The sequence below is a fragment of the Burkholderia gladioli genome (genome assembly GCF_000959725.1).
In the GTDB taxonomy this organism is placed as follows: domain Bacteria; phylum Pseudomonadota; class Gammaproteobacteria; order Burkholderiales; family Burkholderiaceae; genus Burkholderia; species Burkholderia gladioli.
Genome location: NZ_CP009322.1, coordinates 517,312 through 978,684 on the forward strand (window position 1 = coordinate 517,312; position 461,373 = coordinate 978,684).

The following is a 461,373-nucleotide window of genomic DNA, read 5'->3' on the forward strand; positions in this document are numbered from 1 at the left end:
CTTCATGCTGTTCTTTTCCGGGCTCAACGCGTTTTCGCGCGATGCCGGCAAGAGCGGTTATGCGGCCGGCTGCGTGTTCAAGGACGCGCTGGCGGAGCGCCTGAACCAGGCTCGCCCGTATCCGGTGAAGGTGGTGAACTGGGGCTGGTGGGGCGAGGTCGGTGCCGCGGGCGCGGTGCCGCAGGCATACCGCAATCGCGTCGAACTGGCCGGCGTGCGGGCCATCGACGCCGACGACGCGATGCTCGCGCTGGAGCGCCTGCTCGGCGGGCCGTTCGAGCGGCTCGGTCTGCTCAGGCTCACGCACGACGAGGCGCGGCGCTGGACCGGCGCGGCACCCGCCACGCTGCGCGGCCTGGTGCCGGGTGTTACCGCCTCGGTGCGCGCGGCGCTGCCCGGCGACGAGGCGGCCGCGCCGCCGGTCGAGAATGCCTCGACGAGCGAATTCCGGCGCGTCGATGACGGGCTCGGCACGCTGCTGGCCGCCGTGCTCGACGACGCGGGCCTGCTGTCCGTCGCGGCCGATTCCGTCGCCGGGGCCGCGGCCGACACGCGCCTCGGCGTCGATGCGCGCTGGTTGCGGGCGAGCCTCGATACCCTGGCGCTGCGCGGCCTCGCCGCGCCGGCCGCCGATCGCGCCGCGCGGGCGCGACGGCTCGCCGAGGCCTGGGCGAGCTGGGAGGCGGGCTTGCCCGGCTGGCTCGCCAACCCCGACCTGCGTGCCCAGGTACGGCTGGTCGATACCATGCTGCGCGCGCTGCCGGCCATCCTCGGCGGCACCACGCGCGCGACCGACGTGATGTTCCCGAACGCGTCGATGGCGCTGGTCGAGGACATCTACAAGAACAACGCGGCAGCCGATCACTTCAACGCGCTGCTGACCGGACATCTGGTGCGCCACGTCGAGGCCCTGCTGGCGCGCGATCCGTCGGGCCCGATCCGCATCCTGGAGATCGGCGCGGGAACGGGCGGGACCAGCCGGGGCGTATTCGAGGCGCTGGCGCCGTATCGCGAGCGGATCGCGGCCTACACCTACACCGACATGTCGCAGGCGTTCCTGATGCATGCGCGCGAGCACTATGCCGCGCGGGCGCCGTATCTCGACTGCCGGATCTTCGATGTCGAACAAGCGCCGCGCGCGCAGGGCATCGAGATCGGTACCTACCAGGTGGTGATCGCGGCGAACGTGCTGCATGCGACCCGGGACATCCGCGACACGCTTGCGCATGCGAAGGCCGCGCTGGCACCCGGCGGCCTGTTGCTGCTCAACGAGATCACGGCGTTCAGCCTGTTCGCGCATCTGAGCTTCGGCCTGCTCGAGGGCTGGTGGCGCTACGAGGATGCCGAGCTGCGCCTGCCCGGCACGCCGGCGCTCGGCGTGGAGGGCTGGTGTCGCGCGCTCGCCGAGACGGGGTTCGTCGAGGTGGTCACCCTGCCCGCGCAAACGGTCGAGATCGGGCAGCGGATCATCGTCGCGCATGGCGACGCCATCGTGCGCGAGGCGGCCGTGGCACCGACGCGGCAGGCGGCCGGCGCGATCGAGCCGGCACGCGGCGCCGAGCCGGCGTCGATGGCCGTGCCGGCCACCCGTGGCAAGCCGGTCGCCTCCGGCGAGCCGGCGGCGAGCAGGGTGCCGGTCGCGCCGGCGGCCGCTGCCGATGGCGCCGCCGGGCCGTCCACGGATGCGCGCCTGCGCGAGGCCGGCATCGAACGGCTGCGCGAGCTGGTCGGCCGCACGCTGAAACTGCCTCCGCAACGGATCGACGTGGCCGAGCCGTTCGAGCGTTACGGGATCGATTCGATCCTGGTAGTGCAGTTGACCGACGCGATCAAGGACAGCTTCCCCGGCATCACCAGCACGGTGTTCTTCGAATACCGGACCATCATCGGCCTGGTCGACCACCTGCTGGCCACGCGGCGTGATGCGCTGTGCCGCTTGACGGGGTTCCGCGCCGAAACTTCGGCGGCTGCGTTGGCTGTGCCGGCGGCGCTGAGCGCGGCCGCCGTGCCGCCTGCCGTGCAGGCGCGTCCGGTGGCCGTCGCGCGCGGACGGCGGCGTTCGCGCCGCGCCGCGATGCCGGCGACCGCGACCACCGAGACGCAGGCGCCCGGCCGCGAGGCTCCTCGGCGCGAAGGCATCGCGATCATTGGCCTGGCGGGCCGCTACCCGCAAGCGCCGGACCTGAACGCGTACTGGGAGAACCTGCGCGAGGGACGCGACTGCGTCACCGAGATCCCGGCCGAACGCTGGTCGCTCGACGGCTTCTATTGCGAGGACGTCGAGCGGGCGGTGTCCGAGGGGCTCAGCTACAGCAAGTGGGGTGGCTTCATCGAAGGCTTCGCGGATTTCGATCCGCTGTTCTTCAACCTGTCGCCGCGCGAGGCGGAGGGGATCGACCCGCAGGAACGGCTGTTCATGCAGACCTGCTGGCACGTGATCGAGGATGCGGGATACACGCGCGATTCGCTGGCGCGTCGTCATGGCGGGCGGGTGGGCGTGTTCGCGGGGATCACCAAGACCGGTTTCGAGCTGCACGGCCCCGAGCTGTGGCGGCGCGGCGTGCCGGCGTTTCCTCGCACCTCGTTCAGCTCGGTGGCGAACCGCGTGTCGTACTTCCTGAACCTGCACGGCCCGAGCCTGCCGATCGACACGATGTGCTCGTCGTCGCTGACGGCGATCCACGAAGCCTGCGAGCACCTGCTGCGCGACGAGTGCGAGCTGGCGATCGCGGGCGGGGTCAACTTGTACCTGCACCCGAGCAGCTACGTGATGCTGTGCCTGAGCCGCATGCTGTCGCCGCGAGGGCGGTGCCGCAGCTTCGGCGAGGGCGGCGACGGGATGGTGCCGGGCGAGGGCGTGGGCGCGGTGCTGCTCAAGCGCTTGAGTGCGGCCGAGGCGGATGGCGATCGGATCCACGGCGTGATCCGGGCGAGCGCGATCAATCACGGCGGCAAGACCAACGGCTACACGGTGCCGAATCCGGGGGCGCAGCGGGAGCTGATCGTATCGGCGCTGGCGAAGTCGGGGATCGAGGCACGCGACATCGGTTACGTGGAGGCGCACGGCACGGGCACGGAGCTGGGCGATCCGATCGAGATCGCGGGGCTGTCGCAGGCGTATGGCGATACGGGAGGGTCGAGCTGCGCGATCGGCTCGGCGAAGTCGAACATCGGGCACGCGGAGAGCGCGGCGGGGATCGCCGGGTTGACCAAGGTGCTGCTGCAGATGCGTCACGGGGAGCTGGTGCCGAGCCTGCACGCGCAGCGGCCGAATCCGCACATCGATTTCGGTCGCACGCCGTTCCGGTTGCAGACGGCGCTGTCGGCGTGGCCGCGGCCGGTGCGCGAGGAAGCGGGCGAGCGGCGCGAGCGCCCGCGCATCGCGGCGATCTCGTCGTTCGGAGCGGGCGGGTCGAACGCGCACCTGATCGTGGAGGAATATCGGGACCGGCGGGAGCGGCCGGCAAGCGGCGGTGAGGCGGAGCCGTCGGCGCTGGTGCTGTCGGCCAAGAGCGAGGGGCAATTGCGGGAGGCGGCCGAACGCCTGCTCGCCGCGCTGCGCGAGGGTAGTTGGTCGGATGCGGACCTGGCCGATATCGCCTACACGCTGCAGGTGGGCCGTGAAGCCTTCGAGCATCGGCTCGCCCTGGTGGCGAAGACCCTGGACGACGCCATCGAGCGCCTCGATGCCTGGCTGGCCGGCCATCGCGCCGAAGCGGCCGTGTTCGAGGGCGACACGAGCACCGGCAACAGCGCGCTCGCATTGCTCTCGCGCGACGATACCTTCGAGGCCGCGGTTCGCCAGTGGCTCGCGCAACGCAAGCTGTCGCATCTGCTCGAACTATGGGTTGCCGGGCTCGAGATCGACTGGACGCCGCTTCACGCGGCGTGCGCGCGGCGCCCGGTCGGCCTGCCGCTCTACCCGTTCGCAGGCGAGCGGTATTGGCTGCCGGTCGGCCAACACGAGGGCCCGCTCGATCCGGATCCGCGAGGCGGCGGTGGTGGGCGTGCCGCGCGGCGCGATGCAGCCGGATCGCCCGGACACGAAGCGCATGCCGGCTCACCCGCTGATGCGGATGCCCTGGCCAGCGCGAGCGCTGACCAGGCCATGCCGCTGCTCGACTACGAGGAGACCTGGGTGGCGGCGCCGGTCGCCGCTACCGCGGCAGGCGGCACGCCGCCCGACGGGGTGCGCCGGCTACTCCATTTCACCGCGCGGCTCGACGGCGACGACGCGCTGACCTCGGCGTTCGCGGCGCGCGGCGAGCCTGTCGAGGTGATCCGCGTGAGCCTGGGCGAGCGCGAGGCACGGCTGGCCGCGGACCACCACATGCTGGCCGGTACCGACGAAGCCGCGCTGCGTCGCCTGTTCGCCGCCCTGGCGCAGGAGCACGAGGCGGCGCCGCTCGGCATCGTCTATGGCTGGCAGGTCGGGCAGCCCAGGCTGGCGGCCCTGCATGCGCTGCTGCGGGCCGCGGCCGCCGAAGGCGCGCCCTTGCGGCGGCTCGTGGTGCTGGGCAAATGGGGCACCGATCTGTCGAGCTGCGACGATCAGGCGGTGATCGGCCTGATCCGCTCGCTGCGCTTGTCGATGCCGCAGGTCGGCACCCTTGCGCTGTTCGGCGACGGCATGTCGCCCGGCGCCACCGAGATCGCCGCGGAGTGGCGCGCGAGCGGCGAGGTGCTGCGATACGGGGCGGCGGGGCGCGAGCGGCTGAGCTGGCGCGCGGTGCCCGTCGATGCGGCCACCCCGGCGAGCGGCGCTCGTGCCGCGGGCCTGCGCGAGCGCGGTGCCTATCTAATCACGGGCGGCGCGGGCGGCCTGGGGCGCTTGCTCGCGACCCATCTCGCGCGCCGCTATCACGCGCGGCTGGCCGTGCTTGGGCGGCGCCAGCCCGATGCCTCGACCGACGCGCTGCTCGCCCAATTGCGCGAGCTCGGGGCCAGCGACGCGGTCTACCACGCCGTTGACGTCGCCGATTCGCACGCGCTGTCGGAGATCGTCGCCGGGCTTCGCGCGCGCTGGCAGGGGCTGCACGGCGTGATCCACGCGGCCGGCGTGGAGTCGCGCGGCAGCCTGCTCGAGCGCACGGCCTCGCAGCTCGAGGCCGTGGTGTCGCCTAAGGTGGCGGGCACGCGGGCGCTCGACCAGGCGACGGCGAGCGAGGCGCTCGATTTCTTCTGCTGCTTCTCCTCGTCGTCGGCCGTGCTGGGCGATGGTGGCGCGGGGGATTACGCGGGGGCGAACCGCTATCAACTGGCTTTTGCCGCGCATCGGAATGCGCGCGTGGCGGCGGGCGAGCGTGCGGGGCGCACGGTGTCGCCGGCCTGGCCGCTGTGGCGCGACGGCGGCATGGGGGCAGTCGAGTCCGAGGGCGTCGACCTGTACCTGCGCAGCAGCGGGCAGCGTTTCCTGGAACGCGACGAAGGGCTGGCCGCCTGGGAGCGGCTGCTCGTCGCGGGGCCGGCGCAAGACCTCGTTCTCGCCGGCGATCGGGCTCGCCTCGAACGCGCGCTCGATCATGTCTGTCGCGGCTACGCCGTGCTCGATGCCGATTGGGGGGCACCGGCATCCCGGCCAGCGCCGCCTCGCGTCGCCGCCGAGATCGATCCGGCCGCACTGATGCCGCGTGCCGTCGAGATCGTGAAGGCCGGCATCGAGGCGATCCTGAAGCTGCCGCCCGAGCGTGTGCGCGACGGCGCGCAGTTCGCCGATATCGGCTTCGATTCGGTCGGCCTGGCCCAGCTGGCGCGCTGGCTTGGGCGGGAACTCGCCATCGACCTGACGCCGGCCGTGTTCTTCGACTACAGCACGGTTGCCAGACTGGCCGCGCATCTGCGCGACTCGCATCCGCTTGCGCTGGCCTGCTCGGATGACGAGGCCGTCGGCAGCGGGCCGGACGCGCCGTCGCGGGCGCTGCCGGCGGTGACCACGGCCATGGCCGCGCCCGCGACGGCGGCTGCGATGCGGCCCGTGCCGGCGCCGCCGGATCAGGGCGGGGTGGCGATCATCGGCGTTTCGGTGCGCACGGCGGGGGCGAACGACGCGGGCGAGCTCTGGGAGCTGCTGCGCTCGGGACGCCGGGCGATCGGCGAAGTACCGGCCTCGCGCTGGGACTGGCGGCCGTACTTCAGCGGTCCGGGCGAGGCGTCCAATCGCATCGCCACCCATCGAGGCGCCTTCATCGAGGGGCTGGACGGCTTCGACCCGCTGTTCTTCGAGATCTCGCCGCGCGAGGCGCAGTGGATGGACCCGCGCCAGCGGCTGATCCTGGAGGAAGCCTGGCGGGCCTTCGAGGATGCCGGCTACGCGGGCGAGCGGCTGCGCGGCAGCCGCTGCGGGGTGTTCATCGGGGTGGAGGAAGGCGTGCCGGGCGAGGCGGCCGACGGCCTGGCGACCAGCCACCACAACGGCATCCTGGCGGCGCGGATCTCGTACGTGCTGGACCTGAAGGGGCCGAACCTGGCGATCAACACGGCCTGCTCGTCGGGGCTGGTGGCGGTGCACACGGCCTGCCAGAGCGTGCAGCGCGGCGAATGCGAGCTGGCGCTGGCCGGCGGCGTGAACGTGCTGAATTCGCCGCTCACCTACGTGGCGCTGACGCAGGGCGGGATGCTGTCGTCAAGCGGCGAGTGCCATGCGTTCGACGCGCGCGCGGACGGCATGGTGCCGGGCGAGGCGGTGGCGGCGGTGGTGCTGAAGGACCTGGCGCGCGCGCAGGCGGACGGCGACCCGATCCACGGGGTGATTCGCGCGAGCGGAGTGAACTACGACGGTCGCACCAACGGCATCACGGCGCCGAGCGCGCGTTCGCAACGCGCGCTGATCAGCGAGGTGCTGGAGCGGGGCGGGATCGAGGCGGAGCGGATCGAGGCGGTGCTGGCGCACAGCGTGGGTTCGCCGCTGGGGGATCCGATCGAGGCGCGGGCGTTGTGCGAGGCGCTGGGTGAGGGGCTGGGTGAAGGGCTGAATGAGGGGCTGAATGAGGGGCTGAATGAGGGGACGCAGACGCGGGTGCTGGGCTCGGTGAAGCCGCAGATCGGGCATACCTTCGCGGCGTCGGGGGTGGTGAACGTGATCGCGATGTGCGCGTCGCTGCGGCACGGGCTTCGGCTGGGCATCGCGAACCACGAGGTGGCGAACCCGGATCTGCGGATCGGCGATGGGGCGCTGAGCCTGGGTGCCGGGGCGCAGCCGTGGCCGAAGCGGGCGGGGGTGGCGCGCTGCGGTCTGGTGAGCGCGACGGGGATGAGCGGGACGAATGCGTGCGTGGTGATCGAGGAGGCGCCGGAGGCGGCGTCGGGCGCGGTTGGGAAGGAGACGAGGCGGGAGTGGCTGGTGAAGCTGTCGGCGCGGGAATCGGGTGCGCTGCGGGAATCGGCGCGTCGCCTGCGCGCCTGGCTGGGCGGCGAGGCCGGGGCGGAGGTGGAGCTGGACGCCTTGTCGCTGACGCTGGACGTGGGGCGGGAGGCGATGCGTTATCGGCTGGCGATGGTGGTGGGGGCGGGAGGATCGGAGGAGGGACGCTCGGGGCTGATGGCGGCGCTGGACGCGTATCTGGAAGGCGCGGAGGGCGCCGCGTTGGCAGGCAAGGGCGTCTATGCCGGCGAGGTGGCGGACGAGGGGATGGAGGAAGCGGGAAGCGCGGCGCTCTCGAAGGCATCGGCGCTGTCTGGCCAGGCGCGGGACTGGTGCGAGGGGCTGCGCACGGACGATGCGGTGCTGCATCGAGGCGGCCGGCCGAGGCGTCTCGCGGGGCTGCCGACCTATCCGTTCGCGCACGGCCGCGATGAGGCACGGGCCATCGGCGCGGACGAAGCGGCGGCCGATCCGGTACTGGCGCTCGTCGCCGGCTTCTCGAAGCACGGGGGCGCGGGCCTGGATGCCACCCGGCCGCTGGCCGCGCTCGGCATCGATTCGCTGCTGATGATGCAACTGGTCGAGGCGATCGAGCGCCGTTTCGGCGTGGCCCTGACGCTCGACGATCTCGCGCGATGCGTCACGCTCGGCGAACTGCGCGACCGCGTGTTGGCCGGCGAGCGCGTTTCGGACACGCCGACCCAGCGCGATCCGGTGTTCGAGATCCTGCAGTCGCGCGGCAGGCGATCGCCCGCGGTGTGGTTCCACGGTTCGATGGGCACCGTGCAGGCTTATCTCGGCCTGGCGCGGGCGATCGGGGACGAGGTGCCGTTCCATGCCTTCCAGTCGCGCGGCCTGCGCGGCGAGGATGCGCCGCTGGCCGACCTGGGCGAGATGGCCGCGCTCTACACGCGGCGGCTGCTCGCGCGGCAGCCCGACGAGAGCCGGGCGTTTCGGCTCGGCGGTTATTCCCAGGGCGGCCTGCTGGCCTACGAGGTCACGCGGCAACTGCAGCTGGCGGGCCGACGCGTCGAAAGCCTGGTGATGGTCGACACGCCCTATGCCTATGGCGACATGGCCCTGAAGGACGATGACGATACCGACAGCCTGCGGCTGGCGATCGTCTACGTGAACCTGCTGCTGATGAACGGGCTCGGCGATTTTTCCGACCTGGCCGAGGTGCACCGGCCCGGCATCGACCCGGCCGAGTTGCTGCCGGCCCTGGTCCGCGCCGGCATCGACCGGGGCTTGCCCTATACGCCGCAGGCGCTGGGCCAGCTGATCGAGCGCCATCACCGGGTGGCACGCGCCAACGAGACGGCGGCGCGGACCTACCTGCCCGCCGACCTGCCGCATCCGGGCCAGCCGGTCGTGCATTACTTCGCACGACGCCATCCGCAGGTCTATTTCGATCCCGCGCGTTTCAGCGGCCCGATGGTGGAGTGGACGAATCGCTACTTCGCCGACAAGGATTGCGCGAGTCGCTGGCAGCGGCACCTGCCGGCGTGGCACCATCACGCCACGCCGGCCGTCGATCATTTCGCGATGCTGACGGACTCTGCCTCGTTCGCGGCGATCGTGCGGACCTGTCGCGAGCTGTATCTCGGCTCGGGAAGCACGACGGACCAGGCCGGCGCCTTGCTGGTTTCCGGGCCGGCCTGAGACCGAGGACCGGCCGTGGCAGGGGCGGTGGGGCGGCGTTCTTCCCCCGCCGCCTTCTCGTCGCCTTCCCGCGGACCTGCTGCCGGTTCCACCTTACCAATTCCACCTGTTTTGCCACGGTGAATCCGCGTGCATCGCGAGTTTTTCGCGATGTCGCTCGCGCCCCACCCACGTAGTCGAACGCGCCCGTCATCGGGCAGCACGCCGACACCTCCTCTCGGCCGAGGATGGCGTGCCCGAATCCGGCCAGCCTCGGCGTGGGCGTCCCGCTGAAGCGCGTGCGGGATGTTGACGTCGATCCGGTCGAACTTCATTGCGCTGTCTTGTACCCGGAATGTAAGGAAGGCGAGGCAATGAAGGGCGGGATGAATCGGGGATCCTTCGCCGTGCCGTGCCGGGTGCGAGCCGATGGGCACCGATGCGTCATCGGCAAGGTCACGCGTGGCCGTCGCGATTCATGCAAGGTCCCGGCGCCGGGTTTTATGTCGTCGAGGCATCGCGGGCCCCGGCGCGCGGGGAGGCGCCGACAGCCCGGCGCCTGCTGCACCGCGGCAGAGCCTGCCGCGCGATCCTGGAATCCTGCGTAACAAACCCGACCTGAAAGATGGAATAGCGCCGATCGACAAACTGTTCTGGTAGGGCAGGCACACATTGCCATCCCGCCGACGCGCGACGTCTTCCACGCGTACCCGGCCTCGGCGATGTGTCCTGCCAGGCGTACCGATGGCGTCTTCAAGGTGTCGGCGCGATGCTCCGCGTCCCGCCACCCGCCCGTCGAACAGGACGAAATCATGCGTACTCTCATTGGACTCGGCATCGTGCTCGCCAGCTGCGCGGCCTGCACCACGCCGGTTGCCTCGCCATCCTCCCTGGCGGATCCCTCGCTCGGCACGGCGGGAGCGGCGGCGCCTCCCGTTTGCCGGAGCGTCAACACCAGCGCGGTGATCGACGGCGCCACGCAGAACCTGACCGGCCTGGCATGTCGCCAGCCCGACGGCAGTTGGCGGATCCAGCAGCCGGATGCGGCGATCGATGGGGATGCCGCGGTCCTGCCCGCCTACGCGGATTACGCGGTCTTCCCGTATTACGACCCCTGGTTCTACGGGCCCTGGACCTTCGGCTTCGGCGGCTCGTTCGTGTTCGTCCACCACTTCCACCATGTCGAGCACGGTCACTTCGGCGGATACGGCGGTTTTCACAACGGGTTCCATCACGGCGGCGGTTTCCATGGCGGCGGCTTCCACGCAGGCAGCAGCTTCCATGGCGGCGGTCGGCATTGATCCGTGATGTCGCGTCCGCGCGGCGGGAGCCCGCGATGAGCTTGCCCGCCTTCCTGAGGATCGCCGCGTGGCTGGCGATCGCGGCATGCATGTCGCCGCCGCTCGCGCACGGCGAAGCGGCGAGCGAGGTGTCGAGCGCGGCGGCGAGCGAGACCGCCGCGCCCGCCGGGCAGCCCGATGTTTCGCCGGCGCAGGTCGGTGCGCTGCCGCTCGATCGGCAGGTGCGCTGGCTGCGTCGCGCGGCCGAAACGGGCGCGCTGGAAAAGCTCGACGACGCGGCCCTGCTCGCGCTGTTCCAGTCGCTCGACGCGTCCACGGTGCCGCGCTACATCGAGCAAGGGCCCAACGCCTATGCCTCGTACGAATTCACGATGCGGCGCCAGGAGCGCATCCACGGCACCTGGCCGAGCCGGCCCGATCACATGCTGGTGCGTTTGAGCAGCAAGCCGCTGCGGATCTACGCGAAATGGCTGCCCGACGGCGCGCATGCCGGGCAGGAAATCATCTACGACGAGTCGCGCCGCCGCGACCAGTTGTATGGCCATCTCGGCGGCTTGCTGAACGTGCTGCCCGTGTGGGCCTCGTTGAACGGCGCGCTGGCGCGCACGCAGTCGCGCCATCAGGTGCGCGATATCGGCACGGCCTTCATCGCGGGCCAGTTCCTGGCCGAGGGCGCGAAGCTCGGGGAGGCGGGAGGCCAGCATCCGGCGCGCATCGAGGTGAAGACCATCGACGGCGTGCGCGTCGTCGCGTTCACCTACGAAACGCCGACCGGCCAGCCCGAGTACTACGCGAAGAAGGAAACGCTGGGGCTCGATCTGCGGCATCCGTGGTTCCGGACCGCCGAATCCTATGACAACGACGGCCGCCTCTTCGAGCAGGTGGTGTTCGAGACGATCACGCCGCGGGACTTCGACGATTCGGCGTTCGATCCCGCCAATCCCACATACCGGTTCCACTGAACCGGGCAAGCCGCGTCGACAAGGTCGAGGTGCTTGCCGGGAACGGCATTGTTCAAGAATCCGAACGATGAATTCGGGCGGCTGCCGTATATGGGCAAGCCGCGCGTCGATAGAATTTTCCTCGACGAATCTTCTTCCGCCGGGATCGCGAGTCCGCGGCACGCGGCCGACGAAGATCGTTTCGAAGACAGTCTGCCGGCCGGCGATGTCGACTCCTCGTCCCGACAAAAGGAAACATCATGAAGCTGTACTTTGCGCCCGGCTCCTGCGGGCTCGCTCCGCAGATCGCATTGCGAGAGGCCGACCAGGCCTTCGAACTGGTGAAGGTGGACTTCGCCACCAAGCAGACCGCCGAGGGCGACTATTTCAAGGTGACGCGAAAGGGCTTCGTGCCCGCCTTGCAGATCGGCGAAGGCGAGGTGCTCACGGAAGGCGCCGTGATCCTGCAATGGATCGCGGATGCCCGCCCCGAACGCGCGCTGCTGCCGTCCACCGGCACGCGGGAGCGCTACACGGCGCTGGCGTGGCTGAATTTCGTCGCGACCGACCTGCACAAGGGCATGGCGGTGATGTTTTCACCGTTCGTGGACGAGGCCTCGAAGGCCCGCTTCGCCGAAGGCAACCTGGCTCGGAACTTCGCCTACGTCGACCGGCACCTGGCGCGGCACGACTACCTGCTGGGCGAGCGATTCTCGGTGGCCGACGCCTATCTCTACAACGTGCTGTGCTGGCCGCCGCGCGTGGGCATCGACATCTCCGGCCACGCGCATATCCAGGCCTTCATGGCGCGCATGGCACGGCGGCCGAGCGTGCGCGCGTCGCGGGAAGCCGAGGGCTTGCCGGTCGAGTGAGCGCAGCGGCCGGGCCGCGCGGCCGTCGCCCGCGCGGCGGCGGCTGTATCGCCGGATCCGCGGGCGATTCACGGCTGCGCGAGCAGGCCGCTTCGAGAAGGATGGGCCATCTTGCCGTGGCACACGGCGGGATGGCGGGAGAACAATTCGGCGATCCAGTCGACGAACACGCGCAGCTTGGCCGGGAGATGGCGATTGCGCGGATACACCACGTGCACGGGCAGCGGTTCGTTATGCCAACCGTCCAGTACCGGGACGAAGCGGCCGTCCTCGATCATCGGCGCCATCAGGAAGCTCGCCATCTGCACGATGCCCAGGCCCGACAGGCCCGCCGCCGTGTAGGCGTGGCTGTCGTTCAGGGCGATCCGGCTGGACAGCGCGACCTGGACCCGCTCCTCGCCGCGCACGAAGTGCCAGTCGAACACCTTCCCGGTGCGCGCCGAGAAGTAGCTGATGCAGCGATGATCGACCAGCTCGTCGGGATGCGCCGGCAGGCCGTGGCGTTTCACATAGGCGGGCGAGGCGCAGGTGAGGTAGTGCATGGTGCCGACCTGGCGCGCGATGAGGCTGGAATCGGGCAGGCGGCGCTCGCCGCGAATCGCGCAATCCACGCCTTCCTCGATCAGGTCCACCGGGCGATCGCCGCAGCCCAGCTCCAGCTGGATGCCGGGATACCGATCGAGGAAATCCGGCAGGGTGGGGATGATTACCTCGCTGGCCAGGCCGGTGGGCGCGTCGACGCGCAGGCGTCCCGACGGCTCGCGGCGGTTGCGGGACAGGGCGTCCTCGGCGTCGCGCACGTCCGACAGGATGCGCATGCATCGTTCGTAATAGACCGCGCCTTCGACGGTGACGCTGACGTGGCGCGTGGTCCGGTTCAGCAGCTTGACCGCCAGCGAGCGCTCCAGCGACTGGATCAGGGTGGACACGGTCGCCTTGGGCAGCTTCATGTTGTCCGCCGCGCGGGTGAAGCCGCCCGCGTCCACCACCTGGACAAACACTTCCATGGCTTGCAGCTTGTTCATGTCCGGTCCTCGATGGATTCGGCCGGCGCGGCGCGAGGGTGGCGAGAGCCGAATCTTATCCGGGCCGGGCCGCGCCTTGGGCCCTGCACCGTTCGCGAATCGAGAAGACTGAATTCTGCCGATCCGCGCTTGCGTTCGCGCTCCGGAAGACAGGTTTGTCTCACCCCGGGACACAGTGCCGGCGGCAACTGTGCTCTGCGCAACTGTGTTCGGTGTGGCGGATTATTTCGTTATATATTTAGAAGCATAACGACTTGATCCGCTGACACCTTCCTCTCCCCATGCATCTCCGCCGCCCCCGTTTCAGGGCGCTCTCGCTGGCCTGCGCCGGCGCGAGCGCTTCGTTCGCCGTTCATGCGCAGGACCCCGAGCTGCTGCTCGCCCCGGTCGTGATCAGCGGCCCCGCGCCGAGCGCGCTGCCGTCCTACCAGGTCGAGCGGATCCGCGTCGGCCCGCTCGGCGAGAAGGCCCTGCTCGACACGCCGTATTCGATCAGCGTGGTGCCCACGGCGCTGGCCACCAACCAGCAGCTCGAAAGCGTGCGCGAGGCGTTCCGCTTCATTGCCTCGGTGCAGGGCGAGAACATCCGCCCGCAGACGCGCGGCCTGCAGGCCGGCGTGGTGCAGAACACGCGCGTGGACGGCCTGAACGTGGCGGCCACCACCGACTATCCGATCGAGGAATTCGAGCGCATCGAGGTGCTGGGCGGGCTGTCGGGCGCGCTTTATGGCCCGGCCAATCCGGCCGGCACCTTCAACTTCGTGTTCAAGCGGCCGACCGATGCGCCGCTGCGCCAGTTCACGATCGGCTACGCCTCGCGCCAGTCGCTGCTGGAGCATCTCGATCTGGGCGGGCATTTCGGCAAGGACGACACCTTCGGCTACCGGCTCAACCTGCTGAACCAGAACGGCGAGAGCTACGCGCCCGGCAGCCGGCTGCGCCGCGAGCTGGCCAGCCTCGCCTTCGACGTGCGCTTCAACCGCGACACGCGGCTGGAAACCAACTTCAGCACCTATCACTACCTCGACACGGGTTTCCCCGGCACCTTCGCGCTGGCGCGCGGCGTGCCGTTCCCGGGCGCGCTCGATCCGACGCGCCAGGGTTACGGCCAGACCTGGGCCGGCGACGACAACGTCACCAACATCTACAGCGCCACGCTCAAGCACGACTTCGGCGAGGACTGGCATCTCACGGCGGGCCTGCTGCGCGAAACCAGCGATCGCGCCTCGACGGTGCCGACCTTGACGCTGGCCAACGCGGCCGGCGCCTACACGGCGACCACCGCCACCACCACCTTCAGCCTCGATTCGATCGTCAGCAACAACCTGGCGCTGAACGGCCGGACCTGGCTGGCGGGCATGTCGCACGATCTGGTGATCGCGAACACGGGTTTCTTCTGGAACCGCTACACGCCGTTCCAGACCGGCGCGATCACGCTGGGCCGCGGCAACCTCGCCGATCCGGCCAGCTTCGCCGAGCCGCCGCTGCCCGATTTCTCGAACCGCTTCCGCGCGGTGCGCACCATCCAGCAATCGCTGACGCTGGGCGACACGATCGGCTTCAATTCGCAATGGTCGGCGCTGCTGGCCGCGAGCCAGAGCTGGATCAGCGTGCGCAACTTCAACCGCGGCGGCTCGACCACCAGCCGCTACGACGCGAGCGGCATCAGCCCGACCGCGAGCCTGATCTACAAGCCGCGGCCGAACATGACGGCCTACCTGACCTACGCCGACAGCCTGCAGCAGGGCGACAGCGCGCCGAGCGGCAGCGCCAACGCGGGCGAGAGCCTCGCGCCCTATCGCAGCCGCGAGTGGGAGCTCGGCTACAAGCTCGAGATCGACACCATGAACCTCGGGCTGGCCCTGTATCGCATCCAGCGCCCCTATGCCTACGTGGGCGCGAACAACGTGTTCGCCAATGGCGGCGAGCAGGTCAACCGTGGGCTGGAGCTGAGCGCGAACGGCGCGGTGAGCCGCGATCTTCACGTCTACGCGGGGCTCTCGCTGCTCGATCCGCGCCTGTTCGACACCGGCTCGGCCGCCACCAGCGACAAGCAGATCCTCGGGCTCTCGAAGCTGGTGTTCAACGCGCTCATCGACTACAGCGTGCCGCGCGTGCCGGGCCTGGCCTTCAACCTGAACGTCAATCACGCGAGCCGGCGGCCGGGCAACTACAGCGACACGGATTTCGTCGACGGCTACACCGTGCTCGATCTCGGCGCCCGCTACCAGACCCGCATCGCGGGCCGCAAGGTGGTGCTGCGCCTGGCCGTCGACAACCTGACCAACCGCCAGTACTGGGCCAACATCGCCCCGACCGGCCAGAACGGTTTCAACAGCACGGACAACGGCACCGGCACGCTCGGCGCGCCGCGTACCGTGCGCGCTTCCATCCAGGTGGACCTATGACTTCCCGATTCACGCATCGACTCCCATTCCGACCCGCATCCCGACTCACATTCCGACCCGCATCCCGCTCGCTCGCCGCCGCGCTCGCGGCCTCGGCCCTGCTGGCCTTCACGATCCCCGCCGCGCGCGGCGCCGAGGCGCTGACGGTGTTCGCGGCCGGCAGCACCGGCGGCGCGCTGGCCACCATCGCGCACGACTACACCGCGGCCACCGGCCAGCCGGTCAAGCTGGTGACGGGCCCGGCGGGCCTGCTGCTGGAGCGCATCGAGGGCGGCGCCAGGGCCGACCTGTTCATCTCGGCCAACCTCGCGCATCCGCGGCGGCTCACGGCCGAAGGCAAGGCCGGACCGACCGTGGTGTTCGCGCGCAATCGCGTGTGCGTGAGCGCGCGCCCCGACGTGGGCCTGACCAGCGCCAAGCTGCTCGACAAGCTGCTCGATCCCGGCGTGAAGATCGGCACCTCCACGCCCAAGGCCGACCCCGGCGGCGATTACGCCTGGCTGCTGTTCGAGAAGGCCGGCACGCTGCGCGCCGGCGCCACGGCCGTGCTGGAGGCCAAGGCGCGGCAACTGGTGGGCGGGCGCAGCGCGCCCGAGGTGCCGGCCGGCGCCAACCCCGTCAAATACTTCATGCAGACGCATGTGGTGGACGTGTTCGTCGGGTATTGCAGCTCGCACGACACGCAGCCGGACCCGGCCTTCGTGCAGGTGGAACTGCCGCCCGAACTCGCGATCCAGGCCGACTACGGCATGACCGTGCTCGAGGGCCGTCACGACGAGGCCGCCTGGCGTTTCGCGATGTACCTGATGAGCCCGGCCGCGCAGGCCGTGCTGCCGCGCTACGGCTTCGGCGCGGTGGGACTGGCCGATCCGGGATCCTGAACGCTCGCGCGCTGGAATCCTTAGCTGAAATCCTTGGTTGTCCGCATCAAGCCCGGCTCCTAGCATGTCCCGACGACATCGCCGTGCCGCGCGCCCTGGCGCCCGGCACGGCTTCCTGTCGCCTGTTCATTCGAGGGACGAGCCGATGAGTCACGAGCCGGAAACACTGAAATTCGCCTACTGGGTGCCCAACGTCAGCGGCGGCCTGGTGGTCAGCAAGATCGAGCAGCGCACCAGCTGGGATATCGACTACAACCGCAAGCTCGCGCAACTGGCCGAGCGCAACGGCTTCGACTACGCGCTGTCGCAGATCCGCTTCACGGCCGGCTACGGCGCCGAGTACCAGCACGAATCGGTGGCGATCAGCCATGCGCTGCTGGCCGCCACCGAGCGCCTCAAGGTGATCGCCGCGATCCTGCCGGGGCCCTGGCATCCGGCGGTGGTGGCCAAGCAGCTCGCCACCATCGACCAGCTCACCGGCGGGCGCGTCGCGATCAACGTGGTCAGCGGCTGGTTCAAGGGCGAATTCACCGCGATCGGCGAGCCCTGGCTCGAACACGACGAGCGCTATCGCCGCTCCGAGGAATTCATCCGCGCCGTGCGCGGCGTCTGGACCGAGGACAACTTCACGTTCCGCGGCGACTTCTACCGCTTCCACGACTACACGCTCAAGCCCAAGCCGATCCAGCAGCCGCATCCGGAGATCTTCCAGGGCGGCAACTCGGCGGCGGCGCGCAGGATGGCCGCGGCCGTCTCCGACTGGTACTTCATGAACGGCAACACGCTCGAGGGCCATCGCGCGCAGATCGAGGAGATCGGCGCGGCGGCGGCCGAGCAGGGGCGCCGCGTGCGCTTCGGGGTGAACGCCTTCGTGATCGCGCGCGATACCGAGGAGGAGGCGCGCGCGGTGCTCGACGAGATCGTCCGGCATGCCGACGTGGAGGCCGTCAACGCCTTCGGCCACGCCGTCAAGCAGGCCGGCAAGGCCGCGCCCGAGGGGCAGGGCATGTGGGCCAACTCGAAGTTCGAGGACCTGGTGCAGTACAACGACGGCTTCCGCACCAACCTGATCGGCACGCCCGAGCAGATCGCCGAGCGCATCGTGGCGCTGAAGTCGATCGGCGTCGACCTGGTGCTGGCCGGCTTCCTGCACTACCACGAGGAGGTCGAATATTTCGGCCAGCGCGTGCTGCCGCTGGTGCGCGAGCTGGAGCGCCGGCGCGAGGCGCAGCCGGCCTGAACCCGCCGCCGGAAGCGCGGCGGTGGCGCCGATCGCCGGTACCGCCGCCGCGCTTCCCGGTTTGAAACGGAACGATCGTTTCAAACGTCATAATCGTGAAACCAAATCTCACTGTTAATCAACTGATTAACATAACGAAATGAAGGCCGGCAGAATGCCGGTCGATCGACATAGTCCTCCTCGCGCCCTTCCCTGGCGTCCCGTCGCGTTCTCCCCAACTCCCTTTCTTCGACCAGAAACCCCGGCTGGCGTGCCATCTGGCATAACGCGCCGAATTCGGGAAATGGATGTCGCATTCCGCTCACGCGCAATTCGCATAAAACAAGGGTTAGATTTCCTAACACAGCGTAACTCGTTTCAAAAGTATTTTTTTGTAGAGGGCGCTGTGTCATGGAAAATCCAGTACAGTCGCGGTGCTGGCAATTCATAACAATGAATCACGACGCAAACGGCACCATCGCCGGCCTGGCCAGGTCGGTCGATGCCGGCTCGGGCGGCGCGGCGCATTGTGACCCGCGTGTGGCCGGTGGCATCGGCCGGCACGGTTCGCGAGGCTGGTTTCGCGAACGGGGTCGGGGTTCGTGTGTCCGGCTTGTTGCGGCATGCGGATGCTGGCTACCTTTTTTCATCCGGCGGTTTTGAGAGGAATCGCCGGAGGGAACCCGGATCGGGCGCCGTTCAGATGCGGCCGGCGGGTCCCGAAGCGCCTCGTGAGAGTGGGGCGTGGTGGTGGGCGCATCGATGTCCGGCGCAATGGACCGGCCACGACGGCGTCGAGACCTGTCGCGAGGTCGGCCGTAGCCGTGCGGCACGATCGGTGGAAGCGGGCAGGGGAAGATCGGCAGGACCCGGCGCCGGCAGGTGCCGCCGCGATGCCTTGGTCGATTCATCGATCCGGCGAGAGCGCGCCTGGGCTGCACAACAACATATTCCGAGGAACACGAATTGGTCGAGATATTTGGCAAGCTAGGGAAAATCATATCCAGCACCGGTACCGAGCGCTTCACCTCGGATCTGCACGCCTTGCTCGTCGGATCCGTGAAGGTCGCCTCGACCAAGATCACCGCGTGGTCGGTCAACGAGAGCAAGGGCGAAATCGTCGGGGTGCACCTGCTCGGCGCCTTCGCCTCGCATGACCAGGACATCCGCACCACCATCCTCAAGGACGAGCTGGAGCGCGGCATCGCGCGCGATCCGCTGTCGATGAAGATCCTCGCGGCGTCCGACACGCAGCTGATCCACATGAACGCGCCGCGCCACTGCGAGTCGAGCAGCGGTTTCGAGGCCATGCCCTCGTGTCGCTACGACCGCGGTTTCCAGTGCCACCTGGTCTCGCGCAAGGCGAACCGGCGCTACGTGATCTCGCTGTATCGCCCCGACCAGTCCTACGACTTCACCCTGCAGGAAATGTCCTTCCTCAAGAGCTGCGCGGAGATGCTGCTGCCGCTGGTGGAGATGCACGCCTCGCACCGCCGCTACGCGGCCAGCGCGCGCCCGGTGGCCGACGAGCGCGAGTCCAGCGAGAAAACGCGCAACGAATCGCTGCGCAGCGAGTTCGAGCATCGCCTGTCGAGCGCGGCCGTGGTGCTCTCCGACCGCGAGATCGAGGTCTGCGTCGGCCTGCTGACCGGCAGCACCTTCCGCGAGATGGCCGAGACGCTGGGCGTCAAGCACAGCACGGTGGAAACCTATATCAAGCGCGCCGCGACCAAGCTCGGTTTCAAGGGGCGCCACGGGCTGGTCAAGTGGGTGCTCGAGGAAGCCTGAGGCGGGCCGGCGGCACGATGCAACAGCAAGGCGGGATGGCGGCAAGGTAGGACAAGCGGCAGGACGGGCGGCGCGAGGGCGGCAGGTGCCGATCGACGCCGCGGGCTCAGCGCTCGCACGCGTCGACGACAACGTTTGCGCGCCTGCGGACGCGGCGATTCACATCATCGAGAGAGAAAGGCCATGCAGCAGGAATTCGAGGAAACCAGCACGCGCGATGCGCGCGATATCGTCTCGATGCTCTGGTATCGCGCGGACGGCTCGCGCCTGGACGGCGGCCGTCCGGTGCCGACGGTGATCGTCAGCGCCGGGCTGGAAGCCTCGCACGAGGCGGCGCTCGCCGAACCGGACGTGGTCGAGGCGGGCTGAGGCCGGGGCAAGGGGAGGGAAGGGCGAGGCAAGGAATCGGCGCAGCGCCGGCCGGGCGCCGTGACAGGCGGCCGATCGAATCGAGCGTTGCTTGCCGGGCAACGTTTCGTTCATCTTGTTGCTGTTGTGCATCGGGCGGCTTGCTGGGACGATGTGATCCATCGCGACATCACGAATCGTCCCCACCCGCGCATCGTCCGGCCCGCAGTCGCGCGAGCCCAGCGCACCTGCCAACGGAATTCATCATGCTCCTGCACCTGTCGACCTGGGCCGAAATCGAGGCTTACCTGAAGCGCAGCCGCACCATCGTGGTGCCGATCGGCTCGAACGAGCAGCACGGCCCCACCGGCCTGCTGGGCACCGACTGGCTGTGTCCCGAGATCATCGCCGTCGAGGCGCAGAAGTCGGCCGACATCCTGGTCGCGCCGACCTTCAACATCGGCATGGCGCAGCACCACCTGGGCTTTCCCGGCACCATCTCGCTGCGCCCGAGCACCTTCATCGCGGCGATCTGCGACTGGGTCAATTCGCTAGCCGTGCACGGCTTCGAGAAGATCCTGTTCCTCAACGGCCATGGCGGCAACATCGCCTCGATCGAGGCCGCGTTCTCGGAGATCTACGCGCAGGCCAGCTTCGCGCGCCGCCGCTGCGGTTTCGCGCTGAAGCTGAAGAACTGGTGGGACCTGGAAGGCGTGACCGAGATCGCCAACCGCCAGTTCCCGACCGGCCATGGCGTGCATGCCACGCCCTCCGAGATCGCCGTCACGCAATGGGCGCTGCCGCATACCATCAAGGATGCCGACTACGCGCCCGAGATCGCGCCGATGGGGCCGATCCGCGAGGCGCTCGAATTCCGCGCGCGCTTCCCCGACGGCCGAATGGGTTCACATCCGAAGCAGGCCTCGCAGGAAAAGGGCGGCGAACTGGTGCGCCAGGCCGCGATCGGCCTGGCCGCCGAGGTCGAGGCGTTCAGCGCCGAGGTGGTGCCCGGCTGAGCGGTGATTCGTCGAGCGTGATTCGATGCGGCGCGCGCCATCGGCGAGATGGCGCGCGCCGTTTTGCATGGCGGGCGCGGCGCGGGTGCCGGGCCTTGCGGATCAGCCGCGCGATGCGATCGCGATGGGTTCGTGACGGGGCGGCAAGCTGCCTGCTCGCAATCGATCTTGCAAACGCGCCGCGAGTCGAATCAGCGCGTGGCCGCGAGGGCGTCGGCCCGCGCGAAGGCCGGCCCGCCCGGGCGCACGCGCATGCCGGCACGCAGCCGGCGCCAGGGCAGGTCGCCCGGATCGGCCGCCATCGGCCCCGGCGCCTTGGCCACCAGGATCGTGTGCGCGATCGACTCGAAGTCGGCGCGGAAATGCACCGAGCTCTTCACCACCAGGATCGCGCGTCGCTCGGGATCGATGCCCGCGCAACGAAACTGGTTGCGCTCGAACATCTGCATCTTGGTCGCGCTCACCGCGATCTCCACGTCCTCGATGCGCAGGCAGGCGACCGGGCCCAGTTCGCCGTCCATGCCGTTCATCATCGGCCCGTCGAAGCGAAAGCGGCCGTCGGACAGATGGGCGACCTCGAAGCGGGCTGTCAAAGGAGCATGAGCGGCGGGAGCGTCGCGCCCCTGGCTGCCGCCCAGCGCCAGCTCGATGCTTGCACCCACACCGGCCTGATGCGCGAGCCGCACGGCTCGCGGGTCCCAGATCATGCCCACCGCCGCCTCGCGCGCGCCATTGCGCAGCAGCGCGCGCACCAGTTCCATGGTGTTCGCGTCGCCGCCCGCGCCGGGGTTGTCCTGCGTGTCGGCGATGATCACCGGCCGGGTGGCGCCGACGCTCGCGTGCAGGGCCGCGCGCACCGCCTGGTCGGGGCTCAGGAAATCGACGCGCCAGCTCGCCTCGTCGGCGACCAGCGCGCGCGCGAGGGCCTCGATGCGCCGCTCGATCGGGTCGGCGTCGATGCCGTAGCCCCACAGCATCGGCCCACATTCGGGAAAGTCGGCGGCCGGGAAGCCGGGCGCGAAGGACAGCGACAGCAGCCGTTCGTCGTCGTGCTCGAGCCGCGCGAGTTCCTGGTAGAGCGCGCGGGCCGGATCGAAGCGCGTGCACATCGCGTTGACGGGAATCAGGAAGGGCAGGCCGCGCGCCACGCACACCGGTTTCGCGGGCGAGGCGGCCAGGCGCTCCAGCAGGTGCAGCGCGCGTTCGCCGGTCTCGGCCATGTCGACGTGTGGGTAGCTGCGGTAGGCGACCAGCAGGTCGGCGTCGCGCAGCATGCGCGCCGTCACGTTGGCGTGCAGATCGAGCGAGGCGATGACCGGCACGCCCGCGCCCAGCTCGCGCCGGATCCGCTCCAGCAGTTCGCCCTCGCCGTCGTCGACATGCTCGGCCACCATCGCGCCGTGCAGGTCCAGGTAGATCGCCTCGAAACCGCCGGCGCGCACCGCGTCGAGGATCTCGCCGGCGATGCGCTCGTAGGCCTCGCGCGTCACGTGTGCGGAAGGGCTCGCGCCGGCCCAGATCACCGGCAGCAGCGCGTGGCCGCGCGCCTCGGCGGCGCGGATGAAGCCGCCGGCGGGAATGTTCACCTCGCGCAGCGCCAGCACCTCGGCGCCGCGGCGCAGCGCGGGAAAGCCCTCGCCGCGCACGAAGCTGTCGTAGTCGGCGCGGGTGGGCGCGAAGGTATTGGTCTCGTGCTGGAAACCGGCAATCAGGATCTTCATCGTGGAGTCCGAAGGAAAAGACGGCGCGGCGCCGCGAGGCGCCGCCGGGGAAGCGGGTGCGAGCCGGGCCGCGAAGCCGGCGCCCGATACTCAGCGCGGCGCGGCGCTGAGCCGGTTGGTGGCGAGCAGCACGGCGGCCAGCAGCGGGAAGCCGGCTAGCGCGAGCAGGCCCGCGTCGAGGCTGCCGGTGGCGGTCTTGACCCAGCCGATCATGGCCGGGCCCCAGAAGCCGCCGGACAGGCCGATGGTGTTGATCAGCGCGATCACCCCGGCTGCCTCGGCGCCCTTGATGAAGTTCGAGGGAATCGCCCAGAACACCGTGTAGGCCATCCACAGCGCGGCGGTGGCCAGCGTCAGCAGGCCCAGCGCGATCGGCAGTTGCGCGTCGAAGCGCGTCGCCGCGGCCAGTGCCAGGGCCGCCGCGCAGGCCGGCACCACCGCGTGGTAGCGGCGCTCGCCGGTGCGATCCGAGCGGCGCCCGATCCAGGTCATGCCGATCGCGGCGGCCAGGTAGGGGATCGCGCTGTACCAGCCGAGCGTGATCAGATTGGTGGCGCCGCGCGCCTTGAGCAGGGTGGGCAGCCAGAAGCTGATCGCGTAGATCGCGGCGATCAGGCTGAAGTAGGCGATCGCCAGCCGGTAGATCGCCAGGTCGCGCAGGGCGCGCCCGAAGCCGCGTTCGTGCAGGTGGGGCGCGGCGATCTCGGCCTCGATGCGCTGCTTCTCCTCGGCATCGAGCCAGCGCGCGTCGGCGGCGCGATCGGGCAGCACGCGCAGCGTCAGGAGGCCCAGCAGCACGCAGGGCAGGCCCTCCACCAGGAACATCCACTGCCAGCCCGCCAGGCCCAGGCGGCCGTCGAGCGTGGTGATCAGCGCGGCCGACAAGGGGCCGCCCACGATGCCGCCGATCGGCCCGGCCAGGAACACGATGGCGATCGCGCGCCCCATCCGCGAGGGGCCGTACCAGCGCGACAGGTACCAGATCATGCCGGGCGCGAAGCCGGCCTCGAACACGCCGAGCAGGAAGCGCATCGCGTAGAACATCGGCACGTTGCGCACGAACAGCATGCAGGCCGAGGTGATGCCCCACAGGCACAGGATCCGGCTGAAGGTGCGGCGCGCACCGATCCTCGGCAGCAGCAGGTTGCTGGGCACCTCGAACAGCACGTAGCCGATGAAGAAGATGCCGGCGCCCACCCCGTAGGCGGCATCCGACAGCGCCAGGTCCTGTTGCATCTGCAGCTTCGCGAAGCCGACGTTGACGCGGTCCAGGTAGGCGAACAGGTAGCAGAGCAGCAGGAACGGCAGCAGCCGCAGGTTGACCTTCGCATAGAGCGAGGACGCGCGGGCGTCGAGACCGACGCGGGAAACAGTCGACATGGGGATCTCCGGTGGCGTGGCTCGGCTCGGCCTTCACGTTCTGGTGTGCGAATGATGTCCAGCCCAAAAAGCACGAGCAACAGCAACTCGGTTCATGTATCGTTGCCGCCAGGGCAACACTCCCGCCGCTGTCTTCCTTTTCGCCCCGAGTCGATTCATGCGAGAAATCAACCAGCAGCGCCTGCGCTATTTCCATGAGGTCCTCACCCATGGTTCGATCCGCGGCGCGGCCGACCACCTGAACACCTCGCCCTCGGTGATCACGCGCCAGATCCGCCTGCTCGAGGAGGAGCTCGGCACCACCTTGTTCGAGCGGCTCGCGCGGGGCGTGAAGCCCACCGAGGCGGCGGCCCATCTGCTGGAATTCTGGCGCGGCTATCGCGCTCACCAGGAGAAGCTCGAGGAGCAGTTGCACGCGCTCAAGGGGCTGCACCAGGGGCATGTGCAACTGGTGGTCAGCGAGGGCTTCGTCGACGGCCTGGTCGACGAGGTGCTGGCCGAATTCCTCGCCACCTATCCCGGCGTGAGCGTCGAGCTGAACATGCTGCCGGTCGACGACATCCTCGAGGCGATCGCCGAGAGCCGCGCGCATATCGGCCTGGCCTACAACCCGCCGCCGCATCCGCTGGTGGTGCATCGCATGACGGTCGCGCAGCCGATCGTGCTGCTGACCCGCCGCGATCATCCGCTCGCGCGGCGCGGCGGGCCGGCCAGCGTCGCCGAGGTGCTGGCGCATCCGCTCGCGCTGATGCCCTCGACCTTCGGCATCGGCCACGCGGCGCGCATGCTGGAGTTCGCCGAGAGCGTGCGGATCCATCCCTCGCTGACGGCCAACTCGCTGACCGCGCTCAAGCGCATCGTCGAGGCCGGCTCGATGGTCGCGCTGATCGGCGAGTTCGCGGTGCAGCGCGAGCTGGCCGCGGGCAAGCTCGCGGTGGTGCCGATCTCGCATCCGCTGTTCCTCGACATCAAGGCGGGCCTGCTGGTGAAGCCGGGCAGGCCGCTGGTGGCGGCCGCCAACGAGCTGCTGGACTGGATCATGCGACGCATGTCGGTATTCGCGGGAGCCGATGGCGTGCGCGATTGAATGCGCGATTGAATGCGCGCCGCCCGTTGTGGCGCAGGCATTAAGCGGGCTAATCCACGCCCAAGAAATCATCGCTTGAGCGCCGCGCGCGCGCTCGACACAATCGCCGGCCTTCCTCACTGAGCCGGCTTCGCCGCCGGCACGGATCGCCCGGCGCATGTCACGCGAGCACTTCTCCTTCCATCGTTCGCCCGGCGTGCCGGCCGGCTTGCCCGCCTGGCGCTCTCGCCTGGTGGTGCTGCTGCTCACGCTCGGTTTCCTGGCGCTGATCGCGCGCGCGGCCTGGGTGCAGGTGGCGCATCGCGAGTTCTTCGTGGAGCAGGGGCGGCGGCGCTACGAGCGCACCTTCAGCGCGGTGGCGCTGCGCTCGAAGATCCTCGACCGGCGCGGCAACGTGCTGGCCATCAGCGAACCCGTCGACGATCTGTGGCTCGATCCGCAGGATTTCGCGCGCGCCACGCCCGGGCAGGTCGGCGAGCTGGCCGCCGCGCTGCATCTGTCGCCGGCTTCGGTCGATGCGTTCCGGCGGCGCGGCGGACGTTTCGCGCCGCTGCGGCGCGCGGTGCCGCTGGACGTCGCGCGCCCCTTGCTGGCGAGCGCAATCCCGGGCCTGCACGCGATCGCCGCGCAGAAACGCTACTTCCCGGAAGGCGATGCGCTGGCCCAGGTGATCGGCATCACCGGCCGCGACGGCGCGGGGCTGGAAGGCATCGAGCTGGCCGGCAACGCGGCGCTGCGCGGCCAGGCCGCGAGCCGCACCCTGATCGTCGACCGGCTCGGCCGCGCCGTGACCGAGCCGCGCGATTCGGACCTGCCCGAGCCGCAGCCGGACCTGGTGCTGTCGATCGACCGGCAGATCCAGCGGCTCACGCAGGAGGCGCTGGCGCGCGGCGTCGAGCGCACGGCCGCGGCGGCCGGCTGCGCGATCGCGGTGGACGTGGCCAGCGGCGAGATCCTCGCGCTCGCCAACGTGCCGAGCTTCGATCCGAACGATCCTGGCGCGCTGGCGGGCGGGCCGCCACGCAATCGCGCGCTGACCGACACCTTCGAGCCCGGCTCGACCATCAAGCCGCTGACCGTCTCGCTGGCGCTGGCCGATGGGTTGATCACGCCCGGCACGCGCTTCGATACCTCGCCCGGCGTGCTGGAATTCCATGGCGCGCGGATTCGCGATACCTCGGACCATGGCGTGATCGACACCGGCCAGGTGATCGCCAAGTCGAGCAATATCGGCATGGTGAAGATCTCGCAACTGCTGAGCGCGCAGGCGATGTGGGACAACTTCCGGCGCTTCGGCCTGGGCGGCGCGCCGCTCGAGGGATTTCCCGGCGTGGTGTCGGGCACGCTGCGCAATCCGCATCGCTGGGGACCGGTGGAGCAGGCGACCATGTCCTATGGCTACGGCTTGTCGGTGTCGCTCGCGCAACTGGCGCGCGCCTACGTGATCCTGGCCAATGACGGGCGCGCCACGCGCCTGAGCCTGCTGCACGAGATGCCGGAGCTCCGCGATGCGCGGCCGGGCGCGGCGGTGATCCCGTCCGCCGTCGCGGCCCGGGTGCGCGCCATGCTGGAGGAGACGGTCGCGCCGGGCGGCACCGCCACCATGGCGCGCCTGACCGACTATCGCGTCGGCGCGAAGACGGGCACCGCGCGCAAGAGCAATGGACGGCATGGTTACGCGGCGGGGCAGTATCGCGCGGTGTTCGTCGGCATGGCGCCGATGTCGAGGCCGCGCGTGGTGGTGGCGGTGATGATCGATACACCGCGCAAGGGCTCGTATTACGGCGGGCCGGTGGCCGGGCCGGTGTTCGCGGCGATCACCGAGGGCGCGCTGCATGTGCTCGGCGTGCCGCCCGATCGCGTGCCCTCGCGACCGGACGCGCCGGTTTCGTCGCGTTCGTCGCTTTGAAGCGGCGGTTTCGCTTCGCGCGTCGCAGGTACGCTCAGCGGGCGGCGCGCGAGGGCTCGGGCGATTGCCCCAGGCTCACGCCGAGCTGCCCGATGTCGTGCGCGCGGCGCAGCGCATGGTGCGCGCACTGCTGACGGATCCAGGCGCGGAACGAGCCGACCGACATCGCGCTGTCGGCGCGGCGGATCATCCAGTAGCGCGCCGGCGAGCGGATCGCCACCGGCACCACCGGCACCAGCCGGCCGTCGCGCAGGTCGTCGAGCAGCATCGACACGCGCCCGATCGCGACGCCCTGGTGGTTGAGCGCGGCGTTGAAGGCCATGCTGCCGAGATTGAAGCGCGGCCCGTCGATGCGCGGCAGCCAGGCCGGCTTGACCGCTTCCAGCCAGGCCTGCCACTCGGCCGAATCGGAGGAGCCGGTCCAGGCCGCCGCGTCGTGCAGGAAGGCGACCTTGCGGTCGAGCTTGCCGGCGCGCAGCGAGGGATGCCGCTCCAGGTAGGCGGGCGTTGCCACCGGCAGCAGCCATTCGTCGAGCAGGGCATCGGCATGCTCGATGTCGCTGAAATCGTCGACCGAATAGCGGATGGCGATATCGACCCCGGTGGTGTCGTGATCGGGCAGGCCGGCCGCCGTGAACTCGGCCTTCAACTGCACCGGGTTGCGCGAGAACTGCAGGTGGAAGTCGGACAGGCGCGGCACCAGCCACAGCATCGCGAACGAGGGGCAGCAGCCCACGCGCACCGGATCGTCGGCGCTGGCGATTCGCACCAGGGTGGTCTCGATCTCGTCGAAGCCGCGGCGCACGCCCTCGAGCAGCATGGTGCCCTCGCGCGTGAGCGACAGGCGGCGGTGTTCGCGCACGAACAGCGCGTAGCCGAGGCGGTTTTCGAGCTGGCGGATCTGCTGGCTCACGGCGCTCTGCGTGAGGCTCAGCACGTCGGCCGCGCGCGTGAAGCTGAGCAGTTGTCCGGCGCAGGCGAAGCAGCGCAGCGCGCCCAGCATCGATGAGTCGAGAATCTTTTGCATTAGCGTGGCTAATCGATCGATAAGCCTGGTTTGTGCCAGGCGAGATCGGTCGATCGTTGAAAATCCCTTGATGGGCGCGATTCTAGCAAACTCGTAATCGAATCGTCAGGCGGCGCGGGCCTGCATGAATTAGCCGGATTAAGGAACCCGGATTGACGATCCGCGGGCTCAGGCCGCGTTGCGCGGCGCGAAGCGGCCCGGGCTGCCGGCCTCGTGCACGGCGCGCACCAGCGCCAGCGTGGCCGGCGTGCGCTTGCCGATGAAGGCGTAGAAGCGCACCTGGGGCAGCGCCGGCATGCCTTCGCGGCGGCCCAGCGCACGCAGCCCGGGGCGCAGCTGGCTGCGCGCCACCGGCGCCACCGCGAAGCCCGACAACGCGGCGGACAGGCAGCCGGCCATGCTGCTGCTCTCGAAGGCGAGCCGCCATTCGCGCTCGCTCTCGCCGAGCGCGGTGACGGCCGCGTCGCGATAGATGCAGGGCGCCGCGAAGGCGGCCAGCGGCACGATCGTGTCGGACGAGAAGGGCGCCTGCTCGGCATAGGCCCACACCAGCGGTTCCTCCCAAAGCAGTTCGCCATCCCGATCGATCGGCCCGCATTGCTTGCCGAACACGATGTCGAGCCGGCCGCGCGCGAGCTGGCGCACCAGGTCCGGCGTGATGCCGACCTTCAGCTCGATCGCGGCATCGGGATAACCGCGCTGGAAGGCCTGCAGCACGCCGGGCAGCCAGGTGCCGGCGAAATCCTCCGAGGCGCCCACCCGCAGCCGGCCCTGGATCGACGAGCCCTTGAGGCGCGCGAGCGCCTCGCGTTCCAGGTCGAGGATGTTGCGCGCGTAGCGATGCAGGGTCTCGCCGGCCGGCGTGGTGGCCACGCGGCGCGTGGTGCGCTCCAGCAGGCGCGCGCCGGCGCTGTCCTCGAGCCGCTTGATATGGCCGCTGACGGCCGAGGGCGTCAGCGCCAGCCGCTCGGCGGCCGGCGCGAAGCCGCCCAGTTCGATCACGGCCACGAAGGTGCGCAGCAGGACGATGTCGAGGCTGGCCGATTGAGGGCCGAAAGCGGTGTCCACGGCGAACTCCATTCATCACGAAATGTGCATTATAGGCGTCGATTGATCGTCAATCGTCCAGGCGAGCTCGCTAGCATCGGAGCTTTCGATACGCACATGGAGGCGACATGAAGCCCTGGTCCTCGGTATCCACCGCGACGCTCGAAATTGCCTATCTGGAATGGAACCCGCAAGGCAAGCGCGTCGCGATCCTGGTGCACGGCTGGCCCGACAACGCACGCTCCTGGGAGGGCGTGGCGGCGGTGCTGGCCGAGCGCGGCTATCGCGTGCTGGCGCCCGCGCTGCGGGGTTTCGCGCCGACCCGCTTTCGCGATCCGGCCACGCCGCGCAGCGGGCAACTGGCCGCGCTCGGCCGCGACCTGCTCGATTTCATCGACGCGCTGTCGCTCGCGCGGCCGCTGCTGGTCGGCCACGACTGGGGCGCGCGGGCGGTGGCCAATGCCTGCGGGCTGCGGCCGGGCGTGGCCGAGCAACTGGTGATGCTGTCGGTCGGCTATGGCACCAACGATCCGCGCCAGCCGCTGCCGTTCGAGCAGGCGCGCAACTACTGGTATCACTGGTTCATGGCCACGCCGCGCGGCGAGCAGGCGGTGCGCGAGCAGCGCCGTGCCTTCGCGCGGCAGATGTGGAATACCTGGTCGCCCTCGGATTGGTATGAGGAGGAGGCCTTCGAGGATGCCTGCAGCGCCTTCGAGGGGCCCGACTGGGCCGAGGTGGTGCTGCATTCCTATCGGCATCGCTGGGGCTTCGTGGCGGGCGATGCGGCCTACGACGCCGACGAGGCCTTGCTCGATCCCGCGCCGGTGCTGGCAGTGCCGACCCTGGTGCTGCACGGCGCGATCGACACCTGCAACCATCCCGCCAGTTCGGCCGGCAAGGAACGCTTCTTCACCTCGGCCTATCGACGCGAGCTGCTCGACGGCGTTGGCCATTTTCCGCAACGCGAGGCACCGGACGAGGTGGCGCGGCACATCCTCGCGTTCGTCGACGCTCACTGAGCGAAGCGTTCGTCGCTATCGCACGATCGGGCGCGCCATCGCGCATGGCGCGCCCTTCGCGTTTTCCTCCCACGAATCCGCTCGGCCTTCCGCGCCGGCTTCGGCGTAATGCCTTTTCACCGATTCGTTCAAATATTTGCTGCACTTGCGCAGCGCCAATTTCCTGATTCGATTCGATTGTCAATCGACATTTTGTTATGTCCTTGTATTGTTGTCTGGACCGAATCATTCCTCTCGATTGAGCTGCGCGGCCCCGCCTGTAAGCTTTCCGCCCGATCCGGCGGAATCTTTTTTACGTATCAGATTGCAAAAAGATTGATTTTTGTTTTTTGCTACATTACAAATTATTTCCGCGCGTTACATGCGTGAAATGTTAAACGATTAGTACAACAGATAAGAACATGGGCCGGAGCAGCGAGAGTGAATAAAGACAATCATCGAGAGGGGGCGGGCAAGGTCCGCCATGGCGCGCGCTTGCCGATGCTGTTGATGGCGGCCGCGATCGGCTTGACGGCATGCGGCGGCGACGATGGCGCCTCGCCTTCGGCCGCGCGGCAGGTCACGCCCTTGAGCACGGCCACCACGGCGCCCGAGCCGGCGCCGTTCGCGCCGCCGCAGCCGCTGCCCGAGGTGGGCGAGCAGTTCGCCAGCTCGCCCACCGGGCTGCCGTATCCGAAGCTCGCCACGCTGTATCCCGGCCACAACGGGCCGAGCGTCAACGACGGCATGATCCTGCCCTGGCTGTCGATGCGTGCGCCTCTCAAGCAGAGCGTGATGGTGCAGACGCCGTTCGACACCGACCAGGACGGCAAGCCCGACCGCATCGCGATCCGCATCGTGCAGCCGGCCGAGGTGGCCGAGGGGCTCAAGACGCCGGTGATCGTGCGGCCCTCGGTGTACTACGCCGATCCGACCTACGCCACCCAGACGCGCGCGCCCTTCCTCGGCGAGGCCGAGTACCTGCGCATGGGCTTCACGGTGATCTATGCCGACTCGATCGGCACCAACCTGTCGGACGGCTGCTGGTCGGTGATGGACCGCACCGAGCGCGAGGCGATGGCCAGCGTGGTGCGCTGGCTGACCGGCGACGCCACCGCGCCCGGCACCGACGCGCAGGGCAAGCCGGTGACGGCGAGCTGGTCGACCGGCCACGTGGCGATGGAGGGCATCTCCTACGGCGGCACGCTGCCGAGCATGGTGGCGGCCACCGGCGTGCCGGGGCTGGAGGCCATCGTGCCGGTGGAGGGCATCAGCAGCGGCTACGACTATTTCCGCTATAACGGCGTGATCGCCGATATCGACAACACCGTCACGCTCGGCAGCTACATGCAGCAGGAGCAGTCGAGCGCGCGCGCTTCGATCTGCGAGCCGGCGCGCCAGGCCGCGGTGAGCGCCTCGGACGACGGCAACTATGCCTACAACGACTTCTGGAAGGCGCGCAACACGGTGTCCCTGGTCGACCGCTTCCAGGCGGCCACGCTGATCGCGCAGGGGCAGGCCGACAACAACGTCAAGACCAAGAACTCGGTGCAACTCTACGATGCGCTGCGCCGCGTCGGCAAGCCGGTGCAGCTCTGGCTGCACAGCCGCGACCACGACGATCCGGCCTGGCAGAAGGAGTGGCAGAAGCAGATCCTGATGTGGTATTCGCGCTACCTGTTCGGCGTGAACAACGGCGTGGAGAAGCAGCCCACCTACGTGCGCGAGACGCCGGCCGGCGACATCCCGGTGGGCGCCACCATCAGCCGCGGCGAGGACGACACCAGCGACACGCTGATCGGCCATTGCCACTCGGGCCACAACCCGCGCGACTGCATTCCGACCGGCGAGCTGTTCATCAAGGAAGACGCCTGGCCGAAGACGGTCGACGCCGCCTATTACCTGCATGGCGACGGCCGCGCGGGCGGCCTGCTCACGCCCGACACGGCGGACGGCACGGCGGCGCCCTCGGTGGGCTTCAGCAAGAGCACGGCCGTCAGCTACGAGACCCGCCCGCTGGCGAACGCCACGCGCTACTCTGGAACCATCCGCGTGGCGATGCGCGGGCGTTTCGCGCCGACGGTCACCAACGTGAAGGCGACGCTGTCGGTGGACGGCCACGACGTCAGCTACGGCTGGGCCAATCCGCGCTTCTACAAGGGCCTGGAGACGCCGCAGAACATCGCGGCCGGCACCGACTACGACTTCGTGCTCGAGATGATGCCGCGCGACTTCACCGTGCTGCCCGGCAGCAAGGTGAAGCTCAAGCTGCAGGGCTACCAGGGTACGGCGCAGGTCACGCTGGACCTGGCGCACACCACGCTGCAGATGCCGATCGTGCCGCAGGCGCGCGTGGCCGCCGTGATGCGTGCGCAATGAAGCCGACGAGATGACGACACGACGCCGCCGCGCCGGGCGCGGCCGGCGTCGTGCCAGGAATTGACCCGGCGTCGTTCCGAGACGCGCCGTGAACGTCGGGTCGATATGCAGTGCGAATCAACCAGCCCAATAACATCGATTTGCAGAGTATCAACAGGAGAGTCTTCATGACTGGAAGAACCCCCGCCTGGACGCTATGCGCCTTGCTGGCCGCCATGGCCATGGCCGCCTGCGGCGACGACACGTCCTCGCCCGCCAGCAGCTTCGCCGCGAACCAGGCCGCGCCCGTCGCGAGCCCGGCCGCCGGGCCCGCCGCGGGCGAAACCGAGCAGCAGGCCTTCGACCGGCTCGCGCCGGCCGACAAGGTGCTCAACGACCCGAACACCTACACCACCACGCGCAGCGGCACGATCAAGCTGGCCTCGATCAACGAGGACACCTCGGTCAAGCGCCACACCATCGCGATCAACGGCAAGACCGTGCCCTACACGGCGCGCGCCGGCCACCTGGTGGCCTACAAGACCAATGCCCAGGGCAAGACGGCCGAGGCGGCGATCTTCTATACCTCGTACACGCGCGACGGGCTGGGCAAGGAGAACCGCCCGGTCACCTTCCTCTGGAACGGCGGCCCGGGTTCCGCCTCGATCTGGCTGCACATGGGCTCGTGGGGTCCGAAGCGCCTGAAGTCTGATGCGCCCAACATGGCCAACGACACGGTGCAGCCGTCCAGCTTCCCGTTCGAGGACAATGCGATCTCGCTGCTCGACGAATCCGACATCGTGTTCGTCGATCCGCCGGGCACGGGCCTGTCCACGGCCATCTCGCCGCTGCAGAACCGCGATCTGTGGGGCACCGACGCCGACGCGCAGGTGGTGGCCGACTTCATCGTCAGCTATACCAACAAGTTCAACCGCCAGAGCTCGCCGAAGTACCTGTATGGCGAATCCTACGGCGGCATTCGCACGCCGATCGTCGCCAACCTGCTGGAGCAGGCCGGCACCAGCGGCTACGTGCCCGACCCGACCGGCAAGCCGGCCAAGGTGCTGGCGGGCTTCATCCTCAATTCGCCCCTGGTCGACTACAACTCGAATTGCGACATGGAGGACGGCTCGGTCACCTGCGAGGGCTACATCCCGTCCTACGCGATGGCGGCCGACTACTTCAAGAAGTCGACGCAGCGCGGCACGCGCAGCCAGGCGGAATACCTGGCCGAGCTGCGCACGGTGGCGCGCACCACCTTCCAGAACACCTACCGGACCTATTTCACCAACGGCCGGCCGAAATCGACCTGGAACGCCTTCGCGGCCAGCTCGCAAGGGCAGGCGGTGCTGAACCAGTTGTCCAGCTACACCGGCATTTCCGCCTCGACCTGGAAGAGCAACTTCAACTACACGCCGGGGCCGTTCCGCTCGGCGCTGGTGCCGGGGTATCAACTGGGCCGCTACGACGCGCGCATGAAGGTGCCGAACGGCAACAGCTTCGCGGCGGACGACTACATCAACGTGGCCTTCCTGAACCAGCTCAAGACCTATTTCCCGGACTTCGTGAACTATCAGAGCAAGTCGGCGTACCAGCCGCTCAACAACGACACGATCGGGATCTGGAAATGGGCGCGGGCGGGCCTGCCGGCCAATACCCTGCCGCAGAGCATCACCGACATCCAGGCCGTGCTGACCGCCAACCCGGACGCCAAGCTGCTGATCCTGCACGGCTACGAGGACATCGCCACGCCGGGCTTCCAGACCGAGCTGGACCTGGAAGGCGTGAACCTTGCGGACCGGGTGCCCGTCAAATGGTTCGAGGGCGGCCACATGATCTACAACACCGAGCAGTCGCGCGCGCCGCTGAAGCAGGCGATCGATGCGTACTACCAATCGTCGGCGCAGGCGGCCGATGGTTCCCTGATGTAAGGCATGAGCGAGGACAAGCATGAAAATCATGAAACTGATGGTTGCGGCCCTTGCCGGCGGCTTCGCCCTGGCCAACGTCGCCATGGCTAACGGCTACGACGACCTGCCCAAGCCCCCGCCGCCGCCGGGCGGCTGGGCGCAGCCGGAGAAGCAATCGGAGCGTTCGGTCACGGCCGACGTGGATCGCCAGGTCACCGAACGCTTCACGGCGGCCAACGGCGGCGACGCGAACGGCACGCTGTCGAAGCAGCAGGCCAAGGCGGCGGGCTGGGGCCTGGTCAGCGACCATTTCTCCGAGATCGACCGCGCCGGAAGCGGTTATGTCCGCCTGAACGACGTGCTCGACTTCATGTCGCAACGCAGCCCGCAGCGCGTCATGCGGATGCGCAACGCGGCGAAGGCCGGGGGCAATTCCTGAGCCGAGCCGTCCAGCCCTGAGGCAGGCATGCAGCGGGGCTGATATCCCTGATCGGCCGGCATGGAGATGCCGGCCCTTTCAAGACCACGGCCATGCCGGCCGCGTGTAGCGACCCGGCATGGCCGATCTTCGCCGGCATGGATGGACGATGCCGGATCTATCTCCCGTTTTTGATCAAAGCGCCTGAATGAAACCAGCGAGGCCGAATGCAGGGCGGGGCCGTGCTCGCCTGTCGCCGGCGGGCAGGGATCGATGTCGGGCGCGTTCGACGCGATCGAACGATGTGGGGCAGGGCACCAGAAAACCAATGAATGGAGAAAAGGCAATGGATCTCGCTGGAAATCGAGGAACGATCCGCGTGGAGGGCAGCCGTGGCCACGCATGAGAATCGCGCCGGCGCCCCCGGCCGCGCATCGCTGCTGCTGTTTCAACTGCTGATCGCCGCCGCGGTGATTCCCAGGCCGGCCGAGGCGCAGACGGTGCCCTACCAGGAGCCCGGCAGGCTCGGAGACCCCGCCAGTTGGCGTACGCCGGAATTCGCCAGGGAATGGGGGCTCGGCGCGATGCACGCCGAATACGCCTACGCGGCCGGTTTCACCGGCAGGAACATCGCGATCGGCGTGCTCGATTCCGGTTATTACGCGCAGCATCCCGAACTATCCGCCAAGCGCTACATCCCGGTCACCTCGGACGGCGTCCCGGGCGTGCTGAATTCGAACAACAACAATCACGGCACGCTGGTCAGCGGCGTGATCGCGGGCGCGCGCGACGGCACCGGCATGCACGGCGTGGCGCCCGACGCAACCGTCTACGAAGGCAATACCAATGCCACCGACGGCTTCCTGTTCGGCGTATCCGATCCGAAATTCCCCGGCTCGGACGCGAAGTATTTCTCCGATGTCTACGATGCGATCGCAGCCAAGGGCGTGCGCATCATCAGCAACAGCTGGGGCTCGCAGCCGAGCGACGAGAACTACAGCACGCTCGCCAGGCTGACCGATGCCTACAAGCTGCACGAGGCGGTGCGCACGCGCACCGGGCAGGGCACCTGGCTCGATGCGGCCGCGAAGGTGTCGCGCGAGGGCGTGATCAACAACTTCAGCTCGGGCAACACCGGCTACGACAACGCCAGCCTGCGCGGCTCCTATGCCTATTTCCATCCGGAGCTGGAAGGGCACTGGATGACCACCACCGGCTACGACGAGCAGGTCGGCCAGGTCTACAACAAGTGCGGGATCGCGAAATGGTGGTGCGTGATGGCGCCGACCGGCGTGCCGTCCACCTCGTATTCCGGCACCTCGGCGGCGCCCACCGGCGCGACCTACGCGAACTTCAACGGCACCTCGGCGGCCGCGCCGCACGCGTCGGCGGCGCTCGCGCTGATCATGGAGCGGTTTCCCTACATGAGCAGCGAGCAGGCGCTGTCGGTGATGTTCACCACCGCGCAGAATATGGAGCCGGACCCGAGCCGGCCCGACTACAGCAGCAACAACGGCCTGTTCCAGGCGGTCCATCCCGCGAAGCCGGGCAACAGCGGCGTGCCGAACGGGTTCGGCGGCTGGGGCCTGGTCGACCTGAAGAAGGCCATGAACGGGCCGGGGCAGTTGCTCGGCACCTTCCGCGCGGCGCTGCCTTCGGGCACCGCCGACGTCTGGTCGAACGACATCTCCGATGTCGCGCTGGCGGCGCGCAAGATCGAGGACGACGCCGAGCATCGCGCCTGGCTCGACACGCTGCAGTCCAGGGGCTGGCAGCAGGGCCTGCCGGCGGGGGCGAGCGACGGCGACAAGGTCGACTACGCGACCGGCGTGGCGCGCGAGGCCGCCCGCCAGGCGCGCGAATACCAGGGCAGCCTGGTGAAGTCGGGCGGCGGCACGCTCACGCTGGCGGGCGCGAATACCTATCGCGGGCTGACCACGGTCGATGGCGGCGAGTTGCGGATCGACGGCTCGATCGCCTCGGGCGCGGTGGTCAACACGGCCGGGCGGCTCACCGTGAACGGCCGCGCGGCCGACATCGCGGTGAACGGCGGGCTGGCGACCATCGCCGGCACCAGCGCGGCGCTCGCGATCGACCAGGGCGGCACCGCGGCCGTGACCGGCACCGGCAGCACCGGCGAGGTGCGGCTCGCCAATGGCTTCGCCTCGCTGGGCGGCAACAGCGGCAAGGTGAGCGTGCAGGCGCTCGGCGTGGCGGCGATCACGGGCCGCACCGGCGACGTGGCGGTGGACGGCGGGCGCGCCTCGCTCGACGGCAGCAGCGGCGACGTCACGGTCGGCAACGGCGGCCTGGTGAACGGCAATGGCGCGATGCGCTCGCTGAACGCGACGGCCGGCGGCACGGTGGCGCCGGGACACTCGGTCGGTCGCTTGTCGGTGGCGGGCGACCTGAGCCTGGCGAGCGGCTCGACCTACGCGGTGGAGTTGTCGCCGAGCGGCGCGAGCGACCGGATCGACGTGGGCGGCAAGGCCAGCCTGGCGGGCGGGACGCTGAGCCTCGCGCTCGAGAACACGCCGCCGCCGCTGAGCGGAGAGCAGTCGCGCTCGGTGCTGGGGCGCAGCTTCGTGATCCTGAATGCGGCGGGCGGCGTCGATGGGCAGTTCGCTTCGCCCGGTGCCTATCTGTTCGTGTCGCCGTCGCTGGCCTATGGGCCGACCAGCATCAGCCTGACCGTGAATCGCAACGCCGCGCGCTTCGCCGGCGTCGCAAACACCGACAACGAGCGCAGCGTGGCGAACGCGCTGGAAACCGTCGATCCGGGCAGCGCAGTCTACAACAGCGTGCTGTTCGCGACCGCCGCGCAGGCGCCGCAAGCCACGCTCTCGCAGTTGACCGGCGAGATCTACCCGGCCGCCTACGCCACGCTGATCAACGAAAGCCGGCAGGTACGCGATGCCGTGCTCGATCGGCTGGCCGGTACCGGCAGCGGCGACGCGGCGGCCGCGCGGCCCGGCGTCTGGGCCCGGCTGCTGGGCTCCTGGGGCAGCGCGCGCGGCGACGGCGTGAACGGCTACACCAGCTCGACCGGCGGCTTCCTGGCGGGCGCGGACGCGGCCGTGCGCGATGCGCTGCGGGTGGGCGGCATCGCCGGCTACACGCATAGCGGCATCAGCCTGCGCGACCAGCCGTCCTCGGCCTCGTTCGACAGCTTCCATCTCGGCGCCTACGCGGCATGGCAACCGGGCGCGCTCGGGCTGCGCGCGGGAGCGGTGCACGCCTGGCATCGCGGCGGCGTCGATCGGGCGGTTCGCTATGGCGCCGCCGCCGAGTCGGAAACCGGCACGCTGAATGCGCAGACGAGCCAGGTGTTCGGCGAGGCGGCCTACCGGCTCGGCCTGGGCTCGGCGCTCGAGCTCGAGCCCTTCGGCCGGCTCGCCTACGTCCACCTGAGCAACCACGGCGCGACCGAGTCGGGCGGCGCGGCGGCCTTGCGGGTGCAGGAGGGCAACAACGACGTGTCGTTCTCGACGCTGGGCCTGCGCGGCACCACGCAGTTCGCGCTGGGTTCGTCGATGCAACTGACGCTGCAGGGCAGCGTGGGCTGGCAGCACGCCTTGACGAGCGGCCGACCGGTGGCGACACTCGCCTTCGCCTCGGGCAGCGACGGCTTCACGGTCGCCAGCGTGCCGGTGGCGAAGGATGCGGCGGTGCTGAGCGTGGATGCCGGTTTCGCGTTCGGCAAGGCCGGCCGCGCCAGCCTCGGCTACTCGGGCTCGCTGGCCAGCCGCCAGGCCGATCACGCGGTGCGGGGCAGCCTGGGCTGGAAGTTCTGATCGCGGATTCGCCTCGGGTGAACCCATGAAGCCGCGGACGCCTTCGGGCGTGCGCTTTCCCATCATCGACGGAGTGGCGATGACTCTCGACACGCGGCCGGGCGCGAGCGGCGCCTGGCAGGACATCACGATCATCGACGACCTGCTGCCCGGCGACGAGCAGGCCGCGATCCATCGCCTGCTCGCGCAAGGGCCCTGGCAGCACGGCTGGCGTTCGCACAACGGCGCCGGCGCGCAGGCGTTCTGGAATCGCCATTTCGCCGGCTCGCAGGATCCGGCGCGGCTGGACGGGCGCCACGACGCGAGCGAGGAGTTGGCCGCGCGCGAGCCGCTGCTGGATGCCTGCTGGCAGCGGATCGCGCGCGACTACCTACGGGATCACGCGCTGCAGAGCTGCTACGCGAACGGCCTGCCCTACGGCACCGACGGTTCGGTGCACACCGATTCGCTGGCGATCGGCGCCTGCACCGCCGTGTATTACCCGCACCAGCACTGGGACCCTGACTGGGGCGGCGAGACGATCCTGTTCAACAAGGATCGCAGCGACATCCTCGCGGCGGTCTACCCGAAGCCGAACCGGCTGCTGGTGTTTCCGGGCTTTCTCTACCACGTCGCGCGCGGCGTGTCGCGCGCCTGCCCGACGATGCGCATCACGCTGATGTTCAAGACGCAGATGCGCATGTGAGGCCGCGCAGCGAGCCGCTGCGCTTTCCATCTACACCTGCCACGAAGCGGCGCGTCCCGCCTGCTTGCCGTAACGCGCACGCGCCGCGCGCACCGTCTCGCGCTCGACTTCGCCCTGTTCGGCCAGCGCATGCAGCGCCGCCAGCACGATCGAGGCGCGATCCACCTCGAAGAACTCGCGCAGCGCCTGGCGCGTGTCGCTGCGCCCGAAGCCGTCGGTGCCGAGCGTCACATACGGCGCCGGCACCCAGGCGCGGATCAGCTCGGGCAGGGCGCGGGCGTAGTCGGTCGCGGCGATCACCGGCCCTTGCGCGCCTTGCAGCGCGCGGCGCACCACCGGTTCCGCCAGGGCATCTCCATCCGCATCCGTATCCGCCCCAAGGCGCCGCGCGCGCTCGATTGCGATCGCGTCGCGATGCAGCTCGGTGAAGCTGGTCACGCTCCACACCTGCGCCTCGATCCCCCAGTCATCCTGCAGCATCGCGGCCGCGGCCAGCACCTCGGTCATGATCGCGCCGGCACCCAGCAACTGCACCCGTGCCGAGCCATGCCGTTGCGGATGCAGCGAATAGATGCCGCGCAGGATTGCCTCGCGTACCGCCTCGCCGGCCGGCATCGAGGGCTGGGCGTAGTTCTCGTTGGTCACGGTCAGGTAATGGAACACGTCGCGCTGCTGCTCGCCCATCTCGCGCATGCCGTGCTCGACGATCACCGCCACCTCGTAGGCGAAGGCCGGGTCCCAGGCACGGCAGTTCGGGATCGCCGAGGCGGCCAGGTGGCTGGTGCCGTCCTGGTGCTGCAGGCCCTCGCCGCCGAGCGTGGTCTTGCCCGAGGTGGCGCCGATCAGGAAGCCGCGGGCTCGCTGGTCGGCGGCGGCCCAGATCAGGTCGCCGACGCGCTGGAAGCCGAACATCGAGTAGTAGATGTAGAACGGCAGCATCGGCAGGTCGTGGACGCTGTACGAGGTGGCGGCGGCGATCCACGAGGAGATCGCGCCGGCCTCGGAGATGCCTTCCTCGAGGATCTGCCCGCTGGTCGATTCGCGGTAGTAGAGCATCGAGCCGAGGTCCTCGGGCTCGTAGCGTTGCCCCAGCGGCGAATAGATGCCGACCTGGCGGAACAGGTTGGCCATGCCGAAGGTGCGTGCCTCGTCGGCCACCACCGGCACGATCCGCTCGCCGATCTCCGGCGCCTTGAGCAGGCCGCCCAGCATGCGCACGATCGCCATGGTGGTGGACATCTCCTTGCCCTCGGCCTCCAGCGCGAACTGCCCCCAGCCGGCCATCGGCGGCACCGCCAGCGGCCGGCTCGCGGCGCGGCGGCGACGCGGCAGGTAGCCGCCGAGCGCCTGGCGGCGCGCGTGCAGGTAGCGCATCTCGGGGCTGTCGGCGGCCGGGCGGTAGAACTTCACCTCGGCCACCTCGGCATCGCTGAGCGGCAGCGCGAAGCGGTCGCGGAAGGCCTTCAGGTCGTCCAGGTCGAGCTTCTTCTGCTGGTGCGTGGTCATGCGGCCCTGGCCGATCGCACCCATGCCGAAACCCTTCATGGTCTTGGCCAGGATCACGGTGGGTTGGCCGCGATGCGCGAGCGCCCTGGCATAGGCCGCGTGCAGCTTGCGCACGTCGTGGCCGCCGCGGCGCAGGCGGTCGATGTCGTCGTTGCTGAGGTGGGCCGCCAGCGCGGCCAGTTGCGGGTTCTGCTGGAAGAAGTGCTCGCGGTTGTAGGCACCGTCGTTGGCCGAGAAGGTCTGGAACTGGCCGTCCACGGTGTTGGCGAAGGCGCGCAGCAGGGCGCCTTCGCGATCGCGCGCGAACAGCGCGTCCCAGTCCGAGCCCCACAGCACCTTGATCACGTTCCAGCCGGCGCCGGCGAACAGCGTCTCCAGCTCGTCCACCACGCGGCCGTTGCCGCGCACCGGGCCGTCCAGGCGCTGCAGGTTGCAGTTGATCACGAACACCAGGTTGTCGAGCTGCTCGCGCGCGGCCAGCGACAGCGCGCCGATCGATTCGGGCTCGTCCATCTCGCCGTCGCCGAAGAAGCCCCACACGGTGCGTCCCGCCGTGCCGAGCAGCTTGCGATGCTCGAGGTAGCGCATGAAGCGCGCCTGGTAGATCGAGTTGATCGGCCCGATCCCCATCGAGCCGGTGGGGAACTGCCAGAAGTCCGGCATCAACCACGGATGCGGATAGGAACAGAGCCCGGGCCCGGCGATCTCGCGGCGGTAGTGGTCGAGATGCGCCTCCTCCAGAAAGCCCTCCAGGTAGGCGCGTGCATACACGCCCGGCGCCGAATGCGGCTGGAAGTAGACCAGGTCGGCGTCGCGCTCGCCGTCGGCGGCGCGGAAGAAGTGGTTGAAGCCGACCTCGAACAGGTCGGCGGCCGAGGCGTAGCTGGCGATATGGCCGCCCAGCTCGCCATAGGCGCGGTTGGCGCGCACCACCATGGCCAGCGCGTTCCAGCGCAGCGCGGCGGCCAGCCTGGCCTCGATCTCCAGGTCGCCCGGGTAGGGCGGCTGGGCGTCGAGCGCGATGCTGTTGGCATAGGGCGTGGCGCGCACGCGCCCGGTGGCGAGCCCTTGCGACGAGGCATGCAGGGCGAGCTGGTCGAGCAGGTAGCGCGCGCGCTCCGGGCCGGCGTGCTCGACCACGCCGTCGAGCGCGGCCAGCCATTCCCCGGTTTCGCCGGGGTCCTCGTCGATCGGGTCGAGGGGCAGGGCGAGGATCGACGGCACGCCGTTCGACAGGTCGGTCATGATGCGGCTCCGGGCACGAGAAAGCAGGTGGGGCCGCGGGTTCGAAAGCAGCGGCGATTCGACTAGCGTACTGAGCCCGTTGCGGAATGTGTGTCTGAATTGCATTGCGTCTCGGCCGGGAATCAGTATAAATATTCCGCCGATCCCGCCTTTTTCGGAATTGTTACATTCATGCCCAGTGACTCGACCCGGCTCGACCGCACCGATATCGCGATCCTCAACCAACTGCAGCAGAACGCGCGCATCACCAACGCCGAACTGGCGCGCGCGGTGAACCTGTCGCCCACGCCCTGCTTCAACCGTGTCAAGGCGCTGGAGAAGCTCGGGCTGATCAAGCAGCAGGTGACCCTGCTCGATCCCGATCCGCTGGGCCTGAAGATCAACGTGTTCATCCAGGTCAGCCTGGAGAAGCAGCAGGAGGACGCGCTGCGCCGCTTCGAGGCGGCCATCGACAAGCGGCCCGAGGTGATGGAGTGCTACCTGATGTCGGGCGACGCCGATTACCTGTTGCGCGTGCTGGTGCCGAGCATGCACGGGCTGGAGCGCTTCATCATGGACCAACTGACCACCATTCCGGGTGTGTCGAACATCCGCTCGAGCTTCGCGCTCAAGCAGGTGCGCTACCGCACCGCTTTGCCGCTGCCGGCGGCGGGGCTGACGCTGAGCCGCGAGGAAGAGGATACGCACGACGAGGGTTAATGCCTGAGCGGGGCGCGGCGGCCTTCCGCCGGCGCCTGCCCGGGCTTGCACGAGCCATCTCGGCGGATATCGCCGTGCCTCGTTCGCATTAGTGTGTCTAATGTTTTGGGTAGAAATGCTCGTTTGTCGGGCCGCCCCCGCGCGCGCAGAATGCCCGGCCAAGGAGGAATGGTCATGGACACCATCGAAATCAATGGCACCCGCTTCCCGCGCTTCGCGCTGCTCGACGCCGTCACGCCGATCCAGCGGCTCGCGCGGCTGGAAGCCGAACTCGGCGAGCGCCTGAACGGCGTGCAGCTCCATGTGAAGCGCGACGATCACGTCGCGCTCGGCGGCGGCGGCAACAAGCTGCGCAAGCTCGAACTGCACCTGGGGCAGGCGCTGGCCGAGGGCGTCGACACGCTGATCACGGTCGGCGGGATCCAGTCGAATCACGCGCGGCAGACCGCGGCGGCCGCGGCGCTGGCCGGGCTGCGTTGCGAACTGGTGCTGGCGCGGATGGTGCCGCGCGAGGGCGTCGACTACGAGCGCAACGGCAACGTGCTGCTCGACGAACTGTTCGGCGCGACCGTCCACGTCGCGCCGGCGGGCACGTCGGCGCTCGATCTGGCCCAGGCGCGCGCCGAGGAGTTGCGTCGCGCCGGCCGCAAGGTGCTGGTGATTCCCTCGGGCGGCTCCACCGGCCTGGGCGCCCTCGGTTATGCCGCCTGCGCCGCCGAGATCGACGCGCAGGCGCGCGAGCTCGGCATCGAGTTCGCCTGCGTGGCCTGCCCGAACGGCAGCGCCGGCACGCATGCGGGGCTGGTGGCGGGCTTCCACGCGCTGGGCCGCGACCCTGGCCTGGTGCGCGCCTACGGCGTGCTGGCGCCGGCCGACGAGGCCGCCGCGATGACCGTGAAGCTGGTCGACGAAGCCTGCGCGCTGCTCGGCATCGCCCCGCCGCCGGCCGGCACGATCGGCGTGGAGGGCGCGCATCGCGGCGAGGGTTACGGCATTCCCACCGAGGGCATGCTGGCGGCCGTGCGCCTGATGGCGCGCAGCCAGGGGCTGCTGCTCGACCCCGTGTACAGCGGCAAGGCCTTCGCCGGGCTGCTGGCCGATATCGAGGCCGGACGCTTCCGGCGCGGCGACAAGCTGCTGTTCCTGATGACGGGCGGCGCGCCGGCGCTGTATGCCTACCGCGGCGTCTTCGAGGAAACGCGCGGCCAGGCCTGAGCCCCGGCCGGCCTGCTCCAGGGTCGGCTTCATTAATCGGGCTAATGCGGCGAGAAGAAATCGTCGCTTGAGCCCCGCGCGACGCGCCGCCAGAATCCGCCCTGGCGCGTCGACGCGATTTCACGCGGCGCGCCGGCGCCCGGCGCGCGCGGCACGGCACGGGTCGTCATGCACCCGCCGCCCTTCGCATCGACCTCGCGTCGATCCCGCTTCCGGCCGTTGCCGATCCCCGATCGCTACGGATTCCTCATCACGACCCGGCGCGCGGCCCAGCCCGTCGCGCCCGATCGCCAGCCGCGCCCATCCCATGTTCCTTCGCAAGCCCGATCCCTCGACAGCCCCTTCCTCCGAACCGCCCGGGCAACCCGGCGGCGATCGCGCGCCGCGCCGACGCGGCGGCTGGCGCCGCCTGCGCACGGCGCTGGTCGGCCTGGTCTGCGCCGGCGTGGTGGCCGGCGCCTCGACGCTGGCCTACCTCGCATGGGTGGTCTACCCGTCGCTGCCGCCGGTTTCCGCGCTCGGCGACTACCAGCCCGCCGAGCCGCTGCGGATCTTCTCCTCGGATGGCGAACTGCTGGCCGAATACGGCATCGAGCGCCGCATTCCGCTGGAGGCGGGGGCGATCCCGCTGCGCGCCAGGCAGGCCCTGCTGGCGGCCGAGGATGCGAGTTTCTACGCGCATCCCGGCGTCGACGCGGGCGGACTGCTGCGCGCGGTGTTCGTCGACGCGCTGCGCGGCGGCAAGGCGCAAGGCGGCAGCACCATCACCATGCAGCTGGCACGCAACTTCTTCCTGTCGCGCCACAAGACCTTCGCGCGCAAGCTCTACGAGGTGCTGCTCGCCATCAAGCTCGAACGCAGCCTGCCCAAGGACCGCATCCTGCAGCTCTACATGAACCAGATCTACCTGGGCGAGCGTTCCTACGGCTTCGGGGCGGCGGCGCGTACCTATTACGGGCGCGACCTGGGCGAACTGACGATCGCGCAGACGGCCATGCTCGCGGGCCTGCCGAAGGCGCCTTCGGCCTACAACCCGATCAGCGATCCCGAGCGGGCGCAGGCACGCCAGCGTTACGTGCTGGCGCGCATGCGCGAGGTGGGCTACCTGAGCCCGGCCGAGTATCGCGCCGCGCTCGACGAGCCGCCGTACCAACGGCCCGAGCCGCGCCGCGATTCGGTGCCGGCCGGCTCGGTCAGCGAGCTGGTGCGGCAGATGATGGTCGAGCGCTACGGCGAGGCGGCCTACGAATCGGGCTTCCGGGTCACCACCACGGTGGCGCTGGGCGAGCAGCGCGCCGCCTTCGAGGCGGTTCGGCACGGCGCCGAGGCGTATCAGCAGCGTCATGGCTACGCCAGGCCGGAGGCCAGCGTGGCCGCGCCGGTGCTGGTCGATGGACAGTTGTCCGAAGCAGCGGCGCAGGCGCTGAAGCAGCGACCCGAAGTCGGCGGCATGTCCAGCGCGGTGGTGATCGGCGCCGGCGCCGGCCGTCTCGACCTGATGCGCGCCGACGGCGAGCGCGTGGCGTTGTCGGGGGGCGCGCTGGCGGTGCTGTCGTCCGGCGCCGGGCGGCGCGTGGTTTTGCCTTCGTCGCTGAAGCCCGGCGCGATCGTGCGCATCGCGCGCGATGGCGATGGCCGCTGGGTGCTGCGCCAGTTGCCGGCGGTGCAGGCGGCGCTGGTCGCGATCTCGCCCGACGACGGCGCGATCCGCGCGCTGGTCGGCGGCAACGGCTACACGCCGAGCCAGCTCAACCACGTCACCCAGGCCTGGCGGCAGCCCGGCTCGAGCTTCAAGCCCTTCATCTATTCGGCGGCGCTGGCCAAGGGCTTCGCGCCGGCCAGCGTGATCGACGACCTGCCGCTGGAGATCCCCGCCAGCTACCCGGGCGGCCCGGTCTGGCGGCCGCGCGAGAGCGGCGCGCTGCTCGGGCCGATCGCGTTGCGCGAGGGCTTGGCGCGCTCGAAGAACCTGGTCGCGGTGCGCGTGCTGCGCGCGATCGAGCCGGCCTATGCCAAGGACTACATCGTGCGCGCCTTCGGGCTGCGCTCCGACCTGATCGTGCCGAACCTGCCGATGGCGCTGGGTGCGGGCGCGGTCACGCCGCTGCAGATGGCGACCGGCTACGCGAGCTTCGCCAACGGCGGCTTCCGCGTGCAGCCCTACCTGATCGCGAAAATCCAGGACGGCGCGGGGCAGGTGCTGTTCGAGGCGGCGCCGGCGCGTGCCGGTGCCGACGCGCCGCGCGTGATCAGCGCCGCCAACAGCTACCTGATGACCGACATGCTGCGGCGCGCGGCGATGCACGGCACGGGCGCGGCCACCAATGCGCTCAAACGCGGCGACCTGGCTGGCAAGACCGGCACCACCAACAACTATCGCGACGGCTGGTTCGCCGGCTACCAGCGGCAACTGGCGACCGTGGTGTGGATGGGCTTCGATACGCCGGCCTCGATGGGGCCGCGCGAGTACGGCGCGCGCAATGCGCTGCCGGTCTGGATCGAGTTCATGGGGCATGCGCTGGCGGGCGTGCCGGAATCGATCGAGGCGCCGCCCGAGGACATCGCGCTGATCGACGGCGAGCCTTACGACAAGGCTTTCCTGCCGGGCCAGGGTTTCGTCGCCGGGCTCGATGCGCAGGGTGCGATTCCGCTGATGGCGCAGCGCGCCGGCGGCGAGGCTGGCGCGATCGCGGCGGTGGCCACGTCGGGGCCAGTCGCGACGCACGCCGATGCTCGAGCGGCGTCGACGCCCGGCGTGGTGTCCTCCGACGAGAAGGCGCGCATCCTGCGCTACTTCGCGGCGCCTTCGGAGGCGGGGGACGGGGAGGGGATGTAGCGGCCGCGGGCACGCCGGTCGAACGCAGCGGCCGTCGTGCCGCCATGGCCGCTGCGTTCGATACGGCGGTTTCAGGCAGCGCTCAAGGCACCAGCCACAGAGCCAGCGCGTAGATCACCAGCGACACCGCGAAGGTCATCGCCGTGTATCCCATCACGCGCTGGATGCGGATCCCGGCGATCGCCACGATCGGCACGGCCCAGAACGGCTGCAGCATGTTCGAGACGTTCTCGGCCATCGCCACGCCCATGGCGGTGCGCGGCACCGAGGCGTGCAGGCTCAGCGCGGCGGGCAGCACGAAGGGGCCCTGCACGGCCCAGTGGCCGCCGGCGCTCGGCACCAGCAGGGTGATGATCAGCGAGCTGAGGTAGCTCCACAGCGGCAGCGAGAGCGGCGTGGCGATCGTCACGAAGGCCTTGGCGATCATCGAGGCCAGCCCGGTGCCCTTCATCATGCCCATGATCCCGCCGTACACGGGGTATTGCAGCAGCATCGAGCCGGTCTGGCGCGCCGCGCCGCGGATCGCGTTGGCGTAGGCGATCGGGGTGCGCTGCAGGGCCAGGCCGATCAGCAGGAAGATCAGGATGGTGGTGTTGATGTCGAGGTCGAAATGCCCCGAGCGCCATTCCATCACCAGGAAGCCGATCCCGAAGGCAAGCAGCAGCAGGGTGCCGAGCACCGATTGTTCGAGGCGCGTGGCGAACGAGGGCGTGCCGCCCACGCGCGCATGCGGATCGTCGCCGGGCGCCTGGCGCTGCTGGTCGGCCGCGTCGTCGAAGGCCACCACGTCCGCCTCGCGCGGGTGCATGCGAATGAAGATCGCCGTCATCACCACCACCACCAGCACGGTGGGGATGAACACGAAGGGGGCGAATACCGTGGCGCCGAGCGGCACCACCTGGCCGGTGGCCTTCTCCACCAGGTTCAGCGCATTGCCGTGCGAGGCCTGCGAGAGCGCGATCGAGCTCGACAGCCCGCTGTTGCAGATCGACCAGGCCGAATAGCTGCCGGCCACCAGCCAGGCGAAATCGACGCGCACGCGCCGCGCGATCTCGCGCGAGAGCAGGGCGCCGACGATCAGGCCGAGGCCCCAGTTCAGCCAGGCCGCCACCGCCACCACCGGGAACACCAGCAGGGCCGCGCGCGCCGGCGTCTGGGCGCGCGACGCCATCGCGCGCAGGCCGCGCTGCACGATCGGCGCCTCGGCGATCGCGTAGCCGGTGGCGAGGATCAGGATCATCTGCAGCGCGAAGCCGAGGATGCCGAAGGTGCCCGTGTACCAGGAATCGAGCACGGTCGGCAGCTTGCCCTGCGGCGCGATCGCGAAGGCGAGCAGCGCGACGAAGGCGGTCAGGCAGATCGAGAGCACGAACGGGTCGGGCATGACCCGTTCGAACACGTAGACGAGGGCGGCGACCACGCCGCGCGATTCGGTGGCGCGCGCGGTTGCGGGCGCGAGGTTGTCTCTTTGCATGCTGTCAGTCTGTTGCGCAGCGGGGGCTGCTGCGGCGCCGGGCGGCGGATCGGCATGCGGGTGGGCCCGGGGCGGCGCGCGCTCGAAAGCTCGCGGGCCGCGCGACGGGTCGGGATGCGGTGCTCCTCCAGGTGCTCGTGGTGTTGCCACGGCGCAGCGGGTTCTCTATCGCGCCTTCCGCGTCGCACGCTCGACCTGCGCGGACAAGGAAGACGGCCAGCCTGTTCTTGTTATGAAAAGTTCGTTAATCGAACGTCGTTTCGTTTAACGAACGGCGCATTATTCGGCGCGGGCGGTGGCGGTGTCAAGCCGGCAACGTGGGGGATGGGGCCTTTTCACCGGGAATCGCGGCGTGAAGGCGGGTATTTGAAAGATATTGAAGGGTTTTTGAAATGAATGGCCGCGTCTGGCGGGAGCCTCGCGGCCTGCGGCCGGACGCAAAAGGAAGTGCGTCCGGCCCGATGCTCGGGAGCGTTCGGCGCCGCCGCTCAATACTGCTTGTAAGGCAGGAACTTGCCCGACAGCACCACATGCACGCGGTCGCCCTTCGGGTCGGGCTCGCGTTGGATGTCCATCGAGAAATCGATCGCGCTCATGATGCCGTCGCCGAATTCCTCGTGGATCAGCTCCTTGATGGTGCTGCCGTAGACGTTGACGATCTCGTACCAGCGATAGATCAGCGGGTCGGTGGGCACGGCGCTCGGCAGCGAGCCCTTGTAGGGGACGATCTGCAGCCAGGCCACCGCCTCGTCGGGCAGCTCGAACAGCTTGCCGATCGCCTCGGCCTGCGGCTTGTCGAAGGTCATCTGGCCGAGGCAGCCGGCGGTGGTGAACTCCTTGGACAACCCGGTGGCCTCGGCGGCCTGGGTCCACTTGATGCCCTTGCGCACCTTGCTGGACAGAATCATCCTGGTTACTTCTTCACGGCTCGAAATCATGACTGGCTCCGTATGACGGTAGGGAAGGCGCCGCGCATCGGGCACGGCGCCGCAACGGGAATGCTGAGGACGGGATCGACGACGGGGTCGACAAGTCGGCGCTGCGCTGCGTCGGCGCCTCGCTCGCGAGGATCGTGGGGAACGGCGCCCGGCCGTCGAGGCGATGGCGGGGCAACGCGTGAATGGACGTGGCGCATCGATCCGGCGGCTCGATCATAAAACCTCATTAACGAGCCGCCAGAAATCGATGTCAACGCGAGGCCGTCTGTGCTGCTTTTCCGGGACAGAGGATGTGCGTGGCGCGCGAGGCCGGCACGGCGCTCACGAACTGCTGTCGACCAGCACCGCGACGGGCAGGTCGGCCAGCAGATCGGCCAGCCGCAGCCGGGTGCCGCCGCCATCCCGCGTGGCCTGGAAATCGCGATCGCCCAGCTCGTCGCGCCAGGCCGCGGCCCCGGCCGGCATGTCGAGAGGCAGCACCACGCTGGCGTCGCCCCAATGACGCGCCTCGATGCGCGGCCCGGCATCGTCCGGGGCCAGCAGGCCGAGCGCGAGCCGGCTGCCGACCACCACGATGCGGGTTTGCGCGTCGTGCCGCATCAGCGCGATCGCATGCGCGCTGGCCGGTCCCTCGATCGCCAGCGGCAGGTAGGCGCCGCTCGCGAATGTCTCGGGATGACGTGCCCGCAAGCCCAGCATGCGGGTGACCAGCGCGCGCTTGACGCGCCCGTCGGCCCAGGTCGGCAGGTAGCCGGCCACCGGGCCGTCGACGGGGATCGCGCGCCGCTCGGCGAAATCCACCTCGCGGCGGTTGTCGGGATCGACCAGGCTGAAATCCCAGGCGTCGGTGCCCTGGTAGAGATCGGGCACGCCGGGCGAGGCGATCCGCAGCGCGGTCTGCAGCAGCGAATTGACCGCGCCGGCCGGCGCGATGCGGGCCACGAAGGCATGCAGCGCGTGCGCGAAATCGTCGATGCCGCGCGGCCGCAGGATCTCGCGCACGAAATCCTCGCAGGCCTGCTCGTAGCGCGCGTCGGGCGCGAGCCACCCGGTCTCGCGCTTGGCCTCGCGCAGCGCCTTGGTCTGCCAGCGCACGATGCGCTCGGTGAGTTCGGCCAGGCCCTCGGCGTCGTCGGGCCCGAGCGTGGGGGGCCAACAGCCGGCCAGCGTCTGGTAGAGCATGGCTTCGGTGGCGCGGCTCGGGCCGTCTGCCGGCGGCGCGTTGCGCGCATGCCAGGCTTCCAGCGCGCCGCGCCAGGGCACCGGCATCTCGCTGAGCACGGCCAGCCGCGCGCGCACGTCCTCGCCACGCTTGTGGTCGTGGGTGGCGGTCGCCAGCATGGTGGCCGGCATGCATCGCGCGCGCTCGAGATTGCGCGCGTGGAAATCCTCCGGCGATAGCGCGAGCCGTTGCGCATCGGCGCCCACCTCGTTGCGCGACAGCAGGCGGCCATAGCGATAGCAGGCGGTATCCTCCACACCCTTGGCCGCGAGCGGCGCGCTCAGCCGCGCGAAGGACAGTTGCGCGCGCAACGACAGCGCGGGATCGACGTCCGGTACGACGGTATCGCCGGCCAGCTCGGGCCAGCCCAGCCAGGCCAGCGCGTGGTCGAGCGCGGCGCGATCGGTGCGCGGCAGGGCCCGGGCGGCGGCGCGCGCGGCGGCCTCGATGAAGGGCCGCTCCTGCTCGCGCTCGCCTTCCAGCGGATAGAGCCGGTAGACCGGCAGTTGCGCGGCCAGCTCGATGGCCGCGCGCCGCAGCGGCGCACGGGCCAGGTCGCGCGTGCGCGGATCGGCGCGCGCGATCGCGTGCAGCGCATCGGCCAGGCGCTCGGCCTCGGCCGCCAGCTGGCGCGGCACCGCCTCGCGCTTGCCGGCCAGCGCCTCGTCGGCGAAATCGGCCGTGCTGCCCGACAGTTCGGCCCAGTGATGTTCCAGCGGCTCGGCGCCGGCCGGATCGTGCAGCAGCGCGCTCACCTCGTCCATGAAGTCGTAGCCGGTGGTGCCGTCGGCCAGCCAGTCGGCCGGCAGCGTCTCGCCGCGCGCGAGGATCTTCTCCACCACCAGGTAGGGCGCCGGCTCGCGCAGCGCGGCCAGGCGCGCGCGCAGCTTGCGGCAGTAGCCGCGCGGATCGGCCAGGCCGTCGACATGGTCGATGCGCACGCCATCGATCAACCCCGCGTCGACCAGGCGGAACAGCAGCGCGTGCACGTCCTCGAACACCGCATCGTCCTCGACGCGCACGCCGGCCAGCGTGTCGATGTCGAAGAAGCGGCGCCAGTTGATCTCGTCGCTGGCGGTGCGCCACCAGGCGAGCCGCCAGGCCTGCCGTTCGAGCAGGGCGTGCAGGCGCGCGCGGCCTGCTTCGTGGTCGGCCGCGTAATGGCGCAGCGCGGCGTCGAGCGCGTCGCGGCCATGGGCGCGCAGATGCTCGCGCAGCGCCTCGAAGGCCAGCGCGATGCGCGGCGCGCCCGGCGGCGCGTCGGCCAGCGGCGCGAAGCGCGCGGCCAGCGTGTCGAGGCCGGGATCGTGCGCGGCGCGCAGCACCTCGGCATAGGCGCCCAGGCCGATCGGCAGCGTGCGCCCGGGGCAGGCCACCGACAGCCGGCCGCTGGCCGGGTCGGCCTGCAGCGCGATCTCGCCGGCCGCCAGCGCCTCGCCATAGGGGCGGCCCAGGCAGGGCAGCAGCACACGGCCGTGCAGCGTCGGGTCGGCGGGCTGCCAGTCGATGTCGAAGTGGCGCGCGTAACGGCTGCGCGGCCCCCATTCGAGCACGTCGTTCCACCAGCCGTTCGAGGTGCCGCCCACGCCCATGTGGTTCGGCGCGAAATCGACCACGGTGCCGAGCCCGTGACGGCGCAGCGCGCCGACCAGCCGCACGAAACCGTGCTCGCCGCCCAGCTCCTCGCTGATGCGCCCGTAGTCGACGCAGTCGTAGCCGTGCGTCGAGCCCGGTTCGGCCTGGGTGATCGGCGACAGGTAGACATGGCTCACGCCGAGCTTCGCGTATTGGTCCACGTAGGCGGCGGCATCGTCGAAACCGAAGCCGGCGTGCAGTTGCAGGCGCAGGGTTGCGCGCGGCGGGCTCATCGCGGCTCTCCCGCGGTGCGGCGCGCGAGCGCGATGGCCGCCAGCGCGGCCGCGGCGGGATCGTCGATCAGCCGCGCCGTGTCGCGCGGCATGCGCCGTCGCCAGTTCGGATGGCCGACCGGCGGCCCCGGCAGGTTTGGCTGGGCGGGCAGGGCCAGCAGGTCCTCGAGCGGCAGCAGGGCGAGCGTCGAGGCGCTGCGCGCGACGAAGGCCAGTGCCGCCGCCACGGGCGGCGCGTCGGCCGGCGGCGGTGCCTGGGAGGCCGCGTTGGGCGGCACCACGCCGGCCGCCAGCAGCGCCTGCCAGAGCTGGGCGCGATCGGCCTCGCGTGCGGCGAGATCGGGCGGCAGCGGCGCGGCGGCGGCGGCCGGTGCGGTGCAAGCCCCGGAAGCGCCGGCCGCCTCCACTGCATCGCGCGGCACTTCGGCATCGCGCGCCACCGGCCGCGTCGGCGAGGGCGCGTGTTCCTGCAAAGCGGGGGCGAGAGACGAAGCCCTATCGATCATGCGGTTCTCCATGGGTGGCCAGGTTGCCTCGGGATCATCGGGCTGCATCGCGTCGGCGAACGCGGCGCTTGCCGCTGCGGCCTCACCGGCCTCGCGCGCCGGCCCGCCCTCGTCGGCGCGCCGGTCCTGCCCGGCCAGCACATGCCGGCGCCAGGCCAGGTCGACGCCGCGCCACCAGCCGGCCAGCGTCGGCAGGTCATGCGTGGAGGACATCGCCGCCGCGTCGCGGTCCCAGGCCTCGGGCGGCCGGAACGCGCCGTCGCGTTCGCGCTCGAAGGCGAGCACGCGCATCCCGGCGATGCCGCGCGCGGCCAGCCGTTCGCGCAAGCCCTCGGGCACGGTGCCGAGATCCTCGCCGATCGCGATGGCGCGATGCCGCGAGGATTCGAGCGCGACCAGCCGCAGCAGGTCGTCGAGCGGGTAGCGCAGGTAGGCGCCCTCGCGCGGCGAGCCGCCGTCGCGCACGATCCACAACCGCTGGAAGCCGAGGATGTGATCGATGCGCACGCCGCCGGCATGCGCGAAGGCGCCGCGCAGCAGCGCGATGAAGGGCGCGTAGCCGTTCGCGCGCAGGCCGGCCGGGGTCCAGGTGGCGACGCCCCAGGCCTGGCCCTCGGGATTGAACAGGTCGGGCGGCGCGCCGATCGACAGCCCCGAGAGCAGCGTGTGCGGCGCGGCCCAGGCATCGGCGCCGTCGGGCGCCACGCCGACCGCGAGATCGGCGATCGTGCCGATCGACATGCCGGCCTCGCGCGCGGCCTGGCGCGCGCCGTCCAGCCCGCGCGAGGCCAGCCATTGCGTGAAGGCGAAGAAGGCGACGTGCTCGGCGTGCGCGGCCGCGAAGGCGCGTACCTCGGTGGTGCCGGGGCTCTGCCACTCTGCGGGCCAGCGGCGCCAGTCGGGGCCGAGCCGCTCGGCGATGGCCTGCGCCTGCAGGGCGTCGAACACGGCTTGCGCGTGCAGCGCGTCGCCGCCTTCGGTCGAAAAGCGCGCGAAGGCCTCGTGTTCGGCCGAGGGATGCGCGCGCCAGCGCTCGAACAGGGCGCGCAGCACGCGCAGCTTGAGATGAAGCGCGCGCGGCCAGTCGACCAGCGGCGCGCGCGACAGCGCCTCGGCGGTCTCGGCGAGCCCGGTTTCGGCCAGCACGGCGCGCGTCGCCTCGGCGCCCAGCACCATGTCGGGATCGACATAGGCGAGGTTGTGCCAGCGCCGCGAGGAGGGCGAATAGGGGCTGTCGCGCTCGGGCTGGGCCGGGAAGCTGGCGTGGGTCGGGCTCAGCGCCAGCGCGTCGGCGCCCAGCCTCGCGGCCGAGCGCGCCAGGGTGGCCAGCGCGCTGGTGTCGCCCAGGCCCAGGTCGCCGTCGCGGCGCAGGCCGTAGAGCTGGGCCGCCAGGCCGAACGGGCGCGCGCGGCCGGCCGCGTGCGCGGCGTCGTCGAGGGTCCAGCCGCGCGCCGGCGCGACGGCGACGGTGAGGCTCGTCGAGGCGGTCTCGACCTGGTGGTAGCCGGGCGTCGCGATCGGCGGCAGCAGAAGGCCGGGGCCGGAGCCTGCGCCGCCAGCATCGGCAAGCAGCTTGCCCTGGCTGGATTCGCCGCTCTCCAGCCTCAGCGTGTAGCTGTCGCCGACGCGGTCGTGCCCGCCGGGCCAGGGCACCGGCGCGCCCACGTCGGCCGTCACGAGCGGCGGCGCGGCGGCCGGAGCATGCAGCGCGGCGCTGCTCCATTCGCGATCGGCACGCGTCGCGCAGGGCAGCCCGAGCGCATCGAGCAGCACCGCCAGCGCCGCGTCGTCGACGCGCCGCGCGGTGCCGCCGGCATCGGTCCAGTCCGGCTCGAGGCCGGCCGCGCGCGCCAGCGCCGCGATCGAGGAGGCTTGCGCGGCGCTCATCGGCCGTGCCCCTCGCGCCGCGCGTCGGCCGGCGCATCGAGCCAGGCCAGGCAGGCATGCGCGTCGAGCCGGCCCTCGCCGAGCGAATCGCGCACGCGCGGCGGCGTCTCGAACACGATCTTGCCGGGCGGCAGCTCGGGCAGGGCGATCGCGCGGTCCTCCAGATTCAGCGCGATCGTCAGGCCCGCGCCGTTGCCGAGCCGCCAGCGCGCGACCAGCGCGCGCGGCGCGGCGGCCGGCGCGCCGCCGCCGTCGCGGGCGGCCTTGCGCGCGGTCGCGGCGGCGAGTTCGGCCGCGGCCTCGCGCTCGCCCTGCCGCTCGGGATCGACCTGCGGCAGCCGCGATTCGTCGGGGGCGAGCGCGGGGATCGTCGTCGCGCGGCCGGGGCGCGTCGCCCGCGGCGCGATCCGGATCGCGAGCGTCGCGCCCGGGGTTCGCGGGCGGCGCGTCGCCGCCGGCCGCGCCCCCCAGCAGCGTCACGCCCTCGGCGCGCGCGCCGGGCAGGTGCGGCACGATGAAGCCCGAGCGCACCGCCAGCGCGCCACGATAGAAGGCACGCCAGGCGCGCGCGTCGTCGCTCTCGTGGTCGGCGTCGACGGCGGCCAGCGAGGCGCGCGCGAAGGTGGCGGGATCGTTCGGATCGGGGATCGCCTCGCGGTGCTCGGCGCTGGCGAAGGCGGGAAATGCCGCGAACTCTCGGCGGCGCCCCTCGCGCACCGCGTCGGCCAGCTCGCCCTGGTAGTCGGTGAAGAACTGGAAGGGCTGGGTCGAGCCGGTTTCCTCGCCCATGAACAGCAAGGGCACCTGCGGCGCGAGCAGCAGCAGCGCGGTGGCCGCGCGCAGCGCGTCGTCGTTGATCAGCATGCGCAGCCGCTCGCCGAAGGCGCGGTTGCCGACCTGGTCGTGGTTCTGCAGGAAGGCCACGAAGGCGGTGGGCGGCAGATGCGCGCTCGGTTCGCCGCGCGGCCGCCCTTCATGCAGCGGCGAGGGCTCGCCCTGGTAGGCGAAGCCCTCGGCCAGGGTGCGCGCGAGGCGCTGCAGCGGCGCGTCGGCATAGGCGCGGTAATAGCCCTCGCGCTCGCCGGTCAGCAGCACGTGCAGGCTGTTGTGGAAGTCGTCGTTCCATTGCGCGTCGAAGCCGGCGTCGCCGAGCAGGCGCGCGCTGTTGCGCTCGTTCTCCAGCACCAGGTGGATATGCCGCGTGTGGTTCGCGTAGTCGCGCACGCGCGCGGCCAGCGCGACCAGCCAGCCGTCGTTGTCGATCGCGTGCGCGGCATCGATGCGCAGCCCGTCGACGCGGAATTCCTCCAGCCAGTAGAGCGCGTTGTCGGTGAAGAAGCGTCCCACCTCGTCGCGATCGAAATCGATCGCGGGGCCCCAGGCGGTGTGCGTTCCCTCGCGGAAGAAGCTCGGCGCATAACTGGCCAGCCAGTTGCCGTCGGGGCCGAAGTGGTTGTAGACCACGTCGACGAAGACCTGCAGGCCCAGGCCGTGGGCGGCGTCGATCAAGGCCTTGAGGTCCTCGGGACGCCCATAGGGGGCCGGCGGCGCGAACGGCAGCACGCCGTCGTAGCCCCAGTTGCGCTCGCCGGGGAAGCTGGCCAGCGGCATCAGCTCGATCGCCGTCACGCCGAGCGCGGCCAGCTCGCCGAGCCGCCGCTCGACCCCGCGATAGCCGCCCAGCGCGCCCACGTGCAGCTCGTAGATCACCGTCTCGTGCCAGGGCCGGCCGCGCCAGTCGTCGTGCCGCCAGCGATAGGCGGCCGGGTCGATCACCTCGCTCGGGCCGTGCACGCCCTCGGGCTGGAAGCGCGAGGCGGGATCGGGCACCGCCTCGCCGCCGTCGAGCCGGTAGCGGTAGCGCGTGCCGGGGCCGAACGGCGCGGTGGTGTCGAACCAGCCGCCCTCGCGGGCGGTCATGGCGACGCTGGCCTGGCGCTGGCCGTCGTCGAGCTCGACCGAGACGGCCTGGCAGGCGGGCGCCCACAGCCGGAAGTGGGTGCGCCGCGCATCGAGGCAGCAGGCGCCGAACGAGGCCGGATACGCGTGGCGGCCGGCGGGATAGGACAGGGAATCGGACATCGTCACATCCTCGGGAAAGAGCGCGTCAGCGTCAGCCTCGCGGCGGGGCCGGCGCGCGCGCGGAATCGGGAGCGGCCGCGCGCGGGCTGGCGCGGCCGGTGTGGCGCGGCGCTTCGCGTCGCGCGGCGGAATCGGCAGCCGTGCCGGCGGCGTGTCGTGGGGCGCATGCCCCAATCGATGCCGGCACCGGGATCGACTGCCGGCTGGCGGATGCCGCGGCGGCCGCGCGCTGCGCGACCGGCTCGGGTTGCGCGCCGGGCTCGTCGGCCGGCGCGGCGGCGGCCGGCAGTTCGTCGGGCGCGTCCTCGGCATCCTCGGGCAAGGCGTCGCCCGTCGCGTCGGTGTTCGTCTCGTCGAGCCGGACGCGTTCGCGCGCGCCCAGCTTCGCGGCCGCGATCAGGGCCGTGTGCGGCGGCAACTCGATGCCTTCGGCGGGCAGCGCCTCGGCCTCCACCTCGGGCCGGCTGCTGTCGGCCAGCACACGCCACGCGAGCATCGGCGCGGGCGGCACGAAGCGCAGCGGCTGGGCCGAGCCGTTGAGCATCAGCAACAGCGCCTCGCATTCACCCCGGCGATCGGGGCCCACCCGGCGCATCGTCAGCGCGCGGCGCTCGCGGTCCTGCCAGGCCGGCACCGAGACGCTCTCGCCGCGTTCGTCGAACCAGTCGATCTCGCGCAGGCCCGGCGCCGCCTCGCGGTCGCCCGAGGGATAACGCGGCCCGGACAGCAGCGGATGCTCGCGACGCAGCGCGGCCAGGCGTGCCACGAAGGCGCTCAACTGCCGGCCGTCCTCGCTGTCGGCCAGCTCCCAGTCGAACCAGGACAGCTCGTTGTCCTGGCAGTAGGCGTTGTTGTTGCCGCGCTGGCTGCGGCCGAACTCGTCGCCGCCGAGCAGCATGGGCGTGCCGAGCGCGGCGTACAGCGTCACCAGCATCGAGCGCGCCACGCGCGCGCGCACCGCGCGGATGCCGGCGTCGTCTGTCGTGCCCTCCACGCCCCAGTTTGCGCTGCAGTTGTCGTCGCGGCCGTCGTGGTTGTCCTCGCCATTGGCCTCGTTGTGCTTGGACGAATAGGCGACCAGGTCGGCCAGCGTGAAGCCGTCGTGCGCGGTCACGAAGTTGATCGAGGCCCAGGGCCGGCGCCGCTGGTGGTGGAAGATGTCGGCCGAGCCGGCCAGGCGCGCGGCCAGCTCCGGGCGCATGCCTGCGTCGCCGCGCCAGAAGCGGCGCACCGTGTCGCGGAAGCGGTCGTTCCATTCGCCGAAGCCGGGCGGGTGGTTGCCGAGCTGGTAGCCGCCGGGGCCCACGTCCCAGGGCTCGGCGATCAGCTTTCGGGTGGCCAGGATCGGGTCCTGGCCGAGCGCGTCGAAGAAGCCCGAGCCCTTGTCGTAACCGTTCGGCTCGCGGCCCAGCGTGACGCTCAGGTCGAAGCGGAAGCCGTCGATGTTGAAGGCGGTGCACCAGTAGCGCAGCGAGTCCATCACCATCTGCAGCACGCGGGGATGCGAGAGGTTCAGCGTGTTGCCGCAGCCGGTCTCGTCGATGTTGAGGCGCGGGTCGTTGGGCTGCAGCCGGTAGTAGCTAGCATTGTCGAGTCCGCGCCAGCTCAGCGTGGGGCCCAGCTGGTTGCCCTCGCAGGTGTGGTTGTAGACCACGTCGAGCAGCACCTCGATGCCGGCCGCGTGCAGCTGGCGGATCGCGATGCGCATCTCGTCGAGCCGGCGCGTCGACAGGTAGGACGGCTCGGGCGCGAAGAAGCCGAGCGTGTCGTAGCCCCAGTAGTTGCGCAGGCCGCGGTTGACCAGCGCGCGGCTGTGCACGAAGGCATGCACCGGCAGCAGTTCGACGGTGGTCACGCCGAGCCGCAGCAGGTGCTCGATGAACCCGGGCGAGCCGAGCGCCGCGAAGGTGCCGCGCTCGGGCTGGCGCAGCCCGCCGCGGCGCATCGAGACGCCGCGCACGTGGGTCTCGTAGATCACCGTCTGCGGCCAGGGCACCTCGGGGCGGCGGTCGTCGCGCCAGTCGAAGGTCTCGTCGACCACCACGCACTTGGGCATGGCCGGCGCCGAATCGCGCCGGTCGATCGAGAGATCGGCGCGGTTCGAATGGAGCCGGTAGGCGAACAGCGCGTCGGACCAGCGGAACTGCCCGATCAGCTTGCGCGCGTAAGGGTCGAGCAGCAGCTTCGAGGAATTGAAGCGATGGCCGTGCTGCGGCTGGTAGGGCCCGTCGGCGCGAAACGCGTAGACGGTGCCCGGATGCGCGTCGGGCAGGTAGCCGTGCCAGATCTCGTCGGTGCATTCGGGCAGGTCCAGCCGCGCGATCTCCTTGCGCCCGGTCGCATCGAACAGGCACAGCTGGATGCGCGTGGCATGCGCCGAGAACACCGCGAAGTTGATGCCCAGGCCGTTCCAGTTCGCGCCGAGCGGGTAGGGCCTGCCCGGTTCGAGTCGGTCGGCGGTGGCTGCGCGCATGATGCTGCTCTCCTGGTTTGTCGTCGTTGCTCGTGTCGTTTCGATGCGGCGGGCTGCGCGAGGGCGGCTCGCGCGGGCCTCAATCCGGGCGCAGCCAGAGCGTGGCCAGCGGCGGCAGGCGCAGCTCCGCCGACCAGGACTGGCCATGCGCCGGCACGTCCTGCGCCTGGAGCGCGCCGCCGTTGCCGCTATTGGTGCCGCCGTAGGCCGCGCTGTCGGTGTTGAGCAGCTCGGTCCAGCGCCCGCCCGCCGGCAGCCCGACGCGGTAGCCCTCGCGCGGCACCGGCGTGAAGTTGCAGATGGCGACCAGCACGCGGCCGCTGTCGTCGCGGCGCTGGAAGGCATAGACGCTGTTGCTGGCGTCGTCGCCGACCAGCCAGCCGAATCCCTCGGGCCGGCTGTCGAGCCGGTACAAGGCAGGTTCGTCGGCGCTCAGGCGGTTCAGGTCGCGCACCAGGCGCTGCACGCCGCGATGCGCGGGCGCGTCGAGCAGGTCCCAGGGCGGCTGGCCGTCGTGCGAGAACTCGCCGGGCTGGGCGAACTCGCCGCCCATGAACAGCAGCTTCTTGCCCGGATGCGCCCACATGAAGCCGTAGTAGGCGCGCAGCGTGGCGAAGCGCTGCCAGGCGTCGCCCGGCACCTTGGCCAGCAGCGAGCCCTTACCGTGCACCACCTCGTCGTGCGAGAGCGGCAGCACGAAGCGCTCGGAGAAGGCGTAGACCAGGCCGAAGCCGATGCGGTCGTGGTGATGGCGGCGATGTATCGGGTCCTCGCCGAGGTAGGACAGCGTGTCGTGCATCCAGCCCATGTTCCACTTGAAGTCGAAGCCCAGGCCGCCATGCGCGGTGGGCGCCGTCACGCCGGGCCAGGCGGTCGATTCCTCGGCGATGCTCAGCACGCCGGGCGGCGCGAGCGGGCCGTGCAGGGTGTCGTTGAGTCCGCGCAGGAAGGCGATCGATTCCAGGTTCTCGCGCCCGCCGTGCACGTTCGGCACCCACTCGCCCGAGGCGCGCGAATAGTCGCGGTAGAGCATCGAGGCCACCGCGTCGACGCGCAAGCCGTCGACATGATGGTCGCGCACCCAGGCCAGCGCCGCGGCGATCAGGAAGCCGCGCACCTCGTGGCGGCCGAGGTTGAACACCAGCGTGTTCCAGTCGGGATGGAAACCCTCGCGCGGATCGGCGTGCTCGTAGAGCGCGGTGCCGTCGAACTGGCCGAGCCCGTGCGGGTCGGTCGGAAAATGCGCGGCCACCCAGTCGACGATCACGCCGAGACCGGCCGCGTGCGCGCGGTCGACGAAGCGCGAGAAGCCCTCCACCGGCCCGAAGCGCGCCGAGGGCGCGAACGGCGAGAGCGGCTGGTAGCCCCAGGAGCCGCCGAACGGGTACTCGGCCACCGGCATCAGCTCGATGTGGGTGAAGCCCATGCCTGCCGCGTAGGGGATCAGCCGGTCGGCCAGCTCGTCCCAGCTCGGTGCGCGCGGCGGATCGCCGATCCTTTGCCAGGATTCCGGATGGACCTCGTAGACCGACATCGGCGCGCGCTCGGCATCGGTTTCGGCGCGGCGGCGCATCCAGTCCTGATCGTGCCATTCGAAGCTCGACAGCGCCTCGGCGTCGGCCACCACCGAGGCCGTCAGCGGCGGCGCCTCGGTGGCGCGCGCGCAAGGATCGGCCTTGAGCGGCAGCACCACGCCCTCGCGCGTGCGTAACTCGAACTTGTAGCGCACGCCTGCGCCGATGCGCGGTACGAACAGCTCCCACACGCCCCAGGGGCGGCGCAGCCGCATCGGGTTGCGGCGCCCGTCCCAGGCGTTGAAGTCGCCCACCACCGAGATCCGCGCGGCGCTCGGCGCCCACAGCGCGAAGCGCACGCCGGGCACGCCGTCCACGCTCATCGGCCGCGCGCCGAGGCAGTCGAGCACGGCCAGCGGGTCGCCCTCGGCCAGGCGCGCGAGCCGGTCCTCGGCCAGCAGCGGGCCGAAGGCATAGATGTCCTCGACCTCCTGGGTCACGGTCATCCAGTCGATCGAGAGCCGGTAATCGGCGTCGTCCTCGAGCGTGCCAGCGAAGCAGCCGGCCGGCGCCACGCGCTCCAGCTCGCCGAGCACGCGGCCGCCCTCGCGCGCCACCGCGTGCACGCGATGCGCGCCGGGCAGCAGGGCGCGCACCACGGTGCGCTCGCCGAGGCGATGCTTGCCGAGGCAGGCGAACGGGTCCGGGTGGCGCGCGTCCAGCAGCGCATCGATATCGGACAGGTCGAACAGCGTGTCGCTCATTGCGGGTTCTCCGGCGGGAGCTCGTCGGGTGAATGGGATTGGGAGGACGGGTCGTCCTCGTCCGGGCCGCGGTCGCGGCCCAGCAGTTGCGCGCTGAGCGCGGCCAGCCCGAGCACCGGCACGCTCAGCCAGTCGGGCCGGTTGGCGGCCTCGTAGGCCAGCTCGTAGGCGGCCTTCTCGACCAGGAACAGCATCAGCAGGCGCTCGGCATCGGCGGGCCCGGCGAACGGCGTGGGCGCGAGCTCGACGGCGCGCCGGTAGTTGGCGAGGAAGCGGTCGGCGGCGGCCTGCCCGAAGCGGTCGAACAGCGTGCGCTTGAGGTCGGCGGTGGGCGCGGGGGCCTTCTCGATCGAGAACTGCGCGGCCGCGCTGGCATAGGAGAGCGAGCGCAGCAGGCCCGCCACGTCGCGCAAGGGATGCGATTTCGCGCGGCGTGCGTCCAGCGCGCGGGCCGGCTCGCCCTCGAAGTCGATCAGCATCGCGTCGCCATGCACGTCGAGCACCTGACCGAGATGGAAATCGCCGTGGATACGCGTGCAGAGCGCGTCGAGGTGTTCCGGCAGCAGCGAATCGAGCGCCGCGACCAGGTCCTCGCGCGAGGCCAGCAGCGCAAGCGCGGCATCGCGCACGCCGTCGTCGAGGTCGTCCAGACGCGGCGCGAGCAGGCCCATCGCGCGATCGACCATCGCGATCGCGTCCTGCGTCCAGCGCGCCACATGGGCGGGCGTGGCGCGCTCGGGCGCGAAGGCCGGGTCGTCGGTGGGCGCGGCCAGCGTCACGTGCAGCTCGCCCAGGCGCGTGCCGATCGCGCCGGCGAACTCGGCATAGGCGTCGATCTCGTCGGCCTCGCCGTCGGCCTCCCGGGCATCGGGCGTGGCCGAGGCCGACAGCGCCAGGTCACCCACCGCGCGCTTGAGGAAGTCGAGCGAGCGGACCCAGGCGTCGCCCTGGTTATCGACGAAGGCCTGCACGATCGCCACCGTGTGCGGCGTGCCGTCGGCGCCCACGCGCAGCACCTCGCCGGCCAGTGCCGGCGCGTTGGCGTAGCCGGCGCGCGTCAGGTGGCGGCTCATCTCGGCCTCGGGATGGATGCCGGCCGCCACCCGCCGCACCAGCTTGAGCACCAGGGTCTCGCCGATAACCAGCGAGCTGTTGCTCTGCTCGGCGGCGAGCCAGCGGATCCCGGGCGTCGGGCCCAGCGCCTGCATCACCTCGGTGAGCGTGGGCTCGGGCGAGAACACCAGGGTCCCTCCACTGGTCAGGGGCACGCTGGCGTGCTCGGCCAGCTTGGCCAGCACGCCGTGCGCGAAGCCGGGCAAGGCGAAGGCGTCGGTCAAATAGCCGACCGTCGGGCCGCGTCGCACGCGCGCCAGCGCCAGCCGCATGAACAGCGGATGCGGGGTCTCGTCGCCCCAGGCGGCGGCCAGCGGCACCACGTAGCGTTCCTCGTGGCCGTCGGAGCTCGCGACCACCTCCGCGTACTGGAACGGCTCGCCGGGTATCGACGTGACGCAGTCGAAGCGTGCCGCGTCCAGCGAGCGGTCCTTCGAGGCGAACCAGCGGCGCCGCGTGAGCCACTGCGGCAGCACCTCGGCCTCCAGCGTGGCGACCAGCGGCGCGGCCGGCTGTGCATCGCCGCGCCGCATCACCAGGGTGGTGTACTCGGGCAGCGGCTCGGCATGCGGACGGTGCCAGGCCGGCTCGGCGCCGGTCGGCGAGAGCGAGAACCACAGGAAGCCGTAGGGCGGAAAGGTCAGCAGGTAGGGCAGCTCGCCGATCGCCGGGAACGGCGAATCGGAGGTCATCTCCACCGGCACGCTGCCGGCGAATTCGGAGAGGTCGAGCTCGACCGCCTGCGAGGCGCGCGACAGGTTGGCCACGCACAGCACGGGCGTCGCGTCGGGCAGCTCGCGCAGGTAGGCCAGCACCTTGCGGTTCTCGGGGCGCAGGAAGCGCAGCGTGCCGCGTCCGAACACCTGGGTGGCGCGACGCGTGGCCAGGATCCGGCGCATCCAGTTCAGCAGCGAATGCGGGTCGCGCGATTGCGCCTCGACGTTGACCGCGTCGAAGCCGTACAGCGCGCCCATCACGGGCGGCAGCACCAGTTGCTCGGGATCGGCGCGCGAGAAGCCGCCGTTGCGGTCGGCCGACCACTGCATCGGCGTGCGCACGCCGTCGCGGTCGCCGAGGTGGATGTTGTCGCCCATGCCCAGCTCGTCGCCGTAGTAGATCACCGGCGTGCCCGGCATCGACAGCAGCAGCGAGTTGATCAGCTCGATGCGGCGCCGGTCGCGCTCCATCAGCGGCGCCAGGCGCCGCCGGATGCCGAGGTTCAGGCGCGCGCGGCGGTCGCTCGCGTAGGCCTGCCAGAGCATGTCGCGCTCGGCGTCGGTGACCATCTCCAGGGTCAGCTCGTCGTGGTTGCGCAGGAAGATCGCCCACTGGTTGCTGGGCGCGAGCTCCGGCGTCTGCCGCATGATGTCGATGATCGGGAAGCGGTCCTCGCTGGCGATCGACATGTAGATGCGCGGCATCAGCGGGAAGTGGAAGGCCATGTGGCATTCGTCCTCGCGGCCGAAGTACTCCTGCACGTCCTCGGGCCACTGGTTGGCCTCGGCCAGCAGCATGCGATTGGGGTATTCGGCGTCGATCGCGGCGCGGATCCGCTTGAGCACCGCGTGCGTCTCGGGCAGGTTCTCGTTGCTGGTGCCCTCGCGCTCGACCAGGTAGGGCACCGCGTCCAGGCGCAGGCCGTCGATGCCCAGGTCCAGCCAGAAGCGCATGATCTGCAGCACCTCGCGCACCACCGCCGGATTGTCGAAGTTGAGGTCCGGCTGGTGCGAGTAGAAGCGGTGCCAGTAGTACTGGCCGGCGACCGGGTCGTGGGTCCAGTTCGACGGCTCGCTGTCGACGAAGATCACGCGCGTGCCGGCGAACTTGGTGTCGGTATCGGACCACACGTAGTAGTCGCGATGCACCGAGCCGCGCTTGGCGCGGCGCGCGCGCTGGAACCAGGGATGCTGGTCCGAGGTGTGGTTGATCACCAGCTCGGTGATCACGCGGATGCCGCGCGCGTGCGCCTCGCGGATGAAGCGGCGCACGTCGGCCAGGGTGCCGTAGTCGGGATGGACGTTGCGGTAGTCGGCGATGTCGTAGCCATCGTCGCGGCGCGGCGAGGGATAGAAGGGCAGCAGCCACAGCGCGTCCACGCCGAGCGAGGCGATGTAGTCGAGCTTGGAGATCAGGCCGGGGAAGTCGCCGATGCCGTCGCCGTTGGAGTCGAAGAAGGACTTCACGTGCAGCTGGTAGATGATCGCGTCCTTGTACCAGAGCGGATCGCCGGCCAGGGTGCCGCGCTCGGAAAAGCGCGCCCCGTTGCGGCGCGTGCCGCGCCGGGCGCCGTCGGCGCCGCGCTGGAACGGCGCGTGTTGCGGCGAATCGAGGGTGTCTTCGCGGATCATCGATGGCTTCCTTCGCCGGGCAGCGGCGTCGAGGCGGCGCGCCGCGGCTGGTCGGGCGCGATGCGCCAGAGCGCGAACGGCAGCGCATGCGGGTCGAGGTTCACGTATTGGCGGGTGCCGTGCCAATGGTGCTGATGGCCGTTGGCGAGTTCCACGCTGCGCAGCGCGGCGCCCTCGGGCACGCCCCAGCCTTCGTAGAGCGCCGCGTCGAGCATGAAGTCCGTCGACTGCGGCGCCCAGGGGTCGAGGCTGATCGCGGCCACGATCACGTTGTCGAAGCCGGGCGTGGCCTTGCGGAACACCAGCACCGAATCGTTGGGCGCGTCGAGGAAGCGGATCCCGAGATGGGTCTGCAGGGCGGGGTTGCCGCGCCGCAGGCGGTTGAGCAGGGCGATCTCGGCGGCCAGGTTGCCGGGCCGGTGCCAGTCGCGCGCGCGCAGCTCGTATTTCTCCGAGTCGCGGTACTCCTCGCCGTCGTCGGTCAAGGGCGCCGATTCGCCCAGCTCGAAACCGCTGTACATGCCCCACAGCCCCGAGAGCAGCGCGGCCAGCGCGGCGCGGATCACGAACTGCGCGCGTGGTGCGTGGTGCAGGTAGCGCGGGTTGATGTCGGGCGTGTTGACGAAGAAGTTCGGGCGGAAGAATTCGCGCGCCGGGCCGTCGGCCAGCTCCAGCAGGTACTCTCGCAGCTCGTGCTTGTTCTCGCGCCAGGTGAAGTAGGTATACGACTGCGAGAAGCCGAGCTTGGCGAGCCGGTACATCATCGCCGGCCGCGTGAAGGCTTCCGAGAGGAACACCACGTCGGGATGGCGCGCGCGCACGTCCTCGATCAGCCAGGCCCAGAACGGCAGCGGCTTGGTATGCGGATTGTCGACGCGGAAGATCTTCACGCCGGCGTCCACCCAGTGCAGGATCACGTCGCGCAGCGCGACCCACAGCTCGGGCATCGCGTCGCTCGCGTAGAAGTCGGGGTTGACGATGTCCTGGTAGCGCTTGGGCGGGTTCTCGGCGAAGCGCAGCGAGCCGTCGGGGCGCCAGGCGAACCAGCCCGGGTGGCGCGCCAGCCAGGGATGGTCGGGCGAGCACTGGATCGCGAAGTCGAGCGCGATCTCGATGCCGTGCGCGTGCGCCTGCGCGACCAGCGAGCGGAACGCGCCCAGCGTGCCCAGGCTCGGATGCAGCTCGGTATGGCCGCCGATCGGCGAGCCGATCGCATAGGGGCTGCCGACGTCCTCGGGGCCCGCGCGCAGGCTGTTGTTGCGCCCCTTGCGCGCGGTCAGGCCGATCGGGTGGATCGGCGGGAAATACAGCACATCGAAGCCCATCTCGCGGATTCGCGGCAGGTGGCGCGCCACGTCCTCGAACGTGCCGTGGCGCTGCACGTCGTCGGCGGCCGAGCGCGGGAACATCTCGTACCAGCTGCCGAAGCGCGCGGCGCGGCGCTCGACCTCGACGAGATGGACGCGGCTGTCGCGCGTGAGCGCGCTGCGCCGGTACAGCGCGGCATAGGCGGCGGCCGAGTCGGGCGCGAGCAGCAGGGCGAGCTGGCCGCCCGCGTCGCTGCCGTCGAAGGCCTTGGCCAGGGCTTGGGCGGCGCGCGTGTCGCGGCGTGGGTCCTCGGCTTCGCGCGGGTTCGTCTTCAGCGCGGCGGCCAGCAGCGCGCGCGCTTCCTGCAGCTCCAGCGCGATCTCCTGGCCGGCCGCGTGCTTCTTGCCGATGTCGTCGACCAGCGAGCCCCAGTCGTCGCGCCAGGCCAGCACCCGGAACTGGTGGCGGCCGATCCGGTCGAGCGGGATGCTGGCCTGCCAGCGGTCGTTGCCGAGCGGGGCCAGCGGCACTTCGCGCCAGTCGGCCTCGTCGGCCGCGCGGAAGGCCACCGCGGCGCCGAGCCGGGCATGGCCGTCGACGATCAGCGTGGCGCTCACGAGCATCGCCTCGCCCACCACGCGCTTGGCCGCGAAGCGGCCGTCGTCGACGCTCGGCTCGACACGCTCGATCGCGATCCGGTCGGCCTCGAGCGCGGCGGCCAGCGCTTCCTGGGCGGCCGAGCGGGCGCGGCGGCGCGGGGCGGTGTCGGCTTGCGCCTGCACGGAGCGGCCGGCCTCGTCCCGGGCGGGTTTCGTATCCTTGGCGCCCTTGGCGGGCTTGCCGTTCTTGCTCGCCTCGGCGCTCTTGCCGCCGTCCTTGGGTTCCTTGCCGGGCTTGACCGGCTTGGCGCGCGCCGCGCGCAGCAGGCTCACGCCGCCGGGCATCAGCGCCAGCGGGCCGAGCGGGGCGGTCTTCGCGCGGCGGCCCGCCGATAGCGGCGCGAAACGCGTGAAGGCGCCGGGCACGCCGGCCAGGCAATCGGGATCGATGGCGCCGGGCGCGTCGAGTTCGGGGTTCAGGGCGATCAGCAGGGCCTCGTCGGCCTGTTCCAGCCAGTCGCTGTCGCCGCGCAGCAGCACGGTGACGGCCGCGTCGGCGCCGCTCAGGGCCGCCAGCTCGCCGCGCGAGGCGAACACCGCCGAGTCGCGCCGCCGCTGGTTCGCCTCGGCGAGCGCCTCGGACAGGTCGAACGGGGCGCGCTCGAAGGCCTCGCGGAACGCGGCCGGCTGCGGATGCGCGGTCATCAGCGGGGTGGCGACGCCGCGCTCGAAACCCATCGGCACCAGCCAGCCGGTGCCGAGCGCCGCGGCGGTCTCCAGCGCGCGCCGGTAGCCGCGCTCGATCGCCTCGGGCGGCAGGCCGCGCAGGTCGTGCGCGAGGCGCGGGCCGTCGAAGGCGTCGGGGAAGGCGATCGGCGAGGCGACCCGGCGCAGCAGCGCGTGCTCGTCGAGCAACCAGGGCGCGCGCAGGTCCCACCAGCGCAGCGAACTGAACACGCCGTCGAAGCCGGCGCCCTCGAAGGCGCCCAGCGCCTCGCGCGCATGGCCGGGGATGCCGGCGATCCAGCGCACGTCGTCGAGCTCGCCGTGGCGCGAGCCCAGCCAGGCACGCCACCATTCGGCCGGCAGGCGCTGCGGCGCGTCGACCAGGAAGCCGGCCAGGCCGGTTGCCGAGAGCGTCGCGAAGCGGCCGTGCCACCAGCCGGCCAGCGCCTCGCCCACCTCGGGCCGCGTGATGTCGGCATAGGCGAGGGTCTGTTCGAAGGCGGCCGTGCGCGGGTCGATGCGCGCGTCGTCGTGCGCGCGCTCGATGTACCAGTCCGGCGCGCCGCGGCGCAGCGGGTGCTCGACGGCGATCCGGTCGACCGTCACGTCGAGCATCAGCCGCAGGCCGAATTCGCGGGCCTGCTCGACCAGCCGCGCGAGCGCGTCGCCGGTGTCGAGCGAGGTGGCCAGGGCTTCGTGCGGGCGATCGTGGTCGGCCACCACGCGCGGGTGGCCGGCGCGGCCGGTGGTGTTGAACGCGCCGACCAGCACGTGATCGAAGCCGAGCCCGGCGATCCGCTCGAACCAGGCGGGCCAGGCATCGAGCGGGCCGACCAGGCGCGCGTCGACGAAGTAGAGATGCGGGGAGAAAGCGGTTGCGGTTGAAGGTGCCATCGGGCCGTCCGTTGCGCTGGGCAGGCGGCGGTTGCCGACTGCCAGCGGGGGGAACGCAACGGCCGTGCCCGAGGCGGGCGGCATGCCATGCGCCGGCCCGTGCGCGCCGCAACGGCCCCGGCGCCATGCGCGCTGTAGTTTCGGCCGGCGCCTGTAGTTTTTACAGCGAGTGGGGTGCGACGGGATTTTTTGGCATCGTCTCGTCGTTCCTGACATTTTTGTTACACCTCTTACGGGCGGCGATCCCGCGCGTTACAGCTTCCTTTCGATCGCTTCGCTACACTCAGCGCCATTGGTTCACGCAACCCCGTACTTCAACGAACAAGAGCGTTCATCATGGCGAACACACTGATCAAACTCGTCGCGGTCGCGGCCCTGGGCGCCGCCGTTTCGATGCCGGCCCTCGCGCGCGGCGACCTGAACAATGCGCTGGGCGGCGCGCTCGGCGGCGTGGCCGGTGCCGCGCTCGGCGGCGCGGTGGGCGGCAGCACCGGCGCGGTGATCGGCGGCGCGGTGGGCGGCGGCGCCGGCGGCGCGGTCACCTCCAGCCGGCGCGAGCGCACCGGTGCCATCATCGGCGGCGCGCTCGGCGGCGGCGCCGGCACGGCGGCCGGCAACGCGATGGGTGGACGCTCGGGCGGCCTGGTCGGCGCGGCCCTGGGCGGCGGTGCCGGTGCGGCGCTGGGCGGCAACGTCTCGCGCTCGAACTCCTACGACGACGATTACCGTCGCGGCCGCTACGGCCATGGCCGCCATCATCGCGGTTACCGTCACTGGGATTGAGGATGGGCGGGCAGGGCGGCGTTGGTCGCCGCGCTGCCCGGCAAGCGCGGCAGCGCGCTGAGATAAGGGGAACCCGGCCCGGCGCCTTGCCGCCGCCGGGTTTTTTCATGGCCGCGCGGGCTGTTCGGCCCGGGCGGCGCGCACCGCCGAAACTGTTGTCGGCGCGCGACGCGGGCCCGCTCGGCCGTTGCGAAGCCGGCTGCGCCGCACTATGGATCAATGATCGCGATTGATGCGCGAAGCTCATCGCGCGGCCTCGATTGATCCTGGAATCCTCAACGATTCTCTCCACTGCTCCCGATTGGTTCGTTTGCGCGGCGCCGGCGTCGCGTTTTCGAGTGCAGGCCGCGATCCATAAGGAATGCGATCGATGTCCAGGCCTTTTCACCCCCGGGCATTTCTCGCGCGATTTCGATCCGGATCAGCCCACGGCGCTTTTGAGTCCCGTATGATGTCGCCCACTTTTCAACCCGCCCCGCCAGGCGGACAGGACATACCGGACTCCTATCGATGGGCAATGCCAGCCGACGCGCACCGAAACCCCCACCGACCCGTCTCGAGGGGCCGCCGCGCATGGCCGACGTGGCCAGGCTGGCCGGCGTCTCGAAGATGACCGTGTCGCGCGTGCTGGCCAACCATCGCGTGGTGGCGGCCGCCACCCGCGAGCGCGTGCTGCGCGCGGTCGACACGCTCGGCTACGTGGCCGACGCGGCGGCGGGGGCGCTTTCCTCGGGGCGTTCCGATTTCGTCGCGGTGATCGTGCCGTCGCTGTCCAGCTCGAACTTCTCCGATACCGTGCGCGGGCTGTCGAACGCGCTGGAGCCCCGGGGCCTGCAACTGCTGATCGGCGATACCGGCTACGACATCGCGCGCGAGGAGCGGCTGATCCGTTCCTTCCTGCGCTACCAGCCGCGTGCCATCGCGCTGACCGGCGCGTTCCATACCGAGGCCGCCACCGCCCTGCTCAAGCGCGCGGGCGTGCCGATCGTCGAGATGTGGGACCTGCCTGGCGCGCCGATCGACGCGGCGGTGGGTTTCTCGAACCAGCGGGCGGCGCGCGAGATGGTGGTCTACCTGCATGGGCGCGGTTATCGCCGGATCGGCTTCCTGTGCGGCGCCAACGACAACGACCGGCGCGGCATGGAGCGGCTCAAGGGATATCGCGCGGCGGTGCGCGCGCTGGGCCTGGGCGAGCCGCGCGTGGTGCGCATCGGCGACACGCCGGCCGACATGACCCACGGCGGCCCCGCGCTCGACGCGCTGCTGGCGCGCTGGCCCGATACCGACGCGGTGATGTCGATCAGCGACATGTCGGCCTTCGGCGCGATCATGCAGTGCCATCGGCGCGGCCTGCGCGTGCCCGAGGACATCGCGGTGGCCGGCTTCGGCGATTTCGAGGTGGCCGAATGCTCGCATCCGACCATCACCACCGTCAGCGTCGATGCCCATGGCATCGGCCAGCGCACCGGCGAGGTGCTGTTCGACGCGATGGCGCACGGCACCGCGCTGGCGGCCGGGTACAGGCACGTGAAGCTGCGGTTCTCGGTGGTGCAGCGCGAAAGCGCTTGAGGGCGCAGCGCGGTTTTGGGATCAGTTGTTTGTTGTCGAGATAAGAAAAAAACCTTGCTAAACAAGGAGTCGCCGGATGGTTCGTTTGTAACTAGTAATTCAAACGACATGGGGCAACCGGGATGGCGCCTGCATCCGCTGAAGGGCGACGAGGCGGGCACGTGGGCGGTCGAGGTGAACGGTAACTGGGGATTGACCTTCATGTTCGACGGAGACGACGCCGTCCTGGTCGACTATCGCGACTATCACTGAGCGTGTAGCCGTTTCGCGTTTACGTTCATTCAAGGTACGAAAACATGTCCAAGATGTTCAACCCCCCGCACCCTGCCGAAATTCTTCGTGAAGACATCCTGCCGGCGTTGAACCTGACCGTTACCGAGGCTGCCGAGCAGCTTGGCGTCTCGCGTGTGCAGTTGTCCCGGATATTGAACGAGCGAGCCGGGATCTCGCCCGAAATGGCCCTGCGCATAGAGCAGTGGCTTGGCGTCGATCGTGGCGGGCGCGCCGATCTCTGGCTGGGCATGCAAATGGACTATGACCTCTGGCAGGCACGCAAGCACGCGCCGAAGAAAGTGAAGCGCGCCCCGGGTGAATTGAGCTTCGCTTGATGCGGCAAGGCGGTCTGCCCGCCGCGGCACGCCCCCTCTCGTTTTCCCCCTCCCGAAGCACTCGCTCCACGCCGCAAGGCGTGCTACCATCCGTTTCGGGTTACCGGTAACCAATCGACTGCGCAAGGGATGGCGCGGGAAGCGGGCAGGGCGTCACGCCTCGCCTGCCGTGCCGGGACATCAAATCAGAGGAGACGGCCGCGGGTAGCGCGGGCACACGCCTCGAGGGCGGGCCGCGGCGTCGGAACGATCAGGACATGGAGAACGAGATGACACAACAGACCAAGCGACGCCTGCGCAGCCAGGAATGGTTCGACGATCCGTCGCATGCGGACATGACCGCGCTGTACGTCGAGCGCTTCATGAACTACGGGCTCACGCGCGAGGAAATCCAGTCGGGCCGGCCGATCATCGGCATCGCGCAGACCGGCAGCGATCTCGCGCCCTGCAACCGCCACCACATCGCGCTGGCCGAGCGCGTCAAGGCCGGCATCCGCGACGCGGGCGGCATCCCGATGGAATTCCCGGTGCACCCGCTGGCCGAGCAGAGCCGCCGGCCCACCGCCGCGCTCGACCGCAACCTGGCCTACCTCGGCCTGGTGGAGGTGCTGCACGGCTTCCCGCTCGACGGCGTGGTGCTGACCACCGGCTGCGACAAGACCACCCCGGCCTGCCTGATGGCGGCCGCCACCGTCGACCTGCCGGCCATCGTGCTGTCGGGCGGCCCGATGCTGGACGGCTGGCACAACGGCCAGCGCGTCGGCTCCGGCACGGTGATCTGGCATGCGCGCAACCTGCTGGCGACCGGCGAGATCGACTACGAGGGCTTCATGGAGCTGACCACCGCGTCCTCGCCCTCGATCGGCCACTGCAACACGATGGGCACCGCGCTGTCGATGAACAGCCTGGCCGAGGCGCTCGGCATGTCCCTGCCGGGTTGCGCGAGCATCCCCGCCGCCTATCGCGAGCGCGGCCAGATGGCCTATGTCACCGGCAAGCGCATCTGCGACCTGGTGCGCGAGGACGTGCGTCCCTCGCAGATCATGACCAAGCAGGCCTTCGAGAACGCGATCGTGATCGCCTCGGCGCTGGGCGCCTCGAGCAACTGCCCGCCGCACCTGATCGCGATCGCGCGGCACGTCGGCGTGGAGCTGTCGCTCGACGACTGGCAGCGCGTCGGCGAATCGGTGCCGCTGATCGTCAACTGCATGCCGGCCGGCGAGTACCTGGGCGAGAGCTTCCACCGCGCCGGCGGCGTGCCGGCCGTGTACCACGAGCTGTCGAAGGCGGGCCTGGTGCATCGCGACTGCCTGACCGTGTCGGGCGGCACCATCGGCGAGATCGCCGATCGCTCGGCCACCAACGACCGCGACGTGATCCGCACCACCGAGACGCCGCTCAAGCACGGCGCCGGCTTCATCGTGCTGTCGGGCAACTTCTTCGACAGCGCGATCATGAAGATGTCGGTGGTGGGCGAGGCCTTCCGCCAGACCTACCTGAGCGAGCCGGGCTCGGAGAATGCCTTCGAGGCGCGCGCGATCGTGTTCGACGGCCCCGAGGACTACCACGCGCGCATCAACGATCCGTCGCTGGAGATCGACCAGCACTGCATCCTGGTGATCCGCGGCGCGGGCACGGTCGGTTACCCGGGCAGCGCCGAGGTGGTCAACATGGCGCCGCCGGTCTCGCTGGTGCGCGAGGGCATCACCTCGCTGCCGACGCTGGGCGACGGCCGCCAGAGCGGCACCTCGGCCAGCCCCTCGATCCTCAACATGTCGCCCGAAGCGGCCGTCGGCGGCGGACTCGCGCTGCTGCGCACGGGCGACCGGATCCGCGTCGACCTGAACGCGCGCAAGGTGGATGTGCTGGTCGACGATGGCGAGCTGGCGCGCCGCCGCGAGACCGTCGAGTTCAAGATCCCGCCGGCGCAGACGCCGTGGCAGGAGCTTTATCGGCAGACGGTGGGGCAGTTGTCGACGGGCGGCTGCCTGGAGCCGGCCACGCTGTACCTGAAGGTGGTCGAGACGCGCGGCAACCCGCGGCATTCGCACTGAGCAATCGCGCAAGGCAAGCAAAAACGCCGACGGTGTCGCACCGTCGGCGTTGTTGTTCGTGTCGTTCGGTTCGCGTCGAGAAGACGCCGCCGCGGCGGCTTACTTGAACTGCCCCGCCAGGCGCTGCTCGGCATGCTGCATGTGCAGGCCCATCGCGAGGCTGATGCGGCGCACGTCGCGTTCGTTGAGCGCGGCGTAGATCTCCTCGTGCTCGTCCATCGACTCGGCCCACCACTGCGTGCTGAAGAAGTGCTGCTCGAGCGTCATGTAGAGCGGCGTGGTGCGATGGATCCACAGCTGGTCGAGCAGCACCACGTAGGCGCTGTTGCCCGAGGCCTCGGCCAGACTCAGGTGGAACTGCCGATCGTATTCGTTGAGCTGCGGGTCGCCCACCTTGCCGGCGCGCAGCTTCTCCAGGCGCGCCAGCACGGTCTCGATCTGCGCGTCGGAGGCGTGGCGCACGGCCTGGATCGCGATCTCGGGCTCCAGGTAGGCACGCGCGCGGATCACGTCGAACGGCGAGACCGCGTGCATGCGCGGCGCGGCCGCCGGGTTCGCCGCGTCGGCGGCGTTCGTGGCATTGGCCGTCGCCGCGGCGGCCGCCGGCTTGCCGCGCTGCTTGACGAAGATCCCCGAGCCGCTGCGCACCTCGATGCTGCCTTCGATTTCCAGCGCGATCAGCGCCTCGCGCAGCGAGGAACGGCTCACGCCGAGCCGCGCGCTGAGATCGCGTTCGGCCGGCAGCCGCTCGCCGACGATGAACTCGCCGGCGTCGATCAGTTCGGTGATCTGCGCGGCGATCTGGCTATAGAGCCGTTTCGTTTCGATCGGCTGGAAGGGCATGGCGAGCTCGACGGGTTGGCCGGCGGATTGAGAGGAGCGGCCCGCGCCGGTGGGCGCGGGGCGCACATTATAGGACAACGCCCGGCGCCGGCCGCTGGCGGGCCGACGCCGGGCGTCGCGCATCGATGCAGGGCGCGAGGCCGCCGCTTACAGCTTGAACGGCACCACCGTCTGCTGCTGCTCGCCGAGGCCCTCGATGCCGAGCTTGACCACGTCGCCGGCGCGCAGGAACTGCGGCGGCTTCATGCCCATGCCGACGCCGGGCGGCGTGCCGGTGGTGATCACGTCGCCGGGCATCAGCGTCATGAACTGGCTCAGGTGGCTGACGATCTCGGCCACGTCGAAGATCATGGTGCTGGTGCTGCCGTTCTGCACGCGCTTGCCGTTGACCTCGAGCCACATCGACAGGGCCTGCACGTTCGGTACCTCGTCGCGCGTGACCAGCCACGGGCCGATCGGGCCGAAGGTATCGCAGCCCTTGCCCTTGTCCCATTGCGGCGTGCGTTCGAGCTGGAAGTGGCGCTCGCTGACGTCGTTGATGGTGACGTAGCCGGCCACGTGCTGGAGCGCCTGCTCGCGCTCGACATAGCGCGTGACGCTGCCGATCACGATGCCCAGCTCGACTTCCCAATCGGTCTTCTCGGAGCCGCGCGGCAGCATGATCGGGTCGTTCGGCCCCTGGATGCACGAGATCGCCTTGGTGAACACCACCGGCTCCTTGGGCACCGGCTGGCCGGTTTCGGCGGCGTGGTCGGAGTAGTTCAGGCCGATCGCGAGGAACTTGCCGACGCCGTTGACGGGGCAGCCATAACGCGGCGCGCCTTCGACCAGCGGCAGCGACGCGACGTCGAGCGCGCGCAGCTTGGCGAGCGAGGCTTCGTCGAGCGTGGCGGGCGTGATGTCGGCGATGACGCCGCTCAGGTCGCGCAGCTTGCCGTCCTGATCGACGAGGGCCGGCTTTTCGCTGCCGGGCTGGCCATAACGGGCGAGTTTCATGAGGTGAGGCTCCTGGTGAATCCGGTGAAGACGGAAGGGAAATGCGGTTTCGTATCGGCGCGAGCGAGGCTCAGATCGTCATGCCGCCGTCGACCGAGTAGGTCTGGCCCGTGACGAAGGCTGCATCGTCGCTGGCGAGGAAGGTGACGATCGGCGCGATCTCGTCGGCGCGCGCGATGCGGCCCATCGGCTGGCGCGCCACGAAGGCGGCGCGCGCGGCGACCGGGTCGTCGTAGGCGTTGATGCGCTGCTGCAGCGAGGGCGTGTCGACCGTGCCCGGCGAGATCGCGTTGCAGCGGATGCCCTTGAGCACGTAGTCGGCGGCCACCGCCTTGGTCAGACCGATCACGGCCGCCTTCGAGGCGCCGTAGACGAAGCGGTTCGGCAGGCCGCGGATGCTGCTCGCCACGCTGGCCATGTTGACGATGCTGCCGCCGCCGTTCTTCAGCATGGCGGGCAGGGCGGCGCGGATGGTCCAGAACATCGAGCGCACGTTGAGATCGAAGGCGAAGTCCCAATCCTCGTCGCTGGCCTCGAGGATGGTGCCGTTGTGGACGAAGCCGGCGCAGTTGAACAGCACGTCCACGCGCGGCAGGCCGGCGAAGAAGCCGTCGATCGCGGCGCGGTTCATCACGTCGAGCGGCGCGGTCTGCACGTTGGCGACGCCCTCGAACGACTTCAGCAGCTCGGGCTTGACGTCGGTCGCCCAGACCTGCGCACCCTCGCGCGCCAGCGCCAGCACCGCCGCCTGTCCGATCCCCGCGCCCGCGGCCGTGACGACGGCCACCTTGCCTTCCAGTCTCATCGTGTCTCCTGTGCGTATCCGGTTGTGGTCCGGATGAAATTGGCCGGACCAGTGGGCCAGATGCGATCTTAACGGGGAATCGGGCGGATGACGAGGGGGAGCGGCTGCGGGTTTTCCCTTGTGGCTGTATTTTGTTGAAATTAATGGTTATTTTCTTCCATGTTGTACGCTTCTTCAGGTGAAGAAGTGTGGGTGCCGCGTTTTGTCGATTGAATGGATCGGACGTAAAGATATATTTTTCTGGTCTGTCATTCGGGCTGCGTAATAACAGCGCGGAGGCACGGCCAACCTGACGTTGATTAACGTCCCGCCGCGACCAGCTTCATAAAATTGCGCCCGAGCGTCGGATGGAGCACTCCATCGACATGACAAGAGCGAATAAAACAGAAGGGTTTAGCGATGGACGCGCATCAATGGGCGCAAGGCATCAGCCGCGGCTGGCTTCAGCAGGATCGCCTGCTGAAGCTGGATTCTCCGTTGGAGGCCACGGTCTTGCTGCCGCTGCGCGCGAGCGGATCGGCGCGGCTGGGGCGACATTTCGAATTCACGGTCGACGTCGCGTCTCGCGACGACACGCTCGAACTCAAGGCCTTGATTGCCCGGCCGGTCACGCTCTGGATCCAGCAATCGGACAAATCGTATCGACCGCATCATGGCTACGTTCATACGGCGCGACGGCTTGGTGCCGACGGCGGGCTGAGCAGCTACCAGCTCGGTTTCGCCTCCTGGATGCACTTCCTGAAGTTTCGTCGCGACCAGCGGATCTGGCAGGATCGCCCGGCCGACGATATCGTCGCCGATGTGTTCAACCGGCATCCCCAGGCGCGAGGCGCGTTTCGCTTCGATCTTGTCGAGGCGCTGCCGCCGCGTTCGTTCTGCCGCCAGGACGAGAGCGACTGGAATTTCGTGCATCGCCTGCTAGAGGACGAAGGGCTTTACGGCTTCTGGGAGCAGGCGGCGGATGGGCGCTCGCATACGCTGGTCGTCACCGATCGACTGACGGCGCTTGCCCCCGCCGACGTCGTGCGTTTTTCCCGAGCCGATACGCGGAGCGAGGCGGACGCGCTGACTCAATGGTCGGGCAGCCGCACGCTGCAGAGCACCTTGTACACGACCCGAACCTTCGACTACAAACGTCCGGCGCCCGCCGTCAATCCCAAAGGCACGAACCTGCCGACGCAGGCGAATCAGGGCGCGCTGCCGGCGCAGGCCGAGGTGTATGAATACACGGGCGCGTATCGCTACCTGGAGCAGGCGCGCGGCGACGCGCTCACGCGGATCCGGATGGAGGAATGGGAATCGCGCGCCAAGCGTTTCGTGGGCGAGGGCGGTTTGCGGGCGATCGACGCCGGCCGACGATTCACGCTGCTGGATCATCCCGAGCACGACCGGGATCCGGCGAATCAGCGCGAATTCGCCGTGATCGAGGTGAAGTGGCTGATCGCGAACAACCTCCCTGGGGCGGCCGGCGGCGCGCGCTTTCCGCAGGATCTGCAGGCCTCGATCGATGAGGCACGCGCGGGTGAATCGAACGATACGTTCGCCGTGCCGCATTTCGACGGGTCGAGCGGTTACTACCGAATCTGGATCGAGGCCCAGCGCAGCAGCGTGCCGTTCCGCAGCCCGTTCGAACATCGCAAGCCCGTCACGCATCTGGAGACGGCGATCGTCGTCGGGCCGCGCGGCGAGGAAGTCCATACCGACCAACTCAATCGCATCAAGGTGCATTTCGTGTGGGATCGCCGCAATCCGGGCGATGCCGGTGCGTCGTGCTGGGTGCGTGTCGTGCAGTCGGATACGGGCGGGGGTTATGGCGCGGTTCATCCTCCTCGTGTCGGCGAGGAGGTTCTGATCGACTACGTGGGCGGCGATTGCGATCGGCCCGTTGCGGTCGCTCGGGTCTACAACGGCGCGACGCAGCCGCAATGGCATTCGAACGGCCTCCTGTCCGGCTATCGCTCGAAGGAATATGGCGGCAGTGGATACAACCAGCTCGTGCTCGATGATGCGACCGGCCAGAACCGCGTGCAGTTGTACAGCAGCCAGGGCAACTCGCAACTGCATCTCGGGTATCTGATCCAGCAGACTGGCAACGCGCGCGGCGAATACCTGGGCTCCGGATTCGACCTGCGCACGGATAGTCATGGCGCGGTGCGGGCCACGCGTGGACTGTATCTGGGCACGCATGCCAAGAGCGCCGGCAGTCAGCCTCTCGATGTGCGCGAGGCGCAGCAACAGTTGGTGAACGCGGAGAGCGTGATCGAGGCGCTGTCGCAGGCGAGCGAGGCCCATCAAGCCGACAGCCTGGCCGCGGGCCATGATGCGTTGAAACAGTACACCGATGCCACCCAGGACACGGTAGCCGGCAACGCTTCGGGCGGCCGAACGGCTGGAGGCGGCACGGGTAACGCGAATGCCTTCAAGCAGCCCGTGATGTTGATGGCGAGCCCGGCGGGCATCGCGATGTCGACGCAGCAGTCGGCTCATCTGGCTGCCGAGCGGCATATCAACGTGGTGAGCGGGCAGGGCGTGCATGTGGCGGCCGGCAAGTCGTTGGTCGCCGGCGTCGCGGACCGCATCAGCCTGTTCGTGCAGAACGCCGGCATGAAGTTGTTCGCGGGGAAGGGCAAGGTCGAGATTCAGGCCCATGCGGACAATGTCGAGTTGACGGCCCGGAAGACGGTGAAGGTCCTGGCGGCGACCGAGACGATCGAGGTGGCCGCGGAGCGGGAGATCCTGCTGACGTCGGGTGGTGCCTACATCCGGCTGGCGGGCGGCAATATCGAAATCCATGCGCCGGGCAAGATCGACGTGAAGGGCGGGACGCATGCCTTCAGCGGGCCTGCCCGCATGCCGTATTCGATGCCGGTGCCGTCTGACGCGGTCTGTGTGCCGTGCCTGATGAAGCAGGCTGCTGCCCGCAGTGCCTTCGTCACTCAGGGGGCGTGATGGAGCTGCGAACCGTGTTTGAGGAAGCGCGCGATCTGGCGGCAAGGCTGTATGTGCTTGCCGCGCCTTTGCATAACGACAGTCTGCCCGGGGCGTTGTCGGATAGGCCGGATCATGTCGTCTGCCTGATGGACGGCGGAGCCGATGTGCAGGCCGTGTCGCCGCATCTTGTCCATATTCCGTTCGATCATTTCGAAGCCGCTCGTGAATGGCTCGAACAGCATGGGCCGGCGTCGCCCTGTGCGATGGTGATTGCCTCGCCCTTGTCGTTGGCGGAGTTCGAGGCACATCTGAAACCGCTGCTGCGGGTCCGCTTGCCGGATGACACGCCTATCGTGCTCGCCTGCTGGGATCCGTCGATTCTTGCGACGCTGGCGGGGTCGTCGGAAGACGATGATCTGTTCGTGAAGGGGCCGGTGCTATCCGAGGCGCAGCGTCAGACGTTTTTCGCGCCGGTGCTGCGTTGGTGGTATTGGGATCGTCATGGGAGGCTGCGTCAGATCGATTGGAGGCAGGATGAGGTGCTTGCAGAGTCGGTGGCGCTTCGGCCGCCGTTCAGGTTGGAGCAGGCGCAGGTCGATGATCTGATCGAGGCGAGCGTTCCGGATAATTTGCTGTTGCATCTCAACGAACGCGATTCATCGACGTTTGCCGCGATCCCGGAGCGGGAGCGTTACGGATTCGTGTGTCGCCAGATCGAGCGTGCGCGACGATTTGGTATCGAAGGGCTCGGGGTGCAGGTGGAATACTGTGCGCTGGCTGCGCGGCATGGAGAGGTGTTCGATGAGTCCCCTGAGGGCGCGGTTTTGTTGAGGCGGTTGATGGCGGCGACGAGCGATGGGCGGCAAACGTGAATGCGGTATTGGTCGGTGGGAATACGCAAGATGATCTTGGATAGGTTTCCGCGGTTGGGATTTGTGGTTGGCGCTGCTGCTTTTACGCTGACCGCTTGTGCGGGATCCAATGGCACGGCTGACGATTCCTTTGTCGGTGGTGGGCAAGCGCTCGCAATGGTGCCGGCTAATCATGTCAATCGCTGGGCTGTGAACATCTATGTCGACAAATACTGGGCAGGGGATGTGAGTCCACAAGGGGGTGGTGCAAAAGCGGCATGCTGCTTCCCGGGGATGATGGATTGGAGCAAACCTGTCACGGTGACTTGGATCTGGGATGCTGTAGAGGACCCTAAAACCAAGGCAGTAGTAACACCGGAAGAAGCGCACAGCGTTCAAGTAAATTTTCCTGCAGGTGGCCCACATCAGGAATCTGACTGGCATAAAGCAGATGCGTATCTGTGCATCATATTGCGAGACCGCAATAGGGCTGCCTTGGAATTTGCGTCCAGTGGATCGGATTGCATGAGCAAGTGAGCCGCTAGAGGGCCAATCATGGCTTTTCGGCAAGCAGGGGAACCAGAAAACTTTGGGCAGAAAACTTAATCACAGCATTGACCGGTGGGAATATACAAGATGATCTTGAAAAGATTTCGGCGTTTGAGGCTTACGATCGGCACCGCGGTTTTTACGCTGACCGCTTGTGCGGGATCCAACGCCATGCCTGATGATCCCCTTGCTGGGGGCGGGCAAGCGCTCGCAATGGTCGCGGCTAATCATGTCGATCGCTGGGCTGTAAATATTTATGTCGAAAAGTACTGGGCGGCGGATGTCGGTCCGAAGGGAGGGGGATCAGCAGCAACATGTTGTTTTCCGGGTATGAAGGACTGGAATCATCCAGTCACAGTGACGTGGTATTGGGATGTCCTCAGAGATCCGAAAACCAAGGCTATAGTCGCACCGAAAGAAAAGCGCAGCGTTCAAGTGAGTTTCCCGGCAAGCGGTCCACATCAAGACCCTGACTGGCACAAGGCGGATGCCTATCTGTGCGTCATTTTGCGAGATGATGACACTGCCGCGCTGGCATTTTCGCCGAGTCGATCGGGATGCATGAACAAATAAGTCTTCCGAGGAAAAAGATGTCTATTAGACAAGCTGGGGCGCCGGCCACCGACGACGAAATCAAACGGGCTGCAATTGACGGCTCCACAAAGCGCATCTTGCGTCAACAGCCTATTGATCGGGAAGATTCCATTGCTTGTCGACTTTACCCAGCCTTGTCTTTCTTTTTTGATGGTACGAATAACAATATGGAGCGTGATAGGCTGCTCAATAAACATTCAAATGTTGCAAAATTGTTTCGCGCGGCACTGATCCCGAATCGATTTGAATTAAAGCCCACTTATCTTCCCGGCGTAGGAACATCATTCAAATTCATCAAAGTGGCTGGCTATACGGATCATTTGAAAGATGACGAGGGCGGGGTGCTTGGGCTTGGGCTTGGAGCCGGTGGAGATCTACGAATCAGGTTTGCCCTTGGCGAGTTCTCGCGATTGCTGGAGGTCGAATTTGGGCCGGGATCATGGGCGCACATGCGTGAAGTCACTGTGGCGATTTTCGGGTTCTCGCGTGGTGCGACTGAGGCCCGCGCCTTTGCGCGGAGACTCATTGAGCAGAAATGTATCAATAGAAATGGTCTGTTCTATTGGCGGGCGCCAAATGGTGTTCATATACCGCTGCGAATCAATTTCATGGGGATTTTTGACACGGTTGCGTCCGTTGGAGGGCCAGCCTTACATTTGGATTGGGCATCAGAACTAGCAATTCCACCAGCGGTGGAGCGTTGCATGCACTTTGTTGCGGCACATGAGGTACGACGAGCATTTCCACTCGATTCAGTGCGAATCGATGCGGCTTATCCAAGTAACTGCGTCGAGGTAGTGTATCCGGGCGTACATTCTGACGTCGGCGGTGGCTACGGTCCAGACGAGCAAGGACGCGACAAGGATCTGTCTTATGTCCCATTACGTCACATGCTTGCCGAGGCGCTGCGAGCCGGGGTGCCAATGATGGCTCTCGATGAGATGCCAGATGACAGTATTTTAGACTTCCAATTGGATGACGACGCGCCCGTCGTGAATCTCTACAACGACTACATGGCAGCGCTTCCCGCAGCACCCGGCAGCGACCTCGAATCCTTGATCCAACCTCACCGTTATCTGAATTTCCGGTGGCGCAGCATCCTGGCTCGCCACCAGGCGGACGAGCGTGTGCTGGGGCATCTATACGAAAAGGTCGGTGCCGCATTCTGCTCCACCGTCCCGGCCGGATCCGACGAAGACCACCCAGCCTGCCAGCCGAACGAATGGGTATATGACGTCCCGAAGAACCCGGAAGAACAGGCCAAGCAGCTTTTACGCGAGCAGCGACGACTGGAGCGGCATATCGAATTCCTTCGCAATCCGATCGAGCCGCGAGCCGGCAATCGCTCATATCCTCCGCAGCCGCGCGAGTTGCGCCCCTACGAAAAAATGATCCTGGCGGCCTGGGACGAGGCCGGCACGATACCCTTGGCGGTAGATCAGCTATTGGCGGAACACATTCACGAATCGGTTGCCGCCTTCACGTCCTGGCCGTGTGCCCTTTGGGATCAACGTGGGATTTACTGCGACAGGACACGCTACATGGCGCAAAACGATCCCATCACACCCGACGACGCGGCTGTCGCTTGAAAACGCTCCGCGCCAGGCTGGCGGCAAAGCCGCGAGCGTGTCTTCTCGATGCGTGAATTCGAGCCGTCGGCGCAAAGCCGCCGATGACACGACCAACCTCGCACCTAGATATTCAAGAACGCCGCCACCGAAACCGCGACCCCCGCCAATCCCGCCAGCCCGACGAACATGAACAGCCGCCGGCTGCCCGTCAGCGAGGTGATCGCCGCCAGCGAGATGGCCGCGCTGATCAAGGCCAGCGCCTGCCCGAACATATGCTGCGGATGTTCCTTGCTGGCCGACTTGCGATTGGCCTCGTCGACCTGCCGTTCGAGATCCTTGGCCTTGTCCGAAATGTCCTTCTTGCGCGCGTTGTACTTGTCGATCTGCTCGCGGAAGCGCGCCTGCTTTTCCGGGCCGGCCAGCTCGGCCGCGACTTCCATCATGTGCCCCTTGTTCGACTGCGCCTGGTAGAGGTTCCATTGATCGCTGGCCTGGCTCTGCAGCAGAACGGCGTCGTTCTTGTACATCAGTGCCTGGGTCTGCAGCACGCCTTCCTCGTAGTGCAGCAGGCTGGCCAGCGCGGCGAGGATGGCGGTGAAGACCGCCACCCAGCGGGAGAGCGGATCGCCCGAGCGGGCGGCGTGTTCGACGGCGTGATCGTGGGGAGCGTGTTCGTGCGACATGGTGAGTCTCGGTGCGTCGGTGTAAGTGTTGAAAGCCTCACGCCGCCTGGGCGAGCGCGTGTTTTGGGGCCGGCCATTATGGCAGGCTCGCGGGGCGGGTCACATATCGATTCGCCGGTCCACGAATGTATCGATTCGTCGATCGAATTCAAGCGCAAGATCCGGGCACGCCTCGTCGCGCGTTTGCCGCTACACTGGCGCGGTTGGTATCAGGCAGGACAGGAGAAAGCCCATGTCTCAGGTATGTAAACGGATCCCGTCGCCGGTCGGCGAGCTGACCCTGGTCGCGCGCGACGACAAGCTGGTCGCGATCCTCTGGGAGAACGACCGACCCACGCGCGTGAAGCTCGGCCCGATGCGCGACGACGACGAGCACCCGGTGCTGGTCGAGACGGCACGCCAGTTGCGCGAATACTTCGCCGGCCAGCGCACCGATTTCGCACTCGACATCGAATTCCACGGCACCGAATTCCAGAAACGCGTCTGGAACGCCTTGCTGACGATTCCCTTCGGCGAGACGCGCAGCTATCGCGACATCGCCGTGCAGGTCGGCAACCACAAGGCGACGCGCGCGGTTGGCGCCGCCAACGGCCGCAATCCGCTGTCGATCGTGGCGCCCTGCCATCGCGTGATCGGCACCTCGGGCGAGCTGACCGGCTTCGCCGGCGGCAAGGACAAGAAGGCCGCGCTGCTCGCGCTGGAATCCAACGCGCGCCAGCCGATGCTGTTCTGACGCGATCGGCAGGCAGAACCGACGCAGCCGACACGAAGGTCGCGTTTCCCGCCGATCCTCCCACGCAAAAAAACGGCCTGACGGGGCGCTTCCCCGTCAGGCCGTTTTGCTTCGACGCCGTGCGCCGCCTCAGTTCTTCGCGTAGAGCACCGGCGTATTCACATACCACTTCGGGTACTGCGTCTTCAGCGCCGCCACCTTCGGCAGGTCGTTGATCACGATGTACGGATAGTCGGGATGATTGACCAGGAAGTCCTGGTGATACCCCTCGGCCGGATAGAAGCTCTTGCCCATCTCGATCTTGGTGACGATCGGCGAGGAGAAGGTATGCGCGTTGCCGAGCTGGGCGATGTAGGCCGTCGCGATCGACTGCTGCTGCGCGTCGACCGGGAAGATCGCCGAGCGGTACTGGGTGCCGCTGTCGGGCCCCTGGCGGTTCAACTCGGTCGGATCGTGCGCCACCGAGAAGAAGATCTGCAGCAGCCGGCCATAGCTGATCTGGGTCGGGTCGTAGACGATCCGCACCGATTCGGCATGCCCCGTATCGCCTTCGCTGACGGTTTCGTATTGCGCCGTCGAGGCCGCGCCGCCCGCGTAGCCGGCAGCCACCTGCTTGACGCCGGCCACGTGCTCGAACACGCCTTGCACGCCCCAGAAGCAGCCGCCCGAGAACACCGCGGTTTCGGTATGGCTCGCGCCGGGTTTCTCGTCGAGCGTGGGCATCGGCAGCGGCTTGACGTTTTCGGCCAGCGCGGCCGGCTGCCAGCCGAAGGCGACCGCCGTCACCGCGCCGATCGCGGCGATGCTGCCGACGATGCGCGTGATCAGGCGCAGCCGCGCGCGCGGCGCGCCGGCGGGGGAGGATGAGCGTTGCTTGCTGTTCATGGTCTGGACTCCTTGCGGAAATCGGTTCGGGTTGGGCATCGGGTTCAACCGAAGGTGAAGGCGAAGGCCTGCACGCCCGGGTCGAGGAATTCGATCGAGAAAGTGTGGTCGACGATCGGGCCGGACTGGCGGATCAACTGGTAGAGACGCTGGCCGGTCACGGTGCCGACGCCGTCGGCGTTCACGTCGGCGCCGTGCGAGGCGCCCGGCGCGGTGCCGTCGATCGTCACGCGAAAGCGCACCGGCGCGCCGTTCTTGCCCGGGCCGAGCACCAGGTGCAGGTCGCGGGCATGGAAGCGGTAGACGATCCGGCCGCCCGGCTTGGCCAGCGTGGCCTGCTGCTCGGCCACGCTCCAGGCGCCGGCCAGGCCCCAGTCGTCCAGGCCCGGCTGCGCGGGGGCCGCGTAGTCATGCTCGCGGTCGTGCAACTGGCCGCCCGGCGAGCTGAAGTTCTCGGCGCGCGCATAACCTACATAGGTTTCCGGCGAACGCATGTCGGCGTTGTCCGCGGCGGCTTGCGCGCCGCTGGCCGCCGGGCCGTCGATGCCGAGCGGGACCTGGGCCGCGTCCGGGTGGCCGGCCTCGACGAGCAGTTGCTGGATCGCGCGTTCGGATTGCACATAGTCGCCCTCGCCGAAGTGGTGGTAGCGGACCCGGCCCTGCGCGTCGATGAAGTAGTGCGCCGGCCAGTACTCGTTGTTGAAGGCGCGCCAGATCGAGTAGCCGTTGTCGATCGCGACCGGATAGGTCACGCCGAGGTCGTGCGTGGCCTTCTTCACGTTGCCGATGTCGCGCTCGAAGGCGAACTCGGGCGCGTGCACGCCGATCACCACCAGCCCGTCGTTGCGATACTTGCGGGCCCAGGCCTTCACGTAGGGCAGGGTGCGCAGGCAGTTGATGCAGGAGTAGGTCCAGAAGTCGACCAGCACCACCTTGCCGCGCAGCGAGGCGTTGGTGAGCGGCGGCGAGTTCAGCCACTCGGTGGCGCCCGCCAGCGACGGCGCATCGCCCTCGACCGGCAGGGCCGGCGCCGAGACGCGCAGCATCGCCGCATTCTGGCGGGCCGATTGCGTGGCGGCCGACATCATGGCGTTGCCGTTGTCGGCGCTGGGGCTGGCGCCGTTGACGGCGGCGCGCATCGCGTCGCCGGCGGCCATCATGGCGTTGCCGTTGCCCGCACCGCCGTGGTTGGCGGCGGCGCGCATCGCGTCGCCGGCGGCCATCATGGCGTTGCCGTTGCCTGCATCGCCGTGGTTGGCGGCGGCGCGCATCGCGTCACCGGCGGCCATCATCGACGGGCCGCTACCGCCCGCCACGTCGCCACCATTCGCATTGCCGTTGGCCGCCATCATGGCCGGCCCGTTCGCGTCGGCGGGAGCGTTGCCATGCATGGCATTGCCGCGCGGCGCGAAGCGGTCGACCAGCGACTGCTCGAGTCCGCCCGTGGCGATCGTCGAGACCTGGGTCAGCACGCCGGTATCGAGCCCGAGCGCGATCGCGCCGACCCCGGCCAGCATCGCCACGCCCAGCCCGCGCCGAACCCATTCACCGGCGCCCAGCGAGCGCTTCATCGCCGCGAACAGCTTGCCGCCGATCAGCAGGGCCGCCGCCAGCGAGGTGGCCGCGCCGGCCGCGTAGGCCACCAGCAGCAGGGTGGTGCCCACGCTGGCGCCGCGCAGCGCCGCGCCGGTCAGCACCAGGCCCAGAATCGGGCCGGCGCAGGGCGCCCACAGCAGGCCGGTGGCCACGCCCAGCAGCAGCGAGGGGCCGATGCTGCCGCGCCCGTCCTGCTCGGCGTTCGAGGCCACGCCGCTCAGGCGGTTGCCGAGCTCGACCAGCGGCCGCGTCAGGTGCTCGGCCAGGCGCGGGAACAGCAGGGTCAGGCCGAACACGCCGACCAGCGCGATGGCGATCCAGCGCCCCGCCTGGTTGGCCTGGGCGATCCAGCCGCCGCCCACGGCGGCCAGCGTGGCCACCGCCGCGAAGGTCACGGCCATGCCGACCAGCAGCGGTAGCCCGTTACGCAGGAACGGGCGGTCCGCGCGGGCGAACACGAAGGGCAGCACCGGCAGGATGCAGGGGCTCACGATGGTGAGCACGCCGCCGAGATAGGCGAGGACGAGGAGCAGCATGGCGGGGTCCTGGAGGGAAGGGCGGCGCTCAGGCCGAGGACGGACGGAAGCTCATGGCCGTGCCGTTCATGCAGTAGCGCAGGCCGGTCGGCTTGGGGCCGTCGTCGAACACGTGGCCGAGGTGGCCGGCGCAGCGGCGGCAGCGCACCTCGGTGCGGATCACGCCGAACGAGGTGTCGGTATCGGTCGTCACCGCGTGGTCGAGCGGCGCCCAGAAGCTCGGCCAGCCGGTGCCGCTGTCGAACTTGGTCTTCGAGGAGAACAGCGCGATCCCGCAGCCGGCGCAGGAGAAGGTGCCCGGGCGATGCTCGTCGTTGAGCGGGTTGCTATACGGGCGTTCGGTTCCCGCCTCGCGCAGGACCGTGTATTGTGCGGGCGTGAGGCGCTTGCGCCATTCGGCATCGGACAGCACCAGCTCGGCCGGCGCGGCCGGCTTCGGGGGCTGTTGCGCGAATACGCCGTTGCGCGTGAGCGCGGCCACGGCGCCGGCGAAGGCGGCGCCGGTCAGCAGGAAACGTCGGCGGCTGGTCATGGTGGACTCCTGTCGAACCAAGGGTTGATGCCGCATAGAGTAAGGACGCGGCGGTCGCGAAGTCCTCACGGAAAGTTAAAGTTTTCGTGATAATTCGACGGGCAGGCCCTGTTGTGGCCCGAATGTAAGACCCGCGGCAAGGGCTCGGCCCGGCGCCGCGAATGTTCACGAAACCGTGACGACTCGCCGGCGCGGATCGCGGAGAATCGTCGTGACGGCGGCCCGCGCCCCTTCGGGCAGCCGCATCGGCCATGCCCGGCGCTGCCCCTGGCGGCGCCCCGTGGCCGGCCTGGCCCCTTTCCTGACGCGTATGGACCCACAGAAACGCATCCTGATCGTCGAAGACGATGCCGATATCGCCGAGGTGCTCGCGCTGCACCTGCGCGACGAACGCTACGAGGTGGTGCACTGCGCCAACGGCGACGACGGCCTGCGCCGCCTAGAGCAAGGCAACTGGGACGCGCTGATCCTGGACCTGATGCTCCCCGGCGTCGACGGCCTGGAAATCTGCCGCCGGGCGCGCGCGATGGAGCGCTACACGCCGATCATCATCATCAGCGCGCGCTCGAGCGAGGTGCACCGGATCCTCGGCCTCGAGCTGGGCGCCGACGACTACCTCGCCAAGCCGTTCTCGATGCTGGAGCTGGTGGCGCGCGTGAAGGCGCTGCTGCGGCGCGTCGAGGCGCTGTCGCGCGACACGCGCTCGGAGGCGGGGCGCGTCGACGTGGGCGGCCTCACGCTCGATCCGCTCACGCGCGAGGCGGCGGTGGACGGCGCGGCGATCGACCTGACGCCGCGCGAATTCGACCTGCTGTACCACTTCGCCCGCCATCCCGGCAAGGCCTTCTCGCGCACCGACCTGCTCAATGCCGTCTGGGGCTACCAGCACGAGGGCTACGAACACACCGTGAATACCCACATCAACCGGCTGCGCGCCAAGATCGAGGCCGATCCGGCCCAGCCGGCGCGGATCCTGACCGTCTGGGGGCGCGGCTACAAGCTGGTCGCGCCGGGCCCGGCCGAAGCCGGCAAGGACGCCTGAGCATGCGCCGCCTGAGCCTGACCCAGCGCCTGGCGCTGGTGTTCTCGGTGCTGCTGCTGGCCTGCTGTGGCGCCTCGGCCTGGATCCAGATCCGCGCCAGCGACATGCACGAGAAGGAGGTGGTGCAGCGCCTGTCGCGCGACCTGGCCAGCCATATCGCGCTGAGCGCCTCGCTGCTCGACGACAACGGCCTGCGGCCCGACGCGGTGCGCAAGCTGTTCGGCCAGCTGATGGGCGTCAATCCGAGCGTCGAGGTCTACCTGCTCGACAACGCCGGGCGCATCCGCGGCGACGACGCGCCGCCCGGCCGCGTCAAGCGCGATCGTGTCGATCTCGCCCCGGTCAAGCGCTTCCTGGCGGGCCAGCCGCTGCCGATCCTCGGTGATGACCCGCGCAGCCTCGACGCGCGCAAGGTGTTCAGCGCCGCGCCGCTGCAACTGCCGGGGCACGCGCCCTCGGGCTACATCTACGTGGTGCTGCTGGGCGAGGCGCACGACGAGCTGGCCGCGCGGGTAGCCGCCAGCTCGGTGCTGCGCACCACGCTCTGGTCGATCGCGCTGGTGGCGCTGCTCGGGCTGCTGGCGGGTCTCACCGCGTTCGGGCTGATCACGCGGCCGCTGCGCCGCTTCGCCGACGCGATGCGCCGCTTCGATGCCAACGGCGAGCCCGACGCGCAACCCTCGCTGCCGCATTCCTCGGCGGCCGGCGCGCGCGACGAGATCGCCGTGTTGGAGACCACCTTCGAGCAGATGGCCGCGCGCATCGGCGAGCAATGGCGCGAGTTGAAGCAGCAGGACCTGCAGCGGCGCGAGCTGGTGGCGAACCTCTCGCACGACCTGCGCACGCCGCTGACCTCGCTGCACGGCTACCTGGAGACGCTGGCGCTGAAGGACGGCACGCTGGAGACGGCCGAGCGCGAGCGCTACCTGTCGGTGGCGCTGGTGCAGAGCGAGAAGGTGGGGCGCCTGGCGCGCGCGCTGTTCGAGCTGGCGCGGCTCGAATCGGGCCTGGTGCAGCCGGCGCTGGAGGACGGCTCGCTGGCCGACCTGGTGCAGGACGTGTTCGCCAAGTTCGAGCTGAGCGCCAAGGCGCGGGAGGTGACGCTCGACGCGCGCATCGAGCCGCGCCTGCCGAACATCCATGCCGATCTCGGCATGATCGAGCGGGTGCTGACCAACCTGCTCGACAACGCCCTGCGGCACACGCCCAAGGGCGGCCACGTGGCCGTCGAGCTGGCCTCGCGCGAAGGCGAGGTCAACGTCACCGTGCGCGATACCGGGCCCGGCGTGCCGGCGGCCCTGCGCGAACACCTGTTCCGGCGCCCGGTGGGATCGTGGGAGGCGCCCGGCGACGCGCATCGCGGCGGGCTGGGATTGCTGCTGGTGCAGCGCATGCTGCAACTGCACGGCAGCGAGGCGCGGCTGCTCGACGAGCCGCGCGGCGGGGCGGCGTTCAGCTTCTCGCTGCCGGCCGCGGGGCGCTAGGGCGGGCCGGCCGCCCGCCGCCGCGCTACCGCGCTTCGCGCAGTTCCACGAGCGAGCGGCGCTGGCGCCCCTCGGCGTCGAAATTCTCCGGCGCCAGCCAGGCCTCGAAGGCTTCCCGCAGCGTCGGCCATTCGCTGTCGATGATCGAGAACCAGGCCGTATCGCGGCTGCGATCCTTGTAGACGATCGCCTGCCGGAAGATCCCCTCGAAACGGAAACCGAGCCGCTCGGCCGCGCGCCGCGACGGCGCGTTGAGGCTGTCGCATTTCCACTCGTAGCGGCGGTAGCCGAGCTGCTCGAACACATGGGCCATCAGCAGGTACTGCGCCTCGGTCGACAGCGGCGTCTGCTTGAGCTTCGGCGAGAAGGTCACGTGGCCCACCTCGATCACGCCATGCGCCGGATCCTGCCGCATCAGCGCCAGCGTGCCGACCGCGTGGCCGCTGACGCGGTCGATCACGGCGTAGTGGCGCGGATCGGTGCTGCGCTCGGCCTTCTCGACATGGGCGCGATAGTCCTCGACGCTCGTGAACGGGCCGACCGTCAGGTAGGTCCAGTCGCTGCCGTCCCGCGCCGACAGGTAGGCCTCGGCCAGCGCGTCGGCGTGGCGCGCCGCGTCGAGCGGCTCCAGGCGGCAATGGCGGCCCTCCAGCGTGACGGCGGCGGGCAGCGGGCGAGGGGTCCAGCCGTCGACGGGAGCGCCGATCGGTTGGCCGTATTCGTTGGTGCGGGGGGACATTGGGACTCCGGACGAGAGCGGGCGGGAAAGCGCCTACTCTAGAGCCGCCGTGGCCCGTTGGAAAGGTCCAGCGAAGCGGCGGACGATGGAGCCACGACGGCGGCCCGGCATCGCCTCGCCGAGGTTTCCCGGCGCGGCTTCAGGCCGCCGGTTCGGCCAGGATCTGGCGGATCGCGCCTTCGAAGGCCTCGACCGGCTGGCCGCCCGTCACCAGGTAGCGCTGGTTGAAGATGATCGAGGGCACCGAGTGGATGCCTTGCTGCTGCGCCTCGGCCTCGGCGGCGCGCACCTCGTCGGCATAGGCGCCGCTGGCCAGCACCTCGCGCGCGCGATCCGCGTCCAGGCCGACCGATTGCGCGATCGCCGCCAGCACTGCGTGATCGTTGGTCGGCTTGCCTTCGCCGTGATAGGCGCGCAGCAGCGCGAGCTTGAGCGGCAGTTGCTTGCCTTCCAGGCCGGCCCAGTGCAGCAGGCGATGCGCGTCGAAGGTGTTGTAGACATGCTCGCGCGTGCCGAAATCGAAACCGACGCTGGCGCCGCGCTCGCGCAGCATGGCCTGCGTCTCGGCGATCTGCTCGGGCGTGCGGCCGTATTTCCTGCCGAGGTAGGCGACGATCGATTCGCCTTCCGGCTTCATGTCCGGGTTCAGTTCGAACGGGTGCATGCGGATCTGCACCTCGGCGGCGTCGCCGATCCGCTCGAGCGCGAGCAGCAGCGAGGACAGGCCGACCGCGCACCAGGGGCAGGCGATGTCGGAGACGAAATCGATGGTCAGGGCTTGGGACATGATGGTGGGGCCTGCGAGGCATGCAATGGGCCGGACAGGGTAGCGCGAATCGGTTGGCGCTGCTGGCGGCGCTTGAATTCGTGCCGCATGACACGGCTTCGTCATCTATCCATGTTTCGGAAAAGGATTCCAAAAAATAATTTGTAATATGAAAGACGCTTAATTAGAATTCGCCAGGAAATTCGTTATCGCGGATTTCCCGGCGTTGTATCCCGATCGGCTGCCACCCGGTCGATCGAGTCGAACGCCAAGTTCCAGTTCATCACAAAAAGGCGCTGTATCCGGCCAGCCTGGCCGGGCGGGACGGCCTTGCGCCGCCTGCCTTCCGCATCATTCCGCCATGCCGAATCGTTTGTGCGCCGATTTTGAATCGCCGCGCAAGGGGGACCGTTTTGCCTGGATTTCAGGTAAATCGACTTCGGTGCGAACGATTGAGCGGTGCATAAAACAATGAAGCAACTCGCGTGGTTCGTTTGTCTGTCGAAAATAATTAACCGGAGAATTTCATCATGAAAATCGTCTCGACGAAATGCTGGATTCATGCCGCGCTCTGCGCGGCCGTGATGGCGACCCTGCCGCTGGCCGCTGCCGCCGCCTCGGCGCGCACCGTGCACGAGGCGCGCGCCCCGCAAGCGGCCGCTGCCGCCGCCTCGCCCGAAATCTGCAGCTCGCCCTGGACGGCAGCGCGCATCTACGAAGCCGGCAACGTGGTCAGCTTCGACGGCCACGACTATACGGCCGCCTACCGCAGCCAGGGCAACGCGCCCGCGACGGCCAGCGGCGAGGCCGGCAGCGGCCAGCCCTGGGTGGCCGGCGAGGCCTGCAAGCCGGCCAAGCTGAGCAAGGCGGCGCTCGACCACGACGCCAACTTCTCGCCCGCCACGCTGCAATTCCTGAAGGACAACACCGGTCTGGACGGCGAGCAGTGGGACAACATCATGAAGCTGGTCAACAAGCCGGAGCAGGATTCGCTCGACTGGACCAAGTTCTACGGCTACTGCGAGGACATCGGCGACGATCGCGGCTACACCATGGGCATCTTCGGCGCCACCACGGGCGGGCCGAACGACGGCGGCCCGGACGGCCCGGCCCTGTTCAAGGCCTACGACGCGGCCAGCGGCGCCAGCAATCCCTCGGTGCAGGGCGGCCTGGCGCGGATCGGCGCGCACGGCTCGATGCAGGGTTCGATCCTGAAGATCACCGACAGCGAGAAGGTGTTCTGCGGCAAGGTCAAGGGCCTGCAGAACGACGCGGCCTGGCGCGAGGCGATGTGGCGCACGTTCTACTCGGTCTATATCCAGTACAGCGTGCAGCAGGCGCAGTCGCGCGGCTTCGGCAGCGCACTGACGATCGGCTCCTTCGTCGATACGGCCTTGAACCAGGGCGCCGACGGCGGCAGCAACACGCTGCAAGGCCTGCTCTCGCGCTCGGGCAACAGCACCGACGAGAAGACCTTCATGACGAGCTTCTACGCGCAGCGCACCAAGGTGGTCGACACGCACGACTTCAACCAGCCGCCCAACGGGAAGAACCGGGTGAAGCAGTGGAGCACCCTGATGAGCCAGGGCATCACCAGCCTCAAGAACTGTGACGCCGATATCGTCAAGGTGACCAGCTGGACGATGAAGTAAGTCCGGGGCGGGGCCGGCCGCCGCGAGCGGCGCCGGCCCCGCCCACTATCTGGGCGCCTCGCACGCGCTTTTGCATTTCCGGGCCGGACCGTGTATCAGAGCGAAACGGCGTCGGCGCCGGCGCCGCCCGGCCGCATCGGCGGCCGGTGGCGGCACATGGCGCCGGCCGATCCTCAACCGCCAGCCGACCGAAATCCGATGACCGACACGACTGCCCAGCCCGCCCCGAACGCCACCGCCACCCTGCTGGTCGACGGCCGCCACGCGCTCGGCGAATGCGCCACCTGGTGCGAACTCGCGCAAGCCTTCTACTGGACCGATATCGAGGGCGCCCGGCTGTGGCGCCACCGCAGCGGCGCGACGCCGGAAACCGAAAGCTGGGCGATGCCCGAGCGGCTCGGCTGCTTCGGCCTGACGGACGACGCCAACGTGCTGCTGGTCGGGCTGGCCACCCACCTGGCGCTGTTCGACCTGCGCGACGGCCGCTTCGAGCGCATCGTCGAGGTCGAGCCGGGCGAGCGCTCGCGACTGAACGACGGCCGCTGCGACCGCGCCGGCAATTTCGTGTTCGGTATGAAGGACGAGCACGATCCGCTGGAGGCCTCGACCGGCTTCTACCGCCTCAATGCCGATCGCTCGCTCGAGCGGCTCGCGCTACCGCCCGCCGCGATCGCCAACAGCATCGCCTTCTCGCCCGACGGCACGCGCATGTATTTCTGCGATTCGCTCGCGCGCCAGATCATGGTCTGCGACTATCGCGCCGACGGCCCGGTCGCCCGGGTGCGTCCCTTCGTGGCCCTGAGCGACGCGAGCGGCGATCCCGACGGCTCGACGGTCGACGCCGAGGGCGGGCTCTGGAACGCGCAATGGGGCGGCTCGCGCGTGGTGCGCTACGACGCGAACGGCGTGGAGACCGACCGCGTCGCGGTGCCGACCGCGCAGCCGAGCTGCGCCGCGCTCGGGCCCGCGCCCGGGCGGGCCGGCGATGCATCCGGCGACGGCGAGGGCTGGCGCACGCTCTACATCACCAGCGCGCGCACCGGGCTCGACGAAGCCGCCTTGGGCGCGGACCTGCATGCGGGGGGCGTGTTCACGGCAAGCGTTGCGTATCGCGGGCTGCCGGAAGCGCGTTTTCCGCTGCGCAGGGGATAAGGCGCGGCAAGCGGGTTGCGGGCGTCAAGCTGTCGAGGCTCGCGCTGGTTCGCCGATGGTTTCGGCGTTCGCGCCCGGGCCCGCCTGCCTCGCTCCGTCAGCCGGATCAGCCGGATCAGCCGGCCCCTCGCGCGGCAAGCCGCTCGCGCAGCAGCGGCAGGGCCGTATCCCGCCAGAAGCACGGCGAGATCATCCCGCTCGACATCCCGCCATGCCCGAAGGCCGGCACATGGAGGCGGTCCGGTAAGTCGAGCGCCTGCCCGGTGAGGCCGAGATAGCGCTCGGCGATGCTTGCCTCGAGCGCCTCGGCGGAGGCCGGCAGCGCCTGGCCACGCAGGGCCGCTCGCATCGCTTCCCACAGATACGGATCGCCGCGCAGGCCCCATTGCGCCGGCGGCGGCTCGAACAGCGAGGAGAAATCCTGCTCCGGGATCGAGGGCATGACGCGCCGCGCGGGCTCAGGCCGGGCCGCCGGCGAGATCGTCGCGTGTATCGACATCGCGCAGCACGCCCGGATCGTCGACCTCGACCTCGGCAACCTCGTGCGCGAGCAGCAGGGCGCGCGCGCCGGTGTCGCCGTCGAGCGCGGCCAGCGCGTCGCGATGCACGGCCGCGAACGCCACCGGGTGCCCGCGCCGGCCCTGGTGATGGGGCGCGGCGATGGTATTGCGCCCGCTCGCCAGCTCGCGCGCGACCGCGCGGATCGAGGCCGGCGCGACCCAGGGCATGTCGCCCAGCGCGACCAGCCAGCCGCCCGCGTCGCGCGAGGCACGCACCGCGGCGGCCAGGCTCGCGCCCATGCCCTGCGCGGCCTCGGGAGCCACCAGCACGCGGCAGCCGACGATCGCCAGCCGCTCGGCCAGCACCTCGGCGCCGGGCCGCACCACGGCGATTACCTCGGGCATCACGGCGCGCAGCCGCCGGGCGGCGGCCACCGCCACCGGCGTGCCGTCGGGCAGGGCGGCCAGCAGCTTGCTGTCCTGCCCGCTGGGGTCGAAGCGGGTGCCGAGGCCGGCGGCGAGCAGCACGCCGACCACGGGGGAGGAGTGGACGTCAGACATGAGCGAAACCGGAAACTGGGAAGCCGTGATGGCGATTGTGCCGATTCCGCCGCGGCTTCGCACGGATCAAAAAACGGTGATGGAAAACGATGGCCGCCGCGGGCCCTCAGTCGCGCGCCTCGGCATCCTTCGCGTAGCGCGCCAGGAACATGTCCGCCGCCGATTCCGCCAGCGCGCGCCGCGCCTCGCCGGCGATGGCCGGCTGTCCCATCGCCACCTGCGGCCAGAACGCGAAGGACTTCACCAGCCCCTGCAACTGCTGTCCGGCGAAGCCGGGATCCGCCACCGACAGCCGCCCGTCGGCGCTTGCCGCGCGGATCCAGATGCCCAGGTCCTCCTCGCGTTCGCCCAGGCGCGCCACCATGTCCCGTGCCCGCTCGGGCGAATGCATCGCGGCGGCCATCGCGACGCGCACCAGCGACAGGAAGGTATCGTCGGCGAGCAGCCGCAGCTTGCGCATCAGCAGCTCGACCAATTGCCCGCGCAGCGGTTCGCCGGCGCGATAGGCGAGCGCCTCGCCGCCGCGCGTGGCGTCCCACAGCCGCTCCAGGATCGCCAGGAACAGCGCGTCCTTGCTCGGGAAATGGTTGTAGACGGTGCGCTTCGAGACCTGCGCGCTGGCGGCGATGCGGTCCATGCTGGTCGCGTCGTAGCCGGCCGAGAGGAACTCGTCGATCGCCGCGCTGACGATCGCGGCCCGTTTCCGGTCGGTCAGGCGGGTGGGGGTGGGGTTGGCGTCCATGGGCGAATTTTACACTTGTCGGTTTACTTTTCTTGAAAACAAACTACACTAGCGAGTCTACTTTTCGTTCTCCGGACGGATTCACCATGATTTCGCTTCCCGACTGGTTCAGCCGCACGCTGGGCATCGCCGCCGCGCAACGCGGGCGCGCGCTGTCCACCGCTTCGCCGCAGCACGACGGCGAGCGCTTCCGCAATGTGCGGCCGCGTCCGTCCGAGGGTTTCGGCAAGACCTTGTCGATCGCCTGGAACGTGCTGTTCAACAAGCCGCGCGGCACCCAGCCGGGCGCCGCGCTGCCGGTCGATGCGCTCACGCGCGCCGAGCTGGACGCCGCGCCCGATCGCAGCCTCTACCGGCTCGGCCATTCGACCCTGCTGCTCAAGCTGCGCGGCGGTTTCTGGCTGACCGACCCGGTGTTCGGCGAGCGCGCCTCGCCGTTCAAGCGGGTCGGGCCGAAGCGCTTCCACGCGCCGCCGATCGCACTGGCGGACCTGCCGCCGCTGGCCGGCGTGATCCTCTCGCACGACCACTACGACCACCTCGACCGCGAGACGGTGCTGGCGCTGGCCGATCGCACCGCGATCTTCCTGACGCCGCTAGGCGTGGGCGATCGCCTGATCGAATGGGGCATCGACGCGGCCAAGGTGCGCCAGTTCGACTGGTGGCAGGGCACCGAGATCGACGGCATCAGCTTCACGGCCACGCCCGCGCAGCATTTCTCGGGGCGCAGCCTGTTCGACGGCAACAGCACGCTGTGGGCCTCGTGGACCATCATCGACGCGCAGCTGCGGATCTTCTTCAGCGGCGATACCGGTTATTTCGACGGCTTCCGCGAGATCGGCGAGCGCTTCGGGCCGTTCGACGTCACGATGCTCGAGACCGGCGCCTACGACGCGCAATGGCCCTATGTCCACATGCAGCCGGAGCATACCGTGCAGGCGCACCAGGACCTGCGCGGACGCTGGCTGGTGCCGGTCCACAACGGCACCTTCGACCTGGCCATGCATCGCTGGCAGGATCCGTTCGAGCGCGTGTTCGGCCTGGCGGCCGCGCAGGGCATCGCGCTGGCCACGCCGCGCATGGGCGAGCGGCTCGACCTGGCCGCGCCGCATCGCGGCGAGCGCTGGTGGCGCGGCGTCGCCGACACGGCGGCCGAGCCGGCGACGCGCGCGCGCCGCTGGCGCTGCCGCGGCGAGCAGGCACCGGAAACCTGAAGCGGCTCAGTTGATCAGAATCCCGAAGTATCGAAGCCGCCGTCGTTCCTGTCGCGACGGCGGCTTCGTTTTTATGCGCCGTCGCGGCCGCGCTCAGCGCTCCTCGTCGCGATAACGCTTGCGATACTCGGCCGGCGTCACGCCCACGTGCTTGACGAAGGCGCGGCGCAGCACGTCGGCATTCGCGAAGCCGCACTTGGCGGCCACCTGCTTGGGCGCGTCGCCGGCCGTCTCGATCAGGGCGCGCGCCGCGTTCACGCGCGCCAGCTCGACCCAGGCGGCCGGCGTCACGCCCACCTCGGCATGGAACAGCCGCGCGAAATGGCGCGGGCTCAGGCCGGCGCGCCCGGCCAGGCTCGTCACGCTGTGGTCGAGCTCCGGCTGCGTGGCCACCCAGCGCTGCACGTCCTGCAGCACCGAGCGCCCGGCCGGCGCGGTGGTGCCGTTGCGGCTGAACTGCAACTGCCCGCCGGGGCGCTTGAAGAACATCACCAATTGGCTCGCCACGCGCATCGCGATCTCGCGGCCCAGATCCTCCTCCACCAGGGCCAGCGCCAGGTCGAGCCCGGCCGTCACGCCGGCCGCGGTGCGCAGCCGGCCGTCGCGCACGTAGAGTGCATCGGCTTCCACCGTCGCGCTCGGACAGCGCTCGGCCAGCGCCTCGACCGAGGCCCAGTGCGTGGTGGCGCGCCGGCCGTCGAGCAGGCCCGCCTCGGCCAGCACCAGCGCGCCGGTGCAGACCGAGCCGAAGCGCTTGCAGCGGCGCGGTACCGCGCGCAGCCAATCGAGCGTCGCGACCGGCACGCCGCCGGCGCCAATGCCCGGCGCGCCCGCCACCAGCAGCGTGTGGATCTCGGGCAGCGCCTCGCCGACCACGCCGTCGGGCACCAGGCGCGCGCCCGATGAACTGACCAGGTGGCCCGGCTCGCAGGCCAGCACCAGCATCCGGTAGGCGGCCTTGCCGGCCTCCACGTTGGCCTGCGCGAACACGTCCAGCGGCCCGCTGACGTCCAGCAACTGCACGCCCGGCACGGCCAGGATCGCGATGGTCTTGCTCATTCGGGTTCCCCTTGGCGGCGCCGTCCGCATTCCGCGCGATTTGGCAGAAAATGACGTGACACGCCGATTGATGACAATCCTATCACGCGGGAGAATCAATCCCGAAGTCCTCACACGGAGAAGATCATGAGCGTCGATATCGGTGGCATTCGCGTTCCCGACAGCCAGCTTGCGCGGGAGATCACGGAATTCGTTCGGGATACCGAAAGTCCCCTGTTGTTCCATCATTCCAGCCGCGTGTTCTATTTCGGCGCGCTGGCCGGCCGGGATCGCGGCCTGAAGTTCGATCCGGAATTGCTCTATGCCGGCGCGATGTTCCATGACGTCGGCCTGATGCCCTCGCACAGCAGCGCGCACGAGCGCTTCGAGGTGGACGGCGCCAACGCGGCGCGCGAGTTCCTGCGCCAGCGCGGCATCGAACAGCACGACATCGACCTGGTGTGGACCGCGATCGCGCTGCACACCACGCCCGGCATTCCGCAGCACATGCATCCGGTGATCGCGCTGGTGACGGCCGGCGTCGAGATGGACGTGCTGGGCCTGACCTACCACGAGTACCACGAGCACGAGCGCGAGGCGGTCACGCACCTGCACCCGCGCCCGGAGCACTTCAAGGAAGACATCATCCAGGCCTTCTACGACGGGATCCGCCACAAGCCCGAGACGACCTTCGGCAACGTCAAGGCCGACGTGATCGCCGACAAGGAGCCGCATTTCCATGCCGGCAACTTCTGCTCGGTGATCCGCTGCTCGGCCTGGCGCGGTTGAGCGCGCCACGCGCGTGGCGGCATGGCTCGAGCGGTGACGCGAAGCGCGTCACCGCAGCAGGGCGTGGACCGCGCGAGGCGTGACGGGGGGCGTCGCGTCTCGCGCTAAGCGGGCGCGGGGCCTGGCGCGGCGTGGGGGAGACCAGGCCGCGCCAGGCGTTCCGCGCCCGCGCCGCGCACCTTGCGCGCGGGAGATTCCCGTCATCCCGGCCGAAAGCTTTCGATTGGTTTTCGATGCGCAACGGCGTGTCATTTGATTTCAAAAAGAAAAACGAAAAAATTAAAGTTGGGGAAGCCGGCGCCGTAATCGCGGCAGGGCATGCCGTCCCGAGGGACGGCACGTGCCCGCCGAAATTTCGCCCGCCGCGCCCGGGGGGGGCGGCCAAAAAAACAGGAGACCCCACCGTGAGCAGCGTGCAGCACAGCGTCCGTTTCAAAATCGTGATGGCCATGACGGCCTGCGTGCTGATCATCGCGCTGGTCGGGGTGTTCGGCACCCTCACCATCTCGCGGCTGGAGACGATGGTCAGCGACGAGTACACCACCACCGTCAAGCCGATCCGCACGCTCGGCGAGATCCGCGCCGGCCTGATCGACGTGCGTCTGCAGATGCGCCGCATGCAGGTGATGCGCGAGGGGGAGGGCAACCGCAAGTCGCTCGATTCGATCCAGCGCACCGTGAGCCGGATCGCCAAGATCTGGCCGAACTACTATCCCGGCGCGATCAACTCCGACAAGGAGCGTGAGCTGGCCGACGGGCTCAACGCCGCGATGCCCCAGTTCCGCCAGGCCACCGCGCAGGTGGTGGAGGCGTTCACCGCGGGCAACTACGACGGCGCGACCCAGTTGATCGACGCGCAGAACGACGCGACCAACGAGATGCTCGATCGCATCAAGGCCGATATCGACGTGAACGACCAGCAGGCCGCGCAGTTCGCGGCGGAAGGCGCGGCCAGCGCGCGCAACGCGCTGGTGATGGCGATCGTGCTGGTGGCGGCGGGGCTGCTGGTGGCGGTCGGCGCCTCGGTCTACCTGCTGCGCACCATCATGCGGCCGCTCGGCAGCGCGATCGCGGTGGCCAACACGATCGCCGACGGCCGGCTGGAAGTGCGCATCGACGACAGCTTCCGCGGCGAGTTCGGCGAACTGATGCACGCGCTGCGCGTGATGGACACGCAACTGGCGCAGACCGTGCGACGCATCCAGTCGAGCACCGGCTCGGTGTCGCTGGCGGCCCGGGAGATCGCCACCGGCAATCTCGAGCTGTCCTCGCGCACCGAGGAACAGGCCGCCTCGCTGGAGGAAACCGCCTCCAGCATGACCGAGCTGACCGAGACGGTGAAGCAGAACGCCGACAACGCGCGCCAGGCCAACGGCCTGGCCACCAACGCCTCGAGCCTGGCCGACGACAACAACCAGGCGATGCGCGAGATGGTCGACACGATCCTGCGGATCAGCGGCAGCTCGGGCAAGATTTCCGAGATCACCGGCACCATCGAGGGCATCGCGTTCCAGACCAATATCCTCGCGCTCAACGCGGCGGTCGAGGCGGCGCGCGCCGGCGAGCAGGGACGCGGTTTCGCGGTGGTGGCCAGCGAGGTGCGCACGCTCGCGCAGCGCTCGGCGGCGGCCGCCAAGGAGATCAAGGAACTGATCGCCTCCTCGGTGACGCTGATCGAGGGCGGCGCGGGGCAGGCCAATGCCGTCAGCGAGAAGATGGGGCGCGTGCGCGAGGCGATCCGGCGCGTCTCGGACATCGTCGCGGAAATCTCGGCCGCGTCGGACGAACAGGCGCGCGGCATCGAGCAGATCAACCAGGCCGTCACGCAGATGGATGCCGTCACGCAGCAGAACGCGGCGCTGGTCGAGCAGGCCGCGGCGGCCGCGCAGTCGCTCGACGAACAGTCGGCGGTGCTCAACGATGCCGTGTCGGTGTTCCGCCTGACGGGCAACGGCGCGGCCGCGCATGCGCCGCGCGCGCCGGAGCGGGCGAAGCGTGGTGGTGTAGAGCTGGCCACGGCCTGAGGCCGGGATGGCGTGAAGGAAGGCGATTCGCCCCGGGCGTGCCAGGCACGGCGCGCGGCGCGGATCGCGAGGGATGACGCCGGGCGGCGTGTTGCGCGTCATGGCACGACACGCCGCCTTGTCCTTGGCTAGTGCCGTCGCGCCAGCTTGAGGCGCGCCGTTTCGTGCAGCTCGGCCGGCAGGCTGTCCTCGTAGACGAACTCGCCGCCCACCAGGGCCGCCACCGCCGCGCCGTCGCGCAGCAGCACGCGGTTGCCGGCCAGCGCCGGCACCTTGCGGCCCGGCAGCAGGGTGCCGGCGAGATTGAGCGGATCGGCGCCGCTCACCACGATCCATTGCCCGTCGGCGGGCTGGCGGCGGATCTCGCGCAGCACCGGAATCGCCTCGGGCAGCGCGAACTGCTCGCCCGCCAGCCCCGCCACGAAGCGCCCGCCGCGGATCTCGCCGCGCGCCTCCAGGCGCTGGTAGACGCGCAGCAGCTCGCGCCAAGGCGGCAGCCACGCCGCCTCGCGTTCGAGCAGGCGCCAGAACACCACGCCGTAGCGGCGCAGCAGGGTCCAGGCCAGATGCTCGAGCGTCTCGCGCGAACGCGCGGCCGGCGCGGCTTGCGTGGCGAGGTCGTTGCGATGGGCCGCGCTCGCGGCGCCATCGCCGGCGTTGTCGCCGTGCGCGTGATCGCCGTCGTTGTCGTTGCCATCGGCGGGGGCCGGCTGCACGCGCACTGGCCGCCGCACCAGCGACCAGCGCCCCGCGTCGTCCATGCCGCCGATCAGCGCGCCGCCGCGCCGCGTGCGCGGCGCGTAATGGGCGCTGCGCTTGACGGCCGGCCGCAGCAGCGCGCGCAGCCCGGCGTAGCTGTCGGCATTGACGCGGCCCGCCGCCACCAGTTCGCCGAGCGCCTGCTCGAGCTCGATCGGCAGCAGGCGCGTATCGTCGAGCAGTTCGTCGAAGAACATCGCGCCGTGCGCGGCCAGCGCGTCGTGCACACGGGCCGCGCGCGCCGACAGCGGCGGCTGCGCCCCGGCCTCGTGCAGGGCCTGCCAGGTGCCGACATGGCGGCGCGGCAGCAGCACGATCGGGGTGGTCCTGACCGGGCCGCCGGCGGCCTTGGCGGCGGCCGAGCCCGCCGGCTTGGGCGGCGGCGCGATGCGGGTCCACACCACGCGCCCCGAGCGGCACAGCTCGTCGATGCCGCCGGTCGCGTAGTCTGCCACGCGCGCCGGCAGCAGTTCCTCCTCCCACGCGGCGGCCGCCGCCTCGAAGCCCTCCAGTTGCTCGACCACGGCGGCCAGCGCATCGCGGCCCAGGCCGCGCGTCTGGCTGCCGACATGCTGCCAGTGGCACAGGAAACGCATGAAATCGGCGCGCTCGACCGGCTCGATCTCGCGGCGCAGGCGCTTGACGGTATAGCGATGAATCCGCGCCAGCAGATGCCGCTCGCACCATTCCTCCCGCGCGGTGCCCGGCGTGAAGCGGCCGCGCATCACGTAGCCTTCGGCCTCCAGCGCGACCAGCGCGGCCTCGACGGCCGGCTCGGGCAGGCCGAGCGGCGCGGCGATGGCGGCCACCGTCAGCGGGCCGAAGCCGGTCAGGCGCGCGCGCAGCACGTCGACCAGCGCCGCCTCGGGCGTCCAGGGCCCGTCATGGCCCTTCGGCGCGGCGATCGCGGGCTCGGGCCGCGCCTCGGGATGCAGCGCGCGCAGGCAGGCGATGCGCTCGGCCGGCACCCACAGCAGGTCCTCGCCGGGCAGGCGCATCGCGGCCACGCGCCGGCCCGCCGCGAGCCTGGCCAGCGCCGCCTGCCAGCCGTCGTGCGCGCGCGCTTCCCTGTCGGCCACGCAGGCCAGGCTGACCAGCGCGTCGTGCACCTCGTCGGCATCGCGCACCAGCGGCCAGGCTTCCTCGCGCACCGCGGCGATCGCCTCGGCGTCGAGCGCGCCCAGGTCGTCGGCCGATTCCGGGTCGCTCCAGCGGCGCGCCAGCACCGCCTGGGTGCGGCGTTCCTCGAGCGGCGCATCGTCGAGGAAGGCATAGGGCTTGGCGTTGAGGATCTCGGCGGCCAGCGGCGAGGGCGCCGGCAGGTCGCGCGTCACCAGCTCCACCTCGCCGGCCTCGATGCGGCGCAGCAGGGCCAGCCAGGCCTCGGTGTCGAGCGCCTCGTGCAGGCAGTCGTCGAGCGTCTGGTCGACCAGCGGGTGATGGGGAACCTCGCGCTCGCCGACGATGTTCTCGATGCAGGCCACCTGGTCCGGGAACACCGTGGCGAGCAGGTCCTCGCTCTTCATGCGCTGCAGTTGCGGCGCGGTGCGGCGCCCGCCGGTATAGCGCGGTAGCGCCAGCGAGGTGGTGGCGTTCCAGCGCCAGCGCACGCCGAACAGCGGCGCGTCGAGCAGGGCCTGCACCAGCACGTGCTCGGCGCTGGCCGCGCGCAGGTAGCGCCAGACCTCGGCCAGCTCTAAGCTGTGCGCGAGCGAGAGCGACAGGATGATGGCGTCGTCGGTGGCCGCCGCCTGCAGCTCGAAATTGAAGGCGCGGCAGAAGCGCTTGCGCAGCGCCAGGCCCCAGGCGCGGTTGACGCGGTTGCCGAAGGGCGAATGGATCACCAGCTGGGTGCCGCCCGATTCGTCGAAGAAGCGCTCCATCACCAGCGTGTGCTGGGTCGGCAGCGCGCCGAGCGCGGCGCGCGAGCGGGCCAGGTACTCGACGATCTGCCGGGCGGCTTCCGGCGCGAGGCCGAGCGTGCCGGTCAGCCAGTCGAGCGCGGGGGCCAGGCGGCTGGGCTCGGGCGTGTCGTGGGCCGTCGAGGGGGCGGGCGGGGCAGTGCCTGCCGGCGGGGGCGCGGCGCCGGGCCTGGCCTTGGCGGTGGGGTTCGGATCGAGCGCCGCGCGCGAGGCGGATTTCGCCGTGCCGGCCTTGGTCGCCTTGGTCGCGGCCTTGGCGCGTGTGCTCGCGTCGGTGGCGGCGTCCTGCGCGAGCGCGGCCGTCGAGCGCGCCGCGTGGATCGCCCGCGAGGCGGCCGGCGCGGCGGCCGCCAGCTCGCCCTGTTCGAGCAGCGCGTCGAGGGTGCCGCGCAGCCGCGCCACGCCGGCCGACAGCTCGTCGCTGCGCCCCGGCGCCTCACCGAGCCAGAACGGGATGTTGGGCGCCTGCCCGCGCGCGTCCTCGACGCGCACGCGGCCGGTCTCGACGCGCAGGATCCGGTAGGACTGGTTGCCGAGCTGGAACACGTCGCCGGCCAGGCTCTCGATCGCGAAATCCTCGTTGACGGTGCCGATCTGGGTGCCTTGCGGCTCGAGCAGCACCGAGTAGTCGGCCGTATCGGGGATCGTGCCGCCCGAGGTCACGGCGGTCAGCCGCGCGCCGCGCCGGGCGCGCACCGTGCCCGTGCTCAGGTCGCGATGCAGGTAGGCGCGCCGCGGGCCGCGTCGGCTCGAGAAACCCTCGGCGAGCATCGCCATCACTTCGTCGAAACGCTCGCGCGACAGCGCCGCGTAGGGCGCCGCCTGCGTGAAGCGGCGCCACAACTCGGTCTCGTCCCATTCGGCGCAGACCACCTCGGCGACGATCTGCTGGGCCAACACGTCGAGCGGCGCGCGCGGCACGTGCAGCCGGTCGAGTTCGCCGCGCGCCACGCAGTCGAGCAGGGCCGCGCATTCCACCAGCTCGTCGCGCGACAGCGGGAACAGGCGCCCCTTGGGCGTGCCGCCGACCTGGTGGCCCGAGCGCCCGACGCGTTGCAGGAAGGGCGCGATGCCGCGCGGCGAGCCGATCTGGCAGACCAGCTCGACCTCGCCGATGTCGATGCCGAGTTCGAGCGAGGCGGTGGCCACCAGCAGCTTCAGCTCGCCGCGCTTGAGGCGCTGCTCGGCGTCGAAGCGCGCTTCCTTGGCAAGGCTGCCGTGATGCGCGGCGATCGCCTGCTGGCCGAGCCGCTCGCCCAGATGGCGCGCGAGCCGCTCGGCCATGCGCCGCGTGTTGACGAACACCAGGGTGGTGCGATGCGCGGCCGCCAGTTCGGCGATGCGGTCGTAGATGCGCTCCCAGACGTCGTTGGCCATCACCGGTTCGAGCGGGATCGGCGGCAGTTCGAGCGCGAGGTCGCGCTCGCGGACGTGGCCCACATCGACGATCGCGCAGGCGCGCGTGTCGAGGGCTTGCGGGAGCGATGGCGGGGGCGATGCGGGCGATGTCGTCGCCGTATCGGCGGGTGCCGAGGCGGCTGCCTTGGTCCTGCGCCGCTTCGTGGCCTGCGTCTTGGGGGCTTCGGGTGCAGCGGAGGCTTCGGGTGGTTCCGACGCTGCCGAGGCTTTCGGCGCTTGGGGAATGGCGGGCGTGTTCCGCGCTTCGGGCGCTTCCTGCGCTCGCGCCGCGTCGGCCGGCCCGCCGCCGGCCGAGCCGTTCGCGGCGCCGGCCTCGACGCCCACCAGGAACCGCGCCACCAGCTCGATCGGCTTCTGCGTGGCCGACAGCCCGATGCGCGGCAGCGGCCGGCCCGCCAGCGCGTCGAGCCGCTCCAGCGACAGGGCGAGATGGCTGCCGCGCTTGTTGCCGGCCAGCGCGTGGATCTCGTCGACGATGGTGGTACGCACCGTCGACAGCATGCGCCGCCCCGATTCCGAGGACAGCAGCACGTACAGCGATTCGGGCGTGGTCACCAGGATGTGCGCGGCGCGTTTGCGCAGCGCGCTGCGCTCGGCCTGGGTGGTGTCGCCGGTGCGCACGGCGGTGCGGATCTCGGGCACCGGCAGGCCGAGCCGGGCGAGTTCGTGCGCGATGCCGGCCAGCGGTGCCTCGAGATTGACGCGGATGTCGTTGGACAGCGCCTTGAGCGGCGAGACATAGACCACCAGGGTCTGGTCGGGCAGGCTGCCGTCGTTGGCGAGCGCCTCGCGCACCAGTTCGTCGATCGCGCAGAGGAAGGCGGTGAGGGTCTTGCCCGAGCCGGTCGGCGCGGCCACCAGGGTCGAGCGGCCGGCCTTGATGAGCGGCCAGGCGCGTGCCTGCGCCTCGGTCGGCGCGGCGAAGCTGCGCGCGAACCAGCCGGCCACGGCCGGGTGGAAGGCATCGAGCGGGGCGGCCGGCGAGGCCGCGGGCGAGCGGGTGGCGCTATCCATCAGGCGGATCCCGGGCCGGATCGCGGCGGGCGCGGCGCCGGCGCCCTGCCGGCTCGGCGCGCCGCGGGGCGGCGAAGCGAAAACGTCAAGTTTGCCAGAGCCGCGGCCCGGTTGCCGGGGGCCGGATCGGAGCAGGAGAGAGCGAGGCGATGGCAGGCGCCGGCGAGGGCGGGCAGGATGGTCATGGGGGTGAAGATGGGGGCCCAGCGCGGGTTCGCAAGCCTGCCGAGAATTCTCTGCGCAGCGCGGAGAGAATTCGACCGCCCGTGCCTGCGTGTCTCGTCAAGGGGTTTGCTGGCCGGCGCGTCGCTTCGTCCCCGAGCCGGTGGAGCCGCCCCTTACCGCCCCGGCTCGTAGAACAACGCGAACAATTCAGACTGCGAACTGACGCCGAGCTTCGCGTAGATATGCTTCTTGTGGGCGCGCACGGTCTCGAACGAGATGGCCAGGCGCTCGGCGATCGCGCGGGTGGAGAAGCCGCTCAGGCTCAGCCGCACCACCTCGACCTCGCGCGCCGTAAGCGGAGCATGGCCGCGCTGCTGGACCACGCGCTCGAAGTGCTCGGCATAACCCGCTTCGTCGGGCGCGGCCGGGGCAAGTCCGGCCGCCTCCGCCGGCCCCGCGTGCTGGCCGGCTCCGGTAAAGCTTTCGTAAGGCAGGCGCTGGCGCATCAGCGCGATCACCCAGGGCGCCACCACCGCGAACAGCGCCAGGTCGCGCTCGCCGTAATGGCGCGTGGCGCCCAGCGAGAAGATCAGCGTGTGGCGCTCGTCGATCGCGTGGTTGAACTGCACCTCGTCGCCGATGATGTTGCGCTTGAAGTAGCGCTGGTAATAATCGGTCATCCGGAAGTTGTCCGGCGCCACCGACTCGAGCGTGACCAGGCCCGAGGCGGGCCGCTCGCAGGCCGCGATATAGAAGGGATCGAGCTGGTAGAGCGCGCCCAGGTAGTCCTGGAACATCTGGTCGACGGTGCCGTCGGGCATCGGCGATTCGGCGCACACCAGCGGCGCGCGCTCGCGCGCGAACAGCATGCCGACCCAGTTGTCGAAGGGCACGAAGCGCTGCAGCACGCGGGCCAGGCGGGTCCAGAAGTCGGGGCTGTCGAGCGCGTCGATCAGCGTGGCGACGTGGTGATGGAACGCGAGATCCCGCCAGTCGAGTTCCATGTGTCCTCCGATCGTGGTACCCCAGGTGGGGAATTCCTGGACAAAAATAACGTCCCGATAATAGCGCCACGCCGCCGCGTCGAGCGGTGGCGCAATGCGAGCGCGAGTCTATCGGCCCGCAATACTGGAGGCAAGCAGATGCAAATTGAACTCGCCCAGATCCCGGTCGTCGACGGTCACGTCGCCCCGAATCTGGCCCGTGTCACCGAGGTGATCGGCGCCCGGCGCGACGGCACCGACCTGATCGTATTCCCCGAAACCACCCTGACCGGTTTCCCCACGCGCGAGAACGTGCGCGAGCTGGCCGAGCCGCTCGCGGGTCCCTCGATCGCCGCGGTGCGCGAGGCCGCGCGCGCGGCCGGCGTGGGCGTGGCGGTCGGTTTCGCCGAGCGCGACGGCGAGCGCTTCTTCAACACCACGGTGCTGGTCGACGCGCAGGGCGAGATCGCGCTGCGCTACCGCAAGACCCATCTGTGGGCCTCGGACGTCGGCGTGTTCGAGCCGGGCGACCGTTATGCCGTCTGCGAATTCAAGGGGCTGACGGTGGGCCTGCTGATCTGCTACGACATCGAGTTCCCGGAGACGGCGCGCGCGGTGGCCTCGCTCGGCGCCGACCTGCTGATCGTCACCAACGGCAACATGGAGCCGTTCGGCCCGGTGCACCGCCGCGCGATCGTGGCACGCGCGATGGAGAACCAGATGTTCGCCGCGCTGGTGAACCGCGTCGGCAGCGGCGACGACGACCTCAGCTTCCCCGGAGAATCGGCGCTGATCTCCCCGTCGGGCGACGTGCTCAGCGAGCTGCACGGCGAGGACGCGGTGCTGTGCGCCACGCTCGATCCGGCGCTCCTGGCCGCCAGCCGCGAGCATTACAGCTACCTGCACGACGCGCGCGTGCGGCTCGAGTTGCGCGAGGATCCGGCCGGCGATGCCGAGCCCCACGCGGGACGCGGCCGCGTGATCCGCGCGCGCTGAGTTGCGCTGAACCGCGCCGGTTCGCGCCGGTGTTCCGATTCGCGCCGGCCCGCTGCCGCATGAACCGGGCCGCCCCGCATCACCCTGGCGCAGCACGCCTCGTCCCGCCATCCGCGGGCCGGGGCACCCGGCCCGCGTCCGCGCGGCCGGCCGGCGCGAACCCATCGCGCCGGGGCCGCGGCACCTGTCGTTTTCGCTTTCGCCTTCGTTTTCGCTGAACCCGCAGCATCCTGCCGCCGCCGTGCCATCGTGCGGTGCGGCGCCGTGCAACCTGGTGTATCGCATCCGGACGCGACGAGCGCGTCCATCGGAGACCCGACCATGACCTCATCCTCCCCGACCTCCGCCGCCGGGCACGCGCCGCGCCTGAAACGCACGCTCGGCCTGCCGTCGGTGCTGCTGTTCGGCCTGGCCTACATGGCGCCGCTGATCGTCTACGGCACCTACGGCGTGCTGGCCGGCGCGAGCCAGGACACCGCCGCGCTGGCCTACCTGCTGGCGCTGATCGCGATCGTGTTCACCGCGCTCAGCTACGGCAAGCTGGCGCGCCTGTTCCCGGTGGCGGGCTCGGCCTATACCTACACGCGCAAGACCTTCAACGCGCATCTCGGCTTCATGATCGGCTGGGCCACGCTGCTCGACTACTTCTTCCTGCCGATGGTGATCTGGCTGATCGGCGCGGCCTACCTGGTGGCGGCCTTCCCGTCGGTGCCCGCCTGGGTCTGGATCGTCGCCTTCATCGTGCTGACCAGCGCGCTGAACATCCTCGGCATCGAGCTGGCGAACCGCTTCAACATCGTGCTGATGATCGTGCAGCTGGTGATCGTCGCGCTGTTCGTGACGCTGTGCTGCCACTACGCGATCGCGGCGGCCGGCCCCGGCGGGCTGATGGCCGCGCAACCGTTCTTCAACGCCCATGTGCCGCTGTCGGCCACCATGGCGGGCGCGGCGATCGCGGCCTATTCCTACCTCGGCTTCGACGCGGTCTCGACGCTGACCGAGGAGACCGTCGATCCCGAGAAGACCATCCCGCGCGCCATCTTGCTGATCGCGCTGATCGGCGGCGCGATCTTCGTGATCGCGGCCTACACGCTGCAGCTCGCGCATCCGGGCGCGGTCTTCAAGGACCCGGATTCGGCCGCCTTCGAGATCGCCAGGAAGGTCGGCGGCGACATCTTCGTGTCGGTGTTCCTGGCGGGCCTGATCCTCGCGCAGTTCGCCTCCGGCATCTCGGCGCAGGCCAGCGTCGGCCGCCTGCTCTACGCGATGGGCCGCGACGAGGTGCTGCCGCGCCGCATCTTCGGCTACATCCATCCGCGCTTCCAGACCCCGGCGCTCAATATCGCCTTCGCCGGCATCATCGGCCTGATCGCGCTGAAGCTGGACGTGGCCACCTCCACCTCCTTCATCAACTTCGGCGCCTTCCTGGCCTTCACCTCGGTGAACCTGTGCGTGATGCGCCAGTTCTTCCTGATGTCGCCTCAGCAGCGCCGCTTTGGCTGGGTCGGCGGGCTGCTGTTCCCGGCGCTCGGCGCGATCGCCGATATCTGGCTGCTGGTCAGCCTGGAAAAAACGGCCCTGGTGCTGGGCGGGATCTGGTTCGTGCTGGGCCTGGTCTACCTCGGCTGGCTCACCCGGGGCTTCCGCCAGGCGCCGCCGGAAATGGCGGTGTGAACCGGCGGCCCGGCGGTTCGTGCCGAGGCGCCGGGCCGCGCCGCTTGCCGCCGTGCCGCGCGATGGCCTGCGCGGCCTTACAATCGAGGCCGCGCGTCCGCCGCGCCACCGTCCCGCCGGGGGCGGCCGAACTCCGCCCCGGAGGCGCAAGTGCTTGACCTGTCGACGCTCGGTACCTTCATCGTGATCATGTTCGGCCTGTTCCTGGTGCCGGGGCCGGCCGTGCTGCTGGTGCTCTCGCGCACCGCTCAGGGCGGCCGGCGCGCCGGCGTGATGACCAGCATCGGCGTGGCGATCGGCGATTTCGTCCACACCCTCGCGGCGGCGGCGGGCCTTTCGGCGCTGCTGATGACTTCCGCGCTGGCCTTCAACGCGGTCAAGTACGTGGGCGCGGCCTACCTGTTCTACCTGGGCTGGCGCGCATGGCGCGCGCCCGCGGCCGACACGCGGCTGCCCGAGCTGGCCGGCGTCACGCCAGGGCGGGCCTGCCTGCAGGCGATCCTCACCGAGCTGCTCAACCCCAAGACGGCGCTGTTCTTCATCGCCTTCCTGCCGCAGTTCGTCCATCCCGAGCGCGGCCATGCCTTCGCGCAGTTCATCGAGCTGGGCCTGCTGTTCGCGGTGTTCGGCGCGCTCTATACCTCGTTGCTGGTGCTCACGCTGCGGCCGCTGCGCCATGTGCTCGGCAGGCTGCCGCTGCTGCGCCGCCTGCAGGGCAAGCTGATCGGCGGCATGCTGATCGGGCTCGGGCTCAAGGTCGCCGCGCAGAGCCGCTGAGCGCGGCCGGCGCCTCGCGGGAGCCATCAGGGCCGGGCAGGGCAGGGTCGGATGCATGGGGGCGGTCCTATGCAATATCAGTCCCGTCCGATATCGCTCGTGGAGCGATATGTCTACCATTCGTCGGTTTTGGCGGTGCCGGCCCGCAATGCGGCCGGCGCCTCGATGCCTGTCGAAGGAGCCCAGCCCGTGATCGAGAAATTCGAGCAGTTCAAGCAGCGGATCGCCACCATCCAGCAGCAACTCGACGACGAGAAAAGAACCGCGGCCGCCGGCGTGCTGGCCGATATCCGCGAGTGCGTGCGCCTGTTCGGCCTGACGCCGCGCGATATCTTCGGCGATGCGATTGCGGCGCCGCGCCGGCAGCGCGCCCCGAAGTACTGGGATCCCGTCTCGGGCCGCACCTGGAGCGGCATTGGTCGGGAGCCGGCCTGGATCAAGGGACGGGATCGCGCGGCCTTCGCGCTCGATCGAAGCGGCAGCGAACCCGACGACGAAGCCGAGGCGGTGGTGGCGCCGGCTCGGACCGAGCCTGACGCGGCAAAGCCTGCCGCCAAGCGCCGCGGCGCCGCGCCGGCCTCGGCCAAGCGCGCAACGCGCCAGCGCTGAAGCGGGGGGCGCGGGCCGGCCTGGCTTTCGCTCCGGCCGCATTCATGCCAGCGCCCGCGCCGCAGCCAACCGAAGCCCGGGCGTTCACTCCCTAGCCGTTCGCCACGGCCTTCCGCTTCGCAAGCCTTCCTCTCGTCCCATCAGCGGCTCGCTCGGCCGTCCCCACCTTCGCGCCCGTCCTTTCCGCCCATTCCCGCATCGCCTCCACCATCGGATGATGCCGGCTCGCATCCCAGGCGAGCGCGGCCGTCACCACCATCACGCGCTCCTTGAGCGGACGCACCACCACGTTGTCCGGCGCCAGCCGGCGCATCGAGGCCGGCACCAGCGCGACGCCCTGGCCGCAACTGACATAGGCCACCTGCGAAGCCACCGAGCGCACCTCGTGCAGGACGCGCGGCGCGAAGCCGTGTGAACGGCACTCGGCCACCAGCCGGTCGAAATACACCGGGCTGACCTGCCGCGCCGACATCACCAGCGCTTCGTCGGCCAGCGAGCGCAGCCGCACGCGCGACAGCGCGGCGAGCGGATGCGTCTTCGGCAGCGCCACGGCGAGCCGGTCCTCGGCCAGCGGCAAGGTGGCGATGCGCGAGGCGCCGAGCTCGCCCTCGAGCCGCACGAAGGCGAGGTCGAGCTCGCCGGATTCGAGCGCCGGCACCGCCTCGGCGCTGTCGATCTCGCGCACGAACACGCTCACCTGCGGATGCGAGCGCTTGAGCGCGGCCAGCGCGGCGGGCACCGTGTCGAGCATAGCCGAGGTGATCGCCCCCACCTGCAGAACGCCCGATTGCCCGGCCGCCACCTCGCGCACCACGCGCTCGAGCCGTTCCACCTGGTCGGCGAACTGCCTCACGGCCGGCAGGATCGCCGCGCCGGCGGGGCTCAGCTGCGTGCCGCGCCGCGAGCGTTCGAACAACTGCAGCTTCAGCGACTGCTCCAGCACCTTGATCTGCTCGGTCAGCGGCGGCTGGGACATGTTCAGGCGCGCCGCGGCCCGGCCGAAATGTTTCTCCTCGGCCACGGCGAGAAACATCCAGAGCTGGCGGATCAGGCGGAAATCGAGGCTCGGGTTCATCGGGCGGTTCCTGGCGGTGACGAGAAGGGAAGAAAGGGCGCGAAGGCTTCGCCGATTATCGCGCCGGGGCAGGGCAGGCGAGCCGCCCGCGCTGATCCGGAAATCGTATCAGGCAGATACGAAACCGCGATTGGCCATATCAGCGGCGATCCGCGAGGATGTGGACCTTTCCAGGGAACCGCCGCCATGTCCGCCGCCAGCCTGCTCGACCGTCTTGCCTCGCTCGACACCAATACCGTTTCCGACGCGCTCGATTTCCTCGGCCTGCCGGGCGCCACCTACGGCCTGCGCCCGCTGTGGGACTGCCCGAAGATCGTCGGCCGCGCCAGCACGGTGCAACTCGGCCCGAAGACCGACGCGGCGCCGGGCCTGCACCTGATCACGCCGGTGGTCGAGGCGATCGACAGCGACGAGCGCATCCTGGTGATCGCGGGCGGCCTGGAGGGCATTTCCTGCTGGGGCGACATCCTCGCCAATGCCGCCAGCATGAAGCGCGTGCGCGGTTCGATCATCGACGGCGCGAGCCGCGACATCGAGGGCAGCGAGGCGATCGGCTATCCCGTCTACGGCCGCGGCGTGACCATGATCAGCGCGCGCAACCGCGTGGTGCAGCTCGACGCGGGCAAGCCGGTGAAGATGGCCGGCGTCACCGTCGAGCAGGACGACTACGTGATCGCCGACCGCTGCGGCAGCGTGTTCGTGCCGGCCGCGCACATCGAGGCGGTGCTGTCGCTGGGCGAGCACATCGTGCGGCGCCAGGACGGCATGGTCGCCGCGGTGCGCGCCGGCCGCTCGGTGGCCGAGGTGATGCACGACCAGCAATTCGAGGCGATCCGCGCGTCCTGAGCCGCCTTTTCATTCGAGGAGAGATCGATGACGAATCCGCAACGCGCCAGGGGCGCTTGTCCCGAGGATCGCGAACTGGTGGCCTGCTTCGCCGGGCTCGACACGCCCGCCGTGTCCGACGCGCTGGACCCGCTCGGCCTGTCGCAATGGAGGGCCGCGCGATGAAGCCGGAACCGATGCGCCACGACCGCCTCAATCGTCATCTCGCCCAGGCCCGGCCGTCGGCGACCTATCGCGTGATGGACCGCGTCGCGGCACGGCGCGCCAGCGGCGCGTCGATCGTCTCGCTCTGCGCCGGCGAGCCCGATTTCGATACGCCGGCCCATGTGCGCGAGGCGGCGATCGAGGCGATCCGCGCCGGCCACACGCGCTACACGCAGGTGGCGGGCCTGCGCGCGCTGCGCGAGGCGATCGCCGCGAAATTCGCGCGCGAGAACGGGCTCGACACGCACTGGCGCCAGACCCTGGTCGGCAACGGTGGCAAGCAGGTGATCCACAACGCGCTGGCCGCCACGCTGAACGAAGGCGACGAGGTGATCGTGCCCGCGCCCTACTGGGTCAGTTATCCGGAGATGGTGCAGTTGTGCGGCGGCCGGCCGGTGATCGTGCCTTGCGGGGCCGAACAGGGCTACAAGCTGACGCCGGCCGCGCTGCATGCCGCCATCACGCCGCGCACGCGCTGGCTGATCCTGAATTCGCCGTCGAACCCGACCGGCGCCGTCTATCGGCGCGAGGAACTGGAGGCGCTGGCCGACGTGCTGCTCGCGCATCCGCAGGTGCTGGTGCTGTCCGACGACATCTACGAGCACCTGGTCTTCGACGGTGTCGAATTCGCGACGCTGGCCGCGCTCGCGCCGCGCCTGCGCGAGCGCGTGCTGACCATGAACGGCGTGTCCAAGGCCTATGCGATGACCGGCTGGCGGATCGGCTTCTGCACTGGGCCGGCCTGGCTGATCGAGGCGATGGAGACCCTGCAGGGGCAGCAGACCTCGGGCGCCTGCTCGATCTCGCAGCACGCGGCGCTGGCGGCGCTCAGTGGCCCGCAGGACTTCATCGTGCAAACGCGCGGCGTGTTCCAGCGGCGGCGCGATCTGGTCGTGGCGCGGCTGGACGCGGCGCCGGGGCTCGCCTGCGCTCGGCCGCAAGGCGCGTTCTACGCCTTCGCGTCCTGCGCCGGGCTGATCGGCAGGACCACGCCGCGCGGCACGCGGCTCGACAGCGACGAGGCGGTGGTCGACGCGCTGCTCGACGAAGCGGGCATCGCGACCGTGCACGGCAGCGCCTTCGGCCTGGGGCCGGCGATCCGGATCGCCTACGCGCTCGACGACGCCTCGCTCGCGCGGGCCTGCGAGGCGATCGCCGGATTCTGCGCTTCGCTGTCGGACTGAGCCGCCACATCCAGGCAGGCATGCAAGGAGGAGATTCGATGCAACAGACATTCCAATCGTCGCGATGGGCCTTCGAGATCGACGGCACCGCGCTCGAGATCGCCGCGCTCCATCGCGACGGGCAACGGGAGCCGATCCTGTTCCTGCACGGCTTCGGTTCGACCAAGGAGGACTACGCGGATCTCGTGCTGGATCGCGCCTTCGATGGGCAGCCGTTCCTCGCCTACGACGCGCCGGGTTGCGGCGAGACCTTCTGCGCCGACCTGGGCAAGCCCTCGATCCCGTTCCTGGTCGAGACGGCGCTGGCGATGCTCGATCGTGCCGGGTTCGCGCGCTTTCACCTGGTCGGGCATTCGATGGGCGGCCTGACCGCGTTGATGCTGGCCGATCGCTGCCCCGGGCGCGTGATCAGCTTCGTCGACATCGAGGGCAATATCGCGCCGGAGGATTGTTTCCTGAGCCGGCAGATCGTCGAGCATCCGCGCGCCGACGCGCGTCGGTTCTTCGACGATTTCATCGAGCGTGCGCGCCATGCGCCGGCCTATGCCGGCGCGCTCTATGCGAGCAGCCTGCGCCACAAGGTGCGGGCCGAGGCGGTGCCGGGCATCTTCCGCTCGATGGTCGAGCTGTCGGATCACGGCGGGCTGATGACGCGCTTCGTGGGCCTGCCATGCCCGACCATGTTCATGTACGGCGAGCAGAACGCCTCGCTGTCCTACCTGGACGCAATCGAGGCGCGCGGCGTGACGCTGGCCGAGATTCCGCGCTGCGGCCATTTCCCGATGTATTCGAATCCGGCCGGGATGTGGCAGCGGATCGCCGCGTTCCAGCGGCAGGCGGTGGCAGGGGGGCGGTGAGGTAGGGTGGCGCGTGCAGGCCGACATGATCGATGCGAATCGGCCATGTCGGGCTTGTCGTTGCGGCGCTGATCCTCGCGCGATGCGAGGCCGGCATGGGCCATGTCCGGCACGGCGCTCGCCGACGGCAGCCTCGCCATCGCCGAGCCCCTCGGCCTCAGGCCATCCTCAACCAATGCAGCCAGTGCTCGAGCAGCGCATCGCGCTGCCAGGCCGCCTGCGCGACCCACAGCGCGCCGATCCAGGCCGCCGCGACGACGATCAGGTCGCAGCGCCCGCTCTTCCACCAGTTCAGCGAATGCCGCTGCAGGATCCACGGCACGCCGAGCGGATTCGGCCAATCCGCCAGCAGATGCATGAGCCCGCCGCAGGCGAAGCCGAACAGCGGCGGCGCCCAGGGATGCAGCGCGCTAAGCGAGCGATCGGCGAACCACAGCAGGGCGATCCATCCCAGGCCCCAGTGCGTGGCGGTGCGATGCTTGATCCACAGCCGGCGCTTGCGCGACCACCATGCCACCTCCAGCCAGTCGGGCGCCGTGCCGCCGGCCACGCCGGCCGCGAACGCGGCGAAGCTGCCGACGTGCCAGGGCCCGGCGGCGCCCGCCTGCCAGACGAGCGCGGCGGCGATCAGGCCGGCGGCCCAGCCGGTGGCGTGATGGGCATTGTGTGAGGCCATGCGGGAGGCGATCGCGAGGTTGCGCTGCAAAAATTCTGGGGCGCCATCATCTCAGATCGACACGCGATATGGCGCATCTGCGACGGAATATTTCTCTGCGCGCAGCAATTGCATCTAACGGCTCGGAACCCGCGCGGGGCCGGGCTCGCGCATCGAAAGTTGCATTGCACCATCGGCACTCGGCGCATTTTTTTCGAGTGTCGGACCATGCTATAAGCGGCGGGACGGCCTTACTTTTCAGCCCGCCAGGGCAACCTCGTGAGGGATGCGCAATGATCGTTTCGTTCCATCGTGTCAGGATTTCCGTGCTCGCGGCCTGTGTCGGCGTCGCGGTTGCCGGCTTCGTTCCCAATGCGCCGGCGCTCGCCAAGTCTTCGTTGCACGCGCAACTAACTGGCTCGGCGGTGGCGGTCGCCGACAAGTACAGCGCCGATGCGGCCGAGAAGATCTTCAAGCAGGGCGGCAATGCGGTGGACGCGGCGGTGGCGATCGCGTTCACGCTGGCCGTGACCTATCCGGAGGCCGGCAACATCGGCGGCGGCGGATTCATGACGCTCTATGTCGACGGCAAGCCCTACTTCCTGGACTATCGCGAGCGCGCGCCGCTGGCCGCCACCAAGGACATGTACCTCGACCGCGATGGCAACGTGATCAAGGGCATGAGCCTGTACGGGCCGCGCGCGGTGGGCGTGCCCGGCACGGTGGCCGGCATGTGGGAGGCGCAGAAGCGCTTCGGCAAGCTGAAGTGGCAGCAGGTGCTGGCGCCGGCCATCCACTACGCGAAGGACGGCTTCGTGGTGGACGAGCAACTGGCCCAGCGCGGCGTCGACGCGTCCAAGGAGTTCGACGGCAAGACCAACTTCGACAAGTTCTTCGCCGGCATGAAGGCCGGCACCAACTTCAAGCAGCCGGACCTGGCCGCGGTGCTGCAGCGGATCGCCTCGCAGGGCGCCAAGGGTTTCTATGAAGGACCGACCGCCGAGAAGATCGCCGCCGCGATGCAGCCCGGCAACGGCCTGATCACCACCGAGGACCTGGCGCAGTACAAGGCCGTCTGGCGGCAGCCGGTGGAGGCCAACTGGAACGGCTACCGCGTGATCACGGCGCCGCCGCCGAGCTCGGGCGGGGTGGGCCTGGTGCAGTTGCTGAAGATGAAGGAGGATCGCGCGGCCGACTTCAAGGGCGTGCCGCTGAACTCGGCGCAGTACGTGCATCTGGTGGCCGAGATCGAGAAGCGCGTGTTCGCCGATCGCGCCCAGTACCTCGGCGATCCGGACTTCTACAAGGTGCCGGTCGCGCAACTGACCGACGACGCCTATCTCGCCAAGCGCGCGGCCGAGGTCAACCCCGACACGCCGTCCGACACCAAGAGCGTGCAGCCGGGGCTCGGCACCTCGATGCCGGAGAAGGCGGAAACCACGCACTTCTCGGTGATCGACAAGTGGGGCAACGCGGTGTCGAACACCTACACCATCAACGGCTATTTCGGCTCGGGCGTGGTGGCCGAGGGCACCGGCATCGTGCTCAACGACGAGATGGACGACTTCTCGGCCAAGCCCGGCGTGGCCAACATGTTCGGCGTGGTGGGCAGCGACGCGAACGCGATCGAGCCGAAGAAGCGGCCGCTGTCGTCGATGTCGCCGACCATCCTCACCAAGGACGGCAAGGTCTCGCTGGTGATCGGCACGCCGGGCGGCTCGCGCATCTTCACCTCGATCTTCCAGGTGATCACCAACGTCTACGACTTCGGCATGCCGCTCAAGGAGGCGGTCGGCGCGTTCCGCTTCCATCACCAGCTGCTGCCGCCGAACACGATCTTCTGGGAGCCGTATCACCCGATCACCGGCGAGCTGGCCCAGCAGATCGAGGCCAAGGGCTACACGCTGAAGGGGCAGGATTTCAGCGGCGACATCCAGGTGATCCGGGTCGACGGCAAGTCGCCCGAGGCGGCCGCCGATCCGCGCGGGCGCGGCGTCACGCGCGTGATCCGCTAAGGGCGCGCGGGCCCGCGAAGGCCCGCGCAAGCGCGAAGCCGCCCGGCGCGTCGGGCGGGGTGGCGGCGGGCCGATCCCGCCGCCCCGTTCGCGTTGGCGGTGCTCAGTGCAGCGGGCTGGCGGCCGGCGCCGTCAGCCATTCGGCGCGCAGCCGCTCCAGCGTGCCGTGCACGCGCCGCAGCTCGGCCACCAGTTGCGGCGAGGCCGGCGTGATCGGCATGCGCACCTCGGCCGTCATGTCGTGCGAGAAAGCCAGCATGGCCTTGATCGCGGCCGGGTTCGGCGCCGAGAACAGCAGGCGGATCGCCGGCTGCATCGCGTCGAACAGCGTCTGCGCCTCGGTCACGCGGCCGACCTCGTACAGGCGCTGCACTTCCACGAACAGGTCCGCGCCGACATGCGCGCTGGCCAGCACGCCGCCCGAGCCGCCCGCGGCCAGGCAGTCGAGAAACGCGCCGTCGGTGCCGCACAGCACGTCCAGCGGCAGGCTGTCGAGCGCATCGAAATGCGCGGGCACGCATTCCTTGATCCCGACGATGTTGAGGTGACGCGTGAGCTGGCGCACCGTCGACGGCTCGATCGTCACGCCGGTGCGATGGGGCACGTCGTAGAGCATCACCGGCCGTCGCGTATGCAGCGCGACCTGGCCGAAGTGCCAGAGCACGCCGGCCTGGTTCGGGCACAGATAGGCCGGCGGCGAGACCAGGTAGCCGGCCACCTCCCATCGTTCGAGACGATCGATCTCCTCGAGGAAGGCGCGCGTGTCGAAGCCGCCCACGCCGACGAACACCGGCAGTCGGCCGGCCGCCACGTCGAGGATCGCCTGCAGCGCCGCGGCGCGCTCGACCTCGCTCAGCAGCGCCGCCTCGGCCGTGGTGCCGAGCGCGACGAAGCCGGCGATGCCGCTGTCGAGATAGGCGGCGGCCAGCGCGCGCAGCGCGTCGAGATCGACGCGGCCGGCGCGCAGCGGCGTGACCAGCGGGACCCAGATGCCTTTGAGCATGTCAGTGCTCCCGGCGGATCGACGAAGCGGCGGGCGCGGCCAGCAGCGAGCGCGTGATGGTGCCGATGGTCGCTTCGTCGAGCGTCGCCATCAGCAGGTCGAGCAGCGCGTGCATGTCGTCGGGCGCGGTGACCAGGCTCAGGTGGATCGCGCGGCGCGTGGGCCGGGCCTCGACCAGGTGGCTGGCCAGCGGCGAGCGCAGCAGGGTGGCGAGCTGCGCGTCGCGGTCGTGCCGCGTGAGGGCGATCCGCACCACGGCCTGGGCCGGCCGGGGCACGCGGATCGAGGGGGAAGGGGAGCGTTGCAGCGAGGGCGAGACAGCCTGGATATGGCGCATGCGATGGTCGTTGACCCGGAACGGGTAGGGAGGACGACATCAGCGTAGCGGGCCGCGCGTAAATCCCGCGTAAAAAGTGCGGGCGGATCCGTAAACCACGCGCCGCGCGCCGCGCGTGGTTCAGGCCTGCCAGCCGTTCGCCACGCACTGCTCGACCACCTCGACGAACACGCGCTTGAGGACGCTGCCGTCGTCGAGCCAGATCAGGCCGAGCGGGGCGCGATAGCTGGGCAGCGCGAGCGGCAGCGCCACCACGTTGTGCGGCACGGCGGCGGCCGCCTCGGCCGGGATCAGGCCGATGCCGAGGCCGGCGGCCACCAGCGCCAGCATGGTGGTGTATTCGCCGAGCTCGCGCGCGATGTCGAGCGTGACCTGCTGCGCGCCGAGCGCGACCAGCAGCGCGTCGAAGAAGCCGGGCGCGTAGCGGCGCGCCAGCACGAAGGCGGGCTGGCCGCGCAGCGCGGCCGGCTCGATGCGGCGCCGGCGCGCGAACGGATGCGAGGCCGGCACCGCCACCACGAAGGATTCCTCCATCACCACCCGCGAGTTCAGCCCGCTGGCCGCGATCGGCAGGCGCGCCAGGCCGAAGTCGAGCGTGCCGCCGTGCAGCGCCGCGATCTGGTCGGGAGTGGGCATGTCCTTCAGCTCCAGCGCGATGCGCGGGTAGCGCGCGTGCATGGTGCGGATCAGCGTCGGCAGCAGTTGCGGCAGCACCGAGGAGACGAAACCGAGCCGCAGCGTGCCGATCTCGCCCTGCGCCGAGAGCCGCGCCACCTGCGCCGCGCGCGCGGCCTGCTCGAGCGTGGCGCGCGCCTCGGGCAGGAACAGGCGGCCCGCCTCGGTCAGCGCGACCTTGTGGCGGTCGCGGTCGAACAGGCGCACGCCGAGGCCGGTCTCGAGCGTCTTGATCTGCATGCTCAGGGCCGGCTGCACGATGCACAGCCGCTCGGCGGCGCGGCCGAAATGCAGTTCGTCGGCGAGCGCGACGAAGGCACCGAGGTGTTTCAGTTCCATGGCGGACGGCTCCCGTGCGGCGCATCGGCCGCTGTCATCAGCGTGGATGATAACAATGGACGGGCAGCGGCGAAGCCTGGATCAGGCGGGAATCGCGGAGGACGCGGTCATGCCTCGATGAACGGCTCCGGCAGCGGCGGGCTGGTCATCGGCCGGCATGATCACGACGGGGCGCCGTCACGCCGCCGGCTTCAGCGCCTCGCGCGTTCGTCGCTCGCGAAGATCTCCACCAGGAAGTCGATCAGCACGCGCACGCGCATCGGCACGCGCCGGCCGGCGGCATGCACGAGGTGGATCGGCAGGGGTTCCGGTTGCAGCCTGGGCAGCAGCACCTGCACGCGGCCGGCGCGGATCTCGTCCTCCAGCAGCCACAGCGGCGCCTGCGAGATGCCGAGCCCGTTCACCACGGCCGCGCGCACGTGTTCCGCGTCGCCGGTCAGCAGCGAGCCGCGCGGCCGGTAGGACAGCGCCTCGCGCCCGACCCGCAAGGCCCAGGGATAAGGCTCGCGATCGCGCGAGAACACGATGCAACGATGCGCGTCGAGATCGTCGAGGCGCACGGGCGTGCCGTGCGCGGCGAGGTAGTCGCGGCTGGCGGCGAGCACCAGCGCGGTCTCGCCGAGCCGGCGGGCGATCAGCGAGGAATCGACCAGCTTGCCGTGGCGGATGGCCAGGTCGATGCCCTGGCCGACCAGGTCCACGTTGCGCTCCGATACCGACAGCTCGACCGAAACCTCCGGATGGCGCGCGAAGAACTCGGGCAGGCGCGGCGTGATCCAGAGCCGGCCGTGACCCGGCGCGGTATTGAGCCGGACCAGCCCGCGCGGCGACTGCTGGCGCTCGCCGACCGAGGATTCCACCGCATCGAAATCCTCCACCAGTTGCCGCGCCGATTCGTAGAAAGCCTGGCCGGCATCGGTGACGGCAATGCGGCGCGAGGTACGCAGCAGTAATTGCGCGCCCAGGTGGCGTTCGAGCGCCGCGATCTGCTTGCTGACGGCCGGCTGGCCGATGCCTTCCTCGCGCCCGACGGCGGAGAAGCTGCCGCGTTCGACGAGGCGGACGAACAGGCGTATCGCATCGAGACGGTCCATGGGGGGCGGTGATCTATTCCAGAGTGGAATCGATGATATGTCGCCGGGCGACGTTTTCGCAATCGATGAAAAGGCCCAGGCTACGGGTTCGTCGTGCCGGCCAAGGCACGCGCCACCCACCAGGAACAGGAGCGGCATCGATGAAGGCGATTTGCGTGACCCCCGAGCGGACCCTGGAAGTCCGCGACATCCCCAGCCCGGCCGAGGCGGCGCCGGGCCATTTGCTGGTCGACATGGAGGCCTCGGCGATCAATCACGGCGACAAGACCTTCCTGCGCCTGCCGAACGCCGCGGGCGCCGGGCTGCCTGCCGTCGGCCAGGGCGTGTGGGGGGCGTCGGGCGCGGGCACGGTGCGCGCGATCGGCGCCGGCGTGCCGGCCGACTACCTCGGCAGGCAGGTGGCGATCTACCGGTCGCTCACGCGCAGCGCCGAGACCATCGGGCTCTGGAGCGAGCAGGCGCAGGTGCCCTGGACGAGCTGCCTGATCCTGCCGCAGACGGTGCGCGCGCGCGATTACTGCGGCTCGCTGGTGAACGTGATGACGGCCCATGCGTTCCTGGAGGAAATCGTCGCGGCCGGCCATCGCGGCGTGATCGTCACGGCCGGCAATTCGGCCACCGGGCGCGCGCTCGGCGCGCTGGCGCGGGCCCGCAAGCTGCCGGCGATCCTGCTGGTGCGTCATGCCGAGGCGGCCGAGGCGCTGCGCCGCGAAGGCGAGCCGCATGTGGTCGCGGCCGGGGAGGGCTTGGTCGACACGCTCGCGCCGCTGGCCGAGACGCTCGGCGCCACGGCCGTGTTCGACGGCGTCGGCGGCGCGCTGGCGAGCGCGCTCGTGCCGGCCCTGCCGATGCATTCGACGCTCTACGCCTACGGCTTCCTCGATCGCGCGGCGCCGTTCTCGATCCCGACCTCGCTGCTGATGATGAAGGACCTCACCCTCCGCCGCTTCAGCAATTTCGAGAGCGCCACGGTGCGTGAGCCGCAACGGCTGGCGGCCGCCTTGCGCGCGCTGGAGGCGGTGATCGGCGATCCGGTGTTCCGCACGCGGCTCGGCGAGGCTTTCGCCTACGAGCACGTCGAGCAGGCGATGGCGCTGGAGGCGCCCGAGGGCCGCAAGGCGATCCTGCTGGCCCGCGCCTGAGCTGACGAGGCGGTTGCCGATGGACAGGGCGGCTCGCGCATGGTGTCATGTGGGCCTCCCGCCCACTGGAGCCCCACGATGTCACGCCCTGAATTCATCAAGCACTGGACCGAACTCGAAGGTGCCGACGACCAGCACTACCCCGGCGACAGCGAATTGATGGGGATTGGCGCGCCGCTCGCGCGCAAGCTCGGCCTCGAGCGCATCGGCATTCATCACGTGCGCCTGCTGCCGGGGCGGCGGACGTCCTACCCGCACGCGGAAAGCACCGAGGAGGAGTTCGTCTATGTGCTGGAAGGCACGCCCGATGCCTGGATCGACGGCCATCTGCATCGGCTCGAACCCGGCGATGCGGTCGCCTTCCCGGCGGGCACCGGCATCTGCCACAGCTTCCTCAACAACACGGCCGAGGAGGTGCGCCTGATGGTGATCGGCGAGCCCGCCAAGGACGACAACCGGATCCGCTACCCGCTCAACGAGGCGCACCAGGCCAGGCGCCCCGACGGCTGGACCGACTGGCCGACGCGCGAACTCGGCCCGCACGACGGCAAGGCGCGCGTCGAATCGAAGTGAGGCGGGGGCCGGCCGACGCCGCCTTCCCGCAAGGGCCGATCGGGCGCCCGGCCACGCTATCATTGGCGCCCCGTTTCCAGAGTCAAGCCGTATCGTGCCAGCCATCCCGTCCTTCCTGCCCCGTCTGCTGGCCGTCTGCGCCTGCGCTTGCGTCTGCCTGCCGGCCCTGGCGCATGCCGCCGCGCAGGATTCGGCCGCGTCGTCCGAGCCGGCCGCTTCCCCGGCGTCCTCTGCCGCCCGTCCTGCCGGCGCGCAGCCCTTCGTCGGCGATGACGCGCTGGCGGTGCGCGACGCGCTCGCCAAGGCGAAGCTCGATACCGGCAAACCCTCGCTGAAGGAACACGCCCGCGAATGGCTGCACGCCGTGGCCAGGCAGCCTACCGACGAACCGGCGCTCAAGCCGCTCGGGCTCGATCGCACGCTGCGCTTCGTGATCCCGGTGAGCTACGGCATTCTCTATCGCGCGAAGCGGCACCAACTGAGCGTCGATCTCGACCTCTCCAGCGAGGCGACGCCCGACACGATCCTGCTCAGGAAGGCCATCAGCGGGCCGCGCGGACGGCGGCTGGTGGTGGCCGCCGAGGCCAAGGCCAAGGGCTATATCCAGCACATCGACATCATCGAGATGGATCCGGGCAAGGCCAGGCAGACGGCGGTGCGCGCCCAGGTGAGCGTCGCGCCGTCCGACTTCGCCGCCGCCGGCGACGACGGCGGCTTCGCGATCGTGCTGCTGGCCGAGCTGGCGCCGCCCTACCTGAGCGAGCGCAGCGAACACAGCGACCCGAGCAACGAGGAGCCGACCGACATCACCACCCGCACCTCGACGCTACATGCGCAGGTGCAGGCGGTGTGGCTGGTCAATACGAAGACGGGCGCGGTGCTGACCCGCAAGCTGCGGCTGTCCAGTTCGAAGTAAGGCGGCCGGGCGCCGCCGCGGCGCCTTCCGGTGCCTGCGCGCGCGTATCGAAACGCTCGCGCGCCGCTGCGCGTTTCAGCCCAGCCGCGGCTGCCGGCTCAGATCACCTCGTCGCGCAGCCAGTTCACGATCTCCTCGAACACCGGCGCCCAGTGGCCGGTCTCGCGCTGGCGCAGCACGGTTACGCCCGGCAGCCAGGGCGTATCGCGCCCGCGGCTGCCCCAGCGCCAGTCGCCGGCCTGGTTGAGCGGCACGCAGGTGCGCGCGCCCAGCAGCGCGGCCAGGTTGGCGACCGCCGAATCGACGGCGATCACCGCGTCGAGTTCCTGGATGCAGGCGGCGGTATCGGCGAAATCCTCGATATCGGGCGCGTAGTGGCGCATGCCGCGCGGCAGCCCGCCGGCCAGCGCCTCGCCGCTCGGGTGGTGCAGGCTGACGAATTGAATGCGCTCGGCCAGCGCGGGATGCGCCACCAGCCGCTCGATCTCGACGCGCGGCAGGCTGCGCAGGCCGGCCCAGCAGCGGATCGTGCTGCCCAGCTCGGGCCGGTGGCGATGCGCGCAGTCGTAGCAGAGGCCGACCAGCTTGCGGCCCGGCGCGGCGGCGCGCATCCGCCGGGCCCACAGCGCGGCGTCGCGCGCGCGCTCGGGCGGCACGCGCAGATAGGGCTCGAAGCGGCCGCGCGGCTGCGCTCGGGCCGCGTCGAGCAGGGGCAGGTGCAGCAGGGTGGCATGCAGGTCGGGAGCGAAGACCTCGAATTCGCGGCGCAGCGCCTCGTCATCGGGCCAGGGTTCGGCCTGCGTCAGCGGGCGCGGCGCATCGATCACGCGGCACTCGGGCAGGGAGGCGCGCAGCAGCGGCAGCAGCGGCTTGTCGCAACTGATCATCAGGCGCGCGCCGGCCTGCAGCCAGTCGCGCGCGGCCGCCAGCATCAGTAGCTGATCGCCGAAACCGAGCTGGTGGGTGACGAGCACGCGCCGGCCCGAGGGATCGCCGCCGTTCCAGGTCGGCAGGCTCGCGGGGCGGTAGCTGCCGCTCGAATTCGGATCCTCGTTGCGATGGAGCCAGTTGGCGAAACCCTGCGGCTTGCCCTGCCTGAGCTGCGCGTCGCCCAGGCGATGGGCGGCCAGGCTGGCGATGGCGGTGTCGCCGGCGGCGACGGCCTGCCGCCGGGCCTCGTCGAGCCGCGCCGCGCCGGCCTCGGGATCGCCCGCCATGCACAGTTCGTAGCCGAGCCAGCTCTCGAAATCGCGGCGGCGCGAGCGCAGGCCATCCTGGTGGCGGCGCAGCATCTCGGCGGCTTCGCGGTGCAGGCCACCCAGCGAGAGCGCCAGCGCGCGCATCTCCACGAAGTCGAGCGCGAGCGGGTCGATCAGCAGGGCGCGGTCGGCCCAGGGCAGCAGTTCGTCCTCGCGCCGCTGGGCGATCAGGCGCTCGCAGATCTCGCGAAGGAAGGGCGGGATGGCCGGCGCCGCCGGCTTGGCGAGCGGCACGGGTTCGGCGGATGACTTGCTCGGCACGGTGCGCATCGTGGGCAGGTGCGGCTCTCTCGGGTTCCGGGGCGGTTTGCTGTTCTGCTCGGGGCTGGCGCGGCCCGATGTGGAATCGGGCCGGATACATTCCTCAGTGTAGAGAATCCCGGGCCGATCCGCGAGAGGCGAGCCCGCCGGCCGCCAAAATCCCGTCGCCGTGCGCCCAGGCCACCGCCCTGGCCGCCACTGCCGGCCGCCATCCCTGCGTCTCCACGCCATCCCGTCCTTCGGCCCGAATTAATGCATCTGACACGCAGCGCTGCGATAATCGGCGCACGAACGACTCTGACGTAGATACGGAGGCAGCACGATGAGCGAGAACCGACCCGAAGACCGAGACGCCGCCGAACTCGAGGCCGTCGAACGCCAGCGCCGTCTGGAAGAGGATCTGGTCGACGCGTACGACGAAGAGCTGGAAATGGAGCTCGACGACCGCCGCTTCGACGAGCCTGACACGATCTTCACCGCCGAACGCCGCGAGCAGCGCAAGCAGTACTTCCGCGAGCTGTTCCGTCTGCAGGGCGAACTCGTCAAGCTGCAGGACTGGGTGGTCAGCACCGGCCATCGCATGGTGGTGATCTTCGAGGGCCGCGACGCGGCCGGCAAGGGCGGCGCGATCAAGCGCATCACGCAGCGCCTGAATCCGCGCGTGTGCCGCGTCGCCGCGCTGCCGGCGCCGAGCAACCGCGAACGCACCCAGTGGTACTTCCAGCGCTACGTCGCGCACCTGCCCGCCGGCGGCGAGATGGTGCTGTTCGACCGCAGCTGGTACAACCGTGCCGGCGTCGAGCGCGTGATGAATTTCTGCACCGATGCGGAGTACGAAGAGTTCTTCCGCTCGGTGCCCGAGTTCGAGAAGATGCTGGTGCGCAGCGGCATCCAGATCGTCAAGTACTGGTTCTCGATCACCGACGAGGAGCAGGAAACGCGCTTCGAGGCGCGCATCCAGGATCCGCTCAAGCAATGGAAGCTGAGCCCGATGGACCTGGAAAGCCGCCGCCGCTGGGAGGCCTACACGGTCGCCAAGGAAGAGATGCTGGCGCGCACGCATATCCCCGAGGCGCCGTGGTGGGTGGTGCAGGCCGTCGACAAGAAGCGCGCGCGCCTGAACTGCATCGACCACCTGCTGAGCCTGGTGCCCTACCACGAGGTCGAGCGCGAGCCGGTCACGCTGCCCGAACGTGTCCACCACGAGGATTACCTGCGCCGTCCGACGCCGCGGGAAATGCTCGTCCCCGAGCGCTACTGAGTTTCGCCGCGCGCCGGGCGTGCCTGATCCAGGCTCGCCCGGCGCGGGGATTGACAAACGCGCCGGCATCCCGGATGCTTCCGCCCATGACACGTCACGCCTTCCCGATCGCGCACATTATTCACACCATTCATCGAATGGTGGGTTAGCGCGCGCAGGAAGCCGTCACGAAACCCGCCCCCGAGGCGGGTTTTTCGTATCCGTCTCCGGGCAAGCCCATCCCCAGCCAGGAGCGTTCGATGCTGTCGCCGTCCCGTCGCGGTCAGGAAACCGCCACCACCCCGTCCGCCGAAATCGCGTCGAGTGTCGATGCCTACCTGAAGAAGATCCTCACCTCGCGCGTCTACGACGTGGCGGTGCAGACCGCGCTGGAGCCCGCGCGCAACCTGTCCGCGCGCGTGAGAAATCGCGTCTATCTCAAGCGCGAGGATCATCAGCCTGTTTTCTCGTTCAAGCTGCGCGGCGCCTACAACCGCATGGCGCATCTGTCGGCCGAGGCGTTGGCGCGCGGCGTGATCACCGCCTCGGCCGGCAACCACGCCCAGGGCGTGGCCTTCTCGGCGGCCCGGCTCGGCGTGAAGGCGGTGATCGTGGTGCCGGTCACCACCCCGCAGGTGAAGGTGGACGCGGTGCGCGCGCACGGCGGGCCGACCGTGGAGGTGATCCAGGCCGGCGAGTCCTATAGCGACGCCTATGCCCACGCATTGACGGTGCAGGCGGAACGCGAATTGACCTTCGTCCATCCCTTCGACGACCCCGACGTAATCGCCGGCCAGGGCACCGTGGCGATGGAGGTGCTGCGCCAGCACCAGGGCCCGATCCACGCGATCTTCGTGCCGATCGGCGGCGGCGGCCTGGCGGCCGGCGTGGCCGCCTACGTGAAGGCGGTGCGGCCCGAGATCCGCGTGATCGGCGTGCAGGCGGCCGATTCCTGCGCGATGGCTCGGTCGATCGAGGCAGGGGAGCGCGTCACGCTCGGCGAGGTCGGCCTGTTCGCGGATGGCACCGCCGTCAAGCTGGTCGGCGAGGAAACCTTCCGCTTGTGTCGCGAACTGCTGGACGAGGTGATCACGGTCGACACCGACGCGTTGTGCGCGGCGATCAAGGACGTATTCCAGGACACGCGCAGCGTGCTGGAACCTTCGGGGGCCTTGTCGGTGGCGGGCGTGAAGCGTTATGCCGAACGCGAGGGCATCGAGGGCCAAACGCTGATCGCGATCACCTCGGGCGCCAACATGAATTTCGACCGGATGCGCTTCGTGGCCGAGCGCGCCGAGGTGGGCGAGGCGCGCGAGGCGGTGTTCGCCGTGACGATCCCCGAGGAACGCGGCAGCTTCCGGCGCTTCTGCGAGCTGCTCGGCGAGCGCAACGTGACCGAGTTCAACTACCGGATCGCCGACGCGCGCTCGGCGCATATCTTCGTCGGCGTGCAGATCCGCCGCCGCGCGGAACCGGCCGAGATCGCCGCGAATTTCGAGGCGCATGGCTTTCGCACCGCCGACCTGACCGACGACGAACTCTCGAAGGACCATATCCGCTACATGGTGGGTGGGCGCTCGCCGCTGTCGCGCGAGGAGCGGATGTTCCGCTTCGAATTCCCGGAGCGTCCCGGCGCGTTGATGAAGTTTCTGTCCTCGATGGCGCCGAACTGGAACATCAGCCTGTTCCACTACCGCAACCAGGGTGCCGACACCAGTTCGATCCTGGTGGGCCTGCAGGTGCCGGCGGCCGATCACGCGGCCTTCGATACCTTCCTGGCGACGCTCGGCTACCGGTTCCAGGAAGAGACCTCGAATCCGGCCTATCGCCTGTTCCTGGGCTGAGGGATCGGTTGCGCGTGCATCGAGATGCATGCTCGCGCAAGCACCTCGATGCCGAGCCGGTCATTCGAAGGCGGGAAACCCGGCGCGCCCCTGCGTGGCGTCGATCAGCGTGCTGCGCGCCGCTTCCACCTCGGTCACCGGCAGCTTGATGACGAGCTTCACGGTCATGCCGTAGGCGCTGTCGACGAGCTCGTGCCCGGCCTGCTCGATCCAGCGCCGCACGCGGGCCTCGTCGGGATAGCTCATCTCGATCGCGAGCCGCGTCATGGCGATGCGCTCGACACGTTGTGCATCGAGCAGCGCGCCGGCGATCGCATCGGTATAGGCGCGCACCAGGCCGCCCGCGCCGAGCTTCACGCCGCCGTAGTAGCGGATCACGGCGCCCAGCACGCCGTCGAGATCGTGGTGGCGCAGCACCTCCAGGATCGGCCGGCCTGCCGTGCCGGACGGCTCGCCGTCGTCGGACATGCCGGACTGGCCGCCCGCCAGCAGCGCCCAGCAGACGTGGGTGGCCGTGGCGTGCTCGGCGCGCAGCCGTTGCAGCTCGGCCATCGCGGCGTCGCGGTCGGCCACCGGAATCGCATGCGCGATGAAGCGGCTCTTGCGGATCTCGAGCTCGCAGGAGTAGGTGGTGGCGAGCGAGTAGGTCATGCGCGGGGGGATTGGAGGTCCATCGAAATCAACTGGTTGTTCCTTTTTTACCGCCTTTGGCATGAAGCGGGAGCGGGCCGGGAGGAATTTTACCGTGGCGGGTATCGAAGCGTGTCGATGGCTGCGCGGCAGAACCGCACGATCGGCCGGGATGTCCAGGCGCCCTGCTTGGGACTGAGAGTGGCGCCAAGGAGCGCGTTTGCGTATATGTTCGCGTGACGATCGATCGTCTGAATCGATTTCATGGCGCGCGGCTGACATAAATGATGACTTGGTAAGTTTTCCTTAAATGCGCCGATTCGAATGGAAATAATTTCCGCGAATTAAGCTAATTGAAAGTTTCTGAATCGGCATTTTAGATGACCACGTCGGTTCAATATCGTTTTTCACGGATCAGTTTGCTCTCGTGATGCAACTTTTTGTAGAATCGCGGCGCTTGTATTGAATGCGGGTGCAGTTAAAAGAACGGAAAAGGAAGGCGGGGCATGGGCGCACAGGATCTGATAAGTAGCTGGATGACAGGCGGCATCTCGCAGAACGATCGCCTGATAAGACTCGACACGCCGCTCGGTGCGGATCGACTGCTGCCGCAGCGCGTGGTGGGCCGCTCGCGGCTCGGACGCCACTTCGAATTCACCGTCGATGCGGTTTCCACCTCGGGCGGCGTCGAGTTGAAGACGCTGATCGGCGAACCGGTGACCCTCTGGATCCAGCAGGCCGACAAGTCGTATCAGCCGCATCACGGCTACGTGCATACCGCGCGCCGGCTCGGTTCGAACGCGGGGCTCACCAGTTACCAACTGGGCTTCACCTCGTGGATGCACTTCCTGCGATTCCGGCGCGACCAGCGCATCTGGCAGGATCGCAGCGCCGACGACATCATCACCGACGTATTCAACACGCATCCGCAGGCACAGGGCCTGTTCCAGTTCGCGCTCTCGAAGCCGCTGCCGCCGCGCTCGTATTGCCGGCAGGACGAGACCGACTGGAACTTCGTGCACCGCCTGCTCGAGTGCGAGGGGCTGTACGGCTTCTGGCAGCAGGCGCCGGACGGCAAGTCCCACACCCTGGTGATCACCGATCGGCTCGCGGCGCTCGATGCGATGCAGCCCGGTTCGGTGTCGTTCTATCGTGCCGGCACCGGCAGCGAGACCGATGCGCTGGTGCAATGGGCCGGCACGCGCACGCTGCAGAGCGCCACGCTGACTACCCGCACCTTCGACTACAAGAACCCGGCCTCCCCGCAGAACCCGAAGGGCACCAACGTGCCCACCATGCCGAACCAGGGTTCCCTGCCCGAGCAGGCCGAAGTCTACGAATATACCGGCGCCTATACCTACGGCGGTCAGGATCGCGGCGACCAGCTCTCCAAGATCCGCATGGAGGAATGGGAATCGCGCGCCAAGCGCTTCGTCGGCACGGGCAGCCTGCGCGGCATCGACGCCGGGCGGCGCTTCGTGCTGGACGGCCATCCCGAACACGATCGCGATCGTGCTAGTCAGCGCGAATTCGCCGTGATCGAGACGGCCTGGACGATCGCCAACAACCTGCCGATCGGCAAGCAGGACCACGCGTTTCCGCACAGCCTGCAGGCCGTGGTGGACGCCGCGCGCGCGAACCACGCCGGCGGCGGCGCGTTCGCGGTGCCGCACGCCGACGGCTCGGAAGGCTTCTACCTGACCGAGATCGAGGCGCAGCGCACCAGCGTGCCGTATCGCAGCCCCTTCGAGCACGACAAGCCCCAAACGCATCTCGAATCTGCGATCGTAGTTGGGCCGCCGGGCGAGGAAGTCCATACCGACGCGCTGAACCGCATCAAGGTGCGCTTCATCTGGGATCGCCAGAACGACGGCGACGAGCGTGCCTCGTGCTGGGTGCGCGTGGCGCAGTCCGACACCGGCAGCGGCTACGGCGGCGTGCACATGCCGCGGGTGGGCGAGGAGGTACTGATCGACCACATCGGCGGCGACTGCGACCGCCCGGTGGTGACCTCGCGGCTCTACAACGGCGCGGCCAAGCCGCAATGGCATTCGAACGGCCTGTTGTCGGGCTACCGTTCGAAGGAATACGGCGGCACCGGCTACAACCAGCTCGTGATGGACGACGCCACCGCGCAGAATCGCGTCCATCTGTATTCGAGCAGCTTCGATTCGCACCTGCACCTGGGCTACCTGATCGACCAGACCGGCAATACGCGCGGCGCGTTCCTCGGCAACGGTTTCGACCTCAAGTCGCAAGCCTACGGCGCGATCCGTGCCGGCCAGGGTTTGCTGGTGTCCACCCATGCCACCACCAGCCAGCCGCTCGACGCCGGCGAGGCCACCGAGCAGTTGGTCAATGCACACGGCATGATCGATGTCCTGTCGCAGGCGAGCGAGACGAGCCAGGCCGAGAGCCTGCAGGCCGGCCGCGATTCGCTGGCCGCGTTCCGCGACGCCACGCGCCGCAACGTGGCGCCCGAGGCGCGCGGCGGCAAGACGGGCGGCGGCGGCAGCGGCAGCGCGAACGGCTTCGGCAAGCCGATCCTGCTGATGGCGAGCCCGTCCGATCTCGGCCTGTCGACACAGCAGTCCGCGCAGCTCACGGCCGACCAGCAGATCAACCTGGTGAGCGGGCAGAACATCCATGTGGCGAGCGGCAAATCGCTGATCGCGAGCGTGACCGAGAGGATCAGCCTGTTCGTGCGCCAGGCCGGCATCAAGCTGTTCGCGGCCAAGGGCAAGGTAGAGATCCAGGCGCAGGCCGACGAAATGGCGCTCGCCGCGCTCAAGGACATCACGATAACCAGCAAGGACGGCAAGGTGGTGCTGACGGCTGCCAAGGAGCTGTGGATCGGCGCCGGCAATTCGTATATCAGGATCACGCCGAACGCGATCGAGAACGGCACGCCAGGGCAGATCACCGAGAAGTGCGCGTCGTGGGAGAAGCAGGGCGCGGCCGGCGGCAACCCGGCGCGGCAATCGTTCTTCGACAGCCAGAGCGAGCTGCAGTACAGCCAGCAGCTGATGCTCGACGAGGCGCTGCACAAGCCCGACGGCACGGCGATTCCCGTGAAGTACCAGTTCCGCGACGAGCTCGGCACCATCCTCGGCGCCGGCATGCTCGACGGCAGCGGCCAGACGCTGCGCGCGTTCACCGAGACGCCCACGCCGGTGCACGCGATCCTCGACATGAAGCAGGGCAAGTGGGAGACGCTGACGTACCAGGAGCCGTTCACGATGTTGAGCGACATGACCGACCGGGACAACGCGGGCGTGTTCGACTACGCCGATCACGACAACGTGGCCGAGGTGCCGGACGACGACGGACCGGACGAAGACGATGCGTCGCGGGCGGCCCCGGATGCGGAGCCGGCGGCGATCTGAGCGCATTCGCACGCGATCGCGGCGCCGGCAGGGCCGTGAACCAGACCAGAGACAGGGCAAGAGGCAGATGAAATTCGATCGCAAGATGGTGCAGTGGATGGCGGCCGCGTTGGCCGGTGCATGTCTGCAGGTGACAGGCGCGAACGCGCAGGCGCTGAACCTGCCGCTCGGCACGCCCGACGGGTTCTCGGCTTCGTCGATCAGGGACGTCGGGCAGGGCCGCTATTGCATCAGCGGCCGTGTGTACGACGACGCGGGGCCGAGCAACACGGCGATGGCCGTGCTGGTGGACGCCCGGCACCGCACCGTGCTGTGGAAGACCTCGATCCCGCATCCGCGCGACTACGTCGGCAATTCGGCCGTGGCCTGCGCGGCGAGCGGAGACGCCTACTATGTCGTCACGCAGCAGGACACCCAGGCCTCGGAGGCGCAGAAGCAAACGCGCGTCGTCGTCAGCCGCATCTCGAGTGCCGGCAGGATCGAGCAGCAGCAGACCATCGAGGCCGGCTTCGACGAATGGTTCTACGGCCTCGACGTGAGCGCGGCCGGCGTGGCCGTGGCCGGCGGCACCAGCGCGACCGCTCAGCGCAACGGGCCGTTCGGTACCTTCGTGGCGCGCTTCGATCCGAACCTCGGCGCGCCGAAGCTCGGCAAGCTCGACAGCGGTGCGTTCTGGGTCGGCAGCAGCGCGCGGATCGACGCGCAGCACCTGCTCGTGGCCGGGCAGTTCATGCCGAACGCCGGCGCCGGCCGCGACGCGATCGCCGCCTCGCGAATCGACCTGGGCAGCGGCAAGTACCAATGGTCCGCCTACCCGCTGCCCGACAATACCCGCTCGGCGCGCGCGTGGCTGTCGCCCGAGGGCGGCGTGGCCGTGGTCGGCCTCACGCCCACGGAGATCGCGGTGGCCACGCTCGATCGCAACGGCAAGCCCGGCGTGTCCTTTGCCGGCAAGAAGACGCTCTGCACCATCGAGGCCGTGTCGATGGCGGGCAGCACGCTCCAGGCGATCGGCCGCGCCTGCGACGGCGCCGGGAACACCTCGCTGGTGTCGATCGACCTGAATGCGCGCACCCTGGGCGCGCCGCGTTCGCTCGGCGGCAAGCTCGAGGCGGCCGGCTTCGACGGCGGCGACTGGGTCGGCGTGAGCCAGGGCCACGGCGCAGTGCTGCAACGCGGTGGGGAATGAGCCATGACAGCCGAGAAGAAGACCTATACCTACGACGACGAGATCCAGTTCATCAAGAACCTGTACTGCCCCGCGCGGCAGGTCGCCGACGAAACCGGCTGCTCGTGGCAACTGATCCTGGCCCAGGCCGCGCAGGAAACCGGCTGGGGCGAACACGTGCTGGCGGGCACCCACAACATCTTCAATATCAAGGCCGATCCGTCCTGGCACGGTGAGTCCAAGACCTTCACCGTGTGGGAGAAGGTCAACGGCAGGAAGGTGTGGGTGACCGCGCCGTTCCGCGTCTACGACTCCGTGCTCGACAGCCTGCGCGATCGCCAGAAGTTCCTCGCCTCGAACCCTCGCTACACGCGGGCCGGGTTGTTCGATCCCGGCACCAAGGGCGATCTCGGCAGGGAGGCGCAGGCGCTGCAGAGCGCCGGCTACGCGACCGACGAGAGCTACGCGGCCAGCCTGCAGAAGGTGTTCGACGGCAAGACCATGAAGCGCGCGATCGCCGCCGCGCAAAAGGAGGGCTGCAAGGGCTGCCTGCCGTCGGTGAACGTGTATGTGCTCGACGCGGCCAAGGTGCCGATGGCCGACACGAAAATCAAGGCGAGCCAGGCGGGCAAGACGGCCGATCTCGTTACCGACAAGACCGGGCACGTGCAGGTGCAGGCCGCGATCTCGGGCGGACCGGTGTCGCTGCAGGCCTGGTCGGAGCACGACCATACCTGGGTGAGCATCGAGCAGAAGGTGATGCCGGCCACGCCGCCCGTGGCGCTGACGGTGATCGCGCCGACGCTGGTGGTGAAATCGGCCACCGAACTGCACAAGCCGGTGGCGGCGCCTACCGCGAGCGCGGCAGCGGGCGCCGCCGCTGGTTCCGCCGCCGCGGCCTCGGCGCCGCCGGCGAGTGCCGGCCACCCACTGGCAGCCGCCAAGCCGGCCGCCGCGACGAGCAGCGGCCATGCCACCGCGGCCGGCCCGGCGCCGGCGCCGAGCCACGCGCCTGCCTCCGGCAATGGCGCTCAAGCGGCTCACGTCGCCGCCGAGTCCTATACCGTGCAGCGCGGCGATTCGCTCAGCAAGATCGCCAAGGCGCACGGCACCAGCTATCAGACGATCGCTCACCTGAACGGCATCGCGTCTCCGTATTTCCTGTTCCCGGGGCAGGTGCTGAAGATGCCGAAGAAAAGCACGGGGGGCGCGGCGTCGGCACCGGCCGGTGCCGCGCCCGCACCCGCGGCCGTGCCGGCTTCGCACGCGCCTGTCCCCGCCGCCGCGCCTGCGGCCAAGCCGGCCGCGCCCGCATCCGCAACCGCGCCGAAAGCCACCGAGCCCGCGGCGGCGCCTGCCGCCTCGCATGCCGGCCCGGCGGCCTCGGCCGCCAAGCCGAAGCCCGGCGCGGACGTGCACGCGGTGCGTTATCGCGACACCGGCGACAAGCCGCAGACCGAAGTGCTGAGCGCGCGTCACGCGCCATGGATGGCGGTGGCCGAGGTGGAATTCCAGGCGCATGTGAGGCGGCGCGGCGGCGCGAACCCCGACCAGCACATCGAGGAGTATTTCAGCGCCACCTCCCTGGGCAAGCAGAAGTCGGATAAGCTGGCCTACTGCGCGGCTTTCGTGAACTGGTGCCTGCAGCGTGCCGGTTACAAGGGCAACAACAACGCGGGCGCGGCTAACCTGGCCAACTGGGGCCGCCCCACCAAGGGCAACAAGCCTGCCTACGGCGCGGTGGCCATCGTGCACTTCCCGGAAGGCGGTCATCACGTCACCTTCGTGGCCGGCCGGGCCACGTCGCCGCCCCATCCCCTGTCGATCGCCACCCTCGGCGGCAACCAGGGCCACGCCCACGAGGTCAGCCACAGCCGGCTGCCCGCGAGCTGGGTCACGCACTACCGGTTCCCGTCCGATTACGTGGAGCGCGACGAGGATTACGATCTGCAACTGGTGGCCACCGACAACGCGCGCATGAGCGCGGCCTCGACGCATTGAATACCGAGGGCCGCGTCGAGCGCGGCTCCCACGACAAGGCAACAGAGACTGATGATGAAAGTGAAAGCAGCACGCATGCTGGCGGCATCGACCGCCGTCGCGGCCGTATCGATGTCCGCCCAGGCCCAGCTCAGTACCACGCTGAGTTCGCCCGCCTCGAAGGACCAGCCCTACCAGGCCACGATTACCGTGGCCGACACGGGCAAGCCCGTCGATGGCAGGAAGGTCGTGGCCTATCACCTGGTGCTGAGCTCGAAGACCTGCCATTCCGATCTCTCCGGCACCGCGAGCTTCTTCTCGAAGACCGACAGCGGCGGCGACGATTCGGCCTTCCTGCCGAACGGCTATGCCACCAAGATCAACATGTTCAAGGGCAGCGACGGCAACGGCCAGGTTGAACTGGTGATGGACATCGAGTCGAAGCACCCGCGGCTGGTCGATTTCACGCTGACCGGTGCGCCCGCGACGCCGGGCGGCTGCGTGCCGAAGGACGGCATCGGCATCGAGTTCTACGGCGCGTCGAAGTAAGGCCGCCGCCATGATCGACTTCATCCGTCTCGGCGACACGCTCGAACACGGCGGCCAGGTGCTCGCCGCTTCGCAGACGATGAACTTCGACGGGAAGGCCGTGGCGCGCAAGGGCGACAAGGTCGACTGCCGGAAGCATCCCGGCACCAGCACGAACGTGATCGAGGAAGGCGACGCGACGATGACGGACGGCGGCATTCCGATCGCCCGGCACGGGCATCGCGCAAGCTGCGGCTGCAAACTGATCTCGAGCCTGGTGTAGCCGCTTCGAGATTGGACGCGACGGGGGCTTTCGAGGCGATGGCGCAGGCGCAATGGCTTGCCGCGCGTAAAAGAACTAAAAAAAGTCGACTCGAGCTGTCGATCACGCGAGAGCGCGAACCTTCCTGAATCGTCGTCGATGCGCGAGCGGGGCGCTGCCGCTCAGCTCGCGAGCTCCGCCCCGAAGAAGCGCGCCGCCCAGATCGGCGGCGCCCCGCGATAGAGCAAATGCAGCCCCTCGTCGAACGACACCGCCTTCAGCCCGTGCAACGCGGCCAGCGTGCCGAGCGCGGTGCCCGAATACAGCGAGATATGCCCGTTGCGCGGCATGCAGTACCACCACATGCCGATCCCGCCGTCGATCGGCCCTTCCGGAACCAGCAAGGTGCTCAGCAGGATCGCGCCGTCGCCGTCGAGATAGGACAGCAGCGTCTCGATCAGCGCATGCGGCTCGGGATGATGCTCGAACACCTCGAAGGCGAGCACGTTCCGGAAGCTGGCCGGCGCCGGCGCGGCCTGCGTTCCGTCCGCATAGGGATCGTAGGACGCCACCTGCCCGAAGCCGCGCGCGGCCAGTTCGCGCTCGAGCTGGCCGAGCCCCGAGCCGAAATCGAGGCTCACCTGGCCGGCCATCTCCGGAAAGCGGCTGGCGATCAGCTCGGCGTTGGCGCGGGCCCGGTCGCCGCGATAGTCGGGATCCTGGCGCGGGTAGTCGTCGTTGTAGACGTGCTCGGCGAAATCCGCCGGGCTCCAGTCGTCGAAGGCGCGCGTGAAGGTGAAGCGGCAGCGCTCGCAGCCGTGGTAGTAGATCGGCACACCCGCGTAAGGATCGAGCTTGCGCCCGGCGATCCGGTCGGCGCCGCCCACCGAGAAATCGACCACGCCGCACAGGCGGCTCGGGCCGCCGCAGCATTTGCAGGTGGTTTCGGGCTCGGCGACACGCAGGCGCTGGAGCGGCATGGCAGGTTCGTGGTGGGGGGCAGCCGCCATCATGCCAAGTTTCGGCGGCGCGTGCACTTCCGTCGATCGGCACGCATGCGAGCCGGGCCGGCCGGCCCACGAGCGGCGCCGGCACGGGCGGGCATTCCCGGATGGACGCCGCCGCCGGCAGGCGGCGATGCGGCCCGGCGGCATACATCGACCGACCCCGATGTAAACATCGACACGTTGATATGGGTGCCGCTTTTTTGACTCACTACGATCGGCCCCAATCCATCGATACACATGCAAGGGGACGACCCGATGAATCCGACCGAGCAGCAGGTGCTGGCCGCCGCCGATGTCCTGATCGACGCCTTCGCGCGCCACGATCGCGAGGCCTATTTCGCCGCCTTCGCCCCCGAGGCGAGCTTCGTGTTCCATCACGTTGACACGCCGCTGCGCTCGCGCGAGGCCTATGAGCGCCGCTGGCGCGAGTGGGAGCGCGACGACGGCTTCACGGTGCTGGGCTGCGAGTCGCGCGAGCGCGCGGTGCAGCTGGTGGGCGAGGGCACGGCGATCTTCACGCACGCGGTGCGCACCCGGCTGCGGACCCGTGCCGGCGAGGACCAGCTCGACGAGCGCGAGACCATCGTGTTCGCGCGCGCCGGCCGGCACTGGCTGGCGATCCACGAGCATCTTTCGCCGGCCCCGGCCCCGGCCCCGGCCCCGGCCGCCTGAGCGGCGCGGCGGCAGCGACACGCATCACCGCGCCGCGCATCGGCGCGCCGCCGTCGAACCGGGCGGCCAGCGCGATGCCGGCGGCGGGCAGCATCAGGACAACTGACCAAGGACCCCACATGGAACATCCAGGCACGACGGCAGCGGACCTCGGCGGCGCGGCAGCGCAGGCCCAGTCGCGCTTCTCCGCGATCGAGACGCGCTCGATCGACTATGTGCCCGACAGCGAGCGGCACGGCAAGGTGATCGACCAGGGGCCGTTCTGGTTCCTCGGGAATTTCCAGTTCTTCACCATCGCGATCGGTTTCGTCGGCCCGGGCATGGGCCTGTCGCTGGGCTACACGATCCTGTCGGGCACGCTCGGCATCCTGTTCGGCACGCTGTTCATGGCCTTCCATGCCTCGCAGGGCGCGCACCTGGGCCTGCCGCAGATGATCCAGTCGCGCGCGCAATTCGGCTATCGCGGCGTGGTGGTGGTGCTGCTGGCCACCGCCTTCACCTTCATCGCCTTCAACGTGGTGGACGTGGTGCTGATGGCCAGCGGCCTGCATGCGATCTTCGGCTGGTCGCCCACCGCGATCACGCTGGTTACCGCGCTGTTCGCGCTGTTCCTGGCCGTCTACGGCCACGACTGGCTGCACCGCGCCTTCAAGTGGATGCTCTACGCGAGCCTGCCGCTGTACCTGGTGCTGAGCGCCGCGATCCTGCTCGGCGGCGTGCCGCCCAAGGCCGCCGCGCACGCGGGCGGCTTCAGCCTGGTGGCCTTCGCCTCGCAGTTCGCGGCCAGCGCCAGCTACAACATCACCTACGCGCCCTACGTATCCGACTACTCGCGCTACCTGCCGCGCCATACGCGGCCCCGCGCGATCATCGCGGCGGTGTTCGCGGGCGCCGCATCGTCGGCGATCTGGCTGATCGCGCTGGGTGCCTGGCTGGCGTCGCGGCTCGGCGCCTCCGATGGCCTGATCGCGCTGAACGAGGCCGGCAACGCGATCTTCCACGGCTTCGGCGCGCTGATCTCGATCATGTCGATCGGGGCGATGGTCGCCACCATGGGCCTCAACAACTACAGCGCGATGCTCACGCTGATCACCGGCGCCGATTCGTTCCGCGCCGTGAAGCCCACGCGCACCATCCGCATCGTCACCCTGCTGCTGCTGTCGGCGGTGTGGGTGGCGATCTCGATGATGCTGAGCGGCAACTCGATCGACATCCTGTTCGCCGCGCTGACCATGATGCTCTACCTGCTCGCGCCGTGGACGGCGGTCAACCTGGTCGACTACTTCTTCGTGCGCCGCGGCCACTACGCCATCACGCACCTGTTCACGGCCGAGGGCATCTATGGCGCCTGGGGCCTGCGCGGGCTGCTGTCCTACGCGATCGGCTTGCTCGCCTCGGTGCCGTTCTTCGTGCTGCCGGGCGTCTATACCGGCCCGCTCGCGGCGCGCCTGGGCGGCGTCGACATCGCCTGGGCGATCGGGCTGGCGGTGGCGACGCTGGCCTACCTGCTGCCGTGGCGCCGCATCGACACGCGCGCCGAGGCCGAGGCGATCCGCGACAGCGACGCCGCGCTGGGCCTGCACTGAAGCCTCGACGGCGAGCCTGCCGCGCGGTTTCGCGTATGCGTCGCCGATCGGAGGAAATCCGCCATCGTCGTTGACCGGCCATGCGCCGGTCATGACAATCGATTCGCGCCATCCCGGGCGGATCGTTCCCGGCCGCGCCGTCGTGCCCGAGGCACGGCGGCGTGCGCCGCAAATCCATCTCGTCGAACGCAGCGTTTCGCATGCGAGCCTTTCCAGGCATCACGGCGGAACCCTGCGCGCCGCAACGGGTCGGTCGATAGCGGGGCAGTGTGTTGCCCGCGACGAAAACGATGACCCACGATTCATCGAAACAGGGAGAAACACGAAATGCAGAAGAGGGCTCTGGCGGCATTCGCCTGCCTGGTCGCGTCCTGTGGCGCGCACGCGCAAAGCAGCGTCACCTTGTTCGGCGTGCTCGACGAAGGCATCAACTACACCAGCAACGCGGGCGGTCATTCGGCCTGGCAGCAGACCAGCGTCGACCTGGTCACCAGCCGCTGGGGCATCAAGGGCAACGAGGACCTGGGCGGCGGATTGCACGCGATCTTCGATCTCGAGAGCGGCTTCCAGGTGGACAGCGGCCGCATCTACTACGGCGATCGCGTGTTCGGCTACCAGTCCTACGTCGGCCTGCAATCGGAGCGTTTCGGCACGATCACCTTCGGGCGCCAGTTCGATACGGTGGCCGACACCATCGCGCCGCTGACGGCCAACGGCAACTGGGCCGGCTACCTGTTCTCGCATCCGTTCGACAACGACAATACCGATGCCTCGTTCCATGCCAACAACTCGGTCAAGTTCACCAGCGCCAGCTATCACGGGCTGACGGCCACCGCGCTCTACGGCTTCGGCAACCAGGCCGGCAACTTCGCGAAGAATCGCGCGATCGGCGCGGGCCTGACCTATGCCTGGAACACGCTGACGGTGGGCGCCGTCTACGAGGATCTCGGCGCGCCCGGCACCACCACGGGCGGCAGCGTCGCGCCCGACGACATGGACTTCATCGCGAACAACCAGAAGATCTACGGGATCGGTGCCAACTACGGGATCGGGCCGGCCACGCTGGGGCTGGTCTACACGCATGTGGTGGTGCAGCAGCCCACCGCCTCGCTGTACGCGGGCGCGTTCGCCTCGCCGGTGTCGCGGCTGCGCTTCGACAATATCGAGGCGAATGCCAAGGTCTATGTGCGGCCCGACCTGTTCGTCGGCGCGATGTATACCTATTCGCGCGCGCAGCTCGGCACGGGCAGCGGCGAGAACTCGCTGCACTGGAACCAGGTAGGGCTGATGGCGCAGTACTCGCTGTCCAAGCGCACCGGCATCTATTCGCAGGTGGCGTACCAGAAGAGCAGCGGCGGGAATACCGGCACGCCGCTGGAGGATGCGTTCGTGCTCGGCTCGGCGGGGCAGTCGTCGAACTCGCATCAGGTCGTGGCGCGCGTGGGGATCACGCATTCGTTCTGAGGGCATGCTTGCCGATGAGGCGCCGCGCAAGCGACGCTTCGCGACCCCGGGGCGCCATGAGTTTGCGTCGCGGTGCCGTCTGTCGGCATTCCGCCTCGGTTCCCGTCAGCTAACTGCATTCGCGACGATCCCGTTCGGGCTTCGCGAAGCGACAGCCGACGATCCGTGAGAAGACGTTTTCGATGCGCGTTCAATCGTGATGCAGCGTCTCGATGACAAGTTGGCGAAGCCAACGGATCCCCTCGTCATTGTCGAAGTTACGGTGCCAATGAACGGTTGATTCAATGTCAGGTATTTCAGCCGGCATCGGATAGATAGAAAACCGGCCCGTTTCATTGAACATGAGTGCCGCGCCTTTATGGAGTGTCACCATCCAGTCCGTACGCTCGAGGATCCGCGGAACCACCGTGGCCGCTGGTTGTCATGTTCACATGCAGGCATTCCAGGAATTTTTGCCGTGGCGACTTCCGGACCGGTAGGTGCGGGCACATCACCCGTGATCCAGGTCGCGGCCGACGCAGGAGGACTCGGCGACATTGCGCTGCAAGCAATTCGCCGGTGACCCCGGCGTAGCGTGGTTGCGCGACACGATCCACATGATGTTCAGCCGGACCGACGGCTGATGCGCCTTGGTTCGCTGGACCGGGCAGCTTATCGTCGACATCCCGGCCATGATTCAGGGCGATCCGGGAGGTCGGTATCGAGTACGACGCTCCTGATCTCGAGCCGGAAAGCTCAAGAATCGCCAAGCTGGTCGACACCGTTAGTCACCGGCTTGCCGCGCCGCCACCTGCGCCGCCAGCGCACCAAACAATACGTCGAGACTGAGCTCGAAGTTGGCCTCCAGGCGTTCCACGGCCAGATGCGGCGCGATGGCCCGTACATGCGGATAGGCGATGCGCTCGGGCGCATGCTCGAGCAACAGCGTCGTCGCATCGTCGACCTGCTCGCGACTGGCCACCTCGGCCATCCCGGCGCCGCAGACATAACCGCCGATCAGCCGGAACCAGAAGGCGGATTCCTTTGCGCTCAGACCCAGTTCGGCGAATGCCGCGAGCACTTGCTCGTAAAGCGCGAACGCGAAATCGGTATTGAAACGCCGGCTGGCCAGCAGGATGAAGGCGCGCGGATGCGCAATGGCGACCGCACGCTGGTTGCGCATGAATTCGCGCAAGCGCTTTAGCGGCGGCAAAGAGGCATTCAGTTGCTGGCCAACCAGCAGTTGCTCCATGACGGCGTCGAGTAATTCGCCCTTGCCCTTGAAGTGATGGTAGATCGCCATGGCCTCCACGCCCAGCCGAGCTCCGAGCCGCCGCATCGAGCAACCGTCCAGCCCTTCGTCGTCGATCAGCGCCAGCGCGGCCTGCGCGATGCGCTCGCGGGTCAGGGGTTCGCGCGGCGTCTCCTTCTGCGCCACGCCTTTTGTGCTTCGTGCCATGCCTCTCCTTTACACCGTAAATTTCGCATGATAATTTCTGCGCCATCGTAACTTACAGTGTAAGGAAAGGCCATCGTGAATGCTTTCCCGACTCCCCGAGAAATGGCCGCTCTCGCCGATCAGGCCGAAGCCCTGGCCTGGTCCGATTTCATCGCCGCCGCACCGGAAACCCTGAAAACCGAGCTGGGCCTCAGCGTCGAGCAGGTGGGCGACGCCACCCTGCTGATCGGCCCCGGCACGCCACTGACCTATTTCAACCGGGTGATCGGCCTTGGCATGCGGGGCGAGGCCACCGCGAACCAGGTTGACCGGATTGTCGAGCGCTATCGTCGCGCCGGCAGCCCCGCGTGGCTCCTGCTCTGGAGCGATCTGGCCCGGCCCGCGACGATGCCCCCGATGCTGGCTGACCGGGGCTTCACGTATCCGGCAGCAAGCAGCTGGGTCAAGTTATACAGGGACGCGCAAGCGCCCGCGCCGGTCGCGAGTGAACTCGCAATCGTCGAAGCCTCGGCCGACCAGGCCGTCGAGCTCGCGCGTGTCGTGGTCGGCGTGTTCGGCATGCCTGCCTTTGTCGGCGAATGGTTGGTGCGAGTGCGGGGCAGGACCGGTTGGAAACTGTATGCGGTGCTCGACGGCGAGCGCGTAGTCGGTGGGGGCTGCCTGTTCGTATCGGGCGAACAGGCCTGGTTGGGCTGGGGAGCGATAGCGGAATCGCACCGCCGCCGTGGTGGCCAAAGCGCCCTGATCGCACGCCGCATCGAGGATGCCATCGCCTCGGGTGCCCGTCATCTGTTCGCCGAAACGGGCGAACCCGCAGAAGGCAGCCGCAACGCCTCGCTCGACAACATGCTGCGAAATGGATTTTCCCGAGTCATATCGCGTCAGAATGTCGTGGGACCGACATTCTGACCTGGCGTAGCGTGTGCCGATTCCTGGCGCGGTCCAGGGCGAGGGTTGCTCGATGTCTTGCATGGTCGAGACGAGGCGCGCACGCCTTCGGCGTGCGCTAACCCGCACGCCGCCCGACACCGTGACGGCGGCTTCCGTGCCGTCCGTGTGGCCGAACGCCCATGAATCGCCGCCGCTGCGCATCGCATGCACGACCGCCTGATGCCGGCCGAGCTCGGCCGGCGTCGGACGCACGCCGTGCTCGACGAAGTACGTCTTCGATCCGGCCACCAGCCGTCGTCCGCTCACCACACGACGTGCCCTCAGACTCGCAACCGCCCCGACAGCCCACCGCTGATTCGCGTACCGAACGTTCCGCGCGCTCCGCGCCTTCGATAGCGATGCGTGATCCGCAGCTTCCGCGAGCGGCGCGTGAATGCGCTTATGCTCGCGCGGAATAGGTCTTATCTCCGCCATGGTGCTTCCGAGGCACAGGCCGATCGACGAAAGTGAGGGCATTCCAGTCACGTATCCAGGAGTCACTTCATGTACCAGGTCTACGCGTTTGCCACGCCGAATTCCGTCAAGGTTCCGATCGCGCTCGAAGAGCTCGGTTTGCAATATGAACTGCATTCGGTCAACGTCAGGAAAGGCGAACAGAAGCACCCGGATTTCATCGCACTGAACCCGAACGGCAAGGTGCCGGTGCTCCGTGATGGTGAGCGGGGCTTCACGCTGAGTGAGTCGGCGGCGATCCTGGTTTATCTCGCCGAGCGTCATGGTGTGCTGCTGGCCGAGGATCCGCTGACGCGCGCCCGGACTTTCGAGCAACTGTTCGCGCATGCTTCCGGTCTCGGCCCGGCATTCGGGCAGGCCGGGTATTTTCTGCGCTTCGCGCCCGCGGAATCCCCCGGGCATGCGCTGGACCGCTTCGCGCAGGAAGCCCGACGTCAGCTTGGCCTTCTGGATGCGTTACTGGCCGGCCGCACGTTCGTGGCGGGGGAAGACTTTTCGATCGCCGACATCGCCCATTTCGGATGGATCTGGCGACGGACCTTTCCGGACCTGACGCTGGACACGGCACCGAACGTGCAGCGCTGGTACGACGCCGTGGCAAGCCGCCCGGCGGTGGAGCGAGCCATCGGCAGGATCGAGGCGCTCGCCGAAGGCAGGCAACCGGCATGACACGGACGCTGTCGAGATACCGTCCTCTCATCGCGCTCGCCGTGCTGTCGAGCGCGGCAAGGATGGTCAGTAGCCGCTCGTCGTCGACGCCGGCAGCGGCGCCCTTGTCGAGCGCGGCCGTGAGTGCGGAGCTTGCCCGGATGGTGGGCTTTGGCATGGTCTAGATGACGCCCAGTATTCGATCCACCACCTATCACCCACTAGTGAACGATATGAACAGACTTTTCAGCCGCATCAACGTCGGTCCTCTCGAACTCGACCACCGCGTCGTTCTCGCGCCCCTGACGCGGATGCGCACCGAAGAAGGCAACATACCCGGTGATCTGATGGTCGACTACTACACGCAGCGTGCGTCCCGCGGCGGGTTGCTGATTAGCGATGCGACCGCTGTTTCGCCGCTTGGCATCGCTTACGTCGACGCACCGGGGATCTATACGGAAGCCCAGATGCGCGGATGGCAGCGTGTGGTCGACGCCGTGCACGCCAGGGGGGCGCGCATCTTCCTCCAGATGTGGCACGCGGGTCGTCAGGCGCATCCGGCCAACACGGGTGGCCTGACGCCGGTTGCGCCGTCGGCACTGCGCTCGCTCGAACATGCGGCTATCCGTGACGCGAACGGAAGTATCGTCGAAGCGGAATTGGTCGTGCCGCGCGTGCTCGAGATCGATGAGATCGAGGCGATTGTCGAGCAGTTCCGTCGCGGCGCCGAACTTGCCTTGCAGGCGGGATTCGACGGCGTGGAACTGCACGGTGCGAACGGCTACCTGTTCGAGCAGTTCCTGCTGGACGGTACCAACCAGCGCACGGATCGATACGGCGGCCCGATCCCGAACCGCGCACGTTTTCTGTTCGACACGCTGGATGCCGTGGCATCCGTGTGGGGACCGGGTCGAGTGGCGCTTCGCCTGTCGCCTAGCGGAACTTATGGAACGATGTCCGACAGTGATCCGTATGCAACGTTCGGCTACGTGGCTCGCCGTCTCAACGATTACGATCTTGCGTACCTGCATTTGATCGAACCGCGTATTCGCGGCATCGTCGAACAGGCGACGCGCGAGACCGACGTGACGTCGAAGGACATCCGCCAAATCTATCGGGGGACCATTATCGCGGCGGGCGGCTTCACGGGCGCCAGCGCGGAACAGATCATTGCTGACGGGCATGCGGATCTCGTGGCCTTCGGCCGGATGTTCATTTCCAATCCCGATCTGCCGTACCGCCTGCGCCAGGGCAGGCCGCTCGCACCCTATGACCGATCGACGTTCTATGGTGGAGACGGACGAGGGTATACCGACTATGCGCGGGATTCGCAGACGATTGCGTGACGGAGCGTGTCAATCGCTGGTGTTCCCTATCTCAGGAAACGGTCGCAAGGGCGCCCGGCGCTCATTCGCCTGCCTGGAGGTGTAGAGGTGGTCAGGCGTCTCGCCATGAAGTCTCGGACGGCAGCCCAGCCGGCTGCGGAGTCCGGCAAACTGCTGATTCGCTTCGCGCGCCGATTTGATCGTCATGCCGCTTGGTTCGTGCCGGCCGCCGCCGTGATCGGCATCGCGATGCGTGGATGGCTGGCGTGGGCAGGCGCCGACCTCGCACTAGCTGTCGCGGCAAGGCCCCGTCGACTCGCGCACCCTCAAGACCGCCGGCACCGCATGCCCGTGCCGCCGCGGTTTGCCATCCAGCGCATCCAGCAGATGCCGCGCCGCAACCACGCCGATCTCGCGCGTATCCACGTGCATGGTGGTCAGCGGCGGCCGCGCCTCGCTCGCGATCGCCAAATCGTCGAAGCCGGTCACGGACAACTGCCCGGGCACGGCGATCCCCAGCGCTTCCGCTTCCCGCAGCACGCCCAGCGCGATATGGTCGTTGCCGCAGATGATCGCGCTCGGCCGCGATCCCGCTTGCTGCCAGATCGAGCGCAGGGCGCGCCGGCCGAAATCGAGCGTGGCTTCTCCCTCGAGCAGATGCTCGGGGCGCACCGCCAGGCCGCGACGCGCAAGCGCCGCGCTGATGCCCGCGAGCCGGGCCTGAACGCGGTCGTTGCCGTGGGTCGACTGGAGGCAGACCGCGAAAGCGCGATGGCCGAGCCCGATCAGGTGCTCGGTGATCTCGCGATAGGCGGCATGGTTGTCGAAGCCGATGCAGTCGTGCGGGCTGCCCTCGCGCCAGGCGTACAGCACCACATAGGGTACCCGCCAGACGCGCAGCGCATCGAACAGCGCCGGTGGATGCGCCTCGCCCACCACCGCGATCGCTTCCACGCCGCGCGCGAGCATGGCATGGACCTGCGACAGCGCCTCGTTCGGGTCGTAGTTCGAGCAGCCGAGAAACAAGGTGATGCCGCGCGCGGCGAAGCTGGCCTGCATGCCGCTGACCTGCGAGGCGAACACCTGATCGTCGAGCGTGGGGATGACGATGCCGGCGATATGGCTGCGGGTGGAGGCCAGCGCCCGCCCGGCCGCATTGGGGAACCAGTTCAGTTCCAGCGCGGCCTGCTCGACGCGCGCGCGCACCTGCTCCGATACCTTGCCGGGTTCGTTGTAGACGCGCGAGACCGTGGCGGTGGACACCCCGGCGCGCTTCGCCACGTCGGACAGCACCGCGCGCCCGCTGCCGCGGCGCGCGCGCGCGCCGCTCGAGCGCTGTACCGGCGACGGTTCTCCGTCTTCAGGGGCCGGGGTGGAGGCGTAATCGGAGGAACGGGGCATCGACAGTCGGTTTCGTGCAGGCGGTTCGCCATCTTACCCGCTGCGGGCCGGGCAGCGCCTGGTCAGGCCGCGGCGGCGATGCGCGCGCGGAAATGCTCGGTGCCCTCGACGATCTTGTCGAGCACGGCATCGAGCGCCCAGAAGCGTTCGCGTACGTCGTAGTCGATCACGCGGCAGCGGATCGACTGGAAGGTGCCGATGCGCTGGTGATAGATCTTCGCGAGAGCCGGGTAGCCGAGCGCTTCGGACACCGCTGACAGCACCAGGAAGGTCGAAAGCTCCTGCGCCAGCGCGGGGTTCTCGTCGGCACGATTGCGCAGCCAGTGGTACAGGTCGGGATGGAAGTTCGTGAACACGCCGTTGAATCCGCCCGAGCCGGCCTTCATCGCATCCCAGGCGATCGCGGCGTTCGCGTTGAGGACCGTCATCGGCGAGCCCTGGGCCAGCGCGACGCGGCGCTTGACCGTGTCGAGATCGCAGCTGACGTCCTTGAGCATCACGAAGCGGCCCGTATCGATGCACAGCTTGAGCTCGTCGTCGGACAGCAGGCGCCGGTAGGGCGCCGGGCATTCGTACAGGCCCAAGGCAATGTCCGACGGCAGGCGCTTGATCAGCCGGCGCAGGTTCGCCGCGAACGCCTCGGTGCCTTCACGGCGCGGATCGAGCCGATTCGTCACCAGCACGATGCCGTCCGCGCCGGTTGCGGCCGCAGCGTTCAACTCCTCGGCCTGTGCATCGGGGTCGTCGCTGATGTGGCCTGACACCACCACCGGCACGCGGCCCGCCACGCGCTCGACCACGAAGCGGCCCAGCGCGGCACGCTCGGCCAGGCTCAGGAATTGCATTTCGCTGGACTGGGCGACCGCGAACAGCGCGTCGCTGCCGTGCGCGAGATACCACTCGATCAGCCGTTCGAGCCCGGCGTAGTCGATCGCGCCGTCCTGGTCGAACGGCGTCAGCATGACCGGAACGATGCCTTCGATGGATTGCGACGCGCGTGTCGCGCAGAGGGGGGATGTCATGTCGATGTCCTGCCGTGTGAGGAGTGAATAGAGGCAGCTCAAGCCGGCGCACGGGCCGTGCTGCCGGGTTGCGCTTCGCCCTCGATCGGCTTGCGCACCAGGAACAGGTAGCTCATCGCGCCGACGAAGGCGATCGCGGCGGCGGTCAGCAGGGCCGGCACGAAGGACCAGGCCTGCGCGATGTAGCCGGTGAGGATGGGTGCCAGGGCGCCGCCGAGAAAACCGCCGAAATTCTGGATCGCGCCGAGCGAGCCGACGCGATTGGGTGGCGCCGCGGCCGTCGCGAGCGCCCAGGAGCAGGCCGAGGCCGCATTGGCCAGGAAGATCACCACCGAGATGCAGACGATGGCGACCGTATTGCTTTCCACCAGCGCAGCCGGCACCGTGAATGCCACCATGCCGAGCATCGCGATCACCACCGCGTTGCGCCGGCTCGCCACCGGCGAGGTGCTGCGCTTCGTGATGAGGTCGGAGAACCAGCCGGCGCACAGTGCGCCGAGAAAGCCGCAGAAGAAGGGCAGCGAGGCGGCCATGCCGGTATGGATCAGCGTCATGTGGCGCTGCATGGTCAGATAACCGGGCAGCCAGGTCAGGTAGACCCAGTTCAGGTAGACCGAGCCGAAGAAGCCGATCAGCATGCCCCAGGTGGTCAGGTTCGAGAACAGGGCACGCCAGTCGGCGAAGCTCAGGTGTTCGGCGGCCTGCGTCTTTGCCGTGTCGCCCTGCAGATAACGGGCTTCCTCGGCCGTCAGCACCGACGGGTTCGGGTCGCGATAGACGGCAAGCCAGATCACCGCGACGACCAGGCCGAGCGCGCCGGTGGCGATGAAGGCCCAGCGCCAGTGGAACTCGGCGACCAGGATCGACAGGCAGAGCGGGGCGAGCGCGGTGCCCAGCGGCGAGGCGGAATTGAAGATCCCGGTGGGCTTGCCGCGCGAGCGCAGCGGAAACCAGTTGCTCACCACGCGCGCGGCGGACGGAAACTGCGGCGACTCGCCGATGCCCAGCACGATGCGCGCGACGATGAACCAGCCGAAGGTCGAGACCAGGCCGCCCGCCGCCTGCGCGAGCGACCAGACGATCAGGCCGATGCCGAGCAGCCGGCGCGGCCCGATGCGATCGACGAGGCCGCCGACCGGCAGCTGGAACAGGGCGTAGCTCCACGAGAACGCCGACAGCAGCAGCCCCATTTCACCGAGCGAGAGGCCGAGGTCCTTGCGGATCAGCGGATTGGCCACCGCCAGCGTGCCCCGGTCCAGGTAGTTGACGATGCCGCTCACCATCAGCAGCGTGAGGGCCACGATCTGGGCGCGGCGCACGCGGGGTGGGGCCTGCTCGGGCGTGAGGCTTGGCTTCATGCTGTCGTCTCCATGCGTTTTCTTGTTGGGCTGCGGCGCTGGTCGCGTGCAGTCGGGGCTACCGGGCGGCGAGGGCGGGCGCGGTTCGCGCCCGGACCTCGGCCTGCGTCGGAATGGATGCCTGCGCGCCCTGGCGCGTGACGCTGAGCGCGGCGGCCTGCTGGCCGAATTCGATCGCGTCGCGCAGGCTCGCGCCGCGCACGTGCTCGGCGGCGAAACCGCCCACGAAGGTGTCGCCGGCGGCGGTGGTGTCGATCGCCTCGACACGTGGCGCGGGCAGATGGCCGGCCTCGTCGCCGCGCGCATACCAGGCGCCCTGCGCGCCGAGCGTGACGATCACCGTCTTCACCCCTTTGGCGAGCAGGCATGCCGCGGCTTCGCGGGCGGCGGCAGGGCCATCGACGGGCAGGCCGGTCAGCAGTTGGGCTTCGGTCTCGTTGAGGATCAGGAAGTCGACCTGCCGGTAGAGCGCATCCGGAAGCGGTTGCGCCGGCGCGGGGTTCAGCAGCACCGGCGTGCCGGCTCGCGCGGCGAGCGCCACGGCGCGCAGGACCGTATCGAGCGGCACCTCGAGCTGGCAGATCAGCAGGCAGGCGGCGTCGATGACGTCCCGTGCCGCCTCGACGTGATCGGGGGCGAGGCGGGCGTTGGCGCCCGGGGACACCACGATCGTGTTCGCGCCGTCCTCGGCCACCGTGATGACGGCGGTGCCGCTTGCGACGTCGGCAACCGTGTGCAAATGGGCGGTGTCGATGCCTTCCGCTTGCAGACCGTCCCGAAGCTGCACGCCGAAATCGTCGGCGCCGAGGCAGCCGAGCATCGCCACCGACGCACCCAGGCGCGCCGCGGCCACGGCCTGGTTGGCGCCCTTGCCACCGCCGAAAGTCGCCAGATCCCCGCCCAGCAAGGTCTCCCCGCGTGCGGGAAGACGCTTCGCCTGCACCGCGAGATCCATGTTCGCGCTGCCGACGACAAGGATCGAGGCCGGTATTTGCCGATTCGTCAGCGCAATGTTAGCGCTTACATTTTGGGGCGTTTGAGGATTCGACATATCAAATCGGTGCGGAAATGAATGAAGGTGTGGACGTGTTAGCGCTTACATTGATGTTGCCGGAGCATAGCAGGGGAGCGGCAACGGCGGGGAGTAGGGGAACTCCTTAAGCCAACAGGCTCCGGGTTCCCCTGGATAAGACCGTCAAGCGGTGCCGGTCGAGCGCTGCCCGGCAGGTCAGTTGCGAACGATCTGATCCCAACCCGCCATCGCCATCTCGGCGATGGCTTGGAGTTCTGCTCTTTCGGCGCCATCCCGCGCTCGGATCGCCATGCCGCTCTGGACTGTCTGGAGGAACCTCGCGAGCTTCACGACATCCGGTGATCCCGGAAATTCGCCTTCGGCGGCGGCCTTCTCGAAGCGCGACAAGAGCACGTCGAACGCGCCGCCCCGTGTGGTCCGCATCAGCTCAGCGAGTTCGGTATGGCCATCGCTTCCGACCGTGTGCCGGCGCGCGGGTGGGGACCCGGGGCGCTTCGCATTCGGCTGCGTGACGTTCGGGCTGGTGGACGGGGCTGCGACGAGGGGCGCCCTGTTCGCGAGGCCGCGCCCTTCTCAGGCGTCGATCAGCCGCCGCGCTTCAGATTCGCGTTGTTGGCCAGCTTTTCAAGTTCCTCGGTGAACAACTGGTATCTGGGGTTGTCGTTGACCATGGCCTGGCGTTGCTGGACCTCGCTCCAGGCTGCCGGGGTCTGATTCTTCGCGGCTTTCTTCTGCTCCAGCATTCCCCACTTCTTCCGGTAGTAAATGGTCCAACTCTTGATCTCGGGCTTCTGGGTGACCAGCAGTTCGAGTTTGGCGTAGCACGACTTCGGCTTGCCCGGCAGGTTGTCGCTGGCCTTGGGGCCATCGTGGATGGTGCAGGGGCTGTCGGACAGATAAAGCCGGACTTCGTCGGGCTCCTCGCGGTTGAAGTGCGTGCCGTACTGCTTGATCATCTCGTCCCAGCCCATGATGACGCGTTCCTCGGCATGGCCCACGCCACCGTCATCGTCCCCGCCCATCCCTTGCCGCCCGACATAGTCGGCAATCTTTTCGTTAATGGTGCGCCTCACGGCGTTGAAATTGCTGGCCTCGAGCTTGGTCATGGGGCCGATCGGCTTGCTGCGGGCGTTGACCTCGTCGAGACTGCTCTTCAGCTCGTTGCCGATGACCTGCAGGGTGTTTTGTGTCGAGATGGTCACCCAGAAGCGCTTGTTGCCGGAGCTGCGGTTGCCCAGCTCGGCAATGGCCCAAACCCGGTTCTTGCCGATGCTGTTTCTCGCGATATTCGCGAAGGCCTGGCCCAGTTCGTCGAACGAGGCGAGAAGATTGGGTAGCACGTTGTTTCTCCTGGGTGACATTGCGATCGATACCGTTTCGTGTCCAGAACAGCGCAACAGGCGGATTTATTCCATGCCGGCATCGTTTCCGACTTGCCGCTGCGTGACGGGAGCGAAGCCTAGGGGTTGCGCGCGAGCAGCTCCGCGTTCCCGTGGCGATCGACTGCAAGGACCCACGCCCGGCGTCAGTTGCGCGCGCCGGTAGTCAGCGAATCTTGTTTTCGCCACGCCTTCCGGCGCTGTGTCATCACGGACAGCGCACCTCGCGCAACCTTCCACCACGCGAATGGACGAGGATCTGCGAGCATGCTCAACGCCCGCGCATAATCCAGCGTAAGCCCCGGCGTCCATGCCATCGTGACCGCGCGTTTCCGGATTTGCGCGGCAACCCACAGCTCCGGCGTGGCCAGGATTCGCAGGAAACTTGCCCACCCGTTTTTTCCGCCGCGCAAGCGCGAGGCGGCGCCGTCGATCGCTGCCTCCAGCGCGTTGGATACCGTGCTCGAGCAATTGCGGTAGGTCAGGTTGTAGGTCGTATCTGCCCGATAGCGTTCCCAGAACGCTTGTAATTTCTCGGGATCATAGTTGCGAATACGCACGCGCACCGTTGACGGGCACCACGCATTCGATTCGGTCGCGTAGTCGGGCTGAAACATTCCCGGCACGTTGTTTTCTTGTGTCGCGCGCAGGATTCGTCCGAACTCGTCGGGTGATCGGTCGATTTCGACGCCAGGGTAGAGGCTGATGTAGATGCCTTCGGGCGACTCCAGCGCCGCATGTCCCGTCGAGATAACCCCATTCGCATCGACGGCCGCAATGTATCGATCGACAACCGGATGACGTTGCGCGGGCGCCCTCGACGAACCGGTAGGCGTCCAAACGTGTACGGTCAATGCAGGCTCGTCGTCTCCCGGGGGACCTTCCCAACCCGATTCGGTAAAGATCCGGCTGGCACTGGACTCATCTTGGTCAGGGCGCGGCGCGGACTGCCGCGACGTATCGAGTGCTGGATTGACGGCCAAACGGCGCACGCGCGCGGCGAGCGTGATCAGGTTGAGGCCGCCGAAGAATAGAAACAGGCCGAGGCAGTACGGTAGCGTGCCGACATAGTGTGTCGGATACGGTTGATAGAAAAAGATCGCGAGCAGGATTTCGACGACGCCCCAGGAGAAGGCGATTTTCCAGCGTCGATACCGGACGATCCACGCGGAAATACACTGCAAGAGCCCATCGACGAGAAACAACGTACCGAAGATCATCGACAGTACGAAATTGCCGTGGTGGTGGCCGGCGAAGATCAGCATCGCGGCTCCAACGACGGCCAATCCCTTCACATAACGTAACGCCCGTTGTCCGCCGACGCCGGTCTGTGCGACGGCGAGCGTTGCCAATCCCTCCAGAAGAAACAACCAGGCGAAGAAATTGATGGGGAAATAAGTCGCGTTGTCGAGTGCGTCGACAAACACGACGATGCCGGCAATCAGCCAAATGATGCCAATTGCGAGGAGGGCGCGAGCGCGTTTGCGAAGATAGTCGATTCCGAGCAGCAGCAATACCAGTCGAACCATCATGATCCTCTCGTGCGATCGGTAAATTCCATCCCGGCGATCGTATTGCAATCCAGATTGGGTTTCAACGTGCTTTCACGGGAGGCAAGCTGCGGTCGGCGTTTGAATTCGATGCGCTTCAATATCGAGGCTTTCGATCGGCCAGGTCGAGGCGGCGCCGCCCTGACCCGCCGGGCGATTTTCTACCGGTTGAAACGCGAGAGCATGGCCTCGAACAATCGAAGATGCCGAAGCCCGCGCGATGCGCGCCAACGCCGGGGCGAATCCATCTCGGCGTTATGGCGACTTACTTCGTGGTATATCCACCGTTGATGAGTATGGTCTGACCGGTGATCCACCAGCCGTCGGTCACGAGATGACGGATAAACGGCACGACGTCCTCGATATCGGTCAATCCCGTTTTTGAAAACCCCGAGAGGGCAGCCGCCGTCTTGTGATACGAAACGGCGTCCGCGCCTTCGGCGGGATAGAAAAACGGCGTATCCATCGGGCCGGGTCCCACGGCGGTCACCGAAATGCCTCGCGCGCCGAACTCCTTCGCAGCCGCGCGCGTGAAGTGCTCGACAGGCGCCTTCGTGCCGGCATAGGCCGCATAGAAGGGGGTGAATGCGCCGAGCAGGGAGGTGACGAGAGTGACGATCTTCCCATTGTCGTTCACATGGCGGCCGGCTTCGCGCAAGAAGAAAAACGCCGATTTCGAATTCACTGCGGCCATCTCGTCGTATTCGGCCTCGTCGATTTCCGTGAATGGCTTTTTCAGCACTTTGCCGACCGTGTTGATTGCGATGTCCGGTCGTCCGACCGCCGCGACGGCATCCGCGAACAGCTTCTCCATTGCCGCGGCACTCGTGAGGTCGGCCTGCAGCGCAATGGCTTGCGCGCCGGATTGCTTGACCGCTGCGACGGTGTCATCGGCGGCCTGCTTCGTGCCGGCGCTGTTGTAATGGATCACGACCGCCTTCGCACCCTCTCGAGCCAGGTCGCGCGCGATAAGCCCACCGAGGTTCTTTGCGCCTCCCGCAACGAGTACCGTTTTGCCACGAATGTCATGGTTTGCCATCTCTTGCTCCAGTCTGCATGACAGCCCAATGCCGTCACCCGTACTGGATGGTATAGTTCGATTTATTCTCTATAAAGGCTATATTTATGGATGGATATGTCAGGGATTTCGACCAATCAGGGCGTCGATTTTAGCTATCGAACGAGCATGGGCTAGTCGAAAAGCATGGACCGTATCGATCTGTTTCGGGTATTCACCCGCGTCGTGGAGTGCTCGAACTTCACCCGCGCCGCGGATACGCTCGGGATGCCGCGCTCCTCGGTGTCGGCCGCGGTTCAAGAGCTGGAGAACCGTGTCGGCACCCGCTTGCTGAATCGCACGACGCGTCGGGTCACGACGACCCAGGACGGCGCCGCCTTCTACGAACGCTGTCTGCGGCTGATGGCCGACATGGACGAAACGGAGAACTTGTTCCGTTCATCGGCCTTTGCTGCCGCAGGCACGTTGCGCATCGAGATGCCCGGTCGGATTGGGCGCTTGATCGTCGCCCCCGCGCTCCCCGCCTTCCTCGAGGCACATCCTCAAATCGATATCGAAATGGGTGCAACGGATCGACCGGTCGATTTGATCGAGGAACGGATCGATTGCGCGCTGCGCGTTGGCACCCTCAAGGAATCCGAGCTCATTGCGCGGCCCATCGGAGAGCTCGCGCTCATCAACGTCGCCAGTCCTACCTATCTTGCTCGCCACGGTATTCCGCGTAATCCCGGCGACCTCGCCAACCACACGTCGGTCGGGTATGCCTCTCCGTCCAATGGACGGCCTGTGCCGTGGGAATGGATCGAGGGCGATGCGACGCACACGCTGGGGGTCAAGGCGCGCGTAACCGCCAACAATGCCGAGACGTATATCGCTTGTTGCCTGACTGGCCTCGGGCTTATCCAGATACCCGCCTACGATGTCGAGGCCCATATCCGCGCCGGAGAGCTCGTGGAGGTGCTCAGCGAGTATCGTCCCGCACCGATGCCGGTTACCTTGCTTTATCCGCATCGGCAGCACCTGTCTCGGCGCTTGCAGGTATTCGCCGACTGGCTCGTGGAACTCGTGAGAAGTCGCTGCTGTGAGCAGTGAGGAAACGATTGACGGGAAGCAGGCGAGGCCGTCCGGATATCGGAATGGGGATGCAAGCAGTTCGCGGGTCACGTCTTTGGCGAGCGCGATCCGTTCGCGCTCGACCCGAAGCCATTCCCGTCAGTGGGCGCGTCGGCGATCGATCGGAAAGTCATACGAAATCGGTATCCGCGGGAGCGTCTGGACATTGCGCGCTGGGCCGCTGCCCCGCCGCTGACGGTGACATCGCGCGGCGTCCGACGTCGCGCGCCGCTCGACGGGCTGTACGTGCAGGCCAATCGCGAAGAAGGCCTGCACCGCGGCGGCTGGCCCTGGCCACCGTCCTTGCCGTGCGTTCCCCGCCTGCACGCCGCCCCATCGGCTCGGGGCATTACATCAGGTCATGACGGCCACAACAATTTCGGCGTTGTCCGCCGTAAATTGGCTCTCTATATTCGAATCGACCCGATGATCGAATGCCCGATGCGGCGCGCCACTGAAGCCCCGCGCCGGACGACGTTTCCACTTCCAACGTGTCGAGGAAGATTCGCGATGAGAATCAACCGTTTGTGTCAGGCTGCCATAACACTCGCGATCGCCAGCGCGAACGCCGCGCCGGCATTCGCCGCCGGCCAGATCACCTTCGTTTCGCAGGGCGGCGCCTATCAGGAGGCGCAAACCAAGGCCATTCTCGATCCGGCCGCCAAGCAGCTCGGCATCACGATCAACCAGGACAGCATCCCCGACGCCTGGCCACAGATCAAGGCGCAGGGCGCCACCGGCAAGCCGATCTGGGACGTGGTGGACACGCCCACCTCGAACTGCCTGCGCGGCGGCCACGATGGCCTGATCGAGAAGCTCGACTATTCGAAGATGCCCAATGCGGCCTCGATCCCCGAGAAATACCGCACGCCGTATTCGGTGCCGTACGAGTTCTATTCGAGCGTGATCGGCTACAACAGGAAGACCGTCAAGAAAGTGCCGCACAGTTGGGCCGACTTCTGGAACGTGAAGGGTTTCCCCGGCACGCGCGCGCTGCGCAACGATCCGCAGACGACGCTCGAGGCCGCGCTACTGGCCGACGGCGTGCCGCGCGACAAGCTATACCCGCTCGACGTGGACCGTGCGTTTCGCAAGCTCGCGCAGATCAAGCCCGACATTGCCGTGTGGTGGACCTCGGGCGGCCAGTCGGCGCAGTTGCTGCACGACGGCGAGGTGGACATGGAGATGATCTGGAACGGTCGCGCGAGCGCGGTGGCCAAGGACAATCCCGACATCGTGTTCACCTACGAGGACGGCATCCTGCAGAACACCCAACTGTGCATCCTGAAGAACGCGCCGAATCTCGCCAACGCGGTGCGCTTCGTGGACGCGGCCGTGTCGCCGGACCTGCAGGCCAACCTGCCAAAGTACATCGATTACGGCCCGGGCAACCCGGCCGCCTACGCCGGCAACAAGATCTCGGCACAGCGCGCGGCGGAATTGCCGAGCTCGCCGGCGAACGCGGCCAAGCAGGCGCTGATGTCGGAGACGTGGTGGGCCTCGCCGGCCGGCATCGACGCGAAGGCACGCTGGCTCAAGTTCATGCAGCAGTGAAGAGGGCCGGCGCGGCGCGCGCTCGATATGCGCCGTACCGTGTCTTTCAGGGTTCCCCGATCTTCCGGTGGTGCCGCGTGGCGTTTCTCACCCGTCCTTCATCGTGTATGACTATCTGATCCTGGGTGGTGGTTCGGCCGGCTGCGTGCTGGCCGCTCGGTTGTCCGAGGACGCCACCGCCTCGGTCTGCCTCGTCGAGGCCGGCCGCAATGTCGAGGCTGCAACCTTGCCGCCCGAGATGCGCAGCCGCTACCCGGGCCGCGCCTACCTCGACACGCGCAACCTCTGGGTACGCCTGCAGGCGCGCATGAGCGAGCTGGCCGCGCCTCGTCGCTACGAGCAGGCGCGCGTGCTCGGCGGCGGCTCCGCGATCAATGCGCTGATGGCGAATCGCGGCGCCCCGGCCGATTACGACGAATGGGAGGCGCTCGGCGCGGCCGGCTGGAACTGGGCCGCCTGCCTGCCATATTTCCTGAAGCTCGAGCACGACGTCGATTTCGCGGGCCCGCTGCATGGCGCGAGCGGCCCGCTGCGCGTGCGTCGCGCGCCGCCCGAGCGACTCTCGCCATTCGTGCGCGTCGTGCTCGACGCGCTCGGCCGCCAGGGCCATCCACTGCGCCTGGATCAGAACGGGGCGTGGGAAGACGGCGCGTTCATCGGCGCGATCGCGGTCAGCGACCGGGGGGAGCGCATTCCTACCTCGGTCTGCTATCTCGACGACGCCGTGCGCGCGCGCTCGAACCTCGCGATACTGACCGACACGCAGGTGAAGCGTGTGCGCTTCGAGGGCCGCCGCGCGGTGGGCGCGGAGATGCTGCGTGCCGACGGCAGCCGTGCCGTGTTGTCGGCACGGCAGGTGATCGTCAGCGCCGGCGCGATCCACAGCCCGACGCTGCTGATGCGAAGCGGGGTGGGGCCGGCCGACGTGCTGCACGAGCACGGCATCTCCGTGGTGGCCGCACGCGATGGCGTGGGTCGCAATCTCATGGAGCATCCGTCTATCGCGGTGTCGGCGTTCCTGCCGCGCGAGATGCGCACGCCGTTTCCAGACGAGCATCACGAGCAGGCTATCGTTCGTTATTCTTCGGGGCTGCCCGGCACGCCGCCCGGCGACATGCACGGCGCGATCCTGTCGCGCTCGGGTTGGCACTCGATCGGGTACCGGCTCGGCACGATGTTCTTCTGGGTCAACAAATCGTATTCGCGCGGACGGGTCACACTGGCCTCGACCGATTCGGGCCACGAACCGAACGTGGCGTTCTCGATGCTGTCGGACGCACGCGATCTCGAACGGCTCAAGGGCGCGTTGCGCTTCGGCGCGTGCACGCTGGCCGAGCCGGGGCTGGCCGCGCGGCTGGGGCCCCGCTTCCCGTCGAGCTATTCGCCGCGAGTGGCGGCCGTGGCACTGCCAGGCAGATGGAACGCGTGGCGGCGAGGCGCGCTAAGCGGGCTGCTCGACGCGGCGGGGCCGTTGCGCGGCGCGCTGATCGAGCGGGTGGTCACACAGGGCGTGTCGCTGGCTACGCTGCTGGCCGACGATGCCGCGCTTACCGAGTTCGTCACACGTTCGGTGGGGGGCACCTGGCATCCGTCGGGCACCTGCCGGATGGGCGCGGCCGACGACGCGATGGCCGTGACCGGCGCCGACGGCGCGGTGCATGGCGTGGACGCGCTCACCGTGTGTGATGCCTCGCTCATGCCGTCGATCCCTTGCGCGAACACCAACGTGCCGACCATCATGGTCGCCGAGCGCATCGCCGACATGTTGCTGGCGAAGTCCAGGCAAGGCTGACCGAACGCCGGCGGGATGCGCGGGCAGCGGGCGCGACGCGTTCGCCGCCGCCGCGTGCTCAACCGCCGTAGCCGACCACGCCCTTCACCTCGAGAAATGCCTCGAGGCCCCATTCCGCATATTCGCGGCCGTTGCCCGACTGCTTGTAGCCGCCGAACGGCGCGCCCGCGTCCCAGGCCGGATAGTTCAGGTACACGCTGCCCGCGCGCAGCCGCAAGGCCAGGCGGCGCGCGCGCTCGAGGTCGCCGGACTGCACGTAGGCGGCCAGGCCGTAGGGGCTGTCGTTGGCGATCGCGATCGCCTCCTCTTCGTCGCGATAGGGCAAGATCGCCAGCACCGGCCCGAAGATCTCCTCGCGCGCGATTGTCATGTCAGGGCGTACGTTCGCGAATACGGTGGGCCGCACGAAATAGCCGCGCCTCAGATCGCCGGGCCGGCCCGGGCCACCGGCCACCAGCTGCGCGCCGTCGGCGATGCCGGTTTCGATCAGGCACTGGATTCGTTCGTACTGCGTGGCGTTGATGACCGGTCCCATGGTGCTGCCGTCCATCCCGGGCGGGCCCACGCGATGCGCGTGGGCGGCGCGCCGCGCGATCTCTACCGCCTCGTCGTGGCGCGCGGCTGGCACCAGCATGCGGGTGGGCGCGTTGCACGACTGGCCGCTGTTGCTGAAGCAACTGTCCACGCCTGACGTCACGGCGGTTTCGAAGTCGGCGTCGTCTAGCAGCAGGTTCGCGGATTTGCCGCCGAGCTCCTGGTGCACGCGCTTGACGCCGGGCGCGGCCAGCGTGGCGACCTGGATGCCGGCGCGCGTCGAGCCGGTGAACGACACCATGTCCACCTCGGGATGCGCGCACAGCGCGGCGCCCACGCCGGGGCCGTCGCCGTGCACGAGGTTGAACACGCCCGGCGGCACGCCCGCTTCGTGCAGCACCTCGGCGAACAGCGCGGCGTCGAGCGGCGACACCTCGCTCGGCTTGAGCACCATCGTGCAGCCGGCCGCGATCGCGGGCCCCACCTTGCAGACGATCTGGTTGATCGGCCAGTTCCACGGCGTGATCAGCGCCACCACGCCGAGCGGCTCGTGGCGGATCAACGTGGTGCCCTTCATGCGCTCCCACCGGAACCGCTCGCAGGTGCGCAACAGTTCCTCGAGATGGCGCTGGCCGAGCCCGGCCTGCCAGTCGGCGGCCAGCGCCGGCGGCGCGCCGAGTTCGTGCGACAACAGGAGCGAGAATTCGTCGTAGCGGCGCAGATAGATCTCGAGCACGCGGCGCAGCAGCGCGACGCGTTCGTGCGGCGCTGTCTGCGAGAAGCTCGCGAACGCGCGCCGCGCGGCGGCCACGGCACGCTCGACGTCGTGTGCGTCGCCGAGCGCGACCTCGGCATACGGCGTTTCGGTGCAGGGATCGACGACGGGCAGGCGCGCGTCGCCGTGCGGCGCGACCCACACGCCGTCGATGTAGAAGTGCAGGGCATCCGTCATGCGGCGGGTTCCGTCGGGTTGGGGAGTTCGCGAAGGGCGCGGCGCGTGCGGCTCACGCCGTGGCCGCGCCGGCTTGCTCGTCGCGCGCGCTGCCGCGGCCGGCCTGGCGGCCTGCGGCGCCGTTGCCGCGACGCGTGATCACCACCATCAGTACCATCGCGAGCGTCAGCGCGGTGAGCATGGTACTGATCGCGGCGATGGTCGGATCGATCTCGTCGCGCAGCGTCACGAACATGCGGCGGGTCAGCGTCTGGTTCGCGCCGCCCGACACGAACAGTGCCACCACGGTTTCGTCGAGCGCCTGGATGAACACGAACACGGCGCCCGCGATGACGCTCGAGCGGATCTGCGGCAGCGTCACCACCATGAAGCTGCGAAAGCGGTTCATGCCGAGACTGCGCGCGGCCATTTCCTGCGCGTGATCGAACGAGCGCAGATCGGCGCCCACCGAGATCAGCACGTAGGGCAGGCCCAGCATCGCGTCGGCCAGGATCAGGCCGCCCAGCGAATTGACGTAGCCGAGCCGCGAATAGACGAAGAACACGCCCACCGCCACGATGATGATCGGCACCATCAGCGGCAGCAGCAGCACCGCTCGCATACGGAGGATCAGCGGATGCGAGCCGTGCTCGATCGCATAGGCGGCGGCCACGCCCAGCGGCGTGGCGATCAGCACCGCGCCGAACGAGGCGACCAGCGTGGTGCGCGCCGCGGCGAGCCATTCGGGATTGCCGAAGAACGCCGCGTACCAGCGCAGCGACAGCGCGGGCGGCGGGAAGGTCATGAAGCGGGTGTCCGAGAACGACATGGGCACCACGATCAGCACGGGGATCATCAGGAACGCGAGGATCAGCACCACCGCCGCGACGAGCAGCGCACGAGCCGGCAGATTGGGTTTCATTTCGCCCCCAGTGTCTTGTCGAGCGGGATCACCCGGCTGGCTATCCAGAAGATCGTGAACACGCAGGCCAGCAGCACGACGCTGACGGAGCTCGCCGCGCCCCAGCTGTTGTATATCTCGACATTGCGGCTGACGATCATCGACACCATGATCGATCGACCACCGCCCATCAGCTCGGGCGTGATGTAGAAGCCCAGGCACAGGACGAACACCAGCGTGACGCCGGCCACCACGCCGGCCATGGACAGCGGCAGGAACACGCGCACGAAGTTGTGAAGCGGCGAGGCACCGAGGCTGGCCGCCGCCTGCGAGAGATCGCGCGGGATCTTCTGCATGGCCGAGTACAGCGGCAGCACCATGAACGGCAGCAGGATGTGGATCATCGATATGATCACGCCGAGTTCGTTGTAGGCGAGCTGCATCGGCCGATCGATCAGGCCGCTCGCGAGCAGCAGCTTGTTGACCACGCCGGTGCGCTGCAGCAGCACGAGCCACGCGTAGGTGCGCACCAGCACGCTGGTCCAGAACGGCAGCACCACCATGCCGAGGATCAGCGCCGCGTAGCGCGGCTTGACCGAAGCGGCCAGATAGGCCACCGGGTAGGCGAGCAGCAGCGTGATGGCGGTGACGATCGCGCTCATGCGAAAGGTGAGGGCGAAGGTGTCGAGGTAGGGACCGCTGAGGATGCGGCGATAGAAGGCGAGGGTGAAGCCGCCGTCCTGGCGGATCGACTGCCAGGACAGCCACGCGAGCGGCACCACCAGCAGCAGCACGACGACCGCGAGCGCGGGCAGGAGCAACAGCAGCATCGTGCAATCCTCGCGCCGTTGATGGTGGCGCGCGGCGCCGGCCTCGTTCGATCGCATCAGTTCGGATTCCGGAATCAGGGTTCGGGCAGTCGTCATCATATCCCCAGCGCATCGAGAACTTGGTACCACGCGGCGACGAGCCTGACGCCCGGCGCGCGCAGCGCATGCAAGGGCACGGGCCGCAGCCCCTCCTGCGCGAGCAGCGCGAGATCGGGCCGCTCGCCGAGCGCGAGCGCCGCGGCGTGACGGCCGACCAGGCTCGCCATCGCCACGCCCGCGCCGTTGTACCCCAGGCAGAACACCGTGGACGCGTCGGCCCGGCCCACGTGCGGCAGCGCGTTGAAGGTCATGCCGACGTAGCCGGACCATCGATACGCCACGCGCACCTCGGCCAGTTGCGGGAACAGCGCGACCATCCCGCGGCGCAGCGACTCGAAGCCGGTGCCTCCGCCTTCCTTGCCGAACGCGTCGCGGCCGCCGAAGATCATGCGTCCGTCGGCGCGGCGGAACCACTTCATCATGCGGCGCGTTTCGGTATAGCTGCGCTGCTGCGTCATCAGCGTGGCATCGAGCCCGGCCGGCAACCGTTCAGTGGCGATCATGGCGCTGCGGAACGGAACCAGCTCGCGCTGGAAGTCGGCCGTGGCGGGCGTCAGCGACGAGTAGGCGTTGGTGGCCATGATCACCTGCCGCGCGCGCACCGTGCCGCCGGGCGTGAGCAGCGTCGCGCCGTCGGCATGGCGGGCGAAGCCGGTGACGGGCGTGCCGGTGTGGATCGGCACACCGCTCGCGGCCAACCCGCGCGCCACGCCGAGCACGTATTCGAGCGGCAGGATGGTGCCCGCGTCGGCGCTGAGCACGCCGCCCACGAAGCCGTTCGAGCCGGTTTCCTCCGCCACTTCCGCGCGCGAGAGCGTGCGCATCGAGGCGTCGCCGAGCATGGTGCGCACCCAGTCGGCCTCGGCCACGCATGCCGCGAGTGCGCGCTCGGTATGCGCGCAGCGCAGGCTGCCGGTGCGGGCGAGGCGCGCACCGGCGATGCCGAATTCGTCGACCAGCGCCTCCACCGCGCGCACGCCGTCGTGCGCGAGCCGGTGCATGCGCTGCGCGACTTCGAGGCCGTGTCGGCTCGCGATGGTCGGGAACGACAGGCGGAACTTGGACGACACCACGCCGCCGTTACGTCCGCTCGCTCCCCAGCCGACCGGGTTCGCGTCGAGCACCACGCAGGCCACGCCCCGCTGCCGCAGCGCGTGGGCGGCGGCCAGGCCGGAGTAGCCGGCGCCGACGATCGCGATCTCGGTACGCAACTCACGATCGAGCGGCCCCGCGCCGCGCTCGGCGCCGCTCGCGAGCGCGCCGGATTCGGCGGCCAGCGCGCGCCACAGCGAGGCTGGCTGCGGCGAGGTGGAGGCGGGCGCTTCGAGCATGATCAGATGGCGGCCAGTTCGGCGTCCACCGCATCGGCCAGTTCGCCGAGCGTCGCGAAGCAGAACGTGGGCGTGGTCACCTCGCTCGGTACCGGGGTGCCGCCGAAGCCCTGCTCGTTGCGGCGGCGCTCGATCCAGCACGTCGCATAGCCAAGCTTCGTGGCGATGCCGATATCGTGGTATTGGCTCTGCGCCGTGTGCAGGATCTCGCCGAACTTGTAGCCGAACGCAGCCTGGCGCCCGCGGTTGTAGGCGAAGAATTGAGGGTCGGGCTTGGCCACGCCGGTGTCGTCGCAGCACACCGTGTCGTCGAACGGGTCTCCCAGCGTGTGTGCGTAGGCCGACAGCGCCACGCGGTCGGCATTCGTCATCGCGACGAGCCGGAAGTGCCTGCGCAAGCGTTTGAGCGCCGCCACCGAATCCGCGAACGCCGGCCATTCGAGCACGTCGCGCTGGAATGCCGCGGCCGATTGCGCGTCGTCGGGCAGGCCCAGCTCCTTCGCCAGCGACAAGTAGACGAGCGCCATCGCATGGCTCGATCGGCCCGGAAACGCGGCGCGGCCACGCAGATACGGCTCGAAGATCTGGTCGTCGGACAGGTCGTTCGCGGCCGCGCCGCCGAGGCGCCGCACCGAGGCGAGCACGCCCTGTTCGAAGTTGATCAGTGTCCCGACGACATCGAACGTCAGTACCTTGAAATCGGTGAGCTTCATGGCTTGGATCCTTGATTGCGTGGCAGGTGAGCGAAAGAGGCGAACGCAGGTAAAAAAACAGACAAAAGTCGGTCGATGCTGAAGAACAACGCGCGCGAGCGGCCGCGCCGGCGTCGCCGCGACGTGGGCGACGTCGTAATGGAAAATATTTCGAAAGCGGAACGATCCGTCAGGCCGGCACGACGATCGTGTCGCGCGGATCGAGTGCCACGGAGATCATGGCGCCGGGCGCAGGGATGCGCTGTCGCGCCTCGTGGTTGCCGGGCTGGCGCAGGCTCAATGCGTTGCCGTCGGGCAAGGTCGCGAACACGCGCAGGCTTTCGCCCTGATACAGCACCTCGGTCACGCGCGCGCTGAGGCGGTTCGTGGTCGACGGCGTGCCGGCGTCGGCGATCACGAGCTTTTCGGTCTGCACCGCGAGCAGTAGCGTGTCGGCGTGTGGCAGCGGCGCGCTCGCACGCAGCACCGAATCGCCCAGCCGCACCCTGTCCTCGCCGGCGCGCGTCACCGGCAGCAGCGTGGCCTCACCGATGAAGCTCGCCACGAAGGCGTTGCAGGGTCGGTCATAGAGCCGCTCGGGCGTGTCGATCTGTACGAGCTTGCCGTTGCGCAGCACGGCCACGCGATCGCTCATCGTGAGCGCCTCGCGCTGGTCGTGGGTGACGTAGATGATCGTGGCGCCGAGGCGCCGGTGCAGGCGGCGCAGCTCGATCTGCATGGTTTCCCGCAGTTGCTTGTCGAGCGCGGAGAGCGGTTCGTCCATCAGGATCAGCTGCGGCTCGAACACCATCGCGCGGGCCAGCGCCACGCGCTGGCGCTGGCCGCCCGACAGCGAGGCGATGCGGCGTTGCTCGTAGCCGCCCAGCTCCACCATCGCCAGCGCGTCGGCCACACGGCGCGCCCAGCCAGCCTTCGGCTCGCGACGCGCACGAAGCGCGAAGGCCACGTTCTCGCCCACCGTCATGTGCGGGAACAGCGCGTAGTTCTGGAACACGATCCCGATGTTGCGCTTGTGCGGCTGCACGAATGTAATATCACGGTCGCCCACCCATACGCTGCCACTGGTGGGCTGCACGAAGCCGCCGAGGATGCCGAGCAGGGTGGTCTTGCCGGAACCGGACGGCCCGAGCAGCGAGACGAATTCGCCTGGCGCCACGTCCAGCGACACGTCGTCGAGCGCCGCCACCTGGCCATAACGCTTGACGGCGGACCTCACCGATACGCCTGCTTTCACTCTCGCGTCCATCCATCGCTCCTGCTTTGTTGGTCCGTGATGGGAAAAATATAGGCGCGGGTTTTTTTGACGGCAATTCCCAAATTGTTGGATCGGGCATAACATCAGGTCATGCCGAACCTCCGCCGCAAGCTCCCCAGCGCGAACGCGCTGTTCGTTTTCGAGGCCGCCGCGCGCTGCGGAAACTTCACGCGCGCGGCGCAGGAGCTTTATGTGAGCCAGCCGGCGGTGAGCCGCATGCTCTCGCGTATGGAGGATCATCTCGGCGTGCGCCTGTTCGAGCGCGTGCACGGCGGCATCGAGCTGACCGAGAACGGGCGCATCCTCTACCGCAAGATTTCCGAAGGCTTGAACGGCATCGAGGATGCCATCGGCGAGATCGAGGCTCGCGCCACCGGTGTCGAGCCCGTCACGCTGTCCGTCTCCACCGCCTTCACCACCCATTGGCTGATGCCGCGCATGGGGCGGCTCAACGCGGCGTTTCCGTGCGTGGACCTGCGTTTCCAGTTGATTTCGGGGCGCATCGGTGGCCCGCTCGGCGATGTCGATCTCGGCATGCGCTTCCAGCATGGCGCCGAGCTCGACGAGCACTGCGTGGCCGTGATGCCCGAGGTGCTGCTGCCCGTGTGCAATGCGCGTTATGCCGAGCTCGCCCGGGGCGAGGCCTGGCACGAGCACGGCGACACCGTGATCGTGATGGACGCCGAGGAGCGTGGCTGGCACACGCGCTTCGCCGCATTCGCGAACGACGAGCGCACGGCGGCGCACGTGCTCAGCTTCAACGATTACGCCATCGTGGTGCAGGCCGCGCTGCTCGGGCAGGGCATCGCGCTCGGTTGGGTCAACGTGCTCACGCACTGGCTCGCGCAGCGACAGCTCGTGCCTGCCGTGCCCGAGCTGCAGGTGACGGACCGCACGTGCTGCCTGTCCTGGTCGCCGGCGCGGCCGCTGCGGCCGATCGTGGCTGAACTGCGCGACTGGCTGCTGGCCGAGATGCGCGCCGATCTCGCCGCCGTCGATCACGCCTATCCGGCGCTCGGGCTCGCGGCCGTGGTCGCGGGCGGACCACGCGCGTCGGTCGGGGCGTGAAGCCTGCTCGGCACTTGACGCGTCACGTCGCGGCCGATGTGATGACACACGGCACGACCTGCCGTTAACTTCATCGACGGCCGCCGGGCGCCCGCCGTCGACCGCCACCGCTTCGGCATGACCGATCCGGCCACTGGCAGGACTATCGCCTTGGTGACCGACAGCGGCGAGGCCGACGCGGGCATGCCGTCGGTAAGGGCGTGGCTCGCCAATGCGAGCGTGCCCAGGGTGGCGTTCACATGCTCGACGCCGGTCGGCCGGTATTCGTCGAAGGAATCGGCGGCTACGCTAAAGAGTCCGTCGCCCGTGCCTGGCGGCAACGCACCGTTCATCATGTTCGACGAAGCCGAACTCGAATCCCGACGAGCTTGCTGCGCCACGGGTAGTCGCTCGCTTCGGAAAAGCCATGCTGGAGGCAGAGCGCTTCGACCGGCAGGCCGGCCTGCGCCTCGCGCGGCAAACCAATGATCCGCTCTTCGGTGAATCGTTTCCGCATGCCCGAGCTCCTGACTACGTGATCGGGCGCCAAAGCGTCGTGCTACGCAAGGGCGGGGGACGTCGATGTTCGGGAGGAAGGTCTGAGTTCCAGCCGCACCTCCTATCTTTTCTCCTCCACGAACTTCAACCGCTCCCGCAAATACCTCACGAACGCCTGCACCTTCGGCGCGGGCACGCGCTCCTTCGGGTACAGCGCATTCAATTCCTGAGGTGGCCCGATCCATCCCGGCAACACACGGCACAGGCGCCCGGCCTCGACTTCGGGCGCCATGCTCATGTCCATCGCCAGCGTGAGCCCCTTGCCCTCGCGCACGGCATCGAGGATCAGGGCCGGGTCGCTGGCCACCACCACCGGATCGAGCGCGTAGTACGCCGGCTTGCGCCCGGCCTTGCGCAAGGGCCAGGCATAACCGCTGTCGCGGCGCGCCTGGTGCAGGGTCAGGGCGGGATGCCGGATCAACTCCTCGGGGCCGGCCGGCGCGCCGTGCTCGGCCAGGTAGGCCGGGCTCGCGTAGATCGAGGTGGCGAAGCTGCCCAGGCGCCGCGCCACCAGGCCCGAATCGGGCAGGGCGCCGAGCCGCAGCGCGAGATCGACTTCCTCGGTCAGCAGGTCGAGCGTCACATGCGAGGCGAGGATCTCGAGACGGATATCGGGGTGGCGCGCGCGGAATCCCGAGATCAGCGGCGAAATCCAGGCCACCCCGAACGAATAGGGCAGGGTCACGCGCAGCCAGCCGCGCGGGCCGTCGTGCACCGCCTGCACCGCGTTCTCGGCGGCATCGAGCTGCACCGCGATCGCGCGGCAATGCTCGAAATAGACCGTGCCCGCCTCGGTCAGCCGCAGCCGGCGCGTGGTCCGGTGCAGCAATTGCGCGCCCAGATGGCTCTCGAGTTCGCGCACGCGCCGGCTGACGGTCGTCTTCGGAATCTGCAAGGCCGACGCCGCGCCGGTGAAGCTGCCTTCCTGCACCACGCGAAGAAAGATCAGCGTGTCGTTCAAGTCGCGTGTCATGGCTCGTCCACTCCGTCGATTCGCGATTGTGCCATCGGTGGCCCAAAGCATGCCGGGAAGATGGGCTAATCGGCGATACGCGGCCGTTCTATCTTGCCGGTTCCTACCGGAGAACGAGATGACACTGGACGAATACACGAGCCACGATGGCCTGGGCCTGGCGCAACGGGTGCGGGACGGCGAAGTCACGGCGGCCGAACTCGGCGAGCTGGCACGCAGGGCCGCCGAGGCGGTCAATCCGCGCATCAATGCCGTGGTCGAGCACTGGCCGATCGAGGCGAGCGGTGCCGGCAGCGACGAGCCCGCCGGCCCGCTGGCGGGCGTGCCCTTCCTGATCAAGGACCTGGCGGTCTCGATGGCCGGCAAGCGGCTGGAACTCGGCAGCCGGCTCGCGCAAGGCTGCGTGGCGGCCGAGGATTCCTGGCTGATGCGCCGCTTTCGCGTGGCAGGGCTGGTGACGATCGGCCGTTCCACCACGCCCGAGATGGCCTTCAGCACCACCACCGAATCGGCCGCGCAAGGGGCGACGCGCAATCCCTGGGCGCTCGACCTGAGCGCGGGCGGCTCCAGCGGCGGCGCGGCGGCGGCCGTGGCGGCCGGCATCGTGCCGCTGGCCCATGCCACCGACGCGGCCGGCTCGATCCGCGTGCCGGCCGCCTGCAATGGCCTGTTCGGGCTCAAGCCGACGCGCGGCCGCAGCTCGAACGGCCCGGCGCTCGACGAAGTGTTCGCGGGGTTCGGCGTGCAGCTCGGCGTCAGCCGCTCGGTGCGGGACAGCGCGGCCCTGCTCGACGCGATCCAGGGGCAGGCTCCCGGCGATCCCTATGTGACGGCCGCGCCGGCGCGCAGCTTCCTGTCGGAAGTGGGCCGCGATCCGGGGCGGCTCACGATCGCGATGAGGGGCGATCCATGGAACGGCGCGCGCACCGATCCGGCGATCGCGGCCGCCACGCGCGCGACGGCCCGCGAACTGGAAGCGCTCGGGCACCGGGTCGAGGAATTGCACTTGCCGCTCGGCGTCTCCTGGGAGGCGCTGGTGGCGGCCAACGCCACCATCTGGTGCGCCACCCTGGTGGGCTGGATCGACGCGGTCGTGGCCGCCACCGGCCGGCCGATCGACGCCACCACGCTGGAGCCCGCCACGCTGGCCTGCTATCGCCATGGCCGCGGAGCCAGCGCGACGTCCTTCGCGGCGGCGCTCGACTTGCGCAACCGCCTGAGCCGCGAGGTCGGCGGCTGGTTCGAACGTTTCGACCTGCTGATGACGCCGACGCTGCCGCGACTGCCGCCGGCGATCGGCACCTACGCGCGCGGCGCCGAAACCATGACCGGGCTGGAATGGACCGCGCGCGTGTTCGAGCATTCGCCGTTCACGCCGGCCTTCAATGTTGCCGGCGTGCCCGCGATGTCGGTGCCGCTCGCGCATGACGTCGCCACCGGGCTGCCGATCGGCATCCAGTTCGTGGCCGGTTTCGCGCGCGAGGCCACGCTGCTGCGCCTGGCGGCACAGCTCGAGCAGGCCCTGCCCTGGTCGGGCCGCCGCCCGCCGGTTTGGGCGGGAAGCGTGGCGTGAGCGGCGGCATGAGCGCCAGGGCGCTCAGAACCGGTAGTTGAGCAGCAGCTCGAAGCTGCGGTCGCTGCCGATCAGGTACTGCGTCTGGTTGTAATACGCGCTCTGCACGTAATGACGATTGAACACGTTATAGGCGCGCGCGGTGACGGTGGTGTCCTTGCGCGGCTGCCAGGCCAGCGCGAGATCGACGGTCGTGTAGGACGGCATCACCAGCTGGTTGGCGCTGTCGGCATAACGCTTGCCCACATGGCGCAGCCCGCCGATGCCGGTCCATTGCGAGGCGAACCGCCAGCTCAGCCAGAGGTTCGCGAGCCGCTGCGGCACCGAGGTCGGCACCTTGCCGTTGCGCGAGACGGCCACGCCGCCGTTTTGCTGGACGAAGTCGTCGTATTTCGCGCGCAGCGCGGCCAGGTTCGCGTCGATGCGCAGCTCGCGCGTGAGTTGCAGGCCGAAGCTGGCCTCGACCCCGCGCGAGGATTGCTGGCCGACCTGGAGCGACTGGTTCGGGTTCTGCGGATCGGCGGTGACGAGATTGTCCTTGACGATCCGGTAGGCGGCCAGCGTCCACTCGGCGCGGCCGTCGAGCAGCGATTGCTTGAAGCCCACCTCGATCTGCCGGCCCGTGGCGAGCCGGTAGTTCGCGTTCGAGGAGTTGAGCATCAGCAGCGAGCTGACCGGGTCGGCGGCTACCGAATACTGGCCGTAGACGGTGAAGTTCGGCGCGATGTCGTAGACGGTGCCAAGTCGCCAGCCGGTATTGGCATAGACGCGGGTGAAGCCGCCGCCATTGACGAGATCGTCGCGGTTGACGCTGGCGTGGTCGTAGCGCAGCCCGCCGACCACCGACCAGCGCGAGCTGAGCGCCAGCCGGTCCTCGGCGAACAGCGCGTACTGGTTGGCCTGCGAGTCGTACTTGGGCCGCGTGCCGGCCAGGTTGAGGAAGCTGCCCGGATCGGGCGCGAACGGATCGACCAGCGAGCTGCCTGAATAGGGCGAGTTGTTGTCGTGGCGAAAGCTCGTGTGATTGAACTCGAAGCCGGCCGAGAAGGTATTGCGCCGGCCCAGCACGCTGCTCTCGACGGTGGCGGTGGTGACGTTGCCGAACTGCTGCTGGTCGTGAAGGATCTCGGTGTAGCTGCCGCGCTGCACCTGGCCCGTCGCGGGCAGGAACGTGTAGTTCTCGGCATCCTTCCAGTGGCGGTTGCTTTTCATCCGGTAGAAGGTGCTGGTCACGTTCAACTGCTCGCTCGGCTGCCAGTTCGCGCTCAGCGTGGCCCAGCTGTCGCGGAACGAGATCAGGCTGTCGCCGACGTTGTAGTTCTTCTTGAGCAGGGCCGAATCGAGCGTGCCGTTCACCAGCGGGATGCCGAAATAGCGCATCGGCTGCTGGTAGCCCTGCGCGTACGAGGCCGTGATCGACAGGTCCGGCGTGAGGTCGTAGCGCAGCGCGCCCGAGATCGACAGGTTGCGCGAATTGCCGGCGTCCACCCAGTTCGCCGAGCGGTTGCCGCTGACGTCGAAACGATAGGACAGCTTGTCGTTGATCGCGCCGCCGCTGCCGAAGGCCAGGCGCGCCGTGCGTTCGGTGCCGATGCCCATCTGCAGCTCGTTCTGGATCGGGCCGCGGCTCGGCTTCTTCGGCACGATGTTGACCACGCCGCCGATCGCGCCCTCGCCGTAGATCACCGAGGCCGGGCCGCGCAGCACGTCGATATGGTCGACCGACCAGGTGTCGAAGGGATAGGTCACGCCGATCGCGCCGTAAGGGCGCACGCCGTCGAACAACTGGGTGACCGAGGAGGCGCCGACGAAGCCACGCGCCGACAGCTCGGAGTCTCCGTTGCCCGGATGCGGCGAGGCGGCGATGCCGGTGGCGCGGCTCACGGCATCGACGATCAACGCGTCGCCGCGTTCGACCAGGGTGGCGCGGTCGATCTGCTCGACGCTGGCGGGGGTTTCGAGCGGTGTCAGGCCGAGGCGGCTGCCGGTTTCCTGGGGGCGGCGCAAATTGCTTTCGGCGGCGGCGTTGACCTGGACGGTAGGTAGCGCGCCGCCCGGCGTGGCGGGAGGCGATTCGGCGCAGGCGAAGGCGGGCAGGGCGCCAAGCGCGGCGCAGAGCGTGGTGAGCGGATGAGGCTTCATGGCAATCAGGCGAAGTCGATCGAAAGCGGAATGGGGCGGCGCGCGTCCGAGACTTGGTCGGCGCGGCACCGCGAGCGCGGCGGGTCCGGTCTGGCCGTCGCGGTCGGCGTTCCTCGTGTGTCGCGAATGGACGTGGCGCATCGCACGCGGTCGTCACGATGTCGTGAAGCGTGCAAGCGAGACGCGCATTCGGCCGAATACGAATCGCAGAGGATGACGAAACGACGAACCAGGAAGGCGCGGCTCAGCCAACCCGAACGCGTGACCCGGCCACGGTCGAACGACCGGGGCAGTCAGGCACGACGGGAATCAGCGGCGCGGCACGCCGGACCGGCGATCAGGCGGGAAGGGAGCGAGGTGGGGCGCGTGCGCCGGGACGCACATGGGCGTGATGCTGGCGGAATCGCAGCAGGCGCGGCGCCGCGCGCCGGGCCACCACGTCGAGGCGGGCCCATCCGACCAGGACCACCACGGCCAGCGCGATCGCGGCGGCCAGCGAGGCGCTGAACGGGCACAGCTCGGCGCTGGCGCCGGCGCGCTGGTGATGCGTGTCGGGCATCGGCGAGAGTGCGGAGCCCAGCGCGCGCGACAGGTCCTCGTTGGCCTGCAGGGCGGCGGGCGTCAGGTCGAGCGGGCCATGGCCGCTGCAGATCGCGAGGCCGGCCCAGCCGCCGTCCGCGTCCGGGTCGAGCATCAGACCGGTCGGGAAGATAAGGCGGAACGCGAGCAGGCAGAGGATCAGCAGCGAGAGCAGCGGATGATCGGCGCGCCGTGCCAGCAGATGGCGGAGTCGGCTCATGGCGGCGGTATTGTAGCCGCGTTCCCCGCCCCGGCCGAACCGCGACGCGATGTCGCATATCGAGATCGACCGCCGCCGGGCGCGGTGCTCGCCGCCGATCGCTAAGGACTTCCGGGGAACCGGGCGTGGGCCTGGAAACCACTGTTCCGGCACCGATACCGGGCATCAGTCGGTGCGACTTCACGTCGCCCGCCTACGAGGGTTACAATCGCGCGCCATGAACGCACTTCGCCACTTCCTGCTGCGGGGCGGCTTCGCGACACGATTGCTGTGGGGCCTGCTGCTGGCCGTGCTGCTGTCTCGCGCGCTGATCTCCGGGGCCGTGATGCTCGATCCGGACGGCCCGGACGCGGGCGCGGTGGTGCTGTGCTCGGGCCATGGCCCGCTGCTGCTCGGTGCGGCGGCGCTGGCCGCGCGCTTCGATGCCGATGCGCCGATCACGCCCGCCAACGATGCCGCCGCGCTCGCCAGCCGGCTCGCGCATCACGATCACGAAGGCGCGGGCGATTCGTCCTCCGCCGCGGGCAACCCGGGCAATATCTGCCCGTTCGCGATCGCCTTGTTCACGGCGCTGGCGTCCTGCCTGCTACTGGTCCTGCTGTTTCCGTTTTCCATCGCGCGCGCCGCCTGGCCACGCCCCGTCACGCGCCAGGCCCTGCGCCTGACGATCGGCGATCGGCCGCCTTCCCGCGCTCCGCCGCTGTTCGCCTGATCCTTTTCCGCCGATGCGGCGCGCCTCGCGCCGCCGCCTTCGGCGCGACCTCGTAGCGAAATCCGAAGCATGAATCCCGTCGCGCGCCCGCGTTGCGCGAGCGATGACGGCCGGCCGCGCATCAGGCGCGGCAGCCGCTCGTCCTCGCGTGCTCGATGAGCGCGACGACCCGTTCGACGCGCGGCTGTCTCGACGGCCGCCGCCGACCCACGATCACCACCGGGAGCTGACAGCATGTCGACCACCGTCGGGCACGCGATGACGTCCGCCCGTTCCCCGCAAGCCGGCTATCGCACGCTCTGGCGCTGGCATTTCTACGCCGGCCTGTTCGTGATGCCGTTTCTCGTGATCCTCGCCGTCACCGGCACGATCTACTGTTTCCAGCCGCAGATCGAGCCGCTGCTGTATCCACACCGGCTGATCGTCACGCCCGGCGCCGAGCCGCGGCTCGATGCCGATACGCTGCTGCAGCGCGCCGTCGCGACCATGCCCGCCGGCGCGAAGCCGGTCTCGGCCGAGATCCGGCGCGAGCCGGATCGCAGCGCCGAGTTCGTGTTCCGCCTGCCCTCGGGCAGCCGCGAGAGCGTCTACGTGAACCCCTATGACGGCCGCGTGCTCGGCACGCTGAGCGTCGACGCGCGCTTCATGCAGGTCGACCGGATGCTGCATCGCAAGCTGCTGCTCGGCAAGCCGGGCGAGCTGCTGATGGAACTGGTGGCCTGCTGGACCCTGGTGATGATCGGCACCGGCGTGGCGCTGTGGTGGCCGCGCGAGCCGGGCCGGCTGCGCCGCGCGCTGCTGCCCGATGCGGGCCTGCGCGGCCGGCCGTTGTGGAAGAGCGTGCATGCCTCGCTCGGCATCTGGCTGGCGCTCGGCGCGCTGGCCTTCGTGCTGAGCGGGCTGCCGTGGACCGGCTCCTGGGGCAAGCAGTTCAAGTCGCTGGCCACCAGCGTCAACCTCGGTTCGCCGCCGGGCGCCTGGGGCGGCTCCTCGCTGCATTCGACGCGACCCGGCGCGAAGGCGGCCCCGGCCGCCGCCGCGCCAATGCATCACGCGCATGGCGACGATTCGATGCCGGGCATGGTGATGGACGACCTGCCGCTGCCGCAGACGCCCTGGGCGGTCGGCAACGTGCCGGTGCCCGATTCGAGCGCGGCGCCCACCGCGCATCCGCTGACGCTCGACGACGCCGTCGCGAAGGTGGCGACGCTGGGCGTGACGAGCGGCTATTCGCTGGTGATGCCGGTCGATGCCGACGGCGTCTACACGGTGTCCTACTTCCCGGCCGATCCGAAGGCCGAACGCACGATCTACCTCGACCAGTACAGCGGGCAGGTGCTGCGCGACATCCGCTACGGCGATTACGGCGCCGTCGCGCAGGCCGTGTCCTACGGCACCGCGCTGCACATGGGCCGTTATTTCGGGCTCGCCAACCAGCTGATCTGCGCGGCCATCTCGCTCGGCCTCGCGGCGATGGCCGTGACCGGCTTCGTGATGTGGTGGAAGCGGCGCCCGGCGCTCACGCTCGGCGCGCCGGCCCGCGAGCGCGCCGCGCCGCCGATGCGCGGCTGGATCGCCGGGCTGGCGTTGCTCGGCATCGTGTTCCCCTTGATGGGGGCGAGCATCGTGGCGGTCTGGCTGGCCGACCGGCTGGTGTTCGGGCGCGCCGTGCGCAGGGCCGCCTGAGCGCCGCCGCCGGCGCCGTGATCGGCGCGCCGGCGGCCTGACAGCGCACGCCGGGGGGCGTGTCGCGAGCCGATCGAAGGGCCGGCGCTCGACGCCGGCCGCCCCGCGCTCGATCGTCCGAGTCGAGGTCGAGCCGTTTCGATAACGAGACATCAGTACAACGAAAAATGATCCGTCCTTCCCGCATCGCCATCGCGATGGCCGGCGCGCTGTCAGCGCTGTCCGCCTCCGCCGCTGTTTCGCAGACCACCGACGCGGCGAGCGAGCCGCCGGCCACGCCGCTGCCCTCGATCTCCGTGAAGGCCAGCGCGAACGCCTCGCCGACCTCGCTCGGCACCGAGGCGCTGAAGCGCCGGCTCGACCAGACGGTCGGCTCGGTCGGTTTCGTCGATGCCGCCAGCTACACCAACAGCTATGCCTTCACCTTGCGCGACGTGCTGAAGGACGCGCCGGGCGTGTTCGTCGAGAATCGCTACGGCCAGGAGCTGCGCCTGTCGATCCGCGGCTCGGGCATCGCGCGCGGCTACCACGCGCGCGGCCTCGACATCCTGCAGGACGGCATCCCGACCAATCTCGCCGACGGCAGCGGCGACTACTACCAGATCGATCCGCTCGGCCTGCAGGCCACCGAGATCTACAAGGGCGGCAACGGCCTGCAATACGGCGCCTCGACGCTGGGCGGCGCCATCAACTTCGTCACGCCGACCGCCTACACGGCCGAGGCGCCGAACATCCTGCGCATCGAGGGCGGCAGCCACGGCACGTTGCGCACCAGCGCGCAGATCTCGCGCGTGATCGGCCCGCTCGATTTCCTCGCCACCTTCAGCGTCAACCACGCCGACGGCTGGCGCGACCACGAGCGCGGCCAGTACGAGCAGTTCAATGCCAACGTTGGTTATCGCTTCAGCCCCAGCGTGGAGACGCGCTTCTACGTGGGCGCCTACGTGGTGGACCAGCAACTGCCGGGTTCGCTGTCGCTGGCCGATGCGCTGAACCATCCCACGCGCGCGGCGCCTAGCGCCTTGTCGGGCGACCAGGCGCGCAACACGCGCACCGAGCGCATCGCCAACCGCACCACGGTCAAGCTCGACCAGGGCGAACTGCAGTTCGACACCTGGGCGATCCACAAGAGCCTCTACCACCCGATCTTCCAGGCGATCGACCAGGACGGCTGGACCTACGGCTTCGCGCCGCGCCTGAGCCTGCATCCCGAGCTGGCCGGCATGCGCGACGAGCTGATCGTCGGCGCGCGCTTCTTCGGCGGGCGCACGCAGGCGAACCAGTATCTGAACGTCAACGGCGATCGCGGCGCGCAGACGCTCGACTCGACGCAAACGGCCTTCAACTACGAGGCCTATGTCGAGAACCGGCTGTTCTTCCTGCCCAGCGTCGCGCTGATGACGGGCGTGAAGCTGCTGCATTCGGTGCGCGAGTACATCGACTATGGCGGTCTGCCGAACGATGCGAACTACAAGTCGACGCGCGCCTCGTATAGCGGCGTGAACCCGAAGCTGGGCCTGCTGTGGCAGCCCAGGCGCGAGATCCAGGCCTTCGTCGACATCACGCGCAGCCAGGACGTGCCCGATTTCACCGATCTCGCGCAGACCTTCGCCACCACCACCCGGTTCACGCCGCTGGCCGCGCAGCACGCCTGGACGCTGGAGCTCGGCACGCGCGGCACGCACGACCGGCTGAGTTGGGACCTGAGCGCCTATCGCTCGCTGGTGCGCGACCAGTTGCTGCAATACACCACCAATCCCGACATCCCGGCCGCCACCTTCAACGCCAAGCGCACGGTGCTGCAGGGCATCGAGGCCGGCGCCGCCTTCGATCTCTGGCGCGACCTCACGCGCCGCGGCGCGGGCGATCGCATCAGCGTGTCGGGCGTCTGGAACCTCAGCGATTTCCGTTTCAAGGACGATCCGCAATACGGCTCGAACCGCATCGCCGGCGTGCCGCTCAACGTGCTGCGCGGCGTGCTCGCTTATACGCGGCCGAACGGCTTCCATGTCTCGGCGAGCGTCGACTGGGTGCCTTCGGGCGCCTGGGCCGACGACGCGAACACGCTGCGCGCGCCAAGCTACACGGTGTTCGGCCTGCAGGCGGGGATGGACTTCCGCAACGGGCTGTCGATCTACCTCGACGCGCGCAACCTGGCCAACAAGCGCTACGTCTCGGACATCAGCACGGTCGCCAACGCGCGGACCGCCTCGAGCACCGCGATCTTCTATCCCGGCGAGGGGCGCAGCCTGTTCGCGGGGATGCGCTACGCGTTCTGAGCCCGGCGGCAGGCGAGCGGAAGGGGGCCGCGCGCCGATTTTTGGCTCGCTAGAATCGACGCTCCCGTTTCCCCTCATGCGCGGAGCGACGCCGATGGTTTCCCAGGTGGCTGGCGATACGAAGTTCTGGATGGTCGAGGGCGCGCCGACGCCGGTCGGCCCGTTTTCCCACGCGACCGAGCGCGACGGCTGGATCTTCGTGACGGGGCAGATGCCGACCTGGCCCGAGGACGACGAGGCGCCGCTGCCCGGCGGCGTGCTCGCCCAGACGCGCCGCGTGATGGACAACCTGATCCTGGTGCTGGAAGGGCTGGGGCTGGGTCTGGAGCACGTGCTGTCGGCGCGTATCTTCCTCACCGAGTTCAAGCGCGACTACGCCCTCATGAACGAGACCTACGCGTCCTATTTCCCGCCGGGGCGGCTGCCGGCGCGAACCTGCATCGGCGTGACGGGGCTCGCGCGCGATGCGCTGGTGGAGATCGACTTCATCGCGAAACGGCCCTGAGGCGATGCCGAAGCGGCCTGAAGCCGGCCGCGATTTTCATGCCGATTCTCGTGCCGATCTTCATGCCGCCGCCGCCCCCGCGCCGCGCCGCTTGCCGGCCCTGAGCGGCAGCACCAGCGGCGTGCCCGTGACGGGATCCTCGATCACGCGCACCTCCAGCCCGAAGGCCTCGCGGACGGTGGCCGGCGTGATCGCCGCGCCCGGCTCGCCGCTGGTGACGATCCGGCCGTCCTTCATCACGATGATCCGGTCGGCATAACGGCAAGCCTCGTTCAGGTCGTGCAGCACGGCCACCACGGTGGTGCCGAAGCGCGTGTTCAGCTCGTGGCAGAGTTCGAGCACGTCGATCTGGTGCGCCAGGTCGAGATAGGTGGTGGGCTCGTCGAGCAGCAGGATCTCGGTCTGCTGGGCCAGCGCCATCGCGATCCAGACGCGCTGGCGCTGGCCGCCCGACAGTTCCGCCACGCGCCGCCCGGCCAGCTCGGCCACGTCGGTGCGCGCCATCGCCTCGCGCACCGCGGCGCGATCCGCCTCGCTGGTCCACTGCAGCAGCGATTGATGGGGATACCGCCCGCGCCCCACCAGCTCGGCGACCGTGATGCCCTCGGGTGCCGTCGAGGATTGCGGCAGGAAGCCGACCTGGCGCGCATAGGCCTTCGGCGCGTAGCCGGCGGCCTCGCGCCCGTCCAGCAGCACCGCGCCGCCCTGCGGGCTCAGCACGCGGCTCAGCGCCTTCAGCAGGGTCGACTTCCCGCAGCCGTTGGGCCCGACGATGGTGGTGAACGCATGCGGCGCGATCGCCACGTCGAGATGCGCGATGATCGGCGCGCCGCCGGGATAGTGCAGGCTCAGGTCGACCGCGCGCAGGCCTTCTTCCCGGCACGCGGCGGGCTGTTGCGCGTCGCGGCCGTTCATTGGCCGGCTCCGGTCAGCGCGCGGGCGATGCGCGGCACCAACTGGTCGAGCGTGGCGTCGATGCTGGTCGGCGAGCCGGTGGCGAAGGCGGCGCGCAGCGCGGCGTCGCGCTGGTTGTCGAGCACCACCAGGCGATGCCGGCGCGCCGCGTCGAGCGCCTGCACCGCCGGCTCGGCCAGCAGCGAGGCGGCCGGCCGCGCGAAGGCCACCAGCACCACCAGGTCGGCGTCGATGGCCGAGGTCCGCTCGATCGGCAGGTCCGCGTAGTAGTTGCGCGCGGGCAGCGTCTTCAGCGTCGGTGACAGCTTCATGCCGAGATCCTCCAGCAGTCGCGGGCGCACGTCGCCTTCCACATAGGCATGCCAGCCGTTCTGCACGCCCCAGTCGATGCTGAAGCTGCGGCCCGCGAACTCCGGGTGGGCGCGCCGCGCGGCGGCGATGCGGGCCTCGGTATCGGCGATCAGCCGTTCGCCGGCCGCCACGCGGCCGAGCGCCAGCGCATCGATGCGCACCTGCTGCTGCCAGGGCAGGTTGTTGTCGCGCACCTCCTTCGGCGAGGCGACGGTCGGCGCGATCCGCGACAGCAGCGCGTAATTGGCTTGCGAGCTGTTGTCGCGGCCGTTGACGTCGAGGATCAGGTCCGGATGCAGCGCGGCGATGCGCCGGAAGTCGAGGTCGCCGCGCGGCAGGATCACGGGCGCCGTGCCGTGCACCAGCGCCTGCGACCAGGGATTGACCTGGCCGTCCTTCAGCCCCAGTTGCTGCCAGTCCTGGATCGCCACCGGCGTGACGCCCAGCGCGAGCACCACGTCGGCCTCGTTCCAGCCCAGCACCACCACGCGCTGCGGCGCGCGGGGGATGATCGTCGAGCCCCATTGATGCGCGATGGTGACCGGGAAGGCGGGCGCGGCTTCGGCCTGCGCGCGGCGGGTGCCGAATCCGGCGAGCAGCAGCGTCGTCGCGGCGGCCAGGCCGAGGAAGCGGCGCAGCGCGCCGGCGGCCGGCATCGCGCGAAGGCGCGAGCCATGGAGAAGTTCGGAGCCGATCATTCGTGATCCTTTCAAAACGCGTTGCCGCGCGCGCCGGGGCGATCGGCGCGCAGCAGCAGCGTGAGCAGGTACAGGCCGCCGAGCGCGCCCGTGACGATGCCCACCGGCGGATGGATGGGCAGGGCGTTGGCGGCCACCGCGTCGCAGCCCGTCACCAGCACGGCGCCGACCAGGGCCGGCGCCAGCGGGTTGGCCAGGCGTGCGCCGTGCAGGCGGCGCGCGATATGCGGCGCGGCCAGCGCGACGAAGGCGATCGGGCCGGTGACGGCGGTTGCCGCGGCCACCAGCAGCACGCCGGTGACGATCCAGCCGGCGCGCTGCCGGCCTGGCCGCGCGCCGAGCGTGGTGACCAGGCTGTCCTCCAGTTCGATCAGCCCGAAGCTGCGATGCCGCAGCAGGCACAACGCGATCAGGGCCGCCAGCGCCGCGGCGAGGCCCGGCAGGTCGTGCCAGGCGGCGGTATTGAGGCTGCCCGACAGCCAGGCCAGCACCACCTGGGTGTCCTGCACGTCGGCCTCGAGCAGCAGGTAGCCGTTCACGGCCGCCAGCAGCGCCGAGATCATGATGCCGCTCAGGATCAGCCGGCGCGGCGAGGCGCGCAGCCCGCCGGCCAGCCCATAGACCACCAGCGCCGCCAGCAGCCCGCCGGCCACCGCCATGCCTGCCGTGAAGCCCGGCTGGCTCTCGCCGAGCCGCAGCGCGAGGATCGCGCCGCTGGCCGCGCCGGCGCCGAAGCCGAGCACGTCGGGGCTCGCCAGCGGGTTGCGCGTGACGGTCTGGAAGATCGCGCCCGAGGCGCCCAGCGCGACGCCGGCCAGCGCGCCGAGCAGGTAGCGCGGCAGGCCGAGCGTGAGCACCGCGAAGCGGTCTGGCGAGGCGGGATCGAGCAGCGCATGCCATAGCGCGCCTGGCGAGATGCCGAACGGGCCGAGGCAGAGCTGGGCCGCGAGCGTGGCGGCCAGCAGCGCGAGTCCGAGCAGGATCGCGAGCACGATCGAAGGCAGTCGGCGAGGCATCGGTCGCGCGGGTTTCATGGCGCGAACTTCGCGCGCCGCATCAGCACGAAAAACAGCGGCGCGCCGATCACGGCCGATACCGCGCCGGCCGGAATCTCGCTGCCCGGCACCAGCAGGCGGCCGAGGATGTCGGCCGCGAGCAGCAGCGCCGCGCCGAGCAGCGCGCAGGCCGGCAGCACGCGGCGCAGGCCGATGCCCACCAGCATCCGCGCCAGGTGCGGCACCAGCAGGCCGACGAACACGATCGGGCCGGCGGCGGCGGTGGCCGCGCCGCACAGCATCGAGATCGCGGCGCCGCAGGCGATCAGCAGGCGCCCACGGTGGATGCCGAGCGCGAGCGCGTGTTCGTCGCCCATCGCCACCACGTCGAGCGGGCGCGCCAGTGCGAGGCTGGCGGCCAGGCCCCCGAGCAGGCAGGCGGCCAGGATCGGCAGCATGGCCTCGCCGCGATCGGCCACCGAGCCGACCGCCCATAGCCGGAACTGTTCGAGACTGTTGGGCTGGAGCAGGCTCAGGCCGGCGGTGGTGGATTCGAGGCTGGCGCCGAGCGCGGTGCCGGTCAGCAGCAGCCGCACCGGGTCGCTCGAACGCGACAGCAGGCGCGAGGCGAACACCAGGCCGGCGACCACGGCGGCGCCGGCGAAGGCCAGGCCGAATTGCGCGAGCGGGGCGATCACGCCGGCGCCGATGCCGAGCACCACGAACAGCCCCGCGCCCGAGTTGACGCCGAGGATGCCGGGGCCGGCCAGGGGATTGCGCGTGAGGGTCTGGACCAGGCAACCGGCCAGGCCGAGCGCGCCGCCCACCAGGATCGCGAGTTCGGTGCGCGGCAGCCGGTAGTCGCGGATCGTCGGCCAGGCCTCGCCTTGCGCGTGCCACAAGGAGCGCAGCGTGAGCGCGATCGGCAAGCCATGCGAGCCGACCAGCAGGCTGAGCACCGCCAGGCCCGCCAGCAGCGTGCCGAGCGCGACCAGCGCCAGCCACCAGGGGCGGCGCGGCGCCGGGGTGGCGCGCTGGCTTGCCGCGAAATCGCCGCTAACGGCCGTCGCTGCCCATCGTGGCGATTTCAAGGTCCTGGCTGTTCCATCGGGAGCGCAGCGGCAGGCGATCGAGGCGATCGGCCGGATGCGCGGGAAGTGTCGTGCTGCGTCGTCAAATGGAAATGATTCGTTTTTCCATCGGCGCAGTGTAGGCGGCGCGATGTCAAGGTTTCGTTAAGACGCGCGCGCGATGGGCGATCTGTCACGAGCCTGACGGGAAAGTGTGCCGAGGGAGGGAGGATGCGGGCGCGCACGGGGAAGGAGGCCCACGCGCTATGGATTGCGCGCGGGCCGTCCCCTGCTTGTCGTTACTGCTTTTTTTACTGCTTTTTATAAAGGTGCCGCGGGTGCTGCCTGATGTTGCCTGGTGAAGCCGGGCGACGCTTATTGCGCCGTGAAGCTGTAGCTGCCTTGCGTGCGATGGCCGTCGGTGGCCACCGCCACCCAGTTGACCGTGTAGACGCCCGGCTTGAGCGCGGCGAGATCGACGCTCATGTGCTTCTTGTCGCTGCCGCTGACGCTCGACTTGTCGCGCGTGACCGAGGCGCCGGCCGCGTCGCTGACCTTCAGCGAGCTGAAGGCCGGCTCCAGGCCCTCGTCGAAGTCGATCGACACGCTGGCGGTGGCGGCCGGCACGGTGGCGCCGGCCTCGGGGCTGCGCTGCTTCGGATGCGCGTGGGCGAAGGCGAGCGGCGCGACGGCCGCGAGCAGCAGGGCGGCGGCGCCGTGCGCCGCGAACTGGCGAATCTTCATGGCGGGATTCCGGTTGGGTTCGAGGGAAGGCGGCTTACTTCGACATCGCCTTGGGGCTTTCGACCTTGCACTGCGCGCTGAGCTTCTCGCCGTCGCCGAAGCTCAGCGTGAGCGGGATCGTCGAGCCGATCTTGAGCGCCTGCCTGGGCTCTTCCAGCATCACGTGATAGCCGCCCGGCGCGAACGACAGGGTGCCCTTGGCGGGCACCGTGGCGGTGTCGACCATCACCATCTTCGACATGCTGCCGTTGCTCTGGGTCTGGTGCAGCATGGCCATGCCGAACGCCTCGGAATCGACGCCGGTGAGCTGGACCGGCTTGTCGCCGCTGTTGGCGACTTCGAAGAAGCCGCCCGAGGGGATGCCGGCGGGCATCGCGCGGATCCAGCACTTCGAGACGGACAGGGCGTCGGGCGCGGCGAAGGCGGTCGAGCCGGCGACGGCGAGGGAGGCGGCGGCGAGCAGGCGGATGGCGGTTTTCATGGTTCGGATGTCCTTGGAATATGAGTGATGCGTGATGTCGTGACGGGCGGCGCCTCAGGCGTCGCTGCCCTTGAGCAGCAGCGGCAGGTCGTGCACCCAGGGCGGGGTGCCCTGGCCGTCGCGCGCGAACAGGCGCAGTTTGCCGCTCGGGTCGAACACCACGCTCGCGGCCGTGTGGTTCATCGAGTAGTTGTCGGGCTTGCTGCCCGCCACCTGCTCGTAGGTAATGCGGAAGTCGTTGGTCACCTGCTTCAACTGCGCGTCGTTGGCCGGGCGCAGCGCGCGGAACGAGGGATCGAAGGCGCTCACGTACTGCGACAGGACCTGGTCGGTGTCGCGCTTCGGGTCGACGCTGACGAACAGCACCTGCACGCGCTTGGCGACGTCGGGGCCGAGCTGGTTGAGCGACTGCGCGAGCTCGGCCAGCGTGGTCGGGCACACGTCGGGGCAGTGCGTGTAGCCGAACAGCAGCACCACCACCTTGCCGCGATAGTCGGCCAGGGTGCGCAGCTTGCCGTCGGTATCGGGCAGCGAGAAGTCCTTGCCGAACTGCGTGTTGCCGGTGATGTCGAGGTTGTTGAACGAAGGCTGGTCCTGCTGGCAGCCGCTCAGGGCGGCCGTGCCGGCCAGCGCCGCGCAGACCAGCGCGAGCGTGGCGGCGCCGCGCGAGGCGCGCAGCGGTAAGGCGGTCAAATGCTTGAACATGGTGGTCTCGCCACGAATATCAGGAGATCGAAGGAGCGGACGATCGCGCGACAGGGCGCGCTGGCTCGGGACGAGGCGGCCGGCTCGGGCCAGGCAGGTCTCGGCGGCGGGCGCGGGCCCGCGCGATCGAACGCAGCGGCGGAATCAGGCCAGCGAGGGTGGCGCGCGCGCCGGCGCGGCCAGCGAGGGGAAGGAGCGGGGCGGCGGGGCCGGCGCGAGCAGCGGCACGCGGCGCACGAGGGGATGCAGCAGGGCATCGGCGGGCGCGGCGGCGGCCGGCGCATAGGCATGCGAGGCCAGCAAGTCGCAATAGCCGCAAGCCGACAAGGCGTCGCGCGGCAGCTCGTGCCGGTCGACATGCTGCGCCGCCGCGCAGATCGGCGCGTCAGGCCGATGCGCGGCCGCCGCTTCCGCCAGCTGGCTGGCGAGCGGCATCAGCACCAGCAGCCAGATGGCCAGCAGGCCAAGCCAGGCGGTCAGACGACGTCGGGAGGAGATGGGCGACAGCATCGCGCGATGGTAAACCACTGCGGCGCGATTTGCGTCGGGAATGTGTCAGGCGGGACGGCGGAACGGGCTTGCGCGCTGAAAGGTGAGGCGATTTGTCGCGTGAGGCAATCGGCGCTGAGGCTGGGGGCAGGCGCGGTGAAGACGAATGGTGGTTTATCGGGCGGTGGCGGTGGCGGTGGCGGTGGCGGTGGCGGTGGCGGTGGCGGTGGCGGTGGCGTCGCGCGGGGTGCGGCCCTTCACGCCAGAAGCAGGACGGCGCGAATGCGCGCGCCGCAGGCTGCCCCGCCCGCCGCGCGCATTCGCCGTGCCACGCTCACCCTCACGCGCCCGGCGCCAGGTCGCGGATCGCCGGCGTGGCCGACGGAATCCGTCCTGCGGCCGCCAGCACCGAGCGGCCGGTGGCCGTCAGCGCCGGTCGCGCGACGCCGTCCTCGTGCGGCTCGACCGACACCAGCCGGTGTTCGAGCAGCGTGTCGATCTCGGCGCGATCGGGATCGATCCCGTCGGGCGCGCCGTGGATCAGCATCAGGGTGGCAAGTTCGTGTGGGCTCAGCATGGTCGACTCCGAAGGCAGGGCAGCCGCGTCGCAGACGCGGGGACATCGGAAATACCGTATCGACGTGACGCGATGATGACGAAGGCCGCGCGCGGGGCGGCCGGGCCTGTCGCTACGGTGGAGCGTCGAGCGTGGCGGTGGCACCCGCGACACGCTCGATATGCTGTCATGGACCGCGCGCGACGGCCGGCCGTTCCCCTCGATTGTGTTACCGAGGGTCCCCGTTGCAAGGGGCGGTAAGCGAGGCCTCGCCATCGCACCGCACAAGCCGCGCGCGACACGGGCGACGCTCGCGCGCGAGCCCCGCCAGCGCGACGTCGCGACCAAGGCCAGCCGATGCTGCGCCGCGCGAGCGGGGCGAAACGCGTCCTTGCATTGCGCTCGCCGCCGGCGCGAATTCACTGCACGAAACGCTGCAACTCGATCGTCTTCGGCGCGCCGAAGATCTGCTCGGGCGGCCCGCTTTCCCACACGCGCCCCTGGTGCATGAACACCACCTGGTCGCTCACGGCGCGCGCGAAGCGCATCTCGTGCGTGACCATGATCAGCGTCATGTCCTCCTTGGCGAGGTTCTCCACCACGCCCAGCACTTCCGCCACCAGCTCCGGATCGAGCGCCGAGGTGATCTCGTCGCACAACAGCACGGCCGGCTTCATCGCCAGCGCGCGGGCGATCGCCACGCGTTGCTGCTGCCCGCCGGAAAGCTGTTCCGGATAGGCATCGAACTTGTCGCCGAGGCCCACGCGCTCCAGCATCAGCTCGGCGATCGCGCGCGCCTGGTGGCGGTTGGCCTGCTTGACCACGGTCTGCGCCAGCATCACGTTCTGGCCCGCGCTCAGGTGCGGGAACAGGTTGTACTGCTGGAACACCATGCCCACCTTCAGGCGCAGCGCGCGCAGGTCGCCGCGGCGCGCGTCGACGGTGGTGCCGTCGATGGTGATCGAGCCGGCGTCGATGCTTTCCAGGCCGTTGAGCGTGCGCAGCAGGGTGCTCTTGCCCGAGCCGCTGCGGCCGATGATGCTCACCACCTGGCCGCGCTCGACGCTGAAGTCGATGCCTTTCAGCACATGGTTCGCGCCGAAGTTCTTCTCCAGCGCGCGGGTTTCAACGAGCGGCATGCCATTTCCTTTGCAAGACGCGCGCCCAGCGGGTCAGCGGATAGCAGAGCGCGAAATAGATGAGGGCCACCAGCCCATAGACCAGGAACGGCCGGAAGGTCGCGTTCGAGATCACGGTGCCGGCGCGGGTCAACTCGGTGAAGCCGATGATCGAGACCAGCGCGGTGTCCTTGACGGCCTGCACGCCGAAGCCGACGGTCGGCCCCACGGCGATGCGCGCGGCCTGCGGCAGGATCACGTGGCGCAACTGCTCGAGATAGCTCATCGCCAGGCTCGCCGAGGCTTCCCACTGGCCGCGCGGCACCGCCTCGACGCAGCCGCGCCAGATCTCGGCCAGGTAGGCGCTGGTGAAGAAGGTCAGGCCCAGCGTGGCGGCCACCCAGGGCGGCACGTCGAGGCCGGCCAGCGGCAGCCCGAAGAACACCACGAAGATCTGCATCAGCAGCGGCGTGCCCTGGAAGATCTCGATGTAGAGCTTCACGGCGCCGCGCAGCGCGACGTTGCTGGACACGCGCATCGCCAGCAGGGCCAGCGCGAGCGCGCCGCCGAGCACGAACGAGACCAGCGACAGCACCACGGTCCAGCGCGCGGCCAGCAGCAGGTTGTCGAGGATCTGCCAGAAGCTGAATTCGATCATCGCGCACCTCCCGCGCGGCGCAGGAACAGGCGCCGGCCGGCGGTATTCAGCACGAAGCGCAGCAGCAGCGCCATCGCCAGGTAGGCCAGCGTGATCACGAAGTAGGTTTCGAAGGCGCGGAAATTGCGCGACTGGATGTAGCTGGCCGCATAGGTTAGGTCTGCCACCGAGATCTGCGAGACCACCGCCGAGCCGAGCATGGTGATCACGATCTGGCTGGTCAGCGCCGGGAACACCTTGGCGAAGGCCTGCGGCAGCACCACGTGGCGGAACGCCTGGGCGCGCGACATGGCCAGCGCGGCGGCCGCCTCGTGGTGGCCGCGCGGCACCGCGGCCATGCCGGCGCGCACGATCTCGACCGAGTAGGCGCCCAGGTTCAGCGTCATCGCCAGCACCGCGGCCGTTACCTCGCCGATGTGGATGCCCAGCGCGGGCAGGCCGAAGAACACGAAGAACAACTGCACCAGGAAGGGCGTGTTGCGGATCGCCTCGACATAGGCGCCCGTCAGCGCGCGCAGCCAGGCCAGGCCAGGCGCGCGAGTGTCGTGCGCGGCGGCGCCGAGCACGCCGATGGCGAGGCCGAGCACGGTCGACGCGGCGGTGAGCGCGAGCGTGGTCGCCGCGCCGCTGGCGAACATGCCGGCGTAGTCGGCGAGATCGCCGAACTGGAGCTGGTAGGTCATCTCGAGGCTGGGTTGGTTGGGCTTCGGGAGGGGCGGCGCCGCGTTGGGCCGCCCCGGCAGGTCAGGCGCGGGCCGCGTATGTCGTCGCCGCGAGAGCGCCGCGGCGGATGTCGCCCGCGGGCTCGCGAGGGACGGCGTTCGCAGGCCCGCAACGGATCTCGGTCAGTGGCTCGCGACGACCTTCGCTCAGGGGCCCGCGAAGACGCTCGCTCAGGAGCTCGCGACGACCGTCGCTCCGGGCCGCGCGTCGCGCGTCGCTCACAGGCCGGCCGGCAGCGGCTGGCCCAGCCACTTCTTCGAGATCGCGTCGAGCGCGCCGTCCTTCTTGGCCTGCGCGATCGCCGCGTCGACCTTGGCCAGCAGGCGCGGCTCGTTCTTGTTCAGGCCGACGAAGCAGGGCGAGTTCTTGATCACGAACTTGGTTTCGGGGCGGCGCGGCGGGTTCCTGGCGAGGATCGTCGCCGCCACGATGTTGCCGGCCGCGATCAGCTGCACCTGGCCCGACAGGAAGGCCTGAATGGTCGCGTTGTTGTCCTCGAAGCGCTTGATGGTGGCGTTCGGCGCCATCTGGGTCAGCGCGATCTCCTCCAGCGCGCCGCGCGTGGCGCCGACGGTCTTGCCCGTCAGGTCGGCCGGGCCCGCCACCTTGATGTCGGCGGGGCCGAACACGCCCTGGAAGTAGGGGCCGTAGGCGGCCGAGAAGTCGATCACCTTCTCGCGATCGGGCGTCTTGCCGAGCGAGGAGATCACCAGGTCCACCTTGTTGGTGGTCAGGTAGGGAATCCGGTTCGCGCTGTTGACGGGCACCAGTTGCAGCTTCACGCCGAGCGACTTGGCGAGCAGCGCGGCGGTGTCGATGTCGTAGCCCTGCGGCTGCATGTCGGCGCCGACCGAGCCGAACGGCGGATAGTCCTCCGGCACCGCGACGCGCAGGGTGCCGCTCTTGGTGATGGTGTCGAGCGCGTCGGCCTGGGCGGCGTTCGCGCCGAACAGCAGCAGGGCGGGGGCGGCCAGCAGGGCGGCGAGCCAGGCGCGGCGGGAGGAGGTGCGGTTCGGTCGGAAATCCATCGCGGGTTCTCGGGTGGTCTTGTCGGTGAATCGGAGCGGTCGGGTCGGGCCGCCGTGGCGGCCCCCGATGATTTAGCAAGAGCCGGGCCATGTGCCGTTCGGCTGGTCTGGCCACGCTGACCGGCGCGGCGGCGCGTCGATGCACCGTTTTTGCGCGGCGGCGATGCGTCATTCGGGTGCGCGAGCGCGAGGAAGGCGCCGAAAACGGGCGTGGACAGGGCTGGGCGGGATTCGGATCGAGCCGATCAGAGGCGATGGCGAGCTGCCGCAGAGGCGAAAAGCAGGCTCGGCCTTTGTTCATACTGGTATGACCAGTGGAGGCAAAGGCCGGTATTTCCGTTGATCGCGGCCGGCGGACGAATCGAATCAGGTCTGCCGGGATCGGGCGCCGCGGCAAGGTGGAAGCCCCTGTTCTACACCCGGCCGTGGCCGTCGCGACAGGCGCCCGCTGGTCCTTGCCGGCTCGTCATGTCGCCAACCCGCCCCTTATTTCACATGCATCGAGCGATTGCACAAAGCTGTCAGTTATATAAAAATGCGAATGATTCTTATCTTCACTTCGGATTCGAAGTGCTTGCCGCAAAAGGGGTTTCCTCGATGTCCGCCGTCCTCTCCGACGTGCAACGTGAAGTCAGCACCTTGTACCTCGACCATCACGCTTGGCTGCAGGGCTGGCTGCGCCGCAAGCTCGGCAATGCCTCGGACGCGGCGGACCTGGCGCAGGACACCTTCGTGCGGGTGCTGAGCGCCTGGAGCGGGGCCGGCGGTTTCGATCCGCGCGAGCTGCGCGAGCCGCGCGCCTACCTGAGCACGGTTGCCGGTCGCCTGGTGCTCAACCATTACCGCCGCCTGTCGCTCGAACGCGCCTGGCTCGAGGCGCTGGCCCTGCTGCCCGAAGCCTGCGCGCCCTCGGTCGAGGAGCGCTGCCTGGTGCTCGAGACCCTGCACGAGATCGACGCGATGCTCGATCGCCTGCCGCCCAATGTGCGTACCGCCTTCCTGCTGTCTCAACTGGAGGGGCTGACCTATGCCGAGATCGCCCTGCGGCTCGGCATCAGCGATCGCACCGTCAAACGCTACATGGTGAGCGCCTACGAAGCATGCCTGCTGCTGACGCTGTGAGCACGGCGGCCGATCGCGAGGCGCCGCCGCTCGATCGCGCGGTGGCGCGCGCGGCCGCCGGCTGGGCCGTGCGCTTGCGCGAGCGCGCCTCCGCCGAGGACCTGGCCGCCTGCGCGCGCTGGCGCGAGGCCGACCCGGAGCACGAGCGCGCCTGGCAGGGCGTGCTGCGGCTCGACGCGAAGTTCGGCGCGATGCCGGCCGCCGCCGCGCTGCCGGCGCTGGGCCGCGAGCGTCGCGTCGACCGGCGTGCCGCCTTGAAGACGCTGGGCGGCACCGCCGCCGCGCTCGCCCCGGCCGGTTACCTCGCCTATCGGCTGCTGCCCTGGCAGGCCTGGGGCGCCGAGCAGCGCACCGGCCCCGGCGAGCGGCGCGGCCTGATGCTGGCCGACGGCACGCGCATCGAGCTCAATACCGGTTCGGCGCTCAACGTGCGCTTCGATGCCAACGAGCGTCGCGTCGAGCTGGTGGCTGGCGAGATCCTGGTGGCCACCGGCGCCGACGCGCACAGCCCCTATGCCTGGCACCGGCCGTTCGTGGTGCGCACGGCGGCGGGGCGGATCCGCGCGCTCGGCACGCGCTTCGTGGTGCGCGACGGCGTCGAGCCGGCGCGTGCCGCCTCGCGCGTGACCGTGCTCGACGGCGCGGTGGAGATCACGCCGGCCGCCGCGCCCGCGCTGCGGCGCCGGCTCGACGCGGGCCGGCAGCTGTGCTTCTCGGCCGAGGCGATCGGCGCGAGCGGGCCGGCCGATCCACATGCGGCCGACTGGTCGCGCGGCGTGCTGTTCGCGGACCGGATGCGGGTCGGCGCCTTCGCGGCCGAACTCGCGCGCTATCGCCCCGGGCTGCTGCGCTGCGATCCCGCCGTGGCCGAGCTGCGCATCACGGGCGCCTTCCAGATCGACAATACCGACAACATCCTGGCCGCCTTGCCGGCCACGCTGCCGGTGCGCGTGGTCTATCGCACGCGCTACTGGGTGACGATCGAGCCGGCGCGGCCCGAGGCCTGAGCGGCAAAGGCTCGATCGATCCCGGCGGCGAAACGGCGTGCCTTCCATTCCGGAATCTCTCGCCTGGAATCTCTCGTCTGTCGGCGCAATCGCGCGCGGCGGCGTTAGAGGAATATCGGCCCGCTGGCGAAGGGCCTTCGACGGATTCGGGAGACGAAGCATGAAGACATCGGCACGAGCCGGCAGCGCGGCGCGCCTCGCCGGCCTGGCGCTGGCGGCCGGCGCGATGCTGGCGGGCCAGCCTGCCCACGCGGCGGCCGGCACCGGCGCGCTTACGCTGCGCGCGCAGGGCACCTCGACCACCACCACCCTGGTGCTGCGCGATGCCGGGCAGGACCCGGGCGGCAAGCGCCGCTACGCCTACGAGCTGCGCGTCGCGAACGGCGCCTGCCACGCGACGCTGGCGGGCGTGGTGCATCGCGTCTCGAAGACCGACACGGCCGGCGACGATTCCACCTTCCTGCGCAACGGCGAGAGCGTCGACACCAGCGTGTTCCGCGATCTCGCCGACGGCCGCCAGGTGACGCTGACGATCGACGTCAGTTCGCCGAAACCGCAATACGCCGGCGTTGCGGTCGACCAGGCGCCGGCCGGCTGCGCCGACTGGCAGCACCTCGACAGCGAGTTCTACGCCCGCTGATCCGTCGCGGCGGTGCACGATCCGGCATCGCCCGCGCCGATTATGTCCCGATCTGAAACAAGCCGTTGTCCGCCCGCGCTATCGAATGGAACCGGTTCCATTTATAATGCGCGGGCCAAATGAAATGTAGGTGTCTTGTCTGGATCGCCTATTTTTCAAGATAACGGGCAGCGGCGGGGCGCGACGATCGGTGAGGACGTCGTGCCGAACGGCACGCGCCCGACCCGTCGCCCCAACCCAGAACGGACCATCATGACCACCCCACCCGACAAACCGGGCTCGCGGCGCCGCTTCCTGCAGACCAGCATCGCGCTGGTGCCCGCCGCCTCGCTGGCTGGCTGCGATCTCGGCAGGCACGAAGGCTCGGCGCCGGCGCAGTCAGCCGGCGCGCGCGCCGATGCCGGCCCCTACAAGCCGCGTTTCTTCGATGCCGCCGAATGGGCCTTCGTGCAGGCCGCCTGCGACCGGCTGATCCCGGCCGACGCCGAAGGGCCCGGCGCGCTGGAACTGGGCGCGCCCGAGTTCATCGATCGCCAGATGGAGACGCCCTATGCGCACGGCGCGACCTGGTACATGCAGGGGCCGTTCCAGCAGGGCGCGCCGGAACTGGGCTACCAATTGAAGCTGGTGCCGCGCGACATCTACCGGCTCGGCATCGCGGCGGTCGACCGCTACAGCCGCACCGCCTACGGCAAGCCCTTCGCCGAGCTCGACGCGGCCACGCGCGACACCGTGCTGGGCGCGCTGGAGGCCGGCAAGCTCGAACTCGGCGACGTGCCGGCCAAGGTGTTCTTCGGCCAGTTGCTGCAGAACACGCGCGAGGGGTATTTCTGCGATCCGGTGCACGGGGGCAATCGCGGCATGGCGGCCTGGAAGATGATCGGCTTCCCCGGCGCGCGCGCCGATTTCATGGATTTCGTCAATCAGGACGGCAAGCCCTATCCCTACGGGCCGGTGTCGATCAACGGGGAGCGCAGCTGATGGCCGAGAAGAAACCGCATGTCGATGCCGTGATCGTCGGCTTCGGCTGGACCGGCGCGATCCTCGCCAAGGAGCTGACCGAGGCCGGCCTCAAGGTGGTCGCGCTGGAGCGCGGCGAGTACCGCGATACCTATCCCGACGGCGCCTATCCGAACACGCTCGACGAGCTGACCTACAACGTCCGCAAGAAGCTGTTCCTGGATCTGTCGAAGACCACCCTGTCGATCCGCCACGCGCCGGGCGACACCGCGTTGCCTTACCGGCAGCTCGCGGCCTTCCTGCCTGGCGAGGGCGTGGGCGGCGCGGGCCTGCACTGGTCGGGCGTGCATTTCCGCATCATGCCCGAGGAGCTGCGCCTGCGTAGCCACTACGAGGAGCGCTACGGCAGGAAGTTCATCCCCGAGGGCATGACGATCCAGGACTACGGCGTCAGCTACGAGGAGCTCGAGCCGCACTTCGACTTCGCCGAGAAGGTGTTCGGCACCTCGGGGCAGGCCTATCGCGTGAACGGCAAGGTGGTGGGCGACGGCAACGTGTTCGAGGCCGATCGCAGCGACGGCTTTCCGCTGGCCGCCCAGCTGAACACCTATTCCGCCCAGCGTTTCTTCGACGCGTCCAAATCGCTCGGGCTGCACCCCTACCGGCTTCCCTCGGCCAATACTTCGGGGCCCTACACGAATCCCTACGGCGTGCAGATGGGGCCGTGCAACTTCTGCGGTTATTGCAGCGGCTATGCCTGCTACATGTACTCGAAGGCCTCGCCGAACCTGAACATCCTGCCGGCGCTCAAGCAGGAGCCGCATTTCGAGTTGCGCTCGAAGTGCCACGTGCTGCGCGTCGAGCTCGACGACACCAGGAAGCGCGCCACCGGCGTGACCTATGTCGATCCGGCCGGCCGCGAGGTGTTCCAGCCGGCTGACCTGGTGATCGTCGCCGCGTTCCAGTATCACAACGTCCACCTGCTGCTGCTGTCCGGCATCGGCAAGCCTTACGACCCGATCTCGGGCGAGGGCGTGGTGGGCCGCAATTTCGCCTACCAGAACCTGTCGACCATCAAGGCCTTCTTCGACCAGGACACCTACACGAATCCCTTCGTCGGCGCCGGCGGCAACGGCGTGGCGGTCGACGATTTCAATTCCGACAACTTCGACCACGGCCCGCTCGGTTTCGTCGGCGGCTCGCCGATGTGGGTCAACCAGGCCGGCGTCAAGCCGGTCAGCGGGATCGCCACGCCGCCCGGCACGCCGGCCTGGGGCTCGCAGTGGAAGAAGGCGGTCAAGCAGAGCTACGCGCACACCATCTCGATGGACGCGCACGGCTCGAACATGTCCTATCGCGACGTGTTCCTCGATCTCGATCCGACCTACCGCGATTCCTACGGGCAGCCGCTGTTGCGCATGACCTTCGACTGGAAGGACAACGACATCAGGATGGCGCGCTACGTCACCGGGCAGATGCACAAGATCGCCGAGGCGATGGGGCCCAAGGCGATCAGCGTATGGACCCGCGAGTTCGGCCAGCATTTCGATGCGCGCCAGTACCAGACCACCCACCTGGTGGGCGGCGCGGTGATGGGCACCGATCCGCGCACCAGCGTGCTGAACCGCTACCTGCAGAGCTGGGACGTGCACAACGTGTTCGTGATGGGCGCCTCGGCCTTCCCGCAGGGCACCGGCTACAACCCCACCGGGCTGGTGGCCGCGCTGGCCTATTGGTCGGCGCGCGCGATCCGCACGCAGTACCTGAAGAACCCCGGCCCCTTGGTGAGCGTATGAAGCAGAGCATCTTCTCGAGGAGCCCGCGTGCCGCGGCGTGGCGCGTGGCGATGGCGGCGGGCGTGGTGGCCGCCGCGGCGGCGCTGGCCTGGCCCGCGCTCGGCGCGAACCAGGCCGCAGTGGCGGTGAAGCCGGTGCCGGCTTCGTCGGGCGTGACCACGGCGCCGCTCGCGGCATCGGCATCGGCCGTGGCGGCGCCGGCCGCCGGCCACGACGCGGCGCGGGCCGAACTGCTCAAGCGCGGCGAATACCTGGCGCGCGCCGGCGACTGCATCGCCTGCCACAGCGCGCCGAACGGCAAGCCCTTCGCGGGCGGCCTGAAGTTCGACACGCCGATCGGCGCGATCTACTCGACCAACATCACGCCCGACGCGAAGACCGGCATCGGCGGCTGGCGCTTCGAGGACTTCGATCGCGCGGTGCGCGCCGGCGTGCGCAAGAACGGCGACACGCTCTATCCGGCGATGCCGTATCCGTCCTACGCGCGCCTGAGCGAGGAGGACGTGCGCGCGATGTACGCCTACTTCAGCCAGGGCGTGGCGCCGGTCGAGCAGCCCAATCGCGCGGTGGACATCGTCTGGCCGCTGTCGATGCGCTGGCCGCTCGCGATCTGGCGCAAGCTGTACGCGCCGGCGCCCAAGCCGTTCGAGGCCGCCTCGTACGCCGATCCGGTGCTGGCGCGCGGCGCCTACCTGGTGCAGGGGCTCGGCCATTGCGGCGCCTGTCACACGCCGCGCGCGCCGACCATGCAGGAGCGCGCGCTCGGCGACGCCGACGGCAGCGATTTCCTGGCCGGCGGCGCGGCGATCGACGGCTGGGTGCCCACCAGCCTGCGCGGCGAGCCGCGCACCGGCCTGGGCACCTGGTCCGAGCAGGAGATCGTGCGTTTCCTGAAGACCGGGCGCAACCTGCATACGGCTGCGTTCGGCGGGATGACCGACGTGGTCGACCACAGCATGCAGTACCTCAGCGATGCCGACCTGAGCGCCATCGCGCGCTACCTGAAGTCGTTGCCGCCGCGCGCGAGCGGCGAGACCGCCTACGCCTACGACGACGCGGCCGCCCAGGCGCTGCGCGCCGGCGACGCGAAGCGGCCGGGCGCGTCCGTCTACGTCGACAACTGCATGGCCTGCCACCGCAGCGACGGCCGTGGCTACACGCGCGTGTTCCCGGCGCTGGGCGGCAACCCGGTGGTGCAGGGCGCCGATCCCACCTCGCTGATCCACGTGGTGCTGGAAGGCGCAGCGCTGAACGGCACGCACGAGGCGCCGTCGAGCTTCACCATGCCGCCGTTCGGCTGGCGCCTGTCCGACCAGGAGGTCGCCGACGTCGCGAACTTCGTGCGCACCAGTTGGGGCAACACCGGCTCGACGGTGACGTCCGCCCAGGTGGCCAAGCTGCGCCGCGCGTATCCGGGCAAGCGCCCCGATGCGCCGCCGGGCGCGGACTTCGCGCGGCCTTCGGCGAGCCTAACGAACTAGGCTCCCGGGTCCATGAAAAAAACCGCGCGGGATGGCTGTCCCGCGCGGTTTTTTCTTTCCGGAGCCGGGCGAGGCGGCTATTGCACCTCGTCGTAGACGTGCTCGAACGCGCGCCGGTAGATCTCCAGCGCGCTGGCCTCGTCGATCTCGCAGGGATTATTGATCAGCAGCCGCTCCTGCTTCATCGCGTCGGCCGCCAGCCCCGCCAGGTCGCCGACGTCGATGCCGACCGCCTGCAGGTTGGCCGGCAGCCCCGCGTCGCGCGCCAGCCGCACCAGGTAGGCGATGAAGGCCTCGGCCTGTTCCTCGACCGGGCCGACCGGCTCGAGCCCGACCAACTGCCCGAGCTCGGCATACTGCTGCGCGGCGGCCTGCGCGTTGAAGCGCAGCACATGCGGCAGCACCAGCGCATTCGACAGCCCGTGCGGCACATGGAACACGCCGCCGATCGGGTAGGCCAGCGCATGCACGCCGCCCACTGGCGCGTTCGCGAAGGCCTGGCCGGCCAGCATCGCGCCGAGCAGCATGGCCGAGCGCGCGGCGAGGTCCTGGCCGTCGCGGCAGGCCGGCAGCAGGTTGGCGGTGAGCAATTGCAATGCCTTGCAGGCGAGGTGGTCCGACAGCGGATTCTTCAGACGCTTGCTGGTATAGGCCTCGATCGCGTGCACCATCGCGTCGATGCCGGTGGCGGCGGTCGCGGCCGGCGGCAGGCCGACCGTCAGCTCCGGGTCCAGCAAGGCCGAATCGGCGTAGAGTCGCGGCGAGACCACGCCGCTCTTGGTGGTCTTGCCGGTGGTCACGATCGAGATCGGCGTGACCTCGGAGCCGGTGCCGGCCGTGGTCGGGATCTGCACCAGCGGCAGGCGGCCGTGCTCGACGCGGTTCACGCCGTACATCTGCTCCAGCGGCTGCTCGCTCGCGCACAGCGCGGCCACCAGCTTGGCGACGTCCATCGAGGAGCCGCCGCCCAGCCCGATCACCAGCTCTGCGCCGAATTCGCGCGCGCGCCGGGCCGCGTCGCGCACCACCTCCTCGGGCGGGTCGGCCACCACCTCGTCGATCACCAGCACCTCCCAGCCGGCCCGCGCCAGGCTCGCCAGCGCCGGCGCGAGCGTGCCGCCGCGATGCAGGAAGGCGTCGGTGAGCACGCAGGCGCGGCGGCCGGCGTGGCGCTCGCGCAGCAACTCGCCGAGCCGGCGCGCGAGCCCCGCCTCGAGCACGATGTGGGGGACGGTCTGAAACGAAAACGATTGCATGGGGGCGTCTCCGGCTGTTTTCGTGGGGCGCGATGGGCGGCGTCGCGCGCTCGCGTGTGCCGGTCATGATACCGGCGTGCGCGGTTTTCGTTCCGGCCGGCCGCGGGCGCCGGCACGCCGGATCGATCCGCCGCTGCGCGATCGATTTAAATGCAGTGAAAATTACCGATCAATCAATTCGTCATTAAATCGACGGAAATTTTTACTAAATACGGCGGCATTCGACCGATTAATCGAATTCGATCGACGCCGTTTCACGCCGTTTCATTTACCTGGATGGTCAATGCGTTTATAGTCGCCGTCGGCCGACTCGACAGGCTTCGGGGACGGGTCGAGACGAGTGCCGCGATACCAGGAAAACCACCATGACCGCTACTCAGTCGACGCAGTCGAAGTCGAAATCGCATTCGAACCATCCGCGCCCGCCCAAGAAGCAGGGCTGGGTCGCGATCGACCCCTCGGTGGTGCCGCCCGCCTCGCAGAAGGCGCTGCGCGACGCGATCGCGCTCGAGAAGGCGCCCGTCACCGATTATGCCGACCTGTTGTGGATCATGGCGCAGGAATCGAGCGGGGTGGTGAACTCGCATAATCCGAATTCCACGGCGCGCGGCCTGTTCCAGTTGTTGCGCGCCCAGTACGCGCTGAATCCGAATGGCGAGAAATCCTTCGGTAATGCCGTCGAGGAAGCGCAGGGCGGGCTTCGATATATTTACGGCCGCTATCACAGCGCGCAGCATGCCCGTAAATTCTGGGAAAAACATCACTGGTATTGAACGCAATGAAAGGTCTTCGTTTCGCTGTCGCATCGATCGTTTTCGGTATCGCGGCGAACCTGGCGCTGGCCGCCAGCCCGGCGCCCGCGCCGGTGCCGCAATTCGACAACTTCCCGGCGCCGGCCTGGCACGGCAAGGTGGCCGCCACCACGATCCAGTCCGAGCAGGACCACAGGTTCGCCGCGCGGCTGCGCGAACTGTCGGGCAAGAAACCGAACTTCGCCGGCCATTACGCGCTGAGCAGCTGGGGCTGCGGCGCGTCCTGCACCATGACGGTGGCGGTCGACGCGAGGACGGGCGAGACCGTCTGGCTGCCGTTTACGGTCTGCTGCTGGGACGTCGACATCGACCAGCCGATCGAATTCCGGCGCAACAGCAAGCTGGTGATCGTGCATGGCAGCCGTAACGAAACCGGCAACGGAACCTACTATTATCTGTTCGATCAGAATCGCTTCACCTTGCTGCGCGGCGACGAACAACGGGTCAAGCCCGGTAGCTGAACGCCGCGCGGCGCGCTGGCGCCGGCCTCGAATTCCCGGGTTGTTTTTCCGGCATTCGTTCATACTTACCGCCGACGTTCAGCAATACACCGAAGGCGGACCGCATGACGAAACCTGAATTCACCGACACGGCGAGCGCGAGACCGGACCTGTTGTGCTACCTGGTCGCGATCGCCGCCGCCTCCTATGCGCTGACGCAGGAATGGCGCATCGACCACGTGGTCAGTTGCTGCCGCGGCTGGCTCGACAAGCAGCGCGTCACGATGGACTGGCTCGATCGCGTGCGCATCGGCCAACTGGCGCTGAAGATCGCCAGCCGCGACCTGCTCGGCGCCGGCATCGCGGTGCGGCTGTCGAGCGTGCCGGCGCTGTTCACCAGCGAGATGGAACTCAACGAGGCGTCCACCATGGTGCAGCGGATGATGGTGCTCTGCCAGGAGGCGCTGTAGAGGGCGCGCAACGTGCCTGACCGGTTCGCGTCGGCATCCCGGGCCGACCGCCGTTTCCCTCCTTCGCTGCTTCCCCCGATCTCCCGCCTCGTTCGCCGCGCGTCTCGCGCGGCGCCGGAAGCGTTCGGCCGCGCGCGGCGCGCTTCGCATCTCGCGCCGGGCGCGGCCGGCAGGATTCACGCAGCCGGCATATAGTGGGCGGCGCGCCGCCGTCGATCGCCAGCCACGCGCCACCCGGCTTGCGATTCGCTTGCGCGCTCCCCCCCACATCAGACTCTTTTGCAAGGAACCCGGCGATGTCAGATAGCGCGCTCACCTGCGGCATCGATCACCTCGGCCTGACCGTTCGCGACCTGGCCCAGACCCGCGACTTCTTCGTGCAGTGCCTGGGCTGGAAGCTGGTCGGCGAGCGGCCCGACTATCCGGCCGCCTTCGTCTCGGACGGCCATCTGGTGCTCACGCTCTGGCAGCTCAAGGAAAGCGAGGCGCCGGTCGAGTTCGACCGCAAGCGCAATGTCGGCCTGCATCACCTGGCCTTGCGCGTGGCCAGCGAGGCGGCGCTCAACGAGGTCCACCAGCGCGCCTCGGCATGGCCCGGCGTGCGCGTCGAGTTCGCGCCGGAGCCGCTCGGCAAGGGCCCCAAGCGCCACACGATGATCTACGAACCGGGCGGCATCCGCCTCGAGTTCGACCACGACACCAGCAAGCCGGCCTGAACCCGGCTGGATGGAAGCCCGGGCGGCCGGCTGCCGGCCCGCTCAGGCGGGCGCCGGGTCGGTCCCGGCGCCGGCGCGCTCGCGGATCAACTGCTCGAAGGCCTCGGCCGTCAGCGGCTGGCCGAGCAGGAAACCCTGCATCTCGTCGCACATCAGCGCGTTGAGCTTGTCGAGCTGGGTGGCGGTCTCGACGCCCTCGGCCACCACGTCCATGCCCAGCGAATGCGCCAGCGCGATGATGGCCGACACGATCGCCGCGCCTTCCTTGCCGTGCCGGTCCAGCCCGCTGGTGAAGAAGCGGTCGATCTTGAGTTGCTTGACGCGAAAGCGCTGCAGGTAGGCCAGGCTCGAATAGCCGGTGCCGAAATCGTCGATCGCGATCTCGAAGCCGGCTTGCTGGAAATCGCGGATCGCCACGATGGTGCGCTCGGCATCCTGCATCGCCATGGTTTCGGTGATCTCGAAGATGATCTGCCGCGGCGCCACCTGCTGCGCCTCGACGATCTCCAGCATCGCGTCCGCCAGCCCCGGCTGCGCGAGCTGGCGCGTCGACAGGTTGACGGCCACCTTCATGTTCGGCAGGCCCGCCTCGCGCCAGGCGCGGATCTGCCGGCAGGTCTCGCGCACCACCCAATAGCCGATTGGCACGATCTGCCCCGAGCGCTCGGCGATCGGGATGAAGTCGAGCGGGGCCAGCGCGCCGAGCTTGGGATGCTGCAGGCGGATCAGCGCCTCGGCGCCGGTCAGCGCCTGGGTCTCGCCGCGGAACTTCGGCTGGAAGTGCAGGCTGAAATAGCCGTTGGCGAGCGCCTCGTGCAGCGCCTGCTGGATCTGCAGGGTGCGCAGCGCGGCATCGTTCATGCCGACCTCGAAGAAGCGGTAGGTGCCGCGGCCGCCGCGCTTGGCCTCGTACATCGCCGCGTCGGCGTGCTTGAGCAGGGTGTCGACGGTCTCGCCGTCGCGCGGGTAGAGCGCGATGCCGATGCTCGGCGTGACGGGCAGCGGCGTGTCGGCGCTCCAGGCGCCGTCGCGGGTGCGCTCCAGCACCTTTTCCGCCACCAGCCGCGCATCCTGCGGCGAGACTAGCGGCTCCACCAGCACCACGAATTCGTCGCCGCCCAGGCGCGCCACCGTGTCGGCGGCCCGCACGCAGCCGCGCAGGCGCTGCGCGAAGCTCACCAGCACCTGGTCGCCGACCGAATGGCCGAGCGAATCGTTGATCGCCTTGAAGCCGTCGAGATCCATGAACAGCACCGCGAAGCCGGTCTGCCGGCGCCGCGCGCGGTCGATCGCCTCGACCATGCGCGCATTGAGCGTGCCGCGGTTGGGCAGGCCGGTCAGCGTGTCGAGCGTGGCGAGCCGCACGATCTCGCCGTTCAGGCTCGACACCGCGCGCGCCAGCCGGCTGTTGCGCATGTCGATGCGCGACAGCAGCAGGGTGACGATCAGGATCGCGAAGGTGAACAGCGTGACGGTGGTGGCCAGCCAGGTCGAATCGACGCCTTTCGCCGCGCCGCAGACGCTGCCGGGCGGGAAGTCGGCGGCGGCCATGCCGGCGTAGTGCATGCCGCTGATCGCCATGGCCATCACGAAGGCGGCCGCGATGCGCGCGCGCACCACCGAGCGGCGTTGCTCGTCGCGCAGGCGGCGCGCGATCGACAGCGCGGCGATCGAGGCGGCGATCGCGATCGCCAGCGAGGCGGCCAGCCAGCCGGGCTGGTAGTCGATGCCGGGCGCCATCTTCATGGCGGCCATGCCGGTGTAGTGCATGCCGGCGATGCCGCAGCCCATCAGCGTGCCGCTGATGGCCAGGTGGGTGCGGGTGGCCAGCGCGCGCGTGGTGAAGAACAGCGCGAAGCAGGACACCACGATCGCCAGCGCCAGCGAATAGCCGGTGTCGAGCACGTCGTAGCCGAGCGGGATCGGCAAGGAAAAGGCCAGCATCGCGATGAAGTGCATCGACCAGATGCCGGTGCCCATCGCCACCGCGCCGCCGGCCAGCCAGGCATGACGCTGCGGCGAACGGCCGAGCAGGGCGATGCGGCTCGTCAGGTCGAGCGCTGTGTACGAGGCCAGCGTCGCCACCACGAACGAGACCACCACCAGGAGGAAATTGTACGAGCCGTGCATGTCGAGAAAACGGAAGCAGGGGCGTGCGCGAGCGTCGGCGGCACGCGGCCGCCCCATCCTGCGCGCGAGCGGCGACTCGAGGCAAACGGGGCGGGAACGTCGCCCGCAGCGCGCGGCCGCAGGCCCAGCATCATAGCCCCAGCGCGGGGCGAATCGGCGGCAATCGTGACGGCGGCACATATTCCCGGAGATTGGAAAGCTGTTCCGAAGGCTTGTCGCCAATAAGGAAGTGATTTCGAATGCCTTCCGTGCGTATTTCGAACCACGCTAGAATGGCGCCCGCCAAGCTCGGAAGCGGGTGCAAATCCCGCGCGGTCGCGCCACTGTGACCGGATCGCCGTCTCTCGACGGCCAGGCCGGAAGTCAGACCTGAGCTTCGTCTGGTCCTTGATGTTTTGTTCCAACGGGGCGCGAAACCCCAGGAGACTCCGCGTGATTCATGCTGTCCGATTCCGCGACGCGTGCCGTGCTGGCGCGCGCCGTGTCGATTTTTCCCTCGATTTTTTCATTGCCGCCGCCTTGATTGGCTCGATGGGCGCCGCCGCGTCGCCCGATTCGACTTCGCCGCCGGATCGTCTGGCCTGAGCCGCAGCGCGTTCTTGCTCGCTCGCCAAGACTCCACGATCCGAGCCGCCGCCGACGCGGCACGCCGGATCATGCGCCGCATCCGCGGTGCACCTGCCACACGCCAATCCAGGCAAGGACATGAAACGTCATCACCATTCCGTCTTTCCGCGCGCGCCGCGCACGGCCCCTCGTCGCGCCTGCGCGAGCGCGGTCGCCATCGCCTCCCTGCTCGGCATGCCGCGCGTGGCGCTGGCCGACGACGCGCTGCCTTCGAAATCGACGACCGACGCGGCGCCGGCCGGTGCCGCTGGCTCCGCGAAACTCGCCGGCAGCGGCGGCGCGGCCCAGGCGCTGCCGGCCATCTCGGTGGGCGCCGCGCGCGCCGCCGCCGATGCCGGCAATCCCAGCAAGCCGGCCGGCACCGGCAGCCGGCTCGGCCTGTCGAGCCTCGACACGCCGGCCAGCGTCGAGACGCTCGACGGCGAGCGGATCCGCGAGCGCGGCGACACCAGCGTGCTCGATGCCGTCACGCGCGCGGCCGGCTTCGCGGCCAACGCGGCGCCCGGCAACGGCGGCACGTCGGTATCGGTGCGCGGCTTCAGCGGTCCCGAATCGATCACCACGCTGTATGACGGCACGCGCATGCTGGTGGGCGCGGGCACGGTGACCTTCCCGGTCGACACCTGGTCGGTCGAGCGCATCGAGGTGCTGCGCGGGCCGGCTTCGGTGCTGTACGGCGAGGGCGGGCTGGGGGGCGTGATCAACGTGGTGCCCAAGGCGCCTCGGCGCGAGCGCGAGACCAGCTTGCTGGTGGGCGCCGGCAGCTACGGCCAGAAGCGCGTCGCGCTCGACACCACCGGCGCGCTCGGGCCGATGCTCTCGTATCGCTTCCATGTGAACGACGATCGGCAGAACGGCTGGGTGCCGCGCGGCGAGTCGCATTTGACCTCGGTGGGCGGCGCGCTGAAGCTCGACGTGAATCCCTCGCTGTCGTTCACGCTCGACTACGATTTCGCGCGCCAGAAGCCGATGACCTATTTCGGCGTGCCGGTGATCGACGGCGTGCTCGATCCCGCCATGGCGCGGCAGAACTACAACGTCGGCGACGCCTCGATCGCCTATTACGATCGCTGGGCGCGCCTGAACACCACCTGGCGCGCAGCGCCCGGCATCACGGTGCGCAACCAGTTCTACGGCATGCTGACCGATCGCCATTGGCGCGATTCGGAAAGTTATGCGCTGCAGGGCGACGGCAGCGTGCTGCGCAGCGACTACATCGAGATCCGCCATCACGAGCGGCAGGTCGGCGACCGGCTCGACACCACCTTCGACGGCCATCTGCTGGGCCGCCAGAACCGGCTGGTGGTGGGCGCCGAATTCAACGACGTGAGCTTCGTCGATACCAGCAACACGCCCTTCGACGGGCAGTCGGTGGTGCCGGCCTTCGGCTTCGATCCCGGCTCGTTCTCGAGCCCGGACGCGACCGTGCCGGTGTTCCGCACGCACACGCGCCAGGCCGGCGTGTTCGCCGAGGATCGCATCGAGCTGAGCGATCGGCTGTCGTGGATCTCGGGCCTGCGCTACGACTACATCGACTACCAGCGCGATACCTTCGCCACGCCGAGCTCGCCCGCCTCGTCGTTCAGCAAGACCTTCGCGCATACCAGTTGGCGCACCGGGCTGGTGTTCTCGCTGACGCCCGACATCTCGCTGTACGGCCAGTACACCACCGGCACCGACGGCGTGGGTTCGCTGATCACGCTGTCCAAGAGCAGCAGCGCCTTCAACCTCTCGACCGGCGATCAATGGGAAGCGGGCTTCAAGCAGGCCTTCGCGGGCGGACGCGGCGCGTGGACGCTGGCGTTTTACCAGATCGTCAAGCGCAACCTCCTCAGCGTCGATCCGCAGAACCCCGGCCAGACCATCCAGGTGGGCAAGCAGTCCTCGCGCGGCGTCGAGTGGACCGGCGCCTTCAGGCTCGGCCACGGCATCTCGATCGACGCGAACGCGGCCTTCCTGCGCGCGCGCTACGACGACTTCAACGAATCGGTGGACGGCGTGAGCGTGTCGCGTGCCGGCAAGGTGCCGATCAACATCCCGCAGCAGACCGCCAATCTGTGGCTCGACTGGGCCTTCGCGCCGGGCTGGCGCGCCGGCGCGGGGCTGCGTTATGTCGGCCGCAGCTACGGCGATACCGCCAACACGGTGCCGCTTGCCTCCTATACGCTGCTCGACGCCTCGGCCTCGTGGCGCGCCACCCAGGACCTGACCTTGTCGCTCTACCTGCACAACCTGACCAACCGTGTCTATGTCGAGACCAGCCAGAACAGCGGCAGCGAGTGGCTGCTCGGCGCGCCGCGTTCGGGCGGCGTGACGGCGACGCTGAAGTTCTGAGCCGCGCCGCGCGATGAGCCATTTCCGCATCAGCTCGCTCGACTGGTCGCCCGCCGACCGACCGCGCGCCGCGCGCGCGCTGCTCAGCCGCGTCGCGCTGGAGGCGCGGCCCGGCGAGTTCGTCGGGCTGATCGGCCCGAACGGCAGCGGCAAGACCAGTCTGCTGCGCTGCGCGTTTCGCTACGAGCGTCCGCGCGCAGGCGCGATCGAGATCGGCGGCGAGGAAGTCTGGACCTTGTCGCCGCGGCGTGCCGCGCAGCGCATCGCGGTGGTGCTGCAGGATCCGCCCGACGAGTTCGGGTTGACGGTCGGGCAGGTGGTGGCGATGGGGCGCACGCCGCACAAGCGCATGCTCGAGGGCGAGACCGCCGAGGATCTCGCACGCATCGAGCGGGCGCTGAGCGACGTGGGCCTGGCCGGCACCGAGGCGCGCGCCTTCGCGACGCTGTCGGGCGGCGAGCGGCAGCGCGCGCTGCTGGCCCGCGCGCTGGTGCAGGCGCCCGAGCTGCTGATGCTCGACGAGCCCACCAACCATCTCGATGCGCGCCACCAGATCGCCTTGCTGGCACTGGTGAAACGGCTGCGCATCACCACGCTCGCGACCATCCACGATCTCAATCTCGCCGCCGCGTTCTGCGATCGGCTGTTCGTGCTCGCCGACGGCGAGATCGTCGCGAGCGGCACGCCCGACGAGGTGCTGACGACCGAGCTGCTGAGGGCCGTCTACGGCGTCGAGGCGATCGTCGACCGGCATCCCGGCGGCGCTTATCCGCGCATCACCCTGATCATCGACGAGGCCTGAGCGATCCGCATGAAGCCGTCCAACCCGAGTTCCCGTATTGCCTTCTTGCTGGCGCGCCGCGCGGCGGCGTTCGCCGTGTGCGCCGGCGCGCTGCTGCCGGCCGCGCCCTCGCTGGCCGCCGGCCACTATCCCGTCACGGTCCGCAGCTGCAATCGCTCGGTGAGCTTCGAGCGCGCGCCCGCGCGCGCCGTCAGCAACGACGTGAACCTGACCGAGATGATGCTCGCGCTGGGGCTGCGCGATCGCATGGCCGGCTATACCGGCGTGGGCGGCTGGAAGACCGCCACGCCGGCCTTGCGCGCCCAACTGGCCGGCCTGCCCGAGCTGGCGCGCCAGTATCCGGCGATGGAGACGCTGGTGGCGGCCGATGCCGATCTCTACGTGGCTGGCTGGAACTACGGCATGCGCGTGGGCGGGCCCGTCACGCCCGATACGCTGGCGCGCTTCGGCATCGCCGCCTACGAGCTGACGGAATCCTGCTCGCACGTGATGCCGCGCCCGCCGGCCTCGTTCGACGATGTCTATGCGGACCTGCGCAACCTCGGCGCGATCTTCGACGTCGCGCCGCGCGCCGACGCGCTGATCGCGGCGATGCGCGCGCGGGTCGAGGCGGTCGGGCGCGCGCTCGGGCTGAAGCGGGTGCCGGTGCGCACCTTCGTCTACGACAGCGGCGGCGACAAGCCGTTTACCGCGGGCCGTTATGCGATGCCCGATGCGTTGATCCGCGCGGCAGGCGGTGTCAACGTGATGGACGATCTCGCGCAGAGCTGGGCGGCGGTCGGCTGGGAGAGCGTGGTGGCGCGCGATCCGCAGGCGATCGTGATCGTCGACTACGGCGCCGAGACGGCCGCGCAGAAGATCCGCTACCTGAGCAGCAATCCCGCGCTGGCGGGGCTCGCGGCGGTGCGCGAGCGGCGCTTCATCGTGATTCCCTACGACGAGGCGACGCCGGGCGTGCGCAATGCCGAGGCGGTGGAGGCGATCGCGCGCGGGCTGCATCCCGCGGCGTTTGCCGCTGGCGAGGGCGGGAAGTGAGCGCGATGCGGGGCGTCGAGGAGGCGGCGGGCGAGTCGGCGAGGGTGGATTCGGGCTCGGGCTCGGTTTTGAGCGCGGGCCCGGATTGCGCTGCTGCCTCGGCTCCAGGCTCTGCTTCAGGCTCGGAGGCGCTAACGGCAGCCGCCGCTCCGGCCGCCCCGACTTCCCATGCCACGCGATCGGCATCGCGGCCCGCCAATCGACGCGCACGCCGCGCGATCCGGCTCGGTGCCGTGCTGCTGCTCGCCTCGATGCTGGTCGCCACCGGTCTCGGCCCGGTGGCCATCGCGCCGGGCACGGTGGCGCGCGTGCTGCTCGCGCATCTCGGCGGACACGCGGCGCCGCGCGTGGCGCCCGGCATCGATACCATTGTCTGGCTGATCCGCCTGCCGCGCGTGCTGCTCGGCGCGCTGGTCGGCGCCACCCTGGCGATGGTCGGCGTGGCCCTGCAGGCGGCCACCGGCAATCGCATGGTCGACCCGCACCTGCTCGGCGTCAGTTCGGGCGCCTCGCTCGGCGCGGTGGCGGCCACCGTCTGGTTCGGCGCCGCCTTCGGCTGGCTGACGCTGTCGGCGTTCGCCTTCGCCGGCGCGCTCGGCGCCACCGCGCTGGTGATCCTGCTCGGCGTGCGCTCGGGACGGCTCGATTCCTCGCGGCTGTTGCTGTCGGGCGTGGCCGTCTCGTTCGCGATGATGGCGCTGGCCAACCTGCTGATCTACCTCGGCGATCCGCGCGCGGCGCAGTCGGTGCTGTTCTGGATGCTCGGCGGGCTGGGGCTGGCGCGCTGGTCCCTGCTGCCGGTGCCGGCGCTGTGCCTGGCCGCTGGCGGCCTGCTGCTGATGGGCCGCCGCCGCGAGCTCAATGCGCTGACCAGCGGCGACGTGGCCGCCGCCGCGCTCGGCGTGGACGTCTCGGCGCGGCGGCGCGAGCTGTTCGTGGTCTGCTCGCTGCTGACCGCGGCCGCGGTGGCCGTCAGCGGCGCGATCGGCTTCGTCGGGCTGGTGGTGCCGCACGTCTGCCGCCGGCTGTTCGGCGCCGAGCATGGCGCCCTGCTGCCGATGGCGGCGCTCGGCGGCGCGCTGGCGCTGGTCTGGGCCGACGTGCTGGCGCGCATCCTGATCGCGCCCGACGACCTGCCGATCGGCGTGATCACCGCCCTGATCGGCGGGGCGATGCTGGTGGGGCTGGTGCGGCGCGGCTAGCGGAACGCCGCGAGGCCGGTGCCGAGGATGCTCACTGCTCCTCGCCGGCTTGCCTTGGCAAGGGCGCCATGCCGTCGCGATACCGAGCCACCTGCACCGCGGCCGGCAGGAGCACGGCCCAGCCCGCGGCCAAGGCGGCGAAGGCCGCCGCGGGAGGCGCGAAGCTTACCGCGCCGAGCGCCGCGCCCGCGCGAAACGACAGCGGCCCGGCGAGCGCGCCCAGCATCGCCGCGAGCCAGGGCCGGCCGCGCAGCCGGACGAAGACGACATTGAGCTGGATCGCGAAGATCGCCCAGAGCGCGGCGATCCAGGCCGGCGCGCCCAGGGCGCCGGCCGGATGACCCGGATAGACGAGCCAGCCGGTTTCGGCCAGGACGCTGTCCCAGCACCAGCCGAGCAGGGTCACCGCGAGGATCGAGCTGGCTTCCACCGATGGCCGGGCGGCGCGTGACAGGTGCCAGCTCGCCATGCCGGCGGCGCAGAGCCAGCCGGGCACCGGATCGGCGTGCGCGCCCCCATGCACGGCCGCCAGCCAGGCTGCCTGGCCCACCACCCAATAGAGCGCCACGGGATGCCCGCCATGGCGAGCAGGCTTGCGCGACGCGGCCGAGGTCGGCATCGGGCGATGCGCTCGGCGGCGTGACAGCCGACAGGCGACGAAGTGACGGCGCAGGCATCGGGCCGCCCGACCGTCCGTATCAGTGCGCATCGACGAAGTCCGTGACATCGTCGAGCACCGGGCCGACCGGGATCAGGCGCTTCAGGGCGATCAGGGGCGTGGCCAGGCTGCCCACCATCATTTCGTGCGTCAGCCTCGGGTATCGGCGCACCTGGACCGCATCGCCGTGCGCGCGCAGGCGTGCAGCCATCCGCTCGGTGTTGCCCGGATCGACGATATCGTCGCGCATGCCCACGCCGAGCAGGATGGGTGGCTCACCGCCCCGGACGAAATCGATGGGCTGGCTCGCGGTGCGCTGCGAGGCCGGGAAAATGCGCTCCAGCGTGCTGTCCCGCAAGGGCAGGAAATCGTATGGGCCGGCCAGGCCGATCACGCCGGCCAGGGCATGCGACGGCAAGCCGGCGCGGGCCAGCCATGACCGATCGGTCGCCAGCAGCAGCGCGATCTGCGCGCCGGCCGAATGGCCCGCCAGAAACAGGCGGTCCGGATCCGCGCCGTAGACCGCCGCGTGGTCCCTGGCCCAGCGCACGGCCGCGGCGGCATCCTCCATGAAGCCGGGAAACGCGACCTGGGGGAATACGCGATAGTCGGGAATGGCCACCACCATGCCGCGCGAGGACAGCGCTTGGCCGACGAAGCGGTAATCGGCGCGCAGGCCGCCTTGCCAACTGCCGCCGTAGAAGAACACGACCATCGGGCGCCGCGCCGTCGGGTTCGCGGTCGGCACGTAGACGTCGATGCCCTGTCGCGGGTCGGCTCCGTAGGCGAGCTGGGAGAATCGGGTATGGCCGGTGCGCGGCACCATCGCGTTGAGCCAGGCCAGTGGGTGGAGGTATGCCCAGCCGATGCCGGTTGCCAGGATGCTGGCACCTGCCAACAGGCGCAGGGACTGTTTTCTCATGCACGATTCCGTCTTGATGAAAGTGGCCGGGAGCGCGTGATCGGGCGCGACATTGCCTTGAATACGGCCAGGCCGGCATCGCGGATGCATCCGGCGTGGAACCTCGGCCGTATTGTCCAGGCTTGCCCAGCCGTTTCGGCCAGGCGCAAACAGGAGCCGAACATGAAGATCCGGATGACGATCGCCGCAATCGCGATGGGGGCGGCATGCATTACCGCAAGCCAGGCTGGACAGGGTGCAGGCAACGCGCACGGCGCGGCGACCGCCGGCATGACCTACCACGGGGACCCGGTGTCCGGCCCCACCAGTCCCTTGCCGCCGAAGTCGAACACGCCGTATTTGACGCACGGCGCGGCGGGTCGCGCCGCGCCCGATCCAGCGGCGTCCTCGGCCGCCGCGACGTCGAAAGACCAGTGATGGTGGCCTCGGGGCGCGATCGGCGCGGGTCGACGCGCCTCGCGGCGATGCGCGTGGCCGCGTGCCTGCTCGGCTGGACGGTTCTGCTGCCGGGCACGGTCGCCACCGCGTGCGCGCAGCCGATCGCGCTCGCCGCGTATCTCGCGGTACGCGGGCCGGCCGCGGACCTGGTGTTCCACTATGGCTCCGCACCCTCGCAGGTCGTCGAGTTGTTCAGGCCGGCCGGTCGCGGTCCGTTTCCCGTGGCGATCCTGATTCACGGCGGCTGCTGGCAAAGCCGCTACGGCGGCCTGCCGCAATTCCGCGCGATCGGCGCCCGCCTGGCGGCGCAGGGCATCGCGGCCTGGAATGTCGAGTACCGGCGGCTCGACGAACCCGGGGGCGGCTATCCCGGCACGTATCAGGACGTGGGGTCGGCCATCGATTGGCTGGCGTCGCGCGCGGCCGCGCTTCGTCTCGATACGCGCCGCGTCGTGGCGGTCGGGCATTCGGCCGGCGCGCAACTCGCGCTGTGGGCCGCCGCGCGAGCACGGCTGCCGCGGGCCAGCGTGTTGTCCGTCGCGCATGCCATGGCGATTCCCGATGTCGTGAGCCTCGGCGGCCTGCCGGACCTGGAACACGATGCGCAAGCCATCCGCCAGGCGTGCGGCGTGGACGTCGCCGCGTTGACGGGCTTGCCGGACGACAATCGCCCCGACGTTTTCTCGGACACCTCGGCCGCGTCCATGCTGCCGAATGACACCTCGGTCATCGCCATCACGGGCGAGCTCGATGCGGTGGCGCCCCCCGAGCTGGCGGCTCGATACGTCGATCGGGTGCGAGCCGCCGGCGACCCGGCCCGCGCCGTGGTGGTGCCCGATGCCGGCCACCTGGACGAAGCCGTGCTCGATTCCCCGGTCTGGCCGATTCTCGAGGCCACGATCCGCGAAGTCCTGCACCTGCCGGCGCGCTGACGCGAAGCCAGGCACGCGCGGCCGCCGACTTGGCCCCGCTTTTTTTCGCGGCCGCCTCCCCATTCGAGGCGATGTTCCCTTATCCTGATAAGCTTTCGAAACCTTTACATCGAATGGAGGGCGGATGCCGCATGACGTCAGTCTGATCGCTTTGCTTGCAGCCGGTTTCGGCCTCGCGATGGTGTTCGGCTATCTTGCTTCGCTGCTGAAGATGCCGCCGCTGGTCGGTTACCTGCTGGCCGGCATCGTGATCGGCCCCGGCACGCCCGGTTTCGTCGCCGATCTCGCGCTCGCGCAGCAATTGGCCGAGATCGGGGTGATGCTGCTGATGTTCGGCGTCGGCCTGCATTTCTCGCTGGGCGACCTGCTCGCGGTGCGCAAGATCGCGCTGCCCGGGGCGATCGTGCAGATCGCGGTGGCCACCGTGCTGGGCGGCGGCCTGGCGCTGGCCTGGGGCTGGAACATCGGCGCGGCGCTGGTGTTTGGCCTGGCGCTGTCGGTGGCGAGCACGGTGGTGCTGCTGCGGGCGCTGGAAGGGCGCGGGCTGGTGGAATCGGTCAACGGGCGTATCGCGGTGGGCTGGCTGGTGGTCGAGGACCTGGTGATGGTGCTCGTGCTGGTGCTGCTGCCGCCGCTGGCCGCGCTGCTCGGCGGCTCGCCCGAGGGCGCGGGCCACGGCGGCGCGCCGGACGGCAACCTGTGGGGCACGCTCGGCATCACCTTCCTGAAGGTGTCCGCCTTCATCGCGCTGATGCTGGTGGTCGGCAAGCGGGTGTTTCCGCGCATCCTCTGGCTGGTGGCGCGCACCGGCTCGCGCGAGCTGTTCACGCTGTGCATGATCGCGGCCGCGGTGGGCGTGGCCTTCGGCGCGGCCAAGCTGTTCGACGTGTCGTTCGCGCTGGGCGCCTTCTTCGCCGGCATGATGATGCGCGAATCCGAGTTCAGCCGGCGCGCCGCCGACGAGACCCTGCCGCTGCGCGACGCCTTCTCGGTGCTGTTCTTCATTTCGGTGGGCATGCTGTTCGATCCGCGCATCCTGATCGAGCAGCCGCTGCACGTGCTGGAGGTCGCGCTGATCGTGGTGATCGGCAAGACACTGGCGGCCGTGGCGCTGGTGCTGGCCTTCCGCTATCCGCTCAATACCGCGCTGACTGTCGGCGCCGGCCTCGCGCAGATCGGCGAGTTCTCCTTCATCCTGGCCGGGCTGGGCCGCTCGCTCGGGCTGCTGTCGGCCGAGGGGCAGAGCCTGATCCTGGCCGTCGCGCTGATCTCGATCGCCATGAACACCTTCCTGTTCGCCGCGATCGAGCCGGCCCTGGTGTGGATCCGCAAGCATTCGGCCTTCGCGCGGCGCCTCGAGTCGCGCGACGATCCGCTCGCCGCGCTGCCGATGTCGACGCCGCAGACGCATCTGACCGGGCAGGTCGTGATCGTCGGTTATGGCCGGGTCGGCACGCGCATCGCGGTGGCGCTCGACGAGCGGCGGATTCCCTACGTGGTGGTGGAGCAGAACCGCGAGACGGTCGAGAAGCTGCGCGAGAACGGCGTGGCCGCCGTGAGCGGCGACGCGATCGAGCCGATCGTGCTGGTGCAGGCGCATATCGCGCGGGCCGGCATGCTGGTGGTGACGCTGCCCGATACCTTCGACGTGCGGCAGATCGTGGAGATCTCGCGCACGCTCAATCCCGGTATCGAGATCGCGCTGTGCACCAACAGCGGCGACGAGGCGGCCCTGCTGACCAGCGAGGGCGTCGGCACGGTGTTCATCAGCGAGACCGAGCTCGCGCGTGGGATGACCGAGCATGTGCTCGCCAGGATGGGGGCAACCCAGCCGGCGGCGGCATCGGCATCGACATCGCATTGAACGCGGCGCGCCCCGGGCGCGTGCGCGGATGACGGGTAATGAGAGGGTGGGGGGTACTTGAGGCGCCGGCGGAATCGCGGCGCCATTTTTTTTGCGCCGACGAGTCTGGCGGGCGTGGCGTCAGAGCAGCGGCTGGGTGCCTTGCAAGGCCTCGCCGCGGCTCAGTTCCTTCCCGGTTTCGGCGGCGTGAACCACGAGCTGCACGTAGCTGCCGGCGGGAGCGTAGAGCGCGAAGAATCGCGCGAGCAGCCGCGTGAAGACGACGAGGCTGGTGCCGCGCAATGCCGTCTCGTCGAGTGCGAGCCTGATCTCGATGCCGCGCACGAGCGATGAGCTTTGTCGGGCGAGTGACAGGCATCGCGAGGCGGGCTTGTGATCCAGGTTCGCGATCGCCTCGATGCAGCGCTGCGCAAAGGCGTTCGAGCGGGAGGCATGCAGCTTCAGGATCGCCTTCAGCGCGGGCAGGCCGTCGCGAGTCAGGTTGGTCGGATGCGGCGACAGGGCGGACAGCAGGTGCCATGGGGCGTCGTCTTCACGCGGCAAGGCAGATGGCGGCGTGGGGTGCGTGATCAGCCGGATCGGGCAGCCCAGCGGCTCGTCCTCGAGCCGCAGGTCTCCCGAGGCTTTGCCGATCGGGATTCGCGAGGGCAAGTCGTGATTGGTGGCGGTCGTCATCACGTCGACTTGCCGGAGCTTCGGATGCGTGGGACGGCCGTCGAGATCCACCAGCGACAGCATCGTTACCGGGAAGTCGGCTCGCCCGGGGGCGTGCGCGCGAAACGCGATCCAGTAGACGTGGGAGGGATCGGGTTCCCGGCCATGGCTGAATGCCTGGTAGGGCGCGGCCGGGGTGAGAACTCGCGGCGGGTCGTCCGCCGCGGCTGTTTTCGGCTTTGCGTTCTCGTTGATGGTGGGCTCGCCGAGATGGACGGTATCGATCGAATACACGTCCAGCGGTGCGAGTTTTTCCAGCGGAACGGGCGTGACGGGATAGGCGAGGTCTTGTTGCAGGGTGATCGGTATCGCCGGCCGCTTGAACAGGTTGACGAGCGGTGTGCAGAACAGCTCGAAGGTGTCGACGTCCAGCGAGGTGAGCGCTTGCGCGGCCGGCGACTCGGCGGGCGTTTCGCGCAGCACGACGTGCAAGCTCAGCAATCGCGCTTCGGGTGCCTTCGCGGCGCGGCTGACGTAGCCGAGGTCGAGATCGACGAAGTCGAACAGCTCCGGGAACGTGAAATATTCCAGCAGGTAGCGAAGTGCCTTGGCGCTGCCGGCATGCGTCTCGCCGGGCGGCAGCAGGCGCTCGGTGTCGCCGAATCCCACGCAGGAAAAGGGGACGCTCGATAGCGAGGTCCATTTGCGGCCTTGATCCACTTCGACATAGGCCTTGGTTGCGTGCAGCAACAAGGCATCGAGCGTCGCGGCAAGCAAGGGACGATCGCCGCGGAGGTGGATGCGGACTGGATCGTCGCAGATGGCGCTGGCCAGCGAGCCGGCCGCCGAGCCGAAGGTGATCGAGACGATGCCGGTGGCCTTGGCTGGCAGGACCACGGACGTTGGCGCGTGGGTGGCAGGCGTGTATCTAGCGTCCCGGATTTGCAGGGGCGTGAGCGTGACATCGTAGATCGACCTGAATCTGACCGGCGCCTCGGACATGTTCAGCATCGCGCCATGCCTGACGATCCGCGGCTCGCTCAATTGTCCGACCATGGCACGCGGGTCGAAGCGGGCGATCGCGCAGGATGGCACCGAACGCAAGTGGTGTGGATGGACAAGGCTGAGGAGGGCCTCGGTGAATTCCGGGTAGCTGTCCGCCAGCTTCGAATCGAGACGAGCCGCAAGCAGTGAAAACTTCTGGATCAAGCGCTCAAGGTAGGGATCGTCGGTATGCCCGCCGTGAATGCCGAGGCGCGTCGCGATTTTCGGGTAACGGTTTGCGAAGTCCGTCAATGCCCGAGCGAACAGGGCCCGCTCATGTTCGAAGTGCGGCAGCAGGTGATGGTCCATTCGGCTAGGCGAGCGAGGAGATCAGGCGGGCACCGCATTCGGTCGGGTCGTTGTCGAACGCGACGGCGACGCCGTGATGCCGACGAGTGCTGTTTTCCGGCAGGATCCGGAACTGGCCGTGGCAGATCGGGCATTCGGTGAGATCGTTCGCCAGCGCGACGGGAAGGCCCAAGACGCGCAGGTCCCTGCTGGCGGTGATGACTTGGCCGCCGTGGGTGGTTCGGTCGTGCAGACGGATGACGCCTCGTCCGTTTTCGTCTTTCATGGTCGACCTCGTGCGGTTCGGCGGGCTGCGGCGGCGGGGTTTTCGAGCCAGGCCGCGGCGTTTTTTTGCTCGTCCATTTCGCCCTTCCAGTCCTTGACGGGGGCTTGGGGGTTGTCGGGGTATTCGCCGCGTTGTTGGGCGAGGATGGTGTCGCCCCAGCCGACGGGGGTGCCGGGGCGCGGTTCGGCATAAGGGTCGTCGGGGGCGATCTGCGAGATGCGTTCGATTGATTCGGGCCAGATGGGATCGCGGCAGGTCGCGTTGGCGAGCACACGCATGACGGTGAACACGAGGATGAGCGGCATCATCAGCAGCCGGACGATGGCTGGGGCGCGCAAGCCGAAGCTATAGAGCGAGAACAGGAAGGCTTCGCGTAGTGTTTCTTGTTGGGTGTGGAACAACATGGGCTTGGGTAGATCGCCAGGGCCGTCGTTCATGTAGGCGCACCAGTAGTTCCATTGAGCGAGAGCCATCCCGATTTGACCGTAGCCCGTCCACTCGCGGCCGATCGAGAACACGCGTGCGACGGTGCCGTTGTCGGCTAGCGTGTAGTGTCGGATGTGGAAAAAGACGCCGAACGATGTTTCTTCACGATGTAAGCAGAAGATCGATTCAGTCGACCAAGGGGCTTCCCATACGATGTCGCCTTCACCCGGCTTGGCGAAATATCGTCGAGATCGGATTGCATAGAGCCTGTTAAGGCTGCGATGAAAGCGGATCGGTTGGTGGCGTAAGCCGTAGAATAGTCCTCGGCCGAATTTCCAGGTGATTCCGCCGAAAATAAAAATAAAAGTAAGCGCCATAAGGTGGGTTATTAATCTTTCTGAGAGTGGGTCGCTGCCAAGGTAGGCATAGCTGTATATATATGGACCATTTAGGGCGGCTGCGAAGGAGATGGTGATTCCGAAAATAAACCACTGTTTTTCCAAAAATGATGGCTCGATTACATCCATGAAGATGGAGTTGATGCGGAAGATTGTCCCGAAATCTTGTAGATTTGGTCCGGTGGATTGATCGATTTCTAAACGATGTGCCGCATCCCATTCGGGTATCGGCTTGCCGATGCATTTCTTCATTGCGAGCTCATGCATGCTGGTCTCCTATTGAGAAGTTGAATGCTTTTATTTCTTCCTCGAGCGATCGGTAATGCTCTCCTTTGCTGAGCTTGCAATGAGATATCCAATTTTTAATGGCCTTGGATTTGTTGTGGGAGATGATGATTCCGGTGATGATGGACGCAACCAGGATGGGCCAGAAAAACGGAAGGCTAATGGCCGGCGCGATCGCGATGTATGCTCCAAAAATTCCGCTGAGATTGTAGAGAATCCAAAGGCTGGTATCGTTATTGCTTTTTGCGCCAGGTGCGTTTATGAAGATGTCAAAACCGGCTAAAATAAGCCCTGTGATGGCTGCTAGTCGCTGTCCAAGGTTGATCCCGGCTCCGGCCAATTCACTAGCCCCCGCCCACTGCTTCATAATGAACGTCGATAGCGGATGAGCAGGTGCTTTTATAATCGTTATCGAAGCCGTTTCGATAACCGTTCCAAGAATCGACACAACAGCGGCAGCAAGCTTCAACTCCGCTTCGTCGTGATTGAACTGATCACGCCCCTCCCACTCCTTGGCCGCGAATGTCAGCGTCACTACCTGGAAAATCATCGTCACGACGCCGAGATTGAAATCCGCGGACGACCCCAGCCACCTCTTTGTCGCATCCACCCCAGGCACCCTGATCGCCTTGATCGCGCCGGCCTCGAGTTTCCCGTTCTTCACCAACGTATCGACGTCCATCTCGTACGCGACGATATTCATATCCGTCGCAGGCGCCGCCCTCAGAACCTGCTTGCCGACCTGCGTGGCGGCTGCCCTTTGGCTGGTCCGATCGCCATCGAGCTTCACCCCCAGCGTCTTGACCTGTTCCAGCGTCCAATCACGTATCGCGAGCTTGCTGGCTGCCGATCGCTTGATCCGAACACCCGATTGCATCGCCAGGCGGATCGTGATGAAACCCACCGCGGAACTACGCGCCGCTTTCGTCAATACGTCCACGACCTGATTGGCCGTCGTGATCACGAGCCTGTCACGCAAGTTGTCGGCCTTGCTCAGATCCTTGATCTGATCGAAGGCCAGCTTGTAGATATTCAGGAAGTTTTCGTACGGAATATCCGAGGCATGGACATGCGCGTCCGCCGCCTTCATCAACTGCTCATGATTGAACATCAGGGCCCGCGCATACAGATTCCTGATATCCGAAGCCTGGCCGTTCAGCCAGTCGTCGAGCACCTTCTTGCAGGCTTCGGTACCTGCGGCGGCGCCGATCGCCTGCGCGCAGGATTCGCTGTAGGCATAACCGCTGCGCAAGTCCTTCACGTCATGGTTGCCTGCCATCCATTCGGCCAGCAGCAGCGATTTCAACCAATCGGCATGAGCCTGCACGAGGGCTTGCCATGTTGGCCTGAACGCGTCGAGCGCTTGCTGGTATTCCTGCGGGAAGCGCTTCAGCGCCTCCGTGTCGATCACGCTGACTCGCTTTCCGTCCGCACCAACCCTGGTCGAAGCCTCCTCCCAAGCCTCGTTGGCCGCATCCTCCTGGGTTGCGGGAATATCGCTCGCTTTCTTCGTTTCCTCTTTCACGGCCTTCTCGAGGCTTCCTGTCTTGATCCACCGGCGCAGCACATGAAAAGCTCCCATTGCATCCGCCGATACTGGGCGACCGATCTTCGTGTTGACGGCGTTGGCCTCCGCAATCGCTTTTGACACGCCATACGTCAAGCCGGCCGTAGCTCGCGCGTTGGCGCGAATGCCGGCTTCCGCGCGCTCCAGAAGCCGTGCCGAGATGGATTTCCAGTAGATCTGTTCGTCGAAGCCGTTATGCAGGCTGGGAACCGTCAATTCCGCGAGATCGTTGGTAATGCCCACTGGATCATTGACCGCGACCACGAAACCTTTCTTGTTCGGTGATTCCGCCATCGCGTCGCCGATACGTTTGGCCACCTGGCTGCGGCGCGCGAGCGTCTCGTACTTGACAGGCTGATTGCTGAACAAGAAAGCCTCCGTCATCGCCTGGTCGTCCATCGCGAAATGCGCGATCTGCCGATGCGACGCTTGAAACTCTCCCGTGTCGCATGCATTGCCGGCGAGCATAGCCGGGATATCGATGCATTGCATGTGCTGCTTGCGCCACGCCTCGCTCTCGATCTTCTTGAAGACGAGCTCGCGTGTCCAACGCACGTTGGACCAGCCGATCCAGAGCCTGGTCGCCTCGTCGCTGCCCGGGGTATGCAGCACATCCACGCAACGGCCATACGATTCATAAGCCGTGTCGCTCGCCGGGCAAGCCTGTTCAATGAAGCGCTCGGGAGCATCGCCGGCCGGCGGCGCGATGCCGGGAGGGAAACGCCAGAGCATGCCGTTATCGATCACCATGTAGGCACGCAGGAGCTTGCGTTTCTCGTCGTAGGTGTAGAGATAGCCGGCGCGCAATGCGCGCAAGGTGTACTTGGCTGTGGAAACGGATTGCGGCGCGCGCTCGTCGATTCGGAAATGTCCGGTCAAGGCCGGCGCTTTGGAGGCGCCGCGCGGGCATGCGATTGCATAACGAACGGGGTAGATCAGAAGCGACTGTCGGTCGCACAGCGGGCAGCCGCTAAGCGTGGGCATGGAAAGGTCCTCTGGAGTGGTTTCGAAAGGCATGGCAGGGCTCAAGCGAGCTTGAAATCGTGTGGCAGGCGCTGAAGCGCGAAGGTCACGAACTCGTGTGACGCGACGAGACCTTGATTCAGCGCTTCTTGAAAGAGCTCATCCACGATGGCAGGCAAGCGAGCGGCCTGAGCACTGCCCAGGCCGGCGAGCCGATAGCAGACTTCATCGGCCATTTCGCTGCGATCGATACGAGGCCACTGATCCGGCCGGGGCCAGCCGGCTGGGCTGTCGACGGATTCATGAACGAACTGGCCGGCCTCGACGCGCCAGCCATGGCCTGCCCATGGAAACGTCCACGATTTCACCGGCCCGAGTAGCGCCCGTCGTTGTGTTGGGTCGAGTATCGCGAGCGCCAGGCTGAACACACGTGGATCGTGGAAGCGCCAGAAAACGGATTGGCCGCCGATGCCCGGCCCGACGAGGTGATGCGCGATATGCCGGGCGATCACGTCGACAGACGCTTCGCTGTCGAGCCACGCGCAGATTGCGGGCGGCTGGTCGGCATGGAACCGCCCAAGCAGGTAGCGACCCGCCAGCATCCGGACGTCGTCGTTCAATGTGGCGAGATCCACCAGCTTCGGCATCCACTCTTCGCGGTGAGCCAGGATGCGTGGCGTGCAGGCATGTCCGTCGAGTGCGGCGATGTCCGGCGCATGGCCGCAGGTGCTGGGGTCGATCAACAGAAACCCGCGCGTGAGCCCGTTCGTGAGATCGCTTACCGGCTGCATGAGAGGAGGGTTCATATCCATGCTCCCATCAAGTCAGCACGATCGAGGACGAGCCTGCGCGACCTGCGTCAACGGCGAGATGCGCGCACAGGTCCTTGCCGGGAAACCGCGTCGGGATGTTTTGCCCGGCGGCCGTATCGTGGCTGCTTGCGTGGATCAGGTTCTCGCCGGCCGTATAACCGACGATCCCCTTCGCGCTGACTTCCAGCTGGCTACCTCCCGCCGTCAACCGAATGCCCTGCTTCGCGGTGAGGGTGATCCAGTCCGTCGTGCTGACGATCGCGACCACCTTCCTGGCCAGCAACTCGAGATCGTCGTTCTGTGCCTCGACCCGTACCTGGCCGCTGGCGGCGACCAGCCTCATGCCCATGCGATGGACGAACACCGAGAACCTGTCCGAAACACTCGCCAGGAGCGATTTGCCGGCGGCAACGGCCATCGTGTCGCCGGCCGTTATCGCCACGTGCCGACCCGCCGCGACATGAGTCGTTCCCGGCGTGGTGACGGCGATGCCGGCGGCGCCCGCCAGCAGCAACTGTGCGTCGTCCAGTTCGGGAAAGTCGCCGTTGCCGGGCGATCCCGCGCCACGAATGCCTTGCACCTGCGACTCGAGCGCATCGGCCACCTTCGCCTGATCGGCATCGCCGTCCTGCGCCTCGTGCTGCCTCGCAAGCCCGCCCAATTGACCCTGCAGCGTCCGCGCCTTCGTCAAGCGTGAAGCCGGCTCGCTGACGTCGGACAGGTGCCCTCGCGCTTGCGGCCGCATCTCCGTGCTGATCAGCATGCCCTTGCCGCTGCGGATTGCGCCCACTTCGTCGGTGCGCAGCTCGAACCCTTCGCCGCGGGCGTCCTGCCGCCCATGCCAGTCCTCGATGCGCGTGAGCTTGCCGAGCGACAACTGGCTGGCGGCATGGTCGGAGCGAAGCTGCGCCTGAAGTGCCTGGGCGGTATCGTCGAAAACCAGGTGATTGCTGCGGCCCATCGAGGCATTGCCGTCGGCGCCATCGAGTTCGCGGCTGCGAATACCCATCAGCGCCTGCTGTTCCGGCAGCTTCCAGGCGGGCGGATTGTGCGCATTCATCACGCGCCCGGTGACAATCGGGTGATCCGGGTTGCCGTCCAGCCATTGCACGACCACCTCGGAGCCGATGCGCGGCAGCGCCGCGAGCCCCTGGGCACCGCCCGCCCAAGCGCTGGCCACGCGCACCCAGGCCGTGTATTTGCCATCGCGATCCCAATGAAAGCGGATCAGCACGCGCCCGTGCTCGTCCGTATGAATGCTGGTGCCCGATGGGCCGACGACGGTGGCGGTCTGCGGCGCGAGGATCCGGGTATCGACGCTGTTGAAGCCGCGCCCCGGCCGCCACGGTGTGGTCTTGCTCACGCAGGTGAATTCGTTGCGGTATTCCGCCGGCTGGCCGGTGCCTTGCAGGTAGTTGTTGGTCGCGAGGTGGCGCACCGACACGATCAGGTATTCGTCATCCCGAGGATCTCGGCTCAGTGCCAGGCCATGGTGATCGGTGAGCCTGAACCATCGACCGGGCATCACGAAGCGGTTGTTGCCGCTAGCCTCGACGCGCTGGATCGTCGTGCCGATTTCTTCGATCCGGCGATTCACGAGCTGATAGCCGTGCTCCATGTTGCGGTAGCCATGCGCGCCTGCGTATTCGTTCCATTCGAGAATGGGCAGGGTGGCATCCGTTTGCAGGCTGCTCCGGACGTGGGTGGGAAGCGGGGATTTGAAGTCGAAACGAGAAAGTTCCGCGTGCGTGGAGGTGGTTTGCTGGAATGGCGACCAGCTCAGGATGCTGTCCGCTTCCTGCGCGCCCATGCCGCTGTGAAAGCGGATCTCGTGGGTATCGCCGTCGATCGGCGGCGCGGGACGGCCTGGATCGGCGACGATCAGCCGATGCCCGTTCTCGCGATGCTCGTACCAGTAGCGCAACCCCGCCTGTTCCCAGCGCCGATGCACATAGTTGTGATCGTGTTCGCCGAACTGGCAGGCCATCTTCACCGGCGGATCGTCCTCGCCGACATGCCAGGCCCAATCGGGCAGGTTGCCGTAATCCTCGAACACGGCTTCGGTCTGGCGCCGCAGGTTGCGGTCGAGGAACAGACGGTTGTGCCGGCCGTATCTCAGGTAGCGCAGCCACGGCCCGATCACCGCTTCGTAGCAGGCACAGGCGCCGTCGCTGCCGAGTTGCCGGAACGAAAAGACATAACCGTTGAAATAACGCTGGCTGCCGTCGCCGCGCAGCAGGCTGAGCGTGAGCTTCCTGCCGATGAAATCCCGGGCGGGCAGTGCGGCATGATCGGAAAGGATTTCGATCGTGAATTGAAAATCGCGCGACAACGATTCCGTGCCGTCGATGCGATTCGCCAGCAGAAGCGGATAAGGCGCTTCGCCGTCGAATTCGAATCGCAACAGACGATTATGCTGGAAATCGAGCGCCAGTCTTGTCAGGTCGTGCTTGGAATTCGACATAAGGATAATGGCCTGTCCCTCGAGCCGGCGCTTCGATAAACGCTACGGCAGCGTCATGAGCTTGATGTGCGAGGGAATATAGCCATGGCGGGCAGGCAATGCCATGCGGCCGATCGTATCGATCGGATATCGAAATATCAGAAAATGTCCGGCTTTATCAGGAAGCGAGAATCGCCGATATATGAAGAATCAGAATGCGGATTTTGATTGCGCGATCAATGCCGGGTTGATTTTATTTTGGATAGGCAATCGAGGCATGCAATCGACCGGGTATGAATGAACCCGGTTCAGGCTTTCAGGATCGCGGCGCGGCTGTTTTTTCCTGGCTGGCCACGGAGTTGATCACGCGTTGCGTCACCATGGCCGGCGCGGGACGCACCGCGGGCCGTGCCGCCGGCTTGCCCGGCGCGGCCGGCCGCGCGCCGCTGGCTTGCTTCACCGCGTCCGGCTTGACCGGCGCATCCGGCGGCACCCCGAGCAACTGCAGCGTGCCGCCCATCACGGAAGAGAACACCGGCCCGGCCACGGTGCCGCCGTAATACCCCTTGCCGCTCGGCTCGTCGATCATCACGGCGACGATCACGCGCGGGTCGCTCATCGGCGCCATGCCGGCGAACAGCGCGCGGTACTTGCCCTGCGCATAGGAGGCGCCGACCTGCTTGCGCGCGGTGCCGGTCTTGCCGCCGACGCGATAACCGTCGACGCGCGCCGCGCGCCCGGTGCCGCCTTCGCCCACCGCCATCTCCAGCATCGAGCGGATCGCGGCGGCCGTTTCCGGCCGCGTCACGCGACGCCCCTGCAGGGCGGGAGCCTGGTCGTCGCGCAGCAGGCGCACCGGGTGGAGCGTGCCGTCGCCGGCGTAGGCGGTGTACATCTGCGCGATCTGCAGCAGCGACATCGACAGCCCGTAGCCATAGGCCATGGTGGCCTGCTCGATCGGGCGCCAGCGCTGGTAGGGGCGCAGCCGCCCCGAGGCGACGCCGGGGAAGGTCAGGTCCGGCGCATGGCCGATGCCGTATTCCTGGTACTTGTCCCAGATGGTTTGCGCGGACAGGTTCAGCGACAGCTTGGCGAGCGCGACGTTGCTCGACTTCTGCAGCGCCTGGGCAACCGTCAGCGTGCCGTGGTTCGAGGTGTCGTGGATCACGGCGGGGCCGATCTTCCAGGTGCCGGGCGACGTGTTGACGAGGCTTTGCGGGCGCACCTTGCCTTCGTCGATCGACAGTGCCACCACCAGCGGCTTGACCGTCGAGCCCGGCTCGAAGGTGTCGATCACGGCGCGGTTGCGCAACTGCGCGCCGGTCAGGCGGCTGCGGTCGTTGGGATCGAAGGTGGGGTAGTTGGCGAGCGCGAGGATCTCGCCCGAGCGCGCGTCGAGCACCACCACGCTGCCGGCCTGCGCGTGATTGGCGAGCACCGCCGCCTTCAGTTGCGCATTGGCGAGCTGCTGCACGCGGCGGTCGATGGTCAGCTCGACGGTGGCGCCGTGGCGCGCCGGTACCTGCGGACGCGTGTCGGAGATGATCCGGCCGAGCCGGTCGCGGATCACCTCGCGCTGGCCGGCGGTGCCCAGCAGCAGGCCGTTGGCGGCCAGTTCCACGCCTTCCTGGCCGCGATCCTCGATATTCGTGAAGCCCACCACGTGGGCGGCCGATTCGCCTTCCGGGTAGAAGCGCTTGGAATCGGCGATCTGGGTGATGCCGGCGAGGTCGAGCTTATCGAGGCGCGCGGCGGTTTCGGGATCGATCTGCCGCTTGAGCAGCACGAACTGCTTGTCGACCGACAAGCGCCTTTTGACCTCGGCCGCCGGCATCTCGAGCAGCTTGGCGAGCGGGCCGTAGGCGGCCGAATCGACCTGCTTGGGATTGGCCCAGATTTCGTAGGTGTTGAGGCTGACGGCCAGCATCGCGCCGTTGCGGTCGACGATCCGGCCACGCATCGCGTCGAGCTCGATGGTGCGCTGGTAGCGCTTCTCGCCCTGGCCGAGATAGAAGTCCTGGTTCGCCACCTGCACCCAGAAGGCCCGCGCGATCAGCGCGGCGAACGCGAGAAAGATCAGGATCACGACGAATTTCGATCGCCACATCGGCAGGCTCGACCCGAGCATCGGGCTGCGCGCGACGGCGAGATAGGGATCGGCGTGCTTCGACTGGTTTTTCTGCGTCATGGGCGGCGCGGCGGCGATTTCGAAATTGAAAGAAATGATAGGCGAATTGTAATGAATGTCGAGGTGGGGCGTGAGAAAAGCGGGGCAAGCGTGGTTTTTTTGGTGCGGGGGAGGAGAGGGGCGAGGCTAGAATCGAAGCCCGTTCCATCGTCGGAGGTTCCGTGCAGGCCGTCGTTCGACTCGAGCCCAATGCGGCGCTGCTGCTGATCGACCTGCAGCAGGGTATCCGCGAGCCGCGGCTGGGCCGCCGCAATCATCCCGAGGCGGAGGCGCGCATCGCCGGCTTGCTCGCGCGTTGGCGCGAGACCGGCCGCACCGTGGTTCACGTGCGGCACCTCTCGCGCGAGGCCGATTCGGTGTTTCGGCCCGGCCAGCCGGGCGTGGAATTCCAGCCGGCCTTCCTGCCACGAGCGGGTGAGCAGGTGCTCGACAAGCAGGTGCCCGACGCCTTCACGTCCGGCGAACTGGCGCCATGGCTGCACCGCCAGGCGATCGGGCAATTGGTGGTGGTGGGCGGCATCACCAACAATTCGGTCGAATCGACCGCGCGCACGGCCGGCAATCTCGGTTTCTCGACCATCGTGGTGGCCGACGCCACCTATACCTTCGACCGCCACGACCTGGACGGACGCCTCTGGCGCGCCGAGGAGATCCAGGCGCTGTCGCTGGCCAATCTGGCGATGGACTACGCGTGCATCCTGGACACCGCCGCGCTGCTCGCGCTGAGCTGAGCCCGCAAGCCGGCGCCTCGATCGAGGCGCCGCCCACCGCTTCCCCTCAATCGATGCCGTGGAACACCGCATCCTCCGGCCCGAGATAGACCGGCGGCCGCCAGGTCGCGTCGCGCATCGAGTGCTGCACCAGGTGATCGACGCCGAGCAGCACGGCGAAGATCGCCATGCGCACCGGGATCCCGTTGTCGGTCTGGCGGAAGATCGCCAGCCGCGGATCGCGGTTCAGGTCGATCGACAGGTCGTTCGCGCCGGGCCGGCTGTCGCGCGGCAGCGGGTGCATGATCAGCGTGTCGCGCCCGCAGACGGTATCCATCAGCGCCTGGTTGATCTGGAAGTCGGGCGTGTAGCCCTCGAAGGATTCGTCGGTGAAGCGCTCCTTCTGGATTCGCGTGGCATACACCACGTCGGCGCCGGCCAGCCCCTTGGCGAGGTCGGAGGTTTCCTCGATCACATGGCCGTTGCGCGAGACCTGCTCGACGATGTAGCGCGGCATCTCCAGCGTGGGCGGCGCCACCAGGGTGAAGCGGATGCCGCGATAGAGCGCCAGCAGCTTGACCAGCGAATGCACCGTGCGGCCGTACTTGAGATCGCCGACGAAGGCGATGTGCGAGCCGTCGACGATCTTGCCGAGCCGCGAGAACTCGCGCTGGATCGTGTAGAGGTCGAGCAGGGCCTGGCTGGGATGCTCGCCGGGGCCGTCGCCGCCGTTGATCACCGGCAGGTTGATGGCGCGCGCGAACTCGGCCACCGAGCCCTGCTCGGGATGGCGGATCACCAGCGCGTCCACGTAGCCGGCCATCACGCGGCTGGTGTCGTGGATCGATTCGCCCTTGGCCATCGAGGAGAAGGTGAAGCCGGTGGTGTCGCAGACCGAGCCGCCCAGCCGGCAGAAGGCCGCGCCGAACGAGACCCGGGTGCGCGTGCTGGCCTCGAAGAACAGGTTGCCGAGCACGGCGCCTTCCAGCACCCGCGAGATCTTGCGGCGGCGCGCGATCGGCTGCATCACGTCGGCCACCCGGAACAGCGCCTCGACCGAATCGCGCGAGAACTGGTCGACCGACAGCAACTGCGGGCGGCCCTCGAACAGGATCTGGCTGCTCAAGGAGTTTTTATCTACGCTCTGCGTATGGTTGGCCTCGTCCCCGGCCCGTTCGACGATCTCGCTCACATAGCGCTCGACGATCTCCGGCATCGAGCGCGATTCCTGCGAATCGTCGGGCAGCAGCCAGGTATCCAGCGCCCGGCGGCTCACGCCAATGCGGTTCGCGAAGGCTTCGCGGGTCATGTTGAGGCGGCGCATGGCGTCGCGCAGGAAGGCTTGCTGGGGAACGGTCATGGTGGGCTCGGTCTTGAAATATACGCGATGCGTATAATAGTTCGCCGCCTGTCAAAGTCAAGCGCCGCCGCGCCCGATTTCGGGCTAGCATCGGCTGTGCCTCGGCCGCCACGCCCGTCAATCATTTGCTGGCGGCGTTTCGCGGCATTTGTATAATCGGGACCAGTCCCCGCCCCATCGGGGTGGCGGCCGTTCGACAAGGTGCGATGTGCCCACTACGCTCGGGCTCGACTTCCAAGGAGAATCACGATGACTCGTTCGATTGCTGCAGTTCTGCTGATCCTGACCGCCGCGCTCGCTGGCTGCAACACGATCGCCGGCGCGGGCCAGGATATTTCGAGTGGCGGCCAGGCCATCTCGAATACGGCCGAAAAGGCCAAATAAGCATCGCGCGCCGTGAGGCGCGCATCGCGATCATCGACGGGCTGCCTGCGGGCAGCCCGTTTTACTTGGGGCGCCGTCGCGTGCCCGGAGCGGGCTCAGATCCAGACATCGTTCGGCGCGGTGCGCTCGAGCTTGTCGCCGTCGCCGGTATTGACCACGCCGCGCGGCTCGATCAGCAGCACCCGCACCTCGGCGGCCGCATACGGCTTGTGCTCCACGCCGCGCGGCACCACTGCCATCTCGCCGGCGCGCAGCACGATCTCGCCGTCGCGCAAGGCGATGCGCAGCTCGCCGTCCAGCACCAGGAAGGTCTCGTCGGTATCGGCGTGGCTGTGCCAGACGAAGTCGCCGAGCAGCTTCGCCACCTTGAACTGGTAGTCGTTCATTTCCGCGATCACGCGCGGCTGCCAGTGGCCGTCGACGCGGCCGGCCTTGGCGAGCAGCGGGATCGTGACGGATTGGCCGCGCGTGGCGGCGGGACGGGCCGGGCTGTCGCCGGTGGGAGCTTGCGGGTTCATGCCGGGGTTCCTGGTATCGATGGGAAACCCAGCTTAGGCGGGTGCCGCGCCCGTGGCTTGTAAATTCTTGGCGAAGGGGCAACGCGGGGGCGGGGCCGGGCAGCCGCAGCAGGCGCCTTCGCCGCGCCCGCGTCACTCTTCCTCGCGGCGCGCCAGCGCCTCGGCCGCGGCCGGCTTGCCGGCCTCGGGCTCCTGGTAGAGCGCGCGCAGGGCGCGGGCGAGCAGCGTGTCCACCTCGCGCGGCGCGCCGTCTCGCGTCAGGATCGCGACCGGCGGCAGGGTCCAGTCGAGCGTGTAGGGGACGATCGCCACGCCGGCGATATGCACCAGTTCCTCGGCGATATCGGCCGGCACGATCGAGACGGCGTTCTCGTTGGAGGCGAGGATCTCGCCGATCAGGCGTGACGAATAGCTTTCGACGATCGGCACCGGCGGCGCCACGCCGGCGCGCAGGAACAGGTCGGAGATCTGCTCGCGGATCGGCGTGTGCGGCGCGCCGAGGATCCAGTCCAGCTCCACCAGCTTCTGCCAGTTGAGCTTGTTGCGCGCGAGCCGGGCGGCCAGCCGGCGGCTGGCGATCAGGCGCGGCTTCTGCTGGTGGACCACCTCGAAGTGCAGCTCGGCCAGGTCGACGGTGGAGGTGGCGCGCGCGATCACCACGTCGAGCTGGTGCTCGCGCAGCTGCGCGATCAACTGCTCGCTGGTGCCTTCGTGGATCGTCATGGTCAGGCGCTGCGGCACCTCGGCCTGGGTCTGGCGGATCGCCGCGGCCAGGGTCCTGCCCGAGATGAAGGGAATCACGCCGATATGGATGCGGGTGGCATGCCCGGCCACCACCGCCTCGATATCGCGCGTCAGGTGGTCGAGGTCGTGCAGCATGGCCTGGGCGCGCGCCAGCACCACCTTGCCGAGCGCGGTGGGCGTCATGCCGCGCGAGCTGCGCTCGAACAGCGGGCCGCCGAACATGCCCTCCAGCTCGGCCAGCGCATTGGTGACGGCCGGCTGGCTGCTGGCCATCTGCTCGGCCACGCGCGTGAGCGAGCCGTGCTGGCGGATCTGCAGCAGCAGGATCAGATGGCGGATCTTCAGGCGGCTGCTGAGCCGCCGGATCACCTCTTCCGTATCGAAGGCCACGGTGCCGGCTTCCTGGTCATTATGAAAACGTGATGCGCCCATACTAATTCAAAATAGGGCGCCGATTGCGGCTGCCTAGAATCGCTTCCTCGATATGCCCAAGCCGCCGGGACAGGCCCGGCGCCAACACCGCGAGTGGAGACGATGAACAAGACCGACCGCCAGGCCGCCCTGGAATACCACCAGTTCCCGACCCCGGGGAAGATTTCCGTGACCGCGAGCAAGCCGCTGGTCACGCAGCGCGACCTGGCGCTGGCCTACACGCCGGGCGTGGCGGCGGCCTGCGAGGAGATCGCCGCCGATCCCGCCAACGCCTTCAACTACACCAGCCGCGGCAACCTGGTGGGCGTGATCACCAACGGCAGCGCGGTGCTCGGCCTGGGCAACATCGGCGCGCTGGCCTCCAAGCCGGTGATGGAAGGCAAGGCGGTGCTGTTCAAGAAGTTCGCCGGGATCGACGTGTTCGACATCGAGATCACCGAATCCGACCCGGACAAGCTGGTCGACATCATCGCCAGCCTGGAAGCCACCTTCGGCGGCATCAACCTCGAGGACATCAAGGCGCCCGAGTGCTTCACGGTCGAGCGCAAGCTGCGCGAGCGCATGAAGATCCCGGTCTTCCACGACGACCAGCACGGCACCGCGATCACGGTGAGCGCGGCCTTCATCAACGGCCTGAAGGTGGTCGGCAAGGATATCAGGCAGGTCAAGGTGGTCACCTCGGGCGCGGGCGCCGCGGCGCTGGCCTGTCTGGACCTGATGGTCGACCTGGGCCTGCCGATCGAGAACGTCTGGGCCACCGACATCGAGGGCGTGGTCTACCAGGGCCGCGCCACGCTGATGGACCCGGACAAGGCGCGCTTCGCGCAGGACACCTCGGCGCGCACGCTCGACGAGGTGATCGAGGGCGCCGACGTGTTCCTCGGCCTGTCGGCCGGCGGCGTGCTGAGCGCCGCGATGCTCAAGAAGATGGCTGCCAATCCGCTGATCCTGGCGCTCGCGAACCCGACGCCGGAAATCTTCCCCGAGCTCGCCCACGCCACGCGCGAGGACGTGGTGATCGCCACCGGCCGTTCGGACTTCCCGAACCAGGTCAACAACGTGCTGTGCTTCCCGTATATCTTCCGCGGCGCGCTCGACGTGGGCGCCACCACCATCACGCGGCGCATGGAGATCGCGGCGGTTCACGCGATCGCCGGCCTCGCCCAGGAAGAGGCGAACGACGCGGTGGCGGCCGCCTACGGCGCCTACGACCTGTCGTTCGGGCCGAAGTACCTGATTCCCAAGCCCTTCGATTCGCGCCTGATCCTGCGCATCGCGCCGGCGGTGGCCCGCGCGGCCATCGAGGACGGCGTGGCCACGCGCCCGATCACGGATTTCGCGGCCTACACGGACCAGCTCCAGCAGTTCGTCTATCACTCGGGCGCCTTCATGAAGCCGCTGTTCGCGGCGGCCAAGCAGTTCGTGCGCGACGGCGCGAAGACCCGCATCGTGTTCGCCGAAGGCGAGGAGGAGCGCGTGCTGCGCGCGGTGCAGGTGATCGTCGACGAGAAGCTGGCGCGGCCGATCCTGATCGGCCGCCCCGAGGTGCTGCTCGCGCGCATCGAGAAGTTCGGCCTGCGCCTGCGCCTGGGCGAGGACGTGGAAGTCACCAACCCCGAATACGACGAACGCTTCCATCAATACTGGACCACCTATTGGGAGCTGCGCTGCCGCGACGGCATCACCAAGGAGATGGCGCGCGTCGAGATGCGCCGCCGCCTGACCCTGATCGGCGCGATGATGGTGCGGCTCGGCGATGCGGACGGGATGATCTGCGGCACGGTGGGCGCCTATCACGACCACCTGCGCTTCGTCGACGAGGCGATCGGCAAGCAGCGCGGCGCGCGCACCTACGCGGCGATGAACATCCTGCTGCTCGACAAGCGCACCGTGGCCCTGGTCGACACCCACGTCAACGACAATCCGAACGCCGAGCAGATCGCCGAATTCACCGTCTCCGCCGCCTCGCAGATGGCCTGGCTGAACCTGCAGCCGAAGGTGGCGCTGCTGTCGCGCTCGAACTTCGGCTCGGGCAGCTCGGCCTCGGGGGCGAAGATGCGCGAGGTGCTGGAACTGGTGCGCGAGCGCGCGCCCGATCTCGAGATCGAGGGCGAGATGCACGGCGACTGCGCGCTCGACGAGGCGCTGCGCCAGCGCATCCTGCCGCATTCGCGGCTCAAGGGCGAGGCCAACCTGCTGGTCTGCCCGAACGTGGACGCCGGCAACATCGCCTACAACCTGCTGAAGACCAGCGCGGGCAGCAACGTGGCGGTCGGGCCGTTCCTGCTCGGCGTCAACGCGCCGGTCAACGTGCTGACCTCCAGCTCGACCGTGCGCCGGATCGTCAACATGACGGCCCTCACGGTACTGCAGGCGAATCGGGACTGAACTCCTGCCGGCTGAATGGCCGGATGACAGGCACCTCGGGCGATGTGTGCAAGCACGCCGCCCGACGTGCCTTTTTTGCTTGCGCGGCGCCGCGGCTTCAGTCGCGCGGCAGCCAGGCGCCGTGAAAGCCCGCCGGGATCCGCACCGGCAGATGCACGGTCGCCACCGGTTCGGCATCGAGCCGGCGCGCGTCGAGCACCACCACGTCGCTGGTGTCGGTGGCCGCGCGGTACACGCAGGCGAGCACCCAGCCGTCGTCGTCCTCGCTCGATCCCGCGCGCGGCACGAACACCGGTTCGCTGTTCTGGTCGCCGGGCGGCACCGCGTGGCGCATCACCTCGCCTGTGAGGACATCGAGGCGAACGATGCCGCGCATCTCGTCCAGGCCCGGCTGCTCGACCGCGTAGCAATAGCGATAGGCGCGGCCGGTGCGACGCTCGTCGATGCGCGGCAGCTCCAGCGCCAGGTCCGACAGCGCTCCTTCCTCGACCGTGCCGGCGTCGAGATCGAAGCGGTAGCGCCAAGGCGTGCCGATCGGGTTCGGCTCGAAGGCCTGGCCGTCCGGCGCCAGGCGAAGGAACCAGGGATAGCGGATCACGTCGAGCACGATGGTCGAGGCATCCGCGTCCCAGGCGTTGATCACGTGCTGGATGAAGCAGGGCGCGATCTCGAACCAGCGCAGGGCATCGGCGTCGCCGGCATGGCGCGGCAGCACGCCGATGCGCGCCGGCCGGTCCGCCTCCCAGCGCAGCGGCATGCGATGGCCGCGCTTGAGCATCGAGAAATCGTAGATCACGTTCAGGTCCGGCAGCAGGCTGTGGCTGGCCGTGATCGCGAGGTCGTGGATCATCGACGGACGCGGCAGCTCGATCGGCAGGTCCACGCGCGTGGTGCCGTCGGGCGCGGCCACCATGTAGCGCAGGTAGGGCGGCATCCAGTGCGCACGAAACCCGACCAGCTCCGCCGTTTCCGGATCGACCTTCGGATGTCCGCCCATGCCCTGCGCGAAGGCGGGCAGGTGGTGTGCCGGGCCGAGCGTGTCGAGGCCGGGCGAGATTTCCAGCGGCATGCCGCCCTCGGCCAGCGCCAGCGTGCTGCCGGCATGGCGGATCACGTTGATGTTGGGGTTGGTGTCCGGCATCGCCTCGAACTGTTCGGGCGCATGGTGCTCGGCCCAGCGGCGCGTGCGCAGCCAGCGGTTGCGATAGCCGCTCGTGCGGCCGTCGGCGAAGCCGACCGCATGCAGCATCGCGGCCTCGGGCCACCAGGACAGCAGGTCCTGGCCGGCGAAGCGGCCAGTCACGGGATTCGGGCCATTGCGCACCAGCCAGCCGTCCAGCTCCGGCGGCAAGGTGCCGCTCAAGGGCAAGGCACCCAGGTCGGATTCGCGGGCTACCGGGGCGAGCGCGCCGGCATTGAGGTCGATGGCGGAAGACATGATTCGGGGCAGGCAAGCGGGCCGTTGTGGACAAGGAGCGAATTTATACCCGGATGTAAATCGATCGTCAATATCATCCGGGTATAAATAGAGAGCCGGTTCCTCGGCACGTGTTGCCGCGAATCGATCCGATCCCGTTTTCGGGCGCCCGAAAGCAAAACGGCCGCCGCTCACGCATCGGGCGTGAGCGGCGGCCGCGAGGACGGGCAAGCGCCCGCCCGGTCGTCAGGCGACGTTTTCGAGCGACGGATAGTCGGTGTAGCCCGTCTCGCCCTCGGCGTAGAAGGTCGACGGCACCGGCGCGTTCAGCTCGCTGTTGAGCTGGAAGCGGCGCGGCAGGTCCGGATTGGCGATGAACAGCTTGCCCCACGCCACCGCATCGGCCTCGCCCTTGGCCAGCACGGCTTGCGCGCTGTCGAGCGTGAACGCTTCGTTGGCGATGTAGGGGCCGCCGAAGGCTGCCTTCAGTTGCGGGCCGAGACGGTTATCGCCTTCGCTTTCGCGGGCGAAGATAAAGGCGATCTTGCGGCGGCCGAGTTCGCGCGCGACGTAGCCGAAGGTGGCCGCCGGGTTCGAATCGCCCATCGTGTGCGCATCGCCGCGCGGTGCCAGGTGCACGCCGACGCGCTCGGCGCCCCATACCTCGATGGCCGCATCCACCGCCTCGAGCAGGAAGCGCGCGCGGTTCTCGATCGAGCCGCCGTAGGCGTCGGTGCGATGGTTGGTGCTGTCCTGCAGGAACTGGTCGGGCAGGTAGCCGTTCGCGCCGTGGATTTCCACGCCGTCGAAGCCGGCCAGCTTGGCGTTCTCGGCGCCCTTGCGATAGGCCGCGATGATGCCGGGGATCTCGTCGAGTTCGAGCGCGCGCGGCGTGACGAATGGACGTTCCGGGCGCACCAGGCTGACATGGCCGCCGGCCGCGATCGCGCTCGGCGCCACCGGCAGTTGGCCGTCCAGGAAGATCGGGTCCGAGATGCGGCCCACGTGCCAGAGCTGCATGAAGATCTTGCCGCCCGCCTCGTGCACGGCCTGGGTCACCAGCTTCCAGCCCTCGACCTGTTCGTCGGACCAGATGCCCGGCGTCTTGGCGTAGCCCACGCCCTGCGGCGTGACCGAGGTGGCCTCGGTCAGGATCAGGCCGGCGGAGGCGCGCTCGGCGTAGTAGCGCGCCATCAGCGCGTTCGGCACGCGCTCGTCGCCCGAGCGGGCGCGCGTGAGCGGGGCCATCACGATACGGTTCGGCAGCGTCAGGTCGCCGACGACCAGCGGATCGAACAGGGTTGGCATGGCAGGGACTCCTTGTCGAATGAGTTGGGCCGGGCACGGACCCGGCAAGCCTCGCGGCGGCGATATCGACGCTACAGGCTGGTTTGCAATTGATCGACGAAGGCCCGGATCACCGTTTCGTTGCGCCGAAAGAACACCCACTGGCCGACCCGCGAGCTCTGCACCAGCCCCGCGCGCTGCAGGGTGGCGAGGTGGGCCGACACGGTCGACTGCGACAGGCCGCAACGCGAGTCGATCTGGCCGGCGCACACGCCTTCCTGGAACGAGGCGTGCAGGGCCTGGTCCGGGAAGTGGTGCTCGGGCTCCTTGAGCCAGGCGAGGATCTCGCGCCGGACAGGGTTGGCCAGGGCCTTGTGAATCGCGTCGATGTCGAGCGTCATGGGTGATGAATCGGTGGAACGGCGGGACCCGATTGTAACGTCGTCGGACGAAGCATATATCGGAATATCGCGATATATAGAATTAACCTTGTGAGGAGGCGGGTTAATAACGATGCGGTAATAAAGGGCGCCATGACGCGGCGATGCCGGCGCGGTTTTCGCGCCGGCAATCGTCGGAGGTTTGGGGGTCGGGGAGGGGCGGCGAAGATCAGCCCGGCCCGCGCCGGAAGGGCAGCCGGTCGAGCAGTCGGCCGAGCAGCCGGCTCGCCGTGCCTGCCCGGTCTGCCGGCGTCGTGCGCGGCGATCCGCTGTAGACGAACCGGTACAGCACCGGCAGCACCAGCAGGGTCAGCATCGTCGAGGACAGGATGCCGCCGATCACCACCGTCGCCAGCGGGCGCTGGACCTCCGCGCCGGTGCCGGTGGCGATCGCCATCGGCACGAAGCCGAGCGAGGCGACCAGCGCCGTCATCAGCACCGGGCGCAGCCGGGTCAGCGCGCCCTCGCGCACCGCCTCGGCCAGCGGGCGGCCGGCCTCGCGCAGGTTGCGGATGAAGGAGATCATCACCAGCCCGTTGAGTACCGCCACGCCCGACAGCGCGATGAAGCCCACCGCCGCCGAGATCGACAGCGGAATGCCGCGCAGCCACAGGAACAGGATGCCGCCCGACAGCGCGAACGGGATGCCGGTGAACACCAGCAGGCCGTCCTTGGCATTGTTGAACATCATGAACAGCAGCACGAACACCAGCAGCAGCGCCAGCGGCACGACCAGCTTCAGGCGCGCCGTCGCGCTCTGCAACTGCTCGAACTGGCCGCCCCAGGTGAGCCAGTAGCCGGGCGGGATGGCGACCTCGGCCTGCAGTTTCGCCTGCGCATCGGCGACGAAGGAGCCGACGTCGCGCTCGCGCACGTTCGCGCTGACCACGATGCGGCGCTTGCCGTCCTCGCGGCTGATCTGGTTCGGCCCCGGCGCCAACTCGATGTTCGCCAGCTCGGAAAGCGGCACGAAGGCGGCGCCCGCCGGGTTCGCGCCGCTGCCCGAAGACGAAGGTGCAGCCGCGGCGGCCGTGACGGGCAGCGCGATCGGCAGGCGCCGGATCGCGTCGATGTCCGAGCGCAGCGTCTCGGGCAGGCGCACCACGATGTCGAAGCGGCGATCGCCCTGGAACAGCGTGCTGGCGGTCTTCCCGCCGAGCGCCGCGGCTACCGGGGCCTGCACGTCGGCGATATTGATGCCGTAGCGGGCCAGCTTCTCGCGGTCGGGATCGATGCTCAGCACGGGCAGGCCGGCGGTCTGCTCGACCTTGACCTCGATCGCGCCCGGCACCTGCTGCAGCGCCTCGGCGATCCGCCTGGCGGTGGCCTCGAGCGTGCCCATGTCGTCGCCGAACAGCTTGACCGCCACGTCGCTGCGCACGCCGGAGATCAGTTCGTTGAAGCGCAACTGGATCGGCTGCGAGAACTCGTAGACGCTGCCCGGTATCGCGGCGAGCACCGCCTCGATCTCGTCGCGCAACTGCTCGCGCGGCTTGGTCGGCTCGGGCCAGTCCCTGGCCGGCTTCAGCATGATGTAGGCATCGGACTGGTTCGGCGGCATCAGGTCGGTGGCCACCTCGGCCGTGCCGGTGCGCGCGAACACGCGCTCGATCTCGGGGATGCGTGCCTTGAGCGTGGCCTCGATCTGCCGCTGCATCTCGAGCGATTGCGTGAGGCTGGTGCCCGGGATACGCAGCGCGGAGATCGAGAAATCGCCCTCGTTGAGGCTGGGGATGAATTCGCTGCCGAGCCGGGTGGCGATCAGCAGGGTGGCCGCCACCGCCAGCGTGGCGCCGGCCAGCACGGGGCCGGGGCGGCGCAGGCAGCGATCGAGCAGCACCGCGTAGAGCGAGCGCGCCCACGACATCAGGCGGTTCTCCTTCTCCTCGACCTTCTCGCCGATGAACAGCGCCACCGCGGCGGGGATGAAGGTGACGGTGAGGACCATCGCCGCGGCGAGCGCGAGCACCACCGTGATCGCCATCGGATGGAACATCTTGCCCTCCACGCCCGAGAGCGCCAGGATCGGCAAATACACCACCATGATGATCACCTGCCCGAAGATCAGCGCGCGCCGCGCTTCCTGGGACGCCTGGTAGACCTCGGCATGGCGCTCCTCGCGCGTGAGCGGGCGGCCTGCCGCGGCCTGCGCATGCGCCAGGCGCCGCACGCAGTTCTCGACGATCACCACCGCGCCGTCGATGATGATGCCGAAATCGAGCGCGCCCAGGCTCATCAGGTTGGCGCTGACCTTCAGGTTCACCATGCCGGTGAAGGTCATCAGCATCGCCAGCGGGATCACCAGCGCTGTGATCAGGGCCGCGCGCAGGTTGCCGAGGAACAGGAACAGGATCGCGATGACGAACAGCGCGCCTTCCAGCAGGTTCTTCTTGACCGTCGCGATGGCCTTCTCGACCAGCACCGTTCGATCGTAGACCGGCACCGCGCGCACGCCCGGCGGCAGCGAGCGGTTGACGTCCTTCATCCTGGCGGCCACCGCCTCGGCCACCGTGCGGCTGTTCTCGCCGATCAGCATGAAGACGGTACCCAGCACCACCTCGCGGCCGTTCTCGGTGGCCGCGCCGGTGCGCAGCTCGCGGCCGATCTGCACCTGGCCGATGTCCTGCATGCGTACCGGCACGCCGCCCGCGTTGGCGAGCACGATGTTGGCCAGGTCGTCGAGCGAGCGCGCCTGCCCCGGCACGCGCACCAGGTACTGCTCGCCGCGCTTCTCGATGTAGCCGGCGCCGACGTTGTCGTTGTTCGACTGCACCGCGCGCACCACGTCCGCCAGCGACAGCCCGTAGGACATCAGCTTGGCCGGATCGGGCGCGATCTGATACTCCTTCACGTAGCCGCCGATCGAGTTCACCTCGGTCACGCCCGGCACGTTGCGCAATTGCGTGCGGATCACCCAGTCCTGCAGCTCGCGCAGGTCGGTCGGCGTGTAGGCGCCGCCGTCGGGCTTGCGCGCGCCGGCATCGGCCTCGACCGTCCACATGTAGATCTCGCCGAGCCCGGTCGAGGTCGGCCCCATGATCGGCGCCACGCCTTCGGGCAGCCGGTCCTTGGCCTGCTGCAGGCGCTCGTTGACGAGCTGGCGCGCGAAGTAGATGTCGGTGTCGTCCTTGAAGATCACCGTGATCTGCGAGATGCCGTAGCGCGAGGTCGAGCGCGTCTGCTCCAGGTGCGGCAGGCCCGCCATCGCGGTCTCCAGCGGATAGGTGACGCGCTGCTCGACCTCGAGCGGCGAGTAGCCCGGCGCGGGCGTGTTGATCTGCACCTGCACGTTGGTGATGTCGGGCACGGCATCGATCGGCAGCCGCTGGTAGCTGTAGATGCCGAGCGCGGCCAGCGCGAGGATCGCGAGCAGGACGAGCCAGCGATGGGCAATGGAGGAGCGGATCAGGCGATCGAACATGGAGGAGTCCAGATTGAGCGGCGAGCGGGCACGGGTGGGATCAATCGCTGTCGGCCGCGCTGTTTTCCAGCTGCGACTTGAGCACGAAGCTGTTGCTCGCCGCGTATCGCTGGCCGGGCTTCAGCCCGTCCAGCACCTCGGTGAACCGGCCATCGCGAATGCCGGTCTTGAGGGGCTGCGCGACGAACCCCCATTTCGATGCCACGAACACCGCCGGCGCGCCGTCGACGGTCTGCAGCGCGTCGGTCCTGACCGCGAGCGGCACGGTGTGCGCGCTGGTATCGACCGTGACGTTGACGAACATGCCCGGCCGCCAGGTGCCGCCCGGATTGGGCAGCACGATGCGCGCGGGTGCCGTGCGGGTCTGCGCGCCGAGCAGGGCGCCGACATAGGCGACCTGTCCGCGCGCCTGAGAGTCGAATGCCGTCGCGGAGACGCTGGCCTGCTTGCCGACATACACCTCCTTGAGGCGCTGGGCGGGCACGGCCATTTCGGCCCACACGCTCGACAGGTCGGACAGCACGAAGATGCTCGTGTCGGCCGCCACGGCCTCGCCGGGCGTGACGCGCTTCTCGACGATCGAGCCGTCGAACGGCGCGCGCAGTTCGTAGCGATTGAGCGTGCCGCCGGCGGACGCGTCGATGGCGGACAGCTTCTGCCGCGCGTTCTGCACGGCGATTTCCGCCTCGCGCAGTTGCACCTGGGCGGCCTGGTAATCCTGTTCCGCGGAGATGCGCTCCTGCCACAGCCTGCGCTCGCGCTCGTACACCTGACGCGCCCCGACCAGCCTGCGCTGCGCGGTCAGCAGCTCGCTGCGCCGGTCGGACAGCTCCGGGCTGGCCAGCACGGCGAGCAGCTCGCCGCGTTTCACCTGCTGGCCGAGCGACACGGCCACCTTCTCCACCACGCCGGCCACGCGCGGCACGACCTGCGCGGTGCGATCGGCGTTGAAGCGGATCTCGCCGGGAAGCTGGAACGAATCGGCGATCGCCGCCGGCCCGGCCGGATCGACGCCGATCCTCGCCTCGGCCAGTTGCTGGTCGTCCAGGGGCACGGCGTGCTGGTTCTGGCGATAGTCGAAGGTCCGCGTCGCGCCTTCGGCCTGCCAGTTGAGCTTCACCTCGAAGACATGCGGTTTCGGGATTGCGGCGGCGCTGCGGTAGCCGTCCGCGCCGGGCAGCAGCGCGAGCGGGCCGCGCGTGCCGTCGTAGCGCTCGATGGTGGCCGTGAGCGTGTTGCCGGCGGGCTTGACCGGCTTGCCTCGCAGCGAGGGATAGAAGGCCAGCGTGGCCTGGCCGTCGCGCTCGCCCTGCACGATTTCCAGCGCGTAGGCGCCGTCGGTCAGCACGGTGCCGCCGCGTACCGCGGCGGGCGCCGACGTGGCGGCATCGGCTGGCGTGCTCGCGGTGGTGCGCAGCGCGGCGAAGGCAAGCGCCGCGGCGACGGCAAGCCCGCAGGCCAGCGCGATCGCCAGGGCGACGCGCTTCGGTTGGCTCGGCATAAGGGGTTCCTCAGGGTTGGACGGTCGGGGCCGCGGCGTCGAGCGGGGTGCCGAGCAGGCGGCCGAGATCCGCATCGGCGAGATGCGCGTCGGTCAGCGCGCGGATGTAGCGGGTCTGGTTGTCGAACAGCGTGCGTTGCGCGTCCAGCACGTCCAGGAACTGGAACTTGCCGAGCGCATAACCGCGCGACATCGCCTCCAGCGCCGAGCGGGCCGCCGGCAGCACGTCGCGTTTCAGGCGCTCGGCCTCCAGCGCCGAGCTGCGATAGTCCGCGTAGCGTTGCGCCAGCGCCTGCCGCTGCGCCAGGCGGGTGCCGTCGAGATCGGCGCTGGCCTGTTCCGACGAGTGGGTGGCTTCGTCGATGGCGCCGCGATTGGTGTCGAAGATCGGCAGCGGGATCGAGATGCCGACCACCGCCTGGTTGTCGGCGATGCCGCCTGTCGTCACGCGCTTGTAGCCGGCGCTGATCGTGACGTCGGGGATGCGCCGCGCGCGCTCCAGCGAGATGCGGGCATTCGATTGCCTGACCCGGGCCATCGCCTCGCGCGTGAGCGGCGCGTCCTCCAGGCGGGCGTCGAGCGCCGGCAGCGCGGGCATCTCCGGCAGGCTTTCGAAGCCGTCCTCGCTGGCGCTGCCGCCCGGCCAGCCGCCGCCCAGCGCGCCGGCAAGCCGGGCGCGCGCGGCGCTCAGGTCCGCCGCGGCGCGCGTGAGCGCGATCTGGGTGGCCACCAGCGCGACGCGCGCCTTGGTCTCCTCGACCGGCGACACCTTGCCGGCACTGACGCGCTTGGCGACCAGCTCGGTCGAGCGCTCGGCGATCGCGGCCGATTCCGCGCTGACGGCGAGCGTGCGCTGGGCGGACAGGAGTCCGTAGAATGCCTGGACGACGCTGCCGCGCACGGCGGCGGACTGGGCGTCCATCGCCGCCAGCGAGGCCTCGCGGCCGTAGGCGGCGACGTCGACGCGATAGCCGCGCTTGCCGGCCGTCTCGATGCGCTGGCTGATCATCGCGGTGCTGGTGCGGTCATAACGCTTGAAGCTTTCCTGCAGGAACGACAAGTCGGGATTGGGGCGCATGCCGGCCTGCAACTGAGCACCGGCGGCGGCATTGGCCGATGCGCGGGCGCTGGTCAGCAGCGGGCTGTTCGCGTTGGCGATGCGCAGTGCCTCGCCCAGCGACAGCGGCGGGGCGGGCGGCGGTGCCGTGTCGTTCGCCTGCGCGCCGGCGAGAGTGGGAAGCAGCAGGGCGACGGCGAGGATGGCCAGGGGTTCGAGACGCATGAGTGAAAGAGGCATCGAGTAGCTTGGCCACCATGCTAGATGCCTGTTGCAGCGCAAACATGCGCGAAACATGAGAATTCCGTCATCTTGCCGCCAGGGGGCGTTTCTCGTGCGATGCTTGGCGCAATCCCGATCGCGCCGGGCGCGATCATCCGGGCCGGATCGACTGCGCCGACGCTGGCCGGCGCGTATCCACCCGAACCTTGCAAGGAAAGGAATCATGCGTATTCTCATCGTCGAGGATGAGCCCAAGACCGGCGCCTATCTGCGCAAGGGGCTGACGGAGGCGGGCTATGTGGTCGACTGGGTGCAGGACGGAACCACCGGCCAGCACCAGGCCGAAACCGAGGATTACGACCTGCTGGTGCTCGACGTGATGCTGCCCGGGCAGGACGGCTGGACCCTGCTGCAGAACCTGCGGCGCAGCAAGTCGACCCCGGTGCTGTTTCTCACCGCGCGCGACGACGTGGGGGACCGCGTGAAGGGGCTCGAGCTGGGCGCCGACGACTACCTGGCGAAACCCTTCGATTTCGTCGAGCTGACCGCGCGCATCAAGTCGATCCTGCGACGCGGCCAGGCGCGCGAGACGAATACCCTGAAGGTCGCCGATCTCGAACTCGACCTGACGCGCCGGAAGGCGACGCGACACGCGGATACGATCCTGCTCACCGCCAAGGAGTTCGCGCTGTTGTGGCTGCTGATGCGGCGCGAGGGGGAGATCCTGCCGCGCGCCACCATCGCCTCGCAGGTCTGGGACATGAACTTCAACAGCGATACCAACGTGGTGGATTCGGCGATCCGGCGCCTGCGCTCCAAGATCGACGACGCCTACGAACCGAAGCTGATCCACACCGTGCGCGGCATGGGTTACGTGCTCGAAGTGCGCAACCCGGTTTCGCGATGATGCAGCGCGTCGTCCCTCACACCCTGCGCGGGCGCCTGACGGTCCTCATCATCCTGTCGACCTCGGTGATCCTGGCCTTGAGCGGCCTCGCGCTCTACGAGGCCCTGCGTAGCCGCATCGAATCCTCGGCCGCCGAGCAGATCGACGGCATCACGGCCGCCTTGCGCCAGCACCTGGCCAAGGTCGGAACCCTCACCGATGTGCGGCTGAACCGGGACCTCTGGATCGACCAGCTTCACGGGCATTCGGACATGGATCTGGCCATCCTCGACTCGACCGGCAACGTGCTGGTCGGCACGAGGGGCTTGCGCTTCGACGCCTCGCTGCTGTCCGCGGCCGCTGCCTCGGCGGCCGTCAGCATCGAACCGGCTCGCTCCAGCCTGCGTTATTCGATTTCCACGGTCCGGCTGGCCGGCCCCGGCGCGCCGGTGGTTCGCGTCGTGGTGCAATACGATCGCGCCGAGGACCTGTCGACCCTGCGCGCGCATGCCTACACGATCGTCGTGATCGAAGTGTGCGGCGTGGTGCTGGCCGCCGTGCTCGCCTACGGCATCGCCGGCCTCGGCCTGAACCCCCTGCGCCGCTTCGCCGTGCGCGCCGAGCAGATGTCGACCAGCCGGCTCGCGCATCCCGTGCAGGAGCTGCATGTGTCGGGCGAGCTTCGGGAACTGGAACATGCCTTCAACGGCATGCTGGCGCGGCTCGACGAGTCGTTCACGCGGCTGGGCCAGTTCTCGTCGAACCTGGCGCACGACATGCGCACGCCCCTCACCAACCTGCAGGCCGCCGCGCAGGTGGCGCTCTCGCAGCCGCGCAGCGCGGACGAATACCAGGCCGTGATCGAGTCGAGCATCGACGAATACCAGCGCCTGTCGCACATGATCGAGGACATGCTGTTCATCGCGCGCGCCGAGCAGGCCGGGCAGTCGCTCGATATCCGTCGGCTCGATGCGGCGGACGAGGCCGAACGCGTGGCCGGCTATTACGAGGCGCTCGCGGAGGATGCGGGGGTGTCGATCGTGGTGCGGGGCCGGGCAAGCGTCGAGGCGGACCTGAGCCTGTATCAGCGCGCGCTCAGCAACCTGCTGTCGAACGCCTTGAAATACGCGCCGCGCGGCAGCGCGATCACGATCGAATGCCGGCAGCAAGGCGAGGCGGCGCTGATCGAGGTTTCGGACCTGGGGGAGGGCATTCATCCGCAGCATCTCGCGCGGATCTTCGAGCGCTTCTACCGCATCGATCCCTCGCGGCAGAATTCCGCTTCGGGCACGGGGCTGGGGCTGGCGATCGTGAAATCGATCATGGACAACCACGGCGGCGAATGCGGCGTGGACAGCCTGCCGGGAACGCTCACCACCTTCTGGCTTCGTTTTCCCGGCGCGACGGGCGAGGCCGCCTCGGGCCCGGGCCGCCCGGCCTGAGGCCGGGCGATGTCGCGAGCGTTCCCCGCGGCGCGGCGCTCAACGCGAGCCGAGCTTGTCGTGCGCGTCCACCTTCGGATCGGATTCGCGGGGATGCACGGTCATGCCGTGCAGGTCCTTGTTGCGCTCGACCATGTCCGTGCTCGGCGGATATTGCGTCTTGCCCGCCGGCACGGCGCCCTCGTGTTGCGCGACCTTCAGCTCGTCGACGACGTCCGTGCGCGATTTGCCTTGTGCCTGCGCGGCTTGGCTGGCCGCGCCGATCGACATGGCGGCGGTAACGAACAGGATTGCATAACGAATCGACTTCATGACTGGCTCCTTGGGATGGGCTCGCCGGGTGGCGAGTCGTGTGGCCAGTATGGGCAGGCAGCCGTGCGTGATCGTGATTCGAACATGAGAAATGCGTCATGACGCGGCGATGAGGAAAATCTCATGCCGGGCTCATGTCCATGCCGGAGCGCGAGTCGACAATCCAGCCTCATGCCGTGTGGCGGAGCGCCTGCTCGCGAATCCACGCGACCCGAATCGCCACTCTCCCGGATACGGATCATGTCCCGAATCGATTTTCGCTGCCTTGTCCTGCTTATTCTGCTTGTCCCGATTGCCCTGCTCTCGATGGCCGGATGCGCGTCGAGCACCGGCGGGCCGGCGCAGGGAAGCGGCGGTGAATACCGCGAGCGGCAGGGGATGCCGAACCAGCAGGTGGACTACGCCGGGCATCGCTGCGGCAGCCCTTATGCCTACGTCAAGATCCACCCTTGTGTCTTCCCGCGTCCCTAGCCTGGAGCGAGGCCGACATGACGGAAATCTCATGTTCGGATCATGCCCGCGCAGCAGCGCGCGGCCAGAATCAAGCCATCGATACCGAACCGGAAACACGAGGAATGAAGAATGCATTGCGCCTTTCGCTCGGCATGGGCATTGCGCTGGCCGGCCTGTGCCTGGGCGGGCAGGCGACGGCCCAAGCGAAGACTCGCGCCGAAGTCCGGCAGGAACTCCTGCAGGCCCGGCACGACGGCTACCTTCCCAATCGACGCACGAATTTCCCGCCCGATGCGTCGATGGTGGCGCGAAGCCGGCAATTGCATCGCCTCACGATCCATCGCGGCGAAAGCTCGCCGCGCTTCGACGAGCACGATACGCGCGATCCGGCGGCCCGGCCCGCGCAATGAGCGATGCAAGCGCGAATGGACCCGCGATGGCGGGCGACGTACCGAATCACCGAGGAGTCGAGCATGCGCATGTCGAAGTGGATAAGCCTGTCGATGCTGGCCGTGTCGATGAGCGCGATGGCGGGAGGCTGGCCGGAGCGCTGGATCGATCACGAGCCGACGCATTGGCGAAACCTGGATGCCGAGGCGGGCGACCAGGCCGCGCCGGAGCGGCAAGCGAAACGGCAGGCGAAGCGGAAACCCATTCCGGTCCCCGGCGATTCGTCGATCACCGTCACGCAGAGCCTGTCGCGATCCGGCGCGCCGGCGAGCCCGCCGCTTCGGTGATACACGCGTTGAAGCTTCTTCCCGGCGCGTGCCGGGAAGGCTCCCGCGCCGACCGGCTTGCTTCGTGACCGCGCCTGCCCGATACTTTCCCACTATGTGATTCGATGCCTGCATGGCATGCAATAATCGGCCCTGCATCATTGCCACGAATCCACGCATCCCGTCCCGCCGCCTCGCTTTTTTGACCGATCCCGCCTGCCACGCCGGCGTATTTCTTACTCGCCGCGCACGCTCGTTCGACACGATTACGAATTCATGTTCGACGGCGCGAGTTTCGCGATCTCCATCTTTATTTTTTTATTGCCACGCTGAAGCGGCCTGACTACGCTCGGGCGGACTGGGCCTGCTGAATTCGACTCATCTGTCGTTGCGGCGGCCATACCAGAACAAGCCGCCGGCCTGGCCGCAACGCTCGGGCCGGCGACGCCAAAGCGAGAGAAACGTGCTGAGACCAGCGCATCCGAGACACGCCGCTGCGCGAGGGCCATGCCGATTCCGCCACATTCCGCCGCCTCGCGCGGCGATGGGCGAGGGCGGCTCGTGCCGGGCGCAAACCCTCCCTCCTTTATCGACCGCCGTCGCCTGCTCCCCCGAGCCTGACCGGGCATCCGGCGCCTGACCCTCCAGGTGCCGCGACGGGCATCGCGCATGCGCGGGCCGCCGCCGGCACCTGGCTCATTCATTCCATGTCGAATCGCGTGACGGGATGTCCCGACGAGAGCGCCCGGCCGTTCGATTCGCTGCCCAAAGCCATGAACAATCCCACTTCGCATCAAGAGCACCACGGCCTGACGAGTTCGCAGCGCGAGATCTGGTTCGACCAGGAAAGGCATGGCGAGGCGCCGGTCTACAACATCGGCGGTTATGTACGGATCTCGGGCCGCGTCGACGCGGCGCTGCTGGCACGCGCGCTCGAACTGCTGATCCGCAGGCACGACGGCTTGCGCATCGTGCTGTCGCGGGAGCAGGACGAGGAAGGCGTGCCGCGGCAGGAAATCCGGCCGGCCGAGCCCTTCGTGCTGCCGTTGCACGATCTTTCCGCGAGCGAGGACCCCGAAGCCGCGGCCCTCGCGCATGTCGATCGCCAACTGGAAACGCCCTTCGTGCTGCGCGGCGCTCCCCTCTATCGCTTCGAGCTGCTGAAGCTGGGCGAGGCCTGTTTCGACCTGGTGCTGGTCCTGCATCACCTGATCGTCGACGGCTGGGCGATCGGCCTGATGCTCGAATCGCTGGGCAGGATCTATGGGCAGCTCGAAGCCGGGCAGGCGCCCGGGCTCGATGCGCCTTCCTACCTCGACTTCGTCGAGCAGGACCGTCTGTATCGCCAGTCGCCGAAGTTCGAGCAGCATCGCGCCTACTGGCTCGACAAGTTCCGCGAGGTGCCGGAGCCGCTGTTCAGCCCGCGTTTCAAGGCGCGTTTCGGCGATGCCGTGGTGCCGAGCCGCAATCACCAGTTCAGCCTGCCGCGCAGCCATTACGAGCGCATCGTCGCGCTTGCCGGCACCTGCGATGCCACGCCGTTCCACGTGATCCTCGCGATCCTCTACGTCTACTTCGCGAGGACGGCCCAGCGCGAGGACCTGAGCATCGGCCTGCCGATCCTGAACCGTGCCAATGCCGGGTTCAAGGCCACGCTCGGCATGTTCGCCGGCGTCAGCGCGATGCGCCTGCGCTTCGACCAGGAACTGCCGTTCGACGAACTGGTGAAGGCCCTGGGCGCGATGCTCAAGCAGGACTATCGCTACCAGCGCTTCCCCATCAGCGAGCTCAATCGCGAGCTGGGCCTGTGGCGCGCGCAGCGTGCCCAGGTGTTCGACATCTCGCTGTCCTACGAGCGCAACGACAACAACCTGCGCTTCGGCGACTGGCCGGCGCGCGCGGTCAAGCGCTCCAACAACCACGAGCAGACGCCGCTGGCCATCTACGTGCGCGAGAACCGCTACGACGAGCAGGTCTGGATCCACTTCATCCACAACCAGGCCTATTTCGACGGCGCGGAGATCGAGGCGCTGGAGCAGCGCTTCCGGCACCTGCTGGACCAGGTGCTCGACGCGGTGCACACGCCCTTGCATCGCATGGCGATCGCCACGCCCGAGGAAAGCGCGCGAATCGCCCGCTGGGGCGCGGCCGGCGTCGAGACGGCGCGTGATCGCACGATCCACGGGCTATTCGAGGCGCAGGCCGCACGCGTGCCCGATGCGATCGCGGTGCTGCATGAGGATCGGCAACTGAGCTACGGCGAACTGAATGCGCGCGCCAACCAGCTCGCGCATCGCCTGATCGGCATGGGCGTGCAGCCCGACCAGCGCGTGGCGGTCTGCGCCGAGCGCGGGCTGGAGATGCTGGTTGCCGTGCTCGCGGTGCTGAAGGCGGGCGCGGGTTACGTGCCGATGGACCCGGCCTATCCGGCCGAGCGGCTCCATCACATGCTGGGCGACAGCGCGCCCGTGGTGATCCTCGTTCAAGGCGCCGGCCGTGAGGTGGCGGCGGCGAGCGCGCGGTCGGTCCCTGTCATCGAACTCGACGAGAGCGCCTGGGCCGGGCAGCCGACCGGCAACCCCGCGCGCGCCGATCTGCAGCCGCATCATCTCGCCTACGTGATCTACACCTCGGGCTCGACCGGCCAGCCCAAGGGCGTGATGGTCGAGCATCGCAACGTGCCGCGCCTGTTCGAGGCCACCGCGCCCTGGTTCGGCTTCGACGAACGCGATGTGTGGACGCTGTTCCATTCCTTCGCCTTCGACTTCTCGGTCTGGGAGATCTGGGGTGCGCTGCTGCACGGCGGCCGCCTGGTGGTGGTGCCGGCGCCGGTCAGCCGCTCGCCGCGAGCCTTCTACGCGCTGCTGCGCGAGCAGGGCGTGACGATCCTGAACCAGACGCCGAGCGCCTTCCAGCAACTGATCGCGGCGCAGGGCGACGATGCCGGCGCGCATCGCCTGAGGCAGGTGATCTTCGGCGGCGAGGCGCTGGAGCCGAGCATGCTGCAGCCCTGGTATGCGCGCGCCGGCAATGCGCACACGCAACTGGTCAACATGTACGGCATCACCGAAACCACGGTGCACGTCACCTATCGCGCGCTGGGCGCGGAGGATGCGCGGCATGGCGGCCGAAGCCCGATCGGCGTGCCGATCCCGGACCTGCGAGTGCATGTGCTCGACCGTTGGGGCCAACCGGTGCCGGCCGGGGTGACCGGCGAGATGTACGTCGGCGGCGCGGGCGTGGCGCGTGGCTACCTGAACCGCCCCGAGCTGAGCGCCGAGCGCTTCGTGCGCGACCCGTTCAGCGACGATCCTCACGCGCGGCTGTACCGCACCGGCGACCTCGGGCGCTGGCAGCCCGACGGCACGCTCGACTACCTGGGCCGCAACGACGACCAGGTGAAGATCCGCGGCTTCCGTATCGAGCTGGGGGAAATCGAGGCGCGGCTGGCGGCGATCGAGGGCATCGAGGCCGCGGCCGTGCTGGCGCGCGAGGACGCGCCCGGCGACAAGCGCCTCGCGGCCTACTACACGGGCGAGGAGCAGGCGGCGGAAGCCTTGCGCGCCGCGTTGCAGGCGCGGCTGCCGGACTACATGGTGCCGGCCGCCTTCGTGCATCTGGACGCGCTGCCCCTGACCGCCAACGGCAAGCTCGACCGCCGCGCGCTGCCGGCGCCGCAGGCGCAGGCCTATGCGAGCCGCGCCTACGCGGCGCCGCAAGGCGAGGTGGAGCAGACCCTCGCGCGGCTCTGGCAGGCGCTGCTCGGCATCGAGCGCGTCGGCCGCCACGATCATTTCTTCGAGCTGGGCGGCCATTCGCTGCTGGCCGTGAAGCTGGTCGAGCAGATGCGCGAGGCGGGGCTGCACGCGGACGTGCGGGTGCTGTTCGGCCAGCCGACCTTGTCGGCCCTGGCGCTGGCGGCGCAGGGCGGCGAGGGCGAGTCCTTCACGGTGCCGCCCAACCGGATTCCGGCCGATTGCGGGCGCATCACGCCCGACATGCTGCCGCTGGCGACGCTGAGCCAGGCGCAGATCGAGACGATCGCGGCCGGCGTGCCGGGCGGCATGCGCAACATCCAGGACATCTATCCGCTCGCCACGCTGCAGGAAGGGATCCTCTATCACCATCTGTCGGCGAGCCGGGGCGATCCCTATGTGCTGCAGGCGCTGTTCAGCCTGCCCGACCGGGCGCGGCTCGAGGCCTTCGCGGCCGCGCTGCAGGGCGTGGTGGATCGCCATGACATCCTGCGCACCGCGGTGAGATGGGAAGGGCTCGACGAGCCGATGCAGGTGGTGTGGCGCGAGGCCCGGCTGCCGGTCGAGGAAGTCCGTCTCGACGCCGTGCAAGGCGATATCGCCGCCCAACTGCGCGAGCGTCACGATTTCCGCGGCGCCCGGCTCGATCTCGGGCGCGCGCCGATGATGCGCCTGGTCCATGCCGAGGACCCGGCCAACCAGCGCCATGTCGCGCTGCTGCTGTTCCATCACCTGATCGATGATGCCACCTCGCTGCGCTACATGGGCATCGAGGTCGACGCGCTGCTGCGTGGGCAGGCGCAGGCGCTGCCCGAGCAGGTGCCGTACCGCAACTACGTGGCCCGCACGCGCCTGGGCGCGGATCGCGCGGCGCAGGAAGCCTTCTTCCGCGAGATGCTGCAAGGTGTCGACGAGCCGACGCTGCCGTTCGGGCTGGTGGACGTGCTGAGCAGCGAGGCCGAGCTGCGCGAGGCGCGGCTGGGCGTGGCGCCGGCCGTGTCGGCGCGGCTTCGCGCGCAGGCGCGGCGCCTCGGCGTGAGCACCGCGAGCCTGCATCACCTGGCCTGGGCGCAGGTGGTGGGCGCCGTCTCGGGCCGCGAGGACGTGGTGTTCGGCACGGTGCTGATGGGGCGCCTGCAAGGCAGCGCCGGCGCGGCGCGCTCGCTGGGCATGTTCATCAACACCTTGCCGTTGCGCGCCGAACTGGGCGCGACCGGCGCGTGTGCCGCGGTGGCACGGATGCACCAGCGCCTGAGCGCGCTGCTCGAGCACGAGCATGCGTCGCTGTCGCTGGCGCAACGCTGCAGCGGCGTGGCGGCGCCCGCGCCGCTGTTCAGCGCGCTGCTGAACTACCGGCACGATGCCGTGCAGGCCGGCGCCGAGCAGGCCAGCGCGCACGCCTGGCGCGAGGTGACGGTGCTGGGCGGCGAGGAGCGCAGCAACTATCCGCTGATGCTGTCGGTCGACGATCGCGGCGAGGATTTCGGGCTGGCGGTGCAGGCCGTCGAGCAGGTGGACGCGGCGCGGATCTGCGCCTACATGCACACGGCGCTCGAGCAACTGGTGGAAGCCTTGGAGCAGCGGCCCGAGGCGCCGCTGCAAAGCCTCACGATCCTGCCGCCGCAGGAGCGCTCGCGCCTGCTCGACGGCTTCAACGCGACCCAGGCCGACTGGCCGAACCAGGCCACCGTCCACGCCCTGTTCGAGGCGCAGGCGCGGCGCACGCCCGAGGCGGTGGCAGCGGTGTTCGAGGGCAGGCAGCTCAGCTACCGCGAGCTGGACCAGCGCGCCGAGCGCCTGGCCCGGCAACTCGCGCGGCGCGGCGCGGGCCGCGATGCGCGCGTGGCGATCTGCGTGGGCCGCAGCCTGGAGATGGTGGTCGGCCTGCTCGGCATCCTGAAGTCGGGCGCGGCCTATGTGCCGCTCGACCCGGGCTACCCGGCCGATCGCCTGGCCTGGATGCTGGCCGACAGCGCGCCGCTGGCGGTGCTCACGCACGCGCCGACGGCCGGCGTGGCCGGCGACACCGGCGTGCCCGAGATCGCCATCGACATCGAGACGGCTCCGGATGATGCCGAGGACCAGGCGCCGCCGCCGCGAGCCGAGGCGGCCGATGCCGCGTCGCTGGCCTATGTGATCTACACCTCCGGTTCCACCGGCCGGCCCAAGGGCGTGGCCATGCCGCATCGGGCGCTGGTGAACCTGCTGCACTGGCAGGCGAGCGACAGCCAGCGCCAGGGCTATCGCGGCGGCCGGACCCTGCAATTCGCGGCGCTCGGCTTCGACGTGGCGTTCCAGGAAATCTTCAGCACGCTCTGCACGGGCGCCACGCTGGAGCTGATCCCCGAATCGCTGCGCTTCGATTTCGCGCGCCTGTTCGAGCACATCCGCGCGCGCGGCATCGAGCGCATCTACCTGCCGTACATCGCCTTGCAGGGGCTGGCGGAAGCGGTGGTCGGCAGCGGGGCGGCGCTGTCGGGCTGCGCCCTGCGCGAGGTGATCACGGCCGGCGAGCAGTTGCGCATCACCGACGAGATCCGCAGCTTCTTCGCTCGCCTGAAGCCGGCGCGTCTCTACAACCATTACGGGCCTTCCGAGACCCATGTGACGATCGCCTTCTCGCTGCCCGAGCCGGTCGAGGCCTGGAGCACGCTGCCACCGATCGGCCGGCCGATCGCCAACACGCGGGTCTATCTGGTGGACGAGCAAGGCCGCCCGGTGCCGCAAGGCGTGGCCGGCGAGATCTGGATCGGCGGCGCGGGCGTGGCGCGCGCCTACCTGAACCGGCCGGAACTGACGGCCGAGCGCTTCCTCGACGATCCGTTCGGCGGCGAGCCGCGGGCGAGCGTCTATCGCACCGGCGACCTGGGCCGCTGGCTGGCCGACGGCAGCATCGAATACCTCGGCCGCAACGACCAGCAGATCAAGATCCGCGGCTTCCGCGTCGAGCCGGGCGAGATCGAGGCGAAGCTCGAGCAGCTCGACGGCGTGAAGGACGCGGCCGTGGTGGCGCGCGAGGACGCGGCGGGCGGGCGGCGGCTGGTGGCTTACTACACGGGCGAGGCGATCGCGGCCGACGCGCTGCACGCGGCGTTGCGAGCGAGCCTGCCCGACTACATGGTGCCGGGGCGCTACATGCACCTGGCGGCGCTGCCGCTCACGCCGAACGGCAAGCTGGACCGCCGCGCGCTGCCCGAGCCCGATGCGCAGGCGCTGGTGAGCCGGCGCTACGACGCGCCGGTCGGCGAGGCCGAGCAGGCCCTGGCGGCGATCTGGCAGGACCTGCTGGGCGTGGCAAGGGTGGGCCGCCAGGATCATTTCTTCGAGCTGGGCGGCCATTCGCTGCTGGCCATGAAGCTAGTGGAGCGGATGCGCCGGGCCGGGCTCGATGCCGATATCCGCGTGCTGTTCGGCCAGCCGACGCTGGCCGCGCTGGCGGCCGCCGCGAGCGGCCGGGCCGAGGTGGTGGCGCCGGCCAACGCGATCCCGGCCGATTGCGAGCGGATCACGCCCTCGATGCTGCCGCTCGTGACGCTCACGCAGGAGCAGATCGACGCGGCCGTGGCCGGCGTGCCGGGCGGCGCGCGCAACGTGCAGGACATCTATCCGCTCGCGCCGCTGCAGGAGGGCATCCTCTATCACCACGTGTCGACCAGCGAGGGCGATCCCTACCTGCTGCAGGCGCTGTTCAGCCTGCCGAGCCGCGAGCGCGTGGCGGGCTTCCTCGATGCGTTCCAGCAGGTGATCGACCGGCACGACATCCTGCGCACGCGCATCGTCTGGACCGGCCTCGACGAAGCCTTGCAGGTGGTCTGCCGGCAGGCGCCGCTGGCGGCGAGCGAACTCGTGCTGGATGCGCGGCAGGGCGATATCGGCCGGCAGTTGCAGGCGCGCTTCGATCCGCGCCACTACCGGCTCGACCTGCGGCAGGCGCCCTTGATGCGGGTCGCCTACGCGCGCGACGAGGCGAACGATCGCTGGGTGCTGGTGCTGCTGATCCACCACATGACGCTCGATCACACCGCGCTCGACGTGATGCAGCAGGAGATGCTGGCCTGCCTGGAAGGCGGCGAGGCGAGCGCGAGCCTGCCCGCGCCGCAGCCGTATCGCAACTATGTCGCCCAGACGCGCCTGGGCGTGAGCCAGGCGGCGCACGAGGCCTTCTTCCGCGAGATGCTGGCGACGGTGGACCAGCCGTGCCTGCCGTTCGGGCTGGTGGACGTGCAGGGCGACGGCCACGGCATCGAGGAAGCGCGGCGCGATGTCGATGCCGCGCTGGCCGGCCGGATCCGCGCGCAGGCGCGCCTGCTCGGCGTGAGCGCCGCGAGCCTCGCGCACCTGGCCTGGGCGCGGGTGGTCGGCGAGCTTGCCGGGCGCGAGGACGTGGTGTTCGGCACGGTGCTGCTGGGGCGCCTGCAAGGCGGCACGGGCGCGGATCGCGCGCTGGGGATGTTCATCAATACGCTGCCGCTGCGGGTCGAGGTCGGCGGGCAGGGCGTGAGGGATGGCGTGAAGGCCACGCATGCCAGGCTGGCCGCGCTGCTCGGCCACGAGCATGCCTCGCTGGCGCTGGCCCAGCGTTGCAGCGGCGTGGTCGCGCCGGCGCCCTTGTTCAGCGCGCTGCTGAATTATCGTCACAGCAGCGCCGAATCGATGCAGCGTGATCGGGCAAGCGCTTCCTGGAGCGGGATCGAGGTGCTGGAGGTCCTGGAGCGCACCAACTATCCGCTGTGCCTGAGCGTCGACGATCTCGGCGAAGGCTTCGTGCTGACGGTGCAGGCGGTGTCGAGCGTCGACGCGCGGCGCGTCGCGGCTTACGCGCATACGGCGCTGGAGCAGCTCGTCGAGGCGCTCGAACACCGGCCCGACGCTCCCTTGCATGAGCTATCGATCCTGCCGTCGACCGAGCGCACGCAACTGCTCGAAAGCTTCAACGCGCCGGCGGCGAGCCATGCGCGGGAGGAGGCGACGCTGCATGCGTGGTTCGAGGCGCAGGTGCGCAGCACGCCGCACGCGACGGCGGTGTGCCACGAGGCGCAAACGCTGAGCTACGCCGAGCTGAACGCGCGCGCCAACCGGCTCGCGCATCGCCTGATCGAGCAGGGCATCCGGCCCGACGATCGCGTGGCGATCTGTGTCGAGCGCAGCCTCGACATGGTGGTGGGCCTGCTGGCGATCCTCAAGTCGGGCGCCGCCTACGTGCCGGTCGATCCCGGCTATCCGGCGCAGCGGCTCGCCTACATGCTGGAGGACAGCGCCCCGGCGGCGATCCTCGTCCAGGCGGCAACGCAGGGCCTGGTGGGGCAGGCTCCCGCTCCCGTCATGAGGATCGATGCGGAGGATCTCGACGCTTATCCCGATGCGGATCCGCAGGTCGCCGGGCTCGACGCGCGCAGCCTGGCCTATGTGATCTACACCTCGGGCTCGACCGGCCAGCCCAAGGGCGTGATGGTCGAGCATCGGCAACTGGTCAATCACATGGCCTGGATGCAGGCCGCGTTCCCACTCGAAGCGGGCGACGCGGTGGCGCAGAAGACGCCGTTCAGCTTCGACGCCTCGATATGGGAGTTCCACGCGCCGCTGCTGGCGGGCGGTCGGCTGGTGCTGGCCAGGCCCGATGGCCATCGCGACGTCGAGTACCTGGCGACATGGTTGCGCACGCAATCGATCCACACGCTGCAGGTGGTGCCCACGCTATTGGCGGCCCTGCTCGAGGCGAACGCGCTGGCCGGCTGCCCGGCGCTGCGGCGCGTGTTCTGCGGCGGCGAGGCGCTGCCGCCCCGGCTGGTCGAGGCCTTCCACGCCCAGGCGCCCGGGGTCACGCTGGTGAACCTCTACGGCCCGACCGAAACGACCATCGACGCGAGCAGCCATGTCCACGTGCGCGGCGAGGTGCGGGCCGGCTCGATCATCGGCCGGCCGATCGCGAATACGCGGATCTACATCCTGGATGCCCGGGGCCAGCCGGCGCCGATCGGCGTGGCCGGCGAACTGGCGATCGGCGGCGCCGGCGTGGCGCGCGGCTACTTGCATCGTGCCGAACTGACGGCCGAGCGCTTCGTGACGGACCCGTTCAGCGAGGATCCTCGGGCGCGCATGTACCGCAGCGGTGACCTGGGCCGCTGGCTCGAGGACGGCAGCGTCGAATACCTCGGCCGCAACGACGATCAGGTCAAGATCCGCGGCTTCCGCATCGAGCTGGGCGAAATCGAGGCCCGGCTGGGCGCGGTGGACGGCATCAAGGAAGCCGTCGTGCTGGCTCGCGAGGACGCACCGGGCGATGCCCGCCTGGTCGGCTACTACACCGGCACGGCCCTGCCGGTCGAGACGCTGCGCGCGAGCCTGCAGGCGCAGTTGCCGGAACACATGATCCCGGCCGCCTACCTGCACCTGGAGGCGCTGCCGCTCACGCCGAACGGCAAGCTGGATCGCAAGGCGCTGCCGGCGCCGGACGCGCAGGCCTATCGGGTTCGCGCCTACGAGGCGCCCGCCAACGACGCGGAGCGCATCATCGCCGACATCTGGCAGAACCTGCTGGGCATCCCGCGCGTCGGCCGCCACGACAACTTCTTCGAGCTGGGCGGCCATTCGCTGCTGGCCGTCAGGCTGATCGAGCGCATGCGCCAGGCCGGATTGCAAGCGAACGTGCGCACCTTGTTCGGCCAGCCGAGCGTGGCATCCCTGGCGGAAACCGCCGGCGCGCGCGCCGAGATCGAGGTGCCGCCCAACGGCATCCCGGCCGATTGCGAGCGGATCACGCCCTCGATGCTGCCGTTGGTGATGCTCACGCAGGAACAGATCGACGCGGCCGTGGCCGGCGTGCCGGGCGGCGCGCGCAACGTGCAGGACATCTATCCGCTCGCGCCGCTGCAGCAGGGCATCCTGTACCACCACCTGATGGCAGATGCCGGCGATCCGTACCTGTTGCACGCCTTGTTCGGCTTCGCCAGCCGCGAACGGCTCGACGCCTTCGTGGCTGCGCTGCAGGGCGTGATCGATCGCCACGACATCCTGCGCACCTCGATCGTTCGCGACGGCCTGGAGGAACCGCTGCAGGTGGTCCAGCGCCATGCGCGACTGAGTCAGGAGCAGATCGTCCCGGAAGCCGGCGATGTCGCCGCGCAGTTGCAGGCCCGCTTCGATCCGCGCCGGTTCCGGATCGACCTCGGCCAGGCGCCGTTGATGCGCGTGGCCTTCGCGCACGACGCGGCCAACCGGCGCTGGCTGGCGATGCTGCTGTTCCATCACATCGCCCTGGACCACATGGCGCTGGAGATCGTGCAGCAGGAAATGCAGGCGCATCTGCTGGGCGAGCAGGCGGCCTTGCCCGCGGCGCTGCCTTACCGCAACTACGTGGCCCAGGCGCGGCTCGGCGGCAACGACGCCGCGCACGAGCATTTCTTCCAGGCGATGCTGCACGACGTCGACGAGCCGACGCTGCCCTTCGGCCTGGCCGACGTGCAGGGCGACGGACGCGGCGTGGCGGAATGCAGCCGGCCGGTCGATGGCGAGCTGGTGCGGCGCTTGCGCGGCCACGCGCGCCGGCTCGGCGTGAGCGCCGCGAGCCTGTGCCACCTGGCCTGGGCGCGCGTGGTGGGGCAGTTGTCGGGGCGCGACGAGGTGGTGTTCGGCACCGTGCTGCTCGGGCGCATGCAGGGCGGCGCGGGCGCCGAGCGCACGCTGGGCATGTTCATCAACACCCTGCCGCTGCGGGTCGGCGTCGGCGCGCAGGCGGTGGAGGACGGCATCGCGCAGACGCATGCGCGGCTCGCGGCCCTGCTGGAGCACGAACACGCCTCGCTGGCGCTGGCGCAGCGCTGCAGCGGCGTGGCGGCACCGGCGCCGCTGTTCAGCGCGCTGCTGAACTATCGCCACATGGGCCCGCAAGGGCCGCTCGCGGCCGGCCACGCAGCCTGGCAGGGCATCGAGGCGCTGGGCGGGGAGGAGCGCACCAACTATCCGCTGATGCTGTCGGTCGACGATTACGGCACGGACCTGGGGCTGACGGTGCAGGCCGTCGCGAGCATCGACGCGGCACGTATCTGCGGCTACATGCAGGCCGCGCTCGAAAGCCTGGCCGACGCCATCGAGCAGGCGCCGCGAACGCCGCTCCACGCGCTCGACATCCTGCCCGCTGACGAACGCCGGCAGCTTCTGGACGGCTTCAACGACACGCACGCGCCCTATCCGCAGGACCAGACCCTGCACCAGTTGTTCGAGGCGCAGGCGGCGCGCGGCCCGAACGCCGTCGCGGTCGAGCACGAAGGCCGGCAACTGAGCTACGGCGAGCTGAATGCGCGCGCCAACCGCGTGGCGCACCGCCTGATCGCGCTCGGCGTGCAGCCGGACCAGCGCGTGGCGATCTGCGTCGAGCGCGGCATCGAGATGGTGGTCGGCCTGCTCGGCATCCTGAAGTCGGGCGCGGGCTACGTGCCGCTCGACCCGGCCTATCCGGCGCAGCGGCTGCACTACATGCTGGCCGACAGCGCGCCGGTGGCCGTGCTGGCCCAGCCGTCCACGCGCGCCCTGCTGGTCGGCGAGATGCCGATGCTGGACCTGTCGTCGACGGATGTCGCGCACGAGCCGGTCGACAACCCGGTGGTGGCCGGGCTGGACGCGCGAAGCCTGGCCTACGTGATCTACACCTCGGGCTCGACCGGCCAGCCCAAGGGCGTGATGATCGAGCATCGCAACGCGGTCAATTTCCTCCACTGGGCCCATGAGGCCTTCGACGCGCGGGAGCAGGCGCGCACGCTGTTCTCGACCTCGCTGAACTTCGACCTGGCCGTCTACGAATGCTTCGCGCCGCTCACGCGCGGCGGCCGCATCGAGGTGGTGTCGAATATCCTCGCCCTGCGCGAGCGCGAGTATGAAGTCGACCTCGTCAATACCGTGCCCTCGGCCCTGTCGAGCCTGCTCGACAGCGGCGCCCTGAGCGCATCCGTGCGTACCGTGAACGTGGCCGGCGAGGCGCTGCGGCGCGAACTGGTGGAGAAGCTGTTCGCCGAAACCGCCGTGGCGCGGCTCTGCAATCTCTACGGCCCCTCGGAGACGACCACCTATTCGACCTGGGTATCGATGCCGCGCGAGCAGGGGTTCGCCGCGCATATCGGCCGCCCGGTGGCGAACACGCAAATCCATCTGCTCGACGCGCGCGGCGCGCTCGTGCCCGTCGGCGTGGCGGGCGAGATCTGCATCGGCGGCGCCGGCGTGGCGCGCGGCTACCTGAACCGCCCCGAGCTGACGGCCGAGCGCTTCGTCGAGGACCCGTTCAGCGCGGATCCGCAGGCACGCATGTATCGAACCGGCGACCTCGGACGCTGGCTGCCCGATGGCCAGCTCGAATACCTGAGCCGCAACGATCACCAGGTGAAGATCCGTGGCTTCCGCATCGAGCCGGGCGAGATCGAGGCGCGGCTGGCCGCCTTGCCGGGCCTGCGCGAGGCGGTGGTGCTGGCGCGCGAGGACGCGCCCGGCGAAAAGCGCCTGGTGGCGTACTACACGGGCGAGCCGCGCGAAGCCGAGGTGCTGCGCGGCGCCTTGCGCGAGACCCTGCCCGAGCACATGGTGCCGGGCGCCTTCGTGCATCTCGAGGCGCTGCCGCTGACGCAGAACGGCAAGCTGGATCGCAAGGCCTTGCCCGCGCCGCTGGCCGAGGCCTTTGCGAGCAGCGCCTACGCGGCACCGGCCAACGACATCGAACGGGCGCTGGCGGGGATCTGGCAGACGCTGCTCGGTGTCGAGCAGGTCGGCCGTCACGATCACTTCTTCGAACTCGGCGGCCATTCGCTGCTGGCGATCCGGCTGATCGCGCAGGTGCGCGAGCGGCTCGGCGTGGAGCTGCCGCTGTCGGTGCTGTTCACGCATGCCTCGCTCGATGCGCTGGCCGCCGCCGTCGCGAGCGCCGCGCGCAGCAGCCTGCCGGCGATCCTGCCGGCCGCGCGCGGGGAGCACGGCGCGCTGCCGCTGTCCTTCGCGCAGCAGCGGCTGTGGTTCCTGGCCCAGCTCGCCGGCGGCAGCGATACCTATCACATCGCGGCCGGCCTGCGCCTGCGAGGCGCGCTCGACGTGCCGGCCTTGCAAGGCGCCCTGGACGGCATCGTCGCGCGTCACGAGGCCTTGCGGACCCGCTTCGTCGAGCAGGGCGGCCAGGCGGTGCTGCATATCGACGGCGAACATGCCGGGTTCCCGCTGCGTGTCGAGGACCTCTCGACGCTGCCCGATCCGGCCGCGCGCGAGGCGGCGCTGGCCCGGCAGGTGGAGGACGAAGCCCGCGCGCCGTTCAGCCTGGAGGCGGGGCCGCTCGCGCGCGGCCGGCTGCTCAGGCTCGGCCAGGACGATCATGCGCTGCTGGTGACGATGCACCACATCGTCTCGGACGGCTGGTCGATGGGCGTGTTCACGCGCGAGCTGGCGGCGCTGTACCGCGCCGGCCGTCGCGGCGAGGCGGCGTGCCTGCCGGCGCTGCCGGTGCAGTACGCCGACTACGCGCGCTGGCAGCGCGACCGGGTCGACGAGGCGATGCTGCGGAGGCAGGGCGCCTACTGGCGCGACGCGCTGTCGGGCGCGCCGGCCCTGCTGGCCCTGCCGACCGACCGGCCGCGCCCGGCACGGCAGGATCACGCCGGCGCGGCGGTGCCGGTGCACCTCGACGCGGAACTGACGGCCGCGCTGAAGGCGCTGGGCCAGCAACACGGCGCCACGCTGTTCATGGTCCTGCTGGCCGGCTGGGCGACCGTGCTGGGCCGCCTGGCCGGGCAGGACGAGCTGGTGATCGGCGCGCCGGTCGCCAATCGGCAGCGCGCCGAGGTGGAAGGTCTGATCGGCCTGTTCGTGAACACGCTGGCGCTGCGCGTGGACCTGGCCGGCGAGCCCGATGCGAACGCCTTGCTGGCGCGCGTCAAGGCGCGCGTGCTGGACGCGCAGGCGCACCAGGACCTGCCCTTCGAGCAGGTGATCGACGCGGTGCGTCCCGAGCGCAGCCTGTCGTACAGCCCGCTGTTCCAGGCCCTGCTGGCCTGGAGCAACGTCGATATCCGCGGCCTGGCGCTCGATGGCCTGGCGCTCGCGCCGCTGGCCGCCGCGCATCGCGCCGCGAAGTTCGACGTCTCGCTGGTGCTCGACGAGCGCGACGGCTGCATCGCCGGCGAGCTCGAATACGCGAGCGCCTTGTTCGATCGCGCCACCGTGCAGCGTTATGTCGGCTACCTCGAACGCGTGCTGCGCGCGATGGTGGCGCAGCCGTCCAGGGCGCTGTCGCGCATCGCGCTGCTGGACGCCGCCGAGCAGCACCGGCTGCTTGACACCTGGAACCGGACCGGCGCCACTTATCCGGCGAGCCAGGGCGTGCATCGGTTGTTCGAGGCACAGGCCCGCCACACGCCCGAGGCGATCGCGGTGATCGACGGCGAGACCGTGCTCGACTACGCGGCACTGGAGGCGAAGGCGAACCGCCTCGCGCGGCGCCTGATCGCCGCCGGGGTGCAGCCGGGCCAGCGCGTGGTGACGCTGCTCGACCGCTCCGCCGCCCTGGTGATCGCGCAACTGGCCATCCTCAAGGCCGGCGCGGCCTATGTGCCGATCGACCCGCGCGCGCCGGCCGAACGCCAGGCCTGGGTGATGCGCGATTGCGGCGCGCCGGTCGCGGTGGTCGACACCGCCGCGGGGCTGCCCGGGGAGATCGCGGCGCGGGCGCTGCCGATCGACGACGGCAGCGGGACCGACGAACCCGCGGCCAACCCCGGCCTGCCGTTCGACGAGGCGGCCGTCGCCTACGTGATGTACACCTCGGGCTCGACCGGCACGCCGAAGGGCGTGCTGGTCCCGCATCGCGGCGTGAACCGCCTGGTCGTCAACAACGGCTACGCGAGTTTCCACGCCGAGGACCGCGTGGCCTGGGTCGGCAATCCCGCCTTCGACATCAGCACGCTCGAAGTCTGGGCGCCGCTGCTGCATGGCGGCTGCCTGGTGGTGGTGCCGCATGCCGCCGTGCTGCAGCCCCAGCAGTTGCGCGCGCTGGTGCAGCGGCATCGTGTCAGCGTGCTGCACCTGACCTCGGGCCTGTTCAGCCAGATCGCCGAGCTGCTCGGCGACGTGCTCGGCACGCTGCGCCTGCTGCTGGTGGGCGGCGACGCGGTCGACCCGGCCGTGGTCGCGCGCGTGCTGGCGCGCCATGCGCCACGGCACCTGCTGCATTGCTACGGACCGACCGAGAACACCACCTTCTCGACCACCTGCGAGCTGACGGTGGCCGATGCGCGGCTGCCGCGCCTGCCGATCGGCCGACCGATCGCGAACACGCGTGCCTATCTGCTGGATGCGCATGGACAGCCGGTGCCGACCGGCGCGATCGGCGAGTTGTACGTGGGCGGCGACGGCGTGGCGCATGGCTATCTCGACCGTCCCGAACTCACGGCCGAGCGCTTCCTGGCCGATCCGTTCGCGGCCGAGCCGGGCGCTCGCATGTACCGCACCGGCGACCTGGCGCGCTACCTGCCCGACGGCCGGCTGGAATTCCTCGGCCGCAACGACCAGCAGGTCAAGATCCGCGGCTTCCGCGTCGAGCCGGGCGAGATCGAGGCGACGCTGGCGCGCTGCCCGGGCGTGAAGGACGCCGCCGTGATCGCGCGCCAGGACACGCCGGGGCGCCCCGACGAGAAGCGGCTGGTGGCCTACCTGGTGCCGCAGGACGGCGCCGAGCTGTCCGCCGCGGACTTGCGTGCCCGGCTCGCGGCCGCGCTGGCCGACTACATGGTGCCCAGCGCCTTCGTGATGCTGGCGGCGCTGCCGCTCACGCCGAACGGCAAGCTCGATCGCCGGGCGCTGCCGGCGCCGGATCTCGGGGCGCATGCCACGCGCGCCTACGAGGCGCCGCTCGGCGAGACCGAAACGCTGCTGGCGGGCATCTGGGCCGAGCTGCTGCATGTCGAGCGGGTCGGCCGCCAGGACCATTTCTTCGAGCTGGGCGGCCATTCGCTGCTGGCGGTCGGCCTGATCGCGCGGATGCGCGAGGCGGGCCTGCAGGCCGACGTGCGCGTGCTGTTCGGCCAGCCCACGCTGGCGGCGCTGGCCGCCGCGGTGGGCGGCGCGGCGCCGGCGGTGCCGGTGCCGGCGAACCGCATCGGCGAGGGCTGCGCGCGCATCACGCCCGAGCTGCTGCCGCTGGCGACGCTGAGCCAGGCCGCCATCGACCGGATCGTGGCCGGCGTGCCGGGCGGGGTGGCCAACGTGCAGGACATCTATGCATTGGCGCCCTTGCAGGAAGGCATCCTCTATCACCATCTGTCGGCCGGCGAGCAGGACCCGTATGTCCTGCAGGCCTTGTTCGCGGTGGACGGCCGGGCGCGCATCGACGCCTTCGCGGCGGCCCTCCAGGCGGTGATCGATCGTCACGACATCCTGCGCACGGCGATCGTCTGGGACGGGCTCGACGAGCCGGTGCAGGTGGTCTGGCGCCGCGCGACGATGCTCGTCGAGCAGGCGCGGGTCGATCCGGCCGACGGCGAGGTGGCCGACGCGCTGCGCGCGCAATGCCGCCGCCTCGACCTGAGCCGTGCGCCGCTGATGCGGATGCGCTTCGCCCATGACCCGGCGAATCGTCGCTGGGTGGCGATGCTGGCCTTCCACCACGTGGTGCTCGACCACGCGGCGCTGGAGATCGTCGAGCACGAGATCCGCGCGCATTTCGAGGGGCGGGGCGGGCAGTTGCCCGCGCCGGTGCCGTATCGCAACCATCTCGCGCAGGTGCGTGGCGGCGTGAGCCGCGAGGCGCACGAGGCCTTCTTCCGCGACATGCTGGGCACGCTCGACACGCCCACGCTGCCGTTCGGGCTGGCCGACGTGAACCTGCCGGGCGCCTCGATCGAGCAGGCGCGGCGCGCGGTGGACGGCGCGCTGTCCCGGCGCCTGCGCGCGCAGGCGCGCCGGCTCGGCGTGAGCGCGGCCAGCCTGCATCACCTGGCCTGGGCACGACTGCTGGGCCGCGCCTCGGGCAGCGAGGATGTCGTGTTCGGCACCGTGCTGCTGGGCCGCCTGCAGGGCGGCGCCGGCTCGGAGCGCGCGCTCGGCATGTTCATCAACACCTTGCCGCTGCGCGTGGCGCTGGGCGAGCAGGGCGTGCGCGACGGCGTGCTGGCCACCCATGCGCGGCTCACGGCCCTGCTCGGCCACGAGCATGCGCCGCTGGCGCTGGCCCAGCGCTGCAGCGGCGTGGCCGCGCCCGCGCCGCTGTTCAGCGCCTTGCTGAACTACCGGCACAGCGCGCCCGTGCAGGGCGCGCAAGCCGCCGTGTGGGACGGCATCGTCGCGCTGGAGAGCAGCGAGCGAACCAACTATCCGCTGAGCCTGTCGGTCGACGACCTGGGCGAGGACTTCGCCTTGACCGTGCAGGCGGTGCCCGCGGTGGGCGCCGCGCGCATCTGCGAGGCCATGCATTGCGCGCTGGAGAGCCTCGCGCAGGCGCTGGAGACGGCGCCTGACACGCCCATGCACGACATCGAGGTGCTGCCGCCCGAGGCGCGGCGGCAGTTGCTGGTCGATTTCAATGCCACCGAGACGCCGTTCGACGCCGAGGCCACCGCGCACGGGCTGTTCGAGGCCCAGGTGCGGCGCGCGCCCGAGGCGCTCGCGCTGCTGCACGGCACGCAGACGCTGTCGTATCGCGAGCTGAACCTGCGCGCCAACCGGCTCGCGCATCATCTGCGCGGGCTCGGCGTGAAGGCGGAGGATCGCGTGGCGATCTGCGTCGAGCGCGGCCCGGAGATGATCGTCGCCGTGCTGGCGGCCTGGAAGGCCGGCGCGGCCTATGTGCCGCTCGACCCGGCCTACCCGGCCGCGCGGCTCGCCTACATGCTGGAGGACAGCGCGCCGGCGGTGGTGCTGCTGCAGGCCGCCACCGAGGCGCGGCTCGATACCGGCGCGCTGCGCTGCCTGCGGCTCGACCAGCCCTCGCCCTGGGCCGAGGCGCCCGCGCATGATCCCGAACCGCTCGACGCGATCGATCCAGCCGCCTCGCCGCTGGCCTACGTGATCTACACCTCGGGCTCGACCGGCCAGCCGAAGGGCGTGATGGTCGAGCATCGCGGCCTGGCCAACCTGGCCGCGATGCAGGCGCGCAGCTTCGAGGTGGGCCCCGGCAGCCGCGTGCTGCAGTTCGCCTCGTTCAGCTTCGACGCCTGCGTGTTCGAGATCGTGATGGCGCTCTGCCAGGGCGCCGCGCTGGTGCTGCCGCCGGCGGGCGTGGTGCTGGCCGGCACGGCCCTGCGCGAGGCGATCGAGGCGGGCGGCGTGACCCATGCCACGCTGCCGCCGGCGGTGCTGGCGGCCCTGCCCGACGAGGTCGACTTCCCCGGCGTGCGCACCCTGGTGCTGGCCGGCGAGGCGCTCGGCGAGCGGCTGGCGCGGCGCTGGTCGCGCGCTCGGCGCCTGGTCAACGCCTATGGCCCGACCGAAACCACCATCTGGGCCAGTTGGCACGTCTGCGCGCCCGATCACGAGGGCCTGCCGCCGATCGGCCGGCCGATCGACAACACCGCGATCTATATCCTCGACGCGCACGGCCGCCCGGTGCCGCTGGGCGCGGTCGGCGAGATCCACATCGGCGGGGTGGGCGTGGCGCGCGGCTACCTGAATCGCCCGGCCCTGAGCGCCGAGCGCTTCCTCGACGATCCGTTCCGCCCCGGCGGCCGGATGTACGCCTCGGGCGACCTGGGACGCTGGCGCGCCGACGGCGGCATCGACTATCTCGGCCGCAACGACTTCCAGGTCAAGATCCGCGGCTTTCGCGTCGAGCTGGAGGAAATCGCCGCGCAACTGGTGCGGGCCGGCGCGGCCGAGGCGGTCGTGATCGCGCATCGGCCGGGACGCGAGGAGGCGCGGCTGGTGGCCTACTGCACCGGCGCGCCGATCGAGGCCGAGCCGCTGCGCTCGCGCCTGCAGGCCAGCCTGCCGGCGCACATGGTGCCGGCCGCCTTCGTCTGGCTGGCGGCGCTGCCGCTCACGCCGAACGGCAAGCTCGACCGCCGCGCCTTGCCGCTGCCCGACGCGCAGGCCTACGCGAGCCGCGCCTACGCGGCGCCGCGCGGTGAGATCGAAACGCTGCTGGCCGCGCTGTGGCAGGACCTGCTCGGGGTGGAGCGGGTCGGCCGCCACGACCACTTCTTCGAGCTCGGCGGCCATTCGCTGCTGGCGGTGCGGCTGATCTCGCAACTGCGCCAGCGCCTGGGCGCGGAGCTGCCGCTGGGCGAGCTGTTCGCGCATCCCGAGCTGGCCGGGCTGGCCGACGCGGTGGCGCGTGCCGCGCGCAGCGACTTGCCGGCGATCGTGCCGGCCGATCGCGACGGCCCGCTGCCCTTGTCGTTCGCCCAGCAGCGCCTGTGGTTCCTCGCGCAGGTGGAAGGCGCCAGCGCGGCCTATCACGTGCCGGGCGGGCTGCGGCTGCACGGCCGGCTCGACGTCGCCGCGCTGCGGCGTGCGCTGGACCGGATCGTGGCGCGGCACGAGGTGCTGCGAACCCGCTTCGTGCCGCTGAACGGGCAGGCGGTGCAGCGCGTGGACGCGGCCGGTCTCGGCTTCGCGCTGCGCCTGCGCGACCTGTCCGGGCAGCCTGCGGCGGCACGCGAGCAAGCGCTGGCGCGGCTGGTGCGCGAGGAGGCGCTGGCGCCCTTCGACCTGGCGCACGGCCCGCTGATCCGCGGGCAGTTGATCACGCTGGCGGAGGACGACCACGCGCTGCTGCTGACCATGCATCACATCGTCTCCGACGGCTGGTCGATGGGCGTGCTCACGCGCGAGCTGGCGGCGTTCTACGAGGCCGGCCGGCTCGGCGAGGAGGCCGGCCCGGCACCGCTGGCGCCGCTGCCGCTGCAATACGCCGACTACGCGCGCTGGCAGCGCGAGCTGGTCGGCGGCGAGCGGTTGCGGGCCCAGGAGGCCTATTGGCGCGACGCGCTGGATGGCATGCCGGCGCTGCTGGCCCTGCCGACCGACCGGCCGCGCCCGGCGCGCCAGGACTTCGCCGGCGCGGCCGTGGCGCTGCGCCTGGACGCCTCGCTGGGCGAGGCCGTGAAGGCCCTGAGCCTGCGCCACGGCGTGACGCCCTACATGACGCTGCTGGCGGCCTGGGCGCTGGTGCTGTCGCGCCTGTCGGGCCAGGAGCAGGTGGTGATCGGCTCGCCCAGCGCGAACCGCGCGCGCGGCGAGACCGAGGACCTGATCGGCTTCTTCGTCAACACGCTGGCGCTGCCGATCGACCTGTCGGGCCAGCCCTCGGTGGCGGCGCTGCTGGAGCGGGTGCGCGAGCGCACGCTGTCGGCGCAGGCGCACCAGGACCTGCCGTTCGAGCAGGTGGTGGAGCGGCTCAAGCCGGTCCGCAGCCTGTCCCACAGCCCGCTGTTCCAGGTCATGTTCGCCTGGCAGAACCTGGACGGCGCCGCGCTGCGGCTGCCGGGCCTGACGCTGGCGCCGCTGGCCGCCACGCGCACCAGCGCGAAGTTCGACCTGACGCTGGAGCTGGGCGAGTCCGAGGAGGGCATCGTCGGCACGCTGGAATACGCCACCTCGCTGTTCGACCGCGCCACCGCCGAGCGTCATGCCGCCTATCTCGAACGCGTGTTGCGCGAGATGGTGGCGCAAGACGGCGCGTCCCGGCCGGCCGCCGCCTTGCCGATGCTGGGCGAGGCCGAGCTGCGGCGCGTGCTGGTCGAGCACAACCGCAGCGAGGCGGTCTATCCGGCGGCCGGATCGACGGTGGCCGAGCTGGTGGAGGCGCAGGCCGCGCGCACGCCCGATGCGGTGGCGCTCGCGCAGCGCTCGCCGCTGGACGGCACCGAGCGCAGGCTGAGCTACGCGCAACTGGACCAGCGCGCCAACGCGCTCGCGCACGAGCTGATCGCCCAGGGCGTTCGCCCGGACGACCGGGTGGCGATCTGCGCCGAACGCAGTCCGGCGATGGTGGTGGGGCTGCTGGCGATCCTCAAGGCCGGCGCGGCCTATGTGCCGCTCGATCCCTCGTATCCGGCCGAGCGGCTGGGCGCCATGCTGGCCGACAGCGCGCCGGCCGCGGTGCTGCAGCAGAGCGCGACGGCGTCGCTGCTCGATGCCGCCACGGCGTCGCTGCTCGATGCCGCCACGGCGCCGCGCATCATGCTCGACGCCGAGGCGGGCTGGGCCGAAGGCAGGCGCGAGCGGCCGGCGCTGGCGGGCGACGGCGCGAACCGGCTGGCCTACCTGATCTACACCTCCGGTTCCACCGGCCAGCCCAAGGGCGTGGCGATGGCCAACGCGCCGCTGGTCAACCTGCTGCAATGGCAGGCCGGCGCGGTGACGGCGGGGCGCACCCTGCAGTTCGCGGCGCTCGGTTTCGACGTGGCGTTCCAGGAGATCTTCGGCACGCTGGCCGCCGGCGCCACGCTGGAGCTGGTCGACAGCGAGCTGCGGCTCGATTTCGTCCGGCTGTGGGCGCATATCCGCGCGCGCGGCATCGAGCGGCTGTATCTGCCGTACATCGCGCTGCAGGCGCTGGCCGAAACGGCCATGGCCGCGGGCGACGCGTTCGCGCCGGCCCTGCGCGAAGTGGTCACGGCCGGCGAGCAGTTGCGCATCACCCCGCAGATCGCGGCCTTCTTCGCGCGCCACCCTGGCTGCCGCCTGCACAACCACTACGGCCCGACCGAATCGCACGTGGTGGTGGCGCACACGCTGGCGGGCGGGCCGGCCGCGTGGCCGGTGCTGCCGCCGATCGGGCGGCCGGTCGGCAACGTGCGGATCTACCTGCTCGATGCCCATGGCGCGCCGGTGGCCGAGGGCGTGGCGGGCGAGATCCATATCGGCGGCGCGCAGCTCGCGCGCGGCTACCGCAATCTCGATGCCTTAAGCGAGGCGCGCTTCCTGGCCGATCCGTTCGCGGACCGGCCCGGCGCACGCATGTACCGCACCGGCGACCTGGGGCGCTGGCGGCCCGACGGCACGCTCGACTACCTGGGCCGCAACGACGACCAGGTCAAGATTCGCGGCTTCCGCGTCGAGCCGGGCGAGATCGAGGCGCGCCTGGCGAGCTGCCCGGGCGTGCGCGAGGCGGCGGTGGTGGTGCAGGACGGCGAGGCGGGCGAGCGCCGGCTGCTGGCCTACTGGACCGGCGAGGCGCTGCGCGCCGAGGACCTGCGCCGCAGCCTGCAGGCCAGCCTGCCCGAGTACATGGTGCCGGCCGCCTATGTGCGGCTCGATGCCTTGCCGCTGACGCCGAACGGCAAGCTCGACCGTCGCGCGCTGCCGGAGCCGGACGCGCTCGCTTATGCCAGCACGCATTACGAGGCGCCGCTGGGCGACACCGAGCGGGCGCTGGCTGTGGTGTGGGCCGAGGTGCTGAAGCTGGAGCGGGTCGGCCGCCGCGACAATTTCTTCGCGCTCGGCGGCCATTCGCTGCTGGCGATGAGCCTGCTCGATCGCGTCCACCAGCGTTTCGGCGTGCGGCTGTTGATCAGCACGCTGTTCGCCTTCCCCGAGCTGGCCAGCCAGGCCCGGCAGATCGACTTCCCGCTGGAAGTCGCCTCGCCGGTGGAGCGGCTGCTGCCCGTCAAGCTGCGCGAGCAAGGCGGCCCGGTGCTGTTCTGCGTGCATCCGGCCAGCGGGCTGAGCTGGTCCTACGTCGGCCTGTCGCGTCATGCGCGGGGCGGCTTCCAGGTCTATGGCCTGCAGGCCGACGGGATCGCCGAAGGCACCACGCCGGCCGCCTCGGTCGAGGCCATGAGCCGCGGCTACATCGAGGCGATGCGCAGCGTGCAGCCGGAAGGGCCGTATCGGGTGCTGGGCTGGTCGATGGGCGGGCTGGTGGCCTTCGAGATCGCCTGCCAGTTGCAGGCGATGGGCGAGGAGGTCGATTTCCTCGGCATGCTCGACAGCTACCTGCTCTACACCACCGAGGAGGTACCCGTCGACGACCAGTACACGCTGGCCAACGTGCTGCGCACGGCCGGCTACCCGATGGAGACGATCGAGCCGGGGCACCTGCTGAGCGTGGCGGAGGTGACGGCGATCGTGCGCCGCGAAGGGCATATCTTCGCGGATCTCACCGAGGCGCATATCCAGGGGCTGGTGGAGGTCCGGCGCAACAACCTGCGGATCTCGCAGCGCTACCTGCCCGGGCAGGTGTTCAAGGGCACCCTGACGCATTTCACCGCCACCGAGGAGGCGGTCAGGATGGAGTCGCCGCTGCTGCACTGGCGCGCGCACGTGGACGGCGAGATCCGCTCGACGCCGGTGGCCTGCTCGCACGACGACATCGGCACGCCGCCCTACCTGGCCGAGATCGCGGTGTGGATCGACGCGATGCTGGAAGGCAAGGGGGTGTCGAGCGAAGTGTGAGCGGCGCGCCGCGCGCCGACATCGGTCAAATGACCGATGTCGGCGGGTTCCGGGCGCTGCCATGATCGTCGGCAGGATCAAATGCGGGAAGGAGCCATGCCATGTCGGTTCGTCACCTGATCATCATCGCGGCCGGCAGCTGGCTGCCTCGCGCCCTGGGCGCCTGGGCCGTGTTGTCCGGGCTGTTGCAGCTGGCTCGCGCGGCTCGTCGCGGCAGGCGCGCCGAGCCGCCGTGGAACGCGCTGGCGGGCGGCGCGCGTTCGGTGCTGGCCGGCGTGCTGCTGTCGAGCGAGGCGGTGGGCGCGATCTATTTCCTGATCGCCGGCTGGTGGTGGGCGGTGGACGGCTTGCGGCGCCGGCGTGCCGGTACTTCGTGAGTCGCGGCCGGAACGGCGCGGCACGGGCAGGATCGAGACAGACAGGAGAACGAGATGGACGACAAGGATATCGCGCTGGCCAACCCGAAGGTGCAGTACCGCAGCCTGCTGCGCGAGGACGGCTGCACGGTGTTGCAGACCACCATCCAGCCGGGCGGCGAGACGCAATGGCATCACCACACGCATGTCAGCGACCAGTTCGTGGTGGTGCGCGGGGTACTGACGGTGGAGTACCGGATCGACGGCCGCGTCGAGCGCACGGAGGTGCGCGGCTTCCATTCGGTCGATCCCGGCGTGGTCCACCACGTCAGGAACGACACCGACGAGCCGCTCGTCTACATCATGGTGCAGGCCGGCGGCGTGCCGGACATCGTGCTGGCCGGGCCGTCGGCCTGAGCCGGCCCGCCAGGCGCCTTCGCATCGTGCCGCTAGATCAGGCCCAGCGACGAGGCCTTGAGCGTGGCCGCCGCGCGCGTCGAGCAATCGAGCTTGCGGAACACGTTCTCGACGTGGGTGCGCACCGTGCTCGGGCTCATGGTCAGTTCCTGCGCGGCTTCCTTGTTGCTGGCGCCGCGCGAGATCACGCGCAGCACCTCGGTCTCGCGCGCCGACAGGTGCGGGCCGGCCGTGCCGCGCCGGGCCGTGCGCCGCGCCACCGGCGCGCCTTGCGCCACCAGCGCGCCCACCGCTTCGCCGCACAGGCGGCCACGTTCGACCTCCTCGCGCAGGCAGCGCGCGGCCTCGTCGTCGTCGAGCGCGGCGCGCCACGGGCGCGGCGAACGCAGGGCGACCCAGGCCAGCGAGGCTGCCAGCACACGCGCTTCCAGGCTCAGCGCCGCGCCGTGCAAGCCGCGGAAATAGCCCGATCCATCCTGTCGTTCGTAGGCCTGCGAGGCCAGCGCGGCGGCCTCGCGCAGGCTGCCGGTCTGCCGGCCGGCGCGCTCCGTCCAATAGGGCACCAGCCGAACTTTTTCCCAGGCGCTGGCGGGCAGGGCGCGGGGCAGGTTCCATATCTCGTTGGGCACGGCGGCGCGGCCGATGCCGTGGATCAGGCCGGCCCGGTAGACCAGCGCGCGCGCCGCGGTGTCGCCGGCCAGGCGCGCGTGGCATTCGGCGGCGGTGGCCGCGACCGCGCGCGAGAAGCCCGTCATCCATGGCAGTTTCAGGTCGATCACGTCGGCGATCAGCTCCGCCGAGCCGGTTCGCTGCATGTCGGCGGTGGCAAGCGTGAGCTCCAAGTCGGCCGGCGCGGCGCTTCCCAGCTCGGCGAGCCATAGCTCGGCGTGCCGCGCGGCGGTCTCGACCAGATGGGCGGGATAGCGTTTCCCGGCGCGTTGCGCGACCAGGGCCAGCGCCGCCTCGATGCCGTGGGCGCGGCTGAGCACCTCCAGGTCGCCGGCCAGCGCCACCACCAGCACGGCGATCGGCACGTCCTCGCGCGCCAGTTGCCCAGGCACGCCGCTGCCGTCCCAGGTTTCGAAGATGGAACGCAGCGCCGTCTCGGTCTGCGTCGACAGGCCCAGGATGCGGGCGACCTCGCCCGACACCTCGCAATGGATCTGCGCCAGCGGCATCAAGGCGGCGCCGGCACCGGCCCGGACGATCGCCTCGGTGGCTTCCGGCCGGCTTTCGAGCATGTCGCTGCGGATCGCGATGTCGTCGCCGAACACTTCGGCGAAGCCCGCCGCGTTCGCCGTGCAGCCTGACCAGCGCAGCAGCGACACCTCGCGAACCGTGTCGCCGACCGAGGCCGTCAGGCCGGCGGCGTGCGCGAGCCGCGCCGCCAGCCAGGCGGTGCGCAGCGAGTGATCGGTCGGCTGTCCCATGCTCAGGTCGCCGATGAAGGCCAGCGCCCGCACGGAATCGAAGATGCGCAGCGCGGCGTGGCCGGCGTCGGGGTCGAATATCGGGTCGGACATGAAAAATGATCGGGATGGCAAAGGGGCCGGCACGCTGCCAGCGAGCGGGCGCGACCGGATTGCCGATGATATCGGACATTTGCGTTCCGCCGCGAAATGGCGCAGCGCGAGCATGCGCGCGGGTTCAGGCGGCGAACCGCTGCCGGGTGCCGAAACATCGGTCAATCGACCGATGTTTCGGCGGCGCGGCGCTGGCGATACTGGCAAGCATGCGGGTCATCCGGCTCGCGAACCGGCTTTGCCAAGGAGCACGTATGTCCCAAACTCGTCTCGATTCCAGCAGCATCCAGCAGGAGCACTGGCTCAAACGCTACTATTTTTCCCGTGCGCTGTTCTCGGTGATCTGGGTGGCGCTGGCCTTCGCGGTCGGCCGCCAGAGCCCGGCCGCGGCGGCGATCCTGCTGGTCATCTACCCGGCCTGGGATGCGCTGGCCAACTTCGTCGACCTCTCGCGCAGCGGCGGCGGCATGCGCGGCAATCCCACCCAGGCCAGCAACGTGGTAGTCAGCGTGATCACCACCGTCGCGGTGCTGCTGGCGCTCGGCTCGGGCCTGTCGGCGGTGCTGACGGTGTTCGGCGTGTGGGCGATTCTTTCCGGCCTGATGCAACTGGGTACCGCGATTCGCCGCTGGCGGGTCTTCGGCGCGCAATGGGCGATGGTCCTGAGCGGCGCCCAGTCGGCCCTGGCGGGTACCTTGTTCATCGTGCAGAGCCATACCATGGCAGTGCCGGCGATCGTCAAGATCGCGGGTTATGCGGGGGTGGGCGCGGTCTACTTCCTGATTTCCGCGGTCTGGCTGCAAGTGAAGCAGGCGCGGCGCCGGGCGGCTTGAGGGAGCACGCACCTCGTGCGTGTGGTGGGACGGGTCGGGGCGAGGCGATCGTTGCGTGTGCATGCGCCGGGCCGCGCGACCGTCGCACCGGCGCCTTCCTCCGTACAGCGGGACGGCGCCGGTCGTCTTTCACTCCGGCAGCGCCTCGTGCAGCAGTCCGCGCGCCGGCGCGCTGCCGTCCATCGGGAACAGCTTGCGCGTCTTGACGCGCCATCCCTCGGCGGTGCGCACCACGGTCCAGCGGTTCGCCAGCACGCGGAAGATCCGGTGGCCGCGCGAGAGCCCGTGATTGGGCAGCTCCGTCTCCGGGCTGTCGCGATCGAATCGCACCAGCATCAGGTAGGAGGTCACGAAGGCCGTGTCGCCGTCCAGCTCGATGCGCGGCAGGTTGCCGAAATGCGCCAGGCCGCCGTCGAGCGCCTGCTTGTGCGCCTCGCTCTCCACCAGCGCGACCAGCGCGTCGCGGCCCACCGCGCCCGGCGCGGCCGTGCCGCGATCGAACACGGCATCCTCGGTGTAGACATGCGGGAAGAAGGGGCCGTGGCCGGTGTCGGCGCTCAGCGGATGGGAGGCGATCAGCTCGTAGATCGCGAGCTTGTCTTCGATGATGGCCAGGCGCCGTTCCAGCGCCGAGGTGGAGGTGGGTTCCAAGATATGGACTCCTGTCGAGATGAAAAGGGAAAGCGGAAACCTCGCTGCATTCTAGGGGGATTTCGCGTTTCCGAGGCGGCCGTCGGCAGGCATGATCGAGGAATTTTCCGCCCGCTCAATCGAGGCTGCTCCAACGGTTCGTGCCGGGCGGCGACAAGCCGATCTCGAAGGCGTAATGGAACAGCTCGGCGTCGCGCTCGATGCCGAGCTTCTTCATCGCGCTGACCTTCTGCGCGCTGACGGTCTGCTTCGCGCGGTTCAACTGCAGCGCGATTTCCCCGATCGTGTGCCCGGCCACGTAAAGCCGGATCACCTCGAATTCGCGCGAACTCAGCGTGTCGGCGATGCGCTGCCCGCGCAGGGCGCCCCTCACGCTCGGCGAGTAATACCTGGCACCGGCATAGACCGAATGCGCCGCCGAGATCAGGTGGTCGGCGTCGTCGAGCTTGCTCAGCACCGACTGCACGTCGATGCCGACGATCTCGCGCAGCATGCCCGGATTGTCGACCGTGGTGAACACCACGATCTTCAGGTCCGGCCAGTTGCGCCGCAGGTGCAGCAGCAAGGGGAAACCGTCCGGGAAGCCGCCGCCCGGCATCATGTAGTCGGTGATCAGCACGTCGCAGACGGTGGCGTCCAGCAGGGCGATCAGCTTGCCGGCACTGGCGGCGAGGCCGACGATCTCGAGCGTCGGGGCCCGGCCGATTTCATGCCGCATGCCGGACAGGACCGTGGGATGGTCGTCGGCGAGGATCAGGCGGATCTTCATGGTGACTGTCGCGGGGGCTCGGAGTCCGATGCGCGGGAAGCCAGGGGGCGCATGTCATGGTGAATCGCCGAGCAATTCGATGACGAGTTGCGCATGGCTGAGGATTTCGTCGATCGCGACGGTGCCGGCGAGCGGCATCACGGCCTCGATGCTCAGGCGTCCGGACAAGCTGCGTCCGGGGATGACGCCGTCGGGCATCCTCACCGTCAAGGTCTGGCCGGGTAGCCAGGCGACTTCGTTCGCGATGGTGCCCGGCGCCGCGTCGCTCTCCAGCCACGCGGGTTTGCCGTCCAGGCTGAGATCGCCGAGGCGCACGCGCAGGGCGCCGTCCTTGCCGAAACCGGCCAGTCCTGCCGGGCCGGCCTGGCCATGCAGGCGCAGCGCGAGCCTGGCGGGCTGGGCGCAGACGGCCGAGAGCGAGCCTGCCTGGGTGCCGAAGGTGACGATGCCGGGCGCGATCGGGACGAGCTCCCCGGCGGCGCGGCGTGGATAGTCCAGGTGCGGCCGGGAGAGACGAAGCTCGCAGCGGGCGTGCGTCGCGGCGGCATGGGATTCGGACGATCGGGCGAAGCCCGGCTCGGCGGCCAGGCAGGCGGCCTCGAATACGATCAGGGCGAGAGCGATACCGGGCTTGGGCAGCAGGAATGTCATGGATTCATGGCGTGTGAGGGCGGGCCGGCGACACGGTTCGGCATACGGCGTCGATGCGCTCGTAGACGCTGTCGGCCGGGGCTTGATGAGGAATCGCGAATTCCAGTCGGCAGCTCGCGCCGTCCGGATGGCGGGCGAACAGGGCCTGCTCCGTGAGATCGGGCAGGAAAACCATGCTGCCGGCCCCGGCCAGGGTGAGCAGCCGACCTTGCGTGTCGACGATTGCCGAGCCTTGCGGGATGCCGGCGCCATCCTCCGCGGTGACGTTCAGCAGCGCTCGCCGTACCGTCGAAATCGCGAATTGCAGCTTGCCGACCGCGCCGCGCGCGGCATGGATGCGTCGATAGCCGTTGGCGAGATCCATGTTGCGTTTCAGGGATGCGACCATGACTTCCACCTGCGCGCCGCCGTAGGCCGGCAACGAGGGAATCACCGCGCGTCCCCATGCATCCGTCCAGACCTTGCCCGCCGGTGTGTGCAGCGCGATACCCGCGACCCGGCCGACAGTGGCGATGCCGAAGGTGTCGCGCACGGGATAGGGCGAGAAGCTCAAGCCATCGGCGTGCCACACCGCGGCGCCGCTCGCCTGTGCCGACCACGAGCTGCTGCCGGCGCCGACGGCGGACCCGAGCGCGAGCTGCGCATAACGCGGTGTGAGATTCAGGTTGGCGCTGGCCGAGGGCGCGGTGCCCGGGTTGTCCCGCTCGGCCGAGAGCGAGTAGCTCGCGTGCTCGCCGAGCGCCGCGCCGGTGCGGACCCCGACGCCGCGTTGCGTGCCTGAGCGGGTTCCGTAGATCGCCGTGTCATGGCGGCCGAGCGTGAAGGAGGCGCTGACGTACAGATTGTCGCCATCGTGCCCGCCTCGACGCGCACCGAGTGCACGCTCGGCCGATATGGACAGATTGACGAGGCCCAGGCGCTTGCCCCAGGAGACGAACAAGCGCCGCGAGGTGAGACCGTGGAAGAAGCGTGTGCCGTCATAGCTGAGGTTGAAGTTGCCCAGCGCGGCGCCGGACCACGACAAGCCGATGGTGCGCCGGACTTCGGGCCGGTCGCGGTCGAGCCCTGGCGCGATCGCGTGACCGGGCGAGCTTGGCAAGGCAGGTCGCGGCATGTCGAGCAGGTCCGAATATCCGCGCGACTGACGCGTCTCGGAGACGTCCATCGAGAAGCCGGCGGCCAGCCGGGCCGATCCCAGCAAGGTGGCCTTCACGCCGCGGGCATGCCTGCGCGGATTATCGGCGCCGACCAGCTGCGCGCTGGTGCCCAGCCAGCCGGCGGGCTGCGCGTCGAGGCGAATGCCGAGTGCGCGATAGCCGCTCGCGAGCGTCACGCCGTGGTTCAGGTTGATCCGGCTGCCCAGGGCGATGCCGTGGGCCACGCTGGCAAGCCATGGCGCGGGCCCTTCGCCGCCAAGATTCCGGAGCTTGCCGAGCGACATGCTGAAGCCGGCCGGCGGCCCGATATTCAACTGTTGCACGGCGGCGGCCGGAATCGAGAAACCGTGCCGCCGACCGTCGGCCTCGATGACCTTGACCGTCACGTCGCGGCTGGTCGACAGCAAGGGCAGCTCGGAAAAGGAGAAAGGGCCCGGCGGTACCACGGTGGAGTGGATCAGGATGCCGCCCTGGCGCACTTCCACGCGGGCCTGCGAATGGGCGATGCCCTGGATCACCGGGCTGCCGTTGCCGCGAGGCAGCAGCGCTTGCTCCGGCGCGATCTGGACGCCCGTGATCGGCGCGCTACCCGTGATGTCGCCCTGCGCCATGGGCTGGCCAATCTGGAGTGCCGTGCGATATCCGGTGAAACTGCGCTGGCCGTAGGCCTGCACGTGGCTCCATTGCCGGCTGCCGTCGCGCATCGAGAAGGCATCCTGGCTGCGCACGACCCATCCCTGGTAGTTGAAACCCGACTCGATCGAACCCTGCAGGAACCGGCTGGTGCCGCCCATCGATCGGCTGGAGCCGGCCAGCACGTTGTAGTTGAGTATCGCGGCCGCGCCGCCGGTGGTGTAGACGGGGGACGGCGCCGCGCGTGCCGCGACGGCCTCGGGCGGCGTCACCAGTTCGACCGCCTGTTGCCCGGGCAGCAGATGGACGGCGGTGGTCGGAAAGGCGTCGAGAAATGCGCGGCAATCCAGGGCAACCGGCTGCGCGAGCCGATCGGCGCGAGGCGGCGAGGCAGGGTTCGCGGTCTTGCCGGACGACGGCACCGGCCTCAATCCCGCAAAGCGCAGCAGCGACGCGCTCAGGCAGATCCGCCCCTCGGCGTCGAAATGCGCCGAATAGCGGCCCACGGCGCTGCCGTTGACGCTGAGTTCGACCAGGTTGCGGCCCGGAAGGAACCGGGAGGCGGTGCTGAAATGCGCGGCGATCGATGGATCGATGCCGCGCGAGCGCAATACCTCGGGATCGAAACGCGTGGGTTCCGCGTCGGCGGGAAGCCATGCCGTCATGCCGGCGAGCGCGAGCGCAGCCGATGACGAATGACGCAGCAGGCATTTGCGGCCTGCCGTGGTTTTCCGTGCAGCGTGGGATGGCGAGGATGGGCACCTGCGTGTGCTGCAAACACCGGCGAGGCACGGGCCGGCATGAGGCTGGATGCTTGGCGAAACCACGGCGGTGAATCAGCGTCGCTCGAGGACGTAGCTATCGCTCATGTAGCCATAGACGGTGGCCGGAAAGAGCCGGATGCCGTCGACCGAGTCCGCCGCCACGTGAGCCGGCAGGGGGATCGACACGGTCTCGCCGGGCAGGATGTACGGTTTCGCCAGGACCGCGGCGGTGGCGCTCGGCAGAATCCGGACCTGCTGGTCGAGACGGACCACGTAGCGGCTCGGATTGCTCAGCCGAACCGTGTCGCGATCGAGTTGCAGGGTCAGCCTGGTCCAGGGCGCGCGCGTTCTCTGCAGATCCTTCGGCAGCACCAGCAGGGGCAGGTTCTGGCGCACCGTCATGCGCACGGTCTGCGCCTCGCGCGCCGTTTCCGGAATGCCCTCGAAAATCACGCGTTTCATGCGTTCGTTGCCGAGCGAGCGCGTGTTGGTCAGCATGAACCGGATCAGTTGCGTCTTGCCGGGTTCTACGCGTGCGATCGGCGGCGTGGCGACCACGAAGTTGTCGTCGTCCTCGGCCAGGTTCTGGATGGTGGTCGTCAGCAGCATGGGCGTGGGATCGGTGTTGGTGACCTTGATGCTGCCGCCTTCCTCGGCCTCGCTGAGCAGGACCACCGAGGTTTCCGGCAGCGGGCCGCCGGCCCGGGCGCCGGCGCAAGCCAGGCAGAGCAGGGCGAGGAGGCCGCGAGCGGCGCGAGATCGTATCGTGGGGGGCATAGTCTTCATGCGGCGAGTCGGCCGGAATCGTCGCGCGACAGGGAGTACGCGCGGCGGGATGTCAGTGGGATGGGGTCGGGAGCCGGGAGCTTGCCCGGGGTGCACACCTGGCGAGGGGAAGACCCGGCGGATGGGCGCGCGAGAGCTGTCGCGCGCCCGATGCGGCTAGAGGTAGCGCAATTCGAAATTCACCATGCCGTCGAGCAGGATTTCATCCCGGATCGGCAGCGAGGCCTTCCTTGCGATGGTCGGCACGATGTCGAGCGTCATGCTGGCGGTGGTGATACCTCGCGGGGTCTGGCCGTCGGGCGGGTACGAGCCTTTCCAGAACGTATACAGGCCCTTGGCGTAGACGTCATGGAGGAGCCAGGTCCCCCAACCGAGATAGCGGTAGGTGAGCCAGGAGTTTTGATCCGTCGTGGCCGCCGCTCCGCTACCGCCGTCGACCGTGACCTTGCCGACGTTGATCATGAAGGCACCGATCTTGACGGCTTGCCCGTCGGTACCGGATACCGTGCCGAGGCCGAACGCCGTATATGTGTCGCTCAGGTTGGCGACCGAATGGTCGCCCCATGCGAGGTGGCTGACCTCGCCGGTCGCGATCCTCGACGCCGCTCGCATGTCCTTCAGCGTGATGCCGAGCCGGGTTGGCATCGCGCACTGGATCGCCAGGTCGATCGACTTCGCCTCGAGTTTCGTGCCATCCGCGTCGAGCGAACTATAGGCTCGATCGAAGTTGACGTTGCCATGATTCGAGAAATCGAGGCTGCAGGCCGGTGGCGTTATCCGGCCCGTCATCGTCAGGATCGCGCTGCCGGTGCCCGGCGGATCGCCAGCGGCCCAACCGGCGATCGGGCAGATCGACAAGGACGCGCCCAGCACGATGGTGCGGGCCGCTTGCCGCGGATTCCAGTTCCAATGCATGAAGTGCCTCTTCAGAGATAGACGAGGTCGAGCGTGACGCTGCCGTCGAGTTCGATGGTGTCGGCGCTCGGCAAGGACACGGTGCGCGCGATGGTCGGCGTGACGACCAGCGTGCCGTTGACGAGCTTGGCCGCCAGGGGCGTGTCGGCGCCGCTCCTGGACCAGGAGGTGGTCGATTTGGGCGAGAGATACTGGCTTTTCGCGTCGCTCGACCAGGACGAGCGATTGGTGCTGGCCATGACCTTGGCATTGGCTTCGTCGAGTCGGACGGTACCGTCCTGGAAGCCGATCATCATGCCGCCGATTCGTACCTGGTCATTCGGTCCCGTGGTGCCGAGGCCGAAGATCCAGTCGTCGCCGAGCGCGCTGGCCCAACGCGAGCTGGCGACATCGGCCTGGGCGATCTTCGAGGCCGAGCGGGAATCGACCACCGCCAGGCCGACGCGCGTCGGGGCCTCGCAGACGATGTTCAAGGCCACCGTCTTCGGCGCGAGTTGCGTGCCATCGATATTCAGGCTGTTGAAGGATGTCGATCCGAAATCGAGGCGGCCGTTGTTCTCGAGGGAAATGCTGCACGAGGGCGGTGAGATCCGTCCCGTTACCGTGAGCGTGGCCGAGGTGCCGGCCATCGCCGCCGATTGCATGAGGCTGTAGCAGAGGATTGCTGACGAGATTTTTTTGATTCTTATCACGATGTTGAATACGGAGATCGGTTGAGTTTGCAGGTTTTGGTGTAAGGCGTGCCCGAGGCGAAAGAGATTATTTTTTCTAGACACCTCCCTTGCAAGAAGACGAGTCAGATACTTGAATTAGGGTCGATGCGGTAGTGCCTGTCGAATATTGTTTTTTTTGCGGCATGGAGCCGTGCAGCGAGCCGAGCAGGCTGTCGCAGTCCTCGTGAAGCATCCTGAACAGATCGGCATTTCGCTCGATGCCGAGCTTGCGCATGCCGCGCAGCCTTTGTGCACTGACGGTCTGCTTGCTCCGATTACGGCGGGTCGCGATCTCGGTGATCGACAGGCCGGACAGGTAGAGATGCAGCACCTCCAGTTCGGACTTCGTCACGCCGTGGCCGCGCCTCATGTCCTCGGCCTGGGCGATCGGGATACCGGGCGAATGGTAGTTGCCGCCGGCAAGCACGGCCTGGATCGCCGCCACCAGGTGATCCAGGCTGTCTGACTTGCTGACGATCGCCGGTATGCCGATCCTGCGCATCTGATCGACGAAGCGGGCGTTGATCTGCGAGGTGAAGACGACGATGCGCAACCCGGCGTGGCGGTTGCGAATGCGCGCCAGCATCGACAAGCCGTCGCTCGAGTGCGCATCCGGCAGCGAGTAGTCGGTGACGAGCAGCCGGCAGGGAACGCGCGACAGCACGTCCATCAGGTCGGGCGGGCTTTGCGCGCTCCCCGCGATGCGCAATCCGTCGATCTCGCGCAGCACGGTGGCGAGGCCGGCGAGCATGGTGGGCTGGTGGTCCGCGAGGACGACGTCGAGAGAGGACGGGGCCATGGATGTGGGGGAATGGACAGGGCGAGGTCTCGTCAATGTACGAAGACGGCAAGGCCGAAAGCATTGGACCTGTCCTAAATCTCCCGGAATCGTCTAGGACGTGTCCGAGCCATGGCGCCCCGCTGGCGCGGCCGAGGTTCATCTCGGCGCGGATGGAAAAACCGCTGCCGTCCGGATCGCCCGGGTGGCAGCGGTGGTGTTGCGGCGACCGGAGGACTCGGTCCGGATCAGCGCGATGCGGGCCTTACTTGCCGCATTCGCCCAGGTCCTTCCATACCTTGCCGCTGAAGTCGGGGCCGGTGGTGTCGGGGCTGCCCGGTTCGTTGCTGGTCCACCAGCGCGCCTCGTAGAGACGGCCCTGGTGCTGGACCCGGCTGCCGCCCGTGTAGGGCTTGCCGCCCTGCCAGGCCGCGGCGCACTGGCCGCCTTCGCCGCCGCCTGCCTGCTTGCCCTTGACCAGCACGGTGTGACGGGCGCTCGACGAGAGCTTGCCGTCGCTGGCGCTCACCGAGAAGTCGAACTTGGTGTCGCGCGGCAGTTCGGGGGCATCGAAGCGCAGCGTCGCGCCGTCCTGGCTGGCCTGGATGCCGGCCGGCACGTTCCACTTGAAGCTCAGCGGGTCGCCGTCCGCATCGCTCGATCCGGCGGCCGACAAGGTGACGGCCTGCCCGGCCCGGGTGCTGTCCGGCCCGCTCAGTTTCGCGACCGGCGCGTGGTTTTCGCCGGGCTGCGCCGGCTTGCCCGGTTCGGCGTCGCCGTGCAGGTCCCAGGCCTGTTGCCAGGCGCTGCCGCTGCCGGGCGCATAGGCCCAGGCCGCGCCGGCGCACCAGCCGGTGGCCGGATGCGGCTTGCATCGGTAGAGCTTGCCGCCGTTCGACACGATGTCGCCGGCCTTGTAGGGCGTGCCTGGCTGGTAGGCGGGATATTGGCCGGCGTTGCCGCCATTGCCGTTGCCGCTGCTGCCGCCATTGCCACCGCCCGGTTTCTGCTGCCGCGCCTTGACCAGCACCGTGTGCGTCGCGCGCGAGGACAGCTTGCCGTCGCTGACCTCCACCGTGAAGCTCAGGCGCGTGTCGCTCGCCAGTTCGGGCGCCTCGACGGTAAGCGTCGATTGATTCTTCGCGGCGGGGAAGCCGGCCGGCATGAGCCAGCGGTAGCCGAGCTTGTCGCCGTCGGCATCGCTCGATCGGGCGGCCGACAGCTTGATCGACTCGCCGGCCTGCACCGTGTCCGGGCCGCTCAGATGCGCGACGGGCGGGTGGTTCTTGCCGGGCTGGGACGGTTCTTGCGGTTCGCCGTTGCCGCCCGAGGCGCTCGCCTTGGCGAGCACGCTGGTGCGCGCCTTGGCATCGAGTCCGCCCGCGTCGGTGACGGTGACCTCGAACACGAAGCGCGTATCGGTCTTGACGGCCGGGATCTCGACGCTCGCCTTCGCGCTGCCCGCGTTCGCGATCGACAGGGCAGGGCCGCTCGCCTGCTTCCAGGCGAAGCGCAGCTTGCCGCCTTCCGGGTCGCTCGACTTCGAGGCGTCGAGCGTGACGCGCCGCGCCTGATCGACCGTGAGGTCGCCGCCGGTGCGCGCGAGCGGCGCCCGGTTGGGTGCCGAACCCTCCCTGGCCTCGTGGCCGAGGCCGCTGTGCATCGCGTTCAGGATGTCGCCGTTGTCGGCATCGATCTCCCAGGAGAACAGGCCGCCGAGCCCGAGCTTGCGCACGTACTCGCCCTTGGCGGCCACCGAGCGGGTGTCGTCGAAGCTGACCAGGTCGCCGTTCGCCTTGTTGAAGACATAGGGTGCCTCGGCGGTCTGGTCGTAATGGTATTCGTAGCCGTTGATGCCGTGGCCGCCGGGCCCGACCATCTTCGCGGCGATGCTCTTGTAGTCGAGGATGCCGTTTTCCCAATCGCCCTTGACCGGGCCGCGCGCGGTGCCGGTGAAGGGGTTGTCGCCCTGGTAACCGGACACGCCGGTCCAGCCTCGCCCGTACATGGCCGCGCCCACCACGATCTTGCCCGGCTTCACGCCCTGGGCGAGCAGCGCCTTCACCGAATTGGCCGTGGTGTAGGCCGTGTCCGGGCGCCAGGCCGGGGCGTTGAGCGCCGTCTGGTGGCCGAGGTCGCTCATGCTCCAGGCGCCGTAAAAGTCGTAGCTCATGTCGAAGATGTAGTCCATGTACTTCGACGCCTCCCGGTAGTCGACCACGGCGATCTTGTCGTCGCCGGAGCCGATCGCGGAGGTCAGCTGGTAGGTCTTGCCGGTGTCGCGGGACAGCCGGTCGAGCATTTGGCGCAGCTCCTTCATCAGCGTCACGTAGAGCGGGCCGTCCTTGAGCGGATCGCCGAGCGAGGCATTCGCGCCCTTGCCGCCGGGGAATTCCCAGTCGATGTCGACGCCGTCGAAGAACTTCCAGGTGCGCAGGAACTGTTCGACCGAGTCGACGAACACCCGGCGCTTGCTCGCGTCGTGCAGGTGATGGAAGGGATCGGACAGGGTCCAGCCGCCGATCGAGGGCAGGATCTTCAGCTCGGGGTTGCGCTTCTTGGCGGCCATCATCTGGCCAAGCACGCCCTTGAGCTTCGAGCTGGCCGACTGGCCCGGCAGGGTCGCGCCGATCTCGCCCCAGCCGTCGTGGATCGCGACGCTGAAGTCGGGCAGGCCGCGGCACGACAACTGCAGCGCGTTGTAGGAGGTGCCGCCCATCGCCGCGAGCGAATCGTTGATGCCGGCGCCGCCGCAGATCGGCACGAAGCCGTACAGCATGTGGGTCAGGTTCTCCACCGGCACCTGGTCGACGCTGAACTTGCGGCCATAGATCGACCAGGTCGCGAAGTAGCTGCCCACCACCGAGCCCGAGGTGTTGCGGAATGCGCGATTGGCCTTGTCGGCGTTGTTCGGCAGGTCGTCGGCCAGATCCGGCGTGGTGTCGAACACCATCACCTCGAGCGGCGCGCTGTCGGTGAAGGCGCCCTTGTCGTCGAACACGCGCACCTGCATCTGCTTTTTCCCGGGGCGCGTGACGTGGGCGACCACGCTGCCCTTTTGCGTGCCGCCGGTGCCCGTCATGCTGATCGCCGAAGCCTCGTCGGCGACGCCGTCGACCACGGCCAGCGCCTTCACGGCGGTGCCGTTGTAGTAGATGTCGAACGGCAGCGGCACGTCGACCGCCTTGTTGATCCTGACCAGCTCCTTGTAGGGCACGGCGCCGGCCTTGTCGAGCTCGATCTGCACGAAGCCATGCGGCTTGGAGGTGATCTCCCAGGCCTTCAGCGCGGGCGCGCCGGGCGCGGCGAACGCGGCGTTCGCGAAGCAGAGCGCGCTGGCCATGGCGATGGCCAGGCGGGCGTTGCGGTTCACCGGGGAGAGCTTGCTATGGATGCCTGAGCGTCCAGGCTGAGTGTTCTTCATGTTGCCAAGTCGTTCCTGAGGAAGAGTTCGAGGGTCCTTGTCGACACCGGGTCGCAGGGACGGAGCGGATTCTTCTTTGGAACCGGATGCGGCTGCAACGATTCTCAAGGCATTCTCAAGGCACGGAGGCGCGGCGGCGGGGTCCTTGATGAATCGTTGAGGAATCTTGATGGCCTGTTGCATCGAACCAATACTCGGCGCTCCGATTTTCGATGCGAATTTCCGCCGTGAAGATGAAACCTCATGAATTGACGCCGCGACGGCAGCAGGGCTTCACCCTGCTCGAGCTGCTGGTGGTGCTGCTGATCATTGCCTTGCTGGCCGCCTATGTCGGCCCGAAGCTGTTCTCCCAGGTCGACAAGGCCAAGGTCAAGGCAACGCAGGCGCAGATGACGACGCTGGCCGATGCCCTGACGCAGTTCCGGCTCGACACCGGCCGTTATCCGACGCAGGAGGAAGGGCTCGGCGTGCTGGTGGCGCCGGCGCGGAACCTGGACGGCTGGAGCGGCCCCTACCTGGCCAAGGCGGTGCCGAACGACGGCTGGGGGCGCCCCTATCGATGGAACGTGCCGGGCCGCGACGGCGAGGCCGAAATCGTCTCGCTCGGGCGCGACGCACGCGAAGGCGGGGAGGGCGTGGATGGCGACCTGGTCTATGGCCTCTGAGCCTTGCCGGCCCTATCGACTTCTCGGCCCGTGGCGGGCGGCCCTGGCGGCGGGCGCGCTGTGCCTGGCGCAGCCGGGCGGCGCGCTCGCGCAGGATTGCTGGACCCGCGCCGGCGACAAGTACGGCATCGATCCGCTGCTGCTGGCGGCGATCGCCCGGGTGGAGTCGGCGATGAACCCGGCGGCCGTCAACCGCAATCGCAATGGCACGACCGACATCGGGCTCATGCAGATCAACAGCACGCACCTGCCGCGGCTGCACAAGGCCGGCATCACGCGCAAGCGGCTGCTGGCCGAGCCCTGCACCTCGATCGATACCGGCGCGGCGATCCTGGCTGGCTTCATCGAGCGGCTCGGCCCTACCTGGAACGCGGTGGGCGCCTACAACGCCGGCGCCTCGCCCGCCAGGGCGCGTGCCCGGCAGGCCTATGTCGACAAGGTCTGGCGGGCCTACCGGCAACTGACGCGCGACCGCGCGGCCAGCCTGGCCGGGCTGGTCGACTGGAGGCGATGAGCATGCCGATGTTCAGGGTGCGCCTGCTGCGCGACGGCCAGCTCGCGACGCAGGCGATGGAGGCCGCGGACGAGGCCGAGCTGCGGGCGCGGCTGCGCGCCTCGGCGGCGCCGGCGGTGGTGCTCGACGTGCGCAGGCAGCGCCGGCTCGGCGGCGCGCGGCGGCAGCCGAGATTCGCGCTCGCGCTGTTCCTGCAGGAACTCTCGAGCCTGCTCGATGCCGGCCTGGTGCTGATCGAGGCGCTCGAGGCCCTGCACGGCAAGTGCGATGGCGGCCGGCAGGCGCAGCAGGTGATCGGGCGCGTGCTGGCGGTGATGGTCGAGGGCCAGCCGTTCTCGGCGGCGCTGGCCAGGCAGCCCGGGATCTTTCCGGCCCTGCTGGTGGCCACGATCGAATCGGCGGAAGGCAATGGCCAGTTGTCCGAGGTATTGCGGCGCTACCAGCAGTACGAGCATCGCATCGAGCAGATCAGGAAGCGCGTCACGGGGGCGATGGTGTATCCGGGCGTGGTGATCGGCGTTGGATTCTGCATCCTGCTGTTCATGGCCTTCTTCGTGATCCCGCGCTTTTCCGCCGTGTTCGAGGCCTTGAGCACGCTGCCGCCGACCGCCCGGTTGATGCTGGCCTGGTCGGGCCTGCTGGCGCGGCACGGCGCGCTGGTGTGGGCGGCGCTGGCGGGCTCGATCGCGGCGATCGGGCTGGCGCTGCGCACGCAGGCGGCGCAGCGCGCCGCGCGGCAGCTCATCTGGCGCCTGCCGAAGCTGCGCGAAGCCGGCCGGCTGTTCGCGCTGACGCGTTTCTATCGCACGGTCGGCCTGCTGGTCCACGGCGGCACGCCAGCCATCGCGGCGCTGGAGATGGCCGGCAGGCTGCTGCCCGAGCCCTATCGGGCCGGCCTGGCGGCGGCGCTGGTGGACCTGCGCGCGGGGCTGCCCGTCTCCGCCGTGCTGGCCAGCCGGCAGTTGACGACCTCGGTGGCCGAGCGCCTGCTGCGCGTCGGCGAGCAGAGCGGAGACCTGGGCGGCATGTGCGAGCAGATCGCGCATTTCCACGACGCCGCGCTGGACCGCTCGGTGGAGTTGCTGAGCAAGGTATTCGAGCCGGTGCTGATGCTGGCCGTCGGGGCGACCGTGGGCACCGTCGTGATCCTGCTCTACCTGCCGATCTTCGAACTCGCCTCCAGCCTCGGCTGAGGCTCGGGATCACCTCGAACAAGGAAACACGCCGATGAATCAAGACATGGCTGATCAGGACTGCTGGCAATCACAGGCCGGCGCGGCCGGTATCGAGTTGGCCGACTATGTCGAGCGCTTGCTGCTCGCCGAGCCGCGCGCGCTTGGCCGCGTGGCGGCCCGGCTGGCGCTGGCGGCGCTCGATCCGCAAGCGCTGCGCGACGCGAAGCCCAGTTTCGACCTGCTGGCGCTGCACGACGCGCTGGCGCTGCGGGTCCTGCCGGTCGAGATCGGCGGGGCGGCCAGCCTGGTGCTCGCCGATCCGCTGGCGCGCGCGACGCGCGAGGCCTTGCAGGCGCGATTCCCGGCGGGCCCGATCGACCTGGCGATGAGCCTGCCGGGCGAGGTGGACCGCCTGCTGGGCGAGTTCGAGTCGAGCGAGCGGGTGATGGACGACGCGGCCGTCGACACGCAGGGCGATTCGCTGGCGCAGGCGGTGGAATCGATCACGCTGGCGAGCATCGCGAACGACCAGAGCCCCATCATCCGTCTCGTCAACATGACGCTCTACGACGCGCTGCAGGGCCGCGCCAGCGATATCCACCTGGAGGCTTCGCAGGACGGCCTGCATATCCGCTATCGCATCGACGGGGTCCTGCAGTCGATCCGCCGGGTGCCCGGCGTCGAGGTCGCGGTACAGGCGATGTCGCGGCTGAAGGTGCTGGCCACCCTCGACATCGCCGAAAAACGCGTGCCGCAGGATGGGCGCTTCAAGGCGGTCCTGCAAGGACGCGAAATCGATTTCCGGGTGTCGATCATGCCGGGCACGCATGGCGAGAACGCCGTGCTGCGGATTCTCGACCGGTCGCAGCGGGGCGGCGAGATCCGCCTCGACGGGCTCGGCTTCGATGCCGGCACGGCGCAGCGCATCCGCGCGCTCGCGCAACGGCCTTACGGCTTGCTGCTGGTGACGGGTCCGACCGGCAGCGGCAAGTCGACCACGCTCTACGCGGTGCTCTCGGAGGTCGGGACCGGCGAGGAGAAGATCATCACCATCGAGGATCCGGTCGAATACGAGCTGGATGGCGTGCTGCAGATTCCCGTCAACGAGCGCAAGGGGCTGGGTTTCGCGCGCGGCCTGCGCTCGATCCTGCGCCACGATCCCGACACGGTGATGGTGGGCGAGATCCGCGACGCGGAAACCGCCGCGATCGCGGTCCAGTCGGCGCTGACCGGCCATCGCGTGTTCTCCACCGTGCATGCGAACGACGGCTTCAGCGTGATCGATCGCTTCATCTACATGGGCGTGGAGCCGTCCACCTTCCTCGAGGCGCTCAATGGCGTGGTGTCGCAACGCCTGGTGCGGCGCATCTGTTCCGCCTGCGGCCACGGCGCCAATACGGCGGCCAGGCGCGGCGCCTTCGCCCGCTTGTCGGTGGAGGCGCTCGCGCATGCGGTCGAGGCCGGCCCCGGCTGCGAGAGCTGTCGCGGCACCGGCTATCACGGGCGGATCGGGCTGGCCGAGGTCCTGCCGCTGGACGAGCCGATCAAGGCGGCCTTGCTGGCGCGCTCGATCGACAAGCGGGTACGCGCGCTGGCGGCCAATCCGCATTACCTGTCGATGCGCGAGGCGGGGCTGGCGGCGATCCGCCAGGGGCTGACGACGTTCCAGGAGGTGCAGCGTGCGATCGCCCTGGCATGAGGTGCATGTGATGGTCGACGGGGCGGCGCTGCGCCTGTTGTCCGGCGCGGCGCCCATCACGATCGATCACGAGGGCGACCCGGCCGCGGCGCTGGCCGCTTGTCTCGATCGCTTGCCGAAACGACGGCTGGCCGTGCTGAACCGCCTGCATCTGGTGCTCGCGCATCCATGGGCGCATGCCGTGGTGCTGCCCTGGCAGGACGGCGTGCTGGCCGAATCGGCATGGCAGGCCTATGCCCGGGCGCTGCTGGCCGAGCGCGCGATACACGATGCCCGGCGAGTGCGGATCGAGGCGAGCCCGCATGGCCGGTCGCGGCTTGCCGTGGCCGCGCCCGAGGCCCTGATCGAGGCGGCGGCCGGCGCGTGCCGTGCCGCCGGCTGGACGCTGGCCGGCTGCCGGGACCTGCTTTCGGCGGCGCTGCATCGGCATGCCGGTGCGCTCGCTTCGGTCGACGATGCCCGTCTCGCGCTGTTGCAGGCTGGTGCGCTCACCTGCGTGTTTCGTCGCGATGGGCAGTGGCGCGACGTGATCACGCTGGCATGGCGAGGCGGGAGGCTGCGCGACGTGCTCGATGCCGCCGCCTTGATGGCGCGGCAGCCGGCGTCGCTCCGTACCTTTCTTTGCGCGGTCGAGCCGGTTGCCGCGAGCCTCCTGGATGACGATGAGCGAGACGGCGATGGAACGATCCGGCTCGCTGCGCCGCTGGCCTGTCTCGACGGAGCATCGGCATGAGCGGGTCGAGCGAGATGGCCTTCGTCGCGACGCGCGGCCTAGCCAGGCGCCGCACCGCATTGGCGCTCGTCGTCGTGGTGGCGGCAGCGGGGTTGCTGCTGGGCGAGCAGGCGCGGCTCGACACGCTGCGCGACGACGTCGAGCGGATCGAGGCGCGTGTCGACCAGCGCCGGCAGGCCGCCGAGCGCGCGGCCCGCAAGCGGCAACGCGTTTCCGCCGAAGCGCATCGCATCGAACGGTTGCTCGACGAGCAGTCGATCAGCGACGGGAACACCGGGCTGCCGGTGCTCGACTGGATCGAGCGGGCCTGGACGCCGCGCATCGCGCTGCGCTCGCTATCGATCGACAAGGCCGGCAAGGAGGCCCGGATCGAAGGCGGCGCGGCCGACCTCGAACATATCTACCGCTTCTCGAATCGCCTGCGGGACGCGCACCCGGAACGCCGGATCGGCCTGTTGCGGCATCAGGTGCGGGACATCGCGGGCAGTCGAACCTACACATTCAGCCTGAACGTCACCCACCCATGAAATGTTCCGCATCGATCGACTGGAAGGCGCCGCTGGCGCGCCTGAGATGGCGCGCCTACCGCCTGGCACGTCAGCTCGGATGGATCGAGGCGCTGGCCTGCCTGGTCGTGCTCGCCTTGCCGGTTCATCACGTCGCGCTGTCCGTCCCGGAGCGCGAGCGGCTCGCGCAACGCGGCGCCGAGCTCAAGCAGGCGCTGGCCGCCGATGCGCCGGCGCCGCGATCCGTAGGCAGGATCAGCCTCGAGGACCTGCGCAAGACGAATACCGACGAGCAGGCCTATTTCGTGTTCGACACCCTGGCCAGGCACGGCCTGCACCGCAAGTCCGCCACCTACCGGCGCGATAGCGAGGTGAAGGGGGCCCTGGAGCGTCTGAGCATCGGCATCGCCCTGACGGGCAGCTATGAGGGCCTGCGCGGGGCCTTGCGCGTGATCGCCGAGCAGCCGCTGCTACGCATCGAGCAATTGACGATCGAGCGCAAGGATATCGACGACACCCGCCTCGAGATCGGCCTGGGCGTCAGCCTGCTGGGGCCCGACACATGAGATACGGGGTCCTGTCATGGCGGCTGGCGGCGCTCGGGCTGGCCTTGTCGGCGAGCTGCATGTCGGCGGCGGAATCCGGCGAGGAAGCCGTCGATCTGTTTCCCGAGCAGCACTGGGCGAGGCTCGGCCGGGCAGCGGAAACCATGTCGCCGACGGCCGATGCGCGCGCGGCGGCGAGCGCCGATGTCGCCTCGGCAGCGGCCGGGGATTCGCCGCCGGACTCGATGGATGCCCCGTTCGAACTTGCCGGCGAATGGCGCGAGAACGGCCGGCGCATCCTCGTGCTGGACGGCATGGGGCAGAGCTTCGTGCTGTGCGCGACACGCTGCGAGGTGCCCGGCGCGATCCTGCCGGGCGAGACGATCACCGGCGCTTACCGGTTCGGGGCGGTGCATCGAGGCAAGGTGGTGATCCACGCCGATGACGACACCGTGTTCGAGCTGACGGCGCCCGGCATGGAGGTATCTGGCTCCGAGTGAGGAGCCGCGGAATTCATCATGAAACCCATCACGCTTATTTTTCCATTGATCGCCGCGATGGCCGGCGGTGGTTGCGCTGGCACCTATCACCGTGCCGATGATGCCGCGAGCACGAGCCCCGCGCAGGGGATCGAGGCGCTGCAGCGCCGGCAAGCCGAATCGCCTCGCGACATCGAGGCCGCGCAAGCGGCGGCGACCGGTTTGCAGGACTATGTCCGGGGCGAAACGAGTCAGGCCGAGACGCGAGCCGCGCTCGGCGATTACCCGGCCGCGGCCGAGCACCTGTCGAACGCGCTGGCGCATGATCCGGGCAACCTGCAGGCGGAACAGTTGCGCGGGCAACTGGTGCGCCGCCAGCAGGCAGACGCCGATCTCGCGCGTGCCCGGCAACTGAGCCGGAGCCGGCCGCGGCAAGCGCTGGACCTGGTGCGCGGCGTGCTCGGCGAGCAGCCCGCGCATCGCGAGGCCCGGCGCCTGCGCGATGCGCTGCTGCGCGACACGAAGGCGAGCCGCGCCGCGCGCCCGCAACTGGCCGACGCCTTGCGCAAGCCGGTGTCGCTCAATTTCCGCTCGCAGCCGATCGGCCGGATCTTCGAGGCGATCTCGCGCGTATCGGGCGTGAACTTCGTGTTCGACAGCGAGGTGCAGGCCGACATGCCGGCCTCGCTGTTCGCGAGACGGACCACGGCCGAGAACGCCATCGAGCTGCTGCTCAGGACCAGCCAGCTCGAAAAGCGCGTGCTCGACCGCCATACCTTGCTGGTCTATCCGGCGCGCCCGGAAAAGGCGCGCGACTACCGGGAGTTCGCGATTCGCACCTTCTTCCTCTCGCATGCCGAGGCGAAATCGGTGATGGCCGCCTTGCGCCAGATGGTCAAGCCCAAGGACATCTACGTGGACGAACGCGTCAATGCCATCGTGCTGCGCGATACGCCCGAGACGATCCAGGTGGCGGAGCGCGTGGTGATCGGGCTCGACATCCCGCAATCCGAGGTGACGCTGGACGTGCAGGTGCTCGAGGTCAATGTGAACGACAGCGTCGACCTGGGCCTGCAATACCCGGGGAAGATCCAGTTCAGCGCGCTCGGCGCCGGCGAGGAGGCGGGCCTGACGCTCGGCGACCTGCTGCGCCTGAATCGCGACCGGATCGGCGTCGCGAGCGAATCGGGCGCACTCTCGATGGCGATCGACATGCTGCAGAAGCAGGGCAAGACGCGCACGCTGGCCAATCCCAAGATCCGCGTGCGCAACCTGGAGAAGGCCAATATCCGGATCGGCGAGCGCGTGCCGATCGTGACCACCACCAACGGCAACGGCGTGGTGACGGAATCGGTCAGCTACCAGGACGTGGGCCTGATGCTGAAGGTCGAGCCGCGCGTCAGCCTGGACGACGAGGTCAGCGTCAAGGTGAGCCTGGAGGTCAGCAACATCCTGTCCGAGCAGCGGACCCGCAGCGGCCTGGTCGCCTATTCGCTCGGCACGCGCAATGCCGACACGCTGATGACGGCGCGCAACGGCCAGACGCAGGTGCTGGCGGGCCTGATCAAGCGCAGCGAGATCGAGAGCCGCGCCGGCTTGCCGTGGCTGTCGTCCTTGCCGGTGCTCGGCAGGCTGTTCGGTTCGGACCGGACCCGCAACGAGGAAACCGAGATCGTGCTGCTGATCACGCCGCATATCGAACGCCGGCTCGACCTGCCCGAGGCGGCGGTGACGACGTTTCTCTCTGGTACCGAGACGCGCGTGACCACCGAGGCGCTGAGCCTGGCGCCGGCCGGCGCCGGGCGGGAGCCTTCCCCGCCGAAGCTGCACGAGCCGATCCTTGCCGCTGATGTGGTGGATGCCGAAGCGCGCGAGGTGGATGAGGGCAGCGAGCCGGGCCTTGTCGACCAGGTGCAGGCAAGCGAGGCGGGCGATGAGGGAAAACGCGAGGCGAAGGACCGGAAGCCGGCCGCGGGCAGCGATCCGTCGCCGACGACAGGGCCGGGGCCTGCCGCCGGCGAAGCCGTCGAGCATCGCGGCGTGGGCGGCATGATGCGCACGCGCAATACGAACGACACGCGGCGCGACGGCGCTCGATTGCCGGCACCGTTCCGCGATGGGAGGCAATCGTGATCGGCCGCCGTCGCCATCCCCATCGCGCCGCGCAACGCGGCTTCACGCTGATCGAATTGCTCGCCTCGCTGACGCTGCTGGCCTTGCTGCTCAGCGTGGCGATGCCGCTGGCCGACGTCGTCAAGCGCCGCGCCGGCGAGACTGAGCTGCGTCGCGCCCTGGTCAGCATCCGCGGCGCGCTGGATGCCTACAAGCGCGCCTCCGACGAAGGGCGTATCGAACGGAGCATCGACGACAGCGGTTATCCGCCGGACCTGCGCACGCTGGTCGACGGCGTGCGCGACCGCAAGAGCCCGACCGGCAACCGGCTCTATTTCCTGCGGCGGATTCCGCTCGACCCGATGTGCGAATGCGAGGGCACGGCGCCCGAGCAGATGTGGGAAACCCGCAGCTACGACAGCGACGCGGAGCGCTTTTCGGCCGGCGCCGACGTGTTCGACGTGCGCTCGCGCAACCGACAGGAGGGCCTCGATGGCATCCCGTATCACCAATGGTAGCGGCCGGGGTCGCGCGCGCGGCTTCACGCTCGTCGAACTGCTGGTGGTGATGGCGATCATCGCCGCCTTGACGGCCTTCGTGGCGCCCAACTACCTGAAGCAGGGCGACCGCGCCAAGGAAACCGTGCTGCGCCACAACCTGCATGCGCTGCGCGAGTCGATCGACGACTACCGCGTCGATCACGGCCGCGATCCCGATTCGCTGCAGTCGCTCGTCGATGGACGCTACCTGCGCGAGTTGCCGCTCGATCCGCTGACCGGCAGACGCGGCAGCTGGGTGCCGATGCAGGGCGAACTCGGCGGCGTGCACGACGTGCGCAGCGGCGCCAGAGGGCAGGGCCTGGACGGGAGCGCCTATGAAACCTGGTAGGGCGGCCGAGCGCGGGATCGCCTATCTCGGCGTGCTGATGCTGGTGGGCGCGATCGCCCTGGGCGCTGCGCAGGCGGCGCGGGTCTGGCAGACGCTCCAGTTGCGCGAGCGCGAGGCGCAGTTGCTGTTCGTCGGCGACCAGATCCGGCAGGCGATCGACAGCTACTATCGCTCGGGCCCCGGCAGCCGTTATCCGCGCTCGCTGGAGATGCTGGTCGAGGACCGGCGCGGGCCGCGCACGCTCCGGCACCTGCGGCGCGTGTATCGCGATCCGCTGACGGGCACTCGCGAATGGGGTATCGTCGAGGCGCCGGACGGCGGCGTGATGGGCGTGTTCAGCCGGGCAGCGGGCCGGCCCGTCAAGCGCCGCGGTTTCCCGGAAGCCTGTGCCGACTTCGAGGACAAGCCGGGCTACGCCGACTGGCGCTTCGTCCACGTGCCGGCGCATGGCGCAACCGTGCCGCCGATGAGCGGCTTCGAGCCGGGCCGAACGGGAGGTGAGGGATGATCGTCGCGATTCTGGAAGATGTCGTGGCGCAGGCGAACTTCGTGGCCGCCTGGCTGGAGAAGGCCGGCCACCAGCCCCTGGTGCGGCATGACGGCGACAGCTTCGTCGAGCTGGTGAGCCGCGAGCGCGTGGACCTGCTGCTGCTCGACTGGGACGTGCCGGGCAAGTCGGGCATCGAGGTGATGCGCTGGGTGCGCGAGCGATTCGGCGCGCAACTGCCGATCGTGATGATGACGCAGCACGACGGCGAGGACGACATCGTGCACGGCCTGGACAACGGCGCCGACGACTACCTGGTCAAGCCGCTGCGCGAGCGCGAGCTGGTCGCGCGCGTCAACGCGCAGATGCGCAAGTATTATCCGCAGGCGGGGCAAGGCCGGCGCATCGAGATCGGCCGCTTCGTGATCGACGCGACCGAGCATGTCGCGCGCATCGACGAGCGCGCCGTGGAGCTCTCGCAACGCGAGTTCGAACTGGCGCTGATGCTGTTCGAGAACGTCGGCCGGATCGTGTCGAAGGATGCGCTGATCAAGCGGATCTGGGGCGGCGTCGATCGCAGGTACGACGCCACGCTCGCCACCTATGTGAGCAAGCTGCGCTCGGCTCTGGAACTGCGTTCGCACAACGGCCTGGTCATCTCCACCATCTACAACCACGGTTATCGGCTCGAACGGGTTTGAGTCGCCGGCGGGGGGCGAGTCGTCCATGAAAAACTGACTAGTCTGGTCGACTGCGGGGTTCGCTATCTTGAAAATGGGCGCAGCTTTTCCCTTCCCGTTTTGACCCTTCCCGATGGCGCCCCGCATGACAAGGAACGACGTTCGTGCTTGACCGGTTCATTCGCGGAAAACGCGAAGCGAAGCGCGCACGGACGTCGAGCTGGACCGTCGCCGTGGCGCTGCTCGCGTGCTCCGCCCTGAGTTACACGCCCGACGGCGAATCGCTGTTCGCGCCGTTCGACCTGCTGCACTGGCAGCTCGTGGCGCATCACGAGCATGGCGAGAATACCGACGCGGGCCGCGTGGTGACGGTGGTCATCGATGCGCGCACGGTCGAGGCGCTCGGGCCTGCTACCGTCTATGCCAGGGAAACCCATGCGCGCCTGCTCGATCGCTTGCGCATGGCGGCCAGCGTCAGTCTCGACTTCCCGATGGTGAACCGCCAGCCCGGCGATGCCATGCTCGCGCGTGCCATCGCGCGCCACGGGCGCGTGGTGCTGACCGCGCAGTCGAACGGCCTGGCGGGGCGCGTCGACCTGCTGGTCGCGCCGCCGCCCGTGCTGGCGAATGCCGCCGCGGCGGTCGGGCAGCGCAAGCTGGTGTTCGGCAGCGGCCATACCGTGCAGGGCATCGTGCCGTTCCTGGCGGTGGGGCCCGCGGGTTTCGAGGAGGCGCATGTCTCGCGCCTGGCCTTGCAGGTTGCCGAGGCGGTGCCGGCGCTGCGCAACCTGCGCGGCCTGGTCCAGGCCCATGTCTCGTCGATGGGGCGGGTGGTGCCGGGGGCGCTCGCCTTGTCGTTCCCGAACGATTTCGACCTGCGCCAGTATTCCTATCTCGACGTGCTCGAAGGCCGCGTGCCGGAAGCCGCGTTCGCCGGGCGCGTGGTGTTCGTGGGCGACACCGCGACGGGCCTGTCGGGCGGCCCCTATCACCTGTCGGCGCGCGGCGCGCCCCTGACCCGCGTGCAGATCGATGCCCAGGCCGCCGACGAACTGCTCGACGGCAAGGTGGTGCTGCGCGTGCCGTTCGTGCTGCAGATCCTGTGCGGTCTTGCCGCCGCGTCCGGCATGATCCTGATCTGCGCGCGCGCATCGGGGCGGCGCTCGAATGCGATGGCGCTGGCCTGGATGCTGGCGATCGCGGCCGCGTTGACGGCGCTGCCGATGCTGAGCCGCTACTGGATACCGCTGGGGCCGGCGCTCGCGAGCTGCGTGGCGATCTACGCCGTTTATGGCTGGCGGCGGGCCGCCGGCGTGCGGCGGATGCTGCGGCACGAACTGGATGGATTGCACGCAGCGGGCTTGCCGCTGGCTGCCGATGGACACGCGCGCGAAGCGTCGCCCGACGACGAGCTCGACGCGCTGGTGCAAGGCATGCGCACCTCGCGCACGGCCTATGTCGGCCTGATCCGGTCGCTGCCTTATCCGGTGTTCGTCGAGCGGGGCGCGAAGCTGGTGCTGAGCAACGAGCGCGGGCGCGAGCTTGTCGAGCGACTGGCGGCGGCGCGGGAGCCGGCGATCATGATGCTGGCGCGCGAGCAGATCCGCCTCGCGAAAGCGGCGGGCGAGATCCGCACGCTGGAGCTGAACCTCGGCGGCCGCGCGCAGATGATGATGGTGACGCCGTTCGGCGAGGGCGGCGAGGGCGGTGAAATGGGCGAGGCCGCCGACGCGAGCGACATGGGCAGCATGATCTGCCTGGTCGACGTGCACGACATCAAGGCGGCCGCCGAGCACGATCGCATGACCTTGCGCCACATGGCGCACGACCTGCGCAATCCGCTTTCGACCATGCTGAGCCTGCTGGAGGCGCGCGGCATGGGCGGCGGCGACGGCAAGGGCGAGGCGCGCGACCTGATCGCGGACCTGCACCAGTTGGTCGACTACAGCTTGCGCGTCGCGCAGGACTTCACGCAGCTCTCGCGCGCCGAGCATCTAGACGCGCGCAGCTACCTGCCCGTGTCGGCGGCGGACCTCGCGGCCGAGGCGATCGACCAGGTCTGGCACGGCGCCGCCGCGAAGCGGATCGCCATCGACGGGCCCCGGCTCGATGGCGGGGATGCCTGGGTGCTCGGCAGCCCCGACATGCTGCTGCGCGCACTGGTGAACCTGCTCGACAATGCCATCAAGTATTCGGCGCCGGATACGCGCATCGAGGTGAGGCTCGCGCTGCGCGCCGACGACGTGGCGATCGGCATCGAGGACCAGGGATGCGGGATCGCCGTCGAGGCGATGCCGCATCTGTTCGAGCCGTTCTTCCAGGTCGGCGGCACGCGCGGCGACCCCGCGCTCGGGGTGGGGCTCGGCCTGCCGTTCGTGCGGGCCGTGGTGGCGCGCCATGGCGGGACGGTCGAGGCGAGCTCGACGCCGGGCTTGGGCAGCCGCTTCACGATCGCGCTGCCGCGCACGGAGGCGGTGCTGCTCGACGCGTGATGGCTGCGCAAGGCCCGCTTTCCGCGCGGGCCTTTGCCGTTGTTCCTGCGTTCAGGGCGCGACTTTCGGATTCGAGCTGAACCAGCCGCGATGATCCTGCCAGTTGCCGTATTCGTCGACGATCGCGCCTTGCGGCGAGGCCATCATGAAATGCCAGCTTTCGAGTTGCTTGAGCTGCCGGACCTCGCCTTCGTGCTGGACCACGACATTCTGGCTGCGGACCGGCCCGAAACTCTTCGGGATGGCGGGAATCTCCGCGGACTTCGGCCCGATCTCCGAGAAATCGTAGACCCAGCCATGCAGCACGCGCCATGACTCGTGCTTCGCGGGCCGCGCGGGCGGCGAGGCGATCGGCATGTGCCGATGCTCGGGCAGCATCTGGTTCGGCAGCAGGTACATCGTCATCGCGTAATAGCCGTATTGCTGCTGGTTCACCCAGATCATCTCGGTCAGCCCGACGTGCTCGAAGTCATGCAGCCCGAAGTCGCTGATCCAGAGCTGCGCGCGCATCTCGGGCGTGATGCGCTGGCCATGGGATTCGGCCAGTTGCGCGATCGCATCCTTGGCGACTTCCTTCTGGAATACACCGTCCACGTAGAAATCGGCGTTCGTGTAGACACGATGCGCGGTGGGGCTCGCAGGCTCGGCCATGGCGGCCGTCATGCCGCCGCCGAGCAGCAGGGTGAATAACAGGGGGAAGGAAATCCTGAATCGAGAATTCGCCATGATCGAGAAAATATGAATAAACGGATCTCGATGTTTTCACGCGAAAACACGCTGATGAAATTCATTGTATCGATGGCTTTATCTATCGTTTCGATATGAGGCCGCCATCGGACAATACGCGCCGAACCGCCTGTGGATAAGGCTTCCCGCCTCGATGGAGACTTATCTGCCCGGTAGATGGAGTCATCGATTATTTAAATCTAATGGGTTTCGGTGCCGTGTTAAATTTTTGGCCAGACGGATAAACCATGATTGATTTTCCGTCTGTTCCTTTATTGCTGGAGAGCGACAATGTCCGAAACCAATTCGCGACGTGATTTCCTTCGTCACGCGGCAGCCGGCACGGCCGGCATGGCGGTGGCCGCCGTACCGGGTATCGCCGCGGCCGCCGATGGCGCGCCGGATGCGATGCCTCCCCTGGCCCGCATGCGCAATCCCCACGACCTGTATCCGCGCGCGCCGTTCGCGCGCCAGGTCCAGCCGGTGCCCGGCCTGGCCTCGAAGATGGTGCCGCGCCCCGATCACGGGGAAACCAGCTATCGCGGCTCGAACCGGCTGGCGGGGCGCAAGGCCCTCGTCACCGGCGGCGACAGCGGCATCGGCCGCGCCGCGGCGATCGCCTTCGCGCGCGAGGGCGCCGACGTGGCGATCAACTACCTGCCGGTCGAGGAAAGCGACGCGCGCGAAGTGGTCGCCCTGATCCGCAAGGAAGGGCGCAAGTGCGTGGCGATTCCCGGTGACATCCGCACCGAGGCGTTCTGCCGGCAACTGGTGGAGCGGGCCGTCGCCGAGCTCGGCGGCCTCGACGTGCTGGTCAGCAACGCCGGCCACCAGCAGGCCAGGGACGATATCCAGGACATCAGCTCGGAGCAGTTCGAGCAGACCATGAAGACCAATGTCTATGCGCCGTTCTGGATCGCGAAGGCCGCGCTGCCCCATATGCCGGCCGGATCGTCGGTGATCCTGACGACTTCGGAGCAGGCCTTCCTGCCGTCGGCCAACCTGCTCGACTACGCGCCCACCAAGGCGGCGAACATCGCCTTCGTGAAGGCGCTGGCCAAGCAGCAGGCGCCCAGGGGCATTCGCGTCAATGCGGTGGCGCCGGGCGCGACCTGGACGCCGCTGCAGACGAGCGGCGGCCAGCCGCCCGAGGTGATCGACCGCTTCGGCCAGGACAATCCCACCGGGCGGCCGGCGCAACCGGTCGAACTGGCACCGCTCTACGTGACGCTCGCATCGGCGGAATCGAGCTTCTCCAGCGGCCAGGTGTTCGGCGCGAACGGCGCGACGGGCGCCGCCTGACCGGCGCCGCCGCGCGACTTCATCCGTCAACGGCGGGCGAATTCGCCCGCCACGATCATCGCAGGGCGCAGTGGAACTGAGACAGTTACGACATTTTGTTGCCGTCGCCGAGGAGGCGAACTTCACGCGCGCGGCCGAGCGCTGCCATATCGTCCAGTCGGCCCTGTCGACCTCGATCCGGCTGCTCGAGGAGGAACTGGGCACCCGGCTGCTGGTGCGCACCACGCGCCATGTCAGCCTGTCCGAGGCGGGCGCGGCCTTTCTCGAGAGCGCGAGAAGCGCGCTCGGGATTCTCGATCGCGCCGTCGTCGGGGTCGAGAGGATGCGCTCGGCGCGGCGCCGCACGCTGTCGATCGGCATCGTGCAGAGTTTGCCGCCGTTCCTGGCCTTGCCGGCCTTGCTGTCGCGTTTCGATCGCGCGCATCCGCAGGTCGAGGTGCGGCTGGTGCAGGACACCGCGGACGTGCTCAACGCCAGGGTGGAGGATCGGCAGCTCGATCTCGCGATCCTGCCGATCGACGAGCGCAACGAGCGGCTGGTCTCGCGCATCGTCGCCTGCGATCGGATGGTGCTCGCCTGCGATCGCGGCCATCCGCTGGCCGGCGCCGCCTCGGTGACGCTGGATCAGCTCACGGGCGAGGCCTTCGTCGATTTCGTGCCCGGCCAGGGCACGCGCGGCAGCGTCGATCGCGGTTTCGCGGCGGCCGGCCTGCAGCGCGGCGTGGCGTTCGAGGTCGGCGATCTCGATACCTTGCTGGACCTGGTCTCGCAGGGCCTGGGTGTCGCGGTGCTGCCGGAGGATATCGTCGCGAGCCGCGCCGGGCGGTTCGCCTGCGTGGGGATCGAGGCCGAGAATCTGTGTTGGGAGCTGGTGGTCACGCACCTGGCCGCGGCGGGTTATCCCGACGACACGCTGGATCCGGCGCCGGCCGCGTTCCTGGCGATGCTGCTGGCGGGGGCAGCGGAGGAAAGCCGCCTCGATGGACAGGCCGTGTCATGAGGCCGGCGGGGCCGGGCGTCGAGCGCCGGCGTGTCGACCCGAGCGGATCGGCCTTCAGGCAGCCGCGCACCAGTTTTGCCATGCCCCGCGATACGCCGCCTCGACATGCCGCGCGAAACGCGCTCCGTCCATCAACGGCGAGGCGGCGAGCCGCGCGCGCAGGCCGGCACGCATCGCGGCCAGGCGCGGCAGGTCGCGTGCCAGCCCGGTGGCGATCTCGACGAAGCGCGCGTCGCTGTCGGCGACGATCTCGCTCAAGCCCAGGTTGGCGGCCTGGCTCAGGCCGGCGCGGCCCACCACCGTGTCGGTGATGCGCGTCACCACCGGCACGCCCATCCAGTAGGAATCGAGGCTGGTGGTATGACCGTTGTAGGGCAGGGTATCGAGCCCGATGTCGATCTCGTGGTAGGTCCGCAGGTACTCCGCGCGCGGGCGGAAGGCGGTGAAGGCGACGCGCTCGTCGTCGATGCCGTGACCTCGCAAGCGATCGAGCAGGCGCCTGCGCGCCGAGCCTTCCGGCGCCATCAGGATCAGCCGCGCCTCGTCGAACCCGCGCATCACCTCGGCCCACAGACGGAACGAGGCATCGCCGAGCTTGCAGGGATTGTTCAGGCATCCGAAGGTGGGATAGCCGTTCGCGAGCGCCGGCAGGGCATTGACCTCGGGCGTGTCGGTCAGCGGGTCGTAGCACCAGAAGGTCTCGGGCAGGCGCAGCGAGCGCTCGCTGTACCAGCCGTCGGCGCCGGCGGGATCGAGCCAGGGATCAGTCAGGCGGTAGTCGATCGCCTCGATGCCGGTGGTGCCTGGGTAGGCCAGCCAGGCGATCTGCACCGGCGCGGGCTTGCGCGCGAACAGCAGCGGCCGGCTGTCAGCCATGTGCATCGAGAGGTCGATCAGGATGTCGATGCCGTCCTCGCGGATCAGCCGCGCCAGCCGCTCGTCGTCGAGCTGCCTGACCTCGCGCCAGAGATCGGCGTGGCCGGCGATGCGCCGGGTCAGCGCGTCCGGGCGCGTCACGCTCGAATAGCAGACGATCTCGAAGCGCGCGTGATCGTGATGCGAGAGCAGCGGGATCGTGAACAGCGCCTGGCAATGGTTGCGGAAGTCCGGCGACACATAGCCGATGCGCAGGCGGCGCGATGGCTCGGCCGGCCGCGCATGCGGCTCGCGATGCGCGCGCAGGGGCGCCTCGTGTCGCGCCGACCAGCGGCGCGCCTCGTCGAGGATCGCCTCGGGATGCGTGGCCTGGAAGCTCAGTGCATAGAGCAGGTTGCCATGCGCCACCACGTTGGCCGGGTCGCATGCGAGCGCATGGCGATAGCAGTCGATGCCCTCGTCGAGGCGGCCCTGGTCCTTCAGCACGTTGCCGAGATTGTTGTGGCTGGCCGAGTGGCGCGGATCGATGGCGAGCGCGTCGCGCAGGCGCGCCTCGGCCTCGTCCATCGCGCCTAGCATGCGCATCGTCACGGCCAGGTTGTTGAGCGCGGCCAGGAAGGCGGGACGCAGGCGAATCGCGGTATCGAAGGCGTCGGCCGCGTCGTGCAGCGAGCCGGCTTCCTGGTAGACCACGCCCAGGTTGTTGTACGCATCGGCATGCGCGGGTGCCTGTTCGATCGCGCGCTGGTAGTGGTCCAGCGCCTCGCGACGCCGGCCGAGCGCATGCAGCGCGTTGGCGAGGTTGTAGGCGGCTTCGGGGAAGACGGGATCCAGCGCCAGGGTGCGCGTCAGCAGGGCGGCGCTGCGGGCGAATTCGCCGTGCCGATGCAGGGCGACGCCGAGGTTGGCCAGCACCACCGGCGAGTCGGGTGCGACCTGCCGGGCCATCTCGAGCAGGGCCACCGATTCGTCGAGCTGGCCGGTCGCCAGCGCCAGCGTACCGAGGTTGGTCAGCGCATCGGCGTCGCCGGGCTGCAGTTCGAGCGCGCGCAGGTAGGCGGCTTGCGCGGCCTGGTGCTCGCCGAGCTGGTGGTGGCAGTTGCCGAGGTTGTTGAGCGCGTCGACGCGGGCGGGGTCGCGCTCCAGCAGCGCGGTATAGGCCTCGATGGCAGGCGCGGCCTGGCCGGCCGATTGCAGCGCCGAGGCCAGCGCGAAATGCGCGTCGATGGAATCGGCGTCGAGGGCGAGGGCCTGCCGGTAGGCACCGATCGCCTCCGCGAAGCATTGCGCGGCCGCGAACACGTGGCCGCGCGCGAGGTGGTAGCGGGCGTTGCCGGGGGCGCGCGCCAGCGCGGCGTCGAGCCAGTCGAGCGCGGCGGCGTAGGCGCCGCTCTGCAAGTCCAGCATGCCTAGGCGGAACATCAGGTTCGCCTCGCCGGGCTCGAGCGCGAGCGCGCGCTGGTACAGGTCGCGCGCCTCGGCCAGCCGGCCCGCGAGATGATGCGTGGTCGCGAGTTCGAGTATCTGCCTGTTTTCCATGCTGGGCCCGCCCTGGATGAAGTCGCCGGATCGGCTCCGTCGCGACGCTGGCCAGGGCTCGCATCGCGTGCTCGCGATGGAACTGGCGAGCGGCGAGCGACGGTTTGCGTGACCGGCGGGAAGCCTCAGCGGGAACGATAGCAAGGCCGGCGGCGCCGGTGTTTACAGGCGTTTACGCACGGGGCTTGCCGCGGCGGCGCATCGGTGACAGGTCTTTCAACAAGGTGACCGCTCGTTTCGCAAAGCGATGCAAATGCGCTGCGAAAGGCTGACAAGGCTTTCGGAAGGTCGACGACGGCATGCGGCCCGTGGTGCCGGTTTTGCTCAGGAATGCAAAGCGCATCGGGCGGGAGGCATGCCAAGTCGGTCGACAATCCTCCCGGCTGCGCGATGTCGGTCTCGCCCTGGGCGATTCGAGCAGGCTGGGCCGGGCAAGTGGTTCGCCGGGCAGGATTCGACGTGTGACTGGCGGCCCGGCCAGCCGGAGCGGCTGGCCGGACGACGCGGGCGGAATCAGCGAGCCGTCGCCTGCGCGGCCTCGTCGTCGACGTCCTGCCGGGTCGGCTCGAAGCGCACCGCCGCCAGGAAGCCGATCGGGATCAGCGCGGCGATCGACACGATCCAGAACATGTCGGTGCCGTAGCGCGCCTTCAGGATCGGCAGCACGAACAGCGCGAGCGCGCTGCCCAGGCCGGCCAGCGCGCGGCCGAAGCCGACCCCGGTGCCGCGGATCGCGGTGGGGTACGACAGCGCCGGGTAGACCATCATCTGCGCGCCGGGGCCGAAGCCTTCCGCGAACAGCCAGGCGCCCAGCATCGCCAGCGCGAGGCCGATGCCGAGCGCGCCTTGCGGATGACCGAGCAGGGCCAGCGCGACCAGCGACACGAATTGCAGCGCGAAACCCGCGATCGCGACCTGCCGCGACGGCCGCCGATAGGCGAGGCGCATGCCCAGCAGGCCGCCCGTCAGCGCGAACAGCAGGTTCAGCGCGAGCGAGGCCGAGATCGTCTCGAACACGCCGGCGCCGAGGAACTGCGACAGGATCGAGGGCAGGAAGAAGGCGATCGCCGTGTATTCGAAGGGAATGCAGAGATTCATCGCGCTGGCCACCAGCGTGCGCGCCAGGTAGGGGCGCCGGAACAGCACCCGGAAGCCGACCGGCGCCTGGGCCGGCGGCGCGCCGGCATCCTCGGCGCGGTGCGCGCGGATCCCGTAGGACTCGCGCAGGATGCGCGCGGCGTCCTCCAGCTTGCCCTGGTTGGCGGCCCACAGCGGCGACTCGTTCATGAAGCGGCTGCGCACCGCGATGATCACCAGCGCCGGCACCGCGCCGAAGATCAGCGAGGCGCGCCAGAGCCAGCCCGCATGCTCGGCCGGCAGCGCGAAGTAGAGACCGAACACGATCAGGAAGCAGACCGAGGAGGCGGCGTACCACATCGGGCACCAGGCGGCGAGCCGCGAGGCCTTGTTGCCGCGGCCCTGGAATTTCGAGAACTCGGACAGGAAGGCCATCGCGACAGGCAAGTCGATGCCCACCCCGAGCCCCATCACGAAGCGCGCGGCGATCAGCACCCAGACGTTCGGCGCGAGCCCGGCCACGATCGCCGCGACCACGAAGAACAGCATGTCGGCCATGAACACCTGGTAGCGGCCGATGCGATCGGTGAACCAGCCGCCGAGCAGGCTGCCCAGGATCGTGCCGATCACGATCGAGGAGGTGACCAGGCCGGTCAGCGCGGGCGTGAGGCCGAATTCGCGAACCACGTCCTGGATGCCGTAGGACAGCGTGGTCAGGTCGTAGGCGTCGAGGAACACGCCGCCCAGCGCCAGCAGCACGATCACGCGCGCGTGGCTGTCGCGGCTGGTGCTGGTGTTGATCAGGCGCGAGACGTCGCTCGCGGAACGGATCGGCGAGGAACTCGCCGCATCGAGGTCGAGGGTGCTCAAGGGGTTCTCCACGGTTGGCGATCGGCGCGATGGGCGGGAAGCAGGGGGAATGCGGGCGCGATCGCGGCGGCGGCGCGGTGCTGGCGGCACGGCGGCGGTCGCGAAGGGCGATGCTAGGCAAGGGCGGCGCGCTTACGAACGGCCGATTTGCGATTAGCAAATCACGCGCGAGCGATCGGGAGGGGCGTGGCAGGCAGGGGCAGGCAAAACGATGCGGCGGCGGAGGCGGCGCTCGCGCGGGCCGGCTCGCTCATGTCGTGGCGGCGGGGCAACGCGTGCCACGGCATATGCTTGGGCGAAATCGATCGAAGCGAGGAACTGGACGCCGGCCGATGACGGCCTGGCCGGCGTGCCGAAACGGGGGCGCGGCAACTTGCGGGAAGGCCGCTTCGACAGCCGATGGGGGCGTCAGTTCCACACACACTATATATATAGTGTGTTGCGCATCGCGCAGGGGGCGGTGCCCTGGCGACTCAGTGCCAGCCGCCCGGCACGAACACCCAGTTCGGGCCCTGCCGGCGCCATTGTCCCGAGCTCCAGCGGCGCCCACGCCGTGCCGCGATCCAGCGCCCCGGCACCCACACATAGCGGCCACCGCGCCAATCCCAGTAACCATCGGCCCAGACATAACCGCGAGCGCGCGGCGGCGGCGGGCGGCGATCGCGCCGCAGCGGCGGCGGCGCGCGGTCGGGGCGCTCGCCGACCGGCGGCGGGGGCGGCGGCGGCCGGCCGCCAGGCGCCGGATAACCGCCGGGCGGGGCAGGTTGCGCGTTCGCGCCGAGGGCCGAGCCGCCGGCCAGGATGGCCGCGCCGCCGAGGGCGAGGGTTCGAAGGAAGTCGCGACGTTGCATCGAAAGGCTCCCGGATGGAGAACGGGCCGCCCGGGATGGGCGGCGGCACGGCATCAAGGTATCGCCTGGCTAGCCGACCAACATTACAGGCGTTGTAACGGCTGTTACGGGCCATGCCTTTCGTCGCGCTGTCACCTCGGGGAAACCGCAGGGAAACGTTTTACACCGGCGGCGCATCGGAAAATGCACCAGATTGAGGATGTTTTGAGTAATTTTTGCCGAATTGGCGGGGTGGGCCGGGAGGTGGTTGTTGTTTCTTTGCAACCGTCAAGCCGGTGACACAATCAAATGCCTGTTGCGTATACGCCAAAAACAGGCCGTCAAGTGGTCAAAAAAACAAGTTAAAACAACGAGTTATCAAAGACTACCATTTCTATTATTTCTGGTTTCGGAAAAAGTTATTTCTTTATTCGCGCGTGGCGACCCTAGGGTCCACCCCTAAACTCACGGTTCCCAGAGCGGCCAACCATCCGGGCGCGGCCATGTGAAGTTGACGTGGCGCTTCCGGGCGGTTGCAGACCGTTATGAAACAAGGTCGACAGACCTGCCTTTTTTAGATGAAGGGAGCTCCACGAATGAAGAAGACTCTGATCGTTGCAGCCGCTGCAGCATCGTTCGCAACCGTCGCCCACGCGCAAAGCAGCGTCACGCTGTATGGCGTGCTCGACGCGGGCATCACGTACCAAAGCAATGTCGCCGGCAAGTCGCGCTGGTCGGAAGGCACGGGCATCGACCAAAGCCTGTTCGGTCTCCGTGGTTCGGAAGACCTGGGTGGCGGCCTGAAGGCAATCTTCACGTTGGAAAGCGGTTTCAACCTCGGTAACGGCCGCTTCTCGAACGACGGTGGCATGTTCAACCGTCAAGCCTTCGTCGGCCTGTCGAGCCAGTACGGCACGGTCACGCTGGGCCGCCAGTACGACGCAGTCCAGGACTACCTGGCTCCGCTGACGGCGACCGGCTCGTGGGGCGGCACGTACTTCGCTCACGTCGGCAACTTCGACAACCTGAGCACGAACGGCGGCTACGCAACCAACAACTCGATCAAGTTCACGAGCGCGAACTACGCCGGCCTGCAATTCGGCGGCACGTACGCTTTCTCGAACAACACGAACTTCGGCAACAACCGTGCATACAGCGGCGGCGTGTCGTACCAGTTCCAAGGCCTGAAGCTGGCTGGCGCGTACTCGCAACTGAACAACCCGAACGCAGCTGGCACGAGCGGCGCGGTTGACCAGAACGCATTCGGCGCACAAGGCCGCGTCCGTACGTACGGCGCAGCAGCTGGCTACGCATTCGGCCCGGCACAAGTCGGCGCCGCATGGACGCAAGCTCGTCTGGACAACACGGTTGCAGGCGCGAACGTTCGCATCGACAACTACGAAGTCAACGGCAAGTACAACCTGACGCCGGCACTGGGTCTGGGCATCGCCTACACGTACTCGAACGGCCGCCTGGGCACGAACAACGCCCACTGGAACCAAGTTGGCCTGCAAGCCGACTACTCGCTGTCGAAGCGCACCGACGTGTACGCTCAAGCCGTGTACCAGCGCGCAAGCAACGGCGTGGCTGCTTCGATCTACAACGGCGACATCGCTGCGACGAACACCTCGTCGGGCATCAACCAGACCGCCGCTACGGTTGGCCTGCGTCACCGCTTCTAAGCTCGACGACCGCTTCGACGGTCTACGGCAAAAAGGCGCCTTCGGGCGCCTTTTTTTCGTTTACGGCACGGAATATCGTGCTTCGCGAATCGGGGAGCCGGCCCGCTGCCGGGTCGGGTCCCCATTCGGCGAGGCTCAGCGCGTGTAGTCGCCGCTGGCCTCGGGCTGGTAGACGATCGCCGAGACCGTCATGCGGCCCGCCACGCCGTTGGGCAGGGTGATGTTCACATGCTCGCCCTGGCGGGCACCGAGCAGGGCCATGCCGACGGGCGAGAACACGTTCAGCCGGCCGGCGTCGGAGCGCGCCTGGTCGGGATAGACGAGGGTCCAGGTGATGGCTTCGTGCGTCGCCTCGTCGGTCAGCGTGAACTGCGAATTCATGGTCACCACGTTTGCCTTCATGGCATCGGCATTCACGATATCGGCGCGTTCGAGCAGGGTGTCGAGCATGGCCTGCAAGCGCGTGTCGCGTTCGGCATGTTTCTCGAGGCGCGCGACATCGAGTTCGGTGAGTTGCAGCAGTCGATTCTTCATCGGTGTTGTCCTTGTGTATGGGCGTGAGGCGCCGCGGCCGGCGGCGCGATGAGCCTGAATCGGGGAATCGCCCGGAGCCCGGCTGGCGCTCCGGTGGAGCGGGTCAGCGCGGGCGCCGGGCGGCAGCCTGCGGAACGGTGACGTGAGCGCCTCGCGAGCCGGCCAGGCGCGCGCCGACGCCGATCTGGCGGCGTCGAAGGGCATGGGGGCGAGCAGGAGGGCGGCGCATCACGGATGGGCGGGAAAGTATGACGAAACGCTTTCCATTATAAGCACGACCACAGGGCGGCACGGTGGCGGCGGTTAGCCAATTGTCAGTAATTGTTGTGAGAATATGCAAACTGATCGATTTCCGGGGTCGATTCGAGCCGTGATATTTGCTATCCGTGCAACGGTCTATGTCTAAACTAGGGGTTTTCCCTTGGTGATCCGAAGCCTAGACTTGAGTCGTTCGCTTCAGGCAGAAATCAACGCCGGGAGCGACGCAAAACCACAAACATCTCGGAGGTAACATCATGAAATCGCTCGTCTATGCAGCAGTCGTCGCTTCGGTCCTTGCCGCTCCGGTCGCATCGTTCGCCCAGTCGAACCAGCCCGTGACGCGCGCCGAAGTCCGTGCGCAACTGGTCCAGCTCGAACAGGCCGGCTACAACCCGGTCGCCAGCGACGCCCAATATCCGCGTGACATCCAGGCCGCCGAAGCGCGTGTCCAGCAATCGCAGCAGACGCTGACGCATGCCGACACCAGCGGCTACGGCGTGCAGCCGGTGGCCGGCGCGCAATCGGGCCGTCGTAACGACACCGCGCCGAACCCGGTCGACAGCGTCTACTTCGGTCATTGAGCAGCAGGGTGACGGCGGGCCGCGCCAGGCGCGGCCGCGCGATTGAGACGTGACGAGGCGGCGCCTCGTCACGCATTGAACAGATCAGGTCTGATGCCCGCGCGAGATCCGCGGGGCAGGGTTCGACCGAACAGGACCTCCGTCGCCGCAACCCGGCGGCTTTGCCCAGACGCTCGAGCGTTTGGGCATTTTTTGCGCCTGTCGGGCCGGGGCTTATTCCGAATCGATCGGGGTGCCGTGGATGTAGTGCTCGAGCTGCTTGATGGTGTCCTGCTGCTCGGCAATCACGCTCTTGACCAAATCGCCGATCGAAATCACGCCGATCAGCTTGCGGTTCTTGTCGAGTACCGGCAGGTGGCGCATGCGATGCTCGGTCATCAGCGCCATGCATTGGTCGCTGGTTTCCGACGGTTCGACGTAACGCACCTTGACGGTCATGATTTCCTCGATGCGCGTGTCCTTGGACGAGCGCTCGAGCAGCACGACCTTGCGCGCGTAGTCGCGCTCGGTGACGATGCCGACGATGTCCTCGCCTTCCTTCACCACCAGGGCGCCGATGCCCTTGATGGCCATCAGCTTCAAGGCGTCGTAGACGGAATCATTCTTGCCGATCGTGTGCACCGTTTGGCCGGCATCGGGCTTTGATTTGAGAATATTCGCGACGGTTGTGCTCATACGATCTCCGGAAACCGGGCGCAAGCCATGCCCGGGGGAAGCGGCGTGGAAGTGCCCGCGCGGGCGGACACCGTGAAGAACGCATTGCGTAGATTAGCGGTAAACTCCGGCTGCGCGCCACTCAGAACATTCCTTAACTCCGATTTTTCGATGCTTTCCATGTCTTCGCAACCTTCCTCGCCGTCCGCGGACGAGCCTCAAGCCGACGAATGCGTGACCCTCGTCGCGTCGGCCTCGCTCCCGACCCGCTACGGCACCTTCATGTCCCATGCGTTTCGCGTGGCCGGCAGCGAGGCCGAACACCTGGCGCTCGTGGTCGGCGATGTCGCAGGGCAGCAATCGGTGCTCACGCGCCTGCATTCGGAGTGTCTGACGGGCGATGTGTTCGGATCCTACCGCTGCGACTGCGGCGAGCAACTGGACCTCGCTCTGCGGTATATCGCCGCAGAGGGCTGCGGCGTCCTGCTGTATCTGCGTGGTCACGAGGGGCGCGGCATCGGCCTGAGCAACAAGATCCGCGCCTACGCGCTGCAGGAACAAGGGCGCGACACGGTCGAGGCGAATCGTGACCTCGGCCTGCCCGACGACGCACGCGAGTACGATTCGGCGGCCGCGATCCTGCGCATCCTGCAGGTCAACTCGGTGCGACTGATGAGCAACAACCCGAAGAAGTTCGACACGCTCGTCGCGCACGGCATTCCCGTGTGCGAACGCGTCGCGCTGGCGGTGCCCGTGCGCGACGAGAACGAACGCTACATCCGGACCAAGCAAGTCAAGTTCGGTCATTATGTTTTCGACGAGAACGAGTGAATCGCCGAACCCGCAAGAACGGCCGGTGCTGAAGCAGCCCGGCCGTTTTTTCGTTTACCGCCCTGGTTCGATGTGCGCCGCAGCATATATTTCGCGCGGTGGCGATGCCTGATCCGAGTCGTCATGAACGCGATGGGCGCGCTGTCGCGTCGGTGGGCGATCGCTTGGATGTGCAGGAACCTGTATCGATCAAGGCAGGGAATGCCGGCGAACCGCTACGCGTCATGCCTTACTGCGGCATCCGTGATGCGTCGCGATCAGGTACGCGAGATAGACATGGGCGTTAGCGTTCTTTCTCCGCCAGCCTCGGACATGGTGGCGGGTCGCCCGTGTCGTTTGCGTCTTGCGCTCAAGGCAGCCGGGGCGTGCCGACCCACAGCACCACGGCTTCCTGCCGATGCGGATTGGTCCAGCCGCGCGACCAGGCGGATTTGTAGTGGGCGCTGTCGCCGGCCCGCAGCAGCACGGTGCCGGAAGCCAGCGCGAGACTCAATTCGCCGGACAGGACGTGCAGGAACTCCTCCCCGGCGCGACCGGGCGTGTCGCCCGGTCCCGGCTGGTCGGGCGGCAGCCTGAGCAGCCGTGCCTCGAGCTCCTGGTGGGGCGAACCGCGCGTGAGGGCCGCGAAGCGGGTCGCGGAATCGGGCAAGGGCTGGAAGCTCAACTGCTCGCGACGATGGATCTGGTGCTGTTCCTCGGGCGCGTCCAGCAGATAGCCGACCTCCACGCCGAGCGCGCCGGCGATGCTGTTCAGCGAGGCCGCCGAGACGCCCGCCAGGCCGCGCTCGACCTGCGAGAGAAACGGCTTGGAAAGATGGGCGCAGGCCGCCAGGCGGTCCAGCGTGTAGTTGAGCCGCTGCCGCAAGGCGCGGATTTTCGCGCCGAGCCGGATGGCCGGCGTGAGCGGGTCGGATGAGACGTTCATGATCGGGGGCGCCAAGGCCGTGCCGGCTGGCAGCGCAAATCCTCAGGCATGCCAAAGATGTCGGACCTGGCGCCAGATGCGATCGCTCGGTTCGAATTGCTCGCCGGCGGCCGGGACGGACTCCTCGGTATCGGTGTTCGCGGCGCGGATCGAACGGCACGGCAGCGATCTGCCGGGGCGGGTTGCCTGGCGAGCGCGGGCGGCGCCTGGGCAGGGCGGATGGGCGGCGGAGGACAGCGGCGTCATGAAGGAGTGTCCGTGGAAGAGGGCAGGCAGGACGATTCTGCGCGGCGGCCCGGCGCGCCGGTAGCCTCAGACGGCGACGGCGCGACGGACTCACGGCCGTTGCATGCGCATCTGTATTCCTGTTTCGATCACGACAGCGGCAGCCGCCCGGCATCCGCGGGGCACCGCGGCTGTCTCTATCGCAACAGGGAGACAGATGCGGCAAGCCCGGCGTTGCGACGGTGCAAATGGCCCAGCCTGAGGCTGGTGCCCGGCAGGCACGGGGCGCAAAATGACCGGCCCGGCGCAGCGCGACCGGGGCAGGGAGCCGGCGCAGGCGCGCTCGGCGGCAGCGATCAAGGCAATCAGGTGGACCGGTACATGTGGGATCGATCGACTCGCTACGGCGAGCTGGCTTTTCAATTGCAGGAGGAAATCTGCTCGGGACCGCTGAGCCCCGGCGACAAGCTGCCCTCGATTCGCGCCCTGTGCGCGCGTTTCCAGGCCAGCAGCGCGACGGTTACGCACGCGCTGTATCTGCTGGAGGATGCCGGCATGATCTCGGTGCGCCCGCGCAGCGGTTTCTACGTGCGCGAGCGCTTCCATGCCGTCGAGCGCCGGCCGCCGGCGCGCGTGCCCGAGGCCTGCCTGCAGCCGGCGCTGCCGGCCCAGCGCGCCCTGCTGCGCTCGCTCGAGGTGCTGGCCGCGGCGGACCAGCCGATGCTGTTCGCGCGGATCAATCCCGAGCTTTATCCGGCGGTCGCGCTGCAGCGGATCATGACCGAGCAGGCACGCCGCAACCCGGCCTTCCTGACCGGCTGCCTGATCGGTCCGGACTCGCCGCTGCATCGGCAGCTCGCGCGCCGCGGACGAATCATGGGCTGCGACTGGCATGCCGAGGACATCACCATCACGCTCGCCAACTACGAGGTCTACCGGACCCTGTTCCGCTCGCTGACCCAGCCCGGCCAGACGGTGGCGATCGCCTCGCCCGCGCCCATGAGGCTGCTGGAGGAACTGGACGAGCACGGTCTCAAGGTGCTGGAGATCCCCTCGCATCCCGAGCATGGCCTGTCGATCGACACGCTCGAGTTCGCCCTGCGGCGCGAGAAGGTGGCCGCCTGCGCGTTTTCCGCCAACTTCCCGCATCCGACCGGCGGCCAGATGAGCGACGCGGGCAAGCGTCGCGTGGTCGAGCTGCTGGCCGAGCACGGCGTGCCGCTGATCGAGGACGACCGCAACGGCGATCTCCATTTCGGCGAGAAGCGCCCCTTGCCCTTCAAGGCCTTCGACCGGACCGGACTGGTCCATTACTTCTCCGATGTCAGCGGCCTGGTCGGGCACGGCCTGTCGATCGGCTTTGCCGTCACCAACCTGCGCCACGAGTTCGAGCGGATCGCCCAGCCGCCCGAGCTGTTCCAGTACACGCTGTCGAGCTTCATGGCCAGCGGCCTGTTCGAGCCGCATCTGCGCCGCCTGCGTCAGGCCCTGGCCAGTTATTCCAGCCAGTACCAGGCGGCGGTGCGCGCGCATTTCCCCCGCGAGGCGCGCAGCTTCGCCGTGTCGGGCGGCCACTGGATGTGGATCGAGCTGCCGCGCGGGTTCGATACCACGGCCCTGCTGCGGCGCGCCTTGCAGGACGACATCGCGTTTTCGCCGGGCCAGTTGTTCTGCACCGACGGCAGCCTGAACCATTGCCTGCGGCTCAATACCGGCATGCCGGTGACCGAGGCGGTGGAACGCGATATCGCCGCGCTCGGCGCGATGATCGCCGAACAGCTCACGCAGATGCGCAGCGCTCCGCGCGAGGCCGACCGGGCCTGACGGCGGCACGAGAGGCACGAGAGGCACGAGCGGCACGAGCGGCACGAGCGGCACGAGCGGCGCCGGCGGCACCATGCCCGGCATCGTGCCGAAGTTGTCGGATACGCCCGGCGCGGTGAACTGGCAGGGCCCGGCGCTCGGCGAGCACACCGCCGACGTGCTGGCGGGCCTGGGCTTCGGCGAGGCCGAGATCGCGCGGCTGCGTGAACAGGGGGCGGTGCAGTGAGCGCGAATCTCAACCCGAACCTCAACCCGAACCTCAACCCGAACCTCAACCCGAACCTCGACGCCAAGGACCTGCATCCGGTCAGCCTGCGCATGGCGGCCGATACCCTGGTGGTGCAGGAAGTGTCACCGCGCGACGGCCTGCAGATCGAACCGAAATGGGTCGAGACGGCCGACAAGATCGCGCTGATCGATTCCCTCTCGCAGCTCGGCTTCACGCGCATCGAGGCCGGCTCCTTCGTCTCGCCCAAGGCGATCCCGGCGCTGCGCGACGGCGACGAGGTGTTTCGCGGCATCCGCCGCGTGCCCGGCGTGACCTACGTGGCGCTGATCCCGAACGCGAAGGGTGCCGAGCGCGCGCTGGCCGCGCGCGCCGACGAGCTGAACCTGGTGATGTCGGCCAGCCAGACCCACAACCGCGCCAACATGCGCATGAGCTGCGAGAACTCGCTGGCCGGCTTCGGCGACATCGTCGGCCTGGTGCAGGGCGCGCGCGTCTCGCTCAACGGCACGGTGGCGACCGCCTTCGGCTGCCCCTTCGAGGGGCGCATCGACGAGAACCGCGTGCTGCACCTGGTCGACGCCTATCGCGAACTGGGGATCGGCGGCATCACGCTGGCCGATACCACCGGCATGGCCAACCCGCGGCAGGTCACGCGGCTGGTGGCGCGGGTGCTGGACCTGGTGCCGGCCTCGGCGCTGACCCTGCATTTCCACGACACGCGCGGGCTCGGCCTGGCCAACGTGCTGGCCGCCTACGAGGCCGGTGCGCGCCGCTTCGACGCCTCGCTGGGCGGCCTCGGCGGCTGCCCGTTCGCGCCCGGCGCGTCCGGCAACATCTGCACCGAGGATCTCGTGAACCTGTGCGACGAGATGGAGATCCCCAACACCATCGACCTGGCGCGGCTGCTGCCGCTGTCGCGCACGCTGCCGGCCCTGGTCGGCCACGAGGTGCCGGGGCAGGTGGCGAAGGCGGGCCGCAACACCGACCTGCATCCGGCGCCGGCCTACGTGGCGGAAATCGCCTGAGGGCTGGCGGCGCCGGCGCCGCCAGCGCCAGCCGGCCGATCGTTTCAGATGAGCTGAAGTCCCGACGTTTCACCGTATCAACGAGCTACGGCATCCCAACCAATTCGACCGGACGGCCCTCCGCCAGTCCGGCCTGGAGACAAACATGGCAAGCAGCAGCGCAATCGCATCGGACGGCCGCGAGGCCGGCAGCGAAACCGGCATCGCGGTAATCCGCAAGGTAGCCTGGCGGCTCATGCCGCTGATCATGATCTGCTACCTGTTCGCGTTCTTCGACCGCATCAACATCAGCTTCGCGAAGTTCCAGCTGCAGGGCGACCTCGGCCTGTCCGACACCGCCTACGGGCTCGGCGCGAGCCTGTTCGTGATCGGCTACGTGCTGTTCGAGGTGCCGAGCAACATGCTGCTCTATCGCGTCGGCGCGCGGCGCTGGATCGCGCGGATCATGATCTCCTGGGGCATCGCCACCGCGGCGATGGTGTTCGTCCATACCGAATGGCAGTTCTACGGGCTGCGCTTCGTGATCGGCGCGATGGAGGCCGGCTTCGCGCCGGGCGTGCTCTATTACCTGACGCTGTGGTTCCCGCCCAGCCATCGCGGCCGCATCACCTCGCTGCTGTTCCTGGCCTCGGCCTTCTCGGGCCTGGTGGGCGCGCCGGCCGCCGGGCTCGTGCTCGGCCATCTGAACGGCGCGCTGGGCATGCCGGGCTGGCACTGGCTGTTCCTGCTCGGCGGCGTGCCCTGCGTGCTGCTCGGCGTGCTGGTGATGGTCCAGCTCAAGGACCGCATCGAGGACGCGTCCTGGCTGTCGGGCAACGAGAAGGCCTGGCTCGCCGGGCAGATCGCGCAGCAGAGCCGTCATCCGCAGGGCGGCCATTCGCTGCTCGGCGCGCTCAGGACGCCCGGTTTCCTGATGCTGGGCCTGGTCTACTTCCTGATCCAGATCGCGTCCTACGGGCTCAACTTCTGGGCGCCGCACCTGATCCGCACCGCCGGCACGCAGAATCCCACCCTGATCGGCCTGCTGACCTCGGTGCCCTATATCGCCGGCGCGATCGCGATGGTCACGGTGGGGCGCCTGTCGGATGCGAGCGGCGAGCGGCGCAAGTACGTGGTGGCCTTGCTGTTGATGGCGAGCGTCGGCTTCTTCGCGGCCGGCTACTTCGACCGCCAGACCACCTTGCTGCTGGTCGCGCTGGCGGTGATCGGCGCCGGCGTGGTGGCCTCGATCCCGGCCTTCTGGGCGCTGCCGCCCAAGCTCGTGACCGGCGCCGGCGCGGCGGGCGGCATCGCGGTGATCAACACGCTCGGGCAACTGGGCGGGATCGTCAGCCCGGTGATGGTCGGCCGGGTGCGCGACCTGACCGGCTCCACCACCCCGGCGCTCTACGTGATCGCGCTGCTGAGCCTGGTCTGCGCGCTGCTGGTGGCCTATGCGCTGCCGGCCTCGCTGCGCGAGCGGGATGCGCGCCTCGAGCGCTGAGGCGCCGTCGATCGATCGTGCTCGAAAAAATGCCGCCCCCGAAGGGGCGGCATTTTTGCATGTCGAGCCGGCGACTCACTGCGCGGCGCGGCCGGCCACCAGTTTGACGCGCGTGATTTCCGAGGGCGCGCCGAAGCGCTTGGGCGGGCCCCAGTAGCCGGTACCGCGGCTGGTATAGACCCACAGTCCGTTCAGGCGCGCCAGCCCCGAGACGAAGGGCTGCTGCAGCGGCACGAAGAAATTCCAGGGGAAGAACTGCCCGCCGTGGGTGTGGCCCGAGAGCTGCAGCGTGAAGCCGGCATCGGCCGCCGCGTTGGCGCTGCGCGGCTGGTGCGCGAGCAGCACGCGCAGCCGCACGTCGGCGGGCGCGCCCGCCAGCGCCGCGCTCGGGTCGCTGCGATGGGCGGGATCGAAGCTGCCGGCGGAGTAGTCGGTCACGCCGGCCAGCACCAGTCGCCCGTCGCCGTGCTCGATGGTGCGATGCTCGTTCATCAGCACGTCCAGGCCGATGCGGCGGAATTCGGCCACCCAGGCATCCGCGCCCGAGTAGTACTCGTGGTTGCCGGTCACCACGAAGGCGCCGTGCCGCGCGCGCAGCGCGCCCAGCGGCGCGGCATGGCCCGCCAGGCGCGCCACGCTGCCGTCCACCACGTCGCCGGTGACGGCGATCAGGTCCGGCTGCAGGCGGTTCACCGCGTTGACGATCGCCTCGACGTAGCCGCGCTTGATGGTCGGCCCGACGTGGATGTCGCTGATCTGCACGATCGTGAAGCCGTCCAGCGAGGCCGGCAGGTCGTCGATCGGCACCTCGACCTCGACCACGCGCGCCAGGCGCCGCGCGTTGAAGAAGCCGATCGCGCTGGCCGCGAAGGCCAGCAGCGGCACGGCGTCGGCGGTGAGGGCGCGCCAGTGCGCGAGCGAGACGGTATGTGGCGCCAGCGCGTCGAGCGTCAGCAGCGAGGCGAGCAGCAGGTCGCGCGCCAGCGTGAGCACCAGCAGCGAGGAGAAGAAACCCATCTCGAGCAGGCCGATCCAGGCCACGCGGTCTCCGAGCGGCTGCCGCTCGAAGGTGCGCGAGAGCATGCCGAGGGGGATCACGAGGCAGGAGGCGACCAGCCAGAGCACGGCGGGAATGCGCGCGGCGCTCGAGCTGAAATCGGGAATCAGGCGGAAGCCGACATAGACGTGGAACAGCACGCCGAAAGTAATCAGCCGCAGCAGGAAGGCGGAGATGCGTCGCATGGTGGCAGCAGCGGAAGTGAGGCGGGGAACGGGGCGGCGCCGCAGCGGGAGCGTCGGCGCCGGGGGCGAAGCGGGAAAACGGGCGCCTCGCGCGAGGGCGCGGCGCCTGGGTGGGCGAGCCGGTCGAGCGGGGCGGGCGGCGTGGCTCGGGCGGGCGAGGGCGCGTGGCGCATGCGCGGGCGAGGACGGCCGCCAGGTGGCGCGTCGATGCCCGCGCCCGGCGTCGTCGTGCCAGCGCTTGCGCCGCGGATTCCGAAGCCGGTTCCGCGGCGGCCGATGCCGAATCTCGTGCCGCTCGTCATGGTGTGCCGCCTGCCGTCGCCTGCCGGCGGCGGCGCGCGCTTACTCGATCCGCGCGGCTTCGTCGAAGGCGAAACGCGGGCTGCGCGGGAACAGGCCCTTCTCGTCGCCGTAGCCGAGGTTGACCAGGAAGTTGGCCTTGATCCGCGTGCCGGCGAAGAAGGCTTGCTCGACCTTGGCGGCATCGAAGCCCGACATCGCGCCGGTGTCGAGGCCCAAGGCGCGCGCGGCGAGGATCAGGTAGGCGCCCTGCAGCGAGGAATTGCGGAACGCGGTGGCCTCGATCAGCGCGTCGTTGCCGGCGAACCAGCTGCGCGCGTCGGCGTGCGGGAACAGCTTGGGCAACTGCTCGTGGAAGTCCATGTCCATGCCGACGATCACCGTGACCGGCGCGCTCATGGTCTTGTCGATATTGCCCTCGGCGAGCGCGGGCTTGAGCTTGGCCTTCGCTTCCGGCGACTTCACGAACACGAAGCGAGCCGGGCTGGAGTTGGCCGAGGTGGGGGCCCACAGCGTCAGTTCGACGAGCTGCCTGAGCAGGGCGTCGTCGACCGGCTTCGGCAGCCAGGCGTTGTGGGTGCGGGCGGTGCGGAACAACTGGTCCAATGCGGAATCGGAAAGCATCATCGATCGATCTTGAAAGGGATGGGCTCGATGCCCGGTTGACGGGATGCCGGGGCCGCGCGGCAGCTTGCGGCCCGGGCGCCATCCCGCGATGATAGCCGGATGCGAGGATTCTCACCGATGGACGATCTGTTCGACACGCCGCCCGAGCCCGAACTCGACTGGTATCCCGACTGGCTGCCGCGCGAGCGCGCCGACGCGTTTTTCGCGCGCCTGCTCGCCGAGGTGGACTGGCGGCAGCAGTCGATCCGCACGCCGCGCGGGCCGGTGCCGATGCCGCGGCTCACCGCCTGGCAGGGCGAGCCGGAGGCGGTCTATGTGTATTCCGGCATCCGCAACGTGCCGGCGCCGTGGACCGAGGCGGTGGCCGAACTGCGCCGGCTTGCCGAGGCCACCTGCGGGGCACGCTTCAACAGCGTGCTGCTGAACCGCTACCGCTCGGGCAGCGACAGCATGAGCTGGCACAGCGACAACGAACCCGAGCTCGGCGAGGCGCCCGTGATCGCCTCGCTGAGCCTGGGCGCCACGCGCGTGTTCGACCTGCGCCACGACGCCAGCCGCGCGCTGCGCGCCTACCGGCTCACGCACGGCAGCCTGCTGGTGATGCGCGGCGCCACCCAGCGCGACTGGCGCCACCGCGTCGCCAAGGCGCCGGCGGTGCAGGGCGAGCGCCTCAATCTCACCTTCCGCCTGGTCGGGCCGCGCCGCGCGCTGGCGGCTAGCTGACGGCGCCGTCAGCGAAACGTCAGTCGCGCGACCCGCGCCGGCCGGTATGGTGGCCCGATCCGGCCCGAAGGCCCGTCCGGGAACGGCTGGGAACGGCCAGCGGCCGGCCCGCCGATGGCCGAACGCGCAAGGATGCGCGCAACGCGCGAGAATGCAGGCTGCGCTGCTGCGGCGAGAACGAACCCGGCGCGCGAGCGCCACCGAATCACCACCCGAGGATTTCATGAAGACACGGATCAGCATCGCCCTGGCCATCGCCGGCCTGACGATCGCCCTGACGAGCCGGGCGGACGACCCGCCCCCGCCCACCCTGGACGCCGCGCAGGTCGCGCGGGTGCAGGCCGCGCCCGCGATCGTCGAGGGCGCGAGCGGGGCCAAGGTCAAGTCGACGCTGTACGTGTTCATGGACCCGAACTGCATCTACTGCCACCTGATGTGGCGCGCGCTGCGGCCCTACGAGGCGGCCGGGCTGCAGGTCCACTGGATTCCGCTGGCCTTCCTGAAGCCCGATTCGGCCGGCAAGGCCGCGGCGCTGCTCAAGGCGCCGGACGGCCCGGCCCTGCTCAACACGCTCGAGACCAAGTATTCGGAGAAGGACGAATCGGGCGGCATCGCGCCGCTGATGGTGGTCCCCGCCGACGCCAAGGCCAAGCTCGACGCCAACGCGGCGATGTTCCAGCAGCTCGGCTTCACCGGCACGCCCACCGTGGTGTTCCGCACCAAGGAAGGCAAGTGGCTGGGCCTGAACGGGCTGCCGCGCCTGAGCGCGCTGCCCGGCATCCTCGACATGGCCGAGCAGCCGATCACCGATCCGGAACTGCAGCGTTATCGCTGACAGGCGGCTGTCCCGGGCAGGCCCGCCCGCCAGGCGGGCCGTATCGTCGCGCGTTCGAGGCATAATTCGGGGAAATCGTTTCCGCCTTCCCTGAATCCTTTCGTCTGCGTTGTCGACCATGGCCAAATCCACGACCGATCCGGCATCCCCAGCGAGCGCGCCTGCCGAGGCGCCCGGCGATGACGACGCGGGCAATCCGTCGTCCTACCTGGTGCCCGGGCTCGAACGCGGGCTGCGCATCCTCGCCGAGTTCTCGGCGCGCGAGCCGGTGCTCGGCGCGCCCGAGCTGTCGAAGCGGATCGGCATTCCGCGCACCACCACCTTCCGGCTGCTGCAGACCCTCGAGGCGCTCGGCTTCCTGGAGCGCGTGCAGGGCGAGAAGAGCTTCCGGCTCGGCGTCGGCGTGTTGCGGCTGGGCTTCGAGTACCTGAGCTCGCTGGAGCTGACCGACCTCGGCGCGCCGGTGCTGGAGCGGCTGCGCGACGCCACCGGCCTGACCACCCATTTGCTGATCCGCGACCTGCAGGACGTGGTGTTCGTGGCGAAATCGCAGAGCCACGCCACCCTGTTCGGCTCGGTGAAGGTGCATGTGGGCACGCGCCTGCCCGCGCACGCCACCGTGCACGGCCACGTGCTGATGGGCGACCTCACGCGCGACGCGATGCGCCAGCTCTATCCCGGCGGCAAGCTCGAACGCTTCACCGAGCACACGCCCGGCGGTATCGACGAGCTCTACGAGCGCGTGCGCCAGTACGCGCGCGCCGGCTATGCGATCAGCGAGGGCGCCTTCGAGTCGGGCATCTCGGCCGTCACCGCGCCGGTGCGCGATCATTCGGGCGCGATCGTGGCGGCCATCACCGCCACCGTGCCGCGTTCCGAGATCGGCGACGCGGCCGAGAAGGAGCGGCTGGTGGAGCAGGTCTGCGGCGCGGCCGTCGACCTGTCCTCGCGGCTCAACTACCGGCCGCTGGAGAACGATCCCACCGTCGCGCACGCGCGCCATCGCGTGGCGATGGTCTGAACGGCGGCGGCGCGGCTCGCCCGAAGGGGATGCCGCGCCGCGCCGCGATGCATGCCGAGTTCCATTCCCGATGCTTTGCATTCCTCAGGATAATGGCGGCGCGCCGGCCGCCACGAAGCCTGTTGTCCCTCAGAACGAGTGATGGATGCCGGCCAGCACCACCAGCTGGTTGGCGCCGCTCGACACGCCGGCCGTGAAGAACGCCGCCTGCGCGCCGCCGTTGGCGTGCTCGTAGAGCAGGTTCGCATAGAGCTGGGTGCGTGCCGACAGCGCGTAGATGTCGCCGAATTCGAGCTGGGTCCAGCGCCGCCCCGACAAGGTGGTGGTGGCCACCCCGCCGGCCAGCGTGTTGGCCGGCGTGATCCGGTAGTTGGCGCCCGCGTCGTAGCTCTGGAACGTGTCCGAATAGCCGTTGGACTCCATCTTCACGCGCGTGTAGAGCGCGTGCACCAGCCAGTCGCCGAACGCGTAGGAGGCGCCCGCGCCGAAGTTCTCCACCTTGCTGGCGGTATAGCCGTTGGCGGTGTTTTGCCCCTGGAAGCTGGCGATGCCGGCCTGGCTGACCAGCAGCGAGCGGTCGTGCTCGTTCGAGTAGACCGCCGCGGCCTTGAACGAGCCGTTCGCGTAGTTGAGCCCGAAGCCGGTCGAGCGGCCCGTGCCGAAATTGGTGGTGTTGCCCAGCGCCAGCGTCGCGGCGGCCGTGAAGCCGCCCCAGCTCGGCGACTTCAGCTTGATCGCGTTGTTGTAGGGCACGTTGCCGGTGGCGGCCAGCCCGTCGATGTTGCCGGGGTGGAAGGCGTACCAGCTCATCGCCAGGTAGGCGGTGCTGAGCGGGTCGAGCCAGTCGAACTGCAGCGGCGTCTGGCGGCCCAGCGTGATGGTGCCGTAGCGGTTCGAGGCCAGGCCGACATAGGCCGCCCGGTTCCATAGCGTATTGGCGGTCGCGAACGCGCCCGTGTTGGTGTAAAAACCGTTCTCCAGCTGGAAGATCGCCGCCAGGCCGCCGCCGAGGTCCTCGCGCCCGCGCAGGCCCCAGCGGTCCGGCTGGGTATTGCCCTGGATCATCAATACCTTGGTGCTGCCGGCCACGTTGCTGACGTAACCGACCCCCGCATCGAGGCTCCCATACAGCACCACGCTGCTCTGCGCATGAGCGGCCGTGACCGCGCCCGCCGCCATGCATGCCGCTGCTACCGCTCGCTTGACCATCTGATCTCCTGAAACTCCGTGCGGACGAGCCGTGCCGCCCGCGTGCCGGTGAGACGGCGGAACGGGCGCCGTCTTACATTTTCATGTTGTTTGTTCCATACAAGGAACAATGTACCGTTCATGGAATGAGTATAGGAGCGCTCGCCAAGCGAAAAAAAATAAATCTGAGCGTGAGACGGAACGGTCCACGCGAGGCCCGGCGATTCGCGTTCCTTCGGACAAATTTGGAAATTACCGTGAAATACAGGTGCTGAACGGCAATCGAGCCGAACCGGAGCAGGGAGGCTCGGTGTTTTCCCTAGCTCGCGCGGTTTTTTATTTTTTCCTGGCGCGGCTCGATCCTATAATCACCATCCATAAACCAACGTTCCTTGTATGGAACAAAACGCAACTGATCTGAAGGAAGGCCAGCAGATGTCTGAACAATGGGTTTGCGCCGGACATGCCGGCGCGCTGTCCGAGGATGCGCCGCTCGAGTTCAAGCGGACCGATGGCGTCGAGATCGGCATCTACCGGGTGGGCGACGCGCTCTACGCACTCGAGAACGTCTGCCCGCACGCCTATGCGCTGCTCACCCAGGGCTTCGTCGACGAGGGCACGGTGGAGTGCCCGCTGCACGAGGCGGTATTCGACATTCGTACCGGGCAATGCCTGAAGGGGCCCGGCGGCCGCGCGCTGAAGCAGTACGCGGTGCGGCTCGCCGGCGAGGAAATCCAGTTGAAGGTGGAGTGAAGATGGAAACCAAGGTCGTGAGCTTCAATCCGGATCTGCAGCCGTGGCGCGCGCCGGAACCGAACCAGGTCGCCGGCAAGGGGCGCATCGAAATCCCCGGGCAGGTGCCGAACCTGGTGTGGCAGACCCGCAAGGCCGAGCCGACGCCGTACGAGAACGATCTCGGCGATGCGCTCGAGCGCGTGTTCGAGAGCGGCGCGGTCGAACTCGACGAGGTGGTGGCGGCGCTGAACCGCGTGGGTTCGCGTGCCCCCGACGGTTCGGCCTGGACCCTCGAACGCTTCCGCGCGGAGATGGCCGCGCTGGCCGAATAAGGCATGACGGCCCTGTCTTCCCCGCATTCCGGAGCATAACCATGACGTCCCCCACCCAGTCTTCCCAGGCCGCTCCCGCCGCGGATCCGATCCGCGCCTATCTGGACCGTGGCATCCGCAACTATTGGTACCCCGTGGCGCCGAGCTGGCAGGTGTCGAGCGCGCCGGTCGGCCTCACGCGCCTGTCCGAGCAGATCGTGCTGTGGCGCGATCGCGAGGGCCGCGTGCATGCGCTGGAGGATCGCTGCCCGCATCGCGGCGCGCGCCTCTCGCTCGGCTGGAACCTCGGCGACCACGTCGCCTGCTGGTATCACGGCATCGAGGTGGACGGCAGCGGCACCGTCGCGCGCGTGCCGGCCGTCGCCAACTGCCCGCTGGAAGGGCAGGCCTGCGTGAAGTCCTACCCGGTCGAGGAACGGGCCGGCGCGATCTTCCTCTGGTTCGGCGACGAGGCGCATCGCGAGCCTGCGCCGCTGGTGCTGCCCGAGGAACTGAGCAGCGACGCGTACGCGCATTTCGTCTGCGTCTCGAACTGGACCTGCAACTACCAGTACGCGATCGACAACGTGATGGACCCGATGCACGGCGCCTACCTGCATGCGAGCTCGCATTCGATGGCCGAGGGCGACAAGCAGGCCGACATGCGCGTGCGCAAGACCGAAACCGGCCTGATGTTCGAGAAGGTCGGCCAGCGCGACGTCAATTTCGACTGGGTCGAGCTGGGCGAGACCGGCTGCCTGTGGCTGCGCCTGGCGATTCCCTACAAGCAGAAGTTCGGCCCGGGCGGCAGCTTCGGCATCGTCGGCTTCGCCACGCCGGTGGACGAGGATCACTGCCAGGTCTATTTCTGGCGTACCCGCAAGGTCGACGGCTGGCAGCGCGACGTCTGGCGCTTCCTCTATCGCAATCGCCTCGAGGGCCTGCACTGGGCCGTGCTCGAACAGGATCGCTACGTGCTGGAAAGCCTGGCGCCGAACGCGCGCGATCACGAATACCTCTATCAGCACGATATCGGCATCACGCGCGTGCGGCGCCTGCTGCGCCAGCGCGCGCAGGAGCATGCCGCCGCGCTCGACGCGCATCGCGCCGCGCAGGCCGCCGCGGAATCCACCCAGGCGACCCAGCCCGCCACGGAGCACGCGCATGGCTGAGCTTCCGGTTTCGGTTCCGCTCGACGGGCGGCGCGTGATCGTCACGGGCGGGGCGCGCGGGCTCGGCGCGGCCTTCGTCGACGCGCTCGCGGCGGCCGGCGCCAGCGTCGCCTTCGGCGACGTGCTGGTCGAGGCGGGGCAGGCGCTGGCCTCGCGTCATGCCGAGGCGGGCCGCGCGGTGTTCTTCTTCCCGCTCGACCTGGCCGATCCGGCCAGCGTGGCGCGCTTCGTCGCCGAGGCGGCCGGCGCGCTGGGCGGCATCGACGGGCTGGTCAACAACGCGGCCATCACCAACTCGGGCGGCCGCGACGCGGCCGAGCTCGAGATCGGCACCTGGGACGCGGTGATGGACGTGAACGTGCGCGGCGTGTGGCTGGCCTCGAACGCGGCCTATCCGCACCTGGCGCGCTCGGGACGCGGCGCGATCGTCAACATCGCCTCGGACACGGCCCTGTGGGGCGCGCCCCGGCTGCTCGCCTACGTGGCCAGCAAGGGCGCCGTGATCGCCATGACGCATGCGCTGGCGCGCGAATACGGCGCCGCCTCGGTGACGGTCAATGCGATCGCGCCGGGCCTGACCGAGGTCGAGGCGACTCGCTACGTGCCGGCCGAACGCCATGCCTATTACCTGCAGGGCCGCGCGCTGCCGCGTGCGCAAGGGCCCGAGGACGTGACGGGTCCGGTGCTGTTCCTGCTGTCGGACGCCGCGCGTTTCGTGACCGGGCAGTTGCTGCCGGTGAACGGCGGTTTCGTGATGCATTGACGCTTCAATCATCAGCATGCCGAATCGACGAATACGGTCGATCCGGCGCTTTGGAAAATTGCGGACCCGAGGGTCCCTGAAGTCTCTAGGAGAACACCATGGAGCAGCTCGATATCGAACGCAAGTCGTGGGACCAGCCCGCCGACGCGAGCTTCGCGGACTGGATGGAAGGGCGCGTCGCGCGCCTGTCGACGCGCCGCTACGACTGGGACGCGCTGAAGTTCCAGGCCGACTACGACCCGCAGTACCGCCGCGCGCAGATGCGCTACGTCGGCACCGGCGGCACCGGCGTGTCCAAGGACATGAACACCGTGCCGGCCGGCGGCTTCACCTTCTCGACCATGGTGATCCCGGCCGGCAATATCGGCCCGAGCCATATCCACGTCGACGTCGAGGAAATCTTCTTCGTGCTGCGCGGGCGCATCAAGGTGATCTGCGAGCGCGACGGCGAGCGCTGGGAAGCCGTGCTCGGCGAGCGCGACCTGATCTCGGTGCCGCCCGGCGTCTATCGCACCGAGATCAACATCGGCGAGGAGGATGCGCTGATGTGCGTGATGCTCGGCGCGGCCAAGCCGATCACGCCCACCTATCCGCCCGATTCGCCGCTCGCGAACCTGAAGCGTTGAGCGAGCACGGAACCAGCATGAGCAGCATGAGCGAAATCGATCCGCGCGGGGCCGAGGCAGAGGCTGGGCCCGACGCGGCCCTGGCCGCCCGACTCTGGCAGTTTCCGGCGCGGCGCATCGCCATTCGCGAAGCCGGGCTGATCGGCTGGCGCGAATCGGGTCCAGCGCAGGGGGCCGGCGATTCGACGGCACGCGCGGCCGCTGGCGAGCGGGCATTGCCGGTGGTGCTGCTGCACGGCATCGGCTCGGGCGCGGCCTCGTGGCTGGCCCAGCTCGACACGCTCGGCGCGTCGCGTCGCGTGCTGGCCTGGGACGCGCCCGGTTATGGCGAATCGACGCCGGTCGCGCCGGCCTCGCCGCTGGCGGCCGATTACGCGGCGTCGCTGGCCGGCTGGCTCGACGCGCTCGCCATCGAGCGCTGCGTGCTGGTGGGGCACTCGCTCGGCGCGATCGTGGCCGGCGCCTTCGCGCGCCGGCATGCCGGGCGGCTGGCCGGCTTGCTGCTGGTTTCGCCGGCCGCCGGCTACGGCGCGGCACCGGCCGCCACGCGCGACGAACGGCGCGATGCGCGGCTCGCGATGCTGGCCGCGCTCGGGCCCGCGGGCCTGGCCGAACAACGCAGCGCCAACATGCTGTCGGCGCATGCCGGCGAGGCCGCCCGCGCCTGGGTGCGCCGCGTGATGGCGCAGGTGAAGCCGGCCGGCTACACGCAGGCCACCCACCTGCTCGCGAACGCCGACCTGGCCGCCGATCTCGCCGCCTGGCGGGCGATGACCGACGCCGCCGGTGCCGCGCGCGTGGAGGTGATGGTGGGCGCCGAGGACGGCATCACGCCGCCGAACGCCTGCGAACGGATCGCGGCGGCGGCCGGCGTGGCGCTGCGTATCGTGCCGCGCGCCGGCCATGCCGGCTACGTGGAGGCACCCGAGCGCTACTCGGCGCTGATCGGCGCGTTCTGCGCGCGCTGCGACGAATCATGGAGACAGGCATGAACCCGACCCAACTCGCCCTGCGAAGCGAGCCGGCCGACAGCGGCGCGCCCGAGGCGGATGCCGCGAACGGCGCCTACGTGGTACCTGGCCTCGAACGCGGGCTGCGGATCCTCGCGGAATTCTCGCCGCGCGAGCCGGTGCTGGGCGCGCCGGAATTGTCGAAGCGGCTCGGCATTCCGCGCACCACGGTGTTCCGGCTGCTGCAGACGCTCGAATCGCTGGGCTTCCTGGAGCGCGCCGACAAGGACCGCAATTACCGGCTCGGCGTGGCGGTGCTGCGCCTGGGCTTCGAATACTTGAGCTCGCTGGAGCTGACCGACCTGGGCCTGCCGGTGATCGAGGGCCTGCGCGAGGCGACCGGCTTCACCACCCATATCGTGATCCGCGACGGGCGCGACGTGGTGTTCGTCGCCAAGGCGCAGAGCGCGGCGCCGGCCTTCAGCTCGATTCGCGTCAACGTCGGCACGCGGCTGCCCGCGCATGCCACTACCCACGGCCACGTGCTGATGGGCGACCTGAGCGAGGCCGAGCTGCGCGCACTGTACCCCGAGCGCCAGCTCGAACGGGCCACGCGTGCCACGCCCGACAGCCTGGAGGCGCTGCTCGCGCTGGTCCGCGAGGATGCCGCGCGCGGCTACGGCATCAGCAACGCCTCGTTCGAGCGCGGCATCTCGGTGGTCACCGCGCCGGTGCGCAACGACACGCAGCGCATCGTGGCGGCCGTCACGGTGACGGTGCCGAAACCCGAGATCGACGCGGCGCTGATCGCCGACGGCCTGGTCGAGAAGGTCGTGAGGGCGGCCAATGAACTGTCGCGGCGGCTCAATTACCGCTCCGATGATGAGAACTCCTATCTGAAGGCATTGGGATTGCGATGATCGAAATCGATCTGACCGGGCAGGTGGCGGTGGTGACGGGCGGCTCGTCCGGCATCGGCCTGGCCACCGCCGACTTGTTTCTGCAGGCAGGCGCCTCGGTGGCGATCTGCGGGCGCGACGCCGAGCGGCTGGCGCGCGCCGAAGCCGGGCTGCGCGAGCGCCACCCGGGCGCGCCGCTGCTGGCCGCGCGTTGCGACGTGCTCGACGCGGGCCAGGTCGAGGCCTTCGCCGGCGCGGTGGCAGCCCGTTTCGGCCGCGCCGACATGCTGGTCAACAACGCGGGGCAGGGGCGCGTGTCGAGCTTCGCCGACACCAGCGACGAGGCCTGGCGCGAGGAGCTCGACCTCAAGTATTTCAGCATCATCCGCCCGACGCGCGCCTTCCTGCCCATGCTGCGCGAGGCGCCGGCGGCCTCGATCAGCTGTGTGAACTCGCTGCTCGCGCTGCAGCCCGAGCCGCACATGGTGGCCACCTCCTCGGCGCGCGCCGGCGTGCTCAGCCTGGTCAAGTCGCTGGCCACCGAACTCGCGCCGCAGGGGATTCGCGTCAACTCGATCCTGATCGGCATCGTCGAGTCGGGGCAGTGGCGCCGCCGTCACCAGCGCGAGGCGCAGCCGGGCCAGGACTGGGCCGCCTGGACCCAGGGCATCGCGCGCGCCAAGCGCATTCCGCTCGACCGGTTCGGGCGGCCCGAGGAGGCCGCGCGAGCCCTGTTCCATCTAGCCACTTACCTGTCCTCCTATACGACGGGCAGCCATATCGACGTTTCCGGAGGCTTTGCACGCCATGTCTGACATCCAACGCACCACGGTCGGCGAACTGATCGCGGCCTTTCTCGAACACTGCGGCGTGAAGACCGCCTTCGGCGTGATCTCGATCCACAACATGCCGATCCTCGACGCGATCCACCGGCGCGAGCGGATCCGCTACGTCGGCGCGCGCGGCGAGGCCGGCGCGGTCAACATGGCCGACGGCCTGGCGCGCGTCTCGGGCGGCCTGGGGGTGGCCTTCACCAGCACCGGCACGGCCGCCGGCAACGCGGCCGGCGCCATGGTCGAGGCCCTCACGGCCGGCACCGCGCTGCTGCACATCACCGGGCAGATCGAGACGCCCTACCTGGACCAGGACCTCGCCTACATCCACGAGGCGCCGGACCAGTTGACCATGCTCGGCGCGATCTCCAAGGCGGCCTACCGCGTGCGCACCGTCGAATCGGTGCTGCCCACGCTGCGCGAGGCGGTGCGCGTGGCGCAGACGGCGCCGAGCGGCCCGGTCTCGGTCGAGATCCCGATCGACATCCAGGCCGCCGAGATCGAGTGGCCCGCCGATCTCGCCCCCGCCCACGTGGCGCCGCGCGAGCACGACAGCGCGCGTGTCGCGCAACTGGCCGAGCAACTGGCCGCCGCGCGCCGGCCGCTGCTGTGGCTCGGCGGCGGGGCGCGGCACGCGCGCGCCGAGGTGGAGCGGCTGGTGGCGCTCGGCTTCGGCGTGGTGACCAGCGTGCAGGGGCGCGGCGTGCTGCCCGAGGATCATCCGGCCACGCTGGGCGCCTTCAACGTGCACGGCGCGGTGGAGCAGTTCTATCGCGGCTGCGATGCGCTGGTGGTGGTCGGCTCGCGGCTGCGCGGCAACGAGACCCTGAAGTACAAGCTGGCGCTACCCGAGCCGCTCTACCGCATCGACGCCGACGCGCTGGCCGACAACCGCGGCTATCGCAACGCGCTGTTCGTGCATGGCGACGCGAAGCGCGTGCTGGCCGAGCTGGCCGACCGCCTCGAAGGGCGCATGCAGGTCGATCCGGCCTTCGCGGCCGAGCTGGCCGCCGCGCGCGAGGCGGCGGTGGCCGACGTGGCCGAGGGGCTCGGCCCGTATCGGCGACTGGTCGAGACGCTGCAGGCCGAGCTCGGCCGCGACTACAACTGGGTGCGCGACGTGACCATCTCGAACAGCACCTGGGGCAACCGGCTGCTGAAGATCTTCGAGCCGCGCGCGGGCGTGCATGCGCTGGGCGGCGGCATCGGCCAGGGCATGCAGATGGCGATCGGCGCGGCGCTGGCCGGCAGCGCCGCCAAGACGGTCTGCCTGGTCGGCGACGGCGGCCTGATGGTCAATGTCGGCGAGCTGGCCACGGCCGTGCAGGAACGCGCCGACCTGATGATCGTGCTGATGAACGACCAGTGCTACGGCGTGATCCGCAACATCCAGGACGCGCAATATGGCGGCCGGCGCTGTTTCGTCGAGCTGCACCAGCCCGACTTCGCGCAGTTCTGCGCGAGCCTGGGCCTCAGGCATCACCGCATCGCCTCGCTCGACCAGGCCGAGGCGGCGATCCGCGACGGCCTGGCCCATGCGGGGCCGGTGCTGGTCGAGGTCGACATGCTGTCGGTCGGCGCCTTCACCACGGCCTTCGCCGGGCCGCCCGTCAAGCAGCCGCTCGACCAGGAGCAGCAATATGCATAAGCCGGCGGCGCAGGCGGGCGGCGGCGCGCCGCTCGAAGTGGCGATGATCGGCTTCGGCGCGATCGGCGCGGCCGTCTATCGCGCGGTCGAGCACGACACGGCGCTGCGCGTGGCCCACGTGATCGTGCCGGCGCACCAGCGCGAGGCGGTGCGCGCCGAGCTGGGCGAGCGGGTGGACGTGGTGAGTTCGGTCGAGGCGCTGTCGAGCCATCCGCGCTTCGCGCTCGAGTGCGCCGGGCACGGCGCGCTGGTCGATCACGTGGTGCCGTTGCTGCAGGCCGGTACCGATTGCGCGGTGGCCTCGATCGGCGCCTTGTCGGACCTGGCGCTGCTCGACACGCTCTCGCAGGCGGCCGACCGGGGCCAGGCCACGCTCACCCTGCTGTCGGGCGCGATCGGCGGGATCGACGCGCTGGCCTCGGCCAGGCAGGGCGGCCTGGACGAGGTGAGCTACATCGGCCGCAAGCCACCCACCGGCTGGCTCGACACGCCGGCCGAGGCGGTTTGCGAGCTGCGCACGCTGACGGTCGAGCAGGTCATCTTCGAGGGCAGTGCGCGCGACGCGGCGCGACTCTACCCGAAGAACGCCAACGTGGCCGCCACCGTGGCGCTGGCCGGGCTCGGGCTCGATCGCACGCGCGTGACCCTGATCGCCGATCCGGCCGTGACGCGCAACGTGCATCGCATCGTGGCGCGCGGCGCGTTCGGCGAGATGTCGCTGGAGATGTCGGGCAAGCCCTTGCCGGACAACCCGAAAACCTCCGCGCTGACGGCGTTCAGCGCGATCCGCGCGCTGCGCAACCGCGCCGCGCGCTGCGTGATCTGAGCGAGCGGCGGCGCCGGCCTGGCCGCGCCGCCGCCCGGGCACGCGATGCCTTGTTGAGGATGACCGAGGACAGACGATGACAGTATTCGATTTTCCGCTGGTGCCGACCGGCGAGATCCTGATCGGCGGCGAATGGCGGCCGGGCCGCGGCGCCGCCACGGCGAGCCTGTATCCGGCCGACGGCTCGCTGAACCGCGAGATCGTGATGGCCGACGCGCAGGACGCGCGCGACGCGCTGGAGGCGGCCGACGCCGCCTGGCGACGCGACGACTGGGCGGGGCTCAAGCCGCATCAGCGCGCCGCTGTGCTGCACCGGATCGCCGATCTGGTGCAGGCCAACCACGAGCAGCTCGCGCAGATCCAGCGGCGCGACAACGGCAAGCCGATCAGCGAGACGCGCGCGCTGGTGACGAGCGCCGCCAATACCTTCCGCTACTTCGCGGCGGCCGCCGAGACCTTCGAGGAAGCGCTCACGCCCTCGCGCGGCGACTACCTCACGATGAGCGTGCACGAGCCGCTCGGCGTGGTGGCCGCCATCACGCCCTGGAACTCGCCGATCGCCTCCGACGCGCAGAAGCTCGGGCCGGCGTTGGCGGCCGGCAACGCGGTGGTGCTCAAGCCCGCCGAGGTCACGCCGCTGGCCTCGCTGGCGCTGGCGCGGCTCTGCGAGCAGGCCGGCGTGCCGCGCGGGGTGATCTCGGTGCTGCCGGGCAAGGGCTCGGTGGTGGGCGATGCGCTGGTGCGCGACGCGCGCGTGAAGAAGGTGTCGTTTACCGGCGGCACCGAGGTCGGGCGCGGCATCGCGCGGCTCGCGGCCGAGCGCTTCATGCCGGTGTCGCTGGAGCTGGGCGGCAAGTCGCCGACCATCGTGTTCGACGACGCCGATCTCGACCACGCCGTGAACGGCGTGCTGTACGGCATCTTCAGCTCCTCGGGCGAATCCTGCATCGCCGGCTCGCGCCTGTTCGTGCAGCGCGGCCTCTACGACGCCTTCGTCTCGCGCCTGGTCGAGCGGGCCCGCGCGCTGCGGGTCGGCGACCCGGCCAGCGAGCGCACCCAGATGGGGCCGCTGATCACCGCCCAGCACCGCGCCTCGATCGAATCCTATGTCGCGCTGGGGCGCGAGGAGGGCGGCCGCGTGCTGTGCGGCGGCGAGCGCCCGGGCGGCGCCGGCCGCGAGCAGGGCTACTACTACCTGCCGACCATCCTCGACGGGCTGTCCAACCAGGCGCGCATCTGCCAGGAGGAGATCTTCGGGCCGGTGCTGGTGGCGATGCCCTTCGACGACGAGGCCTCGCTGCTGGCGATGGCCAACCGCAGCGTGTTCGGGCTCGCCGCCGGCATCTGGACGCGCGACTACAAGCGCGCCTGGCGCGTGGCGCGCGCGCTCGAGGCCGGCACGGTGTGGATCAACACCTACAAGCAGTTCTCGATCCCGACGCCGTTCGGCGGCTGGAAGGACAGCGGCCAGGGCCGCGAGAAGGGCCGGCTCGGGATCGTCGAGTACATGCAGCAGAAGAGCCTCTACTGGGGCCTCAACGACTTGCCGCTCGCGTGGGCGAATTGAACGGGAGCACGACGCGATGACCATCCTTGGAATCGAACAGATCACCTACGGCGTGACCGACCTGGACGCCTGCCGGCGCTTCTTCGCCGACTGGGGCTTGAAGGAGGTGGCGCACGACGCTGGGCACGCGCGCTTCGAGACGCTCAATGGCTGCACGGTGCGGCTGGTGGCGGCCGACGATGCCTCGCTGCCGCCCGCCTTCGAGGCCGGCCCGACGCTGCGCGAAGTGACGTGGGGCGTGGCCACGCGCGCCGAGCTCGACGCGCTGCGCGGCCGTTTCGCCGGCCAGCCCGGCCACTTCGAAACGGATGATGCGGTGGGCTGCCTGGACCCGATCGGCATGGCGATCCGGGTCGAGATCACGCGGCGCCGGCCGCTCGACCTGCAGGGCTCGCCCTCGAACGTCTGGGGCCTGCCGGCCGCGCGCGTCGACCAGCCCAGCCCCGTCTACGAGCGCGCCGAGCCGATCGAGGTCGGGCACGTGGTGTTCTTCACCGACCGCCTCGCCGAGCAGGCCGCGTTCTACCAGGCACTGCTCGGCTTCGAGACCTCGGACCGCTATCCGGGGCGCGGCGCCTTCCTGCGCTGCGCGCCGCACGGCGGCCATCACGACCTGTTCCTGCTGCAGTTGCCCAGCGGCAAGCGCGGCCTGAACCATGTCGCCTTCGCCGTGCGCGACATCCACGAGGTATTCGGCGGCGGCCTGCATATCAGCCGTTGCGGCTGGACCACCCAGCTCGGCCCGGGGCGCCACCCGGTGTCGTCGGCCTACTTCTGGTACTTCCAGAACCCGGCCGGCGGCCTGATCGAGTATTACGCCGACGAGGACGTGCTGACGCCCGAATGGCAGCCGCGCGATTTCGAACCGGGCCCGACCGTGTTCGCCGAGTGGGCGATCGACGGCGGCATCGACGGCCATACGCGCCGCCAGAAGCAGGCCGAGGCGCCGGCCGGCGCCTTCATGACGGAGCGCAAGCATGGCTGAGGATCGCATCGAGACCGTCGTCGTGATCGGCGGCGGGCAGGCCGCCGGCTGGGTGGCGAAGACATTGCGCGCGGAGGGCTACACGGGGCGGCTGGTGATGATCGCCGATGAGACGCATCCGCCCTACGAGCGCCCACCGCTGTCGAAGGCGGTGCTGGCCGGCGAGGCCGACGCGGCCAGCACCCACCTGCTGAAGCCGGACGAATTGGCCGGGCTCGCGATCGAGCGGTGGCAGCCCGAGCGTGCCACGGCGATCGATCGCGAGCGGCGCATCGTGCGTACCGAGTCGGGCCGCGAACTGCGCTACGACCGCCTGGTGATCGCCACCGGCGGCACGGCGCGGCGGCTGCCCGAGTCCATCGTCAGGACGCCGGAGCTGCATTACCTGCGCACGCTCGACGAGGCGGCCGAGCTGGGCCGCACGCTGCGCGCGAGCCGCCGCGTGCTGGTGATCGGCGGCGGCTGGATCGGCCTGGAGGTGGCGGCCACCGCGCGCAAGCTCGGCATCGAGGCGGTGCTGGTCGAGGGCGCGCCGCGGCTTTGCGCGCGCTCGCTGCCGCTGGCCGTGTCCGACTTCCTGCTCGAGCTGCATCGCGCCCGGGGCGTCGAGCTGCGGCTCGGCGCGCAACTGGCCGCGCTCGACCCGCATCCCGAGGACGCTTCGCGCGTGCGCGCCACGCTTGCCGACGGCAGCGTGATCGACGCCGATTGCGCGGTGGCCGGCATCGGCCTGGTGCCGAACCTGGCGCTGGCGCGCGAGGCCGGCCTGACGGTGGAGGACGGCATCGTGGTCGACGAATACGGCGCCACCAGCGATCCGGCGATCTTCGCCTGCGGCGACGTGGCAAGCCACCCGAACGCCTGGCTGAAGCGCCGCACGCGGCTCGAATCCTGGGCCAATGCGCAGAACCAGGCGATCACGGCGGCCCGGGCCCTGCTCGGCACGCGCGTGCCCTATGCCGAGATTCCCTGGTTCTGGTCCGATCAGTACGACGTGAACCTGCAGATCCTCGGCGACCCCGGCGACGCCACCACCATGCTGGTGCGCGGCGACCTGGCCGCGCGCCGCGCCACGCTGTTCTTCGTCGACGGCGTCACGCTGCGCGGCGTGATCGCCATCAACACGGCACGCGAGCTCAAGCTCGCGCGCAAATGGATGAACCAGGGCCGCGCGGTCGATGGCGCGGCGCTCACCGACACGAGCCGCGCGCTGGCCTAGCGACGCTGCCGCCCACGCCACCCGCTATCGCAGGCCCCAAGGAGAATCCCCGCATGAGCACCTATCCCAGCGTCGTCGCCAGCCCGGCCGTGTCGGCCGCCTCGGCGCCGGCCACGCCCGGCGCCGTCGTCGCGCGTCTCGAACGCCTGCCGACCAATGCGCTGCAGATCCGCGCGCGAGTGCTGATCGGCACCGCCACTTTCTTCGACGGCTTCGACGTGATCACCATCGCGGCCACCTTGCCGTTGCTGATCCACAAGTGGGGGCTCGGGCCGGCGCAGATCGGCTGGCTGATCGCCTCGGGCGCGATCGGGCAGTTGATCGGCGCGATCCTGTTCCCGATGCTGGCCGAGCGGCACGGCCGCGTGCGCGCGATCGCCTGGAGCTCGACCGTGATCGGCGTGACCAGCCTGGCCTGCGGCTTCGCGCCGAGCTTCGCTGCCTTCGTGGCGCTGCGCGTGCTGCAGGGCATCGGCCTGGGCGGCGAGCTGCCGGTGGCGGCCACCTATATCAACGAGATCACGCGCGCCCACGGACGCGGACGCTTCGTGCTGCTGTACGAGATCGTGTTCCCGATCGGGCTGCTGGCCTCGATGGCGCTGGGTGCCTACCTGGTGCCGCGCTACGGCTGGGAGATCATGTACTTCATCGGCGGGCTGCCGCTGCTGCTGGGCCTGGTGCTGACGCGCCTGGTGCCCGAGTCGCCGCGCTGGCTGGCCTCGCGCGGGCGGCTGGCCGAGGCCGGCGAGGCGCTGTCGCGCTTCGAGGCCTCGGTGCGCGGGACGCTGCCGCCGCCGGCCGGCAGCGAGGAGTTCGACCAGGTGCTGGCGCGCCATCCGCGCCGCCGTGCGCTCGACTTGTTGAGCCCCGCCTATCGCCGGCGCACCATCGCGGTGGCGACGCTGTGGGCCACCTGCGGTTTCATCCAGTACGGGCTCTCCACCTGGCTGCCGACCATTTATCGCGACTTCTACCACGCGCCCTTGCAGCTCGCGCTGAACCTGGCCGTGATCGGCTCGGTGCTGGGCGTGCTCGGTTCGCTGGTGTCGGCGCTGCTGGTGGACGTGGTGGGCCGCAAGCCCGTGATCAGCGTGTCGTTCCTGCTCTGCGCGCTGTCGCTGGCGGCGGCGGGCTACTGGCACGGTGCCTCGGTCTACGTGGTGGCGATCTGCTGCTCGCTGGCGCTGGGGCTGATGGCCTCGGGCTTCATCACCGCCTACGTCTACACGCCCGAGCAGTACCCCACCAGCATCCGCGCCTCGGGCTGCGGGCTCGGCAGCGCCTGGCTGAAGATCGCCTCGTTCGTGGCGCCGATGGTGGTGCCGCACGCGATCCTCGGCGGCAACCTGGCGCCGGCCTTCTACCTGCTCGGCGCGGTGCCGCTGATCGCGGCGCTGACGGTGCACTTCATCGGCATCGAGACCAAGGGGCAGGTGCTGGAGCGGCTGGAAGCCTGAGCACTCCTCGCGCGGGATGCGAAACGGCCGGCATTGTCATGCCGGCCGTTTTGTTTTGGTGCGTTACGCAGGTGCCCTGGACGCGGCTTCGGCGCCGCGTGCTCAGTGCACCGCCGTGACGGGTAGCTTGGTGAGCCGCAGCAGACGATCGTGCAGGCCCAGGCCGAACACGCGCGCGAGCCAGTGCAATGGATTGCGGCGCGGCGCGGTCAACACGATCTCGTCGCAGCGATGCTCCAGCGCGCAGCGCGCGATCGCGTCGGCCGTGGCACCGAACTTCATGGTCAGCGAGTAATGCACGCCGGCGTCGCGCAGGATCGTGATGGCCGCGGCCAGGTCGTGCTCGGCTGCGGCGCGGCCGATCTCGTCGAGTTCGCGATGGGTATGGAAGGCGTCGGCGCGCGAGCCGCCCAGCGGCGGTTGCACGTTGACGAGCACCACCTCGGAGGCGCAGCGCTCGCGGTAGAGGAAGGCGGCATGGCGCACGGCCTGCAGCGCGCGCGGGGAGTGGCCGACGGGGACGAGCAGTTTGAGCATGTGGGCGGCAAGCAGTTCGGATGCGATGCCCGCAGCGTAAACAACCGGTGGTGTCGATCTCGTAAAGAGTGGGCGCTGGGGCATAAAAATCTCGTCAAGATCGGGGTTTGCCGGGTCGCCGATTCGATGCGCCGAATTATCAGATTTGGAAAGGCATCCGAATTTTCGAGATATTTTTGAAGATCGGATAACCCGTCCTGTCAAAGTTGACAGGCCTCTTTGATTAATCCCCGGCTGCTCGTGCATTTGACATTCCTTAACCCGTTTTGAGACAAAACGGGGCATCTTCTGCGAGACAATGCGCCGGTCCGTTGATCCGTAGTGCTCAGTAGCGCGATTCGCGAGTAGACCAGAACCATGAACAAGAATAATTACCGACTGGTATTCAGTCGTATTCGAGGGATGCTGATTGCTGTCGAAGAAACAGCCAATGCGTCAGGCAATGCCGGCCGAGGGGAGATGGCGGCAGCCGCGCAGGTGCAGCCGGGCTTCGCGAGGTTCGCCTTGCGCCACGCGGCGTTCGCCGCGCTGGTCATGGCGGGAGCGGTGCCGAGTTGGGTCAATGCGCAGATCGTCGGCGGCGGCGCGCATGCCCCGTCGGTTATCCAGACGCAAAACGGGCTGCCCCAGGTCAATATCAACAAACCCGGCAATGCCGGCGTTTCGCTGAATACCTATCGTCAATTCGACGTGCAAAAGCCTGGGGCGATACTCAATAATTCGCCCGTGATCGTCAACACGCAGCAAGCGGGCATGATTAATGGCAATCCGAATTTCGGGCCCAACGATGCCGCGCGGATCATCGTCAACCAGGTCAACAGCAACAACCCGTCCGCCATTCGCGGTTTCGTCGAGATCGCCGGGCAGAAGGCCGAACTCATCATCTCGAATCCGGCCGGCCTGCAGATCGACGGCGGCGGCTTCATCAATACATCCCGCACCGTTTTGACGACGGGCGTCCCGTATTACGGCGCGGACGGTTCCGTCGCCGGATTCAACGTGAGTCGCGGCCTCGTCACCGTTTCCGGATCGGGCCTGAATGCCGCCGATATCGACCAGGTCGACATCATCTCGCGCGCGGTCCAGGCCAACGCGGCAATTTACGCCCGGAACCTGAACGTGATCGCGGGGGCGAACCAGGTCAATCACGATACCCTCGCGGCGACGCCGATCCAGGGCGACGGCGCGGCGCCCGCGGTTGCCATCGACGTGGGCCAGCTCGGCGGCATGTACAGCAACCGCATCTTTCTCGTCAGTTCGGGCAATAGCGTCGGCGTGCGCAATGCCGGCAGCATCGCCGCGGATGCGGCCGGCCTGACGCTCACCACGGACGGGCGATTGATCCAGGCGGGGAAGATCAGTTCGCTCGGCAACGTCGCGGTTACCGCTGCCGGCGGCATCGACAACAGCGGCACGACCTACAGCCAGCAATCCGTGTCGATGAATACCGGCGCGGACATGACGAATAGCGGCATGCTCGCCGCGCAACACGATGTCGGCGTCGATGCCGGCTCGCTGACTTCCACCGGCGGCATGGGCGCGGGCGTGGACGGCAATGGCACGGTCACGCAAGCCGGTGATCTGCGGGTGACGACCACGGGCCAACTGACCGCGACCGGCCAGAACATCGCGGGCGGTAGCGCGATGCTGAGCGGCGATGGCGTCAGTCTGGCCGGCAGCAAGACGGCGGCGAACGGTTCGTTGGGGGTGAATGCGACGGCGGGCGACGTCGATCTGTCGAATGCGACCACGAGTGCGCAGGGTGCGTTGAGCGCGACCGCCGCGGGCACGCTGGTCAATGATCATGGCAGTCTTTCCAGCCAGCAAGGCATCACGCTGACGGCAGGCAGCCTGTCGAACCAGGGAGGCACGGTATCGTCGCAAGGCGCGCTCATGGTGCGCACGACGGGGGCGCTGTCGAATCAGGCCGGCACACTGGTGTCGCGGAACACCGCGGACCTCGAAGGCGGCGCGATCGACAATCAACAGGGCATCATCCAGAGCGCGGGCCGGATGACGGTGGCCGGCGCTTCCCTGCAGAACACCGCCGGGCGCGTGACGTCCCTGGGCCAGGATGGACTGTCGATCACGACGAGCGGCCAGCTCACGAACGTGGCGGGCGCTGTCGCGAACGGCGCGCAATGCGGCGTAATTGGCGGCGACGGCAGCGTCGAGCTGCAGGCCGGCGGTATCGCGAACCATGGATCGATCAGTGCCGCCACCGACCTGCGGGCCAACGCGCAATCGATCGACAACGGCGGCGGATCGATGACGGCCGGCAAAGACAGCTCGATCGACGCCGGCTCGCACCTGAGCAACGCCGCCGGCAGCATTGCCGCCGGTGCGCTGGCGGCGGTTCGCGCCGGCAATCTGGACAACAGCGCGGGCTCGATACAGGCAAGCCAACTGTCGCTGACGGCGACCGACCTTGAAAACCGGGCGGGCTCGATCGTCCAGACCGGCATGAATTCGACCACGATCGCCGTTTCCGGCACGCTCGACAATAGCTCGGGCACGCTGCAGGCGAACAGCGCCGAACTGAGCCTGAGCTCGGCGACGCTGATCAATGACCGCGGCAGGCTTGCGCATGCCGGCAGCGGAACGATGACCATCGCCACCGGCGCCTTGTCGAACCAGGGCGGTTCGATTGCGACCAACGGCGGGCTGGCGCTGACCGCCGCGGCCTTGTCGAATCGGGCCGGCACCTTGTCGGCGCAACGACAGGCTACGCTCGGCGTCCAGTCGCTCGATAACAGCGCGGCCGCTTATATCGGCGCGGATAGCGTGACGATCAGGTCGCAGGAAGCGGTCGATAACAAGGCCGGCACGATCGAGTCGAATCACGCCTTGACGATGACGGCCGACAGCCTGGCGAACGACGGTGGCGTCGTTAAGGCGCTCGGCACGGAGGCGCTATCCGTCACCACGGCGAATGCCTTGAGCAACACGGCGGGCGGCGTCATCGGCGGCAACGGCGACGTGTCGATCCAGGCGGGCAGCGCCGACAATTCGAACGGCTCGCTGCTGGCGACGCAATCCCTGTCCGTGCAATCTAATGGTCAATTGAGCAACGCGGCTGGCCTGATCCAGGCCAGCAACGGCAAGCTGTCGGCCGGCGCACGAGGTGCGATCCTCAACCAAGGCGGCCAGATCGAGGCCAATGGTGCGGCCTCCACGTTCGAGCTGTCCGGCGCCAGCATCGACAACAGCGACGGTCGCATCGCGAATATCGGCACCGGTGAGACGACGATCGACGGCGGCGCATCGATCACGAACACCGCCGCATCCGGCAAGGCCGGAGCGGGCACGATCGGCGGCAACGGCGACGTGAGCCTGATGGCACGGACACTCACCAACGCCCAAGGCGGCCAGGCACTCGCCGGCCGCGACCTGAGCCTGACTATCGGCAGCCATGCGAGCAATGCCGGTGGCGTGCTGTCGGCAGCCAACAAGCTGACATTCGACGGGAAGAACGCCGCGCTGGACAACGGTAGCGGGTCCGTGCGAGCAAACGGTGCGTTGTCGCTGACGGCCGCATCGATCGACAACAGGTCCGGCAGGATCGGCAACGACGCGGGCAGCGGCGGTAGCGTGTCGATCCAGACCGGTACGCTGCTGAATCAGGGCGGCGCGATCGGTAGCGACCAGGACCTGACGCTGGGCACCGGCAGCTTGTCCGGCGACGGCTCCATCGTCGCGGGCCGCGATGCGTCGATCACGCTCGCGAGCGACTACACGCAAACGGCGGCCAACAAGCTTCATGCGAACGGGAAGCTGGATTTCACCAGCTCCGGCAAGCTGACGAACCAGGGCGTGCTGGATGCGAACGGCGCGCTGACGGTGAATGTGTCGAACCTCGACAACCAGGGCGGCGCGGATCTGAATTCCGCGGCGACGACGATCAACGCGAACGGCGGCACGATCGATAACGCCGGCCGCATCGAAGGCGATTCGGTCACGATCAACAGCGCTACCCTGAACAACACGGGCACCATGATCGGCGCCGATGTGACGGCGAACGCGAGCACCATCACGAATGCCGGTGCCGCCGCCGTTTTCGCCGCCGCCAGGCAATTGAACCTGTACGCGACGAACCGATTGTCGAACACAGGCGGTGCGAACCTGTTCAGCATCGGCGATATCCATATCGCGGCGAACGGGCAGCGCGACGCGAGCGGCCTGCTGGCCCACCGCACGCGGAACGTGCTGAACGACCAGTCGACGATCGAAGCCCAAGGCAATATCGAAATCGCCGCCGGCACCTTCACCAACAGCCGCCCCGCGCCGACGGTCGAGACCGAAACCACCGATACGACCACCACGCACCAGACCAAGCGGCAGCAGTTCATCGGCTGCCCGACCGGCAACGCCGCGCCGAATCACGGCGTGTGTTCGTATGCAAGCTGGTCGGGGCCCTACAAGACGCCGCAGACCGCGACCTATTCGGCGAGCCAGGTGGTATCGCAATCGAACGGGGCCAATCCTGTCGATCGCGTGCTGGTGGTCGACGTCAACGGACAGCAGCAGACGCTGTACTACAACACCCTGACCGTCAACGGCGACGGCAGCGTCACGGCGGTCTATTGGGCGGGTTACGATCCGCACGTCAATTACGCGCCCGATACCGAATACGCGACGCGCAGCGACGGCCATAACGGTTACCAACGCGTCGAGATCTGGCGCGACACCACCTCCACGGTTCAGCAGGACAAGATAAGCAGCCAGGCGCCGCAGGCGCAGCTCGTGGCGGGCGGCGGCATCACGTTGGCGAATGTCGGCACGATCGACAACGACTACAGCGTGATCGCGGCCGGCAAGTCGATCCAGATCGGCGGTTCGCAGCAGAACGGCGCGGTGGGCAGCGGAAGTTACGGCGGCACGGTCGTGAACAATGTCGGCCAGACGCTGTATCAATACCAGACCGACAATATCGTCTCGATGTATGCGTGGAACGAGAATACGACGCAGGATCGCGGCACGATCGTCGAGCCGCCGCTTGTGCATGCACCGATCGCGATCGGCGGGACCGGTGGCACGATCATCGCGAATCAGTCGGTGTCGATCGACGCGCAGGACGTCAATAACCAGAACGTCGCCGCGCAGAATTCCGCGACCGGCGCGACGGGCGGCACGCTGGGCAACAACGCGGCCAATCGAGGCGTGTCGGGAGGCGGCCAGGCCAAGGTCGGCGCGGCCAGCGGCACGACGACCGTCCCGGCGCTGCAATCGGTTGCCAGCGCAACCGGCGCCTTGTCCATCAGCTTGCCGGCGAACGGCATGTATTCAGTCCAGCCCGCACCAGGCCAGCCCTATCTGGTCGTCACCGATCCGCGCCTGACGAGCTATACGAACTTCATTTCCAGCGACTACATGCTCGGCCAGTTGAACCTGAACCCGGCGAGCATCGAGAAACGCCTGGGCGACGGGATGTACGAGCAGCAGATGGTGCGCAACCAGGTCACGCAGTTGACGGGTCGCACGTTCCTGTCCGGCTATGCCAGCGCCGAAGACGAATATCGGGCGCTGATGACGAACGGCGCGAACTACGCGAAGTCGTTCGGCCTGGTGCCCGGCATGGCGCTCACGGCCGCCCAGATGGATGCGCTGACGAGCGATATCGTGTGGCTCGTCGACCAGACGGTGACCCTGGCCGACGGCAGCACCACGCATGTGCTGGCGCCGGTCGTCTACATGGCGCGGACGCACGCGAACGACCTGCAGCCGACCGGCGGGTTGATTGCCGCCGACGACGTCGAAATCCACGCGCTCGGCAGCACGACGAACTCGGGTGTCATCAAGGGCGGCACGAAGACCGTGCTTGCCGCGGCCGATATCCTGAATCGTGGCGGAACGGTATCGAGCAACGGCACCAACGGCACGACCGTCGTATCGGCGAGCCATGACGTGGTGAATGCGTCCGGGATGATCACCGGTAACCGCGTAGCCGTGTCGGCGGGGCGGGATATCGTCAACACGACGCTGGTCGACGCGGTCGACGCGGTCGACGCGGTGGGCGCGACGGGAGCGTCGGGCGCGAGCAAGGTCAGTACGAGCTTGATCGGCCGGCAAGCTTCGATCGCTGCAACTGGTGATCTGTCGGTCGAGGCCGGTCGAGACCTGGCGCTGCATGGCGCGAATCTGTCGGCCGGCGGCGATGCGCTGGTCACGGCCGGCCGCGACATCAGCGTGGATACGGTTCAGTCCACCACGAACCAATCGATGTACCTCAACGATCAGCATCATTGGGAGGAATCGAATACCACGAATGTCACGAGCGGCATCAGCGCCGGCGGCAGTTTGGGGATGCAAAGCGGCAACGATACGACGTTCGAAGGCGCGACGGTTTCGGCCGGCAAGGATCTGTCGGTGCTGGCGGGCGGAAATCTCACGGCGACGGCGGTCACGGATACCGCGAAGCTGGACAACGTCGCGGCCGACAGCAAGACGCGCAAGGAAGTCGATCACGATTACGACGAGCATGCGGTCGGCACGCAATTCACGGCGGGCGGCAATGCCACACTCGCCGCAGCGAGCAGCGATACGTCGAAGGGCAATGTGAGCTTCACGGGGTCGTCCGTCATATCCGGCACGACGAATGGCGTCGACAACGGCGGCGGTGCCACCAGCGTCGCGGCGACGGGCAATGTCACGATCGACGAGGCACGCGAGGAACACGACAAGTATCAGTCGGTGCAGGTGAATCGCGGCAGCTTCGTCAGCAGCACCAGGACCGATTCGATGCAGGATACGCATGCGAACGTCGGCATCGGCAGCACGGTGTCGGGCAACACGGTCAACATTCAATCCGGCCGCGACCTGAACGTTCAAGGCAGCACGGTGGTTGGTACGAACGATGTGAATCTTGGCGCGGTGAACGACGTCAATATCACGACGTCGCGGGACACGGTCACGCAGGACAGCTATTACCACGAAACACATTCGGGCCTGGGAACCAGCGGCCTGAGCATCAGCATCGGTACGCAGTCGAGGAAGGACACGGATCACGCCTCGTCCGTCACCAACAACGCGAGCACGGTGGGGTCGATCGGCGGCAACCTGAATATCAAGGCCGGCGATACCCTGCATGCAACGGGCAGCGAGCTGATCGCCGGGAAGAACCTGACCGGCACGGCCACAAACGTCGTGATCGACTCCGCCGCGGATACCAGCAACACGACGCATGGCGAGACGACCAGCAGCAGCGGCATCACGCTCGGCTTGTCGGGCAGCATTGGCGACGCGCTCAACGGGGCCTATCAACAGGCGCAGGCGGCAAGAAGCGGCAGCGGCGACCGCCGCGCGACTGCCCTGCATGCGATTGCAGCGGCAGGTGATGCCGCGATCGGCGTGGCGAGTGTCACCGGCGGCTCGCTGGCCGGCAAGGGCGCGCCCAGCATCGGTATCCAGGTCAGTGTCGGATCGAGTCATAGCCAGCTCGACAGCTCGGAAAACCAGACGACGCAGCGCGGTTCGAGCCTCACGTCGGGCGGCGCGACCTCGCTGATCGCGACCGGCAACGGCACCGCGGGCAGCGGCAATATCACCGTTGCCGGCTCGAACGTGTCCGGCAACGATGTGTTGCTGGCCGCGAAGAATCAGATTGACCTGCGGAACACGACGAACACCGATTCGACGCGCAGTTCGAATTCGTCGTCGGGCGGCAGCGTCGGCGTATCGATCGGCACGAACGGGATCGGCGTTTCGGCGTCGATGTCGCGTGCGCATGGCGACGGCAACAGCGATGCCGCGATGCAGAACAACTCGCATGTCAGCGGCGCGAATAGCGTGACGCTGGTCAGCGGCGGCGATACGAAAGTGATTGGCGCGACGGTTTCGGGGCGTACCGTTGCGGCCGATGTGGGCGGCAATCTGAACCTGCGCAGCGTGCAGGATACGACGATCAGCAAGGCGAATCAGAGCAGCGCGGGCGGCGGGTTCGGGATCAGCACGGCTGGGGGCGGGAATGTCAGCGTCAGTGCCCAGCACGGGAAAGCGGACGGCAATTACGCGGGCGTGAACGAACAGGCCGGGATCCAGGCGGGCGATGGTGGCTTCAATGTGACCGTCAAGGGCAATACCGACCTGACGGGGGCCGCGATCGCCAGCACGGCCGATCCGTCGAGGAATATCTTGACGACGGGGACGCTGACTTATCGCGACCTCGAGAACCATTCGAGCTATAGCGCGGACAGCAGTGGATTCAGCGCGGGCGCCGGCTTGGGGATAACCGGCAAGGCCACGGGGCCGGGATCCGTCAGCGGGGCGGGCGGCTTCACGCCGATGATTTCGCAATCGGATAGCGGTAGCGAACACGCCGTTACGCGCAGCGGCGTGAGCGCGGGCGCGATCAATATCACGAATCAAGCGGGGCAGGCGCAGGAGGTAGCAAACCTGAATCGTGATACGTCGAGCTTGAACGGAACGGTGTCAAAGACACCGGATGTTCAGAATCTGCTGAATCAGCAGGCGGACACGATGAATGCGGCGCAGGCGGCTGGTCAGGTCGTTGCGCAAGGTATCGGCGCTTACGCAGATACGAAGCAGAAAGACGCACAGCAGGCGGCCGATGCCGCCAAGCTTGCCGGTGATACCGCGGCGCAAGCGGCCTATCAAGCCGAAGCCGATTCGTGGGATGAAGGTGGTAGCAACCGGCTTTACCTGCACATAGCTGGCGGCGCACTCATTGGCGGCCTGGGCGGCGGCGGGATCGGGAGCGCGGCACAGGGAGCGGCAGGAGCGGGATTGGCGGCCTTGCTGTCCGCCCAGACGGCGCAGGCTGCTGGAGAGGTGGCCGAGGCGACGGATTCGACACTCGCAGGAAAGATGTCGGGCAACTTGCTTGTCGGCGCGCTGGGTTGGTTGGTCGGTGGAACTGCCGGCTCGGCCACGGCTTCGAATGTGAACCTGTATAACCAGTGGAATCACACGGATACCGACACGCTGGAAGAGGCTAGCGGACAAGGCACGTTCCGGAAGAAAACGACAGCGCTTGGTCTGATATTGCAGGGTATCGCCAATGGGCTGAACGCGATTGTCGGCATGGGTGGCGGTAAGCCGCCTGCGGCGAGCCCGGGGGTGGTGCTGGTGGATGCCGCAGGAAGTGGCCAATTCATCAAACCGAGTAATCCGGGATATGTTCCTGACGACGCCTCACTTGCGAGCGGCGATAGGGATAGCCGGCTTCCAATTCCGGAAAAAACGACTGCAGACAACGGGTTGCAAGTCGAGTCAAATCCGAAGCATACGCCAGGCATGCGAGGGAATCGCGCAAATGCTGGTACTGAGCCTAAGGATTCGCTTGATTTGTTCAATTCCTCTATCTCGGATGGCGGAAGTGCAAGATATGCGATAGATTCGAGTGGTAATATCAATAGGTTTTATTCGGACGGGAATGGGGTGTTTCATTGGACTGGTTCTACGGGGGATGGTAGATCTCCTATAGATGTGTCGACTATTCCTATTAAAATTAAGCGTGCTTTGGGGTTTAAAGGGAGGTGATATGTTAATCGGAAATCCAGATGGGTTTGCGGTTTGGTATGATTCGGTTGATTCGTGGTCAACTGATAATTTTAAAAACGGCTGCTTTTCCTATTTCATCGGAGGGGATCTAATTTGGTCGTTGGATGCAACTATCGATGTTGACGTAAATTTGCTGTCGTCACTGAGTTGTCTTGAGAGCGATGTGGAAGATGCGGAGCTATTTAATTTGCCCGCATCTGTTTCCTACGAACGTCTCGTTGAAAAGGCGTTTCCGAAAATGGACTCGAATGTGGAAATGAATGATTACAGAAATTTGGTCTCCGTTGGCAGTTTGCTGGATGCTGGATTTCAAGTTTTTATTATCGAATTTGAGGATCAGGCAAAATTGGTATGGGGAAGGAGGGGGGAGGGTGATGCTGTTCGTGAGTTAATTTTAAAGCGAGGCGAGTTTCAGGAGGTGGTGCGAGATGTAATTTCAAGATTTGGTTTTCTGGTGCGGTAGTGTTGAGTTCAATGTGGTTGATGGTTTGATTGTGAGGGTTGGTGAAGGTGGTGTATCTGGGCGTGTGTCGATTTTGATGAATTTGTTAATAAATTTTCATGAAATTTTCTATTGTAGATTGTTTTTTTTGAGGAAATTTATATGTAAGTCATCTTGGTCAGAGGTTCTCGTATTTGCGTGACGAATTTGTTCTCGGAAGTGATGGTGTTCGGCTGAGTTGTCGTTGTTGTGGATTGGTTTGGTGGCGAAAGATACAAAGAGTGCCGAGGTTGCGGGGTGAGTCTGCTGCAAGCATGATCATGATTGAGGTGAAAAATATTTTTAAAATAATTTATCTTTTAAATAGATTGTTGATGATCTCATGGTTGTAGTGTGATGTGCTTAAATGAGCGTGAGCTTGTGGGGGGCTTGTTCAACGGTTGATTTCTGATTTTTCCTATAGAACCAGGGATCTTGGTGGGCTAGTATCAGGGCAATAGTTGAATGTTTCGAGATTAATTTTGGTGTGAATGGATTTGGGGGGTGTGAAGTGAGTTGGTTTTTAAAATTCAATATATCAACTCACTGGCCAAGCAATCTGTCATAAATGAAGATAAAAATTCCAATGCCAACATCGAATAAATCCTTGACGGAGATGCCAAGTATCCGAAAGCTGCCGCTTGTCGTCGACCTCGACGGCACGCTGACGACGACGGACACCTTGATGGAATCCGTCATCCGCGCGATCAAACGCAAACCGGGGACTCTTCTACGCATGCCTCTCTGGCTTGCTGGCGGCCGCGCGTCATTCAAGGCCAAGGTCGCGGAACACGCCGATTTTCAAGCAGACGCGCTCCCATACCGCGAATCGCTCATCGCCTATCTCGCACACGAGCGCGAAAGCGGCCGGAAGATCGTGCTCGCCACCGCGACGCATCGCTCGATCGCCGAGCGTGTGAGTCGCCATCTCGGCTTGTTCGATCTCGTTATCTCGACCTGCGGCGAAACGAACCTCAAGGGCGAAACCAAGCTGGCCGGCATCCGTGAACAGGTGGGCAGCGACTTTATCTACGCAGGCGACAGCAAGGCCGACCTGCCGGTATGGGCAGGCGCGCATGGCGCCATTCTTGCCGGCGTAACACCTGGCGTGGCCGCGAACGTCCGGGGCCGCATTCCCATAGAGCAGGAATTTCGAAATGCCGGTGCGGACATCTCGACGTGGTGCAAGGCGCTGCGCGTCCACCAGTGGCTGAAGAACCTGTTGCTTTTCGTGCCCTTGCTGACCGCATTCGCCTTTTTCGACACCGACAGGATTGCAACCGTCGCGCTCGCCTTTCTATCCATGTCGCTCGGCGCATCCGCCACCTACATCGGCAACGATCTCTGGGATCTCGACAGCGATCGCCGGCATCCCCGCAAGCGCAACCGGCCTTTCGCCAGCGGTGCCTTGTCGATCACCGAAGGTCTCGGTTGCGCGGCGCTGCTGCTGGTGCTGGCGTTTGCACTTGCATTCGCGGTATCGCGTGCATTCGCGGGCATGTTCGTGCTCTACCTGCTGATCACGACGGCGTACAGCTGGCGCTTCAAATCGATCGTCTTGCTCGATGTGCTCGTGCTGTCGCTGCTGTACACCTACCGGATCGTGGCGGGTGCCGTCGCGGCGCAAATCACGGTCAGTCGCTGGCTTCTCGCATTCTCCGTGTTCGCGTTCCTGAGTCTCGCGCTGGTGAAACGCTGCTCCGAACTGGTCCTCCTTCGCCAGAGCGACAGGCGCGCATCGGCAGGCCGTGACTACCGCGTGAGCGACCTGGAAGTGCTGTGGCCATTCGGTATCGGTGCCTCGCTGGCCGCGGTGGTCGTGTTCGGACTTTTCATCAACGCACCCGAGACCGCGGCGCGCTACGCGGTCCCGCACTTGCTCTGGTTCGTGCAGATCGGTCTGATCTACCTGTTCGGGCGGCTCTGGATCACGACGGTGCGCGGCGCGATGCACGACGATCCGATCGTCCATATCCTCGAAAACCGCGGTAGTTTCGGCACGCTTTGCGCCATGGTGGCGATGGTGCTGGCTGCTCATTTCCTGCCGGCGCCGTGAGCGGCGAAATACCATGACGGTAATCAACCAGAACCGGTTGCGTGCTTTCTGCCGCTTCGCCATCGTCTACGTGATGCTGTTCGTATGCGCGGGCAACATCACCAACAGCATGCTGCTGAAATGGGGTTTTTGCGACGACCAGAAGGGCAGCTTCGCGACGAGCTACAGTCTTGTCGGGATGATGAACGGCGATGCGCCGAAACCCTATGTCTACCGTTCGGCGTTCCCTCGCGCGGGGAAATGGATCGCCGGGCAACTCGGCCAGCCGACCCAGGACAAATTGTTCAGCTCGATCAAGCGACATGATTCGCTGCGCAAGGCCTATTTCGCGAACGTGCCGGACGAATACTGGACGCCCATCACGGCGCTCGTTTATCACATGACCTACATCGCGATCGTCCTGGCGACCTTATTCGCACTCCTGCTGATCTACAAACTGGCCAGGCTGCATGGGCTGAGCTTCGGACATTCAGTCGGTTTTCTGGCGGCCTTCAGTTTCATCTATCCACTGACGTTTCAGCAGGGCGGCTACTACTACGATTTCTTCGAGTTGCTCGGCGTGCTGGGCGCATGCTATTTCCTGCTGAAGAAGCGCATGGCGGCCTGCACGCTGATGATTGCCGTCTTCTCGCTGAACAAGGAAACCTTCTTTCTCGTTCCGCTCGCCTTGTTCGTGTTGCACGAGCCTGGCGTGTCGATGCGCAAGCGCATCGCGTGGCTCGTGTTGCAGCTTGCAATCTGTATCGCGACCCGGCAGATCATCATGAGCGGATACGGTGCGAACGCAGGTGGCATCGTTGAATTCCATGTCTGGGACAACCTGAAGTTCTGGCTGCATCCTAAATCCTACCTGTCGTTCTACAACCTGATCGGCAAGGGCATCTTCACGCCGAGCCTGGAAAATCCCTTGATGCTGGTGCCGCTCGCGGTGTTCTTCCGCGCGGCCTGGCGTGCGACGCCAACTCGCTACCGGCACTACTTCCTCGCGGCATTCCTGCCGATACTGGTGTTGTTCCTCTTCTTCGGTTATCGGGACGAGGCACGCAATTTCTCGGTCGTATTTCCGGCCATCGTGTTGATCGCGTTGCACGGCGCGAGCCGCTTCAACATGATTTTCGGCGCGATCCAGGATGCATCGGATGACGCTCGGATCACGGCGGCCTGTCGTTCGAATGCAGCGACATCGAGGGCAGCGGCTCGATGAACTGGCTGATCGTCATCGCCAGCGGGATCTTCGGCGGCATCGCCAGCGTCCTGCTCAGGATCGCGGCGCTCAAGGGAATCGCGCTCGGCGAGTCGAGCGTGTTGCCATGGCTCATGCGTGGCGCCGCGGTTGCGGCCTATGGCGCCGGCTTCATCCTCTACGCGCTCGCGTTACGCAGGACCACGCTCGGCATTGCCTATCCCACCATGGTGGCGGTCTCCATGATCGTGGTCCTGTCGTTCACCGCACTTCATGAAAACCTTCTGCGGCCAGTGCAGGCGGCCGGCGCCTTCGTCATCCTGATCGGGGTCTGGATGCTCACGCGTTACGCATGATGATGAGATGAAAACAAACATGAACAAGAAAATCCGAGGGACCAGGGTCGTGGCAAGCTCGCTGCTCCTTGCATCGGCCGGTGCATGGGCACAATCCGCGCAGCAGTTTGGCAACGAACAGCAGGTCCGGCAGCAGGAAGAGGCGAGAGAACGCGAGCGAACCGTTTCAGCGCCAGGCGTTCGATCGCGTGTTGCCGCAAGCGTCGGTTATCCGGTGCTTCCGGCTGAAACTCCATGCTTTCCGATTCGCCGCTTCGCACTCGATGTCCCCGATTCGTTACCCGCTTCCGCGAGGTCGGCAGGCGCGTCCGCGCTGCCGATGGATCGCTTCGCCTTCGCCCGCGAGTGGCTCGCTCACTACGCGAACCAATGCGTCGGCAGGCAAGGCCTCGACATGATCGTCAAAGGTCTTTCCCAGGAAATCCTGGCGCGTGGCTACATCACGACGCGCGTCTTGCTGCCTGAACAGGACTTGACGGGCGGCACGCTGGAACTCGCCTTGATCCCCGGCACGATCCGGCACCTGCGTTTTGCCGACGACACATTGCGCGGTACCTGGAAAACCGCGTTTCCCGCTCGCGACGGCGAGGTGCTGAACCTGCGCGATCTCGAGCAAGGCCTGGAGCAGATGAAGCGCGTCACCAGCCAGGACGTGTCGATGCAAATCGTCCCTGCCGAGCAGCCGGGCGAAAGCGACGTGGTACTGGACGTGAAGCGCGGCAAGCCGTGGACCCTCGTTGCCTCGATCGACAACTCCGGCACGCGCGCGACCGGCAGGCTGCAGGGCAACCTGTCGATCGGCATCGACAATCCACTCGGTCTCGACGACATCTTCAACATCGGCGTGAGCCAGGATCTCGAATTCGGCGACAAGCGCCTCGGCTCGCACGGCTGGAACGGTTTCTACTCGATCCCCTGGGGCTATTGGACCGCCACGATCGCGGCGTACACGAACACCTACTACCAGCAGATTGCCGGCGTGAACCAGACCTTCATCGCGAGCGGCAATTCAAAGACCCTGGATTTCAAGCTGGCCCGCGTCCTGCTGCGCGGTCAGAACGACGTGTTCAGCGGATATGTCCGTCTCTCGCGCCGCTTCGGCGAAAGCTTCATCGAGGACACCGAAATCACCCAGCAGCGACGCAACAACACGCTTGTCGAACTCGGGCTGACCGATCGCCACTACGTCGGCGGCGCGCAATTCGATGGTGCGCTTGCCTATCGGCAGGGCATCGGCGGATTCGGCGCGCGCGACGACATCCTCGCCGAAGGGGGCGGGCCGACCTACCGCTACAGCATGGCGGTGCTCGATGCGAACCTGTCGGTGCCGTTCGCGATCGCCAGGCAGCCGTTCCGTTACGTGACGAGCCTCCACGGCCAGTACACGGGCAACACGCTGTACTACATCGACGACCTGACCATCGGCAGCCGCTACACGGTGCGTGGCTTCGACGGCGAAACGATGCTGGCGGCGGCGCGCGGGTTCTACTGGCGCAACGAACTGCAGATGCCGATCGTGCAGACCGGGCAGGCGATCTATGCCGGGCTCGATTACGGTCGCGTGTGGGGGCCACAGCCGGTTCTGCTGGTGGGCACGCAGCTGGCTGGCGCGGTGGTGGGCCTGAAGGGCAGCGTGGCGACTCGATTCGGCGCCTATGCCTACGATCTGTTTGCCGGGACGCCGGTCTACAAGCCTTCGGGGTTTCCGACCGCGCGCGTCACGCTGGGGTTTCAATTGACGGCGCAGTTTTGATCGCAGCCTGCGGCGTCGCGCACTCGAATAAAAAATCTAAGAATTTTATGTTTATGCGCATAAATGACACATCGGGGCCGCCTGTTGTCACCCGGGCCGCACGCGGCGGGCCGTCATGCCGGCACGCGAAACGATGGCGCGGATTCAGTGCGAATCGCACTGGATTATGCGAAAAAAATCGAAAATCGACGGCGAAATCGCGCAGACCGCTCGGCTTGCCCTTCATATAATTGTCGGCGTTCCCTCGCTTCAGGAGTGCCTCATGAGCGTCAAGCCCGCCCCGTCGTCTCCCATCTCCCTCGATCCGATCGTCGCGATGCCCGCTCATGAGCTATCCGACGCGATCCGCGGCAAGGCCGTGTCCTGCGTCGAGACCATGCGCGCCTACCTCGACCATATCGAGCGCGTGAACGGCCGCGTCAATGCGATCGTCGCGCTGCGCGAGCGTGAAACGCTGCTGGCCGAGGCCGCGCAAAAGGATGCGGCGCTGGCGCGCGGCGAGTGGCAGGGCTGGCTGCACGGCATCCCGCAGGCGCCCAAGGACCTGGCGATGACCAAGGACATCGTCACCACCATGGGTTCGCCGATCTTCCGCGATTTCCGCCCGGCCGAGGATTCGGTGGCCGTGGCGCGCATGCGCGCGGCCGGCGCGATCTTCATCGGCAAGACCAACACGCCCGAGTTCGGGCTCGGCTCGCATACCTTCAACGAGGTCTATGGCGCGACGCGCAATCCGCACGATCTCGGCAAGAGCGCCGGCGGCAGCAGCGGCGGGGCGGCCGCTGCGCTGGCCGCGCGCCTGCTGCCGGTGGCCGACGGCAGCGATTTCGGCGGCTCGCTGCGCAATCCGGCCGCGTTCTGCAACGTGCTCGGCTTCCGGCCCTCGGTCGGTCGCGTGCCGCGCTGGCCCGCCGTCGACGTGTTCTACCAGCAGTTCGGCACCGATGGCCCGATGGCGCGCACCGTCACCGATCTGGCCCGGCTGCTGGCGATCCAGGCCGGCCGCGACCCGCGCGACGCGCTTTCGCTCGACGACGATCCGGCCCGCTTCACGCAGCCGCTCGACGCCGACCTGCGCGGCAAGCGGATCGCCTGGGTCGGCGACTGGGACGGTTATCTCGCGATCGAGCCGGGCGTGCTCGCGCTGGGCGAGGCGGCGCTCGGCACGCTGCGCAGCATCGGCTGCGAGGTCGATGCCGCGCTGCCTGCCTTCGATCCGGCGCGGATCTGGCGTATCTGGCTCGCGCATCGTCACTTGCTGGCCGGCGGCGCGGCGCTGGTGCATTACCGCGATCCGGCGCGGCGCGCGCTGCTCAAGCCCGAGGCGGTCTACGAGGTGGAAGGGCTGCTGGCGATGAAGGCCGAGCAGGTCTACGAGGCGAGCGCGGCGCGCACGGCCTGGCTGCAGGCCCTGATGGCGATGTTCGAGCACCATGACTTCATCGCCGCGCCCACCGCGCAGGTGTTTCCGTTCGATGTCGAGGAGCGCTGGCCGAAGGCGATCGCGGGCCGCGAGATGGACAGCTATCACCGCTGGATGGAAACCGTCACGCCCTGGACCCTGGCCGGCTGCCCGGTGGTCAACGTGCCGGCCGGTTTCAACGAGGCGGGGCTGCCTACCGGCATCCAGCTGATCGGGCGCCCGCGCGACGATTTCGCCGTGTTGCAGCTCGCGCATGCTTACCAACAGGCCGGCGATTGGGTCGCCGAGCGCCTGCCGGGCATCCTGCGGGCTTAGGGCGGCAGGGCGGAGCGGAACGATTCCTGGGCGCGGCGCTTGCTGTCGGGCGCCGCGTTTCCGTCGCCGCCGCGTGGGCTCCGCCAGGCGCGAAGCCGCGCCGCGCACCGGCGCCCGGATTGCTCATACGTTTCCAGTTGTATCGATCGTTGCATCCCGCGTGGCGCTGCGCGGACAATTTTGTCCATGAAAGCGCTGACGACATCCCACAAGGTAAGAGCGATCGCGAAGAGGCATGCCCGGGCGGCCTTCATGGCCGCGGCGGGCTTCGTCGCGAGCGCCGGCGCGCATGCGCAGCAGGGCCACGCGCATGCCGCGGCGCGCCCGGCCGCCGCGCAATATGTCGCGCAATACGCCGCGATTGACGGCCGTGGCAACGACTCGGCCAGTCCCGATGGCGCCACGCGCCGCGCTTCAGCCTCTCCCGTTTCCCCTTCTTCCGCCGCCTCCGCTTCGCCGGACTGGACCGCCTATGTCGACGCGAATCGCCGCGTGCTGGCGGGGCAGGCCGACCTGGCCGTCGCGATGGGCCTGTCAGGCGCGGCGGGCCAGGCCGCCAGCGCGGCCGGCACGCTCGGCGACGACAGCGACGCCTCGCGCGTCTCGAGCAGCACGCTCGCCGAGATCGGCGGCGCGCAGCAATCGATCGCGCTGGCGCTGTCTCAGGCCTTTGCGTCGGCATCGTCGGCCTCGGCCCTGCCGGTCGATCGCGACAGTTTCAGCAGCGGGCTCGCCTCGCTCGGCGAGGGCCTGCAGCGTTTCGAGGGCCTGCCCAGCGGCGCGCAGGCGGCCGCGCCCGATGCGGCCTCGTCACGCTTCGCCGAGCACGCGCCCGACCAGATCGACGCGGCCGCGGCCACGCTGAACGACGCGGTGCGCTACGCCTCGGTGCATGGCATCGAGGTGCCGCCGGTCGCCACGCTGGCGCTGCGCCGCATCGCGCATTGACGGGCGCAACGCGGCGCCGTCGTCTCGCCGAAGCCTGCCGTCTCGCGCCTACCGGCGGCGATCGCATGGCAGTGCTAAGGTAGCGCGCATTCGCCGCCGCGCGCGTTCCCTTCCACCGGACCTCCTGGCATGCACGACGATCTCGATCTTCCCGCCTATCTCGAACGCATCGGCTACCGGGGCGAAGTCGCGCCGACGCTCGATGCGCTGCGCCGGCTGCATCGTCTCCATCCTGCCGCGATCGCCTTCGAGAATCTCGATTCCCTGACCGGCGCGCCGGTGCGGCTCGACCTGCCGTCGCTGGGTGCCAAGCTGGTGGCGCGGCGTCGCGGCGGTTACTGCTTCGAGCAGAACCGGCTGTTCCAGGCGGTGCTGGAGCGCTTCGGCTTTCGCGTCACGCCGCTGATCGCGCGCGTGCGCTGGCAGCGTCCCCCCGAGCTGGTGGCCGCGCAGACCCACATGCTGCTGCGCGTCGAGCTGGACGGCGCGACCTGGAACCTCGACGTCGGTTTCGGCGCGGTCACGCAGACGGCGCCGCTCGCGGCCACGCCCGGTGTCGCGCAGCGCACGCCGCATGGCGAGTACCGGCTGGTCGAGGCGCCCGGCGCCGACGCGTTCGACCTGGAATTCCGTGCCGCGAAGGGCTGGCAGCCGGTCTATCGTTTCGTGGCGCGAGGCGTCGAGCAGATCGATTACGAGGTGGCGAACTGGTACACCTCGACGCATCCCGATTCGAAGTTCGTGAACGACCTGATCGTCAGCCGCGTGCTGCCGGAGGGCCGTGCCGCGCTGCTCAACGACACCCTGACGCTGCGCGATGCGAGCGGGGCGGCGACCCGTCATGAGCGTCTCGCCGACGCGGCTGCCTGGGCCGCCTGCCTGGACCAGCGCTTCGACCTCGACCTGGATGGCTTCGATATCGAGCAGTTGTTCGCGCGCGTGCAGGCGCGCAGCGCGGCGCTCGACGCGCTGGCCCAGGCGCAGTCGCAATCGCGCTGAGGTGCGGCGCGGGAGTATCGAAGCGAAAACGCGGATAGGGCGAGGCTCGCGCGCGCTGCCTGCCGCGCGACCGGCGTCGCCATCCAGGGCTCAATCGGCCTGGGCCCCGCTCCCGCAATCGCCCGTTGCGGCCTCGCGCATCAGCCAGTCGCGGAACGCCACCAGCCTGGGCAGTGTCGCCGCCTCGGCGCGATAGACCACGTAATAGGCCAGCGCCGAGGGATAGGCGATCTCGGGGAACAGCGGCACCAGCCGGCCCGCGGCCACGTCGTCGCAGGCCATCACGCTGCGCGCCAGCGCGATGCCGTGGCCGTCGATCGCCGCCTGCAGCACGGCCGCCGAATTGTTGACCTGCATGCCGCGCCGCGCTTCCACCCCGGCCGCGCCCGCGTGGGCGAGCCAGGCTTCCCAGGATGCGAAGCCCGCATCCGTCTCCACCGACCGATCGTGTATCAGCGGCTTGCCGGCCAGCTCGCGCGGCGAGCCCAGTGCGCCGTGCCTGGCCAGCCAGGCCGGCGAGCAGACCGGGAAGATGCGTTCCTCCATCAGCTTCTCGGCGGCGAGGCCGGGCCAACTGCCGCGGCCGTAGCGCACGCCGATGTCGATGCCTTGCGCGACGAAATCCACCGGCTTCAGGTTGGTGTCGAGCCGCACGTCGGTTTCCGGGCATTGCGCGTGGAAGCGCTCGATGCGCGGCAGCAGCCATTTCGCGGCGAACGCGGGGCTGACCGCGACGGTCAGCACGCCCGAGCGCGTGCCTTCCTGCAGGCGCGCCAGGCCGATCGACAGGCGGTCGAAGCCGGCGCGGATATCGGGCAGCGCGCGCTCGGCCGTCTCGGTCGGCACCAGCCGCGCGCGGCCGCTGGTGCCGCGCACGAACAAGGGCGCGCCCAGCCACTCCTCCAGCGAGCGCACCAACTGGCCGACCGCGGCCGGCGTCACGTTCAGTTCGGCCGCGGCGGCCGAGAAGCCCTGGTGGCGAGCGCTGGCCTCGAAGGCGCGCAGGGCGTTGAGGAAGACGGGTGTTTTCACGGTGGCGGGGGAGGAAGGGAGCGTGTCGAGCATACGCCAAGTGCCGGAAAATGCCGTTACAGACAAAGATTTTCTTTCAGAACGACACACAATATCTGATTTGCGGCACTTCCGCGATCGACGAAGAATGCAGTCATCCAGTCACGAACTGCCGAACCAACCAAGCAGACCGTGGCCCATTCAACGTCACGAACGGGAGTCATCATGCATAGTTTTTCTTCCAAGGTTGCGATCGTCACCGGCGGCGGCTCGGGAATCGGCAAGGAAGTCGCGGCGCGGCTCGTCAAGGCGGGCGCCAGCGTCGTGATCGGCGGGCGCGACGCGGCCAAGCTGAAGCAGGCCGCGGCCGAGATCGACGCGAGCGGCGAGCGCGTGCGCTGGCAGGCCGGCGACATCGCCAGGCCGGCCTCGGCGGCCGCGCTGGTCGCGCTGGCCACCGAGGCCTTCGGCGGCGTCGACATCCTCGTCAACAACGCCGGCGTGTTCCGCCCCAAGTCCTTCCTCGAGGTGGACGAGGCCGAGTACGACGGCTTCCTCGACATCATCCTGAAGGGCAAGTTCTTCATGGCGCAGGCCGCGGCCAAGGCGATGCAACTGCGCGGCGGCGGCGCGATCGTGCAGACCGGCTCGCTGTGGGCGCTGCAGGCGATCGGCGCGACGCCGTCGGCCGCCTATTCGGCCGCCAATGCCGGCGTGCATGCGCTGACGCGCAACCTGGCGATCGAGCTGGCCGCCTCGAACATCCGCATCAACACGGTCGCGCCGGCCGTGGTCGAGACGCCGGTCTACAACACCTTCATGTCCGACGACCAGGTCAAGGAAACGCTGCCCGCCTTCAACGCCTTCCATCCGCTCGGGCGCAACGGTCAGCCGGCCGATATCGCCGAGGCGATCCTGTTCCTCGCCTCGAACAACGCCTCGTGGATCACCGGTACCGTGCTGCCGGTGGACGGCGGCGTGATGGCCGGCCGCCAGGGCTGAAACCCCTCGTCGACCCGAATCGGTTCCGCATGGTGCTGACGATGCGGCGCTGAGGCGCTCGCCGCCGCGCCGCCCGCTTCAGACCTGCATCGACGGCACGTCCTTCACGCAGCGCAGCGCGAACATCGAGCGGCTATGGCGGATGCTGGAGATCTTGTAGAGCTTCTCGCGCAGGAAGCGCTCGTAGCCGGCCGTGCCGTCCACCGCCACCTTGATCCAGTAATCGTATTCGCCCGACACCAGGTAGGCCTCCAGCACCTCGGGCAGCGCGGCCAGCTCGGCGCCGAAGCGTGCCAGCGCATCGTCCTCGTGGCGGTCGAGGGTGACCTCGAGGATCACGATGTCGGCGTAACCGAGCAGGCGCGGATTCACCAGCGCGACGTAGCCGTCGATATAACCGTCGGTCTCGAGCTGGCGCGTGCGGTTCCAGCAGGCCGTGGTCGACATGCCGACCTGTTCGGCCAGTTCGGCGTTGGACAGGCGCGCATTGGACTGCAGCGCGCGCAGGATCTTGCGGTCCTGGTTGTCGAGCAATTTGGGCGAGCGTTCGCGGGTGGCCATGAGGTTCTGGAATTTTGTTCGCGGAATGGCGATTCTATCTGAAGAAGCTTCCGGTTCCTGGCGGAAATCACGGGATAAGCGGAAGCCTTTTCAGCGCCTCGCCGCGTATATTTTCCGTATGCCTTGTTGCCCGGCATGACCGATTCGGCCACCCCCCGTTTCGATCAGCTAGCGCGATCACGAGTCGCGAGGCCGGGCAGGACGGGCATCCGTCACCCTCGTTACCGTCCGAAACCGGCGGCGCTGCCGCCGCCGGGTCGCATCACGGAATTACCCGAATTCGCCCGCTCCGACATGTCGTTCCAGCTCTACCTGTCCTTCCTCGCCGCCGCGCTCGTGCTCGTTTATGCCCCCGGTCCCGTCAACCTGCTCACCATGAGCCATGCGCTGCGCGCCGGCTGGCGGCGCGCGCTGCCCTGCGTCTGGGGCGGCACCGTGGCGGTGCTGCTGCAACTGGTGCTGACGGCGTTGTGCCTCAATTCGCTGCTGCACGTCGACGAACGCGCGCTGGGCGTGCTGCGCTGGGTCGGCGCGGCCTACCTGGTCTGGCTCGGCTACCGGCAGTGGCGCGGCGGCGCGATCGTCGCGCCGGCCGAGGGCGAGGCGCCTGGCACGGGCGAGGCCGAAGCCGAGACGGCTTCCTCGCGGCGCGGCCTGTTCTGGCGCGGCCTCGCCACCTCGGGCTTCAATCCGAAGACGCTGCTGTTCTTCCCGTCCTTCTTCCCGCAGTTCATCAGCAGCGAGGCGAGCTGGAGCGTGAATCAGCAGTACCTGGTGCTGGCCGCCACGTTCGCGCTGCTGTTCGCGCTCGGGGTGGCCTCGATGGCGCTGTTCTCGCAGCGCCTGAGCCGCCTGCTGCAACGCCCGACGCGCGTGCGCGCGCTCAATCGCCTGATGGGCGGCCTGCTGGCGGGGATGGGGGCGATGATGGCCGGCTGGGGTTGAACCTCGGCCGAAGCGAGCGGGACGCGCCGGATTCGAGCGCGGTCCCGCGCCGGAAAGCAGAACGCGCCGCGATATTCGCGGCGCGTTGCGTTTTGGCGGGGCCGAGCGGGTTCGGGCGCGGCGGCGCAGCGCTCAGCCGGCGTCCGCGTCGGACCACAGCTTGCCGCCGGTGGCCCAGTTCTCCTTCTTCACCTCGTGCAGGATGATGTCGACCGCCGAGGGCGGGCAGTCGAGCGTCTCGCAGGTCACGCGCGTGATGGCCTCGATGAAGCGGCGTTTCTGCTCGGCGCTGCGGCCTTCGAACAGATCGACGTGAAAGGTGGGCATGGCAGGTCTCCAGGTCAGGGGTGCGGGCAAACAGGGCGATTCAGGACGATTCAGGGCGGGACGAGTCAATCGCGATACGACGCCTCGCCGGGACGCGCATGACGTTCGTGGCGATCGAGACGGCGCAGCATGGCCGGCCATTCCAGCTCGCCCTCGAGCGCGCCGCCGTCGCGCAGTTGTTCGGCCGCGCGCGCGATCACCTCGGGCGCGGGCAGCACCGGCGCGAGGCCGCCGGCCTGGGCGGCCAGCTGGATCTCGCAGGCCTTCAGCAGCGTGGCGGTGCGCACCCAGGCTTCGGCCACGGTGCGGCCGACCGTCAGCGTGCCGTGATTGCGCAGCAGCATAGCCGACTTGTCGCCGAGCCGCTCGACCAGGCGCGCGCCTTCGGCCGGCGTGAAGGCCAGCGCCTCGTAGTCGTGGCAGGCCAGGTCGTCGTGAAAGCGCAGCGCGTGCTGCGAGGCCGGCAGCAAGCCCTGCGGCTGCATCGAGACGGCGATGCCGGCCTTGGCATGCAGGTGGATCACGCAGACCGCATCGGCGCGCGCCGCGTGCACGGCCGCATGCAGCGCGAAGCCGGTGGCGTTGACCTGGTGCGGGCCATCGCCGATGCGCCTGCCGGCCAGGTCGATCTTGACCAGGCTCGAGGCACGCACCTCCTCGAAGGCGAGCCCGAAGGGATTGATCAGGAAATGTCCGGGCTCGCCGGGCACGGCCACCGACAGATGCGTGTAGATCAGGTCGTCGTGGCCGTCGAGCGCGACCAGGCGATAGGCGGCAGCGAGGTCGAGGCGGACGCGCTGCTCGGCCGCGGAGATCGGGCCGGCGGCGGCGCGGGTGTCAGCGTGGTGGACGAAGCTCATGGTGGGTGGCGGTGGTGAGGGGCGGTGCCGGCGCGCGGGGCGCGGCTGGCGCGGCGGGTGAAGATGGCGCGACGCTCTCGCGCGACGCGATGCGCAGGAGATTGGCGGCGATCGCGAACGGCGCGCTGAACGGCGGCAGCCCGAGACGCAGCGCGAGCAGGTGCAGCAGCGATGCGCCCAGGGCGCCGGCCAGCGCGATACGTGGCCCTCGGGCGGCCAGCGCGATGGCCGCCAGCGCGCCGTTGTAGCCGAGCAAGCCGGCCGCGCAGGCGCCGGCCGAGCGCGTGTCCGTGCCGCCGGCCGCGAGCAGCAGGACCGAGCCGAGCAGGGCGCCGAGCAGGCCGAGCCCGGCCGCGCGCGGCGAGGCCAGCGCGAGGCCGGCCAGCAGGAACAGGCCCGGCAGCGTGCCCGAGGCGAACGCGGCCTGGGCGAACGCGGCGAGCGCGGCGCCCGACAGGACCGCCGGCGCGCCCGGCCACGCGCCGGCATGACTGACGGCGAGCGGCATGAACCACGGCAGCCAGCATGCCGTCGCGATGACGGCCGGCAGGGAATAGGCGCCGCCGCCGCGGCGCGCGAGGCCATGCGCGATGGGGCGGTACAGCGCGCCGGCCAGCATCGCCGCGATCAAGGCGATCGCGAAGGCCTGCGAGCGATCGGGAATCAGCGCGACGGCCGCCAGCGCCGCGAGCGCGCCGCTGTAGCCGTGCAGGCCGAGCGCCATGTCGGCGAGATCGGTTTGCCGCGCGCTGCCGCCGGAACCATCGGCGGCGCGTGGGGCGGCATGCGTCGACTGCGTCGCCGTCGGCACCGCATCGGTCATCCCGACCTGCCGCGAGCCGCTCCCGAGCACGCTCGATCCCACCTTGGCGCCGCCCGTCAACAGCGCCGCGATATTCGCGGCGGCCGTGCCGGCCAGCGCCGCGCAGCCGAGCGCGGGATCGGCCAGCAGCAGCCCGGCCAGCACGCCGGCGCCGGTGCCCGCATGCGGCTGCAGCAGCACCTGGCCGAGGCCGCGCAGCAGCGTACGCAGTTCGATCGGCAGCGCGAGCGGAACGAGGTGGGAGCGGGCGGGCATGAGCGGGGCAGCGGGGGAGCGGGGCGCAGGCGGACGCGAAGCCGCGAGCATAGAAGATCGCCGCGCGGCGCGACATGGGCGGGCCCGGATACCGGCTATTTGCGCTACGATCGAGCGCACCGCGCGCGGCCCCGCCGCGCGGGCCGCCAAGGGAAGGCATCACGATGCGCGAAGTGCGCTGGGCGTCGCTCGACAGCGACGGTATCGAACACCTGACACTCTCGCGCGACGGCGACGGCTATCTGGCCGAGAGCGTGATCATCGGCCGCCACGACGACGGGCGGCGCTACGGGCTGGCCTACCGGCTCGCCTGCGACGGCCACTGGCGCACCACGCGGGCCACGCTGAGCGTGATGGGTGGCGCCACGCAGAGCCTGCTGCGCGATCGCGAGGGCCGCTGGCAGGACGGCGAGGGGCGCCCGCTGCCGGCGCTCGAAGGCTGCGTCGACCTCGATATCGCCGCCACCCCCTACACCAACACCTTGCCGATCCGCCGCCTCGGGCTGCGCCGCGACGAGCGGCGCGCGATCGAGGTGGCCTATGTCAGCGTGCCGGACCTGGCGGTGTCGCGCGCGACCCAGGCCTATGTCTGCATCGAGCCGGGCCGGCGCTATCGCTACGAAGGGATCGACGGCCGCTTCACGGCGGGCCTGAGCGTCGACGACGACGGTCTGGTGCTCGAATACGACACCTTGTTCAGGCGCTTGCCCGCGGCTTGAGCGGCGCGCCCGGGACGGCCTCGGCTGCGCTCGGGCGCATGGCGAGATCGGCATCGTTGGCGCCGGGCTGTCCCGCGCGTGCCGTGGCCGCCGCCGCTGTCGCGGCCGCCGCCGGCGACGCGAAGGCCGGCTCGTGGCTGGCCGCGAAGCTGTCGATGCGCTGCGCGATCAGCGCCGCGTCGCGCAGCACCGTCCAGTGCGAGGCGTCGATGATCTCGCGCCGATGCGGCCCGAGCCAGCGTTCGAGGTTCTCGGTCAGGGCCGGCGTCACGTAGCGATCGCGGCGCGGCACCAGGATCTGCACCGGCGCCTGCGCGTAACGCTCGCGCGGCTGGCGTGCCCGAGCGATGAAGTTGGCGCGATACAGGCGGATGCCGTTCACGCCGTTGCGCAGTTGATGCGGATCGGCCTCGGCGCGGATCCGCTCGGTGCGGCGCAACCACAGCGGCCAGAGCGCGGCGCCGCCGAGCCGCCAGAACAGCGGCGGCAGCACCGGCAGGTGGAAGAAGGCGATGTACCAGGACTTCAGCGACTGCCGCAGCTTGAGCCGCGCGCGGAACACATGGTCCAGGCAGGGCCCCGAGATCGAGGTATAGGAGAGGATCCGGCCGCGCATGGCCGGATCGGTGACGGCTTCCCAGCTCTGGATCGAGCCCCAGTCGTGCCCGACCAGGTGGAACGGCCGCGTGCCGCAGGCCGCCCGCGCGACCGCCGACAGGTCGCGTTCGAGCTGCGCCATGCGATAGGCGGCGGTGGCCTTGGGCGCGTCGGATTCGCCCGCGCCGCGCACGTCGTAGGCGATCACGCGATAACGCTTCTCCAGCGTCTCGCGCACGCGATCCCAGACTCGTGAGGAATCCGGATAACCATGCACCAGGATCAGCGGCGGCGCCTCGCGCGGCCCGCTCAGGTGGACGGCGAGCCGCACGCCGTCCGAATCGACCGTCAGCGTCTCGCGCGCGCTCGCCATAACCGATCCCCCGCTCAGTGCGCGGCGGCCGGCGCGGCCGCATGCAGCGGCACGCGCCGCGGCGCGGCCTCGGCGGCGTAGCGCGCATTGGTCTCGTCGATCTTCGCGAGCAGGCTGTCGAGTTCGCCCAGGTAGCGGCGGTTGTCGTAGTCCCAGGGATGGAAGTTCGGGCGGAAGAAGCCGAACCACTCGCGCGCGATGCCGGGGAACACGCCGCCGCGCGGCGCGTACAGGTACTTCACCAGCGTCCACATGCCGGAGAAGCGGCCGTGATGGCGGCGGTGCGCGAACATCAGGCGCAGGTGGTAATCGAACACGATGGCCCAAAAGATCGCGGTGGTCATCAGCATGGTGCCGGTGCGCAGCAGGTAGCGGCCCAGGCCCGGCTTGATCACGCGCAGCCACACGTCGTAGGACACCGACTTGTGCTCGGTCTCCTCCATCGCGTGCCACATCCACATCTGCGTGTAGCCGTCGACCGAGCCGTCGATGCGCTCCTTGTGGCCTTCCAGCAGCAGGTTGGCGAGCATCGCCGTGTAGTGCTCCAGCGCGATCGTGATGGCCAGCTGCATCGAGGGCGGCAGGTACTTCTTGAACAGGCCGAGAATGAACCACAGACGGCGGTCGAGCTTGTGCGCGGGCAGGCCGGCGGCCTGCAGCAGGTCGTTGTACTCGATGTGCTCGCGCGTGTGCATCGCCTCCTGGCCGATGAAGCCGATCACCTGCTTCTTGAGTTCGGGATCGTGGATCTGGTCGCGGTAGTGGCGCACCGAGTCCATGAAGAAACGCTCGCCGGCCGGGAACAGCAGCGACAGCGCGTTCATGAAGTGGGTGACGGGCACCCCCTTCACGTGCCAGTCGCACGCGCGGTCGGGGGGCATGGCGAAACGGATGTCACGGCGGACGGGCATCATGACGGTTCTCCCTGATTACCTGCGTTGTTGTAGCTGGAGTGGGCCGGCGCGAGCTTGCCGCCGCGCGCGGCGCGGCGGCGCGCCTTGGCCCGTTCGCGCTTGGTCGCGAGCACGACCAGCGCCTGGTAGGCGGCGGGCAGGGTGCGCGCGAGCCAGTCGGCGCCGCGCGCATCGCGCCCGATCAGCACGCGGCGCTTGTTTCTGCGCACGCCGTGCAGGATCACGCGCGCGGCTTCCTCCGGCGTCGTGATGAAGAACTTCTCGAAGTCGTCCTTGCCCTGCTGCTCGCTGTCGACCATGAAGCCGAGCATGTTCTGCGAGATCCGGCTCGACTGCGCGATGTTGGTCTTGATGCCGCCCGGGTGCACGCAGGTGGCCGACACGCCGCACTTCATCATGTCGAGTTCCTGGCGCAGCGATTCGGTGAAGCCGCGCACCGCGTACTTGGTGGCGTTGTAGGCGCTCATGCCCGGCTGCGCGAAGATGCCGAAGATGCTCGAGGTGTTGATCACGTGCCCGTCGCCCGCGGCCTTCAGGTGCGGCAGGAAGGCCTTGGTGCCGTGCACCACGCCCCAGAAGTTGATGTTCATGATCCATTCGAGGTCGGCGTAGTCCATGCCCTCGATGGTGCTCGACAGCGCCACGCCGGCGTTGTTGAAGACCAGGTTGACGCGGCCGAACTGGCGCGCGGTGTCGTCGGCCCAGCGATGCACGGCGGCGCGGTCGGCCACGTCGAGCAGGCAGGTGGTGACGCGCACCGAGGGCGCCAGCGCCCGCACGATGCGCTCGGTCTCGGCCAGGCCGACGCCGTTCTTGTCGGCCAGCGCCACGTGGCAGCCGTCCTGGGCGAGCTGCAGCGCCAGCGAGCGGCCCATGCCGGAGCCGGCGCCGGTGATCGCCGCAACCTTGTCGTGGAAGGATTTCATCTGCTTCGCTCCTGGTCGTCAGACGGCTTGCGCGCGGCGCGCCGGCGCGTCGGTGGCGGGGGCGCCGGCCACGGCGCTGCCGGCCTCGGCGTGTGTCTCGCGGCGCGCGGCCGCGTAGGCGTGGTAGTCGGCGATCGAGAACTGCGCGGTGGCCTGCCGGAAGCGCCAGGTGAAGCCCGGCCACAGCGTGGTGTTCTTGCCGGTGCGCGGGTCCAGGTACCAGCTCTTGCAGCCGCCGGTCGACCAGATCGCGCGTTTCAGGCGCTGCTGCAGCCGCGTGTTGTATTCGGCCTCCACCAGCGGGCGCACCTCGATCGCGTCGGCGCGCTCCTGGTCCATCGCGTCGAGCGCGCCGAGGATGTATTCGATCTGCGACTCGATCATGAACACCATCGAGTTGTGGCCGAGCCCGGTGTTCGGGCCGACGATCATGAAGAAGTTCGGGTAGCCGGGCAGGGTGGTGCCGAGGTAGGCATGCGCGCCGTCGCGCCAGGTATCGACGATGTCGACGCCGCCGCGCCCGCGGATCACGCCGCGCGGGAACGGGTCGGCCACCTGGAAGCCGGTGCCGTAGATCAGGCAGTCCACCTCGTGGCGGCGGCCGTCGGTGGTGACCACCGCGTCGGGCTCGATGCGCGCGATGCCGGTGGTGAGCACGTCGACGTTGGCGCGCGTGAGCGCCGGGTAGTAGTCGTTCGAGATCAGCACGCGCTTGCAGCCGAGCGTGTAGTTCGGCGTGACGGTGGCGCGCAGCGCCGGGTCGGCGATCTGCTTGCGGATATGGCGCTCGGCCAGCTTCTGCACGTTCTTCATCAGCGCGGGATGGATCGCGAAGCCCAGCACGCGCGATTCCAGCATCCAGTAGCGGCTGGTGCGCGCCAGCTTCTGCGTGAACGGCAGGGCGCGGAACAGCCATTGCTCGAAGCGGCCGAGCTGGCGGTCCGGCTTGGGCATGATCCACGGCGGGGTGCGCTGGAACAGCGAGAGTCGCGCGACCTTCGGCGCGATCTGCGGCACGAACTGGATGGCGCTGGCGCCGGTGCCGATCACCGCCACGCGCTTGCCTTCCAGGCGATAGTCGTGGTCCCAGTGCTGCGAGTGGAAGGCGTGGCCGGCGAAGCTGTCGAGCCCTTCGATCTGCGGCAGCGCGGCCCGCGACAGGCCGCCCATGCCCGATACCAGCACGCGCGCCGAGACGCGGCGGCCGTTGGCGAAGCGCAGTTGCCAGCGGTGCGCGACCTCGTCGTATTCGGCGCTGGCCAGCTCGTGGTCGAAGCGCAGGTAGGGCGCGATGCCGAAGCGCTCGACGCAGCTTTCCAGGTAGGCGCGGATTTCCGGTTGCGGCGCGAACATGCGCGTCCAGCGCGGGTTCGGCGCGAACGAGAACGAGTAGACATGGGATTGCACGTCGCAGGCGCAGCCGGGGTAATGGTTATCGCGCCAGGTGCCGCCCACGCTCGGGGCCTTCTCGAACACCGCGAAGTCGCCGCGCCCCTTCTGGCGCAGCCGGATCGCCATGCCGAGGCCGGCAAAGCCGGTGCCGATGATCGCGATGTCGACGGCTTCGCTGGCGCCGTCGCCATCGGGCAGGGTACGCGCATTCATGCGGTGTCTCCGTTCCGGTTCATTTTTAAATGTGACATTGACGGATGTAACGATAGTCGGTGACGCGAGAAATCGCAAGCGAGTAGATGGCGGCCTCTAGCGCGGCCCGGGCTTGCCGTCGTGATGCAAGTATTTGATTCGAAATGGGTAATTTATTCGTGGCCAAAGGCTCGCCGAAGCTGTCGGTGAAAACACGGAGCCCCTCGCGGCGCCGGGCGCGCGATCGGCCGGGCCGACTCGGGCTGCCGGCGAACTGCCGAAACCGCCGCGCGAGCCCCGCCCGGCAAGGCTTTGCCGCCTTCCGCCAATCGCCGGCCGGCCGCCGCGATTGCTCGCGGCACATGAATAATCGCCGTCAGGCTTGAATCGCGATGCCGTGCCGCTCTATCCTGTTCCGTTGGCCGTTCGAAAGCAGAGAAAGGGGAAATTGATGGACCGATTACAGGCGATGCAGGTTTTTACGCGCGTGGTCGATGCGAATAGCTTCACGCGCGCCGCCGAGACGCTGGCCATGCCGCGGGCCTCGGTGACGACGATCATCCAGAACCTCGAAGCCTTGCTCGGCGTGCGCCTGCTGCACCGGACCACGCGCCGGCTCTCGCTGACGCCCGAGGGCGCCGGTTACTACGAGCATTGCATCCGGATCCTGACGGAGATCTCGGAGGCCGACGCGAGCTTCCAGGTCGGCAACCGCAAGCCGCACGGCGCGCTGCGCGTGCACATGCCGTCGCTGCTGGGGCGGCGCGTGGTGCTGCCGGCGCTGCCGGAATTCCACGAGCGTTATCCCGACATCGAGCTGCAGTTCGGCATGTCGGACCGGCCCGTCGACCTGGTGCGCGACGGTTTCGATTGCGAGATCCGGGTGGGGCCGCTGGAGGATTCGTCGATGGTGGCGCGGCGCGTGGGGGTGATGAACCGCGTGAGCTGCGCCTCGCCCGCCTACCTGGAGAAGTTCGGCGAGCCGCGCAGCATCGAGGAACTCGAGAAGCACCGCGCGGTGAACTTCGCTTACGCGCTGGGCCGGCCGATGCCGTGGATCTTCCTGATCGACGGCAAGCTGCAGGAGATCCGCATGAACTCGATCGTCACGGTCAACGATTCCGATGCCTACGTGACCTGCGCGCTCGAGGGTTTCGGGCTGATCCAGCCGACCCTGTTCTCGGTGATCCCGCACCTGATGGACGGCTCGCTGGTGGAGATCCTGCAGGGCGTCTATCCGAAGCCCAAGCCGATCTCGATCGTCTATCCGCACAACCGCCATCTGTCGATGACGGTGCGCGTGTTCGCCGACTGGATCGCCGAGCTGTTCGCCTCGGTGCCGGCGCTCGAGAACGATCCGGCCAAGCGCGTGATGCCGGGCGTGAAGAAGGAGCGCAAGGCGGTGGAGGCTTGAGGGGGAGGGCGCGGCGGCGCGTTGTCTGGGTGGGGCCCTCGCCGCGCCGTGCCCGGGAGCGTCATCCCGGGATCGTAGAATGAGGGGCCGCCCCGGCGCGGCTCCGACAACTCAATTGCCCGATGCGAGGACCCCGATGCGTCTGCTGCTTGCCATCCTGATTCCGTGGTTCCAGTTCTTCACGATCGGCCGCCCGTTCGCGGGCATCATATGCCTGCTGCTGCAGATCACGCTGATCGGCTGGATTCCGGCCGCGATCTGGTCCGTCTATGCCCTGAGCCAATACAAGACCGATCGCAAGATCGAGCAGGCGCTCGGCAAACGCGGCTGAGGTCGCCGCGCGAGGCGCCGCCGTCCTGGCGGCGCCCGATCCTCCCTTCCGGCTTTCCGCCGACACGGCTTCCGAATTTCCCGCCGAATCTCCTCCCGAATTTCCCGCCAAATTTTCCCCGGTTCAGCCCGCCCGCTCGAAGGCCTTGAGCCGCGCGCGCTCGACGCCCTGCACGATCGCGCCGAGCAGCACCGCGTCGGTGCCCGTCGCGGAGATCGCGAATTCGGGCGCCGGGATCGGCAGCCAGGCCTCCACCTGCTCGCGGATCGCCGGCAGCAGCGCCGCGCCGGCCAGGCCGATGCCGCCGCCCAGCACCACCAGGGCAGGGTCCAGCACCGGGATGATGGCGGCCAGGCCCCAGGCGAGCTGGCGCGCCTGCTCGGCCAGGCAGGCGCGCGCGCGTTCGTCGCCCTGCAGCGCGGCGGCGAATACCGCCTCGGCGTCGTCCACTTCCAGGCCGATGCGCCGTGCATGCGCCACGATGCCCTTGGCCGCCGCCGATTCCTCGAAGATCGCCGCGCGCGGGCTGTCGTCCCTGGCGTTCTCGCCGCGGTCTTTGCCGCGCTCGCGCTCGCTGTCCAGCCTTCGATCCTGCGCGGGCGGCGCCGGCCGCAGCACCGCGATTTCCCCCGCGAAACCGTGCGCGCCGCGATAGAGCTTGCCGTCGGTGACGATGCCCAGGCCGATGCCGGTGCCGATCGACATGAACACGAAGTTGTCCACCCCGCGCCCGATGCCGTGCGCCTGCTCGCCGAGCGCGGCGAGATTGATGTCGTTGTCGAACAGGGTGTCCTCGCCGAGCGCGGCGCGCAGCGAGCTGACCAGATCGGCGCGTTCCCAGTCGGGCAGGTTGGGCGCGAGCCGCAGCCGGCCGCTGGAGGGATCGAACACGCCGGGCGAGCCGAGCACGGTGGCCAGCACCGCCTCGCGCGGGAGCGCCTGCGCCTCGGCCAGCGCCTGCGCCATCTCGACGATGCGCGCGACCAGCAGCGAGGCGCGCGCCGGCGAGCGTTTCTCCAGCCGCGCCAGGATATTGCCGGACAGGTCGGCCAGCGCGCCGCGGATCCAGGCCGCGCCGACGTCGATCGCCACCACGTAGCCGGCCCGCGCGCGCGGCTGGTAGAGGCGCGGCTGGCGCCCGGCGCTGCCCTCGCGCACGCCCACCTGCTCGACCAGCCCGAGCCGTTCCAGGTTGCCGAGCGCGCCCGTCACGGTGACCTTGGAGAGGCCCGTGCTCTGCGCGAGCTGCGGCGCGGTGGCCGGCGCGAGCGCCAGCAGGTGCTGGTAGATGGCCCATTCGTTGCCCTGGCGCACGAAGGCGGGGCCGCGGGTGACGGGAGCGCTGGGGGGCGGAGCTTTGCGGGAATGCGGATTCATGCGTGGCCTGTCTGCGGGTGTCCGATCCTATCAACGAGATGTCGCGCGAGGCAAGGCGGGGTTCCGAAGGATTATTTTTGAATCTGTTGAATTCGTAAAGAACCTTTCCTATCATTCGACCACGATGCCGCCATCGACGAAGCGGCACGGCAGCCTCGCACGGCAGTTCCTTGGCAACGAGATCGCGGCCCCCGGCCGCTAGGAGACAGGCATGAGCGATTCCACCTGGCAGGACCCCGGCGCCAGCCGTTCGGACGGCGCCGCCGCCGCGGACGGCGCGGACGACGCGCAGCAGGCGCAGCATTTCCGTCGCTCGGTCGGGTTGTTCCCGGCCATCGCGGTCAACATGATCCAGATCTGCGGGGTGGGGCCGTTCCTGACCATCCCGGCCATCGTGGCGGTGCTCAACGGGCCGCTGGCGGTGATCGGCTGGGTGTGCGGCGCGCTGCTGGCGATGGCCGACGGCCTGGTCTGGGCCGAGCTCGGCGCGGCCATGCCGGGCGCGGGCGGCACCTACCTGTATGTGCGCGAGGCCTTCCAGTACCGCACCGGCAAGCTGATGCCCTTCCTGTTCGTGTGGACCGCCATGCTGTCGATTCCGCTGATCATGAGCACCGGCATCATCGGCTTCGTGCAGTACCTCGGTTTCTTCCTGCCGAACCTGAGCCCCTGGCAGTCGCATGCGATCGGCATCGCCGCGGTGGCGCTGGTGGTGTTCGCGCTGTACCGGCGCATCGAGTCGATCCGCACGCTGGGCGCGGTGCTGTGGATCGTGATGGTGCTCGCGGTGCTGCTGACCACGGCCGCCGCCTGGAGCGACTTCCACCTGCCGCTGGCGTTGTCGATGCCGCCCGACGCGTTCGACGCGGGCAAGTTCTTCACCGGCCTGGGCGCCGGCCTGATCATCGCGATCTACGACTACGCGGGCTACAACACCACCGCCTACATGGGCGACGAGCTGAAGAATCCCGGCCACGTGATGCCGCGCTCGATCATCGTGTCGATCCTGGCGATGATGGTGTTCTACCTGGCGATGAACATCGGCGTGATCGGCACCGTGCCCTGGCAGGAGGTGGCGAAGTCGAGCTCGGTGGCCTCGCTGGTGGTGGAGCGCAACTGGGGGCACACGGCCGCGGCAATCATCACCGCGCTGATCCTGGTGGCGGCGCTCGCCTCGGTGTTCGCGGGCCTGCTCGGCGGCTCGCGCGTGCCCTTCCACGCGGCGCGCGACGGCGTGTTCCTGGCCGCCTTCGGGCGCCTGCACGCGAGGCACGATTTCCCGCACGTGGCGCTGCTGGTGATGGGCGTGGTGACCGCGATCGGCACCTTCTTCGACCTGACCACCGTGATCAACATGCTGGTGGCCGTCGCGGTGCTGCTGCAGTCGGTCGCGCAGATCGCCGCGCTGACGGTACTGCGCCGCCGCCAGCCGGGCCTGCGCCGGCCTTACCGGCAATGGCTCTATCCGCTGCCGAGCCTGCTCGCGCTGGTCGGCTGGCTGTATGTGTTCTACGCGACCGATGCACGTTCGCAATGGATGTCGACGGCATGGATCGCGCTCGGCGTGATGGCGTTCCTGGTCTGGGCGCGCGTCGCGAAACAATGGCCGTTCGGGCCCAAGCGCGTGCGGGAAGTGTTCCTGGAGCGCCAGCAAGGCCGGCCGCGAACCGGCGTGGAGCAGTCATGAGCGAGGAAGCGGCAGGGCGGATGGGAGCGGGCGGCAAGGGCGGGGCAGCGGCGGCGGGCTGCCTGCTGGCGATCGACTTCGGCGGCACCAAGATCGCCATGGCGACCGCCACGCCATCGGGCGAGCGCCTCGGCGAGGCGGAAATCCCGACGCTGGCCGCCGAGGGCGCGGCGCGCGTGCTGGCGCGCACGCGCGAGGCCAGTCTCGCGTTGCTGGCGCGCACGCGCCGCGATCAGCGAGGGGCGGGCGATGCGGGCGCATTGCCCTTGCTGGCGGTGGCGGCCGTCACGCCCGGCATCGTGCAGCCCGACGGGATCCGGTTCGCGCCGAACAATCCCGGCTGGGAGACGCTCGCGCTCGAACCGGCGCTGCGCCGGATGTTCGAGGTGCGAGTGGTGGGCGTGGCGACCGACGTGAAGGCCGCGGCCCTGGCCGAGGCGCGCTTCGGCGCGCTGGCCGGGGTCGGCACGGGGCTCTACGTGAACCTCGGCACGGGGCTCGCGGCGGCGGCCGTGATCGACGGGCGCGTGCTGCGCGGCGCGCACGGCGCGGCCGGCGAGATCGGCTACCAGTTGCTCGGCGCGGCCGGCGAGCGCGCCTGCGCCGAGGGCGGCGCGCCGCTGGAGGAACACGCGGGCGGCGGCGCGCTGGCCGCGCGCGTGTCGGCGCTGCTCGGGCGCGAGACCAGCGCGCGCGAGGCCTTCGCGCTGGCCGCCACGCAACCCGCGGTGGCGGCGCTGCTCGACGAGGCGCTCGACACGCTGGCGCGCCATGTCGCCAATCTCGCGCTGATGATCGATCCCGAGCGCATCGTGCTGGGCGGCGGCATGGCGCGCGTGCCGGCGCTGGTGGAGCGGCTTCGCGCCGCCGTGGCGCGCGCCGCGCTGTTCGAACCGCAATGGCAGCGTGCCGCCTTCGGCCACGGCGCGGCCCTGCAAGGGGCGATCGTGGTCGCGCTCGATGCCTTGCGCGAGTCCGCGCAGGAGGCGGCGCAGCCGGGTGCTGCGATCGTCGCGGCCTGATCGGCCGATTCCCCGCATCATCGCGGCTCGCGTCGCATCGCTGCGCCCCCCGGCGAGGCGAGACGCGAGCCGCCATCGTCGAGCGCCTCGCCCGCTCCACATTGATCCGATCTTTGGCGCGCCTCGCGCCTTTCATCGAGGCACCTCAGGGATATCCCGCCTGCGCCGCGCGCCTCGCGCTGCCGTCAAACACTGGCCGGTTTGAAACACGGTCCAGTAACCTGAGCGAGACTTCGAGATGCGCACCCTTACCCTGAACCGGAAACTGACGTCGATGATCGCGATCCTGTGGATCGGCCTGCTGCTGATCGCGGGATTCGGCGCCTGGCATGCCCGCCAGTCCATGCTCGAGGCGCGCCGCGCGGCGCTCGCCTCGCTGGTCAGCGAGGCCTATGGCGTGGCCGAGCATTACTACCAACTCGCCCAGCAGCACACGCTGCCCGAGGACGAGGCCAAGCAGCGCGCGCTCGATGCGATCGCGGCGATGCGCTACGGCAGCGACGGCTACATCTCGATCAACGATTCGCAGCCGGCGATGATCATGCATCCGATCAAGCCGGCCCTGAACGGCACCAACCTGGCGAACTTCGCCGATCCGAACGGCGCCCACCTGTTCGTCGACATCGTCAAGGCCGGCAAGGAGGGCGGCGAGGGCAGCAGCGCGCCGGGCTACGTGCGTTACCTGTGGCCCAAGCCCGGCGCCGACGCGCCGGTCGAGAAGACCAGCGTGGTGCGCCGCTTCGCGCCCTGGGACTGGTTCCTGGTGACCGGCATGTACATGGACGACATCCGCGCGGCCATGTATCGCGACATCCTCATCTGGCTGGCCGTGTCGGGCGCGCTGGGCATCGTCGCCTCGCTGCTGATGGTGCTGGTGCTGCGCAGCGTGCGGCGCAGCCTCGGCGGCCATCTGGAGTCGGCGGTGGAGACCGCGCAGCGCATCGCGCAAGGCGACCTGACCGCCCATGTCGCGCTGCGCGGCGACGATCGCGGCAGCCTGCTGCACGCGCTGCACACCATGCAGGCGGGGCTCATCGAGATGGTCTCGCGGGTGCGGCTCGGCACCGAGAACATCAACGTCGGCGCCACCGAGATCTCGGCTGGCAACACCGATCTCTCGCAGCGTACCGAGCAGCAGGCGGCGGCCCTGGTCGAGACCGCCTCCAGCATGGACGAGATCACCTCGCACGTGCGGCAGAGCGCGGAAAGCGCTTCGCAGGCGGCCGCGCTGGCCGGGCAGGCGGCCAACGTGGCTACCCGCGGCAGCGAGGTGGTGGGCGACGTGGTGCGTACCATGGCGGCGATCACCGACAGCTCGCGCAAGATCGCCGACATCATCGGCGTGATCGACGGCATCGCTTTCCAGACCAATATCCTGGCGCTGAACGCGGCGGTGGAGGCGGCGCGCGCCGGCGAGCAGGGCCGCGGGTTCGCGGTGGTGGCCGCCGAGGTGCGTTCGCTGGCGCAGCGTTCGGCCACCGCAGCCAAGGAGATCAAGTCGCTGATCGAGACCTCCACCGACACGGTCGAGCAGGGCGCCTCGCTGGTCACCGACGCGGGTTCGACCATGCAGGAGATCGTGCAGTCGGTGAAGCGCGTCAACGAGATCCTCGGCGAGATCAGCCAGGCCGCCACCGAGCAGAGCACCGGCATCGAGCAGGTCAATCGCGCGGTGGGCGAGATGGACCAGGTGACCCAGCAGAATGCCGCGCTGGTCGAGCAGGCCGCGGCCGCCGCGCATTCGCTGAAGGACCAGGCCGATGCGCTGCGTCACGCGGTGACGCAGTTCGCCTTGCCGGCCTGAGCCGGCGGCGCCCGCCATCGCGGCGGGCGGCAATGAAAAACAACGAAAAAGGGAGCGTCGCCCGACGCTCCCTCGACGGCCCCGGCCTATTCCAAGGCGCCGGGCCGAGCCATGTTCGGCATTCTTACTTCTGCGGCAGCGGCACGGCCTGGCGCGCCAGCAGGCGCCAGCCGTCCGGATGATGCTTCCAGACCTGCAGCACACCGATGTGCGAGGTGGTGACCTTGCCATCCGGCTGGTTGTTCTCCGAATCGAATACGTGGCGCACGATCGCGTTGTCGCCGACCACCTTGACGGTCTGGTCCGACAGCGTCACCGACTTGAACGCGCCGGTGCCCACCAGATCCTTCAGGAATTCCGCGCGATCCTCGATATGGGCCGAGGAATGGCCGTAGCTCAGTTCCGGCTCGGTCAGCTTCTTCAGCGTGGCCTCGTCGCCGGCCACCATCGCCACGCGCAACTGCTCGACCGCCTTGGCGACCGCCGCGTCGCCGCTCGCGTGCGAAGTCGCCGCGCCGGCCATCAGGCTGGCGATGGCCAGCGCGACGCCGAACGCGGCGCGCAGGGCGGTATGACGGGTTGTCTGGAACGGCATCTGTCGTCTCCTGTGGTGTCGATGGGGGTTGGGCAAGCGGGATATCGAACGCGCGCGGCCGTGCCGGCACGGCTATTTATCGGTTGTCCGATATCATTTCGGAACGTTATTCCATTTATGAAGCTGGTCCCATCGCGGTTAACCCTGCAAGCGCGGCCAAATAAGGCTTGTATCGGAAAATTCGGCAGCCGTGAGATGCTCATTACGGAACGATATTCCGAACTCATCTGACGTGAGACTTTGCTACTCGCAAAACGGCGCGCGGCGCCTCGCGCGAGCCCGGATCGGGGTTGACCCGGCGGCGGGTTAGCCCCTAAGGCGCGATAAGCGGATGGAATCGCTCCCCCGCAAAATTTGATTGGATTTCCGTCGGGCCGCGCCTGTATGTTGTCGGAACCGGTACCTTGGCTGGCCACCCCGCCGCGCGTGCCGGCGCGGTTGCGGTCGTTGTCGAGTTTCGAGCGGGCGCGCCCATCCTCGCCATGGGGCGCGTCGACACCTAGAACGTACAGAACGAGACCCCAGCAAGGAGACACCCGATGAAGCCCACCACTCCCGACGCGCTGCCGGCCGAGGCCGGATCCGCCCAGGCCGGCACGCGCGACGCGGCCTCGCCGCGCGTGCGCCGCATCCAGCGCACCGCGCTCGCGCTGCTGCTGATGAGCGGCGTGGTCAACTACCTCGACCGCTCGACGCTGTCGATCGCCACCCCGCTGATCCGCCAGGATCTCGGCTTCTCGGTGCCGCAGATGGGCCTGCTGCTGTCGGCCTTCCTGTGGGCCTATGCGTTCGCGCAATTGCCGGCGGGCATGCTGATCGACCGGCTCGGCGCGCGCCTGACGCTGGCCATGAGCCTCGCGCTGTGGTCGGTGGCGCAGACCTTTGGCGGCGTGGTCAACGGCTTCTCGCAGTTCTTCGCGGCGCGCATGGTGCTCGGCGTCGGCGAGGCGCCGCAGTTCCCGACCAGCGCGCGGATCGTGCGCGACTGGTTCGCCAAGCACGAGCGCGGCACCGCCACCGGCATCTGGAACAGCTCGTCGACGCTCGGCACCGCGATCTCCGCGCCGCTGCTGACCGTCCTGATGCTGAACCTCGGCTGGCGCTGGATGTTCGTGGTGATGGGGGTGGCGGGCCTCGCGCTGGCGCTGGCCTTCTACCTGCTGCATCGCGACCCGCGCCATGTCTCGCTGACCCAGCGCGAGCGCGAGTATCTCGACGATACCGAGGGCCTGGCCAGCACGCGTCCGACCTGGGCCGACTGGCGCCACCTGCTGCGCTATCGCACCACCTGGGGCATGCTGCTGGGCTTCTTCGGCACCATCTACGTGCTGTGGCTCTACAACGCCTGGCTGCCGACCTACCTGCAGATGGAGCATCACCTGACCATCGCGCGCACCGGCTGGGTGGCCGCCGTGCCCTACCTGTTCGGCGTGATCGGGAGCCTGTCGGGCGGGCGCATCTGCGACGTGCTGGCCCGGCGCGGCGTCTCGCAGATCAACAGCCGCAAGTACCCGATGGTCGCCTCGCTGCTCGGCATCGCGGTGTTCACCACGCTCACGGCGCTGACCGACAACACCGCGCTGGCGGTGACCTTCATCTCGGTGTCGATGATGCTGATGTACATCTCCTCGAGCGCGGCCTGGGCGATGGCCTCGGTGGCGGCGCCGGCCAACTCCACCGCCTCGATCGGCGCGATGCAGAACTTCGGCGGCTATTTCGGCGGCGCGCTGGCGCCGGTGGTGACGGGCTTCATCGTGCAGGCCTCGCACTCGTTCAAGCCGGCGCTGTATGTCGGCGCGGCGGTGGTGGTGGTGGCGATGATCGGCTACTGGACCCTGGTGGGCGAGCCGGTGCCGGTGCGCGGCAGCGAGGAAGCGGTTTAGGCGCGGGCGCGGCGCGCGCTCCGGCCGGGAGGCCGGTGCCGCCGCGCCGCGGCCTCATTTCCAGAGTAGCGCGCGTGGCGAGAATCCCAGCTTCTCCCTGGCGCGGGGGTTCGACGCGCCGCTCAGCCGGGTGTGGTAGTAGACCGCTTCCTCGCCGGCGGTATCGAGCGCGTCCTCGGCACTCAGCCGTCGGGACGCCGGCGCGTCGACCCAGCGGGCGAAGGCCGGCATCCATTGCGCGACCGGCAGCGGATCGTCGTCGACGATGTTGTAGACATCCGGATCTCCGGTGATCGAGGCAACCGTCGCCGCGAGCACCTCATCCTCGTACTGACCGATGGTTCGGGTGCTTTCGCCGATTTCACCGGGCGCATCCTACCGAAGCCGGCTCGACGTGGGCTCGATGCCGGCCATGAATCCCGCGCGTGGCGGAGCCGCCGGATATCGAGCGCCAATCACTCGGTATTACTCGAAATGAATTCGGTTGAATTTGCCGACTTCATTTCAATAAAGAGTAATTTTTCCTTATTCGGCCAAAATGACCGAAGCCGTCGGCACCCTTTACCAGCTTGGCGTAGCGCCAAGGGAGCGGATCGTTGATTCGATTTTTCCGATGGGACGAATGATTGCCTATTTCGAATCAATACCCTACTGCTTACGGCTTGAAATGTATTTATACTGCGCAGGCTAAAAATAAGCTTACAGGTTCGTCGTGAATAACTTGAACGATACCTTGCACGCGTTTGCGACGGGGGCGGTGGACTGGAACAACCGGCCGGTCGCGCTGAACTTCGGCAAGGCGCAGGATACGCTCGGCCACCTGCTGGCCCTCCAGCACGCGGATATCCGCGAAGGCCTGATGACCGGCGTGCATGGCTACCTGACCTGCGTGTGCGCGCGGCGCGACCTGGCGCCGACGCTGTTCATCGGCGTGCCCGTTTCGGTGCGCCTGGTGACCGATCGCGGCCAGCTGCGCACCATCAACGCCATCATCCGCGACGTGCAGATCGGTCAATCCGACGGCGAGCTGACGGTCTATCAATTGACGATCTGCGACGCGCTCTCGTTGATGGACAAGCGAATCAACTCGCGCATCTTCCTGAAACGCAGCGTGGTCGACATCCTGGCCGTGATGCTGGACCAGTGGCGCCAGCGCAGCCAGACGCTGGCCTCGGCGTTCGAATACGACCTGTCCCTGCTCGATACCTCGCGCTACCCCGCGCGCGAGCTGACCCGGCAGGTCAACGAATCGGACGCGGCCTTCCTGCGGCGCCTGCTGCGGCGCGAGGGCATCAGCGTGTTCGTGCGCGCCGGCGCCGCCCAGAACGGCGGCGCCGAGACGCCGGTGCATACCCTGGTGTTCTGCGACGACCCGATGCGCCTGCCGCAGGCTTCCGCCGGCACCGTGCGCCTGCACCCGCGCGATGCGGGCACCGAGCAACGCGACACGGTCACGCTGTTCGCCCTGCATCGCCGCCTGATTCCCGGCATGACGGGGCGCCCGTCGTGGGACTACAAGAAGGCCCGCATGGACGAGTCGACCGCGGCGGCCGCCATCGACCAGGGCGCGGCGGGCAACGACCTGGCGAAGCTGCTGACCGACGTGGCGATCGAGATCCCGCACGTCGGCGATTCCTGGGACGACCACGACCGCATCACGCGCGATCGCATGCTCGCGCACCAGTTCGAGGCCGAGCGTCACGACGGCGTGAGCAGCGTGCGCGACATGCCGGTCGGCTACTGGGTCACGCTCGCGGGCGACGTCGATCTCGACATGCAGCCCGCCGAGAAGCGGCAGTTCCTGATCACCTCGGTCCATCACGAGATCTGGAACAACCTGCCGAAGGACTTGACCGGGCGGGCCCATGCGCTGTTCGCGGCGAGCCGCAATCTCGCCAACGCGGCGCCGGCCGCGCCGGCCGGGCTGGCGACGGAATCGGACACGCGCTACGAGAACCGCTTCACCTGCGTGCAGCGCGGCGTGCCGCTGACGCCGGCCTACGACCCGAACACCGACCTGCCGCCGGTGCACCTGGCCACCGGCGTGATCGTCACGCGCGACGGCGAGGAGGTGGTGTGCGACGCGATGGGGCGCGTCTACGTGCAGCTCCAGGGGCTCGATCCCGACGACCACGCGCATGCGCAGGGCGCCGGCACCAAGGGCGACGCGGGCGACAGCGCGCCGATCCGCCTGGCCTCGAGCCTGGCCGGCACGAACTTCGGCGATTCCTTCCTGCCGCGGGCGGGCATGGAGGTGCTGCTCGGCTGCATCGGCGGCGACCCCGACCGGCTGGTCATCATCGGCGTGCTGGGCAACGGCACCACGCCGCCCGCGACCTTCACCCATACCGGCACGCTGCCCGGCAATCGCCACGTATCGGGCATCAAGACCAAGGAAATCAAGGGCCAGCGCTACAACCAGCTCAGGCTCGACGACACGCCCCAGCAGATCAGCGCGCAACTGGCCAGCGAGCACGCGCACACGCAGCTGAACCTCGGCTACCTGACCCAGCCGCGCCAGGACGGCGTCGGCCAGGACCGCGGCGAGGGCGCCGAGCTGCGCACCGACGCGGCCGCCGCGCTGCGTGCCGCGCAAGGCATCCTGCTGACCACCTACGCGCGCACCCAGGCGAGCGGCGGCCAGCTCGACCGCGACGAGCTGCTGAAGCTGCTCGGCGAATGCACGGAGCTGTTCAAGTCGCTCGGCGACTATGCCGGCCAGCATGGCGGGCAGGCCGCGGACGGCGCGGGCCAGGCCGATGTCGCGCAGCGCTTTCGCGGCTGGTCCCCGGGCGCGGGCGGCGGTGCGGGCGAGGCGGGCGCATCGCCCGCCGGCGACGCTCCCTCGCTGATCGCCTTCGGCGCGCAGGCCGGCACGCTCAACGTGACGCCGAAGACGCACCTGAGCTATGCCGGCGAGAACATCGATCAGGTCGCGCAGCAGCACGTGCAATTGATGAGCGGGCAGCGCCTGAACGCCACCGCGGGGCAGGGCATGCAACTGTTCGCGCGCGGCGCGGGCGTGCAGGCGGTGGCCGGCGAGGGGCCGATGCTGCTGCAGGCGCAGGCCGACACGCTGACCGCCAACGCGCAGAAGGGCCTGCGCATCGCCAGCAACGAGGGCGAGGTGCTGGTCACGGCGCCGGTGATCCGCCTGGTCGCGGAAGACGGCAGCTACATCCGGATCGGCGAGGGCGTGACGCTGGGCACCAACGGCGACATCAAGCTGCTGTCGGCCTCGCACCAATGGGGCGGGCCGTCCACGCAGCAGGCCGCGAAGACCAGCTTCGCCAGCCGGCCGACCGACCAGCAGTTCCGCCTGCATTTCCCCGGGCACACGGCCGATGCGCCGGCGCCCGCGGCCAACCAGGCCTATCGCATCACGCTCAACGACGGGCGCGTGGTGGAAGGCAAGTCCGACGCGAGCGGGCTCACGGACATGGTGAAGGACGACGTGATGCGCATCGCGAAGATCGATATCTTGAAGCCGTCGCTATAAGACGGCAGGGGGAGAAACTCAATGGCAGACGACAGCAGCGGCTATCGCGTGCACGCGCAGGGCGCCGGCGTGACGATGACCGACCGGCCCGACGCGCGCAACGTCCCCTTGCCCGGCAACCTGCCCGGGATCGTGATCTTCATCCACGGCGTGAACGATACCGGCGCCGTGTATTCGTTCGTCGAACAGGGGCTGTGCCAGGGGCTCAACGAGCGTCTGTCGCGCGCCGACCTGAAGCCGGGCAGCTACGGCGACCAGTACCGGCGGGCCAAGGCGCAGAGCCGCAACGGCGCCACCGCGCGCAACAACGAGGTGCTGTCCGATCCGGACACCTACCTGTATCGCCGCACGGTGGGCGACGCGACCCACAGCATGTTCCTGCCGTTCTACTGGGGGCTGCGCGCCGACAACAAGGACATCGCGAAGATCCACAACGCCGGCATCGTCTCGAGCACCTCGCAGGACGAGAACCACAACCTGATGACGCGCGGCCAGTACCAGGACGTCTACGGCAACCGGCTCGACGCGCATTTCGCCAAGGCCGGCGGCTTCTTCGCCAACGCCACCAACAACATCCCGCAGATGTACGGCGAGGGCTTCAAGCCCGACTGGGTCACGCGGCGCGTGATGCACAACGCGCTGGGCGGCAACACGCTCTATGCCGGGCAGGCGCCGCAGCGCCGCTACTTCGTGCTGGCCGCGGCGCGCCTGGCCAGGTTGATCATGACGATCCGCACCATCCAGCCGAGCGCGCTGGCCCTGGCCGCGGGCATGAACCCCGAGCACGAGACCATCACCGTGATGGGCCACAGCCAGGGGACCATCATCACGCTGCTGGCGCAGGCGATGCTCAAGCAGAAGGGGCAGCGCTGCGTCGACTGCATCATCATGGTCGACACGCCCTACAGCTTCCACGCGACCGACGACGGCAGCAACCAGACCGGCCACGGCAAGCTGAAGACCATGATCGACATCACCAACGCGGTCACCAGCCAGCCGCACACGATTCCCGACCTGGCCGAGCTGATGATCAACGCCGACAAGTCGCACGGGCGCGCCGGCAAGGACTGGAGCAAGGCGAACGGCAAGCGGCTCGACAAGGGCGGCAAGAACTGGATCACCTTCGACGAACGCGACAATCGCGGCAAGGTGTACCTGTATTTCTGTCCCGAGGACACCGTGGTCGGCCTCAAGAAGGTGCAGGGGATCGGCACCTTCGGCGTGCCCGACCAGGTGCCGGCCGACGGCGCCGCGGCGCGCCAGGGCAAGACCATGCCGGCCATGACGGCGCTCGCGCCCAAGCGCTTCTTCCAGCGCATGTGGACGCGCATGGAGCGCGATCACAACGGCGACGGCAAGTTCCGCAAGGTGCCGGTCGGCACGGCGCCGGCCCGCGTGCCGGTGCGCGACGCGTACGAGCGGCTGTCGCCGGGGCCGGACACCGACGGCTCGATGGTCGGCACGGCGCTCGGCATGGGCACCAACGCGGCGCTGCAGTCGTCGTTCTCGCGCAACGACATCCGCTTCATCAACGGCGAGGAACTGAAGCCGCCCTGCGTGCCCGACATGTATGGCGGCGAGATCCAGAAGGGCGGACCGCGTCCCGGCCACGCCGATGTTGCCGGCCTGATGACGCCCGACGACGTCACCAAGGACGTCGGGCTCGGCAACCAGTACGCGAGCTTCAAGTGGGTCGACGTCGATACCACGCGCAATCCGTTCGCCGGCACCGATTCGTACAAGGCCGCCTTCAATCGCGGCAAGGACGTCGACGACCAGTCGCAGAACTGGCGCATCACCACCTCGCTGAGCTCCACCCTGCTGACGCCGGCGCTGCCCCAGCGCGTGGTCCAGCGCGAGGAAACGCCGAACGAGGCGCGCGCGCGCATGGAGAAGGATCCCGCCGCGCGCGAGGCCAACAACTATCACTCGGGCCTGCTGCACAGCGCCGAGAACCATCGCTGGGTCACCGCGATGGACGTGGCGATCGGCCAGGCCGTCACGCTCGACGATCCGGCCTGGCGCGAGCTGCTGACCCTGATGGCCGACTGGAAGATGGACGCCGCCACGATGGCCAAGATCCAGCGCAATGCGGCCTATTCACGCCTCGATACGGACACGCGCAATTTCATCAAGGCCGTTTCGGATTACTACCAGAACGGCAGCTTCCCGGCCGAGCACTTCGTCTCGTCCACCATGCCGCCGCTGGTGACCAGCGAGCTGACGCCGAGCGCGGTGGCCGCGCAGAAGAAGGCCGAGGAAGAGTACTGGCGGCAGGAATCGCAGAAGGCCCAGGCGATGTACGGCAACAAGACGATGGGCGAGATATTCCAGGGCTTTCCGCGATGATCACGAGACCGCGTATTTGGCCGTATGCTATCGCCTTCGCGGTGGCGGCGATCGCCTGGCTTCTGCTGGTGATGGCCAGACACTACAGTTATTGGGAAACGACGGGCCGGGAGATGCCGGATATGGCAAGCAGTATTCGCAATGGCGTGGTGGTGGCCTTGGGGCTGGCGGTGCTCGCCTACGGACTGAGCGTGGCATGGGTGCATCGCAGTGCCGCGAAGACGCCCGCCGAGCCGGCCGCGCAGGCCCAGGCCGCCGCAGGCGGGGCAGCGCCCGGCGAGAGCCACGCCGCGCTCGCGCACGGCTTCAACGGCGCGAGCGCTTTGCTCGCGCGCAAGGGGCCGCAGGCGGTGCTCGAGGTACGCGGGCTCGGCGCCGTGACCGGCTACGAGACCAACCAGGAAATCTGGGCGAAGATCGTCCAGAAAGCCGACAACCACGCCAGCTATTTCTCGAGCAATCCCGAGGATTATCCCGACAGCGAGGATGCGCGCCTCGACGACATGCGCGTGTCGATCACCACCAGCTTCAAGCTCGGCGCGCGGCATGCCGTCGAATACTGGCCGGTGCCGGTGATCGTGTGGGGGCCGGCCAAGAACGCGCACAACGCCTATCGCGCCGCGATGAACATCGCCGACAGCCGGCAGAAGGCGGGGCTCGGCGTCACGCTGTTCCTGTGGCAGGAGGATGCCAATGGCGACGACGGCGCGGCCATGCTCGAGAAACTGTTCGACTTCTTCGACGCGCATCCCGACGTGCCCGCCGCGCTGGTCTACAGCCTCGACGGTTCGACCATGCGTTCGCTGCTCGGCGCGCCCGGCAGCGGCGGCGCCGCGCCGGCGGCACACGCGAGGCCGGCGCTGCCGGACAGCATCGTCGCGATGCTGGTGTCGCGCTCCGATCGCGTCGATCGGCTGGTGCGCCCGTTCGCGGTCGAGCAGACCGAGCAGATCGATCGCACCCACGGCGAATACGATGTCGTGAAGCTCTGGAATTTCTACTGGGACAAGAACGACGATCGCGGCCCCGAGGGTTTCGATGCCCACTATCGCAAGCAGGCCAAGGCGGCCGGCGTCGACGATCCGGACTCGATCGGCACCATGACGGCGAGCTGGTGGCAGGCGCAACTGCCGGCGTTCTGGAAGACCATCGGCAACCAGGGCCCCGGCCAGTTCACGACCTCGTCCTACCTCCCGGTGCGCTGGACCAATTGGCAACTGCGCCAGTTCGACGACGCGCCGCTGCTGGGCTACCTGCATCGTCCCGTCGACGTCAAGCTGACCGACGATCATGGCCAGCCGCTGAAGACCGCAGCGCAGGCGGCCGCGCTGAAGGCCGGCTGGGAGCAGGCGGTCGCGGCGCTGCCGCAGGGCCGCGAGCCCAGGCGGGTGTTCTACGACACCACCGCGGACCGGCTGTGGGTGGTGCCGCTGAACCAGGCGCTGGCCCAGGTCGGCGCGGGCGCGCCCAGCCTCGACGACGTCAAGGAGGGTTACGACATCGGCGCGCGCATCGGCAATACCGGCGTGAGTTCGCCGCTGGTGCAGATCGGCCTCGGCCTGATCGCGGGCTACGACGACGGCGGCGCGAGCGCGACCGTGAACCGGCGCCCGAACGGCACCGCCAGCATCGTGATGGTGAGCCCGCCCGAGGACGGCAACAAGGCGGCGTGGCAGCAGAAGACCGGCGGCAGCCCCTTCAAATGATGGCCGGCACGCCCAAGGTATCGACTCGCGCCGCGCGGCTGCGCCTGGAAGCAGGGAGCCGGCGATGCGCGGCGTGATCCGGATCGGCGACGCCACCTCGCATGGCGGCAAGGTGGTCACGGGCCGCGATACCTCGACCGTGATGGGGCGCGCGGTGGCCTGTGTCGGCGATCGCTGCACCTGCCCGATGTCGGGCCACGAGCATTGCGTGATCGTGGAGGGCGACCCGCAGGTCCTGATCGACGGCGTCGCCGTGGCCTTCGACGGCCACCACACGTCGTGCGGCGCCACGCTGATTTCCTCGGTGCCCAGCTCGGGGCGGACCTAGGCTCCCGCGCGGCGCGCCGCTCATTTCTTCTTCTTGCCGCCGCCGCTCGCGGCCGGGTCCTTCAGCGTCGCGGCGTTGGGCTTGTCCTGCGTGGAGCGGAGATTGACCGTCTTCATGTTCTCCATGTCCTTGCAGAAGAAGTACGGCGCCAGCAACTTGGCCATGTCCTTGGACGCGGGCGCCTTCTTGCCGCCCGTCGGCAGCAACAGGCCCTTGGTCTTGGCGTCGTCGTAGGCCTTGCTGAGCGCCTTGTTGGCGGCCTTGTCGGGGCCGAAGGAATTGCTGGAACTCAGGCCCAGCCCCCACGACAGATCCCCGGATTCGGCCTTGCCGCTCTTGAAGCCGACGCTGCGCATGTCCGTGACGAAACCCGGCGCATGCACCTCGATCAGGTGCGTGTAGCCGTTCTTTTCGCTCAGGTATTCCTCGGAATATTTCCGGTGGCTGGCCCAGCCCTGGTGGCCCTCGATCTGCAGGGCCTTGAGTTCCAGGTATTTCTTGGCGCGCAGCTCCGGCGTGCCCTGCTTGAAGACGGTCTGCCAGGCATCGTATTCGTCGCGGTGCATGGCGCGATAGAAATAATCCTGCTTTTCCACCAGCCGGTAGTGGTTGTCGTCGGTGCCGATCAGGCGGTCGGCATCGGCCGAGCTGTCGACTTCGACCGGGCGCTCGTAGTAGCGATCGCCGTTGCCGCTCTCGCGATCGAATTTCATCGTGGTGCTTTCCGCCTTGTCCGCCGGGTTGTAGGGATCGGGGGATGCGTCGGCGTCGTTGCTGGATGTGGCCATGAATCGCTCCGTGCCTCGAATGGGGTGTTGCAACATCAGCCACAACACCCGGGCATCGGGTTTTATTCCAACTGGCGGGACGAGGCGGGGAGCGGGAAAGGAAAGGCGGCAGGCGGGGCAGGCCGTCCGCGCCGAAGACGGGGCGGACGGTAGCGGGGCGATGCGCGATCAGGAAGCCGTGCCCACCCGTGCCGGCAGCTTCAGGCCGTAACGCTCGCCGCAAGCGCCCAGCGCCGGTGCGATCGCCGGATGCAGCTTCACGCCCGCCTGCAACTGCTCGCGCTTGCGCGCCAGGCCCCGGTCGCCCGGCATCCGCACCTCGGAAAAGCCGGGGCGCGGCGGGTTGCTGCGGCAGGCCTCGGCGATCCAGTCCATCTGCCGCCTGAAATCCGCCTCGCCGCCGAAGGCCGAGGGATCGTGCAGCGTCAGGTAGACCGTCGCGCCCCAGCCGTCGGGCGGATCGGCTCGGCCGTGGCCGGCCAGGCCGCCGGTGAGCGCGTCGATCAGCAGCGCCAGGCCGAAACCCTTGTGCCCGAACGGCAGGCCGCCGAGCGGCAGGATGGTGCCGGGCGGCTCGGTGTTCAGCACCCCCGGGTCGCGGCTGGCATTGCCCTCGGCGTCGAGCAGCACCGGCTCGTCGAACTGCTGGCCGGACTTGGCCAGGCGCGCGCTCATGCCGTTGGTGACCAGCGAGGCCGAGATGTCGATCAGGAACGGCGTGCCCGAGGTGGGGATGCCGGCCGCGATCGGGTTCGGCGTGAACACCGCGCGCGTGCCGCCGAACGGCGCGACGCTGTGGGTGGCCGGGTCCGAGCTGCCGAGCAGGATCATGAAGCCCTCGGCGGTGGCGCGCTCCAGGTAGCTGGCCAGGCAGGCGATATGGTGGCTGCGGCGGATCACCAGGGTGGCGCTGCCGTATTGCCGGGCGCGCGGCGCCAGCGTCTCGATGCCGGACATCACCAGCGAGGGCCCGGGCAGGCGGCGGCCGTCCCACAGCAGGCTGGCGCCGCGGTCGGACAGCACCTCCGGCTCGCCCGAGCGCGTCATGGTCCCGCGCTCGAGTTCGCCCACGTAGGGCGCGAGCAGCGCGAGGCCGTGCGTGTCGTGGCCCATCAGGTCGCCGTCGACCAGGGTGGCGGCGACGGCCCGCGCATGCGGCGCGTCGAGCCCGGCGGCGGCGAGTAGCGCCTCGGCGAAGGCCTGCAGTTCGGTGGCGGCGTAGCGGACGTCTTGAGTCATGGCGTGATCGGTTCGGGTTGTCGGGAGGGCAAGCGGGGCGCGCGGTGCGCGGCTCAGAGCGTCGCGCCGAGCTGCCAGGGCACGAACTCGTTCTGTCCGTAGCCGTGCAGTTCGCTGCGCGTCGGCTGGCCCGAGGCGGTGGCGAGCATCTGCTCGAAGATCCGTTGGCCGAGTTCGTCGATGCTGGCCTCGCCGTCGAGAATGGTGCCGCAGTTGATGTCGATATCCTCGGACTGGCGGCGCCACAGCGCGCTATTGGTGCCGAGCTTCAGCGAGGGCGAGGGCGCGCAGCCATAGGCCGAGCCGCGCCCGGTGGTGAAGCACAGCAGGTTGGCGCCGCCCGCCACCTGGCCGGTCGCCGAGACCGGGTCGTAGCCGGGCGTGTCCATGAACACCAGGCCGGCGGCGCGCACGTTTTCGGCGTAGCGATAGACCTCCACCAGGTTGGTGGTGCCGGCCTTGGCGACCGCGCCCAGCGATTTCTCGAGGATGGTGGTCAGGCCGCCGGCCTTGTTGCCGGCCGAGGGATTGTTGTTGAGGTCGGCATTCATGCGCCGGCAGTATTCTTCCCACCAGTGGATCCGCGCCATCAGCTTCTCGCCGATCTCGGGCGAGACCGCGCGGCGCGTGAGCAGGTGCTCGGCGCCATAGATCTCGGGCGTCTCCGACAGGATCGCGGTGCCGCCGTGCGCCACCAGCCTGTCGACCGCGGCGCCCAGCGCCGGGTTCGCGGTGATGCCCGAATAGCCGTCGGAGCCGCCGCATTGCAGGCCGACGATCAGGTGGCGCGCCTCCACCGGTTCGCGCCGCACCGCGTTCGCGCGCGGCAGCATGGCCTTGATCGCCTCGACCCCGGCCGCGACCGTGGCTGCCGTGCCGCCGTTGGCCTGGATCGTCATGGCCTGGAGCGCGGCGCCGGTCTCGATCGCCTGGTCGCGCAGCAGCGCGTCGATCTGGTTGGTCTCGCAGCCTAGCCCGACCATCAGCACGCCGGCGAAATTCGGGTGCCGCGCATAACCGCCCAGCGTGCGGCGCAGCACCGCGATCGCCTCGCCGTCCGAGGCGATGCCGCAGCCCAGGCCGTGGGTCAGCGCGATCACGCCGTCCACGTTGGGGTAGTCGGCCAGCGCCTCGGGGCGGATGTCGCGGCGAAACTGGTCGGCGATCGCGCGCGCGGCGGTGGCCGAGCAATTCACCGAAGTCAGGATGCCGATGTAGTTGCGCGTCGCCACGCGTCCGTCGGCGCGCACGATGCCCGCGAAGCGCGCGGGCGTCGCGCTGGGCCGGGTCGGCTTGGCGTCCACGCCGAACGCGCCGTCGCGCTCGAACTCGCCCATCGACAGGTTGTGCACGTGGACGTGCTCGCCGATCTCGATCGCGCGCGAGGCGAAGCCGATGATCTGGCCGTAGCGGCGCACCGGCGCGCCGGCCGCCACCGCGCGTCGCGCGATCTTGTGGCCGGCGGGGACCAGGCCGCGCGCGATCACCCCGGCCTCGATCGATGCGCCCGCAACCAGTTGCCGGCGCGCGATCAGCACGTCGTCGTCGGGATGCAGCGCGACCACCTGGGAGGCGGGCTGGGAGGATGCCTCGGGAGCGGAGTCGGAATGGGCGGGGGCGCTGTCGAGCTTCATCGATCGTCTCGTTGGTCTCTTGGATATCGGGGGCCTGGCATGCGGCGGGCAGGGCAGGTCGAAGCACTTTAGGCAGACGCGCGATAAACGTCCAATCGAAGAATTGTTAGACTCGATTCCATTCGGTTATCGCCGCACTGAGGTTTACCCTATGGATCGCCATCGCCCCCTGTTGTCCGCGACGCTGCCCTCGAAGCTGCGCTTTCGCCACCTGCAGTTGCTCGAACTGCTGGGGCGCACCCACAACCTGCGCGCGGCGGCCGAGCAGATGCACGTCACGCAGCCGGCCGCCACCAAGATCCTCGGCGATATCGAGGCGATGTTCGGCGAGCGCCTGTTCGAGCGGCTGCCGCGCGAGATGCGGCCCACCGACCTGGGCCTGCTGGCGATCCGCTACGCGGGCAGCGCGATGTCCGGGCTCGGCAAGTTCGCCAATGAATTCGTGACCCAGCAGGGCGGCGGTTACGGGCACCTGACGGTCGGCGCGATCTCGGCCTCGGCCGCGCAGATCGTGATCGCGGCGATCCGCGAGATCCAGGCGCGGCGCCCGCGCCTGGTGATCAAGCTGGTCGAGCAGAGCAGCGACCAGCTCGCGATCTGGCTCGAGCACAAGCAGCTGGACCTGATGATCGGCCGGCTCACCGAGCCGCGCCAGCGTGCCATCTTCGATGCGGTCGAGCTGTCGGACGAGCCGGTCTGCTTCGTGGTCGGCAGCCATCATCCGCTGCTGCGCGCGCGGCGCGTCGACATCGCCGATCTCGGCCATTGGCCCTGGATCCTCTATCCCAGCGCCACCGCGATCCGCCAGCTGTTCGAGGAGACCTTCGCCAGCGCGGGGCTGGTCGCGCCGGTCGGGATGGTGGAGACGCCCTCGATCTTCTCGACCATCGAGCTGCTCCGCTCGACCGAGATGATCTCGCTGCAGCCGCGCGCGGTGGTGCAGCAGCGCATCGACGAGGGCCTGCTCGGCTGCCTGCCGATCGAGGTGCGCCGCAGCATGAGCCACTACAGCGTGATCACCCGCAAGAACGAGCTGCCCTCGCCGCAGATGGAGGAATTCGTGGCGATCCTGAGGCAGCGCGCGGCGGGCTAGCGGCGGCGGTTCGGGCTGAACCGGCGGCCTGCCCGGCGTACCCGGCCATCAAGCTTTCGGCGTGACTCGCCGGTTTCACACATTCGCCGGAACGAGTGGTGTACGTTACGGTGAACTATCCGATCGACTCATTTTCCTTTTCCGGTGACATCGTCATGCAAGATCGATTCGCGTCCGCCTTTCAGCATGCTCCCTCGCCCACCGACCGGCCGGCGTTCTACCCGCTCGCGCAGTTCCCTCGATTGCAGGAGCTCGCCCTGAACTGGGAGGTGATCCGCGACGAGTGCATGAACCTGGATGCCCCCTTGCTCGAAATCGATCGCGTGGGCAAGAACCATGACCAGGTGCATGCCGAGATCATCGATCACGTCAGGAAGGGCGGGCGATACGGCTGGCTGCTGGGATGGAAGTCGGACGGAAGCTTCAATCGCGACTGGACGCAATACGGCCTGGTCGTGCGCGACCAGGCGATCCCGTTCGCCGCCGAGGCCATGCCGCGGACGATCGAGATGCTGGGCAGGATCAAGGGCATCAAGGTATGTGCCCTGTCGCGGATGATGCCGAACGTGTTGCTGAGCACGCATCGACATCCGGAGTTGCTCGAGCAGGGCATGCTGCAGATGCACATCACGCTCGACGCGGCGGTCGAGGGGAATTATGCCTACCTGAACGTGGCCGGCCATTTCAACCAGAACCAGGTCGGCAATGCCATCGTGTTCGACGGCTCGCTCGATCATTTCGCCCTGAATGCCTCGCCCGTGCCGCGCACGATCTTCTACATGGAGTTCGAGCGCGACAAGCAGATCCAGGGGTGATCCACGCGGCGCGGCGCCGGGCGGCACGGCGCCGGCAGGCGGCCCGCCGATGCTCAGGAGACGTTCGCGCTGCAGCTCGGATACGGCGCCTTCTCGCCCGGCACGATCGGGCAGACCTTCAGCGGCATCAGGTTGCGCACGCGCTGCAGCCACATGGCGGCGTCGATATCGAGCGGCTTGGTGGACAGCGGGCCGCGCTGCGCCCATTGCAGCGTGTAGAGATCCTTGGCACCCTTCACCACCGTGATCGCGGTGGTTTCGCTGTGGCCCGCGCTGGCCGCGGCATTGCCGCAACTCACCACCATCGAGAAGGCGTCGCTGCCGTTGAGCTTGCCGTCGTAGATGCCCTTGGCCGAGAAGCTCTGCGGGCAGGCCTTCTGGAAGCCGGCGGCGATGCCGGTGGCATAGCTCTTGGCATCGGCTTCCGGATGCTTGGCGATCACGTTCTGCGCGCCCGTCAGCGTGATCATCTGCGACCAGTTCGCGTTGGTTTCGCCGGGCAGCACCCATTCGTGCGCGTAGTCGTCGCCGCGCGTGCCTTCGTAGATCGACACGAAGCGCGTCGGCAGGCGGAAGTAGACCAGCTGGTTGTAGATCGGCGCGATGGTCGCGATCACGGGCAGCACCGGTTGGCTGGCCGAGGCGGCCGGAGCGGCAGCGGGGGTTTGCGCCTGGGCGCCGGCGGCGAGTGTCAGGGTCAGCAGCGATCCCGCGAGCAGCGCGGTGGAGCGGATAACACGCATGATGTCCTCGTGGATGTTTTGGGCGTCGGTGTCGATGGCGTCATATGCACCATCCTAGGCTGCGAATGTATCGCAAACCTCCCGTTCTGGTCGATGCTTTTACGCTCTGCAACATGTTGTGACGATGATCGCCGCTGCGCTGCGACATCGCGCGTTAACAGTCTTTCACGAGCGCGAATTCGCGAATGCGTATGCACCTATGCAAGCGCGACGCATCGCCCGTGCCCGACGGAAACCGGCGCCGGTGGCAGGCCCGCGTATCGCCTCGATTTGGTTGCGTGCGCATCCATTCGGCATTTGATTCGGATCGCGAACGAAGCGCGTGATCGGCTGGGTCATTGCCGGGCCTCGAAGGGCGGGGCGCGAGCGCGAGGCGGCCGGTGATCGTGCGGGCCCTATGCGGGTCGAGGAGGATTGCCGTACCGGCACGTGAGATATACGATGTCGCTCAACTTGGGATGTGAAAGACAGATTCAAGCATGAATTAGCTGGGATCGATCTATTTTAAGTTGTCAGACGACATATAAGGAGGTGGGATGAAACAGGTGCGTACGCTCCGTGCCTTCACGCTCGCGGTCTCGCTGGCGGCAGCCGGGCTGGCGATGGCCGTCGAGGCAGCCACCTACGCCTATGTCTCGAATGCCGATAGCGGCAGCATCTCGGTGCTGCGGCTCGATACGGCCAGCGGGGCGCTCACGCCGGTCGAGACGGTCGAGGCGGGGGGCACGGTGATGCCGATGGCGCTCTCGCCGAACCATCTGCGGCTCTACGCCGGGATCCGCTCGCAGCCCTATCGCGTGCTCAGCTTCGCGCTCAATCCGCTCGACGGCCGCCTCACCGAACTCGGCAGCGCGCCGCTCGCGCACAGCATGCCCTACCTGTCGACCGACGCGACGGGCCGCTACCTGTTCTCGGCCTCCTACGACGGCAACCTGCTGGCGGTCAACACGATCGGCGCGGACGGCCTGGTCGGCCCGGTCAGGCAGACCGTTCCCACCGGCCCGAAGGCGCACGCGATCCTGCCCGCGCCCGACAACCGCGTGGCCTTCGCCTCGGTGCTCGGCGCCGACGCCTGGCTGCGGCTGCGCTTCGACGCCGGCACCGGCGAGCTGACGCTGGACGACGCGCCGGCCTATGCGCTGCCGCCCAAGTCCGGCCCGCGCCATTTCCGCTTCTCGCCTGACCAGCGCTTCGTGTACCTGATCGACGAACTGGACGGCAAGCTGCACGTGCTGGCCTTCGATCGCGAGCACGACCGCGTGAAGCCGGTGCAGACCGTGTCGATCCTGCCGCCCGGTTTCGGCGCCCAGACGCCCTGGGGCGCCGACCTGCACCTCACGCCGGACGGCCGCTTCCTCTATGCCTCGGAGCGCACCTCGAGCACGCTGGCCACCTGGCGCGTCGATCGCGCCAGCGGCCGTCTCACGCGCATCGCCACCACGCCGACCGAGAAGCAGCCGCGCGGTTTCGCGATCGATCCGTCGGGGCATTACCTGCTGGCGGTCGGGCAGTTGTCGACCTCGCTGCGCGTGTACCGCATCGATACGCGCAGCGGGGCCCTGGCGCCGCTTGGCGAGGCGCCGGTCGGCAAGGGCGCGAACTGGATCGAGATGGTCGATTTCGACGGTTCGAACGGCGGCTGAGCGGCGAGGCGCGGCGCTTGCCCGCTCGCTTGCCCGGCGGCGATCGGGTGGGTTTCCCGATGGCGGCGCCGGTGCCGCTCGTGAGATGATTGGCGCCGATCGCCGGCGCGCGTCGCGCTGCCGGCCAAACCACGAGACCTGCGCCGGGCGTGATGCCCGGCGGCCACCCGAGCGCCCCGATGGAAGCCTTTCCCCACCTGCTCACGCGGCGGCTGGTGCTGCGCGAGCTGAGCGCGGCCGATGCGCCGGCGCTCTACGCGATCCATGGCGACGCCGAGGCGATGCGCTGGTACGGCGCCGATCCGCTCACGGCACCCGCCCAGGCGGCGCGCCTGATCGATACCTTCAGCGCCTGGCGGATCGCCGGCAGCGGCCTGCGCTGGGGCCTGGAGCGGCGCGCCGACGCGCGCCTGCTGGGCACCTGCGGGCTGTTCCGCTGGAGCCGCCCGTGGCGCAGTTGCACGATCGGCTACGAGCTGGCGCGCGAGGTCCGGGGGCAGGGGTTCATGCGCGAGGCGCTGGGTGCCGTGCTCGAGCACGGTTTCGAGACGATGGCGCTCAATCGCATCGAGGCGCGCGTGCATCCCGACAACGCGGCTTCGCTGCGTGCGCTCGAGGCGCTCGGCTTCGTGCGCGAGGGCTACCAGCGCCAGGCGGGTTACTGGGGCGGCGCATTCCACGATCTCGCGCAATACGCGCTGCTGCGCGAGGACCATCGTGCGCGCGGCGCGGGGGGCGCGCCCCCGATCGCGCGCCGCGCCTGAGCGGCGCGCTCGCGCTCACGCCGGCGGGCGCTGGACGCGGCCGCCCGGCGGCAGGCCACCGGCGCTGCCGGCGGCCATCCTCGGCATCGATCAGAAGGTGTGACGCAGGCCCACCGTCACGGCCACCTGCGTGTCGGTCGACGACGGCGACAGCGTGTTGATCATCGCGTGCGACAGCACCGAGCCGGCCGGCGCGCCGTGCACGTTCTGATAGACCCCTTCCAGGTAGATGTCGGTGCGCTTGCTGAAGGCGTAGTCGGTCTGCAGCATGGCGGTGTTCCAGCCCGGCGACGAGCCGTTGTAGGCGCCGCGCGTATAGGTATAGGCGCCTGACAGGCTCAGCGCCGGGGTCAGCGCGTATTTCGCGTTGACCTCGTAGTTGTCCAGGCGCAGCGTGCCGCTCAGGCTGCCCGAGGAGCCGTCGGCGGCGCCCAGGTAGGTGCCGGTGCCGAACGAATACACGCCGGTGGCGTTGTCGATCTGGGTGTGGCTCCAGACCAGGCCGACGGTGGCGGGGCCATAGGTGTAGTTGCCGCCCAGCGACCAGATCCGCTGCCGCTCGGCGACGAAGTTCGCGCTGGTGTCGCCGGTGGTGACCGCGCCGCTGCCGCTGCCGGCATCGTTGAGCTGCAGGTAGCCGGCCGCCAGGTTGACCGGGCCCTGCGCATACGACAGCGCGAAGCCGTAGGAGCGGTTGTTGGCGAAGTTGCCGGCCTGGTTGCTGAAGCTGTACATGGTCTCGAAGGTGAGGCCGCGCCAGGTCGGGCTCGCGTACTTGACCGAGTTGTTGATCACCACCGAGTTGGCGGCCAGGTTGTCGTTCTCGAACGGATGCGCGGCCAGGCTGCCGCCCCAGGTGTTGAACTCGGCCGACAGCGGGCCCACCAGGTCGTTCATCACGTCGAACTGGCGGCCGAAGGTGAGGGTGCCCGCCTGGGCGCTCTGCAGCCCGACCCAGGCCTGCGAGCCGAAGCCGTCGCCCGAGAAGGCCTGCGCGCCGTTGTTGAGCAGGAAACCCTGCTCGAGCTTGAACACCGCATGCAGGCCGCCGCCGAGGTCCTCGTCGCCCTTCAGGCCGAACACCGTGTTCTGCGTCGAGCTGCTGTTCTCCTGCCAGTTGCTGTGGCCCTGCTGGTTGTTGGTGTAGACGAGGCCGGTATCGATCAGGCCGTAGAGCGTGACGCTGCTTTGCGCGTACGAGGACGTCGAGACGGCAAGCGCGCCGAACAGCGCGACGGTGATCAGGGTGGGTTTCATCGAATGGCCTCCGCAATGGACGATGAGTGTGGTCGATTGATTTGCTGCCTGATGCATGTCGATCGGAAAAAGCGGCGCCGCGAATCGGGCGCGCGGCAATTCGGATCGGTCGAATCGATGTCGTGTCGAGCTTCGCGCCGATGGAAATCGGTCGAAATCACCGGCTGCGAGCAACCGGTGCGACGAGCTTGCCGGGCGGCCCTGGCGGGGCGGCCCGGCGATCAGGCAACGGGCCGCATCATAGAACGCCGAAAATAAAAATGGCGTCGAAAAGGCCCCTGCGTGGTATTAAAAAAACAGAATTATTTTTTATGTGAAGCAAGCTGTCATTCAATCGGCGATCAGCGCGATTAAAATCCGATGCGCAAGGAAAGTGCAATGAAAAGCGCCTGGCTTTCCATTGATTTGATAATCGATTACCGATGGCTTTCGGCATTGCGGATAAGCGGGGGCGATGCGATGATGGCGCGCGGTGCGTTGCGCATTCCGGTCGAATCCGCGAGGCGCGCGTGCCCCGATCGTCCACCCCTGCACCGAAGGAGCGCACGCTTGCGTCTCGTACCCGTTCTCGCGCTGGCCGTCGCGGCGCTGCTGTCCGCCTGCGCCGGTTCCGGCACGCCCCGCCAGAGCGCGCCGGTCGCCGCGCCGCGGCCGCCGGGCGCCACCGGCGCGCAATTGCTGCCGCCGGGCTACGTCTGCCAGGATTGCTCGATGAGCTTCATCGTCAGCGCGATCCGTCCGCCGCGTCATGGGCTGATGCTGGTGCGCGGCGGTTTCATGACGCCGCAATCGATGTGGATCGTGGTCGACTACGACCAGCAGCGCATCTCGCGCGTGGTCACGGCCGCCTCGCGCGACGCGGCGGGCAACTTCGCGTTGAGCCCGGTGGCCGGCGACGCGGCCGCGCTCGACAGCACCGAGCTGGCCGGCATCCGCGCGGATGCCGACGATGTCTGGGCCGCGCTGCGCACCATGCGCTCGAAGTCGGCCACCGACGTGACCTGGAGCCTCTACCTGCTCGACGGCGGGGCGGTGCGCCACGAATTCGGCATCGGCCTGCCCGGCGACGAGGCCGCCAAGCTGGCCGGGCGGATCGACACGGTGGTGGAACGGCGCTTCGCGCACTGAACCGTCGGCGGGCGGCGAGGGCAGGGGCCCGCGCCGGCGCCGGCTCGCCCGATGTGGTGACGCGTTTCGGGTAGCGCCCGCCGCCCGCGGCGCGGCCTCCCCGGCGCCGGGCCGGTTTGCGCGTTCGCGGACGATCCGGTTAAAATTCGCGGCGCGCGGCGGCCGATGCTCTCGCGCCCGCCCGCCGGGTGCCGCTCAGGCGCCGCTGCCCGGCCGGGCCATCCTCCTCGACGAATTCATTCCGCTACCCATGTAATCGCTCGCGAACTCCCGTCAGTCCATTTCGCCCGACCGATCGGGGGTTCGCGGACCGATGCCGCCTGCCTGCGCGCGCGCCTTGCGCCGCCCCGGCCAGGCGTCGTCCCGTCTACCCGTGTTCCACACGAAGCCAGCCGGCAGCGCGCCCGGGATCCGCCCCGCGCCGTCCATGCCGGCGGCATCCGAGCCGGTCCGCGCCCACCCACGGCCGGGCAGTGCGCGCCGGCCCGACGCTCATCGGGCCGCGCGGCGCTGTCCCCAACGATTCAACACGGAATCCACCCATGCACGCCCGTACGCTACGCGACGAGTGGTTCGGCAACCCGCGCGGCGACATGCTCGCCGGCCTGGTCGTCGCCCTCGCGCTCATTCCCGAAGCGCTCGCCTTCTCGATCATCGCCGGCGTCGACCCGAAGGTCGGCCTCTATGCCGCCTCGGTGATCGCCGTGGTCTGCGCCTTCGCCGGCGGCCGCCCCGGCATGATCTCGGCCGCCACCGGCGCGGTCGCGCTGCTGCTGACCTCGCTGGTGCGCGAGCACGGCGTCGAATACGTGTTCGCGGCCGGCATCCTGGCCGGCGTGCTGCAGATCGCCGCCGGCCTGCTGCGCCTGGGCGAGCTGATGCGCTTCGTCTCGCGCTCGGTGATGACGGGCTTCGTCAACGCCCTGGCGATCCTGATCTTCCTGGCCCAGCTGCCGCAATTGCGCGACGTGCCGCTCTACGTCCACGGCCTGCTGGCGCTGGGCCTGGCGATCATCTACCTGCTGCCGCGCGTGACGCGCGCGGTGCCCTCGCCGCTGGTGTGCATCGTGGTGCTGACGGCGATCGCGATCGCCCTGCACCTGCCGCTGCGCACGGTCGGCGACATGGGCGCCTTCCCCGATCGCCTGCCGGGCTTCGCGCTGCCGCACCTGCCGTTCACGCTCGACACGCTGCGCATCGTGCTGCCGTACTCGATCGGCATCGCGGTGGTGGGGCTGCTCGAATCGCTGATGACGGCGGCCATCGTCGACGACTACACCGATACGCCGAGCGACAAGAACCGCGAATGCCGCGGCCAGGGCTGCGCCAACATCGCCGCCGGTTTCCTGGGCGGCATGCCGGGCTGCGCGATGATCGGCCAGACGGTGATCAACATGAAGTCGGGCGGGCGCGGGCGTCTGTCCACCTTCGTGGCCGGCGCGGTGCTGCTGGTGCTGGTGGTGTTCCTCGGGCCCTGGGTGCGGCAGATCCCGATGGTGGCGCTGGTGGCCGTGATGGTGATGGTGTCGATCAGCACCTTCAGCTGGAAGTCGATCGCGAACCTGCGCACCCATCCGCGCAGCTCCTCGCTGGTGATGCTGGTGACCGTCGCGATCGTGGTGGCGACCGGCAACCTGGCGATCGGCGTGCTGGTCGGCGTGTTGCTCTCGGCGCTGTTCTTCGCCTCGAAGGTGCGCCGCGTGCTGCAGGTCGAGGCGCTGCGCGATGCCGGCGGCGAGCGCCGCTACCTGGTGCGCGGGCAGGTGTTCTTCGCGTCCTCGGAAGCCTTCGTCGCGCAGTTCGATTTCCACGAGCGCGTCGAGCGCGTGAAGCTCGACGTCTCGCATGCGCACTTCTGGGACCTGACCGCGATCGACGCGCTCGATCGCATCGTCAACAAGTTCCGGCGTCACGGCGTGGCGGTCGAGATCGTCGGCCTGAACCGCGCCAGCGCGACCATGATCGAGCGCTACGCGACGCACGACAAGGGCGATGCGGGCGCGGCGACGCTCTCGCATTGAGGCGCGCCGGCCTCGGCGCATCGCTCGCAATGGGGCTGGTGCGCTAGGCACGGAGCGCGAAGCGGCGCGGGGCCGTTCGACGGCCGCGCGTCGCTTCATGCTTGCCGCCGGCGCCGGCGGCGCGCCTACTTCGCGGCCAGCGCTTCTTCCACAGCGCGATCGCGCCAGACGTTCTCAGCCACCTCGAGCTTGCGCGGAATCAGCTTCACGCCGTAGAACGCGTCGGCCACCGCCTGCTGCGAGGCGACGATCCGTTCGTCGATCGGCACCGCGCCGAACGGCACGCGCTTGAACCAGGTTTCCACCAGCGCGGTGTCGAGTCCCACCTTGGGCGCGATGATGGCGGCTGTCTCGGCAGGATGCGCATTGACCCACAGGCCGGTCTCGCGAAGCTGGCGCAGCACCGCGCCCACCACCTCGGGATGCGCGGCGGCGAAGTCGCGGGTGGCCTCGTAGAAGTTGTAGGTGGCCGTGAGCCCGGTGTAGTCCGACAAGGTGCGCACCTTCAGCGAACTCTGCGCGGCCGCGTAGTAAGGATCCCAGACCACCCAGGCGTCCACGTCGCCGCTCTCGAAGGCGGCGCGCGCGTCGGCGGGCGCGAGATAGACGGGATGGATCTCGTCGTAGCGCAGGCCGGCCTTGTTGAGCGCGGCCAGCAGCAGGTAGTTCGAGCTCGAGCCCTTCTGCAGCGCGACCTTCTTGCCGCGCAGGCCCGCCACGTCGCGGATCGGCGAGCCGGCCCTCACGAAGATCGCCTCGTTGTGCGGGGCCGGCTGCTCGGCGCCGACATAGACGAAGCGCACGCCGCCGGCCTGCGCGAACACCGGCGGCGGCGCGCCGGTATAGCCGAAGTCGATGCTGTTGGCGTTGAGCGCCTCGAGCAGTTGCGGGCCGGCCGGGAACTCGAACCATTTCACCGTGTAGCCGAGCGACTTCAGCTTGTCGTCGAGCGCGCCCTGCGCCTTCACCACGGCGAGCAGGCCGGCCTTCTGGTAGCCGATGCGCAGCAGGTGGTCGGCGCCGGCCTGGGCGCTGGCGGCGGTGGAACCGAGCAGCGCGGCGGCGCTGAGGAGGGCGGCGGGCAGCCAGCGGGTGAAGCGGGGCATCGGGCAATCTCCGGGAGGGTGGCCGGCGGGCGGCGCAATTCGACGAAGCGGCAGCCCCCTTCTGGCGAGGGCCGCCCCAGTCGAAAAATCGTCGCACGGGCATCCATGCGCACCAACCAAGCATTGCCGATATCAATATGACGGCGCGCCGACTATGGTCTTCAGCGCGCGCGGCGATTGCCTTCGAGGGCGCGTGGCGCGTTGGGGACGCCACGCGGGAATGGGGTTTCAGCGCTTGCCGCGCTTGTCCTTGCCGCTGCCGTCTCGCGGCGCCGGCTGGCCTTCGCTGCGCGCGGCTTCCTCGCTGAGCTGCTTGTCGAGGATGGTGGCCACGCGCCCGCCGAGGTAGGCGCCCGAGGCGGCTTCCAGCGCGCGGTTCATCTCGCCCTCGACGAAGGTGGCCGACAGCGGCCGCAGCCGCCAGATCGCGTCGACCAGGGCCGGCACGTCGGTGGCCGGCGGCAGGCTGCCTTCGTCGTAGCGGTCGAGACGGCGCACCACCAGGTCCACCAGCACGCGCGCGATCGCGTCGAAATGCGGCCGCGCGATGCTCATCGCGTCGACCAGCTCGCGCACCGGGATGCCCTCGCGCACCAGCGCGCCGGCCGCCTCGATCAGGCCCGGCGTCTTGGCGACGAAGGACAGGCCGCGCCGCTCCAGCAGGCCCAGCTCGGTCACGCGCATCAGCGAGGCCGGCGTCTGCGGGCCGAACATCGAGACCAGGTCGGCCAGCGAATAGGTTTTCGGACGCTCGTGCGACCAGCGTCCGCCGATCGCGTTCTCCAGGCCCAGGATCGAGCGCAGGTCGTGGCCATCGTCGATCGCCTTGATCAGGTCCTGGATGTTGGACAGCGTGTAGCCGCGCGCCAGCAGGTGGTTGATCACCTTGAGCCGGGCCACGTGGGTGTCGTCGTAGATGCCGACGCGGCCGCGCTTGCGCGGCGGCGTGAGCAGCCCGCGATCCTGGTAGGCACGCACGTTGCGCACCGTGGTGTCGGTCACGCGGGCGAGCTCGTCGACGGTGTACTCGTTGGCATGCGCGCCTTCGGGCGGCAGCTCGGCGGGAGAGGTCGGGGTCGGTGTCGGCATGCGCGGATTTTAGCCTGTGTGCGGGCCGGCGTCGCCCCTGGCGGGCGGCGCGTCGGCGCCGGGGCCCAGCGCGCGCTGCATCAGCGCGATGTCGAGCCAGCGGCCGTGCTTGTAGCCGACCGCGGCGAGCGTGCCGGCCGGCGCGAAGCCGAACGCGGCATGCAGCGAGGTGGAGCCGCCGCGCCCGCCGTCGGCGATCACCGCGATCATCTGGCGCCACGGGCCGCGCTCGCAGCGCGCGATCAGCTCGGCGAGCAGGGCGCGGCCGATGCCGCGGCCGCGAAACGCCTCGTCGAGGTAGATCGAGTCCTCGACGGTATGGCGGTAGGCCGCGCGCGGCCGATAGGGCCCGGCATAGGCGTAGCCGGCCAGCCGGCCCTCGACGCTCGCCACCAGCCAGGGCAGGCCGTGGCCGAGCACGGCGGCGCGGCGCGCGCGCATCTCGTCGAGCGAGGGCGGCACCTCCTCGAACGAGGCGACGCTGTGCAGCACGTGGTGCGCATAGATCGCGTGGATCGCGGGCAGGTCCGCGTCGCGGGCATCGCGGATCTCGCAGGCGGCGTGCGGGGTGGTGGCGGAGGCGGACGAGGCGGTGGCGGGGCTGGACACGATCGGGATCAGGGGCGGAGGAGGCGATGAATCGCCACTATGCGCGAGATATTGCGCTGGAGCAAAAAAAGCCGGCGATTCCGATTATTCGGGAAAACGCAATGCTCAAGTTTGGCCCGATCCCTCCGTAAACATCCTCAGCAATGACCTTGCGCGCGAGCGCTCCTGAATCCTGTCGACCGGCCCGCCATGAACGCCCTGTTTTCCCGCTTCTCGATCCGCACTCGCCTCTATTCGACGCTCGCGCTGGCTGCCCTGATCCTCTGCGTGACGGGCGTGGTGGGCCTGGCCGGCATGCAGAACTCGAACGATGCGCTCAAGGATGCCTATGCCTCGCAGCTCGCCGCGCAGACCGCGCTGGCCAGCGCCAACCTGAACCTGACGATCGTGCGCACCACGCTCGATCGCGCCATCCTGCATCCGGATCGCCCGGACCTGCAGTCGGTGCTGAACAAGGCCGAATCCTACCTGGCGATTTCCGACCGGGCCTGGCGCGACTACACCGCGCTGCCGTGCCACGAGGGCGAGCAGCCGCTGGCCGACGCGGTGGGCGCCGCGCGCGGCGCCTTCATCGCGCAGGCGATCCAGCCGATGATCGACGCCATGCGCGCCGGCCATCCCGAGGAGGCCGACCACCTGATGATGAAGGTCTCGCCGCCGCTGTCGGTGGCGCTGACCAAGGCGGCGGGCGAGCTCGACAAGTACGGGCTGGACCGCGGCAAGGCCGTCTACGACGGCGCGCAGCGCAGCTTCTCGCTGCTGCGGCTGGTGTCGGCCGGCACCATCGTGTTCGGCCTGGCGGCCTGCCTGGGCTGCGCGATCGGCCTGCACTACGCGATCACGCGGCCGCTGGCGCGCCTGCTCGAGCATTTCCGCAGCCTGTCCGACGGCGACCTCACGCACGAGCTGCACTGGAGCTCGCGCGACGAGATGGCCGAGCTGGTGAGCGGCGTCACGCGCATGCAGCGCAACCTGGCCGAGACGGTGCGGCGCGTCTCGCGCGGCTCGGAATCGATCGCCACCGCCACGCGCCAGATCTCGGCCGGCAATACCGATCTGTCTCAGCGCACCGAGGAGCAGGCCGCCGCGCTGGAGCAGACCGCCGCCAGCATGGCCGAGCTGACCACCACGGTGCGCCAGAACGCCGACCATGCGCGCGACGCGCGCGAATCGGCCGACGACGCCAGCCGGATCGCCTCGCAGGGCGCCTCGGTGGTGGGCGAGGTGATCGGCACCATGAACGACATCGACCGCAGCTCGCAGCGCGTGGCCGACATCATCGGCACCATCGAGGGCATCGCGTTCCAGACCAACATCCTGGCGCTGAACGCGGCGGTGGAAGCCGCGCGCGCCGGCGAGCAGGGCCGCGGCTTCGCGGTGGTGGCCGGCGAGGTGCGCACGCTCGCGCAGCGTTCGGCCACGGCCGCCAAGGAGATTCGCGACCTGATCGGCGAATCGGTCGAGCGGGTGGCGGCGGGCTCGCGGCTGGTGGGCTCGGCCGGTAACACCATGACCGAGATCCGCCGCGCGATCACGCGGGTGAACGACAGCATGGCCGCGATCGCCGCGGCTTCCGACGAGCAGCGCGACGGCATCGAGCAGGTCAGCCGCGCGGTCTCGCAGATGGACCAGGTCTCGCAGCAGAACGCCGCGCTGGTCGAGCAGGCGGCGGCTGCCGCCGCCTCGCTCGAGGAGCAGGCCGACGGCCTGCGTCACGCGGTGCGCACCTTCCGCGTCGCCATGGCCTGAGCCCGCGAGAGTCGGCGGCGGGCAGGGCGGCGGCGCGTGGCGGCGCCGAACGTGCCCGGCTGCCCGCGCTCGACGCCACTGGCCGCGACTCGCCTCGGCGCACGAATTCGAGCCTGAACCCGCGCATGCGCCCCGGCCTCAGTCGGCCGGCGCGATCCTGGCCGTCGCGCGCTGCGAGGCCACCACGATCAGCTTCATGGTCGCGCGCGTGGCGCCGACGAACAGCTTGCGCGCCGCGCGCGCGTCGAATGCCTCGAAATCGACCTCGGTGAGGATCACGCAGGGCGCGGCCTGGCCCTTGAAGCGGTAGATCGAGTCGAGCAGCACGTCGCCGTCCTGGTACTCGGGCGTGCCGAACAGGTCGTACTTGCCGGTGAAGCGGCGCACCCGATGCGGGCCGAGCTGGTCTAGCGGCGTCAGCACCGAATTCTCGCGGCCGCGATACGAGAGCACCGCGATGTCCTGCTTGCGGAATCCCAGCGAGAGCGCCTGCGTGATGGCGCGCTTGGTGGCGTCGATGCAGGCCTCGCCGGTGGCGTCGCCGTCGTCGTAGGGATTGAAGGCGATCTCCGAGCCGTCGAACGGGCTGCCCGATTTCAGCTCGGCCGCCAGCGGCTCGAATTCCCCCACCAGGTTGCGCAGGTAGGCGAGCACGTCGCGCGGGCTGCGGTAGTTGGTCAGCTCGCGCAGCGTCACCCAGCCCTCGAAGGGCACCTCGTCGCGCGTGTAGAGCGCCTGCAGCGGATCCTCCAGCCACCACCACGCGCCGCCCGGGCGCAGCACGCGTTCCAGCGAGGCCGCCCAGGCCGGCTGGAAATCCTGCCCCTCGTCGACGATCAGCACGTCGAAATGCCAGCGATCGGGCACCGGCGTGGCCTCGAAGCGTTCCGCCAGCCGCGTGAAGGCGTCGGGCTCGCTGAAGTCGGGTGTATGGCCCGCGTCGCGCAGCACCGAATCGCAGAACTGGTGGTAGTTGGCGATGATCGCGCCCTCGGGCGCCAGCCGCTTGATCGAATCGGCCAGCGGGCGGTTGAAGCAGACATAGAGCACGCGCTTGCCGGCCGTCACGGCATCGCGCATCACGCGCACCGCGAGCTGGGTCTTGCCGGAGCCGGCGGTGGCCACCACCCGCAGCCGGAACGGCGCGAATTCGAGCCGGCGCGCCCAGGTGGCCAGCCCCGCCGAGAGCCGCGTGACCAGCGTGTCGGCCTGGCCGACCAGGGCGCTGGTGTCGGGCGCGAGCGACAGTTCGTCGGCCAGTAAGTGATGGATCTTGGCGGCGCTCGCGAACGGCGTCTCGTCGGCCGGCAGCAGCGTGGCGATCACCGCCGCGAGCTTGTCGCGCCGCGTGGCATCGACGATCCGATCGGGCGGCAGCCCCGCGATGGCCGGGTTGGCGACCGTGTAGTCGGGGCAGTAGAGCAGCGCGTCCACGCCGTATTCGCCGGCGCCGAAGGCAGCCGTCAGGCGCCGGTGCAGGGTCTCCTGCATGCGCGCGAGCTGGATCGCCACGTTGCGTTCGGTCTTCATGTAGACCTTGGCGATCCCCTTGGGTGTCTCGCGCAGGAAACCGGCCTTCTGCTCGACCAGCAGCACGCGCCCGGAAGGGCTCACCACCACGAAGTCGGCCTCGCCGAACACCGAGAAATTGTGGTCGGGACGCGTCCAGTGGACGCCGTGATAGACCGTGTAGGCATCGGGCAGCGCGCTTTCGAGCATCGCGAGCGTGTCGCGTTCGCGTTGCGCGGCGCCGGTGGCGGCCAGGCTTTGCCAGTCGTCGGGAATGATGCGGGCCATGAAGGGACTCGAAGGGGAGGGCGCGGCTATTGTACTCAGGCGCGCGAGCGGACGGCGGCCGGGCTGCACGCTGGCTGCGGGCCGCCCGCGCGGGCAGGAAATTTCGCGGATCGACGGAATAGTCTCGCGAAATCCGTGTTCGCCTCGGTGACAGGATTGGCTGTCCATCGAGGAGACGAACCATGCGAGCGATACCCCGCCCTTCATCCCGACGCGCGCGCCGCCCGGGCATCCTTGCCGCGCTCGGCGCCGCGCTGCTGATGGCCGCCGGTGCCGCGGCCGCCGCCGGCGCCCCGGTCCAGGACGAGCGCGCCTTCCTGGCCGAGAACGACATCGCCATGAGCCGCATGATGGACGACATGAGCATCAAGTCGTCCGGCGACGTCGACCGCGATTTCGTCGCGATGATGGCCCCGCATCACCAGGGCGCCATCGACATGGCGCAGGCCGAGCTGCGCTACGGCCACAACGAGCAGTTGCGCCGCATCGCGCAGGAGATCGTGGTCGAGCAGCAGCAGGAGATCGTCGCGATGCGCCTCGCGCTCGGCCAGCCGCTGCCGAGCGCCGCGCCCGCACCGGACCAGCAGCGGCCGGCGTCAGCCTCGCCCGCCTCGTTCGCTTCTTCAGTTCCATCGCAGCCGTCGGCCACGATGTCGATGCACCACCACTCGTCCATGTCCATAAATAAGGAATCCCAATGAAAAGCTCGCCGCGCTTTCCCTCGCTGTTTCCTTCGCTGCGCCCGTCCCCGCGTCCATCCCCGCGTCGATCCCTGATGTCGGCCGCCGCGGCCGCGATGCTGGTGCTCGCCTCGCAGGCCGCCTGCGCCGGCCAGGCCCCCGGTGCGCTGGCCGCGCCCGACGTGCCGGTCAGCCATCGCGACCGCGTCTATGCCGCCGAGCAGTTCTCGAACACGGTGTCGGTCACCGATCCTGCCGACAACCACCTGGTGGGCGTGATTCGCCTGGGCGATCCCTCGCCGGGCAACTTCAGCCCGCTCTACCGCGGCCAGTTGCTGGTGCACGGCATGGGCTTCTCGCCCGATCATCACACGCTGGCGGTGGTCTCGATCGGCTCGAACTCGGTCAGCTTCATCGACACCCGGACCAATGCCGTCAAGCACACCACCTATGTCGGCCGCTCGCCGCACGAAGCCTTCTTCACGCCCGACGGCAAGGAGGTGTGGGTGACCGTGCGCGGCGAGAACTACGTGTCGGTGATCGATGCGCGGAGCTTCGAGGAGAAGACGCGCATCACGGTGCCGGCCGGCCCGGGCATGACGATCTTCTCGCCCGACGGCCAATACGGTTACGTGTGCTCGTCCTTCAACCCGGAAACCGAGGTGATCTCGGTGGCCGACCATGCCATCGTCGGCCATGTGCCCCAGGCCAGCCCGTTCTGCCCGAACATCGCGGCCACGCCCGACGGCCGGCAGGTCTGGTTCACGCTGAAGGATGTCGGCAAGACCCAGGTGTTCGACGCGCGCCCGCCGTTCGCCCTGCTCAAGACGCTCGACACCGGCCCGATCACCAACCACGTGAACATCGTGCACAACGCGCGCGGCAGCTTCGCCTACGTGACGGTGGGCGGCCTGAACCAGGTGAAGGTGTTCCGCACCGACGATTTCTCGCAGGTCGCGACGATCCCGGTCGGCAACCTGCCGCACGGCATCTGGCCGTCGGGCGACGGCACGCGCGTGTATGTGGGCCTCGAGAATGCCGATGCGCTGGCGGCGATCGACACGGCGAGCAATCGCGTGATCGCGACGGTGCCGATCGGCCAGGCGCCGCAGGCGGTGGCCTATGTGCCCGACGCGGTGCCCGAGGGCGACGGCCGCGCCAATACGCAGCCGCTCGGCGTCTCGGGCGAGGCCGCGCACCTGGCGCTGGTGCCGGTGGGCGGCGCGGCGGCGGCCGGCACCGCGCCCACCAGCGTGGCCCTGTTCGACCAGGGGCTGCTGCAGGTGCTGCAGGCCTCGGCCACCGGCCTGCAGCCCAAGCATCCCTATGTGCTGGGCCTGGCCGGCGCGCCCGACGGCAGCGGCGCGATCGAGCCGCTCGCCAGCTTCATGACCAACCCGGCCGGCTCGGCGATCGTCAATGCGCTCGGGCAGATCCGGCGCGAGGTGGCGCCCGGCACGGACGCGGCGAACGGCACGCCGGATCGGCGGCGCTACCTGGTGATCGCGCCGCAGGTCGATGGCAAGCCGGGCGCGCCGGTGCAGGTGCAGGCGCTGTAGCGGGGAAACGGTAGCGGGAGACGAGGGAGGGCGGGGCGGAGGATCGCCCCGCGAGGATGGGCGGCGCGGGCCGCCTGGTGCTGACCGGCTGGTTCCAGCCGGCCCGGGCGGGCCGGCCGCGCGCCTTCGCGCCGTGGCGAATTCAGTGCTGCGACAGGCGCTTGGCCAGGTCGGCGCACATCAGGCTCAGGCGCACCGGCTTTTCGTAGCAGACCACGTCGAAGGTGCGCATCGCGTCGCCGATCTCGGCTTCGCTGGCCTGGCCCGACAGCAGCGCGTCGGTCAGCACGAAGATCGGCGCGCTGGGGTTGTCCGAGGCGCGCACCGAGCGGATCACCGGCGTGGCCGAGCGGCCCTCGAACAGCCATTCGGTCAGCACCGCGTCGAAGGCCTGGCTCTGCAGCGCGTCGAGGAAGGCCGGCAGGCGCTCGAAATGCGCGGTCGCGAAACCCTGCTCGTCGAGATAGCGGCATACCGACTCGGCGCTGACGCGATCGCCGTCCACCACCGCCACCAGCATCCGGTCGCTCTCGGCGCGGCGCGGGTAGATCTCGATCTTGTGGACGTCGTAGGCGCTCTGGTAGAGCACGCCGGTGTGGCGCAGCACGCGCCAGCGGCCCTGGTGCTCGTAGGCGACGAACTCGGGGCGCGCGCCCGGCTCGAGCTGCGCGCCGATCCATACCGTGCAGGGAATCTCGCTCACGCCGGCGAACAGCACCGCGTCGTGCGCGCTCGCGCCCACCATGCCGGGGTCGAGCGATTGCGCGCTGAACAGTTGCGCGGCGGGCTCGCCATAGGCTTCGGCGACCTTGCGGATCTGGGAGAGGGTCCAGGGGCTGCTGCCGCGCAGCTTGCGATGCCCTTGGGAGAAACTGAGATCGAGAATCCGGCACAGCTCGGTGGTCTGCTGCCGTTTGCCGATGCCGTTGCGGCTCATCAGCTCGCGCACGCGTTCGGCGACGGCTAGGGAGTCCGTGGTCACTGCTTCGTTGGCCATGCTGCGGGTGCGATCGGGTCGAGAAAGTCGCTTTACGACGTGTGGTTCATGTCGGACGAAGCCGTCTGTACTAGAGCGAGCCGACCGGCCACGCACGCAAACGTTAACTTTACCGCAAATCAGAAATGGCTCCGCCGACATTTACACTGGTGGATGTGAAAGCTGTAACCAAACATTGCGAAAACTCGCGCCGGGCACGGCTTGTGGCTCGACCGGGCGGGGCTCGCGAAAGCCCGGCGAACGTCCTCGGTTACCCACCTCCGGCGGTGCGCGGCCGATCGTGGGCGGCGGGTTTCAGCCTGGTCGTGGCGGTTCGTCGGTCTTGTCCCTGGCCCGTGGTCATGCCGATCCGGCGCGAGACGGCACGCGGCTTCAAGCGCATTCGCGAAAAATCCCGTAGCCGCGCCCGGTAGAATGGCCGGTTTCCTCCCACTCGATCGATTCGCAGCACGCCGCGCATGACCACCACCTATCCGCTTCACGGCGCCTTCTCGCGCCCCGACGACACTTTTCCCGAACAGGCCGACGTGGTGATCGTCGGCGCCGGCATCATGGGCTGCGCGGCCGCCTACTACCTGTCGCGACGCGGGCTCAAGGCGGTGGTGTTCGACAAGTCGCGGGTGGCTGGGCAGCAATCGACGCGCGCCTGGGGCTTCGTGCGCCAGCAGGGCCGCGAAGCGGCCGAGGTGCCGCTGATGATGGCCGGCATGCGGATCTGGGAAGGCCTTGAGCGGGAGCTCGGCACCGATCTCGAATGGCGCCAGGGCGGCTGCCTCTACCTGGCCGACCAGGAGGACGACTGGGCCGCCTACCAGGACTGGCTCGAAGTGGCGCGCCAGCACGGGCTCGACACGCGCACGCTGTCGCGCGACGAGGTCGGCCGGCACGTGAAGGGGCTGGCCGCGCCGGTGCTGGGCGGGCTCTACACCGCCAGCGACGGCCAGGCCGAACCGCGCCGGGTGGCGCCCGCCTTCGCGGCGCGCGCGATCGAGGGCGGCGCGCGCTTCTTCGACGGCTGCGGCGTGACGGCGATCGAGACCGCCAACGGCGCGGTGACGGGCGTGCTCACCGAGCGCGGCCGGGTGAGGAGCGCGCGGGTGATCTGCGCGGCCGGCGCGACCAGCTTCCGCCTGCTCGACGGCATCGGCATCCGCCTGCCGCAGCAGACCGTGCGCGGCACCTGCATCCGCACCAACGCGCTGCCGGCCGTCTCGGCCGCCACCATCTGGGGCCACGGGCTCGGCATCCGCCAGCGCGCCGACGGCGCGATCAATCTCGCCGACGACATGACGGTCGATCTCGACTTTAGCTTCGGCCATCTGCGCGGCCTGTCGCTCTACCTGCCGGAATTCTGGAAGCACCGCGAGAAGTTCCGGGTGCGCGTGAACGGCGCGCTGCTGGCCGACCTGAAGCGCCGCCTGGCGGGCGGCCACGACGCGATCGAGCCGCGCGAGCCGCTGCCGCGGCCGAACCCGGCGCAGGGCCCGCGCGCGCTGGCGCGGCTCAAGCGCATCTTCCCGGCGCTGGCGGCCGCGCAGGCGGTCGAGAGCTGGGCCGGCCTGATCGACGTGCTGCCCGATGGGATCCCGGTGATCGACGCGCCCGAGGATGTGCGGGGCCTGGCGATCGCCACCGGCTTCTGCGGCCACGGTTTCGCGATGGGGCCGATCGTCGGGCGGCTGCTGGCCGAGCTGGTCGACAGCGGCCAGCCCTCGCTGGCGCTCGGCGAATTCCGCGCGCGCCGCTTCGTCGACGGCACCATGAAACGGCCGCGCAGCATGCTCTGAGGGCAAGCGCGGGCCAGCGCGGCGCTTGGCAAGCGGGGCGCTTCTCGGCATGATGCAGGGCTGTCCTGCCGCGCCGTGCCAGCGCGCGGACGAGACCCCAGAAGGAGCGCAGCGAACGCTGCTACGATGAACCACCCGCGCCGTTTCACCCCGCCGGCATCCCTGTCCGGGCAGGCTCCGCATCGGGCGCCGGCCGCGCCGCGCCGCGCGCATCCCCGGGTCGCCCGGGGGGGCTGGGCCGCGCTCTGGCTGCTGGCCGTCCTGCCGGCCGCGCATGCCGCGCACGCCGACGGCGTGGACCTCGCTGCCGCCCGTTTCCAATCCCTGCTGAGCTGCCAGCCCGGCGCGCGTTCGCCCTTGCCGGCCGAGCGCGCCGCCTGGCGCGAGGCGGGCTTGTCGATCACCGGCTACGCGCACGACGGCGGGGTGCTGATCGACGATCGCCGCGAGGATCCGGCCGACCGCTGGGAGGAGATGCGGGTGCGCTTTCCGCGCCCGGTGACGATCGAGGGCAACCCCGTCAGCGTGGTCCATCTGGCGCGCCAGCAAAGCGGCGATACCGACGCCGATCTCGACCTGAGCATCTACGCCGAAACCAGCGGCGACGTCGCCGCCTTCGCCGCGGCGCGCCGGCTCGCGGCGCTGCCCTCGGCGGTGCCGGCCGGCCTCGATATCTCGAATAACCAGGAAGACGGCCATGTCGCCGGCTTCCACGCCGGCTACCTGCGCTGGAGCGCGCCGCTCTCGAAGCGCCAGGCCGACGCGCTGGCCGAGCCGGGCAGCACCTACCTGCCGGGCGCGCACCGGCTGCCGGCGGTGCGCTTCGCCGGCGCCATGGCCGCCGAGCCGGGCCGTTTCGCGTTCGGCTGCGTGGTCTTCGGCCCCGACGTCACGCCGATCGACGGCATGTAAGTCCGCCGCCGATCGCGGGCCGCGCCGGCGACGGGATGCGGTGCGCCCCGCCTGGGCGAGCACGCGGCTTGCTCGCCGCGCGACCGGCGCGATCCTGCCCCGTTGCGGGCCGGCTCCCGGGGGCCGGGGCATGAACCGCGAGCAAGCCGCAAGGGCAGGCTCCGGCGCTCGATCCGCCATCGATCCCGGGGCCTTGCGCGAGCCGCCATCGGGCGCCGCGAGCCACTGCGAACGAGACGCGGATTCAGACGCAAAACACGACGAAAAACCAACAAACTTCACGTTCCCGCCCCTTTCTCCTTACGCCTGCGTGACAAGTTGAAAAACATCGTGTCGCACTCGCCAAATCCCGCCCGAAACTCGTTACCATTCAGCGTTTTTTGAAATATCCGGTAAACATGAAAGTTCGGAATGCGAGTCTCTGGGCGCCCGCGGGGATGCGGCGCTGGGCATACGCGGCGGGGGCCCTGGTGCTTGCGCTGGCGGTGCGGCTCGCCCTGCATCCGCTGCTTGGGCCGGTGATGCCCGGCACCGCCTTCGCGATCGCGGCGGTGCTGGTCGAATACTATCTGGGCCTCGCGCCCGCGCTCACCGTGATGCTGCTCGGCCTGGTGATCGCCGACTTCCTGTTCGTGCCGCCCTATGGCTCGCTCGACAACTTCCTGGTGATCGAGCGCGGCGACGTGGTGCTGCTGATCTCCTATCCGCTGGTGACCCTGCTGGTGATCGTGCTGGTCGAGCGCCTGCGCCGCGCGCAGTATCGCGCCGGGCTGGTCACCGCGGTGGCGCAGTCGCGCTACGAGATGCTGCTGCGCCAGGACAACGAGCGCGCGCTGGCGCGCCGCGCCGTCGACGAAACGCATCGGCTGCTGCGCTATCTCGCGCAGTACCAGCAGGCGCTGATTCTGATCAAGGCGCTCGAGCGAGACGCCGTGCAACGCGCCCAGGTCGGCCAGAGCGTCGACGCGCCGCTGCCCTTCGACGGCGAGGTCGCCCCCGGCCCGCTGCATGCCGAGCTCCATCCCGACGATATCCAGCGCGTCACGCATGCGCTGTCGGCGGGCAGCCACCGCGTGCGGATCCGCTCGGCCGCGCTGGGCGGCGATTTCCGCCTGGCGCCCTGCATCTGCGAGCGCTTCACCACGCATGCCGGCGACTTTCTGGTGCTGCGCACCGAGGAGGCCTGAGATGGGCGCGAGCGACAGCGGCCTGACCCGGGCGACGGCCAAACCCTCCGCCGCCGCGCCGATCTTCGCCGAGGGCGACGGCCACGCGGTGCTGCTGCTGCACGGCCTGTCCAGTTCCCCGCTCGAGTTGCGCTATCTCGCGCGCTACCTGCAGGACGAGGGCTTCACGATCTGCGCGCCGGTGATCGAGGGCTACAGCGCCGGCTCGGCCGAGCTGCCGATGGAGCGCTGGATCGAGGGCGCGGTACGCGAATACGATGCGCTGGCCGCGCGCTACGAACGCGTCTCGGTGGTCGGGCTGTCGATCGGCGGGGCGCTGGCGCTGCGGCTGATCCAGGAGCGCCCCGACGCGCAGGCGCTGGCCCTGCTGTCGCTGACGCTGACCTACAACGGCTGGGCGATCCCCTGGTACCGCTTCATCCTCGACCTGGCCTACTACACGCCGCTGCGGCACCGCTATCGCTATCGCGAGGCCGAGCCCTTCGGGCTGCGCAACGAGGCGCTGCGCGCCAAGATCGCGCGCGCCATGGAGCGCGACGCGTTCAGCGAGGTCGGCCCGTCCGAGATCTCGCTGCCGGCGCTGCACCAGGCGAACCGGCTGGCGCGGCTGGCGCGCCGGCAGCTCGGCGAGATCGAGAACGACACCCTGGTGATCCACTCGATCGACGACGAGACCTCCAGCCCGCGCAACCCGAACACCATCATCGAGCGGATCGGCGCGAGCTTCCTGCGCACCATCTGGCTCGACGATTCGTATCACATGATCACTTCCGACAACGAACGGGAAATCGTCGCGCGCGAGACCGCGCTGTTCCTGCGCGAGAGCGAGATTGCGCACGGCGCCGGCGCGGGGGCGCCGCCGGTCGTGTCGAAAGCGCTCGCGAGGCGGCTGCGCCAGCTCGCGGCGGTGGCCCGCAAGACCAAATGAAGCCAGTCCTTTCCCGCTCCGTGCCGGGCGCCGCGAGCCGCGCCGCTACCATCACCCTGGCCGCCGCGCTCGCCTGCGCGGCGCCGCTCGCCCAGGCCGATACCGATGCCGAATCCGGCAGCGGCGCTGCGGCCGTCGCCGGCTCCGCAGCGAGCGGCGCCTCGCCCTGGAAGATCACGATCGGCCCGGGCGTCTACGTGGCGCCGCAGTATCCGGGCTCGCGCCACCTGAAGGCCTATCCGTTCCCGGCGCTCGACATCTCCTACCGCGACCGCTTCTTCTCGCAGGGCCCCGACGTGCTGGGCTGGAACGTGCTGTCCAGCGGCGACACCTACCACCTCGGCATGGCCGTCAGCTTCGATTTCCAGTCGCGCGACGCGAAGGACGACGCGCGCCTGCGCGGGCTGCCCGACGTGCACGACGGCCCCAAGCTCAAGCTGTTCGCCGACTACACGATCTGGGCCTTCACCGGCGCGCTGGCCGTCTATCGCGACGTGCTCGGCTACGGGCAGGGCACCACCGCCAGTGCCGATCTCTATGCCTCGCTGCCGCTCAATGGCTGGCTGTTCTCGATCGGGCCGGGCCTGACCTGGGCCAACGGCGCCTACACGCGCACCCTGTTCGGCATCTCGCCGGCCGAGAGCGCGGCCTCCGGCCTGCCGTCCTACGGCACCGGCTCGGGCGTGCGCGACGTGCACCTGAACTTCTACATGACGCACGATTTCTCGCGTCACTGGGTCGGCACCCTCAATTCGACGCTCGGGCGCCTGCAGCGCTTCGCGGCCTCCAGCCCGATCACCGAGCGCCGCACCGAGTGGACCACCTTCGCCTCGCTCGGCTACCGGTTCTGAGGCGGCGCGCGCCGCGCCCGGCAGGCGCGGCGATTCGCCGGTAGCATGTGGCCCTGGCGGCAGCGCGTCCGCCATCCCCGGCCACCACCTGATCCCCGCGATGAACGACTCCCTTTCCCTTGGCCGCCTGCTCGCGCAGGCGAACGCGAACCACCAGCCGATCGAGGCGCTGCCCGCGGCCCTGCAGCCGGCCGATGCCGATGCCGCCTACGCGGCGCAGCACGAGCTGATCGCCGCGCTCGGCGGCGGGATCGGCGGCTGGAAGGTCGGCGCCAAGTCGCCCGATGCGCCGCCCGCGGCCGCGCCGCTGCCGGCGCATGGCGTGATGCATGGCGATACCGCCGTCTATACCGCCGACGCGCGGCGGCCCTTCGGGCTCGAACTCGAGATCGCGTTCCGCCTGGGCCGCGTGTTCGAGCCGAGCGAGACCGCCTATGGCGAGGCCGAGGTGGCGGCGGCGATTGCCTCGGTGGGCGCGACCATCGAGGTGGTGGCGAGCCGCTTCGCCCGGTTTCCCGACGTCGAGCGCCTCGCCCAGCTCGCCGACCTGCTCAACCACGCCGCGCTCGCGGCCGGCGAATTCGTTCCGTATCGCGAGGACCTGCCGTTCCTCGCGCCCTCGCTGTCCTTCACCTTCAACGGCCAATCGCTGTTCTCGGGCACGCCGGGCAACCCGGTGGGCGACCCGCGCCGGCTGCTGGCCTGGCTGGTCAATCACGCGACCGTCGCGCGGCGCGTGGCGCTCACGCCGGACCAGGTGATCACGGCCGGCACCTATGTCGGCCTGGTGCAGGTGGCCGGCAGCGGCGTGGCGGTCGGCCAGATCGCCGGCCTGCCGCCCGTGACGCTGACGATTGCCTGAACGCCGTTTGACCACCGCCTGAACGCGCCCCGATCTCGCCCGGGTTCGCGTTGTCGAGCGCCGGCGGCGCTCCCGCCCGGCGCTGCCGGCGATCCAGCCGGGGCAGGGCGGGACGACCGTGTCCAGCCGCTATCGCATCGCCTCGATAAGCATTGCAGCAATCGGGATTTGGCTTGCGGGCCGCCTTGATTACCATCGGCGCTCCGGCCGCGCGCCCTGGCTCGCGGCCGCCGATCAACCGCACTGCGCGAACCCCGGACACCTGACGATGCGACACGGCCACCCGATCCCCCCCAACCACGACAGCACGGCGGACCTGCCGGACGACGGCGCGCGCCGCCGCGACTGGCTCAAGGCGGCGGCCGCCGCCGCGCTCGCGCTGGCACGCCCGGCGGGGCTGGCCGGCGCCGGCCTGGCGGCGCTCGGCGCGAGCGGCGCGGCGCTCGCGGCCGGCGAGACCACGCTGCGGATCGGCTACCAGAAGTACGGCAATTTCGTGGTGCTGAAGGCGCGCGGCACGCTCGAGAAGCGGCTCGCGCCGCTCGGCGTGACGGTGCGCTGGATCGAGTTCCCGGGTGGCCCGCAGTTGCTGGAAGGGCTGGCGGCCGGCGCCGTCGATATCGGCACGGTCGGCGAGACGCCGCCGATCTTCGCGCAGGCCGGCAAGGTGGACTTCGTCTATATCGGCGCCGAGCCGCCCGCGCCGAAAGGCGAGGCGATCGTGGTGCCGCACGATTCGCCGATCCGCTCGGTGGCCGAGCTGCGCGGCAAGAAGGTGGCGCTCAATCGCGGCTCGAACGTCCACTACCTGCTGGTCAAGGCCCTGCAGGAGGCGAAGCTCGACTATCGCGAGATCCAGCCCGTCTACCTGGCCCCGGCCGACGGGCGCGCGGCCTTCGAGCAGCGCGCCATCGACGCCTGGGTGATCTGGGACCCTTACCTGGCCGCGGTCGAGCGCCAGACCGGCGCGCGCACGCTGCGCAACGGCGAGGGCATCGTCAGGAACACGCAGTACTACCTGGCGAGCCGTGCCTTCGCCGGTGCGCATCCCGAGCTGGTGCGCGCGGTGCTGGCCGAGATCGACGCCACCGACGCCTGGGCACGCGAGCACGTGCCCGAGGTGGCCGCCCAACTCTCGCCGCTGGTCGGGCTCGATGCGCCGACGCTGGAACTCGCGCTGGGGCGGGCCACGTACCACGTCGAGCCGGTCGGCGACGCGACGCTGGCCTACCAGCAACAGATCGCCGATGCCTTCACGGCGCTGAAGCTGATTCCGGGCAAGCTCGACGTCACGCAGGCGCGCTGGGCGGGGCACTGAAGCGAACCGGGCCGCCCCTTGACGGGTGGCGGCCCGGCATGCGGCCGCGCCGTCTCAGGCGCTCAAGCTCCCACCGCCACAGCGCGACGCGCCGCGAAATCCCAGCGCAGCGCCTGCCGCGTGTCGACGCGCGCCGGCAGCAGGCCCGCCTTCAGGAAGGTATCGGCGATCTTCTGCTGCTCGTCGAAGTGGGCGGCGGTCACGGCGCGCACCGCGTAGCTGCGCCGCGCGTTGGCGCGCTCGATGGTGGCCGCGTCGAGCCCCCAGATCGGCGCCAGCACGGCCGCGCCCTGGTCCGGATGCGCGCGCAACCAGTCGCCGGCCTGCACCAGCGCGTCGAACACCGCCTGCAGCACCGCCGGATGCGCGGCCGCGTAGTCGCTGGCCGCGAGGTAGTAGCGCTGGTACGAGGCCAGCCCCGTGCCGTCGGCCAGCACCTTCACCTCGGGGCGGCGATCGACCGAGGCCACGTAGGGGTCCCAGGTGATCCAGGCGCCGACGCTGCCGCGCTCGAAGGCGGCGCGCCCGTCGGCGGGCGTCAGGTAGTGCACCGAGACGTCGGCGGGTGCCAGGCCCGCCTTGGCCAGCGCGGCGAGCAGCAGGTAGTGGCTGCCGGCCGCCTTGGTGGTCGCGATGTCCTTGCCCTTCAGGGCGGCCAGCGTGTTGATGCCGCTTTCGCGCTTGACCAGGATCGCCTGCGCCGAGGGCGACGGCGCTTCCTGGGCCAGGTAGACGAAGCGGGCCTGCGCGGCCTGGGCGAACACCGGCACGGTATCGGCCACGTCGGCGCTGAAGTCGACGGCGCCGACGTTGAGCGCCTCGGTCAAGGGCAGGCCGCTGGCGAACTCGTGCCATTCGACGCGCGTGTTCAGCGGCGCGAGCGCCTTTTCCAGCGTGCCGCGCGCCTTGAGCAGCGTGATCAGCGTCGAGGATTTCTGGTAGCCGATGCGCAGCACGCCTGGCGCGCCCTGCGCCCGCGCGAGCGGGCCGGCGGCGGCCAGCGTCAGGGCCAGCAGGGAACGGGAGAAGGCGCGGCGCGTGAGTCGGGACATGAAGCGGATTCCTGGAGACGGGAGACGGTGGGCAATCCGCTAACGTACCGGTTTTGCCTGCTGCAGCGAACCGATCATTTCAGCTATCGATTTGAGCGCCAGGACTATCTCGCGCGGCGTTGCGCGGCGCGAGCGCCGGCGCTTCAGATATCGACCTGGAAGGCCTTCCAGCGATGCATGCGCTCGCGCAGGTCGAACACCTCGCCGTCGGCGGCGAAGGTGCCGTCGCCGCGATGGTGGAGCACGCGACGCTCCTCGCGCGCGTCGTTGACGGCGGCGGCCACCGCGCGCAGCACGAACAGGTCGTGGCGCTCGGCCAGCGTGTCGTCCTCGATCACGCATTCGATGTTGTAGAGGCAGTCGGCCAGGCGCGGCGCCGCCACCTGCTTCGAGGGCGCGGTGGCCAGGCCGAAGCGTTCGAACTTGTCGAGCTCGGCGCCGCTGCAGTTGCCGATCTCCACCAGGGTGGCGGCCCAGTCGGCGCCCGGCACCGCCAGCACGCATTCGCCGGTTTCGCGCAGCGCCGCGTGGCTGTGGTCCCAGGGGCCGATGATTGCGCCCACCAGCGGCGGCGAGTGGCGCATCACCATGTGGAAGCCCATCGTCATCACGTTCGCGCGCCGGCCGTCGTGGGTGACGACCAGCACCACCGGGCCGGATTCGAGCAGGCGATAGGTCTTCGAGGGATCGATGTCGCGCAGGGCGGGTTTTCGCATGGAAGTCTCCGAAAACGAGGGGCGCCGCGCGGCTGGCGCGCGGCGTGTCGCGGGATGCCGCCTCAGCGTGCCGCGCGCAGCCGTCCGGCGTCCTGCAGCGGCGTGAGCCCGAACTGCCGCTTGTACTCGCGATGGAACTGCGAGAGCTTGTCGTAGCCGACCGAGGCGGCCACCACGCCGAGGTCGCGCGAGCGGCGCAGCAGCAGGCTGCGTGCCTCGTAGAGCCGCAGCCGCTTCTGGTATTGCAGCGGGCTCATGGCGGTGGCTTCCTTGAAGTGGTGATGCAGCGAGGACACGTTCATGTTGGCGTGGCGCGCGAGATCGTCGATGCGCATCGACTCGGCGAAATGCGCCTGGATCCACGCCACCGCGCGCGTGATGCGCGAGGCGCGGCTGTCATCCGGAGAATCGTGCACTGATCGCGGAGCATCGTGGAGTTGGAGGGCGGCCGGGGCCGGATCGGGAGGGGGCTTGGTGGCTGCGGTCGTGGTCAGGACCCGTGAGGCTTGTTGGTCTTGTTGGCTGCATCGGCTGCATCGGCTGCATCGGCTGCATCGGCTGAATCGGCTGAATCGGCTGAATCGGCTGAATCGGCTGAATCGGCAACATCGGCAACATCGGCAACATCGGCAACATCGGCAACATCGGCAACATCGGCAACATCGGCAACATCGGCAACATCGGCAGCGCCGCCGCCCGGCGCCGAGGCGCTGCGTGGCGCCCACCGGCGATGGTACATTGGAGCGTTCGCGACTTCGCCGCCACGGCCGGCTCCAGCATGACAGCTTCGATCCTTCCGCCGGGCGGGCGCGCCGGCGAGGCTGCCCCGGCCATCGCGCGCAAGACCGAGGTGCGCATCTGGCAGGCGCCCGAGCTGGCCGCCGAACTGCTGCGCGGCGATTTCCACGATTTCTCCTACGACGTCCACACTCACGACACGGCCTGTTTCGCCCTGATCACCTCGGGCGCGATCCGCATCCGCATGCGCGGCAGCGAGTTCGTGGCCCGCCAGGGCGACCTCTACGCGATCGACGCCGACGAGCCGCACGCGGGCGGCCCCGTCGATCCGGGCGGCTGGCGCCAGCGCACCGTCTATGTGCGCACCGAGCACCTGCGCTCGCTGCTGTCCGATGGCGAGGCGCGCGGCGGCGCGGCGATCCGCGGGCCGATCATCGGCGATGCGCGGCTCAACGCGCTGTTCTATCGGGTCCACCAGGAATCGGAGGCGCAAGGCGACGCGCTGCGGCGCGAGGAGCGTTACCTGCGCTTCGTCGCGCGGCTGTTCGAGCGGCATGTGCATGAATCGCCGTCGCTGGCCGCGCCGGGCGCCGAGCCGCGCGCGGTGCGCCTCGCGCGCGAATTCCTCGACGCGCGCCTGGACCAGCAGGTCCATCTCGAGGAGATCGCCGGCGCGGCCGGCTTGCCGGTGTTTCGCCTGTTCCGCGCCTTCGAGCGCCATCTCGGCATGACGCCGCATGCCTATCAGCGCCAGGCGCGGGTGCGCGCGGCGATCGCGCTGATCCGGCTCGGGCGGCCGCTCGGCGAGGTGGCCGCGGCCAGCGGCTTCGCCGACCAGGCGCACCTGACGCGCTCGTTCCGCCGCATGATGGGCGTCACGCCGGGCGTGTTCCGCGACGCCACGCGCGCTCGGGCGCCGCGCGCCTGAGCGTGGCGGCGCCGGTCGCTATCGATTCAAGGTCCGGCGCGATTCCCGATCCGGCGCCCGAGCCACCATCATGCGGTTCCAGCCTGTCTCACTTCAACAAGCCGAGATTCGAGACGATCTTGCGGATCGCCTTGCGCGGGCCCACCAGCGCCACGCCGAGATAGGCGAGCTCGGCGGTGGCCACCTGCGCGACCGCGTCGCGAAACGCCGAGTAGTCGGTGGTCTGCTGGCCCTGCACCGGGAAGTCGGCCACCTCGCAGCCGGCTGCCAGGGCCTTGTCGCGGATCGACGGCAACCGGGCCGCCTCGGCCGAGAGCACGGCGATGCCGATCGGGATCAGGCCCGGATGCGAGACGCCGTCGGCGTCGACCAGCGGCGGCCCGACCAGGGCCGGCTGGCGCTGGCCGATGGTCAGCGCCAGCACGGCCGCGGCATTGGCGGCGCGCCCGGGCGGCAACTGGCTGTCGACCACGATCACGCAGCGTTCGGCCACCGGCGCCGCGCTGTGCTCGGGAATCACTGGGTTCATGCGGAAATCCTCCTGGAAAGCGATGAGGACCGCATTATTCGATCGCGCGCGGCGGGTGTCTTGAACGCTATTGCAGGGCAGTCGGCGTTTTTCGTTTCTTACGAACTTTTGACTGATTCGGCGGAACCTTAAGAAAATATTGCGTAATGAAGCGGTATTTTTGATTAATTGCAACGTTTGCGATCGTCACGTAGGATTCAACCCAGACCAAAAATCTTATAACTGTCGAATCCGAGGCTTGAAGTGATCCGATTGTATTTGTCACATGCATCGAATTCTGATGCGCCGTCCCGGTTTTATGTAAGTCGGGAGTTGGCTAGGATCACCTCGATGTGAAGCGTTGAGCCCAGCTCAATCCTCCGATATCGGAGTTTCATGTAACCGCTTTGTTGCTTCGATGAAAGTCGGGTGCGGTATTAATTTTTATTCTCGTTGACGCCTGCATTCTTCCATTCTTTGGCATGGGCATGGGCGGATGCATTGCCCCATTGCTTGAGATTCGTTTTGCAGACAGCGCACGACGGAACATACCGGCATTCATAAGCCGGTATCGAATTCAGTAAAGGTGCTGCCATGAATACGCTCCAAGAAGCTCGACCGGCTGCCGCATCACGGCGACCCGGAGCCGCTTCCGGTTCGCATACGCGAGCCGCGCTCTGTTATTGGCTTACCGGGTTGCCCGGCGCGGGCAAGACCACCCTGGCCCGTGCCTTTGCCGCGCAGTTGCGCGAGCGACATCGCGACGCGCTCGTGCTGGACGGCGACGAACTGCGTGCTCGTCTGAATCGAGATCTGGGTTTCGATCGCGCCGGCCGTGCCGAAAGCGTGCGCCGTACCGCCGAAATCGCCCGTGTGGCAGTGGATGCCGGCCTGGTGGTGCTGGTATCGCTGGTTTCGCCATTTGAAGAGGACCGGCGGCAAGCCGCGGAGATTGTAGGTGTCGATCGTTTCGTCGAGGTGTTCGTGGACGCCTCGCTCGACTGCTGCATGCAGCGTGATCCGAAAGGCATGTACCTGAAGGCACGCGCGGGTTTGATTCCAGGCTTCACCGGCATTTCCGCTCCTTACGAACGTCCGGTCTCGCCCGGTTTGCATATCGTCACCGATCAGGGCACTTGCGCGGATGGCATCGATCGCCTGATGCGTCATTTCGAGCTCCAGCGCCCCGGGTGACCGTAGCCCCGGCGCCGCCCATGCGCCGAGCGCGATATCTCGCGGCGTGGCGGCGGGGCATCGAACCATGTCCTGTCGATCCGTATCCATGCCGGATCGGAGAGACGCAGCCTCCAGCCACCGCCGTAGCCGCATTTTCATGCTGTGTCTTGCCATTTATCGATCATGTTCATTCTTTTTGGGTCCCCTCGTTCCGGCACCACGCTCTTCAAGGAGGCACTCAATCTTCACAGCGGGATCTTCATTCCCAATCAAACCACCTTCATCAGTCCGATTGCCCATGTGCTCGGCTGCATCAGCGACTGGGCGGTCGCGCGCCGGCTGATTGTCGAGATCATCACTTCGGCCGACGATTTCGCCGAGGTCCTGCAGCCTTATATTTCAGCAGCGGAGGTCGAAACCGCCGTCACCGGTGCCGAACCGACCCTTGCCGGGGTGCTGAGCGCGATCTACGCGCGGATGGCGCACAACACTGGCCGCCGCATCGGTGGGGACAAGACGCCCGACGATCTGCTTTCGATCCGCAAGCTCGAGCAGGTCGGCCTGCTCGACAGCGATCTGCGTTTCCTCCATATCGTGCGTGACGTACGCGGTGCCCTGTCTTCGCTGAAGCATGTCAGCTGGGCGCCGACCGGAATCGAGGAGTATTTCCCGCGGCTTTGGAACTACACGAACCTCCATCTGTTCAAGACCATGCACGCGCGGGACAACTACCTGCTGGTTCGCTACGAGGATTTAGTCGACGATCCGCGGCGGATGCTCGGCCAAGCCAGCGAGTTCCTTGGGCTGCCATTCGAGGAGGTGATGCTCGACTGCACGAATCGCGCTCCGGCGCTGCGCTACGACCAAAGCCACTTGAATCTCTCGCGCCCGTTCCTGGCGGAGCGGGCCAACTCATGGAAGCACGAGTTGGCTCCCGATTTTCAGTCGCACTGCGAAAACACCGCTCACGAGGCCTTACAGGAATTCGGCTACCTCTGAGGTCGAGCCGACGCGGCACGACGCTGGCAACAATCGGCTGGCGCTGGTTGGCAGACTCGTTTGCGGTCGGCCGTCGAAGCAGTTGGCTTGGCGCTGCTTCCTCGCGTCAGGCCACCCACAGCTGCCACAGCAAGGCCACATTGAGCGCGAGGATCAGCGCCGTGCTGGCCCAGGTCGCGGCGAGCACCCAGCCGCGGATGCGCCAGCGCCCCATCAGCGCCGGGCTGGCGGCGAACAGCACCAGCGGAATCACCGCCAGCGGCAACTGCAGGCTCAGCACCACTTGGCTGGCCACCAGCAACTGCGCCGAACCGTGATCGCCGAACGCGATCACCGCCACCAGCGCCGGGCCGATCGCCAGCGCGCGGGTGAGCAGGGCGCGCCGGGTCGGCCCGATGCGCAGTTTCAGGAAGCCCTCCATCACGATCTGCCCGGCGAGCGTGCCGGTCACCGTCGAATTGAGCCCGCAGGCCAGCAGCGCCGCGGCGAACAGCAGGCTGGCCCAGTCGGTGCCGACCAGCGGCGCGAGCAGGCGATGCGCGTCGGCCAGGTCGTCCACGTCGGTATGGCCGCTGGCATGGAACACCGCGGCGGCCACGATCAGCAAGGCCGCGTTGACCAGGAAGGCGAAACCGAGCGAGCCGAAGGTGTCGTAGCTGACGCCGCGCATGGTGTCGGCGATCGCCGCGTCGCGATCCTCACCGGCCGGCACGTGGCGCTTGACCAGGGCCGAGTGCAGGTAGAGGTTGTGCGGCATCACGGTGGCGCCGACGATGCCGGCCGCCAGCCAGACCATGCCGGCGTTGCGCACCAGCTCGGTGGACGGCACGAAGCCGCCCAGCACGCCGAGCCAGTCGGGCCGCGCCAGCGCGACCTCGGCCACGAAGCACAGCGCGACGAACAGGATCAGCGCGGCCACGCAGATTTCCAGCGTGCGATGGCCGCGCCGCTGCAGCGCCAGCATCGCGAAGGTGCCCACCGACGAGAGCAGCACGCCGGTCAGCAGCGGCACGTGCAGCAGCAATTGCAGCGCCACCGCGCAGCCCACCACCTCGGCGACGTCGCAGGCGATGATGGCCGCCTCGGTGGCCAGCCACAGCAGCACCGTGGCGCGCCGCGACAGCCGCTCGCGGCACAGCTCGGCCAGGTCGCGCCCGGTCACCACGCCCACGCGCGCCGTAACCCATTGCAGCAGCATCGCGATCAGGCTGGCCAGCGCGACCACGCTCAGCAGCCGGTAGCCGAACTGCGCGCCGCCGGCCAGCGCCGTGGCCCAGTTGCCGGGATCCATGTAGCCGACCGCCACCAGCGCGCCGGCACCGGCGAAACGGGTCCAGGGCGTGGGCGGGCGGAACTGGCCGGCTGGCGAGGGAAGGGAGGGGATCATCGGATCGGGCATCGGTCGCGGTCCTGCTGCTGAGCAAAGGATAGGCGGGAAAGGCGATTCACATCGGACATGTCAGACTCACATTCACGAATGATAATTATTCTCATTCGTGTTTGGCAATTGAAAATGGCGATAAAACCCATAGCGGGCTGTCCTGGAAAACGGGGGCGGGTCGCTCGGGCCCGTGGCAAGGGCAGCGAGCCGCCGCACGCGGAAAACGGCCGGGGCAGCCGGCCGATGTGGCGCCGGAGCCATGCCGCACCGGCCACGCAAGGCGCGAACCCGCTCGCGAAGCGCCGTGGCGCCGGCCGCAAGCCGCGCGGGGCGCGCCATACGCGGCGCCCGAGGGCGTGATAAGGTCCCGGTTTCGCCGGCCCGCCGGCCCCGAGTCAAGCGGAAACCGTCGATACGATGCGCATTTTTTCCCTGTCCGATATCCACGTCGATTTCGAAGGCAATGCCGAATGGGTGGCGTCGCTGTCGCGCAGCGAGTACCAGCGCGACGTGCTGATCCTGGCCGGCGACGTATCCGATTCGCTGGAGCGGCTGGAGCGCTGCCTGAGTACCTTCGCGAGCTGCTTCCGGCGCGTGTTCTTCGTGCCGGGCAACCACGAGCTTTGGGTGATGCGCGACCCGCCGGGCACCACTTCGCTCGACAAGTTCGAGCAGGTGCGGCGGGTGGCCGAGGCGAGCGGCGCGACGCTGCGCGCCGAGCTGGTGGACGGCGTGGCGATCGTGCCGCTGCTGGGCTGGTACGACGAATCCTTCGGCGTGCCCGGCCAGGAGCTGCGCGATGCCTGGATGGACTTCCATGCCTGCCGCTGGCCGCAGGGCTGGACCAGCCGGCATGTCGCCGAGTATTTCACCGGCCTCAATGTGCTCGACGACCTGCCGCGCGGCCGGCCGACCATCAGCTTCTCGCATTTCCTGCCGCGCATCGACGTGATGCCGGCCTATATCCCCGCCTCGCGACGCATGCTCTATCCGGTGCTCGGCAGCAGCCTGATCGAGGCGCAGGTGCGCCGGATCCGTCCCGACCTGCATCTCTACGGGCATAGCCACGTCAACCGCGAGGTGGTGCTCGACGGCATCCGCTATCTCAACAACGCGTTCGGCTACCCGCACGAGGAGCGCATCACCAAGAAGGCGCTGCACTGCGTCTACCAGGCCGACTGAAGCCGCTTCGGGCTGCTTCGGGCTGCTTCGGGCTGCTTCGGGCTGCTTCGGGCCACCTGCGACAGGTTCGACGAGACGGTTCCGAAAAATAATCGTGTAACCGTCAAAATATCACTTGAAAAGTTACATTGCATCGATAGAATGAGCGCTGTCGATGGCGCACGGCATGCGCGCGGAGCGATCCGCAGCATCCAGGGCGACATCGAGCAGGACGGCCACAAGCGCCGCGTACGCATCGTATTCATGAGGATTGCGAAGCGATGCGTGGTGCGCGACGCCATGCGATCCGTCCCGCATCCATCAAACCGAGAGACGGACGGAGGACAGCGAGATGAACGGCAACGACACGGAGCAGGCAGGCGAGGCGGCGCGGGTGGCGATCGTGACGGGGGCGAGCCGCGGCATCGGCCGCGCCACGGCGCTTCGTCTCGCCCGCGATTTCGATGCGCTGGTGCTGGTCGCGCGCAGCGGCGAGCTGCTCGAGGGCACGGCCGAGGCGGTGCGCGCGGCGGGCAGCCAGGCGCTCGTGCTCGACCTGGACCTGCGCGAGCCCGACGCGGCGGCGCAGACGGTGGCGCGCACCCTGGCGGCCTTCGGGCGCATCGACGCGCTGCTCAACATCGCCGGCGCGGTGCCGCAGATCGACCTGCTCGAGATGACCGACGCGCAATGGGACGATGGTTTCGCGCTGAAGCTGCACGGCGCGCGGCGTCTCACGGTGCATGCCTGGGAGGCGCTGAAGGCGAGCGGCGGCTCGGTGATCTTCACCTCCGGCAACTCGGCGCAGGCGCCGAAATCGGCCTTCGCGGCGGTGGCTACCGTCAACGCGGCGATCGTCGCGCTCGCCAAGGCCTTCGCCGAGCGCGGCGTGGGCGACGGCGTGCAGGTCAACAGCGTGCTGCCGGGGCCGGTGATGACCGACCGGCGCCGTTCCTACCTGGAGAAATACGCGCCCGCGCATGGCATGAGCGTGGAGCAGGCGATCGAGCAGTTTCCGCAGCAGGCCGGCATCACGCGTTACGGCACGCCCGAGGACATCGCCGAGCTGTTCGCCTTCGTGCTGTCGCCAGCCGGGCGCTGGATGGTGGGCTCGACGCTGCGCATGGATGGCGGCGAGATCAAGGCCGTCTGAGGTAGATCGAGGCCGCTGGCCGCCGCGACGGCCCCGCGGCAGCGCATAGCTGCTATGCACGCCGCTTCATGGCTCGCCGCGCGTTCGCCGTCGATACTGTCGCGGCGGCCCGGCGGGCACGGCGCGCGACGGCGCCGGACGAACCACCGAACACGACAGACAACCAACCCAAAGTGACCCCCATGCGTGGCGACAGACAGACGACGGAACAGATGGCGGGGCGCGGCGGCGCCGGCTCCGCGCAGGAGGCGAGGACCGCGGCGGCGCTCGCCCGGGCAGGCGCGGCAAGCGCGCCGGCAGCACCCGCGAAACCCGGCCTGGCCGGCGAGTGGCCGCTGATCGTCGCGATCGTGCTGGTGGCGATCAACCTGCGGCCCGGCATCGTGTCGATGGGGCCGCTGCTGCCGCAGATCCAGCAGACCTTCGCGATCTCGCATGCCACTGCCTCGCTGATGACGGCGATCCCCGACCTGCTGATGGGCCTGCTCGCGCTGCCCACGCCGTGGCTGGCGCGCCGCTTCGGCCGCAACGCGGTGCTGATGGGCGCGTTGCTGCTGCTCTCGCTGGCGACCGTGGCGCGCGCCTTCGCGCCGAACACCTTCGGCCTGCTGGCGACCACGGTCGGCGTGGGTGCCGGCATAGCGATCGCCGGCGCGCTGTTCGGCGGCCTGATCAAGGCGAAATTCCCCAGCCGCGTGGCGCTGCTGATGGGTATCTATGCCACCGCGCTGTCGTTCGGCAGCACGCTCGCGGCGGCCGCCACCGGCTTCGTGGCCAGCCACTCGGCGTTCGGCTGGCGCCTCGGCGCGGGCGTGTGGGGCGTGCTCGGCATCGTGGCGATCCTCGGCGCGCGGATGGTGGCGCGCTCCGATGCGGGCGCCGCGCCTGCCGCCACGGCACCGGCACGCGCCGCGATCCGGCTGCCGTTGCGCGATCCCAAGGCCTGGCTGGTGGCCCTCTATTTCGCCTGCGACAACCTGCTGTTCTACGCGCTGCTGTCCTGGCTGCCGCCTTCGTATCACGAGCACGGCCTGTCGCCCGAGCGCGCCGGGCTGGTGCTGGCCACCTTCATGGCGGTGTTCACGGTCGCCAACCCGGTGATCGGTTCGCTGAGCCGCCATCACGACCGGCGCGGCTGGCTGCTGCTGTGCGCGGCGCTGGCGGTGGCCGGGCTGGCCGGCATCGCCTGGGCGCCGATGCAGCTCACCACGCTGTGGGTGGCCCTGTCCGCCTGCGGGCTGGCCGGCGGTTTCACGCTCGGCATGACGCTGCCGCTCGACAACACGCACAGCGCCGAGGAAGCGAACACCTGGAACGCCTTCTCGCTGCTGGTCGGCTACCTGATCGCCGCCTGCGGCCCGTTCGCGGTCGGCCTGCTGCGCGACCTGACCGGCAGCTTCGACGTGCCGATGGCCTGCCTGGTCGGCGTGGGCCTGGCCATGGCGCTGCTCTCGCCGTTCCTGAAGCCGCGCGAATTGCGCGCCGGCGCCTCGCACTGAAGCCAGGCGATCGCGCGGCGCCGGTCGCCCGCCGCGCGAAACCGTTGCATCCGCAACCACTTCCGCGCATCCCGGGCGTTGCCGCGCGTGCCGCGCGTGCCGCTCGTTCCCGCGCGTGCCGGCCGATAGCCCCGTTTCCCGCCCGTCCGGGCATCCCTGTCGATTGCCTCCAGACCTGCAATAATCCGAGCGCGTTCGGCGCGCCGGTGTCGGCGCGCGCGCCGCTACCGATCCGGTTTTCGTGTCAGGCAGGGTTCATGAAGGGCAATATCGACCATCCGCTGCGGCTGTTCCTCGAGATCGCGAACCGCGGGTCGCTGTCGGCTGCGGCCGAGGCGCTGTCGCTTTCGCAATCGGGATTGAGCCGGCAACTGGCCGCGCTCGAGCGCCATGTCGGGCAGCCGCTGTTCGTGCGGCACGGCCGCGGCGTCGAGCCGACCGACGCGGGGCGCCGCCTGCTCGAAGCCGCGCGGCCGGCCTACCAGGCGATCGACGATGCGGTGATGCAGTTGCGCGAGCGCCACGGCCTGACCGCCGGCAACCTCAATGTCGCCACCGTGCACACGCTCGGCCACGACTTCGTCTCGGAGATCGTCGCGCGCTTCATGCGGCAGCGTCCCGCCGCCAGCGTCTCGCTGCTGGAGCGCAGCTCGCCGGGCGTGGCGGAGATGGTGGAGGGCGGCGGCGCCGAGATCGGTTTCGTCTACGACGCGGCGGTGGCCTCCGACCTGCTCGAGATCACGCCGCTGTTCGACGAGGAGATGGGTTTCGTGGTGCACCAGAGCTCGCGCTTCGCCTCGCTGGCGGCCATCACGCTCGACGCGCACACGCCGCCGCTGATCGTGTTCCCGCCCAGCTACGCGCTGCGCCGCATGCTGCACGGTCGCGCCTTCGATGCCAAGGTAGCCGCCGAGGTCGACTCGATGGACGCGATGCTGAAGCTGGTCTCGCTGACCAACGGCCAGTGCATCCTGCCGATGCGGATCCCGTCGCGCCTGCTCGGCGAATACGGGCTGACGCGAATCCCGATCGCCGCGCCGGTGATGCGCCGGCGCATCGTCGCGGTGACGCGGCGCGAGCGGCCGCTGTCGGCGCTGGCCGCGCTGCTGCTGGCGATCGCGCGCGAGCTGGCGGCCGCGGCCTGAGCGAGCCGGCCTGGGCGCCCACTCAAGCGCGTCCACTCAAGCTCACCGGCTCAAGCTCACCGGCTCAAGCTCACCGGCTCAAGCTCACCGGCTCAAGCTCACCGGCTCAAGCTCACCGGCCCAAGCTTACCGGCCCAAGCTTACCGGCCCAAGCTCACCGGCTCGAGTGCGTCGGTTCAAGCGCGTCGGGTTCAGCGGGTGCCGGCCGGCTCGGCCTCGGCCGCGCGCGGTGTGTCGGCCGTCTTGGCGGCGCCGTCCGCCTGCATGGGCGAGGCGGCCGGCTTGGCCGCCCGGGCCGCGCCCGCCGCCGCGGATTCCGCCTCGCGCCGCGAGGCCGCCGCGGCCTCCATCATGCCGCGCATGTCGAAGCCCGAAGGATGCTGGTAGACGCGCAGCCCGAACTCGGGCAGCACGGCGAGCAGGTGATCGAAGATGTCGCCCTGGATGGTCTCGTAGTCGAGCCAGGTGGTGGTGTCGGTGAAGCAGTACAGCTCCATCGGGATGCCCTCGGCCGTCAGCGGCAACTGGCGCGCCATGCGCGTCATGCCGCGATGGATGCGCGGGTGGCGCTGCAGGTAGCTGTCGCAATAGGCGCGGAAGGTGCCGAGGTTGGTCAACTGGCGGCGATTGCCCATCCACTCGCCGTCGGCGCCGAGCGCGCCGTTCCATTCGGCCAGCGTGTCGCGCTTGCCGGCCAGGTAGTCCTTCAGCAGCGTGAAGCGCTCCAGCCGCGCGATTTCCTCGGTGCTCAGGAAGCGCACGCTGCTCGCGTCGACGAACAGCGCGCGCTTGATGCGTCGCCCGCCCGATTCGGTCATGCCGCGCCAGTTCTGGTAGCTCTCGGTGATCAGCTTCCAGGTCGGGATGGTGATGATGGTGCGATCGAAGTTGGCCACCTTCACGGTGTTCAGCGTGATGTCGATCACGTCGCCGTCGGCGCCCGCGCTCGGCATGGTGATCCAGTCGCCGATCCGCAGCATGTCGTTGGAAGACAACTGCACGCCGGCCACCAGGCCCAGGATGGTGTCCTTGAAGATCAGCATCAGCACCGCCGACATCGCGCCGATTCCCGACAGCAGCAGGCCGATCTGCTTGCCGGTGACGGTGCCGATCACCACCAGCGCGGCGGTGATGTACATCACCAGCTTGATCAGCTGCATCGCGCCCTTGAGCGACAGCGTGGGCCGCTCGCGCGGCTGGGTGCGGTGCAGGTGCTCGGCGGCCGACAGCACCGCGCCGATCGTCATCGTCACCAGGAACACCACGATCGCGAACAGCAGCTTGTCGACGATCTGCGCGGCCGATTCGGGAATGTTCGGGATTGAGCGGAAACCGAGCTGGAACACCACGAAGGGCACCAGGCGCGAGAGCCACTTGAAGGCGCCGAACTGGAACAGCACGTCGTCGAAGCGGGTGGGGGTGCGCGCCGCGAACTTCGCGACCACGCGGAACAGCACGAAGCGCACCGCCAGGGCGATCGCGCAGGAGGCGGCCAGCAGGATCAGACAGCCGACGAGGGGGGCAAACCAGATGGCATTCATTGAATCGAGGAAAAACGGTGAACGGGTGGTGCGGTAGTGCAGGGAACCTGCCTGGCGCCGGCTCGGCCGGCTTGGCGCAGGGCGTCTGTAAGGGACCGCGGATCCGGCGCCGGGTTCCGATACTTTTTACCGATCGCCGCCGGGCGCGGCTTCGCGCGCCGTCTCGCAGGCGCCGGGCGCGATCGTACCCGTTTTTTTGACGCCGCTTGCCGCCGGTGCCGGGCTCGCTTAACGTGAGCGCTTCCCGCGCGAGCGCGACGCCTGAGAACAGGCGGTGCGCGCCGGCAATCACGAGGAGGCGTTTCGATGACTCTTGCGGTATGCGATGCGGCGCAAACGGCGGTCTGCCTGCCGTTCGGGCCCCTGGTGGATGCGCTGGCGGTGGCCGCGCGCGAGGCGGCCGAAGGCCGGATCCTGAGCCCGGCGCGGCTGGCGGTGCCGCTGCGCGAGGGCGGCGTGATGCTGTCGATGCCGGCCGCGGCCGACGACATCGCGATCCACAAGCTGGTCAATGTCTGCCCGGGCAACCGCGAGCGCGACCTGCCGACCATCCACGGCCAGGTGGTGGCCTACGATCCCGGCAGCGGCGAGGCGCTGGTCTCGCTCGACGGGCCGACCGTCACCGGGCGGCGCACCGCCGGCATCACCATGCTGGGCGCGCGCACCTTCCTGGCGGCCGCGCCGCGCGAGGTGCTGCTGTACGGCATCGGCACCCAGGCCGCGCATCACCTCGACGCACTGGCCGAGCTGTATCCCGAGGCGCGCGTGCGCGTGAAGGCGCGCTCGGTGGAGCGTGCCGAGGCGTTCTGCGCGCGCTGGCGCGAGAGCCTGCCCGGCATCGAGCCGTTCGGCGAGGCGCCGGTGCCCGATTCGGTCGACCTGGTGATCGCCGCCACCACCAGCGCCACGCCGGTCTATCACGAGGCGGCGCGCGCCGGGCGCCTGGTGGTGGGCGTCGGCGTGTTCACCGCCGATCGCGCCGAGATCGCCGCGCGGACCGTGAACGGCAGCGCCCTGTTCGTCGACGATCCCGACGGCGCGCATCACGAGGCCGGCGACCTGATCCTGGCCGGCGTCGACTGGGCGCGCGTCGGCTCGCTGGCCGGCGCGATCGTGGCGGCGGAGCAGGCCGGCGGCCGCGCCGAGGCGGAGCAGCCGGTGCTGTTCAAGAGCGTCGGTTGCGCGGCCTGGGACCTGGCCGCCGGCCGCGTCGCGCTCGCCACGCGCGCCGGGGCGCAGGACTGAACGCCGGCGCCCTGCCAGTGCCTCCGCGCTTTCAGCGCCGCGCGCGCAGGAAGGGCAGGCGCGCGGCCAGCGGCCCGTAGAGCTTGGCGACCAGGTAGAGCAGGCCGATCGCGACCGCGTCGGCGGTCAGCCCGAGCGGCACGTCGAGATAACCGTCGGTCTGCCAGTACAGCACCGAATCCACCGACAGCGAGATCCCCGTGCCGGCCACGAAGCAGAGCAGGCCCTGGCGGCCGATCGTGCCGATCCAGGGCATGGCCCGCGCCACCTTGTGCATCCAGCCGAGGTGGACCAGCTTGGCGGCCAGCCAGGCGATCGCCAGGAAGTTGAGCAGGCGCACCGCGCCGAGGTTCTGCTTGATGGCCGGATCGGTCGGGAACGGCTCGATGCGCAGCCGGTAATAGGCGCCCGCGGCCACCACGGCCACCGCCAGCGCCGTCACCAGCACCCCGCGCGGCTGCCGCGAGAGCGCCGCGTAGACCGGCTGGCAGCGGCACAGCGCGCCGAGCACGAACAGGAACTGCCAGGCGAAGGGATTGAAGTCCCAGGGCATGCCGTCGACGCCCGGCAGGTAGCCGGCGATGCGCCGCGCCGAAAGCCAGCCCAGCAGGCTGATGGCCAGCAGCAGCCAGGGCTTGCCGCGCGCCAGCGGCAGCGCCAGCGGCACCAGCGCCGCGAAGATCGCGTACATCGGCAGCACCGAGGCGAGGTAGGGCTGGCGGCGGAACAGCAGGATGTCGCGCAGCGCCGCGAGCGGCTTGTGCAGCAGCCCTTCCAGGTCGTTGGTCGGCATGTTCGGGCCGTCGATCGCGAGCGCGTTGAGCGCCGCCGTGATCAGCAGCATCAGCCCGGCGGTGATCAGGAAGGCGCGGTAGATCTCGAAGGCGCGGCGGATGAAGCGCTGGCGCGCGACCGCCTCGGTCTGGCGCTCGGCCAGCGAGTTGTAGGCGATCGCGGTGGCGAAGCCGCCCAGGAACACGAACACCTCGGCCGCGTCGCACAGCGCGTAGGCGTGCAGCGTCACGCGCGACAGGATGCTGCCGCCGATATGGTCGACCACGATCACCAGCAGCACCAGCCCGCGAAAGAAATCGAGCTCGGCGAAACGGCCGGCGCGCGGCGCCGGCGCATGGACGGACGCGTTCATGCGCGAGGGCGCCGGCGGGCGCGGAAACGGGCAGCGGAAGAGGGCGCGCGGACGATGGCGGCGCGCGACGGAAAACTCGGCATGAAGCGGACGGCGGGGAGCGGAAACGGACGTGATTGTGCCATCGTTGCGGGGGCACCGACGGTTCGCGCGGCGCGGCTCGATCCGCACCAGCCTGGCGCATCGCCGGCGCGCCGCACCGCGACTCGCGGGGGGCCGCGCCGGCAGCCCGCGCGGGCGCCCCCGGCGGCCCTTCCCGGCGCTTGCCCGAAAGGGCGCGGCAAGCGTTGCGCAAGCCGGGCCGAAGCGCTTGCGCAAGCCCGAGTTGGTAATGCGCAACGACCACGTTTGCCGCCCCGAACGACGTGGACGGCGTGATTCGGCCGTGACACACTTTGCTCCGTGATTCGCGCAGCCGGCGTGCCGACCGGGCCGCGCATCGCCAACTCGAGGTCCAACGGACGACGCTCGCGTCGAGCGCTCCGGCGGGCATTCCAGTTTTCCGGTTCGGAGACTGTCGACGATGAACAAGTTCCTGCTGCCCGCCGCTGCCGTCGCGATGACGCTGGCCGCACCCGCCTGGGCGCAGTCCAGCGTCACGCTCTACGGCGTGATCGACGAAGGCGTCAACTATACGAACAATGTCGGCGTGAACGGCACCAACCGCAGCGTCTACGCGCTGGCCAGCGGCTTTGCCCAGCGCAGCAGTTGGGGCCTGCGCGGCGCCGAGGACCTGGGCGGCGGCCTGAAGGCGATCTTCGCGCTCGAGAACGGTTTCGACCTCAGCAACGGCACGCTCAGCGACGGCGGCCGGATGTTCGGCCGCCAGGCCTTCGTCGGGCTCACCCACGCGCAATACGGCGCGCTGAGCTTCGGTCGCCAATACGATTCGGTGGTCGACTACCTCGCGCCGCTGACGGCGGCCGGCAGTTGGGGCGGCATGCTGATGTCGCATCCGTTCGACAACGACAACGCCGACAACACGGTGCGCGCCAACAATGCCGTCAAGTACGCCAGCCCCGATTTCGGTGGCCTGAGCTTCGGCGGCGTCTACAGCTTCAGCAACGAGACCGGCTTCGCCAACAATCGGCAGTACAGCGCCGGGGCGCGTTACGCGTTCGGCGGCCTGCAGGTCGGCGCGGCCTATCTGCAGGCCGACAATCCCGGCCGCACGGCCGACGGCGCGGTGGCGAGCAACGACGCCAATTTCACGGCCGATCGCCTGCGCATCTTCGGCGGCGGCGTGAACTACACCTTCGGCGAGACCACGGTCGGCTTCGTCTACACCAAGACCGACCTGAAGAACCCGGTCGCCACCGCCTACCTGCCCTCGGGCACGCTGTCGGGGCTCGGGCTGACCGCCACCAAATTCGACAACTTCGAGATCAACGGCAAGTACCAGCTCACGCCGGCCTTCTTCGTCGGCGCGCAATACACCTACACCAGCGGCACCTTCGACGCGGCCGACGGCAGCGCCAAGCCGCATTACCACACGGTCGGGCTGATGGCCGACTACAGCCTGTCCAAGCAGACCGACGTCTACCTGCAGGGCGCCTGGCAGCGCGTGGGCGGCGCCGCCTCGGGCAGCGTGTTCGACGGCGCCTACCTGGTCGGCACCGACGGCCCCTCGGCCTCGTCGAGCCAGTTCTCGGTGCGCGCGGCGATCCGGCACAAGTTCTGATGCCGAAGGCGGCGGGGCGCCGGCCGGCGCCGTTTGCCGCCTGCCGCGCCGATTTCCCTTTCCTCTGACGCGTCGTTCCGGCGAAGCCTGCCGGCGACGCGTTTTTGTTTTCATCTCGATCGCAACTAACGGTCTGCCGCGCCAAGCCACCGCCAACGGCGCTGCGCGCCGGCCGATCAGTCCGGCAAGCCGGCCGCCCAGCCTACCCGAGCCAGGCTCAGGCAAAACCAGATGGCCGGGCCGTGGCGATGCCCTCACCATCGCGGCATTCGCCCCTTGAAAACCCAATCCCTGCGCAGGATGTTCCATGATCGATGATGGTTCGACGCTCGCGATCGTCGTCGCGGTATTCGCCCTGGCCGGGGTGGTGAAGGGCATGATCGGGCTGGGCCTGCCGACCATCGCGATGGGCCTGCTGACGCTGGCGATGCCGCCCGCCGCGGCCGCCAGCCTGCTGGTGGTGCCCTCGCTGGTCACCAATGTCTGGCAGTTGCTGCGCGGCCCCGCGTTCGGCGCGCTGGCCCGGCGCCTGGCCACGCTGCTCGCCGGGCTCGCGCTTGGCACCTTCGCCGGCGGCCTGCCGTCGCTGGCGCATGCCGCCCCGTGGACTCGCGACGCGCTCGGCGCGGTGGTCGCGCTGTATGGCCTGTGGGGCCTGGCCGCCGCGCGCCTGCCGGCGCCGGGCCGCCACGAGCGCTGGCTGTCGCCGCTGGTCGGCTACCTGACGGGCGCGGTGACGGCCGCCACCGGCGTGTTCGTGATGCCGGCCGTGCCTTACCTGCAGGCGCTGCAGCTCGGCAAGGACGAGCTGGTGCAGGCGCTCGGGCTGTCCTTCACGGCCTCGACCCTGGCGCTGGCCGCGCAACTGGCCTGGAGCGCCAGCCTGCAACCGGTCGACTTCGGTATGTCGGCATTCGCGCTGGTGCCGGCGCTGCTCGGCATGGCGGGCGGCCAGGTGCTGCGCGGCCGGGTGGGCGAGCGCGCCTTCCGCCGCGTGTTCTTCGCGGGGCTGGTGGTGCTCGGGCTCTACATGGCGGTCGCGCCCGCGCATGCCTGAGGCGGCTTGCCTGAGGCCGGTTGCCTGAAGCCGGTTGCCTGAAGCCGGTTGCCGGTCCGGCGAAAACCCCGCATCCTTGTCGGCGCCCGCGCTCGCGGGCGCATCATGGCAGGCTGCCGCCGCCGACTTCATCGCGCCGCGCGCGCCGCCGAGATACATGGGACATCACGCCAAGCCTCACCCCGACGACTCCGCCCGCGCTACCCCGCAGGTCCTGCACCGCGCGCTCGCCGAGCATCTGGCCGGCGAGATCGGGGCCGGCCTCTGGAGTGCCGGGCAGCGCCTGCCCTCGGTGCGCGAGCTGGCGCGCAGCCGCTCGGTCAGCGTGACCACGGTGCTGGCCGCCTATCGGGCGCTCGAGGATCGGCGCCTGATCGAGAGCCGGCCGAAGCAGGGCTATTTCGTCAGCGGCCCGGCGGGCGAACCGCGGCAGGTCGCGACGCGCGCGAGCGAGGCGGCCGGCCAGGGCGCCGCACCCTGGCCCGGCGTCGATCGCGCGTGGCTCGGCGATGACGGAATCGAGCACGACGCGCTCGACCCCATCGCGCTCGGCGACATGGAAGGCCGTCCCGGCGTGGTGTCGTTCGGCACCGCCTTGTGCGGCGAGGCGCTGTTCCCGGTCGAGGCGCTGGCGCGCAGCATCGCCTCCACGGCGCGGCGTCACGGCGGGCTGCTCGCCGCGGTGTCGTTCTCGCCCGGCGCCGAGCGCTTGCGCGCCAGCCTGGCCTCGCACGCGGCGAACTGGAATTGCCACTTCGGCGCCGACGAGGTGCTGGTCACCAACGGCTGCGTCGAGGCCTTCGGCCTGTGCCTGCAGACGGTGGCGCGGCCCGGCGATGTGGTGATCGTCGAATCGCCGGCCTATTACGGCTTCCTCTCGACGCTGGCTCGGCTCGGCATGCAGCCCCTGCCGATCCGCTTCGACGGCCGCGCCGGCGAGGCGCTGGCCGAGATCGAGCGGCTCGCCGGCGAACGGCGCATCGGCGCCTGCCTGTTGTCGACGGCGGTCAGCAATCCCACCGGCGCGAGCCTGGACGACCCGACGCGCGCCGCGCTGGTCACCTTGCTGGCGGCGCGCGCGATCCCGCTGATCGAGGACGCCACCTTCAGCGACCTGCATTTCGAGTCCGTGCAGCGCGCGGCCAAATCCTACGACCGCGACGGCAACGTGCTGCTCTGCAGTTCGCTGTCGAAGACGCTGGCGCCGGGGCTGCGGCTCGGCTGGGTCAGCGGCGGGCGTTTCCACCGCGAGATCGTCGAACTCAAGCGCACCATGAGCGTCGGCCAGCCGCTGATCATCCAGGAGGCCGTTGGGCAGTTCCTCGACGGCGGCGGCTACCGGCATCATTTGCGGCGGCTGCGGGCGCGTTGCCGCGCGCAGGTCGACGAGACGGTCGAGCACCTGCGCGCTCGCGTACCAGAGGGCACGCTGGTGGCGGCGCCGGAAGGCGGTTACCTGTTGTGGGTGGGGCTGCCGGAAGGGGTGTCGTCGGAGGCGCTGGCGCGGCGCGCGGGCCGCGAGGGGATCGCCTTCGCGCCCGGCACGCTGTTCGCGCCCGAGCGCGTCCATGACGACCGGATCCGGCTCAATTGCGGCTACCCGCTCGACGATGCGCGGCGCGCGGCGCTCACGCGGCTGGCCGCGCTGATCGGGGAGATGGCGGGCTAGTTCTTCACGCGCCCGCGCCGCCGGGCACTCAGAGGTTCAGCGAGCCGCGCGAGACTAGCACCGCGTGACCGCCGATCTCGAAGCGCGGCCCATCCTCGGCGCGGCGCCAGAAGAGGCTCGCGTCGCGGCCGAGATGGCGCCCTTGGGAAGCCGTCGCGACCGCGCCGTTGCCACGTGCCGGCCATCGCCCCTTCGCCGCCAGCATCGCGGCCGCGCAGGCATTGCCGCCGCCGCAGGCAGCATCCTCGTCGACGCCGATCGCCGGGCCGAACGAGCGGAGCTCGAAATCGGCCGCGCCGTGCCGGCCGGGCGCCACCGCCGTGATGCCCGACACTTCGTGGCGCCGGCTCAGCTGCTCGACGGCATCGAGCTCGGGCGCCAGCGCGTCGAGCCTTTCCGCCGATTCGAACCAGACCACCAGCCAGCGCGCGCCGGCCGCCACGCAAGCCATTTCAGCGTGTCGGCCGCTTGCGCCGAGCGCACCGAGCACCTCGCGCGCGCCTTGCGCATCGAGCGGCTCGATACGCGGTTCGGGCGTCTCGAACCAGATCCTGCCGTCGTCGCCGTCGTCGACACGCATCGTCACCTGGCCATGAGGGCTCTGCTGCACCAGCCGGCCCGCGCGCGGTGTCACCAGCCCGGCGGCGAGCAGCGCCCGCGCGGTGCCGATCGAGGGATGGCCGGCGAAGGGCAGTTCGCGTCGGGGCGACCAGATCCGCACGTGGTAGTCCGCGCCGCCGCGCGCGGCCTCGCCATCCGGCGCCGACATCGCGAACACCGTTTCCGGCATGCCGTTCCAGGCGGCCAGCGCCTGCATGCGCGCCGTGTCGGGCATCGCGTCGGGCAGCACCACGGCGACCGGATTGCCGAGCAGCGCGCGCCGCGTGAACACGTCGACGAGAAACAGCGTGGCGTTCACGACGCGGCCTCCTCGGCGAGTTCCACAAGCCATTCGCCAGCCCGTTCGCAATCCTCACGGCTCACGTCGAGATGCGTGGTGACGCGGATCCGCGTGTCGTCGAGCGCGCGAATCCGCACGCCGCGCGCGAGCGCGCGCTCGGCGAAGGCACGCGCGCCGATCGGCAGCCCGGGCAGCGCGAACAGCAGGATATTGGTTTGCGGATGTGCCTCCAGCCGAAGGCCGGGCGCGGCCGCCAGGCGCGCCGCGATCAGCGCGGCATGCGCGTGATCGTCGGCGAGCCGCTCGACGTGATGGTCGAGCGCATGGAGCGCCGCCGCCGCGAGGATCCCCGACTGGCGCATCGCGCCGCCGAGCCGGTACTTCCAGGTCCAGGCCTCGCGCACGAAGCGCGCGCTGCCGCCCAGCACCGCGCCGACCGGGCAGCCCAGCCCCTTGCTGAAATCGAGCCAGGCGCTGTCCCAGCCTTGCGCGTAGGTGGCGGCGGCGATGCCGGTGGCGACCGAGGCGTTCAGCAGGCGCGCGCCGTCCAGGTGCGCGACGAGGCCGGCTTCATGCGCCACGTCGCGCACCGCGCGCAGCGTGTCGAGCGGCCAGATCGCGCCGCCGCTGAAGTTGGTGGTCTGCTCGATCGACACCATCGCCGAACGCGGCGCGGTGCGCGAGGGCGCGCGGATCGCGGCGCGGCATTGCTCGGCCGTGAAGATGCCGTCACGCGTGACCAGCGGTGCGACCGCCACGCCCGCGATGGCCGAGGCGCCGGCCGCCTCGGTCGCGCAGAGATGGGCGCCAGCGTCGGCGATCAGCTCGTCGCCGGGACGCGTGTGGACCAGGGTGGCGACCAGGTTGCACATGGTGCCCGACGGCATGAACACCGCCGCCTCGCAGCCGAGCAGGGCGGCCACGCGTTCGCATAGCGCGCGCGTGGTAGGGTCCTCGTCGGCCTGCTCGTCGCCGACCGGCGCGGCGGCCATCGCCGCGCGCATCGCCGCGGTGGGGCGCGTCTGGGTATCGCTGTAGAGATCGATCATCGCGACGCCTCGGCGGGCCAGGCGGCACCGGCGCCGGCATCGGCACCTGGCACGACATCCCGCGCAGCATCCGGCGCAGCATCCGGCACGAAGGGCGCATACAGCGCCTCGTCGGCCGCGCCCGATGCGCCCGCTACGCTCGCCACGCCGTCGAAGCCGTCGTGGAAGCTGGCCGGCGCCAGCGCGCGGCGGTTCACGCGCAGCTCGAACACGTCGAAGCGGTTGTAGTAGCCCACCACGTCCTGGAACTGCTTGGGCACCACGCAGCCGGCCAGGTCGATATCGGCATAGACGATGCCTTCCTCGTCGCGCAGCACCTCGCTGATCACCGTGCCGTTCGGCCCGAAGATCATCGACACGCTCTTCGGCGACTCCTCCAGCAGGCGCCGCGCGCGGGCGTCGTCGCGCGCGATCAGGTCGATCGCCTCCGGCGGCAGGAAGCCCGAGGCGACGATGTTGAACAGCTTGCCCTCGAAGGCGTGGGCGCCCGCGCGCAGCCGGATCGCGGCCTCCAGGTCGTAGCCGCCCTCGCCGGGCGGGTGGGTCGGCCAGCGCGGCGAGAACGAGGAGATATGGACGTTCTCGCCCTGCGCCAGCAGCGCGAAGCGCGCCAGCGAATTGGTGTTCTCGCCGCATACCAGCGCGCCGATCCGGCCCAGCGGCGTATCCACCACGCGCAGCCCGCTGCCGTCTCCGTTGGCCCAGGTCAGCTTCTCCCAGTAGGTCGGCACCAGCTTGCGATGGCGGTTCAGCAGGCGGCCGTCCGCGCCGATCAGCAGGTTGCTGTCCCAGATGCAGGCCGGGCTGACATGCGTGCCTTCGTTGATGCCGATCGAGACGATCACGCCGTGGCGGCGCGCGGCCTCCTGCAACTGCCGCACCTCGGGGCCGGGTACGCGGATCGCGCTGGCGGCCAGGCGCTCGAAGAAGGGATGCACGTCGACCGGCGCGAACACGCCGGACCAGACCGGGAAGGCCGACACGAAGGCTTCCGGGAAGGCCACCAGGGCCGCGCCGTTGGCGGCGGCCTCGGCGATCAGCGCGCAGGCCTTGTCGACGGTGCGCGGCGTATCGAAGTAACAGGGCGCGACATGGCAGGCGGCCGCGCGAAATGCCGGGTAGGAATTCATGATCGACGGGAGTGACGAGGGAGCGGCCATTGTCGGGCGCGCCGCCGCGGCGTGTCGATGCACAGAGCCCGGCGATTCCGCTGGAACAGGGCGGCGGGACGGGCCGCTGCCGAGCTTGCTCGATGAGCCATGCAGTCGGCCGCTCGGTCAACCGCTCGGTCAACCGCTCGATCAGCCGCTCGGTCAGCCGCTCGATCAGCCGCTCGATCAGCGGCTCGACCGGGCGGCTCAGCCGCCCGCCGCTTCTTCCGCCGGGCCGCCCTCGCTGAGAAAATCGACGAACTCGCGCGTGTATTTCGGCAGTGCCTCGAAATCGCGCGCGCAGAGCACCAGCCGCCGGTAGGCCCAGGCGTCGGTCAGCTCGACGGTGGTCAGCTTCATGCTGGCCATCGCGCGCTGCGCGGCATGGCGCGACACCACGCCGATCCCGACCCCGCTCTCGATCACGCGGCAGATCGCGTCGAAGCTGCGCAACTGGGCGCGGTAGGTGATGCGCTTGCCGAGCGCGCGGGCCTGGTCGGCCAGGTGCACGTGCAGGGCGCTGCCTTCGGTCAGGCCGATGAATTCCGCGTCGACGATCTCGTCGAACGACACCGAGCCGCGCCGCGCCAGCGGATCCCCGGCCGCGGCGACCACCAGCAGCCAGTCCTCGCGGAACGGCTTCTGTTCCAGCCCCTCCAGCCCGACCGAATCGGCGACGATGCCGACCTCGGCGGTGCGGCTGCGGATCGCGTGGACGATCTCCTCGCTGGAGCGCTCCTCGACGCTGACCGACATGCGCGGATGGCGCGGCAGGTAGGCCGCGAGCGCGTCGGGCAGGTACTCGCTGAGCGAGGCGGTGTTGCAGAGCAGCCGGATCCGGCCGCGCAGGCCGTCGCCGTATTGCTGCAGCTCGCCGTGCATCTGGTCGATCTGCTGCAGCACGGTGCGCGCGTGGTGCTCGAGCGAGCGGCCCGCGTCGGTCGGCTGGGTGCCGCTCTTCGTGCGGTGCAGCAGCGGCACGCCGAGCGTGTCCTCCATGCCGCGGATCCGCTCGCTGGCCGATTGCAGGGTGATGTGGGTGCGCTCGGCGCCGCCGGTGATGCTGCCCGCCTGACAGACGTTCAGGAACAGGCGCAGGTCGGTGAGATCGAATCGCATGTGGGGTTCCGTTGCGGGGAGGGGCGGCCGTCGGGCGCGACGCGCCGCGGCCGGCGATACGGTAGCAGGCTTCGCGCGGCGCGGGCGTCAGTCATTGCCTGAGGATCGCTTCGACAGATCCGCATGGTCGGCGCGGCCGCGCTCGCCGATCATGCGCCTCATGGCCCGGCCACGGGCTTTCCTCGTTTTCCGTCCATGCCAGGAGGTGGGTATGCAGGTCGGTCCCGACTGGTTCGTTTCGCTCAAGCTCGCGCTGCATATCCTGATGCTCTGCATCGGCCTGGCGACGGCCTGGCACACGCTGCTCGAGCGGCTCGGCTGAGCGCGCCGCCACGGCCTCACTTGCGGCCGACCCGGTATTCGACGCCGTCCGGCCCGTAGCGCTCGGCTCGGTTGCGGGGCATTCCCGAACGATACGCGCGGCGCCGGGCCGCCGCCGCAATTTGTCATGCTTGCTTGCATCCGGTTACAGGTCTGGGCCGCCAATTTTGAGAAGCTTGGCGGCCCCAGGACCGAGATCCTCGCCAGACATGAATTCCACCGCATGAACCCCAGGCAGACGATGTTCCGAGGCGCCGCGCGCGCCGCCGCGATCGCGGCCTTGTGCGCCGCCGCCGGCTGCGCCACGCAGCGCGAGGCGGTGCCGCCGAGCGACACGTTGGCGAGCGGCGCCGTTGCCGTGCCGGCCGCCGCGCCCTCGGCGGCCGACGTCGCGCAGATCATGCGCGCCACGCGCCGTCATGCGCAGCGCGTCACGCTGGCCTGGCCGGCCGAGGGCCCGGTGGTGGAGCCGTTCCAGCCGGGGCGCAATCGCGGCATCGGGATCTCGGTGCGCTCGGGCGAGCCGGTGCGCGCCGCCGCCGACGGCCGCGTGATGTATGCCGGCACCGGCCTGAACGACTACGGCTCGCTGGTGATCGTGCAGCACAACGCCGATTTCCTGACCGCCTATGCGCGCGGCAGCCGCCTGCTGGTGAAGACCGGCGATATCGTGCGGCAGGGCGAGCCGATCGCCGAAGCCGGCGGCGTGGGCTGGGTGCGCGGCACGGCCGTGCTGTTCGAGGTGCGCCGCGACGGCAAGCCGGTCGATCCGGTCGCCTACCTGCCGGCGCGCGAGAGTTGACCGGGTGCGCTTGGCCCGGCGTCGGCGCGGGATTTCCTGCGGCCTGGCTGGCCGCGCGGATTTCCGCGCTCAGGCCCAACCCGGCTCGGCGCCGCGCGATCCGCTGCCATTCCGCCTGATCGCGTCCGGAGCCGGGGCCGAACCATCGGCGGCGCGGCGCGAACCATTGCCGCCTCGCAGCGGTCTACCCGATCCGGCATCGTGAGCCTCGCGACCGACGATGCCCGGCGGTGGCGCCGGCCAACTCGCGCCATGCCGCCGATCCACCCCTGAACCACCGATCGAGACATCGACCCGCCATGACCCATTCCCCGCTCCGCCGTTCGCTGCTGCTCGCCGCCGTTTCCGCTCCCGTTCTTGCCGCCTGCGCCGTGGTTGGCCATCAGGACGGCAAGAAGGACGGCGTGAAGGAAGACGCCCGGACTCGCGACGCGGCCCGGCAGATCGCGGCGCTCGAAAGCGGCTTCGGCGGGCGTATCGGCGTGAGCGCGATCGACACCGGCAGCGGCCGGCGAATCCTGCACCGCGCCGACGAGCGCTTTGCGCTGTGCAGCACCTTCAAGGTGGTGCTGGTCTCGGCCGTGCTGGCGCGCGCGGCCGGCGACGCGCGCTTGCTGTCGAGCGTGATCCGCTATACGCGGCACGACCTGGTGAGCTATTCGCCGGTCACCGAGAAAAACCTCGCCACCGGCATGACGGTGGCGGCCTTGTGCGCCGCCGCGATCCAGTACAGCGACAACACCGCGGCCAACCTGCTGATCCGGCTGATCGGCGATCCGGCCGCGGTGACGGCCTATGCGCGTTCGATCGGCGACGCCAGCTTCCGCCTCGATCGCCTGGAAACCGAGCTGAACGAAGCGGTGCCTGGCGACGAACGCGATACCACCACGCCGGCCGCGATGGCCGACACGCTGCGCCGCGTCACGCTCGGCGACGGGCTCGATCCGTCCGGCCGCGCGCAACTGGTGACCTGGATGCTGGGCAACACCACCGGCGAGACGCGGATCCGTGCCGGCGTGCCGGCCGGCTGGCGGGTGGCCGACAAGACCGGCAGCGGCGACTACGGCACCGCCAACGACGTGGCCGTGCTGTATTCGCCGAGCCGCCAGCCGGTGGTGCTGACGGTCTACACCACGCGCCCGGGCAAGGACGCGAAATACGACAACGCGACCCTTGCCGCGGTCGCGCGCATCGTCACCGCCACCTTCGCCTGAACGCGTGAGCACCTGAGCACCTGAACATCCGAGCGCTTCTCCGGCGTGCCGAAAACCGGGCGCGCACGGCGCCCGGAAGCGGCCGGCGCCGGCGCGGACGAGCGCTCGCCGCGGCGGGTGCCGCAAGTCACGCCGAGCCCGCCCCGGCCGGCGCCGATCGTCCACGCCACCGCGCGCTCCTCGCGCAAAACCCCCGGATCGCTTATCTTGGCGCCTTGCGCGCCGCATCGGCCGGCGCGCCCGTCTTCCGTTCACGCCAGCCATGCATCGTCTTCCGCCGCTCAATGCCCTGCAGGTCTTCGTCACGGTCGCGCGCCACCTGAACTTCACGCGCGCGGCCGAGGCGCTGTGCCTGACCCAGGGCGCGGTCAGCCGCCAGATCCAGTCGCTCGAGGCGCATTACGGCTTTCCGCTGTTCGTGCGGCGCGCCAAGGGGCTGGCGCTCACGCCCGAGGGCGAGCAACTGCTGCCGGTGGTCAGCGAGAGCTTCGCGCGCATCGACGACGTTTCGCGGCGCCTGACGCGCCAGCGCACCGACCTGGCGCTGAAGGTGCCGACCTGCGTGATGCGCTGGATCCTGCCCAAGGTGATGCAGTTCCAGACCGAGCATCCGGACCTGCACGTGCAGATGACCACCACCTGGCGGCACGACGTCGATTTCGCGACCGAGCCCTTCGATGCGGCGATCGTCTACGGCATGGCGGCGACGCCCGAGGTGCGCGTCGTACCGCTGTTCGCCGAGCGGCTCACGCCGGTCTGCGCGCCCGAGCTGCTGGCCGAACGGCCGATCGCCTCGGGCGCCGACCTGGCGCGCCACACGCTGCTGCATCCCACCCGCGACCATCGCGACTGGCGCCAATGGCTGGCCCATGCCGGCATCGAGGGCATCGATCCGGCGCGCGGGCCGAGCTTCGACACGCTGGACCTGGCCACCAATGCCGCCATGCAGGGCTTCGGCATCGCCATCAGCGACGTCACGCTGATCGCCGACGACGTGGCCGCGCGGCGCCTTGCGAGGCCCTTCGAGGCGGTGCTCGGCACCGGCGCGCGCTACGACTTCGTCTGCCCGGCGCGCAACGCGGCCCAGCCGAAGCTGGACCTGTTCAGCGACTGGCTGGCGGCGCACCGCGACTGAGCCGCGGCGGCGGAGCACGGGATGCGCTTCGATGCGCGCTCAACGATAGTCGACCGTCACGATCATGGGGTTGCGCCGGGTGCCCTGGCCCGGGATGGCGAACGGCGCGGAGGCGATCGTCAGCGTTGACGAGCCGAGCTTGCGGCCGCTGTACAGGTCGACGAAGCCGACCTGCCCGAAGGCCGGCCTGGCACAGTTCGGTTGCACGCGTGTGGCGGCGGCATCGACCTGGAACGAGCAGGGCGGCTCGACGATGCGCCCGCTGAACTGGATGGTGCCGCCCTGCGCATGCGCGGCGGTGCCGGGCAGCGCGAGCAGCGCGCAGGCGGCGAGCGGCAGGACGGCGAGGTGCCGCCATCCTGACGGATTCGCAAGACTCGGAAAACCACGCGCAGACGATAGCGACGGCAGCGACGAACGGGCGATCATGACGGACTCCGAATCGGTGGGGTCGGACTTGTTGGCACGTCGCGGCGGGACACTCGCCGCCGACGGCCTGCTCACCCGCATTGACGGCATCCAGGGCGGTTGCCTTGAGCGGATTTTTTACATTTTTTGACAAAGTTCGCTGCTTCAATGCTAGGAGATGGTCGGGCCGATGTCAGGCCGCGTCGATCGAGCCGGCGGCGACGCGAATTCGTGTGCTGAAAGGGACGGCAACGGACGGCAAGAACGCGGATCGTCGACGATCGCGGCCCGCCGCAAGCACATGCGAGATGCCGCCGGACCTGGTGGCGGTGCCGGCCGGGCGGTGTTCTAGAGGGGATCTTCGGTCGGGAGGGGAGGCAGGCCGGCTTGGTTGTACGTGCAACGGCCGTGGCGCGGTGGAGGGAGCGGAACGCCGCCGAGCCGACGGCGTTCCGCGGGGCTGGCTCAGCCGGCGCGCTTGCGCACCGCGCCGACGATCACCAGCAGCACGATCGCGCCGATGATCGAAGCGATCCAGCCGGCGCCTTGGCCGGGCTGGTACCAGCCGGCGGCGCGGCCGACGTAGCCGGCGATCACCGAGCCGACGATGCCGAGCACGATGGTCATCACGATGCCCATCTTGTCGTCGCCGGGTTTCAGCGCGCGGGCGAGCAGGCCGACGACCAGGCCGACCACGAGCGTTTCGATGAGATGAATCACGGGCGCTCCTCTAGCAGTTGGGAAAAGGCATGGACCGGCCGGCGCGCGCGAAGTTCGGATCGGGTTCGTCGCGGTTCGGCCGGGCTTGCCGTGCGATCTTACGCCAGCCGCGATCCGGTTCGCCACTCTCGCGTACCCGGCTGGCCACGCTGCATGCTGCGCCGCGGGGTGGCCCTTGCCGCGCACGACATCGGCGGCTGCCGCGCTGCAACCGCCGCGACCGCAAGCTTCAGCCCCGGCTTCAGCCGCCGGCTCGCCGATAGCCGTCGGTGGCGCGCAGCAGGGTACGCGTGTACGCGTTCGCCACCTGTCCCGCGCGCAGCGCCTCCACAGTCAGTTGCTCGACGATCTCCCCATGCTGCATCACGGCCAGCCGTTCGCAGAGGAAGCCGACCACGGCCAGGTTGTGGCTCACCAGCAGCATGGTCAGCCCGCGCTCGCGATGCAGGCGGCGCAGCAGGTTCAGGATCTCGGCCTGCACCGAGACGTCGAGCGCCGAGGTCGGTTCGTCGAGCAGCAGCACGCGCGGCTCGACGATCAGCGCGCGCGCGATCGCCACGCGCTGGCGCTGGCCGCCCGAGAGCTGGTGCGGATAGCGGAAGCGGAAGCTGCCGCCGAGCCCGACCTCGGCCAGCGCCCGCGGAATCCGCGTATCGGCGTCGGCGATGCCGTGGATCGCCAGCGGCTCGCGCAGCGTCTCGTCCACCGTGAAGCGCGGATGCAGCGAGGCATAGGGGTCCTGGAACACCATCTGCACGTCGCGGCGGAAGGCGCGGTCGAGCCGGCCCTGCACGGCGCGGCCGTCGATCGCCAGCGAGCCGGCCGAGGCGGGGACCAGGCCCGTCAGCGCGCGCAGCACGGTGGACTTGCCCGAGCCCGATTCGCCGACCAGCCCGAAGGCGCCGCCGCGCGCCACCGCGAAGCTCGCGCCGCGCAGCGCGTCGACGTGGCCGCCGCGCGTGGCGAAGCGCACCGAGGCCTCGCGCACCTCGATCATCGGCTCGGCCGGCTCGATCGGCAGTGCCGCGCCTGCCTCGATCCCGTGTTCCGGCATCATTGCTCGGCCTCCTTCAGCCAGGCCGGATCGCGCGCCAGCACCGGCAGCGATTCGGGCGGCGCGGCCAGCGGCGGCGTCGCGCCGAGCAGCCCGCGCGTGTAGGGATGCGTCGCGTGGGCCAGATCGCGCGCCGCGCAGGTCTCCACCACGCGCCCCGCGTACATCACCGCCACGCGATCGCAGAACGACATCACCAGCGGCAGGTCGTGGCTGATGAACAGCAGGCCGCTGTTGTGCCTGGCCACCATCGCGTCGAGCACCGCCAGCACCTGCATCGACACCGCCACGTCGAGCGCCGAGGTCGGCTCGTCGGCGATCAGCAGGCGCGGCCCGGTGGAGACCATCATCGCGATCATCACGCGCTGCCCCATGCCGCCCGACAGCTCGTGCGGATAGGCATCGGCCACGCGCGCCGGATCGCGGATCTCGACCGCCTCGAGCGCGGCCACGATGCGCTCGCGCAGCGCGCGTCCCCTCAGGCCCGGCTCGCGCAGCCGGAACGCCTCGGCCATCTGCCGGGCCACCGTCATCACCGGATTCAGCGAGTACTTGGGGTCCTGCAGGATCATCGCGATCTCGGCGCCGCAGAGGCGCCGCCGCTCGGCCTCGCGCATCGTCAGCAGGTCGCGGCCGGCGAAGCGCATGGCGCGCGCGGACCACTGCGCGGCACCCGGCAGCAGGCCGAGCAGGGCGCGGCCCGTCAGCGACTTGCCCGAGCCCGATTCGCCGACGATGCCGAGCCGTTCGCCCGGCGCGAGCGTGAGCGAGAGGTCGCGCACCGCGTCCGCGAGCCGGCCGTCGTGGCCGCGAAAGCCGATCCGCAGCCCGTCGATCTCGACCAGCGGCGCGGCGGCGGGCGGGGTGTTGCCGATGGCGGGCGTCTGCATCGCGTCAGGCTCCATGGCGCGGGTCCAGCACGTCGCGCAGCCCGTCGCCGAGCAGGTTGAAGGCCAGGCTGACCAGCAGGATCGCCACCCCAGGCAGGGTGGCCACCCACCAGGCATCGAGCAGCACGTTGCGGCCCGAGGCCACCATGAAGCCCCATTCCGGGCTGGGCGGCTGCGCGCCGAGGCCGAGGAAGCCGAGCCCGGCCACCGTCAGAATGATGCCGGCCATGTCGAGCGTGGCGCGCACGATCACCGAGGACAGGCACAGCGGCACGATATAGCGGCGCAGGATGCGCCAGCCCGAGGCGCCCTGCAGGCGCGCGGCGTGGATGAAGTCGGCCTGCGCGATGCGGATCGTCTCGGCGCGCGCGAGACGCGCATAGGCCGGCCAGGCGGTGATCGAGATCGCCACCACCGCGTTGACGATGCCCGGCCCGAGCGCGGCCGCGAAGGCCAGCGCCAGCACGATCTTCGGGAAGGCCAGGGCGATGTCGGTGAGGCGCATCAGGAGGCTGTCGACGAAGCCGCCGACGAAACCGGCGGTGGTGCCGATCAGCACGCCGATCGGCACCACGATCGCGACCACCAGGATCGCGATGCCGAGCGTGATGCGCGAGCCGCCGATCATGCGCGAGAGGATGTCGCGGCCGAGCTGGTCGGTGCCGAGCCAGTGCGAGGGCGTGCCCGGCGGCAGCAGCCGGTCGTTCAGCACCTGGCGCAGCGGATCGTGCGGCATCAGCAGCGGCGCGAGCAGGGCCACCAGCACCAGCGTGGCCAGGATCGCCAGCCCCAGCAGGTTCAGCGGATTGCTTGCGAAGCGCTGCCAGCGTCGCCAGGCCAGGCCCAGCGAGGCCTGCCGGCGCGAGGCGGGCGTCTCGCTGAGCAGCCAGGCGCGCCAGCGGCCGGCGGGCGGGGAAGCTTGGGGAGGAGCGGGAGGCTGGGTCATCGGAATCCGGTGGAGGCGGCCAGGCGCGCGGGCACGGAGCGGGCCGGCGTCAGCGCGCGCGCGGATCGAACACGCGGTAGAGCGCGTCGGTCAGCAGGTTGAGGGTGATGAACATCGCGCCGATCACCAGCGTCGAGCCCAGCACCGCGTTCATGTCGCCGTTGAGCAGCGCGCCGGTCAGGTAGGAGCCGATGCCGGGCCAGGCGAACACGATCTCGGTGAGCACCGAGCCTTCGAGCAGGTTGCTGTAGGTCAGCGCGATCACGGTCAGCAGCGGCACGGCGATATTGCCGAAGGCGTGGCGCCAGATCACGCGGCGCTCGGGCACGCCCTTGGCGCGCGCGGTGACGATGTATTCCTGGCTGAGCTGCTCGAGCATGAAGGCGCGTGTCATGCGGCTCAGGTAGGCCACCGAGTAGTAGCCGAGGATCGCGGCCGGCAGCGCGATGTGCGAGACCGCGTTGCGCCAGACTTCCCATTCGCCGGCCAGCGCCGCGTCGATCAGCAGGATGCCGGTGCGCGTGTCGACCATGCCGTCCCAGGCGGGATCGAGCCGGCCCGGGCCGCCCACCCAGTGCAGCTTCGCGTAGAACAGCAGCAGGCCCATCAGGCCCAGCCAGAACACCGGTACCGAGCTGCCGATCAGGCCGACGAAACGCGCCACGTGATCGATCGGACGGTTGTGGCGCACCGCGGCGGCCACTCCGAGCGGCACGCCGATGCCGATCCCGATCAGGGTGGCGAGGCTCGCCAGTTCGAGGGTGGCCGGGAACACGCGCAGGATGTCGTCGCTGACCGGGTTCGAGGTCAGCAGCGAGATGCCCAGGTTGCCGTGCAGCACGTCGCGCACGTAGATCGCGAACTGCGTGAGCAGCGGCTTGTCCAGCCCGAGCGCGGCGCGTTCGGCCGCGTAGGCGGCGGCCGAGGCGCGATCGCCGAGCACCGCCAGCACCGGGTCGATCGGCACCTTGCGGCCGATCACGAAGGTCAGCGCCAGCAGGCCGGCGAAGGTGACGGCCAGCGTCAGCGCCCAGCGCAGCACGCGCAGCGCCCAGCGCGCGAGCGGCTGCCGCGCGGGCAGCGTGCGCAGCGAGTCGAACAGCGTGGAGGGGGACGACATCGGGCGGGGCATCTCCTGGGCGGTGAAATCGTTCGCGCGGCGAGCGGCGCGAACCCGAAGTATGCCGGATGCGCGGGGGCGCGAAAACCGGGTGAGGCTCCCGCGCCGGCCGCAGCGCGCCTTACTTCTTCAACTGCCGATACGAAACCAGGTCGTTGATCGGCCCCACCGCCAGCCCGCTCACGCCCGGCGCGGTCGCCACCTGGGCCACCTTCTCGAACAGGATCACGAAGGGCGAATTCGCCAGTACCGCCTTCTGCATCGCCTGGTACTGCTGCGCGCGCCGGGTGGGCGAGGGTTCGGCCAGCGCCGCGTCGGTCTGCCTGGTCAGATCGGGAATGTTCCAGGCATTGCGCCAGGCCAGCATCTTGAAGCTCGAGCTGTCCGAATTGTCGGGATTCCAGGCGAAACCCTGGGCGTTGCTGTGCGGGTCGATGTAGTCGGCCGACCAGTCGCCGATGTAGATGTCGTGCTGGCGCGCGCGGTACTTGGCCAGCGTCTGCTTGTTGTCGCCGGGGATCAGCGTGAGCTTGATGCCCGCCTGCGCGAAATTGGCCTGGATCGCCTGGGCGATCTCGGTGTACGGGTAGTCGTTGCGCACGTCCATCGTCACCGCGAAGCCGTTCGGCACGCCGGCCTTGGCCAGCAGCGCCTTGGCGCGCGCCACGTCGAGATGATAGGGATTGCTGTCGAGCGTGCCGAGAAAGCCGTCGGGCAGGAAGGTCTGGTGCACGCGGTAGGTGGTCTTCACCACGTTGCGCTGGATGCCCTGGTAGTCGACCAGCCATTTGAGCGCTTCCTGCACCTGCGGCCTGGCCAGCGTCGGGTTCCTGGTATTCAGGCCGAGATAGAGCAGGGTGGCCTGCGGCGAGGCCGCCACCCTGGCCTTGCCGTTCTTGGCCACCGCGGCCAGGTCGTCGGGGCTCAGGTCGCGCGCCGCGTCGATGTCGCCGCTCTCCAGCATCAGCCGCTGGGTGGCCGCCTCGGGCACGTGGCGCAGCACGATGCGCTTCATCGCCAGCGGCAGGCGGTAGCCGTCGAAGCGCTGCAGCACCAGGCTGTCGCCGGCCGTCCACTTCACCAGCCGGTAGCCGCCCGAGCCGGCCTCGTGGGTCTTGAGCCAGCCGTTGCCGTAGTCGCCGTTCTGCTGCTGCGCGAGCAGCAGCGTGCGATCGACCACCGAGGCCGGCCAGGAGCCCAGCACGTTCAGCACGAAGGTCGGCGCGTACTTGCGATCGGTGCGGATCATCACGGTGTGATCGTCGAGCTTCCTCACGTTCTGCATCACGTTGGCCTTGTTCAGGCCGATGCCGGCCAGCACCGCGGCCGGGCCCTTGTCGAGCAGCACCGCGCGCTGGATCGACCAGGCCACGTCCTCGGCCGTCAGCGCATTGCCGGAGTGGAAGCGCAGGCCGTCGCGCAGCCGGAACGTGAAGCCGGTGCCCTCGGCGTCGACGCTCCACGATTGCGCGATGTCGCCGTCGAACTTCGAGGGGTCGGCGAGGTTGACGCGCACCAGCCGGTCGTAGACGTTCGCGATATATTCCTCCGGCACCAGTTCGTAGACCTCGGCCGGGTCGAGCGTCGAGAACTCGTCGAGCAGGGTGGCCATCACGAACATGTCCTTCGGCGTGGCGGCCCGCGCCTCGCCGGCGGGCACGGCGGCCAGCGCGAAGCAGGTCGAGGCGGCGGCGAGCAGCGCGGCAAGCGAGGACAGGCTGGGCTTCATACACACTCCATGGTTCGGAACCCGAGGCTGGCGGGATGACGAGCGGAACGCGGCCTGCCCGGCGACGGCACGGGCCTGCCGTATTAAAGCAGAGAGCGGGGGGCGACCGGAACCGGCCAAAATTCGACGGGAGGGGAGCGACGGGCGCGGGGCGGCGCCGGCACGGGCCGCCCGCGTGAGTGCCGGGCCCGGGCACGCTTATTTCTTCAGCGTGCGATACGAGGTGAGGTCGTTGATCGGGCCGATCTCGGGGCCGGTCACGCCGGGGCGCGTGGCCACCTGCACCACCTTCTCGAACAGGATCACGAAGGGCGAATTCGTGAGCACCGACTGCTGCAACTGCTGGTACAGCTTCGCGCGCCGGGTGGCCGACGGCTCGGCCAGCGCCGCATCGGTCTGCCGCGTCAGCTCGGGAATGTTCCAGGCATTGCGCCAGGCCAGCATGCGGGTGGGCGCGTTGTCGGAGTTGTCGGGGTTCCAGGCGAAGCCGCGCGCGTTGCTGTTCGGGTCCATGTAGTCGGGCGACCACTCGCCGATGAAGATGTCGTGCTGGCGCGCGCGGTACTTGCCGATCGCCTGCTTGGCGTCGCCCGGGATCAGCTTGACGCGGATCCCGCCGGCCGCGAAGTTGGCCTGCAGGGCCTGCGCGATCTCGACGAAGGGGTAGTCGTTCGGCATGTCCATGCTCACGTCGAAGCCGTTCGGCAGGCCGGCCTTGGCCAGCAGCGCCTTGGCGCGGGCCACGTCGCGATGGTAAGGGTTGCTGTCGAGCGCGCCGAGGAAGCCGTCGGGCAGGAAGGTCTGGTGGACCTTGTAGGTGCTGGCGAGGATGTTGCGCTGGATGCCCTGGTAGTCCACCAGCCACTTCATCGCCTGCTGCACTTCCGGCTTGGCGAGGTTCGGGTTCTTGGTGTTCAGGCTCAGGTACATCAGCGCGGCCACCGGCGTGGCGCTGACCTGGATCTTGCCGGCCTTGGCCAGGCTGGCGAGGCTGTCCGGGCTCAGGTTGCGCGCCGCGTCGACATCGCCGTTCTCGAGCAGCAGCCGCTGCGCCGAGGCCTCGGGCACATGGCGCAGCACCACGCGCTTCATCGGATAGGGCGACGGATAGCCGTCGAAGCGCTGCAGCACGATGCTTTCGTTGGGCGACCACTTCACCAGCCGGTACGGGCCCGAGCCGGCGTCGTTGGTCTTGAGCCAGGCATTGCCGTAGTCGCCGCCGCTCGCGTGCGATTCGAGCAGCTTGCGATCGACGATCGAGGCGGGGCCCGCGCTCAGCACGTTGAGCACGAAGCTCGGCGCGGTCTTGCGATCGGTCTGCAGGCTCACGGTGGCGGCGTCGACCGCGCGCACCTTCTGCATCACGTTGTCCTTGGTGAGGCCGAGGTCGGCCAGCACGCCGGCCGGGCCCTTGCCGAGCAGCACCGTGCGCTGGATCGACCAGGCCACGTCGTCGGCCGTCACCGGGTTGCCCGAATGGAACTTGAGGCCCGGTTTCAACTTGAAGGTGTAGGTGGTACCGTCGGCGCCCACGCTCCACGACTGCGCGATGCGGCCTTCGAATCTGGTCGGGTCGCGCAGGTCGACGCGCACCAGCCGCTCGTAGGTGTTGGCGACGTATTCGGAGGGCACCAGCTCGTAGATCTCGGCCGGATCGAGCGTGGTGAACTCGCCGATCTGGGTGGCGATCACGAAGATGCCGGGCGGCGTCGCGGCGGCGGCCGGGGCGGCAGGCGAGAGCGCCGTCGCGAGCGCGGCGGTGATGGCGAGCGTGGACAGCAGACGCTTCATGCGGGCTCCGTCGGAGAAGGGGAAAGCGCGATTCTCTCATTGAATGGAGGTGGGGCCGGCGAAGCGGGGCCACGACGCCGCGCATGCGATCGCGCCTGCCTCGGCGCGAGGCTGGCGCCGTTCAGGATCTGTCCTCTCCCGGCTTGCCGTCGGGGTCGGGCGGCCGACGCTTGAACGGTCGTTCGGATTCCTGCTCCGTATCGCTCGGCGCCGGCTTTCGGGCTGGCTGGCGGGTGGACGTCGGCCGCCGGCCGAGCGTCGAGTCGAAGGGCCGCTTTCGGCCGCGCCCGTCATTGTCCGATCGTGTCGTGGTGGTGGTCACCGCCGGCGAGGGCGCGGGGGCGAGCGGCTGCTGCTGTTGCGCGTCCTGTACGGCGACGGGCGGCGGCGCAAGCGGCCCGGGCGGCGGCCACGGCCCCGGGTTCGCGAGGTCGAGCAGGTTGGCGTCGGCCAGGGTAAGCGGCCCCTCGTCGACATAGGTATAGACATAACCGTATTGAATCCGCTGCACGTGATCGTAGTCGGGCGAGACGCGGCTGTCGTCGCGGTAGCTCCAGTAGCCCGCGTCGTCGCGCGTGCTGGTCGTGTAGTGGCCGACATAAGGTTGCGCGCCGACGTGGTAGACGACCGTCTGGATGCGGTAGCGGCGCCCGTTGAGCGCGAAGCGTCGCGGCATGTCGATGGGCCGGCTGTCCTTGCGGATCCGCTGCTGCGCCTGGACCCAGCGCACGAGCTGGATCGTGATCGCGCGCGGCGCCTCGTTGCCGAGACTGATCTGGCTTTCGCCCGTCGAGGTGAATACGACATTGCGCTGCGCGCCGCCCTGGTTGACCGGCGTCACGCCGCTGATCTGCGCGATCCGCTCCCGGCTCTGATAGCTGCGCAGCGCGTCCCGCAGGCTGTCGACGCCGGTGATCGGCAGCTTGATCAGCCAGTCGGCCGTGCGCACGTCGGCGAAATTGCCAAAGCCGGTGTCCGGTGCCGGCGTGAAGGGCGAGAAGCCGGCCGGGGCCACGCCATCGCGCCGCTGGAGATCCCGGCCGAGGGAGATGCGCTTGCTGTAGACCTGGGTGAGCCGGTAATTGGCACCGCCCGCATTGGCGGTGCCGAAGTGGTCGATCAGATTGCCCAGCAGTTCGGTCGGATCGCGTTGGGCGTTCAGCGCCAGCGCGCCGTCGCCGAGCAGGCCCGCTGCGTCGAGCGTGATGAGCAGGTGGCCCACGGCGGCGGGGCCGACGGGCTGTCCGCTGCGTATCGTGGCCAGCATGACCGCGATCTGCGCGCGCGGCTCGGCGAGCGGATCGACGGCGGGCGGCGGCAGCGCCGCGAACAGGCTCCGATACGGCGACAGCGCCAGCAGGTTCAGCGCGGCCGCGAGATAGCAGGTGTTGCCGACATTGGCGATGCCGGTCGATTGCCACGAGTCGGGCGACAGGCGCAGGAACTCGCGCACGTGGGGATCATCGGCCTCCTTGGTTTTCAGCGTGGCGCCGAAGCGTCGCTCGATGCGCTGCGTCACATCGCGTCGGTCGGCATCGGGCAGCGCCCGGAGCGCGGCGTCGAGGTCCAGCTTGCTTTTCGCCGGCGCGAGCACCTCGTCGACATAAACGGCGAGCACCTCGTCGAGCACGATGCGCATGGCCCGCTGGCGCTCGCGCAGCGTCGCGGCATCGCCGTCGGGGCGCTTGTCGATCGCATTCCACATCGTCTCGCGCCCCATCAGCACCATGAACCGGTCGTATTGACCGGCGTCCTTCAGTTGCGCGGCCAGCAAGGCGGTGTTGGCGCTGTCCCTGCCGCCGTAGAAGATGCGATCCGCGCGCAGGCGGTAGGTGGCCGTCAGCCGATGGAACGCGGCTTCCTCGATCGGCTTGACCAGGGCGTTCGCGGCGCGCATGAACTCGGGCGTGCCGATCGCGCTGAGCCGGCCCATGGTGAACTTGTCGGCACTCAGCTGCTGATGCTTCGACAGGCTTTCGACGATGATGAAATTCTCGTAGCCAGCCGCGAGATCGAGCTTGGCGACGTCCGACAGCGGCGCGTTCGTCACGTCGACGATCGGCACGGTGGTGTCGTTGAGCGGGTCGGGGCCGGTGCTCGGTCCTGCCCCGCTCGCGGTCTGGTTCGCGAAGCGGCGGAACACCTCGCCGTAGGGCACGCGGTTGCGGCTTGCCTGGATCGAGGTCAGCACCGGGTTCAGGTCGGCGGCGATGATCGCGGGCGGTGCCGTGCCCTGCCGGTCCCGCTCGTCGAGCGCCTCGTCCAGGGCGGCGCTGTCGAGATAGCCCTGCGCGCCGCGATTGATCGGCCGGATGTAGAGGTTTTCCTTGTCGACCGACGAGTATTCGAAATAGCTGTACAGATCGATCGACTCGAGTGGTTCGTCAGCGCCGATGCGTTTGTGGTCGATCGCCCAGGTGCGCGCGAGCAGGTTGGCGGTCACGATCGCCTGCATGCCGCTGTCCAGGTAGAACGTCGCGGTGCCGTGCCGCGTGGGGTCGAGCGAGAGCGAGTCACGCAGATACTGCGGATACGGGTCGTTTCGCACGGCGTCTGGCGAGTCGGGGCCATGCGCGTTGAAGGCTTCGAGCAGATAGCTGTACTCCATCAGGTTCTCGATCACCGAGGCCGCCTTCACATAGGCGGCCTCGTGGTCGGTGGATTTCCTCGCCACCGGGCGCGCGAGCAGGAACTGCGCGCGCTTGAGGTTGCGTTGCAGGCGCACCATGATCCATCGCGCGAAGGCCCGGGGGCCGTCGATCGACACCACGCCGTGCAAGCTGTCCTGTGCATAGCGGACCGCCGTCTTCAGGGCCTCGCGATAGAGCGGCACGTCGCGCCATTGCGTCGTGGATGCGGCAGGCCTGGGCCGCGTGCTCCGGGTAAGGTCCGGTTTCTGGAAGCGCGAATCGTTCTCGTGCAGGATCTCGAGGGCCTTGACGACCAAGCCCTTGAAGACATTGGGCGGTGTCAGGCCGGGCCAGAGCCGCACCGGGCCGCCCACCGACGACACGCTCGGATACAGGAAACCGAAGCTGCCGCGATGGGTCGCGCGCGTTTGCAGGCCCAATGTCCCGGCGGCCTCGTTGAATGCCGCGATAAAGGTATTGCGCCAGACCGATTCGGCGAGCGGGTTGCCGCCGGCCCGATCGACCAGCTCCAGGATCAGGCTCGCGTGGGTGGGTGACTGGATCGGCACGGCCCGCCAGCCGCGCCGGCCGGCGCTCAGTATCTTCCCGACTTCCTTCGCGGTCTGCGCGATCAGCGTGCCGCGATCGAGGAGCAGCAGATCGTGATAGTTGAGCTCGGTGTCGGGCGCGAGTTGCGCGTCCGGGATCAAGGGCTGGAGCAATGGATCGACGGTCGCCTCGGACGGTTCCCGCCACGAGCGTCGCGACGACGGCGCACTCGCCGGCGCGAGCTGCGTGCCGATCTGCACGGTGCGATAGACGTTCTGGATCAGGCCGAGCGAGCCCGTATGGGTGCCGGCGACGCTCTGGTAGACCGAGATGCTGCTGGCGGGATCCTGACTCGATCCGACGAACTGCGTCGCCTGGATCTGCGGTTTCACGTAACCGCGTTCGACCAGCGCGTCATGCAGCGCGCGATTCGTGATCTGGGCCGTGAATTTTTCCGGCAGGTCGGTGCCGTCCCGTTTCGCGTTTTTTCGTACCGCTGCCTTCAGCAGGGCGGTATTGTCCCGGCGCACCGGGTCGTTGCTCGATCGGTAGTACTGACCGTGCTCGACCGAGCGGAAATCGCGGCCGAGATTGTTGACCGGCACGAAATTCGCCGTGTGGGCGAAGTAGAGCTTCAGGGCCGTGGTGACGCGCTCGGGGAAATCCTGTTCCGTCAGCAGCGTCGGAATGGCCTTCGCGAGCTTGCTGTCGGGATTCGACAATTTCGCCCACGACGGCTTGCTGAACCATGCTGCCAGGGCTTCGTCCGTCGCTTTCGCGCCTGCCACGAACGGCTCGTGGGGGCGGGGGGCATAGGTAGACAGGTTCCTTGACTGGCCGGGGACGTAGGCGAGGTCGTGAGCGTAGAGCCCGTCGTTCCAGGTCCTGATGAAGACGTGATAGAGGGGGGCGTAGTTCGCGGCCTCGCGCACCTGCCTGACCAGGGCCGACTTGATCGACTTGTAGGTTTCCTGATTGCTGCGTAGCAGCGGAAAGGTCTCGTGGATCCAGCGTGCGTTCCTCAGCGCCAGGGCCAGGCCCGCTTCGATATTCGAGCAATTGCGCAACTGGCTCAGTGCTTCGTCCGGCATGCGCTGCACCACGCCGTGCGATGGCGAGGCTCGCCAGCGGCCGATGCGCCGCGAACTGCCCGCCGCGCTCGCCCGGGACACGCCGCCCGTGCCGCCTGCATGGCTCGCTCCGTTCGTTTCGTTCGCCTCGGTCGTCCGGCCGGCTCGCAGCGCCGCTTCGCCCATCCGGTCCGCCTCGCGTTCCAGCGCGGCGTTCTCGCTGCCGGGCAGGTCGCGCTTCCATTGCACGGTGGGCGCGACGCGGCCCTGTGCCTGCTGCGCGATGTGCCAGGTTTCGTGAGGCAGATGGCGTTCCTGCCCCGGCGCGAGATGGATCTCGGCACCGAACGCATAGGCGAGCGCGCCGAGGCGGGCGGGTTGCGGCGAACCATAGTGGACGCGCACGGCGTCGAGATCGACGCCGGCGAGGTGTTCGACGCCGCGTTTCAGCTCGTCGGGCAGCCCGGTGCGGTTCGGCGGCGTAGCGGGGGCGACGGGCGTGGGCGCGCTCACGGGAGGGGGCGGTACGGCGGGCGGGGGCGAAACCGCATGCGCCGTCGCCGAGGGCGAGCCGGGCGCGCCCTTCTCGCGGACCGCGGCCGGCCAGCCCAGCGCACTGCCGCCATAGTGATACGCGGCCATCGGCACGAGCCCGGCATCGCCGCCATCGCCGGCCGCGGGCGCCGCCATCCGCCCGGGGCTGCCGGGCTCGGCCGCCTTCACGGCCGGTTTGACGACGCTCGCGCCGAGCTTGCCCATCACATCGCCTGCGCCGGTCCGCCAGGCCTAATCATCCTCGCCCCACTCGAATTCATGCGGCACGAACACCTTCCCGAGCTTGCGATACTCGCGCTCGGTGGCCTGCAGCAGATGCCGCCAGCCCACCGCCGCGCCTTCCGCGGCGGCCAGGAAGGCCGCGCCGATCGCGATGTTGTTGATGTTGCCCCCCGACAGCGGCGCGCGCTCGGCCAGCAGGGCGAAGTCGAGGTCGTCGCCGAGCGGCGTGGCGGCCGGGAAGGCGTTGCGCCACAGCGCGAGCCGCTGCGCCTCGCTCGGGAACGGGTATTCGACGATGAAGCGGAAGCGCCGCAGGAAGGCCTTGTCGATGTTCTGCAGCAGGTTGGTCGAGAGGATCACGATGCCCTGGTAGGTCTCGATGCGCTGCAGCAGGTAGCCGGTCTGCAGGTTCGCGTAGCGGTCGTGGGCGTCGCGCGTGTCGGTGCGCTTCGCGAACAGCCCCTCGGCCTCGTCGAAGAACAGCACCACGTTCATCGCCTCGGCCTGGTCGAACAGTTGCGCGAGCTGCTTCTCGGTCTCGCCGATGTACTTGCTGACGATGCTGGCCAGGTCGATGCGGAACAGGCCCAGGTTCAGCTCGTTGGCGATGATCGAGGCGGCCATGGTCTTGCCGGTGCCCGAGGGCCCGTGGAACAGCACGCTGAGGTTGCGGCTGGCCTGGTGCTTGGCGTCGAAGCCCCAGCCCTCGACCACCTGGTGCCGGTTGCGCGCGTAGTGCAGCACCTCGAGCAGCCAGTCGCGCGTCTCGTCGGGCAACACGATGTCGTCGAAGCGGTAGCGCGTGCGTACCTCCTGCGCGACCGCCAGCTGGGTGCGCTGGCTCTGCTCGCGGCAGGCGTCGAACAGCCGCTGCGTGTCGGGATCGATCGCGTTCGCCGCGTTTGCCGCGTCGGCCGCGCTCGATGCGCTCGGGGCTCCGGGCGCGGTTCCGGCCAGAGCGCGGGGAGCCGCACCGGGCGGGGCGGCCGGCGGCGCGGCGGTGCTGGCCGAGGTGGCTCGGGTACCGGCCGCCGTCGCGCCGATACGGCGCGCGGGCAGCGGCAGCCGGCCGTCGGGTGCCGGCGTGCGCCGCGGGGCGGGCGGGATGGACGCGGCGGGCGAAGTGGGCGGGGCGGACGCGACGGCCGGCCTCGACTGCGACGGTGGCGGAGACGACGCCGCCGAAGCGCGCTGCGTGCCGTCGCCGGGCTCGCTGTCATCCCCGTCGATCAGCTTCCGGCTCGCCGCGTCCTTGAGCGCCATCACGATCTGCGTTTCATTGAACGGGTACTGATTGACGAGCTGCGCCAGCGCGGCCTCGTCGACGCGGAACGGGAAATCGGGCAGGTGGCGGCGCCAGATCCGCGCGCGCAGCGCCGTATCGGGCGAGCCCACGCGGATCAGCGCGGCGATCGCGCGATGCGCCTGGTAGCCGTGCGCGAGATCGGCAAGCCGGCGCGCGGGGCCGTTCAGCACGACGATCAGACGCTGGCTGTCGAACAGCAGCGGCAGCAGCGCGTCGAGCAGGTCGTCGGTGCCGTCCTGGCTGCCGGTCAGCCATTGACCGTGGGTCAGCACGAGCACGCGGTTGCAGAGCAGCGCGTCGCGGCCGAGTCGCTTGATCCGAGCCGCCAGCTCGGTGCGATTGCGCTGTCGTTCGGCATCGAACCGCGCGATTGCGCGGCCGTCGAGCAGCGCGCCGTGCATGCCGAGCCGCGCGAGGGTGGCCGCGGCCAGGCGCTGCAGGCATTCGGTGTCGGCGCCTTGCAGGTGCAGCAGGTAGCTGCCCGCTTCCTCGTCGCCGCCGGCCACCGCCGCGAAGCGCGCGAGCTGGCGCAGCGCCTGGGCGTCCACCAGTTGTTCGTCGAGTGGGAGGCCGGCGGCGATCGTGGCGAGCGGTTCGTCGAGGCGCAATTGCGGCGCCGCGCGCGCGAGCAGATAGGCGGCGATCGGCGCGCCGAGCCGGTAGCCGCCCGTGAGCGTGCCGAGGCGCGTGCCGGTGCTGAGCTCGACGAGTTCCCAGGCGCGCAGCGCGGCATCGCCGGCGAGCCGCGCGAGCAGGCTGTCGGCCCGCATCTCGGCGTCGCCGGCGAGGCGCGCGAGGATCGCGAGCGGAACATGCGCGGCGCCGGGCTCGGGCGGCGCGGCCTCGGGCCCGGCGAGCGCCTGCAGGATCGCGGCATAACGCGGATCGAGTTCGGGCAGCAGCGCGCAGAGCAGCAGCGCCTCGTCGCGCGTATCGAGATGGAACAGCAGGCACACATGCATCCATGGCAGGAAGATCGCCGCGCGCACGCTGGCGCTCGCGCGCGCGGCATGACGCCGCCAGCGTTGCGCGACCGACGCGTCGAGCCCGGCGAGCTGGCGGGTCAGGCGCGCGCGCTCGGCATGGCGCGGCTCGGCGCGCAGCGCCAGCGCCTGGAGCCGCTCCGAGGCGCCCGGCGCGGCCTCGGGCTGCGCCTCGGCGGTGCGGCCAGGGCCGGCGGCCGGCACGCTCGTGTCGTCGCTGCCTTCGCTGCCGTCGAGCTGGCGACGCAGCAGCGCGCGCTCGATCAGGATGTCGCCGAGTTCGCGCAGCGCGTCGAGCAGCGCGGCATTGTCGGCATAGGGAGCTTCGTCAACGGCAGGCATCGGCATCGCTCGCAGCGGATTTGAGGAAGTCGGCCAGCAGCACGATGCGCGGCGCGTCGCTGCGGTTCCAGGCCGCGTGCTCGGCGGTATCGTCGAACACGAAGCCCTCGCCGGGCACCCAGCGGCGCGTCTCGCCGCCCACGCGCAGCGCGCAGTCGCCCTGCGCGCGCAAGGCGAGGTGCAGACGCAGCACGGCGCCGCTGTAGCCGACGTGCGGCGCGATCTCGGTGCCGGGCGCGAGCCGCGAGAAGCCGGCGTGCTGCAGCCCTGGCACCGTTTCGAGCAGCCGCGCCGTGGACGGGCAGAACACGCAGTTCTCGAGCAGCGGCCGCCCCGCCAGATAAAGGCCGTAGACGTCCCAGCCGCGGTTGTAGAGCTCGCGCTCGGGCCACGCGTCGAATTCGCCCGGCAGCAGGGCATCGCACTCGTCGCGAACGATCTGCCAGCCGCGCTCGAGCGTCGCGAGGAACGGGAATGCCGAGGACGGATGGAACATGCTGCCTCCGTTCAGAGGGGGAAGGGGCTCACCAGAACAGCCGCCAGGCGCCGCCGAGCCACACGCCGTGGCCCTGCAGCGTGATGCGGTACTGGCCCGGCACGACCGGAAAGCCGCGTGCCTGGTGGTAGCGCGTGCCCGAATGCACGAACAGCGCGCCGCTGCGATAGGCATGCTCGCGCGTCGGCGCATGGCGCAGCCGCGCCTGCTGGTGCGCGCCGTCGCCGACTGGCGCGGCCTCGTGCCCGAAGCCCCAGAGCCGCATGCCGGCCCCGGCCTCGGGCAGCGCGAGCGGCAGCGTGAAGGACAGCGTGGCGAGCGGCGTGGCCTCGCCGGCGAGCCGCGCGCGCGCGTCGAGACCGAGCGCGAGATGCGCGGTATCGACATGGATCGGGTTGCCGGGAAACGCATCGCCGTCGCGCTGGCGGAACCAGTCGCCATGCAGCACGTCGTGCTCGGCGCGCGCGGCGAATTCGGCATGGGCGCCGAAGATATGGAAGCCGGGCAGCGCCGTGTCGGGCTCGGTCTCGGCCAGGTAGGCCACGGCGGCGTCGAGCCGCGCGGCAAGTGTCGCGGCGACGCTGGCGTAGAGCGCGCCGAACTGCGCGAGCAGCAGCGGGTTGTAGCGCACGGCGAGCCGCGCATAGGGGCGCGCCGGGTTTGCGGTGAGATCGTAGTAGTTGGTGGCGCCGAGCGTGTGGAACGGCAGGCGCGCGTGGCGCGCGATCCAGAACGCGTCGAGATCGTGCAGCCGCTCGACGAGCGCGGCGGCGCCGGCCGCGTCGAGCAGAGCATGCTCGAATTCGAGGGGGTCCGGGGTCTCGCCGTTCATCGTCGCCTCGCCATCGGGCTCACCAGTAGAGAATGAAATGGCCGTCGTCGCGCCGCAGGCCATGCCCTTGCAGCGTGATGCGCTCGACGCTGCCGTCGCAGGCGAGCACCGCCTGGTGCGTGACCAGCCCGTCGTGGACGATCAGCATGCCGTCGCGGTACGGGAAGAATTCGGGCTCGCCCAGTTGCGCCGCTTCGCCCGCCTCGCCGCTCCATTGGTTGAGGCCGCTGCCGGGCGGCGTGGACAGCGACAGCGTGAAGCTGACGAGGTCGCCCGGCCCGGGCCGCCGGCCCGGATAGACGTCCTGGAACTGCAGGTCGCGGTGCACCTTGGCGACCGGGCCGCCGAACACGGGGTTCGGCAGGTAGATGTGGAAACCGGGCAGCGCCGCGTCGTCGGCGAGTGCCGCCGGCGCGTCGAGGCAATCGGCGAGCGCGGCGGCAACCCGGTCGAGCAGCGGCTGGAACATGCCGGCCAGCAGCGCGTTGCTGGCGCGGCGCGCGGCGCCGTCGTGATAGAGGCCGGTGCCGCCGCCGGCACAGTCGAGATAGGCGGCCAGGCCGAGCGTGTAGAACGGCACGAGCGGATGACGCTGGCGCCAGTGGGCGCGCGCCAGCATCACCCGCATCACCCACGCCTCGCGTGCGTCGTCGTCGAGCAGGTCCAGGTGGACCGGCTCCTGCCATTGCCTTGCCGGCGCGGGGGCGAAGCTGCCGTTCATGCGTGCGATTCCCTTCGGTTCAGGCCGGCGCCGTCACGCCTGGCCCTGCGTGCCGTCGCCGACGATGCGCGTCAGGGCCCGCGTCAGCAGGCGCCGCTCGTGGTTGGATAGCGGCTGGCCGACCACCTCCTGGAGGCTGTCGAGGAACAGGTCGATATTGCGCTTGATCAGCACCAGATCATGACGGTTCGCGTCGTTGTCGTTGATCTGCACGAGCGCGCGCACGCCGTCGGCGAACAGCGCGCGGTGCTCCGTCGAGATGCTGCGCCCGCTCAGTTCGACGAAGGCGGCGATCACGGACTGCAGATCGGCGTCGGCGATGCGATTATCGGCCGCCTCGCCCGGCGGCGTGGCCGAACACACGATCCGGCGTAGCGCGGATGCGAACTGACGGCGTTCGATTTCGCCGCTGGCGGGCCTGATGGTGTCGCCGAGCACCTGGATCAGGTCGTCGACGCGGCCGTCGATCACGCGCTGCGTGGAGGCGAGCATCGAGGCGCGCAGCGCGCCCGACTGGATCTCGCCGCGCAGTTGCGAGAACGCGTCGGCCATCGCGCTGACCACGCCGCCGCCCGCGCTGGCCGTGCCGCCCAGGCCGCCGTGATCGACCGGAATCCAGTAGAACTCGACCTTCGGCGCCGGCACGAAGTCGGGCACCGCGGTCAGCCGCACCGTCCAGACTTCGCCGCGGCGCACCGGCAGCGTGAACGAACCGGGCACCGGCACATAGACGTTCTGCGGTCCCTTCTTCGACGGCTGGCTCGGCAAGTGGTAGGCCACGCCGGTGGCGTAGACGAAGCTGGTGAGCGCGCCGCCGGCACCCGCCGTGGAGCCTTCGAAGGTGCCGAAATAATTGAGCGACTGGCCGCTGGCCGGCTGGCCGATGGTGGCCATCACGAAGCCGTCGGTGGCGGCGGTCTGGCTGAATTCGCCCTGGGCATTGAGGTTGCCCTGGTTGTAGGCGGTGCGTGCTCCGAACGTCATGGCTGCTGGGGTCGACATCGTAATCTCCCGGGTTGACACGGTTGGATGGTTCGCGATGGGTCGGAAAGCGCGCGGCGGCTCGCGGCCGCCGCGCGGGGTCACTCACGGTCGGCGCCCGACCCGTCGCCGACCAGGCGCACCAGCGCCCGGGTCAGCATGCGCCGCTGTCCTGTGTCGAACTGCATGTTGACGACTTTCTGCACGTTGTCGAGGAACAGCTCGATGTTCTGCCGGATCAGGTTCAGATCGTGGCGGTTCTCGGCCGTGTCGTTGATGCGCACCAGCGCGGCGATGCCGTCGGCCATCAGCGAGCGTTCGCCGCCGTCGAGGCTGCGGCCGATGGCTTGCGCGAACGCGTCGACCAGCGTCGCCACGCTGGCCTGGAAGCCCTCGGACGTGGTGTGGACCGGCGCCGTGCCGGGTGCGCAGACGATCTTCGCGAGCTCGTCGGTAAAGCGCTGGCGGGCCGCGTCGTCGGGGTTCATGTGCACGGCGTCGCCGAGCACGCGCGTGAGATCGCCCATGCGCTGGTCGATCGCCTCTTGCGAGGCGCCGATCATGCCGCCGAACTGGCCGGTATGCAGCGCCTCGCGCACTTTCGCGATCTGCGCGGCCAGGCCGCCGCCGGGCAGCGACCTGACGCCGGCGGCCATCGCCCGCGCCTGGTCGTCGGCCGTGCCGGGCGCGGCGTCGGCCGAGGCCGGCGAGGCCGGCGAGGCTCCGGCGCCGCTGCCACGGGCGTCGCCGGCCGCATCGGCCAGTGCGGGTGCGATGGCGGCATACGCCGCGTCGCCGCCGGGCAGGGGCCGGTTCGCGAGCATCGAGCTTGCGGTGCCGCCGCCGAA

General features: G+C 69.2%; 360 protein-coding genes and 4 pseudogenes (2 of these 364 cut by a window edge). 198 read left to right on the forward strand and 166 right to left on the reverse strand.

The window, feature by feature from the left end:
• From BM43_RS40125 to gstA, 5 genes are all read left to right on the forward strand, one after another.
• Positions 1 to 9,022: the 3' portion of an SDR family NAD(P)-dependent oxidoreductase gene (locus tag BM43_RS40125; RefSeq protein WP_144417621.1), read on the forward strand. 8,717 nt of this gene lie to the left of the window's left edge; 9,022 of the gene's 17,739 nt are visible here — the last part of the coding sequence; the start codon falls outside the window, past its left edge; it ends in the stop codon at positions 9,020 to 9,022.
• 791 nt (positions 9,023 to 9,813) lie between these two features.
• Complete coding sequence (locus BM43_RS03260; RefSeq protein ID WP_042286520.1) at positions 9,814 to 10,302, forward strand: hypothetical protein; 489 nt, start codon at positions 9,814 to 9,816, stop codon at positions 10,300 to 10,302.
• A 35-nt stretch (positions 10,303 to 10,337) separates the two neighbouring features.
• Positions 10,338 to 11,264 (forward strand): DUF1571 domain-containing protein, encoded by a 927-nt coding sequence (locus BM43_RS03265; RefSeq protein WP_036056880.1) that lies wholly within the window; start codon positions 10,338 to 10,340, stop codon positions 11,262 to 11,264.
• 48 nt (positions 11,265 to 11,312) lie between these two features.
• Complete coding sequence (locus BM43_RS40130) at positions 11,313 to 11,507, forward strand: hypothetical protein (RefSeq protein WP_144417622.1); 195 nt, start codon at positions 11,313 to 11,315, stop codon at positions 11,505 to 11,507.
• The gene (gene gstA / locus BM43_RS03270; RefSeq protein ID WP_036056878.1) at positions 11,504 to 12,115 is read left to right on the forward strand and encodes a glutathione transferase GstA; all 612 of its coding nucleotides are present in this window, start codon (positions 11,504 to 11,506) and stop codon (positions 12,113 to 12,115) included. The genes BM43_RS40130 and gstA overlap by 4 nt, the downstream gene beginning before the upstream one ends.
• Before the next feature lie 68 nt (positions 12,116 to 12,183).
• Here gstA and BM43_RS03275 read toward each other — a convergent pair whose 3' ends face one another.
• Positions 12,184 to 13,140: a LysR family transcriptional regulator gene (locus BM43_RS03275; RefSeq protein WP_036056877.1), complete on the reverse strand. Its 957-nt coding sequence runs from the start codon at positions 13,138 to 13,140 to the stop codon at positions 12,184 to 12,186.
• A gap of 281 nt (positions 13,141 to 13,421) precedes the next feature.
• On the opposite strand from BM43_RS03275, the gene BM43_RS03280 reads away from it, so the two are divergent.
• From BM43_RS03280 to sfnG, 3 genes are all read left to right on the forward strand, one after another.
• Positions 13,422 to 15,548 carry a TonB-dependent receptor gene (locus tag BM43_RS03280; RefSeq protein WP_036056876.1) on the forward strand — a complete coding sequence of 709 codons (2,127 nt, stop codon included), beginning with the start codon at positions 13,422 to 13,424 and terminating at the stop codon, positions 15,546 to 15,548.
• Entirely contained in the window at positions 15,545 to 16,429 is an 885-nt protein-coding gene (modA, locus tag BM43_RS03285; RefSeq protein ID WP_080742263.1) for a molybdate ABC transporter substrate-binding protein, read from the forward strand. Before BM43_RS03280 ends, modA begins: the two co-directional genes overlap by 4 nt.
• A gap of 145 nt (positions 16,430 to 16,574) precedes the next feature.
• Positions 16,575 to 17,669 carry a dimethylsulfone monooxygenase SfnG gene (gene sfnG, locus BM43_RS03290; RefSeq protein WP_013689691.1) on the forward strand — a complete coding sequence of 365 codons (1,095 nt, stop codon included), beginning with the start codon at positions 16,575 to 16,577 and terminating at the stop codon, positions 17,667 to 17,669.
• An 80-nt stretch (positions 17,670 to 17,749) separates the two neighbouring features.
• Here sfnG and BM43_RS40135 read toward each other — a convergent pair whose 3' ends face one another.
• Positions 17,750 to 18,061, reverse strand: a complete 312-nt coding sequence (locus BM43_RS40135) for a hypothetical protein (RefSeq protein WP_124076795.1) — start codon at positions 18,059 to 18,061, stop codon at positions 17,750 to 17,752.
• A gap of 553 nt (positions 18,062 to 18,614) precedes the next feature.
• On the opposite strand from BM43_RS40135, the gene BM43_RS03295 reads away from it, so the two are divergent.
• From BM43_RS03295 to BM43_RS03305, 3 genes are all read left to right on the forward strand, one after another.
• Positions 18,615 to 19,436: a LuxR C-terminal-related transcriptional regulator gene (locus BM43_RS03295; RefSeq protein ID WP_025099873.1), complete on the forward strand. Its 822-nt coding sequence runs from the start codon at positions 18,615 to 18,617 to the stop codon at positions 19,434 to 19,436.
• A gap of 183 nt (positions 19,437 to 19,619) precedes the next feature.
• On the forward strand, positions 19,620 to 19,805 hold the full coding sequence (locus BM43_RS03300) for a hypothetical protein (protein ID WP_036056875.1): 186 nt from the start codon (positions 19,620 to 19,622) through the stop codon (positions 19,803 to 19,805).
• A 245-nt stretch (positions 19,806 to 20,050) separates the two neighbouring features.
• The gene (locus BM43_RS03305) at positions 20,051 to 20,800 is read left to right on the forward strand and encodes a creatininase family protein (protein WP_025099871.1); all 750 of its coding nucleotides are present in this window, start codon (positions 20,051 to 20,053) and stop codon (positions 20,798 to 20,800) included.
• Between the two features lie 191 nt (positions 20,801 to 20,991).
• Here the strand turns inward: BM43_RS03305 and BM43_RS03310 are convergent, their stop codons facing one another.
• Together BM43_RS03310 and BM43_RS03315 are read right to left on the reverse strand one after the other, a co-directional pair.
• On the reverse strand, positions 20,992 to 22,521 hold the full coding sequence (locus tag BM43_RS03310; RefSeq protein WP_036056874.1) for a M81 family metallopeptidase: 1,530 nt from the start codon (positions 22,519 to 22,521) through the stop codon (positions 20,992 to 20,994).
• Between the two features lie 90 nt (positions 22,522 to 22,611).
• Entirely contained in the window at positions 22,612 to 23,901 is a 1,290-nt protein-coding gene (locus BM43_RS03315) for an MFS transporter (protein ID WP_036056872.1), read from the reverse strand.
• Positions 23,902 to 24,058: 157 nt separating this feature from the next.
• Between BM43_RS03315 and BM43_RS03320 the strand changes: the two genes are divergently transcribed.
• Both BM43_RS03320 and BM43_RS03325 read left to right on the forward strand, forming a co-directional pair.
• On the forward strand, positions 24,059 to 24,988 hold the full coding sequence (locus BM43_RS03320) for a LysR family transcriptional regulator (RefSeq protein ID WP_036056870.1): 930 nt from the start codon (positions 24,059 to 24,061) through the stop codon (positions 24,986 to 24,988).
• Positions 24,989 to 25,145: 157 nt separating this feature from the next.
• A complete protein-coding gene (locus BM43_RS03325) occupies positions 25,146 to 26,897 on the forward strand; it encodes a peptidoglycan D,D-transpeptidase FtsI family protein (protein ID WP_042286528.1) in 1,752 nt (583 codons plus the stop codon).
• A gap of 34 nt (positions 26,898 to 26,931) precedes the next feature.
• Here the strand turns inward: BM43_RS03325 and BM43_RS03330 are convergent, their stop codons facing one another.
• Positions 26,932 to 27,924: a LysR family transcriptional regulator gene (locus BM43_RS03330; protein WP_013689697.1), complete on the reverse strand. Its 993-nt coding sequence runs from the start codon at positions 27,922 to 27,924 to the stop codon at positions 26,932 to 26,934.
• Between the two features lie 168 nt (positions 27,925 to 28,092).
• On the reverse strand, positions 28,093 to 29,004 hold the full coding sequence (locus tag BM43_RS03335; protein ID WP_036056869.1) for a LysR substrate-binding domain-containing protein: 912 nt from the start codon (positions 29,002 to 29,004) through the stop codon (positions 28,093 to 28,095).
• Positions 29,005 to 29,099: 95 nt separating this feature from the next.
• On the opposite strand from BM43_RS03335, the gene BM43_RS03340 reads away from it, so the two are divergent.
• The 6 genes from BM43_RS03340 (at position 29,100) to BM43_RS03365 (ending at position 39,134) form a co-directional block, all read left to right on the forward strand.
• Positions 29,100 to 29,990, forward strand: a complete 891-nt coding sequence (locus BM43_RS03340) for an alpha/beta fold hydrolase (RefSeq protein WP_036056868.1) — start codon at positions 29,100 to 29,102, stop codon at positions 29,988 to 29,990.
• 420 nt (positions 29,991 to 30,410) lie between these two features.
• Positions 30,411 to 32,348 (forward strand): Xaa-Pro dipeptidyl-peptidase, encoded by a 1,938-nt coding sequence (locus BM43_RS03345; protein ID WP_255222535.1) that lies wholly within the window; start codon positions 30,411 to 30,413, stop codon positions 32,346 to 32,348.
• Positions 32,349 to 32,515: 167 nt separating this feature from the next.
• Positions 32,516 to 34,258 (forward strand): S10 family serine carboxypeptidase-like protein, encoded by a 1,743-nt coding sequence (locus BM43_RS03350; protein WP_036056867.1) that lies wholly within the window; start codon positions 32,516 to 32,518, stop codon positions 34,256 to 34,258.
• A gap of 28 nt (positions 34,259 to 34,286) precedes the next feature.
• Positions 34,287 to 34,676, forward strand: coding sequence for a hypothetical protein (locus BM43_RS03355; RefSeq protein WP_244118343.1), 390 nt, complete (start codon positions 34,287 to 34,289; stop codon positions 34,674 to 34,676).
• Between the two features lie 416 nt (positions 34,677 to 35,092).
• The gene (locus tag BM43_RS03360) at positions 35,093 to 38,449 is read left to right on the forward strand and encodes an autotransporter domain-containing protein (RefSeq protein WP_036057400.1); all 3,357 of its coding nucleotides are present in this window, start codon (positions 35,093 to 35,095) and stop codon (positions 38,447 to 38,449) included.
• 79 nt (positions 38,450 to 38,528) lie between these two features.
• The gene (locus BM43_RS03365) at positions 38,529 to 39,134 is read left to right on the forward strand and encodes a 2OG-Fe(II) oxygenase (protein WP_036057399.1); all 606 of its coding nucleotides are present in this window, start codon (positions 38,529 to 38,531) and stop codon (positions 39,132 to 39,134) included.
• Between the two features lie 30 nt (positions 39,135 to 39,164).
• Here BM43_RS03365 and mdeB read toward each other — a convergent pair whose 3' ends face one another.
• Complete coding sequence (mdeB, locus tag BM43_RS03370; RefSeq protein ID WP_036056865.1) at positions 39,165 to 41,885, reverse strand: alpha-ketoglutarate dehydrogenase; 2,721 nt, start codon at positions 41,883 to 41,885, stop codon at positions 39,165 to 39,167.
• 171 nt (positions 41,886 to 42,056) lie between these two features.
• On the opposite strand from mdeB, the gene BM43_RS03375 reads away from it, so the two are divergent.
• From BM43_RS03375 to BM43_RS03385, 3 genes are all read left to right on the forward strand, one after another.
• Positions 42,057 to 42,584, forward strand: coding sequence for an Lrp/AsnC family transcriptional regulator (locus BM43_RS03375; RefSeq protein WP_013689714.1), 528 nt, complete (start codon positions 42,057 to 42,059; stop codon positions 42,582 to 42,584).
• A gap of 174 nt (positions 42,585 to 42,758) precedes the next feature.
• Positions 42,759 to 43,799, forward strand: a complete 1,041-nt coding sequence (locus tag BM43_RS03380; RefSeq protein ID WP_036056863.1) for a D-cysteine desulfhydrase family protein — start codon at positions 42,759 to 42,761, stop codon at positions 43,797 to 43,799.
• A 307-nt stretch (positions 43,800 to 44,106) separates the two neighbouring features.
• Positions 44,107 to 46,635 carry a penicillin-binding protein 1A gene (locus BM43_RS03385; protein WP_036056862.1) on the forward strand — a complete coding sequence of 843 codons (2,529 nt, stop codon included), beginning with the start codon at positions 44,107 to 44,109 and terminating at the stop codon, positions 46,633 to 46,635.
• A gap of 82 nt (positions 46,636 to 46,717) precedes the next feature.
• On the opposite strand, the gene BM43_RS03390 is transcribed toward BM43_RS03385, so the two are convergent.
• The 9 genes and pseudogenes from BM43_RS03390 to BM43_RS03425 form a co-directional block, all read right to left on the reverse strand.
• Complete coding sequence (locus BM43_RS03390; protein WP_036056861.1) at positions 46,718 to 48,109, reverse strand: short-chain fatty acid transporter; 1,392 nt, start codon at positions 48,107 to 48,109, stop codon at positions 46,718 to 46,720.
• Positions 48,110 to 48,597: 488 nt separating this feature from the next.
• A complete protein-coding gene (gene cynS, locus BM43_RS03395; protein ID WP_013689718.1) occupies positions 48,598 to 49,047 on the reverse strand; it encodes a cyanase in 450 nt (149 codons plus the stop codon).
• Between the two features lie 321 nt (positions 49,048 to 49,368).
• Positions 49,369 to 52,137 carry a malto-oligosyltrehalose synthase gene (gene treY / locus BM43_RS03400; RefSeq protein ID WP_036056860.1) on the reverse strand — a complete coding sequence of 923 codons (2,769 nt, stop codon included), beginning with the start codon at positions 52,135 to 52,137 and terminating at the stop codon, positions 49,369 to 49,371.
• A complete protein-coding gene (malQ, locus tag BM43_RS37415; RefSeq protein ID WP_036056859.1) occupies positions 52,134 to 54,530 on the reverse strand; it encodes a 4-alpha-glucanotransferase in 2,397 nt (798 codons plus the stop codon). Before malQ ends, treY begins: the two co-directional genes overlap by 4 nt.
• Positions 54,527 to 56,612: pseudogene (gene treZ, locus BM43_RS37420) on the reverse strand (malto-oligosyltrehalose trehalohydrolase). The gene malQ and the pseudogene treZ overlap by 4 nt, the downstream one beginning before the upstream one ends.
• A gap of 31 nt (positions 56,613 to 56,643) precedes the next feature.
• Positions 56,644 to 59,085: a glycogen debranching protein GlgX gene (gene glgX, locus BM43_RS03410; protein ID WP_036056858.1), complete on the reverse strand. Its 2,442-nt coding sequence runs from the start codon at positions 59,083 to 59,085 to the stop codon at positions 56,644 to 56,646.
• Positions 59,086 to 59,164: 79 nt separating this feature from the next.
• Positions 59,165 to 61,363 (reverse strand): 1,4-alpha-glucan branching protein GlgB, encoded by a 2,199-nt coding sequence (gene glgB, locus BM43_RS03415; protein ID WP_036056856.1) that lies wholly within the window; start codon positions 61,361 to 61,363, stop codon positions 59,165 to 59,167.
• Positions 61,360 to 64,824, reverse strand: a complete 3,465-nt coding sequence (gene treS, locus BM43_RS03420) for a maltose alpha-D-glucosyltransferase (RefSeq protein WP_036056855.1) — start codon at positions 64,822 to 64,824, stop codon at positions 61,360 to 61,362. Before treS ends, glgB begins: the two co-directional genes overlap by 4 nt.
• Positions 64,821 to 68,351 carry an alpha-1,4-glucan--maltose-1-phosphate maltosyltransferase gene (locus BM43_RS03425; protein ID WP_052409316.1) on the reverse strand — a complete coding sequence of 1,177 codons (3,531 nt, stop codon included), beginning with the start codon at positions 68,349 to 68,351 and terminating at the stop codon, positions 64,821 to 64,823. The genes treS and BM43_RS03425 overlap by 4 nt, the downstream gene beginning before the upstream one ends.
• A gap of 336 nt (positions 68,352 to 68,687) precedes the next feature.
• Between BM43_RS03425 and BM43_RS03430 the strand changes: the two genes are divergently transcribed.
• From BM43_RS03430 to BM43_RS03450, 5 genes are all read left to right on the forward strand, one after another.
• Positions 68,688 to 69,134, forward strand: a complete 447-nt coding sequence (locus tag BM43_RS03430) for a hypothetical protein (protein WP_025099222.1) — start codon at positions 68,688 to 68,690, stop codon at positions 69,132 to 69,134.
• Between the two features lie 573 nt (positions 69,135 to 69,707).
• Positions 69,708 to 70,703, forward strand: coding sequence for a LacI family DNA-binding transcriptional regulator (locus tag BM43_RS03435; protein WP_036056854.1), 996 nt, complete (start codon positions 69,708 to 69,710; stop codon positions 70,701 to 70,703).
• A 54-nt stretch (positions 70,704 to 70,757) separates the two neighbouring features.
• Complete coding sequence (locus BM43_RS03440; protein WP_036056853.1) at positions 70,758 to 70,955, forward strand: type II toxin-antitoxin system RelE/ParE family toxin; 198 nt, start codon at positions 70,758 to 70,760, stop codon at positions 70,953 to 70,955.
• Between the two features lie 44 nt (positions 70,956 to 70,999).
• Complete coding sequence (locus tag BM43_RS03445) at positions 71,000 to 71,311, forward strand: HigA family addiction module antitoxin (RefSeq protein ID WP_025099219.1); 312 nt, start codon at positions 71,000 to 71,002, stop codon at positions 71,309 to 71,311.
• A gap of 269 nt (positions 71,312 to 71,580) precedes the next feature.
• A complete protein-coding gene (locus BM43_RS03450; protein ID WP_036057395.1) occupies positions 71,581 to 73,365 on the forward strand; it encodes an IlvD/Edd family dehydratase in 1,785 nt (594 codons plus the stop codon).
• A 99-nt stretch (positions 73,366 to 73,464) separates the two neighbouring features.
• On the opposite strand, the gene BM43_RS03455 is transcribed toward BM43_RS03450, so the two are convergent.
• The 3 genes from BM43_RS03455 to BM43_RS03465 form a co-directional block, all read right to left on the reverse strand.
• On the reverse strand, positions 73,465 to 74,208 hold the full coding sequence (locus BM43_RS03455; RefSeq protein ID WP_036056852.1) for a FadR/GntR family transcriptional regulator: 744 nt from the start codon (positions 74,206 to 74,208) through the stop codon (positions 73,465 to 73,467).
• Between the two features lie 147 nt (positions 74,209 to 74,355).
• Positions 74,356 to 75,204, reverse strand: coding sequence for a fumarylacetoacetate hydrolase family protein (locus BM43_RS03460; RefSeq protein WP_036035539.1), 849 nt, complete (start codon positions 75,202 to 75,204; stop codon positions 74,356 to 74,358).
• Positions 75,205 to 75,274: 70 nt separating this feature from the next.
• A complete protein-coding gene (locus BM43_RS03465) occupies positions 75,275 to 76,009 on the reverse strand; it encodes an SDR family oxidoreductase (protein WP_013689731.1) in 735 nt (244 codons plus the stop codon).
• Between the two features lie 399 nt (positions 76,010 to 76,408).
• Between BM43_RS03465 and BM43_RS03470 the strand changes: the two genes are divergently transcribed.
• The 5 genes from BM43_RS03470 to BM43_RS03480 all read left to right on the forward strand — a co-directional run bounded on the left by BM43_RS03470 (position 76,409) and on the right by BM43_RS03480 (position 82,523).
• Complete coding sequence (locus BM43_RS03470; RefSeq protein WP_042286255.1) at positions 76,409 to 78,958, forward strand: type VI secretion system Vgr family protein; 2,550 nt, start codon at positions 76,409 to 76,411, stop codon at positions 78,956 to 78,958.
• Positions 78,958 to 79,812, forward strand: coding sequence for a DUF4123 domain-containing protein (locus BM43_RS03475; protein ID WP_036056851.1), 855 nt, complete (start codon positions 78,958 to 78,960; stop codon positions 79,810 to 79,812). The genes BM43_RS03470 and BM43_RS03475 overlap by 1 nt, the downstream gene beginning before the upstream one ends.
• A 30-nt stretch (positions 79,813 to 79,842) precedes the next feature.
• Positions 79,843 to 80,328 carry a DUF3304 domain-containing protein gene (locus tag BM43_RS38465; RefSeq protein ID WP_080742247.1) on the forward strand — a complete coding sequence of 162 codons (486 nt, stop codon included), beginning with the start codon at positions 79,843 to 79,845 and terminating at the stop codon, positions 80,326 to 80,328.
• Positions 80,329 to 80,427: 99 nt separating this feature from the next.
• The gene (locus BM43_RS38470; protein ID WP_080742245.1) at positions 80,428 to 80,913 is read left to right on the forward strand and encodes a DUF3304 domain-containing protein; all 486 of its coding nucleotides are present in this window, start codon (positions 80,428 to 80,430) and stop codon (positions 80,911 to 80,913) included.
• A 17-nt stretch (positions 80,914 to 80,930) separates the two neighbouring features.
• Positions 80,931 to 82,523, forward strand: a complete 1,593-nt coding sequence (locus BM43_RS03480; RefSeq protein ID WP_036056850.1) for a T6SS phospholipase effector Tle1-like catalytic domain-containing protein — start codon at positions 80,931 to 80,933, stop codon at positions 82,521 to 82,523.
• A 104-nt stretch (positions 82,524 to 82,627) separates the two neighbouring features.
• Here the strand turns inward: BM43_RS03480 and BM43_RS03485 are convergent, their stop codons facing one another.
• Positions 82,628 to 83,188 (reverse strand): DUF4337 domain-containing protein, encoded by a 561-nt coding sequence (locus BM43_RS03485; protein ID WP_013689736.1) that lies wholly within the window; start codon positions 83,186 to 83,188, stop codon positions 82,628 to 82,630.
• A 232-nt stretch (positions 83,189 to 83,420) separates the two neighbouring features.
• Here BM43_RS03485 and BM43_RS03490 point away from each other — a divergent pair, with 232 nt between their 5' ends.
• Entirely contained in the window at positions 83,421 to 83,921 is a 501-nt protein-coding gene (locus tag BM43_RS03490; RefSeq protein WP_017919050.1) for a methylated-DNA--[protein]-cysteine S-methyltransferase, read from the forward strand.
• A 129-nt stretch (positions 83,922 to 84,050) separates the two neighbouring features.
• Here BM43_RS03490 and msrA read toward each other — a convergent pair whose 3' ends face one another.
• Genes msrA through msrB form a run of 3 tightly spaced genes read right to left on the reverse strand, consistent with a single transcriptional unit; the run spans position 84,051 to position 87,470 of the window.
• On the reverse strand, positions 84,051 to 84,806 hold the full coding sequence (gene msrA / locus BM43_RS03495; protein ID WP_036035095.1) for a peptide-methionine (S)-S-oxide reductase MsrA: 756 nt from the start codon (positions 84,804 to 84,806) through the stop codon (positions 84,051 to 84,053).
• A 44-nt stretch (positions 84,807 to 84,850) separates the two neighbouring features.
• Positions 84,851 to 86,938, reverse strand: coding sequence for a cytochrome c biogenesis protein DipZ (locus tag BM43_RS03500; RefSeq protein WP_036056849.1), 2,088 nt, complete (start codon positions 86,936 to 86,938; stop codon positions 84,851 to 84,853).
• 28 nt (positions 86,939 to 86,966) lie between these two features.
• The gene (gene msrB, locus BM43_RS03505; RefSeq protein ID WP_013689741.1) at positions 86,967 to 87,470 is read right to left on the reverse strand and encodes a peptide-methionine (R)-S-oxide reductase MsrB; all 504 of its coding nucleotides are present in this window, start codon (positions 87,468 to 87,470) and stop codon (positions 86,967 to 86,969) included.
• Between the two features lie 310 nt (positions 87,471 to 87,780).
• On the opposite strand from msrB, the gene BM43_RS03510 reads away from it, so the two are divergent.
• Together BM43_RS03510 and BM43_RS03515 are read left to right on the forward strand one after the other, a co-directional pair.
• Positions 87,781 to 88,512 carry a response regulator transcription factor gene (locus BM43_RS03510; RefSeq protein ID WP_013689742.1) on the forward strand — a complete coding sequence of 244 codons (732 nt, stop codon included), beginning with the start codon at positions 87,781 to 87,783 and terminating at the stop codon, positions 88,510 to 88,512.
• A 2-nt stretch (positions 88,513 to 88,514) separates the two neighbouring features.
• Positions 88,515 to 89,996, forward strand: coding sequence for a sensor histidine kinase (locus BM43_RS03515; protein WP_036056848.1), 1,482 nt, complete (start codon positions 88,515 to 88,517; stop codon positions 89,994 to 89,996).
• 25 nt (positions 89,997 to 90,021) lie between these two features.
• On the opposite strand, the gene BM43_RS03520 is transcribed toward BM43_RS03515, so the two are convergent.
• A complete protein-coding gene (locus tag BM43_RS03520) occupies positions 90,022 to 90,735 on the reverse strand; it encodes a GNAT family N-acetyltransferase (protein ID WP_036056847.1) in 714 nt (237 codons plus the stop codon).
• A gap of 139 nt (positions 90,736 to 90,874) precedes the next feature.
• On the reverse strand, positions 90,875 to 91,522 hold the full coding sequence (locus BM43_RS03525; protein WP_025101804.1) for a DsbA family oxidoreductase: 648 nt from the start codon (positions 91,520 to 91,522) through the stop codon (positions 90,875 to 90,877).
• Between the two features lie 509 nt (positions 91,523 to 92,031).
• Here BM43_RS03525 and BM43_RS03530 point away from each other — a divergent pair.
• Together BM43_RS03530 and BM43_RS03535 are read left to right on the forward strand one after the other, a co-directional pair.
• The gene (locus BM43_RS03530) at positions 92,032 to 93,153 is read left to right on the forward strand and encodes a chitosanase (protein WP_036056845.1); all 1,122 of its coding nucleotides are present in this window, start codon (positions 92,032 to 92,034) and stop codon (positions 93,151 to 93,153) included.
• Positions 93,154 to 93,351: 198 nt separating this feature from the next.
• Positions 93,352 to 94,305 carry an SMP-30/gluconolactonase/LRE family protein gene (locus tag BM43_RS03535; RefSeq protein WP_036056843.1) on the forward strand — a complete coding sequence of 318 codons (954 nt, stop codon included), beginning with the start codon at positions 93,352 to 93,354 and terminating at the stop codon, positions 94,303 to 94,305.
• A gap of 115 nt (positions 94,306 to 94,420) precedes the next feature.
• On the opposite strand, the gene BM43_RS03540 is transcribed toward BM43_RS03535, so the two are convergent.
• The 3 genes from BM43_RS03540 to BM43_RS03550 form a co-directional block, all read right to left on the reverse strand.
• Positions 94,421 to 94,747: a hypothetical protein gene (locus tag BM43_RS03540; RefSeq protein WP_036056841.1), complete on the reverse strand. Its 327-nt coding sequence runs from the start codon at positions 94,745 to 94,747 to the stop codon at positions 94,421 to 94,423.
• Positions 94,748 to 94,763: 16 nt separating this feature from the next.
• Positions 94,764 to 95,366 (reverse strand): nucleotidyltransferase family protein, encoded by a 603-nt coding sequence (locus BM43_RS03545; protein WP_042286261.1) that lies wholly within the window; start codon positions 95,364 to 95,366, stop codon positions 94,764 to 94,766.
• Positions 95,367 to 95,472: 106 nt separating this feature from the next.
• Complete coding sequence (locus BM43_RS03550) at positions 95,473 to 96,108, reverse strand: TetR/AcrR family transcriptional regulator (RefSeq protein WP_025101800.1); 636 nt, start codon at positions 96,106 to 96,108, stop codon at positions 95,473 to 95,475.
• 86 nt (positions 96,109 to 96,194) lie between these two features.
• On the opposite strand from BM43_RS03550, the gene BM43_RS03555 reads away from it, so the two are divergent.
• Positions 96,195 to 97,322, forward strand: coding sequence for an MBL fold metallo-hydrolase (locus BM43_RS03555; RefSeq protein ID WP_036056839.1), 1,128 nt, complete (start codon positions 96,195 to 96,197; stop codon positions 97,320 to 97,322).
• Between the two features lie 93 nt (positions 97,323 to 97,415).
• Here BM43_RS03555 and BM43_RS03560 read toward each other — a convergent pair whose 3' ends face one another.
• On the reverse strand, positions 97,416 to 98,381 hold the full coding sequence (locus tag BM43_RS03560; protein ID WP_036056837.1) for a GlxA family transcriptional regulator: 966 nt from the start codon (positions 98,379 to 98,381) through the stop codon (positions 97,416 to 97,418).
• A gap of 126 nt (positions 98,382 to 98,507) precedes the next feature.
• Here BM43_RS03560 and BM43_RS03565 point away from each other — a divergent pair, with 126 nt between their 5' ends.
• Positions 98,508 to 99,149 carry an HD domain-containing protein gene (locus BM43_RS03565; protein ID WP_025101797.1) on the forward strand — a complete coding sequence of 214 codons (642 nt, stop codon included), beginning with the start codon at positions 98,508 to 98,510 and terminating at the stop codon, positions 99,147 to 99,149.
• Positions 99,150 to 99,553: 404 nt separating this feature from the next.
• Positions 99,554 to 101,173 (forward strand): methyl-accepting chemotaxis protein, encoded by a 1,620-nt coding sequence (locus BM43_RS03570; RefSeq protein WP_036056836.1) that lies wholly within the window; start codon positions 99,554 to 99,556, stop codon positions 101,171 to 101,173.
• Positions 101,174 to 101,301: 128 nt separating this feature from the next.
• On the opposite strand, the gene BM43_RS03575 is transcribed toward BM43_RS03570, so the two are convergent.
• A complete protein-coding gene (locus BM43_RS03575; protein WP_036056833.1) occupies positions 101,302 to 106,287 on the reverse strand; it encodes a DEAD/DEAH box helicase in 4,986 nt (1,661 codons plus the stop codon).
• Positions 106,288 to 106,625: 338 nt separating this feature from the next.
• Positions 106,626 to 107,456: a helix-turn-helix transcriptional regulator gene (locus BM43_RS03580; RefSeq protein ID WP_036056831.1), complete on the reverse strand. Its 831-nt coding sequence runs from the start codon at positions 107,454 to 107,456 to the stop codon at positions 106,626 to 106,628.
• Positions 107,457 to 107,594: 138 nt separating this feature from the next.
• Here BM43_RS03580 and BM43_RS03585 point away from each other — a divergent pair, with 138 nt between their 5' ends.
• The 4 genes from BM43_RS03585 (at position 107,595) to BM43_RS03600 (ending at position 111,491) form a co-directional block, all read left to right on the forward strand.
• Positions 107,595 to 108,431, forward strand: coding sequence for a carbon-nitrogen hydrolase family protein (locus BM43_RS03585; RefSeq protein ID WP_036056830.1), 837 nt, complete (start codon positions 107,595 to 107,597; stop codon positions 108,429 to 108,431).
• Positions 108,432 to 108,752: 321 nt separating this feature from the next.
• The gene (locus BM43_RS03590; protein WP_036056829.1) at positions 108,753 to 110,105 is read left to right on the forward strand and encodes an APC family permease; all 1,353 of its coding nucleotides are present in this window, start codon (positions 108,753 to 108,755) and stop codon (positions 110,103 to 110,105) included.
• A 150-nt stretch (positions 110,106 to 110,255) separates the two neighbouring features.
• Positions 110,256 to 110,882 (forward strand): LysE family translocator, encoded by a 627-nt coding sequence (locus BM43_RS03595; protein ID WP_036056828.1) that lies wholly within the window; start codon positions 110,256 to 110,258, stop codon positions 110,880 to 110,882.
• Positions 110,883 to 111,071: 189 nt separating this feature from the next.
• The gene (locus BM43_RS03600) at positions 111,072 to 111,491 is read left to right on the forward strand and encodes an H-NS histone family protein (protein WP_036057393.1); all 420 of its coding nucleotides are present in this window, start codon (positions 111,072 to 111,074) and stop codon (positions 111,489 to 111,491) included.
• 91 nt (positions 111,492 to 111,582) lie between these two features.
• Here the strand turns inward: BM43_RS03600 and BM43_RS03605 are convergent, their stop codons facing one another.
• Entirely contained in the window at positions 111,583 to 112,566 is a 984-nt protein-coding gene (locus BM43_RS03605) for a LysR substrate-binding domain-containing protein (protein ID WP_080742246.1), read from the reverse strand.
• A 186-nt stretch (positions 112,567 to 112,752) separates the two neighbouring features.
• Here BM43_RS03605 and BM43_RS03610 point away from each other — a divergent pair, with 186 nt between their 5' ends.
• The 4 genes from BM43_RS03610 to BM43_RS03620 are packed head-to-tail and all read left to right on the forward strand — an operon-like array spanning position 112,753 to position 115,657.
• Positions 112,753 to 113,412 carry an RraA family protein gene (locus BM43_RS03610; protein ID WP_036056825.1) on the forward strand — a complete coding sequence of 220 codons (660 nt, stop codon included), beginning with the start codon at positions 112,753 to 112,755 and terminating at the stop codon, positions 113,410 to 113,412.
• 27 nt (positions 113,413 to 113,439) lie between these two features.
• Positions 113,440 to 113,577 (forward strand): hypothetical protein, encoded by a 138-nt coding sequence (locus tag BM43_RS40140; protein WP_230676451.1) that lies wholly within the window; start codon positions 113,440 to 113,442, stop codon positions 113,575 to 113,577.
• Positions 113,574 to 114,800, forward strand: coding sequence for a pyridoxal phosphate-dependent aminotransferase (locus BM43_RS03615; protein WP_230676450.1), 1,227 nt, complete (start codon positions 113,574 to 113,576; stop codon positions 114,798 to 114,800). Before BM43_RS40140 ends, BM43_RS03615 begins: the two co-directional genes overlap by 4 nt.
• A gap of 38 nt (positions 114,801 to 114,838) precedes the next feature.
• Positions 114,839 to 115,657 (forward strand): alpha/beta fold hydrolase, encoded by an 819-nt coding sequence (locus BM43_RS03620; protein ID WP_042286264.1) that lies wholly within the window; start codon positions 114,839 to 114,841, stop codon positions 115,655 to 115,657.
• Positions 115,658 to 115,814: 157 nt separating this feature from the next.
• Here BM43_RS03620 and BM43_RS03625 read toward each other — a convergent pair whose 3' ends face one another.
• Positions 115,815 to 116,333 carry a metal-dependent hydrolase gene (locus BM43_RS03625; protein WP_036035152.1) on the reverse strand — a complete coding sequence of 173 codons (519 nt, stop codon included), beginning with the start codon at positions 116,331 to 116,333 and terminating at the stop codon, positions 115,815 to 115,817.
• A 272-nt stretch (positions 116,334 to 116,605) separates the two neighbouring features.
• Here BM43_RS03625 and ggt point away from each other — a divergent pair, with 272 nt between their 5' ends.
• Positions 116,606 to 118,327: a gamma-glutamyltransferase gene (gene ggt / locus BM43_RS03630; RefSeq protein WP_088555559.1), complete on the forward strand. Its 1,722-nt coding sequence runs from the start codon at positions 116,606 to 116,608 to the stop codon at positions 118,325 to 118,327.
• 103 nt (positions 118,328 to 118,430) lie between these two features.
• Here ggt and BM43_RS03635 read toward each other — a convergent pair whose 3' ends face one another.
• The 4 genes from BM43_RS03635 to BM43_RS03650 all read right to left on the reverse strand — a co-directional run bounded on the left by BM43_RS03635 (position 118,431) and on the right by BM43_RS03650 (position 121,775).
• A complete protein-coding gene (locus tag BM43_RS03635) occupies positions 118,431 to 119,330 on the reverse strand; it encodes a dihydrodipicolinate synthase family protein (RefSeq protein ID WP_036056823.1) in 900 nt (299 codons plus the stop codon).
• A 1-nt stretch (position 119,331) separates the two neighbouring features.
• Positions 119,332 to 119,667, reverse strand: a complete 336-nt coding sequence (locus BM43_RS03640; protein WP_052409276.1) for a hypothetical protein — start codon at positions 119,665 to 119,667, stop codon at positions 119,332 to 119,334.
• 120 nt (positions 119,668 to 119,787) lie between these two features.
• Positions 119,788 to 120,681, reverse strand: a complete 894-nt coding sequence (locus BM43_RS03645; RefSeq protein ID WP_036056822.1) for a LysR family transcriptional regulator — start codon at positions 120,679 to 120,681, stop codon at positions 119,788 to 119,790.
• 191 nt (positions 120,682 to 120,872) lie between these two features.
• The gene (locus BM43_RS03650; RefSeq protein ID WP_036056821.1) at positions 120,873 to 121,775 is read right to left on the reverse strand and encodes a LysR family transcriptional regulator; all 903 of its coding nucleotides are present in this window, start codon (positions 121,773 to 121,775) and stop codon (positions 120,873 to 120,875) included.
• A 140-nt stretch (positions 121,776 to 121,915) separates the two neighbouring features.
• Between BM43_RS03650 and BM43_RS03655 the strand changes: the two genes are divergently transcribed.
• From BM43_RS03655 to BM43_RS03665, 3 genes are all read left to right on the forward strand, one after another.
• A complete protein-coding gene (locus tag BM43_RS03655; protein WP_036056820.1) occupies positions 121,916 to 122,917 on the forward strand; it encodes an MDR/zinc-dependent alcohol dehydrogenase-like family protein in 1,002 nt (333 codons plus the stop codon).
• Between the two features lie 78 nt (positions 122,918 to 122,995).
• Positions 122,996 to 123,490: a cupin domain-containing protein gene (locus tag BM43_RS03660; protein WP_013689767.1), complete on the forward strand. Its 495-nt coding sequence runs from the start codon at positions 122,996 to 122,998 to the stop codon at positions 123,488 to 123,490.
• 94 nt (positions 123,491 to 123,584) lie between these two features.
• Positions 123,585 to 124,406: a hypothetical protein gene (locus tag BM43_RS03665; protein WP_036056819.1), complete on the forward strand. Its 822-nt coding sequence runs from the start codon at positions 123,585 to 123,587 to the stop codon at positions 124,404 to 124,406.
• Between the two features lie 98 nt (positions 124,407 to 124,504).
• On the opposite strand, the gene BM43_RS03670 is transcribed toward BM43_RS03665, so the two are convergent.
• Complete coding sequence (locus BM43_RS03670; RefSeq protein ID WP_174490200.1) at positions 124,505 to 125,926, reverse strand: glycosyltransferase family 9 protein; 1,422 nt, start codon at positions 125,924 to 125,926, stop codon at positions 124,505 to 124,507.
• Between the two features lie 322 nt (positions 125,927 to 126,248).
• Here BM43_RS03670 and ppk2 point away from each other — a divergent pair, with 322 nt between their 5' ends.
• Positions 126,249 to 127,187, forward strand: a complete 939-nt coding sequence (gene ppk2 / locus BM43_RS03675; protein WP_036035734.1) for a polyphosphate kinase 2 — start codon at positions 126,249 to 126,251, stop codon at positions 127,185 to 127,187.
• A gap of 239 nt (positions 127,188 to 127,426) precedes the next feature.
• The gene (ilvA, locus tag BM43_RS03680; protein WP_042286273.1) at positions 127,427 to 129,010 is read left to right on the forward strand and encodes a threonine ammonia-lyase, biosynthetic; all 1,584 of its coding nucleotides are present in this window, start codon (positions 127,427 to 127,429) and stop codon (positions 129,008 to 129,010) included.
• A gap of 60 nt (positions 129,011 to 129,070) precedes the next feature.
• Here the strand turns inward: ilvA and BM43_RS03685 are convergent, their stop codons facing one another.
• On the reverse strand, positions 129,071 to 129,661 hold the full coding sequence (locus tag BM43_RS03685; protein ID WP_036056818.1) for an IMPACT family protein: 591 nt from the start codon (positions 129,659 to 129,661) through the stop codon (positions 129,071 to 129,073).
• Between the two features lie 485 nt (positions 129,662 to 130,146).
• On the opposite strand from BM43_RS03685, the gene BM43_RS03690 reads away from it, so the two are divergent.
• From BM43_RS03690 to BM43_RS03710, 5 genes are all read left to right on the forward strand, one after another.
• Positions 130,147 to 133,026 carry a type VI secretion system Vgr family protein gene (locus BM43_RS03690; RefSeq protein WP_036056817.1) on the forward strand — a complete coding sequence of 960 codons (2,880 nt, stop codon included), beginning with the start codon at positions 130,147 to 130,149 and terminating at the stop codon, positions 133,024 to 133,026.
• A 67-nt stretch (positions 133,027 to 133,093) separates the two neighbouring features.
• Entirely contained in the window at positions 133,094 to 134,215 is a 1,122-nt protein-coding gene (locus BM43_RS03695) for a hypothetical protein (protein ID WP_036056815.1), read from the forward strand.
• Between the two features lie 3 nt (positions 134,216 to 134,218).
• Positions 134,219 to 136,195, forward strand: coding sequence for a glucosaminidase domain-containing protein (locus tag BM43_RS03700; RefSeq protein WP_036056813.1), 1,977 nt, complete (start codon positions 134,219 to 134,221; stop codon positions 136,193 to 136,195).
• 51 nt (positions 136,196 to 136,246) lie between these two features.
• Complete coding sequence (locus BM43_RS03705) at positions 136,247 to 136,723, forward strand: hypothetical protein (protein WP_230676449.1); 477 nt, start codon at positions 136,247 to 136,249, stop codon at positions 136,721 to 136,723.
• Between the two features lie 10 nt (positions 136,724 to 136,733).
• Positions 136,734 to 136,985 carry a PAAR domain-containing protein gene (locus BM43_RS03710; RefSeq protein WP_036056811.1) on the forward strand — a complete coding sequence of 84 codons (252 nt, stop codon included), beginning with the start codon at positions 136,734 to 136,736 and terminating at the stop codon, positions 136,983 to 136,985.
• Positions 136,986 to 137,146: 161 nt separating this feature from the next.
• On the opposite strand, the gene BM43_RS03715 is transcribed toward BM43_RS03710, so the two are convergent.
• Positions 137,147 to 137,944, reverse strand: a complete 798-nt coding sequence (locus BM43_RS03715) for a class I SAM-dependent methyltransferase (RefSeq protein ID WP_042286016.1) — start codon at positions 137,942 to 137,944, stop codon at positions 137,147 to 137,149.
• Positions 137,945 to 138,226: 282 nt separating this feature from the next.
• On the opposite strand from BM43_RS03715, the gene BM43_RS03720 reads away from it, so the two are divergent.
• From BM43_RS03720 to BM43_RS03730, 3 genes are all read left to right on the forward strand, one after another.
• The gene (locus BM43_RS03720; protein WP_036056810.1) at positions 138,227 to 138,643 is read left to right on the forward strand and encodes a YybH family protein; all 417 of its coding nucleotides are present in this window, start codon (positions 138,227 to 138,229) and stop codon (positions 138,641 to 138,643) included.
• A 119-nt stretch (positions 138,644 to 138,762) separates the two neighbouring features.
• Positions 138,763 to 140,229 carry a purine-cytosine permease family protein gene (locus tag BM43_RS03725; RefSeq protein WP_036056809.1) on the forward strand — a complete coding sequence of 489 codons (1,467 nt, stop codon included), beginning with the start codon at positions 138,763 to 138,765 and terminating at the stop codon, positions 140,227 to 140,229.
• 327 nt (positions 140,230 to 140,556) lie between these two features.
• Positions 140,557 to 141,693: a porin gene (locus tag BM43_RS03730; protein ID WP_036056808.1), complete on the forward strand. Its 1,137-nt coding sequence runs from the start codon at positions 140,557 to 140,559 to the stop codon at positions 141,691 to 141,693.
• Between the two features lie 763 nt (positions 141,694 to 142,456).
• Here the strand turns inward: BM43_RS03730 and BM43_RS37425 are convergent.
• Positions 142,457 to 143,131 (reverse strand): TetR/AcrR family transcriptional regulator, encoded by a 675-nt coding sequence (locus BM43_RS37425; RefSeq protein WP_080742186.1) that lies wholly within the window; start codon positions 143,129 to 143,131, stop codon positions 142,457 to 142,459.
• A gap of 75 nt (positions 143,132 to 143,206) precedes the next feature.
• On the opposite strand from BM43_RS37425, the gene BM43_RS41250 reads away from it, so the two are divergent.
• The 3 genes from BM43_RS41250 (at position 143,207) to BM43_RS03755 (ending at position 146,529) form a co-directional block, all read left to right on the forward strand.
• Complete coding sequence (locus BM43_RS41250; protein ID WP_155296532.1) at positions 143,207 to 144,040, forward strand: GNAT family N-acetyltransferase; 834 nt, start codon at positions 143,207 to 143,209, stop codon at positions 144,038 to 144,040.
• Positions 144,041 to 144,565: 525 nt separating this feature from the next.
• Positions 144,566 to 145,204 (forward strand): glutathione S-transferase family protein, encoded by a 639-nt coding sequence (locus tag BM43_RS03750; protein WP_036056806.1) that lies wholly within the window; start codon positions 144,566 to 144,568, stop codon positions 145,202 to 145,204.
• A gap of 212 nt (positions 145,205 to 145,416) precedes the next feature.
• A complete protein-coding gene (locus BM43_RS03755) occupies positions 145,417 to 146,529 on the forward strand; it encodes an alkene reductase (RefSeq protein WP_036056805.1) in 1,113 nt (370 codons plus the stop codon).
• Positions 146,530 to 146,796: 267 nt separating this feature from the next.
• On the opposite strand, the gene BM43_RS03760 is transcribed toward BM43_RS03755, so the two are convergent.
• The 8 genes from BM43_RS03760 to BM43_RS03795 form a co-directional block, all read right to left on the reverse strand.
• Positions 146,797 to 147,909, reverse strand: coding sequence for a LacI family DNA-binding transcriptional regulator (locus BM43_RS03760; RefSeq protein WP_226284489.1), 1,113 nt, complete (start codon positions 147,907 to 147,909; stop codon positions 146,797 to 146,799).
• A 62-nt stretch (positions 147,910 to 147,971) separates the two neighbouring features.
• Positions 147,972 to 148,931 (reverse strand): dihydrodipicolinate synthase family protein, encoded by a 960-nt coding sequence (locus tag BM43_RS03765; RefSeq protein ID WP_036056802.1) that lies wholly within the window; start codon positions 148,929 to 148,931, stop codon positions 147,972 to 147,974.
• Positions 148,932 to 148,969: 38 nt separating this feature from the next.
• Positions 148,970 to 150,289 (reverse strand): MFS transporter, encoded by a 1,320-nt coding sequence (locus BM43_RS03770; protein ID WP_036035657.1) that lies wholly within the window; start codon positions 150,287 to 150,289, stop codon positions 148,970 to 148,972.
• Between the two features lie 58 nt (positions 150,290 to 150,347).
• The gene (rbsK, locus tag BM43_RS03775) at positions 150,348 to 151,268 is read right to left on the reverse strand and encodes a ribokinase (RefSeq protein WP_080742187.1); all 921 of its coding nucleotides are present in this window, start codon (positions 151,266 to 151,268) and stop codon (positions 150,348 to 150,350) included.
• Between the two features lie 249 nt (positions 151,269 to 151,517).
• Positions 151,518 to 151,745: a hypothetical protein gene (locus tag BM43_RS03780; protein ID WP_230676447.1), complete on the reverse strand. Its 228-nt coding sequence runs from the start codon at positions 151,743 to 151,745 to the stop codon at positions 151,518 to 151,520.
• Between the two features lie 161 nt (positions 151,746 to 151,906).
• Complete coding sequence (locus BM43_RS03785; protein WP_036056798.1) at positions 151,907 to 152,662, reverse strand: hypothetical protein; 756 nt, start codon at positions 152,660 to 152,662, stop codon at positions 151,907 to 151,909.
• Between the two features lie 185 nt (positions 152,663 to 152,847).
• Positions 152,848 to 154,230, reverse strand: a complete 1,383-nt coding sequence (locus tag BM43_RS03790) for an HdeD family acid-resistance protein (RefSeq protein ID WP_036057378.1) — start codon at positions 154,228 to 154,230, stop codon at positions 152,848 to 152,850.
• Positions 154,231 to 154,516: 286 nt separating this feature from the next.
• Positions 154,517 to 155,290 carry an SDR family oxidoreductase gene (locus BM43_RS03795; protein ID WP_036056796.1) on the reverse strand — a complete coding sequence of 258 codons (774 nt, stop codon included), beginning with the start codon at positions 155,288 to 155,290 and terminating at the stop codon, positions 154,517 to 154,519.
• A 165-nt stretch (positions 155,291 to 155,455) separates the two neighbouring features.
• Here BM43_RS03795 and BM43_RS03800 point away from each other — a divergent pair, with 165 nt between their 5' ends.
• The 3 genes from BM43_RS03800 (at position 155,456) to BM43_RS03810 (ending at position 159,728) form a co-directional block, all read left to right on the forward strand.
• The gene (locus BM43_RS03800) at positions 155,456 to 156,361 is read left to right on the forward strand and encodes a LysR family transcriptional regulator (protein ID WP_036056794.1); all 906 of its coding nucleotides are present in this window, start codon (positions 155,456 to 155,458) and stop codon (positions 156,359 to 156,361) included.
• A gap of 531 nt (positions 156,362 to 156,892) precedes the next feature.
• Positions 156,893 to 157,936, forward strand: coding sequence for an ABC transporter substrate-binding protein (locus BM43_RS03805; RefSeq protein ID WP_036035644.1), 1,044 nt, complete (start codon positions 156,893 to 156,895; stop codon positions 157,934 to 157,936).
• Positions 157,937 to 158,039: 103 nt separating this feature from the next.
• On the forward strand, positions 158,040 to 159,728 hold the full coding sequence (locus BM43_RS03810; RefSeq protein WP_042286028.1) for a GMC family oxidoreductase: 1,689 nt from the start codon (positions 158,040 to 158,042) through the stop codon (positions 159,726 to 159,728).
• A gap of 58 nt (positions 159,729 to 159,786) precedes the next feature.
• Here the strand turns inward: BM43_RS03810 and BM43_RS03815 are convergent, their stop codons facing one another.
• From BM43_RS03815 to BM43_RS03840, 6 genes are all read right to left on the reverse strand, one after another.
• Complete coding sequence (locus BM43_RS03815) at positions 159,787 to 161,214, reverse strand: aldehyde dehydrogenase family protein (RefSeq protein ID WP_036056792.1); 1,428 nt, start codon at positions 161,212 to 161,214, stop codon at positions 159,787 to 159,789.
• A gap of 52 nt (positions 161,215 to 161,266) precedes the next feature.
• Complete coding sequence (locus tag BM43_RS03820) at positions 161,267 to 162,115, reverse strand: ABC transporter permease (RefSeq protein WP_036056789.1); 849 nt, start codon at positions 162,113 to 162,115, stop codon at positions 161,267 to 161,269.
• Positions 162,112 to 162,981 (reverse strand): ABC transporter permease, encoded by an 870-nt coding sequence (locus BM43_RS03825; RefSeq protein ID WP_223996413.1) that lies wholly within the window; start codon positions 162,979 to 162,981, stop codon positions 162,112 to 162,114. The genes BM43_RS03820 and BM43_RS03825 overlap by 4 nt, the downstream gene beginning before the upstream one ends.
• A gap of 38 nt (positions 162,982 to 163,019) precedes the next feature.
• Positions 163,020 to 164,354, reverse strand: coding sequence for an NAD(P)/FAD-dependent oxidoreductase (locus BM43_RS03830; RefSeq protein ID WP_036056787.1), 1,335 nt, complete (start codon positions 164,352 to 164,354; stop codon positions 163,020 to 163,022).
• A 2-nt stretch (positions 164,355 to 164,356) separates the two neighbouring features.
• Entirely contained in the window at positions 164,357 to 165,067 is a 711-nt protein-coding gene (locus BM43_RS03835) for an HAD-IA family hydrolase (protein WP_036034552.1), read from the reverse strand.
• A gap of 169 nt (positions 165,068 to 165,236) precedes the next feature.
• Entirely contained in the window at positions 165,237 to 166,313 is a 1,077-nt protein-coding gene (locus BM43_RS03840; RefSeq protein WP_036056785.1) for an ABC transporter ATP-binding protein, read from the reverse strand.
• Positions 166,314 to 166,412: 99 nt separating this feature from the next.
• Between BM43_RS03840 and BM43_RS03845 the strand changes: the two genes are divergently transcribed.
• Positions 166,413 to 167,390, forward strand: coding sequence for a LysR family transcriptional regulator (locus BM43_RS03845; protein ID WP_036056784.1), 978 nt, complete (start codon positions 166,413 to 166,415; stop codon positions 167,388 to 167,390).
• A 183-nt stretch (positions 167,391 to 167,573) separates the two neighbouring features.
• Positions 167,574 to 167,711 (forward strand): annotated as a pseudogene (locus BM43_RS42660) (hypothetical protein); the annotation flags it as partial.
• A 28-nt stretch (positions 167,712 to 167,739) separates the two neighbouring features.
• On the opposite strand, the pseudogene BM43_RS42160 reads toward BM43_RS42660, so the two are convergent.
• A pseudogene (locus tag BM43_RS42160) lies at positions 167,740 to 167,886 on the reverse strand (transposase); the annotation flags it as partial.
• 102 nt (positions 167,887 to 167,988) lie between these two features.
• Positions 167,989 to 168,900 carry a LysR family transcriptional regulator gene (locus tag BM43_RS03850; RefSeq protein ID WP_036056782.1) on the reverse strand — a complete coding sequence of 304 codons (912 nt, stop codon included), beginning with the start codon at positions 168,898 to 168,900 and terminating at the stop codon, positions 167,989 to 167,991.
• A 118-nt stretch (positions 168,901 to 169,018) separates the two neighbouring features.
• Here BM43_RS03850 and BM43_RS03855 point away from each other — a divergent pair, with 118 nt between their 5' ends.
• Positions 169,019 to 170,473: an amidase gene (locus BM43_RS03855; protein ID WP_036056781.1), complete on the forward strand. Its 1,455-nt coding sequence runs from the start codon at positions 169,019 to 169,021 to the stop codon at positions 170,471 to 170,473.
• A 24-nt stretch (positions 170,474 to 170,497) separates the two neighbouring features.
• On the opposite strand, the gene BM43_RS03860 is transcribed toward BM43_RS03855, so the two are convergent.
• Both BM43_RS03860 and BM43_RS03865 read right to left on the reverse strand, forming a co-directional pair.
• Complete coding sequence (locus BM43_RS03860; protein ID WP_036056780.1) at positions 170,498 to 172,615, reverse strand: TonB-dependent receptor; 2,118 nt, start codon at positions 172,613 to 172,615, stop codon at positions 170,498 to 170,500.
• Between the two features lie 337 nt (positions 172,616 to 172,952).
• On the reverse strand, positions 172,953 to 173,414 hold the full coding sequence (locus tag BM43_RS03865; RefSeq protein WP_036056778.1) for a DUF2946 family protein: 462 nt from the start codon (positions 173,412 to 173,414) through the stop codon (positions 172,953 to 172,955).
• Between the two features lie 217 nt (positions 173,415 to 173,631).
• On the opposite strand from BM43_RS03865, the gene BM43_RS03870 reads away from it, so the two are divergent.
• The 4 genes from BM43_RS03870 (at position 173,632) to BM43_RS03885 (ending at position 178,596) form a co-directional block, all read left to right on the forward strand.
• Positions 173,632 to 174,126 carry a hypothetical protein gene (locus tag BM43_RS03870; RefSeq protein WP_036056777.1) on the forward strand — a complete coding sequence of 165 codons (495 nt, stop codon included), beginning with the start codon at positions 173,632 to 173,634 and terminating at the stop codon, positions 174,124 to 174,126.
• A 234-nt stretch (positions 174,127 to 174,360) separates the two neighbouring features.
• Entirely contained in the window at positions 174,361 to 175,812 is a 1,452-nt protein-coding gene (locus BM43_RS03875; RefSeq protein WP_036056776.1) for a PepSY-associated TM helix domain-containing protein, read from the forward strand.
• 167 nt (positions 175,813 to 175,979) lie between these two features.
• Positions 175,980 to 178,091, forward strand: coding sequence for a TonB-dependent receptor family protein (locus BM43_RS03880; RefSeq protein WP_036056775.1), 2,112 nt, complete (start codon positions 175,980 to 175,982; stop codon positions 178,089 to 178,091).
• Positions 178,092 to 178,185: 94 nt separating this feature from the next.
• Positions 178,186 to 178,596 (forward strand): RidA family protein, encoded by a 411-nt coding sequence (locus BM43_RS03885; protein ID WP_036056774.1) that lies wholly within the window; start codon positions 178,186 to 178,188, stop codon positions 178,594 to 178,596.
• A gap of 60 nt (positions 178,597 to 178,656) precedes the next feature.
• On the opposite strand, the gene BM43_RS03890 is transcribed toward BM43_RS03885, so the two are convergent.
• The 13 genes from BM43_RS03890 to BM43_RS03950 all read right to left on the reverse strand — a co-directional run bounded on the left by BM43_RS03890 (position 178,657) and on the right by BM43_RS03950 (position 189,127).
• Positions 178,657 to 179,511: an ABC transporter ATP-binding protein gene (locus tag BM43_RS03890; RefSeq protein ID WP_036056773.1), complete on the reverse strand. Its 855-nt coding sequence runs from the start codon at positions 179,509 to 179,511 to the stop codon at positions 178,657 to 178,659.
• Positions 179,508 to 180,560 carry an ABC transporter substrate-binding protein gene (locus tag BM43_RS03895; RefSeq protein ID WP_036056772.1) on the reverse strand — a complete coding sequence of 351 codons (1,053 nt, stop codon included), beginning with the start codon at positions 180,558 to 180,560 and terminating at the stop codon, positions 179,508 to 179,510. Before BM43_RS03895 ends, BM43_RS03890 begins: the two co-directional genes overlap by 4 nt.
• A gap of 11 nt (positions 180,561 to 180,571) precedes the next feature.
• Positions 180,572 to 181,576, reverse strand: a complete 1,005-nt coding sequence (locus BM43_RS03900; RefSeq protein WP_052409236.1) for a FecCD family ABC transporter permease — start codon at positions 181,574 to 181,576, stop codon at positions 180,572 to 180,574.
• Between the two features lie 14 nt (positions 181,577 to 181,590).
• Complete coding sequence (locus tag BM43_RS03905) at positions 181,591 to 182,646, reverse strand: FecCD family ABC transporter permease (RefSeq protein ID WP_036056771.1); 1,056 nt, start codon at positions 182,644 to 182,646, stop codon at positions 181,591 to 181,593.
• A gap of 354 nt (positions 182,647 to 183,000) precedes the next feature.
• Positions 183,001 to 183,369 carry a copper resistance CopC family protein gene (locus BM43_RS03910; protein ID WP_017921738.1) on the reverse strand — a complete coding sequence of 123 codons (369 nt, stop codon included), beginning with the start codon at positions 183,367 to 183,369 and terminating at the stop codon, positions 183,001 to 183,003.
• A gap of 34 nt (positions 183,370 to 183,403) precedes the next feature.
• A complete protein-coding gene (locus BM43_RS03915; RefSeq protein ID WP_013689810.1) occupies positions 183,404 to 183,850 on the reverse strand; it encodes a copper chaperone PCu(A)C in 447 nt (148 codons plus the stop codon).
• Positions 183,851 to 183,904: 54 nt separating this feature from the next.
• A complete protein-coding gene (locus tag BM43_RS03920; protein WP_013689811.1) occupies positions 183,905 to 184,555 on the reverse strand; it encodes an SCO family protein in 651 nt (216 codons plus the stop codon).
• 144 nt (positions 184,556 to 184,699) lie between these two features.
• Positions 184,700 to 185,065 (reverse strand): DUF2946 family protein, encoded by a 366-nt coding sequence (locus tag BM43_RS03925; protein ID WP_036034666.1) that lies wholly within the window; start codon positions 185,063 to 185,065, stop codon positions 184,700 to 184,702.
• Positions 185,066 to 185,384: 319 nt separating this feature from the next.
• Entirely contained in the window at positions 185,385 to 185,621 is a 237-nt protein-coding gene (locus BM43_RS03930; RefSeq protein WP_036034613.1) for a hypothetical protein, read from the reverse strand.
• Positions 185,622 to 186,019: 398 nt separating this feature from the next.
• Positions 186,020 to 186,739 (reverse strand): amino acid ABC transporter ATP-binding protein, encoded by a 720-nt coding sequence (locus BM43_RS03935; RefSeq protein ID WP_025100937.1) that lies wholly within the window; start codon positions 186,737 to 186,739, stop codon positions 186,020 to 186,022.
• On the reverse strand, positions 186,726 to 187,376 hold the full coding sequence (locus BM43_RS03940) for an amino acid ABC transporter permease (protein WP_013689815.1): 651 nt from the start codon (positions 187,374 to 187,376) through the stop codon (positions 186,726 to 186,728). Before BM43_RS03940 ends, BM43_RS03935 begins: the two co-directional genes overlap by 14 nt.
• The gene (locus BM43_RS03945) at positions 187,373 to 188,059 is read right to left on the reverse strand and encodes an amino acid ABC transporter permease (RefSeq protein WP_013689816.1); all 687 of its coding nucleotides are present in this window, start codon (positions 188,057 to 188,059) and stop codon (positions 187,373 to 187,375) included. The genes BM43_RS03940 and BM43_RS03945 overlap by 4 nt, the downstream gene beginning before the upstream one ends.
• 258 nt (positions 188,060 to 188,317) lie before the next feature.
• A complete protein-coding gene (locus BM43_RS03950; RefSeq protein ID WP_036056770.1) occupies positions 188,318 to 189,127 on the reverse strand; it encodes a transporter substrate-binding domain-containing protein in 810 nt (269 codons plus the stop codon).
• Positions 189,128 to 189,724: 597 nt separating this feature from the next.
• Between BM43_RS03950 and BM43_RS03955 the strand changes: the two genes are divergently transcribed.
• The 6 genes from BM43_RS03955 to BM43_RS03980 all read left to right on the forward strand — a co-directional run bounded on the left by BM43_RS03955 (position 189,725) and on the right by BM43_RS03980 (position 196,133).
• Positions 189,725 to 190,249, forward strand: coding sequence for a sigma-70 family RNA polymerase sigma factor (locus BM43_RS03955; RefSeq protein WP_025100934.1), 525 nt, complete (start codon positions 189,725 to 189,727; stop codon positions 190,247 to 190,249).
• Positions 190,228 to 191,256: a FecR domain-containing protein gene (locus tag BM43_RS03960; RefSeq protein ID WP_036056769.1), complete on the forward strand. Its 1,029-nt coding sequence runs from the start codon at positions 190,228 to 190,230 to the stop codon at positions 191,254 to 191,256. The genes BM43_RS03955 and BM43_RS03960 overlap by 22 nt, the downstream gene beginning before the upstream one ends.
• 160 nt (positions 191,257 to 191,416) lie before the next feature.
• Positions 191,417 to 191,896 carry a hypothetical protein gene (locus BM43_RS03965; protein WP_036056768.1) on the forward strand — a complete coding sequence of 160 codons (480 nt, stop codon included), beginning with the start codon at positions 191,417 to 191,419 and terminating at the stop codon, positions 191,894 to 191,896.
• Positions 191,897 to 192,148: 252 nt separating this feature from the next.
• Positions 192,149 to 192,877 carry a gluconate 2-dehydrogenase subunit 3 family protein gene (locus BM43_RS03970; RefSeq protein WP_036034620.1) on the forward strand — a complete coding sequence of 243 codons (729 nt, stop codon included), beginning with the start codon at positions 192,149 to 192,151 and terminating at the stop codon, positions 192,875 to 192,877.
• Complete coding sequence (locus tag BM43_RS03975; RefSeq protein WP_196788428.1) at positions 192,874 to 194,652, forward strand: GMC family oxidoreductase; 1,779 nt, start codon at positions 192,874 to 192,876, stop codon at positions 194,650 to 194,652. Before BM43_RS03970 ends, BM43_RS03975 begins: the two co-directional genes overlap by 4 nt.
• A 50-nt stretch (positions 194,653 to 194,702) precedes the next feature.
• Positions 194,703 to 196,133 carry a c-type cytochrome gene (locus BM43_RS03980; RefSeq protein WP_042286022.1) on the forward strand — a complete coding sequence of 477 codons (1,431 nt, stop codon included), beginning with the start codon at positions 194,703 to 194,705 and terminating at the stop codon, positions 196,131 to 196,133.
• 77 nt (positions 196,134 to 196,210) lie between these two features.
• On the opposite strand, the gene BM43_RS03985 is transcribed toward BM43_RS03980, so the two are convergent.
• Entirely contained in the window at positions 196,211 to 197,389 is a 1,179-nt protein-coding gene (locus BM43_RS03985) for an iron-containing alcohol dehydrogenase (RefSeq protein WP_036056766.1), read from the reverse strand.
• Between the two features lie 365 nt (positions 197,390 to 197,754).
• Here BM43_RS03985 and BM43_RS03990 point away from each other — a divergent pair, with 365 nt between their 5' ends.
• The 4 genes from BM43_RS03990 to BM43_RS04005 all read left to right on the forward strand — a co-directional run bounded on the left by BM43_RS03990 (position 197,755) and on the right by BM43_RS04005 (position 199,827).
• Entirely contained in the window at positions 197,755 to 198,162 is a 408-nt protein-coding gene (locus BM43_RS03990; RefSeq protein ID WP_013689823.1) for an aggregation-promoting factor C-terminal-like domain-containing protein, read from the forward strand.
• Between the two features lie 5 nt (positions 198,163 to 198,167).
• Positions 198,168 to 198,662: a hypothetical protein gene (locus BM43_RS03995; RefSeq protein ID WP_025102184.1), complete on the forward strand. Its 495-nt coding sequence runs from the start codon at positions 198,168 to 198,170 to the stop codon at positions 198,660 to 198,662.
• 104 nt (positions 198,663 to 198,766) lie between these two features.
• Positions 198,767 to 199,111 carry a hypothetical protein gene (locus BM43_RS04000; protein WP_036056765.1) on the forward strand — a complete coding sequence of 115 codons (345 nt, stop codon included), beginning with the start codon at positions 198,767 to 198,769 and terminating at the stop codon, positions 199,109 to 199,111.
• Positions 199,112 to 199,407: 296 nt separating this feature from the next.
• Complete coding sequence (locus tag BM43_RS04005) at positions 199,408 to 199,827, forward strand: VOC family protein (RefSeq protein WP_036056764.1); 420 nt, start codon at positions 199,408 to 199,410, stop codon at positions 199,825 to 199,827.
• Positions 199,828 to 199,869: 42 nt separating this feature from the next.
• Here BM43_RS04005 and BM43_RS04010 read toward each other — a convergent pair whose 3' ends face one another.
• Positions 199,870 to 201,957 (reverse strand): putative bifunctional diguanylate cyclase/phosphodiesterase, encoded by a 2,088-nt coding sequence (locus tag BM43_RS04010; RefSeq protein ID WP_036056763.1) that lies wholly within the window; start codon positions 201,955 to 201,957, stop codon positions 199,870 to 199,872.
• A gap of 432 nt (positions 201,958 to 202,389) precedes the next feature.
• Between BM43_RS04010 and BM43_RS41255 the strand changes: the two genes are divergently transcribed.
• From BM43_RS41255 to BM43_RS04030, 5 genes are all read left to right on the forward strand, one after another.
• Positions 202,390 to 202,542 (forward strand): hypothetical protein, encoded by a 153-nt coding sequence (locus tag BM43_RS41255; protein ID WP_155296531.1) that lies wholly within the window; start codon positions 202,390 to 202,392, stop codon positions 202,540 to 202,542.
• 120 nt (positions 202,543 to 202,662) lie between these two features.
• Positions 202,663 to 204,918: a TonB-dependent receptor gene (locus tag BM43_RS04015; protein ID WP_036056762.1), complete on the forward strand. Its 2,256-nt coding sequence runs from the start codon at positions 202,663 to 202,665 to the stop codon at positions 204,916 to 204,918.
• Between the two features lie 13 nt (positions 204,919 to 204,931).
• On the forward strand, positions 204,932 to 205,720 hold the full coding sequence (locus tag BM43_RS04020) for an ABC transporter ATP-binding protein (RefSeq protein WP_013689829.1): 789 nt from the start codon (positions 204,932 to 204,934) through the stop codon (positions 205,718 to 205,720).
• A gap of 9 nt (positions 205,721 to 205,729) precedes the next feature.
• On the forward strand, positions 205,730 to 206,755 hold the full coding sequence (locus BM43_RS04025) for an ABC transporter substrate-binding protein (RefSeq protein WP_042286009.1): 1,026 nt from the start codon (positions 205,730 to 205,732) through the stop codon (positions 206,753 to 206,755).
• A 233-nt stretch (positions 206,756 to 206,988) separates the two neighbouring features.
• Entirely contained in the window at positions 206,989 to 207,957 is a 969-nt protein-coding gene (locus tag BM43_RS04030; RefSeq protein WP_370448951.1) for a FecCD family ABC transporter permease, read from the forward strand.
• Between the two features lie 31 nt (positions 207,958 to 207,988).
• Here the strand turns inward: BM43_RS04030 and BM43_RS04035 are convergent, their stop codons facing one another.
• Positions 207,989 to 208,576, reverse strand: a complete 588-nt coding sequence (locus BM43_RS04035; protein ID WP_042286006.1) for a DUF2878 domain-containing protein — start codon at positions 208,574 to 208,576, stop codon at positions 207,989 to 207,991.
• 79 nt (positions 208,577 to 208,655) lie between these two features.
• A complete protein-coding gene (locus tag BM43_RS04040) occupies positions 208,656 to 209,600 on the reverse strand; it encodes an alpha/beta hydrolase (RefSeq protein ID WP_370448952.1) in 945 nt (314 codons plus the stop codon).
• 99 nt (positions 209,601 to 209,699) lie between these two features.
• Between BM43_RS04040 and BM43_RS41500 the strand changes: the two genes are divergently transcribed.
• From BM43_RS41500 to BM43_RS04055, 3 genes are all read left to right on the forward strand, one after another.
• Complete coding sequence (locus BM43_RS41500; protein WP_036056759.1) at positions 209,700 to 209,954, forward strand: hypothetical protein; 255 nt, start codon at positions 209,700 to 209,702, stop codon at positions 209,952 to 209,954.
• Positions 209,954 to 210,907 carry an alpha/beta hydrolase family protein gene (locus BM43_RS04050; protein ID WP_036056758.1) on the forward strand — a complete coding sequence of 318 codons (954 nt, stop codon included), beginning with the start codon at positions 209,954 to 209,956 and terminating at the stop codon, positions 210,905 to 210,907. Before BM43_RS41500 ends, BM43_RS04050 begins: the two co-directional genes overlap by 1 nt.
• Positions 210,908 to 211,031: 124 nt before the next feature.
• On the forward strand, positions 211,032 to 212,771 hold the full coding sequence (locus BM43_RS04055; RefSeq protein WP_036056757.1) for a cation:proton antiporter domain-containing protein: 1,740 nt from the start codon (positions 211,032 to 211,034) through the stop codon (positions 212,769 to 212,771).
• Between the two features lie 120 nt (positions 212,772 to 212,891).
• Here BM43_RS04055 and tssF read toward each other — a convergent pair whose 3' ends face one another.
• The 7 genes from tssF to BM43_RS04090 form a co-directional block, all read right to left on the reverse strand.
• Positions 212,892 to 214,778 (reverse strand): type VI secretion system baseplate subunit TssF, encoded by a 1,887-nt coding sequence (gene tssF, locus BM43_RS04060; RefSeq protein WP_036056755.1) that lies wholly within the window; start codon positions 214,776 to 214,778, stop codon positions 212,892 to 212,894.
• A 4-nt stretch (positions 214,779 to 214,782) separates the two neighbouring features.
• Positions 214,783 to 215,043 (reverse strand): PAAR domain-containing protein, encoded by a 261-nt coding sequence (locus BM43_RS04065; RefSeq protein ID WP_025101980.1) that lies wholly within the window; start codon positions 215,041 to 215,043, stop codon positions 214,783 to 214,785.
• Entirely contained in the window at positions 215,040 to 216,134 is a 1,095-nt protein-coding gene (locus tag BM43_RS04070) for a DUF6708 domain-containing protein (RefSeq protein ID WP_036056753.1), read from the reverse strand. Before BM43_RS04070 ends, BM43_RS04065 begins: the two co-directional genes overlap by 4 nt.
• Entirely contained in the window at positions 216,127 to 218,703 is a 2,577-nt protein-coding gene (locus BM43_RS04075) for a T6SS effector BTH_I2691 family protein (RefSeq protein ID WP_036057372.1), read from the reverse strand. Before BM43_RS04075 ends, BM43_RS04070 begins: the two co-directional genes overlap by 8 nt.
• Before the next feature lie 41 nt (positions 218,704 to 218,744).
• On the reverse strand, positions 218,745 to 219,488 hold the full coding sequence (locus BM43_RS04080; protein ID WP_157693235.1) for a DUF4123 domain-containing protein: 744 nt from the start codon (positions 219,486 to 219,488) through the stop codon (positions 218,745 to 218,747).
• 13 nt (positions 219,489 to 219,501) lie between these two features.
• A complete protein-coding gene (locus BM43_RS04085; RefSeq protein WP_036056751.1) occupies positions 219,502 to 221,958 on the reverse strand; it encodes a type VI secretion system Vgr family protein in 2,457 nt (818 codons plus the stop codon).
• Positions 221,959 to 222,253: 295 nt separating this feature from the next.
• Positions 222,254 to 224,125 carry a peptidoglycan D,D-transpeptidase FtsI family protein gene (locus BM43_RS04090; RefSeq protein ID WP_036056750.1) on the reverse strand — a complete coding sequence of 624 codons (1,872 nt, stop codon included), beginning with the start codon at positions 224,123 to 224,125 and terminating at the stop codon, positions 222,254 to 222,256.
• 161 nt (positions 224,126 to 224,286) lie between these two features.
• Here BM43_RS04090 and BM43_RS04095 point away from each other — a divergent pair, with 161 nt between their 5' ends.
• A complete protein-coding gene (locus BM43_RS04095; protein ID WP_013689837.1) occupies positions 224,287 to 224,856 on the forward strand; it encodes a cysteine hydrolase family protein in 570 nt (189 codons plus the stop codon).
• A gap of 46 nt (positions 224,857 to 224,902) precedes the next feature.
• Here the strand turns inward: BM43_RS04095 and BM43_RS04100 are convergent, their stop codons facing one another.
• Positions 224,903 to 226,195 carry an aspartate carbamoyltransferase gene (locus BM43_RS04100; RefSeq protein ID WP_036056748.1) on the reverse strand — a complete coding sequence of 431 codons (1,293 nt, stop codon included), beginning with the start codon at positions 226,193 to 226,195 and terminating at the stop codon, positions 224,903 to 224,905.
• Between the two features lie 249 nt (positions 226,196 to 226,444).
• On the opposite strand from BM43_RS04100, the gene BM43_RS04105 reads away from it, so the two are divergent.
• Complete coding sequence (locus tag BM43_RS04105) at positions 226,445 to 226,579, forward strand: entericidin A/B family lipoprotein (RefSeq protein ID WP_013689839.1); 135 nt, start codon at positions 226,445 to 226,447, stop codon at positions 226,577 to 226,579.
• A 95-nt stretch (positions 226,580 to 226,674) separates the two neighbouring features.
• Here the strand turns inward: BM43_RS04105 and BM43_RS04110 are convergent, their stop codons facing one another.
• Together BM43_RS04110 and BM43_RS04115 are read right to left on the reverse strand one after the other, a co-directional pair.
• Entirely contained in the window at positions 226,675 to 227,097 is a 423-nt protein-coding gene (locus BM43_RS04110) for a cupin domain-containing protein (RefSeq protein WP_036035058.1), read from the reverse strand.
• Between the two features lie 132 nt (positions 227,098 to 227,229).
• Positions 227,230 to 228,231: a LysR family transcriptional regulator gene (locus BM43_RS04115; RefSeq protein WP_036035056.1), complete on the reverse strand. Its 1,002-nt coding sequence runs from the start codon at positions 228,229 to 228,231 to the stop codon at positions 227,230 to 227,232.
• 144 nt (positions 228,232 to 228,375) lie between these two features.
• Between BM43_RS04115 and BM43_RS04120 the strand changes: the two genes are divergently transcribed.
• A complete protein-coding gene (locus BM43_RS04120) occupies positions 228,376 to 230,661 on the forward strand; it encodes an NADP-dependent malic enzyme (protein WP_036056746.1) in 2,286 nt (761 codons plus the stop codon).
• Between the two features lie 97 nt (positions 230,662 to 230,758).
• Here the strand turns inward: BM43_RS04120 and BM43_RS04125 are convergent, their stop codons facing one another.
• The 6 genes from BM43_RS04125 to BM43_RS04150 all read right to left on the reverse strand — a co-directional run bounded on the left by BM43_RS04125 (position 230,759) and on the right by BM43_RS04150 (position 240,009).
• A complete protein-coding gene (locus BM43_RS04125) occupies positions 230,759 to 232,099 on the reverse strand; it encodes a carotenoid oxygenase family protein (protein ID WP_036056745.1) in 1,341 nt (446 codons plus the stop codon).
• A 225-nt stretch (positions 232,100 to 232,324) separates the two neighbouring features.
• On the reverse strand, positions 232,325 to 233,386 hold the full coding sequence (locus BM43_RS04130; RefSeq protein WP_036056744.1) for an alkene reductase: 1,062 nt from the start codon (positions 233,384 to 233,386) through the stop codon (positions 232,325 to 232,327).
• Positions 233,387 to 233,457: 71 nt separating this feature from the next.
• Positions 233,458 to 233,766 carry an ArsR/SmtB family transcription factor gene (locus tag BM43_RS04135; RefSeq protein ID WP_017919460.1) on the reverse strand — a complete coding sequence of 103 codons (309 nt, stop codon included), beginning with the start codon at positions 233,764 to 233,766 and terminating at the stop codon, positions 233,458 to 233,460.
• A gap of 208 nt (positions 233,767 to 233,974) precedes the next feature.
• Positions 233,975 to 237,226: an efflux RND transporter permease subunit gene (locus tag BM43_RS04140; protein ID WP_036056743.1), complete on the reverse strand. Its 3,252-nt coding sequence runs from the start codon at positions 237,224 to 237,226 to the stop codon at positions 233,975 to 233,977.
• A 40-nt stretch (positions 237,227 to 237,266) separates the two neighbouring features.
• On the reverse strand, positions 237,267 to 238,727 hold the full coding sequence (locus BM43_RS04145; RefSeq protein WP_036056742.1) for an efflux RND transporter periplasmic adaptor subunit: 1,461 nt from the start codon (positions 238,725 to 238,727) through the stop codon (positions 237,267 to 237,269).
• Between the two features lie 10 nt (positions 238,728 to 238,737).
• Positions 238,738 to 240,009, reverse strand: coding sequence for a TolC family protein (locus tag BM43_RS04150; RefSeq protein WP_052409234.1), 1,272 nt, complete (start codon positions 240,007 to 240,009; stop codon positions 238,738 to 238,740).
• Positions 240,010 to 240,229: 220 nt separating this feature from the next.
• On the opposite strand from BM43_RS04150, the gene irlR reads away from it, so the two are divergent.
• Both irlR and BM43_RS04160 read left to right on the forward strand, forming a co-directional pair.
• Complete coding sequence (gene irlR, locus BM43_RS04155; protein ID WP_036056741.1) at positions 240,230 to 240,913, forward strand: heavy metal response regulator transcription factor IrlR; 684 nt, start codon at positions 240,230 to 240,232, stop codon at positions 240,911 to 240,913.
• Complete coding sequence (locus tag BM43_RS04160) at positions 240,910 to 242,334, forward strand: heavy metal sensor histidine kinase (RefSeq protein WP_036056740.1); 1,425 nt, start codon at positions 240,910 to 240,912, stop codon at positions 242,332 to 242,334. Before irlR ends, BM43_RS04160 begins: the two co-directional genes overlap by 4 nt.
• A gap of 39 nt (positions 242,335 to 242,373) precedes the next feature.
• Here BM43_RS04160 and BM43_RS04165 read toward each other — a convergent pair whose 3' ends face one another.
• On the reverse strand, positions 242,374 to 242,646 hold the full coding sequence (locus tag BM43_RS04165) for a DUF4148 domain-containing protein (RefSeq protein ID WP_036056738.1): 273 nt from the start codon (positions 242,644 to 242,646) through the stop codon (positions 242,374 to 242,376).
• Positions 242,647 to 242,886: 240 nt separating this feature from the next.
• On the opposite strand from BM43_RS04165, the gene BM43_RS04170 reads away from it, so the two are divergent.
• From BM43_RS04170 to BM43_RS04195, 6 genes are all read left to right on the forward strand, one after another.
• A complete protein-coding gene (locus tag BM43_RS04170) occupies positions 242,887 to 243,117 on the forward strand; it encodes a hypothetical protein (RefSeq protein WP_036056737.1) in 231 nt (76 codons plus the stop codon).
• Positions 243,118 to 243,134: 17 nt separating this feature from the next.
• The gene (locus BM43_RS04175; RefSeq protein WP_230676446.1) at positions 243,135 to 243,509 is read left to right on the forward strand and encodes a DUF4148 domain-containing protein; all 375 of its coding nucleotides are present in this window, start codon (positions 243,135 to 243,137) and stop codon (positions 243,507 to 243,509) included.
• Positions 243,510 to 243,572: 63 nt separating this feature from the next.
• Complete coding sequence (locus BM43_RS04180; protein WP_036056736.1) at positions 243,573 to 243,836, forward strand: hypothetical protein; 264 nt, start codon at positions 243,573 to 243,575, stop codon at positions 243,834 to 243,836.
• A 752-nt stretch (positions 243,837 to 244,588) separates the two neighbouring features.
• The gene (locus BM43_RS04185) at positions 244,589 to 267,928 is read left to right on the forward strand and encodes a non-ribosomal peptide synthetase (protein WP_036057370.1); all 23,340 of its coding nucleotides are present in this window, start codon (positions 244,589 to 244,591) and stop codon (positions 267,926 to 267,928) included.
• Positions 267,929 to 268,029: 101 nt separating this feature from the next.
• Positions 268,030 to 268,305 carry a DUF308 domain-containing protein gene (locus tag BM43_RS04190; RefSeq protein ID WP_036056735.1) on the forward strand — a complete coding sequence of 92 codons (276 nt, stop codon included), beginning with the start codon at positions 268,030 to 268,032 and terminating at the stop codon, positions 268,303 to 268,305.
• 54 nt (positions 268,306 to 268,359) lie between these two features.
• Entirely contained in the window at positions 268,360 to 268,701 is a 342-nt protein-coding gene (locus BM43_RS04195) for a cupin domain-containing protein (RefSeq protein ID WP_025100081.1), read from the forward strand.
• 32 nt (positions 268,702 to 268,733) lie between these two features.
• Here BM43_RS04195 and BM43_RS04200 read toward each other — a convergent pair whose 3' ends face one another.
• Positions 268,734 to 270,224 (reverse strand): HD domain-containing phosphohydrolase, encoded by a 1,491-nt coding sequence (locus tag BM43_RS04200; protein ID WP_036056734.1) that lies wholly within the window; start codon positions 270,222 to 270,224, stop codon positions 268,734 to 268,736.
• Positions 270,225 to 270,478: 254 nt separating this feature from the next.
• On the opposite strand from BM43_RS04200, the gene BM43_RS04205 reads away from it, so the two are divergent.
• Positions 270,479 to 271,057, forward strand: a complete 579-nt coding sequence (locus BM43_RS04205) for a DUF308 domain-containing protein (RefSeq protein ID WP_036056733.1) — start codon at positions 270,479 to 270,481, stop codon at positions 271,055 to 271,057.
• Between the two features lie 129 nt (positions 271,058 to 271,186).
• Here BM43_RS04205 and BM43_RS04210 read toward each other — a convergent pair whose 3' ends face one another.
• The 9 genes from BM43_RS04210 to BM43_RS42555 form a co-directional block, all read right to left on the reverse strand.
• Complete coding sequence (locus BM43_RS04210; protein ID WP_036056732.1) at positions 271,187 to 271,708, reverse strand: nuclear transport factor 2 family protein; 522 nt, start codon at positions 271,706 to 271,708, stop codon at positions 271,187 to 271,189.
• 115 nt (positions 271,709 to 271,823) lie between these two features.
• Positions 271,824 to 272,477 (reverse strand): response regulator, encoded by a 654-nt coding sequence (locus BM43_RS04215; protein WP_036056731.1) that lies wholly within the window; start codon positions 272,475 to 272,477, stop codon positions 271,824 to 271,826.
• Positions 272,478 to 272,531: 54 nt separating this feature from the next.
• On the reverse strand, positions 272,532 to 273,128 hold the full coding sequence (locus tag BM43_RS04220) for a DUF1120 domain-containing protein (protein WP_036056730.1): 597 nt from the start codon (positions 273,126 to 273,128) through the stop codon (positions 272,532 to 272,534).
• Between the two features lie 4 nt (positions 273,129 to 273,132).
• Entirely contained in the window at positions 273,133 to 275,583 is a 2,451-nt protein-coding gene (locus BM43_RS04225) for a fimbria/pilus outer membrane usher protein (RefSeq protein WP_036056729.1), read from the reverse strand.
• A 171-nt stretch (positions 275,584 to 275,754) separates the two neighbouring features.
• On the reverse strand, positions 275,755 to 276,468 hold the full coding sequence (locus BM43_RS04230) for a fimbria/pilus chaperone family protein (RefSeq protein ID WP_063769160.1): 714 nt from the start codon (positions 276,466 to 276,468) through the stop codon (positions 275,755 to 275,757).
• Positions 276,469 to 276,624: 156 nt separating this feature from the next.
• Entirely contained in the window at positions 276,625 to 277,383 is a 759-nt protein-coding gene (locus BM43_RS04235; protein WP_036056728.1) for a DUF1120 domain-containing protein, read from the reverse strand.
• Between the two features lie 11 nt (positions 277,384 to 277,394).
• On the reverse strand, positions 277,395 to 278,012 hold the full coding sequence (locus BM43_RS04240; protein ID WP_157693233.1) for a DUF1120 domain-containing protein: 618 nt from the start codon (positions 278,010 to 278,012) through the stop codon (positions 277,395 to 277,397).
• A 139-nt stretch (positions 278,013 to 278,151) separates the two neighbouring features.
• The gene (locus BM43_RS04245; RefSeq protein ID WP_080742180.1) at positions 278,152 to 278,895 is read right to left on the reverse strand and encodes a response regulator; all 744 of its coding nucleotides are present in this window, start codon (positions 278,893 to 278,895) and stop codon (positions 278,152 to 278,154) included.
• Between the two features lie 244 nt (positions 278,896 to 279,139).
• On the reverse strand, positions 279,140 to 282,298 hold the full coding sequence (locus tag BM43_RS42555) for a glycosyl hydrolase family 18 protein (protein ID WP_052409231.1): 3,159 nt from the start codon (positions 282,296 to 282,298) through the stop codon (positions 279,140 to 279,142).
• A gap of 233 nt (positions 282,299 to 282,531) precedes the next feature.
• On the opposite strand from BM43_RS42555, the gene gspG reads away from it, so the two are divergent.
• The 14 genes from gspG (at position 282,532) to BM43_RS04320 (ending at position 295,273) form a co-directional block, all read left to right on the forward strand.
• Positions 282,532 to 282,963, forward strand: coding sequence for a type II secretion system major pseudopilin GspG (gene gspG, locus BM43_RS04255; RefSeq protein WP_036057366.1), 432 nt, complete (start codon positions 282,532 to 282,534; stop codon positions 282,961 to 282,963).
• The gene (locus BM43_RS04260; RefSeq protein WP_226284511.1) at positions 282,953 to 283,477 is read left to right on the forward strand and encodes a transglycosylase SLT domain-containing protein; all 525 of its coding nucleotides are present in this window, start codon (positions 282,953 to 282,955) and stop codon (positions 283,475 to 283,477) included. The genes gspG and BM43_RS04260 overlap by 11 nt, the downstream gene beginning before the upstream one ends.
• A gap of 2 nt (positions 283,478 to 283,479) precedes the next feature.
• The gene (locus BM43_RS04265; RefSeq protein ID WP_036056726.1) at positions 283,480 to 284,670 is read left to right on the forward strand and encodes a type II secretion system F family protein; all 1,191 of its coding nucleotides are present in this window, start codon (positions 283,480 to 283,482) and stop codon (positions 284,668 to 284,670) included.
• Positions 284,671 to 284,704: 34 nt separating this feature from the next.
• Positions 284,705 to 286,351, forward strand: a complete 1,647-nt coding sequence (locus BM43_RS04270) for a GspE/PulE family protein (RefSeq protein ID WP_036056725.1) — start codon at positions 284,705 to 284,707, stop codon at positions 286,349 to 286,351.
• 10 nt (positions 286,352 to 286,361) lie between these two features.
• The gene (locus BM43_RS37435) at positions 286,362 to 287,084 is read left to right on the forward strand and encodes a hypothetical protein (RefSeq protein WP_144417623.1); all 723 of its coding nucleotides are present in this window, start codon (positions 286,362 to 286,364) and stop codon (positions 287,082 to 287,084) included.
• 14 nt (positions 287,085 to 287,098) lie between these two features.
• Positions 287,099 to 287,611, forward strand: coding sequence for a hypothetical protein (locus BM43_RS04280; protein ID WP_230676445.1), 513 nt, complete (start codon positions 287,099 to 287,101; stop codon positions 287,609 to 287,611).
• A complete protein-coding gene (locus BM43_RS04285; RefSeq protein WP_036056722.1) occupies positions 287,608 to 288,156 on the forward strand; it encodes a hypothetical protein in 549 nt (182 codons plus the stop codon). The genes BM43_RS04280 and BM43_RS04285 overlap by 4 nt, the downstream gene beginning before the upstream one ends.
• The gene (locus BM43_RS04290; protein WP_052409228.1) at positions 288,153 to 288,635 is read left to right on the forward strand and encodes a hypothetical protein; all 483 of its coding nucleotides are present in this window, start codon (positions 288,153 to 288,155) and stop codon (positions 288,633 to 288,635) included. Before BM43_RS04285 ends, BM43_RS04290 begins: the two co-directional genes overlap by 4 nt.
• Before the next feature lie 18 nt (positions 288,636 to 288,653).
• Positions 288,654 to 290,747 (forward strand): secretin N-terminal domain-containing protein, encoded by a 2,094-nt coding sequence (locus BM43_RS04295; protein WP_036056721.1) that lies wholly within the window; start codon positions 288,654 to 288,656, stop codon positions 290,745 to 290,747.
• On the forward strand, positions 290,744 to 291,244 hold the full coding sequence (locus tag BM43_RS04300; RefSeq protein WP_036056720.1) for a type II secretion system protein: 501 nt from the start codon (positions 290,744 to 290,746) through the stop codon (positions 291,242 to 291,244). The genes BM43_RS04295 and BM43_RS04300 overlap by 4 nt, the downstream gene beginning before the upstream one ends.
• The gene (locus BM43_RS04305) at positions 291,219 to 291,614 is read left to right on the forward strand and encodes a type II secretion system protein (RefSeq protein ID WP_036056719.1); all 396 of its coding nucleotides are present in this window, start codon (positions 291,219 to 291,221) and stop codon (positions 291,612 to 291,614) included. The genes BM43_RS04300 and BM43_RS04305 overlap by 26 nt, the downstream gene beginning before the upstream one ends.
• Positions 291,601 to 292,122: a hypothetical protein gene (locus BM43_RS04310; RefSeq protein ID WP_036056718.1), complete on the forward strand. Its 522-nt coding sequence runs from the start codon at positions 291,601 to 291,603 to the stop codon at positions 292,120 to 292,122. The genes BM43_RS04305 and BM43_RS04310 overlap by 14 nt, the downstream gene beginning before the upstream one ends.
• Positions 292,119 to 292,802, forward strand: a complete 684-nt coding sequence (locus BM43_RS04315) for a response regulator transcription factor (protein ID WP_036056717.1) — start codon at positions 292,119 to 292,121, stop codon at positions 292,800 to 292,802. Before BM43_RS04310 ends, BM43_RS04315 begins: the two co-directional genes overlap by 4 nt.
• Before the next feature lie 143 nt (positions 292,803 to 292,945).
• A complete protein-coding gene (locus tag BM43_RS04320; RefSeq protein ID WP_052409227.1) occupies positions 292,946 to 295,273 on the forward strand; it encodes an ATP-binding protein in 2,328 nt (775 codons plus the stop codon).
• 51 nt (positions 295,274 to 295,324) lie between these two features.
• Here BM43_RS04320 and BM43_RS04325 read toward each other — a convergent pair whose 3' ends face one another.
• Positions 295,325 to 295,999 (reverse strand): cupin domain-containing protein, encoded by a 675-nt coding sequence (locus BM43_RS04325; RefSeq protein ID WP_036056716.1) that lies wholly within the window; start codon positions 295,997 to 295,999, stop codon positions 295,325 to 295,327.
• A 291-nt stretch (positions 296,000 to 296,290) separates the two neighbouring features.
• Here BM43_RS04325 and BM43_RS04330 point away from each other — a divergent pair, with 291 nt between their 5' ends.
• Both BM43_RS04330 and BM43_RS04335 read left to right on the forward strand, forming a co-directional pair.
• Positions 296,291 to 297,301 (forward strand): SDR family oxidoreductase, encoded by a 1,011-nt coding sequence (locus BM43_RS04330; protein WP_036056715.1) that lies wholly within the window; start codon positions 296,291 to 296,293, stop codon positions 297,299 to 297,301.
• Positions 297,302 to 297,371: 70 nt separating this feature from the next.
• The gene (locus BM43_RS04335) at positions 297,372 to 298,301 is read left to right on the forward strand and encodes a LysR family transcriptional regulator (protein ID WP_036056713.1); all 930 of its coding nucleotides are present in this window, start codon (positions 297,372 to 297,374) and stop codon (positions 298,299 to 298,301) included.
• Between the two features lie 54 nt (positions 298,302 to 298,355).
• On the opposite strand, the gene BM43_RS04340 is transcribed toward BM43_RS04335, so the two are convergent.
• The 3 genes from BM43_RS04340 to BM43_RS04350 form a co-directional block, all read right to left on the reverse strand.
• Positions 298,356 to 300,716 (reverse strand): tetratricopeptide repeat protein, encoded by a 2,361-nt coding sequence (locus BM43_RS04340; RefSeq protein WP_036056712.1) that lies wholly within the window; start codon positions 300,714 to 300,716, stop codon positions 298,356 to 298,358.
• 513 nt (positions 300,717 to 301,229) lie between these two features.
• Positions 301,230 to 302,663, reverse strand: a complete 1,434-nt coding sequence (locus tag BM43_RS04345; RefSeq protein ID WP_036056711.1) for an MFS transporter — start codon at positions 302,661 to 302,663, stop codon at positions 301,230 to 301,232.
• Between the two features lie 473 nt (positions 302,664 to 303,136).
• The gene (locus BM43_RS04350) at positions 303,137 to 303,514 is read right to left on the reverse strand and encodes a YXWGXW repeat-containing protein (RefSeq protein WP_036056710.1); all 378 of its coding nucleotides are present in this window, start codon (positions 303,512 to 303,514) and stop codon (positions 303,137 to 303,139) included.
• Between the two features lie 575 nt (positions 303,515 to 304,089).
• Between BM43_RS04350 and BM43_RS04355 the strand changes: the two genes are divergently transcribed.
• Entirely contained in the window at positions 304,090 to 305,175 is a 1,086-nt protein-coding gene (locus BM43_RS04355; protein WP_013689872.1) for a porin, read from the forward strand.
• Between the two features lie 135 nt (positions 305,176 to 305,310).
• Here the strand turns inward: BM43_RS04355 and BM43_RS04360 are convergent, their stop codons facing one another.
• Positions 305,311 to 305,709 (reverse strand): GreA/GreB family elongation factor, encoded by a 399-nt coding sequence (locus BM43_RS04360; RefSeq protein ID WP_013689873.1) that lies wholly within the window; start codon positions 305,707 to 305,709, stop codon positions 305,311 to 305,313.
• Positions 305,710 to 306,224: 515 nt separating this feature from the next.
• Between BM43_RS04360 and BM43_RS04365 the strand changes: the two genes are divergently transcribed.
• Positions 306,225 to 306,551 (forward strand): DUF4148 domain-containing protein, encoded by a 327-nt coding sequence (locus BM43_RS04365; RefSeq protein ID WP_013689874.1) that lies wholly within the window; start codon positions 306,225 to 306,227, stop codon positions 306,549 to 306,551.
• Between the two features lie 213 nt (positions 306,552 to 306,764).
• Here the strand turns inward: BM43_RS04365 and BM43_RS04370 are convergent, their stop codons facing one another.
• The gene (locus BM43_RS04370; RefSeq protein WP_013689875.1) at positions 306,765 to 307,226 is read right to left on the reverse strand and encodes a CBS domain-containing protein; all 462 of its coding nucleotides are present in this window, start codon (positions 307,224 to 307,226) and stop codon (positions 306,765 to 306,767) included.
• A complete protein-coding gene (locus BM43_RS41505; RefSeq protein ID WP_162184483.1) occupies positions 307,223 to 307,387 on the reverse strand; it encodes a hypothetical protein in 165 nt (54 codons plus the stop codon). The genes BM43_RS04370 and BM43_RS41505 overlap by 4 nt, the downstream gene beginning before the upstream one ends.
• On the opposite strand from BM43_RS41505, the gene ribA reads away from it, so the two are divergent.
• The gene (ribA, locus tag BM43_RS04375; RefSeq protein WP_013689876.1) at positions 307,386 to 308,036 is read left to right on the forward strand and encodes a GTP cyclohydrolase II; all 651 of its coding nucleotides are present in this window, start codon (positions 307,386 to 307,388) and stop codon (positions 308,034 to 308,036) included. The genes BM43_RS41505 and ribA overlap by 2 nt on opposite strands.
• Positions 308,037 to 308,385: 349 nt before the next feature.
• Here ribA and BM43_RS04380 read toward each other — a convergent pair whose 3' ends face one another.
• The gene (locus BM43_RS04380; protein ID WP_036056709.1) at positions 308,386 to 308,961 is read right to left on the reverse strand and encodes a helix-turn-helix domain-containing protein; all 576 of its coding nucleotides are present in this window, start codon (positions 308,959 to 308,961) and stop codon (positions 308,386 to 308,388) included.
• Between the two features lie 42 nt (positions 308,962 to 309,003).
• Positions 309,004 to 309,207 (reverse strand): hypothetical protein, encoded by a 204-nt coding sequence (locus BM43_RS41260; protein WP_105850505.1) that lies wholly within the window; start codon positions 309,205 to 309,207, stop codon positions 309,004 to 309,006.
• Between the two features lie 360 nt (positions 309,208 to 309,567).
• Here BM43_RS41260 and BM43_RS04385 point away from each other — a divergent pair, with 360 nt between their 5' ends.
• The 4 genes and pseudogenes from BM43_RS04385 to BM43_RS04395 all read left to right on the forward strand — a co-directional run bounded on the left by BM43_RS04385 (position 309,568) and on the right by BM43_RS04395 (position 313,747).
• A complete protein-coding gene (locus BM43_RS04385) occupies positions 309,568 to 311,010 on the forward strand; it encodes an aminotransferase-like domain-containing protein (protein WP_157693232.1) in 1,443 nt (480 codons plus the stop codon).
• Positions 311,011 to 311,068: 58 nt separating this feature from the next.
• A pseudogene (locus BM43_RS40160) lies at positions 311,069 to 311,236 on the forward strand (CoA transferase); the annotation flags it as partial.
• A gap of 92 nt (positions 311,237 to 311,328) precedes the next feature.
• Complete coding sequence (locus tag BM43_RS04390) at positions 311,329 to 312,264, forward strand: hydroxymethylglutaryl-CoA lyase (RefSeq protein WP_036035063.1); 936 nt, start codon at positions 311,329 to 311,331, stop codon at positions 312,262 to 312,264.
• A gap of 145 nt (positions 312,265 to 312,409) precedes the next feature.
• A complete protein-coding gene (locus BM43_RS04395) occupies positions 312,410 to 313,747 on the forward strand; it encodes an MFS transporter (protein ID WP_036056703.1) in 1,338 nt (445 codons plus the stop codon).
• 75 nt (positions 313,748 to 313,822) lie between these two features.
• Here BM43_RS04395 and BM43_RS04400 read toward each other — a convergent pair whose 3' ends face one another.
• Together BM43_RS04400 and BM43_RS04405 are read right to left on the reverse strand one after the other, a co-directional pair.
• Positions 313,823 to 314,989: a metallophosphoesterase gene (locus tag BM43_RS04400; RefSeq protein WP_013689896.1), complete on the reverse strand. Its 1,167-nt coding sequence runs from the start codon at positions 314,987 to 314,989 to the stop codon at positions 313,823 to 313,825.
• A gap of 342 nt (positions 314,990 to 315,331) precedes the next feature.
• The gene (locus BM43_RS04405) at positions 315,332 to 315,916 is read right to left on the reverse strand and encodes a malonic semialdehyde reductase (protein WP_036038842.1); all 585 of its coding nucleotides are present in this window, start codon (positions 315,914 to 315,916) and stop codon (positions 315,332 to 315,334) included.
• A gap of 117 nt (positions 315,917 to 316,033) precedes the next feature.
• Between BM43_RS04405 and BM43_RS04410 the strand changes: the two genes are divergently transcribed.
• The 3 genes from BM43_RS04410 to BM43_RS04420 all read left to right on the forward strand — a co-directional run bounded on the left by BM43_RS04410 (position 316,034) and on the right by BM43_RS04420 (position 318,495).
• Positions 316,034 to 316,639: an alpha-ketoglutarate-dependent dioxygenase AlkB family protein gene (locus tag BM43_RS04410; protein WP_036056702.1), complete on the forward strand. Its 606-nt coding sequence runs from the start codon at positions 316,034 to 316,036 to the stop codon at positions 316,637 to 316,639.
• Positions 316,640 to 316,862: 223 nt separating this feature from the next.
• The gene (locus tag BM43_RS04415) at positions 316,863 to 317,474 is read left to right on the forward strand and encodes a thioredoxin fold domain-containing protein (RefSeq protein ID WP_230676444.1); all 612 of its coding nucleotides are present in this window, start codon (positions 316,863 to 316,865) and stop codon (positions 317,472 to 317,474) included.
• Positions 317,475 to 317,592: 118 nt separating this feature from the next.
• Entirely contained in the window at positions 317,593 to 318,495 is a 903-nt protein-coding gene (locus tag BM43_RS04420; protein ID WP_036056700.1) for an IclR family transcriptional regulator, read from the forward strand.
• Between the two features lie 129 nt (positions 318,496 to 318,624).
• On the opposite strand, the gene BM43_RS04425 is transcribed toward BM43_RS04420, so the two are convergent.
• Complete coding sequence (locus BM43_RS04425; RefSeq protein ID WP_017921239.1) at positions 318,625 to 319,704, reverse strand: porin; 1,080 nt, start codon at positions 319,702 to 319,704, stop codon at positions 318,625 to 318,627.
• A 414-nt stretch (positions 319,705 to 320,118) separates the two neighbouring features.
• Between BM43_RS04425 and BM43_RS04430 the strand changes: the two genes are divergently transcribed.
• From BM43_RS04430 to BM43_RS04495, 14 genes are all read left to right on the forward strand, one after another.
• Positions 320,119 to 320,436, forward strand: coding sequence for a non-heme iron oxygenase ferredoxin subunit (locus BM43_RS04430; protein ID WP_013689902.1), 318 nt, complete (start codon positions 320,119 to 320,121; stop codon positions 320,434 to 320,436).
• Positions 320,437 to 320,438: 2 nt separating this feature from the next.
• A complete protein-coding gene (locus BM43_RS04435) occupies positions 320,439 to 320,750 on the forward strand; it encodes a recombinase-like helix-turn-helix domain-containing protein (RefSeq protein ID WP_025097963.1) in 312 nt (103 codons plus the stop codon).
• 41 nt (positions 320,751 to 320,791) lie between these two features.
• The gene (locus BM43_RS04440) at positions 320,792 to 321,901 is read left to right on the forward strand and encodes an aromatic ring-hydroxylating dioxygenase subunit alpha (RefSeq protein WP_025097964.1); all 1,110 of its coding nucleotides are present in this window, start codon (positions 320,792 to 320,794) and stop codon (positions 321,899 to 321,901) included.
• Complete coding sequence (locus BM43_RS04445) at positions 321,894 to 322,664, forward strand: SDR family oxidoreductase (protein WP_036056699.1); 771 nt, start codon at positions 321,894 to 321,896, stop codon at positions 322,662 to 322,664. Before BM43_RS04440 ends, BM43_RS04445 begins: the two co-directional genes overlap by 8 nt.
• A gap of 98 nt (positions 322,665 to 322,762) precedes the next feature.
• Positions 322,763 to 323,290 carry a cupin domain-containing protein gene (locus BM43_RS04450; RefSeq protein WP_036038832.1) on the forward strand — a complete coding sequence of 176 codons (528 nt, stop codon included), beginning with the start codon at positions 322,763 to 322,765 and terminating at the stop codon, positions 323,288 to 323,290.
• 26 nt (positions 323,291 to 323,316) lie between these two features.
• Positions 323,317 to 324,282, forward strand: a complete 966-nt coding sequence (locus tag BM43_RS04455) for an alpha/beta fold hydrolase (protein WP_036057353.1) — start codon at positions 323,317 to 323,319, stop codon at positions 324,280 to 324,282.
• A complete protein-coding gene (locus BM43_RS04460; RefSeq protein WP_036056698.1) occupies positions 324,279 to 325,160 on the forward strand; it encodes an IclR family transcriptional regulator in 882 nt (293 codons plus the stop codon). The genes BM43_RS04455 and BM43_RS04460 overlap by 4 nt, the downstream gene beginning before the upstream one ends.
• Positions 325,157 to 325,954, forward strand: a complete 798-nt coding sequence (locus BM43_RS04465; RefSeq protein WP_013689909.1) for an SDR family oxidoreductase — start codon at positions 325,157 to 325,159, stop codon at positions 325,952 to 325,954. Before BM43_RS04460 ends, BM43_RS04465 begins: the two co-directional genes overlap by 4 nt.
• Entirely contained in the window at positions 325,947 to 327,620 is a 1,674-nt protein-coding gene (locus BM43_RS04470; RefSeq protein WP_036056697.1) for a thiamine pyrophosphate-binding protein, read from the forward strand. Before BM43_RS04465 ends, BM43_RS04470 begins: the two co-directional genes overlap by 8 nt.
• Complete coding sequence (locus tag BM43_RS04475) at positions 327,613 to 328,446, forward strand: aspartate dehydrogenase (protein ID WP_036056696.1); 834 nt, start codon at positions 327,613 to 327,615, stop codon at positions 328,444 to 328,446. Before BM43_RS04470 ends, BM43_RS04475 begins: the two co-directional genes overlap by 8 nt.
• Before the next feature lie 76 nt (positions 328,447 to 328,522).
• Positions 328,523 to 330,013 (forward strand): aldehyde dehydrogenase, encoded by a 1,491-nt coding sequence (locus BM43_RS04480; RefSeq protein WP_036056695.1) that lies wholly within the window; start codon positions 328,523 to 328,525, stop codon positions 330,011 to 330,013.
• A 16-nt stretch (positions 330,014 to 330,029) separates the two neighbouring features.
• Positions 330,030 to 330,998: a VOC family protein gene (locus BM43_RS04485; RefSeq protein ID WP_036056694.1), complete on the forward strand. Its 969-nt coding sequence runs from the start codon at positions 330,030 to 330,032 to the stop codon at positions 330,996 to 330,998.
• Entirely contained in the window at positions 330,991 to 332,217 is a 1,227-nt protein-coding gene (locus BM43_RS04490; protein WP_036056693.1) for an NAD(P)/FAD-dependent oxidoreductase, read from the forward strand. Before BM43_RS04485 ends, BM43_RS04490 begins: the two co-directional genes overlap by 8 nt.
• A gap of 53 nt (positions 332,218 to 332,270) precedes the next feature.
• Entirely contained in the window at positions 332,271 to 333,674 is a 1,404-nt protein-coding gene (locus BM43_RS04495; protein ID WP_036056691.1) for an MFS transporter, read from the forward strand.
• A 102-nt stretch (positions 333,675 to 333,776) separates the two neighbouring features.
• On the opposite strand, the gene BM43_RS04500 is transcribed toward BM43_RS04495, so the two are convergent.
• On the reverse strand, positions 333,777 to 334,211 hold the full coding sequence (locus tag BM43_RS04500; protein WP_025097976.1) for a universal stress protein: 435 nt from the start codon (positions 334,209 to 334,211) through the stop codon (positions 333,777 to 333,779).
• Between the two features lie 357 nt (positions 334,212 to 334,568).
• On the opposite strand from BM43_RS04500, the gene BM43_RS04505 reads away from it, so the two are divergent.
• From BM43_RS04505 to BM43_RS04525, 6 genes are all read left to right on the forward strand, one after another.
• Entirely contained in the window at positions 334,569 to 343,709 is a 9,141-nt protein-coding gene (locus BM43_RS04505) for a hemagglutinin repeat-containing protein (protein WP_045577438.1), read from the forward strand.
• A gap of 1 nt (position 343,710) precedes the next feature.
• Positions 343,711 to 344,193, forward strand: coding sequence for an immunity 42 family protein (locus BM43_RS38480; RefSeq protein WP_080742134.1), 483 nt, complete (start codon positions 343,711 to 343,713; stop codon positions 344,191 to 344,193).
• A 604-nt stretch (positions 344,194 to 344,797) separates the two neighbouring features.
• Positions 344,798 to 346,267: a UbiA family prenyltransferase gene (locus BM43_RS04510; protein WP_370449062.1), complete on the forward strand. Its 1,470-nt coding sequence runs from the start codon at positions 344,798 to 344,800 to the stop codon at positions 346,265 to 346,267.
• A 13-nt stretch (positions 346,268 to 346,280) separates the two neighbouring features.
• The gene (locus BM43_RS04515; RefSeq protein WP_036056690.1) at positions 346,281 to 347,471 is read left to right on the forward strand and encodes a membrane protein; all 1,191 of its coding nucleotides are present in this window, start codon (positions 346,281 to 346,283) and stop codon (positions 347,469 to 347,471) included.
• A complete protein-coding gene (locus tag BM43_RS04520; protein ID WP_036056689.1) occupies positions 347,468 to 347,806 on the forward strand; it encodes a hypothetical protein in 339 nt (112 codons plus the stop codon). Before BM43_RS04515 ends, BM43_RS04520 begins: the two co-directional genes overlap by 4 nt.
• Positions 347,807 to 347,825: 19 nt before the next feature.
• Positions 347,826 to 349,559 carry a ShlB/FhaC/HecB family hemolysin secretion/activation protein gene (locus tag BM43_RS04525; protein ID WP_052409197.1) on the forward strand — a complete coding sequence of 578 codons (1,734 nt, stop codon included), beginning with the start codon at positions 347,826 to 347,828 and terminating at the stop codon, positions 349,557 to 349,559.
• Here BM43_RS04525 and BM43_RS40165 read toward each other — a convergent pair.
• Positions 349,525 to 349,785: a hypothetical protein gene (locus tag BM43_RS40165; protein ID WP_144417624.1), complete on the reverse strand. Its 261-nt coding sequence runs from the start codon at positions 349,783 to 349,785 to the stop codon at positions 349,525 to 349,527. The genes BM43_RS04525 and BM43_RS40165 overlap by 35 nt on opposite strands.
• Positions 349,786 to 349,821: 36 nt before the next feature.
• On the opposite strand from BM43_RS40165, the gene BM43_RS04530 reads away from it, so the two are divergent.
• The 3 genes from BM43_RS04530 (at position 349,822) to BM43_RS04540 (ending at position 353,244) form a co-directional block, all read left to right on the forward strand.
• Positions 349,822 to 351,297 carry an amidase gene (locus tag BM43_RS04530; protein ID WP_036056687.1) on the forward strand — a complete coding sequence of 492 codons (1,476 nt, stop codon included), beginning with the start codon at positions 349,822 to 349,824 and terminating at the stop codon, positions 351,295 to 351,297.
• Between the two features lie 186 nt (positions 351,298 to 351,483).
• Positions 351,484 to 352,245, forward strand: a complete 762-nt coding sequence (locus tag BM43_RS04535; RefSeq protein ID WP_036056686.1) for a hypothetical protein — start codon at positions 351,484 to 351,486, stop codon at positions 352,243 to 352,245.
• A 129-nt stretch (positions 352,246 to 352,374) separates the two neighbouring features.
• Positions 352,375 to 353,244: an arylamine N-acetyltransferase family protein gene (locus BM43_RS04540; protein ID WP_036056685.1), complete on the forward strand. Its 870-nt coding sequence runs from the start codon at positions 352,375 to 352,377 to the stop codon at positions 353,242 to 353,244.
• A 90-nt stretch (positions 353,245 to 353,334) separates the two neighbouring features.
• On the opposite strand, the gene gcvA is transcribed toward BM43_RS04540, so the two are convergent.
• Positions 353,335 to 354,276: a transcriptional regulator GcvA gene (gene gcvA / locus BM43_RS04545; protein WP_036057348.1), complete on the reverse strand. Its 942-nt coding sequence runs from the start codon at positions 354,274 to 354,276 to the stop codon at positions 353,335 to 353,337.
• Between the two features lie 204 nt (positions 354,277 to 354,480).
• On the opposite strand from gcvA, the gene BM43_RS04550 reads away from it, so the two are divergent.
• Positions 354,481 to 355,257 carry an SDR family NAD(P)-dependent oxidoreductase gene (locus tag BM43_RS04550; RefSeq protein ID WP_036056684.1) on the forward strand — a complete coding sequence of 259 codons (777 nt, stop codon included), beginning with the start codon at positions 354,481 to 354,483 and terminating at the stop codon, positions 355,255 to 355,257.
• A 78-nt stretch (positions 355,258 to 355,335) separates the two neighbouring features.
• Here BM43_RS04550 and BM43_RS04555 read toward each other — a convergent pair whose 3' ends face one another.
• Positions 355,336 to 355,818 carry an Lrp/AsnC family transcriptional regulator gene (locus BM43_RS04555; RefSeq protein ID WP_036056683.1) on the reverse strand — a complete coding sequence of 161 codons (483 nt, stop codon included), beginning with the start codon at positions 355,816 to 355,818 and terminating at the stop codon, positions 355,336 to 355,338.
• Between the two features lie 294 nt (positions 355,819 to 356,112).
• On the opposite strand from BM43_RS04555, the gene BM43_RS04560 reads away from it, so the two are divergent.
• Positions 356,113 to 356,763, forward strand: coding sequence for a LysE family translocator (locus BM43_RS04560; protein ID WP_036056682.1), 651 nt, complete (start codon positions 356,113 to 356,115; stop codon positions 356,761 to 356,763).
• 132 nt (positions 356,764 to 356,895) lie between these two features.
• Here the strand turns inward: BM43_RS04560 and BM43_RS04565 are convergent, their stop codons facing one another.
• From BM43_RS04565 to BM43_RS04575, 3 genes are all read right to left on the reverse strand, one after another.
• Positions 356,896 to 357,090 (reverse strand): 4-oxalocrotonate tautomerase, encoded by a 195-nt coding sequence (locus BM43_RS04565; RefSeq protein WP_025097994.1) that lies wholly within the window; start codon positions 357,088 to 357,090, stop codon positions 356,896 to 356,898.
• A gap of 65 nt (positions 357,091 to 357,155) precedes the next feature.
• Entirely contained in the window at positions 357,156 to 357,950 is a 795-nt protein-coding gene (locus tag BM43_RS04570) for a class II aldolase/adducin family protein (protein WP_036056681.1), read from the reverse strand.
• Positions 357,928 to 359,028: an urea transporter gene (locus tag BM43_RS04575; RefSeq protein ID WP_052409198.1), complete on the reverse strand. Its 1,101-nt coding sequence runs from the start codon at positions 359,026 to 359,028 to the stop codon at positions 357,928 to 357,930. Before BM43_RS04575 ends, BM43_RS04570 begins: the two co-directional genes overlap by 23 nt.
• A 164-nt stretch (positions 359,029 to 359,192) precedes the next feature.
• Between BM43_RS04575 and BM43_RS04580 the strand changes: the two genes are divergently transcribed.
• Positions 359,193 to 359,747: a putative glycolipid-binding domain-containing protein gene (locus BM43_RS04580; protein ID WP_036056680.1), complete on the forward strand. Its 555-nt coding sequence runs from the start codon at positions 359,193 to 359,195 to the stop codon at positions 359,745 to 359,747.
• Here the strand turns inward: BM43_RS04580 and BM43_RS04585 are convergent.
• Genes BM43_RS04585 through BM43_RS04600 form a run of 4 tightly spaced genes read right to left on the reverse strand, consistent with a single transcriptional unit; the run spans position 359,725 to position 364,162 of the window.
• The gene (locus BM43_RS04585) at positions 359,725 to 360,717 is read right to left on the reverse strand and encodes an alpha/beta fold hydrolase (protein ID WP_036056679.1); all 993 of its coding nucleotides are present in this window, start codon (positions 360,715 to 360,717) and stop codon (positions 359,725 to 359,727) included. The two genes, BM43_RS04580 and BM43_RS04585, sit on opposite strands and share 23 nt — an antisense overlap.
• A gap of 14 nt (positions 360,718 to 360,731) precedes the next feature.
• Positions 360,732 to 361,631, reverse strand: coding sequence for a metal-dependent hydrolase (locus BM43_RS04590; RefSeq protein ID WP_036056677.1), 900 nt, complete (start codon positions 361,629 to 361,631; stop codon positions 360,732 to 360,734).
• Complete coding sequence (locus BM43_RS04595; protein ID WP_013689934.1) at positions 361,628 to 362,557, reverse strand: SDR family NAD(P)-dependent oxidoreductase; 930 nt, start codon at positions 362,555 to 362,557, stop codon at positions 361,628 to 361,630. Before BM43_RS04595 ends, BM43_RS04590 begins: the two co-directional genes overlap by 4 nt.
• 18 nt (positions 362,558 to 362,575) lie before the next feature.
• Positions 362,576 to 364,162, reverse strand: coding sequence for a flavin-containing monooxygenase (locus BM43_RS04600; RefSeq protein WP_036056676.1), 1,587 nt, complete (start codon positions 364,160 to 364,162; stop codon positions 362,576 to 362,578).
• A 430-nt stretch (positions 364,163 to 364,592) separates the two neighbouring features.
• Between BM43_RS04600 and BM43_RS04605 the strand changes: the two genes are divergently transcribed.
• Entirely contained in the window at positions 364,593 to 365,555 is a 963-nt protein-coding gene (locus BM43_RS04605) for a LysR family transcriptional regulator (RefSeq protein WP_013689936.1), read from the forward strand.
• Between the two features lie 136 nt (positions 365,556 to 365,691).
• Positions 365,692 to 365,886, forward strand: a complete 195-nt coding sequence (locus BM43_RS04610) for a YqaE/Pmp3 family membrane protein (protein WP_017921290.1) — start codon at positions 365,692 to 365,694, stop codon at positions 365,884 to 365,886.
• A gap of 123 nt (positions 365,887 to 366,009) precedes the next feature.
• Here the strand turns inward: BM43_RS04610 and BM43_RS04615 are convergent, their stop codons facing one another.
• Positions 366,010 to 367,263: an ROK family transcriptional regulator gene (locus BM43_RS04615; protein ID WP_042285488.1), complete on the reverse strand. Its 1,254-nt coding sequence runs from the start codon at positions 367,261 to 367,263 to the stop codon at positions 366,010 to 366,012.
• A gap of 211 nt (positions 367,264 to 367,474) precedes the next feature.
• On the opposite strand from BM43_RS04615, the gene BM43_RS04620 reads away from it, so the two are divergent.
• The 3 genes from BM43_RS04620 to BM43_RS04630 all read left to right on the forward strand — a co-directional run bounded on the left by BM43_RS04620 (position 367,475) and on the right by BM43_RS04630 (position 371,776).
• Positions 367,475 to 368,950 carry an APC family permease gene (locus BM43_RS04620; protein WP_036056675.1) on the forward strand — a complete coding sequence of 492 codons (1,476 nt, stop codon included), beginning with the start codon at positions 367,475 to 367,477 and terminating at the stop codon, positions 368,948 to 368,950.
• The gene (locus BM43_RS04625; protein WP_198399559.1) at positions 368,947 to 369,972 is read left to right on the forward strand and encodes an ROK family protein; all 1,026 of its coding nucleotides are present in this window, start codon (positions 368,947 to 368,949) and stop codon (positions 369,970 to 369,972) included. The genes BM43_RS04620 and BM43_RS04625 overlap by 4 nt, the downstream gene beginning before the upstream one ends.
• A 238-nt stretch (positions 369,973 to 370,210) precedes the next feature.
• Positions 370,211 to 371,776: a methyl-accepting chemotaxis protein gene (locus tag BM43_RS04630; protein WP_013689941.1), complete on the forward strand. Its 1,566-nt coding sequence runs from the start codon at positions 370,211 to 370,213 to the stop codon at positions 371,774 to 371,776.
• 124 nt (positions 371,777 to 371,900) lie between these two features.
• Here the strand turns inward: BM43_RS04630 and BM43_RS04635 are convergent, their stop codons facing one another.
• Complete coding sequence (locus BM43_RS04635; RefSeq protein ID WP_036056674.1) at positions 371,901 to 372,371, reverse strand: nuclear transport factor 2 family protein; 471 nt, start codon at positions 372,369 to 372,371, stop codon at positions 371,901 to 371,903.
• Positions 372,372 to 372,910: 539 nt separating this feature from the next.
• On the opposite strand from BM43_RS04635, the gene BM43_RS04640 reads away from it, so the two are divergent.
• Positions 372,911 to 374,254, forward strand: a complete 1,344-nt coding sequence (locus BM43_RS04640) for an MFS transporter (RefSeq protein WP_036056673.1) — start codon at positions 372,911 to 372,913, stop codon at positions 374,252 to 374,254.
• 54 nt (positions 374,255 to 374,308) lie between these two features.
• Here BM43_RS04640 and BM43_RS04645 read toward each other — a convergent pair whose 3' ends face one another.
• Complete coding sequence (locus BM43_RS04645) at positions 374,309 to 374,572, reverse strand: NAD-dependent epimerase/dehydratase family protein (RefSeq protein WP_052409200.1); 264 nt, start codon at positions 374,570 to 374,572, stop codon at positions 374,309 to 374,311.
• Between the two features lie 394 nt (positions 374,573 to 374,966).
• On the opposite strand from BM43_RS04645, the gene BM43_RS04650 reads away from it, so the two are divergent.
• From BM43_RS04650 to BM43_RS04665, 4 genes are all read left to right on the forward strand, one after another.
• Positions 374,967 to 377,753, forward strand: coding sequence for a type VI secretion system Vgr family protein (locus BM43_RS04650; protein ID WP_036056672.1), 2,787 nt, complete (start codon positions 374,967 to 374,969; stop codon positions 377,751 to 377,753).
• A gap of 21 nt (positions 377,754 to 377,774) precedes the next feature.
• Positions 377,775 to 380,102: a T6SS effector phospholipase Tle3 domain-containing protein gene (locus BM43_RS04655; protein WP_036056671.1), complete on the forward strand. Its 2,328-nt coding sequence runs from the start codon at positions 377,775 to 377,777 to the stop codon at positions 380,100 to 380,102.
• Positions 380,099 to 381,808 carry a type VI lipase adapter Tla3 domain-containing protein gene (locus BM43_RS04660; RefSeq protein WP_036056670.1) on the forward strand — a complete coding sequence of 570 codons (1,710 nt, stop codon included), beginning with the start codon at positions 380,099 to 380,101 and terminating at the stop codon, positions 381,806 to 381,808. The genes BM43_RS04655 and BM43_RS04660 overlap by 4 nt, the downstream gene beginning before the upstream one ends.
• Before the next feature lie 64 nt (positions 381,809 to 381,872).
• The gene (locus tag BM43_RS04665; protein WP_013689945.1) at positions 381,873 to 382,136 is read left to right on the forward strand and encodes a PAAR domain-containing protein; all 264 of its coding nucleotides are present in this window, start codon (positions 381,873 to 381,875) and stop codon (positions 382,134 to 382,136) included.
• 20 nt (positions 382,137 to 382,156) lie between these two features.
• Here BM43_RS04665 and BM43_RS04670 read toward each other — a convergent pair whose 3' ends face one another.
• The 3 genes from BM43_RS04670 to BM43_RS04680 all read right to left on the reverse strand — a co-directional run bounded on the left by BM43_RS04670 (position 382,157) and on the right by BM43_RS04680 (position 385,797).
• Entirely contained in the window at positions 382,157 to 382,924 is a 768-nt protein-coding gene (locus BM43_RS04670) for a hypothetical protein (RefSeq protein ID WP_036056669.1), read from the reverse strand.
• A 168-nt stretch (positions 382,925 to 383,092) separates the two neighbouring features.
• On the reverse strand, positions 383,093 to 384,163 hold the full coding sequence (locus BM43_RS04675) for an Ldh family oxidoreductase (protein WP_036056668.1): 1,071 nt from the start codon (positions 384,161 to 384,163) through the stop codon (positions 383,093 to 383,095).
• A gap of 53 nt (positions 384,164 to 384,216) precedes the next feature.
• Complete coding sequence (locus tag BM43_RS04680) at positions 384,217 to 385,797, reverse strand: UxaA family hydrolase (protein ID WP_042285506.1); 1,581 nt, start codon at positions 385,795 to 385,797, stop codon at positions 384,217 to 384,219.
• A 151-nt stretch (positions 385,798 to 385,948) separates the two neighbouring features.
• Here BM43_RS04680 and BM43_RS04685 point away from each other — a divergent pair, with 151 nt between their 5' ends.
• Complete coding sequence (locus tag BM43_RS04685) at positions 385,949 to 386,890, forward strand: LysR family transcriptional regulator (protein WP_036056667.1); 942 nt, start codon at positions 385,949 to 385,951, stop codon at positions 386,888 to 386,890.
• Between the two features lie 155 nt (positions 386,891 to 387,045).
• Positions 387,046 to 387,705, forward strand: a complete 660-nt coding sequence (locus BM43_RS04690; RefSeq protein WP_036057339.1) for an aspartyl/asparaginyl beta-hydroxylase domain-containing protein — start codon at positions 387,046 to 387,048, stop codon at positions 387,703 to 387,705.
• Between the two features lie 53 nt (positions 387,706 to 387,758).
• On the opposite strand, the gene BM43_RS04695 is transcribed toward BM43_RS04690, so the two are convergent.
• Entirely contained in the window at positions 387,759 to 388,448 is a 690-nt protein-coding gene (locus BM43_RS04695) for a hypothetical protein (RefSeq protein ID WP_013689950.1), read from the reverse strand.
• Positions 388,449 to 388,984: 536 nt separating this feature from the next.
• On the opposite strand from BM43_RS04695, the gene BM43_RS04700 reads away from it, so the two are divergent.
• Both BM43_RS04700 and BM43_RS04705 read left to right on the forward strand, forming a co-directional pair.
• On the forward strand, positions 388,985 to 390,091 hold the full coding sequence (locus tag BM43_RS04700; RefSeq protein WP_036056666.1) for a lactonase family protein: 1,107 nt from the start codon (positions 388,985 to 388,987) through the stop codon (positions 390,089 to 390,091).
• A gap of 152 nt (positions 390,092 to 390,243) precedes the next feature.
• Positions 390,244 to 390,855: a GNAT family N-acetyltransferase gene (locus tag BM43_RS04705; RefSeq protein ID WP_036056665.1), complete on the forward strand. Its 612-nt coding sequence runs from the start codon at positions 390,244 to 390,246 to the stop codon at positions 390,853 to 390,855.
• Between the two features lie 90 nt (positions 390,856 to 390,945).
• Here the strand turns inward: BM43_RS04705 and BM43_RS04710 are convergent, their stop codons facing one another.
• The gene (locus BM43_RS04710; protein WP_025099518.1) at positions 390,946 to 392,112 is read right to left on the reverse strand and encodes a porin; all 1,167 of its coding nucleotides are present in this window, start codon (positions 392,110 to 392,112) and stop codon (positions 390,946 to 390,948) included.
• Positions 392,113 to 392,661: 549 nt separating this feature from the next.
• On the opposite strand from BM43_RS04710, the gene BM43_RS04715 reads away from it, so the two are divergent.
• Both BM43_RS04715 and BM43_RS04720 read left to right on the forward strand, forming a co-directional pair.
• On the forward strand, positions 392,662 to 393,240 hold the full coding sequence (locus BM43_RS04715; protein WP_036056664.1) for a hypothetical protein: 579 nt from the start codon (positions 392,662 to 392,664) through the stop codon (positions 393,238 to 393,240).
• A gap of 542 nt (positions 393,241 to 393,782) precedes the next feature.
• The gene (locus tag BM43_RS04720; protein WP_036056662.1) at positions 393,783 to 395,261 is read left to right on the forward strand and encodes a SulP family inorganic anion transporter; all 1,479 of its coding nucleotides are present in this window, start codon (positions 393,783 to 393,785) and stop codon (positions 395,259 to 395,261) included.
• Positions 395,262 to 395,386: 125 nt separating this feature from the next.
• Here the strand turns inward: BM43_RS04720 and BM43_RS04725 are convergent, their stop codons facing one another.
• The 3 genes from BM43_RS04725 to BM43_RS04735 all read right to left on the reverse strand — a co-directional run bounded on the left by BM43_RS04725 (position 395,387) and on the right by BM43_RS04735 (position 398,065).
• Complete coding sequence (locus tag BM43_RS04725; protein ID WP_036056661.1) at positions 395,387 to 396,367, reverse strand: sulfonate ABC transporter substrate-binding protein; 981 nt, start codon at positions 396,365 to 396,367, stop codon at positions 395,387 to 395,389.
• Positions 396,368 to 396,595: 228 nt separating this feature from the next.
• Positions 396,596 to 397,456 carry a MerR family transcriptional regulator gene (locus tag BM43_RS04730; protein ID WP_036056660.1) on the reverse strand — a complete coding sequence of 287 codons (861 nt, stop codon included), beginning with the start codon at positions 397,454 to 397,456 and terminating at the stop codon, positions 396,596 to 396,598.
• Between the two features lie 9 nt (positions 397,457 to 397,465).
• Positions 397,466 to 398,065, reverse strand: a complete 600-nt coding sequence (locus BM43_RS04735) for a GNAT family N-acetyltransferase (RefSeq protein ID WP_042285515.1) — start codon at positions 398,063 to 398,065, stop codon at positions 397,466 to 397,468.
• A gap of 189 nt (positions 398,066 to 398,254) precedes the next feature.
• Here BM43_RS04735 and BM43_RS04740 point away from each other — a divergent pair, with 189 nt between their 5' ends.
• The gene (locus tag BM43_RS04740) at positions 398,255 to 399,814 is read left to right on the forward strand and encodes a methyl-accepting chemotaxis protein (protein ID WP_042285519.1); all 1,560 of its coding nucleotides are present in this window, start codon (positions 398,255 to 398,257) and stop codon (positions 399,812 to 399,814) included.
• Positions 399,815 to 399,952: 138 nt separating this feature from the next.
• Here the strand turns inward: BM43_RS04740 and BM43_RS04745 are convergent, their stop codons facing one another.
• On the reverse strand, positions 399,953 to 401,611 hold the full coding sequence (locus tag BM43_RS04745) for an ATP-binding domain-containing protein (RefSeq protein WP_036056658.1): 1,659 nt from the start codon (positions 401,609 to 401,611) through the stop codon (positions 399,953 to 399,955).
• 182 nt (positions 401,612 to 401,793) lie between these two features.
• On the opposite strand from BM43_RS04745, the gene BM43_RS04750 reads away from it, so the two are divergent.
• Together BM43_RS04750 and BM43_RS04755 are read left to right on the forward strand one after the other, a co-directional pair.
• Positions 401,794 to 402,312 (forward strand): DUF305 domain-containing protein, encoded by a 519-nt coding sequence (locus BM43_RS04750; protein WP_036056657.1) that lies wholly within the window; start codon positions 401,794 to 401,796, stop codon positions 402,310 to 402,312.
• Positions 402,313 to 402,386: 74 nt separating this feature from the next.
• Positions 402,387 to 403,850 (forward strand): YncE family protein, encoded by a 1,464-nt coding sequence (locus BM43_RS04755; RefSeq protein WP_036056656.1) that lies wholly within the window; start codon positions 402,387 to 402,389, stop codon positions 403,848 to 403,850.
• 142 nt (positions 403,851 to 403,992) lie between these two features.
• Here BM43_RS04755 and BM43_RS04760 read toward each other — a convergent pair whose 3' ends face one another.
• Positions 403,993 to 404,847 (reverse strand): helix-turn-helix domain-containing protein, encoded by an 855-nt coding sequence (locus BM43_RS04760; protein ID WP_036056655.1) that lies wholly within the window; start codon positions 404,845 to 404,847, stop codon positions 403,993 to 403,995.
• 458 nt (positions 404,848 to 405,305) lie between these two features.
• On the opposite strand from BM43_RS04760, the gene BM43_RS04765 reads away from it, so the two are divergent.
• The 7 genes from BM43_RS04765 (at position 405,306) to BM43_RS04795 (ending at position 412,692) form a co-directional block, all read left to right on the forward strand.
• Entirely contained in the window at positions 405,306 to 406,634 is a 1,329-nt protein-coding gene (locus BM43_RS04765; protein ID WP_036056654.1) for an NAD(P)/FAD-dependent oxidoreductase, read from the forward strand.
• A 126-nt stretch (positions 406,635 to 406,760) separates the two neighbouring features.
• Complete coding sequence (locus BM43_RS04770) at positions 406,761 to 407,546, forward strand: hypothetical protein (protein WP_036056653.1); 786 nt, start codon at positions 406,761 to 406,763, stop codon at positions 407,544 to 407,546.
• 398 nt (positions 407,547 to 407,944) lie between these two features.
• Entirely contained in the window at positions 407,945 to 408,733 is a 789-nt protein-coding gene (locus tag BM43_RS04775) for a DUF4118 domain-containing protein (RefSeq protein WP_036056652.1), read from the forward strand.
• A 1-nt stretch (position 408,734) separates the two neighbouring features.
• Positions 408,735 to 409,661 carry an alpha/beta hydrolase gene (locus BM43_RS04780; RefSeq protein ID WP_013689965.1) on the forward strand — a complete coding sequence of 309 codons (927 nt, stop codon included), beginning with the start codon at positions 408,735 to 408,737 and terminating at the stop codon, positions 409,659 to 409,661.
• A complete protein-coding gene (locus BM43_RS04785) occupies positions 409,658 to 410,512 on the forward strand; it encodes a MipA/OmpV family protein (RefSeq protein WP_088555555.1) in 855 nt (284 codons plus the stop codon). Before BM43_RS04780 ends, BM43_RS04785 begins: the two co-directional genes overlap by 4 nt.
• A gap of 100 nt (positions 410,513 to 410,612) precedes the next feature.
• The gene (locus BM43_RS04790) at positions 410,613 to 411,374 is read left to right on the forward strand and encodes a 2-keto-4-pentenoate hydratase (RefSeq protein WP_036056651.1); all 762 of its coding nucleotides are present in this window, start codon (positions 410,613 to 410,615) and stop codon (positions 411,372 to 411,374) included.
• A gap of 268 nt (positions 411,375 to 411,642) precedes the next feature.
• Positions 411,643 to 412,692, forward strand: coding sequence for a sulfonate ABC transporter substrate-binding protein (locus BM43_RS04795; protein WP_013689968.1), 1,050 nt, complete (start codon positions 411,643 to 411,645; stop codon positions 412,690 to 412,692).
• Between the two features lie 62 nt (positions 412,693 to 412,754).
• Here the strand turns inward: BM43_RS04795 and BM43_RS04800 are convergent, their stop codons facing one another.
• From BM43_RS04800 to BM43_RS40170, 4 genes are all read right to left on the reverse strand, one after another.
• Complete coding sequence (locus BM43_RS04800; protein ID WP_036056650.1) at positions 412,755 to 413,744, reverse strand: aliphatic sulfonate ABC transporter substrate-binding protein; 990 nt, start codon at positions 413,742 to 413,744, stop codon at positions 412,755 to 412,757.
• Between the two features lie 143 nt (positions 413,745 to 413,887).
• Positions 413,888 to 414,460, reverse strand: coding sequence for a flavin reductase family protein (locus BM43_RS04805; RefSeq protein WP_088555554.1), 573 nt, complete (start codon positions 414,458 to 414,460; stop codon positions 413,888 to 413,890).
• A 62-nt stretch (positions 414,461 to 414,522) separates the two neighbouring features.
• Positions 414,523 to 414,876: a helix-turn-helix domain-containing protein gene (locus BM43_RS04810; protein ID WP_370449060.1), complete on the reverse strand. Its 354-nt coding sequence runs from the start codon at positions 414,874 to 414,876 to the stop codon at positions 414,523 to 414,525.
• Positions 414,877 to 414,950: 74 nt separating this feature from the next.
• Positions 414,951 to 415,199: a hypothetical protein gene (locus BM43_RS40170; protein ID WP_088555553.1), complete on the reverse strand. Its 249-nt coding sequence runs from the start codon at positions 415,197 to 415,199 to the stop codon at positions 414,951 to 414,953.
• 39 nt (positions 415,200 to 415,238) lie between these two features.
• Between BM43_RS40170 and BM43_RS04820 the strand changes: the two genes are divergently transcribed.
• Positions 415,239 to 416,126 carry a helix-turn-helix transcriptional regulator gene (locus tag BM43_RS04820; RefSeq protein WP_036056647.1) on the forward strand — a complete coding sequence of 296 codons (888 nt, stop codon included), beginning with the start codon at positions 415,239 to 415,241 and terminating at the stop codon, positions 416,124 to 416,126.
• Positions 416,127 to 416,214: 88 nt separating this feature from the next.
• On the opposite strand, the gene BM43_RS04825 is transcribed toward BM43_RS04820, so the two are convergent.
• The gene (locus BM43_RS04825) at positions 416,215 to 416,655 is read right to left on the reverse strand and encodes a DUF2000 domain-containing protein (RefSeq protein ID WP_036056646.1); all 441 of its coding nucleotides are present in this window, start codon (positions 416,653 to 416,655) and stop codon (positions 416,215 to 416,217) included.
• A 573-nt stretch (positions 416,656 to 417,228) separates the two neighbouring features.
• Here BM43_RS04825 and cysC point away from each other — a divergent pair.
• Together cysC and BM43_RS04835 are read left to right on the forward strand one after the other, a co-directional pair.
• A complete protein-coding gene (gene cysC, locus BM43_RS04830) occupies positions 417,229 to 417,828 on the forward strand; it encodes an adenylyl-sulfate kinase (protein ID WP_042286344.1) in 600 nt (199 codons plus the stop codon).
• 165 nt (positions 417,829 to 417,993) lie between these two features.
• On the forward strand, positions 417,994 to 418,809 hold the full coding sequence (locus tag BM43_RS04835; RefSeq protein ID WP_036056645.1) for a sulfotransferase family protein: 816 nt from the start codon (positions 417,994 to 417,996) through the stop codon (positions 418,807 to 418,809).
• 106 nt (positions 418,810 to 418,915) lie between these two features.
• Here the strand turns inward: BM43_RS04835 and BM43_RS04840 are convergent, their stop codons facing one another.
• Entirely contained in the window at positions 418,916 to 420,196 is a 1,281-nt protein-coding gene (locus tag BM43_RS04840; protein WP_042286356.1) for an Nramp family divalent metal transporter, read from the reverse strand.
• A gap of 411 nt (positions 420,197 to 420,607) precedes the next feature.
• Between BM43_RS04840 and BM43_RS04845 the strand changes: the two genes are divergently transcribed.
• The 4 genes from BM43_RS04845 (at position 420,608) to BM43_RS04860 (ending at position 425,148) form a co-directional block, all read left to right on the forward strand.
• Positions 420,608 to 421,372: a metallophosphoesterase family protein gene (locus BM43_RS04845; protein ID WP_025099494.1), complete on the forward strand. Its 765-nt coding sequence runs from the start codon at positions 420,608 to 420,610 to the stop codon at positions 421,370 to 421,372.
• Between the two features lie 331 nt (positions 421,373 to 421,703).
• Complete coding sequence (locus BM43_RS04850; RefSeq protein WP_036056642.1) at positions 421,704 to 422,504, forward strand: SDR family oxidoreductase; 801 nt, start codon at positions 421,704 to 421,706, stop codon at positions 422,502 to 422,504.
• Between the two features lie 182 nt (positions 422,505 to 422,686).
• On the forward strand, positions 422,687 to 424,003 hold the full coding sequence (locus BM43_RS04855) for an MFS transporter (RefSeq protein WP_226284528.1): 1,317 nt from the start codon (positions 422,687 to 422,689) through the stop codon (positions 424,001 to 424,003).
• Positions 424,004 to 424,260: 257 nt separating this feature from the next.
• On the forward strand, positions 424,261 to 425,148 hold the full coding sequence (locus BM43_RS04860; RefSeq protein ID WP_042286347.1) for a LysR family transcriptional regulator: 888 nt from the start codon (positions 424,261 to 424,263) through the stop codon (positions 425,146 to 425,148).
• A 191-nt stretch (positions 425,149 to 425,339) separates the two neighbouring features.
• On the opposite strand, the gene BM43_RS04865 is transcribed toward BM43_RS04860, so the two are convergent.
• A complete protein-coding gene (locus BM43_RS04865) occupies positions 425,340 to 426,689 on the reverse strand; it encodes a mechanosensitive ion channel family protein (protein WP_036056639.1) in 1,350 nt (449 codons plus the stop codon).
• Positions 426,690 to 426,995: 306 nt separating this feature from the next.
• Here BM43_RS04865 and lhpI point away from each other — a divergent pair, with 306 nt between their 5' ends.
• Positions 426,996 to 427,934 carry a bifunctional Delta(1)-pyrroline-2-carboxylate/Delta(1)-piperideine-2-carboxylate reductase gene (gene lhpI, locus BM43_RS04870; protein ID WP_036056638.1) on the forward strand — a complete coding sequence of 313 codons (939 nt, stop codon included), beginning with the start codon at positions 426,996 to 426,998 and terminating at the stop codon, positions 427,932 to 427,934.
• A 31-nt stretch (positions 427,935 to 427,965) separates the two neighbouring features.
• Here the strand turns inward: lhpI and BM43_RS04875 are convergent, their stop codons facing one another.
• Entirely contained in the window at positions 427,966 to 429,081 is a 1,116-nt protein-coding gene (locus tag BM43_RS04875; RefSeq protein ID WP_036056637.1) for an OpgC domain-containing protein, read from the reverse strand.
• A 523-nt stretch (positions 429,082 to 429,604) separates the two neighbouring features.
• On the opposite strand from BM43_RS04875, the gene BM43_RS04880 reads away from it, so the two are divergent.
• From BM43_RS04880 to BM43_RS04890, 3 genes are all read left to right on the forward strand, one after another.
• Positions 429,605 to 430,762, forward strand: coding sequence for a porin (locus BM43_RS04880; protein ID WP_036056636.1), 1,158 nt, complete (start codon positions 429,605 to 429,607; stop codon positions 430,760 to 430,762).
• A 307-nt stretch (positions 430,763 to 431,069) separates the two neighbouring features.
• The gene (locus tag BM43_RS04885) at positions 431,070 to 431,819 is read left to right on the forward strand and encodes a sulfite exporter TauE/SafE family protein (RefSeq protein WP_036056635.1); all 750 of its coding nucleotides are present in this window, start codon (positions 431,070 to 431,072) and stop codon (positions 431,817 to 431,819) included.
• 157 nt (positions 431,820 to 431,976) lie between these two features.
• Positions 431,977 to 433,488 carry an aminotransferase-like domain-containing protein gene (locus BM43_RS04890; RefSeq protein WP_230676443.1) on the forward strand — a complete coding sequence of 504 codons (1,512 nt, stop codon included), beginning with the start codon at positions 431,977 to 431,979 and terminating at the stop codon, positions 433,486 to 433,488.
• Between the two features lie 28 nt (positions 433,489 to 433,516).
• On the opposite strand, the gene BM43_RS04895 is transcribed toward BM43_RS04890, so the two are convergent.
• The 4 genes from BM43_RS04895 to BM43_RS04910 form a co-directional block, all read right to left on the reverse strand.
• Positions 433,517 to 434,407 (reverse strand): PhzF family phenazine biosynthesis protein, encoded by an 891-nt coding sequence (locus BM43_RS04895; protein ID WP_036056633.1) that lies wholly within the window; start codon positions 434,405 to 434,407, stop codon positions 433,517 to 433,519.
• Entirely contained in the window at positions 434,404 to 435,438 is a 1,035-nt protein-coding gene (locus BM43_RS04900) for a threonine aldolase family protein (RefSeq protein ID WP_036056632.1), read from the reverse strand. The genes BM43_RS04895 and BM43_RS04900 overlap by 4 nt, the downstream gene beginning before the upstream one ends.
• Positions 435,435 to 436,568, reverse strand: coding sequence for a carbon-nitrogen hydrolase family protein (locus BM43_RS04905; protein ID WP_036056631.1), 1,134 nt, complete (start codon positions 436,566 to 436,568; stop codon positions 435,435 to 435,437). Before BM43_RS04905 ends, BM43_RS04900 begins: the two co-directional genes overlap by 4 nt.
• Positions 436,569 to 436,796: 228 nt before the next feature.
• On the reverse strand, positions 436,797 to 437,708 hold the full coding sequence (locus tag BM43_RS04910; protein WP_036056630.1) for a LysR family transcriptional regulator: 912 nt from the start codon (positions 437,706 to 437,708) through the stop codon (positions 436,797 to 436,799).
• 544 nt (positions 437,709 to 438,252) lie between these two features.
• On the opposite strand from BM43_RS04910, the gene BM43_RS04915 reads away from it, so the two are divergent.
• The 3 genes from BM43_RS04915 (at position 438,253) to BM43_RS04925 (ending at position 441,180) form a co-directional block, all read left to right on the forward strand.
• Entirely contained in the window at positions 438,253 to 438,831 is a 579-nt protein-coding gene (locus tag BM43_RS04915; RefSeq protein ID WP_036056629.1) for a murein hydrolase activator EnvC family protein, read from the forward strand.
• Between the two features lie 299 nt (positions 438,832 to 439,130).
• Complete coding sequence (gene blaPEN-N / locus BM43_RS04920; protein ID WP_036056628.1) at positions 439,131 to 440,045, forward strand: PEN-N family class A beta-lactamase; 915 nt, start codon at positions 439,131 to 439,133, stop codon at positions 440,043 to 440,045.
• 262 nt (positions 440,046 to 440,307) lie between these two features.
• A complete protein-coding gene (locus tag BM43_RS04925; RefSeq protein ID WP_013689994.1) occupies positions 440,308 to 441,180 on the forward strand; it encodes a LysR substrate-binding domain-containing protein in 873 nt (290 codons plus the stop codon).
• A 39-nt stretch (positions 441,181 to 441,219) separates the two neighbouring features.
• Here the strand turns inward: BM43_RS04925 and BM43_RS04930 are convergent, their stop codons facing one another.
• Entirely contained in the window at positions 441,220 to 441,609 is a 390-nt protein-coding gene (locus BM43_RS04930) for a type 1 fimbrial protein (protein WP_052409281.1), read from the reverse strand.
• On the opposite strand from BM43_RS04930, the gene BM43_RS42475 reads away from it, so the two are divergent.
• Positions 441,608 to 441,739, forward strand: a complete 132-nt coding sequence (locus BM43_RS42475; protein WP_255222530.1) for a hypothetical protein — start codon at positions 441,608 to 441,610, stop codon at positions 441,737 to 441,739. The two genes, BM43_RS04930 and BM43_RS42475, sit on opposite strands and share 2 nt — an antisense overlap.
• A 314-nt stretch (positions 441,740 to 442,053) precedes the next feature.
• Here the strand turns inward: BM43_RS42475 and BM43_RS04935 are convergent, their stop codons facing one another.
• The 14 genes from BM43_RS04935 to BM43_RS05000 form a co-directional block, all read right to left on the reverse strand.
• Positions 442,054 to 442,308, reverse strand: a complete 255-nt coding sequence (locus BM43_RS04935; RefSeq protein ID WP_013689996.1) for a GlsB/YeaQ/YmgE family stress response membrane protein — start codon at positions 442,306 to 442,308, stop codon at positions 442,054 to 442,056.
• Positions 442,309 to 442,549: 241 nt separating this feature from the next.
• Positions 442,550 to 443,305, reverse strand: coding sequence for an ABC transporter ATP-binding protein (locus BM43_RS04940; protein WP_036031472.1), 756 nt, complete (start codon positions 443,303 to 443,305; stop codon positions 442,550 to 442,552).
• Between the two features lie 56 nt (positions 443,306 to 443,361).
• Positions 443,362 to 444,267 carry an ABC transporter ATP-binding protein gene (locus tag BM43_RS04945; RefSeq protein WP_080742254.1) on the reverse strand — a complete coding sequence of 302 codons (906 nt, stop codon included), beginning with the start codon at positions 444,265 to 444,267 and terminating at the stop codon, positions 443,362 to 443,364.
• Positions 444,257 to 445,198, reverse strand: coding sequence for a nickel transporter permease (gene nikC, locus BM43_RS04950; protein ID WP_036056626.1), 942 nt, complete (start codon positions 445,196 to 445,198; stop codon positions 444,257 to 444,259). Before nikC ends, BM43_RS04945 begins: the two co-directional genes overlap by 11 nt.
• A 49-nt stretch (positions 445,199 to 445,247) precedes the next feature.
• The gene (locus tag BM43_RS04955; RefSeq protein ID WP_036031419.1) at positions 445,248 to 446,318 is read right to left on the reverse strand and encodes an ABC transporter permease; all 1,071 of its coding nucleotides are present in this window, start codon (positions 446,316 to 446,318) and stop codon (positions 445,248 to 445,250) included.
• A 121-nt stretch (positions 446,319 to 446,439) separates the two neighbouring features.
• The gene (locus tag BM43_RS04960) at positions 446,440 to 448,047 is read right to left on the reverse strand and encodes an ABC transporter substrate-binding protein (RefSeq protein WP_036056625.1); all 1,608 of its coding nucleotides are present in this window, start codon (positions 448,045 to 448,047) and stop codon (positions 446,440 to 446,442) included.
• A 198-nt stretch (positions 448,048 to 448,245) separates the two neighbouring features.
• Positions 448,246 to 449,838 carry an ABC transporter substrate-binding protein gene (locus BM43_RS04965; protein ID WP_036056624.1) on the reverse strand — a complete coding sequence of 531 codons (1,593 nt, stop codon included), beginning with the start codon at positions 449,836 to 449,838 and terminating at the stop codon, positions 448,246 to 448,248.
• Between the two features lie 121 nt (positions 449,839 to 449,959).
• Positions 449,960 to 454,846, reverse strand: a complete 4,887-nt coding sequence (locus BM43_RS37440) for an eCIS core domain-containing protein (protein WP_052409282.1) — start codon at positions 454,844 to 454,846, stop codon at positions 449,960 to 449,962.
• Between the two features lie 27 nt (positions 454,847 to 454,873).
• Positions 454,874 to 457,495 carry an AAA family ATPase gene (locus BM43_RS04975; protein WP_045577441.1) on the reverse strand — a complete coding sequence of 874 codons (2,622 nt, stop codon included), beginning with the start codon at positions 457,493 to 457,495 and terminating at the stop codon, positions 454,874 to 454,876.
• The gene (locus tag BM43_RS04980) at positions 457,482 to 457,991 is read right to left on the reverse strand and encodes an aspartyl/asparaginyl beta-hydroxylase domain-containing protein (protein ID WP_013690005.1); all 510 of its coding nucleotides are present in this window, start codon (positions 457,989 to 457,991) and stop codon (positions 457,482 to 457,484) included. The genes BM43_RS04975 and BM43_RS04980 overlap by 14 nt, the downstream gene beginning before the upstream one ends.
• 28 nt (positions 457,992 to 458,019) lie before the next feature.
• On the reverse strand, positions 458,020 to 458,823 hold the full coding sequence (locus tag BM43_RS04985; RefSeq protein WP_036056621.1) for a hypothetical protein: 804 nt from the start codon (positions 458,821 to 458,823) through the stop codon (positions 458,020 to 458,022).
• A 19-nt stretch (positions 458,824 to 458,842) separates the two neighbouring features.
• Entirely contained in the window at positions 458,843 to 459,544 is a 702-nt protein-coding gene (locus BM43_RS04990; protein WP_036056620.1) for a hypothetical protein, read from the reverse strand.
• Positions 459,545 to 459,577: 33 nt separating this feature from the next.
• The gene (locus tag BM43_RS04995; protein WP_036056619.1) at positions 459,578 to 460,546 is read right to left on the reverse strand and encodes a hypothetical protein; all 969 of its coding nucleotides are present in this window, start codon (positions 460,544 to 460,546) and stop codon (positions 459,578 to 459,580) included.
• 80 nt (positions 460,547 to 460,626) lie between these two features.
• Positions 460,627 to 461,373, reverse strand: the 3' portion of a protein-coding gene (locus BM43_RS05000) for a hypothetical protein (protein ID WP_036056618.1). 2,949 nt of this gene lie beyond the right edge of the window; the window shows 747 of its 3,696 coding nt (coding positions 2,950-3,696); the start codon falls outside the window, past its right edge — the gene reads right to left on this strand; the stop codon is at positions 460,627 to 460,629.

Excerpts from the sequence above, each read along its gene's own strand:
- BM43_RS04555 (WP_036056683.1), bottom strand. The coding sequence starts at position 355,818 with ATGGCCACCCGCGAACGCTCGCCCAAATTGCTCGACAACCAGGACCGC.
- BM43_RS04655 (WP_036056671.1), top strand. The coding sequence starts at position 377,775 with ATGGCAGACGACAGCAGCGGCTATCGCGTGCACGCGCAGGGCGCCGGC.
- BM43_RS04925 (WP_013689994.1), top strand. The coding sequence starts at position 440,308 with ATGCATCGTCTTCCGCCGCTCAATGCCCTGCAGGTCTTCGTCACGGTC.
- BM43_RS04180 (WP_036056736.1), top strand. The coding sequence starts at position 243,573 with ATGCGCATGTCGAAGTGGATAAGCCTGTCGATGCTGGCCGTGTCGATG.
- BM43_RS03945 (WP_013689816.1), bottom strand. The coding sequence starts at position 188,059 with ATGACCTACCAGCTCCAGTTCGGCGATCTCGCCGACTACGCCGGCATG.
- BM43_RS04015 (WP_036056762.1), top strand. The coding sequence starts at position 202,663 with ATGAAACGTCATCACCATTCCGTCTTTCCGCGCGCGCCGCGCACGGCC.
- BM43_RS38480 (WP_080742134.1), top strand. The coding sequence starts at position 343,711 with ATGTTAATCGGAAATCCAGATGGGTTTGCGGTTTGGTATGATTCGGTT.
- BM43_RS04855 (WP_226284528.1), top strand. The coding sequence starts at position 422,687 with ATGCGTGGCGACAGACAGACGACGGAACAGATGGCGGGGCGCGGCGGC.
- BM43_RS03650 (WP_036056821.1), bottom strand. The coding sequence starts at position 121,775 with ATGGACCGTCTCGATGCGATACGCCTGTTCGTCCGCCTCGTCGAACGC.
- BM43_RS03455 (WP_036056852.1), bottom strand. The coding sequence starts at position 74,208 with ATGCCCTTCCAGCCGATCGAAACGAAACGGCTCTATAGCCAGATCGCC.
- BM43_RS04175 (WP_230676446.1), top strand. The coding sequence starts at position 243,135 with ATGACGGAAATCTCATGTTCGGATCATGCCCGCGCAGCAGCGCGCGGC.
- BM43_RS04875 (WP_036056637.1), bottom strand. The coding sequence starts at position 429,081 with ATGAACGCGTCCGTCCATGCGCCGGCGCCGCGCGCCGGCCGTTTCGCC.
- BM43_RS04600 (WP_036056676.1), bottom strand. The coding sequence starts at position 364,162 with ATGAATGCGCGTACCCTGCCCGATGGCGACGGCGCCAGCGAAGCCGTC.
- BM43_RS04835 (WP_036056645.1), top strand. The coding sequence starts at position 417,994 with ATGTTCATTCTTTTTGGGTCCCCTCGTTCCGGCACCACGCTCTTCAAG.
- BM43_RS04800 (WP_036056650.1), bottom strand. The coding sequence starts at position 413,744 with ATGTCCCGACTCACGCGCCGCGCCTTCTCCCGTTCCCTGCTGGCCCTG.
- BM43_RS04530 (WP_036056687.1), top strand. The coding sequence starts at position 349,822 with ATGAGCGTCAAGCCCGCCCCGTCGTCTCCCATCTCCCTCGATCCGATC.
- ppk2 (WP_036035734.1), top strand. The coding sequence starts at position 126,249 with ATGAGCGAGAACCGACCCGAAGACCGAGACGCCGCCGAACTCGAGGCC.
- BM43_RS03805 (WP_036035644.1), top strand. The coding sequence starts at position 156,893 with ATGAGAATCAACCGTTTGTGTCAGGCTGCCATAACACTCGCGATCGCC.
- BM43_RS04445 (WP_036056699.1), top strand. The coding sequence starts at position 321,894 with ATGGCTGAGCTTCCGGTTTCGGTTCCGCTCGACGGGCGGCGCGTGATC.
- BM43_RS04340 (WP_036056712.1), bottom strand. The coding sequence starts at position 300,716 with ATGGAAAACAGGCAGATACTCGAACTCGCGACCACGCATCATCTCGCG.
- BM43_RS03470 (WP_042286255.1), top strand. The coding sequence starts at position 76,409 with ATGGACGCGCATCAATGGGCGCAAGGCATCAGCCGCGGCTGGCTTCAG.
- BM43_RS41505 (WP_162184483.1), bottom strand. The coding sequence starts at position 307,387 with ATGGAAAGCATCGAAAAATCGGAGTTAAGGAATGTTCTGAGTGGCGCG.
- BM43_RS03335 (WP_036056869.1), bottom strand. The coding sequence starts at position 29,004 with ATGGAGTTCGCCGTGGACACCGCTTTCGGCCCTCAATCGGCCAGCCTC.
- BM43_RS04985 (WP_036056621.1), bottom strand. The coding sequence starts at position 458,823 with ATGAACGGCGAGACCCCGGACCCCCTCGAATTCGAGCATGCTCTGCTC.
- BM43_RS03840 (WP_036056785.1), bottom strand. The coding sequence starts at position 166,313 with ATGGACGCGAGAGTGAAAGCAGGCGTATCGGTGAGGTCCGCCGTCAAG.
- BM43_RS03985 (WP_036056766.1), bottom strand. The coding sequence starts at position 197,389 with ATGCAATCGTTTTCGTTTCAGACCGTCCCCCACATCGTGCTCGAGGCG.
- BM43_RS04955 (WP_036031419.1), bottom strand. The coding sequence starts at position 446,318 with ATGTCGTCCCCCTCCACGCTGTTCGACTCGCTGCGCACGCTGCCCGCG.
- BM43_RS03695 (WP_036056815.1), top strand. The coding sequence starts at position 133,094 with ATGAAATTCGATCGCAAGATGGTGCAGTGGATGGCGGCCGCGTTGGCC.
- BM43_RS04685 (WP_036056667.1), top strand. The coding sequence starts at position 385,949 with ATGGATCGCCATCGCCCCCTGTTGTCCGCGACGCTGCCCTCGAAGCTG.
- BM43_RS04490 (WP_036056693.1), top strand. The coding sequence starts at position 330,991 with ATGGCTGAGGATCGCATCGAGACCGTCGTCGTGATCGGCGGCGGGCAG.
- BM43_RS03850 (WP_036056782.1), bottom strand. The coding sequence starts at position 168,900 with ATGACACGCGACTTGAACGACACGCTGATCTTTCTTCGCGTGGTGCAG.
- BM43_RS04395 (WP_036056703.1), top strand. The coding sequence starts at position 312,410 with ATGGCAAGCAGCAGCGCAATCGCATCGGACGGCCGCGAGGCCGGCAGC.
- BM43_RS03860 (WP_036056780.1), bottom strand. The coding sequence starts at position 172,615 with ATGAAGCCTCATCCGCTCACCACGCTCTGCGCCGCGCTTGGCGCCCTG.
- BM43_RS04785 (WP_088555555.1), top strand. The coding sequence starts at position 409,658 with ATGAAGCCAGTCCTTTCCCGCTCCGTGCCGGGCGCCGCGAGCCGCGCC.
- BM43_RS03960 (WP_036056769.1), top strand. The coding sequence starts at position 190,228 with ATGCCTGCTGCTGACGCTGTGAGCACGGCGGCCGATCGCGAGGCGCCG.
- BM43_RS04845 (WP_025099494.1), top strand. The coding sequence starts at position 420,608 with ATGCGCATTTTTTCCCTGTCCGATATCCACGTCGATTTCGAAGGCAAT.
- BM43_RS03430 (WP_025099222.1), top strand. The coding sequence starts at position 68,688 with ATGGCGAACACACTGATCAAACTCGTCGCGGTCGCGGCCCTGGGCGCC.
- BM43_RS04825 (WP_036056646.1), bottom strand. The coding sequence starts at position 416,655 with ATGAACCCAGTGATTCCCGAGCACAGCGCGGCGCCGGTGGCCGAACGC.
- BM43_RS04610 (WP_017921290.1), top strand. The coding sequence starts at position 365,692 with ATGCGTCTGCTGCTTGCCATCCTGATTCCGTGGTTCCAGTTCTTCACG.
- BM43_RS03685 (WP_036056818.1), bottom strand. The coding sequence starts at position 129,661 with ATGACCTACTCGCTCGCCACCACCTACTCCTGCGAGCTCGAGATCCGC.
- BM43_RS04890 (WP_230676443.1), top strand. The coding sequence starts at position 431,977 with ATGGGACATCACGCCAAGCCTCACCCCGACGACTCCGCCCGCGCTACC.
- BM43_RS04035 (WP_042286006.1), bottom strand. The coding sequence starts at position 208,576 with ATGCCGACCTCGGCCGCGTCGCGCAAGCCTGCTCGCCATGGCGGGCAT.
- BM43_RS41500 (WP_036056759.1), top strand. The coding sequence starts at position 209,700 with ATGAAGATCCGGATGACGATCGCCGCAATCGCGATGGGGGCGGCATGC.
- msrB (WP_013689741.1), bottom strand. The coding sequence starts at position 87,470 with ATGACCAGCCGCCGACGTTTCCTGCTGACCGGCGCCGCCTTCGCCGGC.
- BM43_RS03925 (WP_036034666.1), bottom strand. The coding sequence starts at position 185,065 with ATGCTGTCGCCCATCTCCTCCCGACGTCGTCTGACCGCCTGGCTTGGC.
- BM43_RS04010 (WP_036056763.1), bottom strand. The coding sequence starts at position 201,957 with ATGCACGGCTCGTACAATTTCCTCCTGGTGGTGGTCTCGTTCGTGGTG.
- BM43_RS04410 (WP_036056702.1), top strand. The coding sequence starts at position 316,034 with ATGGACGATCTGTTCGACACGCCGCCCGAGCCCGAACTCGACTGGTAT.
- BM43_RS03910 (WP_017921738.1), bottom strand. The coding sequence starts at position 183,369 with ATGAAGATTCGCCAGTTCGCGGCGCACGGCGCCGCCGCCCTGCTGCTC.
- BM43_RS04135 (WP_017919460.1), bottom strand. The coding sequence starts at position 233,766 with ATGACGCTCGACATCGACGCGATTCACAAGGCCCTGGCCAACCCTGTC.
- msrA (WP_036035095.1), bottom strand. The coding sequence starts at position 84,806 with ATGAACAGCAAGCAACGCTCATCCTCCCCCGCCGGCGCGCCGCGCGCG.
- BM43_RS03365 (WP_036057399.1), top strand. The coding sequence starts at position 38,529 with ATGACTCTCGACACGCGGCCGGGCGCGAGCGGCGCCTGGCAGGACATC.
- BM43_RS04415 (WP_230676444.1), top strand. The coding sequence starts at position 316,863 with ATGAAGACACGGATCAGCATCGCCCTGGCCATCGCCGGCCTGACGATC.
- BM43_RS04590 (WP_036056677.1), bottom strand. The coding sequence starts at position 361,631 with ATGATGCCCGTCCGCCGTGACATCCGTTTCGCCATGCCCCCCGACCGC.
- BM43_RS03655 (WP_036056820.1), top strand. The coding sequence starts at position 121,916 with ATGAAGGCGATTTGCGTGACCCCCGAGCGGACCCTGGAAGTCCGCGAC.
- BM43_RS04665 (WP_013689945.1), top strand. The coding sequence starts at position 381,873 with ATGCGCGGCGTGATCCGGATCGGCGACGCCACCTCGCATGGCGGCAAG.
- BM43_RS03875 (WP_036056776.1), top strand. The coding sequence starts at position 174,361 with ATGTCGACCACCGTCGGGCACGCGATGACGTCCGCCCGTTCCCCGCAA.
- BM43_RS04260 (WP_226284511.1), top strand. The coding sequence starts at position 282,953 with ATGGCCTCTGAGCCTTGCCGGCCCTATCGACTTCTCGGCCCGTGGCGG.
- gspG (WP_036057366.1), top strand. The coding sequence starts at position 282,532 with ATGAAACCTCATGAATTGACGCCGCGACGGCAGCAGGGCTTCACCCTG.
- BM43_RS42555 (WP_052409231.1), bottom strand. The coding sequence starts at position 282,298 with ATGAAGAACACTCAGCCTGGACGCTCAGGCATCCATAGCAAGCTCTCC.
- BM43_RS03535 (WP_036056843.1), top strand. The coding sequence starts at position 93,352 with ATGACCGACACGACTGCCCAGCCCGCCCCGAACGCCACCGCCACCCTG.
- BM43_RS04710 (WP_025099518.1), bottom strand. The coding sequence starts at position 392,112 with ATGAAACCCACCCTGATCACCGTCGCGCTGTTCGGCGCGCTTGCCGTC.
- BM43_RS04170 (WP_036056737.1), top strand. The coding sequence starts at position 242,887 with ATGTCCCGAATCGATTTTCGCTGCCTTGTCCTGCTTATTCTGCTTGTC.
- BM43_RS04975 (WP_045577441.1), bottom strand. The coding sequence starts at position 457,495 with ATGCCTGCCGTTGACGAAGCTCCCTATGCCGACAATGCCGCGCTGCTC.
- BM43_RS03520 (WP_036056847.1), bottom strand. The coding sequence starts at position 90,735 with ATGTCCCCCCGCACCAACGAATACGGCCAACCGATCGGCGCTCCCGTC.
- nikC (WP_036056626.1), bottom strand. The coding sequence starts at position 445,198 with ATGACCCAGCCTCCCGCTCCTCCCCAAGCTTCCCCGCCCGCCGGCCGC.
- BM43_RS03605 (WP_080742246.1), bottom strand. The coding sequence starts at position 112,566 with ATGAACCCGAGCCTCGATTTCCGCCTGATCCGCCAGCTCTGGATGTTT.
- BM43_RS04160 (WP_036056740.1), top strand. The coding sequence starts at position 240,910 with ATGATGCAGCGCGTCGTCCCTCACACCCTGCGCGGGCGCCTGACGGTC.
- BM43_RS04470 (WP_036056697.1), top strand. The coding sequence starts at position 325,947 with ATGTCTGACATCCAACGCACCACGGTCGGCGAACTGATCGCGGCCTTT.
- BM43_RS04055 (WP_036056757.1), top strand. The coding sequence starts at position 211,032 with ATGCCGCATGACGTCAGTCTGATCGCTTTGCTTGCAGCCGGTTTCGGC.
- BM43_RS04595 (WP_013689934.1), bottom strand. The coding sequence starts at position 362,557 with ATGAAATCCTTCCACGACAAGGTTGCGGCGATCACCGGCGCCGGCTCC.
- BM43_RS03545 (WP_042286261.1), bottom strand. The coding sequence starts at position 95,366 with ATGTCTGACGTCCACTCCTCCCCCGTGGTCGGCGTGCTGCTCGCCGCC.
- BM43_RS03710 (WP_036056811.1), top strand. The coding sequence starts at position 136,734 with ATGATCGACTTCATCCGTCTCGGCGACACGCTCGAACACGGCGGCCAG.
- BM43_RS04270 (WP_036056725.1), top strand. The coding sequence starts at position 284,705 with ATGAATCAAGACATGGCTGATCAGGACTGCTGGCAATCACAGGCCGGC.
- BM43_RS04085 (WP_036056751.1), bottom strand. The coding sequence starts at position 221,958 with ATGTCGAATTCCAAGCACGACCTGACAAGACTGGCGCTCGATTTCCAG.
- BM43_RS04165 (WP_036056738.1), bottom strand. The coding sequence starts at position 242,646 with ATGAAGTCGATTCGTTATGCAATCCTGTTCGTTACCGCCGCCATGTCG.
- BM43_RS03500 (WP_036056849.1), bottom strand. The coding sequence starts at position 86,938 with ATGCTGCTCCTCGTCCTCGCCTATCTCGGCGGCGTGCTCACCATCGTG.
- BM43_RS03490 (WP_017919050.1), top strand. The coding sequence starts at position 83,421 with ATGTCTCAGGTATGTAAACGGATCCCGTCGCCGGTCGGCGAGCTGACC.
- BM43_RS04125 (WP_036056745.1), bottom strand. The coding sequence starts at position 232,099 with ATGTCTTCCGCCATCGACCTCAATGCCGGCGCGCTCGCCCCGGTAGCC.
- BM43_RS03830 (WP_036056787.1), bottom strand. The coding sequence starts at position 164,354 with ATGCTCGAAGCGCCCGCCTCCACCTCGCCGCAGCCAGCCTCGCTGTGG.
- BM43_RS03965 (WP_036056768.1), top strand. The coding sequence starts at position 191,417 with ATGAAGACATCGGCACGAGCCGGCAGCGCGGCGCGCCTCGCCGGCCTG.
- BM43_RS04120 (WP_036056746.1), top strand. The coding sequence starts at position 228,376 with ATGAACAAGACCGACCGCCAGGCCGCCCTGGAATACCACCAGTTCCCG.
- BM43_RS04105 (WP_013689839.1), top strand. The coding sequence starts at position 226,445 with ATGACTCGTTCGATTGCTGCAGTTCTGCTGATCCTGACCGCCGCGCTC.
- BM43_RS04280 (WP_230676445.1), top strand. The coding sequence starts at position 287,099 with ATGGCCTTCGTCGCGACGCGCGGCCTAGCCAGGCGCCGCACCGCATTG.
- BM43_RS03260 (WP_042286520.1), top strand. The coding sequence starts at position 9,814 with ATGCGTACTCTCATTGGACTCGGCATCGTGCTCGCCAGCTGCGCGGCC.
- BM43_RS03435 (WP_036056854.1), top strand. The coding sequence starts at position 69,708 with ATGGCCGACGTGGCCAGGCTGGCCGGCGTCTCGAAGATGACCGTGTCG.
- BM43_RS04775 (WP_036056652.1), top strand. The coding sequence starts at position 407,945 with ATGAAAGTTCGGAATGCGAGTCTCTGGGCGCCCGCGGGGATGCGGCGC.
- BM43_RS03300 (WP_036056875.1), top strand. The coding sequence starts at position 19,620 with ATGCAGCAGGAATTCGAGGAAACCAGCACGCGCGATGCGCGCGATATC.
- BM43_RS03950 (WP_036056770.1), bottom strand. The coding sequence starts at position 189,127 with ATGGATTTCCGACCGAACCGCACCTCCTCCCGCCGCGCCTGGCTCGCC.
- BM43_RS04370 (WP_013689875.1), bottom strand. The coding sequence starts at position 307,226 with ATGAGCACAACCGTCGCGAATATTCTCAAATCAAAGCCCGATGCCGGC.
- BM43_RS03585 (WP_036056830.1), top strand. The coding sequence starts at position 107,595 with ATGCAAATTGAACTCGCCCAGATCCCGGTCGTCGACGGTCACGTCGCC.
- BM43_RS04515 (WP_036056690.1), top strand. The coding sequence starts at position 346,281 with ATGACGGTAATCAACCAGAACCGGTTGCGTGCTTTCTGCCGCTTCGCC.
- blaPEN-N (WP_036056628.1), top strand. The coding sequence starts at position 439,131 with ATGACCCATTCCCCGCTCCGCCGTTCGCTGCTGCTCGCCGCCGTTTCC.
- BM43_RS04640 (WP_036056673.1), top strand. The coding sequence starts at position 372,911 with ATGAAGCCCACCACTCCCGACGCGCTGCCGGCCGAGGCCGGATCCGCC.
- BM43_RS03615 (WP_230676450.1), top strand. The coding sequence starts at position 113,574 with ATGAAGCCGGAACCGATGCGCCACGACCGCCTCAATCGTCATCTCGCC.
- BM43_RS03610 (WP_036056825.1), top strand. The coding sequence starts at position 112,753 with ATGTCCGCCGCCAGCCTGCTCGACCGTCTTGCCTCGCTCGACACCAAT.
- BM43_RS04880 (WP_036056636.1), top strand. The coding sequence starts at position 429,605 with ATGAACAAGTTCCTGCTGCCCGCCGCTGCCGTCGCGATGACGCTGGCC.
- BM43_RS04090 (WP_036056750.1), bottom strand. The coding sequence starts at position 224,125 with ATGACGCAGAAAAACCAGTCGAAGCACGCCGATCCCTATCTCGCCGTC.
- BM43_RS03375 (WP_013689714.1), top strand. The coding sequence starts at position 42,057 with ATGCCCAGTGACTCGACCCGGCTCGACCGCACCGATATCGCGATCCTC.
- BM43_RS04940 (WP_036031472.1), bottom strand. The coding sequence starts at position 443,305 with ATGATCGAGGTGCGCGAGGCCTCGGTGCGCTTCGCCACGCGCGGCGGC.
- BM43_RS03320 (WP_036056870.1), top strand. The coding sequence starts at position 24,059 with ATGCGAGAAATCAACCAGCAGCGCCTGCGCTATTTCCATGAGGTCCTC.
- BM43_RS04380 (WP_036056709.1), bottom strand. The coding sequence starts at position 308,961 with ATGAACGTCTCATCCGACCCGCTCACGCCGGCCATCCGGCTCGGCGCG.
- BM43_RS04690 (WP_036057339.1), top strand. The coding sequence starts at position 387,046 with ATGCAAGATCGATTCGCGTCCGCCTTTCAGCATGCTCCCTCGCCCACC.
- BM43_RS04245 (WP_080742180.1), bottom strand. The coding sequence starts at position 278,895 with ATGGCCCCGTCCTCTCTCGACGTCGTCCTCGCGGACCACCAGCCCACC.
- BM43_RS03385 (WP_036056862.1), top strand. The coding sequence starts at position 44,107 with ATGTTCCTTCGCAAGCCCGATCCCTCGACAGCCCCTTCCTCCGAACCG.
- BM43_RS04230 (WP_063769160.1), bottom strand. The coding sequence starts at position 276,468 with ATGAAGACTATGCCCCCCACGATACGATCTCGCGCCGCTCGCGGCCTC.
- BM43_RS37440 (WP_052409282.1), bottom strand. The coding sequence starts at position 454,846 with ATGGGCAAGCTCGGCGCGAGCGTCGTCAAACCGGCCGTGAAGGCGGCC.
- BM43_RS03765 (WP_036056802.1), bottom strand. The coding sequence starts at position 148,931 with ATGACATCCCCCCTCTGCGCGACACGCGCGTCGCAATCCATCGAAGGC.
- BM43_RS04295 (WP_036056721.1), top strand. The coding sequence starts at position 288,654 with ATGAAACCCATCACGCTTATTTTTCCATTGATCGCCGCGATGGCCGGC.
- BM43_RS03475 (WP_036056851.1), top strand. The coding sequence starts at position 78,958 with ATGGAGCTGCGAACCGTGTTTGAGGAAGCGCGCGATCTGGCGGCAAGG.
- BM43_RS04980 (WP_013690005.1), bottom strand. The coding sequence starts at position 457,991 with ATGTTCCATCCGTCCTCGGCATTCCCGTTCCTCGCGACGCTCGAGCGC.
- BM43_RS04625 (WP_198399559.1), top strand. The coding sequence starts at position 368,947 with ATGAGCGAGGAAGCGGCAGGGCGGATGGGAGCGGGCGGCAAGGGCGGG.
- BM43_RS04020 (WP_013689829.1), top strand. The coding sequence starts at position 204,932 with ATGAGCCATTTCCGCATCAGCTCGCTCGACTGGTCGCCCGCCGACCGA.
- BM43_RS03800 (WP_036056794.1), top strand. The coding sequence starts at position 155,456 with ATGGACCGTATCGATCTGTTTCGGGTATTCACCCGCGTCGTGGAGTGC.
- BM43_RS03640 (WP_052409276.1), bottom strand. The coding sequence starts at position 119,667 with ATGCGCCATATCCAGGCTGTCTCGCCCTCGCTGCAACGCTCCCCTTCC.
- BM43_RS04075 (WP_036057372.1), bottom strand. The coding sequence starts at position 218,703 with ATGCCCACGCTTAGCGGCTGCCCGCTGTGCGACCGACAGTCGCTTCTG.
- BM43_RS03865 (WP_036056778.1), bottom strand. The coding sequence starts at position 173,414 with ATGAGCCGACTCCGCCATCTGCTGGCACGGCGCGCCGATCATCCGCTG.
- BM43_RS04265 (WP_036056726.1), top strand. The coding sequence starts at position 283,480 with ATGCCGATGTTCAGGGTGCGCCTGCTGCGCGACGGCCAGCTCGCGACG.
- BM43_RS03390 (WP_036056861.1), bottom strand. The coding sequence starts at position 48,109 with ATGCAAAGAGACAACCTCGCGCCCGCAACCGCGCGCGCCACCGAATCG.
- BM43_RS03890 (WP_036056773.1), bottom strand. The coding sequence starts at position 179,511 with ATGAACGGCCGCGACGCGCAACAGCCCGCCGCGTGCCGGGAAGAAGGC.
- BM43_RS03525 (WP_025101804.1), bottom strand. The coding sequence starts at position 91,522 with ATGTCCCAAGCCCTGACCATCGATTTCGTCTCCGACATCGCCTGCCCC.
- BM43_RS03575 (WP_036056833.1), bottom strand. The coding sequence starts at position 106,287 with ATGGATAGCGCCACCCGCTCGCCCGCGGCCTCGCCGGCCGCCCCGCTC.
- BM43_RS40135 (WP_124076795.1), bottom strand. The coding sequence starts at position 18,061 with ATGACACAGCGCCCTCTACAAAAAAATACTTTTGAAACGAGTTACGCT.
- BM43_RS04305 (WP_036056719.1), top strand. The coding sequence starts at position 291,219 with ATGGCATCCCGTATCACCAATGGTAGCGGCCGGGGTCGCGCGCGCGGC.
- BM43_RS04585 (WP_036056679.1), bottom strand. The coding sequence starts at position 360,717 with ATGGCGAGCGCGCGCGAGACGCTGACGGTCGATTCGGACGGCGTGCGG.
- BM43_RS04235 (WP_036056728.1), bottom strand. The coding sequence starts at position 277,383 with ATGCATTGGAACTGGAATCCGCGGCAAGCGGCCCGCACCATCGTGCTG.
- ggt (WP_088555559.1), top strand. The coding sequence starts at position 116,606 with ATGATCGTTTCGTTCCATCGTGTCAGGATTTCCGTGCTCGCGGCCTGT.
- BM43_RS04355 (WP_013689872.1), top strand. The coding sequence starts at position 304,090 with ATGAAGAAGACTCTGATCGTTGCAGCCGCTGCAGCATCGTTCGCAACC.
- BM43_RS04760 (WP_036056655.1), bottom strand. The coding sequence starts at position 404,847 with ATGGCCAACGAAGCAGTGACCACGGACTCCCTAGCCGTCGCCGAACGC.
- BM43_RS04525 (WP_052409197.1), top strand. The coding sequence starts at position 347,826 with ATGAACAAGAAAATCCGAGGGACCAGGGTCGTGGCAAGCTCGCTGCTC.
- BM43_RS03955 (WP_025100934.1), top strand. The coding sequence starts at position 189,725 with ATGTCCGCCGTCCTCTCCGACGTGCAACGTGAAGTCAGCACCTTGTAC.
- BM43_RS03935 (WP_025100937.1), bottom strand. The coding sequence starts at position 186,739 with ATGCCGCTCGTTGAAACCCGCGCGCTGGAGAAGAACTTCGGCGCGAAC.
- cysC (WP_042286344.1), top strand. The coding sequence starts at position 417,229 with ATGAATACGCTCCAAGAAGCTCGACCGGCTGCCGCATCACGGCGACCC.
- BM43_RS04325 (WP_036056716.1), bottom strand. The coding sequence starts at position 295,999 with ATGGCGAATTCTCGATTCAGGATTTCCTTCCCCCTGTTATTCACCCTG.
- BM43_RS37435 (WP_144417623.1), top strand. The coding sequence starts at position 286,362 with ATGGTCGACGGGGCGGCGCTGCGCCTGTTGTCCGGCGCGGCGCCCATC.
- BM43_RS38470 (WP_080742245.1), top strand. The coding sequence starts at position 80,428 with ATGATCTTGAAAAGATTTCGGCGTTTGAGGCTTACGATCGGCACCGCG.
- BM43_RS03450 (WP_036057395.1), top strand. The coding sequence starts at position 71,581 with ATGACACAACAGACCAAGCGACGCCTGCGCAGCCAGGAATGGTTCGAC.
- BM43_RS04865 (WP_036056639.1), bottom strand. The coding sequence starts at position 426,689 with ATGAATGCCATCTGGTTTGCCCCCCTCGTCGGCTGTCTGATCCTGCTG.
- BM43_RS04330 (WP_036056715.1), top strand. The coding sequence starts at position 296,291 with ATGTCCGAAACCAATTCGCGACGTGATTTCCTTCGTCACGCGGCAGCC.
- BM43_RS03795 (WP_036056796.1), bottom strand. The coding sequence starts at position 155,290 with ATGGCAAACCATGACATTCGTGGCAAAACGGTACTCGTTGCGGGAGGC.
- BM43_RS03870 (WP_036056777.1), top strand. The coding sequence starts at position 173,632 with ATGAACGCACTTCGCCACTTCCTGCTGCGGGGCGGCTTCGCGACACGA.
- BM43_RS40170 (WP_088555553.1), bottom strand. The coding sequence starts at position 415,199 with ATGTACCATCGCCGGTGGGCGCCACGCAGCGCCTCGGCGCCGGGCGGC.
- BM43_RS37425 (WP_080742186.1), bottom strand. The coding sequence starts at position 143,131 with ATGGCACGAAGCACAAAAGGCGTGGCGCAGAAGGAGACGCCGCGCGAA.
- BM43_RS04430 (WP_013689902.1), top strand. The coding sequence starts at position 320,119 with ATGTCTGAACAATGGGTTTGCGCCGGACATGCCGGCGCGCTGTCCGAG.
- BM43_RS04440 (WP_025097964.1), top strand. The coding sequence starts at position 320,792 with ATGACGTCCCCCACCCAGTCTTCCCAGGCCGCTCCCGCCGCGGATCCG.
- BM43_RS04050 (WP_036056758.1), top strand. The coding sequence starts at position 209,954 with ATGGTGGCCTCGGGGCGCGATCGGCGCGGGTCGACGCGCCTCGCGGCG.
- BM43_RS04215 (WP_036056731.1), bottom strand. The coding sequence starts at position 272,477 with ATGAAGATCCGCCTGATCCTCGCCGACGACCATCCCACGGTCCTGTCC.
- BM43_RS03480 (WP_036056850.1), top strand. The coding sequence starts at position 80,931 with ATGTCTATTAGACAAGCTGGGGCGCCGGCCACCGACGACGAAATCAAA.
- BM43_RS04960 (WP_036056625.1), bottom strand. The coding sequence starts at position 448,047 with ATGAAGCCCAGCCTGTCCTCGCTTGCCGCGCTGCTCGCCGCCGCCTCG.
- BM43_RS04780 (WP_013689965.1), top strand. The coding sequence starts at position 408,735 with ATGGGCGCGAGCGACAGCGGCCTGACCCGGGCGACGGCCAAACCCTCC.
- BM43_RS04000 (WP_036056765.1), top strand. The coding sequence starts at position 198,767 with ATGACGAAACCTGAATTCACCGACACGGCGAGCGCGAGACCGGACCTG.
- BM43_RS04565 (WP_025097994.1), bottom strand. The coding sequence starts at position 357,090 with ATGCCCACCTTTCACGTCGATCTGTTCGAAGGCCGCAGCGCCGAGCAG.
- BM43_RS04475 (WP_036056696.1), top strand. The coding sequence starts at position 327,613 with ATGCATAAGCCGGCGGCGCAGGCGGGCGGCGGCGCGCCGCTCGAAGTG.
- BM43_RS04350 (WP_036056710.1), bottom strand. The coding sequence starts at position 303,514 with ATGCAACGTCGCGACTTCCTTCGAACCCTCGCCCTCGGCGGCGCGGCC.
- BM43_RS03855 (WP_036056781.1), top strand. The coding sequence starts at position 169,019 with ATGACACTGGACGAATACACGAGCCACGATGGCCTGGGCCTGGCGCAA.
- BM43_RS03625 (WP_036035152.1), bottom strand. The coding sequence starts at position 116,333 with ATGGCCTCACACAATGCCCATCACGCCACCGGCTGGGCCGCCGGCCTG.
- BM43_RS03620 (WP_042286264.1), top strand. The coding sequence starts at position 114,839 with ATGCAACAGACATTCCAATCGTCGCGATGGGCCTTCGAGATCGACGGC.
- BM43_RS04910 (WP_036056630.1), bottom strand. The coding sequence starts at position 437,708 with ATGCGATTCGATCTCACCGACCTGCGCCTGTTCCTGAACGTCTGTCAG.
- BM43_RS03355 (WP_244118343.1), top strand. The coding sequence starts at position 34,287 with ATGAAACTGATGGTTGCGGCCCTTGCCGGCGGCTTCGCCCTGGCCAAC.
- BM43_RS04495 (WP_036056691.1), top strand. The coding sequence starts at position 332,271 with ATGAGCACCTATCCCAGCGTCGTCGCCAGCCCGGCCGTGTCGGCCGCC.
- BM43_RS38465 (WP_080742247.1), top strand. The coding sequence starts at position 79,843 with ATGATCTTGGATAGGTTTCCGCGGTTGGGATTTGTGGTTGGCGCTGCT.
- BM43_RS04635 (WP_036056674.1), bottom strand. The coding sequence starts at position 372,371 with ATGCCGTTCCAGACAACCCGTCATACCGCCCTGCGCGCCGCGTTCGGC.
- BM43_RS03460 (WP_036035539.1), bottom strand. The coding sequence starts at position 75,204 with ATGAAACTCGCCCGTTATGGCCAGCCCGGCAGCGAAAAGCCGGCCCTC.
- BM43_RS04675 (WP_036056668.1), bottom strand. The coding sequence starts at position 384,163 with ATGACTCAAGACGTCCGCTACGCCGCCACCGAACTGCAGGCCTTCGCC.
- BM43_RS04740 (WP_042285519.1), top strand. The coding sequence starts at position 398,255 with ATGAACGCCCTGTTTTCCCGCTTCTCGATCCGCACTCGCCTCTATTCG.
- BM43_RS03485 (WP_013689736.1), bottom strand. The coding sequence starts at position 83,188 with ATGTCGCACGAACACGCTCCCCACGATCACGCCGTCGAACACGCCGCC.
- BM43_RS04540 (WP_036056685.1), top strand. The coding sequence starts at position 352,375 with ATGCACGACGATCTCGATCTTCCCGCCTATCTCGAACGCATCGGCTAC.
- BM43_RS04435 (WP_025097963.1), top strand. The coding sequence starts at position 320,439 with ATGGAAACCAAGGTCGTGAGCTTCAATCCGGATCTGCAGCCGTGGCGC.
- BM43_RS04420 (WP_036056700.1), top strand. The coding sequence starts at position 317,593 with ATGGCCAAATCCACGACCGATCCGGCATCCCCAGCGAGCGCGCCTGCC.
- BM43_RS03825 (WP_223996413.1), bottom strand. The coding sequence starts at position 162,981 with ATGCGATCGAACGAGGCCGGCGCCGCGCGCCACCATCAACGGCGCGAG.
- BM43_RS04805 (WP_088555554.1), bottom strand. The coding sequence starts at position 414,460 with ATGCGAAAACCCGCCCTGCGCGACATCGATCCCTCGAAGACCTATCGC.
- BM43_RS04455 (WP_036057353.1), top strand. The coding sequence starts at position 323,317 with ATGAGCGAAATCGATCCGCGCGGGGCCGAGGCAGAGGCTGGGCCCGAC.
- BM43_RS03580 (WP_036056831.1), bottom strand. The coding sequence starts at position 107,456 with ATGGAACTCGACTGGCGGGATCTCGCGTTCCATCACCACGTCGCCACG.
- BM43_RS04945 (WP_080742254.1), bottom strand. The coding sequence starts at position 444,267 with ATGGAGCCTGACGCGATGCAGACGCCCGCCATCGGCAACACCCCGCCC.
- BM43_RS03700 (WP_036056813.1), top strand. The coding sequence starts at position 134,219 with ATGACAGCCGAGAAGAAGACCTATACCTACGACGACGAGATCCAGTTC.
- BM43_RS03510 (WP_013689742.1), top strand. The coding sequence starts at position 87,781 with ATGGACCCACAGAAACGCATCCTGATCGTCGAAGACGATGCCGATATC.
- BM43_RS03815 (WP_036056792.1), bottom strand. The coding sequence starts at position 161,214 with ATGACGGATGCCCTGCACTTCTACATCGACGGCGTGTGGGTCGCGCCG.
- BM43_RS04480 (WP_036056695.1), top strand. The coding sequence starts at position 328,523 with ATGACAGTATTCGATTTTCCGCTGGTGCCGACCGGCGAGATCCTGATC.
- BM43_RS03645 (WP_036056822.1), bottom strand. The coding sequence starts at position 120,681 with ATGGAACTGAAACACCTCGGTGCCTTCGTCGCGCTCGCCGACGAACTG.
- BM43_RS04315 (WP_036056717.1), top strand. The coding sequence starts at position 292,119 with ATGATCGTCGCGATTCTGGAAGATGTCGTGGCGCAGGCGAACTTCGTG.
- BM43_RS03730 (WP_036056808.1), top strand. The coding sequence starts at position 140,557 with ATGCAGAAGAGGGCTCTGGCGGCATTCGCCTGCCTGGTCGCGTCCTGT.
- BM43_RS04570 (WP_036056681.1), bottom strand. The coding sequence starts at position 357,950 with ATGAGCTTCGTCCACCACGCTGACACCCGCGCCGCCGCCGGCCCGATC.
- tssF (WP_036056755.1), bottom strand. The coding sequence starts at position 214,778 with ATGGACCATCACCTGCTGCCGCACTTCGAACATGAGCGGGCCCTGTTC.
- BM43_RS03755 (WP_036056805.1), top strand. The coding sequence starts at position 145,417 with ATGAACAGACTTTTCAGCCGCATCAACGTCGGTCCTCTCGAACTCGAC.
- BM43_RS04100 (WP_036056748.1), bottom strand. The coding sequence starts at position 226,195 with ATGACCGTTCCCCAGCAAGCCTTCCTGCGCGACGCCATGCGCCGCCTC.
- BM43_RS03660 (WP_013689767.1), top strand. The coding sequence starts at position 122,996 with ATGTCACGCCCTGAATTCATCAAGCACTGGACCGAACTCGAAGGTGCC.
- BM43_RS04290 (WP_052409228.1), top strand. The coding sequence starts at position 288,153 with ATGAGATACGGGGTCCTGTCATGGCGGCTGGCGGCGCTCGGGCTGGCC.
- BM43_RS03915 (WP_013689810.1), bottom strand. The coding sequence starts at position 183,850 with ATGAAAACCGCCATCCGCCTGCTCGCCGCCGCCTCCCTCGCCGTCGCC.
- BM43_RS04670 (WP_036056669.1), bottom strand. The coding sequence starts at position 382,924 with ATGGCCACATCCAGCAACGACGCCGACGCATCCCCCGATCCCTACAAC.
- BM43_RS03690 (WP_036056817.1), top strand. The coding sequence starts at position 130,147 with ATGGGCGCACAGGATCTGATAAGTAGCTGGATGACAGGCGGCATCTCG.
- BM43_RS03780 (WP_230676447.1), bottom strand. The coding sequence starts at position 151,745 with ATGCGGACCACACGGGGCGGCGCGTTCGACGTGCTCTTGTCGCGCTTC.
- BM43_RS04225 (WP_036056729.1), bottom strand. The coding sequence starts at position 275,583 with ATGACGGCATGGCTTCCCGCCGACGCGGAACCCACGCGTTTCGATCCC.
- BM43_RS03560 (WP_036056837.1), bottom strand. The coding sequence starts at position 98,381 with ATGAGCAAGACCATCGCGATCCTGGCCGTGCCGGGCGTGCAGTTGCTG.
- BM43_RS41260 (WP_105850505.1), bottom strand. The coding sequence starts at position 309,207 with ATGACGCCGCTGTCCTCCGCCGCCCATCCGCCCTGCCCAGGCGCCGCC.
- mdeB (WP_036056865.1), bottom strand. The coding sequence starts at position 41,885 with ATGACCGACCTGTCGAACGGCGTGCCGTCGATCCTCGCCCTGCCCCTC.
- BM43_RS04065 (WP_025101980.1), bottom strand. The coding sequence starts at position 215,043 with ATGAAAGACGAAAACGGACGAGGCGTCATCCGTCTGCACGACCGAACC.
- BM43_RS04240 (WP_157693233.1), bottom strand. The coding sequence starts at position 278,012 with ATGGCCGGCACCTCGGCCACGCTCACGGTAACGGGACGGATCTCACCG.
- malQ (WP_036056859.1), bottom strand. The coding sequence starts at position 54,530 with ATGAGCGCCGCGCAAGCCTCCTCGATCGCGGCGCTGGCGCGCGCGGCC.
- treY (WP_036056860.1), bottom strand. The coding sequence starts at position 52,137 with ATGAGCCCGCCGCGCGCAACCCTGCGCCTGCAACTGCACGCCGGCTTC.
- BM43_RS04205 (WP_036056733.1), top strand. The coding sequence starts at position 270,479 with ATGTCCCAAACTCGTCTCGATTCCAGCAGCATCCAGCAGGAGCACTGG.
- BM43_RS03555 (WP_036056839.1), top strand. The coding sequence starts at position 96,195 with ATGATTTCGCTTCCCGACTGGTTCAGCCGCACGCTGGGCATCGCCGCC.
- BM43_RS04485 (WP_036056694.1), top strand. The coding sequence starts at position 330,030 with ATGACCATCCTTGGAATCGAACAGATCACCTACGGCGTGACCGACCTG.
- BM43_RS04580 (WP_036056680.1), top strand. The coding sequence starts at position 359,193 with ATGCGCGAAGTGCGCTGGGCGTCGCTCGACAGCGACGGTATCGAACAC.
- BM43_RS03790 (WP_036057378.1), bottom strand. The coding sequence starts at position 154,230 with ATGGTTCGACTGGTATTGCTGCTGCTCGGAATCGACTATCTTCGCAAA.
- BM43_RS03820 (WP_036056789.1), bottom strand. The coding sequence starts at position 162,115 with ATGAAACCCAATCTGCCGGCTCGTGCGCTGCTCGTCGCGGCGGTGGTG.
- BM43_RS40140 (WP_230676451.1), top strand. The coding sequence starts at position 113,440 with ATGACGAATCCGCAACGCGCCAGGGGCGCTTGTCCCGAGGATCGCGAA.
- BM43_RS03465 (WP_013689731.1), bottom strand. The coding sequence starts at position 76,009 with ATGAGACTGGAAGGCAAGGTGGCCGTCGTCACGGCCGCGGGCGCGGGG.
- BM43_RS03530 (WP_036056845.1), top strand. The coding sequence starts at position 92,032 with ATGAAAATCGTCTCGACGAAATGCTGGATTCATGCCGCGCTCTGCGCG.
- treS (WP_036056855.1), bottom strand. The coding sequence starts at position 64,824 with ATGATCCGCGAAGACACCCTCGATTCGCCGCAACACGCGCCGTTCCAG.
- BM43_RS03350 (WP_036056867.1), top strand. The coding sequence starts at position 32,516 with ATGACTGGAAGAACCCCCGCCTGGACGCTATGCGCCTTGCTGGCCGCC.
- BM43_RS04820 (WP_036056647.1), top strand. The coding sequence starts at position 415,239 with ATGACAGCTTCGATCCTTCCGCCGGGCGGGCGCGCCGGCGAGGCTGCC.
- glgB (WP_036056856.1), bottom strand. The coding sequence starts at position 61,363 with ATGAGCGACACGCTGTTCGACCTGTCCGATATCGATGCGCTGCTGGAC.
- BM43_RS03315 (WP_036056872.1), bottom strand. The coding sequence starts at position 23,901 with ATGTCGACTGTTTCCCGCGTCGGTCTCGACGCCCGCGCGTCCTCGCTC.
- BM43_RS03750 (WP_036056806.1), top strand. The coding sequence starts at position 144,566 with ATGTACCAGGTCTACGCGTTTGCCACGCCGAATTCCGTCAAGGTTCCG.
- BM43_RS04535 (WP_036056686.1), top strand. The coding sequence starts at position 351,484 with ATGAAAGCGCTGACGACATCCCACAAGGTAAGAGCGATCGCGAAGAGG.
- BM43_RS04400 (WP_013689896.1), bottom strand. The coding sequence starts at position 314,989 with ATGCGACGCATCTCCGCCTTCCTGCTGCGGCTGATTACTTTCGGCGTG.
- BM43_RS04660 (WP_036056670.1), top strand. The coding sequence starts at position 380,099 with ATGATCACGAGACCGCGTATTTGGCCGTATGCTATCGCCTTCGCGGTG.
- BM43_RS04905 (WP_036056631.1), bottom strand. The coding sequence starts at position 436,568 with ATGAATTCCTACCCGGCATTTCGCGCGGCCGCCTGCCATGTCGCGCCC.
- BM43_RS04560 (WP_036056682.1), top strand. The coding sequence starts at position 356,113 with ATGTCGTTCCAGCTCTACCTGTCCTTCCTCGCCGCCGCGCTCGTGCTC.
- BM43_RS03330 (WP_013689697.1), bottom strand. The coding sequence starts at position 27,924 with ATGCAAAAGATTCTCGACTCATCGATGCTGGGCGCGCTGCGCTGCTTC.
- BM43_RS03980 (WP_042286022.1), top strand. The coding sequence starts at position 194,703 with ATGGCGGCGGGCGTGGTGGCCGCCGCGGCGGCGCTGGCCTGGCCCGCG.
- BM43_RS03340 (WP_036056868.1), top strand. The coding sequence starts at position 29,100 with ATGAAGCCCTGGTCCTCGGTATCCACCGCGACGCTCGAAATTGCCTAT.
- BM43_RS04285 (WP_036056722.1), top strand. The coding sequence starts at position 287,608 with ATGAAATGTTCCGCATCGATCGACTGGAAGGCGCCGCTGGCGCGCCTG.
- BM43_RS04185 (WP_036057370.1), top strand. The coding sequence starts at position 244,589 with ATGAACAATCCCACTTCGCATCAAGAGCACCACGGCCTGACGAGTTCG.
- BM43_RS04145 (WP_036056742.1), bottom strand. The coding sequence starts at position 238,727 with ATGCCGAGCCAACCGAAGCGCGTCGCCCTGGCGATCGCGCTGGCCTGC.
- BM43_RS04310 (WP_036056718.1), top strand. The coding sequence starts at position 291,601 with ATGAAACCTGGTAGGGCGGCCGAGCGCGGGATCGCCTATCTCGGCGTG.
- BM43_RS03770 (WP_036035657.1), bottom strand. The coding sequence starts at position 150,289 with ATGAAGCCAAGCCTCACGCCCGAGCAGGCCCCACCCCGCGTGCGCCGC.
- BM43_RS04365 (WP_013689874.1), top strand. The coding sequence starts at position 306,225 with ATGAAATCGCTCGTCTATGCAGCAGTCGTCGCTTCGGTCCTTGCCGCT.
- BM43_RS04465 (WP_013689909.1), top strand. The coding sequence starts at position 325,157 with ATGATCGAAATCGATCTGACCGGGCAGGTGGCGGTGGTGACGGGCGGC.
- BM43_RS04360 (WP_013689873.1), bottom strand. The coding sequence starts at position 305,709 with ATGAAGAATCGACTGCTGCAACTCACCGAACTCGATGTCGCGCGCCTC.
- BM43_RS03835 (WP_036034552.1), bottom strand. The coding sequence starts at position 165,067 with ATGAAGCTCACCGATTTCAAGGTACTGACGTTCGATGTCGTCGGGACA.
- BM43_RS04755 (WP_036056656.1), top strand. The coding sequence starts at position 402,387 with ATGTCGGCCGCCGCGGCCGCGATGCTGGTGCTCGCCTCGCAGGCCGCC.
- BM43_RS03845 (WP_036056784.1), top strand. The coding sequence starts at position 166,413 with ATGCCGAACCTCCGCCGCAAGCTCCCCAGCGCGAACGCGCTGTTCGTT.
- BM43_RS03325 (WP_042286528.1), top strand. The coding sequence starts at position 25,146 with ATGTCACGCGAGCACTTCTCCTTCCATCGTTCGCCCGGCGTGCCGGCC.
- gstA (WP_036056878.1), top strand. The coding sequence starts at position 11,504 with ATGAAGCTGTACTTTGCGCCCGGCTCCTGCGGGCTCGCTCCGCAGATC.
- BM43_RS04460 (WP_036056698.1), top strand. The coding sequence starts at position 324,279 with ATGAACCCGACCCAACTCGCCCTGCGAAGCGAGCCGGCCGACAGCGGC.
- cynS (WP_013689718.1), bottom strand. The coding sequence starts at position 49,047 with ATGATTTCGAGCCGTGAAGAAGTAACCAGGATGATTCTGTCCAGCAAG.
- BM43_RS04790 (WP_036056651.1), top strand. The coding sequence starts at position 410,613 with ATGAACGACTCCCTTTCCCTTGGCCGCCTGCTCGCGCAGGCGAACGCG.
- BM43_RS04200 (WP_036056734.1), bottom strand. The coding sequence starts at position 270,224 with ATGTCCGACCCGATATTCGACCCCGACGCCGGCCACGCCGCGCTGCGC.
- BM43_RS04220 (WP_036056730.1), bottom strand. The coding sequence starts at position 273,128 with ATGACATTCCTGCTGCCCAAGCCCGGTATCGCTCTCGCCCTGATCGTA.
- BM43_RS04190 (WP_036056735.1), top strand. The coding sequence starts at position 268,030 with ATGTCGGTTCGTCACCTGATCATCATCGCGGCCGGCAGCTGGCTGCCT.
- BM43_RS04930 (WP_052409281.1), bottom strand. The coding sequence starts at position 441,609 with ATGATCGCCCGTTCGTCGCTGCCGTCGCTATCGTCTGCGCGTGGTTTT.
- BM43_RS03760 (WP_226284489.1), bottom strand. The coding sequence starts at position 147,909 with ATGCCCCGTTCCTCCGATTACGCCTCCACCCCGGCCCCTGAAGACGGA.
- BM43_RS03425 (WP_052409316.1), bottom strand. The coding sequence starts at position 68,351 with ATGGCACCTTCAACCGCAACCGCTTTCTCCCCGCATCTCTACTTCGTC.
- BM43_RS04005 (WP_036056764.1), top strand. The coding sequence starts at position 199,408 with ATGTCAGATAGCGCGCTCACCTGCGGCATCGATCACCTCGGCCTGACC.
- BM43_RS04860 (WP_042286347.1), top strand. The coding sequence starts at position 424,261 with ATGAAGGGCAATATCGACCATCCGCTGCGGCTGTTCCTCGAGATCGCG.
- BM43_RS03995 (WP_025102184.1), top strand. The coding sequence starts at position 198,168 with ATGAAAGGTCTTCGTTTCGCTGTCGCATCGATCGTTTTCGGTATCGCG.
- BM43_RS03280 (WP_036056876.1), top strand. The coding sequence starts at position 13,422 with ATGCATCTCCGCCGCCCCCGTTTCAGGGCGCTCTCGCTGGCCTGCGCC.
- ilvA (WP_042286273.1), top strand. The coding sequence starts at position 127,427 with ATGCTGTCGCCGTCCCGTCGCGGTCAGGAAACCGCCACCACCCCGTCC.
- BM43_RS04765 (WP_036056654.1), top strand. The coding sequence starts at position 405,306 with ATGACCACCACCTATCCGCTTCACGGCGCCTTCTCGCGCCCCGACGAC.
- irlR (WP_036056741.1), top strand. The coding sequence starts at position 240,230 with ATGCGTATTCTCATCGTCGAGGATGAGCCCAAGACCGGCGCCTATCTG.
- BM43_RS03715 (WP_042286016.1), bottom strand. The coding sequence starts at position 137,944 with ATGCCGCTCCAGCGCCTGCGTGTCGCCGAGCCCGAAACCACCTGCAAA.
- BM43_RS03720 (WP_036056810.1), top strand. The coding sequence starts at position 138,227 with ATGAATCCGACCGAGCAGCAGGTGCTGGCCGCCGCCGATGTCCTGATC.
- BM43_RS04070 (WP_036056753.1), bottom strand. The coding sequence starts at position 216,134 with ATGCATGAGCTCGCAATGAAGAAATGCATCGGCAAGCCGATACCCGAA.
- BM43_RS04385 (WP_157693232.1), top strand. The coding sequence starts at position 309,568 with ATGTGGGATCGATCGACTCGCTACGGCGAGCTGGCTTTTCAATTGCAG.
- BM43_RS03445 (WP_025099219.1), top strand. The coding sequence starts at position 71,000 with ATGTCCAAGATGTTCAACCCCCCGCACCCTGCCGAAATTCTTCGTGAA.
- BM43_RS04900 (WP_036056632.1), bottom strand. The coding sequence starts at position 435,438 with ATGATCGATCTCTACAGCGATACCCAGACGCGCCCCACCGCGGCGATG.
- BM43_RS04130 (WP_036056744.1), bottom strand. The coding sequence starts at position 233,386 with ATGCCAACCCTGTTCGATCCGCTGGTCGTCGGCGACCTGACGCTGCCG.
- BM43_RS04730 (WP_036056660.1), bottom strand. The coding sequence starts at position 397,456 with ATGCCGACACCGACCCCGACCTCTCCCGCCGAGCTGCCGCCCGAAGGC.
- BM43_RS04965 (WP_036056624.1), bottom strand. The coding sequence starts at position 449,838 with ATGAAGCGTCTGCTGTCCACGCTCGCCATCACCGCCGCGCTCGCGACG.
- BM43_RS04140 (WP_036056743.1), bottom strand. The coding sequence starts at position 237,226 with ATGTTCGATCGCCTGATCCGCTCCTCCATTGCCCATCGCTGGCTCGTC.
- BM43_RS04725 (WP_036056661.1), bottom strand. The coding sequence starts at position 396,367 with ATGCCCCGCTTCACCCGCTGGCTGCCCGCCGCCCTCCTCAGCGCCGCC.
- lhpI (WP_036056638.1), top strand. The coding sequence starts at position 426,996 with ATGACTCTTGCGGTATGCGATGCGGCGCAAACGGCGGTCTGCCTGCCG.
- BM43_RS03885 (WP_036056774.1), top strand. The coding sequence starts at position 178,186 with ATGGTTTCCCAGGTGGCTGGCGATACGAAGTTCTGGATGGTCGAGGGC.
- BM43_RS03920 (WP_013689811.1), bottom strand. The coding sequence starts at position 184,555 with ATGTTCAAGCATTTGACCGCCTTACCGCTGCGCGCCTCGCGCGGCGCC.
- ribA (WP_013689876.1), top strand. The coding sequence starts at position 307,386 with ATGTCTTCGCAACCTTCCTCGCCGTCCGCGGACGAGCCTCAAGCCGAC.
- BM43_RS40165 (WP_144417624.1), bottom strand. The coding sequence starts at position 349,785 with ATGAAGGGCAAGCCGAGCGGTCTGCGCGATTTCGCCGTCGATTTTCGA.
- BM43_RS04700 (WP_036056666.1), top strand. The coding sequence starts at position 388,985 with ATGAAACAGGTGCGTACGCTCCGTGCCTTCACGCTCGCGGTCTCGCTG.
- BM43_RS04615 (WP_042285488.1), bottom strand. The coding sequence starts at position 367,263 with ATGAATCCGCATTCCCGCAAAGCTCCGCCCCCCAGCGCTCCCGTCACC.
- BM43_RS03265 (WP_036056880.1), top strand. The coding sequence starts at position 10,338 with ATGAGCTTGCCCGCCTTCCTGAGGATCGCCGCGTGGCTGGCGATCGCG.
- BM43_RS04500 (WP_025097976.1), bottom strand. The coding sequence starts at position 334,211 with ATGCTCAAACTGCTCGTCCCCGTCGGCCACTCCCCGCGCGCGCTGCAG.
- BM43_RS03590 (WP_036056829.1), top strand. The coding sequence starts at position 108,753 with ATGACCTCATCCTCCCCGACCTCCGCCGCCGGGCACGCGCCGCGCCTG.
- BM43_RS03930 (WP_036034613.1), bottom strand. The coding sequence starts at position 185,621 with ATGCTGAGCCCACACGAACTTGCCACCCTGATGCTGATCCACGGCGCG.
- BM43_RS04505 (WP_045577438.1), top strand. The coding sequence starts at position 334,569 with ATGAACAAGAATAATTACCGACTGGTATTCAGTCGTATTCGAGGGATG.
- BM43_RS04680 (WP_042285506.1), bottom strand. The coding sequence starts at position 385,797 with ATGAAGCTCGACAGCGCCCCCGCCCATTCCGACTCCGCTCCCGAGGCA.
- BM43_RS03515 (WP_036056848.1), top strand. The coding sequence starts at position 88,515 with ATGCGCCGCCTGAGCCTGACCCAGCGCCTGGCGCTGGTGTTCTCGGTG.
- BM43_RS04520 (WP_036056689.1), top strand. The coding sequence starts at position 347,468 with ATGAACTGGCTGATCGTCATCGCCAGCGGGATCTTCGGCGGCATCGCC.
- BM43_RS04770 (WP_036056653.1), top strand. The coding sequence starts at position 406,761 with ATGAACCACCCGCGCCGTTTCACCCCGCCGGCATCCCTGTCCGGGCAG.
- BM43_RS03970 (WP_036034620.1), top strand. The coding sequence starts at position 192,149 with ATGACCACCCCACCCGACAAACCGGGCTCGCGGCGCCGCTTCCTGCAG.
- BM43_RS03725 (WP_036056809.1), top strand. The coding sequence starts at position 138,763 with ATGGAACATCCAGGCACGACGGCAGCGGACCTCGGCGGCGCGGCAGCG.
- BM43_RS04510 (WP_370449062.1), top strand. The coding sequence starts at position 344,798 with ATGCCAACATCGAATAAATCCTTGACGGAGATGCCAAGTATCCGAAAG.
- BM43_RS04080 (WP_157693235.1), bottom strand. The coding sequence starts at position 219,488 with ATGAACCCTCCTCTCATGCAGCCGGTAAGCGATCTCACGAACGGGCTC.
- BM43_RS04705 (WP_036056665.1), top strand. The coding sequence starts at position 390,244 with ATGCCCGGCGGCCACCCGAGCGCCCCGATGGAAGCCTTTCCCCACCTG.
- BM43_RS03310 (WP_036056874.1), bottom strand. The coding sequence starts at position 22,521 with ATGAAGATCCTGATTGCCGGTTTCCAGCACGAGACCAATACCTTCGCG.
- BM43_RS04405 (WP_036038842.1), bottom strand. The coding sequence starts at position 315,916 with ATGATGCTTTCCGATTCCGCATTGGACCAGTTGTTCCGCACCGCCCGC.
- BM43_RS03550 (WP_025101800.1), bottom strand. The coding sequence starts at position 96,108 with ATGGACGCCAACCCCACCCCCACCCGCCTGACCGACCGGAAACGGGCC.
- BM43_RS03900 (WP_052409236.1), bottom strand. The coding sequence starts at position 181,576 with ATGCCTCGCCGACTGCCTTCGATCGTGCTCGCGATCCTGCTCGGACTC.
- BM43_RS03275 (WP_036056877.1), bottom strand. The coding sequence starts at position 13,140 with ATGAACAAGCTGCAAGCCATGGAAGTGTTTGTCCAGGTGGTGGACGCG.
- BM43_RS42475 (WP_255222530.1), top strand. The coding sequence starts at position 441,608 with ATGACGGACTCCGAATCGGTGGGGTCGGACTTGTTGGCACGTCGCGGC.
- BM43_RS04575 (WP_052409198.1), bottom strand. The coding sequence starts at position 359,028 with ATGCCCGCCCGCTCCCACCTCGTTCCGCTCGCGCTGCCGATCGAACTG.
- BM43_RS04695 (WP_013689950.1), bottom strand. The coding sequence starts at position 388,448 with ATGCGTGTTATCCGCTCCACCGCGCTGCTCGCGGGATCGCTGCTGACC.
- BM43_RS03565 (WP_025101797.1), top strand. The coding sequence starts at position 98,508 with ATGAGCGTCGATATCGGTGGCATTCGCGTTCCCGACAGCCAGCTTGCG.
- BM43_RS04025 (WP_042286009.1), top strand. The coding sequence starts at position 205,730 with ATGAAGCCGTCCAACCCGAGTTCCCGTATTGCCTTCTTGCTGGCGCGC.
- BM43_RS04110 (WP_036035058.1), bottom strand. The coding sequence starts at position 227,097 with ATGAACCCGCAAGCTCCCACCGGCGACAGCCCGGCCCGTCCCGCCGCC.
- BM43_RS03705 (WP_230676449.1), top strand. The coding sequence starts at position 136,247 with ATGATGAAAGTGAAAGCAGCACGCATGCTGGCGGCATCGACCGCCGTC.
- BM43_RS04795 (WP_013689968.1), top strand. The coding sequence starts at position 411,643 with ATGCGACACGGCCACCCGATCCCCCCCAACCACGACAGCACGGCGGAC.
- BM43_RS04550 (WP_036056684.1), top strand. The coding sequence starts at position 354,481 with ATGCATAGTTTTTCTTCCAAGGTTGCGATCGTCACCGGCGGCGGCTCG.
- BM43_RS03380 (WP_036056863.1), top strand. The coding sequence starts at position 42,759 with ATGGACACCATCGAAATCAATGGCACCCGCTTCCCGCGCTTCGCGCTG.
- BM43_RS04195 (WP_025100081.1), top strand. The coding sequence starts at position 268,360 with ATGGACGACAAGGATATCGCGCTGGCCAACCCGAAGGTGCAGTACCGC.
- BM43_RS04150 (WP_052409234.1), bottom strand. The coding sequence starts at position 240,009 with ATGCGTCTCGAACCCCTGGCCATCCTCGCCGTCGCCCTGCTGCTTCCC.
- BM43_RS04720 (WP_036056662.1), top strand. The coding sequence starts at position 393,783 with ATGCACGCCCGTACGCTACGCGACGAGTGGTTCGGCAACCCGCGCGGC.
- BM43_RS03635 (WP_036056823.1), bottom strand. The coding sequence starts at position 119,330 with ATGCTCAAAGGCATCTGGGTCCCGCTGGTCACGCCGCTGCGCGCCGGC.
- BM43_RS03305 (WP_025099871.1), top strand. The coding sequence starts at position 20,051 with ATGCTCCTGCACCTGTCGACCTGGGCCGAAATCGAGGCTTACCTGAAG.
- sfnG (WP_013689691.1), top strand. The coding sequence starts at position 16,575 with ATGAGTCACGAGCCGGAAACACTGAAATTCGCCTACTGGGTGCCCAAC.
- BM43_RS03880 (WP_036056775.1), top strand. The coding sequence starts at position 175,980 with ATGATCCGTCCTTCCCGCATCGCCATCGCGATGGCCGGCGCGCTGTCA.
- BM43_RS03895 (WP_036056772.1), bottom strand. The coding sequence starts at position 180,560 with ATGATCGGCTCCGAACTTCTCCATGGCTCGCGCCTTCGCGCGATGCCG.
- BM43_RS04605 (WP_013689936.1), top strand. The coding sequence starts at position 364,593 with ATGGACCGATTACAGGCGATGCAGGTTTTTACGCGCGTGGTCGATGCG.
- BM43_RS04745 (WP_036056658.1), bottom strand. The coding sequence starts at position 401,611 with ATGGCCCGCATCATTCCCGACGACTGGCAAAGCCTGGCCGCCACCGGC.
- BM43_RS04630 (WP_013689941.1), top strand. The coding sequence starts at position 370,211 with ATGCGCACCCTTACCCTGAACCGGAAACTGACGTCGATGATCGCGATC.
- glgX (WP_036056858.1), bottom strand. The coding sequence starts at position 59,085 with ATGCGCGCAGCCACCGCCGACCGACTCGAACCGGGCAGGCCCTACCCG.
- BM43_RS04750 (WP_036056657.1), top strand. The coding sequence starts at position 401,794 with ATGCGAGCGATACCCCGCCCTTCATCCCGACGCGCGCGCCGCCCGGGC.
- BM43_RS04390 (WP_036035063.1), top strand. The coding sequence starts at position 311,329 with ATGGCGGCCGATACCCTGGTGGTGCAGGAAGTGTCACCGCGCGACGGC.
- BM43_RS04995 (WP_036056619.1), bottom strand. The coding sequence starts at position 460,546 with ATGTCGACCCCAGCAGCCATGACGTTCGGAGCACGCACCGCCTACAAC.
- BM43_RS04620 (WP_036056675.1), top strand. The coding sequence starts at position 367,475 with ATGAGCGATTCCACCTGGCAGGACCCCGGCGCCAGCCGTTCGGACGGC.
- BM43_RS04915 (WP_036056629.1), top strand. The coding sequence starts at position 438,253 with ATGAACCCCAGGCAGACGATGTTCCGAGGCGCCGCGCGCGCCGCCGCG.
- modA (WP_080742263.1), top strand. The coding sequence starts at position 15,545 with ATGACTTCCCGATTCACGCATCGACTCCCATTCCGACCCGCATCCCGA.
- BM43_RS03990 (WP_013689823.1), top strand. The coding sequence starts at position 197,755 with ATGACCGCTACTCAGTCGACGCAGTCGAAGTCGAAATCGCATTCGAAC.
- BM43_RS04450 (WP_036038832.1), top strand. The coding sequence starts at position 322,763 with ATGGAGCAGCTCGATATCGAACGCAAGTCGTGGGACCAGCCCGCCGAC.
- BM43_RS04840 (WP_042286356.1), bottom strand. The coding sequence starts at position 420,196 with ATGATCCCCTCCCTTCCCTCGCCAGCCGGCCAGTTCCGCCCGCCCACG.
- BM43_RS04850 (WP_036056642.1), top strand. The coding sequence starts at position 421,704 with ATGAACGGCAACGACACGGAGCAGGCAGGCGAGGCGGCGCGGGTGGCG.
- BM43_RS04425 (WP_017921239.1), bottom strand. The coding sequence starts at position 319,704 with ATGGTCAAGCGAGCGGTAGCAGCGGCATGCATGGCGGCGGGCGCGGTC.
- BM43_RS03940 (WP_013689815.1), bottom strand. The coding sequence starts at position 187,376 with ATGATCGAATTCAGCTTCTGGCAGATCCTCGACAACCTGCTGCTGGCC.
- BM43_RS04885 (WP_036056635.1), top strand. The coding sequence starts at position 431,070 with ATGATCGATGATGGTTCGACGCTCGCGATCGTCGTCGCGGTATTCGCC.
- BM43_RS04990 (WP_036056620.1), bottom strand. The coding sequence starts at position 459,544 with ATGAACGGCAGCTTCGCCCCCGCGCCGGCAAGGCAATGGCAGGAGCCG.
- BM43_RS03540 (WP_036056841.1), bottom strand. The coding sequence starts at position 94,747 with ATGCCCTCGATCCCGGAGCAGGATTTCTCCTCGCTGTTCGAGCCGCCG.